421 protein-coding genes, 9 tRNA genes, 1 other RNA gene, 1 pseudogene and 1 riboswitch (2 of these 433 cut by a window edge) are annotated in these 459291 nt (G+C 70.1%); of the genes and pseudogenes, 246 read left to right on the forward strand and 186 right to left on the reverse strand.

All coding sequences use genetic code 11. The annotated features are described in order from the left end of the window. From SY84_RS12205 to SY84_RS12225, 5 genes are all read left to right on the forward strand, one after another. Positions 1-487 carry the 3' portion of an FAD binding domain-containing protein gene (locus tag SY84_RS12205; RefSeq protein WP_046844236.1) on the forward strand. 401 nt of this gene lie to the left of the window's left edge, so 487 of the gene's 888 nt are visible here — the last part of the coding sequence; the start codon falls outside the window, past its left edge; the stop codon is at positions 485-487. After that, on the forward strand, positions 484-1047 hold the full coding sequence (locus tag SY84_RS12210; protein ID WP_046844237.1) for a (2Fe-2S)-binding protein: 564 nt from the start codon (positions 484-486) through the stop codon (positions 1045-1047). The genes SY84_RS12205 and SY84_RS12210 overlap by 4 nt, the downstream gene beginning before the upstream one ends. Beyond that, a complete protein-coding gene (locus SY84_RS12215) occupies positions 1044-3428 on the forward strand; it encodes an aerobic carbon-monoxide dehydrogenase large subunit (RefSeq protein ID WP_211117113.1) in 2385 nt (794 codons plus the stop codon). The genes SY84_RS12210 and SY84_RS12215 overlap by 4 nt, the downstream gene beginning before the upstream one ends. Before the next feature lie 89 nt (positions 3429-3517). Continuing rightward, positions 3518-4627 (forward strand): XdhC family protein, encoded by a 1110-nt coding sequence (locus SY84_RS12220; RefSeq protein ID WP_046844238.1) that lies wholly within the window; start codon positions 3518-3520, stop codon positions 4625-4627. Between the two features lie 27 nt (positions 4628-4654). Next, positions 4655-5344: a hypothetical protein gene (locus tag SY84_RS12225; protein WP_046844239.1), complete on the forward strand. Its 690-nt coding sequence runs from the start codon at positions 4655-4657 to the stop codon at positions 5342-5344. 52 nt (positions 5345-5396) lie between these two features. On the opposite strand, the gene SY84_RS12230 is transcribed toward SY84_RS12225, so the two are convergent. Together SY84_RS12230 and SY84_RS12235 are read right to left on the reverse strand one after the other, a co-directional pair. Then, the gene (locus SY84_RS12230) at positions 5397-7880 is read right to left on the reverse strand and encodes a glycoside hydrolase family 3 C-terminal domain-containing protein (RefSeq protein ID WP_046844240.1); all 2484 of its coding nucleotides are present in this window, start codon (positions 7878-7880) and stop codon (positions 5397-5399) included. Positions 7881-8016: 136 nt separating this feature from the next. Beyond that, on the reverse strand, positions 8017-8208 hold the full coding sequence (locus tag SY84_RS12235) for a hypothetical protein (RefSeq protein ID WP_046844241.1): 192 nt from the start codon (positions 8206-8208) through the stop codon (positions 8017-8019). Positions 8209-8298: 90 nt separating this feature from the next. On the opposite strand from SY84_RS12235, the gene SY84_RS12240 reads away from it, so the two are divergent. From SY84_RS12240 to SY84_RS16555, 8 genes are all read left to right on the forward strand, one after another. Further along, positions 8299-9267, forward strand: coding sequence for an NAD-dependent epimerase/dehydratase family protein (locus SY84_RS12240; RefSeq protein ID WP_046844242.1), 969 nt, complete (start codon positions 8299-8301; stop codon positions 9265-9267). Next, positions 9264-10076, forward strand: a complete 813-nt coding sequence (locus SY84_RS12245) for an MBL fold metallo-hydrolase (protein ID WP_046844243.1) — start codon at positions 9264-9266, stop codon at positions 10074-10076. The genes SY84_RS12240 and SY84_RS12245 overlap by 4 nt, the downstream gene beginning before the upstream one ends. Then, positions 10073-11377 carry a F390 synthetase-related protein gene (locus tag SY84_RS12250; RefSeq protein WP_046844244.1) on the forward strand — a complete coding sequence of 435 codons (1305 nt, stop codon included), beginning with the start codon at positions 10073-10075 and terminating at the stop codon, positions 11375-11377. The genes SY84_RS12245 and SY84_RS12250 overlap by 4 nt, the downstream gene beginning before the upstream one ends. Further along, a complete protein-coding gene (locus tag SY84_RS12255) occupies positions 11374-12372 on the forward strand; it encodes a 3-oxoacyl-ACP synthase III family protein (protein ID WP_046844245.1) in 999 nt (332 codons plus the stop codon). Before SY84_RS12250 ends, SY84_RS12255 begins: the two co-directional genes overlap by 4 nt. Before the next feature lie 394 nt (positions 12373-12766). Further along, on the forward strand, positions 12767-14092 hold the full coding sequence (aroA, locus tag SY84_RS12260; protein WP_046844246.1) for a 3-phosphoshikimate 1-carboxyvinyltransferase: 1326 nt from the start codon (positions 12767-12769) through the stop codon (positions 14090-14092). A gap of 255 nt (positions 14093-14347) precedes the next feature. Continuing rightward, a complete protein-coding gene (locus tag SY84_RS12265; protein WP_046844247.1) occupies positions 14348-14629 on the forward strand; it encodes a YiaA/YiaB family inner membrane protein in 282 nt (93 codons plus the stop codon). 276 nt (positions 14630-14905) lie between these two features. Then, positions 14906-16024, forward strand: coding sequence for a PQQ-dependent sugar dehydrogenase (locus tag SY84_RS12270; RefSeq protein WP_046844248.1), 1119 nt, complete (start codon positions 14906-14908; stop codon positions 16022-16024). Positions 16025-16202: 178 nt separating this feature from the next. Further along, the gene (locus tag SY84_RS16555; RefSeq protein ID WP_046844249.1) at positions 16203-20591 is read left to right on the forward strand and encodes an SNF2-related protein; all 4389 of its coding nucleotides are present in this window, start codon (positions 16203-16205) and stop codon (positions 20589-20591) included. A 488-nt stretch (positions 20592-21079) separates the two neighbouring features. Here the strand turns inward: SY84_RS16555 and SY84_RS12280 are convergent, their stop codons facing one another. Beyond that, positions 21080-25699, reverse strand: coding sequence for a DNA-directed RNA polymerase subunit beta' (locus SY84_RS12280; protein WP_046844250.1), 4620 nt, complete (start codon positions 25697-25699; stop codon positions 21080-21082). 105 nt (positions 25700-25804) lie between these two features. Further along, positions 25805-29260 carry a DNA-directed RNA polymerase subunit beta gene (locus SY84_RS12285; RefSeq protein ID WP_046844251.1) on the reverse strand — a complete coding sequence of 1152 codons (3456 nt, stop codon included), beginning with the start codon at positions 29258-29260 and terminating at the stop codon, positions 25805-25807. 350 nt (positions 29261-29610) lie between these two features. Here SY84_RS12285 and SY84_RS12290 point away from each other — a divergent pair, with 350 nt between their 5' ends. From SY84_RS12290 to SY84_RS12300, 3 genes are read left to right on the forward strand one after another with little or no spacing between them, the layout of a single operon-like run. After that, the gene (locus SY84_RS12290; RefSeq protein ID WP_046844252.1) at positions 29611-30402 is read left to right on the forward strand and encodes a tetratricopeptide repeat protein; all 792 of its coding nucleotides are present in this window, start codon (positions 29611-29613) and stop codon (positions 30400-30402) included. Beyond that, positions 30399-30908 (forward strand): hypothetical protein, encoded by a 510-nt coding sequence (locus SY84_RS12295; RefSeq protein WP_046844253.1) that lies wholly within the window; start codon positions 30399-30401, stop codon positions 30906-30908. The genes SY84_RS12290 and SY84_RS12295 overlap by 4 nt, the downstream gene beginning before the upstream one ends. Next, positions 30905-31348 (forward strand): hypothetical protein, encoded by a 444-nt coding sequence (locus SY84_RS12300; RefSeq protein WP_157882979.1) that lies wholly within the window; start codon positions 30905-30907, stop codon positions 31346-31348. Before SY84_RS12295 ends, SY84_RS12300 begins: the two co-directional genes overlap by 4 nt. Before the next feature lie 9 nt (positions 31349-31357). Here the strand turns inward: SY84_RS12300 and SY84_RS12305 are convergent, their stop codons facing one another. Next, positions 31358-31984, reverse strand: a complete 627-nt coding sequence (locus SY84_RS12305) for a tetratricopeptide repeat protein (protein ID WP_046844255.1) — start codon at positions 31982-31984, stop codon at positions 31358-31360. A gap of 91 nt (positions 31985-32075) precedes the next feature. Between SY84_RS12305 and SY84_RS12310 the strand changes: the two genes are divergently transcribed. Genes SY84_RS12310 through SY84_RS12320 form a run of 3 tightly spaced genes read left to right on the forward strand, consistent with a single transcriptional unit; the run spans position 32076 to position 33489 of the window. After that, positions 32076-32627, forward strand: coding sequence for a DUF2239 family protein (locus tag SY84_RS12310; protein ID WP_046844256.1), 552 nt, complete (start codon positions 32076-32078; stop codon positions 32625-32627). Further along, positions 32624-32929 (forward strand): GIY-YIG nuclease family protein, encoded by a 306-nt coding sequence (locus SY84_RS12315; protein WP_046844257.1) that lies wholly within the window; start codon positions 32624-32626, stop codon positions 32927-32929. Before SY84_RS12310 ends, SY84_RS12315 begins: the two co-directional genes overlap by 4 nt. Continuing rightward, positions 32887-33489 (forward strand): hypothetical protein, encoded by a 603-nt coding sequence (locus tag SY84_RS12320; RefSeq protein WP_046844258.1) that lies wholly within the window; start codon positions 32887-32889, stop codon positions 33487-33489. Before SY84_RS12315 ends, SY84_RS12320 begins: the two co-directional genes overlap by 43 nt. 46 nt (positions 33490-33535) lie before the next feature. Here SY84_RS12320 and rplL read toward each other — a convergent pair whose 3' ends face one another. From rplL to SY84_RS12385, 13 genes are all read right to left on the reverse strand, one after another. Beyond that, complete coding sequence (gene rplL / locus SY84_RS12325) at positions 33536-33898, reverse strand: 50S ribosomal protein L7/L12 (protein ID WP_046844259.1); 363 nt, start codon at positions 33896-33898, stop codon at positions 33536-33538. A 66-nt stretch (positions 33899-33964) separates the two neighbouring features. Beyond that, positions 33965-34459, reverse strand: a complete 495-nt coding sequence (gene rplJ / locus SY84_RS12330) for a 50S ribosomal protein L10 (RefSeq protein WP_046844260.1) — start codon at positions 34457-34459, stop codon at positions 33965-33967. A gap of 227 nt (positions 34460-34686) precedes the next feature. Further along, positions 34687-35388 carry a 50S ribosomal protein L1 gene (rplA, locus tag SY84_RS12335; RefSeq protein WP_046844261.1) on the reverse strand — a complete coding sequence of 234 codons (702 nt, stop codon included), beginning with the start codon at positions 35386-35388 and terminating at the stop codon, positions 34687-34689. Next, positions 35381-35815 carry a 50S ribosomal protein L11 gene (rplK, locus tag SY84_RS12340; protein WP_046844262.1) on the reverse strand — a complete coding sequence of 145 codons (435 nt, stop codon included), beginning with the start codon at positions 35813-35815 and terminating at the stop codon, positions 35381-35383. The genes rplA and rplK overlap by 8 nt, the downstream gene beginning before the upstream one ends. A gap of 186 nt (positions 35816-36001) precedes the next feature. Next, positions 36002-36574, reverse strand: coding sequence for a transcription termination/antitermination protein NusG (nusG, locus tag SY84_RS12345; RefSeq protein WP_046844263.1), 573 nt, complete (start codon positions 36572-36574; stop codon positions 36002-36004). Beyond that, positions 36571-36750 carry a preprotein translocase subunit SecE gene (secE, locus tag SY84_RS12350; protein ID WP_046844264.1) on the reverse strand — a complete coding sequence of 60 codons (180 nt, stop codon included), beginning with the start codon at positions 36748-36750 and terminating at the stop codon, positions 36571-36573. Before secE ends, nusG begins: the two co-directional genes overlap by 4 nt. A 78-nt stretch (positions 36751-36828) precedes the next feature. Then, positions 36829-36996, reverse strand: a complete 168-nt coding sequence (gene rpmG / locus SY84_RS12355; RefSeq protein ID WP_022800165.1) for a 50S ribosomal protein L33 — start codon at positions 36994-36996, stop codon at positions 36829-36831. 171 nt (positions 36997-37167) lie between these two features. After that, positions 37168-37722, reverse strand: coding sequence for a pyridoxamine 5'-phosphate oxidase family protein (locus SY84_RS12360; RefSeq protein ID WP_046844265.1), 555 nt, complete (start codon positions 37720-37722; stop codon positions 37168-37170). Positions 37723-37955: 233 nt separating this feature from the next. After that, entirely contained in the window at positions 37956-39173 is a 1218-nt protein-coding gene (gene tuf, locus SY84_RS12365; protein WP_046844266.1) for an elongation factor Tu, read from the reverse strand. Between the two features lie 161 nt (positions 39174-39334). Further along, a tRNA-Thr gene (locus SY84_RS12370) sits at positions 39335-39409 on the reverse strand. Between the two features lie 16 nt (positions 39410-39425). Beyond that, positions 39426-39498, reverse strand: a tRNA-Gly gene (locus SY84_RS12375). Between the two features lie 7 nt (positions 39499-39505). After that, positions 39506-39591: transfer RNA gene (locus SY84_RS12380), tRNA-Tyr, on the reverse strand. 70 nt (positions 39592-39661) lie between these two features. After that, positions 39662-39734: transfer RNA gene (locus SY84_RS12385), tRNA-Thr, on the reverse strand. 350 nt (positions 39735-40084) lie between these two features. Here SY84_RS12385 and SY84_RS12390 point away from each other — a divergent pair. Next, on the forward strand, positions 40085-41995 hold the full coding sequence (locus SY84_RS12390; RefSeq protein ID WP_046844267.1) for an ABC transporter ATP-binding protein: 1911 nt from the start codon (positions 40085-40087) through the stop codon (positions 41993-41995). Beyond that, positions 41992-43851 (forward strand): ABC transporter ATP-binding protein, encoded by a 1860-nt coding sequence (locus tag SY84_RS12395; protein ID WP_046844268.1) that lies wholly within the window; start codon positions 41992-41994, stop codon positions 43849-43851. Before SY84_RS12390 ends, SY84_RS12395 begins: the two co-directional genes overlap by 4 nt. A gap of 73 nt (positions 43852-43924) precedes the next feature. On the opposite strand, the gene SY84_RS16305 is transcribed toward SY84_RS12395, so the two are convergent. Together SY84_RS16305 and tsaB are read right to left on the reverse strand one after the other, a co-directional pair. Beyond that, a complete protein-coding gene (locus tag SY84_RS16305) occupies positions 43925-45769 on the reverse strand; it encodes a PHB depolymerase family esterase (RefSeq protein ID WP_081424591.1) in 1845 nt (614 codons plus the stop codon). 190 nt (positions 45770-45959) lie between these two features. Continuing rightward, positions 45960-46535, reverse strand: a complete 576-nt coding sequence (gene tsaB, locus SY84_RS12405; RefSeq protein ID WP_046844269.1) for a tRNA (adenosine(37)-N6)-threonylcarbamoyltransferase complex dimerization subunit type 1 TsaB — start codon at positions 46533-46535, stop codon at positions 45960-45962. Positions 46536-46687: 152 nt separating this feature from the next. Here tsaB and SY84_RS12410 point away from each other — a divergent pair, with 152 nt between their 5' ends. Further along, positions 46688-47830 carry a citrate/2-methylcitrate synthase gene (locus tag SY84_RS12410; protein ID WP_046844270.1) on the forward strand — a complete coding sequence of 381 codons (1143 nt, stop codon included), beginning with the start codon at positions 46688-46690 and terminating at the stop codon, positions 47828-47830. 68 nt (positions 47831-47898) lie between these two features. On the opposite strand, the gene SY84_RS12415 is transcribed toward SY84_RS12410, so the two are convergent. From SY84_RS12415 to SY84_RS12435, 5 genes are all read right to left on the reverse strand, one after another. Next, entirely contained in the window at positions 47899-48339 is a 441-nt protein-coding gene (locus tag SY84_RS12415; protein ID WP_157882980.1) for a hypothetical protein, read from the reverse strand. 179 nt (positions 48340-48518) lie between these two features. Continuing rightward, on the reverse strand, positions 48519-48980 hold the full coding sequence (locus SY84_RS12420) for a hypothetical protein (protein ID WP_046844272.1): 462 nt from the start codon (positions 48978-48980) through the stop codon (positions 48519-48521). 132 nt (positions 48981-49112) lie between these two features. Further along, positions 49113-50105, reverse strand: coding sequence for an MBL fold metallo-hydrolase (locus SY84_RS12425; protein WP_046844273.1), 993 nt, complete (start codon positions 50103-50105; stop codon positions 49113-49115). A gap of 112 nt (positions 50106-50217) precedes the next feature. Further along, entirely contained in the window at positions 50218-51153 is a 936-nt protein-coding gene (locus SY84_RS12430) for a PEGA domain-containing protein (protein ID WP_046844274.1), read from the reverse strand. A 43-nt stretch (positions 51154-51196) separates the two neighbouring features. Then, a complete protein-coding gene (locus tag SY84_RS12435; RefSeq protein WP_046844275.1) occupies positions 51197-51685 on the reverse strand; it encodes a peroxiredoxin in 489 nt (162 codons plus the stop codon). A 36-nt stretch (positions 51686-51721) separates the two neighbouring features. On the opposite strand from SY84_RS12435, the gene tilS reads away from it, so the two are divergent. Continuing rightward, positions 51722-53320 (forward strand): tRNA lysidine(34) synthetase TilS, encoded by a 1599-nt coding sequence (tilS, locus tag SY84_RS12440; protein ID WP_046844276.1) that lies wholly within the window; start codon positions 51722-51724, stop codon positions 53318-53320. On the opposite strand, the gene SY84_RS12445 is transcribed toward tilS, so the two are convergent. The 3 genes from SY84_RS12445 to SY84_RS12455 all read right to left on the reverse strand — a co-directional run bounded on the left by SY84_RS12445 (position 53309) and on the right by SY84_RS12455 (position 55558). Further along, positions 53309-53506 carry a hypothetical protein gene (locus tag SY84_RS12445; RefSeq protein WP_046844277.1) on the reverse strand — a complete coding sequence of 66 codons (198 nt, stop codon included), beginning with the start codon at positions 53504-53506 and terminating at the stop codon, positions 53309-53311. The two genes, tilS and SY84_RS12445, sit on opposite strands and share 12 nt — an antisense overlap. Before the next feature lie 73 nt (positions 53507-53579). Then, positions 53580-54359, reverse strand: a complete 780-nt coding sequence (locus tag SY84_RS15990) for a glycine-rich domain-containing protein (protein WP_157882981.1) — start codon at positions 54357-54359, stop codon at positions 53580-53582. A 101-nt stretch (positions 54360-54460) separates the two neighbouring features. After that, on the reverse strand, positions 54461-55558 hold the full coding sequence (locus SY84_RS12455; protein WP_046844278.1) for a GTP pyrophosphokinase: 1098 nt from the start codon (positions 55556-55558) through the stop codon (positions 54461-54463). Positions 55559-55642: 84 nt separating this feature from the next. On the opposite strand from SY84_RS12455, the gene SY84_RS12460 reads away from it, so the two are divergent. Beyond that, positions 55643-57463: an N-acetylmuramoyl-L-alanine amidase family protein gene (locus SY84_RS12460; RefSeq protein ID WP_046844279.1), complete on the forward strand. Its 1821-nt coding sequence runs from the start codon at positions 55643-55645 to the stop codon at positions 57461-57463. A 602-nt stretch (positions 57464-58065) separates the two neighbouring features. Here the strand turns inward: SY84_RS12460 and SY84_RS12465 are convergent. Both SY84_RS12465 and SY84_RS12470 read right to left on the reverse strand, forming a co-directional pair. Next, positions 58066-59262 (reverse strand): aromatic amino acid transaminase, encoded by a 1197-nt coding sequence (locus SY84_RS12465; RefSeq protein ID WP_046844280.1) that lies wholly within the window; start codon positions 59260-59262, stop codon positions 58066-58068. Further along, positions 59252-60199 carry a DMT family transporter gene (locus tag SY84_RS12470; protein WP_046844281.1) on the reverse strand — a complete coding sequence of 316 codons (948 nt, stop codon included), beginning with the start codon at positions 60197-60199 and terminating at the stop codon, positions 59252-59254. Before SY84_RS12470 ends, SY84_RS12465 begins: the two co-directional genes overlap by 11 nt. A gap of 106 nt (positions 60200-60305) precedes the next feature. On the opposite strand from SY84_RS12470, the gene SY84_RS12475 reads away from it, so the two are divergent. The 4 genes from SY84_RS12475 (at position 60306) to SY84_RS12490 (ending at position 63201) form a co-directional block, all read left to right on the forward strand. Next, positions 60306-60764 carry an Lrp/AsnC family transcriptional regulator gene (locus SY84_RS12475; RefSeq protein WP_046844282.1) on the forward strand — a complete coding sequence of 153 codons (459 nt, stop codon included), beginning with the start codon at positions 60306-60308 and terminating at the stop codon, positions 60762-60764. A gap of 68 nt (positions 60765-60832) precedes the next feature. Further along, the gene (locus SY84_RS12480) at positions 60833-61519 is read left to right on the forward strand and encodes an SDR family oxidoreductase (protein ID WP_046844283.1); all 687 of its coding nucleotides are present in this window, start codon (positions 60833-60835) and stop codon (positions 61517-61519) included. 38 nt (positions 61520-61557) lie between these two features. After that, a complete protein-coding gene (locus SY84_RS12485; protein ID WP_052751257.1) occupies positions 61558-62532 on the forward strand; it encodes an NAD(P)/FAD-dependent oxidoreductase in 975 nt (324 codons plus the stop codon). A gap of 9 nt (positions 62533-62541) precedes the next feature. Then, the gene (locus SY84_RS12490; RefSeq protein ID WP_245621337.1) at positions 62542-63201 is read left to right on the forward strand and encodes an HAD family hydrolase; all 660 of its coding nucleotides are present in this window, start codon (positions 62542-62544) and stop codon (positions 63199-63201) included. Here the strand turns inward: SY84_RS12490 and SY84_RS12495 are convergent. From SY84_RS12495 to plsY, 5 genes are all read right to left on the reverse strand, one after another. Continuing rightward, on the reverse strand, positions 63161-64957 hold the full coding sequence (locus SY84_RS12495; protein WP_046845205.1) for a proline--tRNA ligase: 1797 nt from the start codon (positions 64955-64957) through the stop codon (positions 63161-63163). The two genes, SY84_RS12490 and SY84_RS12495, sit on opposite strands and share 41 nt — an antisense overlap. Before the next feature lie 361 nt (positions 64958-65318). After that, the gene (locus SY84_RS12500) at positions 65319-66338 is read right to left on the reverse strand and encodes an aspartate-semialdehyde dehydrogenase (protein ID WP_046844284.1); all 1020 of its coding nucleotides are present in this window, start codon (positions 66336-66338) and stop codon (positions 65319-65321) included. A 182-nt stretch (positions 66339-66520) separates the two neighbouring features. Then, positions 66521-67036 carry a hypothetical protein gene (locus SY84_RS12505; RefSeq protein WP_046844285.1) on the reverse strand — a complete coding sequence of 172 codons (516 nt, stop codon included), beginning with the start codon at positions 67034-67036 and terminating at the stop codon, positions 66521-66523. Positions 67037-67081: 45 nt separating this feature from the next. After that, the gene (locus tag SY84_RS12510; RefSeq protein WP_046845206.1) at positions 67082-67381 is read right to left on the reverse strand and encodes a hypothetical protein; all 300 of its coding nucleotides are present in this window, start codon (positions 67379-67381) and stop codon (positions 67082-67084) included. Between the two features lie 138 nt (positions 67382-67519). Next, positions 67520-68110, reverse strand: a complete 591-nt coding sequence (plsY, locus tag SY84_RS12515) for a glycerol-3-phosphate 1-O-acyltransferase PlsY (protein WP_046844286.1) — start codon at positions 68108-68110, stop codon at positions 67520-67522. Positions 68111-68231: 121 nt separating this feature from the next. Between plsY and SY84_RS12520 the strand changes: the two genes are divergently transcribed. Then, positions 68232-68321 (forward strand) — tRNA-Ser (locus SY84_RS12520). Positions 68322-68655: 334 nt separating this feature from the next. Beyond that, on the forward strand, positions 68656-69939 hold the full coding sequence (locus SY84_RS12525) for a hypothetical protein (RefSeq protein WP_046844287.1): 1284 nt from the start codon (positions 68656-68658) through the stop codon (positions 69937-69939). Positions 69940-69997: 58 nt separating this feature from the next. On the opposite strand, the gene SY84_RS12530 is transcribed toward SY84_RS12525, so the two are convergent. Next, entirely contained in the window at positions 69998-71170 is a 1173-nt protein-coding gene (locus SY84_RS12530) for an MFS transporter (protein WP_046844288.1), read from the reverse strand. A 30-nt stretch (positions 71171-71200) separates the two neighbouring features. Beyond that, positions 71201-71623 (reverse strand): cobalamin B12-binding domain-containing protein, encoded by a 423-nt coding sequence (locus tag SY84_RS12535; RefSeq protein ID WP_046844289.1) that lies wholly within the window; start codon positions 71621-71623, stop codon positions 71201-71203. Between the two features lie 154 nt (positions 71624-71777). Here SY84_RS12535 and SY84_RS12540 point away from each other — a divergent pair, with 154 nt between their 5' ends. Beyond that, positions 71778-72899 (forward strand): META domain-containing protein, encoded by a 1122-nt coding sequence (locus SY84_RS12540; RefSeq protein WP_046844290.1) that lies wholly within the window; start codon positions 71778-71780, stop codon positions 72897-72899. A 63-nt stretch (positions 72900-72962) separates the two neighbouring features. Here SY84_RS12540 and SY84_RS12545 read toward each other — a convergent pair whose 3' ends face one another. Beyond that, complete coding sequence (locus SY84_RS12545) at positions 72963-74939, reverse strand: alpha-amylase family glycosyl hydrolase (RefSeq protein WP_168927155.1); 1977 nt, start codon at positions 74937-74939, stop codon at positions 72963-72965. A gap of 171 nt (positions 74940-75110) precedes the next feature. Continuing rightward, positions 75111-76172 carry an alpha/beta hydrolase gene (locus SY84_RS12550; protein WP_046844291.1) on the reverse strand — a complete coding sequence of 354 codons (1062 nt, stop codon included), beginning with the start codon at positions 76170-76172 and terminating at the stop codon, positions 75111-75113. Positions 76173-76415: 243 nt separating this feature from the next. Between SY84_RS12550 and lon the strand changes: the two genes are divergently transcribed. The 7 genes from lon (at position 76416) to ppk1 (ending at position 86791) form a co-directional block, all read left to right on the forward strand. Continuing rightward, positions 76416-78863 (forward strand): endopeptidase La, encoded by a 2448-nt coding sequence (lon, locus tag SY84_RS12555; RefSeq protein WP_046844292.1) that lies wholly within the window; start codon positions 76416-76418, stop codon positions 78861-78863. A gap of 85 nt (positions 78864-78948) precedes the next feature. Then, a complete protein-coding gene (locus SY84_RS12560) occupies positions 78949-79881 on the forward strand; it encodes a hypothetical protein (RefSeq protein ID WP_046844293.1) in 933 nt (310 codons plus the stop codon). 41 nt (positions 79882-79922) lie between these two features. Continuing rightward, the gene (locus SY84_RS12565) at positions 79923-80450 is read left to right on the forward strand and encodes a YqgE/AlgH family protein (RefSeq protein WP_046844294.1); all 528 of its coding nucleotides are present in this window, start codon (positions 79923-79925) and stop codon (positions 80448-80450) included. Positions 80451-80585: 135 nt separating this feature from the next. Continuing rightward, positions 80586-82940 (forward strand): hypothetical protein, encoded by a 2355-nt coding sequence (locus SY84_RS12570; RefSeq protein WP_046844295.1) that lies wholly within the window; start codon positions 80586-80588, stop codon positions 82938-82940. Next, positions 82940-83977 carry a hypothetical protein gene (locus SY84_RS12575; protein WP_046844296.1) on the forward strand — a complete coding sequence of 346 codons (1038 nt, stop codon included), beginning with the start codon at positions 82940-82942 and terminating at the stop codon, positions 83975-83977. The genes SY84_RS12570 and SY84_RS12575 overlap by 1 nt, the downstream gene beginning before the upstream one ends. A 55-nt stretch (positions 83978-84032) precedes the next feature. Beyond that, positions 84033-84533, forward strand: a complete 501-nt coding sequence (locus SY84_RS12580) for a hypothetical protein (RefSeq protein WP_245621338.1) — start codon at positions 84033-84035, stop codon at positions 84531-84533. A 137-nt stretch (positions 84534-84670) separates the two neighbouring features. After that, the gene (ppk1, locus tag SY84_RS12585) at positions 84671-86791 is read left to right on the forward strand and encodes a polyphosphate kinase 1 (RefSeq protein WP_081424592.1); all 2121 of its coding nucleotides are present in this window, start codon (positions 84671-84673) and stop codon (positions 86789-86791) included. 113 nt (positions 86792-86904) lie between these two features. Here the strand turns inward: ppk1 and SY84_RS12590 are convergent, their stop codons facing one another. Next, complete coding sequence (locus tag SY84_RS12590) at positions 86905-88584, reverse strand: 30S ribosomal protein S1 (protein ID WP_046844297.1); 1680 nt, start codon at positions 88582-88584, stop codon at positions 86905-86907. A 298-nt stretch (positions 88585-88882) separates the two neighbouring features. Here SY84_RS12590 and SY84_RS12595 point away from each other — a divergent pair. Then, positions 88883-88956, forward strand: a tRNA-Gln gene (locus SY84_RS12595). Between the two features lie 139 nt (positions 88957-89095). Beyond that, positions 89096-90754 carry a maltose alpha-D-glucosyltransferase gene (treS, locus tag SY84_RS12600; protein WP_046844298.1) on the forward strand — a complete coding sequence of 553 codons (1659 nt, stop codon included), beginning with the start codon at positions 89096-89098 and terminating at the stop codon, positions 90752-90754. Between the two features lie 17 nt (positions 90755-90771). On the opposite strand, the gene SY84_RS12605 is transcribed toward treS, so the two are convergent. Both SY84_RS12605 and SY84_RS15995 read right to left on the reverse strand, forming a co-directional pair. Beyond that, positions 90772-91278, reverse strand: coding sequence for a hypothetical protein (locus SY84_RS12605; protein WP_052751152.1), 507 nt, complete (start codon positions 91276-91278; stop codon positions 90772-90774). Positions 91279-91297: 19 nt separating this feature from the next. Beyond that, entirely contained in the window at positions 91298-92170 is an 873-nt protein-coding gene (locus tag SY84_RS15995) for a response regulator (protein WP_052751153.1), read from the reverse strand. A gap of 196 nt (positions 92171-92366) precedes the next feature. Here SY84_RS15995 and SY84_RS12615 point away from each other — a divergent pair, with 196 nt between their 5' ends. Continuing rightward, on the forward strand, positions 92367-93035 hold the full coding sequence (locus SY84_RS12615; RefSeq protein ID WP_052751154.1) for an HD domain-containing protein: 669 nt from the start codon (positions 92367-92369) through the stop codon (positions 93033-93035). 59 nt (positions 93036-93094) lie between these two features. Here SY84_RS12615 and SY84_RS12620 read toward each other — a convergent pair whose 3' ends face one another. From SY84_RS12620 to SY84_RS12640, 5 genes are all read right to left on the reverse strand, one after another. Beyond that, positions 93095-93730, reverse strand: a complete 636-nt coding sequence (locus SY84_RS12620) for a histidine phosphatase family protein (RefSeq protein WP_245621339.1) — start codon at positions 93728-93730, stop codon at positions 93095-93097. Beyond that, positions 93727-94167: an acyl-CoA thioesterase gene (locus SY84_RS12625; RefSeq protein WP_046844299.1), complete on the reverse strand. Its 441-nt coding sequence runs from the start codon at positions 94165-94167 to the stop codon at positions 93727-93729. The genes SY84_RS12620 and SY84_RS12625 overlap by 4 nt, the downstream gene beginning before the upstream one ends. Before the next feature lie 161 nt (positions 94168-94328). After that, on the reverse strand, positions 94329-94583 hold the full coding sequence (locus SY84_RS12630) for a cold-shock protein (RefSeq protein ID WP_046844300.1): 255 nt from the start codon (positions 94581-94583) through the stop codon (positions 94329-94331). Positions 94584-94729: 146 nt separating this feature from the next. Continuing rightward, the gene (locus SY84_RS12635) at positions 94730-95008 is read right to left on the reverse strand and encodes a hypothetical protein (protein ID WP_052751155.1); all 279 of its coding nucleotides are present in this window, start codon (positions 95006-95008) and stop codon (positions 94730-94732) included. Between the two features lie 84 nt (positions 95009-95092). Next, on the reverse strand, positions 95093-96439 hold the full coding sequence (locus tag SY84_RS12640) for a DUF4403 family protein (protein ID WP_245621340.1): 1347 nt from the start codon (positions 96437-96439) through the stop codon (positions 95093-95095). A 185-nt stretch (positions 96440-96624) separates the two neighbouring features. On the opposite strand from SY84_RS12640, the gene SY84_RS12645 reads away from it, so the two are divergent. The 5 genes from SY84_RS12645 (at position 96625) to SY84_RS16000 (ending at position 102913) form a co-directional block, all read left to right on the forward strand. Next, positions 96625-97461: an intradiol ring-cleavage dioxygenase gene (locus SY84_RS12645; protein ID WP_046844302.1), complete on the forward strand. Its 837-nt coding sequence runs from the start codon at positions 96625-96627 to the stop codon at positions 97459-97461. A gap of 28 nt (positions 97462-97489) precedes the next feature. After that, positions 97490-97915: a secondary thiamine-phosphate synthase enzyme YjbQ gene (locus tag SY84_RS12650; RefSeq protein WP_046844303.1), complete on the forward strand. Its 426-nt coding sequence runs from the start codon at positions 97490-97492 to the stop codon at positions 97913-97915. A 147-nt stretch (positions 97916-98062) separates the two neighbouring features. Beyond that, positions 98063-99280 (forward strand): adenylosuccinate synthase, encoded by a 1218-nt coding sequence (locus SY84_RS12655; protein ID WP_046844304.1) that lies wholly within the window; start codon positions 98063-98065, stop codon positions 99278-99280. Positions 99281-99432: 152 nt separating this feature from the next. Then, positions 99433-100044: a GTP cyclohydrolase I FolE gene (folE, locus tag SY84_RS12660; RefSeq protein WP_046845215.1), complete on the forward strand. Its 612-nt coding sequence runs from the start codon at positions 99433-99435 to the stop codon at positions 100042-100044. A 190-nt stretch (positions 100045-100234) separates the two neighbouring features. Further along, positions 100235-102913 carry an HD domain-containing phosphohydrolase gene (locus SY84_RS16000; protein ID WP_157882983.1) on the forward strand — a complete coding sequence of 893 codons (2679 nt, stop codon included), beginning with the start codon at positions 100235-100237 and terminating at the stop codon, positions 102911-102913. A gap of 182 nt (positions 102914-103095) precedes the next feature. Here the strand turns inward: SY84_RS16000 and sufU are convergent, their stop codons facing one another. Then, positions 103096-103518 (reverse strand): Fe-S cluster assembly sulfur transfer protein SufU, encoded by a 423-nt coding sequence (gene sufU, locus SY84_RS12670; protein ID WP_046844305.1) that lies wholly within the window; start codon positions 103516-103518, stop codon positions 103096-103098. 4 nt (positions 103519-103522) lie between these two features. Next, positions 103523-104701 carry an amidohydrolase gene (locus SY84_RS12675; RefSeq protein WP_046844306.1) on the reverse strand — a complete coding sequence of 393 codons (1179 nt, stop codon included), beginning with the start codon at positions 104699-104701 and terminating at the stop codon, positions 103523-103525. A gap of 357 nt (positions 104702-105058) precedes the next feature. On the opposite strand from SY84_RS12675, the gene SY84_RS12680 reads away from it, so the two are divergent. Together SY84_RS12680 and SY84_RS12685 are read left to right on the forward strand one after the other, a co-directional pair. Beyond that, positions 105059-105274 carry a hypothetical protein gene (locus tag SY84_RS12680; RefSeq protein ID WP_046845217.1) on the forward strand — a complete coding sequence of 72 codons (216 nt, stop codon included), beginning with the start codon at positions 105059-105061 and terminating at the stop codon, positions 105272-105274. A gap of 651 nt (positions 105275-105925) precedes the next feature. Then, a complete protein-coding gene (locus tag SY84_RS12685; protein ID WP_046844307.1) occupies positions 105926-107476 on the forward strand; it encodes a S8 family peptidase in 1551 nt (516 codons plus the stop codon). Between the two features lie 71 nt (positions 107477-107547). Here the strand turns inward: SY84_RS12685 and SY84_RS16005 are convergent, their stop codons facing one another. Continuing rightward, positions 107548-108360 carry an IclR family transcriptional regulator gene (locus tag SY84_RS16005; RefSeq protein ID WP_052751157.1) on the reverse strand — a complete coding sequence of 271 codons (813 nt, stop codon included), beginning with the start codon at positions 108358-108360 and terminating at the stop codon, positions 107548-107550. 74 nt (positions 108361-108434) lie between these two features. Here SY84_RS16005 and SY84_RS12695 point away from each other — a divergent pair, with 74 nt between their 5' ends. The 3 genes from SY84_RS12695 (at position 108435) to SY84_RS12705 (ending at position 112710) form a co-directional block, all read left to right on the forward strand. Beyond that, entirely contained in the window at positions 108435-110252 is a 1818-nt protein-coding gene (locus SY84_RS12695) for a GGDEF domain-containing protein (protein ID WP_046844308.1), read from the forward strand. Positions 110253-110298: 46 nt separating this feature from the next. Beyond that, a complete protein-coding gene (locus tag SY84_RS12700) occupies positions 110299-111402 on the forward strand; it encodes a Gfo/Idh/MocA family protein (protein ID WP_046844309.1) in 1104 nt (367 codons plus the stop codon). An 87-nt stretch (positions 111403-111489) separates the two neighbouring features. Next, on the forward strand, positions 111490-112710 hold the full coding sequence (locus SY84_RS12705) for an NAD(P)/FAD-dependent oxidoreductase (protein ID WP_046844310.1): 1221 nt from the start codon (positions 111490-111492) through the stop codon (positions 112708-112710). Between the two features lie 51 nt (positions 112711-112761). On the opposite strand, the gene SY84_RS12710 is transcribed toward SY84_RS12705, so the two are convergent. From SY84_RS12710 to pyrR, 4 genes are read right to left on the reverse strand one after another with little or no spacing between them, the layout of a single operon-like run. Then, complete coding sequence (locus SY84_RS12710; RefSeq protein WP_046844311.1) at positions 112762-114021, reverse strand: dihydroorotase; 1260 nt, start codon at positions 114019-114021, stop codon at positions 112762-112764. A 17-nt stretch (positions 114022-114038) separates the two neighbouring features. Beyond that, the gene (locus tag SY84_RS12715; protein WP_157882984.1) at positions 114039-114704 is read right to left on the reverse strand and encodes a metallophosphoesterase; all 666 of its coding nucleotides are present in this window, start codon (positions 114702-114704) and stop codon (positions 114039-114041) included. Positions 114705-114707: 3 nt separating this feature from the next. Beyond that, complete coding sequence (locus SY84_RS12720) at positions 114708-115652, reverse strand: aspartate carbamoyltransferase catalytic subunit (protein WP_046844313.1); 945 nt, start codon at positions 115650-115652, stop codon at positions 114708-114710. Then, positions 115649-116197 (reverse strand): bifunctional pyr operon transcriptional regulator/uracil phosphoribosyltransferase PyrR, encoded by a 549-nt coding sequence (gene pyrR / locus SY84_RS12725; protein ID WP_046844314.1) that lies wholly within the window; start codon positions 116195-116197, stop codon positions 115649-115651. The genes SY84_RS12720 and pyrR overlap by 4 nt, the downstream gene beginning before the upstream one ends. 353 nt (positions 116198-116550) lie before the next feature. On the opposite strand from pyrR, the gene SY84_RS12730 reads away from it, so the two are divergent. Next, positions 116551-116991: an Hsp20/alpha crystallin family protein gene (locus SY84_RS12730; RefSeq protein WP_046844315.1), complete on the forward strand. Its 441-nt coding sequence runs from the start codon at positions 116551-116553 to the stop codon at positions 116989-116991. A 73-nt stretch (positions 116992-117064) separates the two neighbouring features. Here the strand turns inward: SY84_RS12730 and SY84_RS12735 are convergent, their stop codons facing one another. The 5 genes from SY84_RS12735 to SY84_RS12755 all read right to left on the reverse strand — a co-directional run bounded on the left by SY84_RS12735 (position 117065) and on the right by SY84_RS12755 (position 120446). Continuing rightward, a complete protein-coding gene (locus SY84_RS12735; protein ID WP_046844316.1) occupies positions 117065-118000 on the reverse strand; it encodes a hypothetical protein in 936 nt (311 codons plus the stop codon). A gap of 79 nt (positions 118001-118079) precedes the next feature. Then, complete coding sequence (locus SY84_RS12740; RefSeq protein WP_046844317.1) at positions 118080-118739, reverse strand: phosphatidylserine decarboxylase; 660 nt, start codon at positions 118737-118739, stop codon at positions 118080-118082. A gap of 142 nt (positions 118740-118881) precedes the next feature. Next, positions 118882-119637 carry a peptidylprolyl isomerase gene (locus tag SY84_RS12745; protein WP_046845219.1) on the reverse strand — a complete coding sequence of 252 codons (756 nt, stop codon included), beginning with the start codon at positions 119635-119637 and terminating at the stop codon, positions 118882-118884. A gap of 87 nt (positions 119638-119724) precedes the next feature. After that, positions 119725-119937, reverse strand: a complete 213-nt coding sequence (locus tag SY84_RS12750; protein WP_046844318.1) for a hypothetical protein — start codon at positions 119935-119937, stop codon at positions 119725-119727. Positions 119938-119975: 38 nt separating this feature from the next. Next, on the reverse strand, positions 119976-120446 hold the full coding sequence (locus tag SY84_RS12755) for an Lrp/AsnC family transcriptional regulator (protein ID WP_046844319.1): 471 nt from the start codon (positions 120444-120446) through the stop codon (positions 119976-119978). Between the two features lie 162 nt (positions 120447-120608). Here SY84_RS12755 and ald point away from each other — a divergent pair, with 162 nt between their 5' ends. The 3 genes from ald to SY84_RS12770 all read left to right on the forward strand — a co-directional run bounded on the left by ald (position 120609) and on the right by SY84_RS12770 (position 125002). Next, entirely contained in the window at positions 120609-121715 is a 1107-nt protein-coding gene (gene ald, locus SY84_RS12760) for an alanine dehydrogenase (RefSeq protein ID WP_046844320.1), read from the forward strand. 403 nt (positions 121716-122118) lie between these two features. Beyond that, a complete protein-coding gene (locus SY84_RS12765) occupies positions 122119-123972 on the forward strand; it encodes an ABC transporter ATP-binding protein (protein ID WP_046844321.1) in 1854 nt (617 codons plus the stop codon). A 136-nt stretch (positions 123973-124108) separates the two neighbouring features. After that, a complete protein-coding gene (locus SY84_RS12770) occupies positions 124109-125002 on the forward strand; it encodes an aldo/keto reductase (protein WP_046844322.1) in 894 nt (297 codons plus the stop codon). A 171-nt stretch (positions 125003-125173) separates the two neighbouring features. On the opposite strand, the gene dnaG is transcribed toward SY84_RS12770, so the two are convergent. Then, positions 125174-126952 (reverse strand): DNA primase, encoded by a 1779-nt coding sequence (gene dnaG / locus SY84_RS12775; protein ID WP_052751158.1) that lies wholly within the window; start codon positions 126950-126952, stop codon positions 125174-125176. Positions 126953-127418: 466 nt separating this feature from the next. On the opposite strand from dnaG, the gene SY84_RS12780 reads away from it, so the two are divergent. Further along, on the forward strand, positions 127419-127733 hold the full coding sequence (locus SY84_RS12780) for a cupin domain-containing protein (protein ID WP_046844324.1): 315 nt from the start codon (positions 127419-127421) through the stop codon (positions 127731-127733). Between the two features lie 93 nt (positions 127734-127826). On the opposite strand, the gene SY84_RS12785 is transcribed toward SY84_RS12780, so the two are convergent. Continuing rightward, entirely contained in the window at positions 127827-128201 is a 375-nt protein-coding gene (locus SY84_RS12785; RefSeq protein WP_046844325.1) for a nuclear transport factor 2 family protein, read from the reverse strand. Between the two features lie 135 nt (positions 128202-128336). On the opposite strand from SY84_RS12785, the gene SY84_RS12790 reads away from it, so the two are divergent. Beyond that, on the forward strand, positions 128337-128903 hold the full coding sequence (locus tag SY84_RS12790; protein WP_046844326.1) for a type 1 glutamine amidotransferase domain-containing protein: 567 nt from the start codon (positions 128337-128339) through the stop codon (positions 128901-128903). 99 nt (positions 128904-129002) lie between these two features. Continuing rightward, positions 129003-129758 (forward strand): sugar nucleotide-binding protein, encoded by a 756-nt coding sequence (locus SY84_RS12795; protein WP_052751159.1) that lies wholly within the window; start codon positions 129003-129005, stop codon positions 129756-129758. A gap of 486 nt (positions 129759-130244) precedes the next feature. Here the strand turns inward: SY84_RS12795 and gcvP are convergent, their stop codons facing one another. From gcvP to gcvT, 3 genes are all read right to left on the reverse strand, one after another. Further along, complete coding sequence (gene gcvP / locus SY84_RS12800) at positions 130245-133121, reverse strand: aminomethyl-transferring glycine dehydrogenase (protein ID WP_046844327.1); 2877 nt, start codon at positions 133119-133121, stop codon at positions 130245-130247. Positions 133122-133311: 190 nt separating this feature from the next. Continuing rightward, positions 133312-133674: a glycine cleavage system protein GcvH gene (gene gcvH, locus SY84_RS12805; protein WP_046844328.1), complete on the reverse strand. Its 363-nt coding sequence runs from the start codon at positions 133672-133674 to the stop codon at positions 133312-133314. Positions 133675-133733: 59 nt separating this feature from the next. Further along, on the reverse strand, positions 133734-134732 hold the full coding sequence (gene gcvT / locus SY84_RS12810; RefSeq protein WP_419177419.1) for a glycine cleavage system aminomethyltransferase GcvT: 999 nt from the start codon (positions 134730-134732) through the stop codon (positions 133734-133736). Positions 134733-134876: 144 nt separating this feature from the next. On the opposite strand from gcvT, the gene SY84_RS16940 reads away from it, so the two are divergent. The 4 genes from SY84_RS16940 (at position 134877) to SY84_RS12830 (ending at position 137048) form a co-directional block, all read left to right on the forward strand. Beyond that, entirely contained in the window at positions 134877-135326 is a 450-nt protein-coding gene (locus SY84_RS16940) for a DUF6979 family protein (RefSeq protein ID WP_245621341.1), read from the forward strand. Further along, positions 135323-135844 carry a 2'-5' RNA ligase family protein gene (locus SY84_RS12820; protein WP_046844331.1) on the forward strand — a complete coding sequence of 174 codons (522 nt, stop codon included), beginning with the start codon at positions 135323-135325 and terminating at the stop codon, positions 135842-135844. Before SY84_RS16940 ends, SY84_RS12820 begins: the two co-directional genes overlap by 4 nt. Before the next feature lie 47 nt (positions 135845-135891). Beyond that, positions 135892-136344 (forward strand): SRPBCC domain-containing protein, encoded by a 453-nt coding sequence (locus SY84_RS16010; RefSeq protein ID WP_052751160.1) that lies wholly within the window; start codon positions 135892-135894, stop codon positions 136342-136344. Between the two features lie 71 nt (positions 136345-136415). Beyond that, the gene (locus SY84_RS12830) at positions 136416-137048 is read left to right on the forward strand and encodes an SDR family NAD(P)-dependent oxidoreductase (RefSeq protein WP_046844332.1); all 633 of its coding nucleotides are present in this window, start codon (positions 136416-136418) and stop codon (positions 137046-137048) included. Here the strand turns inward: SY84_RS12830 and SY84_RS12835 are convergent. The 4 genes from SY84_RS12835 to SY84_RS12850 form a co-directional block, all read right to left on the reverse strand. Next, entirely contained in the window at positions 137032-137706 is a 675-nt protein-coding gene (locus SY84_RS12835) for a lysoplasmalogenase family protein (RefSeq protein WP_052751161.1), read from the reverse strand. The two genes, SY84_RS12830 and SY84_RS12835, sit on opposite strands and share 17 nt — an antisense overlap. Next, positions 137703-138254 carry a 5-formyltetrahydrofolate cyclo-ligase gene (locus tag SY84_RS12840; RefSeq protein WP_046844334.1) on the reverse strand — a complete coding sequence of 184 codons (552 nt, stop codon included), beginning with the start codon at positions 138252-138254 and terminating at the stop codon, positions 137703-137705. The genes SY84_RS12835 and SY84_RS12840 overlap by 4 nt, the downstream gene beginning before the upstream one ends. A gap of 40 nt (positions 138255-138294) precedes the next feature. After that, positions 138295-139119, reverse strand: a complete 825-nt coding sequence (locus SY84_RS12845; protein WP_046844335.1) for a phosphodiesterase — start codon at positions 139117-139119, stop codon at positions 138295-138297. Positions 139120-139406: 287 nt separating this feature from the next. Continuing rightward, entirely contained in the window at positions 139407-140282 is an 876-nt protein-coding gene (locus SY84_RS12850) for a DUF4394 domain-containing protein (protein ID WP_046844336.1), read from the reverse strand. A gap of 242 nt (positions 140283-140524) precedes the next feature. Here SY84_RS12850 and nucS point away from each other — a divergent pair, with 242 nt between their 5' ends. Further along, positions 140525-141274, forward strand: a complete 750-nt coding sequence (gene nucS, locus SY84_RS12855; protein WP_046844337.1) for an endonuclease NucS — start codon at positions 140525-140527, stop codon at positions 141272-141274. A 55-nt stretch (positions 141275-141329) separates the two neighbouring features. On the opposite strand, the gene hisIE is transcribed toward nucS, so the two are convergent. Further along, positions 141330-142004 carry a bifunctional phosphoribosyl-AMP cyclohydrolase/phosphoribosyl-ATP diphosphatase HisIE gene (gene hisIE, locus SY84_RS12860; protein WP_046844338.1) on the reverse strand — a complete coding sequence of 225 codons (675 nt, stop codon included), beginning with the start codon at positions 142002-142004 and terminating at the stop codon, positions 141330-141332. Positions 142005-142054: 50 nt separating this feature from the next. Then, a complete protein-coding gene (gene hisF, locus SY84_RS12865) occupies positions 142055-142852 on the reverse strand; it encodes an imidazole glycerol phosphate synthase subunit HisF (RefSeq protein WP_046844339.1) in 798 nt (265 codons plus the stop codon). A gap of 178 nt (positions 142853-143030) precedes the next feature. Between hisF and SY84_RS12870 the strand changes: the two genes are divergently transcribed. Both SY84_RS12870 and SY84_RS12875 read left to right on the forward strand, forming a co-directional pair. Continuing rightward, positions 143031-143456 carry a response regulator gene (locus SY84_RS12870; protein ID WP_046844340.1) on the forward strand — a complete coding sequence of 142 codons (426 nt, stop codon included), beginning with the start codon at positions 143031-143033 and terminating at the stop codon, positions 143454-143456. A 67-nt stretch (positions 143457-143523) separates the two neighbouring features. Continuing rightward, positions 143524-144360 (forward strand): DUF72 domain-containing protein, encoded by an 837-nt coding sequence (locus SY84_RS12875; RefSeq protein ID WP_046844341.1) that lies wholly within the window; start codon positions 143524-143526, stop codon positions 144358-144360. A 111-nt stretch (positions 144361-144471) separates the two neighbouring features. Here SY84_RS12875 and mqnB read toward each other — a convergent pair whose 3' ends face one another. Then, on the reverse strand, positions 144472-145146 hold the full coding sequence (mqnB, locus tag SY84_RS12880) for a futalosine hydrolase (RefSeq protein WP_245621342.1): 675 nt from the start codon (positions 145144-145146) through the stop codon (positions 144472-144474). A gap of 420 nt (positions 145147-145566) precedes the next feature. Here mqnB and SY84_RS12885 point away from each other — a divergent pair, with 420 nt between their 5' ends. Further along, a complete protein-coding gene (locus SY84_RS12885) occupies positions 145567-146586 on the forward strand; it encodes a DUF4384 domain-containing protein (RefSeq protein WP_046844342.1) in 1020 nt (339 codons plus the stop codon). Positions 146587-146780: 194 nt separating this feature from the next. On the opposite strand, the gene SY84_RS12890 is transcribed toward SY84_RS12885, so the two are convergent. Then, positions 146781-147365: an NUDIX hydrolase gene (locus SY84_RS12890; protein ID WP_046844343.1), complete on the reverse strand. Its 585-nt coding sequence runs from the start codon at positions 147363-147365 to the stop codon at positions 146781-146783. Continuing rightward, entirely contained in the window at positions 147362-148012 is a 651-nt protein-coding gene (locus SY84_RS12895; RefSeq protein ID WP_046844344.1) for a MazG family protein, read from the reverse strand. The genes SY84_RS12890 and SY84_RS12895 overlap by 4 nt, the downstream gene beginning before the upstream one ends. A gap of 105 nt (positions 148013-148117) precedes the next feature. Between SY84_RS12895 and SY84_RS12900 the strand changes: the two genes are divergently transcribed. The 9 genes from SY84_RS12900 (at position 148118) to SY84_RS12940 (ending at position 158275) form a co-directional block, all read left to right on the forward strand. Next, positions 148118-148585: a hypothetical protein gene (locus SY84_RS12900; protein ID WP_046844345.1), complete on the forward strand. Its 468-nt coding sequence runs from the start codon at positions 148118-148120 to the stop codon at positions 148583-148585. Between the two features lie 142 nt (positions 148586-148727). Then, a complete protein-coding gene (locus tag SY84_RS12905; RefSeq protein ID WP_046844346.1) occupies positions 148728-149438 on the forward strand; it encodes an SDR family oxidoreductase in 711 nt (236 codons plus the stop codon). A gap of 102 nt (positions 149439-149540) precedes the next feature. After that, the gene (smpB, locus tag SY84_RS12910; protein WP_046844347.1) at positions 149541-149963 is read left to right on the forward strand and encodes an SsrA-binding protein SmpB; all 423 of its coding nucleotides are present in this window, start codon (positions 149541-149543) and stop codon (positions 149961-149963) included. Next, entirely contained in the window at positions 149960-151348 is a 1389-nt protein-coding gene (locus SY84_RS12915) for an N-acetylmuramoyl-L-alanine amidase (protein WP_328512057.1), read from the forward strand. Before smpB ends, SY84_RS12915 begins: the two co-directional genes overlap by 4 nt. Continuing rightward, positions 151345-151896 (forward strand): GerMN domain-containing protein, encoded by a 552-nt coding sequence (locus SY84_RS12920; RefSeq protein WP_046844348.1) that lies wholly within the window; start codon positions 151345-151347, stop codon positions 151894-151896. Before SY84_RS12915 ends, SY84_RS12920 begins: the two co-directional genes overlap by 4 nt. Before the next feature lie 21 nt (positions 151897-151917). Next, the gene (locus tag SY84_RS12925) at positions 151918-155244 is read left to right on the forward strand and encodes an AAA family ATPase (protein WP_046844349.1); all 3327 of its coding nucleotides are present in this window, start codon (positions 151918-151920) and stop codon (positions 155242-155244) included. Between the two features lie 331 nt (positions 155245-155575). Next, on the forward strand, positions 155576-157345 hold the full coding sequence (locus SY84_RS16015; RefSeq protein ID WP_052751162.1) for a hypothetical protein: 1770 nt from the start codon (positions 155576-155578) through the stop codon (positions 157343-157345). A gap of 88 nt (positions 157346-157433) precedes the next feature. Continuing rightward, positions 157434-157775: a hypothetical protein gene (locus tag SY84_RS12935; RefSeq protein WP_046844350.1), complete on the forward strand. Its 342-nt coding sequence runs from the start codon at positions 157434-157436 to the stop codon at positions 157773-157775. 107 nt (positions 157776-157882) lie between these two features. After that, the gene (locus SY84_RS12940; protein WP_046844351.1) at positions 157883-158275 is read left to right on the forward strand and encodes a hypothetical protein; all 393 of its coding nucleotides are present in this window, start codon (positions 157883-157885) and stop codon (positions 158273-158275) included. A gap of 57 nt (positions 158276-158332) precedes the next feature. Here the strand turns inward: SY84_RS12940 and SY84_RS12945 are convergent, their stop codons facing one another. The 5 genes from SY84_RS12945 to SY84_RS12965 all read right to left on the reverse strand — a co-directional run bounded on the left by SY84_RS12945 (position 158333) and on the right by SY84_RS12965 (position 167953). Then, entirely contained in the window at positions 158333-159787 is a 1455-nt protein-coding gene (locus tag SY84_RS12945; protein WP_046844352.1) for an alpha-amylase family glycosyl hydrolase, read from the reverse strand. 132 nt (positions 159788-159919) lie between these two features. Then, positions 159920-162415: a phosphoenolpyruvate carboxylase gene (locus tag SY84_RS12950; RefSeq protein WP_046844353.1), complete on the reverse strand. Its 2496-nt coding sequence runs from the start codon at positions 162413-162415 to the stop codon at positions 159920-159922. A gap of 154 nt (positions 162416-162569) precedes the next feature. Then, positions 162570-163379 carry a TIGR00282 family metallophosphoesterase gene (locus SY84_RS12955; protein ID WP_046844354.1) on the reverse strand — a complete coding sequence of 270 codons (810 nt, stop codon included), beginning with the start codon at positions 163377-163379 and terminating at the stop codon, positions 162570-162572. Between the two features lie 144 nt (positions 163380-163523). Continuing rightward, on the reverse strand, positions 163524-164450 hold the full coding sequence (locus SY84_RS12960) for a hypothetical protein (RefSeq protein ID WP_046844355.1): 927 nt from the start codon (positions 164448-164450) through the stop codon (positions 163524-163526). Continuing rightward, positions 164447-167953 (reverse strand): eCIS core domain-containing protein, encoded by a 3507-nt coding sequence (locus SY84_RS12965; RefSeq protein WP_081424598.1) that lies wholly within the window; start codon positions 167951-167953, stop codon positions 164447-164449. The genes SY84_RS12960 and SY84_RS12965 overlap by 4 nt, the downstream gene beginning before the upstream one ends. Positions 167954-168064: 111 nt before the next feature. Between SY84_RS12965 and SY84_RS12970 the strand changes: the two genes are divergently transcribed. The 5 genes from SY84_RS12970 (at position 168065) to SY84_RS12990 (ending at position 174248) form a co-directional block, all read left to right on the forward strand. Beyond that, positions 168065-168562 carry a universal stress protein gene (locus SY84_RS12970; RefSeq protein WP_046844356.1) on the forward strand — a complete coding sequence of 166 codons (498 nt, stop codon included), beginning with the start codon at positions 168065-168067 and terminating at the stop codon, positions 168560-168562. Positions 168563-168777: 215 nt separating this feature from the next. Further along, a complete protein-coding gene (locus SY84_RS12975; protein ID WP_245621344.1) occupies positions 168778-171351 on the forward strand; it encodes a U32 family peptidase in 2574 nt (857 codons plus the stop codon). Positions 171352-171608: 257 nt separating this feature from the next. After that, positions 171609-172133, forward strand: a complete 525-nt coding sequence (locus SY84_RS12980) for a DUF402 domain-containing protein (RefSeq protein WP_046844357.1) — start codon at positions 171609-171611, stop codon at positions 172131-172133. A 43-nt stretch (positions 172134-172176) separates the two neighbouring features. Further along, positions 172177-172896, forward strand: a complete 720-nt coding sequence (locus tag SY84_RS16950) for a hypothetical protein (protein ID WP_081424599.1) — start codon at positions 172177-172179, stop codon at positions 172894-172896. Positions 172897-172979: 83 nt separating this feature from the next. Then, the gene (locus SY84_RS12990; RefSeq protein ID WP_046844358.1) at positions 172980-174248 is read left to right on the forward strand and encodes a glucose-1-phosphate adenylyltransferase family protein; all 1269 of its coding nucleotides are present in this window, start codon (positions 172980-172982) and stop codon (positions 174246-174248) included. A gap of 51 nt (positions 174249-174299) precedes the next feature. Here SY84_RS12990 and SY84_RS12995 read toward each other — a convergent pair whose 3' ends face one another. Next, entirely contained in the window at positions 174300-175673 is a 1374-nt protein-coding gene (locus tag SY84_RS12995; RefSeq protein WP_046844359.1) for an MFS transporter, read from the reverse strand. 66 nt (positions 175674-175739) lie between these two features. Between SY84_RS12995 and SY84_RS13000 the strand changes: the two genes are divergently transcribed. Then, positions 175740-176150, forward strand: coding sequence for a GNAT family N-acetyltransferase (locus tag SY84_RS13000; protein WP_046844360.1), 411 nt, complete (start codon positions 175740-175742; stop codon positions 176148-176150). 66 nt (positions 176151-176216) lie between these two features. Here the strand turns inward: SY84_RS13000 and rnhA are convergent, their stop codons facing one another. Then, on the reverse strand, positions 176217-176762 hold the full coding sequence (rnhA, locus tag SY84_RS13005) for a ribonuclease HI (protein WP_046844361.1): 546 nt from the start codon (positions 176760-176762) through the stop codon (positions 176217-176219). 39 nt (positions 176763-176801) lie between these two features. Here rnhA and SY84_RS13010 point away from each other — a divergent pair, with 39 nt between their 5' ends. The 3 genes from SY84_RS13010 (at position 176802) to SY84_RS13020 (ending at position 178791) form a co-directional block, all read left to right on the forward strand. Then, the gene (locus tag SY84_RS13010) at positions 176802-177263 is read left to right on the forward strand and encodes a DUF4870 domain-containing protein (RefSeq protein WP_046844362.1); all 462 of its coding nucleotides are present in this window, start codon (positions 176802-176804) and stop codon (positions 177261-177263) included. 164 nt (positions 177264-177427) lie between these two features. Next, positions 177428-178180, forward strand: a complete 753-nt coding sequence (locus tag SY84_RS13015; protein WP_046844363.1) for a PIG-L deacetylase family protein — start codon at positions 177428-177430, stop codon at positions 178178-178180. 59 nt (positions 178181-178239) lie between these two features. Next, complete coding sequence (locus tag SY84_RS13020; protein ID WP_046844364.1) at positions 178240-178791, forward strand: SRPBCC family protein; 552 nt, start codon at positions 178240-178242, stop codon at positions 178789-178791. A gap of 44 nt (positions 178792-178835) precedes the next feature. On the opposite strand, the gene SY84_RS13025 is transcribed toward SY84_RS13020, so the two are convergent. Together SY84_RS13025 and topA are read right to left on the reverse strand one after the other, a co-directional pair. Then, positions 178836-179132 carry a hypothetical protein gene (locus SY84_RS13025; protein WP_046844365.1) on the reverse strand — a complete coding sequence of 99 codons (297 nt, stop codon included), beginning with the start codon at positions 179130-179132 and terminating at the stop codon, positions 178836-178838. A 156-nt stretch (positions 179133-179288) separates the two neighbouring features. Beyond that, positions 179289-182201 (reverse strand): type I DNA topoisomerase, encoded by a 2913-nt coding sequence (topA, locus tag SY84_RS13030; protein WP_046844366.1) that lies wholly within the window; start codon positions 182199-182201, stop codon positions 179289-179291. A 188-nt stretch (positions 182202-182389) separates the two neighbouring features. On the opposite strand from topA, the gene SY84_RS13035 reads away from it, so the two are divergent. Further along, positions 182390-182959, forward strand: a complete 570-nt coding sequence (locus tag SY84_RS13035; protein WP_046844367.1) for a YdcF family protein — start codon at positions 182390-182392, stop codon at positions 182957-182959. 59 nt (positions 182960-183018) lie between these two features. Here the strand turns inward: SY84_RS13035 and murJ are convergent, their stop codons facing one another. The 4 genes from murJ to SY84_RS16735 form a co-directional block, all read right to left on the reverse strand. After that, positions 183019-184587, reverse strand: a complete 1569-nt coding sequence (gene murJ / locus SY84_RS13040) for a murein biosynthesis integral membrane protein MurJ (RefSeq protein ID WP_046845228.1) — start codon at positions 184585-184587, stop codon at positions 183019-183021. 91 nt (positions 184588-184678) lie between these two features. Then, positions 184679-185131, reverse strand: coding sequence for a hypothetical protein (locus tag SY84_RS13045; RefSeq protein WP_046844368.1), 453 nt, complete (start codon positions 185129-185131; stop codon positions 184679-184681). Further along, positions 185131-185553, reverse strand: coding sequence for a hypothetical protein (locus SY84_RS13050; RefSeq protein WP_046844369.1), 423 nt, complete (start codon positions 185551-185553; stop codon positions 185131-185133). The genes SY84_RS13045 and SY84_RS13050 overlap by 1 nt, the downstream gene beginning before the upstream one ends. Before the next feature lie 51 nt (positions 185554-185604). Further along, positions 185605-185742 carry a hypothetical protein gene (locus SY84_RS16735; protein ID WP_168927156.1) on the reverse strand — a complete coding sequence of 46 codons (138 nt, stop codon included), beginning with the start codon at positions 185740-185742 and terminating at the stop codon, positions 185605-185607. 183 nt (positions 185743-185925) lie between these two features. Between SY84_RS16735 and tdh the strand changes: the two genes are divergently transcribed. From tdh to SY84_RS13070, 4 genes are all read left to right on the forward strand, one after another. Next, positions 185926-186951: an L-threonine 3-dehydrogenase gene (tdh, locus tag SY84_RS13055; RefSeq protein WP_046845229.1), complete on the forward strand. Its 1026-nt coding sequence runs from the start codon at positions 185926-185928 to the stop codon at positions 186949-186951. Positions 186952-187196: 245 nt separating this feature from the next. Next, positions 187197-188234 carry a tryptophan--tRNA ligase gene (trpS, locus tag SY84_RS13060; RefSeq protein WP_046844370.1) on the forward strand — a complete coding sequence of 346 codons (1038 nt, stop codon included), beginning with the start codon at positions 187197-187199 and terminating at the stop codon, positions 188232-188234. A 214-nt stretch (positions 188235-188448) separates the two neighbouring features. Beyond that, positions 188449-189573: a molecular chaperone DnaJ gene (gene dnaJ, locus SY84_RS13065; RefSeq protein ID WP_046844371.1), complete on the forward strand. Its 1125-nt coding sequence runs from the start codon at positions 188449-188451 to the stop codon at positions 189571-189573. Then, the gene (locus tag SY84_RS13070; RefSeq protein ID WP_046844372.1) at positions 189573-189899 is read left to right on the forward strand and encodes a hypothetical protein; all 327 of its coding nucleotides are present in this window, start codon (positions 189573-189575) and stop codon (positions 189897-189899) included. The genes dnaJ and SY84_RS13070 overlap by 1 nt, the downstream gene beginning before the upstream one ends. Before the next feature lie 54 nt (positions 189900-189953). On the opposite strand, the gene SY84_RS13075 is transcribed toward SY84_RS13070, so the two are convergent. Then, positions 189954-191384, reverse strand: coding sequence for a phytoene desaturase family protein (locus SY84_RS13075; RefSeq protein ID WP_046844373.1), 1431 nt, complete (start codon positions 191382-191384; stop codon positions 189954-189956). A 194-nt stretch (positions 191385-191578) separates the two neighbouring features. Here SY84_RS13075 and SY84_RS13080 point away from each other — a divergent pair, with 194 nt between their 5' ends. Further along, positions 191579-192574: a ribose-phosphate diphosphokinase gene (locus SY84_RS13080; protein ID WP_046844374.1), complete on the forward strand. Its 996-nt coding sequence runs from the start codon at positions 191579-191581 to the stop codon at positions 192572-192574. 75 nt (positions 192575-192649) lie between these two features. Here SY84_RS13080 and SY84_RS13085 read toward each other — a convergent pair whose 3' ends face one another. Then, on the reverse strand, positions 192650-193108 hold the full coding sequence (locus tag SY84_RS13085) for a hypothetical protein (protein WP_046844375.1): 459 nt from the start codon (positions 193106-193108) through the stop codon (positions 192650-192652). Positions 193109-193126: 18 nt separating this feature from the next. Further along, positions 193127-194602: a hypothetical protein gene (locus SY84_RS13090; protein ID WP_046844376.1), complete on the reverse strand. Its 1476-nt coding sequence runs from the start codon at positions 194600-194602 to the stop codon at positions 193127-193129. 252 nt (positions 194603-194854) lie between these two features. Here SY84_RS13090 and SY84_RS13095 point away from each other — a divergent pair, with 252 nt between their 5' ends. The 4 genes from SY84_RS13095 to SY84_RS13110 are packed head-to-tail and all read left to right on the forward strand — an operon-like array spanning position 194855 to position 197884. After that, the gene (locus tag SY84_RS13095; RefSeq protein ID WP_052751163.1) at positions 194855-195745 is read left to right on the forward strand and encodes a fructosamine kinase family protein; all 891 of its coding nucleotides are present in this window, start codon (positions 194855-194857) and stop codon (positions 195743-195745) included. 53 nt (positions 195746-195798) lie between these two features. Continuing rightward, entirely contained in the window at positions 195799-196659 is an 861-nt protein-coding gene (locus tag SY84_RS13100; RefSeq protein ID WP_046844377.1) for a VOC family protein, read from the forward strand. Between the two features lie 16 nt (positions 196660-196675). Further along, complete coding sequence (locus SY84_RS13105; RefSeq protein WP_046844378.1) at positions 196676-197530, forward strand: hypothetical protein; 855 nt, start codon at positions 196676-196678, stop codon at positions 197528-197530. 33 nt (positions 197531-197563) lie between these two features. Next, a complete protein-coding gene (locus SY84_RS13110) occupies positions 197564-197884 on the forward strand; it encodes a non-heme iron oxygenase ferredoxin subunit (protein WP_046844379.1) in 321 nt (106 codons plus the stop codon). A gap of 58 nt (positions 197885-197942) precedes the next feature. Here SY84_RS13110 and SY84_RS13115 read toward each other — a convergent pair whose 3' ends face one another. The 4 genes from SY84_RS13115 to SY84_RS13130 form a co-directional block, all read right to left on the reverse strand. Further along, positions 197943-198458 carry a hypothetical protein gene (locus SY84_RS13115; protein WP_046844380.1) on the reverse strand — a complete coding sequence of 172 codons (516 nt, stop codon included), beginning with the start codon at positions 198456-198458 and terminating at the stop codon, positions 197943-197945. Between the two features lie 151 nt (positions 198459-198609). Continuing rightward, positions 198610-199311 (reverse strand): ankyrin repeat domain-containing protein, encoded by a 702-nt coding sequence (locus SY84_RS13120; RefSeq protein WP_052751164.1) that lies wholly within the window; start codon positions 199309-199311, stop codon positions 198610-198612. After that, positions 199308-200735, reverse strand: coding sequence for a serine hydrolase domain-containing protein (locus SY84_RS13125; RefSeq protein ID WP_157882986.1), 1428 nt, complete (start codon positions 200733-200735; stop codon positions 199308-199310). The genes SY84_RS13120 and SY84_RS13125 overlap by 4 nt, the downstream gene beginning before the upstream one ends. A 188-nt stretch (positions 200736-200923) precedes the next feature. Further along, positions 200924-202096 (reverse strand): acetyl-CoA C-acetyltransferase, encoded by a 1173-nt coding sequence (locus SY84_RS13130; RefSeq protein ID WP_046844381.1) that lies wholly within the window; start codon positions 202094-202096, stop codon positions 200924-200926. Between the two features lie 142 nt (positions 202097-202238). On the opposite strand from SY84_RS13130, the gene SY84_RS13135 reads away from it, so the two are divergent. The 4 genes from SY84_RS13135 to SY84_RS13150 are packed head-to-tail and all read left to right on the forward strand — an operon-like array spanning position 202239 to position 204046. Beyond that, on the forward strand, positions 202239-202895 hold the full coding sequence (locus tag SY84_RS13135; protein WP_046844382.1) for a hypothetical protein: 657 nt from the start codon (positions 202239-202241) through the stop codon (positions 202893-202895). After that, complete coding sequence (locus tag SY84_RS13140) at positions 202892-203389, forward strand: hypothetical protein (protein WP_157882987.1); 498 nt, start codon at positions 202892-202894, stop codon at positions 203387-203389. The genes SY84_RS13135 and SY84_RS13140 overlap by 4 nt, the downstream gene beginning before the upstream one ends. Beyond that, positions 203386-203817, forward strand: a complete 432-nt coding sequence (locus tag SY84_RS13145; RefSeq protein ID WP_046844384.1) for a hypothetical protein — start codon at positions 203386-203388, stop codon at positions 203815-203817. Before SY84_RS13140 ends, SY84_RS13145 begins: the two co-directional genes overlap by 4 nt. Before the next feature lies 1 nt (position 203818). Further along, complete coding sequence (locus SY84_RS13150; RefSeq protein ID WP_046844385.1) at positions 203819-204046, forward strand: helix-turn-helix domain-containing protein; 228 nt, start codon at positions 203819-203821, stop codon at positions 204044-204046. A gap of 15 nt (positions 204047-204061) precedes the next feature. Here SY84_RS13150 and SY84_RS13155 read toward each other — a convergent pair whose 3' ends face one another. Continuing rightward, the gene (locus tag SY84_RS13155) at positions 204062-204652 is read right to left on the reverse strand and encodes an RNA polymerase sigma factor (protein WP_046844386.1); all 591 of its coding nucleotides are present in this window, start codon (positions 204650-204652) and stop codon (positions 204062-204064) included. Between the two features lie 89 nt (positions 204653-204741). Here SY84_RS13155 and SY84_RS13160 point away from each other — a divergent pair, with 89 nt between their 5' ends. Beyond that, a complete protein-coding gene (locus SY84_RS13160) occupies positions 204742-205119 on the forward strand; it encodes an FUN14 domain-containing protein (RefSeq protein ID WP_419177405.1) in 378 nt (125 codons plus the stop codon). Positions 205120-205310: 191 nt separating this feature from the next. Here SY84_RS13160 and SY84_RS13165 read toward each other — a convergent pair whose 3' ends face one another. Then, complete coding sequence (locus SY84_RS13165) at positions 205311-207203, reverse strand: peptidylprolyl isomerase (RefSeq protein WP_046844387.1); 1893 nt, start codon at positions 207201-207203, stop codon at positions 205311-205313. A gap of 40 nt (positions 207204-207243) precedes the next feature. Here SY84_RS13165 and SY84_RS13170 point away from each other — a divergent pair. Then, positions 207244-207320, forward strand: a tRNA-Arg gene (locus SY84_RS13170). Positions 207321-207526: 206 nt separating this feature from the next. Further along, entirely contained in the window at positions 207527-208528 is a 1002-nt protein-coding gene (locus SY84_RS13175) for an SIS domain-containing protein (protein WP_046844388.1), read from the forward strand. 143 nt (positions 208529-208671) lie between these two features. Here SY84_RS13175 and SY84_RS13180 read toward each other — a convergent pair whose 3' ends face one another. After that, a complete protein-coding gene (locus tag SY84_RS13180; RefSeq protein WP_046844389.1) occupies positions 208672-209634 on the reverse strand; it encodes a homoserine dehydrogenase in 963 nt (320 codons plus the stop codon). Positions 209635-209984: 350 nt separating this feature from the next. On the opposite strand from SY84_RS13180, the gene prfA reads away from it, so the two are divergent. Both prfA and SY84_RS13190 read left to right on the forward strand, forming a co-directional pair. Beyond that, positions 209985-211079 carry a peptide chain release factor 1 gene (prfA, locus tag SY84_RS13185; RefSeq protein WP_046844390.1) on the forward strand — a complete coding sequence of 365 codons (1095 nt, stop codon included), beginning with the start codon at positions 209985-209987 and terminating at the stop codon, positions 211077-211079. Then, positions 211066-211560 carry an NUDIX hydrolase gene (locus SY84_RS13190; RefSeq protein ID WP_046844391.1) on the forward strand — a complete coding sequence of 165 codons (495 nt, stop codon included), beginning with the start codon at positions 211066-211068 and terminating at the stop codon, positions 211558-211560. Before prfA ends, SY84_RS13190 begins: the two co-directional genes overlap by 14 nt. Positions 211561-211611: 51 nt before the next feature. Here SY84_RS13190 and SY84_RS16675 read toward each other — a convergent pair whose 3' ends face one another. From SY84_RS16675 to SY84_RS13205, 3 genes are read right to left on the reverse strand one after another with little or no spacing between them, the layout of a single operon-like run. Next, on the reverse strand, positions 211612-214461 hold the full coding sequence (locus SY84_RS16675) for a hypothetical protein (protein ID WP_046844392.1): 2850 nt from the start codon (positions 214459-214461) through the stop codon (positions 211612-211614). A 57-nt stretch (positions 214462-214518) separates the two neighbouring features. Continuing rightward, positions 214519-215835 carry a sensor histidine kinase gene (locus tag SY84_RS13200; protein WP_046844393.1) on the reverse strand — a complete coding sequence of 439 codons (1317 nt, stop codon included), beginning with the start codon at positions 215833-215835 and terminating at the stop codon, positions 214519-214521. After that, the gene (locus tag SY84_RS13205; protein WP_046844394.1) at positions 215832-216515 is read right to left on the reverse strand and encodes a response regulator transcription factor; all 684 of its coding nucleotides are present in this window, start codon (positions 216513-216515) and stop codon (positions 215832-215834) included. Before SY84_RS13205 ends, SY84_RS13200 begins: the two co-directional genes overlap by 4 nt. A gap of 165 nt (positions 216516-216680) precedes the next feature. On the opposite strand from SY84_RS13205, the gene SY84_RS13210 reads away from it, so the two are divergent. The 6 genes from SY84_RS13210 to SY84_RS13235 are packed head-to-tail and all read left to right on the forward strand — an operon-like array spanning position 216681 to position 223157. Next, positions 216681-218036: a TolC family protein gene (locus tag SY84_RS13210; protein WP_046844395.1), complete on the forward strand. Its 1356-nt coding sequence runs from the start codon at positions 216681-216683 to the stop codon at positions 218034-218036. Then, positions 218033-219082 carry a TolC family protein gene (locus tag SY84_RS13215; protein ID WP_046844396.1) on the forward strand — a complete coding sequence of 350 codons (1050 nt, stop codon included), beginning with the start codon at positions 218033-218035 and terminating at the stop codon, positions 219080-219082. The genes SY84_RS13210 and SY84_RS13215 overlap by 4 nt, the downstream gene beginning before the upstream one ends. Then, a complete protein-coding gene (locus SY84_RS13220; protein WP_046844397.1) occupies positions 219079-220461 on the forward strand; it encodes an efflux RND transporter periplasmic adaptor subunit in 1383 nt (460 codons plus the stop codon). Before SY84_RS13215 ends, SY84_RS13220 begins: the two co-directional genes overlap by 4 nt. Beyond that, positions 220458-221216, forward strand: a complete 759-nt coding sequence (locus SY84_RS13225) for an ABC transporter ATP-binding protein (protein WP_328512058.1) — start codon at positions 220458-220460, stop codon at positions 221214-221216. Before SY84_RS13220 ends, SY84_RS13225 begins: the two co-directional genes overlap by 4 nt. Beyond that, the gene (locus SY84_RS13230; RefSeq protein ID WP_157882988.1) at positions 221213-222538 is read left to right on the forward strand and encodes an ABC transporter permease; all 1326 of its coding nucleotides are present in this window, start codon (positions 221213-221215) and stop codon (positions 222536-222538) included. Before SY84_RS13225 ends, SY84_RS13230 begins: the two co-directional genes overlap by 4 nt. Positions 222539-222551: 13 nt before the next feature. Continuing rightward, positions 222552-223157, forward strand: a complete 606-nt coding sequence (locus tag SY84_RS13235) for a hypothetical protein (protein WP_046844398.1) — start codon at positions 222552-222554, stop codon at positions 223155-223157. A gap of 52 nt (positions 223158-223209) precedes the next feature. Here SY84_RS13235 and SY84_RS13240 read toward each other — a convergent pair whose 3' ends face one another. From SY84_RS13240 to SY84_RS13250, 3 genes are all read right to left on the reverse strand, one after another. Beyond that, entirely contained in the window at positions 223210-224817 is a 1608-nt protein-coding gene (locus tag SY84_RS13240) for an HD domain-containing phosphohydrolase (protein ID WP_052751166.1), read from the reverse strand. A 171-nt stretch (positions 224818-224988) separates the two neighbouring features. Then, positions 224989-226506, reverse strand: coding sequence for a glutamine-hydrolyzing GMP synthase (gene guaA, locus SY84_RS13245; protein WP_046844399.1), 1518 nt, complete (start codon positions 226504-226506; stop codon positions 224989-224991). An 87-nt stretch (positions 226507-226593) separates the two neighbouring features. After that, positions 226594-228654, reverse strand: coding sequence for a PEGA domain-containing protein (locus SY84_RS13250; RefSeq protein ID WP_157882989.1), 2061 nt, complete (start codon positions 228652-228654; stop codon positions 226594-226596). A gap of 110 nt (positions 228655-228764) precedes the next feature. Between SY84_RS13250 and SY84_RS13255 the strand changes: the two genes are divergently transcribed. From SY84_RS13255 to SY84_RS13265, 3 genes are read left to right on the forward strand one after another with little or no spacing between them, the layout of a single operon-like run. Further along, positions 228765-229814 (forward strand): Mrp/NBP35 family ATP-binding protein, encoded by a 1050-nt coding sequence (locus SY84_RS13255; protein ID WP_046844401.1) that lies wholly within the window; start codon positions 228765-228767, stop codon positions 229812-229814. A 34-nt stretch (positions 229815-229848) separates the two neighbouring features. Further along, positions 229849-230493, forward strand: coding sequence for a helix-turn-helix transcriptional regulator (locus SY84_RS13260; protein WP_046844402.1), 645 nt, complete (start codon positions 229849-229851; stop codon positions 230491-230493). A 5-nt stretch (positions 230494-230498) separates the two neighbouring features. Further along, a complete protein-coding gene (locus SY84_RS13265; protein WP_046844403.1) occupies positions 230499-231095 on the forward strand; it encodes a 2'-5' RNA ligase family protein in 597 nt (198 codons plus the stop codon). Positions 231096-231117: 22 nt separating this feature from the next. On the opposite strand, the gene SY84_RS13270 is transcribed toward SY84_RS13265, so the two are convergent. The 5 genes from SY84_RS13270 to SY84_RS16805 all read right to left on the reverse strand — a co-directional run bounded on the left by SY84_RS13270 (position 231118) and on the right by SY84_RS16805 (position 236793). Then, a complete protein-coding gene (locus SY84_RS13270) occupies positions 231118-232200 on the reverse strand; it encodes a histidine kinase (RefSeq protein ID WP_046844404.1) in 1083 nt (360 codons plus the stop codon). A gap of 33 nt (positions 232201-232233) precedes the next feature. After that, entirely contained in the window at positions 232234-232860 is a 627-nt protein-coding gene (kdpC, locus tag SY84_RS13275; RefSeq protein WP_081424600.1) for a potassium-transporting ATPase subunit KdpC, read from the reverse strand. A 65-nt stretch (positions 232861-232925) separates the two neighbouring features. Further along, positions 232926-234959: a potassium-transporting ATPase subunit KdpB gene (gene kdpB, locus SY84_RS13280; RefSeq protein ID WP_046844405.1), complete on the reverse strand. Its 2034-nt coding sequence runs from the start codon at positions 234957-234959 to the stop codon at positions 232926-232928. Further along, a complete protein-coding gene (gene kdpA, locus SY84_RS13285; protein WP_157882990.1) occupies positions 234956-236635 on the reverse strand; it encodes a potassium-transporting ATPase subunit KdpA in 1680 nt (559 codons plus the stop codon). Before kdpA ends, kdpB begins: the two co-directional genes overlap by 4 nt. Continuing rightward, entirely contained in the window at positions 236635-236793 is a 159-nt protein-coding gene (locus SY84_RS16805; protein ID WP_157882991.1) for a potassium-transporting ATPase subunit F, read from the reverse strand. The genes kdpA and SY84_RS16805 overlap by 1 nt, the downstream gene beginning before the upstream one ends. On the opposite strand from SY84_RS16805, the gene SY84_RS13290 reads away from it, so the two are divergent. Together SY84_RS13290 and SY84_RS13295 are read left to right on the forward strand one after the other, a co-directional pair. After that, entirely contained in the window at positions 236781-238361 is a 1581-nt protein-coding gene (locus SY84_RS13290; RefSeq protein WP_245621345.1) for a sensor histidine kinase, read from the forward strand. The two genes, SY84_RS16805 and SY84_RS13290, sit on opposite strands and share 13 nt — an antisense overlap. Positions 238362-238512: 151 nt before the next feature. Then, on the forward strand, positions 238513-239151 hold the full coding sequence (locus tag SY84_RS13295; protein WP_046844407.1) for a response regulator: 639 nt from the start codon (positions 238513-238515) through the stop codon (positions 239149-239151). 144 nt (positions 239152-239295) lie between these two features. Here the strand turns inward: SY84_RS13295 and SY84_RS13300 are convergent, their stop codons facing one another. Continuing rightward, positions 239296-239760, reverse strand: a complete 465-nt coding sequence (locus tag SY84_RS13300; protein ID WP_046844408.1) for a DUF6756 family protein — start codon at positions 239758-239760, stop codon at positions 239296-239298. A 68-nt stretch (positions 239761-239828) separates the two neighbouring features. Next, a complete protein-coding gene (gene ppsA / locus SY84_RS13305; RefSeq protein WP_046844409.1) occupies positions 239829-242192 on the reverse strand; it encodes a phosphoenolpyruvate synthase in 2364 nt (787 codons plus the stop codon). Positions 242193-242375: 183 nt separating this feature from the next. Between ppsA and SY84_RS13310 the strand changes: the two genes are divergently transcribed. Beyond that, positions 242376-243188 carry a pyruvate, water dikinase regulatory protein gene (locus SY84_RS13310; protein WP_046844410.1) on the forward strand — a complete coding sequence of 271 codons (813 nt, stop codon included), beginning with the start codon at positions 242376-242378 and terminating at the stop codon, positions 243186-243188. Positions 243189-243655: 467 nt separating this feature from the next. Here SY84_RS13310 and SY84_RS16020 read toward each other — a convergent pair whose 3' ends face one another. After that, entirely contained in the window at positions 243656-245980 is a 2325-nt protein-coding gene (locus SY84_RS16020) for a hypothetical protein (protein ID WP_052751167.1), read from the reverse strand. Between the two features lie 215 nt (positions 245981-246195). Further along, on the reverse strand, positions 246196-247827 hold the full coding sequence (gene pgi, locus SY84_RS13320; RefSeq protein ID WP_046844411.1) for a glucose-6-phosphate isomerase: 1632 nt from the start codon (positions 247825-247827) through the stop codon (positions 246196-246198). 246 nt (positions 247828-248073) lie between these two features. On the opposite strand from pgi, the gene SY84_RS13325 reads away from it, so the two are divergent. The 3 genes from SY84_RS13325 (at position 248074) to SY84_RS16325 (ending at position 251144) form a co-directional block, all read left to right on the forward strand. Next, positions 248074-248289, forward strand: coding sequence for a hypothetical protein (locus SY84_RS13325; protein WP_046844412.1), 216 nt, complete (start codon positions 248074-248076; stop codon positions 248287-248289). A gap of 201 nt (positions 248290-248490) precedes the next feature. Continuing rightward, positions 248491-249777, forward strand: a complete 1287-nt coding sequence (locus tag SY84_RS13330) for a thiolase family protein (protein WP_281174730.1) — start codon at positions 248491-248493, stop codon at positions 249775-249777. Next, positions 249774-251144, forward strand: coding sequence for a 3-oxoacid CoA-transferase (locus tag SY84_RS16325; RefSeq protein ID WP_157882992.1), 1371 nt, complete (start codon positions 249774-249776; stop codon positions 251142-251144). The genes SY84_RS13330 and SY84_RS16325 overlap by 4 nt, the downstream gene beginning before the upstream one ends. 54 nt (positions 251145-251198) lie before the next feature. Here SY84_RS16325 and SY84_RS13340 read toward each other — a convergent pair whose 3' ends face one another. Then, positions 251199-251852, reverse strand: coding sequence for a TetR/AcrR family transcriptional regulator (locus tag SY84_RS13340; RefSeq protein WP_046844414.1), 654 nt, complete (start codon positions 251850-251852; stop codon positions 251199-251201). Positions 251853-252054: 202 nt separating this feature from the next. Between SY84_RS13340 and hpf the strand changes: the two genes are divergently transcribed. The 4 genes from hpf (at position 252055) to tsaD (ending at position 255291) form a co-directional block, all read left to right on the forward strand. After that, entirely contained in the window at positions 252055-252618 is a 564-nt protein-coding gene (gene hpf, locus SY84_RS13345) for a ribosome hibernation-promoting factor, HPF/YfiA family (protein WP_046845241.1), read from the forward strand. 125 nt (positions 252619-252743) lie between these two features. Beyond that, positions 252744-253823, forward strand: a complete 1080-nt coding sequence (locus SY84_RS13350; protein ID WP_046844415.1) for a butyrate kinase — start codon at positions 252744-252746, stop codon at positions 253821-253823. A gap of 55 nt (positions 253824-253878) precedes the next feature. Then, positions 253879-254199, forward strand: a complete 321-nt coding sequence (locus SY84_RS13355; RefSeq protein ID WP_110832430.1) for a hypothetical protein — start codon at positions 253879-253881, stop codon at positions 254197-254199. 81 nt (positions 254200-254280) lie between these two features. Next, on the forward strand, positions 254281-255291 hold the full coding sequence (gene tsaD, locus SY84_RS13360; protein ID WP_046844417.1) for a tRNA (adenosine(37)-N6)-threonylcarbamoyltransferase complex transferase subunit TsaD: 1011 nt from the start codon (positions 254281-254283) through the stop codon (positions 255289-255291). 115 nt (positions 255292-255406) lie between these two features. Here the strand turns inward: tsaD and SY84_RS13365 are convergent, their stop codons facing one another. Next, the gene (locus tag SY84_RS13365) at positions 255407-257116 is read right to left on the reverse strand and encodes a long-chain-fatty-acid--CoA ligase (RefSeq protein ID WP_046844418.1); all 1710 of its coding nucleotides are present in this window, start codon (positions 257114-257116) and stop codon (positions 255407-255409) included. A gap of 347 nt (positions 257117-257463) precedes the next feature. On the opposite strand from SY84_RS13365, the gene SY84_RS13370 reads away from it, so the two are divergent. The 5 genes from SY84_RS13370 to SY84_RS13390 all read left to right on the forward strand — a co-directional run bounded on the left by SY84_RS13370 (position 257464) and on the right by SY84_RS13390 (position 260166). Further along, positions 257464-258045 carry a nucleoside deaminase gene (locus tag SY84_RS13370; RefSeq protein ID WP_046844419.1) on the forward strand — a complete coding sequence of 194 codons (582 nt, stop codon included), beginning with the start codon at positions 257464-257466 and terminating at the stop codon, positions 258043-258045. A gap of 101 nt (positions 258046-258146) precedes the next feature. After that, complete coding sequence (locus SY84_RS13375) at positions 258147-259037, forward strand: ribokinase (RefSeq protein ID WP_046844420.1); 891 nt, start codon at positions 258147-258149, stop codon at positions 259035-259037. A 60-nt stretch (positions 259038-259097) separates the two neighbouring features. Beyond that, entirely contained in the window at positions 259098-259625 is a 528-nt protein-coding gene (locus SY84_RS13380) for a DUF1999 domain-containing protein (protein ID WP_046844421.1), read from the forward strand. Then, a complete protein-coding gene (locus SY84_RS13385) occupies positions 259625-259849 on the forward strand; it encodes a heavy-metal-associated domain-containing protein (RefSeq protein ID WP_046844422.1) in 225 nt (74 codons plus the stop codon). The genes SY84_RS13380 and SY84_RS13385 overlap by 1 nt, the downstream gene beginning before the upstream one ends. Before the next feature lie 2 nt (positions 259850-259851). After that, positions 259852-260166: a DUF503 domain-containing protein gene (locus SY84_RS13390; protein ID WP_046844423.1), complete on the forward strand. Its 315-nt coding sequence runs from the start codon at positions 259852-259854 to the stop codon at positions 260164-260166. Positions 260167-260240: 74 nt separating this feature from the next. Here SY84_RS13390 and lepB read toward each other — a convergent pair whose 3' ends face one another. Together lepB and SY84_RS13400 are read right to left on the reverse strand one after the other, a co-directional pair. Next, positions 260241-261035 carry a signal peptidase I gene (lepB, locus tag SY84_RS13395; RefSeq protein WP_046844424.1) on the reverse strand — a complete coding sequence of 265 codons (795 nt, stop codon included), beginning with the start codon at positions 261033-261035 and terminating at the stop codon, positions 260241-260243. Positions 261036-261071: 36 nt separating this feature from the next. Next, complete coding sequence (locus SY84_RS13400; protein WP_046844425.1) at positions 261072-261899, reverse strand: patatin-like phospholipase family protein; 828 nt, start codon at positions 261897-261899, stop codon at positions 261072-261074. 105 nt (positions 261900-262004) lie between these two features. Here SY84_RS13400 and SY84_RS13405 point away from each other — a divergent pair, with 105 nt between their 5' ends. The 9 genes from SY84_RS13405 (at position 262005) to SY84_RS13445 (ending at position 269040) form a co-directional block, all read left to right on the forward strand. Then, positions 262005-262757, forward strand: a complete 753-nt coding sequence (locus tag SY84_RS13405) for a serine/threonine-protein kinase (protein ID WP_046844426.1) — start codon at positions 262005-262007, stop codon at positions 262755-262757. 70 nt (positions 262758-262827) lie between these two features. Then, entirely contained in the window at positions 262828-263550 is a 723-nt protein-coding gene (locus tag SY84_RS13410; RefSeq protein ID WP_046844427.1) for an endonuclease III domain-containing protein, read from the forward strand. A 65-nt stretch (positions 263551-263615) separates the two neighbouring features. After that, a complete protein-coding gene (locus SY84_RS13415; protein ID WP_046844428.1) occupies positions 263616-264308 on the forward strand; it encodes a histidine phosphatase family protein in 693 nt (230 codons plus the stop codon). A 45-nt stretch (positions 264309-264353) separates the two neighbouring features. Continuing rightward, a complete protein-coding gene (locus SY84_RS13420) occupies positions 264354-265379 on the forward strand; it encodes a 3'(2'),5'-bisphosphate nucleotidase CysQ (protein WP_157882993.1) in 1026 nt (341 codons plus the stop codon). Between the two features lie 5 nt (positions 265380-265384). Then, on the forward strand, positions 265385-265948 hold the full coding sequence (locus tag SY84_RS13425; RefSeq protein ID WP_046844430.1) for a GNAT family N-acetyltransferase: 564 nt from the start codon (positions 265385-265387) through the stop codon (positions 265946-265948). Positions 265949-265952: 4 nt separating this feature from the next. Next, positions 265953-266876, forward strand: a complete 924-nt coding sequence (locus SY84_RS13430) for an NAD(P)-dependent oxidoreductase (RefSeq protein WP_046844431.1) — start codon at positions 265953-265955, stop codon at positions 266874-266876. A gap of 24 nt (positions 266877-266900) precedes the next feature. Beyond that, positions 266901-267356 (forward strand): methyltransferase family protein, encoded by a 456-nt coding sequence (locus tag SY84_RS13435; protein ID WP_046844432.1) that lies wholly within the window; start codon positions 266901-266903, stop codon positions 267354-267356. 46 nt (positions 267357-267402) lie between these two features. Further along, entirely contained in the window at positions 267403-268566 is a 1164-nt protein-coding gene (locus SY84_RS13440; protein WP_046844433.1) for an alkaline phosphatase family protein, read from the forward strand. 72 nt (positions 268567-268638) lie between these two features. Further along, positions 268639-269040 (forward strand): HIT family protein, encoded by a 402-nt coding sequence (locus SY84_RS13445; protein WP_046844434.1) that lies wholly within the window; start codon positions 268639-268641, stop codon positions 269038-269040. 32 nt (positions 269041-269072) lie between these two features. Here the strand turns inward: SY84_RS13445 and SY84_RS13450 are convergent, their stop codons facing one another. The 4 genes from SY84_RS13450 to SY84_RS13465 all read right to left on the reverse strand — a co-directional run bounded on the left by SY84_RS13450 (position 269073) and on the right by SY84_RS13465 (position 272295). Beyond that, the gene (locus tag SY84_RS13450; protein ID WP_157882994.1) at positions 269073-269486 is read right to left on the reverse strand and encodes a DUF5063 domain-containing protein; all 414 of its coding nucleotides are present in this window, start codon (positions 269484-269486) and stop codon (positions 269073-269075) included. An 11-nt stretch (positions 269487-269497) separates the two neighbouring features. Further along, complete coding sequence (gene mnmA, locus SY84_RS13455) at positions 269498-270676, reverse strand: tRNA 2-thiouridine(34) synthase MnmA (RefSeq protein ID WP_046844435.1); 1179 nt, start codon at positions 270674-270676, stop codon at positions 269498-269500. Between the two features lie 91 nt (positions 270677-270767). Further along, positions 270768-271610 carry a sterol desaturase family protein gene (locus SY84_RS13460; RefSeq protein WP_046844436.1) on the reverse strand — a complete coding sequence of 281 codons (843 nt, stop codon included), beginning with the start codon at positions 271608-271610 and terminating at the stop codon, positions 270768-270770. Continuing rightward, positions 271603-272295 (reverse strand): GntR family transcriptional regulator, encoded by a 693-nt coding sequence (locus SY84_RS13465; RefSeq protein ID WP_046844437.1) that lies wholly within the window; start codon positions 272293-272295, stop codon positions 271603-271605. Before SY84_RS13465 ends, SY84_RS13460 begins: the two co-directional genes overlap by 8 nt. Positions 272296-272394: 99 nt before the next feature. On the opposite strand from SY84_RS13465, the gene lysA reads away from it, so the two are divergent. Next, positions 272395-273540: a diaminopimelate decarboxylase gene (gene lysA / locus SY84_RS13470; RefSeq protein ID WP_046844438.1), complete on the forward strand. Its 1146-nt coding sequence runs from the start codon at positions 272395-272397 to the stop codon at positions 273538-273540. A gap of 63 nt (positions 273541-273603) precedes the next feature. Beyond that, a complete protein-coding gene (locus SY84_RS13475; protein ID WP_046844439.1) occupies positions 273604-274596 on the forward strand; it encodes a nuclease-related domain-containing protein in 993 nt (330 codons plus the stop codon). 58 nt (positions 274597-274654) lie between these two features. Here the strand turns inward: SY84_RS13475 and SY84_RS13480 are convergent, their stop codons facing one another. Next, the gene (locus tag SY84_RS13480; protein ID WP_046844440.1) at positions 274655-275287 is read right to left on the reverse strand and encodes a phospholipase A2; all 633 of its coding nucleotides are present in this window, start codon (positions 275285-275287) and stop codon (positions 274655-274657) included. A gap of 102 nt (positions 275288-275389) precedes the next feature. Between SY84_RS13480 and SY84_RS13485 the strand changes: the two genes are divergently transcribed. Together SY84_RS13485 and SY84_RS13490 are read left to right on the forward strand one after the other, a co-directional pair. Continuing rightward, entirely contained in the window at positions 275390-275983 is a 594-nt protein-coding gene (locus SY84_RS13485; RefSeq protein ID WP_046844441.1) for a TetR/AcrR family transcriptional regulator, read from the forward strand. Between the two features lie 191 nt (positions 275984-276174). Beyond that, entirely contained in the window at positions 276175-276948 is a 774-nt protein-coding gene (locus SY84_RS13490; protein WP_046844442.1) for a TerC family protein, read from the forward strand. A 68-nt stretch (positions 276949-277016) separates the two neighbouring features. Here SY84_RS13490 and SY84_RS13495 read toward each other — a convergent pair whose 3' ends face one another. Beyond that, positions 277017-278336 carry a lasso peptide biosynthesis B2 protein gene (locus SY84_RS13495; RefSeq protein ID WP_046844443.1) on the reverse strand — a complete coding sequence of 440 codons (1320 nt, stop codon included), beginning with the start codon at positions 278334-278336 and terminating at the stop codon, positions 277017-277019. A 6-nt stretch (positions 278337-278342) separates the two neighbouring features. After that, positions 278343-279251: an Hsp33 family molecular chaperone HslO gene (locus SY84_RS13500; protein WP_046844444.1), complete on the reverse strand. Its 909-nt coding sequence runs from the start codon at positions 279249-279251 to the stop codon at positions 278343-278345. A gap of 403 nt (positions 279252-279654) precedes the next feature. Here SY84_RS13500 and SY84_RS13505 point away from each other — a divergent pair, with 403 nt between their 5' ends. From SY84_RS13505 to SY84_RS13515, 3 genes are all read left to right on the forward strand, one after another. Then, complete coding sequence (locus SY84_RS13505) at positions 279655-281397, forward strand: ABC transporter substrate-binding protein (protein WP_046844445.1); 1743 nt, start codon at positions 279655-279657, stop codon at positions 281395-281397. Positions 281398-281472: 75 nt separating this feature from the next. Next, the gene (locus SY84_RS13510) at positions 281473-282159 is read left to right on the forward strand and encodes a response regulator (protein WP_046844446.1); all 687 of its coding nucleotides are present in this window, start codon (positions 281473-281475) and stop codon (positions 282157-282159) included. 5 nt (positions 282160-282164) lie between these two features. Then, entirely contained in the window at positions 282165-285062 is a 2898-nt protein-coding gene (locus SY84_RS13515) for a GAF domain-containing protein (protein ID WP_245621346.1), read from the forward strand. 13 nt (positions 285063-285075) lie between these two features. On the opposite strand, the gene SY84_RS13520 is transcribed toward SY84_RS13515, so the two are convergent. After that, a complete protein-coding gene (locus SY84_RS13520; protein WP_046844447.1) occupies positions 285076-285621 on the reverse strand; it encodes a VOC family protein in 546 nt (181 codons plus the stop codon). A 16-nt stretch (positions 285622-285637) separates the two neighbouring features. Further along, positions 285638-286648 (reverse strand): YkoP family protein, encoded by a 1011-nt coding sequence (locus SY84_RS13525; RefSeq protein ID WP_046844448.1) that lies wholly within the window; start codon positions 286646-286648, stop codon positions 285638-285640. Between the two features lie 212 nt (positions 286649-286860). On the opposite strand from SY84_RS13525, the gene SY84_RS13530 reads away from it, so the two are divergent. Next, positions 286861-288042: a glycosyltransferase gene (locus tag SY84_RS13530; RefSeq protein ID WP_046844449.1), complete on the forward strand. Its 1182-nt coding sequence runs from the start codon at positions 286861-286863 to the stop codon at positions 288040-288042. Here SY84_RS13530 and SY84_RS13535 read toward each other — a convergent pair. After that, positions 288002-288676: a glycosyltransferase gene (locus tag SY84_RS13535; RefSeq protein WP_046844450.1), complete on the reverse strand. Its 675-nt coding sequence runs from the start codon at positions 288674-288676 to the stop codon at positions 288002-288004. The two genes, SY84_RS13530 and SY84_RS13535, sit on opposite strands and share 41 nt — an antisense overlap. Before the next feature lie 50 nt (positions 288677-288726). Between SY84_RS13535 and SY84_RS13540 the strand changes: the two genes are divergently transcribed. After that, positions 288727-289959 carry an MFS transporter gene (locus SY84_RS13540; RefSeq protein ID WP_157882997.1) on the forward strand — a complete coding sequence of 411 codons (1233 nt, stop codon included), beginning with the start codon at positions 288727-288729 and terminating at the stop codon, positions 289957-289959. Beyond that, complete coding sequence (locus SY84_RS13545; protein WP_046844451.1) at positions 289956-290660, forward strand: polysaccharide deacetylase family protein; 705 nt, start codon at positions 289956-289958, stop codon at positions 290658-290660. The genes SY84_RS13540 and SY84_RS13545 overlap by 4 nt, the downstream gene beginning before the upstream one ends. Before the next feature lie 58 nt (positions 290661-290718). Here the strand turns inward: SY84_RS13545 and recR are convergent, their stop codons facing one another. The 5 genes from recR to SY84_RS13570 form a co-directional block, all read right to left on the reverse strand. Next, on the reverse strand, positions 290719-291327 hold the full coding sequence (recR, locus tag SY84_RS13550; protein ID WP_046844452.1) for a recombination mediator RecR: 609 nt from the start codon (positions 291325-291327) through the stop codon (positions 290719-290721). Positions 291328-291451: 124 nt separating this feature from the next. After that, positions 291452-291742 (reverse strand): YbaB/EbfC family nucleoid-associated protein, encoded by a 291-nt coding sequence (locus SY84_RS13555; protein ID WP_046844453.1) that lies wholly within the window; start codon positions 291740-291742, stop codon positions 291452-291454. A gap of 144 nt (positions 291743-291886) precedes the next feature. Next, entirely contained in the window at positions 291887-292372 is a 486-nt protein-coding gene (locus SY84_RS13560; RefSeq protein WP_046844454.1) for a peroxiredoxin, read from the reverse strand. 142 nt (positions 292373-292514) lie between these two features. Continuing rightward, positions 292515-293192 carry an NUDIX hydrolase gene (locus SY84_RS13565; RefSeq protein ID WP_046844455.1) on the reverse strand — a complete coding sequence of 226 codons (678 nt, stop codon included), beginning with the start codon at positions 293190-293192 and terminating at the stop codon, positions 292515-292517. 125 nt (positions 293193-293317) lie between these two features. Beyond that, positions 293318-295321, reverse strand: coding sequence for an amylo-alpha-1,6-glucosidase (locus SY84_RS13570; protein ID WP_046845245.1), 2004 nt, complete (start codon positions 295319-295321; stop codon positions 293318-293320). Positions 295322-295442: 121 nt separating this feature from the next. Here SY84_RS13570 and infC point away from each other — a divergent pair, with 121 nt between their 5' ends. Both infC and SY84_RS13580 read left to right on the forward strand, forming a co-directional pair. After that, positions 295443-296072 carry a translation initiation factor IF-3 gene (infC, locus tag SY84_RS13575; RefSeq protein ID WP_046845246.1) on the forward strand — a complete coding sequence of 210 codons (630 nt, stop codon included), beginning with the start codon at positions 295443-295445 and terminating at the stop codon, positions 296070-296072. Between the two features lie 144 nt (positions 296073-296216). After that, positions 296217-296462 (forward strand): glutaredoxin family protein, encoded by a 246-nt coding sequence (locus tag SY84_RS13580; protein ID WP_046844456.1) that lies wholly within the window; start codon positions 296217-296219, stop codon positions 296460-296462. Between the two features lie 69 nt (positions 296463-296531). On the opposite strand, the gene SY84_RS13585 is transcribed toward SY84_RS13580, so the two are convergent. Next, positions 296532-297569: a metallophosphoesterase gene (locus SY84_RS13585; protein ID WP_081424603.1), complete on the reverse strand. Its 1038-nt coding sequence runs from the start codon at positions 297567-297569 to the stop codon at positions 296532-296534. Positions 297570-297621: 52 nt separating this feature from the next. Between SY84_RS13585 and SY84_RS13590 the strand changes: the two genes are divergently transcribed. The 5 genes from SY84_RS13590 (at position 297622) to thrS (ending at position 301915) form a co-directional block, all read left to right on the forward strand. After that, positions 297622-298065: a DUF805 domain-containing protein gene (locus tag SY84_RS13590; protein WP_046844457.1), complete on the forward strand. Its 444-nt coding sequence runs from the start codon at positions 297622-297624 to the stop codon at positions 298063-298065. 105 nt (positions 298066-298170) lie between these two features. Next, complete coding sequence (locus SY84_RS13595; protein ID WP_157882998.1) at positions 298171-298563, forward strand: DUF805 domain-containing protein; 393 nt, start codon at positions 298171-298173, stop codon at positions 298561-298563. Positions 298564-298763: 200 nt separating this feature from the next. Next, positions 298764-299147 carry a GNAT family N-acetyltransferase gene (locus SY84_RS13600; RefSeq protein WP_157882999.1) on the forward strand — a complete coding sequence of 128 codons (384 nt, stop codon included), beginning with the start codon at positions 298764-298766 and terminating at the stop codon, positions 299145-299147. After that, complete coding sequence (locus SY84_RS16025; protein ID WP_052751171.1) at positions 299144-299695, forward strand: GNAT family N-acetyltransferase; 552 nt, start codon at positions 299144-299146, stop codon at positions 299693-299695. The genes SY84_RS13600 and SY84_RS16025 overlap by 4 nt, the downstream gene beginning before the upstream one ends. A 270-nt stretch (positions 299696-299965) precedes the next feature. Next, positions 299966-301915 carry a threonine--tRNA ligase gene (gene thrS / locus SY84_RS13610; protein WP_046844459.1) on the forward strand — a complete coding sequence of 650 codons (1950 nt, stop codon included), beginning with the start codon at positions 299966-299968 and terminating at the stop codon, positions 301913-301915. Between the two features lie 31 nt (positions 301916-301946). On the opposite strand, the gene SY84_RS13615 is transcribed toward thrS, so the two are convergent. The 3 genes from SY84_RS13615 to SY84_RS13625 all read right to left on the reverse strand — a co-directional run bounded on the left by SY84_RS13615 (position 301947) and on the right by SY84_RS13625 (position 304616). Next, complete coding sequence (locus tag SY84_RS13615) at positions 301947-303194, reverse strand: permease prefix domain 1-containing protein (protein WP_046844460.1); 1248 nt, start codon at positions 303192-303194, stop codon at positions 301947-301949. Further along, positions 303191-303367, reverse strand: coding sequence for a PadR family transcriptional regulator (locus tag SY84_RS16955; RefSeq protein ID WP_245621442.1), 177 nt, complete (start codon positions 303365-303367; stop codon positions 303191-303193). Before SY84_RS16955 ends, SY84_RS13615 begins: the two co-directional genes overlap by 4 nt. A gap of 226 nt (positions 303368-303593) precedes the next feature. Then, positions 303594-304616 carry a DsbA family protein gene (locus tag SY84_RS13625; protein ID WP_046844461.1) on the reverse strand — a complete coding sequence of 341 codons (1023 nt, stop codon included), beginning with the start codon at positions 304614-304616 and terminating at the stop codon, positions 303594-303596. A 140-nt stretch (positions 304617-304756) separates the two neighbouring features. Here SY84_RS13625 and SY84_RS13630 point away from each other — a divergent pair. The 3 genes from SY84_RS13630 (at position 304757) to SY84_RS13640 (ending at position 305399) form a co-directional block, all read left to right on the forward strand. Then, a tRNA-Cys gene (locus SY84_RS13630) sits at positions 304757-304830 on the forward strand. Between the two features lie 19 nt (positions 304831-304849). After that, positions 304850-304924, forward strand: a tRNA-Val gene (locus SY84_RS13635). Between the two features lie 115 nt (positions 304925-305039). After that, on the forward strand, positions 305040-305399 hold the full coding sequence (locus SY84_RS13640; RefSeq protein WP_046844462.1) for a hypothetical protein: 360 nt from the start codon (positions 305040-305042) through the stop codon (positions 305397-305399). Positions 305400-305533: 134 nt separating this feature from the next. Here SY84_RS13640 and SY84_RS13645 read toward each other — a convergent pair whose 3' ends face one another. From SY84_RS13645 to SY84_RS13655, 3 genes are all read right to left on the reverse strand, one after another. After that, complete coding sequence (locus SY84_RS13645; RefSeq protein WP_046844463.1) at positions 305534-306487, reverse strand: alpha/beta hydrolase fold domain-containing protein; 954 nt, start codon at positions 306485-306487, stop codon at positions 305534-305536. A 48-nt stretch (positions 306488-306535) separates the two neighbouring features. Next, positions 306536-307324 (reverse strand): IS5 family transposase, encoded by a 789-nt coding sequence (locus tag SY84_RS13650; RefSeq protein WP_046845249.1) that lies wholly within the window; start codon positions 307322-307324, stop codon positions 306536-306538. A gap of 272 nt (positions 307325-307596) precedes the next feature. Continuing rightward, on the reverse strand, positions 307597-307851 hold the full coding sequence (locus tag SY84_RS13655) for a WGxxGxxG family protein (RefSeq protein ID WP_046845250.1): 255 nt from the start codon (positions 307849-307851) through the stop codon (positions 307597-307599). A gap of 507 nt (positions 307852-308358) precedes the next feature. Here SY84_RS13655 and SY84_RS13660 point away from each other — a divergent pair. The 3 genes from SY84_RS13660 to SY84_RS13670 all read left to right on the forward strand — a co-directional run bounded on the left by SY84_RS13660 (position 308359) and on the right by SY84_RS13670 (position 311404). Continuing rightward, the gene (locus SY84_RS13660; protein WP_081424605.1) at positions 308359-309354 is read left to right on the forward strand and encodes an IS4 family transposase; all 996 of its coding nucleotides are present in this window, start codon (positions 308359-308361) and stop codon (positions 309352-309354) included. Positions 309355-309959: 605 nt separating this feature from the next. Next, positions 309960-310265, forward strand: a complete 306-nt coding sequence (locus SY84_RS13665) for a hypothetical protein (RefSeq protein WP_046844464.1) — start codon at positions 309960-309962, stop codon at positions 310263-310265. Positions 310266-310375: 110 nt separating this feature from the next. Beyond that, on the forward strand, positions 310376-311404 hold the full coding sequence (locus SY84_RS13670) for a PIN/TRAM domain-containing protein (protein ID WP_046844465.1): 1029 nt from the start codon (positions 310376-310378) through the stop codon (positions 311402-311404). A gap of 70 nt (positions 311405-311474) precedes the next feature. Here the strand turns inward: SY84_RS13670 and SY84_RS13675 are convergent, their stop codons facing one another. Both SY84_RS13675 and SY84_RS13680 read right to left on the reverse strand, forming a co-directional pair. Next, positions 311475-314210 (reverse strand): AAA family ATPase, encoded by a 2736-nt coding sequence (locus SY84_RS13675; protein ID WP_046844466.1) that lies wholly within the window; start codon positions 314208-314210, stop codon positions 311475-311477. Positions 314211-314298: 88 nt separating this feature from the next. Next, a complete protein-coding gene (locus tag SY84_RS13680; RefSeq protein ID WP_046844467.1) occupies positions 314299-315477 on the reverse strand; it encodes an exonuclease SbcCD subunit D in 1179 nt (392 codons plus the stop codon). A 275-nt stretch (positions 315478-315752) separates the two neighbouring features. On the opposite strand from SY84_RS13680, the gene SY84_RS17040 reads away from it, so the two are divergent. Continuing rightward, the gene (locus SY84_RS17040) at positions 315753-315875 is read left to right on the forward strand and encodes a hypothetical protein (protein ID WP_256444734.1); all 123 of its coding nucleotides are present in this window, start codon (positions 315753-315755) and stop codon (positions 315873-315875) included. Between the two features lie 74 nt (positions 315876-315949). Beyond that, a complete protein-coding gene (locus SY84_RS13685; protein WP_046844468.1) occupies positions 315950-317176 on the forward strand; it encodes an MFS transporter in 1227 nt (408 codons plus the stop codon). Positions 317177-317179: 3 nt separating this feature from the next. Here SY84_RS13685 and SY84_RS16030 read toward each other — a convergent pair whose 3' ends face one another. Continuing rightward, the gene (locus SY84_RS16030) at positions 317180-317806 is read right to left on the reverse strand and encodes an ArsR/SmtB family transcription factor (RefSeq protein WP_052751172.1); all 627 of its coding nucleotides are present in this window, start codon (positions 317804-317806) and stop codon (positions 317180-317182) included. An 87-nt stretch (positions 317807-317893) separates the two neighbouring features. Here SY84_RS16030 and SY84_RS13695 point away from each other — a divergent pair, with 87 nt between their 5' ends. The 6 genes from SY84_RS13695 to SY84_RS13720 all read left to right on the forward strand — a co-directional run bounded on the left by SY84_RS13695 (position 317894) and on the right by SY84_RS13720 (position 325699). Beyond that, a complete protein-coding gene (locus tag SY84_RS13695) occupies positions 317894-320029 on the forward strand; it encodes an ATP-dependent RecD-like DNA helicase (RefSeq protein ID WP_046844469.1) in 2136 nt (711 codons plus the stop codon). 244 nt (positions 320030-320273) lie between these two features. Then, positions 320274-322271, forward strand: coding sequence for a DUF4900 domain-containing protein (locus tag SY84_RS16035; RefSeq protein WP_052751173.1), 1998 nt, complete (start codon positions 320274-320276; stop codon positions 322269-322271). Then, the gene (locus SY84_RS13705) at positions 322268-322711 is read left to right on the forward strand and encodes a GspH/FimT family pseudopilin (protein WP_046844470.1); all 444 of its coding nucleotides are present in this window, start codon (positions 322268-322270) and stop codon (positions 322709-322711) included. Before SY84_RS16035 ends, SY84_RS13705 begins: the two co-directional genes overlap by 4 nt. Beyond that, the gene (locus SY84_RS16040) at positions 322701-323120 is read left to right on the forward strand and encodes a type IV pilus modification PilV family protein (protein WP_052751174.1); all 420 of its coding nucleotides are present in this window, start codon (positions 322701-322703) and stop codon (positions 323118-323120) included. The genes SY84_RS13705 and SY84_RS16040 overlap by 11 nt, the downstream gene beginning before the upstream one ends. Next, a complete protein-coding gene (locus tag SY84_RS13715; RefSeq protein ID WP_046844471.1) occupies positions 323117-323941 on the forward strand; it encodes a prepilin-type N-terminal cleavage/methylation domain-containing protein in 825 nt (274 codons plus the stop codon). Before SY84_RS16040 ends, SY84_RS13715 begins: the two co-directional genes overlap by 4 nt. A gap of 117 nt (positions 323942-324058) precedes the next feature. Beyond that, a complete protein-coding gene (locus tag SY84_RS13720; protein ID WP_046844472.1) occupies positions 324059-325699 on the forward strand; it encodes a CTP synthase in 1641 nt (546 codons plus the stop codon). A 141-nt stretch (positions 325700-325840) separates the two neighbouring features. Here the strand turns inward: SY84_RS13720 and coaE are convergent, their stop codons facing one another. Then, positions 325841-326449: a dephospho-CoA kinase gene (coaE, locus tag SY84_RS13725; RefSeq protein WP_046844473.1), complete on the reverse strand. Its 609-nt coding sequence runs from the start codon at positions 326447-326449 to the stop codon at positions 325841-325843. Between the two features lie 260 nt (positions 326450-326709). Between coaE and SY84_RS13730 the strand changes: the two genes are divergently transcribed. Continuing rightward, the gene (locus SY84_RS13730; protein ID WP_046844474.1) at positions 326710-327864 is read left to right on the forward strand and encodes a tetratricopeptide repeat protein; all 1155 of its coding nucleotides are present in this window, start codon (positions 326710-326712) and stop codon (positions 327862-327864) included. 542 nt (positions 327865-328406) lie between these two features. Then, positions 328407-328970: a CAP domain-containing protein gene (locus SY84_RS13735; RefSeq protein WP_052751175.1), complete on the forward strand. Its 564-nt coding sequence runs from the start codon at positions 328407-328409 to the stop codon at positions 328968-328970. A 175-nt stretch (positions 328971-329145) separates the two neighbouring features. On the opposite strand, the gene SY84_RS13740 is transcribed toward SY84_RS13735, so the two are convergent. Then, positions 329146-329883, reverse strand: a complete 738-nt coding sequence (locus SY84_RS13740) for a DUF937 domain-containing protein (protein ID WP_046844475.1) — start codon at positions 329881-329883, stop codon at positions 329146-329148. A gap of 190 nt (positions 329884-330073) precedes the next feature. Here SY84_RS13740 and SY84_RS13745 point away from each other — a divergent pair, with 190 nt between their 5' ends. The 6 genes from SY84_RS13745 to SY84_RS13775 all read left to right on the forward strand — a co-directional run bounded on the left by SY84_RS13745 (position 330074) and on the right by SY84_RS13775 (position 334558). Continuing rightward, positions 330074-330919 carry an ABC transporter permease gene (locus tag SY84_RS13745; protein WP_081424608.1) on the forward strand — a complete coding sequence of 282 codons (846 nt, stop codon included), beginning with the start codon at positions 330074-330076 and terminating at the stop codon, positions 330917-330919. Then, entirely contained in the window at positions 330912-331730 is an 819-nt protein-coding gene (locus SY84_RS13750) for an ABC transporter permease (RefSeq protein ID WP_245621347.1), read from the forward strand. Before SY84_RS13745 ends, SY84_RS13750 begins: the two co-directional genes overlap by 8 nt. Positions 331731-331923: 193 nt before the next feature. Beyond that, the gene (locus tag SY84_RS13760; protein ID WP_046844477.1) at positions 331924-332880 is read left to right on the forward strand and encodes an ABC transporter ATP-binding protein; all 957 of its coding nucleotides are present in this window, start codon (positions 331924-331926) and stop codon (positions 332878-332880) included. Positions 332881-332885: 5 nt separating this feature from the next. After that, positions 332886-333272, forward strand: coding sequence for a hypothetical protein (locus SY84_RS13765; protein ID WP_046844478.1), 387 nt, complete (start codon positions 332886-332888; stop codon positions 333270-333272). Next, positions 333269-333895, forward strand: a complete 627-nt coding sequence (locus SY84_RS13770; protein WP_046844479.1) for a DNA-3-methyladenine glycosylase — start codon at positions 333269-333271, stop codon at positions 333893-333895. The genes SY84_RS13765 and SY84_RS13770 overlap by 4 nt, the downstream gene beginning before the upstream one ends. 57 nt (positions 333896-333952) lie before the next feature. Next, positions 333953-334558, forward strand: coding sequence for a DNA-3-methyladenine glycosylase (locus tag SY84_RS13775; RefSeq protein WP_046844480.1), 606 nt, complete (start codon positions 333953-333955; stop codon positions 334556-334558). 111 nt (positions 334559-334669) lie between these two features. Here SY84_RS13775 and meaB read toward each other — a convergent pair whose 3' ends face one another. Genes meaB through scpA form a run of 4 tightly spaced genes read right to left on the reverse strand, consistent with a single transcriptional unit; the run spans position 334670 to position 338748 of the window. Next, the gene (gene meaB, locus SY84_RS13780) at positions 334670-335647 is read right to left on the reverse strand and encodes a methylmalonyl Co-A mutase-associated GTPase MeaB (protein ID WP_046844481.1); all 978 of its coding nucleotides are present in this window, start codon (positions 335645-335647) and stop codon (positions 334670-334672) included. Next, complete coding sequence (locus SY84_RS13785) at positions 335623-336159, reverse strand: hypothetical protein (protein ID WP_046844482.1); 537 nt, start codon at positions 336157-336159, stop codon at positions 335623-335625. The genes meaB and SY84_RS13785 overlap by 25 nt, the downstream gene beginning before the upstream one ends. After that, the gene (locus SY84_RS16045; RefSeq protein ID WP_157883000.1) at positions 336153-336581 is read right to left on the reverse strand and encodes a hypothetical protein; all 429 of its coding nucleotides are present in this window, start codon (positions 336579-336581) and stop codon (positions 336153-336155) included. The genes SY84_RS13785 and SY84_RS16045 overlap by 7 nt, the downstream gene beginning before the upstream one ends. A gap of 37 nt (positions 336582-336618) precedes the next feature. Next, positions 336619-338748, reverse strand: a complete 2130-nt coding sequence (scpA, locus tag SY84_RS13795; protein ID WP_046844483.1) for a methylmalonyl-CoA mutase — start codon at positions 338746-338748, stop codon at positions 336619-336621. Between the two features lie 206 nt (positions 338749-338954). Here scpA and SY84_RS16810 point away from each other — a divergent pair, with 206 nt between their 5' ends. From SY84_RS16810 to SY84_RS13835, 9 genes are all read left to right on the forward strand, one after another. Continuing rightward, positions 338955-339155: a hypothetical protein gene (locus SY84_RS16810; protein WP_211117114.1), complete on the forward strand. Its 201-nt coding sequence runs from the start codon at positions 338955-338957 to the stop codon at positions 339153-339155. A 159-nt stretch (positions 339156-339314) separates the two neighbouring features. Continuing rightward, entirely contained in the window at positions 339315-340511 is a 1197-nt protein-coding gene (locus tag SY84_RS13800) for a S41 family peptidase (RefSeq protein WP_046844484.1), read from the forward strand. A gap of 717 nt (positions 340512-341228) precedes the next feature. Beyond that, complete coding sequence (gene rpe / locus SY84_RS13805) at positions 341229-341903, forward strand: ribulose-phosphate 3-epimerase (protein ID WP_245621348.1); 675 nt, start codon at positions 341229-341231, stop codon at positions 341901-341903. Between the two features lies 1 nt (position 341904). After that, positions 341905-342624: a 2-phosphosulfolactate phosphatase gene (locus tag SY84_RS13810; RefSeq protein ID WP_046844485.1), complete on the forward strand. Its 720-nt coding sequence runs from the start codon at positions 341905-341907 to the stop codon at positions 342622-342624. A gap of 89 nt (positions 342625-342713) precedes the next feature. Further along, positions 342714-344483 carry a sel1 repeat family protein gene (locus tag SY84_RS13815; protein ID WP_052751178.1) on the forward strand — a complete coding sequence of 590 codons (1770 nt, stop codon included), beginning with the start codon at positions 342714-342716 and terminating at the stop codon, positions 344481-344483. 47 nt (positions 344484-344530) lie between these two features. Next, on the forward strand, positions 344531-345760 hold the full coding sequence (gene nspC / locus SY84_RS13820) for a carboxynorspermidine decarboxylase (RefSeq protein WP_046844486.1): 1230 nt from the start codon (positions 344531-344533) through the stop codon (positions 345758-345760). Between the two features lie 609 nt (positions 345761-346369). Beyond that, positions 346370-348367 (forward strand): methionine--tRNA ligase, encoded by a 1998-nt coding sequence (metG, locus tag SY84_RS13825; protein WP_046844487.1) that lies wholly within the window; start codon positions 346370-346372, stop codon positions 348365-348367. Between the two features lie 120 nt (positions 348368-348487). Then, complete coding sequence (rapZ, locus tag SY84_RS13830) at positions 348488-349327, forward strand: RNase adapter RapZ (RefSeq protein WP_046844488.1); 840 nt, start codon at positions 348488-348490, stop codon at positions 349325-349327. Beyond that, entirely contained in the window at positions 349320-350684 is a 1365-nt protein-coding gene (locus tag SY84_RS13835; RefSeq protein WP_081424609.1) for a gluconeogenesis factor YvcK family protein, read from the forward strand. The genes rapZ and SY84_RS13835 overlap by 8 nt, the downstream gene beginning before the upstream one ends. A gap of 56 nt (positions 350685-350740) precedes the next feature. On the opposite strand, the gene SY84_RS13840 is transcribed toward SY84_RS13835, so the two are convergent. Beyond that, complete coding sequence (locus SY84_RS13840; protein ID WP_245621349.1) at positions 350741-351349, reverse strand: hypothetical protein; 609 nt, start codon at positions 351347-351349, stop codon at positions 350741-350743. A gap of 176 nt (positions 351350-351525) precedes the next feature. Here SY84_RS13840 and SY84_RS13845 point away from each other — a divergent pair, with 176 nt between their 5' ends. Then, entirely contained in the window at positions 351526-352881 is a 1356-nt protein-coding gene (locus SY84_RS13845; RefSeq protein ID WP_046844490.1) for an alpha/beta hydrolase, read from the forward strand. A gap of 205 nt (positions 352882-353086) precedes the next feature. Here SY84_RS13845 and SY84_RS13850 read toward each other — a convergent pair whose 3' ends face one another. The 5 genes from SY84_RS13850 to SY84_RS13870 form a co-directional block, all read right to left on the reverse strand. Continuing rightward, a complete protein-coding gene (locus tag SY84_RS13850; protein ID WP_046844491.1) occupies positions 353087-353731 on the reverse strand; it encodes a thiamine diphosphokinase in 645 nt (214 codons plus the stop codon). Further along, entirely contained in the window at positions 353728-354699 is a 972-nt protein-coding gene (locus tag SY84_RS13855) for an ABC transporter ATP-binding protein (RefSeq protein ID WP_162200808.1), read from the reverse strand. The genes SY84_RS13850 and SY84_RS13855 overlap by 4 nt, the downstream gene beginning before the upstream one ends. A gap of 5 nt (positions 354700-354704) precedes the next feature. Beyond that, the gene (locus SY84_RS13860) at positions 354705-355379 is read right to left on the reverse strand and encodes a hypothetical protein (RefSeq protein ID WP_046844493.1); all 675 of its coding nucleotides are present in this window, start codon (positions 355377-355379) and stop codon (positions 354705-354707) included. 11 nt (positions 355380-355390) lie between these two features. Continuing rightward, on the reverse strand, positions 355391-356938 hold the full coding sequence (locus SY84_RS13865; RefSeq protein WP_046844494.1) for an ABC transporter permease: 1548 nt from the start codon (positions 356936-356938) through the stop codon (positions 355391-355393). A 385-nt stretch (positions 356939-357323) separates the two neighbouring features. Beyond that, complete coding sequence (locus SY84_RS13870; RefSeq protein ID WP_046844495.1) at positions 357324-358373, reverse strand: thiamine ABC transporter substrate-binding protein; 1050 nt, start codon at positions 358371-358373, stop codon at positions 357324-357326. A 51-nt stretch (positions 358374-358424) separates the two neighbouring features. Beyond that, positions 358425-358524, reverse strand: a riboswitch (TPP riboswitch). A gap of 86 nt (positions 358525-358610) precedes the next feature. Here SY84_RS13870 and SY84_RS13875 point away from each other — a divergent pair. The 4 genes from SY84_RS13875 to SY84_RS13890 all read left to right on the forward strand — a co-directional run bounded on the left by SY84_RS13875 (position 358611) and on the right by SY84_RS13890 (position 361935). Next, positions 358611-359057, forward strand: a complete 447-nt coding sequence (locus tag SY84_RS13875) for an NUDIX domain-containing protein (protein ID WP_046844496.1) — start codon at positions 358611-358613, stop codon at positions 359055-359057. Next, positions 359054-359515 carry an NUDIX domain-containing protein gene (locus SY84_RS13880; protein ID WP_046844497.1) on the forward strand — a complete coding sequence of 154 codons (462 nt, stop codon included), beginning with the start codon at positions 359054-359056 and terminating at the stop codon, positions 359513-359515. Before SY84_RS13875 ends, SY84_RS13880 begins: the two co-directional genes overlap by 4 nt. A gap of 315 nt (positions 359516-359830) precedes the next feature. Further along, positions 359831-360316: a MarR family winged helix-turn-helix transcriptional regulator gene (locus SY84_RS13885; protein WP_046844498.1), complete on the forward strand. Its 486-nt coding sequence runs from the start codon at positions 359831-359833 to the stop codon at positions 360314-360316. Then, positions 360313-361935 (forward strand): MDR family MFS transporter, encoded by a 1623-nt coding sequence (locus tag SY84_RS13890; protein WP_046844499.1) that lies wholly within the window; start codon positions 360313-360315, stop codon positions 361933-361935. Before SY84_RS13885 ends, SY84_RS13890 begins: the two co-directional genes overlap by 4 nt. A gap of 87 nt (positions 361936-362022) precedes the next feature. On the opposite strand, the gene SY84_RS13895 is transcribed toward SY84_RS13890, so the two are convergent. Continuing rightward, positions 362023-364161 (reverse strand): DNA internalization-related competence protein ComEC/Rec2, encoded by a 2139-nt coding sequence (locus SY84_RS13895; RefSeq protein ID WP_081424610.1) that lies wholly within the window; start codon positions 364159-364161, stop codon positions 362023-362025. A 47-nt stretch (positions 364162-364208) separates the two neighbouring features. After that, positions 364209-364586, reverse strand: a complete 378-nt coding sequence (locus SY84_RS13900) for a ComEA family DNA-binding protein (protein WP_046845262.1) — start codon at positions 364584-364586, stop codon at positions 364209-364211. Positions 364587-364913: 327 nt separating this feature from the next. Here SY84_RS13900 and rpmH point away from each other — a divergent pair, with 327 nt between their 5' ends. The 4 genes from rpmH to yidC all read left to right on the forward strand — a co-directional run bounded on the left by rpmH (position 364914) and on the right by yidC (position 367483). Then, the gene (gene rpmH / locus SY84_RS13905; protein ID WP_046844501.1) at positions 364914-365057 is read left to right on the forward strand and encodes a 50S ribosomal protein L34; all 144 of its coding nucleotides are present in this window, start codon (positions 364914-364916) and stop codon (positions 365055-365057) included. Positions 365058-365127: 70 nt separating this feature from the next. Beyond that, on the forward strand, positions 365128-365628 hold the full coding sequence (gene rnpA / locus SY84_RS13910) for a ribonuclease P protein component (RefSeq protein WP_046844502.1): 501 nt from the start codon (positions 365128-365130) through the stop codon (positions 365626-365628). A 17-nt stretch (positions 365629-365645) separates the two neighbouring features. Continuing rightward, on the forward strand, positions 365646-365879 hold the full coding sequence (gene yidD, locus SY84_RS13915; RefSeq protein ID WP_046845263.1) for a membrane protein insertion efficiency factor YidD: 234 nt from the start codon (positions 365646-365648) through the stop codon (positions 365877-365879). Next, positions 365876-367483: a YidC/Oxa1 family membrane protein insertase gene (yidC, locus tag SY84_RS13920; RefSeq protein WP_046844503.1), complete on the forward strand. Its 1608-nt coding sequence runs from the start codon at positions 365876-365878 to the stop codon at positions 367481-367483. The genes yidD and yidC overlap by 4 nt, the downstream gene beginning before the upstream one ends. Before the next feature lie 61 nt (positions 367484-367544). Here yidC and SY84_RS13925 read toward each other — a convergent pair whose 3' ends face one another. The 3 genes from SY84_RS13925 to SY84_RS13935 all read right to left on the reverse strand — a co-directional run bounded on the left by SY84_RS13925 (position 367545) and on the right by SY84_RS13935 (position 371717). Continuing rightward, complete coding sequence (locus tag SY84_RS13925) at positions 367545-367871, reverse strand: hypothetical protein (protein ID WP_046844504.1); 327 nt, start codon at positions 367869-367871, stop codon at positions 367545-367547. Between the two features lie 252 nt (positions 367872-368123). Next, the gene (locus SY84_RS13930; RefSeq protein ID WP_052751179.1) at positions 368124-370040 is read right to left on the reverse strand and encodes a heavy metal translocating P-type ATPase; all 1917 of its coding nucleotides are present in this window, start codon (positions 370038-370040) and stop codon (positions 368124-368126) included. 198 nt (positions 370041-370238) lie between these two features. After that, positions 370239-371717, reverse strand: a complete 1479-nt coding sequence (locus tag SY84_RS13935; RefSeq protein ID WP_046844505.1) for an NADP-dependent isocitrate dehydrogenase — start codon at positions 371715-371717, stop codon at positions 370239-370241. Between the two features lie 70 nt (positions 371718-371787). On the opposite strand from SY84_RS13935, the gene SY84_RS13940 reads away from it, so the two are divergent. Both SY84_RS13940 and SY84_RS13945 read left to right on the forward strand, forming a co-directional pair. Further along, on the forward strand, positions 371788-372066 hold the full coding sequence (locus SY84_RS13940; RefSeq protein ID WP_046844506.1) for a helix-turn-helix transcriptional regulator: 279 nt from the start codon (positions 371788-371790) through the stop codon (positions 372064-372066). Positions 372067-372116: 50 nt separating this feature from the next. Beyond that, positions 372117-372797 (forward strand): acetyltransferase, encoded by a 681-nt coding sequence (locus SY84_RS13945; protein WP_052751180.1) that lies wholly within the window; start codon positions 372117-372119, stop codon positions 372795-372797. A gap of 224 nt (positions 372798-373021) precedes the next feature. On the opposite strand, the gene SY84_RS16815 is transcribed toward SY84_RS13945, so the two are convergent. Together SY84_RS16815 and SY84_RS13955 are read right to left on the reverse strand one after the other, a co-directional pair. Then, positions 373022-373804 (reverse strand): DUF664 domain-containing protein, encoded by a 783-nt coding sequence (locus tag SY84_RS16815; protein ID WP_052751181.1) that lies wholly within the window; start codon positions 373802-373804, stop codon positions 373022-373024. Between the two features lie 32 nt (positions 373805-373836). Further along, the gene (locus SY84_RS13955; RefSeq protein ID WP_162200799.1) at positions 373837-374667 is read right to left on the reverse strand and encodes a hypothetical protein; all 831 of its coding nucleotides are present in this window, start codon (positions 374665-374667) and stop codon (positions 373837-373839) included. Positions 374668-374845: 178 nt separating this feature from the next. Here SY84_RS13955 and acnA point away from each other — a divergent pair, with 178 nt between their 5' ends. After that, complete coding sequence (gene acnA / locus SY84_RS13960; RefSeq protein ID WP_046844507.1) at positions 374846-377554, forward strand: aconitate hydratase AcnA; 2709 nt, start codon at positions 374846-374848, stop codon at positions 377552-377554. A gap of 68 nt (positions 377555-377622) precedes the next feature. Here acnA and SY84_RS16820 read toward each other — a convergent pair. Beyond that, positions 377623-378631 (reverse strand): IS630 family transposase gene (locus SY84_RS16820; protein WP_211117116.1). Its coding sequence is split into 2 segments (ribosomal slippage): positions 377623-378162 and positions 378164-378631, totalling 1008 coding nucleotides; the frame shifts between segments, so codons are not numbered across the junction. A gap of 46 nt (positions 378632-378677) precedes the next feature. Between SY84_RS16820 and SY84_RS16340 the strand changes: the two genes are divergently transcribed. Further along, on the forward strand, positions 378678-379766 hold the full coding sequence (locus tag SY84_RS16340; RefSeq protein WP_157883002.1) for an ATP-dependent nuclease: 1089 nt from the start codon (positions 378678-378680) through the stop codon (positions 379764-379766). A 60-nt stretch (positions 379767-379826) separates the two neighbouring features. Next, a complete protein-coding gene (locus SY84_RS16575; protein WP_157883003.1) occupies positions 379827-380615 on the forward strand; it encodes a TOPRIM nucleotidyl transferase/hydrolase domain-containing protein in 789 nt (262 codons plus the stop codon). Between the two features lie 39 nt (positions 380616-380654). Here the strand turns inward: SY84_RS16575 and SY84_RS17070 are convergent. After that, a pseudogene (locus tag SY84_RS17070) lies at positions 380655-381235 on the reverse strand (Uma2 family endonuclease). A gap of 47 nt (positions 381236-381282) precedes the next feature. Between SY84_RS17070 and SY84_RS13975 the strand changes: the two are divergent. Next, positions 381283-381615, forward strand: a complete 333-nt coding sequence (locus tag SY84_RS13975) for a hypothetical protein (RefSeq protein WP_046844509.1) — start codon at positions 381283-381285, stop codon at positions 381613-381615. 80 nt (positions 381616-381695) lie between these two features. Beyond that, positions 381696-383060, forward strand: a complete 1365-nt coding sequence (locus tag SY84_RS13980; RefSeq protein ID WP_046844510.1) for a S8 family peptidase — start codon at positions 381696-381698, stop codon at positions 383058-383060. A gap of 46 nt (positions 383061-383106) precedes the next feature. Here SY84_RS13980 and SY84_RS13985 read toward each other — a convergent pair whose 3' ends face one another. Continuing rightward, positions 383107-384327 carry a type II secretion system F family protein gene (locus tag SY84_RS13985; protein ID WP_046844511.1) on the reverse strand — a complete coding sequence of 407 codons (1221 nt, stop codon included), beginning with the start codon at positions 384325-384327 and terminating at the stop codon, positions 383107-383109. A gap of 84 nt (positions 384328-384411) precedes the next feature. Here SY84_RS13985 and SY84_RS13990 point away from each other — a divergent pair, with 84 nt between their 5' ends. From SY84_RS13990 to gatA, 4 genes are all read left to right on the forward strand, one after another. Further along, positions 384412-385035, forward strand: coding sequence for an L-threonylcarbamoyladenylate synthase (locus SY84_RS13990; RefSeq protein ID WP_052751266.1), 624 nt, complete (start codon positions 384412-384414; stop codon positions 385033-385035). Then, positions 385032-385565 carry an SMC-Scp complex subunit ScpB gene (gene scpB, locus SY84_RS13995; protein ID WP_046844512.1) on the forward strand — a complete coding sequence of 178 codons (534 nt, stop codon included), beginning with the start codon at positions 385032-385034 and terminating at the stop codon, positions 385563-385565. The genes SY84_RS13990 and scpB overlap by 4 nt, the downstream gene beginning before the upstream one ends. 144 nt (positions 385566-385709) lie before the next feature. Next, positions 385710-386471 carry a DUF4388 domain-containing protein gene (locus tag SY84_RS14000; protein ID WP_046844513.1) on the forward strand — a complete coding sequence of 254 codons (762 nt, stop codon included), beginning with the start codon at positions 385710-385712 and terminating at the stop codon, positions 386469-386471. 61 nt (positions 386472-386532) lie between these two features. Then, positions 386533-387981 (forward strand): Asp-tRNA(Asn)/Glu-tRNA(Gln) amidotransferase subunit GatA, encoded by a 1449-nt coding sequence (gene gatA, locus SY84_RS14005; protein WP_046844514.1) that lies wholly within the window; start codon positions 386533-386535, stop codon positions 387979-387981. 64 nt (positions 387982-388045) lie between these two features. On the opposite strand, the gene truB is transcribed toward gatA, so the two are convergent. Continuing rightward, positions 388046-388972, reverse strand: a complete 927-nt coding sequence (truB, locus tag SY84_RS14010) for a tRNA pseudouridine(55) synthase TruB (protein ID WP_046844515.1) — start codon at positions 388970-388972, stop codon at positions 388046-388048. A gap of 98 nt (positions 388973-389070) precedes the next feature. On the opposite strand from truB, the gene SY84_RS14015 reads away from it, so the two are divergent. From SY84_RS14015 to rnpB, 3 genes are all read left to right on the forward strand, one after another. Continuing rightward, the gene (locus tag SY84_RS14015) at positions 389071-389442 is read left to right on the forward strand and encodes a hypothetical protein (protein ID WP_046844516.1); all 372 of its coding nucleotides are present in this window, start codon (positions 389071-389073) and stop codon (positions 389440-389442) included. Between the two features lie 133 nt (positions 389443-389575). Beyond that, a complete protein-coding gene (locus SY84_RS14020) occupies positions 389576-390340 on the forward strand; it encodes a pseudouridine synthase (protein WP_046844517.1) in 765 nt (254 codons plus the stop codon). An 80-nt stretch (positions 390341-390420) separates the two neighbouring features. Then, positions 390421-390856, forward strand: an RNA gene (gene rnpB, locus SY84_RS16090) — RNase P RNA component class A. 105 nt (positions 390857-390961) lie between these two features. Here rnpB and SY84_RS14025 read toward each other — a convergent pair. Next, entirely contained in the window at positions 390962-391318 is a 357-nt protein-coding gene (locus SY84_RS14025) for a DUF423 domain-containing protein (protein WP_046844518.1), read from the reverse strand. A 245-nt stretch (positions 391319-391563) separates the two neighbouring features. On the opposite strand from SY84_RS14025, the gene mraZ reads away from it, so the two are divergent. The 8 genes from mraZ to SY84_RS14065 all read left to right on the forward strand — a co-directional run bounded on the left by mraZ (position 391564) and on the right by SY84_RS14065 (position 397902). Then, complete coding sequence (gene mraZ, locus SY84_RS14030) at positions 391564-391992, forward strand: division/cell wall cluster transcriptional repressor MraZ (protein WP_046845269.1); 429 nt, start codon at positions 391564-391566, stop codon at positions 391990-391992. Positions 391993-392141: 149 nt separating this feature from the next. Beyond that, positions 392142-392957 (forward strand): 16S rRNA (cytosine(1402)-N(4))-methyltransferase RsmH, encoded by an 816-nt coding sequence (gene rsmH / locus SY84_RS14035; RefSeq protein WP_245621444.1) that lies wholly within the window; start codon positions 392142-392144, stop codon positions 392955-392957. Beyond that, positions 392954-393379, forward strand: a complete 426-nt coding sequence (locus SY84_RS14040) for a hypothetical protein (protein WP_081424614.1) — start codon at positions 392954-392956, stop codon at positions 393377-393379. Before rsmH ends, SY84_RS14040 begins: the two co-directional genes overlap by 4 nt. Then, entirely contained in the window at positions 393370-394707 is a 1338-nt protein-coding gene (locus SY84_RS14045; protein ID WP_046844519.1) for a peptidoglycan D,D-transpeptidase FtsI family protein, read from the forward strand. Before SY84_RS14040 ends, SY84_RS14045 begins: the two co-directional genes overlap by 10 nt. A 452-nt stretch (positions 394708-395159) precedes the next feature. Next, positions 395160-395729 carry a 3D domain-containing protein gene (locus SY84_RS14050; protein WP_046844520.1) on the forward strand — a complete coding sequence of 190 codons (570 nt, stop codon included), beginning with the start codon at positions 395160-395162 and terminating at the stop codon, positions 395727-395729. A 107-nt stretch (positions 395730-395836) separates the two neighbouring features. Beyond that, complete coding sequence (locus SY84_RS14055; RefSeq protein ID WP_046844521.1) at positions 395837-397009, forward strand: ABC transporter permease; 1173 nt, start codon at positions 395837-395839, stop codon at positions 397007-397009. An 84-nt stretch (positions 397010-397093) separates the two neighbouring features. Next, a complete protein-coding gene (locus SY84_RS14060; RefSeq protein WP_081424615.1) occupies positions 397094-397432 on the forward strand; it encodes a 4a-hydroxytetrahydrobiopterin dehydratase in 339 nt (112 codons plus the stop codon). Further along, positions 397429-397902, forward strand: a complete 474-nt coding sequence (locus SY84_RS14065) for an acyl-CoA thioesterase (RefSeq protein WP_046844523.1) — start codon at positions 397429-397431, stop codon at positions 397900-397902. The genes SY84_RS14060 and SY84_RS14065 overlap by 4 nt, the downstream gene beginning before the upstream one ends. Positions 397903-397920: 18 nt before the next feature. Here SY84_RS14065 and SY84_RS14070 read toward each other — a convergent pair whose 3' ends face one another. After that, positions 397921-398559: a cyclase family protein gene (locus SY84_RS14070; RefSeq protein WP_046844524.1), complete on the reverse strand. Its 639-nt coding sequence runs from the start codon at positions 398557-398559 to the stop codon at positions 397921-397923. 59 nt (positions 398560-398618) lie between these two features. Here SY84_RS14070 and SY84_RS14075 point away from each other — a divergent pair, with 59 nt between their 5' ends. Both SY84_RS14075 and SY84_RS14080 read left to right on the forward strand, forming a co-directional pair. Beyond that, a complete protein-coding gene (locus SY84_RS14075) occupies positions 398619-400991 on the forward strand; it encodes a tetratricopeptide repeat protein (protein WP_046844525.1) in 2373 nt (790 codons plus the stop codon). Between the two features lie 51 nt (positions 400992-401042). Next, on the forward strand, positions 401043-402698 hold the full coding sequence (locus SY84_RS14080) for a S8/S53 family peptidase (RefSeq protein WP_046844526.1): 1656 nt from the start codon (positions 401043-401045) through the stop codon (positions 402696-402698). Positions 402699-402766: 68 nt separating this feature from the next. On the opposite strand, the gene SY84_RS14085 is transcribed toward SY84_RS14080, so the two are convergent. After that, a complete protein-coding gene (locus tag SY84_RS14085; RefSeq protein WP_046844527.1) occupies positions 402767-404773 on the reverse strand; it encodes a DNA gyrase subunit B in 2007 nt (668 codons plus the stop codon). Between the two features lie 280 nt (positions 404774-405053). Between SY84_RS14085 and SY84_RS14090 the strand changes: the two genes are divergently transcribed. Both SY84_RS14090 and SY84_RS14095 read left to right on the forward strand, forming a co-directional pair. Then, the gene (locus tag SY84_RS14090) at positions 405054-407024 is read left to right on the forward strand and encodes a vWA domain-containing protein (protein ID WP_046844528.1); all 1971 of its coding nucleotides are present in this window, start codon (positions 405054-405056) and stop codon (positions 407022-407024) included. Positions 407025-407073: 49 nt separating this feature from the next. Continuing rightward, a complete protein-coding gene (locus tag SY84_RS14095; RefSeq protein ID WP_046844529.1) occupies positions 407074-407331 on the forward strand; it encodes an NAD(P)H-dependent oxidoreductase subunit E in 258 nt (85 codons plus the stop codon). 68 nt (positions 407332-407399) lie between these two features. Here the strand turns inward: SY84_RS14095 and SY84_RS14100 are convergent, their stop codons facing one another. Together SY84_RS14100 and SY84_RS14105 are read right to left on the reverse strand one after the other, a co-directional pair. Further along, positions 407400-408689 carry a S41 family peptidase gene (locus SY84_RS14100; protein ID WP_245621351.1) on the reverse strand — a complete coding sequence of 430 codons (1290 nt, stop codon included), beginning with the start codon at positions 408687-408689 and terminating at the stop codon, positions 407400-407402. Between the two features lie 88 nt (positions 408690-408777). Continuing rightward, on the reverse strand, positions 408778-409329 hold the full coding sequence (locus tag SY84_RS14105) for a hypothetical protein (RefSeq protein ID WP_046845273.1): 552 nt from the start codon (positions 409327-409329) through the stop codon (positions 408778-408780). Between the two features lie 96 nt (positions 409330-409425). On the opposite strand from SY84_RS14105, the gene SY84_RS14110 reads away from it, so the two are divergent. The 8 genes from SY84_RS14110 to SY84_RS14145 all read left to right on the forward strand — a co-directional run bounded on the left by SY84_RS14110 (position 409426) and on the right by SY84_RS14145 (position 418428). Beyond that, complete coding sequence (locus tag SY84_RS14110) at positions 409426-410604, forward strand: class I SAM-dependent rRNA methyltransferase (RefSeq protein ID WP_046844530.1); 1179 nt, start codon at positions 409426-409428, stop codon at positions 410602-410604. Positions 410605-410668: 64 nt separating this feature from the next. Then, positions 410669-411526, forward strand: coding sequence for a GNAT family N-acetyltransferase (locus tag SY84_RS14115; protein ID WP_052751186.1), 858 nt, complete (start codon positions 410669-410671; stop codon positions 411524-411526). Positions 411527-411638: 112 nt separating this feature from the next. Next, entirely contained in the window at positions 411639-412355 is a 717-nt protein-coding gene (locus SY84_RS14120; RefSeq protein ID WP_046844531.1) for a M23 family metallopeptidase, read from the forward strand. Further along, positions 412352-413317: a hypothetical protein gene (locus SY84_RS14125; RefSeq protein ID WP_046844532.1), complete on the forward strand. Its 966-nt coding sequence runs from the start codon at positions 412352-412354 to the stop codon at positions 413315-413317. Before SY84_RS14120 ends, SY84_RS14125 begins: the two co-directional genes overlap by 4 nt. Before the next feature lie 149 nt (positions 413318-413466). Beyond that, complete coding sequence (gene uvrA, locus SY84_RS14130) at positions 413467-416598, forward strand: excinuclease ABC subunit UvrA (protein ID WP_046844533.1); 3132 nt, start codon at positions 413467-413469, stop codon at positions 416596-416598. Further along, entirely contained in the window at positions 416595-417212 is a 618-nt protein-coding gene (locus tag SY84_RS14135) for a hypothetical protein (protein WP_052751187.1), read from the forward strand. The genes uvrA and SY84_RS14135 overlap by 4 nt, the downstream gene beginning before the upstream one ends. A gap of 112 nt (positions 417213-417324) precedes the next feature. After that, on the forward strand, positions 417325-417993 hold the full coding sequence (locus SY84_RS14140; protein ID WP_046844534.1) for a DsbA family protein: 669 nt from the start codon (positions 417325-417327) through the stop codon (positions 417991-417993). 3 nt (positions 417994-417996) lie between these two features. Beyond that, positions 417997-418428 carry a disulfide bond formation protein B gene (locus tag SY84_RS14145; RefSeq protein WP_046844535.1) on the forward strand — a complete coding sequence of 144 codons (432 nt, stop codon included), beginning with the start codon at positions 417997-417999 and terminating at the stop codon, positions 418426-418428. 63 nt (positions 418429-418491) lie between these two features. Here SY84_RS14145 and SY84_RS14150 read toward each other — a convergent pair whose 3' ends face one another. From SY84_RS14150 to SY84_RS14160, 3 genes are all read right to left on the reverse strand, one after another. Beyond that, positions 418492-419241, reverse strand: a complete 750-nt coding sequence (locus SY84_RS14150; RefSeq protein ID WP_046844536.1) for an SDR family NAD(P)-dependent oxidoreductase — start codon at positions 419239-419241, stop codon at positions 418492-418494. A gap of 170 nt (positions 419242-419411) precedes the next feature. Next, entirely contained in the window at positions 419412-420359 is a 948-nt protein-coding gene (locus SY84_RS14155) for an electron transfer flavoprotein subunit alpha/FixB family protein (protein WP_046844537.1), read from the reverse strand. Further along, positions 420356-421117, reverse strand: coding sequence for an electron transfer flavoprotein subunit beta/FixA family protein (locus SY84_RS14160; RefSeq protein WP_046844538.1), 762 nt, complete (start codon positions 421115-421117; stop codon positions 420356-420358). Before SY84_RS14160 ends, SY84_RS14155 begins: the two co-directional genes overlap by 4 nt. A 259-nt stretch (positions 421118-421376) precedes the next feature. Between SY84_RS14160 and SY84_RS14165 the strand changes: the two genes are divergently transcribed. Continuing rightward, the gene (locus tag SY84_RS14165; protein WP_046844539.1) at positions 421377-422060 is read left to right on the forward strand and encodes a hypothetical protein; all 684 of its coding nucleotides are present in this window, start codon (positions 421377-421379) and stop codon (positions 422058-422060) included. A 3-nt stretch (positions 422061-422063) separates the two neighbouring features. Here the strand turns inward: SY84_RS14165 and SY84_RS14170 are convergent, their stop codons facing one another. Beyond that, positions 422064-422462, reverse strand: coding sequence for a carboxymuconolactone decarboxylase family protein (locus SY84_RS14170; protein WP_046844540.1), 399 nt, complete (start codon positions 422460-422462; stop codon positions 422064-422066). A gap of 244 nt (positions 422463-422706) precedes the next feature. On the opposite strand from SY84_RS14170, the gene SY84_RS14175 reads away from it, so the two are divergent. From SY84_RS14175 to SY84_RS14210, 8 genes are all read left to right on the forward strand, one after another. Then, positions 422707-424947: an ATP-dependent Clp protease ATP-binding subunit gene (locus SY84_RS14175; protein ID WP_046844541.1), complete on the forward strand. Its 2241-nt coding sequence runs from the start codon at positions 422707-422709 to the stop codon at positions 424945-424947. 92 nt (positions 424948-425039) lie between these two features. Then, the gene (locus SY84_RS14180) at positions 425040-425270 is read left to right on the forward strand and encodes a hypothetical protein (protein WP_046844542.1); all 231 of its coding nucleotides are present in this window, start codon (positions 425040-425042) and stop codon (positions 425268-425270) included. Between the two features lie 9 nt (positions 425271-425279). Continuing rightward, on the forward strand, positions 425280-425717 hold the full coding sequence (locus SY84_RS14185) for a hypothetical protein (protein WP_052751188.1): 438 nt from the start codon (positions 425280-425282) through the stop codon (positions 425715-425717). A gap of 62 nt (positions 425718-425779) precedes the next feature. Then, a complete protein-coding gene (locus SY84_RS14190) occupies positions 425780-426061 on the forward strand; it encodes a DUF2087 domain-containing protein (RefSeq protein ID WP_046844543.1) in 282 nt (93 codons plus the stop codon). Next, on the forward strand, positions 426054-427436 hold the full coding sequence (gene radA, locus SY84_RS14195; RefSeq protein WP_046844544.1) for a DNA repair protein RadA: 1383 nt from the start codon (positions 426054-426056) through the stop codon (positions 427434-427436). The genes SY84_RS14190 and radA overlap by 8 nt, the downstream gene beginning before the upstream one ends. A gap of 4 nt (positions 427437-427440) precedes the next feature. Further along, entirely contained in the window at positions 427441-427959 is a 519-nt protein-coding gene (locus tag SY84_RS14200; RefSeq protein ID WP_046844545.1) for a PH domain-containing protein, read from the forward strand. A 173-nt stretch (positions 427960-428132) separates the two neighbouring features. Beyond that, complete coding sequence (locus SY84_RS14205; protein ID WP_046844546.1) at positions 428133-428486, forward strand: ArsR/SmtB family transcription factor; 354 nt, start codon at positions 428133-428135, stop codon at positions 428484-428486. Then, a complete protein-coding gene (locus tag SY84_RS14210; protein ID WP_046844547.1) occupies positions 428483-428992 on the forward strand; it encodes an SRPBCC family protein in 510 nt (169 codons plus the stop codon). Before SY84_RS14205 ends, SY84_RS14210 begins: the two co-directional genes overlap by 4 nt. Before the next feature lie 35 nt (positions 428993-429027). On the opposite strand, the gene SY84_RS14215 is transcribed toward SY84_RS14210, so the two are convergent. Next, positions 429028-429912 (reverse strand): LysR family transcriptional regulator, encoded by an 885-nt coding sequence (locus SY84_RS14215; protein ID WP_046844548.1) that lies wholly within the window; start codon positions 429910-429912, stop codon positions 429028-429030. Between the two features lie 71 nt (positions 429913-429983). Here SY84_RS14215 and SY84_RS14220 point away from each other — a divergent pair, with 71 nt between their 5' ends. After that, positions 429984-431204 (forward strand): MFS transporter, encoded by a 1221-nt coding sequence (locus SY84_RS14220; RefSeq protein ID WP_046844549.1) that lies wholly within the window; start codon positions 429984-429986, stop codon positions 431202-431204. A gap of 60 nt (positions 431205-431264) precedes the next feature. On the opposite strand, the gene clpB is transcribed toward SY84_RS14220, so the two are convergent. Continuing rightward, a complete protein-coding gene (clpB, locus tag SY84_RS14225; RefSeq protein ID WP_046844550.1) occupies positions 431265-433823 on the reverse strand; it encodes an ATP-dependent chaperone ClpB in 2559 nt (852 codons plus the stop codon). Positions 433824-434010: 187 nt separating this feature from the next. On the opposite strand from clpB, the gene SY84_RS16065 reads away from it, so the two are divergent. Continuing rightward, the gene (locus SY84_RS16065; protein WP_157883004.1) at positions 434011-434682 is read left to right on the forward strand and encodes a hypothetical protein; all 672 of its coding nucleotides are present in this window, start codon (positions 434011-434013) and stop codon (positions 434680-434682) included. A gap of 41 nt (positions 434683-434723) precedes the next feature. On the opposite strand, the gene SY84_RS14235 is transcribed toward SY84_RS16065, so the two are convergent. From SY84_RS14235 to SY84_RS14260, 6 genes are all read right to left on the reverse strand, one after another. Next, positions 434724-435680: a lipocalin family protein gene (locus tag SY84_RS14235; RefSeq protein WP_046844551.1), complete on the reverse strand. Its 957-nt coding sequence runs from the start codon at positions 435678-435680 to the stop codon at positions 434724-434726. Between the two features lie 140 nt (positions 435681-435820). Continuing rightward, the gene (locus tag SY84_RS14240) at positions 435821-436543 is read right to left on the reverse strand and encodes an ABC transporter ATP-binding protein (RefSeq protein WP_157883005.1); all 723 of its coding nucleotides are present in this window, start codon (positions 436541-436543) and stop codon (positions 435821-435823) included. Then, on the reverse strand, positions 436536-437345 hold the full coding sequence (locus tag SY84_RS14245; RefSeq protein WP_157883006.1) for an ABC transporter ATP-binding protein: 810 nt from the start codon (positions 437343-437345) through the stop codon (positions 436536-436538). Before SY84_RS14245 ends, SY84_RS14240 begins: the two co-directional genes overlap by 8 nt. Further along, positions 437342-438970, reverse strand: coding sequence for a branched-chain amino acid ABC transporter permease (locus SY84_RS14250; protein WP_046844553.1), 1629 nt, complete (start codon positions 438968-438970; stop codon positions 437342-437344). The genes SY84_RS14245 and SY84_RS14250 overlap by 4 nt, the downstream gene beginning before the upstream one ends. Next, the gene (locus SY84_RS14255) at positions 438967-439980 is read right to left on the reverse strand and encodes a branched-chain amino acid ABC transporter permease (RefSeq protein WP_046844554.1); all 1014 of its coding nucleotides are present in this window, start codon (positions 439978-439980) and stop codon (positions 438967-438969) included. The genes SY84_RS14250 and SY84_RS14255 overlap by 4 nt, the downstream gene beginning before the upstream one ends. Positions 439981-440310: 330 nt before the next feature. Then, entirely contained in the window at positions 440311-441468 is a 1158-nt protein-coding gene (locus SY84_RS14260; RefSeq protein ID WP_046844555.1) for a branched-chain amino acid ABC transporter substrate-binding protein, read from the reverse strand. A 331-nt stretch (positions 441469-441799) separates the two neighbouring features. Here SY84_RS14260 and SY84_RS14265 point away from each other — a divergent pair, with 331 nt between their 5' ends. Further along, a complete protein-coding gene (locus tag SY84_RS14265; RefSeq protein ID WP_081424617.1) occupies positions 441800-443275 on the forward strand; it encodes a M1 family metallopeptidase in 1476 nt (491 codons plus the stop codon). A gap of 67 nt (positions 443276-443342) precedes the next feature. Beyond that, a complete protein-coding gene (locus tag SY84_RS14270) occupies positions 443343-444116 on the forward strand; it encodes a BON domain-containing protein (RefSeq protein ID WP_046844556.1) in 774 nt (257 codons plus the stop codon). A gap of 57 nt (positions 444117-444173) precedes the next feature. Here SY84_RS14270 and SY84_RS14275 read toward each other — a convergent pair whose 3' ends face one another. After that, entirely contained in the window at positions 444174-445310 is a 1137-nt protein-coding gene (locus tag SY84_RS14275) for an FtsW/RodA/SpoVE family cell cycle protein (RefSeq protein WP_046844557.1), read from the reverse strand. Further along, positions 445307-446605 (reverse strand): UDP-N-acetylmuramoyl-L-alanine--D-glutamate ligase, encoded by a 1299-nt coding sequence (gene murD, locus SY84_RS14280; RefSeq protein WP_046844558.1) that lies wholly within the window; start codon positions 446603-446605, stop codon positions 445307-445309. The genes SY84_RS14275 and murD overlap by 4 nt, the downstream gene beginning before the upstream one ends. Before the next feature lie 149 nt (positions 446606-446754). Between murD and SY84_RS14285 the strand changes: the two genes are divergently transcribed. Beyond that, entirely contained in the window at positions 446755-447933 is a 1179-nt protein-coding gene (locus SY84_RS14285; protein ID WP_046844559.1) for a hypothetical protein, read from the forward strand. Between the two features lie 83 nt (positions 447934-448016). Here SY84_RS14285 and trmFO read toward each other — a convergent pair whose 3' ends face one another. Together trmFO and SY84_RS14295 are read right to left on the reverse strand one after the other, a co-directional pair. After that, on the reverse strand, positions 448017-449387 hold the full coding sequence (gene trmFO / locus SY84_RS14290) for a methylenetetrahydrofolate--tRNA-(uracil(54)-C(5))-methyltransferase (FADH(2)-oxidizing) TrmFO (RefSeq protein ID WP_046845280.1): 1371 nt from the start codon (positions 449385-449387) through the stop codon (positions 448017-448019). A 67-nt stretch (positions 449388-449454) separates the two neighbouring features. Next, positions 449455-450249 carry a YdcF family protein gene (locus SY84_RS14295; RefSeq protein WP_052751190.1) on the reverse strand — a complete coding sequence of 265 codons (795 nt, stop codon included), beginning with the start codon at positions 450247-450249 and terminating at the stop codon, positions 449455-449457. A gap of 48 nt (positions 450250-450297) precedes the next feature. Between SY84_RS14295 and SY84_RS14300 the strand changes: the two genes are divergently transcribed. Beyond that, entirely contained in the window at positions 450298-450912 is a 615-nt protein-coding gene (locus SY84_RS14300) for a DUF305 domain-containing protein (RefSeq protein WP_245621352.1), read from the forward strand. A gap of 60 nt (positions 450913-450972) precedes the next feature. On the opposite strand, the gene SY84_RS14305 is transcribed toward SY84_RS14300, so the two are convergent. Continuing rightward, positions 450973-452487, reverse strand: coding sequence for a glycine--tRNA ligase (locus SY84_RS14305; RefSeq protein ID WP_046844560.1), 1515 nt, complete (start codon positions 452485-452487; stop codon positions 450973-450975). Positions 452488-453219: 732 nt separating this feature from the next. Here SY84_RS14305 and SY84_RS14310 point away from each other — a divergent pair. From SY84_RS14310 to SY84_RS14320, 3 genes are all read left to right on the forward strand, one after another. Beyond that, a complete protein-coding gene (locus SY84_RS14310) occupies positions 453220-453753 on the forward strand; it encodes a hypothetical protein (protein WP_046844561.1) in 534 nt (177 codons plus the stop codon). A gap of 225 nt (positions 453754-453978) precedes the next feature. Continuing rightward, on the forward strand, positions 453979-456141 hold the full coding sequence (locus SY84_RS14315) for a HelD family protein (RefSeq protein ID WP_046844562.1): 2163 nt from the start codon (positions 453979-453981) through the stop codon (positions 456139-456141). A gap of 73 nt (positions 456142-456214) precedes the next feature. Then, on the forward strand, positions 456215-456427 hold the full coding sequence (locus SY84_RS14320; protein WP_046844563.1) for a hypothetical protein: 213 nt from the start codon (positions 456215-456217) through the stop codon (positions 456425-456427). A 208-nt stretch (positions 456428-456635) separates the two neighbouring features. On the opposite strand, the gene glnA is transcribed toward SY84_RS14320, so the two are convergent. Beyond that, positions 456636-457994: a type I glutamate--ammonia ligase gene (glnA, locus tag SY84_RS14325; RefSeq protein WP_046844564.1), complete on the reverse strand. Its 1359-nt coding sequence runs from the start codon at positions 457992-457994 to the stop codon at positions 456636-456638. A 321-nt stretch (positions 457995-458315) separates the two neighbouring features. On the opposite strand from glnA, the gene SY84_RS14330 reads away from it, so the two are divergent. Continuing rightward, positions 458316-459291, forward strand: partial view of a glutamine synthetase III gene (locus SY84_RS14330; RefSeq protein WP_046844565.1) — the start only. Its footprint extends 1181 nt past the window's final position; only the first 976 of its 2157 coding nucleotides appear in the window; the start codon lies at positions 458316-458318; its stop codon lies beyond the right edge, outside the window.

Consider the following 459291-nt stretch of genomic DNA (forward strand, 5'->3'; position numbering starts at 1 on the left):
CGTCGTGATCGTGCGCGGCCCCGAGGGTGAACGCGAGGTGCCCATCGACGAGTGGCTGGTGGACTCCTTCCAGACCGACCTGCGCGAGGGCGAGATGGCGACCGAGGTCCGCTTCCCCACGCCCGGCGAGCGCACCCACGGCGCGTACCAGAAGATCGAACGCAAGGTCGGCGACTACGCCACCGCCGCCGCCGCCGTGCAACTCACGCTGGACGAGCAGGGCCGCGTCACGCACGCGGGCGTCGCCCTGACCGCTGCCGGGCCACGCCCCGTGCGCGTCGAGGCCGCCGAACGCATCCTGGTTGGGCAGACCCTCACCGAGGCCCTGATCCAGGCCGCCGCCGAGGAAGCCCGGCTGGCCAGCGACCCGTTCGCGGACACGCGCGGCAGCGCCGAGTACAAGAAGGACATGGCCCGCGTGCTCGTCGCGCGCGGCCTGCGCCGCGCCGCCGGGCGCCTGAACGTCACCCTGGGAGCCACCGCATGACCACCGCCGAAACCGGAGCGAAGACCACCGTCACCCTGACCATCAACGGCCAGACCCACACCCAGAGCGTCGAGCCGCGCACCCTGCTCGCCTACGCCATCCGCGACACCGGCCTGAAGGGCACGCATGTCGGCTGCGACAGTTCCTCTTGCGGGTGCTGCGTGGTGCTGCTCGACGGAGACACCCCCGTGAAGTCCTGCACGATGTTCGCCGTGCAGGCCGAGGGCCGCGCGATCACCACCGTCGAGGGCCTCGGCGCGCCCGGCAACCTGCACCCCCTGCAGCAGGCGTTCTGGGACCAGCACGGCCTGCAGTGCGGGTACTGCACGCCCGGCATGCTCATGACCGCCAAGGCCATGCTGGAACACAACCCGGACCCCACCGATCAGGAGGTCCGCGAGTTCCTGGGCGGCAACCTGTGCCGCTGCACCGGCTACAACAACATCGTCAAGGCCGTCCAGCAGGCCGCGCGGGTCATGCGTGAGGACCAGGGCAGCCCCCTGGACGCCCTGACCGCCGCCGCCACCGGACAGGACACCGCCACGGGAGGCGCGCAGTGAGCACCGACACCAACAGCAGCGGCAACGGCAGCGGCGAGAAGCAGTGCTACAGCGTGGGCCGCAGCATGAAACGCAAGGAGGATCCGCGCTTCCTGACCGGCAACGGCAACTACGTGGACGACATCCGCCTGCCCGGCATGCTCAGCATGGTCATCGTGCACAGCCCCTACCCGCACGCCCGCATCCGCTCCATCGACAAGACGGCCGCGCTGGCCGTGCCCGGCGTGAAGGCCGTCATCACCGGCGAGGACCTCGTCGCGGCGAACCTCGGGTGGCTGCCCACCTTCCACGGCTTCGACAAGCAGATGGTCCTCGCCGTCGGCAAGGTTCTCTTCCAGCATCAGGAAGTCGCCGCCGTGTTCGCCGACACCCGCGAGGCCGCCCTGGACGCCGCCGAACTCGTCGAGGTGGACTACGACCCCCTCGACCCGGTCACCACGCCCTTCGACGCCATGAAGGACGAGGTCATCCTCCGCGACGACCGCGACCACAAGACCAACCACATCTACCACTGGGAAAGCGGCGACCGGGGCGGCACCGACGCCGCCCTGGACGGCGCCGAGATCACCGTCAACGAACGCGTGTACGCCCCGCGCTGCCACCCCGCCCCGCTGGAACCCTGCGGCTGCGTCGCGCAGTTCGACGCCATGGGCCGCCTGCACTTCCATGTGACCAGCCAGGCGCCGCACGTGTACCGCACCGCGATCTCCCTGGTGACCGGCATCCCCGAGGACAAGATCCGCGTGGTCGCGCCCGACATCGGCGGGGGTTTCGGCAACAAGGTTCCGGTGTACCCCGGGTACGTGTGCGCCATCGTCGGCGCGCTGATCCTCAAGACCCCCGTCAAGTGGATCGAGACCCGCACCGAGAACCTCACCACCACCGGCTTCGCCCGCGACTACCACATGGACGTCACCATCGGCGCGAACAAGGACGGCACCGTCACCGCCCTGAAGGTCCGGACCGTCGCCGACCACGGCGCATTCGACGCCGCCGCCGACCCCACCCAGTACCCCGCCGGGATGTTCGGCATCGTCACCGGCAGCTACGACTTCCCCGTCGCGTTCACCGAACTCGACGCGTACTTCACGAACAAGGCCCCCGGGGGTGTGGCGTACCGCTGCTCGTTCCGCGTGACGGAAGCCAGCTACGCCATCGAACGTGGCATGGACATTCTGGCCCGCAAACTCGACATGGACCCCGCCGACCTGCGCCGGAAGAACTTCGTGCACAAGGATGCCTTCCCGTACCAGAGCGCACTGGGCTTCACGTACGACAGCGGCGACTACGCCGGAACGCTCGACAAGGCCCTCACCCAGATCGGGTACGCCGACCTGCGCAAGGAACAGGCCGAGAAACGCGCCCGCGGCGAGTACATGGGCATCGGCATCAGCACCTTCACCGAAGTCGTCGGCGCCGGACCCAGCAAACACTTCGACATCCTGGGCATCAAGATGTTCGACTCCGCCGAGATCCGCATCCACCCCACCGGCACCGGCATCGTCCGCGCCGGCACCAAGAGCCAGGGCCAGGGCCACGAGACCACCTGGGCGCAGATCGTCTCCGAGGAACTCGGCCTGGACGCCGAGAACATCCTCGTGGAAGAAGGCGACACCGACACCGCCCCCTACGGCCTGGGCACCTACGCCAGCCGCAGCACCCCCGTCGCCGGAGCCGCCATCGCCCTGGCCGCCCGCCGCGTCCGCGAGAAGGCGAAGAAGGTCGCCGCGCACCTCCTTGAAGCGTCCCCCGACGACATCGAATGGACCGACCACACGTTCCAGGTCATGGGCGCCCCCGACCGCTCGGTGACCATGAAAGACGTCGCGTTCGCCGCGTACACCAACCCCGGCGACGGGAACGAACCCGGCCTGGAAGCCAGCCTGTACTACGACCCACCCAACATGACCTTCCCCCACGGCGCGTACATCGCCGTCGTGGACGTCGACGCCGACACCGGCGAGGTCAAGGTCCGCCGCTTCCTCGCCGTGGACGACTGCGGCACCGTCATCAACCCCATGATCGTCGAGGGACAGGTGCACGGCGGCCTCACCGAGGGCTTCGCCATCGCCTTCATGCAGGAAATCCCCTACGACGAACAGGGCAACAACCTCGCCCCGAACTTCATGGAGTACCTGATCCCCACCGCCGTCGAATCCCCCGTCTGGGAAACCGGCAGCACCGTCACCCCCAGCCCCCACCACCCCATCGGCGCCAAGGGCGTCGGCGAGAGCCCCAACGTCGGCAGCCCCGCCGCGTTCGTGAACGCCGTCATGGACGCCCTCGCCCCCCTGGGCGTCACGCACATCGACATGCCCCTGACCCGCGAGAAAGTCTGGCGCGCCGTCCGCGACGCCCGCGGGGCCGCCGCGAGCGACTGAACGAGGGCCCATGAGCTCTGAGCTCTGAGCTGTGAGCGCTGTTGCTCAGAGCCCATAGCTCAGAGCTCATGGCTTCCGAAGGAGACCGTATGACCTCTGATCCCCAGCGTCCCACCGGGGACACCGAATTCATTCCGGACCTGCCCGAGCGGCTGGCGGGGCTGGCGCGTGAGGGCGCGGCGGTGGTCGTGGCGACCGTCGTGTCGCGCCGCGCGCCGGTGTCGGCGCAGGTGGGCGACAAGGCGCTCATTCACGCGGACGGCCGCATGGAGGGCTTCGTGGGCGGCGCGTGCTCCCGTGAGATCGTGCGGCGGCAGGCGCTGCTGGCGCTCCAGGGCGGGCAGGCGCGACTGGTGCGGATCGTGCCGGGCGCCGCGCCGGACGCCGAGCACGCCTTCGCCGAGCGGGTCACGGTGCCGATGAACTGCGCGTCGGAAGGGCAGAGCGAGGTGTTCCTGGAACCGCTGCTGCCGCCGCGCCTGCTGGTCGTGGTGGGTCGCACGCCGGTCGCGCGGGCCATCGCCGCGCACGCCGCCCTGATGGGCGACCGGGTGTGGCGCGTGCTGGACGACGACGAGGTGCCGGACGAGCCGGACGCGGTGCCGCTGGGCGCCCTGACGGCGCGCCTGTCGGCCCTGCCTGCCGCGCAGCGCGCCCGCGTGCGGAGCGTCGTGGCGTCCCAGGGGCACTACGACGAAACGGCCCTGGAGGCGCTGCTGCGCGCCCAGCCGAACCCGGTGGGCCTGCTCGCCAGCGCGCGGCGCGCCGCGACCGTCCGCGAGACGCTCGCCATGCTCAGCGGCTTCAGGGAGGCGGACCTGGGCCGCGTCCGCGCGCCCGCAGGGCTGCACCTGGGCGCCCGCACCCCGCACGAGGTGGCGCTGAGCGTGCTGGCGGAACTCGTGCAACTCGACCGGGCCGGGCAGATTGCCTCCCCGCTGCCCGTCCCCGCCGCGCCGGAGGCCGAACCGACCCCGCCGCTCCCCGCACCACCCGCCGGGCTGGCCGCGCAGGTCATGGGCCTCACCGAACTGCCCGTCCTGACGGGCGGCACCGCCGTGGACCCCGTGTGCGGCATGACCGTCACCCTGCCCGCCAAACACACGGCGGACCACGCGGGCGTGACCTACGCATTCTGCTGCCCGCACTGCAAGGCACGCTTCCTGAAAGACCCCGCACGGTACCTCACGCCCGGCTGACGGGCGGCGGGCCGTACAGTGGCGGGCATGATCGCCGCCTTCCTGAATCCCGAGGGGACCCTGCTGCATGCCGGGTCCGACGAGCTGGACCGCGTCGCGTCGGGCCTGTCGAGCCTGCTGCGCGCCGCTGAGCTGATTCCCGTGACGGCGCTGGACGAGGAGGCGCTGCTGAACGTGCCCGCCGCGTTCACGTCCTGGCAGGTGCTGCTGCACGGCGCGGTGCTGCTCGACCCGGACGGTGCGGAGGACCCCGCGTGGCGCCGCCTGACCGTGGAGATGCTGGACGCCGCGCAGGGCGCGCTGGAACTGGCCGCGCAGGCGGCCGGGCACGTCAGCGCCCTGGCGCAGCTGGACCTGGACCTGACCCGCACCGAGCGGCACGGTCGGCTGCTGCGCGTGGAACTGCGCCACCCGTACGGCCTGCCCCGCCCGCTCGATCAGGCCGAGCGGGACCTGAACGACTGGCTGGTCGATGGGCCGCTGCGCGACACCCTGCGACTGGACCGCACGCCGGACGCGCTGCGGCTGCTGCCGCGCGACCTGCGCCCGGAACTCGCCGTGAACTACCTGCTGTCGCAGCTGGACGCCGAGTTCACACTGGGCGTCAGCGCCCTGCCGGGCGACGCGGCGTTCCTGGCGCTGTGCGACTACGCGATGGTGCCCGGCAGCGCGGACCTCCTCGACCCCGCACCAACCGAACGGGACGACGAGGAATAAGTGGGAGGGGGGCGCCGTGCCGAAGCAACCGCGCCCCCTTTTTTCAGGACGGTCAGTCGGCGTCGGGCAGGGCCTCGCGCCACTCGTGCGCCAGGGTCAGCGTGACCTGCGTGTTCAGGTCGGCGCTGCTCTGCCCGACGTGCAGGACGTACTCGCCGGGGTCGGCCACCCACGCCTGCGCCGCCACGTCGAAGTACGCGAGGTCGCGCGGGGTGACGGTCAGCACGGCGTCCCCGGTCTGGCCGGGGTTCAGGTGCATCTTCGCGAAGGCGCGCAGTTCCTTCAGCGGGCGGTCCACGCGGCCCCGCGGGGGTTGCACGTACAGCTGCGCAACGGTGCTGCCGGGCCGTGCTCCCGCGTTCGTGACCGGGACCGTCACGGTCGCCGTGTCCTGCGGGAACGCCGGGGCGTGCAGCCGTGCGGCGCCTAGCGTGAAGGTCGTGAAGCTCAGGCCGAAGCCGAACGGGAACATGGGCGCGACGCCCGAGCGGTCCACGTGGCGGTACCCGGTGTACAGGCCCTCGCGGTACTCGACGCGGCCGTGCTCGCCGGGGTACTGCACGTCCGGGGTCAGCGGGTGGGTGGGGTCGTCCGCCAGGGAGTGCGGGAACGTCTGCGGGAGGCGGCCCCCAGGTTCGGCCAGTCCGGTCAGGACGTCCGCGACGGCGTGCCCGACCTCCTGCCCCGCGAACCACGCCTGCATCACGGCGGGCACGCGGCTCAGCCACGGCATCTCGACCGGGCCGCCCGTCTGGAGGACCACCACGACGTTCGGGTTGACGTCCAACACGGCCTCCACCAGCGCGTCCTGATCGCCGGGCAGCGTGAGGCCCGCGCGGTCCACGCCCTCGGTCTCCCACTCGCCGGTCGTGCCGACGCACAGCACCACCCAGTCCGCCTGCGCGGCCAGGGCGACGGCGCGGGCCAGCCGGTCCCCGTCCGGACGGGCGCGGAAGCCCACCCGCACGGCGTTGAACGGCGTGATGCCGATATCCATGACGTGCGGCGTGTACTCCACGCTCAGCGTGTGCCGCCCGGCACTCAGGTGAACGGGCGCGCGGCGCTCGCCGGACCCGAACGAGAAGTACAGCTCCCCGATGCTCCAGTCCTCCCAGTTGTTCACGGTGGGCTGGCCGTCCACCGACAGGCGGCTGAGGCCCGCGCTGCCCAGGCTCACCTCGTACTCGCCGTCGTGCGGGGCGTCCACCGTGACGGTCAGGGTCGCGTGGAACGCGTCCGGGTTCACGCCGTCCGGGAGGCCGAAGAACATCACCTCCGCCTGCGGGCGCGTGTCCTGCCCGATCACCGGGCCGCCCGCCTGATCGCGGTACTCGATGCGCGTCTCGACCTGAGGCACCGGTAGGTACCGCTCGTTCCCGGTGCCCTCAGCACTGCCGATCACGCTCACGCGGCCCCCCTCGCGCAGCCCCTCGGTGGGGGAGACGCGGCGGTGGGCGTGCATCTGCGCGCTGCCGCCCCCCATCACCTGCGCCGACTCGGCGTTCGGGCCGATCACCGCCACCCGCACCCCAGCGGGCAGCGGCAGCGCGCCGCCGCTGTTCTTCAGCAGCACCAGCCCCTCGGCCCCCGCGCGGCGGATCAGGGCGCGCGTCTCGGGGTACTCGGTGTCCCGCTCGTGATCGTCCGCGACGTCCAGCGGCCCGGTCAGGGTGCCCGTGCGCGAGAGCAGGTGCAGCACCGCCCGCGCCCGCTCACGCACGCCCGCGCGGACCTCCGGGTCCGCCTGCGCCTGCGCCAGCAGCGGCTGTCTGGCCACGGCCGGGCCGGGCATCTCCAGATCCAGGCCCGCCAGGACCCCCTCGGCCGCCGAGTGCGTGCCGCCCCAGTCGCTCATGACCAGCCCCGTGAAGCCCCACTCGCGCCGCAGGACCTTCTGCAGCAGCCACGGATGCTGCGAGCAGTACGGGCCGTTCAGTCGGTTGTACGCCGTCATGATCGCCCAGGGCTGGGCCTCCTTCACCACGATCTCGAAGGGCCGCAGGTACAGTTCCCGCAGCGTCCGCTCGTCGATCACGGAATCGATCGTGCCGCGCTGGAATTCCGACTCGTTCCCCGCGAAGTGCTTCGGCGTGGCGCCCACCCCGCCCGCCTGGAGGCCCTGCACGTGCGCCGCCGCGAGCCGCCCGGTCAGGACCGGGTCCTCGGCGTAGTTCTCGAAGTTCCGGCCGTTCAGCGCCGAGCGGAACACGTTGATGGTCGGCGCCAGCAGCACGGTCGCGCCCTTGTCGCGCGCCTCACGCGCCAGCGACCCCCCGACCTCGCGCAGCAGGTCCACGTTCCACGTCGCGCCCAGCGCGATTCCCACCGGGTACGCCGCCGTGCGCCGACCCCCGATCAGCGGCCCACCGCCCCGCACGCCCGCCGGGCCGTCACTCACCTTCAGCGGCGGGATGTTCAGGCGCGGCACGGCGGCGGTGCGCCACGCGTCCGCGCCGGACAGCAGGGCCACCTGCTCTTCCAGCGTCAGCTGGTCCAGCAGGGCGTCGGGGTCGGTGTGGGTCACGGTCTGGGTCATGAGGCACCTCGGGAGAGCGGGGCAGGACGCTGAAACAGTTCAGTGATGTCCGGCAGCGTACACCTGAAACCGCTTTCACGGAAGAACCTGTCCGGACCGCGCGGACCTCGCTGCGGGGTGGAACTGATCCCCGCTGTCAGCGGCGGTTCTTCTTCCCGAACAGCCCGTCCACGGGCGCCGGGGACACCGCCCGCCCGATCAGGTCCACGGTTTCCGCGAGGGTAACGGTGAACACGCCCGCCTCGCCCCCGTCGGCCGCTTCTCGCCTCTGGCGGGAGCCGCTGCCGCCAGCGGGCTGGAGTGCGCCGGTGTGAATCAGCTTCAGCATGCGGGCGCGCAGCGCGACCTGCGCCGCACGGCCTGAACGCCGTCCGGATTTCGGCGCGTGTGACGCGCGGGGCCGCCATAATCACGAACGATGACCATTCTGGTGACGGGCGCGACCGGTTTCCTGGGCGGGGTGACGGCCCGGGAACTTGTGCGGGCCGGGCACGCCGTGACGGGCCTGGGCCGGGACGTGCACAGGGGCGCGGCGCTGGAGGCCGACGGCGTGCGGTTCGTGTCGGCCGACCTGCGCGGCGCCGACTGGGACGCCCTGCTGGCTGGGGTAGAGGGCGTGGTGCACGCGGCGGCCCGCTCGACCCTGTGGGGGCACGCGGCGGACTTCCACGCAGACAACGTGACCCCCAGCGCCGCGCTGGCCCGGGCGTGCGCGCGGCGGGGCGTGCGGCTGGTGCACGTCAGCACGCCCAGCGTGTACAACGCGACCGGATTCACGCAGGCGGTGCGGGAGGACACTCCGGTCGGCCCGCGCTTCGACAGTCTGTACGCCCGCAGCAAGTGGCAGGCGGAGCAGGCGGTGCGCGCCGCGCTGCCCGACGCGACCATCCTTCGCCCACGCGGCATCTACGGCGTGGGGGACACCAGCATCGTGCCCCGGCTGGCTGCCGCGCTGCGCGCCGGTCGCCTGCCGCGCCTGACCGGGCGGGAGGTCTGGACCGACCTGACCGATGTGCGCAACGTCGCCCACGCGATCACGCTGGCCCTGACCCGCCCCGCGCCCGGCGTGTTCAACGTGACCGACGGGCAGGCCATCCCGCTGTGGGCGACGCTGGACCGGCTGGCCGACACGCTGGGCGTGCCCAGACCGACCCAGCGTGTGCCCGCGCGGCTGCTGGAAGGGGTCGCGGCGGCGCTGGAACTCGGCGCGCGACTGCACCCCGACCGGCCCGAGCCGCCCCTGACCGCCAGCGGCGTGCGCCTGCTGACGCGGCCCATGACGCTGGACCTGACGCGCGCCCGCGAGCGGCTGGGCTACGCGCCGGTCGTCACGCCCGAGCAGGGCTTCGCGGACGTGTTCGCGGCCCTCAGGGCGGCACAGGCATGAGCGTCCGGGTCATCCCGCTGCGAGCGGGCGCGTGCCTGAACCTCGCGGCGATCACCGAACGCGGCGCGCCGTGGCGGGTGCAGGCGTACCCGGCGGGCTTCACGCTGATCCTGCACCCCACGCGCGGCCCCGTGCTGTTCGACACCGGCTACGGCGCGGGCGTGGTCGCCGCGATGCGCCGCTGGCCGGGCCTGATCTACGGCCTGATCACGCCCGTGCAGTGCGGCCCGCACGACTCCGCGCGCGAGCAGCTGCGCGTGCTGGGCTTCCCCCCGGACGAGGTCCGGCACGTGATCGTCTCTCACCTGCACGCCGATCACGTGGGCGGCCTGCGCGACTTCCCGCACGCGACCTTCCACCTCGACCGCCGCGCCTGGGACCCCCTGAGGGCGCTGCGGGGCGTGCGGGCGGTGCGCCGCGCGTACCTGCCGGAACTCCTCCCGGACGACTTCGAGGACCGCTGCGCGTGGCTGAACTTCAAGCCGGGCGGGGACGCCCTGGACCCCTTCGCGGAGGCCGCGGACGTCTTCGGGGACGGCCTGCTGCGCGCCGTGCCGCTCCCCGGACACGCGCCCGGCATGGTGGGCCTGCTGGCGCAGGAGGACGCGGGCCTGACCGTCCTGGCCGCCGACGCCGCCTGGAGCGTCCGCGCGGGCCGCGAGGCGCGCCCCGTGCACCCGCTGGCCCGCGTGGCGTTCCACGACCCGGCCCAGGAGGCTGCGAGCGGCGCGGCCCTGCGCGCCTTCCTGCACGCGAATCCCGGTGCGAGGCTGCACGTCAGCCACGACCACCCGGAGGACTGGCCGTGAGTGCCCTGCCCATCCTGCTGGGTGCGCTGGACGACGCCCGCCTGAACTTCCGCAGCCGCGCGGCGCTGGACCGCCATCAGGAGCGCCTCGCGCACGGGCACCTGCGCTGGGTGGCCGCGCACAGCCCCGCCGTCGCCGCCCGCTTCCGCGCCGCCGGGCTGCCCCTGAGCCGCTGGCGCGACCTGCCCCCCACCGACAAGGCCGCCATGCTCGCCACGTTCGACACGCTGAACACCGTGGGTGTCACGCTGGACCGTGCGCTGGCGGTCGGGCGGCAGGCGGAACGCACCCGCGATTTCACGCCCACCCTCGCCACGCCCGCCGGACCGGTCACGGTCGGCCTGTCCACCGGCACGAGCGGCACCCAGGGCGTCTTCCTGGTCAGCCGCGCCGAGCAGGCCCGCTGGGCCGGGACCGTGCTGCGCCACCTCCTGCCCGGCGGGCTGTGGGGGCTGCTGCGTCCGCAACGGGTCGCGTTCTTCCTGCGGGCCGACAGTCCCCTGTACCGCAGCGTCGGGCGCGGGCGGCTGGAGTTCCGCTTCTTCGACCTGCTGCGCCCCCTCCCCGACCTGGCCGCCGAGGCCCAGGCGTACGCGCCCACCCTGATCGTCGGGCCGCCCGGCGTGCTGCGCGCCCTGCACCGCACCGGCGCCCGGCTGCGCGCCCGGGTGATTAGCGTCGCGGAGGTCCTCGACCCCGACGACGAGGCCGCCCTGCGCGACTGGGGGGACGTCGTGCAGGTCTATCAGGCCACCGAGGGCCTGCTGGCCCTGCCGTGCCCGCACGGGTCGCTGCACCTGAACGAGGCGCACGTCCACTTCGACCTCGAACCCCTGGGGGACGGCCTGCACCGCCCGGTCATCACCGACCTGCGCCGCCGCGCTCAGCCGTTCATCCGCCACCGCCTCGACGACGCGCTGCGCCTCCACCCCGACCCGTGCCCGTGCGGGCAGGCCGCGCGCCGCGTGCACAGCATCGCGGGCCGCCAGGACGACGCGCTGTACCTGCCTGGACCGGCAGGGGAGAGCGTGACCGTCTGGCCGGACTTCCTGCGCGGTGCCCTCGCTGCCGTCCCCGACCTGCGCGAGTACCGCGCCGAGCAGACCGGCCCCGCCGCCCTCACGCTGCACCTCGACCCGCACACCCCCGACACCCGGGCCAGCGCCCTGCGCGCCGTCCGGGACGCCCTGCACCGCAGCCACGCCGACCCAGAGCGCCTCACCCTCGACACCCGCCCCCTCGACCCGACCCCGCCCGGCACCAAACGCCGCCGCGTCACCCGAACCTGGAGGCCCGCATGAACCCACCCGACACCATCCTCGGCGTGCGCCTCCTCGCCACCGCACACGCCCTCCCCGCACGCCGCGTCCCCACCGCCGAGGTCGCCCGCCTGTGCCACGTCCCCGAAGCGATCGCCCTGAAACGCAGCGGCGTCCACGAACGACGCTGGCTCTCTGGGCAGGAAACCGCCCTGACCCTCGGCACGCAGGCCGCCCACGAAGCCCTGAACCGCGCGCACCTGAACGTCAACGACGTGGACGTCCTCCTGAACGCCAGCGGCAGCCAGCTGCAACCCATCCCCGACGGCGCCGCCCTCTACGCCCGCGAACTCGGCCTCACCGGCGCCGCCACGTACTCCCTGCACGGCACCTGCCTCAGCTTCCTCCTCGCCCTCCAGCACGCCGCCCTCCTCATCCACACCCATCAGGCCCGGCACGTCCTCATCATCAGCAGCGAAGGCGGCAGCGTCGGCCTCAACCCCAGACAACCCGAAAGCACCCTCCTGATCGGCGACGGCGCCGCCGCCATCCTCCTCGGCCCACCCACCCGCCCCGGCCAGGGCCTGCACGCCACGCGCATCGAAACGCACCCCGCCGGAGCCGACCACACCCGCATCACCGGCGGCGGCACCCTCCGCCACCCCAACCACCCAGCCGCCGCCCCCACCGACTTCACCTTCGACATGCAGGGCCTCCAGGTCCTCAAACTCGCCAGCCGCGTCGTCCCCCCCTTCCTCGAACGCCTCCGCCCCGGCCTCAGCAGCGGCCTGCCCGGCATCACCCGCGTCATCCCACACCAAGCCAGCCAGGCGGGCCTCGACCTGCTGTGCCGCTACAACTGGCCCGAGGAACAGGTCGAGGTCACCCTCCGCACCCTGGGCAACGTCATCGCCGCCAGCCTCCCCCTCACGCTGCATCAGGCGGTCGAGGCGGGGCGGCTGAAGGAGGGCGACACCGCGCTGCTCGTGGGGACCGGGGCGGGGTTGATCGCGGGTGGGGTGATCTGGGAGTTGTAACGGGGTTGGTCTGTGCGTTGCCCCACCCCCCAGCCCCCTCCCCCAGAGGGGCAGGGGGAGCGGCGTTGCACTGGGCAAGAGTTTTGACTGTGCGGCGAAGGTGCATTGGACGGTGACGTGTTCGGCCTTGACGCCATCCTCCGCGCCCCCGCAAGGCCCGCGCGCTGCGCGCACGACGGCCGGTGGCAGTCAGCGGTCAGTCGCTGTGGTGGGACGTTTCGGGCCGCTGATCTACTTTTCTCGATTTGGCAGGAGCATGTGTTCAAGGCTCCCCTTGAGGGGAGCTGTCGCCGTAGGCGACTGAGGGGTCCCGCTGCGCAGCAGCCTCCCTTCACACTCCCCCTTCCTGTACAGCGCCCCGGCGTGGTGTGGGTGGGCGGGCTACGCTGGCGGCATGAGTGCGGATGGCCTGCCGGAGAAGTTTGACGTGATCGTGCATCCCGCCGCCGAGTTGCGGGGAGAGTTGCGGGCGCAGCCGAGCAAGAACTACACGACGCGGTACCTGCTGGCGGCGGCGCTGGCGGCTGGGGAGTCGCGGGTGGTGGGCGTGGCGACCAGCGAGGACGCCGAAGCGATGCTGCGCTGCCTGGAGGACTGGGGTGCGGGTGTGGAGCTGGTGGGTGGGGACGCCGTGATCCGGGGCTTCGGGAGCAGTCCGCGTGCGGGTGTGACGCTGAATCCGGGGAATGCGGGGGCGGTGGCGCGCTTCCTGATGGGCGTGGCGGCCCTGACGACCGGCACGGCGTTCGTGACGGACTACCCGGATTCGCTGGGCAGGCGGCCGCAGGGGGACCTGCTGGAGGCCCTGTCGCGCCTGGGTGCGCGCGTGCAGAGCCGGGAGGGGACGCTGCCGGTGTCCATCTCGGGTCCGGTGCGGGGCGGCGTGGTGGAGGTCAGTGCGGAGCGCAGCAGCCAGTACGCCAGCGCGCTGATGTTCCTGGGGCCGCTGCTGCCCGGCGGGCTGGAGCTTCGCCTGACGGGGAACATCAAGAGCCACGCGCCGCTGCGGCAGACGCTGGACACCCTGGCGGCGTTCGGGGTGCAGGCGTCCGCCAGTGACGACCTGAGCCGCATCACGATTCCGGGTGGGCAGGCGTACCGGGCGGGCCGCGTGCTCGTGCCCGGGGATTACCCGGGCAGCGCGGCGATTCTCGCGGCGGCGGCCACCCGTCCCGGCGAGCTGCGCCTGTCGAACCTCCGCGAGCACGACCTGCAGGGCGAGCGGGAGGCCCTGGACGTCCTGCGCGAGATGGGCGCCGACCTGACCCGCGAGGGCGACACGGTGGTCGTGCGCGGCGGGCGGCCCCTGCACGCGGTCACGCGCGACGGGGACGGCTTCACGGACGCCGTGCAGGCCCTTACGGCGGCGGCGGCGCTGGCCGAGGGCACGACCACCTGGGAGAACGTGTCCACGCTGCGCCTGAAGGAATGTGACCGCATCAGCGACACGCGCCGCGAACTGGAGGCGCTGGGCCTGACCGTCACCGAGACGCAGGACAGCCTGACCGTCACGGGCACGCCCAGTCTCGCCGGGGGGGTCACGGCCGACGGGCACGGCGACCACCGCATGATCATGCTGCTGACCGTGCTGGGCCTGGGCGCGCAATCTCCCATCCGGATCACGGGCGCGCACCACATCCGCAAGAGCTACCCGATGTTCTTCCGGCACCTCGAAACGCTCGGGGCGAGGTTCGAGTACCCGGAAGCCACGCGCGCCTGATCCCGTTCGGCTGCGACGCCGCAGAGCCACCCCCGGATGAGGGTGGCTTTTTCCGTCTGGGACGACGTGGATGGGGTGTTCATGGAGCGCGTCCAGAAGCTGATGTGGGACGTCTGCCCCGTTCCTATGCTGGAGCGAGCTGGGCGGTGGGTCATTAGCATGCCCGGCCGGATCGACGCAAGGGCACCTGAGCGGCGCAGCGCGTGCCCGTCACGGCAGAATCCTGAGCAGTGCCCTTCACAGGAGGTTGTATCCATGACGCAGTTCAGCAACCCGGATATCGTCGGTGATTCCCCCGCCTGGCTGAGTTTCATCTGGATCGCGTTCACGACCGCGCTGGGCCTGATGATCCTGGGCATCTACTTCATTCCGGTGGACTGGTGGATCAAGGGGTACCTGTACATGGGGACGCTGTTCCTGACCGCCAGCACCCTGACCCTCTCCAAGAGTCTGCGCGACCGGCACGAGCACGAACGGCTCGTGAACCGCGTCAAGAGTGCCCGGACCGAGCAGGTGCTCAGCAAGTTCGACACCTGACGGACTGATCCGGGATTCAAGTGATTCCACGTCATCCGGAGGCGCCCGGTGGCCCCCTCACCCTTCCGCCCTGTCGCTCCTCAGCTGCGCAGCTCTTCGAGTCCTTCCCTCACTGCTCCGCAGCTCTGTGAGTTCCGCAGCGGGAGAGAGGACAGCGGAACGCGACCACGGTCGAGGCGAGTCACTTGAATTCCGTATGACCGGACCTCCGGCCCGTGAAGCCGCACTTGAGCGCGCCGGTATGCCGGACTCATGAGCGGCTGATCTGCTGGGAGTATGCCCTCAATCCGACTGGCCTTCCCGGCGGCGCTGGCCGCCACGACCCTCGCCCTGCTGGGCACTGGCTGCGCGCAGAGCAGCACTGGCGTGGCGCAGAGCCTCAAGGTGCCCGCCGGATTTCAGGTGAACCTGTACGCAGACGGATTCAAAAAGCCGCGTTTCATGGTGGTGGCCAGCAACGGAGACGTCCTGCTGAGCGACACCGGCGCCGGGACCGTGTACGTCCTGCCGGACCGCAACCGCGACGGGAAGGCCGACGGGAAGCAGGTATTCGCCAGCGGGTTGAACCAGCCGCACGGCCTCGCCCTGCGGGACGGATACCTGTACGTGGCGAACACGGACGGCGTGGTGCGCTTCCCCTATAAGGCCGGGGATTTGAAGGCCAGCGCCGCGCCCACGAAACTGGTGGACCTGCCGGGTGGCGGCGGGCACTCCACCCGCACGGTGGAGTTCGGCCCGGACGGGCGGATGTACGTGTCGGTGGGCAGCACCTGCAACGTCTGCGAGGAGAGTGACCCGAAACGCGCCGCGATCTGGGTGTACGACGCCGACGGGAAGAACGGCAGGCCCTACGCGACCGGCCTGCGCAACGCGGTGGGGCTGGAGTGGTTCGGCGGGCAGCTGTACGCCACGAACAACGGCCGCGACCAGCTGGGCGACGACCTCCCGCCCGAGGGGTTCTACAGGGTCAAGCAGGGTGGGTTCTACGGCTGGCCGTACTGCTACACCACCCAGCCCGGACAGGCGCAGGTGTGGGACAAGGACTTCGGGCGCAAGTCGGCCGACACCTGCAAGGCCGCCACGCCCGCCTTCGCGCTGACCACCGCGCACGCCGCGCCGCTGGGCCTGGCGTTCTACACCGGGAAGACCTTCCCCGCCGCGTACCGTGGGCAGATGTTCGTGGCGCTGCACGGCAGCTGGAACCGCAGCGAGAAGAGCGGCTACAAGGTGATCACCATCGATCCGCAGACCGGGCGGGTCACAGACTTCCTGACCGGCTTCCTGCGCGGGCAGAACGTGGTGGGCCGCCCGGTGGACCTGGCGGTCGCGGCGGACGGCTCGCTGCTGCTGACCGACGATGGCGAGGGCCGCATCTGGCGCATCCAGGCCCGCTGATCCGGGTGGGTGGCTGGAGGCCGCTGGGCTGTCCAGCCGACCCGCCGCTCTGTGCTGGTCTGCGGATTCAGGATCAGGCGGGGCGCGGTACACTGGAGGGCGTGTTTGTTCATGCCGTGAAGGTCATTCCGTCCCGCCCGCACGGCTGGACGCCTGAAACGGGCGTCCCGGTGCACGCATGAAACTCAGCCGCCTGCCGCCCGGCTTCGCGCTGGACACGGCCGCGCAGGGCCTCGCGCTGCGTGAGGAGGCCGTCACCGACGTGCGCCGCGAGTGGACGGACGACGGCTGGCATGCCGAGGCGACCGTCACCGACGCGGGCGTGCCCTACCACGCGACGGTGGACCTGCTGCCGCCGCCCGACCCGCAGCTGCGTGGCAGTTCCTGTACCTGCGGGCGCTACCGCTGCCGCCATGTGGCTGCGCTCGTGCTGGCGACCGACCCGCCCGCCGGGCCCCGCCCCGCGCCCCGCGACGCGGCTGAGGGCGGCAAACCCGCCCCCGCAGAGGAACCGCTGGATGCCCGCACGCAGCAGTGGCTGGCGGCCTTCACGGACACCCGCAGCCCCAGCCGGGGCCGTCAGTTCGAACTGCGCTACGTGCTGCGCTTCCTGCCGCCCGGCTCGTCCGCCGGGGGGCGGCGCGTGGCGCTGCAACTCCTGCGCGTGCCCCTGCGTGGCGAGCAGCCGGACGTGAAGGGCGCTGAACGCTACCCGATGCCCCGCAACCTCAGCAGCGCGCCTGCGTTCGTGCGCCGCGACTCGAACCTCCTGCGGCTGCTGGAGATGGCCACCACCGCCACGCACGAGCCCGGCCGCTGGCAGGAGGAACTGCACGCCCTGACGGACCACCCGGCCGCGGACCTGCTGCTGGAGCACCTGCTGGGCAGCGGCCGCTTATGCTGGGAGCGGCCCGAGCAGCCCCTCACGCGCGGCCCGGACCTGAGCGGGCAGCTGGCGTGGCTGAGTGACCCGCGCGGCGCGCAGACGCCCGCCGTGCACCTCCCGGACGCGCCGGACGCGCAGCTGCTGCCGGTCGCGCCCCCGTGGGCGGTGCGGCCCGGCGCGCTGAGCCTCTCGCGCGTGCAGACCGACGCCCCGGCGGAAGTGACTGCCCGCTTCCTGTCAGGCCCGGTGCTGCCGCCCGCGCAGGCGGTGGCGCTGGCCCACGCGATCACCGCTTCGGGTCTGAACCTCCCCATCCCGCAGACCGTGCAGGTGCGCGAGGAACGCCTGCCGTACACCCCGCAGCTGCACCTGCTGGCCCGCGAGGCCACCCACCACGCCTTCAGCGGTGCCCGGCACGCCGTGACGCTGCCCCTGGCGGAACTCCGGCACGCCTACGCGGGCCTGACCGTGCCCGACGACCACGCGGGCACCGGCCCCGCCGTGTTCCGGGGCGGCGTCCTGACCCGCGTCACCCGAGACCCGGAAGCGGAACGCGAGGCGGCACACACCGTCGCCCTGAGCGGTTTCATGCTCCTCGACGACGCCTACGGCCACGAGTACACCGTCCCCGGCGGCGAGCACCTCCTCACCCTCGGGGACGACGACGCCTGGATGGAGTTCATGCGCGCGGGCCGCGCCGACCTGGAAGCGCAGGGCTTCACCATCCACATCCACCCGGACTTCCCGCTGAACTTCGCGGAGATCACCGACTGGTACGGCGAGACCGACGACTCCCACGGCGGCTGGTTCACCCTCGACCTCGGTATCGTCGTGGACGGTCAGCGCCTCAGCCTGATTCCCATCCTGGCCGACCTGATCGCCCGCCAGCCGCAGCTGTTCACCCCCGAAGCCCTGGCGGAACTCAAGGACGACGAGGTCCTGCACGCCTCCCTCGGCGACGGCCGTCGCGTCGCCCTGCCTGCCGGACGCGTCCGCGCCATCCTGGGCGTCCTCGTGGAACTCAACCTCCGCGACCTGCCCCCCGGACCCCTGCGCCTCCCACTCCTCGACGCCGCCCGCGTCGCCCAGCTGGAAGAAGCCGTACAGGCCCGCTGGCTCGGCGCCGAACGCCTCCTCGACCTGGGCCGCCGCCTGCGCGACTTCCGGGGCGTGCAGGACATCACCCCCCCGCAGGGCCTGCGCGCCGACCTGCGCCCCTACCAGCGCCAGGGCGTTGCGTGGCTGCAATTCCTGCGCGAGTACGGCATGGGCGGCATCCTCGCCGACGACATGGGCCTGGGCAAGGCGCAGCCGCTCGACGCCCGCATCCTGACCCCGCTGGGCTGGCGCACCATGGGCGACCTCCAGGTCGGTGACTACGTGATCGGCCGCAACGGGCATCCGACCCAGGTGATCGGCGTGTACCCGCAGGGTGAACGCGACATCTACCGCGTGACCCTCACGGACGGAGCCAGCGTCGAGGTCGACGAGGAACACCTCTGGGCCGTGAACACCCCGGTCCGCAAGAAACGCGGACTGCCCGAACAGGTGCTCACCACCGCGCAGATTAAGGGCACCCTGACCGACGCGGCGGGCAACCTGAAGCACTACCTGCCGGTCGTGGAGGCGGTGCAGTTCGCGTCCCGTGACCTGCCCGTCGACCCCTACACCCTGGGAGCGCTGCTGGGCGACGGGCATCTCAGCCACAGCCTCGGGATCACGACTGAGGATGAGATCGTGTCCGCCCTCGCGCTGCCCGAACCGGTCGCCGCCCACCACGGGGCGCGCCTGACCCCGCATGTCAGCACGTACCGCCTCACCACGCCCGGCCAGTGGACGCCCAATCCCCTCAAGGACGCCCTGCGGACCCTGGGCCTGCATGGCACCACCAGTCACTCCAAGTTCATTCCCCCCGACTACCTGCTGGGCAGCCCGGCCCAGCGCCTCGCGCTCCTGCAGGGCCTGCTGGACACGGATGGGCACGCGGGCGAGGTCGTGGAGTACACCAGCGTGTCCAGGGAACTGGCGCTCGGCGTGGTGGAACTCGTGCAGTCCCTGGGCGGCACGGCGCGGCTGAAACCGAAAGTCACCACCCACGTGTATCAGGGCGAGCGGCGGACCGGGCAGGCGTGGCGCGTCACCCTGAAACTCCCGGCGCACCTCGACCCGTTCCGGCTCCCGGCCAAACTGGCCGCCTACGCCCGTCCGACCAAGTACCCGCCCACCCGCGGTGTCCGGCACGTCGAGTACGTGGGGCGCAAGCCCGCGCAGTGCATCGCGGTGGCCGCTGCCGACCGCCTGTACGTCACCGACCAGTACATCGTCACGCACAACACCGTTCAGACCCTGTCGCACCTGCTGCTGGAGAAGGAATCGGGCCGCGCGGACCGGCCCAGTCTGGTGATCGCGCCGACCAGCGTGATCGGCAACTGGCAGGCGGAAGCGGCGAAGTTCACGCCGGACCTGCGGGTGCTGACCCTGCACGGCAAGGACCGCCGCGCGCAGTTCGCGCAGATCCCGGGACATGACCTGATCCTCACGACGTACCCGCTGCTGCCGCGCGACATCACGGAACTGGGTGCCTTCGAGTACCACCTCGTGATCCTCGACGAGGCGCAGAACATCAAGAACACCCGCACGGCCGCCGCGAAGGCCGCCGGGAGCCTCAGCGCCCGCCACCGCCTCGCCCTGACCGGCACGCCGCTGGAAAACCACCTGGGTGAGCTGTGGTCGCAGTTCAACTTCCTCGCGCCGGGCCTGCTGCACGACGAGAAGACCTTCCGCGAGCTGTACCGCACGCCCATCGAGAAACGCGGCGAGGCGTCCCGCCGTCAGGCGCTGGCCGCCCGGGTGCGCCCGTTCATCCTGCGCCGCGAGAAACGCGACGTGGCGCGTGAACTGCCTCCCAAGACCGAGATCCCGGTGCGCGTCACGCTGGACGGCGACCAGCGCGACCTGTACGAGACGGTGCGCGTCACGACCGAAACCCGCGTCCGCGAGGAACTCCGCGCGCGCGGCCTGGCCCGCAGCACCATCGCCATCCTCGACGCGCTCCTCAAGCTGCGGCAGGCGGTCACCGACCCCCGGCTCGTGAAACTCGACGCGGCGCGCGGCGTGCAGAACAACGCCAAGTTCGACTGGCTCCAGGCGCACCTCCCGCAGATGATCGAGGAGGGCCGCCGCGTCCTGATCTTCAGCGGCTTCGCCACGCTGCTGCGCCACCTGGAAGACTGGCTGCGCGAGCAGCGCATCCCGTACTCCATGATCACCGGCAGCACCCAGGACCGCCAGGGTCAGATCGACGCGTTCCAGAGCGGCAAGACCCACGTGTTCCTGATCACCCTGAAGGCCGGGGGCGTCGGCCTGAACCTCACCGCCGCCGACACCGTCATCCACTACGACCCCTGGTGGAACCCGGCCGCCGAGGAACAGGCCACCGACCGCGCCTACCGCATCGGGCAGGACAAACCGGTGTTCGTGTACAAGCTGATCGCCGCCGGCAGCGTCGAGGAACGCATCCTCGACCTCCAGGCCCGCAAGGCGTCCCTGGCGCGCGGCATCCTTGACGGGGGCCTCAGTGACGCCACGCAGCTCACGCCCGCCGATCTCGACCGGCTGTTCGCGCCGCTGGAGGACGAGGAGGACGGCGACCTGCTCGAACGCGCCGGGGTGGCCGGGTAGGCCCGCTCCACCACCGCCGTTCCGCTTCAGAGGGTCGCCCCGCGCGGCCCTCTTCTCTATGCGGTCAGGAACCGGCGCGGCGGTCACGCGCCGGGCACGGCGTGGTCACGGGTGTGGGCGTGTCATGAGGCCCGGCTCTGGGCAGGCGGCGCGCTTCCGCCTCCCGGTTCACGGGGCCTTCGGGGGACTGATCCATGAGTCCTGACCGCCGCCGCCCTCCCGCCTCGGGACGGCCGCGCTGCTGCTCGCGCCGCCCGCCTGGGGCCGCCTCTGGCCCACCGACCTGCTGACCCGCGCCGGGACACCTCGTGTGGCTGCTGGAGGCCCTCCCCGCCGACGACCTGCCCCTGGCTGATCCACTGTGGGCCGGTCCAGGGGAGGACTGCCCCGCCGACGACTCCTGTGCCGGAACGGGGGAGAGGTGACCCCGAACAGACGATGAAAAACCCCCCACCCACAGGGGGCAGGGGGCGTTGGGGCAAGGAGCCTTAGTTGGTGTAGGTGACGTTCTCGTTGACGACGCCGGGGCGGGTATCGTCGTAGCTGCGGTTGCCGGTCACGGAGTCCGTGCTGGTGCTGCCCTCGCCGTACTTCTCGAGGGTGCGCTCGTCGGCGACCTGCATGTCCCGCACCGTCTGGAGGCCCGTCCCGGCGGGAATCAGCTTCCCGAGGATGACGTTCTCCTTCAGGCCGATCAGGTCGTCGACCTGGCCCTTCATGCTGGCCTCGGTCAGCACGTGGGTGGTGTGCTGGAAGCTCGCGGCGGACAGCCAGCTCTTGGTGGTCAGGCTGCTCTTGGTGATGCCCAGCAGGACGGGCTTCCAGGAGCTGGGGGTCTGGCCTTCCTCGAGCAGGTCGTTGGCCTGGTCGACTTCCCAGCGTTCCACGGTCTGCCCTTCGAGCAGTTCGGTGTCGCCGCCGTCGGTGATCTCGACCCAGCGGAGCATCTGGCGCACGATGACTTCGATGTGCTTGTCGTGCACCTTCACGCCCTGGCTGCGGTATACGCGCTGCACTTCTTCCACCAGGTAGCGCTGGGCGGCGTCGGTGTCCTTGTACAGCAGGAGGTCGTGGGGGTTGATGGCGCCGCGCGTGAGGGGCTGACCGGCTTCGACGCGGTCGCCGTCCTTGACGATCATGCGCAGGCCCTTGCTGATCTTCATGGCGGTCTTGCTGGAGTACTGGTCGTCGTCGGCCTCGATGCGCACGAGGTAGCGTTCCTCGTCCTCCTCGATGCGCACCACGCCGTCACGGTCGGCCACGGCCGCCGAGGTCTTGGGCTTGCGGGCTTCGAACAGTTCGATCACGCGGGGCAGACCCATGGTGATGTCCCCGCCGCCGCTGCCGGCGACCCCACCGGTGTGGAAGGTGCGCATGGTGAGCTGCGTGCCGGGCTCGCCGATGGATTCGGCGGCGACGACGCCGACCGCTTCGCCCATGCTGACGGGCTTGGCCTGCGAGAGGTCGTAGCCGTAGCACTTCTGGCACACGCCGCTCTTGACGCGGCAGTTCAGGGGCGTGCGGATGAACACGCTCTGGAGGGCCTTGGCGCTCTTGGTGATCGCCTTGACGTCTTCCAGGGAGAGCATCTCGCCCGCTTCGATGGTGCGCCCGTCGACCTCGACCGCGTCGGACAGGGTGCGGCCGTAGATGCTGGTCTCGATCTCGCTGCTCTTGCGGGTGCGCCACTCGCCGGTGCGCTCGTCGGTCGCGCCCAGGGGCATGACGGTGTAGTCGGTGGTGCCGCAGTCCACGTCGCGCACGACGACCTCGTGGGCCACGTCGACCAGCTTGCGGGTCAGGTAGCCGGAGTCGGCGGTACGCAGCGCGGTGTCCGCGCCACCCTTACGGGCGCCGTGGGTGGAGATGAAGTATTCCAGCACCGACAGACCCTCGCGGAAGCTGGCGCGGATCGGCACTTCGATGGTGCTGCCGTCGGGGCGGGCCATCAGGCCGCGCATCCCGGCGAGCTGCGTGATCTGCTGCGCGTTACCACGGGCGCCGGAGAGGCTCATGATCCACAGGGGGTTGAAGGGGTAGTTCTTGCCGAAGTTGTCGAACATGGCGTTCTTGACTTCGTCCTTCGTGTCGTTCCAGAGCTGCACGACCTGCTTGTAGCGCTCTTCTTCGGTCATGAAGCCGAACTCGAAGTTCTGCTCGATCTCGGCGACCTTGGCGTCCGCCTCGGCCAGGATCTCGGTCTTGGCGGGCGGGATGACGATGTCGTCGATGCCGATGGTGATGCCGGAGGTCGTGGAGAGCTTGAAGCCCGCGTCCTTCAGGCCGTCGAGCAGCCCGGCAGTCGCCTCGATCCCGAGGTGCTTGAAGCACGCCATGACCATGTCCTTGAGGTGGTCCTTCTCGTAGGCGGTCTCGAGGTTCACGAGGGTGTCCACGAGGTGCGCCTGCATGCCCAGGGCTTCCTGCACGATCCGGCGGAACATCACGCGGCCCGCGCTGGTGTCGTAGGTGACGCCGTTCAGGCGGATGCGGACGTAGTCCTGGTGGTCGATCTCGCCGCGTTCGACGGCCATGACGGCCTCGTCGGGGTTGCTGAAGATGTACTTCAGGCGGCCGGGGCTGGTCTCCTGACCGGCCACGACGATGGGGCTGTTCAGCGCGACCTTCCCGCCGTCGAGGGCGGCCAGGGCGGCCTGCTCGTCGGCGAATTCGCTGCCCGCGCCGAGGTTGTCCTTGCGCAGCAGGGTCAGGGTGAAGATCCCCAGGATGATGTCGCGGCTGGGCTTGACGTTCGGCTCGCCGTTCGCGGGGGACAGCAGGTTATGCGCGCTGAGCATCTGGATGCGCGCCTCGGCCTGCGCCTGGGCGCTCAGGGGGACGTGGATGGCCATCTGGTCGCCGTCGAAGTCGGCGTTGAAGGCTTCACAGACCAGCGGGTGCAGCTGGATGGACTGACCCTCGACGAGCACGGGCTCGAAGGCCTGGATGCCCAGTCGGTGCAGGGTGGGCGCGCGGTTGAGCAGCACGACCTTGTCCTCGATGACCTCTTCCAGGGCGTCCCAGACGCTGTCGCGGGTGTCGCGGTAGCGTTCGAGCATCTTGCGGGCCTGCTTGATGTTCGTGACCTCGCCCTTCTCTTCCAGCACCTTGAAAAGGAAAGGCTTGAAGAGTTCGAGCGCCATGCGCTTGGGCACCCCGCACTGGTGGAGTTTCAGCTGCGGGCCGACCACGATCACGCTGCGGCCGGAGTAATCCACGCGCTTCCCGAGCAGGTTCTGACGGAAGCGGCCCTGTTTCCCGCCGAGCAGGTCGGTCAGGGAGCGCAGGCTGCGGTCGGAGCCGGGGTTCGTGACGGGGCTGCCGCGGCGGCCGTTGTCGATCAGGGCGTCCACCGCTTCCTGAAGCATGCGCTTCTCGTTGCGGATGATCATGTCCGGCGCGCCCTGGCTCATGAGCTTCTTCAGGCGGTTGTTGCGGTTGATCAGGCGGCGGTACAGGTCGTTCAGGTCTGAGGTCGCGAAGCGGCCGCCGTCCACCTGCACCATCGGACGCAGGTCCGGGGGCATGACGGGCACGGTGTTCAGGATCATCCAGCTGGGGTGGTTGCCGCTGCGCTTGAACGCGCGGGTCACTTCCAGGCGCTTGCGGGCCTTGGCGCGCTTGTGGCGGCTGGAGTCCTTCATCATCTCGTTCAGCTCGACTTCCAGCTGATCGAGGTCGAGGTCGTCGAGCAGTTCCTTGACGGCCTCGGCGCCCATCTTGGCGTCGAAGTCGTAGGACTCGATGACGCGCACCTGCTTGCGCACGAGGTCGATCTCGATGCGGCCGCTGATCTCGCTGCGCAGGTCGCCCCCGTCGGCGAGTTCGTCACCGGGCTCGACGCGGTCGCCGTTCACGACGAGGGGCTCGTCGTTGTACGCGTAGACCTTCGCCTTGCTGACGATGATGCTGGCGGGGTTGTGCAGGGTGATGGTGCCGTCGGCGTCCGCGACGATCTCCTCTTCCTTGTCGATCGCGCCCACGACCTTCTGGCCCCTCTTGACCTCGCTGCCGTCCCCGATCAGGACGTGCATGGTGGGGTTGATGGGGTACTCGGCGCGGCGCGTCCAGTGCGCCGTGACCTGCACGTCGCCCTTCTTCTTGGGGAAGGTGACGCCGGACAGGCGGCTGTCGCGGCTGACGCGCAGGCGGGTGCCGCTCGCGGCGTCGGCCAGGGTGGCGCCGGCCTCGACGATCTCGCCGTGCACGACCTGCACGTTCATGCCGTGCGGGATGTACACGCGGGCCAGGACTTCACCGCTGGGGGTGCCTTCCTCGTCCACGCCCTCGCGCAGCTCGACCATGACGCTGTCCTCGCCCATCTCGTGCAGCACGACGGTGCCGTCCACGGGCGCGGTGATTTGCACGTCGCTTTCCAGCTCGGCGAGGATCTCACCGGCGCGGAAGGCATCCTGCTCGACCAGCGCCTCGGCGGGCACGGGCAGGGTCGCCTCGACTTCCTCGCTGTACGCGATGATCGCCCGGCGGGGGAAGCGGTACTGCGCCAGGCCGTCCATCTTGCTGACGACGTTGCCGCCCAGGATCTGACCGCGCGTGACGTACTCGCCGTCACGGATCTCGGCGTCGGTGCCGTTCGGGATGGAGTACGTTTCCTGACGGCCGAAGCGCAGTTCACGGTACTCGTCGTCGCTCAGCAGCTCGCCGCGCTTGAGGGGCCGACCGTCCTTCTGGGCGTTGCGGGGGTCGGTGACCAGGAAGGAGCTGAAGTACAGCACCTTCTCCAGCTGACCGGCCGAGAGGTCGAGCAGCGTGCCGATCTTGCTGGGGGTGTCCTTCACGTACCAGATGTGCGCGGCGGGCGTCGCCAGGTCGATGTGACCCATGCGGTAGCGGCGCACCTTGCTGCTCGTGACCTCAACGCCGCAGCGCTCGCAGACCTTGCCCTCGTAGCGCTGGCGCTTGTACTTCCCGCAGGCGCACTCGTAGTCCTTCTGCGGCCCGAAGATGCGCTCGTCGAACAGACCTTCGCGCTCGGGTTTCAGGGTGCGGTAGTTGATGGTTTCGGGCTTTTCAACCTCGCCGAACGACCACTCGCGGATCTTCTCCGGGCTGGCGATGGCGATACGAACTTTGTTGAAATCTTTCATTCGAACTCCTTCGGAGTTGTTGATGGAGGATGGAAGATAGTTGATGGATTGACGCGTCTGGGGTTGTTCTGTCAACCATCAACTATCAACAGGCGCGCAGCGCCTTTAGCGCTTGGGCATCATGCCTTCGAAGATGTCGACGGCCTTGTCGCCGTTGTCGAGCACTTCGACGTCGAGGCCCAGCGAGTGAAGTTCCTTGACGAGCACCTTGAACGACTCGGGGATGGTGCTGCCCGAGACTTCCTCGCCCTTGACGATGCTCTGGTACGCGGCGTCGCGGCCGTCGATGTCGTCGGACTTGATGGTGAGCATTTCCTGCAGGACGTGCGCGGCGCCGTACGCTTCGAGCGCCCACACTTCCATTTCCCCGAAGCGCTGGCCGCCGAACTGGGCCTTCCCGCCGAGGGGCTGCTGGGTGATGAGGCTGTAGGGGCCGGTGGAGCGGGCGTGCAGTTTGTCTTCCACCATGTGGTACAGCTTCATGACGTACATGGTGCCGACCACGACGGGGCCGCTGATGGGTTCGCCGGTGCGGCCGTCGTACAGGACGCTCTTGCCGGTGCGGCTGAGTTCCATCTGGGATTTCTCGTAGTCGCCGCTGGTGTCGCTGATCACGCCGAGTTTCGCGGCGCGGTCGAGGACTTCCTGCTCGCGCTTGTCGAGTTCGAAGCCGTCGTCCTTGTTGCGCTGGATGCGTTCGGCGGCGGCCACCTCAAGCATTTCCTTGATGGTCGCTTCGGTGACGGAGTCGAAGACCGGCGTCTCGAATTTCTGCCCCGTGAGGCGGGCCACTTCACCCAGGTGGGTTTCCAGGATCTGCCCGAGGTTCATGCGCGAGGGCACACCCAGGGGGTTGAACACGAGGTCGACGGGGGTGCCATCTTCGAGGTAGGGCATGTCCTCGGGGGCCATGATCTTGGAGACCACGCCCTTGTTCCCGTGGCGGTTGGCGACCTTGTCGCCTACCTGCAGCTGGCGTTTCTGGGCCACGTACACGCGGACCATTTCACGCACGCCGGGCTTGAGGTCCACGCCTTCGTCGCCGCGGCGGAAGCGGACGGTTTTCACGACGATGCCGCCCTGGCCGGACTGCACGCGCAGCGAGGTGTCCTTCACTTCGCGGGCCTTCTCACCGAAGATCGAACGCAGGAGGCGCTCTTCAGGGGTGGGTTCGCTTTCGCCCTTGAAGCTGGTCTTGCCGACAAGGATGTCGCCGGGTTTGACTTCGGCGCCCACGCGGACGATGCCGTCCTCGTCGAGGTCGCGCAGCGCGGCCTCACTGAGGCCGGGGATGTCGCGGGTGATCTTCTCGGGCCCGAGCTTGGTGTCGCGCGCCTCGATCTCGTCCTTCTCGATGTGCACGCTGGTGTAGAAGTCCTTGCGGACCAGGCCCTCGCTGATGCAGATCGCGTCTTCGAAGTTGAAGCCGTCGAAGGGCATGATCGCGATGGTGATGTTCTGACCCAGCGCGAGGCGACCGAGGTCGCTGGCGGGACCGTCGGCGATGACCTGACCGGCGCTCACCGTGTCACCGATGTCCACGATGGGGTGCTGGTCGAGGTTGGTGCCCTGGTTGCTGCGCGTGAAGCGCACGAGTTCGAAGGTGCGGACGTTGCCGGCGCTGTAGCCGATGGCGGGCGCGTCCTCGGTCAGGGTGACCTGGATGTTGCGGGCGTCCACGTACGTCACGCGGCCGGTCACGTCGCTCACGACGCTGGTGCCGCTGTCGGTCACCACGCGGCGCTCGACGCCGGTGCCCACGGCGGGGCTGTCGGCGCGCACGAGCGGCACGGCCTGCGACTGCATGTTGGAACCCATGAGCGCGCGGTTGGCGTCGTCGTGCTCCAGGAAGGGAATCAGGGACGTGTTGATGGACACGATCTGCTTGGGGGACACGTCCATGTAGTCCACTTCTTCCGGGGTGTACCACAGCGGGTCGCCCTTGCGGCGGGCCAGGACGCGCTCGTCACTGAAGGTGCCGTCCGGCTGCAGCGGGCTGTTCGCCTGCGCGACGGTGTAGCGGTCCTCGATGTCGGCGGTCATGTAGATCACGTCGTCGCTGACGCGGCCGTTCTCGACCTTGCGGTACGGGGCCTCGATGAAGCCCAGGTCGTTCACCTTCGCGTAGGAGGCCAGCGAGGAGATCAGGCCGATGTTGGCGCCTTCGGGCGTCTCGATCGGGCAGATGCGACCGTAGTGGGTCCGGTGCACGTCGCGCACGTCGAAGCCGGCGCGTTCGCGGGTCAGACCGCCCGGCCCCAGCGCGGAGATACGGCGCTTGTGGCGCAGGTCCGACAGGGGGTTGGTCTGGTCCTTGAACTGGCTGAGCTGGCTGCGGCCGAAGAATTCGCGCATGGCCGCCACGATGGGGCGGTTGTTCACGAGTTTCGTGGGGGTCGCGGCGTCGGGGTTGCCCAGCAGCATGCGCTCGCGCACGCCACGCGCCATGCGGCCCATGCCCACGCGCAGCTGGTCGGCGAGCAGTTCGCCCACGGTGCGCACGCGGCGGTTGCCGAGGTGGTCGATGTCGTCCTCGCCCACGGGCACGTCGTGCAGCACGCCGTCGCTGTCGGCCATGCTGACGGTCTCGCGGCCGTACTGCAGCGCCATCAGGTAGCGGATGGTGTCCACCAGGCCGGCGTCCGTGAACTTGCCGTCCTCGAAGTTCAGCAGGGTGCGCTCTTCACGCTGCACGCCCAGCTTGGTGTTCATCTTGAAGCGGCCGGGTTCGCCCAGGTCGTAGCGGCGGGGGTCGGCCAGCAGCCCGTACAGGTACTGGATGGCCTTGTCGCGCTTGGGCGGATCGCCGGGGCGCAGGACCGTGAACAGGCGCAGCAGGGCCTCGTCGGCGCCCATGCCCGCGCTCTTGTCCTCGGGGAGTTCCATGTCCGGCTCGAACTCCGTGAACAGCGCCTTGAGGCTGGCGTCGTCGTAGCCCAGGACGCGCAGCAGCATCGCCACGGGGAACTTGCGCTTGTTGACCTTCATTTCCAGGATGCCGCCCGCGAACTCCAGTTCGATCCAGGGGCCGCGCTTGGGCATGGGGATGATCGCGCCGGTGTACATCTTCTTGATGCCCTTGTAGGAGCTGGTGAAGTACACGCCGGGGCTGCGGTGGATCTGGGAGATGATCACGCGGTCCGCGCCGTTGATGACGAAGCTGCCGTCCTCGGTCATCAGGGGCAGGTCGCCCAGGAACACCTGGTCTTCCTTGATCAGGCCGCTGTCCTTGTGGATCAGCTGGAGCTTGGCGTACATGGGCGCCTGGTAGGTGACGTCCTTCTCGCGGCACTCCTCGGGGGTGTAGGGCGGCTCGCCCAGACGGTACTCCAGGAAGTCCAGCACCAGGCCCGTTGAGCGGCCCTTCTCGGTCTCGTCGATGGGGAAGACTTCCTTGAAGGCACTCTGCAGCCCGACGTTCTCGCGGCCGTCGGGGGCCCGGTCGGCCTGCAGGAAGGCCCTGAAGGAGTTCACCTGAATCTCGGTCAGGTTGGGAAGCGGAATCACGTCCGCGATGTCACCGAATCGCTCGATGCGGGGTCCTTTACCGGTCAAACTCATGTCCACCTCGCACGCCCTCTTGTGGATTCCCGCGTCTTTCCGGGGTGGAGAAACGACGCGTCCGGGAAGCGCGGCCCCCTGTGTGGTGCGGGCGCGTTCCCTGGAGAATGAATTAGTTTTGCAGACCCGTTCGCCGCAAAGAACTCCTGATCCGACCCATCATGGTCAGCACAGAGCAGTATACGCCCGTCCGGCATGACCGGTCAACGGGCGGCCGCAACGCGGGGCGGGCGCGGGTGATGGCGCGAAGTATGGCGCACATCCCCTCCCGGAATCAATCCACCCCGAACCTCAGCCGGACTTCACGATGATGGGCAGGAATTCCCGGCCGCGCCCCGTAGCATGAGAGCGTGGACGCCCTTGCCCCCTACCTGCCGCTGATCTACACCATCCTGCGCGGTCTGGCCCTGATCGGTCTGATCCACGCGATCGTCACGCGGCAGCAGGTGTACTGGATCGTCATGCTGCTGTTCGGCGCGCTGTTCGGCGGCCTGTTCGGACTGGCGTTCGCCGCCGTGTACACCTTCATGGTCCTGATCCCCGCCGCGCGCGGGGGCGGCCGCGTGGCCGGGCAGGCCGTGGCGCGCGGCGTCGAGGCCCTCAAGCCCCTGGACACCCGCATCCGCGAGGCGCATGAGCGCCTGACCGAGAGTGATACCCTCCAGCACCGCGCGGACCTGGCCGCGCTGCAGGCCCGCGCGGGTCGCCCGGACGACGCACAGGCCACCCTCGCGCCCCTGCTGAGTGGCATCTACGCCGACGACCCGGTCGTGCTGCTCACCAGCGCCGAACTCGACCTCGCCCGGGGCGACTTCAGCGCCGCCGAGGGCAAACTCACCCGCGTGGACCTGCGCACCAGCGCCGCCACCCGCACCCGGACCCTCACCCTGCTGGCGCAGGCGCAGGCCGCCCAGGGCAAACCCGACGCCGACCAGACGTACCGCGACGCCATCACGGGCGCCACCACCGAGGAACCCCGCGCCCGCTACGCCGCGTACCTGATCGGCCAGGGCCGCGCCGCCGACGCCCGCACCCTGCTCGACCAGATCGCCAAGACCGAATCGCGCGCCACGAATCTGTACAAGCGCCAGGAACGCGAGTGGTTCCAGATGGCCGCCGGGCTGCGCAAAGAGCTGAAGTGATCGCCGTGCCGGTCTACCTGTACGACCCGCCCAGCCCGCCGCACCCTGCCCAGATCCGGCGGGTGGATGGTGCCCAGACGGTCTGGACGCTGCCCATTCCCGCCGAACTGACCCGGCAATCCGCGCAACTGGGCCTGGGGGGCCTGTGGGTCAGCCTGTGCCCCACAGGCAGCGTCACCGCGGCGTCCGCGTGCGAGACGTGGCAGCTGAACCCGGACACCGGCGCGCGCCTGAACAGCTGGCCGGGCGAGCTGTGGACCGCGCAGACCGACGCGGTGGTGCTCGTCACCGACCGCTCCAGATCCTTTGACGCCTTGGATGTGTTCACCTTCCAGGCGACCGTCGTGCAGGCCGCCGGGCCGCGCGCCGTGACCGGCCAGCTCAGCGCCCGGCCTCACTGCGGCGGGTTCGATGTGCTGGGCCTGCGCTGGATGGGGGAGACCCTTCGCCTGAGCGCCCGCGACGGCTGCGGCCTCTGGACGAAGCGGTTCGGAGGCTCACCATGACGGCACCAGATGAGGCCGTGGTCGTGGTGACTGAACTGAGTGAGTCCCGCGTGCCCGTCGGCGTGACCGGGGCAGGGGAGTGGGTGTATCTCGCGCGGGAAGGCGGGTGGTCGTCGTTGACCGACTCGTCCCCGGTCTTTATGGTCACGGTGTTGCCGCAGGGGGCCGCGTTTCACTCCGATCTGCGGGACCAGCTGATCGCCGCAGGCCTCACCCCGTCCCTGGCGGACACCTTCCCGGTTGATTCGAGTATCCGGCTGGGCCTGACTTGGCCCACGGAGTTCTGGCAGCAGGCCGCGCTGGACTGGCTGGAGCGGGAGGGAGGTACTGAGGCGTTTCTCCTTGAGCTGGAGGCCCTCGTGCACACAGGTGGGACGCAGCGGATTCGTCATACCGCCCGGCGACTGGTGAGGGGCATTACGGGGGCTTCATCGCCATGAAGTGAAGGGTCAGGTGGTGGGTTCACCGCGCACTCGGAGGTCGGCCAGCGCAACTGCATCTCCAGTCTGTTCAAAGGCTTGACGCGCCTCATCCCATTCGGTCTGGGCTTTCTGAGTGTTCCCCTGGCGTGCCCACCAGTCCCCGCGTCCCCGGTGGGCGCACCCCAGCGCGGTGAGATCACCACACTGCTGCGCTGCCAGGAGGCAGCGTTCGAAATGCTCCCAGGCTGCTGTGTGGCGCCGCAGATGGAGCGCCGTCCACCCAAGCTCATAGGCATTGATGGTCACGGACAGGGGAGGGTTGCCCAGACGGTCGATCAGGCGTTGTTCACGCTGGAAGGTGCGGTGGGCCGCGGTCCACTGACCGTCCAGTCGCTGGGTCATGCCGATCTGATGCAGGGCGCGGTGGGCGGCGCCGTGATCCGCCCGGGTCTTTGCCTCGCGGAAGAGGGTGCGGTAGAGCCGGGCTGCGGCCCGGGGTTCACCCAGCAGGGCGCGGCAGAACGCGAGGCCGAAGCGGGCGCCATCCCGTTCGCTGGGTGGCAGCATCGACTGGGTGAGCACCTGCTGGAAGGTGCGCCGCGCGGCTTCGGTCTGACCGGATTGAAGCAGTGCCCACGCAGCGTCGGAGGTCATGCTGCACTGTATCCGGGTGCTGATCGAACTAGGCCATCTTTATTAGCCGGGTAGTATTGCTCTCTGTAATTCACCCGGGTAATATCGGTGCATGGAAACCGAAGCGACCTTCACCACCTTCGAGGGACCCACCCGCCGCCTGACCGCGCCCCTCGCCGCCACCCTCACCCTGCTGCACGCCGGGCCGCGCGCGGGCCTGCTGACCTTCGACGACCGCACCGGCCGGAGCGCGGACTTCGACCTGAGTGGCACCCTGGACGAGGTGCTGGCCCGTCACCTGCCACCCGAGCCGCGCAGTGGCCCGGGCCGCCCAAAACTGGGCGTCGTGTCCCGGGAAGTCTCGCTGCTGCCCCGGGACTGGGAGTGGCTGGAACGCCAGCGCGGCGGGGCGTCCGCCGCGCTGCGCCGCCTGATCGACGAGGCCAGAAGGGCCGATCCGGATGGCGAACGCCGCGCGCAGGCCCAGGCGGCCGCCGACCGTTTCCTGGGCGCGGTGGGCGGGGACCTGCCGGGCTTCGAGGCCGCCACCCGCGCCCTGTACGCCGGGCAGCGCGCCGCCTTCGAGGACGCGCTGGCCGCGTGGCCGCCGGATGTCCGCACGCACGCCCTGTACCTCGCCGCGCCCGCCCTGGAGGCGCAATGAAGCACACGCCCCGCCCTGGCATCTACCGCGTGCGGCACACCGCGTCGGGCCGCAGCCTGATCGGCGGCAGCGTGGACGCCCCCGCGTACCTGAACCGGGTCCGCTTCGAGTTACAGCTGGGGTCGCACCGCACGCCCGCCCTTCAGCGAGACTGGACGCAGGACGGCCCGGACGCCTTCACGTTCGAGGTGCTGGATGACCTGAAGCCCGGTCCGGCGGGTCGGGTGTCGCCGGACGACCTGAAGGAGTTGCTCTCGTTATGGCAGGAGAAACTGAACTGGTCCCCCACGCAGGAGTACTGAACGCCCGGACGCCCGCTGCCGACCTGGCCGACCTGGCCCGCCATCCGGACCCGGGCGTGCGCGCGCAGGTGGCGCGGCACCCGAACACGCCCGCCGCCGTGCTGGGCGCCCTGACCGCCGACTTCCCGCAGGAGGTGCTGGCGAACCCGGCCCTCCCGCTGCTGCGGCTGGCCGACCCACACCTGCTGCGTGGCTGGCCCGACGCGGCCTTTCACGCCCTGCTGCGCCGTCCGGACGTCCCGGTGTGGGTCCGCACCCACCTGATCCGGCACGCCCGCCCGGAACTCCTGATCCCGCTCGCGCAGCATCCCTGCCTTCAGGAACCGGAGGTGCTGATCCTGGCGCGGCACGCGGCGTGGCTGGTCCGCGCCCGGATCGCGGCCCGGCCTGTCCTGCCCCCGGACCTGCTGGCCGCTCTGGCCGCCGACCCGGATTACGGCGTGCGACTGGCCGTCGCGTCCCGCCCGTCGCTGCCTGCGGGCGTGGCGGCGGTGCTGCGGCAGGACACCTCGCGGTTCGTGCGGCAGGTCGCCGAGCAGGCGCACCCGGCACGGCACTAAAAAACCCCCAGCCGGAGCTGGGGGTGCACTCCCGGTGAGGGGGGACTTACTTGAGTTCGACCTTGGCGCCAGCGGCTTCCAGCTGGGCCTTGATCTTCTCGGCGTCGTCCTTGCTGGCGCCTTCCTTCAGCACGCCGCCCTTCTCGCTCATGTCCTTGGCTTCCTTGAGGCCCAGGCCGGTGATGGCGCGGATTTCCTTAATGACGTTGATCTTGCTCGCGCCGGCGTCCACCAGGACGACGTCGAACTCGGTCTTCTCTTCGGCGACGGGGCCGGCAGCGGCGGCGGGGCCGGCGGCGACGGCGGCGGTGACGCCCCAGGTTTCCTTCAGACCGTCGATGAGGTCCGCGAGTTCCATGATGGTGAGGGTGCCGAGCTGGTCGATCAGAGCCTGTTTGTCGTAAGCCATGTTGTATTCCTCCGGAATTGAAGTGGGTGGTGCGCGCCTGGGCTCAGCCCGGGCGCAGGGCCGGGTTTAGGCCTGGCCTTCGAGTTTTTCTTTGTACGCTTCGAGGATGCCCACGAAGTTGCTGAGGTGGGCGCTGAGCACGCCGACCAGTTCGCCCTGCAGGCTCTGCTTGCTGCCGAGGCTGGCGAGACGTTCCACAACTTTCACGTCCACGCGGTTGCCTTCGACGAAGCCGGCTTTCACGGCGGGGATGCCCTTGTCGTTGCCCTTGGCGGCGTCGCTGAGGGCCTTGGCCACTCCGGCGGGGTCGTCCTGAGCCACGACGATGGCGCTGGGGCCTTTCAGGGCGTCCGCGAAGTCGCGGCCGCTGTCCTGGAGGGCCAGGTTGATCAGGGTGTTCTTGGCAACGATGAGCTGCCCGCCCTTCTCGCGGATGTCTTTGCGCAGTTTACCCAGCTGGCCGGCGGTCAGGCCCTGGTAGTCGACGACGTAGAACGTCTCGACGCCCGTGAGGCTGCCTTTCAGGCTGCTGAGGGTCTGCTGGTTCTTTTCGTTCGCCACGCAGTACCTCCTTGGTGGGAACGAGGTCCAGGTGCACGGTCGCGCCCTGGCAACTCGGCGGGCTGTTTAAACCTGGCAAGGGTCCCCGCTGTCTTTGGTGCCTGAGAAGAAACGGATTGGAAAGGTGCGAGGTGCACCGGGGTGCCGATAAGAAGTGCCGATGGGGAAGATTGATGGTCAATGGTTTTTTCGATCAACCATCAACCTTTACCCATCAACGGTCCTGCTTAGGCGTTGCTGCCGCCGCTGAGGGTCAGCTGGATGCTGGGGCCCATGGTGGTGGTCAGGTACGCGCTGCGCAGGAACACGCCCTTGGCGCTGCCGGGCTTGGCGGCTTCGAGGGCACTGATCAGCGCGCTGTAGTTGGCGCTGAGGTTGCCGGGCTCGAAGCTGGCCTTGCCGATGGGGGCGTGCACGACGCCGGTCTTGTCGTTCCGGAACTCGATGCGGCCGGCCTTGAGGCCCTTGACCATACCGGTCACGTCGGGGCCGACGGTGCCGCTCTTGGGGTTGGGGAGCAGGCCGCGGGGCCCGAGCAGACGCGCGAGCTTCTGGCCGACCTGGGCCATCATGTCGGGGGTGGCGACGACGGCGTCGAAGTCCATGAACCCACCGGCGATGCGCTCGATCAGTTCGTCGCTGCCGACCACGTCGGCGCCAGCGGCCTCGGCGGCCTGCACGTTGTCACCCTTGGTGATCACGGCGACGCGCACGGTGCGGCCGGTGCCGTGGGGCAGGGCGACGGTGCCACGCACGTTCTGGTCGCTCTTGCGGGGGTCGATGCCCAGACGGAAGTGCACTTCGACGGTCTCGTCGAACTTCGCGTTGGCGATGTCCTTGACCAGCGCGGCGGCTTCGTCGATGGTGTACTGCTTGCTGCGGTCGACCTTGGCGGTCAGCGCCTGGTAACGCTTGCCGTGCTTAGGCATTGGGGGCCCCCTCGATGGTCACGCCCATGGAGCGGGCGGTGCCGGCGACGGTGTTCGCGGCGGCTTCGATGCTGCCGGCGTTCAGGTCGGGCATCTTCGTCTTGGCGATTTCCAGGACCTGATCCCAGTTCAGCTTGCCGACCTTGGCTTTGTTGGGGGTCGCGCTGCCCTTGGCCAGACCTGCGGCCTTGCGGATCAGGTAGCTCATGGGGGGGGTCTTGGTGATGAAGGTGAAGGAGCGGTCGGCGTAGATGGTGATCTCGACGGGGATGATCGCGTCACCCTTGTCGGCCGTCTGCGCGTTGAACGCCTTCGTGAACTCCATGATGTTCGCGCCGTACTGACCGAGCGCGGGACCCACGGGGGGGGCCGGGGTGGCCTTGCCCGCCGGGAGCTGCAGTTTGACGAGCCCTGCGACTTTCTTCATGTGGTGCCTCCTTAGCTCCCCCGGTCTGGTGCCGTTTTTGGCCCGGACGGGGTGCTGGCGCTAAGTTCTGCGTCGTTCCTGGGCCGGAATGGTCTCTGGCCTGAAACGCACAGCAACTTTTTCAGTGTACTGCCTGCGCCGCACTTTTACCAGTAGGGTGCGGGTAGGCGCGGGCGGTGTGGAATGTTACTTGGCGACCTGACCGAAGTCGAGTTCCACCGGGGTCTCGCGGCCGAAGATACTGACGAGCACCTTGACCTTCGCCTGGGGAATGTTGACCTCGCTGATGACGCCGCTGAAGTCCGCGAACGGACCGCCCGTGACGCGCACCATGTCCCCGGCCTTGAAATCCACCTTGACCTTGGGGGCCTCTTCCTGTACAGGCTGCGTGGCGACGCCAACGCTGGCCAGCAGGCGCTGGACTTCCTCGTGCGACAGGGGCACGGGGCGGGTGGCAGTGCCGACGAAGCCGGTCACGCCGTTGGTGCCGCGCACCACTTCCCAGGACTCGCCCAGCTCGCCGGGCGCGTCGTCATCCTCGACGTCCATCTGCACGAAGACGTAGCCGGGGAACAGCTTGCGCGTGACCTCGACCTTCTTGCCGCCCTCCTGCAGTTCGACCGCCTTCTCTTCCGGCTGGATGACCTGGAAGATCTTGGTGCCGCGCATGCCGAGCTTCGTGGCGCGTTCCATCAGGTGCTGCTGAACGCGGTCTTCCTGACCGACGTAGGTGTGCACGGCGTACCATTCGATACTCATGACAGCACCAGCCGGATCAGGTTCCCGAACAGCAGGTCGAGGGCGTACACGATCAGGGTGAGGGCGACGACGAAGATCAGCACGGCCTGCGTGCCTTCCAGCACCTGCTGGCGGGTCGGCCACGACACGCGCGAGAGTTCAGCGCGGGAGTCGCGGAAGTACTGAATCAAGTTCATGCAATCACCTGCGGGAGAAAAAGGCGTGGAACGAACCGGCGACGGGCCCCCCGGGAGAGCCGGAGGGCCGGAGCGGGATCAGACCTTCTTCTCTTTGAAGACCACGTGCTTCTTGGCGACGGGGTCGTACTTGCGCAGTTCCATCTTCGCCTGGGTGTTGCGGCGGTTCTTGGTGGTCGTGTAGTAGAAGCCGGTGCCGGCACTGCTTTCCATTTTCACGATGATGCGGGGGCCGTCTTTCGCCATGGGATGCTCCTTCGCAGAGGGCCGCTGGCCCACTCAGGGTTCGCGGCGTGTCTGCTCCCAGCCCCTCCGGGCCTTCCCGGAGAGATCCTCGCCCGCACGGTGGCGGGGTCGGACACGCTGGTAAAAGCCCGCCTTCTGGCGGGCAACATTCGAATTATAGGGAGTCCATCGTCAGGTGTCCACTGTGACTGGCAGACCAGTCGGGAAACCGTCGATGCTGCGCTGGTTTTTTCGTTGCTGGTACGCCTGCAGTTCCCCGGGGCTCTGGGCCTGCGCCCAGCGGCTGAGCGCCCCGCGGTCTGCCACGAAGTCCATCAGTGGAACGGCCATGCCGCAGGACGTCTGCACCAGATCGATATCCAGCACGAACACCTGCCGCGCGCCCGGTAGCGGCGGAAAGAGCGCCGTCCACTCGGCCCACGCGGGTTCACCCGCGTGGATGGCGTGCGCCTGACCGTACAGCCGCATGATCAGCGGCGGGCCGCTCAATGCGCAGAACATCAGCGTCATGCGGTCCGAGCGGAGCAGATGTGCGGCCGTCTCGTTGCCACTGCCGGTCACGTTCAGCCACGCGACCCGGTTCGGTCCCAGGATCCGCAGGCTGTCCATGCCCTTGGGAGATACGTTCACCCGGCCCTCCGGGGCGGCGGTGCCCACGAAGAACAGGTGCTGCGCTTCAATGAACGTCCGCAGGTGATCGTTGATGCCCGGCAAGTGCTGGCCCATATGTCAGGGTACGCCCCGCCGCAACGGGGCAACGAGGAGACAGGCGCAGTCGTCTGTACACACTTTTCAATGTGAGGGAAGGCAGGAGGGCGTACAGCGGCGTGTGACCCCAGGCTTGGACGCCCGGTGTCTTTCCCGACCAAGAACGCAACAACGGGAGACCGTATCGGTGATGAACGAGGAAGGGGGGAGACCCGCAGGCCTCCCCCCTCCTCGTGTCAGCGGGTCTTCGATTACTCGATGACCTTGGCGACGACGCCGGCGCCGACGGTACGGCCACCTTCGCGGATGGCGAAGCGCAGGCCTTCTTCCATCGCGATCGGCTTGATGAGTTCCACCACGAACGTGATGTTGTCACCAGGCATCACCATTTCCACGCCTTCGGGCAGTTCCACCACGCCCGTCACGTCCGTCGTGCGGAAGTAGAACTGGGGGCGGTAGCCACCGAAGAACGCGCTGTGACGCCCGCCTTCGTCCTTGCTCAGCACGTACACGCTGGCTTCGAACTTCGTGTGGGGCTTGATGCTGCCGGGCTTCGCCAGCACCTGGCCACGTTCCACGTCGTCACGCGCCACGCCACGCAGCAGCACGCCCACGTTGTCGCCCGCCATGCCGCTGTCGAGCAGCTTGCGGTGCATTTCGATCCCGGTCACGGTGGTCTTCTTCGTGTCGCGCAGACCGATGATTTCCACTTCGTCCTGGACTTTCACGACGCCACGTTCCACGCGGCCGGTCGCCACGGTGCCGCGGCCGGTGATCGTGAACACGTCTTCGACGGGCATCAGGAAGGTCTTGTCGGTGGCGCGCTCGGGGGTGGGGATGTAGCTGTCCACCGCGTCGAGCAGTTCCCAGATGCGGTCAACCCAGTTGTTCTCGCCGCGGGCGGTCTTGGGGTTGGCCTGCAGGGCTTCGAGGGCCTGCAGGGCGCTGCCCTTGATGACGGGCAGGTCGTCGCCGGGGAACTCGTACTTGCTCAGCAGTTCGCGGACTTCCATTTCGACGAGCTCGAGGAGCTCTTCGTCGTCGACCATGTCCACTTTGTTCATGAACACGACGATGTAGGGCACGCCGACCTGACGGGCGAGCAGGATGTGCTCGCGGGTCTGGGGCATGGGGCCGTCAGCGCTGCTGACCACGAGGATGGCGCCGTCCATCTGGGCGGCACCGGTGATCATGTTCTTGACGTAGTCGGCGTGGCCGGGGCAGTCCACGTGGCTGTAGTGGCGGGTGGGGGTGTTGTACTCGACGTGGGCGGTGTTGATGGTGATGCCGCGGGCCTTTTCTTCGGGAGCCTTGTCGATCTGGTCGTAGGCCAGTTTTTCGATGGTGGGGTCCATCGCGGCGGCCGTGAAGGTGATCGCGGCGGTCAGGGTGGTCTTGCCGTGGTCGACGTGACCGATGGTGCCCACGTTCACGTGGGGCTTCGTGCGCTCGAACGTTCCTTTAGCCATGAGTGTGTCCTCCTGAGAGTGGACTGCCCGCTGTGCAGGCAAGCCTTGACAGTGTACAGGGCCGCCGCGTGAACGCAAAGAGGGGTTCTTCGGCTTTCAGCGGGCTGCCAGGGAATGGGGGCCTAGAGAAGAGGCGCGACCCACAAGAGGCCGCGCCGTGTTGGAGCTTCTGGTCGGGATTGAACCGACGACCTCTCCCTTACCAAGGGAGTGCTCTACCACTGAGCTACAGAAGCGTTGGGGGGGTGAGAAAGCGGGAAACGAGACTCGAACTCGCGACATTCAGCTTGGGAAGCTGACGCTCTACCAACTGAGCTATTCCCGCGTGATCGTGGTGGGCAGGGGCGGATTCGAACCGCCGTACACTTACGTGAACAGATTTACAGTCTGTCGCCTTTAACCACTCGGCCACCTACCCGTATTGTACCCACTGTTTCGCCTTTCTCAAAGCGCACGTTCAGCCGTGTGGTGCGGATGATCGTGTGTGAAGCCACCCAGGAGAATCGAACTCCCAACCTTCCGATTACAAGTCGGGTGCTCTGCCAGTTGAGCTAGGGTGGCACCGTTCCTGTCTGAAAGCGCTGGAACGAATTCCGGCCTCTGGATGCGGTCGCTGCGGCGCTTTTCGGCGCGTTCACTTCCGGCTGTGAATAGTAGCAGTCACCCCCCAGGGTGTCAATCACCTCGCCGTTCAACTCCTGAACCGGCCACGCCGCCCCCACCCGGACCACCTCGTCGGACCACCCCGGCGCTGTCCCCTTGAGCGTTCGCTCAGGCAGGCACAGGTATGCGCCACATGGCGCATTCGGCCGGACCGCTGCGGGCGTATCCTCGCCTGCGCACCGGCCATTTTCCGGCCGCTGGACCACCCCACCAGCTCCGCCCTCCCCCCGCCCCAGGAGGCACCACCCTTGGACAGTTTCCGCACCCTGCTCCCGTACCTGCGCCTGCACACGCGCCAGTACGTGATCGGGCTCATTGCCGTGGCCATTGCCACCGCCGTGAACCTGATTCCCTTCTACCTCATCCGCCTGACCATCGACGGCCTGACCGGACAGGTGGACGGCAACCCCGCCACGCCCGGCCTGACCGTCACCACCGCCGGGCTGTACGCGCTGGGCGTCGTGGCGGCCGCCGTCACCGCGGGCTTTTTCATGCTGGTCATGCGCCGCAACATCGTCGTGGCGTCCCGCCAGTCCGAGTACGAGATCCGCCGCGACCTGTTCGCGCACCTGCAGACCCTCGACAAGCACTACTACGACCGCGCCCGCACCGGCGACCTGATGAACCGCCTGACCGGCGACCTGAGCGCCGTGCGCGAAATGCTGGGCTTCGGCGCGTGGCAGATCGTGAACATCGTCTCGGGGTTCATCTCGGCGTTCGCGGTGATGTTCAGCCTCAGCTGGCAGCTCACGCTGATCGTCGTGGCGATCGTGCCGGTCATCGTGGGCGTCCTGTCGTACCTCGCGAGGCAGATCAACGTCCGCCACCGCCTCGCGCAGGAACAGAACTCGCTGATCTCCGCCCGGGCGCAGGAGAACTTCAGCGGCGCGCGCGTCGTCAAGGGTTACGCCATTGAGGACCGCGAGATCGAGGACTACCGCGCCATGAACCTCGAACTCCTGCGCCGTAACATCGCCCTGACCAAGGTGGACGGCCCACTGCGCTCCTTCATGAGCCTGCTGCTGGGCCTCGCGTTCGGGCTGATCCTGCTCGTGGGCGGACGCCTGATCCTGGAACCCGGCAGCACCTTCACGCTCGGGATGTTCGTGCAGTTCGTCGGCACCCTGGAACGCCTGACCTTCCCCATGCTGATGATCGGCTGGATCACCAGCATCGCGCAGCGCGGCCTGGCCTCCTGGCTGCGCCTGAAGGAAGTCTTCGACGCCCAGCCCATCGTGCGCGACGAGCCGGGCCGCGCCGACACCCGCCTCCAGACCCTGCGCGGCGACATCAGCCTGGAGCGCGTCACACTGCGCTACGGTCAGACCACCGTGCTGGACGACGTGACCCTGACCGTGCCCGCCGGGACGTTCCTGGGCGTGACCGGCCCCACTGGCAGCGGTAAGACCGTCCTGGGGCAGCTGCTGACCCGCGCCATGGACCCCACGAGCGGCACCGTGCGCATCGACGGGCACGACCTGCGCACCATCCCGCTGAGTACCCTGCGCGGCGCGATCAGCGTGGTGCCGCAGGAACCCTTCCTGTTCGGGGACAGCATCGCCAACAACATTGGCTTCGGCATCGAGGCCCGCGACCTGCCCAGCGTGCCCACCGGCGTCAGCGTGGTCGGCGCGCCCCCACCCGACGACATCCCCCAGACGCCCGACCCGGCCCGCGTGCGCGACGCCGCGCGGCTGGCCGGCCTGCTGGACGACGTGGAGGACTTCCCACAGGGCTTCGACACCATGCTCGGCGAGCGCGGCGTCACCCTGAGCGGCGGGCAGCGCCAGCGCACCGCCATCGCCCGCGCGATCGTGCGCGAACCCGCCATCCTGATCCTCGACGACTCGCTGAGCGCCGTGGACACCGAGACCGAGCGCCGCATCGTGGACGGCCTGCGCGAGGTCAGCCGGGGCCGCACCGTCATCCTGATCGCCCACCGTGTCAGCACGCTGCGCCACGCCGACCAGATCATCGTGCTCGAGGAGGGCCGCCTGACCGAACAGGGCAGCCACGACGACCTGCTGGCGCGAGGCGGCCACTACGCGCAGCTCGAGCGCCTCCAGCGCCTCGCCAGTGACCTGGACGGCGACGACGACGCCATCGCCGATCCCGAAGCTGCCGCCGACCAGCTCGAACATCAGAAGGTGAACCGATGACCCGCCCCGATACCGACGCCTACCAGAAGGGCTTCGACGCCCACCTCGTGCGGCGCATCCTGCACTACGTCCGCCCGTACCTGCCGCTCGTGATCGGCGGGGTGCTGCTGGCCCTGCTGATCTCGCTGGCGTCGCCGCTGTTCGCGCTGATCCAGCGGCACGCCATCGACGCGTACCTCTCCCCGCTGGCGCAGGGACAGGCCAGGAGCCGCGACGCCCTGATCAGCGGCCTGACCACCACCGCCCTGGCCTACATGGGCCTGAAGGTCGTGGAATTCGCGCTGCAGTACGGCTTCATCCTCACCATCGGCTACCTGGGCCAGAACGTCCTGCGCGACATCCGCGCCGACGTGTTCGGCAAGCTCCAGCGGCTGCACCTCGCGTACTTCGACCAGAACCCCGTCGGGCGCCTGATCACCCGCGTGACCAGCGACGTGGACGCCATCAACCAGTTCATCACCGGCGGCCTCGTCAGCCTGATCCAGAGCACCTTCATCATCATCGTGTACGTCGTGATCATGCTCAGCGTGAACTGGCGCCTGGCGCTGATCTCGTTCACGGTGCTGCCCGTCCTGTTCCTCGCCACCCGCTTCTTCCAGACCCGCCTGCGCGACTCGTTCCGCGTGACCCGCACCCAGCAGGCCATCGTGAACAGCAAACTGAACGAGAACATCACCGGCATGCTCACCGTACAGCTGTTCGGCCGGCAGAAACGCAGCGCGCTGGACTTCAACCTCAGCAACCGCGCCCTGCTGAGCGCCAACGAGAACAGCGTCAAGTGGTTCTCGCTGTTCATGCCCGTCGTGGCCGTGCTCGGCCAGGTCGCCGTGGCGCTGATCCTGTACTTCGCCGCCCGGCAGATCCTCGGCGTGGACGGCGTGGTCGCCGGGGCCATCACGGTCGGGACGCTGTTCGCGTTCGTGCAGCTCTCGCAGCAGCTGTTCCAGCCCATCCAGGACCTCGCGGACGTGTTCAACAACCTCCAGGCGGCCATGGCCAGCAGCGAACGCATCTTCGGCGTGCTCGACACCGAGGAAGCCATCCAGGACAAGCCCGGCGCGCAGACCCTGCCGGACTTCCAGGGGCGCGTCACCTTCGATGGGGTCTGGTTCGCGTACGACCAGAGCGTCACCGGGACCACCCCCGACACCGACGACCGCTGGATACTGCGCGGCATCGACCTCGACATCCAGCCCGGTGAGAGTGTCGCCCTGGTCGGCGCGACCGGCGCGGGCAAGACCAGCGTCACCGCCCTGGTCAGCCGCTTCTACGACGTGCAGCGCGGCGCGGTGAAGGTGGACGGCGTGAACGTCCGCGACCTGCAGCAGCACGACCTGCGCAAGCACGTGGGCGTCGTGTTGCAGGACGTGTTCCTGTTCGCGGGCACCATCGAGAGCAACCTCACGCTGAACAACCCCGAGATTCCCCACGAGCGCGTCGTGGAAGCCTGCCGCTACGTCGGCGTGCACGACTACATCCTCAGTCTCGAACACGGCTACCAGACCGAGGTGCGTGAACGCGGCGCGACCCTCTCCACCGGGCAGAAGCAGCTGCTGGCCTTCGCCCGCGCGCTGATCCAGAACCCGGACATCCTGCTCGTGCTCGACGAGGCCACCGCCAACGTGGACACCGAGACCGAACTGCGCATCCAGGCCGCGCTGGAACGCGTCATGCGCGGCCGCACCAGCATCATCATCGCCCACCGCCTCAGCACCATCGAACACTGCGACCGGATTGTCGTGATGCGCAAGGGCCGCATCGTCGAGCAGGGCAGCCACCGCCAGCTGCTCGACAAGGGCGGCTACTACGCCCGCCTGCACCGCCTCCAGTACGCGCAGGGCGACGCCGCCGACTGACACGGAGGGGTGTGGGACGTGGGCTGTGGGTTGTAGGAGGATCTTTCCCCACAGCCCACAACCTACAACCCCCTCACCGGTACGTGACGTTCAGCGTGACCTGCGTGACCTCGCCCAGCGTGAGGTAGTCGCTCAGGCCGTTGCTGCGCGCCGTGCCGCCTGTGAAGGCCAGACGCAGCTGCGTGCTGCCCGCCCGGTTGATCGCCGCGAGCCCCGCCGCGTTCAGCGGGGCGCTGAGGGTGGTGCCCGCCGCCGTGCCCGTGGGCGCCGCGAACGAGGCGACACCTGCCGCCGTGACGGCCGCCGCGAAGTCGTCCGTGCCCAGCGCGCAGGTGGCGCCCAGGCAGCCGCTCCGCACGTCGACCCCCAGCGTCGCGCCGCCCGCCCAGGGAGTGCCGTTCGGCGCGAGGCTGTAGCGCACTGTCAGGGTCGCGCCGGTCACGGTCACGCCGTCCGGCAGGCTGGACGTGTCGAACGACAGCACACCCTTCCACGGGGCGTCCGCGTTGTCCCCCACGCCGATCCCGCCCGACGCGACCACGTACCCACCGGTCGTGGCGGACGGCGTGTTCGCCGCCACGTAACCATCCTGCGTCCCCACTGAGCTGAACGACACCGCCGTGTCTGGCGCGGCCGTCAGCGTGTACGCGTACGCCTGCGTGGCCGACGCGTTCCCCGCCGTGTCCACCGCGGACGCCCGCACCGTGCTGCTGCCCGCCAGCGTGACGCTCCCGCCGCCCGCCAGCGTGACCCGCGTGGCACTGCTGGCCGGGTCGCTGCCGTCCGTGGTGGCGTACACCGTGCCCGGCTCGTTCAGGGACAGCGTGACCGTCAGCGGCCCGACGTACGTGCCCGGCGTGGGCGACACGCTCACGACCGGCGCGGTCGTGTCCGGCGCCGTGCCACCCCCACCCGCTGTCCCCGCGCTGAAGAAGCGCCACAGCTCCGCGCTGGCGTCCGGCCCTTTCGGGTCCGTGTACGATCCGGCGGTGCTCCCGCCACTCCAGGCGTGCCCCATGCCCGTCACCGACCACTGCTCGACCACGCCGCCCGCGAAGGTCTTCACGCTGTACGCCCGGCCCCCGCTGACCGTGCCCGAACGCGTCGTCACCTGCGCCGTACTGCGGCTCCCGTTGTCCTGCCCGTCGTCCGCCAGATCGTTCGTCTGCACCCACTGCGCCGCCACCTGATCCCCGTTCACCGGGTACACCGTGTAGTCGCTGCTGCCGTGGAACACGATGGTCCGCACCGTGCGCTTGAACGTCCCCATCGCGTTGTACGCCGCCGTGCCCTGCACGTCCGGGTTCGGCCCGCCGCTGTTCATCGCCGTGAACGCCGCCGAGGAACTCGTGGCCGCCCTGAACTCCAGCCCCGACGCGACCCCGACGCCGCTGAACACGTCCGGGTACGTGGCCCCCATGATCACGCTCATGGCCGCGCCCGCCGACAGGCCCGCCACGTACACCCGCGCGGCGTCCACGTTCACCCGGCCCTTCACGGCGTCCACGACCGCCCTGATCGCCGCCGGTTCCCCCTGACCGCGCGCCTGGTGCGCCGGATCGAACCAGTTCCAGCACCTGTTCTGATTGGCGCTGGACGGCTGCTCCGGGTACACGACCAGGAAGCCCTGCGTGTCCGCGAGGTCGTTCATGCGCGTGCCCGCCGCGAAATCCGCCGGGGACTGCGTGCAGCCGTGCAGCATGACCACCAGGGGCCGCGCCGCACCCGCCCCGGCTGCGGGCGTGTACAGCGTGTAGGCGCGGGTCACGCCCGCCCCGGTGGCGCTGCCCGTGGTCGTGGTACCGGTCGCCTGCGCCCGCAGAGGAGAGGACGGATGCGGGGACGACAGGGGAGAGGACGGAGCCTGCGCACAGGCAGCCAGCAGCAGCGGCAAAGACATCAGGGCGGCGCGATTCATGACGGACCTCACGGGAAGTGGGCGCGGCGCGCCCCGGCAACGGAACGACAGAGGTTCCGGCGCGGGCCGCCGGGAGAACGGGTTGAGACTGACCCGCCCACCCTACGCGCCGGGCGTCACATGCCAGTTACGCACAGCAGGCGGAGTGCAGGCTTCACCGCTCCCTGCGCCTCGCCTCGCCCGGCCGCTGTTACAGGTACGCCAGCGCCCAGTCCCGCGCGCCGTGATCCAGACCGGCGCGCAGCAGCGCCAAGCCGTCCGGCGTGGCGTCCGCCCGGTGCGGCGCGCCGTCCATGCGCGCCTGGAACTCCTCCAGCGGCAGGCGCGTGGGGGGCAGCAGCGTCGCGCGGACCACGCCGCCCTGCACGTCATACCGCGCGGCATACACGTTCCCCTTGCGGGCGTCCAGGGACACGCCCTGCACGCCGTCCCCACCCACCAGCGCCTCCAGGGTGCTGACCCCCAGCACTGGCGCGCTCCACACCCGCCCCAGCCCCAGCGCGTAACTCGCGCCCACCCGCACGCCCGTGTATGACCCGGGCCCCGTGCCGATCACGACGGCGTCCGCCCGCAGCGGTAACCCCGCCTCGGCGAACAGCGCCTGCACCGCGCCCGGCAGCAGCTCGGCGTGCGCCCGGCCCACCTCACGCGACACCTGCACCGACCCGCCTGGCCACGCCAGCGCCAGCGTCAGCCACGGCGTCGCCGTGTCCAGCGCCAGGGTCACGTCCGGCTTCAGGGAGGCAGGGGCAGCGTGCTCAGTCATCGCCGGGCATTGTAGGGCAGCCTGCCCGGTGCGCCCGTCCCGCCATGTCCTGACGCGCGGCGTTCACCCCGCCTTTGGAACCGCCTTTGTCACCCCGCCGGGAACGTGATCGGGGGGTGGCGGAAAGCGGCCCGGTGGTATGCTCGATCATCATGACGAACACCGCCAGTATCGCCAAAGGACTCGAAGGCGTTCTCTTCACCGAGAGCAAACTCACGTTCATCAACGGCACCGAAGGCATCCTGACCCACCTGGGCATTCCGATCCAGGAATGGGCGGAGAACAGCACCTTCGAGGAACTGTCCCTGGCGCTCCTGAACGGCCAGCTGCCCACCGCCGCCGAGCTCGCGCAGTTCGACGCCGACCTGAAAGCCAACCGCGCGATCCCTGAGGCGCTGACCGAGATCATCAAGGGCATGCCGCGCGGCGTGCACCCCATGCAGGCGCTGCGCACCGCCGTGTCCTACCTGGGCCTGCTGGACCCGCAGGCCGAGGACACCAGCGCCGAGGCCCGGCGCGCCATCGCCACGCGCATGATCGCGCAGTTCTCCACGATCATCGCCGCGATCAACCGCGCGCAGGAGGGGCAGGACATCATCGCGCCCCGCATGGACCTGACGCACGCCGGGAACTACCTGTACATGCTCAGCGGGAAGGAACCCACCGCCGAGCAGGCCCGCCTGTTCGACATCGCCCTCGTGCTGCACGTGGACCACGGCATGAACGCCAGCACCTTCACCGCCATCGCCACCGGTAGCACCCTCTCGGACATGTACTCCTGCATCACGAGCGCCATCGGCGCCCTGAAGGGCCCCCTGCACGGCGGCGCGAACGAGGCCGTGATGGACATGCTCGACGAGGTCGGCACGCCTGACCAGGCCGAAGGTTACATCACGAAGAAGCTCGACAACAAAGAGAAGATCATGGGCGTCGGGCACCGCGTGTACAAGTACTTCGATCCCCGCAGCCGCGTCCTGCGCGACTACGCCGAAGTGGTCGCCAGCAAGGAAGGCAAGAGCAACTACTACCAGATCCTGGAAACCATCGAGAAGGTCGTCGTGGACCGCATCGGTTCCAAGGGCATCTACCCGAACGTGGACTTCTACAGCGGCACCGTGTACAGCGACCTGGGCATCAAGAAGGAATACTTCACGCCCATCTTCGCGCTGGCCCGCATCAGCGGCTGGTGCGCCAGCCTGATTGAGTACACCGGCAACAACCGCCTGCTGCGCCCCGACGCCGTGTACACCGGTGCAACCGACGCGCACTACGTGCAACTGCAAGACCGCCAGTAACCGGCAGGTGAGAGGGGCAGGTGACCCGCGTGGGTGGCCTGCCCCTCTGCCTGTTCCGTCGCCGCCGGTCAGGCGCAGATCGGTTCGACCACCCACGCCCCGTAATGATTCACGAAGTGCGCCCCGGACTCCCGGAACGCCCCGGCCACCTCCGGCAGACGGCCCGGCTGGTCCGACACGTCCACGCTCAGGAGGATCTCGCCCCAGCCGAGCGCCTCCACGTAACGCTCCACGTGCACGCGCTCGTCGGTCGCGCCCTGCATCAGCCGCAGCAACTGCGCCCACAGCCCGTGCCGCCGCCCGTCCGCGTCCAGCGCCGCCACGCCGTCCTCACCCATCAGGAGCTGCACGGACCGGTCCCCCAGCCCCAGCGACAGCAGGCGCGACGTGCACGCCTGCACCCCATCCAGCGACCGGAACAGTCCGTACACCCGGCCCCGGCTGAGCATCGTGAAATGCATCGCGCCCGCCCGCGCCGCCCGACCTCGACCCTGCACGCCTCTGGTCATGCCCATCACCTCATGACTGCCGCTGCCCACCCAGGCAGCACCACGTTCCGGCGACCACCCACCGCGCCAACCGTCAGTTCAGGCCCCCACGGTACGCCGCCCGGACCAGGCGGAATAGGCCCAAACATACGGAAAGGGCCACGGGCACCGGCGCACCCGTGACCCCAGGAGGTGAACCGTTACGCGCTCAGGCCCTTGCTGCCGTGCAGGGTGCGCTCCACCGTCTCGGTGACCTCCTGCTCGAAACGGCGCAGGTGCTCGCGCAGGCGGTCCAGTTCCGCCACGCCCAGATCCGCCAGCCACAGCACGCTGCGGCCCAGCACCGCGAACGTCAGCGGGGCGTCCTCATCGGCATCCTCGTCCGGATCAACGGGGTCGAGGTTCAGCGCGCCGTAGTCCAGGCCCTGATTCATCAGGTTCATGCCCATCAGGATGTCCGGCAGGCTGTCCTCCTCGACGTACAGGTCCAGGTCCAGGTGCAGGCGCACGATCACCCCACCCTGCGGATCGGCCTCGGCGAACATCGCCACGCGCGTGTCCCCGTCCTGGATCAGCGCGCCGTCCTCGACCGCCTCGACAGTCAGGCCGCTCTGTTGCAGCGCCGCCATGATCCGCTGCAGTTCCGACTGGGATGCTGTCATGCGCCGGAGTATAGAGCCCTCGCGCGCCAGGGACGGTCACGGGGTCCACGGTCCGTGGGGGGGAAGAGTTGATGGTTGAAAGTTGATGGAGGGGGAAAGATCCATCGACTTTCAACCATCACCCTGAAGCCCTTACGCGTGGTACAGCCACACGCCGCGCGCCTCGTTCCAGGTGCGGTACAGCTGCCCCAGCAGGCGCAGGTGCTCCACGTGCGCCAGGGTCTCGGCGAGTGCAAAGCGGCGACCAGAGACGTTCAGGTCACGCGGGAACATCGCCAGGGACAGCTCGTACGCGCTGCGGGGTTCGCGGGCGGCCTCGGCCGCCATGAAGTCCAGCCGTTCGTGGTGATGGGCGCGCAGTTCGCGCGCGCGGGCCTGCACGCCGGTCATGACCGGCCCGTGGTGGCCCACCACCGCCCGCGCCGGATTCAGCGCCTCCAGTTTCCCCAGCGTCTGCAGGTAGTCGCCCAGCGGGTCGGGGCGGGTGTAGGCGTACAGGCCCACGTTCGGGCTGATGCGCGGCAGGATCGCGTCCCCGGCGATCAGGGTCCCCTCGGCTTCATTCCAGAGGCCCAGGTGCCCGTCCGCGTGACCGGGCAGCCACAGCACCTCCCACGGCTGCCCCGAGAGGTCCACGTGCTGACCCTCGCGCAGCGGCTGCACGCGCGACGCCGGATGCACCCGCTCGCGGCCCCGGCGGTTGTCGGCGCCCATGCCCTCCAGCGACTCGGGCGGCAGCCCGTGATCCCGCATGTGCTTCAGGTGCCCGGGCAGCCACTCCTCCCACAGGTGCCAGTAGCGTTCGCCGCGCCCGATCTCCACGTCCAGCATCTGCACCTGCGCGCCGCTGCGTTCCTCCACGACCCCCGCCAGCCCGTAGTGGTCCGGGTGGTGATGCGTGATGATCAGGCGGTCCACGTCCGGCCAGTGCAGGCCCAGCGCCGCCAGCCCGGCCTCCAGCGCCGCGCGGGCTTCGGGCGTGTCCAGCGCGCAGTCGATCATCGTGACCGGGCCCCCCGCCGGGCGGTCAAGCAGCACCGTCACGTACTTCATGGGGTACGGAATGGGCACCTGGAGGGCGTGAAGGTCACCCAGGACGTGGGTCGGCAGCGGCGCGTCCGTCATGCCGCCGAGCGTACCACCGCGCCCCGGCGCCGCCCGCCACCGCGCCAGGAACACGAAAACCGGGAGCACGGCAAGGGGGAGACGCCACGGCCTCCCCCGGACGCGCGCGCCGTCAGGGCAGTGTGCAGGTATACGTGCCGCCCTGAACCGCGCAGATCACCGGGCTGACCCGGTCCGCCGTGATCCGCACCAGCAGGTTCTGCGCCGCCAGGCGCCGGTCGCGGGGCACCACGTTCAGCGCCACCACCCCGGGCCGCAGCGCCAGATCCAGCCCTACGCCGGGCTGCGCCGTCCCCGAGAGCCGCCGCTCAATGAACAGGTCGGCCAGCACGTCGCTGCGCACCGACAGCGTCCCGGTGACCGGGCGCAGCGTGACGTCCACACGGTTCACGCTGTCCCCCGCGATGTTCACGCGCTGCGTGACGGTCTTGTACCCGGCCCGCGACACCTCCACCGACACCTGCCCCTCCGGGAGGTCCGGGACGCTCAGCGGCGTCGTGCCCACCCGCACGCCGTTCACCCGCACGAGCGCGTCCCCGAAGTTCGACGTGACGTCCAGCGTCCCGAAGCGCACCACGCGGTACACCGTCGTGCCCACCGTGTACGACCCGGCCGGCAGGGCCCGCGCGGCGCCCTCGACGGCCCGCGAGACGTCCGAGACGCTGCGCGCACCCGCCGCGCCGTCCAGTGGCATCGGCTGCACGCTGGCCACCGTGAACACCTGCGTGAAGCCCTGCGTGGCGGGCAGCGGCGCCGAGACCACCTCGCCCGGACGGGTCTGCACGGTCGGCAGCACCAGCGCCCCACCCTGCGCGGGCAGCACCACCGACGTCACGAACGCCGCCCGGTCCGTCACCACCCGCAGACTGCCCGGCCCCGGCGCGCGGTACAGCGCCTCCTCGCCCGTCACGGGCTGCGCGGCCCGCGTACCCGGCGTCACCGTCAGGCGCAGCTGCGCGCCCGGCTGCGCCCGCAGCGGCGCCGGAACACACCCACTGAGCAGACCCGCCAGCGCCAGGCCCGCTGCCCCCACCACACCACGTTTCATAAGATCAGGGTAAGGCACGGGCGTGACCCGCACCTGACGGTCCTTACACTCCGGCGTGCGCGGTGGGGGCGCCCTGCGTGCGCCGCTCCAGTTCCGCCAGCGCGCCGCTGACGTGCGTCAGGGGATTCCCACTGCGGTGCACCCACGCCACCAGGCCGTCCGGGTCGATCAGGACCGTCACGCGCGACGCCATGTTCAACAGGCCGCCCAGCGTGCCCATCACGCCGTACGCGCGGCACAGGCTGCGGTCCCCGTCCGGGATGAGCGGGTAGCTCAGGCGGCACGAATCCCGGAACGCCGCCTGCCGCGCCTCGGTGTCGGTGCTCACGCCGACCACCTGCGCGCCCAGACGCTCGAATTCCGGCAGGGCCGCCTCGAACCGCTGCGCCTCGATGCTGCACCCGGCGCTGCTCGCACGCGGGTAGAAGTACAGGACCACCCAGCGGCCCCGCAGCGCGCCGAGACTGACGGTGCGGCCGTCATCGCTGCGGCGCGTGAAGTCGGGGGCGGCCTGTCCGGGCGTGACACTCATGCGCCCGATTGTACGGGCCGCCCGTACAATGCGCGCGTGCCCGATCCCACCGAGTCCCTCCTGCGGCCCCTGCGCGAGTACGCGGAGGCAGTGGTGGTCGTGGGCGTGTCCGGCGGGGCGGACAGCGTGGCGTTGCTGCTGGCCCTGCGGCAGGCGGGCGCGCGGCCGGTGGCGGCGCACCTGGATCACGCCCTGCGGCCCGACTCCGCGCAGGACGCCGCGTGGGTGCAGGCGCTCGCCGCGCGGCTGGAGGTGCCCTACGCAGGCGCGCGGGTGGACGTGGGCGCGGTCGCCGCCCGGCGCGGCTGGAACACCGAGGACGCCGCCCGCCGCCTGCGCTACGACTTCCTGGCGCGCGCGGCGAAGGCGCACGGCGCGCCGGTCATCCTGACCGCCCACACCCGCCGCGATCAGGCCGAGACGGTCCTGACTGCCCTGCTGCGCGGCGAGGCGATCCTGCACGGCATTCCCGCCGTGCGCGGGCGGGTGCGGCGGCCCTGGCTGGATGTGCCCCGCGCCGACCTGGAAGTCTTCCTGCGCGTGCAGGGGCAGGACTGGCGCGAGGACCCCACCAACGACGACCCCGCGTACACCCGCGCGTGGCTGCGCCGCGACGTGATGCCCGTCCTGACCGCCCGCTACCCCGCGCTGGAGACCACCCTGGCCCGCGTGGCGCGGCATCAGGCGCAGGACGACGACGCCCTGAGCGCCCAGGCCGAGCGGATCACCCCGCACGCCCCGCTGCGCGCCGTGCCGCCCGCCGTGCTGCGCCGCTGGCTGCGCGCCCGCCTGAGGGACGCGGGTCTGGACGCGCACGCCACGCACCTGGACACCCTGGCGGACGCCCTGACGTCGGGCGGCACCACGCACCTCGACCTGCCCGGCGCGCACCCCGTCACCGTCACCGGCGGGAGGGTGCACCTGACCCCGCAGACGTACCCGGCCCCCGACTTCCCCCTCCCGGACGGCTGGACGCGCCGCACCCGGCAGCCCGGCGACCGCATCCACCTCCCGGGCGGCACCCGCAAGCTCAGCGACGTGCTGACCGACCGGCACGTGCCCCGCGCCGACCGGGACCGCGTGCCGCTGCTCGTCAGTGATGCGGGGGTGCAGTGGATCGGCCTCCAGCCTCCCATCTGGGCCAGTGGGGCACGCGAGCACGCCGCCCAGCCCCCCGAGCCCCTGCACGCCGCGATGGGCGAGGCGCTGGCGCAGGCCCGGCTGGCCGCCGACGCGCAGGAAGTCCCGGTCGGCGCGGTCGTCCTGGGCCCGGACGGCACCGTGGTTGGGCGGGGGCGCAACACCAGCCGCGAACACGGCGACATGACCCGTCACGCTGAACTGACCGCCCTGCGCGAGGCCACCCGCACCCTCGGCACCCCGTACCTGACCGGCTGCACGCTGGTCGTCACGCTCGAACCGTGCCCCATGTGCCTCGGCGCGGCTCTCGAAGCGCGAATCGGACACATCGTCTACGGCGCCGCCAACCCCAAGGCAGGTGCGCTGGGCGGCGTCACCGACCTCCTCGCCGCGCACTGGGGCCACGCACCCCGGGTCACGCCCGGCATCCGCGCCCGCGAGGCCGTCCGCCTCCTGAAACAGGTATTCAGCCAGCTGCGAGCCTCACGCCCCTGAGGATGAGCGGCGGAGTGCCGCGAGGGACGCCCGCAGCGCCTGGAACTGCTCGGCCGTCAGACCCAGCCGAGCCGCGTTCGCCTCGTCCTCCGCATTCCCGTGCCGGACGATCAGCTCATGCCGGGACAACCGCGCCAGGTCAGTGTCCGTGGGGCCCGTGTGCAGTCCGGGAAGCTCGACTTGCATGCGCCACCGTACCCGGGGCAGGGTACGTGCCGTATCCGCCGACTGGCCGAGGCCCATGCACCCGGGCGAGTGCTCAGCTGCTGCACCCGCCGCCGCAGCTGGACCCGCAACTGCTGCCGCCGTCCGAGCAGCTGCTGTCGCTGCCGGGCGCACAGTCGCCGCCGGAACTGCCGCCCATCCAGGTCACGCCCGTGTCCCCGTCCGAGCGGCGACGCAGGGCAGTGGGGGAGAGCTCGGACGGGGTGAGGTTCACAATCAGCAGCGCGATCAGGCCCGCGCCCAGGGCCAGCAGCAGCGCCACGTGACTCCAGGCGAAGGTCAGGCCCGTGACGACCGCCACGCCCAGCGCCAGCCACAGGCCCGAGCGGCGCGCGCTGCCCTGCACGTGCTCCCGCCGGGGACGCGAGCGGCGAGGGTCCGGCCAGATGTCCGCCGGGGGACGCTCCCCGAAGGTGCGGGCGTAGGCGTCCAGCGTCGCCTCGTACTGCGCGCGGAAGCGGGCCGGGTCGCCCGGCTGGCCGCTGCCGGGTTCGTGGTGCAGCGGCGCGGGCAGCAGCGGCGTCAGGCGCTCCCAGTAGTCGCGGGTGAACAGCAGGTGCAGGTGCCAGACCTCGTCCACGACCGCAGACGGCGTGACCGGCGCGCCCAGCGTGGACAGCAGCAGGAACCGGCGGTACTCCAGCGCGGCGCGCTGCGCATACGCGGGGGTCCAGCGCTGCTCTCGGGCCACGCGGGCCAGCAGGCCCTCGGGCAGGACGTACGCGCGCAACTCATCCCACAGCGGGGGCAGCGTCGGCAGGACCGGGAGGTTCGGGGTGACATTCAGCTGACCGCTCATTCGTTCGTGGCTCATGGCCCTCTCCCTGACGGGACACGGCTTGCCGGTCGGCCTGGACGGCCTCCACGCTGGTGATCCCGTCACGATCAGCGTGCGCGCGGCGTGTCAGGCGCCCGTCAGCCCACCCGCGCCGACCCGTCCGCCATGACCTGCGCGTACGCCTCCCGCACCGCCGCCACCAGCTGATCCCCGCTCAGGACGCCGCGCAGGTCCAGCATGCTGACAATCTCGTGCGGGTCCAGCAGCGGATTCGCGCAGGCGCGCAGCAGCGCGTAATGCACCACGCTCGTCCCCGGCCGCGCGCCGCCCGCTGGCGTCCACGCCTCGCGCAGGCGCGGTAGCAGCAGGGACGCGAAGCGCACCACCTCGTCCTCATGCCGCCGCAGTTCCTTCTGCAGCGCCCCCACCGAATGCACGCCCACGTAATGCAGCAGGCTCGCCAGCCGCTGTGGCCGCTCCGGGTCCGGCCAGTCCGTCAGGAGCAGCACGTTCAGCGCGCCCGCCACCTGCTGATCCAGGTCCCGCACCGGCGCCACCCCCAGCAGATGCTTCATGCTGGGCGCGTCGATAAACACCGCGTCCGGCGCGTCCTCCACCCGCGTGGGCAGCGTCGCCGCGTACTGCTGCGACAGGCGGTGCAGGGTCATGAACTCCTCGTCCGCCATCTCCAGCAGGCCCGCCAGCCGGTAGAAGCGCCGCTGCACCTCCCGCGGGATCGCCTCGCGGTTCTTGTACCCCAGGTCATGCTCGATCTCCGCCCAGGCATGCTGGAGGATCGACCGGATCTGCACCTCGAACTTCAGGCCCGCGAACCCCGACAGGTCCGGCGAGTCCGGCGTGACCTGCACCACGTAATGCACGCCCATGTACCCGAAGCGGTCCGGGTCGTGCATCTTGCTCTTGTCGATCGAGTTCTCCCAGTCGATCTCGTGATGCTCCTCCAGCAGGCGCGACACCACGCTCACATCCGACTCGAAGTACGTGATCACGCGCACCGCCACCAGATCCGTCACGTCCGCCAGGGACCCGTAGCGGCCCGGCTTGCGGCGCAGCTTGTCCTCCAGACTCGCGCGTTTCTTCACGCGGCCCGTCACGTGATGGATGTTCAGGCCCGCCCCGGCGATCAGCCGCGTGACGTGCGTCACCGCCGCGTCCCGCAGGCCCTCGAAGGTCTCGCACCCGTCCTCGTACGCCTGGAGTAGCTGACCATTCATGTGCCCCCAGCTTAAACCCGCGTCCGCCCCGCCCGGCGCGCAGGTCCACACCCGAGCCCCGGGCGCCGCGTGCTATCCCCAGACATGCGCCCCGCCCTGCCCGCCCTGCTCCTGGGCACCGCCCTGCTGACCCTCGGCGCGGCCCCCGCCGCCACCCCCAACCCCGCCACCGGCAGCGCGCCCGGCATCCTCGTCGCGTACCCGCCCGAAGGCCACCGGGTCGCGTTCGACCACGTCATCCTCGAAGGCATGGTGCCGCCCGGCGCGACCCTGACGGTCAGCGGCACGCCCGTCCCCACCGGACCCGACGGCCTGTACATCAGCTGGTTCCCGCTCAAGCCCGGCGTGAACGACCTGCGCCTGATCGCCCGCACCCCCGCCCGCCCCGGCCAGAGCGCCCGCAGCACCACGCGCATCCTGCGCGTCACCCGCACCGTCCCCCGCACGCTGCCCGCCACGCCCACCACCATCACCCGCGCCAGCATCACGCCCGCGCAGCCCACCGAACTGTGGGACCCCGCCGGGGACACCCCCCAGGACCGGCAGATTCCCGTGCGCTTCCAGGGCAGCCCCGGCGGCCGCGCCAGCGCCCGCATCGCCAGCCTGCCCCCACAACCCCTGCGCGAAGGCCCAGCCGGAACGTACAGCGGCACCCTCGACGTGCCCCCCACCGCCCGCCTGAGCAGCGCCGCCCTCACCGTCACCCTCACCGGCCGCGACGGCCGCACCACCAGCGCCCCCGCCCCCGGCCGCGTCACCAGCGCCCCCGGCACCGCCCGCACCGTCACCACCCCACCCGGCACCATCCCCGGCCCCGGCCTGAACGCCAGCAGCACCCGCCTCACCACCACCCAGGGCGCACCCCTGCTGTACCCCAGAGATGGCACTACATACCGCGCCGTCGGCCGCGTCGGCCCCGACCTGCGCGTCCGCCTCGCCCCCGGCCTCAGCGCCCTGATCACCGCCAGTCAGACCACCCCCACCGGCTTCACCCCGCCCCCCGCCCCAGGCGGCGGCCCCCTCACCCTCAGAAGCACCCCCGACCAGCTCCAGCTGCACCTCCCACTCGGCCCCGCCCGGCCCCCCTTCACCCTCACCCAGACCGGCGAGCGCACCCTGCGCCTCACCCTCTACGCCACCCCCACCCAGCCCCTCACCGCGCCCGAGGAAAACGATCCCCGTCTCGACCGGCTCACCATCACCACGCCCGCGCCCGGCGTCACCCAGCTCGACCTCACCCTCCAGGCCCCCATCTGGGGCTTCCACGCCGAACACGACGACACCGGCCTCCTCCTCACCACCCGGCAGCCCCCCACCCCGGACCCCACCCGACCCCTCCAGGGCCGCGTCATCACCCTCGACCCCGGCCACGGCGGCACCCAGAACGGCGGCGCCGGCAGCCTCGGCACCCCCGAAAAGAACCTCGTCCTCCCCATCACACTCATAACCGCCCAGCTTCTCGAAGCACAGGGGGCCACGGTTGTTCTGACCCGCGACACCGACACCACCCTCGGCCTCTACGAACGAGGACTGATCGCCGAAGCAGCCAGCAGCGACCTCCTCATCAGCATCCACGCCAACGCCCTCCCCGACGGCCGCGACCCCCGCGGCACCCGCGGCCCCGAGATCTACTACACCCACCAGCAAGCCAGAGGCGCCGCGCAGGCCATCCTCACCGCCCTCCGCACCAACCTCCCCGACCTCGGCCCCGGCGCCGGACTCAAACCCGACGCGGACCTCGCCCTCACCCGCCCCACCACCCAACCCAGCCTCCTCGTGGAAACCGGGTACCTCACCGACCCCGGCAACCTCCGCCTCCTGAACAGCCCCGACGGACAGCGGCGCGTCGCGCAGGCCATCGCGGACGGCATCAGCGCGTACTACGCGGGGCTGGCGGGGCGGTAGGGATTCGGGACTGGATTGGAAGGGCTGCGCCTGCGGCGGGCCTCCCCACCCCCCAACCCCCTCCCCCAGAGGGGCAGGGGGGGGCTTACGTTGGCACTGGGCAAGAGATTTGACTTGGGCGGCGGAGGTGTGGTGGGCGGTGACGTGTCCGGCTTCGACGCCATCCTCCACCCCCCTCGTAGGCCCGCGCGCTTCGCGCACGACGGCCGGTGGGGGTCTGCGGTCAGGTGATCGGTGGGACGCTTCGCGCGGCTGATCGACTTTCAAAACCACGCGTTTGCCCAAGCGAGAAAAAGTGGAACCTTCCGGCACGCACCAAGTTGACTGGCCACACTGGCGTCGTGGCAGACGAGCCCGTCGTGCGCGCAGCGCGCGGGGCGCCCGCAGCGAATTCGGAGGTCTGCAGCCCCATCCGTGGCCGTCCCCGCCAGTCACCCGCTGACCAGGCCTGGGAAATACCTTGCCGAGCGCAGCAAAAACTCCCCCTGCCCCTGTGGGGGAGGGGGCTGGGGGGTGGGGCAGCCCGCCGCAGGCGCCCACCTTCCAACTCGATTCCGTGGGGCAGCCTGCCGCGAGGTGCAACCAATCGACTCTGGAACCCCCTACCGCCCGACAACCTCCCGCCCGTACACGGCGATCAGCGCGTGGGCGAGTGGGGTGATGGCGTGGTCGGGGATGCCGGCGATGTTGATGCGGCCTTCGCGGGTGCCGTAGATGGCGTGGTGGTCGCGGAGGGTGTCCATCTGTTCTGGTGTGAGGGGGAGGAGGCTGAACATGCCCTGGTGGTGTTCGATGGTGAGGAGGTCGTGGGGGGCGCCTGCGTCGCGGAGGGCGTGTCCGAGCTGGGTGCGGACGGTGCGAATGCGGTCGCGCATGGCGCCCAGTTCCTGGTGCCAGGGGTGGGGGGTGTTCAGGAGCGCGGCGGCGATGGCGGCGCCGTGTTCGGGGGGCATGGAGTAGGTGCGGCGGGCGATGCCCTCAAGGACGCTGAGGACGGCGGCTTTCTCGCTGGGCTGGGGGACGAGGACGGTGGCGGTGCCGGTGCGTTCGCAGTAGAGACCCATGTTCTTGGAGCAGCTGGCGGCGATGAGGACGGTGCCGAGGTGCCGGGTCATGATCTGCAGGCCCTGGGCGTCCTCGGTGAGGCCCTGGCCGAGGCCCTGGTAGGCCATGTCCACGAGGGGGATGAGGCCGCGCCCCTGGCAGTGCTGGGCGAGGGCGTGCCAGCTTTCCTGGCTGAGGTCGATGCCGGTGGGGTTGTGGCAGCAGCCCTGCACGAGGAGGATGTCGCCGGGCTGGGCGGCGTCGAGCGCGCTGAGCATGGGGCGCAGGTCTGTCGTGCCGGTGCCGTCGTCCTGCCAGGGATACTCGGCGGTGAGGAGTCCGGCGGCGCGCATGAGGGGGTGGTGGTTGGCGTAGCCGGGGTTGGAGGTCCAGACGGTCGCGTCGGGGTGGGCGCTGGCGATCAGGTCGGCGAGGGTGCGCAGGGCGCCGGTGCCGCCGACGGTCTGCACGGTCACGGCGCGGTCCAGGGTGGGGGTGTGTTCGCCGAGGAGCAGGCGGGTCATGGCGGCGGTGAAGTCGGCGTTGCCGCTCAGGGGCCGGTAGACCTTGCTGGGGGCCGCCTCGGCGAGGCTTCGTTCGGCGTGCTGGACGGCGTTCAGGACGGGGGTGTGACCGTGTGCGTCGCGGTAGATGCCGATGCCGAGGTTGAGTTTGTGGGGGCGGGGGTCGTCGCGGTGGGCGTTCTGGAGGGCCCAGAGGGGATCGAGGGGGAGGGGGTGCAGGTCACTGAACATGGGCAGCTCCTTTGGTGCGGGTGGGCATGAGGTTGAAGACGAGGACGCCGGTGGTGACGATGGCGACGCCGATGGCGGACGCGAGGCTGGGCCGCTCGCCGAGCAGCGGCAGGGCGAGCAGGGTGGCGAGGACGGGGGCGAGGGCGCCGACGGTGGCGCAGCGCAGCGTGCCCAGGTGCCGCAGCGCGTACGGGTAGGTGAGCGAGGCGACGACGCCCACTCCGATGCCCTGCACGGCGATGAAGGGCAGCAGGCCATGCCAGGGCACCTGCGTGAGGTGGCTGGGCAGCGTGCCGCTCAGCAGCAGCGGTGCCAGCAGCAGCAGCGAGGGGTACGTGACGAGCATGGCAACCCCCAGGGGATCGAGTCCGGCGCGGCGCATGCCGAGGGTGTAGCCGCCCCACAGCAGGCTGGCGCTCAGCAGCAGCGCGATTCCGGTGAGGGGGGAGGTGCCGACCGTGCCCAGCCCGGCGACCAGCAGCACGATACCGAGGAGGATCAGGCCCAGGCCCGGCCACTGCGCGGCGGTCACGCGGTCGCGGAACAGCGCGGCGCCGACCAGCACGACGGACAGCGGGGTGGTGCCCGCCACGAGGGCGCTGACGTGCGCGGCGGAGGTGCTGGCGCCCCCGGCGGCGGCGATCAGGAAGAACGGCAGGCCCGCTCCGGCAGTGATCATCAGCGCCGCGTGCGGGGGGACGCGCCGCAGCGCGGGCAGGCGCGAGGGCAGCAGCGGCAGCAGCAGCGCGGCGGGGATCAGGAAGCGGATCAGGGCCACGTCCCCCGGCGTCAGCGGCGAGTGCCCGATGGCGCGGATGGTCAGTGCGAACGCCGCCCAGATGAGCACCGTGACAGCCAGCGCCGCCCAGCCGAGCAGCGTGCCGCTGGACCGGGCCCGGGCGGTCCCCGGCGGGAACGTGGAGCTGAGTTGACTCATGACCTCATGCTCCGCCAGCAGACGGATGCAGCCCCAGAATGGTCAGAAGCTGCCAAAACCTGCCGCCCTGGGCTGGATCAGGGGCAGATTCTGCCACAATCCACCCATGGACGACCGTGACCGCCGCATTCTCGCGGCCCTCCAGGCGAACGGACGCATCAGCAACCAGGAGCTTGCAGATCAGGTGCACCTCTCGCCGTCGCCGTGCCTGCGGCGCGTGCGGCAGCTGGAGGACTCCGGCGTCATCCAGGGGTACACCGCACTGGTCGATGAGGAGGGGTACGGCCTGACCGTCACCGCGTTCGTCCGCGTGCGGCTCCAGCTGCACACGACCGCCAGCATCCGCGCCTTCGAGGACGCGATTGCCCGGATGGACGCCGTGCTCGACTGTTACGTCATGACCGGCGAGGCCGACTACCTCCTGCGCGTCCTCGTCCCTGACCTGAAAGCGTACGAGGCGTTCGTGCGCCGGGAACTGCACGCCGTGCCCGGCATCGCCTCCATCGACACCAGCTTCGCGTACGGCCGCGTCAAGCGCGCCACGGTGTACCCGCAGCTGGGCTAGAGGCGACGCCTCTTCACCGTTTCCTGCGACCCAGACGTCACGTCCGACAGCCCTGCTACCGTCGGACTATGAGTGTTCGTCCGGTGACGGTGGTGACGGGGGCGGTGGGTGGGATCGGGGCGGCGCTGGCGCGGGAGCTGGCGCCGGGGCATGACCTGATCCTGTCGGGCCGGAACGTGGGGGCGCTGGAGGCCCTGTGCGCGGAGGTGGGGGGGACGCCGCTGGTGCTGGACCTGACCCGCCCGGAGTCGTTCGAGGCGGCGCTGGCGGGGCTGGGGCGCGTGTCGAACGTGGTGCACAACGCAGGGGTGGTGGAGCTGGGCGCGGTGGCAGAGCAGGACCATGCGGTGTGGTCGCACACGCTGGCGGTGAACGTGGTCGCCCCGGCGGAACTGACGCGCCTGCTGTTGCCGCGCGTGCGGGCCGAGAGGGGCTCGGTGGTGTTCGTGAACAGCGGCGCGGGCCTGCGCGCGAACGCCGGCTGGGGCAGTTACGCGGCGAGCAAGTTCGCCCTGAAGGCCCTGGCGGACGCGCTGCGTGAGGAGGAGGCCGCGCACGGCGTGCGGGTCACGAGCGTGTACCCGGGCCGCACGGCGACGCCCATGCAGGAGAAGGTGCGGTCGCAGGAGGGCGCGCCGTACACCCCGGAGGCGTTCGTGCGGCCGGAGTCGGTGGCGGCGTTGATCGCGTTCGCGCTGAATGCGCCCCGGGACGCGCTGCTGCCGGACCTGAGCGTCCGCCCCGGTCCGCAGTGAGTGGGGCGGAGGTTCCCGCGCCGCGTGCGGGGGAGGTCGTGCCGGGCCTGTGGGACGTGCTGGTCGTGGGGGCGGGCCCGGCGGGCCTGAGTGCGGCGCTGACGCTCGGCCGCTCGCGGCGGCGGGTGCTGCTGCTGGACGGTGGGCCGCCCCGCAACGCGAGCGTGTCGGCGGGGCACGGCCTCCTGACCCGCGACGGGATCAGCCCCGAGGAGCTGAAGGCGGCCGCCCTGGCGGATCTGGAACCGTATGACGTGACGGTCCGGGCGGACAGTGCGCGCGAGGTCCGCCGGGTGGGCGAGTGTTTCGGCGTGCGCGTCGGGGACGCGTGGCAGCGCACGCGGGTGCTGGTATTCGCGACGGGCGTGCGGGACATCCTGCCGCCGGTGCCGGGCCTGCGGGAACGCTGGGGGCAGGGCGTGTTCCACTGCCCGTACTGTGACGGCTGGGAGCACGAGGGCCGCGCCCTGGCCGTGTACGGGTCGGGGCAGTCGGCGCATCACCTCGCCCTGACGGTCCGGGCCTGGTCGCCCCGCGTGACCCTGCTGTGCGACGGGGACCCATGCCTGACGCCCGAGCAGGCCCGTGACCTGGAGCGGGTGGGTGTGGCGGTCCGCACGCAGCCGGTTCGCCGCGTGAGTGGCGGCCCGCCCGAGGACACCCCGGTGTGCGTGTCGTTCGTGGGCGCGCCGCCCCTGAGCGTGGACGCGGTGTTCCTGGCGCCAGAGCAGCAGGGCGGCAGCCACCTGCCCGCCGCACTGGGCTGCGCGCTGGACGAGAAGGGCCGCGTGATCGTGGACGGCAATCAGGAGACCAGCCTTCCGGGCGTGTTCGCCATCGGGGACATGACGGGCGCGCCGCAGTACGTGGTGCAGGCAGCGGCGGCGGGCATGCACGCGGCGCAGGTGATCAACACCCGCCTGATCCACGCGGCAGTGCACTCCATGGGCGCGGCGTTCCACAAGAGCCCCCAGGACGAGGGGGTCCGCAACCCCGACAGTCGTGATGAGTAAGATGCTCAGGTGAGTATTGATGCGATCCTGTTCGATCTGGACGGCACCCTGCACGACCGCGCCGTCACGCTGCGCGCGTGGCTGGCCGGGCACGTCCGGCAGTTCGGCCTCCCGGGCGGGTATGCCGCGCGCTTCCTGGAACTGGAGGATCACGGCTACCGCCCGAAGGCCGAGGTGATCCCGCAGCTCGTGCAGGAGTTCGGGCTCCTGCACGACCCGCGCACCCTGCTGGACACCTACGCAGGGCACGTGCAGCACGCCGTGCCGATGGCGCACGCGCACGACGTCCTGCGGGAGCTGCGCGCGCGGGGCGTGCGGGTGGGGATCGTCACGAACGGCTGGGAGGACCTCCAGCGGACCTGCGTGCAGACCTGCGGCCTGACCGGGCTCATTGACGACCTCGTGATCAGCAAGGCCGTGGGCCTCAGCAAGCCGGACCCCTCCATCTACCGGCTGGCACTACGCCGCCTGGGCGTGCGTGCCGATCAGGCGTGGTTCGTGGGCGACTCGCCCCGCAACGACATCGCCGGGCCGCAGGCGGTGGGGCTGCGCGCCGCGTGGCTGCCCACCACCCACCCCCTGCGCGGCGAGGTGCCGGACGCCACGCTCCGCGACCTGCGCGGCGTCCTCAGCCTGCCCGGGTTGCCCGTTCCCGGAAGCGGGCGCTGAGCCAGCCCGCCACCTCAGCCAGCGGGAAGGTAAGCGTCTCGCCGGTGCGGCGGTTCTTCACCTCCACCTCGCCGCGTTCGAGGGTGCGGCCCAGCGTCACGCGGTACGGGACGCCCAGCAGGTCCGCGTCCGCGAATTTCGCCCCGGCGCGTTCGTCCCGGTCGTCGAGCAGGGCAGTCAACCCTGCGGCCCGAATCGCAGCGTACAGGCTCTGGGCCGCTGCCTGTTGGCCCTCATTCCGGATGTCTACCACGATCAGGTGCGCGTGGAACGGCGTGATGGAGTCTGGCCAGACCAGCCCCCGCTCGTCGGACAGCTGCTCGGCGACCGCCTGCGCCAGCCGCGACACGCCGATGCCGTAGCAGCCCATCTGGAACGGCTGCTCGCTGCCGTCCGCCGCCGTGAACGTCGCGTCCATCGCTGCCGAGTACCGCGTGCCCAGCTGGAACACGTGCCCCACCTCGATGCCCCGCGCCGACCCGAGAACCTGCGTGTCGTCGTGCAGGGCGGCCTCGCCCGCGCGGGCCTGCCGCACGTCCACCTCTTCCGGCAGGGCGTACTGCGCGCCCCAGTTCGCGCCCGTCACGTGCCAGTCGGTGTCGTTCGCGCCGGTCGTGAAGTCCCGCAGCGCCGCGCCTGCCGGGTCGCACAGCCGCAGGAACGATCCCACCACGTCCTCCCGCGCGGCAATTGCGCTGTCCGGCAGGTCCGGCGCGAGGTACCCCAGCGGCAGCGGCCCCGCCGCCCAGGCGTCCGGCTGCGCGACCTCCAAGCCCAGCAGTTCCCCGTCCACGCGGACCTGCACGGCGTTCCACAGTTTCACCGGGTTCACGCTGTGATCCCCACGCAGACTGACGAGCACCGGCCGCAGCACCCGCTGCCCTGCCCGCAGGAACACGGCGTCGTACAGGACGTTCTTCAGCATGTGCGCCGCGTCGCAGCCCAGTGCCGCGCACGCCCCGGCGACCGTCGCCGTGCCCGGCGTGTGGTGCCGCGCGAAGCCCGCGAACGGACTCGGGGCCGCCACCGACGCCCGCGACGCCGCCCGCTCGGCGTTCGCCGCGTACCGGCCGTCCGGGGTAAACAGCACCTCGTCTTCACCCACGTCGCTCAGGACCATGAACTCGCGGCTCTCGGCCCCGCCGATGTTCCCGCTGTCCGCCTGCACCGCCCGCCACGCCACGCCCAGCCGCGACAGCACCCGCCCGTACACGCCGCTCATCGCCTCGAAATGCGCCTCCAGGCTCGCCGCGTCCGCGTGGAAGGAGTACGCGTCCTTCATCACGAACTCCCGCGTGCGCAGCAACCCGAACCTCGGCCGCAACTCGTCCCGGAACTTCCGTCCGAACTGGTACACGCTGACCGGCAGGTCCCGGTAACTGCGCACCAGCCCGCCCACCACGTCCAGCGCGACCTCCTCATGCGTCGGGCCCAGCGCGTGCGCCCGCCCCGAGCGGTCCATCACCGTGAACATGATCCCCTCCGCCTGTGTATACGCCTCCCAGCGCCCCGACGCCTCCCACAGCGCCCGCGGCTGGAGCACCGGGAAGCTCACCTCCTGCGACACGCCCTCCAGCTCCTCGCGGATCAGGCCCTCCAGCCTCCCCATCACGCGGGTCATCAGCGGCAGGTGCGCGTACAGGCCACTCCCCACCCGCCGCACGTACCCCGCCCGCAGCAGGAACTGAATGCCGCGCGTCTCCGCGCCCTCCGGCGTCTCACGCCACGTGCGGAACAGACTCTCACTCAATTTCATGGGAAACACCCCTCAGGGGAGACCACCCGCAGGCCGGTCTCTCAGACAGTGGCGATGTGACGACGCGCCCAGCTCAAGGCTGGACAGCACTGACCGGAAATGGCAGCGTCACACCCCGGAGGGTGGCGGGAGCACGGGCAGGCCCGCACCGATCCGGATGGTGGGGGAGATCTGCACGCTCATGCGCCCAGACTAGACGCGAGGCCAGGGGCGGTCAAGCGAATGTGCAGCGCAGGCAGTGGCGAGTGGAAAGTGGAAAGGAACAGGGCAGCCAGAAGCGTCCGCTCCGGCTGCCCCGCTCGACTGGTCTGGGCGAGTGCAGGGGGTCAGTGGAGGAGGAGGGCCGCGCCCCACTCCCCGTTCACGCCCGCTGTTTCGCCTTCAGCGCGCCCTTCTGCTGGAGGTACTCGGCGATCTGCACGGCGTTCAGTGCCGCGCCTTTCAGCAGCTGGTCGCCCGCGACGAACAGGTCGATGCCGCCGTCGAACACCAGGGACTCGCGGATGCGGCCCACCTCGACGTCGTACTTGCCGCTGGCGGTCAGGGGCATCGGGTACAGCTTGCCCTCCGGGTTGTCGCGCACCTCGACCCCGGCCGCCCCGGCCAGGAGTTCGCGGACCGCTTCAGGGGTGGCGGGGCGTTCGAGTTCCAGCGTGATCGCCTCGCTGTGGGTGCGGAGGGTGGGGATGCGCACGGCCGTGCAGCTGATCTTCAGGCTGTCGTCCCCGATGATCTTGCGGGTCTCCCACGCGACCTTCATCTCTTCCTTGGTGTACCCGTTGTCCTGGAACGCGTCAATGTGCGGGATGACGTTGAACGGGATGGGGTGCGCGAACACGCTGGCCTGCGCCTGCTCCCCGTTCAGTTCCGCGCGGGTCTGGTCCAGCAATTCCTCCATGCCCTTGGCGCCTGCGCCGCTGGTCGCCTGGTAGGTGCTGACGATCATGCGTTTCACGCCGTACGCGCGGTGAATGGGCGCCACGGCAACCACGGCGATGGCGGTCGTGCAGTTCGGGTTGGCGATGATGCCCCTGTGGGCCAGCGCGGCGTCCCCGTTCACCTCGGGGACCACCAGGGGCACGTCGGCGTCGTAGCGGAAGGCGCTGCTGTTGTCGATCACGACCGCGCCGCCCTCCACCCACTTCGGGGCCAGGGCCTTGCTGATGCTGCCGCCCGCCGACGCGAGGATCACGTCCGCGTCGATCGCCCCTTCGGGCGTGACCTGCACGGTCAGGGGCTGGCCCCTGAAGGTCAGCTGCGTGCCCGCGCTGCGGGGGCTGGCGAACAGCAGCAGCTCGTCGAATTGGAGGGTGCTGCTTTCCAGCACCTTGAGAAGTTCGTGGCCCACCGCTCCGGTCGCTCCGACAATCGCTACGCGCATGTTCGTCTCCTTGAATGAAAAAACCGCCCGGCGTGTCTCGCGGGGCGGCTGTCAATCGACACCGCCCTCACGGGGTAATGGTGGTCATGACGGTCATGCGCCCCAGCGTAGGGGCTGCCCGGGTGGGGGTCAAGGCTGCCTGCCTAGCGTGAAGGGACCGTGTGTGGCCTCAGAGAGAGGGGTCAGCTGCGTCCTGTCGTGTCGCCGGCGCCTTGTTGGACGCAGGGCCCGGCGGTGGGGACGGTCAGGGTGATGGTCGTCGTGGAGGTGAACGTGTTCATGTCGAGCGCCCCGTCCCGCTGGACGGTCAGCGTCCCGAACGTCCGGGGGTCGAGGCTCTGGGTGGCGAGCCAGTCCGTCAGGTCGCGGACCTGAGGGCCGCTCAGGTTCAGACAGGTGCGTCCGGCGCGGCCCAGGAACTCCTGCATCAGGCTCAGTTGCGTTCCGCTGAGGGCGTGCCTGGGCACGATGATCTTCAGGTCGCGGATGGGTTGTTTCGGCGCGGCGCTCGTGAGGAACGCGAAGAAGAAGTCCGGTTCGGTCAGGCTCCGCACGATGAACCCGTCTCGTCCAGTCTTCTGGATGACCGTGCCGGTCACGGCCACCTGCGCCAGCGTGGCGCTGACCGGGGAAGGAGCGGTCTGGGCCTGGGCGGCAGGCAGGGTCAGCAGGGCAGCCAGAAGCAGGGAGCGGGTCATGCCTCACGGTACGCGGCAGGACGGACCGGAGTTGCCTCAGGTGCGTTACTTGCGCCGCCGCAGGAAGCTCAGCCACCCGGCGCGTTCGGGTTGCCGGGCGGGCGCGAAGTCCTCCATCCTGATTTCCGCTTCGGGGTGCGGCGCGGCTTCCCAGCCGTACTCGGTGGCGATCAGGCCGCCCAGGCGTCCGGCGGCGTACAGGGCGTGGGTGCGTTCCTGTTCCTCGGTGACGGCGCGGGGGTCGGCCAGCGCCTGGAGCATCGACTGGAGGCTCTCGTCGTCGCAGGCCCAGTGGCCCTGGGTGAAGGTGGCTTCCTTGCCGTACACGCGAATCCTGGCCGTCATGCGTTCCTCGGGGTGCCCGCCCGCGCGGGCTGAAGGGTGGGGTGGGTTGTGGGACGCGGTCAGCATAGCGTACAGGGCACGCAAATGCAGGGGCAGGTGCGGCCGTCACGCTGCACCTGCCCCTGCCCCGGGTGAGGATCAGACTTTCTGGCCGAAGCGGCGTTCGTTCCCGGCGGTCAGGCGGCCCACGTTGTCGCGGTGCTGCCAGATCAGCAGCGCGGCCAGGGCCGTCACGACCGCGCCCAGCCACTCCGGGCCGACCAGGAAGGCCGTGAAGGCCGCCGCGACCGATGCCAGGATGCTCCCGGCGGACACGAAACGCGTGAGCCACACGGTGGCCATGAAGATCACGAAGAACGCGAGGCCCGCGACCGGGAGCAGCGCCGCGACCGCGCCGAACGTCGTGGCGACGCCCTTGCCGCCCCGGAAGCGCAGGAACGGGCTGAAGTTGTGCCCGATGACGGCCGCGACGCCGCACGCAGCCATGACGGGCAGGCCCAGGTCCAGCCCGTACGCGGCCAGGACGGCCAGGGCGCCTTTCAGGATGTCGAACGCGGCGACAAGCAGGCCGGGGCCGTTGCCGAGGGCACGCTGGACGTTCGTGGCGCCGCTGTTGCCGCTGCCGACCGTGCGGATGTCCACGCCCCGCAGGCGGGCCACCCACGCGGCGGCGGGGATCGCTCCGAACAGGTACGAGCACAGAACCGTCAGCACGGCAAAAAGGGTCACGCTGCCATGATAGGGCACCGCTCTTACAGCGGGTTGACGGTGAAGGTGCCGGGGGGGTGGGGCGCGCGGCCAGGCGGGTCGCTTGCACTTCCCCCGCGAAGCCGCTACTCTGCTGTGCGCTGGAACGGTGTCCGAGTGGTTGAAGGAGCACGCCTGGAAAGCGTGTATAGGTGCAAGCTTATCGAGGGTTCGAATCCCTCCCGTTCCGCCAGATGCGCCGGGACTCCTGCATGGGGAGTCCCGGCGCTGCTTTGCCATGCCGTCACGGATTCTGGCTGGTGTGCAGAGAGCGTTCAAGTAGGCGGCATGCGGTGCAGAGAGCGGCTTGGAAGCGAGAAGCTGACAGTGTCTGAATGGGGGGCGTGTGCTCTGGCACGCCGGGGCACACGAGTGGGCCACACATGCGTTGAACCGGGTCAAAGTTTGGACCGGGAGGACTTTTTTTTCGCGGGGCGGTGGGGGTAGGGTGTGCGTCGCACACACAATTCACCCCCACTGCCGGAAACCGGTTTCCGGCGCACGTTCCTGCTGCCCGGAGGCCCATCATGATCCGTCGTCCTGCCATCCTGCCGTTCCTGCTGCCCGCCCTGCTTGCCGCCTGCGGCAGTCCCACTGCCCCATCCAGCACCCCCGAAACTGCCCAGGCCGGTCTTCCAGACGGCTTCAGCGCGGCCCTGGTCGCCGAGGCCGCCAAGGGCGGCACCGCCGGCACGCTGCGCGCCCAGGCTGCCACCTGCCCCACCCAGCTGGCCCTCCCGTACGGCCAGAGTGGTCTGGACACCGGCCTGTACTGGTACGGCAAGGGTGAGAGCGGCGCGCTGGGCGGCGTGGGCTGCAAGGCCCGGACCGACGGCGCCGCCATGACCGGCTACTACGACCCTACAAGGCCCGTGATGGTCTTCGTGCACGGCTGGCAGAACGGCAGCACCGTCGCGGGCGTGCGCGACAACTTCTACTTCAGCGAGGCCAGCCGCAACGTCGCCGACGCCTGGATCGACGCCGGGTGGAACGTCGCCCTGTACCAGTGGACGCAGCTCGCCGACGACGAGGGCACGGCGGGCGCGCCGTACCACTCGCAGGCGAAGATCTGGACCCCCACCTACACCTACCGGGATAACCTGGGCCGCACCCAGAACATCAACATGCGCTACCGCACGCCGGGCGGCACGTACGCCACGACCGGCATGCCCACCGTCAGCGCCGGACAGCTGTTCTACACGGCGTACAAGAGTGCCCTGAGCCAGTGGACATACGCGGGTACCGAGGGCGTGCGCGTCATGGGGCACTCGCTGGGCGCGCAGATGGCCCTCGCCATGACCGAGAAAGCCTACGCAGACACGGGCCTGAGCAGCGCCAAGAGGCCCAGGCGCGTGGTGCTGGCTGACCCGTACTGGACGCCCGCCAGCGCCGGGTACGGGAACAGCTACGCGTTCCTCAGCCCCGACGTGAACCCCGCCGCGCGCAGCTCCCGCATCGCGCAGACCCTCAAGGGGCAGGGCGTGGCGGTCGAGTGGATCAAGTCCAGCCGCGTGAACGACCTGGGCGGCGACAACAATACGGGCATGGCGAAGTTCGTCAGCCGCACCGAGATCTTCCCGGAGTATGTGTTCGACCTGAACCCCGCCAGCGGCGTGGCGCGCAAGCACAGCGTCGCGCCCCGCTGGTACCTGTGGAGCCGGTCGTTCGCCGCCAAGAACGCCGTCAGCGCCGCGAACACCCTCGGCGGAGCGACCACCGTGATGAACAGCGGTGTGCGCTACGACCAGAACGCCGGGCGCAGCACCACCACCCCCGGTGACGACACCTTCGTCAGCGCCGCGAACCCCTGAGCCGGGAGAACGAGAAGGAGCCCCGGGATTCACCTCCCCGGGGCTCCTCTTCGTCTTTTCAGGGCTGTGTGGGCCGGGCGCGCCACGCGCTGACCAGCGGCAGCGCCGCCAGGACCGCGCAGGTGATCGCCAGCGCCGGGAAGCCCGCCCGCGCGATCACCGCGCCGCCCAGCAGCGTGCCCAGCCCGGCCGCGACGTACCCCAGCGCGTCGGTCACGCCCTGCGCTGCCGGGAAGCGCGTCAGGGCCTTGCTGCCCGCCACGAACGCCAGATTCCAGCCCAGGCCCAGCAGGAACATGCTGACCGCCAGCCACGCCTGACCGGTCAGGGGCGCCGTTAGGGCCGCTGCCGCGAGGAGCAGCGCGCCGCTCACGTACCCGAAGCGCAGGCCCAGCCGGTCGATCAGCGGGCCGGTCAGCCAGCCGAAGCCGAACATGCCCAGGATGTGCCCGCTGATCAGCGCAGCCACCTGCGCGTGATCCATGCCCATGTGGTGTGCGCGCAGCGGCGTGAGGCTCATCAGGGTCACCATCAGGCCCTGCGCGGTCGCCACGGCCAGCGCCGTGGACTTCACGCCGGGAATCCGGAACGCCGCCGCCAGGGGCAGACGCTCGCGCTTCGCTACGGCCGGGCCGGTCAGGGGCTGCCAGGACAGGATCAGCAGCGCGGCCACGCCCAGCAGCGCGCCGCCCACCAGCCAGCCCGTGACCTCCGGCGTGGCCCCCAGCGCCGCCCCCAGCCGCTCGATGGGATGCGAGAAGCCGGTCATCACGAACGACCCCAGCACGCTCATGAGCATCAGCGCGCCGAGCGCCGTGCCGCGCCGCGCCTCGGGGACGCTCTCGGCGGCGGCGTAGCGGGCCTGCTGGTAGCCGCCCTGCGCGGCGCCCATCAGCATCGCGCCGGTCAGGAACAGCGGCGTGACCCCCGCGCGCGCGCCCAGGAAGCCCACCAGTGACCCCATGGTGCCCAGCGCGAACGCCAGACTCAGGCCCGCGCGGCGGCCCCGGCGCAGCATCAGCGCCCCGAACAGCCCCGCCGACGTGGCCGCCGCCGCCTGGATCAGCGTGCTGGGTAGCCCGGCCAGTGCCTCGCTGCCCAGGCCCGACATGATCAGGCTGGCGAGCACCGTGCTGACAGTCGTCGCCCCGGTAGCCAGGGCCTGCGCGGCGTACAGCGGCGCCAGCCGCGCGGCCCCGCTCAGTGCGGCGGGACGGGCGGCGTCACTCACGGCAGGTGGCTGAAGACGCGGAGGCTGGGGTCACGCCTCGCCCTGCGCCTGCCAGCGGGCCTGCACGGCGCCGCGCAGGTACGTCGCGGCGTCCTCCGTGCTGGCGCCCGGCGTGAACACGCGCCCCACGCCCAGTTGCTGCAGGGTGGGCAGATCCTGATCGGGGATGATGCCGCCCCCGAACACGATGATGTCCTCGGCGCCCTTGTCGCGCAGCAGACCCATCACCTCGCGGAAGTAGTGCATGTGCGCGCCGGACAGGACGCTCAGGCCGATGGCGTCCACGTCCTCCTGCACGGCGGCGTTCACGATCATCTCGGCGGTCTGGCGCAGGCCGGTGTAGATGACTTCCATGCCCGCGTCCCGCAGGGCGCGCGCCACGACCTTCGCGCCCCGGTCATGGCCGTCCATGCCGGGTTTGGCGATCAGCACTCGAATTCGGCGGTCTTCCATGGTTCCTCCGGTGCCCGCCGGGCCGCGGCGCCTGCGCGGGGCAGGGGTCAGGGAACCTAACGGGCGTTTGGGGGCATTCTACGCGCTGTCCGGCGCGGCCGTCCGGTCTCCCCGTCATCACCCGCCGGTCAGCTCGGCGGGGTACAACCGGAGCATGAGCGCCCTGCTGACCTCGCTGACCCTGGCCGCCCTGGCCGCGCCCGCCCTGTTCTCCCCGGCCAACCCGGCGGGTGTCACCTGGACGCTGGGCACCGTCCAGCCCGCCGGGCGCGGCGCGATCACGCCCGGCGCGGCCCTGGCACGTCCCACCCTGCGCCTGGACGGCAGCGGCGCGTCCCTGAAGATCACCGGGAATACCGGGTGTAGCCCCCTGACCGCGCAGGCTGCCCTGAAGGGGCAGGCGCTCGTGGTGCGCGGCGTGCAGGCAGGCGGCAGCGAGCGCTGCACCGACGCCGCCCTGAGCCTGCGCGAGGACTACCTGCGACTCCTGAACGCCACGACCCGTTACGACCTGAACGGCGGCACCCTGATCCTCAGTGGCGGGGCGGGCCGCCTGACCTTCACCCGCACCGGAGGCGCGATGACCGACACCCCCACCGATTCCCTGGACGGCACGTGGCAGATGCGCGTGACCCCAGGACCAGCGGGTCCCGAGCGGGGGCAGGCGCTGCTGCGCTTCACGTTCAGCGGCGCCAAGGTCACGGTCGCCGGACTGGCCGGGTGCAACACCGTGACCGGTTCGGGCGCCGTGATCGGGCAGCAGGTCGTGTTCGGCGGGGTGGCCTCCACCCGCAAACTCTGCCCCGGCGCGGCTGGCACCGCCGAGAACCGCATCCTGGGGCTGCTGCGCGCCCCACTGACCATCGAGCGGCAGGGGGGGGCGCTGGTCCTGCGCGGCCAGAGCGGGCAGCTCACCCTGACCCGCGCGCCTGTCCCCGCGCCCACCGGGGGCGCGACACCGGACCCGGCGGCCACGTACACCCTGACCCGACTGAACGGGCAGCCCGCCCCGCGGACCCTGCGCCCGGTCACGCTGAGCTTCAGAGACGGGCGGTTAGGAGGCAGTGACGGCTGCAACAGCGTGGGCGGCGAGTACGTGATCCGCGCGGGCCGCGTGGAACTCAGCGGCGGGCTGATGGGCACGAAGATGGCCTGCCCCGACCAGCCGGACCTGGGCTTCCAGACGTTCTTCGAGCAGCGGCCCACCCTGACCGTGCAGGGCGGCACCCTGACCCTGAGGACCGCCGAGGACACCTGGGAATTCCAGGCCCGCTGAACGACCCCACAGAGAGGAGGCACCCGGGGACGTCCCGTGGTGCCTCCTCTGCATGGATTGGCGTTACTGCCAGTTGCCGCCGTTGTACGTGGTGCTGCCCGTGGCGGGCGTGGTGAGGGTGCGGTTGTTGCCGCCTTCCCAGGTGACGCTGGCGCCGCTGTCGCCTGGTTTCTTGATGAACTTGAACTGCGCGGCGACGCTGGGCGGCAGGCTGACGGTGGTCTTCCAGGTGCAGGTGCTGCCCGAGCAGCCGCTGGGCGTCATGGCCATCGCGGAGGCGGTGTTCCAGGCGCCCAGTTCGGCGCGGTCCCCGACGAGGTACACGTCCTGCCCGAAGTACGTGCTGGCGCTGACCTGGAAGGTGACCTGCACGGCGGTGCCGCCCGTGCCGCCGGTGCCCGTCGCCCCGGCGCGGTAGATGCCCATCTTCCCGGCGCCGATCGTGACGGGCAGTTTGCCGCTGGCGACAGTGGCGCTGGCCGGGGCTCCCTCGGCGAGCAGGTCGTTGAAGACCGTGCCGTTGCTCAGGGCGCTCTTGTCGGTCGCGCTGATGCCCGCGTTGCCCTGGATGTCCAGGTTCACGGTCGCGGCGCTGCCCGACGTGTTCACGACGACGATGACGCGGTTGGTGCCGCTACCACGGTAGAAGGCGTACACGTTCTGCCCGCCGTTGGGGCGCCACATCTCGGCGTAGTTGCCCTTCCACAGGGCGGCGTTGCCCTTGCGGATGCCGATGAGTTTCTTCGTCAGGTCATACGTGACCTTGGGGTTGCCGCCGCCCGCCACGAAGTTCGCCTGCGTGGCGTTGCGGCCGGTGTCCGTCCAGGCCCAGCTGGGCATGTCGCGGCGGTTGTCGGGATCGTTGCCGCCGTACATGCCGAGTTCGTTGCCGTAGTACACCTGCGGGATGCCGGGCAGGGTCATCAGGAGGCCCATGGCGTTGCCGGAGCGGGCGCGGATCTCGCTCTCGGCGACGGCGCTGCCGGGTTCGTTCACGAAGCGTGGCACGTCGTGGTTGTCCAGCAGGTTCACCTGCAGCAGCGTGCGGTCCAGGCCCAGGGTACCCAGGGTGTCCTGCATGCTGCTGGCGACCCGGTCGAGGCTGCCGCCCCGGCCGACCGAGTCCACCAGCGCCTGACGCAGCGGGAAGTTGAAGGTCGAGTCGAAGCCCGCGTCCAGGAATGGCTTGAGCTGCGAGGCGCTGCCCGACAGGAACGCCTCGCCCAGCAGGAACGTGTTGGGCCGCGCGGCCAGGACGCCGGGCACCCAGGAGTTCTGCCAGTAGCTGTTGGGAACGTGCTTGACGGTGTCCATGCGGATGGCGTCCACGGCGTAGTTCGTGACCCAGGTCTTGCTCAGGTTGGTCAGGTACGTGGCGACTGTGCTGTCCTCCTGGCGGAAGTCCGGCAGGCCCGCCAGGGGACAGACGATCTCGTCGCCGGTGCAGCTGCTGTGGAACCAGGAGGGGTTCTGGGTGGTGATGCGCGCGCCGTACCCGGCGTGGTTGACGACCATGTCCATCATGTATTTCTGCCCGCCGGCCTTCAGGTCGCTGATCAGGCCGGTCAGGTCGGCGCTCGTGCCCAACTTGGGTTCGATGGCGGTGTCGTTGGGGTTGGTGTAGTCGGGCCAGTAGCCGTGGTAGCCGCAGGAGTTGCCGTTGACGATGCCGACCTGCTTGTACACGGGGGTGGTCCAGACGGCGGTGGCGCCCAGGTCGCGGATGTACCCGAGTTTGTTGCGCAGGCCCTGGATGTCGCCGCCGTGGAATTTGGTGGGGCTGGCCGGGTCAAAGCAGTTGGGCTGGCCGAGACCGTCGTTGGAAGTATTTCCATTCGAGAAACGGTCGGGCATGACGAGGTAGATCACCTGCTGCCGCCAGGCGTCGATGTTGGTGCCGCTGATGGCCTGGGCACTGACCGTCTTGGAGCTGGAAACGGTTCCATCAAGGGCAGGCGTCGGGGCGGGGGAGCAGGCGGAAAGAAGAAGGGCAGCCGAGAGGGCTGCCGCGCCGGAGCGGGCCAGGACAGAACGGTTCATGGGAAACCTCCATGGAATGGTTCCACAACGGCGTGGAACCGGTTTCAGGATTTTTGGTGCCTGCCAATCATAATCCAGGGCCGGCCACTTCCCGCAAGGGCCCCGCCTGTCCTGACCACCCGGAATCTAGACAGGTTGTCCAGATCTGCTTGCCAGATCCGCTGCCACTTCTCATGGTTGACGCCACCACCGCAGGAACTCCGGGAGCCGTTCCCGCCACGCGGGTTCGTCGTGCCAGTGGCCCTCACCGACCGTAAAGCGGGCCTCTCTGACGTGCGGGGCGAGCTGCGCGGTCAGGTCGCGGGCCAGGGTGATGACCTCCTGCGCGCCCTGCACGCTGCTGCCCTCGTGGTCGCCCATGTCCACCCACACGCGCGCCCGCGGGTCGCCGCGCCCGGCGAGCCAGCGCAGGAACGCGAAGTCGCCTGGCCACACGGCGGGACTGAACACGCCCAGCGTGCCGTACGTGCCTGGGTCTCGCAGGCCCGCGTACGCGGTGATCAGGCCTCCGAAGGAGGATCCGGCCAGCGCGGTGTCCTGCGCGTGGACGGGGCCGAAGCGGGCGTGCAGGTGCGGCAGGAGGGTGCTCCTGATCCAGTCGGCGTACTCGTCCGCGCCGCTGTCATTGCCGTTCAGTTCGAAGGGGAACGGCACGTAACGGTGGCTGCGGTCGTCGTTCACGGGCAGGGCGGCGATGCGCACCGGGTGCCCGGCGTCCGCGAGGGCCTGCGCGGCCCCGGCGGCGTCCCAGCTGTCGCCCGCGAAGGTGGCGGCCTCGTCGAACACGTTCTGGCCGTCGTGCAGGATCAGCAGCGGCAGCGGTCCCTCGTGCCCGGCGGGCCACCACAGCCGCAGGGGTTGCGCGCCCCAGGGGGCGTCCAGCACGGTCTCCTCGCGGGGTGGGCCACAGCGCTGCGGGCGCCCCGTACCGCCCCTGGCGTCCTGCCAGCCTGCCACGGTCAGGGGCACGGTGGTGTCCCCGTGCACTTTGATGCGGTGCGCGCGGGCCCGGCCGCCCCAGGCGTCGCCCTCCTCGGTGGTCGTGCCGTCCGGGTTCACGCGGCGGATCTTCACCTGCGCCAGGGTCCCGTCGGGCAGTTCGGCGTGCAGGGTGCTGCCGCTGAAGGTCCAGCCGTGTGGGTCGCTGCTCCAGGCGCGGTGATCGCCGGTCAGGAAGAGGGTTCCCGGTGGGGTGCCGGGGGGGAGGGTCAGCTGGAAGGTCACGCGGGGCATGCGGTCAGTCTAGGAGGGTCCGGCACTGGTGAAGGTCTCGTCAGCTTCGCGTGAGGGTTGTGTCAGGCGCGTGGGGGTAGGCTTTTGTCGTGGAGGACGAGGTTTGATGTGATCCCGTCCGGGTCGGCTGCGGCTTGCCCCCACCCCGGAAACTTGATATAGTCACACTCAAGTTTCCTGGATGCAGGAGTTTCAGGAACCCGCTCTCACCAAGACCCCACCCGGGCGAAAAGGAGTTCCGAGATGCCCACCAACACCCTCCCCAGCACCGTCCCCGTCTGCCCGGTCCGCGGCAGCGTGATCTACCCCACGATGGTCCAGCACATCGACGCCAGCCGCGCCCTCTCCATCGGCGCGATCGAGGCGGCCATGGCCAGCGACAAGGTCATCCTGATCGTCTCGCAACGCGACAAGGACATCGACGATCCCAAGGGCAGCGACCTGTACGACGTCGGCACCGCCTGCAACGTCCTGCGCGTGCGCAAGAACCCCGACGGCACCGTGCAGATGCTCGTCTCGGCCGTCGCGCGCGTCCGCGCCAGCAACTACGTGCGCGGCGACTACCTCAGCGCCGACATCACCCCCCTGGACGCCGAGGCCGACGACACCGTCGAACTCCAGGCCCTGGGCCGTGAACTGCGCGAACGCTTCGACGCCCTGGCCAGCGGCGGCAAGCTGAATGCCGAGACCGTCCAGACCATCCACAGCAAGGAAGACCTGGGCGAGATGGCCGACCACATCGCCTTCAACCTCGACTTCAAACTGGACGACAAGCAGGCGCTGCTGGAACTGCCCAGCCTGACCGCGCGCATCCGCAAACTGCTCACCCTGCTCGACACCGAGAAGGAAGTGCAGGAAGTGCAGGCCAAGATCCGCGCCCAGGTCAAGGAAGAGATCGACAAGAACCAGCGCGAGTACTACCTGCGCGAACAGATGAAAGTCATCCAGAAGGAACTCCAGGGCGGTGAGGACGGCGAGGACGGCGACGAGGCCGAAGCCTTCCGCGCCAAGCTCGACACCCTGGACCTGCGCCCCGAGGTCCGCAAGGACATCGACCGCGAAGTGAACCGACTGGCGCGCATGCACCCCGACGCCGCCGAGGCCAGCGTCATCCGCACGTACCTCACCTGGATCACCGAACTGCCCTGGAACACGCGCAGCGACGACCAGCTGGACGTCATGCAGGCCTCCCAGATCCTCGACGACGACCACTACGGCCTGGAAAAGGTCAAGGACCGCGTCCTGGAATTCCTCGCGGTGCGCCGCCTGCGCAAGGAACGCGCCGAGCGCGGCGAACTGAGCGCCGAGGACGTCAACAAGGGCCCGATCCTGGTGTTCACCGGCCCTCCCGGCGTCGGTAAGACCAGCATCGCGCAGAGCATCGCCAAGGCGCTGGGCCGCAAGTACGTCCGCATCGCCCTGGGCGGCGCGCGCGACGAGAGTGACATCCGCGGTCACCGCCGCACGTACATCGGCGCGATGCCCGGCCGCCTCATCCAGGGCATCCGCACCGCGGGCACCAAGAACCCCGTCATCCTGCTCGACGAGGTCGACAAGCTCGGCAGCTCCTACCAGGGCGACCCCAGCGCGGCGCTGCTGGAAGTGCTCGACCCCTCGCAGAACCAGCACTTCACCGACCACTACCTCGGCGTGCCCTTCGACCTGAGCGAGGTCATGTTCATCGCCACCGCCAACTACCCCGAGCAGATCCCCCCGGCGCTGATGGACCGCATGGAAGTCATCGACTTCAACAGCTACATCGAACAGGAAAAACTGGAGATCGCCAAACGCTACCTGCTGCCCCGCCAGCTCATGGCGAACGGCCTGAAAGCCAACCAGATCGCGTTCACCGATTCCGCGCTGGAAAAACTCATCAGCCACTACACCCGCGAGGCTGGTGTGCGCAACCTGGAACGCGAGATCGGCACGGTCGCCCGCAAGGTCGCCCGCCGCATCGCCACCGGCGAGGTCAAACGCGTCAAGGTCACCGACAAGGAACTCGACCGCTACCTCGGGCAGGCCCGCCACATCCCCGAAACCGAAGGCAAGGAAGACATGGTCGGCGTCTCGACCGGCATGTTCTACACCCCGGTCGGCGGTGACATCCTGTTCGTCGAGACCAGCACCAGCCCCGGCAAGGGCCTCGTCCTGACCGGCCAGCTCGGCGACGTCATGAAAGAAAGCGCCCGCGCCGCCCTGACGTACATCAAGGCGAACGCCGAACGCTTCCACATCGACAAGGCCCGCATCGACGACAGCGAAATCCACGTGCACGTCCCCGCCGGAGCGATCCCCAAGGAAGGCCCCAGCGCCGGCGGCGCCATGGTCACCAGCCTCATCAGCGCCCTGACCGGCATCCCCGCCCGCCACGACGTCGCCATGACCGGCGAGATGACCCTCACCGGCCGTTACCTGCCCATCGGCGGCCTGAAAGAGAAAGTGCTGGGCGCCCGCCGCGCCGGGATCAAGCACATCATCCTGCCCAAAGCGAACGAAGGCGACCTGCGCGACATCCCCCTCCACCTGCGCACCACCATGCGCTTCCACCCCTGCGAGACCGTGGACCAGGTGCTCGACGTGGCCCTCGTCGGCGGCCTGAAAGCCCTCGAGACGCCCCGCGACGGCAGCCCTGCCCCCACCCTCCCCGCCCCCAAACGCAAGAGCGCCCGCCGCAGCGACGCCCGCGCGTAACCCGCACCGCAAGCACTCCCCGTCCAGCCTGGGCGGGGAGGTTTTCGTGTGCCCACAGGCAGAGGCCGCACTATCCTGCCAGGACATGCGCCGCCTGCTCCCCCTGCTCCTCCTGACCACACTGACCACCGCCCACGCCGCGTACTGTTTTCAGCATCCCCGCACGGATCTGACGCTGTACCCCAGACTCAGCGGCGCGCCCAGGCAGATCGAGGAGCAGGTCACCGTCGAACCGGCCTTCCGAACACTGGATTTCATCACGGCCCGTACGTCCAATTACACCTATCAGGGCACGCAGGCCATTCAGGTGACCCACCGCCTGACCCCCGATGACCCGTCCTTTCCACGCACCACGCTCTTCCAGGCGACCATCCGCCCGTCGGGTGCACTGGCCAGTCCCGCCACGACCCTGGCGGGCAGCTGGCGCTTCGTGATTCGGGGGAGCCTGACCGGTCCCGCGCCTCAGGTCACCGCGGCTGACCTCGCCGCCGAGAAGGCGTTGCCCATCAGCATCACGCTGGACGCGCAGGGTCGCCTGACGCAGTACAAGGGGGTCGTCCTGAATCCCGAAGCTGGCCTGATGGACGAGGTGCAGGTCAGCTGCACGTACGCCTCCGCTCAGCGAACCGTGCGCGAGGTCGTGAGTCTGGCCCGACGCACCCGCAGCGTCACGGACGCCCAGTTCGGCCCCGCCGGTGAACTGCTGAGTCTCAGCAGCACCGGAATCACCCTTGACGGCTCCAACTCGCCCCTGATCCCCACGGCAGAGACCTTCACGTACGACAACGGCACACTGAGCCGGTCCGTTTTCAGCGTTGCCGGGCAGGCGAACTCCACCTTCGCTTACACCCTCACGTCCGGGCAGATCACGGGATACACCGTCCAGATCGGCGAGGGAGACAACGCGGTTCGTGAACGACACACCTTCACCAGGGATACGCATGGTAACTGGATCACGCACGAATACCGCCTCGGCAAGGCGCTTGTCGCGACCGTCACGCGGCGGATCACGTACTGAATGGACCTGAACGGACGCGTGGGTCGCGCTATCCTGTGCGTATGAGTGCGCCCGTGACGTTCCTGGTGGCCAGCCCGCACCTGCGGGGCAGCCTGTTCGAGGGCGCGGTGATCCTGCTGCTGGAGCACGACACGAAGGGCGCGATGGGCCTGATCGTGAACGCGCCCATGACCCAGAGTGTGCAGGAGCTGATGCCGGAACTCACGGGGCACCCGGAGGTCGCGTGGCTGGGCGGTCCGGTGGACCCGACGCTCGGCTGGTGCCTGTACGCGCAGCCGGTGGACATGGAGGGCGAGCTGCGCCTCGTGCCGGGCCTGACGGTGTCCAGCAGCCTGGATGTGCTGCGGGCGGTGGAGCGCAGCGGGCAGCCGTTCATGCTGGTGCTGGGGTATGCCGGGTGGGGTGCGGGCCAGCTGACCGAGGAGGCGCGTGAGGGGACGTGGGTGTGGGTGGAGCAGACCACGCCGGAGTTGCTGTGGGATGTGCCCGCAGCGGAGCGCTGGCAGTCGGCGCTGGACCGCCTGGGCGTGGACGCCTCGCGGATCGTGCCGGGCGGCGCACAGGCGTAGAACCCGGCGGCTTCACGGAAGGTTGACCGGTCTGGGTGGCCGGTCATTTCCGTTTGTGTGAACGGTCGGTCACCTCTAGACTGGCGTGTCCACTCTGCCGCGCCGCCTCCCGATCCGATTCCAGCAGGTGCCGTCATGCTCGAACAACCGCAACGCAAGGGCCAGAAGGCCAAACCGAAACAGCCCACGAAGACCGCCGCCGCGCGTCCCACTCAGCCCGCCCCGCTGAAGGTGGGGCGCACACCTGCCGCGCCCCGCAAGGGGGTGAAGGCTGCGCCGATGATCGGCCCGCAACTGCCCCCCGGCGCGCGCAAGACCACCCCCAGGACGCTGCCTACCCCGAACCTGAAGGTCACGGGCCGCCCCGCCACCCCACCCCGCGAGGCCGGGGGGATCATGGGGTTCTTCCGCAAGCAGCTGACGGGCCTGCACGCCAGTGCCACGAAGAACCTGCCGGGCCTGCTGGAGGGTGCGAAGAAGGTCGTCAGGGGCGCCGCTGACTTTGCAAAGAACCCCGTCAAGGGCGTCGCCAACGGTGTGTCGGCCGCCGGGAAGTTTGCCGGGGCGAAGGTCGAGCAGTTCAGGAAGTGGTACGCCACGCCGGAAGGCAAGGCGAAATTCTGGAAGGGCGTCGCCGTGACAGCGGTGGCCGTGGCGACCGTCGCCACCGGCGGGGCCCTGACGGCCCCGGCCCTGGCCCTGGCGGCCGGGATCAGCGCCGGGGGCGGTATCGCCGCGCAGGTCGTGGAGAACAAGGTCTTCAACGCCGCTGCGAAAGCCAGGGCGCAGAAGGACAAGAAGTACACGTTCAAGGAACGCGCCACCTTCGAGGGCGTCACCGCCAGGAGTATCGCCGTGGACGCCATCGTGGGCAGCGTGGGCGGCCCGGTGTTCAAGTTCGCCGGGAAGGCCGTGGTCGGCGTGGGCCGCGCGTTCGGGAAGGGCCTCACGCCTGCCGCGCGGGGCCTCGGACACCTCGCGCAGGGCGCCCTGAAAGGCAGCGGGAAGGCTGCCGCGACCCTCGCCCGGCGCGTCCTGCCCGCAGGCGCGAAAACGGTCCTGAAGAACGCCGGGCGGCTCGCGCAGAAGTACCTCACGCAACCCGTGGGCCGCGCCGCCACCAGCGTCAAGAACGCCGTCACCACCGGCATCAGCAATGCGGCCACAAGGGCCGGGCACGCCGCCCGCAAGGTCCGCGTCATGACCACCCGCCGCGCCCGTCAGGCCCGCGCGTACCTGAGAGCCCAGACACCCACCCTCCGCAAGCTGGCCAGCAAGGGCGCAGGTGCAATCACCGGCACCGTCCGGAAAAGCGCAGCCAAGCTTCGCGAGTGGGACAACACCGCCCTCTCGTACCTGCGCAACCACGTCCGCCAGAGCCCTGTCCTGAAAGCCGCCCGGCACCTGAGGGACGCCGTGGACGGCGCCGGGAACACCCTCAGTCGTCGCCTCACGAACGCCCGCGTCAAGGCCGCCGACCATGTGGACGCCTGGAAGGCCACCCTGGGCGGCAAGATCAGCCAGACCAGCGTCGCCCGGCACGCCCGGCACCTCAGGGAAACCACCGTCCAGCGCCTCGACGACCTGATCGCCCGCAACCCCGACGGGCACGTCGCCAAGGCCATCGTGGAATTCCGCGCCAGCGGCGCGGCCATCCGCACGCACCTGAACAAGGTCTGGACGGACGCCAGCCACGACCTGAACAAGGACCTCTCGCGCCTGCTGGGCCGCCACGGCAGCGTCCAGGCTGACTTCAAGGTCCTGGCCGAGCAGGGCGCCCCCCTGACGTACCAGGCGGAGGTCGCCCACGCCCGTGCCCTGGCCGAGAAACGCCTGCGGGACAAGGTCGCGCAGGATACCGAGGCGGCCCTGCTGGCCCAGCCGAGTGCGCCGGGCGTCACCGTGAGTCCGGTGGTCATCCGGCAGCGGGCGCAAGCAGCGGCGGAGGACGCCGTGAAGAAATCGGCCGATCTGCTCACCCGTCAGGCTGAGACGTTCGTCGCGCGGCATCCCTCCACCACCCTCCAGACGCTGGCCATGAAGACCGAGGCGCTGAACGCGTCGAAGAAAGCCATGGAGCGGTACTTCGGGAAGAACGCTGCCGACAAGGGGGCCTTCGAGCGGCTGGGCATGGCGCTCACCACCCCGGCCCGTGTGCCGATCAACGAGCGGCTGGAGAAGTACGGGAAGGTCGTGCAGGCGCTGCGCAGTACCACGCCTCTGGCCTCCATGGTCACGGTGGGATCGGACGCCGTGGACGAGGTGCTCAGCAAGGCCGCCGAGTCGGCCATCGCCGCGCCCGTGAAGGCGAAAGCGAAGGAACTCAAGGGCGAGAAGGACGAGAAGAGCAAGAAGAAGGCCACCGAGGAAGAAGCCAGTGGCCTGTTGAAAGTCGCCGAGGACGTCATGAAGGAAGTCTTCCCCAGCCTGAACCTGGATGAAATCCTGGATGACACCGCCAAACAGCTGAACATGAAGGCAGGCGACTGATGTTCGGTCTGTTCAGGAAGAAGCAGGAGGAACCACACCTGCGCGGCGGCGTTGAGGTGGGGGAGATGCGCGAGAACGCCCTGACCACCGTGGCGACGCTCGCAGCTGCCGGGGGCGAACCTCACTCGTTCCAGCAGGTGGGGGAGGATACGGCCACGTTCACCTACCGGGGCTTGACGGTCACGATGTCCATCGTGGCGAACCTCCTCGGTCTGTCCCTGACGACCCGCGTGCCGGAGTGCAATGCGTTGCGGGCGGGGTCGGTGGCGGAAAAGGCGTTTGCGTACCGCTGCATCGATCACGTGTGCTCGACCTGTGCGGGCGTGCGGGCGCAGTTCGATCCGGTGTCCGGCGAGCTGGTGCTGGGTGTGGAGTCGGCGGGCTTCGACCGGCAGTTCCGGGCGGACACGCTCATCGACGTGGCGCTGTTCATGCTGGAGGAGGGCGTGATGGCGGCGCGGGCGTACCTGGGGCTGCCGTTCACGGAGGCCGCGCGGCCCAGCGTGTCGCAGTGGCTGGGCGGCTTCCATTACGGCGAGGGGTTCAACGTGTACCCGACGGCGACGGATGCATTCGCGGTGTTCATGCGGAAGAAGTACCAGGCCGAGGAACTCAGTCGGGACGCGACGTCGATTCTGCTCGCGTCGGGGCCGCTGCGTTTCGACGTGCGGTTCTTCGGGTGGCGCTTCGGGTACATGGTCGAGACGGCGACGCGTGGATTCCGGCACGCCGTGATGGATGACGGGCGGTACGTGCGGATTCAGGAGCGGCTCTCGCGGCCGGTGCGGGAGCCGGGGAACGCGGGGGACAGCGGCTGGAACTTCCGTGACCCGGCCGGATCGGCGATCGCGTACTTCCGGCCGGACGGGACGTTCGTGGTGGGCGAGTACGGGTTCGGGAACGCGAAGACCGAGGAGAACGGCGCGGCGTTCGAGCGGGTGGCGACGCGGCACCTGCTGAACATGCGGTACATGACGTTCCTCGCGGAGGAATTCCCGGAGGAGCTGTACTCGGACGAGTCCAATCGCCCCAACTGAGCCCCCTGTCCCGCCGCCCCGGCGTGGGCAGGCGGGTGCATACCGGAGGAATGACATGGCTGCGCAGATGGTGAAGAAGAAGGTCGTGAAGGTCGCCCCCCCACCCCGGGCGGCGGCGCCCCTGCCGGAGGGACTGGCGGCGGTGCGGGACGCGCTGGGGGCGCTGGGGTTCGCGGTGCAGGCCGACGCGGAGTCCGGGCTGGCGTTCATGTTCGAGGGCGGGCAGTACTACGTGCCGGCGCAGGGGGACGACGCGGGGTTCTATCACCTGCTGTTCCCGAACTTCTGGCCGCTGGAGTCCGACGAGGAGTACGGGCAGGCGCTGTTCGCGTGTGACGCCGTGAACCGCGAGGCGAAGCTGGTGAAGCTGCACACGGTGGACGGGGACGTGTGGGCGGGCGTGGAGGCGCTGCACGCGCAGCCGCAGGAGTTCGTGGCGGCCCTGCCGCGGTACCTGTCGTTCGTGCAGGAGGCGGTGCGGGTCTTCCGGGACGTGATGCTCGCCGCGCAGGAGGCCGAGGATTCGGCAGAGCTGCACCCGGAGCCGCTGGCCTGATCCGGGGCGTGTGGGCGGGCCGTTTCCCGGACGGCCGGGGTGGGGAACGGCGGTGGTCGGCGGGCGCGTGTGGGTGGGGCGTGCTGTAATGCGGTGACGGCCCGCTGACCTTCACCCCGTTTACTGCTCAAGGAGTCATGACTGTGCCTGCTGAAAAGTCCCTGCCTGCCCGTTCCGTTTCCTCTCGTGGCCGCCCGCGGCGGAAGGAGGAACCCGGAGGGGGCGACGTGCGGACCCACAGCGCGGTCGCCAACCCCGAGAGTCCGTTCCTGAACCGCGAGCTGTCGTGGCTGGCGTTTAACGAGCGGGTGCTGGCCGAGGCGCGTGACGAGCGCAACCCGCCGCTGGAGCGGCTGAAGTACGCGGCGATCTGCGGCAGTAACCTCGACGAGTTCTTCATGGTGCGCGTGGCGGGCGTGCACCGCCAGATCGCGGCGGGCGTGAACACGCCGGGCCCGGACGGTCTGCTCCCGCGGGAGACGCTGGCGCTCGTGCGGGAGCGGACGCAGAGCATGCTGCGCGAGATCGAACGGGTAACCCGGAAGACCCTGCGGGACCTGAACGCGGCGGGCGTGCGGTTCGCGCGGGTGTCAGACCTGGGCAAGCGGGCGCGGGCGCAGCTGCGCGAACATTACCTCGCGGAGATCCAGCCGGTGCTGACGCCGCTGGTCGTTGACCCCAGCCACCCGTTCCCGTACCTGAGCAACCTGAGCCTGAACCTCGCGGTACTGCTGGAGGGCGGCGACGGGGAGGACCCGGAGTTCGCGCGGGTGAAGGTGCCGGTGGGGGTGCTGCCGCGCGCGGTGTGCATCGCCGACACGATCCTGCTGCTGGAGGACGTGATCGCCGCGCACATCGGCGAGCTGTTCAAGGGCCGCACCGTGCTGGCCGCGCACGCGTTCCGCGTGACCCGCAACACCGACTACGAGTTCGAGGAGGAGGAGGCCGAGGACCTGCTCGCCACCATCGAGGACGGCCTGCGGCGGCGGCGCTTCGGGTCGGCGGTGCGGCTGGAGGTCATGCGCGACACCCCGCCGGGCATCACGGCCTTCCTGCAGGAGCGGCTGCGGCTCGCGCCGGAGGACATCTTCCTGCTCGAAGGCCCGCTCGGCTCGGCGGACCTGATGGGCCTGCCGGTAAAACGCCCGGACCTGAGCTTCCCGGAGTTCGCGCCCGCCGTGCCGGACCTCGACGGTGACGAGGACAGCGGCATCTTCGACACGCTGCGCGACGGCGACGTGCTGCTGCACCACCCGTACGACGGGTTCACGAACATCCTCGACTTCCTGGAGGAGGCCAGCCGCGACCCGCAGGTGCTGGCCATCAAGCAGACGCTGTATCGCACCGGGGACGATCCCCGCCTGCTCGCGGCGCTGCGCACGGCGGCGGAGAACGGCAAGCAGGTCGTGGCCCTGATCGAACTCAAGGCGCGCTTCGACGAGCAGCGCAACATCTCCTGGGCCCGCAAACTGGAGCGGGCCGGGGCGCACGTCGTGTACGGCGTGGCGGGCCTCAAGACGCACGCGAAGGTCACCATGATCGTCCGCCGTGAGGAGGGTGGCCTGCGCCGTTACGTGCACATCGGCACCGGGAACTACAACGCGAAGACCGCGCGGCTGTACACTGACCTGAGCCTGCTGTCCGCCAACCCGGATCTGGGCGCGGACGTCGCGGAACTGTTCAACCACCTGACCGGCTACGCCGAAGCTGAGTACACGCACCTGCTGGTCGCGCCGGACACCGCCCGCACGGGCTTCGAGGCGCTGCTGGACCGTGAGGCCGCGCACGCCCGCGACGGTCTGGACGCCTGGGTGCGCGTGAAGGTGAACCAGCTGACCGACCCCGGCATGGTTGAGGCGCTGTGCCGCGCCGCGCAGGCGGGCGTGCGGGTGGAGCTGATCATCCGTGGGGTGTGCTGCCTGCGCCCGGGCGTGCCGGGCCTGTCGCAGAACGTGCGGGTGCGCAGCCTGCTGGGCCGCTACCTGGAACACGCCCGCGTGTACGCCTTCGGGAACGGCGGCAGTCCCGAGGTGTACTTCGGCAGCGCCGACTGGATGAGCCGCAACCTGGATCGCCGCGTCGAGGTGATCGCGCCGGTGCTGGACGACCGCCACCGCGAGGCGTTCCTGAGCGTCCTGGATACCGAGTGGGCCGACACGCGCGGCTCGTGGGAACTGAATGCCGACGGCGAGTACATGAAGATCCCGGGGGATTTCAGCGCGCAGGGGACCTTCGCGGCGGCGCGGCACCCGCTGTAGGCCCAGCGTCATCGGCGGGGGAGGGGAGGCCACATCAGGCCTCCTCTTCTTGCTGTACCGCCAACAAGGAACCCCCGGTGCGAACACCGGGGGTTCCTTGAAGATGGGGGGGTTTAGCCCTGCTCTTCTTCAGTCTTCTTGTCGCCGCCCAGGCCGAACTGGGCGAACAGGTCGGCGTACACGTCGCCGAGCTTGGTGCTGATCTTGCCGCCCTGCTGGGCGTCTTTGGCGTTGTAGGCGTAGTCGGCGCCACCTTCACGGCGACGGCCACCGCCGCGCTGACCACCCTGGCCACCGCTGTAGCGGTCGCTGCGGGCGCCGCCACCCTGGCTGACGTAGTCGCGCTGGGTGGGGGCTGCGCCGCCACCGAGGAAGCGGCGACGGCTGAGGCTGGCGCGCTGCTCGACGGGGTCGATGTTCAGGATGACGGCTTCGATCTCGTCGCCCTTCTTGAACAGGTCGGCGGGGTTGTTGACGCGGTTCAGGTCGAGTTCGCTGATGTGGATCAGGCCCTCGATGCCTTCTTCGATCTCCATGAACACGCCGAAGTCGGTCATGCCGGTGATTTTGCCCTTCACGGGGGTGCCGGGCGGGTAGCGGTCGGGCAGCGCGCTCCAGGGATCGTCGGTGGTCTGACGAATACCCAGGCTGATGCGGCGGTCCTTGGGATCGATGCGCAGGATGACGGCCTCGACCTCGTCGCCTTCCTTCATCACTTCGTTGGGGTGACGGACGCGCTTGGTCCAGCTCATCTCGCTGACGTGCACCAGACCTTCGAGGCCGCTTTCGAGTTCGACGAACGCACCGAAGTTGGTGAGGTTCGTGACCTTGCCGGTGACCTTCTGGCCGATGCTGTAGCGGTCGGTGGCGCCTTCCCAGGGATCCTGGGTGAGGGCCTTCATGCTCAGGTTGATGCGTTCACGGTCGTTGTCCACGTCCATGACCTGCACCTGAACCTTGTCGCCCACCTTGACCACGTCGCGGGGGTGGTTGAAGCGGCCGTAGGTCAGTTCGCTGCGGTGAACGAGGCCGTCGATGCCGCCCAGGTTCACGAACACGCCGAAGTCGGTGATTTCGACGACTTCGCCTTCGAACTGCGCGCCGGCTTCCAGCTGGCCGACCGTGGCTTCACGGGCCTGGGCCTTCTGGGCTTCCAGGATGGCGCGGTGGCTGATGATCACGCGGTTGCGCTTGCGGTTCAGCTCGATGAGCTTGACCATCAGGGGTTTGCCCACGTAGGGGTCGAGGTCGTTCACGCGGCGGGTGTCCACCTGCGAGGCGGGCAGGAAGGCGCGGATGCCTTCAACCTGCGCGACCAGACCGCCACGGACCTTCTCGAGCACCTCGACTTCGAAGGCTTCCTCGGCTTCCTGCATCTTCTCCAGGACGCGCCAGCCCTTGTCCTGATCGGCCCGCTTCTTGGACAGGACGATCTGGCTGTTGGGCAGGTCGACGCGCACGACGTACGCTTCGATCTGCTCGCCGGACTTGTACATTTCCTGGGCCTGCTCCAGCGTGACGGGCTCGTCGCCCAGCTGGTTCAGGGGGATGATGCCTTCGACCTTGGCGCCGATATCCACGGCAATGCCTTCCTGGCCGATGAACACGATGGTCCCGTCGACGATGTCGCCGCGGCTGACGTTCTGGGGCTCCTGCGCCTCACTGGCGAGGATGTCCTCCATGGTCATCGCGGGGTACTCGCGCTCCTCCACGGGGGTGGGGGTGCTGGGGGTGGTGCCCGTCGTGGGCTGAGTCCCGCCTTGCTGGGCGGGGGTCTGGGTGTTGTCTTCCATGAACTCCTGTCCTCCTGGGCGTGTGGCACGGGGGCCGCACGCCAGCCTGATACCTGCTTCCCGTGCAGGTCCGGTCCGGTGGACCGGGTGCATACGGCGCGGCAACACCTCAGTGTACCAGAGTCAAAGGACTTGCGGCAACTGCGATCTAAACGCGGTCCAGCGATACTTGCCGCGTGTCCGCCCTGACGGGCCCCAGTCCGGCGCTGGAGGGGGGTGCTTGACGAATTGGCGCAGGGCCCTCTATACTTCCCCACGCTTCACCCGACGGCGAAGCGAGTCAGAGCAGGACCCGTGTTGGGGCATCGTCTAATGGCAGGACACCAGTCTCTGACACTGTCGATCTAGGTTCGAGTCCTAGTGCCCCAGCCAGAACGCCCACCCGAAAGGGTGGGTTTTTTCTTGCCGTATGCCGGAGCGGTAGGTGTGCAGGCGCCGGATGAGATCCGGTGAGGGTACCCCCAACGGCGTGGCAGCGCTTCCAGCCCGGACGTGTCTTAGACTCCGGATCATGACCCAGACCCCCGCCCCGGAGTGGTACAAGAGCGCCGTCTTCTACGAACTCTCGGTCCGCACCTTCGCGGATGGCAACGGCGACGGCAAGGGCGACTTCCCCGGCCTGACCGGCAAACTCGACTACCTGCGCGGCCTGGGCGTGGATGTCCTGTGGATCCTCCCGTGCTACCCCAGCCCCCTGCGCGACGACGGCTACGACGTGGCCGACTACGTGGGTATCCACCCGGACCTGGGCACCCTGGACGACTTCAAGGTCTTCCTGCGCGAGGCCCACGCCCGCGGCCTGCGCGTCGTCACGGACTTCGTCACCAACCACACCAGCAGCGACCATCCCTGGTTTCAGGCGGCCCGGCGCGGCCCGACCCTCCCGGACGGCAGCCCCAACGAGTACTACGACTACTACGTCTGGAGCGACACCGGCACCGAGTACGCCGGGGCCAGGATCATCTTCACCGATACCGAGGTCAGCAACTGGACGCTGGACGAACAGAGCGGCCGCTACTACTGGCACCGCTTCTTCGCCAGCCAGCCCGACCTGAACTACGACAACCCCCGCGTGATCGAGGAGATCCTGAACGCCGCGCGCTTCTGGCTCGACCTCGGCGTGGACGGCTTCCGCGTGGACGCCGTGCCCTACCTGATCGAGCGGGAAGGCACCAACTGCGAGAACCTGCCCGAAACGCACGACATCCTCAAACGCTTCCGGCGCATGGTGGACGAGGACTACCCCGGGCGGGTCCTGCTGGCCGAGGCGAACCAGTGGCCCGAGGAGGTCGTCGAGTACTTCGGGACCGACGCCGACCCCGAATTCCACATGTGCTTCAACTTCCCCGTCATGCCCCGCCTGTACATGAGCCTGAAGAAGGAGGACACCACCTCCATCCGGGAGATCATGGAGCGCCTGCCCGCCATCCCCGCGTTCGGGCAGTGGGTGACGTTCCTGCGCAACCACGACGAACTGACCCTGGAGATGGTCACCGACGACGAACGCGCCTTCATGTACGCTGCGTACGCCCCGGACACCCGCATGAAGATCAACGTGGGCATCCGCCGCCGCCTCGCGCCGCTGCTCGACAACGACCGGCGCCGCGTGGAACTCCTGACCACCGTCCTGCTGGCCCTGCCGGGCAGCCCCATCCTGTACTACGGCGACGAGATCGGCATGGGCGACGACCTGTCCCTGGCCGACCGCAACGGCGTGCGCACCCCCATGCAGTGGAACGCGGGCATGAGCGGCGGGTTCTCCACCGCCACGCCGGACCAGTGCTTCTTCCCGCCCATCGGGGACGCCGTGTACGGCTACGGCCGCGTGAACGTGCAGAGCCAGGAACAGGATCCCAGCAGCCTCCTGAAATGGACCAGCCGCCAGCTGGAACTGCGCCGCCGCCACCCGGCCTTCGCGGTGGGCGACCTGACCTTCATTGACACGGACAATCCCGCCATCCTGGCTTTCACACGCCGCACCGGGGACGAGACCCTGCTGATCGTGAGCAACTTCGCCGCGAACGCCCAGGCGGTCCACCTGAACCTCGGCGACTACGCGGGGCGGGTGCCCGTCACCCTGGCCGGTGCCAGTCCCTTCCCGGCCATCGGGGAGGACCCGTACGCCATGATCCTCGGGAAGTACGACTACTACTGGCTGCGGCTGAACTGATCCGGACCTCCTGCGCCTCAGGCCGGGTGCAGCAGCGTACTCCGGGCCTCGAGGGCAATGCTGCCCGTGCTGTCCAGCCGGTCCAGCAGGGCGTCGAAGGTCCAGTCCTGCGCCCACACCCGCTTGAGGGCCTGGAGGGTCGCCGTGCCCGGCGCGAGGAACGGCGCGTCCTCGCCCCGCGCGGCGCCCGGGCGGCGCACCCGCACCATGCCGCCCACCGGCAACGACGCGCGGGCCACCGTGCGGTAGAACGCCTGCACCGCGTCGTCCATCAGGTACGACGTGCGGATCAGCGCCTGCGCCTGCGCCGCCAGGGGCTCCAGGGCGTCCTCGTCGATACGGGCCGGGCGGATCGGGGAAAAGAGTCGCCGCAGCTGCTCGGGCAGGTTCCCGCCCCGGTAGAAGGCCTCCTCGAACGCGGGCGGCACGATCACGCCCGGCGTACCCAGCGCCAGCAGGCGGGTCACCTCGGCCTGATCGGCGGCCGGGACGGCGGGAGCGTGGGCCTCCGCGAAGGTCAGCATGCCAGCAGCATAGCCCCGCTCACCCCATGCGGCTGCGCATCCAGGCCTTCACGCTGCTCGCCCCCGGCGTGTCCCGCACCAGCACCGCCGCGAAGCCCCCGTCAAAGGGGCACACGACGAGCACCCGGTCCTGGAATTCCAGCTGCGCGGCCTTCAGCGGCAGCCCGGTCCGCAGGTGCGGCGCGAGCGTCTGCGCGGCCGTCAGCAGGAACTTCAGGTACGTGCCCACCTGCGCGTTCAGCAGGTCCGGGGCGGTCAGCGGTTCACCCTGCGGGTCGAAGGCACACGCGGCTGTCACGCCCGGCAGGACGCTCAGGCCTGCCACGAACATCTGCGCCTGCTGTCGCACCCGGTCCGGGGTGGGCGGCGCGGCGACCACGGCCGCGCCACGTGCCCCTCCAGTGACCTGAACTGCCGGGGCCGGTGACGGCGTTCCCCCCTTAGGGACCGCCACGGGAGGAGAGGCGGCAGGTCGGGGTGGCGGGCGAGTGTCCGGGGCGTCGGCGGGCAGCACGTCCCGGCGCCCCAGCCAGCCCTGCAGCGCCGGGAACAGCACGCCGGGCCGCAGGGGCTTGCGCAGCACGTCCAGCACCTCCAGCGTCTCGGCCTCGGCGCGCAGGTCGGCTTCGATGATGCCGGTCATGAACGCCACGGGCAGCGCCGGGTGCGTGCGCCGCAACTGCCGCGCGAGGTCCACGCCGCTCATGCCCGGCATGCGGACGTCGGTCAGGACCAGGGCCGTGTCGGGGGTGAGGGCCTCCAGCGCCGCCGCCCCACTCTCGGCCGTGACGACCGTCATGTGCGGCGAGAGCAGGTACTCCAGGGTGTGGAGTACGCCAGGGCTGTCATCCACGATGAGGATCGTGGGTCGCCGGGCCGCCGCGTTGGTCATGTGTCCAGCCTAGCGGCCAGGGTGTATCAGCGGCTTCACAAACCGGCGCCCGACTGTGAAAATTATCACCCTGCACTCATCCGGGCGGGCGCGGCCACCACACAGCCCGCCGCTATCCTGCGCGTATGACCAGCTCCTGCCACCCTCGCCACGCGCCCGCCGGGAAGCACACGCCGCCCCGTCAGGCGGACGCCGCGTGAACGCCCTGCACCCCCTGCTGGCCCTCGACCCGCGCCTGCCCGCCGTGTGGGCCTGGGTACAGGTGCAGATGCGCCCCGACGCCGCGCACGACGACGCGCACCTGGCCCGCGTGGCCCGCTGGACCATCCGCTGCGCCCCCGATCAGGCGCCCGCGCTGGCCGTCGCCGCCGCCCTGACGCACGACGTCGTGAACCTCCCCAAGAACCACCCGGACCGCGCCCACGCCAGCGACCTCAGCGCCCAGGCGGTCCTGAGCCAGCTGCCCAGGCTGGGCTTCACCCCGGACGACGCCCGCTGCATCGCGGACGCCGTGCGCGACCACAGCTACTCGCGCGGCGCGACCCCCACCACCCCGCTGGGCCGCGCTCTACAGGACGCCGACCGGCTCGACGCGCTGGGCGCACTGGGTGTGCTGCGCGTCGCGGGCGTCGGCGGACAGCTGGGCCGCGCCCTGCTGCACCCGGACGACCCCTGGGCCGAGACGCGCGCCCCCGACGACCTCGCCTACACCATCGATCACTTCTTCACCAAACTGCTGCGCCTGGACGGCACGTTCCTGACCCCCGCCGGGCAGGCCGAGGCCAGACGCCGCACCCTGACCATGCGCGCCTTCCTCGCCGAACTCGCCAGCGAACTGGAAATCGCGCCGCCCCAGCAGGGGTGATGGTGACCGGTTGATGGTTGAGAGAGGTCACCTGCTCTCAACCATTGACCTTCAACCCTCTACTCCAGGTGCGCGTGGTCGTTGTACGTCACGAGCGCCCAGCGCGCCCCCGCCCCCCGCCCGGTGCGGGTCAGGGTGGTGAGGCTGGTGTGGGACAGCCCGTATGGGAACGGTAGGACGTAGCCGGGTTGCGGCCGGGCAGGCCAGCCGAACAGGTCGCACAGCAGCGCCCGGATCGCCGCGCCGTGCGTGAACGCGATCACGCGCCCGCCCGGCAGTTCCTCGGCCCAGTCGCGCAGGCGGGCGCCGACCTGCGACAGGCTCTCGCCGTCCGGGGCGGGCGTGCCCCACGGGTCCAGCTGCCACCGCGCGTAGCGGTCGTCGCCCAGGACCTCGTCGGTCGTGACGCCCTCGAACACCCCGAAGTGCAGTTCCCGCAGGCGGACATCCAGCGTCAACGGCGTGCCCGCCGGGAGGCTCAGCTCCGCCGTGCGGGCCGCGCGCGCCAGATCACTGCTGAACACCTGGTCGAACACCCGCCCCGCCAGCCGGGGCCGCAGACGCGCTGCCTGATCCTCTCCGGCCGCGCCCAGCGGCGTGTCGGACCAGCCCTGCCAGCGGCCCGCGCCGTTCCAGTCGGTCGCGCCGTGTCGCACCAGGGTCAGGTGCAACCCGTCAGTCACGCCCTCGGTCACGGGCGCGCCTCGAAGTCCGGCTCGGCGGCACTCGTGTCCTGACCCTCCGGCAGGGGGGGCACCGGGCGGGGCCTGCCGTGCTCATTGAGCGCCACGAACACGAAAAAGCCCGTCGTGGCCAGTTCCTGATCCCCGGTCGGCATGTGCTCGCGGTACACGTCCACGCGGATGGTCATGCTCGTGCGGCCCACCCGCACCACCTGCGCGTCCAGCGCCACGGCGTCCCCCACCCGGATCGGCACGTGGAAATCCACGCCGTCCATGCGGGCCGTCACGACGTTCCCCCCGGCGTGCCGCACCGCCGCGATGCTCGCCGCCTTGTCCATCAGGGACAGCACCCACCCGCCGAACGCGGTCCCGTGGTAGTTCGTGTCCTTCGGGAACACCAGTTCCAGCATGCGCGCCCGGCTGCGCGGCGCCTTCATCGTCTCGTCCATGTGTCCTCCCCGCGCCGCCCGTAGGCCGGGGGCACGTCAACCTTGACAGTGTACAGGGCGCCCCCAGAAACGGCGCCGGGCGTGCCTGCACCGGGAACAGGCTGCGCACGGCATGAAAAAAGGAGCCCCCGTGCGGGGACTCCCTTCAGACCCGGAGGGTCTTACCAGCGGTCGTTGCGGCGGCCGCCGAAGTCGCTCACAGGAGCGGCCTTCGTCACGACGATGTTCTTGGCCTGGGGGCCCTTACCACGCTGGCCGTCTTCGATGTCGAATTCGACTTCGTCGCCTTCGTTCAGCTTCTTGAAGCCGCTGCCCTGGATCGCGCTGAAGTGCGCGAAGATGTCGGGGCTGCCCTCGGACTGAATGAAACCGAAGCCTTTTTCCGCGTTAAACCATTTCACGATGCCTACTGCCATACTCCACTCCTTGTCTTCGCAACACGCAAAACACGCACGAGCTCTTGCCTCGTGCGCGGATCAATCATGCGTACTTGGAAAACTACAGGTCACAGTATACACGATCACGCCTGCACGTGTGTCACCCCCCCTGCCGTGACCTCCAGTCACGGGTCACGGTCGGCCCGCGCCGCCTCCCCCGGTACGGCCGACCGGCGGGGTTCGCTCCGGACATCGTTCAGGCACAGTCGGCCCATCAGTTCACCCAGGTGCGCCGCCGACACCGGCAGGACCACCCGGCCCTTGAGGTACAGCGCACTGTCACTCTGCACGTCCTGACGCACCACGTCCCGCAGGTACACGGTGTACGTACGGCCCTCCCGCGTGAAGCGCACGCGGTCCATGGTCCCCGGAACCCAGGTGAAACTCAGATTGGCTGCCGTCATGTGACACTCCTTGCTGGCCGCCGAAGCTCACCAGGGTTCCAGTGTGCGCCCTGAGCGCCCCGCCCGCACACCCAGACCCGACGCTCAGCGGACAGCGCGGCCCACGTCCACGCTGGCGTCCAGGGTCCCCAGCGCCTCGCCGGTCACGACCAGGGCGTCCGGCGTGACACGCACGTCCGTGACCTTCAGGGCGCGCAGCGTGCCGCCCAGGGTCACGCCGGGCGCCGGTGAGAACGGAAGCCGACCCTGAACCTGCGCCCGCACCGCGTCCAGGCGCGGCCGCAGGTCGAAACGGGCCGCCTGCGTCACGTAGGCCTGCGCGCGCGCGTCCGCCAGCCACGCCAGCACCCGCCCGGTCAGGCCCGCGCGGCGCGTCGTGACCGTCACGTTCCGCAGCGTCAGCACCTGCCCCGCCGCGTCCAGGGTGGGCGTGCCGCGCACGTCCGTCGTGGCGCTGAGCCGCAGGCCCAGCGGCCCGCTGATCTGAAGCTGCACGGCGGCGTTCAGCTGCGCCCCCTGTGGTGTCAGTGTCACGCCCGTGACCCGCAGCGTCGGCGAGGTCGGCACCGGAAGCGTCAGCGTGCGCCGCGCCGCCTCGCGCGTGGCGGCCGCCGACAGCTCCGGGTAGGGGAGACGCACCGGCACGCTGAGGTTCACGTCCGGGGTGAGCGTGTCGCTGCGGCGCAGGGCCGGGAGCGGCAGCGCCGCCTGCGTGGGCGCGCGGCCCAGCCCGGCGTCCAGGCGCAGCTGCGCGCCCAGCGTCACCTTCAGGGCGTCCGGCGTGAACCGGAACGGCGACACGCTCAGGTTCAGCGGCGTCACCCGCGCGTACGCGGCGTCCGGGGTGGGCAGCGCCCACGGCTGCTGCGCCCGCGCCCACAGGGTCCCCGCCCGCTCGCGCAGCCGCGCCTGTTCCCGCACGGCCGCGCGCACCTGCGCCGCCAGGGCGTCCAGCTGTGCCCGCACCTGCGCGTCCACCAGCGACTGCACGCTGACCCGCACGCCCTGCGCCAGCTCCACACTCAGCGGGTCGGTCCACGCGTAATCGCCGCGCACGGTCACGTCCGCCTCCCAGTCCGGCGTTATGGTCGGCACCACCGTCAGCGCCACGGTCGCCTCCCCCCCGAAATCCCGCGCCAGGAACGCCCCCACCCCGCCCGGCTCGGCGCGGAACGCCGCGCGGATCGGCACGCTGACCCGCAACCCCGAACCGTCCGGCAGCGCCTGCACCTGCACGTGCCCCGCCCGCGTCACCGTCCCCGACAGCGACACCCGCAGCAAGCCCCCCAGGAACGACCGGTCCTCGTTCACCCGCGCGAACTCCAGCGGCACCCGCGCATTCGCCGCGCCCTGCACCCCCGAGAGCGGCACCGACACCGGCACCGTGACCACCGAGGGAGCGGAAGCGGCCAGTGCAGCAGGAGCAGACATGAGAGCAGTCAACACCACCGGCGTGAGACCACGCATCAGGCGAACGGAGGAGCGGAGCACAGCAGAGGCGGGCATTCCCCAGACGCTACCCGGCCCGCATGAGGCCATACCCCGTGGATTAACCAAGCGTGACTACTCTCACGGTGCAGCGCCGGAGCCTGACCTGGGCGCGCAGAGGAGCCCCCATGAACGAGCCGATCCGCCCATACCCCGCCGACGACCACGACCACCACGACGACCTGAACAACCTGGGCCTGCAGGCCGACACGAACATGCTCGCGCGCAGCGTCCTCGACCGCCGCCACGTCCTGGGCCTGGGCCTGCTCGGCATCGGGCTGCTGGCCAGCAGCCGCGTCAGCGCCGCTACCGGCACCAGCGCCGCCTGCACCCCCATTCCCAGCGAGACGGCCGGGCCGTACCCTGCCGACGGGTCGGTCGCCAGCGGCCAGAGCCTGAACGTCCTGACCCGCAGCGGCGTCGTCCGCCGCGACCTGCGCGGCAGCCTCGGCACCGGCAACGTGGCGCCCGGCGTGCCCCTGACCCTCACGCTGAAACTCGTGAACACGAATGGCAGCTGCGCGCCCCTGCGCGGGTACGCCGTGTACGCCTGGCACTGCACCGCCGACGGCAACTACAGCATGTACAGCGCCCCCATCGTCGGCGAGGACTACCTGCGCGGCGTGCAGGTCAGCGACGCGGGCGGCAACGTCACCTTCCAGACTGTCGTGCCCGGCTGCTACCCCGGCCGCTGGCCCCACATCCACTTCGAGGTGTACCCCACCCTCGCCAGCGCCACGAACGCCCGCAACCGGATCCAGACGTCACAGCTGGCCCTCCCGCGGGCCATGTGCCAGCAGACGTACACCCAGGCCGCGTACGGCAGCAGCGCCCGCTTCCTCTCGCAGACCAGCCTGAGCCGCGACAACATCTTCAGCGACGGGTATGCCGCCCAGCTGCCCACGGTGACCGGGAACGCCACCAAGGGCTACTCGGCCACCCTGACCGTCGGCCTCGCCCGCTGACCACCGAAGGGCCCGTACCCTGAAGGGCATGTGGGCCCAGCACACCCTGACCCTTCCCGCGCGGCGGCGCGGCTTCCACCTCATCACCCGCGAGATCGTCGGGGCCGTCCCGGAACTGGGGCGGACCCGTGCCGGACTGCTGCACGTCTTCATTCAGCACACCAGCGCCAGCCTCACCCTGAACGAGAACGCCAGCCCCGACGTCCGCGCCGACTTCGAGACGTACTTCACCCACGCCGTGCCCGACGGCTGGGCGCCCTTCACGCACACGCTGGAAGGAGAGGACGACATGGCCGCGCACATCAAGGCCAGCCTCCTGGGCCCCAGCCTGACCCTGCCCGTCCAGCAGGGCCGCCTCGCGCTGGGCACGTGGCAGGGCGTGTACCTCTGCGAACACCGTGACCACGGCGGCCCAAGACGCCTGATCCTCACGCTGAACGGCGAGCCGATCTGACGGGCGGTCCACCCACAGTAAACAAGTCCTGCCGGATGGGCTGACATTTCCCGTACACTGAGGCACGGTGCTGCGCGCCGTGTTTTTTTTGCCGGGCTTCAGGCCGGGCGGAAGGGGCAAGTCTGTGCGCGTGGCCGGAGGGCTGAGATGCCTGGAATCGCAATTGTGGGCGCCCAGTGGGGCGATGAGGGCAAGGGGAAGATCACCGATTTTCTCGCGCCGGAAGCCGAGTTCGTGGTGCGCTACCAGGGCGGTGCGAACGCCGGGCACACGGTGACCGCCAAGGGGCAGACGTTCAAGCTGAACCTGCTGCCCAGCGGCGTGCTGCACGACGGGACCGTCAGCGTGCTGGGCGACGGCATGGTGATCGACCCGGACAAGTTCCTGGAGGAACGTCGCAACCTGATCGCGGGTGGCCTGAACCCGGACCTGCGGATCAGTGACCGGGCGCATCTGGTGCTGCCGCACCACAAGTTCGTGGATGGCCGCAAGGACTTCGTGGGAACGACCGGGCGCGGGATCGGCCCGGCGTACGCGGACCGCGCGCGCCGCGTGGGCATCCGCTTCGGGGATCTGCTGGACGACGGCGTGCTGACCGAGCGCGTGGAGCGGCTGCTGGAGGCCAAGCCGAACAGCACCCGTGACGCGGGCTGGACGTCCACGCAGGTGGCCATGGAGGCCCTGGCGCCGGTGCGTGAGGCCCTGTCGCCGTTCGTGCAGGACACCGGCGCGCAGCTGCGCGGGGCGATCAGGGACGGCCGGAACGTGCTGTTCGAGGGCGCGCAGGCGACCCTGCTGGACCTGAACTACGGCACGTACCCCTTCGTGACCAGCAGCCACCCCACGGTGGGCGGCATCCTGGTGGGCGCGGGCGTGAACCACAAGGCCATCCACAAGGTGTACGGCGTGGCGAAGGCGTTCAACACCCGTGTCGGGCACGGGCCGTTCGTCACGGAAGTGCATGACGAGGCCGGCATCCTGCGCCTGCGTGGGGACGGCAGCAAGCCCTGGGACGAGTACGGCACGACCACCGGGCGTCCGCGCCGGGTGGGCTGGCTGGACCTGGCGCTGCTGAAGTACGCGGTGGACGTGAACGGCCTGGACGGGCTGGTCATCAACAAGATGGACATCCTGGCGGGCCTGGACGAGATCCCGGTGTGCGTGGCATACGACGCGGACGGCCAGCCCGTCTGGAAGAAGATGAAGGGCTGGGCCACCACGGACGGCGCCGACAGCCGCGCGACCCTGGCGAAGGAAGCGCAGGCGTACCTGGACCTGATCGAGGAGACCGTGGGCTGCCCCGTGGTGATCTTCTCGGCGGGCCCGGCGCGGGAGCAGACGTACGGCGAGGTCAGCTGGACGTAGCGGCAGCGCGTTCGGGGCGGGAGAGGTTCCCTGACTGGGGGACTTCTCCCGCTTCGCCTGCAAGGCATTTGACAGTTGACGGGCCGCGCGGGGGCCTACACTCCGCGCATTCATGTTCGCGCCGCTGAGTGCGGGGTGAGAAGGAGAGGGTCATGACGATAGAACCGCTGATCAGCGCCGCTGACGAGAAGCAGGAGGTGCCGGGCCTGCGCGCCCTGACGCACGACTGGCTGGGGGCCATCGGGGAAGACCCGGACCGTGAGGGGCTGCTCAAGACCCCTCACCGGGTCGCGAAGGCCTGGGGGTTCCTGACCGCCGGCTACCAGAAGACGCTGCACGAGGCGGTGGGAGACGCGGTGTTCGCCGCGGACGGCAGCGAGATGGTCATCGTGAAGGACATTGAGTTCTACTCCATGTGCGAGCACCACATGCTGCCCTTCTACGGCCGGGCGCACATCGCGTACATTCCGGACGGGAAGATCCTGGGCCTGAGCAAGTTCGCGCGGATCGTGGACCTGTACTCCCGCCGCCTGCAGGTGCAGGAGCGCATCACCACGCAGGTCGCGGACGCCGTGCAGGAACTCCTCGCGCCCAGGGGCGTGGCGGTCATGATGGAAGGCGTGCACCTGTGCATGGCGATGCGCGGCGTGCAGAAGCAGAACAGCAGCACCTCCACCAGTGCCATGCGCGGCCTGTTCAAGAGTGACGCCCGCACCCGCGCGGAGTTCATGAGTGCCGTGCAGGGCACCCTCCGGGGCCGCTGAGCGGGCTACCTGGGCGCGCCGGGGTGCAGGCAGGGAGGACCGGGACCGATGGGCACGGTCCCCTGCTGCTGAACTCCCTGGGCTGCTGAACCACAGGTGGCGCCGCGCGGGGGCGGGTCGTTCAGGACCGCGGCGCGTGAGAGGCATGTAAGGCGCCGGGGCATACGCTGGGACCCGTGCCGAGGTGGACGTGCTGCTGAACCTGTGTCTGCTCCTCACCGCTGCCTTCGCGCTGAGCCTGTCGTACCGCGAGTGGCCGGTGCGGCGCGCGCCTCTGGCCCACTGGGGGCGGGTGGCGTTCGCGGCGCTGACGGCGCTGCTGCTCGTGTGGTACAGCGCCCCCGTGGGAGACCTGAAGGTCGACCTGCGGTACGTGCCGGTGGCGCTTGTCACGCTGCGCTACGGGATCGGGCCGGGGGCTCTGGTGGCGCTGGGCCCGGTGGTGTGGCGCCTGCTGGACTCCGAGACGGGCGGCGCAGTCGCGCTGGCGAACGCCCTGAGCGTCCTGCTGCTGGGCAGCGTGCTGCGCGCGCGGCTGAACCTCAAGCAGCTGCGCGTATCACAGTGGCCGACGCTGCTCATTCCCTACCTGGGCGTGGGAGTGGCCGTGTTTGTGGTGCCGGGCGCGCAGCTGCTTGCGCCGTGGCTGTACCTCGGTATGCTGGCCCTGCACGGCGTGGCGACCCTGGCGGTCCTGGGGGTGCTCAGCGCGCGCCTGCAACTGCTGCGCCTGACCTTCGAGGCGCGCCAGCAGTCCCGGCAGGACGACCTGACTGGTCTGGGCAACCGGCAGGCGTTCGACGAGCAGCTGGCGCGGCTGCCGGTCGGGGAGCAGCTGGTCCTGCTGGACGTCGACCAGTTCCGCCGCCTGAACGAGGAGCACGGGACAGCCGTGGGCGACCGGGCGCTGCGCTACATCGCGCAGGTGCTGCGCGACGAGGTCGGCGAGGACGCCTACCGCCTGAGCGGTGAGGAGTTCGCGCTGCTGCTGGACCTGGGCAGCGAGACCGCCGCCCGCGCGGTCGTGGAGCGCGTGCAGGCCCGACTGGCTGATTCCGGCGAGGTGCCCTGGGCGAACCTGAGCGTCTCGGCTGGGCTCGCGACGCGCCTGCCCCGCGAGCAGCCGGGCGAACTGCGCCACCGCGCGGACGAGGCGCTGTACCTCGCCAAGGCGAACGGCCGCAACCGGCTGGTGCTCAGCCCGAACGTGCCGCGTCCCACGCTGGCCCCCGACACCCCGGCGGACATCCGGCCGCGCCATTCCCTGTGGCAGGCGCAGCGGGCCACCGTGACCCTGCTCACGCAGCGCCGACCCCTGACCGACACCGACTGGCTGGAGGTTCTGCGCGGCGCAGTGGATACCCTGGACGGCGTGGAGGCCGCCAGCCTGAACATCCGTGAGGGCAACCGCTTCCGGATGTGCGCGGTGGTGGCGTACGACCCGGACCTCCTGGGCCTGGAGTTTACGGAGGCCGCGCAACTGCGCTGGTACGGCGGCCCGGCCGAGGACTGGCAGCGCGGTAAGCCGCGCGTGGCCACCATGAGCGACATGCAGCGCGCCTGGCTGGACGAGGAGAGCGTGGTGCACGCGCCAGACAGTGAACGGCTTGCCCGCGCCGGGCACCGCGAGCGGCTGCGCACGAACCTGTGCGTGCCGGTCGTGCTGGACGGCGAGGTGGTCGCGCACCTGAACCTCGATTCCCTGTCAAAGGAGGACGCCTTCCCGGCGGGCGTGATGCAGGACGCGCAGCTCTTCGCGCAGCAGATCGCGGCGCTGCTGCAACTCCAGGACCGCTGGCGGGAACTCGAACAGCTGTCACACCTGCACGCGCACCTGAGCCGCGCGGATGACGAGCAACTGGCCGCGCACCTCGCGGAGACGGCGCACGACCTGCTGCGCACCACGTACACGCTGCTCATGCGCTACGACCCCTACGCGGACACCCTCATCCCGGCGGCCGAGGCAGGGCTGGGCGTGAACCCACTGGAGGCGCCGCCCACCCTGGCGCGCGGCGAGGGTATGGCGTGGCGCGCGCTGTCGGCAGGGCAGGTGATCCGCGTGGACGACATCCTCACGGCGCGCGGCGCGTTCCGCCCGCAGGTCAGTCACCCGGAGCGGCGGGCCCTGATGGTCGTGCCGCTCCTGTCACGCACAGGCGACCCGCTGGGCGCGCTGTGCCTGCTGCGGGACCTGTCCCGGCCCTTTCGCACGCCGGACGAGGCGCTGGCGCAGATGCTCGCCATTGTGGGGGCGCGCGTCATGGAGGGCCGCGCGCACGTCACGGATCTGGAGGTCACGCTGGACGCCGCCCTGACCATGCTGGGCGTCGCGCTTGAGGCGCGGGACTTCGAGACGCAGGGCCACACGCAGCGCGTGCAGGACCTCGCGCGGCGCATGGGCGAGGCGCTGCAACTGGGCGGCCCGCAGCTGACGGCCCTGCGGCGCGGCGCGGCCCTGCACGACATCGGGAAGCTGTGCATCCCGGACGCCGTGCTGCTCAAGCCCGGCATGCTCAGCGCCGAGGAACGCGCGGTGGTCGAGCAGCACGCGCCACTGGGCGCCGCCCTGGTGGCCCGCATTCCGTTCCTGGAGCCCGAGGCGCAGCAGGTGGTCCGCTCGCACCATGAACGCTGGGACGGCAGCGGGTATCCGGACGGTCTGGCGGGCACCCAGACGCCGCTGCTGGCGCGCCTGTTTGCGCTGTGCGACGTGTACGACGCGCTGATCAGTGAGCGGCCGTACAAGCGCGCCATGAGCCACGAGGCGGCGCTGGCGGTCCTGCGTGACGGGCGCGGCACGCAGTTCGATCCGGATCTGCTGGACCTGTTCTGCCAGGTGGTCGCGCCCCGGCCCGGCGTGGAGTCCTGACCGCAGAATTCAAAGGTATTGAGGGTATCTCTCAGTACTGTTGAATCGAGCAGAGCGGGCACTGAGAGAGACAGCGGTCGGCAATGGCGTTGAAGGGCGTGGTGTTGGCCCTTCAGCGGAACTGAAAACCGCTGTGACTGCGAAGGGCCCGGCGGCGCGCGTCGCCCGGGGTCCTCTCGCGGTCAGGCCTTCCGGTGAAGTGTCTGCTCCAGCGCCTGCCAGGGCAGCAGCGCGCACTTGCGCCGCGCGTGCAGGCGGCTGACGCCCGCCAGGGCCAGCAGGTCGCCCAGGTCGGGCGTGCCCTCGGCGTCACCCATGACCATCGCGCGGAACTGCCCGGTCAGCGCCTGCGCTTCGGGCAGCGTCTTTCCGGTCAGGGCGACGGTCATCAGGCTGGCGCTGCTCTGACTGATCGCGCAACCCTTCCCGCTGAAGGTCAGGCCCGTGATCCGGCCGCCCTGCACATCGGCCCAAACGGTCACCTGATCCCCGCAGCCCGGGTTGTCCAGCGTGATCCCCTCCACGCCTTCGAGTGGGCCAGTGTGGCGCGGGCGGCGCTGGTGGTCGGCGATGATCTGCTTGGCGACCGTCTCGGGCAGCTGCACGGTCTTACTCCGGGCGGGCGAGGCGCAGCGCGGCCGCGCGCAGCATCTCCACGCCGGTCTCCAGGCTGGTCTCGTCGATGGTGAAGCGCGGGTGGTGGTGCGGCCAGCGGCTGTCAGCCTCGTCGCTGCCTGAGCCGACGTTGAAGTACGCGCCCGGGGCTTTTTCCAGGTACGCGCTGAAATCCTCGCCGCCCATGGTGGGACGCGCGTCCCGGAAGCGCTCTGCGCCCACCACGTCCAGCGCGATGTCCTTCAGCTGCGCCGCCACCCAGTCGGTGTTGATCAGCGGTCGGTACCCGAACTCGTAGCGCAGGTCGTACGTCGCGCCGTGCGCGTCGCAGATGCCCCGGACCACCCGTTCGATCAGCTGCGGGGCCCGTTCGCGCAGCGCCGGATCGAAGGTGCGGACCGTGCCCATCAGCTCGGCCGTGTCGGGAATGACGTTGTGGGTGGTGCCGCTCGTGAACTTCGTGACGCTGACCACCAGCGCGTCCTGCGCGGCGACCATACGGCTCACGACATGTTGGAGGTTCGTCACGACCTGCGCGCCCACCGCGATGGGATCCACCGTCTCCTCGGGATGCGCGCCGTGCCCACCCTTGCCACGAATCGTGAGTTCCAGCATGTCCGGCGCGGCCATGAACGCCCCGGGTTTCACGGCGACCACACCGGCAGGCAGCTGGCTGTTCAGGTGCAGGCCCGTCACGACGTCCACGCCGTCCATCAGCGGGGTGTTCATGACCAGTTCCTCGGCGCCGCCCGGGCCGATCTCCTCGGCATGCTGGAAGATCATGCGGACCTCGCCCGGCACGTGAGCCGCGTCCCCGGACAGCAGCTGCGCCACACCCAGCAGGATCGCCGTGTGCCCGTCGTGCCCGCAGGCGTGCATCACGCCGGGGGTTCTGGAGGCGAACTCGAAGGTGTTCTCCTCGTGGATGGGCAGCGCGTCGATGTCGGCCCGCAGCAGCACGGTGCGGCCCGGCAGGTCACCCTTCAGGATGGCCAGCACGCTGGTCGCCGTGGGACGCGACACGCTCAGGCCCGGCATCTTCCGCAGTTCGGCCTCGATGTACGCGGCCGTCCCGTGCTCCTCGAAGCCCACCTCGGGGTTCATGTGCAGGTGCCTGCGCCACGCCACGAGCTGCTCGCGAAGTCCTTCCACCCGGTCCTGAGTTGCGGTCATGCCCCAGCCTAGCGCCTGACGCGCCGGGGCGTCTGCCCGTCGCCCCCCCATTCCGCCAGCGTGGACATGCCCATGACCGCCCCGGGAGACGCCCGCAGTCAGGCCAGCCAGGACGCCCTGAGCGCCGCCGATGAACTGGACCGCGCCGCCGCACACCTGCGCACGGCCGCCATATGGCCGTCGGTGAGGTACCGCGCTACGCCTCTCATCTGCTGGCTGCGTGGGGGCCCTGCCGGCCGGACAGACGCTGGACGTCCTGGCGACCACCCACGCGCGCCGCAGCCAGACCGGGCATCTCTGAAGGAACCTGAGTTGCCCCTCAGCAACTTTCCTGCCCCGCATGTCGTAATGGAGGACATGAAGAACCGCACCCGCGTGAAGAGCAGATCCGGCAAGCTGGGCCTCATCCTGGCCGCCGCACCCGTCGTTCTGGAACTCGTTGTCGCCGCCCGCAACGGCCAGAAGAAACGCGCCAAGTACACCCGCGCCCGCAAACGCGACCGCGTGATCGACTCGCTGCTCAGCCGCGCGCAGCGGGCCGTCGGGAAGCCCGGTAAACGCCGTTTCTTCTGAGGGCAGACTGTAGAGGTCTCGAGGGTATCCCTGGGGACCTCTGACCAATTGGATGCGTAGAGCAGCGTGGCAGCGCGGGGGCCAGCGCACACCATCGACTGGCAGCGCAGTCTCGGCGCGTACTGCGGGTTGCCGGTGGACCTGAACACCACTGGGACAACCTGCGGGGCGGCCGGTCGGTGGCAGCCGGCTGAGCCGTCGGGCATTGCGGGAGACCAGGGGTTTCCTGGGGGGAGGAGGTCGGGTGCAGTCGCCCAGACCTCCTTCTGCTGCTGTTGGCCGTCAGGAGCGGGCGTGATCGTGTGCTCCCGGCGGTCCGTACGCTGAGCAGTCCAGACGATCCGGAAGTAGAGCGTTCCTGGGGGTGAAACCCAGGAGCCCGGTCGCACCGGGGTCTGCTGAGCGGTTCACAGACGCACTCCTGAGGCCCGGCCCTGTCGTGAGGGCGGCGTGCAGGACCAACGCGGTGCGGGCAGGCGAGTGTCATGTTGGTGAGAGCATCTCACTGAGCAAATGATGTATAGACAAGAAAAACGTTTCAATAGATGAAACGCATACAACTGTCATGTCTGCTCAATGTCATACGCCGCCGCCCGCAGGGCAGGCCACCTGGCGCCATGTGAACGGCGCCGGGTGCTCAGGAGGAACCGCATGAATGCACGTCACGCCGCCACCATCCTCACCTTGACCGGTCTTCTCGCCTCCTGCGGTCAGCAGGCCCACCCCCAGACCGCCCTGCCCACCACCGACGCCGCCAGCCGCACCCGCACCCAGGCCCCCGTGCTCGGCCAGAACACTCCCGAGGCCATTCCCGGCCAGTACATCGTCGTCATGAGCGCCGGGGCCACCGCCAGCGCCCTGGCCAGCCAGAGCGGCGGTCTCGTCCAGGCCCTCGGGCTCGACCCGCAGGGCGTCAGCATCCTGAGCGTGTACACCCAGGCACTCAACGGCTTCGCCGTGAAACTCAACGCGCAGAATCTCGCAAGACTACAGGCCGATCCCCGGGTCAAATACATCCAGCAGGACTCTGTCGCCCACGCCACCGCCACGCAGAGCAGCGCCACCTGGGGCCTCGACCGCATCGACCAGCGCGACCGGCCCCTGAGCGGCACGTACACCTACGACACCACCGCCAGCGGCGTGAAGGTCTACATCATCGACACCGGCATCCGCACCAGCCACGGTCAGTTCGCCGGACGCGCCACCTGGGGCACCAACACCACCGGCGACGGCCAGAACACCGACTGCAACGGACACGGCACGCACGTCGCGGGCACCGTCGGCGGCAGCACCTACGGCGTCGCCAAGGGCGCCAGCCTGATCGCCGTGAAAGTCCTGAACTGCTCCGGATCCGGCTCGTTCTCCGGCATCATCTCCGGGATCGACTGGGCCGTCAGCAACAAGGGCAGCGCCACCGCCATCGCCAACCTGAGCCTGGGCGGCGGCAAGGACCAGGCCGTGAACGACGCCGTCAGCAACGCCAACAGCAGAGGCCTGTTCATGGCCGTCGCCGCCGGGAACGACAACAGGGACGCCTGCGCCTACAGCCCTGCCAGTTCCGCCGGGGCCTTCACGGTCGGCTCCACCGACAGCAGCGACGTGCGCAGCACCTTCAGCAACTACGGCAGCTGCGTCGAACTCTTCGGGCCCGGTACGAACATCACCAGCTCCTGGTACACCAACGACAGCGCCACGAACACCATCAGCGGCACGTCGATGGCCACCCCGCACGTCGCGGGCGCCGCCGCGCTGGTCCTCGCGCAGAACACCGGGTACAGCACCAGCCAGATCGCCAGCGCGCTGCTGAACGCGTCGTCCGCGAACAAGATCAGCAACGTCGGCACCGGCAGTCCCAACAAGCTGCTGTTCACGAACCCCGGCAGCGGCAGCACCCCCACGCCCACGCCCGGCACGACCTATCAGGGCACCGTGAACGCCGGCTACAGCGCCTACGAACCCAGGAGTGCGGGGTACTTCCAGTACGCGGGCGGCACCCTGAAAGGCGTGCTGACCGGCCCCAGCGGCACGGACTTCGACCTGTACCTCCAGAAATGGAACGGCAGCGCCTGGGCGGACGTGGCAGCCGCCGAGGGCAGCACCAGCAGCGAAACCATCACGTACACCGCCGCGAGCGGGTATTACCGCTGGCAGATCTACGCGTACAGCGGCAGCGGCGCGTACAGCCTCACCGAGACCCGCTAACACCGTTCATTCCAGCCGCGTGGGGGGGCCTGTTCACAGGGGAGCAGGCCCCCCCACGCGTGCGGCCCGCTTCAGCCGGGCAGGCGGGCGCGGGCGTCCAGGAAGAACGCGGCGTCCCCGGCCCAGGGCCGCAGGTATCCCATGTCGTGCGACACGCGCCGCGCCGCGTCGCACAGCGCAGAGAGGGCCGGGGCCGCACCTGCCCAGTCCGGCTGGCCCGGCCAGGAGACGCTCAGGGCGGCCACGAGCGTCCCGCCGGACCGGAAGACCGGGGCGGCCACCTGGGTCACGCCGCCCGGCAGGTCGTCCGCGCGCGGCGCGGACAGCCACGCGCGGCGCGTCACCTGATCGAGGGCGTCCAGCGCGGGCCGCGCCGCACCCGCCTCGCCGAACAGCCGCTCGCGCAGGGACAGGGGCGCGAACGCCAGCAGCAGCCGCCCCGACGGGTCACGCAGCACGTCCCGCCGCTCACCGGGGACCACGGGCGCAGCGCCGCCGACCGGCAGGACCTCGGTGTACAGGGTTGTCTGCTCGTCCAGCACCGCCCACGCGACGCTCAGGCCCGTGCGCTCGCGCAGGTGCTCCATGTGCGCCAGCGCCACGTTCAGCGGCGGGGCGTGCACCTGCACGTGCGCCTTCATGGCAATGAAGGCCCCGCCCAGCCGGTACGTGTCCCCTTCGCGGCGCAGCAGGTCGTACTTACCCAGCACCCGCAGCGCGCGCAGACAGCTGGCCTTCGGCAGCCCGCTGGCCCGCGCGAGGTTCGCCAGCGTCCACTGCGGCTGCTGCGGGGTGAAGAACGTCAGCAGGTACAGGGGCCGCTCCAGGGTCGGGATGGCCGAAGCCTCCCGCACCTGCTGCGCCCCCTGCACCGCCCCCGTCATCCTGGGAGGCATCGTACTTCACCGCGCGGGCATTCAGGACGCCGTGACGGGCGCCCCACTAGACTCCGGGAACCATGACCTCCGATCCCCGCGAGCTGGAACGCCGCCTGCGCGGCGCGCGCGGTCAGCCGCGCCTGCGGGCGCTGCTGGAACTCGCCGCGAGCCTGTGGGACAAGAACCCGGCCGAGGCAGTGCGCCGCGCCGGGGACGCCGCCACGCTGGCCCGGCGTCTGAATGACCCGGGCGGGCTGGCCCGCGCCACGCTGGAACTCGGACGCGGCCAGTCCCGCCTGGGGGAGTACGACGCGGCGCGCGCCACGCTGCACGAGGCGGTGCGGCTGCACGAACACGTGCACGACGACCTGGGACTGGCGCGCAGCTGGATGGGCCTGGGCACCGTCCGCTCGAACCTGGGCGAACTGCCGCAGGCGCTCGAGGCGCACTTCGCGGCGCAGACCCTCTTTGAGCGGGCGCGCAGCGACTGGTTCCTGAGTGCGTGCCTGAACAACCTTGGCATCGTGTACCAGCGGCTGGACGACCAGACGACCGCCATGAACTACAGCCTACAGGCGCTGCGACTGGCGACCGGGGCGGGCAACACCGTCGTGCAGATCGCCGCGACGAACAACGTCGGGAACGTCGCCATGGAGATGGAACGCCACGAGGAGGCGCTGTCCTACCAGACGCAGGCGCTGCACCTGGCGCGCGTACACGGCAGTCCGTACAACGAGATCGTGGCCCTGACGAACCTGGGTATCCTGCACGGCCGCCTGGGCCAGTTCCCGCAGGCCCTGACGCACCTGGGTCACGCCGAGGAACTCGCCGGGGCGGCCAGCGACCTGGACAACCTGATCGAGGTGCACGCCGAACTGGGGCACATCCACCAGCAGTCCGGACAGCTGCCGGACGCCCTGCGGGCCTACGCGCGCGCACTGCACCTCGTGGGCCGCATGGGTGACTTCTACCTGGAGGCGCGGCTGCACCTGCGCCGGGGCGATACCCTGATGCGCCTGCACGACCCGGCGGGAGCGCAGGAGGCCCTGCACCGCGCGCTGCACCTGGCCGGGCGGGTCGGGGCGGACGTGATCGCCAGCGGCGCGCACCGCTCGCTGAGTGACCTGCACGAGCAGACCGGCGAACCGGGCCGGGCGCTGACGCACCTGCGCGAGCACCTGCGCCTGACCGACGCGCTGGGCCGCGCGGACGCCGAACGCCGCAGCGCCGTGCGCCTGATCGAGCACGAGACCGAACGCAGCCGTCAGGTGGCCGCCGAGCAGCGTGAACTGCTGCGTCAACTGAGCCTCGCTCGCCCGGACCGCGCCGGGGAGGCGGAGCGGCAGGCCAGTCAGGCTGGTCTGGACGCCCTGACCGGCCTGCCGGATCGCCGCGCCCTGGAGGGCCGCCTGCACGCCGCCTTCGAGGCCGCCCGCGCCCGGCTTCAACCGCTGGCCGTGGCCGTGCTGGCCCCCGAGACACCCACCCCGCTGACGGGCGCACCCGCCGACGACCTGCGCCGCGTCCTGGCCGGTCATCTGCGCGATCGCCTGCGCCGCTGCGACACCGTGGCCCGCCTGGACGACGGGACGTTCGCGCTGCTGCTCCCGGACACGCCCCCGGACGGCGCGCTGATCCTGTGCGAGCGGCTGCGGGCCAGCGTGCGGGCCCTGCGCGGCACACCCCTGCCTGCCCGCGTCACGCTGGGCGTGGGCCTGTGCACCGACACGGGCTGCGCGCACCCGGAGGACATGCTCGACCGCGCCGCGCAGCTGCTGTACGCCGCGCGGGCCGCCGGGCCCGACCGCGTCGCCACGGACTTCAGCGCCGCCGCTGGAGCCCAACCCGCAGAAGGTGGAGGGCCGCGCCGGGGCAGGGCACCTCTGAAGAACACCTGAAGTGCGCCCGCACCAGCCTGCCCCGGCCCCGCCCGTACGGTGGAGCATGCCCCTGAAACCGGACATCACGCCCCCCGAAGCGCAGGACACTCGGGTGGGCTTCGCCCTGGTCGGCATCGGCAAGCTGACCGCCGAGGAACTCATTCCCGCCGCCCGGACCAGCGAGCACGCGTATGTCGCGGCGCTCGTCAGCGGCGAGGTGGACAAGGCGCAGGGCTTCGCGCACGCCCTGGGCCTGACCGACGGGGACGCCTACACCTACGAGCAGTTCGACGAGCTGGCGGGCCGCGAGGACGTGCAGGCGGTGTATATCGTCACGCCGAACAGCCTGCACCGCGAGTACGCCACCCGCGCCGCCCGCCTGGGCAAGCACGTCCTGTGCGAGAAACCGCTGGGCGTGAACGCCGAGGACGCCCAGGCCATCGTGGACGCCTGCCGTGAGGCCGGGGTGCTGCTGATGACCGCCTACCGCTGCCAGTACACCCCGGAACACTGGGCGGCCAGAGACGCCGTGCAGGGCGGCACGCTGGGCGACCTGAGGCTGCTGCACTCCATTCACGCGCAGGTCGAGGACGACCCCGAGGCGTGGCGCCTGACACGCGAGCTGGCGGGCGGCGGGCCGCTGCCGGACGTGGGTATCTACAGCCTGAACACCCTGCGCTTTCTGACCGGGCAGGAACCCGAGTGGGTGTTCGCCACGCAGCACCAGCCCGGCGGCGACCCGCGATTCCGCGAGGTCGAGGCGTCCATGAGCGCCCTGCTGGGCTTCCCCGGCGGCGTGAGTGCGACCATCCAGACGAGTTACGCGGCGTTCAAGACCACCTCCCTGCGCGCGATGGGCGAGAAGGGCAGCCTGAACATGGAGCCCGCCTTCCCCTACGACGGCCTGAAGCTGCAGGTCAGCAGCGAAGGCGGCACCCACAAACCCACATTCCCCAAGTACGACCAGTTCACGCTGGAATTCGACCACTTCGCGCGGTGCATCCGCAGCGGCGACACACCCTGGACACCCGGCGAGGAGGGCGTGCAGGACCACGTCGTCATGGACGCCCTGTACGAGAGCGCCCGCACCGGGCAGGTCGTGCGCCTGCCCACCCACGCGAAGCGCGACGCCTTCCGGGGCACGAAACCGCAGTTGCCGCAGAAGTAGAACCCCAACGAACCCTCAACGCTCCGTACGGGGAACCGTAGCCACGCGCCCACCCGGCCCTGCGGCCACCCCACCAGAATCGGGCATATGGATCTCCGCAGCGGACGCGCCTTCTGGCCCCTCACCAACGGCCTCATGCACACCTACCCGCCCCTGAGCGGCGACGAGAGCGCCGACGTGCTCGTCATCGGCGCGGGCATCACGGGCGCGCTGCTCGCCGACCGCCTGAGTGCCGCCGGGCTGGACGTCGTCGTGACCGACCTGCGCGACGCCGCGTTCGGCAGCACCAGTGCCAGCACCGCCCTCCTCCAGTACGAGATCGACACGAACCTCGTGGACCTGATCCCCATGATCGGGCAGGCCGACGCGGAACGCGCCTACCACCTGTGCCGCGAGGCGATCGACATGGTGCGCGACCTGACCACCGAACTCCCCGACGACTGCGGCTTCCGCGAGCGGGGCAGCCTGTACTACGCCAGCAATCGCCGCGACGCCCGCATGCTCGCGCAGGAACACGCCGCCCGCACCCGCGCCGGACTGAACGTCGAACATCTTGACGCCCATGCCCTGAAGGGCCGTTTCGGGATCACCGCGCCCGCCGCGCTGTTCAGCCCCGACGGCGCCGAGGTCGACCCGTACCGCCTCGCGCAGCACCTCCTTCAGCGCGCGCAGTCACGGGGCGCGCGGGTGTACGACCGCACGGAAGTCACCCGCCTGGACGAGCCCAAAGACCGGCATGGAGGCGACTTCACCGCGCACACTGACCGGAACGCGAAGATCCAGGCCCGCTGGGTCGTCGTCGCCACCGGGTACGAAGCCGAGAAGTTCCTCGGCAGGCGCCTCGCGCAGCTGAAGAACTCCTACGCCCTGGCGACCGAACCCATCGCAGAAACCGACGGGGAACTGTGGCCCACCGGGTGCCTCATCTGGGAAACGGCCCGCCCGTACCTGTACGCCCGCACCACCCAGGACGGCCGCGTCATCATCGGTGGCGAGGACGACAACCACCACAACCCCGCCCGCCGCGACCGCGTTCTGCCCGCCAAGCAAAGACGCCTGGAACGGAAGCTCGGGAAGCTCCTCCCGCACCTCCACCCGGAAACGGCCTTCGCCTGGGCGGGTACCTTCGGCGAAACGAAGGACGGTCTCGCGTACATCGGCCCCCGGGAGAAGGGCGACCGGCTGCTGTTTGCCCTCGGCTACGGTGGCAACGGCATCACGTACAGCGTGCAGGCCGCCCGCCTCCTCACGGACCTGATCCAGGGAGAGGAGCACGACGACCTGCGGATCTTCCGGCTGGACCGCTGAACGGAAAGGGGCGCCGGGGCGACCACCCGGCACCCCTCGTCTTGGTGCCTCCTACCGCTGGAACGCGACCTTGCCGTCCACGACGGTCAGCACCGGCCAGCCCTTCAATGTTTCCCCGGCCCAGGGCGTGAACTTCGCCTTGCTCCTGAACTCGGCGGGGTTCACGGGGCGTTCGGTGGTCAGGTCGAGGATGACCAGATCGGCCTTCTGCCCCGCGTCCAGGGTGGGGGCCGCCCAGCCCATGACGCGCGCCGGGGCGGCGGTCATCAGGTCCAGGATGCGCTCCAGGCCCAGCGTCTCGCCAAAGCGGGTGTACATCAGCGGGAACGCCAGCTCGATGTACGCGATGCCACTGGGGGCGTCCAGCAGGTCGCGTTCCTTCTCCGCGCGGGTGTGCGGCGCGTGATCGGTGGCGAGGCAGTCCACGCTGCCGTCCCGCAGGCCTTCCAGCAGGTGATCGGCGTCCGCCTGCGTGCGCAGGGGCGGCGCGACCTTGTAGATCGCGTCGAAGCTCCGCAGCGCCTCGTCCGTCAGGGTCAGGTGGTGCGGACAGACCTCACACGTCACCGGGAGGCCCTGCGCCTTCGCGGCCCGCACCAGGTCCAGCGCGCGCGCCGTGCTCAGGTGCTGCACGTGCAGCCGCGCCGGAACACCCTGCGCGTGCAGGCCCGCCACGATCTCGATATCCCGCGCCACGCGCGCCGCCTCGGCCGCCGCCGGGTTGCCCGGGAGGCCCAGCGCCTCGCTGACCGGCCCCTCGTTCATCACCCCGTCTGCGCGCAGGCTGGCGTCCTCGGCGTGCACGCTGATCACCATGCCCAGACTCCCGGCCGTCTCCAGCCCTAGGCGCAGCGTGCGGGCGTTCTCGTTCGTGCGCCCGTCGTCCGTGAACATCGCCGCGCCCGCCTCTTTCAGGTAGGTCAGTTCGGCCAGTTCCTCGCCCTTCTGGCCCTTCGTCAGCGCCGCCGCCGGACGCAGGCGCGCGAAGCCCAGCCCCGCCGCCTTCTCGATCAGCGTCCGCACAATCGCTGGGTCGTCCACGACCGGGCTGGTGTTCGGCATGCTCACCACCGTGCCGTACCCACCGGCCGCCGCCGCCGCCAGACCGCTGCTCAGGTCCTCCTTTTCCGTCTGCCCCGGCTCGCGCAGGTGCGCGTGCAGCTCGATCAGCGCGGGCGCGACCGTGCCGCCCTGCCCGTCAATAATGTCGCCCTCTTCCAGCAGGTTCCAGCCCTTGATCAGGCCGCCCTCAATGGTGACGCTCTCGGTCTTCTCCGACCCGACGCGCTTGATGTTCGTAATCGTGATCATGTGTCCTCCAGCGAGCCTCAGGACTCGTCGTACAGATGAATGGATCTGGACTGGGCGTCCCACACGCCGAAGCGGCCGGTGGAGGCCGAGCCGAGATCGAGGTACACCACGCCCTCACCGTGCAGATCCACGACCGGCTCACGCTGCGGCTTGTGGCCGTGTACCGAGTACGTCAGGGCAGGGTGCAGGTGCGTGGGCAGGGGGTGCAGGCCCATGTCGGGCGTGTCCCACAGGTACCCGGTGTCCAGCAGGTCGTCGGCGTGCGCGCCCAGGCTGGGGCGGGCCGCGTGCGCGCAGAGCATCGGCCCCTCCACGACGTACGGCCGCGCCAGCGCCCGGAAGCGTTCCAGATCGGTGATGAAGGCGTTCAGGTCATCCCCGGCCGCCTCGTACTGGGCGACGACCTCGGCCTCGTGCTCGCGGAACCACGCGGTGCGGGCCCGGCCCGTCAGGTTCAGACCCTCGGTGCAGACCCAGTGTTCGTGGTTGCCCCACAGCAGCGTCGCGCGGCCCGACTCGGCCCAGCCCAGGGCGCGCCGCAGGGCCGCGCGTGAATCCGGGCCCCGGTACAGCAGGTCGCCCAGCAGGATCAGCGAACGGTCCGGGAAGCGCGCCTCCACCCACTCCAGGAAGTGGGAGCAGCCGTGGATGTCCGGCACCACGATGGAGGGCGCGCCCGGCAAGGGTCAGTTCCGTCCGACCAGCAGGTGGTACAGGACGCTCATGCGGATGGCCTGCCCGTTCTCGACCTGTTTCAGGATGCGGCTCTGGGGGCCGTCGGCGGCGTCACTGCTGATTTCCAGGTCGCGGTTCATGGGCCCGGGGTGCAGGACGATGGCGCCGCTCTCGGCTTCTTTCAGCAGGGTGTCGTTCACCTGGTAGGTGTCGGCGTATTCCTGGAGGCTGCCGAGGAACCCGCCGCTCATGCGTTCGCGCTGAAGGCGCAGGGCCATGACGGCGTGTGCGCCGCGGACGGCCTCCTTAGGGTCGGTGGTGAGGGTCACGCCGGGCATCTGCGCGAGGCCGGGGGGGAGGAGGGTGGCGGGGCCGCACAGGACGACCTGCGCGCCCAGTTTGGGCAGCAGTTCGGCGTTGCTGCGCGCCACGCGGCTGTGGCGGACGTCACCGAGGATGGCGACCTTCTTGCCTTCCAGGCTGCCGTATTCCTGGCGGATGGTGTACGCGTCAAGCAGCGCCTGGGTGGGGTGGGCGCGGCGGCCGTCCCCGGCGTTGATGACGGGTTTGCCGCTGTAGCGGGCCACCAGATGCGCGGCGCCCGCGGCGTGGTGGCGGACGATGTACGCGTCGACCTTGTAGGAGGTCAGGACTTCCAACGTGTCGCGTAAGGATTCGCCCTTGCTGACGCTGCTGGCCCCGGCGGCAAAGGTGAGGACGTCGGCACTCATGCGCCGGGCGGCCAGTTCGAAGCTGGTGCGGGTGCGGGTGCTGTTCTCGAAGAACGCGTTGCACACGGTCAGGCCTTGAAGGGCCGGGACCTTCTTCACGGGCCGGTCGAGCACCTGGAGCATGGTGTCGGCGTTGTCGAGGATGGCGTGCAGGCGTTCGGGCGTCCAGTCCTGGAAGTCCAGGAGGTGGGGTGGGCGGGCGCCCATGCTGGTGGGGGCGTTCATCGCAGCGCCTCCATGTCCCACAGTTCGACGCTGTCCACGTCGTCGGTTTCCTGGAGTTTGACCTTCACGACCTCGCTGGCGGCGGTGGGGAGGTTCTTGCCGACGTAGTCGGCGCGGATCGGCAGTTCGCGGTGCCCGCGGTCCACGAGCACGGCCAGCTGGATCCCGGCGGGGCGGCCGAGGTCGATCAGGGCGTCCAGCGCGGCGCGGACGGTGCGGCCGGTGTACAGCACGTCGTCCACGAGGATCACGCGGCGGTCGCGCAGGTCGAACGGCACCTGCGTCTCGCGGATGATGGGCTGCTGGGCGACCTCGCTCAGGTCGTCGCGGTACAGGGTGATGTCCAGCATGCCGGTGGGAACGTCCACGCCTTCCAGGGTGCTGAGCTTCTCGGCGAGGCGGCGGGCCAGGGGGATGCCGCGGGTGTGTACGCCGATCAGGGCGAGGTTCTCGGCGCCCTTGTTGCGTTCGATGATCTCGTGCGCGATGCGGGTCAGGGCGCGGCGGACCTCGTCGGCGGTGAGGATCGTGGCTTTGGGCGTCACGCTCTGCCTCCGGTGCGGGCCATAAAAAAAAGGCCGTGCAGCGCGGGCTGACGGGTGGGGGTTGGGTGGGTCATGGTGCTCCTTCTCCTGCCTCACGGGGCGGGTGCAGCCTCACGGGACTGCCGGGAAAGGGACGGGGTGTGGGGTTGTAGGACGCGCCGTGGCGCAGCCTTGAGGAGTGTACACCGCTGCGCGGGGAGGTGTCATGCGGCCTGTCCGACCACAGAGGGGAGCTTAAGGCGCACTAAACTTGACATACTGGCACTCAGGTTTTACTATGGTGACAGTTGAGCGCGAGGTACTCAGATGTTCTGTTCGGGTGCGCGGCGCTTCCAGTTCTAGGAGGTACTCACATGATGCGATTTGATCCCTTCCGTGAAATCGAGGAACTCACCCAGCGCATGGACCGCGCCTTCGGCCAGGCCGCCGCGCCCACCCGCTTCGCCCCGCCCGTCGATGTGCACGAGGACGAGTACGGCCTCGAACTCACGCTCGACCTGCCCGGCGTGACTCCGGATCAGCTGCAGATCGAGGCGGAGAACCAGACGCTGACCGTGCAGGCCACCCGCGCCTACGACCGCCGCGAGGGCCGCACCGCGCACCGCGTCGAACGCGCCCACGGCACCCTGGCCCGCACCTTCAACGTGCCCGCCAAGTACGACCTCACCAAGGTCGAGGCGGACCTGCAACACGGCACCCTGACCATCAAGGTGCCCCGCAGCGAAGCCGCCCAGAAACGCACCATCACCGTCCGGACGAACAACGTTCTCGACAGTGAAACGGCCAGCGCGTAAACCAGAACGAACCGAAGGGGCGAGCCAGTGATCGGCTCGCCCCTTTCATGCGTGGAGAGACACAGCCTCAGCTCTACTCGCCTTCGCGCACGGCGTCCAGCAGCTCCTGCACGATGTTCAGCGCCGCTGGCCCCAGCGGGGAGCGCGTGACGCCCATCAGTGTGCCGAGCTTCTCGCGCCGCGCGGGCGTAAGATTCAGCCACCGCTGGAGATCCTCGCGGTGCGTGCGGGCGGTCTCGTCGCGCAGGTAGCGCACCGCGCCGTCGTAGTACCCGGCCTGGAACGCGGCCCGCGCCCGACGCTCCTGCTCCACGAGGCCCAGCCCGCGCGTGGCGAGCAGCACCCGCCGCGCCTCCGGCTCACCGCCGAACGCGTACAGGCTCTCCAGGTGGTACACCGCCTTCGGGAAGCGCAGCCCGGCCGAGGCGCGCCACGCGTGCGGCAGGCGGATCTCGAATTCCGGCCACAGGTGCAGCCACGTCAGCAGCGCCGGGTACAGCAGCGTCAGCGCGATCTCGCGGGCATCCGCGAGGGCCAGCAGCTGCTCCTGCACGCCGTGCCCGGCGCCCGTGTGCGCGGCGCGCGCGGCGATCAGGGCGTCCTGCGCGTTCAGCAGCAGCTCGGCGCGGTGCGCGGCCCGCTGCGACGCACTGAGGTTCCACAGCGTCCGCTGGATACGCCCGTAATGCCCGGTCGGGTCGTACAGCACCCGGCTGGTCGCCAGCAGCGCCAGCGGCGCCTCCGCGCGCGCCACGTCCCAGTCGCGCCACGCCTCCAGATTCTCGAACGGGAACCGCTCGACGGTCACGCCCGCCCGCGCGTCCGAATGGGCGCTCAGCAGGCCACGCTCGAACGTCACGAACGTCGGGACGCTCCCCGCCCACTGGAACTCCGTACCGTGACTTCCGGCCTGCGCCACGGCGCGCACCTTGCGGTCGGCGACCAGCCGCTCCGCGACCCGTTCCGGCGAGTGCCGCTCCGACCGCTGCTCATTCGATTCCGTCTTCACGCCGCACCCCCTTCCCGGTTCCAGCCGGGCCGGGCAGCATATCCCACCCCGGCCCCCTTCTCCGTGACCCCTGCGGTGTTCAGCCCCGGCGGGCCACGACCGTCTCCGCGCCCGTCACGCGGTCCCCCACCCTCACGGCGGGCATGAACGCCAGCGGCACGTGCAGCAGCACCAGCCCGCCCTCCTGCAGGAACGCGGCCTTGTACCCGGCGCGCACCTCGTCCCCCTCCCGCGTGAAGGACGTGCCGCTCAGGCCCGCGCGGCCCGCCACCAGCGTCACCGTCACGTCCCCGTCCGGCGTGGCGATCACCGCCGCCTGCCGCTCGTTCTCCAGTGCCCCGCGCGTCACCAGCGTATCCACCGCGCGGCCCGTCAGCGCGCCCAGCGTGCCTGCCGCGTCCAGCAGCGGCACGTTCGCCCGCGCGCCCACGTGCGTCGCGTACGACACCGCGCCCGACACCGGCTGGAACACGTAATGCACGTCCAGCGGCCCGACGGTCACCCCGATCAGCCAGCCGTCCGCCGCGCCCGGCGTGCCCAGCAGCGCCGGCACGTCCAGCCCGTCCGTGCGGCCGTCCTCCACCCGCCGCACGAACCCCACCACGCCGTCGGCGGCACTCAGGACCTCGCCCGCCCCTACCTTCGGGAGGCGCACCGGGTCACGGTAGCGGTACACGCCACGCAGGTACAGGGCCGCGCCAGCAGCCAACGCAACAGGAATCAGACGGCGAACACGCATGCCCACAGTCTAAAGGGCCCGCGTGCTGGGCCGGGAAGAGACACTCTTGGGGGATGTGGGGCTCTGAGCTGTGGGCTCTGAGGCGAGCTTCGGGCAGAGCCGTTGCTTGCGCTGCTGTTGCTCACAGCTCAGACCTGAAAACTCACTGCTCCTGAAGGATCTGCACGCCCAGCAGCGTGTCCGCGCCTGCCCCAGCAATCGGGCCACTGCCCGTGTAGTTGCGTTGCAGGCGGTTCAGAACGTCCTGTCCACCGATGACCTGCCCGAACACCGTGTAGTTCCCGCTGAGAAAATCGGCGGGCGCGACCGTGATGAAGAACTGGCTGCCCTGCGAGCTGAGGCTCTGCGAGCGGGCCATGCCCAGCACCCCGGCCCTGTCGAAGCGCACGCCACTGACGAGTTCCGCGCTGAACTGGTACCCGGGACCGCCCGTGCCCCAGTTCGCCTGCTGGGCGGGGTCGGCGCTCAGAGGGTCGCCGCCCTGCGCCATGAAGCCGTCGATCACGCGGTGGAAGCGCGTGCCGTCATAGAAGTGGTTCAGTGCGAGGAACACGAAGTTGTTCACGGCGGCAGGCGCGACCTTCGGGTATAGGTCCAGGGTCACGTCCCCCTGACTGGTCTTCAGGATCGCGCGGTAGCGTTTGTTCGGGTCGATGATCTGCGCGGGTGCGCTGCTGAACGACCGCACCGGGGCCTGCGTCAGTTCCGGCATCGCCTGGAAGCTCAGCACCGGGGCGGGCGCGGTCGCCGCGGGAGTGGGGGAGACCGGCGCGGCGGTGACGGGCGCCGGGACCGTGGTGGCCGGAGCCGTACCAGCTGGCGTGGTGGCGGCGGGCGCGCAGGCGACCAGTGCGGCACCCATCAGGACGGAAACGGTGATCAGGGCACGTCGGGACATGCCCCAGTCTTCCACAGCCTCCATGAGAGGCGGTGGCCTGCCCCGCGCCGCCGGATTCAGGTTCGTTGAGGTTCGGCGCGACTCTGGTCAGCGGGGGCGTTCCGGGCCCCAGCGGTTCAGCGCCCACAGGCCCGCGCCGATCAGCACGGCAGGCACGGCCAGGATCGTCCAGGCGGGCCAGTCCAGCAGCAGGATGCCCGCCCCGGCCAGCAGCACAGACACCGCCACGATGATCCAGCGCAACGCCTCGTCCAGCAGGAACGCCCACAGGTCCGCCCAGAACCCCTGTCTCGTGTTCATGCGCCCAGCGTACCGGGTCCGGGCACTCCAGCGGGAGGCTAGTCCAGTGGAAGGCTGGTCGTGTACTTCTCCTGCTTCACGACGATCGTGCTGGCGGTGTTCCGCACGCCGGGAATGGCGGCCAGGGTGTTCACCAGGAAGTGCTGGTACGCGTCCAGATCCGGCACGGACACCTTCAGCAGGTAGTCGATGTCCCCCAGGCACAGGAAGCATTCGAGCACCTCGGGCCGGTCCTGCATTTTCTTGGCGAACTCCTCGAAGCCCGCCTTGGTCTGCTTGTCCAGCGTGACGCGCACGATCACCATCAGTTCGCGCCCGACGGTCTTCGGGTCGAGCAGCGCCACGTACCGCTGAATGACCCCCTCCTCCTCTAGGCGGCGCACGCGGCGAAGGGTGGGGGCGGGGGTCAGGCCGATCTCGTCCGCGAGTTCCGTGTTCGGAATGCGGGCGTCCCGTTGCAGGATCCCCAGAATCTGCCGGTCGATGGCATCCAGATCACTCTGAGACATGATGGAGCGCATTCTAGCAGATCGGCGCAACCCTGTTGCGGGGTATGGCCCGGAAAGGGCATGTGCGGGCAATCCTGATTGCGTCACCAACTGTTAATCTTGCGTTCAACACAGCATCAACCCGCCGGCAGGAGACACCTGCGCGGCCCGCGAGGTCACACCATGCACATCGGACTCCCGAAAGAAATCAAGGTCAAGGAAAACCGCGTCGCCCTCACCCCCGGCGGTGTCGCCACCCTCGTCCGCCGCGGCCACACCGTCACCGTCCAGCACGGCGCCGGCCTCGGCAGCGGCATCGCCGATCAGGACTACGTGGGCGCCGGCGCCACCCTTGGCAGTGCCGACGACGCCTGGGCCGCCGAGATGGTCGTGAAAGTCAAGGAACCCGTCCAGAGCGAGTACCACTACCTCCGCCCCGACCTCCTGCTGTTCACGTACCTGCACCTCGCGGCTGACCGCCCCCTCACCGACGCTCTCCTCGCAGCGGGCACCACCGGCGTCGCCTACGAAACCGTGCAACTCGACGACGGCAGCCTGCCGCTGCTGACCCCCATGAGCGAGGTCGCGGGCCGCCTCAGCGTCCAGGCCGGCGCGTACCACCTCCAGAAACCCGTCGGCGGACGCGGCGTCCTCCTCGGCGGCGTCCCCGGCGTGCAACCCGGCCACGTCACCATCATCGGCGGCGGCGTCGTCGGCACCAACGCCGCCAAGATGGCCATGGGCCTCGGCGCCAAAGTCACCATCCTCGACGTCAGCCAACGCCGCCTCGCGTACCTCGACGACGTCTTCTTCGGCAAGCTCACCACCATGATGAGCAGCGAAGCCAACATCCGCGACCTGCTCCCCACCACCGACCTCCTCATCGGCGGCGTCCTCATCCCCGGCGCCAAAGCCCCCCACCTCGTCACCCGTGACATGCTGAAACTCATGCCCGAAGGCAGCGTCATCGTCGACGTCGCCGTCGACCAGGGCGGCTGCGTCGAAACCATCCACGCCACCACCCACGACGACCCCACCTACACCGTCGACGGCGTGATCCACTACGGCGTCGCCAACATGCCCGGCGCCGTCCCCCGCACCAGCACCTTCGCGCTCACCAACCAGACCCTCCCTTACGCCCTCCTCCTCGCCGACCACGGCGTGAACGCCCTGCACCGCAACAAGGCCCTCATGCTCGGCCTGAACACCCACCAGGGCAAACTCACGTACCAGGGCGTCGCCGACGCGTTCGAACTGGCGTACGTGGCGCCCGAAGCGGCGCTGGCCTGAGATTTCACTGATCACCCCACCCCCCAGCCCCCTGCCCCAGAGGGGCAGGGGGGGTTTGCGTTGCACTGGGCAAGAGATTCTTTCGATGCGGCTTGTTCGTGTCAGGTGGTGACGGGTCCGGCCTCGACGCCATCCTGCCGCCCCCCACGTCGGCCCGCGCGCTGCGCGCACGACGGCCGGTGGTGGTGTGCGGCAGCGGGCAGGGCGGATGGTGCGGGCCACTGATCGACTTTGTTTCGCTCTGGCAGAAGCCTGGGTTCAGGCTCCCCTTGACTCGCAGAGCCCGCAGGGAGGGGAGCTGTCAGCGCAGCTGACTGAGGGGTTCCGCTGCGAAGCAGCCTGTGTTCCCACTTCCCACACCCCACTCCCTACTGCCTTCCTGCTTCCCGCGTACCCTGTGCGTATGTTCTCCCGTCCTGGCCGCGCTGCCTTACCCCTCAGTCCGGATGCGCCACGTGTGAAGCGCGATCCGCGTCAGCTGGTGCGCCTGCTGGCGTTCGCGCGGCCGTACCGCTGGGTGTTCGTGGTGGGCGTGGTCGCCACGCTGATCTCCAGTGGGTTGAATCTGGTGTTCCCGGCGTTGTTCGGGCGGTTGATCGACGCGTCGTTCCTGAAGGTCGGGTCGACGGACACGTCGCAGCTGGACCGGACGGTGGTGGCGCTGCTGGGGATCTTCGCACTGTCAGCGGTGTTCGGGGCGGCGCAGTCGTTCCTGCTGTCCCGGGTGGGGGCGGGCGTGGTGGCGGACCTGCGCCGGGCGGTGTTCGCGCACCTGCTGACGCTCTCGCCCCGCTTCTTCGGGGAGCACAAGACCGGTGACCTGACCAGCCGCCTGACGTCGGACGTGGGCACCGTGCAGACGGTCACGAGTACGGCGCTGGCGCAGCTGGCGGCGCAGTCCGTGAGTCTGGTGGGCGCCGTGGCGCTGCTCGTGACCACCAGCCCGCGCCTGAGCCTGCTGACCCTGGCCGTCATCCCCCTGGTGATCGGCACCGCCGTGACCATCGGGCGGCGCATCCGCCGCGTGAGCCGCGAGGTGCAGGACGCTGTGGCAGGCGCGAACGCCAGCGCCGAGGAGGCCATCAGCGGCGTGCGCGTCGTGCAGAGCTTCACCGCCGAGGGCCTGGAGGAGGGCCGCTACGGGCAGGGCGTCACGCAGAGTTTCCTGGCCGCCCTGAAACGCGCCCGGCTTCAGGCCCTCATGGCGGGCGTGATGAGCTTCCTGACCTTCGGCGCGCTGGCCGTGGTCCTGTGGTACGGCGGGCGGCTGGTCATGGCGGGCAGCCTCACGCCGGGGAACCTCGTGACGTTCCTGTTCTACGCGCTGCAGGTGGGCGGCACGGTCGTCGCGCTGACCGGCGTGTTCAACCAGTTCCAGGAGGCGCTGGGCGCGTCGGGCCGCATCTTCGAACTGCTGGACGAACGCAGCGACCTGCCGCAGCCCGCGCAGCCCGCCCCTCTGGCACGCGCGGAGGGCCGCGTGTCCTTCGACGGCGTGTCTTTCACGTACGACGGTGACAGCGTGGAGGGCGGGCGGGCCGCCGTGCTGCGCGGCGTGACCCTGGACGTCCCCGCCGGGCAGGTCGTCGCCCTGGTCGGGCCGAGCGGGGCGGGGAAGACGACCCTGGTGAACCTCATCCCGCGCTTCTGGGACGTCACGGGCGGCACCCTGCGCGTGGACGGGCGGGATGTGCGCGACTACGCCCTGGCCGACCTGCGCGCCCAGGTGGGCCTCGTGCCGCAGGAGACGCTGCTGTTCAGCGGCAGTATCCGCGAGAACATCCTGTACGGCCGCCCCGGCGCGAGGCCCGACGAAGTGGAGGCCGCCGCCCGCGCCGCGAACGCGCACGAGTTCATCACCGCGTTCCCGCAGGGGTACGACACGGTCGTCGGGGAGCGCGGCGTGAAACTCAGCGGCGGGCAACGCCAGCGGGTCGCCATCGCCCGCGCCATTCTGAAAGACCCCCGCATCCTGATCCTCGACGAGGCCACCAGCGCCCTGGACAACGAATCCGAAGCGCTCGTGCAGGCCGCGCTGGAACGCCTCATGCAGGGCCGCACCACCTTCGTCATCGCCCACCGCCTCAGCACCATCCGGAACGCCGACCGGATCCTCGTCATGGACGCCGGACGCGTCACCGAGGACGGCACCCACGCGCAGCTCCTCGCGGCGGGCGGCCTGTACCGCGACCTGTACGAACTGCAGTTCCGTGCCGAACAGGACGCCCGGGAGGACATGAACGCGGCCGTCCGGTAAGCCCTTGAACCTGACCCGAGCAGCGCACCGGGAACAGCCGCGTGCCAGGCTGAGGAGCGGTGGGCCGTGCGCCCATCAACGCAACGGAAAGCTGGGGTCACCACGAACTGGAGCTCAGCGGCGCACAATACCCGTCATGGAACAGAGGGACTTCGGCACCACCGGCCTGCGCGTCAGCCTCCTCGGCCTGGGCGCCGGGCAGATCGGCGACGGCGCACTGAGTGAAGACCACGCGGGCACCCTGCTCAACCGCGCCATCGACCGGGGCATCACCCTGGTCGACACCGCGCGCGGCTACGGCCTCAGCGAGGAACGCATTGGGCGGCACCTCGCGTACCGCCGACACGACTTCATCCTCAGCAGCAAGGGCGGGTACAGCGTAGGCGGCGCCGACGACTGGACGCCGCAGGCGATCCGCCTGGGCATCGAACAGGCCCTCACGCGGCTGCGCTGCGACTGGATCGACATCTTCCACCTGCACTCCTGCCCCGCCGAGACCCTGCGCCGCGACGACCTCCTCGGCGCGCTCGACGACGCCCGGCGCGACGGCCTGATCCGCGTCGCCGCGTACAGCGGCGAGAACGAGGCTCTCGCCTGGGCCATCCAGAGCGGCCGCTTCGGCAGCGTCGAGACCAGCGTCAACCTCGCCGACCAGTTCAGCCGCCGCCAGCTGCTGCCCGCCGCCAACGACGCGGGGATGGGCGTCATCGCCAAACGCCCCATCGCCAACGCCGCCTGGCGCTTCACGGACCGCCCCGAAGGCGACTACGCCGAAACCTACTGGGAGCGCCTGCGCACCCTGAACATGGAATCCATCCGCCAGCAGGCCGGACTCGACTGGCTCGACCTCGCCCTGCGCTTCACCGCGTACGCCCCCGGCGTTCACAGCGCCATCGTCGGCACCGCCAGCATCCAGAACCTCGAACGCAACATCGACCTCGTCCAGCAGGGCCCCCTCCCGCTGGACGTCCTCACGCACATCGAAGCCGCGTGGACACAGCACGGGCTGGAATGGGGCGGGGAAGTGTAACGGGAGAGTGAGAACGGGGGTGGTCACACGCCCCCTCACCCTTCCGTCGCTCCACTCCACTGCTGCGCAGCTCTGCGAGTCTTTCCCTCCCCCACAAGAGGAGAGGGAATTTTTTCGACCCTCGCCCCTCGTGGGCGAGGGTGCCCCGCAGGGGCGGGTGAGGGGCGCGCCTTACGCTCTGGCGGCGCCGCGCACGCGTTTCTCGGCTTCGATGGCGCGCTGGAGATCCTGAATCTGCCGCAGGAGGCCCAGCTGCTCGGTCGGCGCGGCCCCCGGCACCTGTTTTTTCAGCAGGTCGACCTCGGCGCGCATCGCGTCGATGCTGAGGGTCACCTGAATGTCGTCCACGGCGGCGGCCGCGTAGCCGCTGACCTTCTGCTCGTACTGCTGGCTGTTCTCCCGGCCGATGGTGCCCGCGTCGCGGCCCTCGAACATCAGGCGGATCAGGAGCTGTTCCTCGGGCTGCCCGCGGAACACGTCCAGAATGTCGTCGGGCGTCTGCGCGCCGCGCGCGGCCAGCATCACCTTACGCACCGACTCGTTGCGCCACGGCATGCTGCCGTCCAGTTTCGCCAGCAGCGACGGGTCGACGAGCAGCTGCTTCAGGAGGGCCAGTTCGCGGTCCTCCTCGCTGCGCGTGCTCGTCATGCCCGCCAGATGCGTGTCCGTCAGGGTGCGCCGCTTGGCCTTGCTGGCGATCCATTCCATGAGCGCCTCGGGCTTGATGCCGAGCGTCTCGCACGCCGCGCCGCGCACGCCCTCGGCGATCTCGTCCAGCGGGTCGAGGTTCTGCATGCGGGGCAGGAGTTCCATCAGGATGCGGCGTTTGCCCTCGCTGGTGCCCACCCCGTGCCGTTCGATGGCGGCCTGCACGCGGTACCGGACCTCGTCCAGACCGCTGCTCAGGGCCGTCCGCAGCTGCTCGATATCCCCCGCCAGGAGGGTGTCCGCCGGATCCTTCCCACTGGGGACGCTCGTGGCGCGCACGCGAAACTTCGCGCCCAGCACCTGATCCAACCCCGACAGGGTCGCCTTCAATCCCGCCTCGTCGCGGTCGAACAGCAGCACGAGACTCTGCGCGCCCAGCCGTTCCAGCAGCGTCGCATGCTCGGCGGTCAGGGCCGTGCCCAGGCTCGCCACCGCCCCGGTGAAGCCGTGCTGGTGCATGGTGATCACGTCCATGTACCCTTCCACCACCACCAGCTCGCCGCCGTTCTTCAGGCCCAGGCGGGCCTTGTCCAGCCCGTACAGCAGTTCACCCTTGCGGAACACGTCTGTTTCGGGGGTGTTCAGGTACTTGGGCTTGCTGTCGTCCAGCACCCGCCCCCCGAAGCCCACCAGCCGCCCCAGGTGATCGCGGATGGGGAACATCACCCGCGCGCGGAAGCGGTCGTACACCCGGCCCGACTCCGGGTTCTCGATCAGCAGGCCCGCCTCCAGCAGCTGCCGTTCCGACACGCCCTTCACCCGCGCGTGCTTCAGCAGGCCGTCCCAGCCGTCCGGCGCGAAGCCGATCTCGAACGACTCGATCGTCGCGTCCGTCAGGCCCCGCCGCCGCAGGTACGCCAGCGCCGCCTCGCCCGCAGGCCCGTGCAGGTGCTCACGGAAGTACGCCAGCGCGAACGCGTTCACATCGAACACGTCCCGACTTGACCGCTCGCCGTACCGCGCCTCCACCTGAATCCCGGCGCGCTCCGCGAGCTTGCGCATCGCGTCACCGAAACTCAGGTTCTCAGTGCGCTGCACGAAACTGAACACGTCCCCGCCCGCCTTACAGCCAAAGCAGTAGAAGTAGCCCTGCTCCGTATCCACCTGGAACGACGGCGACTTCTCCTTATGGAACGGGCACAACCCCTTCAGGCGGCCGCGCCCGGCGGGGGAGAGCTGTACGTACTCGCCCACCACATCCGCAATGTTCAGGCGCGAACGAACCTCTTCTTTCGTTCCCACGGCAGCACCTCACCCCCTTTCAGACAGCCACCCACCGGGCAGCCGGAGACGCCCAGTGTACCCCACACCCGCCCAACCCGCCAGAGGCCCAAAAATGCGACTGAGACGACAAAAAAAACCGAGCATCCGGAGCATGCGTCCAGCACGGGAACGGGCACGCCCGCCCACGATGCCGGGCGCAGGCACGCGCGGAACACAGGGCGCAGGCCAGCGCGGGAGACATGACGCGGGCACAGGCAAAAGCAGGGGAAAAGAGACGGGCGGTGCCCGTGGACACCCCCTCCCGGCCTCCCCCCTCAAGGGGAGGAGTAAGAGCAACGCGCCGCCCGGCCTCCCGCCTCACGGGAGAGGAGTAGAACCCCTATCCGAGTGAGCCTCCCGCCTCAAGTTCCGCCCAACCCCTCGTGAACTTCCCTTCAGGCGCCCATCACGCCCGCGCCCACCCGCGCGGGGCACGCTGAACGCCATGAGCCCCTACAAGGTCAGCCAGAGCGACACCACCCACGGCACTGACGGCGAGCATCACCTCGTCAAGGGGCAGCAGAGCAGCATGCGCCTGTGGCACCGCGAGGAACCCAACGCCGACAAACCCGAGAGCACCCACGAGTACGAAACCCTCGGGTACGTCATCGAAGGCAAGGTTGACCTCATCGTGAACGGCGAAACCGTCAGCCTCCAGCCCGGCGACTCCTACCACGTGCCCGCTGGCGCCCCCCACACCTTCCGCGTCACCGAGACCCTCACCGCCGTCGAAGTGACCACGCCCGGCACGGACAAGTAACGACCACTCACCCCTCCCTCTCCCCAGCGGAGAGGGAAAAAACTGCCCGCCCCAGGCCTCTGTGCCGGGGCGGGCGCGTTCTTTACTCGACGGTCAGGCGGGGGTCACCACCACGAACGCCGCGCTGTCGTAATACGTGCGGAACGCCCCCACCTTCCCGTCCTGCACGTCCAGCAGGCTCACGCCCCGGTACGAGATCTCCCGCCCACCCGGCAGGCGACCCGACGCCACCCACTCCAGCACGCCCAGACCCCCCTCCTCCTGCACGCGGGAGAACTCACTGCGCACCTCCTCGAAACTCCCCAGGTACGCCTCCCAGAACGCCCGCGCACCCTCCGCGCCCTCCCACGTCTGCTGCGTCAGGTTCCGCAGCGTCACGTCCCCCGCGTGCAGGGCCACCAACCCCGAAACGTCCCCGGACTGCTCGGCGGTCTGCAAGGCCTTCGCGAACTCCTCAGTCAGTGTCATGCCTCCCACCCCATCACACGCCCCGGGCGCGCAAGGCAAGAACCCACACCAACTCAAGCCGCCCTCAACCCCGCCTCAACGCCCCTTCAGACCCCCATCACGCCCCAACCCCTACCCACACGGCAACCTGAACGCATGACCGACCAACCCCTGAAAGGCAAAACCATCGCCATCCTCGCCGCCGACGGCGTCGAACAGGTCGAACTCGTGAAACCCCGCGAGGCGCTGGAGGCCGCCGGGGCCACCACGCACCTCATCAGCCTCAAGGCCGGGCAGATCCAGAGCATGAAAGGCGACATGGAACCCCAGGACAAGTACGACGTCGACCACACCGTCACGCAGGCCAACCCCAGCGACTACGACGGCCTCCTCCTGCCCGGCGGCACCGTCAACCCCGACAAGCTGCGCCTGGACGCCTACGCCATGAAGTTCGTCCGCGCGTTCTACGACCACGGCGCACCCATCGCCGCCATCTGCCACGGCCCTTGGAGCCTCAGCGAAACCGGCATCAGCAAAGGCCTGAAAATGACCAGCTGGCCCAGCCTGAAACACGAACTGACCCTCGGCGGCGCCGAATGGATCGACCAGCAGGTCGTCGTGGACAAAGGGATCGTCACCAGCCGCAACCCCGACGACATCCCCGCCTTCAACGCCAAGATGATCGAAGAATTCCAGGAAGGCGACCACAGCAGCAAACGCTGAGCAAACAGACCAGACAGCACAGATGGGCAGGGGGCCGCACGCCACACCGGGGCGCGGCCCCCCGCCCTGTTGCCCGGTCCTGTCCGTACACTGCACCCCATGACCCGACCCTGGCTCGTCACCGGCCTGACCGGTACCCTCGCCCCGCACGTCGCCCACGCCCTGCAAGCCCAGGGGCACACCGTCACCGGCTGGGACCGCCACACCACCCCCGCCGACGACAGCGCCGCCGCCCACGCCTACCTGCAAGCCCTGAACCCCCAGGGCATCCTGCACCTCGCCCTGGGCAGCGAAGCCTGGGCGCACGCCCTCGCCACGCACGCCCACACGCACGACCTGCCGTTCGTGTTCACCAGCACCGCCATGGTCTTCCACCACCACCCAGACGGCCCGCACCACGCAGGCGACCCTACCACCGCGCAGGACGACTACGGCCAGCTGAAAGCCCGCACCGAACACGCCATCCGCACCGCCCACCCCCGCGCCGTCATCGCCCGTATCGGCTGGCAGATCCACCCCACCGCCACCGGCAACAACATGACCCAGCAACTCCAGGCACAACACGACCAGCACGGCGTCATTCGCGCCAGCCGCCACTGGACCCCCGCCACCTCCTTCATGACCGACACCGCCCACGCCCTCGCAGCCCTCGCGCAGGACGGCACCAGCGGCACCGTCCACCTGGACAGCAACGCCCACGACGCCCTCACCTTCCCCGAACTCGTGCGCGGTCTCGCCCGGCACCTGAACCGCGACTGGGTGGTCGAGGAGACGGACGACTACACGCACGACCAGCGGCTCGTGGACGACACCACCCGCCTGCCCAGCCTGCGCGAACGCCTCGGGCTGAACTGAACAAGTGAGAGGTCGGGTCAGGAGTGAGCGGTGGCTGGCCCGACTATTCAGAACCTGCCGAAGTCTCTCAGTTCGAAATGCTGTCCTAGAAGGCAGAATTCAGAGCGGGAATTGATCGTTGACACCGTCTGCATATCGGGGTATCCTACTTTTAACACCGCCGAAGAGGGCGGAATTTTTTTTGCCTGCCCATTTTGTCTGTCTGGGTGCTGCCCCAGCCCCCTCCGCAAGCGGCTCATACGAGTACCCCAGAGGGGCAGGGGGAGCAGTCGCTGCGCTCGGCAAGAGTTTCTGCTCGCGTCGTGTTGCTGGGATGGACGGTGACGTGTCCGGCCTCGACGCCGTCCTGCCGACCCCATTGGAAGGCCCGCTCGCTTCGCGCATGACGGCTCGGGGAAAACGTTCCTCCGGGACTGCTGGAACGTAGGACTGAACGAAGAAAGCCCCCCGGATAGGGAGGCTCTCTGAGTCACGGACGCTCTGGGCTTACGCCTCGATGTAGTCCTCGACGGGTGGGCAGCTGCACACGAAGTTTCTGTCGCCGTAGACATTGTCCACGCGGTTGACGCTGGGCCAGTACTTCCACTGTTTCTGCGTTTGGGTGGGGTAGGCGGCGGTTTCGCGGCTGTACGCGCGGTTCCAGTCCATGTCGATCAGGTCGGCCTGGGTGTGGGGCGCGTGCTTCAGCGGGCTGTCAGCGGCGGTGATCAGTTCGTCCTGCACGTCCTGAATCTCGCGGCGGATGCCGAGCATCGCCTGGATGAACCGGTCGAGTTCCGCTTTGGGTTCACTCTCGGTCGGTTCGATCATCAGCGTGCCGGGGACGGGGAAGCTCATGGTGGGGGCGTGGAAGCCGTAGTCCATGAGGCGCTTGGCAACGTCCTCCTCGCTGATGCCGCTCTCGGCCTTCAGGGGGCGCAGGTCGATGATGCACTCGTGCGCGACGCGGTCGTTGCGGCCGGTGTACAGGACGGGGAACGCGCCTTTGAGGTGGTGGGCGATGTAGTTGGCGTTCAGCAGGGCGACCTGCGTGGCGACTTTCAGGCCGCGTGCGCCGAGCAGGCGGATGTACAGGTAGCTGATGGGGAGGATGCTGGCGCTGCCGTACGGCGCGGCGCTGACGGCCCCGGTGCTGCTGTCAGAGGTGGGGCGCACGGCGTGGTTCGGGAGGAACGGGGCGAGGTGCGCTTTCACACCGATGGGGCCCATGCCGGGGCCGCCGCCCCCGTGGGGAATGGCGAAGGTCTTGTGCAGGTTCAGGTGGGATACGTCGCTGCCGATCAGGCCGGGTTTGGTCAGGCCGACCTGGGCGTTCATGTTCGCGCCGTCCAGGTACACCTGCCCGCCGTGCTGGTGGATCAGTTCGCACGCTTCCATGACGCGTTCCTCGTACACGCCGTGCGTGCTGGGGTACGTGATCATCAGCGCCCCCAGGTTCTCGCTGTGCTTCTCCGCCTGGGTTTTCAGGTCGTCCATGTCGATGTTGCCGTCCGCGTCGGTCTTCACGACGACGACCTGCATGCCCATCATGGCCGCACTCGCGGGGTTCGTGCCGTGCGCGCTGGCGGGAATCAGGCAGATGGTGCGGTGCGCCTCGCCCCGGCTCTCGTGGTACTTGCGGATGACCAGCAGGCCCGCGTACTCACCCTGCGCGCCGCTGTTCGGCTGGAGGCTCACGGCGTCGTACCCGGTGATGTCCGCCAGCCACGCCTCCAGTTCCGCCAGCATCTCCGCGTACCCTTCCGTCTGGTCGGCGGGCGCGAAGGGGTGCAGCTGGCCGAATTCGGGCCACGTCACGGGAATCATTTCCGTCGTGGCGTTCAGTTTCATGGTGCAGCTGCCCAGCGGGATCATGCCGTGCGTCAGGCTGTAATCCTTGTTCTCCAGGCTCTTCAGGTAGCGCAGCATGCCGTGCTCGCTGTGATGCGTGTTGAACACCGGGTGCGAGAGGTAGTCCGAGGTGCGCTTCAGATCGGCGGGAATGCCGTCCACCGCCTGCCCGTCCAGCGCCAGCACGTCGGCAGCCTTGCCCGTGATGACCTCGATGATGTCCGCAAGGTCAGCCACGGTGACGGTCTCGTCCAGGCTGACGCTGACGCGGTTCTCGTCACTGCCGCGACCCTCGGAACGGTGGTAGCGGAGGTTGATGCCTTTCGCCTCGGCACGTGCCTGGATGGCGTCCACGTCACCGTGGAAGCTGATGGTGTCAAAGAACGACTCGCTCACGACGAACCCACCCTCGTGCAGCGCGGCGGCCAGGATGCCCGTCATACGGTGCGTGCGCTCGGCAATCGTCTTGATGCCTTCGGGGCCGTGGTAGACGGCGTACGCGGCGGCCATGTTCGCCAGGAGGGCCTGCGCGGTGCAGATGTTGCTGGTGGCCTTCTCGCGGCGGATGTGCTGCTCGCGCGTCTGCATCGCCATGCGCAGCGCGGGTCGGCCCTTGACGTCCTTGCTGACGCCGATCACGCGGCCGGGCATGCTGCGCTGGAAGTCGCTGCGGCACGCCAGGAACGCCGCGTGCGGCCCGCCGAAGCCCATCGGAACGCCGAACCGCTGGGCACTGCCAATCACGATGTCCGCGCCCATCTCACCGACGGGTTTCACGAGGGCGCTGGCGAGCAGGTCGGTCGCGGCGATCAGCAGGCCGCCGCTGGCGTGCACGCGTTCGGCGATGGGGGAGAGGTCGTGCAGGTCGCCGTACGTGCCGGGCGTCTGCACCAGGGCCGCGAAGGTCCCTTCGGGCAGTTCGGCGTCGGCGGGGCCGGTGACGATGTCGTACCCGAAGTACTCCGCGCGGGTGCGGATCACGTCGATGGTCTGCGGGTGCACGTCCTGCGCCACGTACAGCGTGTTGCCCTTGCTCTTGCCCGCGCGCTTGGCCAACGTCATGGCCTCGGCGGCGGCGGTCGCCTCGTCCAGCAGGGAAGCGTTGCAGACGGGCATGGCGGTCAGGTCCATGATCGCCTGCTGGAAGTTCAGCAGCATCTCCAGGCGACCCTGGCTGATCTCCGCCTGGTACGGGGTGTACGCGGTGTACCAGCCGGGGTTCTCCAGCATGTTCCGCAGGATCACGCCCGGCGTGTGCGTCCCGCTGTACCCCATGCCGATGTAACTGCGGAACACCTTGTTCTTCGCCGCGACCGCCTTCAGGTCGGCCAGCGCATGCGCTTCCGTGACCGGGCCGCCCACGTTCAGGTCACCCGTGAAGCGGATGCTCTCGGGCAGGGTCGTGTCACTCAGTTCATCCAGGCTGCCCACGCCCAGCTCCGCGAGCATGGCGGCTTGCTCGGCGGCGGTCGGGCCCACGTGACGGTCGAGGAAATCAGCGGTCTGCAACAGATCAGTCAGGGAACGGGTCATGAAGTACTCCTGGGGGTGGGGCGGTGAAGCGGGTCACACGCCCCCTCACCCCGGCCCTCTCCCCTCGTGGGAGAGGGAGAAAAAGAATGTTGAACCCCCCTCTCCCCCTGTGGGACTCAACGAGCTGAGAAGCAGAGAGGGGCTGGGGGTGAGGGGGCCACCGAGTGGCGCTCCCGGTCACCCGTTCAGGTCAGTTGTTCGCGGCTTCGTACGCGGCGGCGTCCATCAGGTCACCCTCGCCGGTCACGTCAAGCTTGAACAGCCAGCCGCCCTCGTAGGGGGCGCTATTGACGAGTTCGGGGGTGCCGGTCAGGGCGTCGTTCACGGCCACGATGGTGCCGCTGGCGGGCGCGTAGATGTCAGAGGCGGTCTTGACGCTCTCGACCACGGCGATGGTCTCGCCCGCCTCGACGACGCGGCCCACTTCGGGCAGTTCGACGTACACGACGTCGCCCAGCTGCTCCTGCGCAAAGTCGGTGATGCCGACGGTGCCGTCCGCGGCGAGCCATTCGTGGGAGGCGGCGTACTTCAGTTCGGTGGGGGTGGTGGTCATGGTCGTATTCTCCGGGTTTCAGGCGCGGGGGGTGTGTGCGGGCCTACGTGGGCGGCGGGTCAGCGTTTGTAGAAGGGCAGCGCGACGCGGGTGGCGGGGTGGTCCTTGCCGCGCACCTCGACGTCGAAGACGTCCGCTCCGGCGTGCTCGGCGTTCACGAGGGCCATGGCGATGGGGTGCCCGAAGGTGGGGCTGCTCGTGCCGCTCGTGACGTGTCCGACGACCTCGCCGCCGACCTTGACGGGGTAGCCCTCGCGGACGGGCACGCGCTCCAGTTTCAGTCCCACGAGGGTCTGGGTGGGGGTCGTGCGGATGTGCTCGTGGCCGACGTGGGTCTTGTCCTTCACGACCCAGCTGTACGTGCTGCTCAGCGGGTGGATGGTGTCGCTGAACTCGTGCCCGTAGAGGGGGAAGCCCGCTTCGAGGCGCAGGGTGTCGCGCGCGCCCAGCCCGGCGGGCGTCAGGCCGATCGCCAGGAGTTTGTCCCAGACGGTTTCGGCCTCGCTGGCGTCCGTGAACACCTCGAAGCCGTCCTCGCCGGTGTACCCGGTGCGGGCGAGCATCACGTCGAAGCCGAACAGTTTGGCGGGGAAGAAGGCGTTCTTCTTCTTGCTGCTCAGGTCGGTGTCGGTGTGGGGTTGCAGCAGGCTCTCGGTCTGGGGGCCCTGCACGGCCAGGAGGCCCCAGCGGTCGCTCTCGTCGGTCAGGGTGACGTCGAACTCGCCCGCGTGCGCGTTCAGGTGCGTCCAGTCCTTGGTGATGTTGCTGGCGTTCACGACTGTCAGGTACTCGTCAGGGGCAACCATGTAGATGTAGATGTCGTCCACGAGGCCGCCCGAGACGCCCGGCAGCCAGTTGTACTGCGCGCGGCCGGGTTTCAGCTTGCTGACGTCGTTGGTGGTGACGTGTTGCAGGAACGCCAGCGCGCCGCTGCCCTGCACGCGGAATTCGCCCATGTGGGACACGTCGAACACGCCGGCTGCGTTGCGCACGGCGTCGTGTTCGGCTTTCACGCCCGCGTACTGCACGGGCATGTCCCACCCGCCGAAGGGCACCATTCGGGCTCCGGCGCGCAGGTGCGCGGCATGCAGGGGCGTCCGCTTCAGCGGCTCGGTGGGGGACTGGTTCACACCTGAAACTGTAGCCGACCCACCCCCAGAGCGTCCGGGCGGTCTGGACGGCCGGGGGGTGTACGCTGGAGAATGGCGACCGGGAAAAAGAGCGTTCCACAGGCTAAAAAACGTCAGGGTGGAACGGTGTACGATCAGCTGACCGGCTGGGCGCTTGAGGGTGCCCGGCAGGGCCTCACGCCCCGCGACGCCTGGGCCGCCGCGCAGAAGCTCGTGACCGCGAAACCCAGCACGCTGAACAAGGGCTGCCCACGCTCCACGTTCGTCTCCCTGGCCGAACACGGGTACCTGCGGGGCGTGCCCGCGCAGGCCGACGCTCGCCCCCTGACCCGGAACGCCCGTCATGCCCTGCACGCGCGGGCGGTCGCTCAGGCTGACCCGGACCTCCTGAACCGCAAGCAGGCGTGGTGGGCCGCGACCCGCGCGCACTCCGGCACGGACCGCGAGAATCACGCGGGCATCCTGGACGTCCTCCACGCGTTGATGGTGCGCGACGCCCTGACCGACCCGCCCGTCCCGTGAGCCCATCGCACCTGCTGGCGCTGCGCCCGCCACCGGACATTGAGGCCCGGATCGTGGCGTTCCGCGAAGCCCACGGCGTGCGCGACGCGGCGGCCGTCCCGCACATCACCGTGAAGGCCCGCAGTGGCCTGGACGACGACCTGCGCTGGCTGGACCTCATCCCGGCGGTGGCGGCGGCGACCCCGCCCGTCCCGGTCGAACTCCTCGCGCCGCGCGTGTTCCCGAACGGCAGCGCCCTGTACCTGCCCGCCCGCGGCCCCGGCGCCGTGCGGCTGCACCTCGCGCTGCTGGATGCCCTGCGGCCCGCGCGCCGCTTCGGGTACGAAGGGCCGCAGATGACCCCGCATCTCACGCTCGCCCTGGGGCGGCGGGACGCAAGCCTGGATGCGCTGCTGGATGCGGCGGGGCAGGCCTTCCCGCAGCCGCTAATCTTCACGGCCACCGAACTCGTCTGGATGCGCAAGCCCGGCCCGAGCGGCGCCTACCAGCCCGTGCAGAGCTGGACGCTGGGCGGGTAGAGGTCGCTGCCTCGTGGCGGCGCGCTGCACCCGGTAGACTCGCTCTCATGCCCCGTGTCGCCCGGACCGAGATCACCGTGCAGGCTCCCCTGGAGCGGGTCTTCGAGCTGCTGGTGGATTTCAGCGCGTACGGCAGCTGGAATCCGTTCGTGGTGGAGGTCACGGGGGCTGTACGTGCTGCCGAGGGCGTGCGGATGCGATTCAAGCTCCCCTGGTGCGGGGGCCGGTTCATGCACTCCGACGAGCAGGTCACGCGCGTGCAGCCCCCGGCGGGTGGCGCGGCGCTGGTCGCTTGGCGGTACGATAGTCCTCTGGCCCGCTGGGGCCTGCTGCGGTCGGAGCGGGTGCAGACCCTGCGGCAGCTGCCGAATGGCGACACGGCCTATGCCACCGAGGAGGTCTTTCACGGTCCGGCATCGGCTCTCGTGCCCGTGCGGTGGGTGCAGGCGGGGTTCGAGGCGCAGGCGCGGGCCATGCGCGATCACCTGTCGCCCACCTAAAGGATGGCTGCCGGGCTGGTTCGGTGTGCCCTCCGACGGTTCCGGCGCGCCGGGCGTCGCCTACTACCGGCATGCATACCCTGATTCTGGGCGCGACGGGCGGGATCGGCGCGGCGACGGCGCGGGCCTTTGCGGCCGCTGGGCACACGCTGACCCTCTCCGGGCGGGACGAGACGCGACTGGCGGCGCTGGCCTCCGAGCTGGGCGTGACTGGCCGCGCGGCGGACGTGGGCTTCGAGAGTCACGTCCGCACGCTGCTGGAGGCGGCTCCGGAGCTGGACACCCTGGTGTACGCGGCGGGCGCGGCGCACCCCGAGCCGCTGCGGGACGCGGACCCCACGCACGTCCGCTCTGTGTGGAACGCCAATTACTTCGGAGCGCTGTGGGTCATGAAGCACGGGCTGGGGCGGCTGGCGCCGGGTGGGCGGGTGTACCTGCTGGGCGCGCGGCCGGAACTGGTGACCGCGCGGGGCTTCAGTCAGTACGCGGCGAGCAAGGCGGCGCTGGCCCGCGCGGCGGAGGTCGCGCGGCTGGAACACCGGGGCGTCGGGATCACGCTGGTGCAGCCGCCCGCGGTGGAGACGGGCCTGTGGGCGCAGGTGGGCCGCGTGCCGCGCGGCGCGCTCGGACCGGACGCGGTGGCGCGCGCCCTCGTCGCGGACCGCGCGGGTGAGGCGCAGATGGAACTCAGGATCGACGGGTAAGGAGCATCAGCCCCCGCGTGAGGTTCCGTTGCGCCCCGGCGTACAGGGCGAGCATGACGCCCTCGGTCAGGGCGCGGCTCAGCCGGTCCCGCAGGAGGTAGCGGCGCACGAGGATCAGCAGGTCCGAGGCGACGAACATCCACCCGCCCCGCCTCAGCAGGCGCGCCGCGTCGGGGTGCGCGCGGGCCAGTCGGGGGTCGGCGGCCAGCAGTGCCATGAGGTTCAGCAGCGCCCCGTACCCGCTCAGGACCGGGAGGCTTTCGGGGTCGTGCCGGATCAGCAGGCCCGCGCCGAGCAGCAGTCCGGCCATGCGCGCGGGCCAGTGGCCGGTGTGGGGCCGCGCGCCGCGCCGCCACAGCAGCGTGACGGTCAGGAGTTGCGCCAGCGCGTACCACGTCGCGCCGCCCAGGAAGGCGCCGGGGTTCCCGCGCGGGTCGGGCTGGTGCGTGGACCGGGCGATGGTCACACCGCCCAGCGCCGCGGCCCCCAGGGACAGCAGCAGGGTGAGGGTGTCCCGCGCGTCCCGCCCCGGCGTCTCGCGGGTGACTTCGGCGGCCAGCGTGGCGACCATCGCCGCCTCCGCGATCTGGTGGGGGCGCGGCCGGTCGAGCATCCCGGCCAGGACGGTCGCGGTGGCCGCAGCCCGGAACGCCTTCACTGGATCTCCTGCGCGCCGCGTTCGGTGACGAGCCACTGCGCGGGGCAGTCGTGCGGGTCGCGCGGCAGTTCCGGCACCAGCAGGGCCGCCTGAATCACGCCCACCGTCACGCCCCGGAACGCGGGCAGCAGGCGGTCGTAGAAGCCCCCGCCATACCCCAGGCGCACGCCCGCGTGGTCGAAGGCCAGCCCCGGCAGCAGGATCGCGTCCACGGTGCCCAGCGGCACCTGCGGCGCGTCCTGCGGGGGTTGCAGCGCCCCGAAGCGGCTGACCTCCGTCGCGGTGTGCCAGGCGTGCAGCGTCAGGCGCGGTTCAGGGCGGAAGCGGGCGCGCGGGGCGAGCAGTTCGAAGTCGCGCTCCAGGGCGCTCACGTCGGGTTCGCCGCTCAGCGCGCGGTAGGCCAGCACCCGCCGCGCCCCCAGCGTCGTCAGGAGGTCACGCAGGGTCGCCGTGATCGGCTCGGATACGTCCGGCAACTCCGCGCGCGCTGCTCGCGCCCAGGCGCGCCACTCGGACTTGGGGGTACAGGGGGAGAGGACGGAACCCACACCCGACACTATGCCCGAAGGCCGCCGCGCCCCCCGGTCGTCAGTGGGCCGCGGGCGTGCCGTTCGGCCGGTCGAAGTCGTGCCAGCGTTCCCCGTCGAACAGCGGGTGCCACGGGGCGGGCGCGATCACCTGCGTGAACGAGTTCAGGCCCGTTCCCGGCGTCCAGTGATGCAGCAGGCACATGGGCGGCTGCCGCTGCACGACCAGCTGCGCGGGCCGGTGCAGGTCCGGGTGCAGCGTGGTGTCCGTGCCGGGGCAGGTCATGACGGTCGTGTGGGCGAATCCCGCCGTGAGGCTCATGTGCAGGTGCCCGGCCGCCACGCGCAGCACCTGCGGGTGCTCCAGCAGCAGGTCGCACAGCGCCTCGCGCCCGCGCAGGTCCATGCCGTCCATGACGTCCAGCCCGGTCTTCACGGGCGGGTGGTGCATGAACAGCAGCGTGGGCCACTCGGGCGCCTCGCGCAGCCGCGCCTCCAGCCAGTCCAGCTGCCCCTGGTCCAGCTGCCCGCCCCCGTGCCCGGGCCGGTGGGTGTCCAGGCCGATCAGGCGCAGCGGGAAGTCCTCTACCACGTACTGCATGAAGCCCGGCAGGTGGCCCACCGGGGGCGGGTACAGGTCCAGCAGCGCGGCGCGGTCGTCGTGGTTGCCGGGCACCAGGAACGCCGGGACGCGCAGCGCGCCCAGCAGCTCGCGGAACAGCGCGTACTCGTCGGGCCGGGCGTGCTCGGCGCAGTCCCCGGTGAGGATCACGGCGTCCGGCAGGGCAGGCATGGTGTTCACGTGCGCCACGGCCCGCGCGAACGCCGCCGCCTTCTGGGGGAACCGGTAATCGATGTGCGGATCGCTGAGTTGCACCACCTGCATGCCTGTCACCCCCGGACAACGCCCGCGCGGACCCATACGGCCCGGCGTCCGGTCCAGTGTGCGCCTTTTCGCATGACGGAATTCACACATTCGCATCCGACTGCCGGGTGAGCGGCGGGCGACCCCAGTTCAGCCGGACAGAGGCGAACGGTGAGTGGCATGCCCCTCCGTGCAAGGAGGGCCGCACCCGAGGCCTGGGAACGGGACGGTCGACCGCTGCACAGCCCGACAGGCCGGGGAGGTCGGGCCAGCATGGGCGCCCGACCTCCCCGATCAGTTGGCGCCGTTCAGGGCGCCTGGAGTTTCAGGGCCACGCTGCTCAGCGTGACCTTCACGCTGCCTTTCATCATCGCCTTGCCGCTGGTCAGGTCCACGGTGTACAGGTCGGTGCTGCTGGCCCCGGCGCGACTCAGGACGGCCGTGCCTGCCCCGGCGATATCGAACCCGGTCTTCCCGACCATGACATCCACACCCAGCGCCCCCACGGTGGTCAGGTCACTGAAGTTGCCTGCGGGCAGTGCGGGCATGGTGGTCGTGTTGTTCACGTGCTTCACGAGGCTGTCCGTTCCGGCGTCAAGGGTGTACAGCGTGGTGGGTGTCGCGGCGCTGTACGCCTTCGTGGCGCTGTCATTGAACGAATTCGTGTACGCGGCGGCCACAAGCTCGGGGTTCTTGCCGACATTCGCGTCACCCGCTGCGTAGCTGAACATTCCGTCGTTGGTCTGTGCGCCTGCGGTAGATGTGCCAGGGATAGGGGCGGCGTTCAGGGTGAGGCGGAAGTTCGCGTCGTTCGCCCCGATGACCCGCAGGCGGTTTGCCTGGGGGTTGAAGTCCGCCGCGACCAGTGTCGTGCCGGTGACGCTCGCGTCCGCCGTCGCGGTGCCGGTGTCGGCGTTGATCATGTACACGCGGCCGCTGCTGGCGAAGCCGTACAGCATGCCGTCGGTGTTGCGGACGTCCAGGTCCACCAGGGTGTCACCGCTGCTCAGCCCGGTGATGGTCACGCTCCGGCGGCTGGCGTCCGGGTTGTCCAGCCCGAAGGTGTACAGCGTGGCGCCGTTCAGGCCGTACGTGACCTGTCCGGCGGGCGCGGCGGGCGTGCGGGGCATCGAGCAGGACGCGAGGGTCAGGGCGGACAGGAGCAGCAGGGCGGCGTGTTTCATGGGGAACCTCCGGGGACTGGGCACGTGCATGGGGCGCATGCGGGACTGGGGCGGTTGTGGCGGGCGGGCGCGCCGTGACTGGCGGGGGAGAGGATCACGGATGCTGATCAGCTGTATGCGGCGGGCCGCCAGTCGGATCACACGGCACGTTCACGCTTCCTTCACGGTCCTGATCCGCCGCGTCGGGCCGTTCCGGGGGCGCAGGCGGTATCCTGCGCGGCGCTCCCCGAGCGCCCCTGCCCATGCTGATCGAGTCCCTGAACCACCCTGCCCCCGAAGCCCTGCTGGCGTTCCTGCGCGCCCACCTGCACGCCCGCGTGACCCTGCACCTGGCCGGAGAGGTCGAGGTGCTGTACGCCGGGCGGGCCACCAGCATGGCCGAGGCCGGGGACCGCCTGCTGCTCGTGAAACCCGACGGGTCCCTGCAGGTCCACGGGCCCAGGGGCGTGAAACCCGTGAACTGGCAGCCGCGCACCGATCACCTCTCGGCCGAACTGGACGGCGGCTGCGTGGTCCTGCACGCCGAGCGGCGCAGCCCCGCCGAGGTCGTGCGGGTGCGCGTCATCGGTTGCGTGCAGGTCACCGCGCTGAACCTCGCCGACGAGGCCCTGTTCCTGCTGCAGGGCAGCGAGGCGCAGATGCAGCAGGCCCTCGCCCACGCGCCGCACCTGATCGAGGAGGGCCTGACGGTCCTGGACCGCGAACTGCTCGTCGGGGTGGGCGGCATCGACCTGTACGCCCGCGACGCGCAGGGCCGCTACGTGGTCGTGGAACTCAAACGCGGCAAGGCCGGGCACGACGCCGTGCACCAGCTCGGGCGTTACGTGGACGCCGTCCGCACCCAGGTATCGGCCCCAGTCCGCGGCATTCTCGCCGCGCCGGACATCACCGTGCCCGCCCTGAAGGTCGCGCAGGCCGCCGGACTGGAGTACGTGAAAGTCGACGCGCTCCCCCAGGTGCAGGAGGAAGCGCGCCAGCCCATGCTGTTCTGAGGAGGGGTGTGGGACGTGGGTTGTGGGAAAGGCTCAACCCCACAACCCACACCCCTCATCCCACTTCTTTCGGGCCCTTGAGTCCGGTGCGGCCCTCGCGCTCCGCGAGGACGGCGGCGACGTCGGCGGGGCTGACGCCCACCTCGGCCATGGCGAACAGGGTGTGGAATAGTAGGTCGGCGACCTCGGTGGCGAGTTCGGCGCGGTCGGCGTTCTTCGCGGCCAGCAGGACCTCGCCGCTCTCCTCACTGATCTTCTTCAGGACGCGGTCCAGGCCCCCGGCGTGCAGGCGGGCCACATAGCTGTTCTCGGGCAGGGTGGCGAGCCGTTCGGTGATGGTGGCGTACACGCGGTCCAGCGTGCCGTCCAGTCCGGCGGGCGGCGCGCCGGTGGTCAGGAGGGGCTGGTGGTAGCAGGAGTACGCGCCGGTGTGGCAGGCCGGGCCGGTCTGATGAACGCGGTACAGCAGGCTGTCGCCGTCGCAGTCGGCCTGCACGTCCACGACCTGCTGGGTGTGGCCGCTGGTGGCGCCTTTGACCCACTGCTGGGCGCGGGAGCGGGACCAGTAGGTGGCCTCGCGGGTGTCGAGGGTGCGGGCAACGGCGGCGCGGTCGGCCCAGGCCTGCATAAGGACGGCGCCGCTGCGGGCGTCCTGCGTGACGACCGGGATCAGGCCGGTCTGAGGATCGAACTTCAGGGAGTCCAGGGACAGGGGGGTGGGGGATGTCATGTCAGGCCCCCTCCGGAGGCCAGGAGTGAGAAGGAAGACCGGGGTGGGGTTCAGGCGCGGGACGTGTCGTGCCAGTCGTGCCGGACGGGCAGACCCTCGGCTTTCAGGTACGCCTTGACCTGCGGGACGGTCAATTCGCCGAAGTGGAAGACGCTCGCGGCCAGCGCGGCGTCGGCGTTCCCGCCCTGATCGCCGCCGAGCAGGACGTCGCGGAAGTCCTGCAGTTTCCCGGCGCCGCCGGACGCGATGACGGGCAGGTCCACGGCGCGCGCCACGGCGCGGGTGGCGTCCAGCGCGAAGCCGCCTTTGGTGCCGTCGGCGTCCATGACGTTCAGGCAGATCTCGCCCGCGCCGAGCGCCTGCCCGCGGGTGGCCCACTCGATCAGGTCCAGGCCCGTATCGACCCGGCCGCCCGCGCGGAACACGTTCCAGCCGCCGCCTTCGCGCCGTTTGGCGTCGATGCTGAGCATCACGCACTGCGCGCCGTAGTGGTCGCTGGCCTCGCGGATCAGCTCCGGGCGGGTCAGGGCGCCGCTGTTCACGCTGATCTTGTCCGCGCCGGCCAGCAGCAGCTGCCGGAAGTCCGAAAGATGGTTCACGCCGCCGCCGACGGTCAGGGGCATCATGACCTGTTCGGCCACGCGCGCGGCGACGTCCAGCATCAGGCTGCGGCCCTCATGGGTGGCGGTGATGTCGTAGAAGACCAGTTCGTCGGCCTGCTGGGCCTCGTACGCCTGCGCGAGCACCAGCGGGTCCCCGGCGTCGCGGTGGTTCTCGAAGAACCGGACGTTTTTCACCACCCGGCCGTTCTGGACGTCCAGGCAGGGAATGATGCGCTTGCTCAACATGGGGCGCAGTCTACGCGCTGCCTGCGCGGGGCAGTGTGGGCCTGCCCAGCGCGCCCCTGACCCCACAACGTTAAATCAAGTTAAGGAAAGACTCATGGACTTTGCTACACTGCGGGTCACCGGGACGCGCCGTGCTCCCCGGCTGACTCAGGCGACCTCACGCGCACCGGGAGGCCCCGTGAACACCCGCAGAATCCTGCTGATCGACGACAACCCCAACGACGTGGAACTCGCCCTGACCGCGCTGGACGAGGTCGCGACCGGGGGCGCGGTCAGCGTGGCCAGCAGCGGCCCCGAGGCCATGGCCACCCTGCGCCGCGCCCGCGACGAGGACCGCCTGCCCGACCTGATCCTGCTGGACCTCAAGATGCCCCACATGGACGGCATCGCCATCCTGGACGCCATCCGCGCCGAACGCGGCCTGGACGGCATCCCGGTCGTGATGCTCACCACCAGCGGTGAGAACCGCGACATCCGCGAATCCTACGCGCACGGCGCGAGCGCCTACGTCGTCAAGCCCCTGGATTTCACGCAGTTCCGCGAGGCGCTGCGCACCATCCAGGCCTTCTGGACCTCCCTGAACCGCCCACCGCGCACCAACTGAACCGCGCCGCGCGAGCTGAAGATTGCGCCAAGGACCACCCCGCGCGCCGGACGCTACCCTCTCAGGCATGCGCGTGTATATCGGCTGCGGCGGCTACAGCAACGACGACTGGGCGGCTCCGGGCCTCCTCTACGACGGCGTGCGCAAGGACGACTACCTGGGCACCTACGCCCGGCACTTCGACGCTGCCGAACTGAACGCCTCGTTCTACGGCATTCCCGGCCTGAAGGCCTTCGAGGGCATGCTGCGGCGCAGCGCCGGCCGGGTCCGGTTCACCGTGAAACTCCACCGGGTGTTCACGCACGACCGCGCCCCGACCGACGACGACTTCGACCGCATGCTCCAGAGCCCGGGGCCGCTGCGCGAGGCGGGTGTACTGGGGCCGTACCTGGCGCAGTTCCCGTACTCGTTTCACCGCACGCCCGCCAACCGCCGGTACCTGCAGATGCTCACCGAACGCTTCGCCGGGCACGAACTGGCCGTCGAGATCCGCCATGAGGACTGGGACCGCCCCGAGGTCCGCGAGGGCATGGCGCAGCGCGGCGTGATCTGGGTCAGCCCCGACTACCCGCCCGCCGGGGGCCTGCCCGAACCTCAGCTGCATGTCACGGCGGACGTCGGCTACCTGCGCCTGCACGGCCGCAACGCCGCGAACTGGTGGGACGGCCAGAGTGCCGCCGAACGCCACGACTACCTCTACTCCCGCGCGGAGATGGACGAGTGGGCGCAGAAGATCGCGCTCGTCGCCGACGACCTCAGCGAGCTGTACGTGTTCTTCGAGAACACCACCAGGGGCCACGCGCTGAAGAACATCCCGCAGCTGCGCGAAGCCCTGAACGCCCACGGCGTGCCCGTGCAGACCCCCGACCCGCTGGACTTCCCCGACGACGGCCGCCTGCTGTGAGGGGCAGTGGGGAGTGGGATGGCTTGACACGGGCGGGTCCGGCGCGCGGACGCTGTTGACCATCACCCATCACCCATCACCCATCACCCATCACCCATCACCCATCACCCATCACCCATCACCCATCACTGCCAGCGCGGCCTGCACGCCCCGGCGGGTTGCGGCGAGGGCCTCGGGAATGCGCCACGCGCAGCGGTCGCGGGGGCCGACGGGGTTGCTGATGCCGCGCACTTCCAGCGCCGGGACCCCGGCGAGCAGGGCGGCGTGGGCGATGCCGGCGCCTTCCATGCCCTCGCACAGCGCGCCGGGGTACCGGCGTTCCAGCGCCTGCGCCTGCGCCGCGCTGCCGGTCACGCCGCCCAGCGTCAGGGCCGGGCCGAGCGCGGCGCCGGCGCGCTCGGCGACCCCCCCGGCCCCTGTCCAGGCGGGAAAGACCGCGCCGTGCGGACCGTCCGGCAGGACCGACAGGCCCAGGTCGTCCAGCGGCAGGAAGGCGGCGCCGTCCCAGGCCCCCAGGTCCGCCTGGATCATCACGCTGGACACGGCGAGGTCGCCGGGGTGCAGGCCGCCGCCGGGGTACGCGCCGCCGATCCCGGCGCTGATCACCAGCCTGGCTGGAGCGGCCGTCAGGGCGTGGGCGGTGGCCAGGGCCGCCGCGACCGGCCCGACCCCGCTGACGATCACCCGCGCGGCGAGGTCCCGCAGGTGCGCGGCCTCGCCGCGCGTGGCGACGACGATCAGGACGTCCGGGCTGGGCGCGTCGGGAGCGGCAGGGGACATGGGCATGCGTTCAGGCTAGAGCATGCCCACGCCCGGGGCCGAGAGGAGATCGTCCTGCACAGAGGTCCAGGACTGAGGGCGTGGTGCGGGTTACTCGTCGCAGCCCAGGGCGCGCAGGAGGTCCAGTTCGGTGATGGGCGCGGTCTGGCGCGTGTGGATGGGGGAAGAGATTCGGCGGCTGAACAGACGACGCAGGAATGCGGCCATGGTGGGACCTCCAGAATTGATGATGGCCTGATCGTACATTAAGAAAGCTTCATTTTGATGTGAGGTCATTCGACGCGCCGCGACCACGGAACCCCACCCACACCACGTCCGCCTGCCGATCTCAAGCTGACCGTGGGCTGAAGCACCATTAAGTTTGTTGCTGCCTGCACTCACGGCGCGTCATGTGCTGCCCCGTAGGCTCTGGTTCGGAGGTACCACATGAAAAAGCTTCTTCTTATTCCGGCCGCGATGCTCCTGAGCACCGCCGCCGCTGCCCCCAAAATCAGCGCCCAGAGCATCATCGTGAACCCCACCCAGCCTGACCTGAACGTCAGCGTGCGCGTGGACAAGGACACGACGGGCAACCAGAACCCCGCCTACCGCGTGGGCGATAAGATCAGCATCAGCGCCACCGTCAACCGCGACGCGTACGTCTACCTGTTCAACGTGAACCCCGACGGCAGCGTCGATCAGATCCTTCCCAACCGCCTGAGCGACAGCAACCTCGTCAAGGCCAACACCACCAAGGTGTTCCCCGCCCCCGAGGACAAGTTCAACTTCACGGTCGCCGGCCCTATCGGGCAGAACAAGGTGCTGGCCCTGGCCAGCCTCACCCCGCTGAACCTCGATCAGATCAGCTCCTTCAAGACCACCCAGGACCAGTTCGCCACCGTGAACGCCAAGAACCAGGCCGGTCTGGCCCAGGCACTGAGCATCGTCGTCAACCCCCTGCCCCAGAACAGCTGGGTCAGTGACACCGCCTTCTACACCGTGGCGGGCCGCACGCCCATCAGCACCGGCAGCCTGTTCGTCGGCACGAACGTGAACAACGCCACCGTGATCCTGAACGGTCAGCGACTGGGCGGCGCGAACGTCACATACAGCAACCTGAAGGCCGGCAGCTACCCCATCCGCGTCCAGGCGCCCGGGTACCGTGACTTCACCACCACCGTCGCCATCCGCGGCGGCAGCACCACCAACGTGAACGTCGAGTTCGCGCAGGCCGTCACCCCGGCCCCCGTGAACAATGCCTTCACCGTGTCCGTGCGCAGCAGCGTCAGTGGCGCCCGCATCTTCGTGGACGGCCAGGAAGCCGGGACCGTCCGCAACGGCGGCCTGGACCTGCAGCTGAGCGGCGGCACGCACGAGATCGTGATGATCGCCCCCGGGTACCGCACCTTCGTGAGCAACTACAACATCACGAAGAACGGCCAGATCACCATCAACCCCAGCCGCTGATTCCAGGCTCAGGTTGCGCCCCCACCCCACGCGGGTGGGGGTTTTGCCGCTGCGCCCCTTATACGGATTTCGTTTGTCTCGTTCACCACCCGGAAAAACACCGGGTTGCGGACGTGGAGTTCGCAACCCGCTTCTCTCCTACTCGCATCCGCTCGGATAGAACGGCTTTGCAGGCCATTCAATCGGAGTCCGTATCAGGCTGGACCGTCATTCAGCGGGCCGTCGCGCAGCAGGTCGTGCAGCACCCGCGCCGTCATACCCCAGATGTCATGTCCCTGCCACGGGTAGCGGTAGAGCGGCACCCGCATCCCGTCGGGCAGGGTCCGGACCTCCCGGATCATGGGCGCGGCGCGCAGGTCGGCCAGGCCCGGCAGGAGCAGCTGCGCGACCTCGCCCGACAGCGTCAGGGTGGGCTGCGCGGGAATGCGGGCCAGGACCGGCGTCACGTGAAAGCCGATGGGGGTGAACACGTCGTCCAGTTCACCCAGGACCGTCACCTGCGCCGGGTCCAGCCCGACCTCCTCCTGCGCCTCGCGCAGCGCGGCCTCCACGGGGGTCTCGCCGCGCTCCAGGCTGCCGCCGGGAAAGCTGATCTGGCCTTTGTGGGTGGGCAGGTCCGCCGACCGCACCGTGAGCAGCACCCGCGCGTCCACCTCGCGCGTGAGGCCCACGAGCACTGCCGCGCGGCGGTAGTCCGGCAGGTGCAGCGTGCGGCGCTCCCGCTCCCCCAGCCACGTCGCCCACGGGTCGGCGGTCACTGCGTCCAGCGGGTCGGTCATGAGGTCAGCCCGGCGTCGTCCGGCAGGGCCCGCAGGCTGCTCAGGGTCCGTTCGCGCAGGGCCAGTTCGGCGTCCACGCCCGCCGCGCGCGCCCAGGCCACCACGGCCTCCAGGACGTCCGCGACCCCGTCGGCCGAGGCTGGTGCGGCCTGCGCGGCGGCCAGCAGCGCTCCCCGCGCCGCCTCGGGCGCCCCCTTCTCTCGCCCGGCGAGCTTCTGCGCCTTCGCCTCGCGCGCCAGGGCGCCCAGCGCCGCGGGAACGCGCTGCTCGGGGCGCCGCACGCGTCCGCCGCGCTCGGCGGCCTTGATGGCCTGCCAGTTCGTCACGACCTCCTCACTGCCGCTCACGTCCGCCCCTGCGAACACGTGAGGGTGGCGCCGCACGAGTTTCTCCACGATGGCCCGCTCCACGTCCGCGTACCCGAAGGTCCCGGCCTCCTCGGCGATCACGCTGTGAAACGCCACCTGCAGCAGCACGTCGCCCAGCTCGTCGGGCAGGTCGGCCGGGTCGGGGCTGCTCACGGCGTCGGCCGCCTCGGCCGCTTCCTCCAGCAGGTAGGGACGCAGGGACTCGTGCGTCTGCTCCCGGTCCCAGGGGCAGCCGCCGGGCGCGCGCAGGCGCCGCATGATGGACAGAAGTTCCTGCATGCCCCCCACTCTAGAGCGCGCGTGAGCGCCAGGGCCGCCCTGACCCGCGGCGACCCTCACGGGCACTTCACGCCCCGTCAGGAAAGGTGTGATGCACTGACACGCATGACCACCCCCCGCACCCTGACCCGCGCCGCCCTGGCCACCCCGCTGCTGGCCCTGGGCCTCGCCTCCGCCCAGGCGCCCGCCCCGAGCGCCCAGCAGCTCGCCACCGCCACGTACGTGATCCTCGATCCCGTCATTGAGGGCAACCAGAACCTGGTGAACGCCGACCAGCGCCGCAGCATCCTGGAGGCCATGAAACGCGACAGCGGCGGCGCCCTGAAACGCCGTTACCCGCAGGCGACCATCGCGGCTGCGCCCACCGCGAATGCCATTCAGGTGCGCCCGGTGTTCGTCGCGCCCAACGCGCTGGTGCCGTGGAACAAGCTGGGCGCCCGCCTGGAGTTGCAGATGCCGCAGGGCCAGAAGTACAGCGTGAGCGAGAGCTTCGGGATCAGCGTGCTGCTGCGCTACCGCGCGGAATTCGTGAACTACATGTACGACCAGCTCGCCACGCGCCTGCCCCGCTGAGCCGCGGGCACCGGCATGCGCCGCCGCCCTCCCGACACCTGGGGAGGGCGGCGGTGTTCGCATGATCAGGACCTGAAGGCCGCGTTCACACTGCTTTGCTTTTCACACTGCGCGTTGGCGGGCGCGTGTTAGGGTGCCGCCCATGACGCAGACCACCCAGAAGAGCGCCTTCATCACCGGAGCCAGCAAGGGCATCGGACACGCCGTCGCGCAGGCCCTGATCGCGGACGGGTACGCCGTGACCATCACCAGCCGCAACGCGGACGAGATCGCGCAGGTCGCCGCCGGGCTGGGCGCGGACGCGCGCGGCGTCGCCTGCGACGTGAAGGACCCCCGCGCCGTGCAGGCCGCCGTGGACGCGCACGTGGCGGCCTTCGGCGGGCTGGACGTGCTGTTCGTGAACGCCGGCGTCGGCCACTTCGGGAACGTCGCGGACCTGAGCATCGAGCAGTGGCAGGACGTGATCGACACGAACCTCAGCGGCGCGTTCTACACCGTCAAGGCCGCCATTCCCGCCCTGTCCGCGCGCGGCGGGTACATCTTCACGCTGTCCAGCCTCGCCGGGAAGAACCCCCTGCCGGGCGGCGGCGCGTACAACGCCAGCAAGTTCGGCCTGAACGGCCTCAGCGAGGTCCTGAACCTCGACCTGCGCGACCGGGGCATCAAGGTCACGCAGATCATGCCCGGCAGCGTCGCCACGCACTTCGGCGGCCACACGCCCGATCAGGACAAGGACGCCTGGAAGATCCAGCCCGAGGACCTCGCGCAGCTCACCGTGGACCTCCTGCACATGCCGGAGCGCACCCTGCCCAGCCGCGTGGAAGTCCGCCCCAGCCGCCCCCCGAAAAAGTAACCGGCGGATGGTCGATGGGTGATGGAGGGGGGCAGCGTCCCGTCCATCACCCATCACCTGTTGACCATCAACGCTTTTTCCTCCTGCTGCTAGAATGCGCGGGTGTACACGAACCGCCGCGCTCACTACGAGTACGAACTGCTGGAGCGCTTCGAGGCGGGGATCAGCCTGACGGGCAGTGAAGTCAAGAGCATCCGCGCGGGCGGCGTGGACTTCCGCGACGCCTTCGCCCGTCTGAACGGGGGCAACATCGACCTGGAAGGCCTGTACATCCCGACCTACAAGGAAGCGACGTACAACAACCACGAGCCCCGCCGCACCCGCCGCCTGCTCCTGCACCGCGAGGAGATCGGCAAGGTCAGGCGCGGCCTGGAACAGAAAGGCCTGACGCTGGTCCCGACCCGCCTGTACCAGAAGGGGAAGTTCTTCAAGGTGGAAATCGCGCTGGCGCGCGGTAAGAAACTGCACGACAAGCGCCGCGCCGAGGCCGAGAAGACCGTGCGCCGGGAGCTGCGCGAACTGTGACGCGCCTGAAGTTCGGCCTGCCCGGCCGCCGCACCGCCCTGAGCGCCGCCGCCGCCAGCCTGCTCCTGATCGGACTGGCGGGCGCGCAGATTGCCTTCTCCCGCCTGAATCTGGCGGGGCGGGACGTGCAGAGCATCCAGCTGTACGGCGCGGAGTACGCCAGCCAGAGCAACCTCAGCGGCCTGCTGAGCATCACGCAGGACAGCGGTGTGGTCCGCGTGACCGGCCTGGGCCACACCCTGCTGCTCCCCCTGGACGAGGACCAGCAGCGGGCCACCACGGCGTTCAACACCGTGCAACTCGACACGCGGCGCGTGCAGGGGCGCACCGCGACGCTGGTGAACGGCAACCTGTACCTGCCACTGGACACCCTGGCCAGCGGCCTGGGCGCCCAGTACGAGCAGGGCCGGTTCACGCTGACCGCGCCGAAACTGGTCAGCGTCAGCAGCCGCGCCGGGCGCGACACGGACCGCGTCGTGCTGGACCTCAGCCGGGACGTGCCGGTCACCGACGAGCAGCGCGGCGACCGGGTCGTCCTGACGTTGAAAGGCATCCAGGGCGACGCGCGGCGCTACACCACCCGCGGAGCGTTCGTGCCCAGCGCGGAGGTCGCGCGCAGCGGCAGCGACCTGACCGTCACGCTGCCCCTGCCGGCCAGCAGCGGGTACCGGGTGTTCAAGGTCGTGCGGGGCAGCGGCGTGCGTGTCGTCGTGGACGCCGGACCCGGCGTGGCCAGCAGCGCCCCGGAGGTCCTGTCGCGCATCAACTCTCCGCTGATCGTTCTGGATCCCGCCGTGGTGCCCGGCGTGAGCAGCGACGTCACGCTGGAAGTCGCCCGGCAGGCCGCGCAGCTCCTGACCGAGAAGGGCTGGCAGGTGCGCGTCACGCGGGACAGCGGCGCCGGACTGAACCGCGAGGAGGTCCTGACGCTGGCCCGCCAGAGCGACGTGTACCTCGCGCTGGACCTGGGCCGCCTGCCCGGCGCGCGCCGCAGCGGCGTCACCGTGTACGAGCAGACGGGTCGGGCCAGCAGTCAGCTGATCAACGCCCTGCGCGGCGGCAGCAGCGCCCCCTACAGCACCCTGGTCGTGGCCGGGGCGGGCAGCACCCGCCGCCTGGGTGAACTGCTGCGCGGAGAGCTCAAGGGCGGCGGCGTCACCGCCGGGCAGCAGAGCATCAGCCGCGTGCAGAGCCTCGGGGAGGCCCCGCAGGCGGCGCTGCTGCTGGAACTCGGCTGGGCGAACAACGCGCAGGACCTCGCCACGCTGGGCAGCGCCGCCCGGCAGAAGATCCTGTCGGTCGCGGTGGCCCGCTCGGTCGCCACGTACCTGACGGCCCGCGCGAACAACAACGCGAATCTCAGCGCGCCCGGAGGCACCCAGTGAGCGTGCCCCGCAAGCTGTTCTCACCGTTCAACGTGGTGGCTGCCGCGCTGCTCGCCGCGTCCGTGCTGGCCCTACAGGCCGTGCAGCGCACGCCGCCCACCCCCGAGCCGCCCAAACTGGACCTGACCGAACGGCAGACCCTGAAGGTCAAGGTGTACTTCACCGACCCGCAGGTGCAGACCCTCAAGGCCGAGACCCGCACGGTGCAGGTGTCGCGCACGAACACCCGTTCGGTCGCGCAGGCCGCCGTGGACGTCTGGGCGCGCGGCCCGTACGACAAGAGCTTCCTGGGTGTCGTACCCACCGGCACACCCGCCCCGAAGGTGTATCTGCGCGGCGCGCACTACTACGTGGACCTACCCGACGCGTACACCAAGCTCCGCTACGGTCCCAGCGGTGAGCGGATGCTGCTGTGCACCCTGACCCGCACCCTGATCGAGCAGAAGGGGCAGGACGTGACGTTCCTGGTCAGCGGGCAGAACGTCGAGGCGCTGGGCCGCATGGACCTCACGCAGCCGTTCGCGGCCGGGGACTGCGCCGACCAGTGACGGGCAACCAGTAAGGCCACCATGCTTCAGAGCGTCACCCTGCAGGGTTTCAAGAGTTTCGCCGACCGCACCCGCCTGGAGTTCGGGCCCGGCGTCAGCGCCGTCATCGGCCCGAACGGCAGCGGCAAGAGCAACGTTGTGGAGGCCATCCGCTGGGCCACCCACCAGGCCCGCGCGCGGGACCTGCGCGCCGGGCGCGGCACCGAACTGATCTTCCACGGCAGCGGCGGCAAGGCCCCGCTGGGGCTGGCCGAGGTGCAGCTGGAACTCGTGACGCCCGCCGGGGACCGCGTGAACCTCGCGCGGCGCGTGTACCGCGACGGCACCGGCGAGCAGGACCTGAACGGCCGCGGCGTGCGCGTGCGGGACGTGCAGGGCGCGCTGCGGGGCACCGGCCTGGGCCCCGGCGGGCTGGCCGTGATCGGGCAGGGCGAGGTCAGCGGCGTCGTGCAGGCCGAAGGCAGGACCCTGCTGGGCTACGTGCAGGAGGCCGCCGGGCTGTCCCGCGCCGTCACCGCCCGTCAGGAGACCGAGGCGCGGCTGCGCGAGGCCGACACCCACCTGGACTCGCTGCGGCTGGTGCTGAACGAACGCGAGGCCGCGCTGGAAAGACTGTCGCGCGCCGCGCAGGACGCCCGCACCCACCGCGACCTGAGCGGCCGGGTGCTGACGCTGGAGGACGCCCTGAAACGCGACCGGCAGCTCACCCTGGCGCGCGAGGTCTTCGCTGCCCGCACCGAAGCCGCGGGGCTGGAGGCCCGCAGCGCCGCCCTGGCCGCCGAGGTGCAGGCGGCCGCTACTGCTGTGGACGCCGCGCGAGACGCCGCGCAGGAGGCCCGCGCCCGCCGCGACGCGTACGCCGGGGCGCTCGACACGCTGCGCGCCGCCCGCGACGCCGCCGCGCAGGCGCAGCGCTACCGCGCCCACCTGGACGCCGAACGACAGACCCTGACCGCCGAGCTGGACGCGCTGCCCCGCACGCCGCCCGAACAGCCCGCCCCGGACCTGACCGCGCTGGACGCGGCGCTGACGCAGGCGCGCGCGCAGGCGGACGCCGCCGAACGCCGCGCCCGCACCCTGGACGCCGACCTGACCCGCGCCCGCACCCTGGCCGCCCGCGCCGCCGAGGCCGCCGCCCGTCAGGACGCCAGCCGCGAGACCATCCGCGCCGAGTACGAGCGCGCCCAGGGCAACCTGACCCAGGCCCGTGAAGCGCTGGACGCCGCGCAGGACCGCCTCACACACGCCCGCGCCGCCCGTGAAGCCGCCGAGCGCGCCTACCTGGGCGTCCGCGACGACCGCGAGGCCGCCACGCAGCACGAACGGCATCTGCGCGGCGAACTGGCCCGCGTGAACGCCAGCGTCGCCCCGCTGCGGCGCGAACGCGACCGGCTGGAACAGACCCTGAACTCCTACGCCCGCTACGGCGAGGGCGCCCGCAACGCCCTGCGCCTCGACCACCCGGGCATCGTCGGCTCGGTCGCGGACCTGCTGACCGTCCCCGCCGAGTACGAGGTCGCGCTGGGCGCCGCGCTGGGCCGTCGCCTGGAACAGGTCGTCGTGAACCGCGCGGACGACGCCCGTGAGATCATCGACGAACTGAAGCGCGTGGGCGGACGCGCGACGTTCCTGCCGCTGGACCTCATCCGCGCCCGGCCCCGCCGCGACGGCGCGCTGCTGCGCGAGGACGGCGTGATCGGGAACCTCGCGGACCTGTGCCCCAGCGACCCGCCCCTGGTCGCCGAGAGCATCCTGGCCGACACGATGGTCGTCCGCGACCTGCGCGCCGCGAACCGCATCGCCCGCGCGCACGCCAGTCGCCCCCGCCTCGTCACGCTGGACGGCGAACTCGTCGAACCGGGCGGCGCGATCACCGGGGGCCGCGCCCGCGACACCGGCAGCGGCGTCCTGGGCGACCAGCGCCGCTTCCAGGAACTCGACGCGGAACTCGAAGACGCCGACCGGCAGAGCAGCCGCCTGAGTGCCGAACTGAAGAAGGTCGAGGCGACCCTGGCAGGCAGCGCCGAACGGCACGACACGCTGCTCGCCGCCCGCGAACGCGCCGCGCAGGAGGAGGCGGGCGCGGAGCGCCGCGTGACCGAACTGGGCGCGCAGACCCGCAGCCTCCAGGCGAACCATGACCGCCTCGCGGCCCGCCTGGGTCCCGACGAGGCGGAACCCGAACCCCTGGCCCCCGGCGAGACCCTGCCGGACGTGGACGCCCTGACCGCCAGCCTCCAGACCGCCCGGGAGAGTGCCGAGACGCACCGCGCGCAGGAACGCCACGCGGCCGAGGCGCTGGCCCTGGCGCAGCAGGCGGACGCCGCGTGGCGCGCCTACCGCACCGGCCGCGCCCGCGCCGGGGACCTGCGCGCCCGTCTGGACACCAACGCCACCTCGCTGACTGCCCAGGATGCCCTGCTGGACGCCGCCCGCGCCGAGGTGACCCGCCGCGAGGCTGCTCTGGGCACCCTCGACGAGAACGAGTACGCCCGCGCCGAGTACGCCCGCGAGAAGGCCGCGCAGGACTACGCGAACCTCATCGGCACGCAGAACAGGGCCCGCGCCCGCCTGGACGACCTGCGCCTCCTGATCGCCCGGCGCGAGGGCAGCCTGGAACCCATCCCCGACGGCTGCCTCCCGCCCGGCACGCCCCGCGAGTGGACGGCCGAACTGACCCGCACCCGCGCCGCGCTGGACGCCCTGGGCCCCGTGAACGCCCGCGCCGAGGCCGACCACACCGCCGAGACCGAACTGCTGGATGCCCAGCGCGCCGAACTGCACGACGCGGACGCCGCCGCGCAGGAACTCCGCGCGCACCTGGGTGAACTCCAGGCGGCCGAGGAACACGCCACCCGCGCCGCCTTCGACCGCGTGAACACCGCCTTCCGCGAGTACAGCACCGAACTCCTGGGCGGGCAGGGCGACCTGGAACCCGAAACCGACGACGCGGGCATCCTGCGCGGCCTGCGCCTGGCCGTGCAGCCGCGCGGGAAACGCACCCGCTCCATGACCCTCCTGTCCGCCGGGGAACGCACCATGGCGGGCCTGGGCTTCCTGTTCGCCCTGAACCACGCCGGGGGCGATCTGACCGGGGAGGGGGGCAGCGCCGGGGGCCTCCCCCTGGCCGTCCTGGACGAGGTGGACGCCCCGCTGGACGAGGCGAACATCCGCCGCTTCACCGCGTTCCTGGGGCGCTTCAGCGAACGCGGCGCGCAGTTCCTGCTCGTCACGCACCAGAAAGCCACCATGGAAGTCGCGCACGCCCTGTGGGGCGTCACCACCGACCAGACCGGCGCCAGCCGCGTCCTGAGCATCCGCCAGCACGACGACGCCCGCGCCGGGTAACCCCACCGTCCGACCGTCCAGGGAGCCGCTGTTCACGGGACAGCCGGCCCCCTGCTCCGTGCTGCCGTTCCCAGACCGGGCCGATCATGCCCCGCCTGAATCTGATCACGAGCTGATCACGGCCCCCCCGGCATGCTGACTTCAGACGCCACGGGGACAGCCCACATCCAGCCTCCCGGACGTGTCCAGACCGTTCTCCCCACCGTTCCCTCCACACCACCCAGAGGTTCTCACCTGCCGACACGCTGACCCGAATCCCGCGTGCTGCCGTCCCGCACGCCCCGTCCACCCCGCGCCCCTCCGTCTTCCCGCCTCACCCCGGAGTGAACCCATGACATACCTGAATCTGCCCGTTCTGGCCCTGCCCGTCCTGACCCTGACCGCCCTGCTCGCCGCCTGCGGCGCCCCCATCACCCCCGCCCCGGAGCAGGCCAGACCCGACAGCACCGGCCCCGAGCTGACCCGCCCCGCCGACCTGCCCGCCGCACGCGGCGCGGTCCGCAACGTCAGCGCCCTGACCGTCAGCGACGCCTGGCGCGGCACCACCTGGCGCACCCTGAAACAGGGCGAGGGCGTCACCCTGGTCGGCGCCGACGACGCCACCAACGCCGAGAAGGGCGACACGGCCGCCACCGCTGACCTGCCCCTGCTGTGCCTGAACGTGGACGGCCGCCCCGCTCCCAAGGGCGTGGACAGCTGGGTGGGCGGCGAGGTGCGACTCAGCCCCGCCGTGAACGGCACCAGCCTGACCTCCCGCAAGGTGGCCGACCTGCTGTGCGCCACCGAGTTCGGCGGCGGCTGGCGCGTGGCGGGCACCCGCGACGGCACCGGCTGGCAACTGCTCGCCGCCGGGCAGACCGACCCGGACACCCGCTTCTGGGTGGCCGCCGAGGACGCCCCCGCCAACCCCTGGAACAGCGACGGGGAACGCCCGGACGCCGTGATTCCCGACACCACCCACGTCCTGGGCGCCGAGGACCGAGCCGGACTGCTCAGGGCCAGCGAGGACGGGCGCGTCCTGGTATTCCGCAGTGGCGCCCCCATCCTGCGCACCCTGAAAGAGGGCATGGCCCTCGTCAGCCGCCCCGCCGACGCCGCGCCCGCCGGACTGCTGGGCCGCGTGAAGGCCCTGGAACGCGGCGCGGACACCACCACCGTGTACACCAGCGAAGTCTCACTGGAGGAGATCATCCAGGACGGCGCGCTGGACGCCGCCGTGAAACTCGACTCCAGCATGATCGACTTCGAGAAGTCCGGCAGCGCCATCCGAATGCAGGAGAAGAGCCTAGGCGCCCAGCGGACCTTCAACTTCTTCAGCTTCAGCCGCAACCCTTTCTGCCTGTACGACCACGCCGCCCGGTCCCTGGGCTGCGACGACGGGCAGGCGTCCGGACTGCGCAGCCGCGTCCCCGCCACGAACTACGTCACCCTGGACGGCCAGCTCAGCGCCCGCGCCGACGCCTTCGTGAACGTGAACATCAGCTGGTTCCGCCTCCAGCACTTCGATGCGGGCGTGCAGCTCAGCGAGAGTGCGCGTGCCACCCTGTTCGCCAAGGGCTCGTACATGTGGAACGTCAACCGCGACCTCACACAGTGGCAGGTGGTGTTCAGCCCCATCACGTTCACCATCGGCCCCGTCCCGGTCGTGATCACGCCCATCCTCGTGCCCACCGTCGGCACGAACGGCCAGATCACCGCCACCCTCCGCTACGAGGCCAGCCAGTCCTTCACCGGCCGGTACGGCGTCGAATACAACCGCGGCAGCGGCTGGCGCGGCATCAACACCAACACCTGGACGTTCAGCGCCCCGCCCGCCCCGACCGCCACCGCCAGCGCGCAGGTCAGCGCGTACCTGGGCGCCAAGGGCATCCTCGCCCTGTACAGCGCGTCCGCCAGTGGTCCGCAGGTCTTCGTGCACGCCAAACCCTTCGTGGAAGGGCAGGCCAGCGGCACCTTCGGCCCCGGCCAGACCAGCTACAGCCTGTGCGCCTACGCCGGGGTGCGCGTGGACGCCGGGGCAGCCCTCCCACTCGTCAGCAGCGCCCCCTGGCAGGCCCAGGTCCTGAACTGGCGTCAGCGGATCTACTCGCACAACTGCTGAACCCTAGTTGCGCGGCGGCCTGCTCCCCTGCGGGGCGGGCCGCGCATCTGTGATCTCACCGGGCGGCGCCGCCCGGTACACTCCGGGCATGACCACGCAGACGCGCGCCGCTCAAGTCGGCCGGATTCTCCTGTTCGGCCTGGGCGCCGGTCTGGGCACGGCCGCGCTGTGCGTCCTGATCAACGCACTTCTGGCGGGCGGTCTGACCCGCGCGGGTGCGGCCACCGCCCTGGGCTGGGGCGGCCTGATCCTGACGTTCCTGGCCGGGGCGATCATCTACTCGCAGAACGGTCAGCGCCAGATCGAGACCGGCATGCGTGCCCGCCTGGGCGAGGCCTACCGCGCGCCAGGACTGCCCTGGGCGCAGATCCTCACCGCCCTGATCGGCGGCGGGGTGCTGTTCCTCGGGCAGTTCGCGCTGATCCGCTGACCGGCCTGCTGCTGACCGGCCTGCTGCTGACTGGCCTGCCGCACCCCCTGCCGGACTGCGCCATTCGTGGGATGGCCCGCCGGGCCCTGTGCGTGGCATGCTGGGGTATGGACATCACGCCGACCAATTCCACGCCGCAGGAGGCGCTCAGCGCGTTCCTGACGCACTGGCAGGGCGGGCAGTACCACGCGATGGCCCTGGCGCTGCCCGCGCGCCTGTTTCCCACGCGGCGGCGCAGCGTGCGGCAGGTGCGCCGCGCTTACCCCGGCACCCTGAGCGGGTTCAGCATCCTGTCCGCACGGGACACCGACCCGGCCGCGACGAGCGTGGACGTGCAGGTGCTGTGGCGCCAGCGGGGCGGGCTGGAACTGGGCCGCGTGCGCTACCGCATGGTGTACGTGGACGACCGCGACCAGCCCATCGCCCGGCACCACCCGGGCGGGCAGTGGAAGCCGTTCGCGACGTACACCCTGCCGGTGCCCCGGCCCCTGCGGGCGTAACGAGCGTGGAGGAGAGGGGGCGGGTCCGCGCAGGTCCGCCCTCTCTCTGTGGCCGGGTTACTGCATGCGGAAGGCGGCGGCGTCCCGCGCGGGGAGGCTGAGGTGCAGGTACCCGCCGCTGACGCTGACCTTGGCGTCCTGCCCGGCGAACAGCGAGGGCGTGGCGGCCAGCGCGGCCCAGTTCACGCCCAGGGCGCTCAGTTTCAGGGAGTACGTGCGGCGCGCGTTGCCGCTGTGCCAGGCGGCCAGGACGGTCTGGCCGTTCAGTTCGCGGGTGAACAGCAGCAGCTGCCCGCTGACGCGGTCGGGGGTGGGCAGCAGGGTCTGCGCGCCGCTACTCAGGGCCGGGCTGGCCTTGCGCGCGGCGATGGCGGCCTGCGTGGCGCCGAACACGGCGCGCTCGGCCGGGGTCCACCCGTCCTCGAAGCGCATATCGCGGCGGTTGTCGGGATCGTTGCCGCCGCGCATGGCGATCTCGGTGCCCTGCCAGATGACGGGCACGCCGCGCAGGGTCATCAGGGCGCGCAGGCCGTAGCGGGTGCGCTCCTGACCCACGTCCTCGAACAGGCTGCCCTGCGCGAAGCGCGGCACGTCGTGGTTGTCGAGGAACAGCGCCACCTCGCCCGGGCGCGGCAGTTCACCCTGGCGGGCGAGCACCTGACGGACGGCGTCCAGGCTACCCTCGCCCATCACGCTGGTTTTCATGGCGTCCTGCAGGCTGAACAGGAACAGGCTGTCGAAGCCCGCCTTCTGCCAGTCCGCGACGGTGCCGGTATCCGCGCCGAACCACTCGCCCAGCGTCCAGGTGCCCGCCTGGCGGTCGGCGGCCAGCAGGTCGTTCAGGAAGGGCCGCTCGACGTGCTTGATCGCGTCGTAGCGGAAGGCGTTCACGCCCTGTTCGCGCCAGAAGTTTGCGTTCCCGAGCAGGAGGTCGCGCACCTGCGGGTTGCTCTGGCGCAGGTCCGGCAGGCCCGACAGGGGGCAGTCCACGTCCTTGTTTTGAGTCGCGTCGCACTGCGCCTGGGTGTTGAACCAGTCCTTGCGCAGGCGCACGGCGGCCGCCTCGTACCCGTAGTGGTTGATGACCTGATCGAGCACGACGCGCATCCCGGCGCCCTGCGCAGCCTTCACGAACGTCCCGAAGTCCGCCAGCGTCCCGAAGTGCGGGTCCACGTTCCGGAAGTCCGCCGGCCAGTACCCGTGGTACCCGGCGGTGCCGAACGAGTTCGTGGCCTGCTGCTGGTACACCGGCGTGAGCCACACCGACGTTGCCCCCAGCTTCTGGATGTACGCGAGTTTCTGCGTGAGGCCCGGCAGGTCCCCGCCGTGCCAGGCGCGTGGGTCGTCGCGGTTCACGCCCTGGTTGTTCGCGGGATTCCCGTCGAAGAAGCGGTCGGGCATGACCTGATAGATCACCTGCCCCTCGAAGGTGGGGATGGGCAGGGCCGTCTGCGCGCCCGAACCGCCCGCCAGGGAGGTCAGCAGCGCGCCCAGCAGGGCGTAATGACGCATGCTGACATGGTATCGCTTCCAGCTGTGGGGAGGATGGTGGCTGGGTAATGGGTGATAGAAGGTGTCCCACCCGGTCTCCACGCACGGGAAAGGGGAGAGGTCGCCCCCTCCCCACGTTGCCCGGTCCAGCCGTCAGCCGGTGTTGCGCACGCCCGCCGCGATGCCCTGGATGCTCAGGAGCAGGGGACGCTCGAACTCGTCCAGACCGCCGTCCTTGCCGCGGCTGCGGCGCAGGAGTTCCACCTGAATGCGGTGAATCGGGTCAATGTACGGGTTGCGCAGGCTGATGCTTTCTCTCAGGCGCGGCTCGTTCGCCATGAGTTCGGCACCCACCACGTCCTGCACCAGCGCGACCGTGCGGGCGTAGGCGTCCTTGAGGTGCGTGGCGAGCGGGTGCGCGTCCCCTTCGGGCAGCAGACGCAGGTACTCGTCGAAGATCAGCGGGTCGCTCTTGGCGAGACTCATCTGCGCGTTGTCGAGCACCGTGCGGAAGAACGGCCACGTGGCGTACATCTCGCGGGCGGTCTCCACGCCGATCTCCTGCAGGCCCTCGCAGAGCCCGTACCAGCCGGGGAGGTTGGCGCGGTTCTGCGTCCAGCTCATCACCCACGGAATGGCGCGCAGGTTGCCCAGCGTGGGCGCGCCGGGGCGGCGCACCGGACGGGAGGCGATGTTCAGGCGGGCGATCTCGTGGATGGGCGTGACGTGCTCGAAGAACGGCAGGAACGCCGGGTCGTCCACCAGCGCGCGGTACGCGCGGGCGCTGCTCGCGGCGGCGCGGGTCATGGCGTCCGTCCAGGCGGGATTCAGCTCTCCGGCCGGGCGCGCGGCGGACAGCAGCAGCCCGTACAGCGCCTGTTCCAGGTTGCGCCGCGCCAGGACCGGGTGGCTGTACTTGTCGGCCAGCGCCTCGCCCTGCTCGGTGATGCGCAGCCCCGCGTCGATGGTCCCGGCAGGCTGCCCGAGGATGGCGCGGCTGGCCGGACCACCGCCACGGCCGATGCTGGTGCCGCGCCCGTGGAAGAAGCGCCAGCGCACCCCGGCGCGGCGGCACACGTCACTGATCTGCCGCTGCGCCTCGTGCAGCGCCCAGTTCGCCGCGAGGAACCCCGTGTCCTTGTTGCTGTCGCTGTAGCCCAGCATGATCTCCTGCACGTCGTCGCCCAGCACCGCGCGGTACTCGGGCAGCGAGAGCAGTTCCCACACGACCTGCGGCGCGCGCTGGAGGTCGTCCAGCGTCTCGAACAGCGGGACCGGCAGAATGCGCAGGCCCACCTCTCGCGCCAGGATCAGCGGTTCGAGCACGTCGCTGACCGACTCGGCCATGCTGATCACGTACCGGCCGAACGCGCGCGGCCCGGCGCGGCGCACCGCGTCCCGTACCTCGCGGATCGGGCCGACCGCCGTCTCCAGGGTGTCGGGCAGCCCCTCCCCGGCAGGCCACAGCGGACGGCGCGAGCGCAGCTCCCGGATCAGCAGTTCCTGCTTGGCATGCTCGGGCAGCGCGGCGTAATCGGCCTCCACGCCCGCGGCGCGCAGCAGCTCCGCGACCGCCGCGCCCGTCTGCGCGCTGTGCTCGCGCACGTCCAGGCTCACGAGGTGCTGCCCGAATACCCGCGCGACCGTCAGCAGCGGCGACAGCAGCTGCTCTGCCGTGCGCCGCTGCCCGTCGCGGATCAGGCGGGCCTCCAGGGCCTCCAGGTGGCCCACCAGATCCAGCGTCTGCCCGTCCTGCACGGCGTCGAACAGGCTCTGAAGCTCCTCGCGGTACGCCTCCTCGCCCTCGTCCTCCTGACTCAGGTCCGCGAACGCCTGCCGGATCAGACCCAGCAGCACCTCGCGCGCCCGTTCGCCGTGCAGTGCCAGCGTCTCGCGCGTCGCCTGCGGCGTCACGAACGGATTCCCGTCGCGGTCCCCGCCCATCCACGACGAGAAGCTCAGCGGCAGCGTCGCCGCCGTGTCCCGCCCGAACACCTCCCGGAACGCCGCGTGCAGGTCCCGCTGCAAGGCCGGGAGGGCCTGCGCGATGCTCGACACGTACGTCAGGCCGCCCTTCACCTCGTCCAGCACGGTGGGTTTCAGGCGGCGCAGTTCCGGCGTGCGCCACAGCGCCTCCACGTGCGCGGCGATCCCGGCCGCCTCCGGCCCGTCCACGCCCCCATCACTGAGGGTCGGAATGGCGCGCGCCACCTGCTCCAGGTGACGGCGCACCGTGCGGCGACGCATCTCGGTCGGGTGCGCCGTGAACGTCAGGCCCAGATCCAGCCTTGCGAGCAGCGCCTCGACCTCTTCAGCCGTGAGGCCCTGCGCGCGGAGTTCCTGCATCGCCTGCGCCAGACTCTGCGGCCGCACCCCACCCGACGCGGCCAGCACCCGCACCCGCTCGTACTCCTCGGCCAGGTTCACCAGCTGGAAGTACCACGTGAACGCCCGCGCCAGGTTCCCCGCGTCCGGACCGGACAGCCCGGCCAGCATCGCGCGCAACTCCGCGTCGCTGCCCCCGGCGCGCACCTCGCGCACCAGGGCGCGCGTGCGCTCCACCAGCTCGAAGAACGCCTCGCCCTCCTGTTCCTTCAGCACCTGCCCCAGCGTGCGGCCCAGCAGGTTCACATCACTCCGAATGCTCATGCTCACTCCCTTCAACCGGCAGGGAAGCGATCCCGGCAGCGGTTCCTGCGTTGCGCCAGCGGGAGGACAGCACTCCCACCGGCTTCACTCCAGACCGATGCCCACTGCGGGTACTCGCCTCGCTCGGGTCAGCTCTCTCTCCGGAAGGACACCGTCAAGAGAGCTGACCACCGCTCTCCTGCCCTTCCACGTAACGGTACCGTTCAATCCCCACGGCCCGGTTGCTCTCTATCTGGACAAAGACGCCGTTCAGTTCCGCCGGGCCGTCCGCCGCGCCGTAGCGGTGCGGCCGCTCGGTCACGAAGCGCTCGATCGGCCCGTGCGGATCACTGCCGATGATCGACTCGAACGGCCCGGTGAACCCCGCGTCCGCCTGGAACGCCGTGCCGCCCGGCAGGATCCGCGTGTCCGCTGTCGGGACGTGCGTGTGCGTGCCGATCACCGCCGCCACCCGCCCGTCCAGGTACCGCGCCATGCCCTGCTTCTCACTGGTCGCCTCGGCGTGGAAATCCACGAACACGCTGCCCAGATCGTCGCGTTCCAGCAGCGTGTCCATCGCGCGGAAGGGGTTGTCCACCGCCTCCATGAACACCCGGCCCAGCAGGTTCACGACCGTCAACCGCTCGGTGCCCTGCGCGGTCTTCACGTCGAAGCTGCGCCAGCCCACCCCCGGCGTGCCCGGATCGCTGTAGTTCAGGGGCCGCACGATCGGGTACGTGCCCTCGTCCTGCATGAGCACGTACACGTCCTTGTGATGCCACGCGTGATTCCCCAGCGTCATGCAGTGCGCCCCGGCCTTCAACGCCCCGTCCGCCCCCTCACGGTGCAGGCCGAAGCCCCCCGCCGCGTTCTCCATGTTCACCACGATGAAATCCGACTTCGACCGCAGGGACGGCAGGTGCGTGCCCAGCACCCGCCGCCCCGCTGCCGCGAACACGTCCCCTACAAACAGCAACCTGATCATTCGGTCAGACTAGCGCGGGGTACACCAGGAATCCCGCGCGCGGCACCTGAGGGGCGCGCCCCCCGCCCTGCGGCAACCGACCGGACTCTGCGGGGGTCCATCTTCTGGCGGTGCCCGCTCGGGTCGGCGCCTGCGCGCTAACGGTTATGGAACGGTCTTCACCCAGGCGCTGGCGCGCCGTCCGGTCAGGACCAGTTCCCGTTCGTTCACGGGCACGATGTCTGAGGCGCGCACGGCAGGCCGGACGGTCGCCCAGCTCACGCCGTCCGCGCTCCAGCGCAGTTGCCGGTCATCGTCGAGGTAACTCAGTCCTCCCATCACCTCCGCGACGGTACCGAGGTCCGTGGCCATGGGGATTGTCGTCAGGGCGGACGGTGCCGACACCGGGGCGATCTGGTTGCGGAAGCGCACGACTGTCCCCGAGGCGAGCGGATGCAGGGCCACCGGGCGCTGGACACCCGTCACGGCGTGGGAGGCTCCAGCGGCCTGCACCTCGAACACGGCCCGGCCTTCCTCGAGATCCTGAACCACGGCGTGACCACCCCGGTCGAAGGTGAGGATCCCCGGCTGCCCGGTGACGGTCCGGACACGGTCCGGCCGGGCCTGGTGCAGCCCCGTGGCGTCGCTGTACGTCAACGCGTCGCCGTCGACCTCCCAGTGGGTGAGGTTCCTGGCCTCACCGGGCAGGTGCTCTCCTGCCTCACCCAGGACGAACCGGGTCAGTGGCGGCGTCTGATCCAGGACCAGGGCCTGATCGTTGAGTGCGCTCAGCCCTGAGGGGTTGTGCAGACGCGCGTCAGGGTGTGGCCTGACCTCCCCAGCAAGGGAGACCGAGGTCAGCATGGGCGGCGCGCCCAGCGGCCGGTCAATGGTCAGCAGGTCACGGCCGATCAGCACGAGCCCCTTGAAGGCCAGCGGACTCTGTGGACCGAACGTGTGCAGGACAGTGATGGCCCCGTCCGTGGCGACGCACGCCACCTCGTCGGCCGTGCGGACGTAGAGTTGCCCGTCGTGGGTCAGTGCGGCCTCGACCAGGCCGAGTTCAAAGGGAATCTGGGTGATGTCAATCATGGTGTCTGGAAGTCCACTCCGGTTTCCTTGTAGGTGATGTCGCCGTCATCGGTGCACGTCCCGATCAGAACTTTCAGCGTGGGGTCATCGAACGTGCTCGCCAGACTGGACCACGTCAGGGCGTAGTCGTCGGTCAGACCCGTGAGTGCGGACGCAACGACGGTCGTGTCGAGCACATCGTGCAGGATGTTGTGCGCCGTGTCGGCAATCCGGGCCTTCCCGACCGCCGCGATGAGGTTCCTGGCGCTGTTTCCGCCACCCAGGTACAACGATACGGCGTGGTGGATCTCCCCGGACAGTCCTGTGAGGGTGGCGTCCATGGCGGTCCTGGCGTGCTCCGCGTACTTTGTGATCTTCTGCGATGAATCGCGCACGAGCAGGTGAGGTCCGGCCTTGAGCTTTCTGGGAATTTCAGTCCATTTCACGTAGAAGAGCGGTTGATCCGCGATTTTGCTGAACACCAGCTGGGCCAGTTTCTCCATCTCGGCTTCGAGAAGCGCGCGGTCCGCGCCGAGGGCTGGCCGCGAGGCGAGCAGCGTTTTCTCCATGGCGTTCTCAAGTCGGTCGAGGATGCTCCGTGTGGACCGGCCGCTCTCCTGCCAGGTGCGCCGCAACGTGAGGGTGGTGTTCCCGGTGACATCCGGAAGGCAGCTCAGCTTCCGGCCACCCGTGGCGAACACCGCCGTCCAGTTCGCGGGTGCGGCCGCTTTGGCTTTCTGGAGTTCAGCCTGAACGTCAATCCGCGCCCCGAGTTTTTTCGCGCCGTCCTCCCAGCCGTGCGAGGCGAACCATTCGTACCGGGCGTGTTCACCCTGGTTCACGTGCGCGATCACCTTCCTGAAGATCCGGTGTTTCTGCTGGAGCTCTTTCGCCACGCGCTTGGCGGCATTCTTCGGGAGAACGCCCTTCACCGTGTACTTCGCTTCCAGGGCCGGGATGTCGTCCAAGCCTGCACGGACCGCCCGATCATGTTCCCTGGCATTGATGGGCCGAGTGCCGGGCGCTGTTCCGGAAGGGCGCCCGATCAGCCTCCTGATCCGCGTCACGGCCTTGTCGAGCAGGGCGTCGAGTTTTCCCCGTACTTTCCCGATCACCGCCTTGATCTTCGTGCCGATGCTGCCCAGGCCCAGCACCTTGCCCAGGAAGCCCAGCGCGACGGGAATGCTGCGCGCCAGGGTACCCTCCACGCCGCTGATGGCCGCGCTGAGGTTCCCGGCGGCAATCGCGCCGACGCTCTGAACGGCGCTGGTGACGACCCCCATGATCTGCTGACCCTGCTGCACGACGAACTGCACGCTGCGGAACGCGCCCAGCAGCGCCTGCACGAAGCCCCCTCCGGGAATGAGCAGGCTGGCGACCTTCGTGATGCCCGCCATGACGACACTTTTCGTGACTTCGCTTTTCAGGCCGCTGACGACCTCGCCGCTGATGGGCGCCTGGTTGGTCTTGAGTTCCTCGGCCCTGTGCAGGCCGCTGCGAAGGGTCTTGAGGGTGTCCAGCGTCCCTTCGGCGGCGCTGACCTGCCGCTCGCCGTTGGGGCCCAGGGCCCGCACGAGGCGCCCGCGCAGCCCTTGATACGTGAGGCCCATGACGCTCAGCGCAGTGAGGAACACGCCCTGCAGGTCCAGCCGGGCGGGGAAGGTGATGCCGCTGGCCCCGGTGAGCCACTGCCCCAGGCCGTTCTGGAGGTGTTTCGGGGCGTTCCCGGCGAAGCGGGAGAAGCCGCCCTTGAGGGCCCCCAGGAGGTTGCGGGCGAACCCGGCGGGGTTCTTCAGGACCTGCATGATCAGGTCCCCGCCCCGGCGCAGCTGCGCGACGACCTGCTGCCCGACCGGGCCGAGTCCGGCGGCCAGGGCGGTCAGGCCGATCTCGGCAATCTTGCGCGCACTGCCCGTGATGAGGCTCTTCAGGCCGCTGATCCGCCGGGTCACGGCGGACTTCGCGGCCCCCAGGTCGGCCCTGCCGATGGCAGACGCGATCTCGCCGGGCGCGCCGCCCAGATCGAGTTTGCCCAGCTCCCCCTTGAACCACGTCCACGCCTTGGGAATGGCCTGGGTTTCCTTCAGCGCTTTCAGGATGTCCTTCAGCGGCCCCGGCACCCAGCCGGTCAGCGCGTCCAGAATCGCATCGGGGTTGGCGGCCAGGGCCTTGCCCGTCACGAGGTTCTTCCCGAACGCCATGCACAGTTCACGGTAGCCGGGCAGGACGGTCAGCGCCCCGGCGATCAGTTCCTTGCCCTTGTCGGCCACGGCACTGACGCCCTCTTTGACCTTGTCGGCGGCCCAGCTGAACGGGTTGCCCCAGCGCTGCACCGCCTGCGGTTGCAGGTCGTGCAGTGGTTTGAGGCTGAGTCTCTGCACGGCTCCGGTCTGCGCGCGGCTCAGCGCGGCCCCCGGGGTGTACACGCCGGGCGTGTGGGGGCTGGCGGGGAAGAGGCTGTTCGGGCTGGGTATGACCCGCGCGAGTCTGGCGCCCATGGTCCGGGCTTCGGCTTCCAGTCCGGCGTCCGGGTCGATGCCCCGCCCGACGCGGCCCTGGCTCTGCTGCACCGTGTGCGTCACCTCGTGCGCCAGCAACTCCAGCCCGCCCCGCGTGTTCGGGTCGAACCGCCCCGACTGGAAGAAGATGTCCGTCCCTGTCGTGAACGCCAGCGCATTCACGCCCTTGGCCAACTTGTCCGCTTCCGCATCGTCGTGAATCCGTACGCGGCTCAGGTCATGGTTCAATCCCTGCTCCAGATGCCGCCGGATCGCCTCCGGCAGCGGGTTCCCCGCGCCCCGCCGGGCCTGAATGCGTTGCAGGACAGGCTGGGTCGCCTCGGCATCCAGCCCGGCCAGCTGGCGTTGCAAGGCTGCATGGGTGTCGAAGTTCAGCGCCGCCTGCTCCCGCGCCATCTGGCGTTGCCGCGCCTCATCCGTCGCCCGTTGGAGGGGCACTCGCTCGGCCGGGGGGACCAGGCCCAGGACCACGCGGGAGACCGGGGCGCTCAGGGCGTGGCGCTGCAGCGTGGCGAGGTGCTCGCCGTACGTGGCGTAGCGGGCGGCGGGGTCACCGCGGTCCGCGCGGAAGCCCTGCCCCAGCGACTGGGCGACCTGGCGTTGCAGGGTCTGGAACTCGCCGAAGGCGCGGGTATCCAGACGCTGACCGTCCACACCTTCGGCGCGGTGGCGCATCACGGTGACCCAGTCGGACGGCGTGACGGGCTTCGCGGGGACGGGTAGATCGGCGCGCCGCTGGACGGGGGCGACGTCACCCAAGGCGGCGACCTGCTGCTGGACGGCCGCACGCGCGCCGGACAGGCGGGCCTCCTCCTGCCGCTGGAGCGTGGCGGCGCGCAGGACAGGCTGGGCAGCCTGACCCTGCGCGCGGGTGGGCGTGCTCAGGAACCGCTGCAAGGGCGCGGCGAGTGTGGAGACGGGGGTGGTGGGGACGGGAGCGGCGGGGGTGGAGACGTGGGAGGGACGAACCTTCACGGTGCGCTGGATCGTGAGGGGAGCGCTCATGTGCCGCAGCGTACCGCGCAGCTGGGCGGCGGGTCAGTTTTTCTGACCATCGCCCACACCGTAATGCGTCCGTAACTGCCCGGGCGCACCGTGTGGGCAGGAGGTCATGCCATGACACACATTCTGGTCACGACGGACGGCAGTGAACTCGGTCACCTCGCCCTGCCCCACGCGCGGGCGCTGGCGGACGCGCTGCACGCAGGGCTGACGGTGCTGAGCGTCGTGCTGGACGACACGATGCTGGTGGGGGAGTTCGCGTACATCCCGCCCGTGAGCGGGCCGGACGAGCGGGCGCGCGTGCAGGCGACCGAGGCGGATCTCGCCGAGCGGCTCCCGGGCGCGGCGGTGCGGGCCGAACTGGCACGCGGGCGGCACACCACGCGGGCTATCCTGGACGTCGCTGCGGAACTGAAACCGGACCTGATCGTCATGGGCACGCACGGGCGCAGCGGAGTGGTGCGTGCGCTGCTGGGCAGCGTGGCGGAGGGGGTGGCGCATCACGCGCCCGCGCCGGTGCTGCTGGTGCGCGCCGGGCAGCCCGTGACCGCCTGGGCGGTGCCGGGGGCGCTGGACGTCCCGGCGGGCCTGCCGAGCGGCCCGGTCGCCTGATACGGACTGCCGTTTGTTTCGCCCTCCACCCGGACCTTCACCGGGTTGCCCACTCCACGCCCGGAACCCGTTTCGCTCCTGCTCGCTCTGCTCGCGTCAAAAGGTTTTGCAAACCTTTCAACCGGAGGCCATATGAACTCCCTGGGGGTGGCCCGCGTGCCGGGGGGGACGCGGGTCACCGTCTGTTGCCCGGCGGGCGGGTAGACTGGCGCGTTATGGCGGCGGTCAGGAAACCAGAAGTGATGAGCCCGGTGGGCGGTGAGGCGCAGCTGCGCGCCGCAGTGGAGGCCGGCGCGGACGCCGTGTTCTTCGGCGTGAATCCCGCGCGTGGCGAGGGCCGTGCGGACGGGGCGGGCTTCCACGCCCGCGCCAAGGTGGGCTTCGATCTGGAGGCCCTGCCGGACATCATGGGGGGCCTGCATGCGCGCGGCGTGCTGGGCTTCGTCACGTTCAACGTGCTCGTGTTCGACCGGGAGCTGCGGCAGGCCGAGCGGCAGTTGATGGCCCTGGCGGAGGCCGGGGTGGACGCGCTGATCGTGCAGGATCACGGCGTGGCGCGACTGGCGCACGAGATCTGCCCGGACCTGCCCATTCACGGCAGCACGCAGATGAGCATCACGTCCGCCGAGGGCGCCGAACTCGCGCGGCGCTTCGGGGCGAGCCGCGTGGTGCTGGGCCGCGAGCTGAGCCTGCGCGACATCGAGCGCATCAAGAACGCGACCGACATCGAACTGGAGACGTTCGTGCACGGCGCGCTGTGCGTCAGCTACTCCGGGCAGTGCTTTTCCAGTGAGGCGTGGGGTGGGCGCAGCGCGAACCGCGGGCAGTGCGCGCAGGCCTGCCGCCTCCCGTACGAGCTGTTCGTGGACGGCCTTCCCCGCGACCTGGGCGACGCCCGCTACCTGCTCTCGCCGGGCGACCTGTACGCGCTGCATCAGGTGCCGGATCTCGTGCGGATCGGCGTGGACTGCCTGAAGATCGAGGGCCGCTACAAGGACGCCGAGTTCGTCGCCCTGACCACCGCCGCGTACCGCCGGGCCGTGGACGAGGCCTGGGCGGGCCTCCCGCTGAGCGTCACCGCGCAGGAGGAACGCGACCTGGAGCAGGTGTACTCGCGCGGGCTGGGGCCGCACTTCATGGCGGGCACCAACCACCAGACCGTCGTGCGCGGCCGCGCGCCCCGGCACCGCGGCGTGCGCGTGGGCACCGTGCGCGGCGTGACCGAACGCGGCGTGCTCGTCGAACTGAGCGAGGTCGTGAAACCCGGCGACGGGCTGGTGTTCGACCCCGCGAACTGGCGCACTCCTGAGGGGCGCGAGGAGGGGGGCTTCCTGTACGGCCTGTGGCAGGACGGCCGCCAGCTGGAGGGCGCGGCGCTGGACGACGTGCGCGCGGGCGGCCTGTACGAGCTGCGCTTCGGGCGCGGCGCGGTGGACGGCCGCCGCGTGCGCGAGGGTGACCCGGTGTGGCGCACCCAGGACCCCACCCTGGCCGCCCGCGTGAAACCGCTGGTGGAGGCCGCCGACCCGCTGCACACCCGCCCGGTGGACGCGCACTTCGTCGGGCACGTGGGCCAGCCGCCCGCGCTGACCCTGACCGACGGGCAGGGCCGCAGCGTGACCGTCACGCTGCCCGAACCGCTCTCCGAGGCCCGCAACCGCGCGCTGGACGAGGCGGGCCTGCGCGAGCAGCTGGGGAAACTGGGCGGCACCCCATACCACCTCGGGACCCTCAGCACCGACCTTCAGGGGGCGGGCTTCCTGCCGGTCAGTGCCCTGAACGCCCTGCGCCGCGAGGCCGCCGCCGCCCTGACCGACGCCCGCGCCGCCGCGCCCGAGCGCACGGTCACCCCGCGCCTGGACGACGCGCTGGCCGCCCTGACCCGCCCGCAGGCCCCCGCGCCCGCCCAGGTGCGTCTGCACGCGCTGGTCCGCACGCCCGAACAGCTGGACGCCGCGCTTGCTGCCCGGCCCGACTCGGTCACGCTGGACTACCTGGAACTGTACGGCCTGAAACCCAGCGTGGAACGCGTCCGGGCCGCCGGGATCCCCGTGCGGGTCGCCAGCCCCCGCATCCTGAAACCCACCGAGCAGAACCTCCAGAAGTTCCTCGAATCCCTGGACGCGGGCATCCTGGTCCGCAGCGGCGGCCTGCTGGAAGGCCTGCACGAGGCCGGGACGACCGCAGAACTGACGGGGGATTTCAGCCTGAACGCCGCGAACGTCCTGACCACCCGCGCGCTGCTGGACCTGGGCCTGACCCGCCTGACGCCCACGTTCGACCTGAACGCGCAGCAGATCACCGAACTGGCCGGGCTGGTGGGCGGCGCGGCGCTGGAACCCGTCGCGTACGGGCACCTGCCGGTCTTCCACACCGAGCACTGCGTGTTCTGCCGCTTCCTGAGCAGCGGCACGGACTACACGAACTGCGGGCACCCCTGCGAGTCGCACCGCGTGGCCCTGCGGGATGAACGGGGCCGCGCGCACCCGGTCATGGCGGACGTCGGCTGCCGCAACACCGTGTTCGAGGGCCGCCCCCAGGTGGCCGCTGCGCACCTGCGGGACTGGCAGGCGGCGGGCATCCGCGACCTCCGGGTGGAATTCGTGCACGAGACGCCCGAGCAGGTCCGCGAGGTCATCGCCGCGCACCGCGCGTACCTGCAGGGGGACCTGACCACCGCGCAGCTCCAGGCGGCGCTGGACGATCAGGTGGACCAGGGCACCACCGAGGGCAGCCTGTTCGTCCCGAACGACTTCGGGCTGCTGGACGCCCTGCCCATTCTCAGCTGATCCTGCCTCGGGTTGAACGGTTTTACACACCGTTCAATCCGGGCGGATGCGGGCATGAGCCGAGCGGGTTCCGGGCGTGGAATGGGCCACCCGGTAAAGTTCCGGGTGATCAACGAACGGCATCCGTATAACCCGGTGTCTGAGCCAGGCAGAGAAAAACCGTGCCCCTTCCGCCCCTGGAATGCCCCCTGCCGGGGGCGTTTTCCTGGTCTGGGTGTTTTCTCACGTACGCGACGCAGGGCTGTGTACGCTGGGTCATGGCGACCCTGGCGCACCCGGTGAAGGTGGAACGGCACGATGTGCCGGGTCGGCAGCATCACACGAACACCGGGGTGCGACCGGTGCACACGTACCACCGCACGCCGCACGGCCTGTACGTCGCGCGGACCTTCGCGGGCCACCCGCGCATCCGGCACTGGCAGGCGCACCTGCTGCCCGAACTGAACCTCGTGGCGTGCCGGTATGACTTCCACGGGCGGCGCGAGCACGACTACTACCTGGACGTGGCGACCATCACCGACGCGGGGGACGTGTGGGAGGTGCGGGACCTGTACCTGGACCTGATCGTGCATGACGGCCTGATGGCCGAGATCGTGGATACGGACGAACTCGTGGCGTCGCGTGCCGAGGGGCTGATCGGGGAGGGCGAGGCGCTGCGGGCCGTGCAGGTCGCGCACGACACGCTGTCCGGGCTGGCCCGCGCCCGCTACAGCCTGAACGACTGGCTGGCGACGCGCGGCGTGCGGCTGCACTGGCACGAGTGGAGTCTGCTCAGCCGCTGACCTGCGGCCACCCCACGCCGCTCCGTCCACTACCCTGGCGGGCATGACCGACACTGCCGCCGACCCGCAGGCCCGACTGGAGGCCGTCCTGCCCGCCGCCCTGGAGCGGCTGCGGGCCACGCCGGGCGCGTACGCGGCCCTGTGGTGCGGCAGTGCCGCGCGGGGCGAGGGGAACGCGCACAGCGACCTCGACTTTCACGTACTCGTGAGCGGGGACGACCGCTGGCGTGCGAACTACGTCGTGGACGGCGTGCCGGTCGAGGCCTTCCATAACCCGCTGCGCAAGGTCCGCGCGATGTTCGCCGCCGGGCAGGGCGACACGATCTCCATGTACGCCGAGGGCCGCCCCGTCTGGCCGCACCCGGATCTGGACGCCCTGATCGCCGAGGCCCGCGCCCGGCACGCCGCCGGGCCGGACCCGCGGCCCTTGGGGCAGCAGGCCCGCTTCCGGCTGGTCGAGGAGGTCATGGACGCCCGCGCCCTGGCCGCGGCGGGCGACCCGCTGCATGTGCTCGTGGCATGCCGCGCCGCCGGACTGGCTGTGGAGGCGCTGTTCGGGGTGCGTGGCTGGTGGGCGGTCAAACCGCAGCGCTGGCTGGGCACACTGGCCGAGCGCGATCCGCAGGCCGCCCACGACCTCCGGGCCGTGCTGACCGCGCCGGACGCCTCTGCGCGGCAGGCGGCGCTGGAGGCCCTGACGGTCCGCGTGACCGGCGACCTGACCTACCACGAGGGCGGCAGCGACCCGGTCCCGGTCCCCTGACCGAACTGGCCGGGCTGAACCTGAAGGGCGTTCAGGCGCGCCTCAGCCGCACGCCCGGGCGGGGCGGTCAGACTGCGGGTCAGATGGCACGATTCTCGACCCGCAGTCTCAGCAGTGGCCCCGCCGGGCGCGGCACCCGCGTCGCTGGCAAGAAAGTTCTCGTCCTGATCCTCGCCGGGGGGAAAGGCGAGCGGCTGGGCGTCCTGACGCAGGAGCGCGCCAAGCCCGCCCTGACCTTCGGCGGCACGTACCGCCTGATCGACTTCGCGCTGAGCAACTGCATGCACAGCGGCCTGCCGGACGTGTGGGTGCTGGAGGAATACCAGCTGCACACCCTGAACGACCACCTGACGAACGGCCGCCCCTGGGACCTGGACCGCACGTACGGCGGGCTGGAGGTGCTGCCCCCCAGCCCCGATACCCTGACCGGCGCGCTGGAGGACGCCGGGAATGCGGACGCCCTGCACGCCAACCGGCACCTGATCCGGTCGTACGCGCCGGACGTGGTGGTGGTGCTGTCCGCCGATCACGTGTACACCCTGGATTACGCCGAGGTGATCCGCCACCACCTGAAGGTCGGCGCGGCCGTCACGATGGTCACCACCGACCTGCCCAGCGGGGAGGACGCCAGCCGTTTCGGGAACGTGCAGGTCACGAAGGATGGCCGCGTGAAACGCTTCGCGTACAAACCCGACGGGCCGCTGGGGGGACCCATCACCACCGAGGTCTTCGTGTACGACGCCCCCGCGCTGCTGCGCACCCTGGACGACCTGCGCGCCACCACGCCGGCCGGGCAGGGCCTGGGGGACTTCGGGCACGCACTGATCCCCTCGTTCGTGAAGGCGAAGTCGGCGCACGCCTACGCCCTGGACGGCTACTGGCTGGACGTGGGCCTGCCCGGCGCGTACTTCCGCGCGCACCAGGACCTGCTCGCGGGCCGCTCGGTGCGCCTGGACACCCCCGAGTGGCCGGTGCTGAGCAGCAGCATCCCGCGCATGCCTGCCCGCGTCGCGCAGGGCGCGCGGGTGGAAGACAGCCTCGTGTCGTACGGCTGTCACGTGCAGGGCCGCGTGATCCGTTCGGTGCTGTCCCCCGGCGTGACCGTGGAGGCCGGGGCGGTCGTCGAGGACGCCGTGATCCTGCGCGACGCGACCATCCGCGCCGGAGCGCACGTGCGCCGCGCCATCGTGGACGAGGAGGCCGTCATCGCCGCCCGCGTGGACGGCGGCCCGGACGGCGTGGCCGTGATCGGTGCGCGCGCCCACATCGCCGCGCCCGTGAAGGGGGACACGCAGGTCGAACCGGGCCGCCGCTGGCGCAAGGGCTCCCGCGACCGCACCGACAACGAGTAAAGCAGGGTCACCTCCCGCCCACACGGCCGGAGGTAGCAGGGGAGTGGCCGGTCAGTCCGCCCCGGTGGGCGCGTGCGCGGACAGCGCCGGGTCCTCCACGCGCCGCAGGGCCGGGTTCAGGAGTTGCAGGGCCGCCACGACCGCCAGCGTCAGGCCCGCCGCGACCGCCACTGCGCCCGGCGCGTACCGCGCGGCCAGGAGGCCCGCCAGGGCGCTGCTCGCCGGGGACGTGAACTGCGCGATCAGGCGGCGCACGCTGAACACCCGCCCCTGCAACTCGGGCGGCACCTGCGACTGCCAGATGCTCTGCGAGTGCGCGTTCATGGCCGGGAAGGTCAGCCCCAGCACCAGCAGCGCCGCTGCCGCACCCAGCACGCTGCCCGCCGCGCCGAACGCCGCGAACGCCAGCCCCGACACGATCATGGGCACCAGCACGCCCAGCACCCGCTGCCGCTTCAATCCGCCCCAGGTGCTGATCAGCACGCCGCCCAGCACGCCACCCACGCTCTGCACAACTGCCAGGGTCGCCAGCGTCCCCTGAAGGGTCCCGCCGCGCGCCTCCCAGTCGCCGTTCAGACCGAACTTCGCGATCAGGGGCTCCAGCACGCCCAGGTTGCTCGTGCACAGGTTCGCTGCGGCGAAGGTCAGCAGCAGCGCCAGCAGGGGCCGCCGCTGCCCGATGAACACCCACCCGAAGCGCATATCCGCCAGCAGGCTGCCCCGCGCCGCTCCCTCCCGCCGCACCGGGGACGGCACGCGCAGCCGCGACAGGATCAGCACCGCCACCAGGAACGTCACCGCGTCCACCGCGTAAGCGAACGCCACGCCGTCCCGTAGGCCCGAGAGCCATGCCGGGCCGCTCCCACTCTCGCGCAGCAGGGCGGGCACGCCGATCAGCAGCGCTGCCGCCGCCGGACCCACCAGCCCCGCCAGACTCCAGACCGTCTGCATCATCCCGTTCGCGCGCGGCAGCCGATCGCGCGGCACCAGACTCGTGTAACTCGCGTCGAACGCCGACCCGTGGAAGGTGGACACCGCGCCCATCAGCGCCGTCAGGGTCACCAGCGCCCACAGCGGCGTCGCCGCCGAACCCACCAGCAGCAGCGTCCCCAGCGTCAGCGCGACCCCCGCCACGTCGCACGCCAGCATGATCCGCCGCCGGTCGTGCCGGTCGGTCCACACGCCCGCCAGCGGCGCCAGCAGCGTCGCCGTGAGCGCCCATGCCAGCGCCGTGAGCGACAGCGCCGCCGCCAGCTGCGGTTTCTGCTCCGCCAGCGGAAAGCGCGTCTGCGTCAGGTAGATGTTGAACGCGAAGCCCGCAATGGCCGACCCGATCACGCTCAGCGCCTGCGAGCCCCACAGCCACAGGAACGTCCGCCACCCATCCGGCGGCGACAGAGACTCGGGGGAAGCAGGGGACGTCATGCGCCCAGCGTAGGCCCGCCCCCACGCGCCGCACATGCGCCAGATGACCTGCCCTACCCTGACCCCATGCTGCGCCTGCACGCCACCACCACCCCGGACACGGACGCCCTCCTGACCCGTGCCATGTCCCCCGACCCGGCCCGCATCCAGGCCGCCCTGCACCGCTACCGCACCGACCCCGACTGGCAGATCCACACCTGGGAGGTCGCCGGGCAGGCCGTCTGCGCCGCCGGATTCACCGTCCAGGGATCACACGGCGCCGTCCGGCACATCGGCACGCACCCCGACCACACCGGGCAGGGTCACGCCCGCGCCCTCCTGCACGCGCTGATGGACACCCTGGACCTGCACACCCTGACCGCCGACACCGACGAGGACGCCGCCGACTTCTACTGCCGCAGCGGCTTTAGCGTCCACGAAATCCCCAGCCCCTGGGACCGCCGCGGCTACCGCTGCACCCTCACGCGGGAGAGGTGATCACGCCGCCGTGTCACTGCATCGTCCGCTCACGGTTGCGCCCGCAGCGGCGTCGTCCAGTCGGGATTACCTCCGCAGTTTCTTGCGTTCCTGCACGGCGAGTTCGTCCACACGTTCGTTCTCGCCGTGCCCGGCGTGCCCCTTGACCCACACGAACGTCAGGGCGTGCGTGCGGGCCTGCGCGATGAGTTCCTCCCACAGGTCCTGGTTCTTCACGGGGTCGCCCCCGGCGGTCTTCCAGCCGTTGCGCTGCCACTTCAGGATCCAGCCGTCCGTGAACGCCTTGCGCAGGTACTGGCTGTCCGTGACGACCCGCACCTGACAGGGCCGTTTGAGGACCTTCAGGCCCTCGAGGAGGCCGCGCAGTTCCATGCGGTTGTTGGTGGTGCCTTCCTCGTTGCCGCTCAGGACGAGTTCCTTGCCCTTGTAATTGAGGATGGTGGCCCAGCCGCCGTGTCCGGCCTGGGTGTCGCACGCGCCGTCGCTGTACAGTTCGACGTTCTCCCCGGTGATGGGCGCTTCGGGCTGGATGCCGGCCTTGATGGGCAGGCGGTCGCGCGCGGCGGCCTGCGCTTTCTGCGCGGCGGATTGGGGGCGGTGCGGGCGCGACATTCTGGGAACTGTAGGGACGGGCGGCCCGTACTGTCAAGCATGATCCGCTCGCCCCTGACCATTCCCGAACCGGACCGCACGCCTGCGATCATCACGCACCTGTCGCCGCTGGCGGGGTTCCTGATTCCCACGCTGGGGAACCTGCTGGGGCCGCTCGTGGCGTGGCTGGCGTTCCGGGACCGCAGCCGCGCGCTGGACGAGCAGGGCAAGGAGGCGCTGAACTTCCAGCTCAGCTGGTGGCTGTACTCATTGGTGCTGGGGGTGCTGGCGTTCGTGCTGTTCAGCCTGGGTCTGCTGGGCGGCGCGGTGGGGGCGGCGGCGGGCGCGCCGGACCTGGGGGCGTTCGCGTTCCTGGGGTCGTTCGGGGCGTTCTTCCTGTTCTTCCTGCCGGTGCTGCTGATCGTCAGCGTGGTGCCGTTCGTGTTCATGATCCTGGCGGTGGTGCGGGTCAGCGCGGGGCAGGCGTACCACTATCCCCTCAGCATCCGCTTTCTGAAGTAAAACTGCCGGGTGACCGGGTCACCCCGAACGGAGTGAGCAGGCACCCGGCAGCTGTCCGTGAAGGTGGAGTCCGTCCCGGTGCGGTGTCCGGGAGGGGCGCAGCCGGAACGGACAGCTGTCCCCTCGACAGTGGGGAGGGGCAGCCGGGGGGTATGCTGCTCTGCATGCGGATCATGGCTGTGTTTGCGCACCCGGACGACGAGATCGGGTGCATCGGGACGCTGGCGAAGCACGCGGCGCGCGGGGACGAGGTGCTGCTGGTCTGGACGACGCTGGGGGAACTCGCTAGTCAGTTCGGGGATACCTCGCACGAGGAGGTGACCCGCGTGCGGCGCGAGCATGGCGCGTGGGTCGCCGAGCGGATCGGGGCGCGCTACCACTTTTTCGACATGGGGGACAGCCGCATGACGGGCGGCCGCGCCGAGGCGCTGCAACTGGCGCGGCTGTACGCGCAGTTCCGGCCGAACGCGGTGATCACCTGGAGTGATGATCACCCGCACCCGGATCACCGGATGACCGCGAAGATCGCGTTCGATGCGATCACGCTGGCGCGCATCCCGAAGATCATCAACGAGGCGGGGGGCGTGGCGATGCCGCCCGCGCCGGACCTGAGCGGGGACGCCGCGCCCGAGAGTGGCGAGGACGTGCGCCGACTGGACGCGTGGCGGGAGCCGGTGCGCTTCTACCAGTACTTCGCGCCCGCCAGTCCGTACCCGGAGGTGTTCGTGAACACGGCGGACACCCTGGACGTGGGGGCCGAGGTGATGGGCTTCTATCAGGCGTTCTACCGGTGGCAGTGGACGGCGGAGCAGTACCGGGCGGCGCGGGTGGATCTGGGTCGTCTGGCGGGCGTGGGGGCGGCCGAGCGGTTCAACCTGCGGGTCACGCATCTGCCCGCGCGGGACTACCTGCACTGACCTGCATGGATCGGGGGCGGGACGCGCGCCTGACCGGGAACGCGCTACAGTGTCGGGGCATGTCGGAGTCCATTCACATCAAGCAGACGATCGTGGTCCGTGCCCGCCCGGACGTCCTGTACCGCCTCGCGCTGGAGCCGAAACGCCGCGCGAAATGGGACCCGAACCTCGCCAAGGCCGAGTACGAGGGCGAGGGTGGCCGCCTCGCGAACAACTCGCTCGTGCGCTTCAAGTTCACGCGCCGCCTGCTGGGCCTGGCCTTCACCGCGAAGTACGGGCAGTTGCAGGCCCCGCAGCGCGGCGGCTGGGAGAGTGTGCGCCACGTCGGCCCGCTGGAGAAGCTCACGCAGGGCTGGGTGTTCAAGCCCATGCCCGGCGGGACCGAGGTGACCCTGACCGTGCACGGCAAGGTCCGCTTCAAGTGGGTGCGGGTGCCCGTGGAGCGCGTCCTGCACAACATGGTCGCCACGACCCTGCTGGAACTCCAGCGCACGGTGGACGCCCAGGGCGCGCAGCTCATGGAGGACATGGGCCGCGAACTGGCCGAGAAGCAGAAAGCCGACCAGAAGGCCGCGAAGGAAGCCGCGAAGGCCGCCAAGCGCAAGAAGTAAGGTCAACGTAGATCGCGCCCCGGGTCAGCTGGGGCGCGTTCTTCTTACTCGTCGGGCGTGAGGATCAGCACCGTGCCGTCCTTCGTCCCGAACGCCGTCCAGCGTTCCTCCGCGCGGACGCGGTAGCCCTCGGCGGGCCGCAGGCGCACGAAGTTGCTCAGCGGGAGATCCACGACCGCCTCGCCGCTCAGGCAGACCAGCCAGCCGGTCTCGGCAGGGCCGGTCAGGGTGCCGGACAGGTTCACGACGCGCACGCGGCCGCCGGGCAGCCGCACCCACTCGCCGGGGCTGCCCTGCGCCAGCCGCGCCAGATGCAGAGGTTGAGGAACGTCAGGTTTCATGGGCGTCACAGTGGAGCACGTCATATCACGCCCCAGCCCACGTGAGGGCAGAGGGCCAGGGAACGACCAAGGGCGCGCGAGTCCACGCCTAGGATACGTGACTGAAAGGTCCCGCCGACCTCCGGGCGAGGTGGCGGGACGTGGTGGGCTGAGTGGTTACTCGCCGCGCGCGGCCTGATTCAGTTTCTTGCTGGCCTGGAGGGCCATGCCCTTGGCTTTCTTGACGTCCAGGCCGAGTTCCGGGGCGACGTCCTCGACCTTGCGGCCCTCGCCGCGCGTGGCGGTCACGAGTCGGCGTTCGGGGTCACTCAGGACGCCCAGGTGGGGTTGCAGGTCCGCCCAGGTGAAGGTGGCCTTGGCAGGCGCTGCCTTCGCGGCAGGTTTCTTCGCGGCGGGTTTTTTGGTGGCCGTCCTGCTGGTGGCGGGTGTCTTCGCCCCGGCCTTTGCGGTGGTTTTGCTCGCACCGGTCCTGGGCGCAGCCTTCTTCGTCGCCCCGGTCTTGCCGGGTTTCTTCTTGGGTTCCTTGCCGCGTTCCTCCAGGATTTCCAGTGCCCGCTCGGCGGTCAGGTTCTCCGGCGTCTCGCCCTTGCGCAGCGTCGCGTTGCGCTCGCCGTCGGTCAGGTACGGTCCGAAGCGGCCGTCCTTGAGCTGGATGGCGGCGCGGCCCTCGATCTCGAAGGTGCGCAGCGGCCCGGCGGCGGCGGCGCGCGCCCGGAAGCGGGGCTGCGCGAACAGCGCCTCCGCCTCGGGCAGGGTGACGGTGAACAGCTGCTCGTGCGCATTCAGGCTGCGGCTGTCGTTGCCGCGTTTCAGGTACGGGCCGTACTTGCCGTTGAACGCCCAGACTTCCTCACCGTCGCTGCTGCCCACCAGGCGGGGCAGGGTCAGGAGTTGCAGGGCGCGTTCCAGGCTCAGGGTGCCCAGGTCGTCGCCGGGGAAGAGGCTGGCGCTGCGCGCGGGCGGGTTCGTGTCCCCCAGGGTCACGTAGGGCCCGTAACGTCCGGCGCGCGCCACGACGGGCATCCCGGTGTCCGGGTCGGTGCCCAGGGGGCGGTCGCCGCTGGGCCGCGCGAGGATCTCCTCGGCCTTCTCGGCGGTCAGTTCGTCCGGCGCGAGGTCCTCGGGCAGGTTCGCCTTCTGCTCGCCACGTTCCATGTACGGCCCGAAGCGGCCCACGCGGACTTCCACGCCGCTGCCCTCCAGTTTCGGCACGCGGATGGTGGCGATGCCGCGCGCGTCGATCTCACCCATCTGCCGCTCGATGGTGGGTTTCAGCGCCATGCCCTGCCCGTGATCGCCCAGGTAGAAGCGCCTCAGGTACGGCACGCGGCTCTCGCGGCCCCCGGCGATCTCGTCGAGGTCCTCTTCCATCTTTGCGGTGAAGTCGTAGTCCACCAGCGTCCCGAAGTGGTGTTCCAGCAGCGCGCTCGTGGCGAACGCCGTCCAGGACGGAATCAGCGCCTGTCCCTTCTTCGTGGCGTACCCGCGGTCCTGAATGGTGCCCAGGATGCTGGCGTACGTGCTGGGCCGCCCGATCCCGGCGGCTTCCAGCGACTGCACCAGACTGGCCTCCGTGAAACGGGCGGGCGGCTGGGTCTCGTGCCCCTCTGGTTTGGCGCCGTCCGCCGTCACACGCTGCCCCTCGGTCAGGGGGGGCAGGGGCGTCTCGCGGTCCTCCAGCGCGGCGCTGGGATCGTCACTGCCCTCCACGTACGCGCGCAGGAAGCCGGGGAAGTCGATGGTGCGGCCCGACGCACTCAGGGCCACGTCCTCCCCACCCTTCGCCTTGCCGCCCAGGCGGACGCGCAGGCCGCGACCACGCGCGTCGGCCATCTGACAGGCCACCGTGCGCTTCCAGATCAGGTCGTACAGACGCCACTCGTCGCCGGACAGTTCGGTCTTGAGGCTGTCGGGCGTGCGGAAGCTGCTCCCGGCGGGGCGGATCGCCTCGTGGGCCTCCTGCGCGTTCTTCGCCTTCTTCGTGTACACGCGCGGCTGCGGGGACAGGTAGTTCACGCCGTACATTTGCGCGACCTGCGACCGCGCCGCCTTCACGGCCTCCTCGGAGAGGTTCGTGGAGTCTGTACGCATATAGGTGATGTAGCCCTGCTCGTACAGACGCTGCGCGGCGCGCATCGTGCGGGTCGCGGCGAAGCCCAGCTTGCGACTCCCCTCCTGCTGCAGCGTGGACGTGATGAACGGCGGGTACGGCCGCTGCGTGAACGGTTTTTCCTCCGCACTCGTCACGGTCAGCGGCTGCCCGGCCAGACCGTCGGCCAGGGCGCGCGCCTCGGCCTCGGTCAGCAGGCGGGCTGCCACGCCGTCCTTCAGCCGCCCGGTCAGAGGGTCGAAATCGCGGCCCAGCGCCAGCTTCTGCCCCGCCAGATCGGTCAGGCGGGCCGGGAAGCTCTGTCCGTCCGCTGTCTGCGCCGTGACCAGCAGGTCCCACCACGTCGCGCTGACAAAGCGCATCCGCTCGCGTTCACGCTGCACCAGCATGCGCGTCGCCACCGACTGCACCCGCCCCGCCGACAGTTTCGGCGCGACCTTCTTCCACAGCACCGGACTGACCTCGTACCCGTACAGGCGGTCCAGGGCCCGGCGGGCCTCCTGCGCCTCCACGAGGTTCGTGTCGATCTGACGCGGCGCGGCAATCGCCGCCTGGATCGCTTCCTTGGTGATCTCGTGGAACACCATGCGCCGCACCGGCACCTTCGGCTTCAGTTCCTGAAACAGGTGCCACGCGATGCTCTCGCCCTCGCGGTCATCGTCGGTCGCGAGGATGATCTCGTCGGCGTCCTGCGCCAGCTTGCGCAGCTTCGCCACGTGCGCCTTCTTCTCCGGCGCCACCACGTACAGCGGCTGGAAGTCGTTCTCGACATCCAGGCCCAGGCGCGCCCAGGCCTTGCCCTTGTACTTCTCGGGAATGTCCGCCGCACTCTTCGGCAGGTCGCGGATGTGCCCGATGGACGACTCCACCGTGTACCCCTTTCCGAGGTACTTCTCGATGGTGCGGGCCTTGGCAGGCGACTCGACGATAACCAGCGTGTGGGCAGAGGATCTGGGCATAGGCAGTGGTGCTCCCCGAAAGAAGTCAGGGGTGAGCGTAGCACGCCCCCCCTCACGCTTCCGGAAGAAGACGATCAATACACCCTCATGGGCGGAGTGACCACCCACCACCCGGCCGGGCCCACGCGCCCCAGCCGGACGCCACAACATCCTCAGGATTCAGATTTTCTTCATGCTACGCTGCCCGCATGCGAGCCCGGGGCGCCACGCTCTCCATCATTCCCCTCGCGGTCACCGCCCTCCTGCTGACGGGCTTCCTGACCGCGCCCCCCCTCCAGCTCCCCGCATCTGCCCCCAACGCCACCCTGATCGTCCTGGGTGCCGCGCAGTACGATGGTCGCCCCAGCCCCGCCTTCCAGCGCCGCCTCGACCACGCCCTGAACCTCTACCGCCAGGGTCACGTCCGGCAGGTCGTCGTCACCGGGGGCCGCCAGCCCGGCGACCGTTACACCGAAGGGCAGGTCGGCTCTGCGTACCTGCACGCCCGCGGCGTCCCCAGCGGCGCCCTGATCGCCGAGGAACGCAGCCGCACCACCGTCCAGAACCTCGAGAACGCCCGCGCCCAGCTGCCCGGCGGCACCCCCGTCACCCTCGTCACCGACGCCGCCCACGCCCCTCGCGCCCTCGCCCTGGCCCGCGCCCTGAACATGAACGCCAACGTCAGCGCCAGCCCCCTGAGCCCCCACACCAGCCGCCAGTACATCCTGCGGGAGAAACTCGCGCTGCTCGGCTACGCCCTGCTGGGCATCCGGCTGTAAGGACAAGAAGGGCGGGGCGCGGGGAATCACCCCCTGCGCCCCGCTCCTGCAACTCCGGATTACCGCCTCAGTCGGCGGGTCACCGCCGCGACTTCCGGCATGCGCAGGGCGAGCGCGCCGCCCAGGTACACGGCGAGACCCGCGCCGCCCGCCAGGGCCAGCACGGGGATGCTGGTCAGGATGAAGCCCGGCTGGATCGGCAGTGCGCGGGCGATCAGCCACGCGGCGCCCCCCGAGACGGCTGCCAGCGGCACGACGCGCAGCAGGTGGCCCGTGACCTCACGCGTGGGGAAGCCCACCGCGCGGCGGTACAGGACAATCAGCGCGGCCGTCATGAGCAGCCCGCTGATGGTGGTGCTCAGCCCGAAGCCGATCAATCCCAGCGGTGGTACCAGCAGGCGGTACAGGGCGACCTCCAGCACGAAGCCGATGGCGCTGATCGTTACGGCCTCGCGGGTGCGTTCCCGCGCGTAGAAGGTCCGCAGGAGTACCGTCACCAGCGCCCACGGCACAAGGGCCAGCGCCCAGCCGAACAGGATGCCGCTGCCCGCCGCGAACTTATCCAGTTCCTGTACGCCCCTCGGTGGGGTCAGGTTGATCAGGCTGACGGCGAACGGGGCCAGAGCGATCAGGAGCGCACTCATGGGGGCCGCCAGGAATGTGGTCGTACGGATGGTGCTGGCCGTCAGTGTGCGGAACTGCGTCCAGTCCTTTTCCGCGGCGGCCTGCGAGAAGCGCGGGAAGACGGCCAGAACGGGGGAGACGACAAACAGACCATTGACCATCGTGAACAGCGCCTCGGCATTGCTGTAGCCGGTCTGGGTGCCTTTCGGGAACTGCTGAGCGTTGGACAGCAGGCTGGTCACGTACACGTTCAGAATCTGCCGCGCCCCAGCGGTCAGGGTGAAGGGAGCCATCTGTTTCAGCACGCGGCCCACCGCCGGATGCCCCTTCAGGCTGGGCGTGGGCAGCAGCCCGAAGCGGTTCAGTGCGGGCAACTGCACCAACAGCTGTGCCACCCCGCCGATCAGCCAGCCGAAGGCGAGCCACGTCGCGCTGTGCGGCAGCAGGATCAGCGCGATGATGCTGGCAATGTTGAACGCCACGGGGGCAAAACTGCTCTCGCGGAAGTGCTCGTCGGCGTTCAACAGGCCCATGGCGATGGCCGACAGACTGATCAGCATCAGAAACGGCATGAGCATGCGCGTCATGAACAGCGTCAGTTCCCGGTCCACGTTGGAATTGCTGGCCAGCAGCAGATCCACGATCCACGGCGCGGCGAAGATCCCGGCCGCCATGAGCAGGAGGTTCACGGCGATCAGCACGCCGCTGAACGCCTGCGCCAGTTCCCGGCGTCCCTGGGTGTCCAGGGTCTTGTACACCGGGATGAACGAGTTCACCAGGGCCCCCTCGGCCAGCAGTTCCCGCAGCAGGTTCGGGACCTTCACGGCGACCGAGAAGGCGTCGGTCAGGGCTGGCGCGAAGGTGTTGATGATCTGCTGCCGGATGATGCCGCTCAGGCGAGAGCCGAGCGTGCCGAGCATGACGATGAGCGTGTTCGCCCGCAGGGACTTCTTCGGGCGGGCGGGTGGGGGCGCGTCGGGCGGCCCGGCGTCCTCAAAGGTCATGTTCAGTTCGGGTGGGGCGGGCGGCTGGCCCAGCGGGGACTTGCTCACCGGGCCACTGTAGCGCTGCCCACGCTCCGGGGGGTGGGGCGCTTCAGTCCGTCAGGGCCCGGGCGTGCCCGTCCGGCCCGATGAACAGCCGCGCGGCCCCGAACGCCACCGGGAGCCGCAGGGTGCCCAGGTACGCGTGAAGGTGCGCGGGGAGGGCGTCCAGCGTGACCGGCGTGCGGGGCGCGGCCACCAGTCGGTACATGCCAGCCTCGCCGGGCACGTGGTCGTACACGAACGCCCCCCGGCGCTGCGGGGCGCACAGGTGCTCGTCGAAGCCCCCGGCGGGCGCGCTGGTCTCCTCGATCTCGGGGCGCGTGTCGAGCCACACGTGCGTGGCCTCCAGCAACTCCTCGGACGCCAGCGCGGCCGCGGGAACGGTCTCGTCCCCCGCCGCGAGGAACTGAGCCAGATGCCCGTCCGGGTCGGTGGCGAACCAGTCGAACTCCACCCCCGCGATCTCCTCGCGGGTCAGGGGCGTGTGGGAGGTCGCCTCCATCAGTGGTTCAGCAGCGCCTGGATGGCCGGGGTCTGCGCGGGGAACTTCACGGCGACGTTCACGGTCGTCCCGGCGGGCGTGGCGGGGTCCACGTTGATCCAGTGGCTGGCCAGCACCGGCGGGTTCGGCTGCGGGTCGATGGCCCGCACGAGCACGCGGCCCTGCGGCGGCACGAACGCACACCAACCCTCGGCGGTCGCGGGGAACGCCCGGACGGGCAGCACGCTCTGGAGGGTCAGGTCGTCCGGGGTGGCCCAGTACTCGATCAGGAGGCTGGCCTGATCACGGTGCAGGTCCTCGGCGGCCACGTCGAGCTGGATCTCGATCCCGTCGGCCATGCCGGGCACGAGGTTCATCCAGCCGGGCACGACGAGGCGACCGCTGCGGGCACTCTTGAACTGCTGGGGGGCGGGCTGAGTCATGCCGCCCAGCGTAGCGCACCGCTCTTCCCCGATTCTTTCAGTCCTGGGGGCTCAGTTGCGGCGAATGGTGCGCAGCAGCGCGCGGATCATCACGAAGCCCACGGCGAAGAACAGCAGTGGCGTGAGGTTCACGGTCACCTCAGCGTCCTTCTCGGGTTCCAGGGGGTTCTGCTTGCGGTACTTGATCATGTGTCCCAGCCTACGCCGGGGCGCGCGCGGGGGCGCACACGTTTCATTAAGCCTGCCCCGGGCCCGGGCCGCGTCCAGTCCACGCGGCCCGGGCCGTTGCACCCGGGGCCGCCCGGGGGTAGAACTGCCCCCGTGACCCACGACCCCGCCACCACGACCCCCGGCGCGACCCTGCCAGAGACCATGCGCGCCCTGAGCAAACAACATGCCCAGGAGGGCATCTGGATGACCGAGGCGCCGGTGCCCACGCCCGGCCCGAACGACCTTCTGATCAAGGTCCGTAAGGGCAGCATCTGCGGCACGGACGTGCACATCTACAAGTGGGACAGCTGGGCGCAGAAGACCATCCCAGTCCCCATGATCGTCGGGCACGAGTACGTGGGGACGGTCGCCGCGATCGGCAGCGAGGTCCGCGGCTTCCAGATCGGTGACCGCGTCAGCGGTGAGGGCCACGTCACCTGCGGGCACTGCCGCAACTGCCGCGCCGGGCGCCGCCACCTCTGCCGCAACACCCTGGGCGTCGGCGTGAACCGCCCCGGCAGCTTCGCGGAGTACCTCGTGCTGCCCGCCTTCAACGCCTTCAAACTCCCCGACGACATCCCGGACGACATCGCCGCGATCTTCGACCCCTTCGGGAACGCCGTCCACACCGCCCTGAGCTTCGACCTGGTCGGCGAGGACGTCCTGATCACCGGCGCCGGACCCATCGGCGTGATGGCCGCCGCCGTCGCCCGGCACGTCGGGGCGCGCAACGTCGTCATCACCGACATCAACGACTACCGCCTCGACCTCGCCCGCCAGATGGGGGTCACCCGCGCCGTGAACGTCGCCCACGAGGACCTGCGCGCCGTCATGCAGGAACTCGGCATGACCGAGGGCTTCGACGTCGGCCTGGAAATGAGCGGTTCGGGCGCCGCCTTCGCGCAGATGGTGGACGTCATGAACAACGGCGGCAAGATCGCCCTGCTCGGCATTCCCGCCGGACGCGTGGATATCGACTGGAACGGCGTGATCTTCAAGATGCTAACCATCAAGGGCATCTACGGCCGCGAGATGTTCGAAACCTGGTACAAGATGGCCGCCCTCATCCAGTCCGGCCTGGACCTGAGCCCCATCATCACCCACCACTATCCCATTCAGGACTACCAGCAGGGCTTCGACGCCATGCTCGGCGGCCAGAGCGGCAAGGTCATCCTGAACTGGGAGTAACGGGGGGTAAGGCAGGAAGTGGTGCGCGGACGAGAGCGAGTCACCGCGCACCGCTTCCCCCTTCGCCATCTGGCGGATGCCCCGCCGCGCTGCCGTGCGGCATGCTGCGGCGCATGAGCGTTCTCGTGCAGGTGTGGTGGCCCGGTGATCCGGGTGCCCTCGCCTGTTGACGTTCATCGTCGCGCCGCGCCCGGATTCAGTGTCCGGGCGCGGCTTTTTTCATGTCTCTCGTGGAGGGGTGGAGTATGTCGAATGAATTTGCAGCAGGGCAGGGAACAGGGGAGAGGCCGCGCGTGCTGACGGGGGACCGCCCGACGGGCCGGTTGCACCTGGGGCATCTGGCGGGGTCGCTGCGGTCGCGGGTGACGTTGCAGGACTCGCACGAGGTCTTCGTGCTCGTGGCAGACGTGCAGGGCCTGACCGATCATTTCGACCGGCCGGACGTGCTGCGCCGGAACATGCCGGAGGTGATGCTGGACTACCTGGGGGCGGGCCTGGACCCGGCGCGGGTGACGTTCGTGCAGCAGTCGGGCGTGCCGGAACTGACCGAACTGACCGTGTACCTGCTGAATCTGGTGACGGTGTCGAAGCTGCGGCAGAACCCGACCGTGAAGACGGAAATCGCGCAGAAGGGCTTCGGGGAGGCGGTCCCGGCGGGGTTCTTCATCTACCCGGTAGCGCAGGTGGCGGACATCACAGCGTTCGGCGCGCAGGTCGTCCCGGTCGGCGAGGATCAGCTGCCCATGCTGGAGCTGACGCGCGAGGTGGTCCGGCGCTTCAACGGGCTGTACGGGCCGGCCGCCGACGGGACGCCCGCACTGGTGGAACCGCAGGCGCTCCTGTCCGCGTCGCCGCGCCTGCCGGGCCTGGACGGGCAGGCGAAGATGGGCAAGAGCCTCGGCAACGCCGCGTACCTGAGCGACCCGCCCGACGAACTGCGGCGCAAGGTGATGGGCATGTTCACCGATCCCGGCCACCTGCGCGCGGCGGACCCCGGGCAGGTTGAAGGCAACCCCGTCTTCGCGTACCTGGACGCCTTCGACCCGGACGCGGCGCGCGTGCAGGCCCTGAAGGACCACTACCGCGCCGGGGGCCTGGGCGACGTGACCGTTAAACGGCACCTGCTGGACGTGCTGGACGCCGAGTTGACCCCCATCCGCGACCGCCGCGCCACGTACGCGCGGGACCCGCAGGCCGTCATGGACCTCCTGCGAGGCGGCACGCAGCAGGGCCGCGAGGTCGCCGCGCAGACACTGGCGCAGGTGCGGGGCGCCCTGTTCTGAACGGTGGAAGTAGGCAGTGGGGTGTGGGATGTGGGTCGGTTGCAGCGGGCGGGACTGTCGCGGCTCTGCCACCGGTGCGCGGCCTCTGCTGTTCCCACTGCCGACTGCCCACACCCCACTGCCCGCAACCCACATCCCCTCTGCCCACTTTTCCTGAGTGTGGTCGTGTTAACCTGTGGCCGGAGGTCGGGCCTCGCCCGGCGAGACACGACATATGGATTACTACGAACTGCTGGGCGTCGCGAAGACCGCGAGTGCCGATGAGATCAAGTCCGCTTACCGCAAACTGGCCCTGAAGTACCACCCGGACCGCAACAAGGAAGACGGCGCGGCCGAGAAGTTCACGCAGATCAACGAGGCGTACGCCGTCCTCAGCGACGCGGAGAAACGCGCTCATTACGACCGCTTCGGCAGCGCGCCGGGCGCGGGTATGCCTGGCGGCGACCCGTTCGGCGGGATGGGCGGCGCGGGCTTCGACCCGATGGACATCTTCGAGCAGCTGTTCGGCGGCGCGATGGGTGGCCGGGGCGGGCGGCGCGGCCCGGCGCGCGGGGACGACCTGGAGACCGAGGCGTTCGTGACGCTGGCGCAGGCCCGCGCGGGCGAGGAGATCGAGGTCACGGTGGACCGCCTGACCACCTGCGAGCACTGCGACGGCACGAAGACCGAACCCGGCGGGAAGCCGCCCAAGACCTGCACGACCTGCGGCGGGGCGGGCGCGGTGCGTGCGCAGGCCCGCACGATCTTCGGCGTGGTGGAGACGCAGCAGGCCTGCCCCACCTGTCGCGGCGAGGGCCAGATCGTGCAGGACCCCTGCACGGTCTGCAAGGGCCGCGGCCGCACCCTGAAGGCCGAGACCGTGAAGGTCAAGCTGCCCAAGGGGATCGACGAGGGCTACCGCATCCGCGTGAGTGGCGCGGGCAACGAGGGGCCCGGCGGGAATGGCGACCTGTACGTGCACATCGAGATGGAGAAGCACCCCGAGCTGCGCCGCGAGCAGGAGCACCTGATCTACACGGCGAAGATCGGCTTCGCGAAGGCCGCGCTGGGCGGGCAGATCACGGTGCCCACCCTGGACGGCCCACACACGGTCGAGGTGAAGGCCGGAACGCAGCACGGCGAACTGCACCGCCTGCGCGGGCAGGGCATGCCGCGCCTCCAGGGGTCCGGGAGCGGCGACCTGATCGTCGAGTACGACGTCATCGTGCCCAAGACGGGCCAGCTGAACCCCGAGGCGCGCGAGGCGCTGATCGCCTACGCCCGCGCGGTGGGCGACGAGGTGAACGAGAAGCACGAGGGGTTCTTCGACCGGGTCGGCAAGATCTTCCGGGGCGAGTGATGCGCCGCCTGAGAGTGTGGACGGGGGCGGCCCTGCTGGGCGTCACGCTGAGCGCGTGCGCCGCCGATCAGATCGTCACCCCGGACGAGTACACGCGCCTGACGCCCGGCATGACGCTGGTGCAGGCGCAGCAGGTCGTGGGGGACCAGGGCCAGCCGGTTCAGGCGCTGGCGGGGCAGGCGCACCGCTGGGAGAACGCGGACGGCAGCTTCGCGCAGGGCACGTTCCTGGCGGGCCGCGCCGTGGACTTCGATCAGGAAGGCCTGCTGGCCGAGGCGGGCAGCAAGAGCAAGCTGAAGAAGCTGCGCAAATCCAATCGCCGCTGACCGCTGGATATGGTGGGCCGCTCTTCTCTGACCTGAGGTGGAGCGGCCCCCAGTTTATGGGGCGCGCAGCCTGAATTCGTCGTGCAGGGCGGCCTGTGCGGCGTGGTACCCGCTCATGCCGTGAATGCCGCCGCCGGGCGGGGTGGCGCTGGAGCAGAGGTACACCCCCTTTACTGGGGTGCGGTACGGGGTGGGTGTGGGCAGCGGCCGGGCCAGCAGGCCCCACAGGTCGCCGCGCCCGCCGTTCACGTCCCCACCCCGGAAGACCGGGCTGAACGCCTGCAACTCCGGGGCGGTGGTGCGTCGCCGGGCCAGGATCAGGTCGCGCCAGCCGGGTGCGAAGCGGTCGATCTGCGCCTCCATCGGCCCGCTGGCGTCGCCCGCAAAGCCAGCGGGCACGTGCGAGTACGCCCAGAAGGTGTGCCCCCCGGCAGGCGCGCGGCTGGGGTCGAAGAGGGTGTGCTGCGCGGCGAGCACGTAGGGCCGCGCGGGCACCTGCCGCCCCGCCACCCGTTCGGACTCGGCGAGGTCGGGTGCGAGGCCGCCCAGGTGCACGGTCGCGGCGCGCGCCACGCGCGGGGCCGCCCAGGGCATGGGGCCGGACAGGGCGTAGTCGAGTTTCTGGAGGCCCGGCCCGTAGCGGTAGCCCTCTAGCGCGGCGCGGTACCAGCCCGGGGCGCGGTCGCCCAGTACGCCCAGCAGCACGCGGGGACTGCTGTCCACCAGGGTCACGCGGGCGGGCGGCAGGTCCCGTGCGGACCTCACCGTCACGCCGGTCAGGACCTCGCCACCCAGGAAGTCCAGGTACGCGCGCAGGGCGTCCGCCAGCGCCTGGGCCCCACCGCGCGGGAACGGCCAGCCCACCGCGTGCGCCAGCAGCGCCAGCACCAGCGTCATGGCGGCCGTGCCGGGCGTGGTCAGCGGCAGGTTGCTGTGCGCCGCCAGCCCCGCCCACAGCGCCCTGCCCTCCGGCGTTCGGAACAGCGTGTCGCCCACCAGCTGGGCACTCGGCAGGCCCCGCAGTCCGAAGCGCACCAGGGACAGCGGGTGACGGGGGAGGCGCGGCAGGGGCCGCAGGAGGTCGTCCAGCAGCCCCTCCCAGTCGGCCAGGAGTGGGCCCATCAGGCGCACCCAGGCGGGTCCATCCCGGCCCAGGCCCTCGGCAGTCGCGTGCAGATCCCGCTCCAGCGTCACGCTCCGCCCACCCGGCAGCGGGTGCGCCACCGGTGCCACCGGCTGCACCCAGTCCAGCCCGAACGCATGCAGCGGCCACGTCCGGAACGCCGGGCTGGCCACCGCCAGCGGATGGATCGCCGAGCCCACGTCATGCGTGAAGCCTGGCAGCGTCAGCTCCGCGCTGCTCAGGCCACCGCCGACGCGATCGTGCGCCTCGAATACCTGCACGCGCAACCCGGCCCGGGCCAGCGTCACCGCCGCCGACAGACCGTTCGGCCCGGCCCCCACCACCACGGCGTCCAGCGTCATGCCTTCCACCCTAACGCCCCCACCCCCGCGTCCCCCTTGAGCGGACGTTCACCGCGCGTGTTCCCCGCCCGGGCACGCCTCCCGGGTATGACAGTCCCATCACAGGGCGGGTATGCTGCTGAGCGGTCAACAGTCGCGCCCCACGCGGGCGCGTATCAACCCCCGCCCCACCCCCCCCTTCTGGAGGATTTCCCGTGTCCGTCCCCCACCGCGCCCCCGCCGAACTGCTCAACAGCCGCCGCTCACCCCTGCTGGTGTTCGCCGGGCAGAGCAACCGCCCCCTCGCCCAGGCCATCTGCGACCACCTGGGGGTGCCGCTGGGCCGCAGCAAGACCGAGAAGTTCACGAACGACAACATCATCGTGCACTACGAGGAAAGCCTGCGCGAAGGGGACGTGTTCATCGTCCAGACCTTCAGCAACCCCGTCAGCGACTCGATCATGGAACTCATGCTCATGATCGACGCCGCCAAGAGCGCCAGCGCCGGACGCGTCACCGCCGTCATCCCCTACTACTCCTACGCCCGCAGCGACAAGAAGGACAGCCCCCGCATCTCCATCGCCGGGCGCCTGATTGCCGACCTGCTCCAGGAGGCCGGCGCGGACCGCATCCTGACCATGACCCTGCACGCCCCGCAGGTGCACGGCTTCTTCAAGGTGCCCGTCGATCACCTCTCGGCGGACCTCGTGCTCAGCGAGCACTTCCGGCAGTGCGTGCCCGACGCGCACAACGGCGTCGTCCTGGCCCCCGACGCGGGCAGCATCAAACGCGCCTCGCAGATCGCCCGCCGCCTCGACAGCGGCCTCGCCATGATCGACAAGGAACGCCTCTCCGACACCGAGGTGCGCCCCCGCGCCCTGATCGGCGACGTGGACGGCAAGACCGTGTTCATCGTCGACGACGAGATCAGCACCGCCGGGAGCCTCGTCGAGACCGTCAACATCGCCCGCAGCATGGGCGCCAAGGACGTGTACGTCGCCGTCACGCACGGCGTGTACTCCGGCCCCGCCATCCAGCGCATCGCGGGCCTGGACGTCACGCAGGTCGCCAGCACGAACACCGTGCTCGTGCCCGAGTCGAAGGTCGAGGCGTCCAACGGCAAGCTGGCCGTGCTGGACGTCGCGCCGCTGTTCGCGAACGCCATCACGAACATCCACACCGGCGCCAGCGTCAGCACCCTGTTCACCTGAGCAGCGCGTCAGGACGGTGGGGAGGGGTCGCGAGATCCCTCCCCGCTCTGTCTTCCCGTGTGGGCTGAGCCGGTCTTACTGGGGTTTCCGGGACACCCGGTACCTCCACGAAATCTGCTCCACCGGGGCCGGGCGCGTCTCGATCAGGTGTGCCGTTCCGAAGGGCCGGGCGATGCCGAGACGTCCAAACCCGGTGTCTCCAACGAACAGATCGTAGGTGTGCAGCGCGTCCTGAGCCTGATCCAGGGTCAGCCGGAAGTAGACGGGAGTCAGGCCAGGGTCGATCAGGAGAATGGCCCAGCCATAGAGTTCTGCCGCGTTCGCCGCCAGCGTGCGGACGCTGGTGAGCAGGGTGCCGTCCAGGTATTCCCCTTCCCACACTGGGTACGTTTCGCGTAGCAGTTGCGGAATGCAGTACGTCAGGTCGTCCTGGAGACTGATGGACAGTTCCGGGGACACTTCTGAACCGGTCTGGGTCTGGCCGAGCAGTTCACGCAGGTGGGCTGCGAGCCGGGATTCGAGTGTCTGGGACATTGGACGCTCCGGGCGCCATTATGCCGTGGCCGGGGCGAGCCAGCGGGCGCGGGGCAGGAGCAGGAGGAGCAGTGTGGCGGCCAGGACCGTGAGGATCAGTCCGGCGTGGCCGCCGGTCAGGAATGCCAGGGGCAGCGCGGCGCAGGCGAGCAGGGGCAGCAGGGGCGTGCGGGCCTGTCTGGGACCGCCGAGGATCACCCAGGCGAGAACCGCGCCCAGGAGGCTGCCGAGGACCTCGGCGGGCAGGAGGGGCAGGTACGCGGTCAGCACGCCGCCGAGGGTGAATCCCAGCGCGAGGCCCAGCAGCGCGCCGCCGAGCGTGAGGGGAGAGAGGGGTGTGCGGCGCGTGACGGCCCACAGTGGAATCAGCAGAGAGGCGAGGACCACGGCGAGGCCCTGAGCGAGGTGCACCTTGGTGAGGGTCTCGCGGACGCTACCCTGTGTGAAGACCACGGCGACGTCCTGCGCGGTCACGGCGTTCTTCAGCTGCCAGCGCAGCGTGGCGGGGCCGCCCAGCGTGGGTCGGGTCTGGCTGGTGGGGAACAGCGAGTACCGCTGGAACTTGGCGGGGCGGTCGGCGGTGACGGTCACGTCGAGATCCCTGATGGCCTCGCGGCGGCTGAGCTGGTAACTCCAGGCGCGCGAGCCCTGGTGCGCGTACGCGACCTGCACGTCCACGCTGCCCCCGGCGGGCACCTGCCCTTCCCAGACGCTGCCGCTGAGGAGATCGCTGGCGCTGAGGGCCTGTCCGTTCACGGTCAGGGTGAAGCCGCTGAGGGTGCCGCTCCCGCCGGGCAGCGGGAACGCGAAGCGCAGCGTGGCGGGCGTGCTCAGCGGGTTGCGGAAGCGGTAGCTGGCCTGGAAGGCGGCGGTGTAGTACGTGCCGCGTCCCCCGGCGGGCTCCACGAAGCGCAGGTCGGCGCGGACGACGCCGCGGTCGAAGTCCAGCGGACGCTGCGACTGCATGACAACTTCTCGCGTGTACCGCAGGCCCTCGGGCGTCCGGGTGAAGTTCTCGCGCAGGTCCTGCACGGTGTCGCCGGGGCTCCCCAGGTAAGGCAGCAGGCTGTCCAGGCTGTTGTCCACGCGGATGCTGGTGGCGACGTCGCTGGGCAGCAGGAGGCTGCGGGTGTACGTGCGGCTCTCGAGGAGGGCGGCGCTGGGCGCGACCTGCACGGTCTGTCCGCCGTCGGGGTCGGCGGCGTTGGCGTAGCGGGCGTTCTGCTGCGCGGCGATGCGGGCGTCCACGGCGCGGCGCGACACGTTCAGCGTGACCAGCGCCCCGCCCAGCAGGAGCGCGGCCAGCGCCCACCCGCCGAGCTGCGGCGCGCGGGTGCCCAGCCCGTGCAGCGCGCGGCGGGCGCGGTCCCGGTCGATCAGGGCGAGGCCCCCGAGGGCCAGCGCGAGCACGGCCAGGACGAGGGCAGTGGGCAGGGCGAGGTCGAGCAGGGCGCGCAGCGCGCCGAGCAGGACGGTCAGGGCGGTCTGAACCATGGGGCCTCCGGGGCTCCGGTGGACGGGTCCAGACCGGACCGGTTCACCCGGGCAGAGCGGGAAGGAGCGACGACGGGTCTGGACGCGGAGCTGGAAGACCGGTGGGGGGGCGGTGGTCCAGCGCAACAGACGGACGCCGACTGAAGGTGGGGAAGAGGTTGTGGTGGATGATGCTCCCCGGAGTACACCACTCACGGCCTTCGTGAAGCGTCCCTCTTTGGTTGCAGGGATCGGCGCGGGGCACGATGGAGCATGACGCTCCTCGACCTGCCTGTCCGGCCCCTGACCCCGCTGCTGGAGATGCACCTGGGCGCGGGCATCCGCGCGGCGCAGCGGCTGCACGGCGGGGACATCAGCGACACGTTCCGGCTGGACACCACGCGCGGTCCCTTTGTCCTGAAGACCTCGCCGCAGAAGGCGGGCCGCCGCCTACCGGACGGGTTCTACGCGGCCGAGGCGCACGGCCTGGGCCTGCTGCGCCCGGCGCCGCTGGTCACGCCGGACGTCATCGCGCACGGCAGCGGTCCCGCCGGGCAGCCGTACCTGCTGCTGTCCTGGCTGCCGCCCGGCGAGGACACGCCCGCCGCGCAGGACGCCCTGGGGCGCGGCCTCGCGGCGCTGCACGCCCGTCCGGCCCCGGGCTTCGGGGGGCTGCCGGACAACTATTTCGCGTCCCTGCCGCAGCGCAACCCGCCCGCCGCGAGTGCCGCCGGGTTCTTCTGGACGGCGCGGCTGGAGCCGCTGCTGACCCGCGAGCGGCTGCACCTGACCCCCCGCGACCGGGCGGGCTTCGACACGCTGCGTGAGCGGCTGCCAGACCTGGTCCCGCCTGAGCCGCCTGCACTGGTCCACGGCGACCTGTGGCACGGGAACGTGCACTACACGCCGCGCGGCCCGGCCCTGATCGACCCGGCGGTGGGGTTCAGTCACCGCGAGGTGGACGTGGCGGCCCTGCGGCTGTTCGGCGGCGTGCCCCGACGGGTCTTCCAGGCGTACCACGAGGCGTACCCGCTGGCGGACGGCTGGAAGGCGCGCGCGGCGCTGTGGAACCTGTACCCGCTGCTGGCGCACCTGCTGCTGTTCGGCGAGGGGTACCTGGGCCGCACGCGCGAGGCGCTGCACGCGGCCCTCAATCCACGTTAGGTAGGTTTTGCAAACCGGTTGATTTATCAAAGCAGAAGGGGCACACTACGGACATGACCACCACCTCCGTCCTGCCCGCCAGTACCCACGTCGGCGCCGTGCACCTGAACGTCCGCGACCTGAACGGCACCGCCGCGTTCTACGCCACCCTGCTGGGCCTGAATGCCGCGACCCAGACCGACACCGACGTCATTCTGGCCGCGCAGGGCAGGCCGCTGCTGCACCTGCACGCCGCGCCGGACCTGCCGCGCGCGCCCGTCAGCCGACCCGGCCTGTACCACACCGCCTTCCTGCTCCCCACCCGCGCCGACCTGGGCCGCTGGCTGGCGCACGCCGCGCGGCTGGGCCTGCGGATCGGCAGCGGCGACCACCTCGTCAGCGAGGCCTTCTACCTCAGCGACCCCGAAGGGAACGGGATCGAGGTCTACGCCGACCGCCCGCGCGACACCTGGACGTGGCGGGACGGCCAGGTGCAGATGGACACGAAAGCCGTGGACGCCGCTGCCGTCCTCGCGTCCGCCGGGATCGACCCTGCCACGCTGGACGGCGCGCACCCCTTCACCGCGCCGCAGGACACGACCGTCGGGCACGTGCACCTGAAGGTCGGCAGCGCCGCGCAGGCCGCCCGCTGGTACGCCGACACGCTGGGCCTGGACGTCGTCGCCGACCTGGGCAGCGCCGCGTTCCTGTCGTGGGGCGGATACCACCACCACGTCGGCCTGAACGAATGGCACAGCGCCGGGCAGCCCGCGCCGAGCACCCCCGCCGCCGGACTGGCCGGCGTGACCTTCCACACCCCCGACCTGGGCACCCTACGCACGCACCTCGCGGGCCGCGCGGACATGCAGGACGCGGGCGACCACCTGACCCTGCGCGATCCCTGGGGCAACCGCGTGACCGTCGCCCAGCGCTGATTCTGTACGCTGGGGCATGCGCGCCCACCACCGAACCCTGCTCCTGGCCGGCCTGCTGACCCTGATCCCCGGCACCGCGCAGGCCGCCGCGCCCGCCGGACTGCACCCCGTCCTGGCCACGCTGCCCGGCAGCGGCGGCACGTACCTGCTGGGCGGCTGGCAGGACGGACGCTGGCTCTCTGACGCCCAGACCCGCACCCGCATGGCCACCTGGGCGACGTACACCCGCTTCGCCCCCGGGTCGGCCCCCACGCGCGTGCAGGGAGGCCGCCCCACCTCACTGGGTGAACCGTGCGAGGTCACCTTCGAGGTCAAGGTCACGCCCGCCCGCGAGGGACTGGCCGTCCTCGCCTCGGCCCGGCTGAACGCCCAGCCGCGCCCCGTCACGGTCCTCCCCACCCGCAACGCCACGTACGAGACCGCCGTGCGGGCCGAACTGAAACGGCGGGGCCTGCCGAATCCACAGGTGACCCTCACCCGCCTGATCCGCGCCGACCTGGACGGCAACGGCACCCAGGAAGTCATCATCGAGGCCCGCCACTTCCAGAACGGCCGGGACGACTTCCCCCCGCCCGTCGGGCAGCCCGGCGACTACAGCCTCCTGCTGCTGCGCGCCGTGGTGGGCGGGAAGGTCGTGACCACCGTCCTGGGCGAACACATCGCGCCCCAGACCCCCTGGGATTCCGGCAGCAGTGACCCCATGCCCATGGCGACCCTGCACCGGCTGGCGGGCGTGGCCGACCTGAACGGCGACGGCCGCATGGAACTCGTCCTGTACGGCGCGTACTACGAGGGCTCGGGCTTCAGCGTGCAGCAGTGGACGCCCGCCGGACTGAAGGGCACGCCGTTGGAAAGTGGCTGCGGCGTGTAAAGCCCGTGCGGGCAGGCGCTACACTCGCGCCTGATGAGCGACACGCCCGCCCGCACCCTCGTCGGCCCCGCCGAAGCCCTGCCCGACGGACAGCAGACCGCTGTGGATATCGGTGGGGTCAGCGTGGTCGTCGTGAACTTCGAGGGGCAGTTCTACGCCCTGCGGAACAACTGCACCCATAAGGACTTCCCGCTGCTGGGCGGCGACGTCAGTATGGGCCGCATCACCTGCGAGAAGCACGGCGCGAAATTCGAACTCGCGACCGGGAAGGCCAAGACGCTGCCCGCGGTGAAACCCGTCAAGCTCTACCGCACGCAGGTCGAGGATGGCCAGCTGTACGTCTCCGAGCTGTAACCACACGTCAAGAGGGGGAGGCCGTGACCGTCACGGCGTCCCCCTCTTGCTCTTCAGTTCAGAACCCGCGCTCCGTGTCGCCGTGCACCTGACTCTGAAGTTCGGGCGTCTCACCCTCCGGCAGGTCACCGGGCCGCTGGCTGACGCGGGGCGGACCCTGCTCGCTGGGCGGCGTATACCCGGGATTCTGATCAATCGCCTCACGGTGGTGCTCCAGAGCAATGGTCGTGGACGCGTTGATGCCCACGCCCGCCGTCGGGACGATGGTGTCGAGATTCTCGCCGCCCAGCCCGGCCACCGTCTGTGCCCCGGCGAACTCGGCGTCCTGCGGCGTGTGCTCCATGGCCTCCACGTCGCGCGTGGCGAGATGATCGAACTGCCCGGTCACCTCCTTGGCACTGTGCACCTCGACCGGCTGGTACTTGCCCTGATCGGCGCTGCCCACGCGGTCCCCGGCAGGCGTGGTCGTGTACGCCGCCTGATGGTCGTCCTTCCGGTCGGGCGTGTCGAAGCCGGTCTGCGCGCCGTGCTCGCCCGTCCGCTGCGGGTTGCTGTGATCATCGTGATTGGTCATGCAACCAGTCTGCGGCGCCCGCCCAGCTGCCGCCTTCCGGCTTTCTTGAGCCACTCCCGCACAACCGTTCATCGCGCCGCGCCCGCGTCGGCTACGGCCACGCTCCGGGCCGACGCCGCCCACCCGGGTGACAGCGCGGTCAGGAGCGCGGTCAGGTAGGCAGCAGTCCCCCCAGCGCGTCGGCCAGCGCCGCGTGCCCCTCCGCGCGCGCGAAATCCGCGGCGCGGCGACCGTCCGCCGTTACCGCTTCCGCGTCCGCCCCACGCTGACGCAGGAACAGCGCGAGCCCCGCGTCGCCGTTCTGCGCAGCGGCCATCAGCGGCGTGAATTCGTCCTGCTGCGTGGCGTTCACGTCCGCGCCCGCCATCACCAGCGCCCGCGCCAGCGCCGCGTGCCCACCCGCCACCGCCGAGTGCAGCGGCTGCACCCGCATCGCGTTGCGGCTCACCGCGTTCACGTCCGCGCCGCGCGACAGCAGCACCTCTGCCACCCCCGCGTGCCCGAAGAACGCCGCGAGGCCCAGCGGACTGAACCCGTCCCCGCTCACGCCGCCCACCAGCGCCGGGTTGGCGTCCAGTTCGCGCGTCAGGGCCGCCTCGTCCCCCAGCGCCGCCGCCTCGAACACGTTCAGCGGCGCGCCCAGCTCGACCAGCACGCGCGCCATGTCCGCCCGGCCGTAGTACACCGCGAACAGCACCGGACTCACGCCCATCGGGCTGGGCAGGCCCAGCAGCCCCGCGTCCCCGCCCACCAGGGCGCGCAACAGCGCCTCGTCCCGCGTCTTGATTGCCAGGAAAAACGCCGCCTCCCGGTCCCCCACGGTCACACCATCACCCGTTACACCATCACTCATGCGCCCAGGGTAGAGGCTCGGGCACTCAACGTGTGGCCCTCGCCGTAATGCGGAGCGCACAGATGCACCGTCACGGGCGCATCCGGCGCGGGCCAGCGCACCTCCCAGCGGGCGCCGTCCCCGATCAGCAGCAGGGTCAGGGCCAGCGTCCCGTCCGCCTGCCAGCCCGCCCGGACGGTCAGGGCGACGGTGGTGCCCCAGGTGTTCAGCGTCTGCTCCTCCCAGGCGTTCAGGGTGAAGCGGACCGTGTTCGGCACCCGCCCGTCGAGGATCAGCGTGCCGCGTTCGCTCGTGACGGTCAGGGTCGCGGCCTCCCACCCCTCGTCGTTCGGGCTGAAGGTGAAGTGCGCCCGCACGTCTCGCAGCGGGGGCGGATCGAGGATCTCCGGAACGTCCAGCATGAGGCCCGCGCAGCGCACCCGCAGCGCCTCCGTGTCCGCACCGGGCGACAGGGGAGACTCCTGCGCGTTCCCCAGCAGGTGCGTCCAGGTGTGATCCAGCACCCGCCCCATGTCGCCCACGCCCGCCGTGACCGCCAGTACCATGTCCTGCTCCGGCATCACCACGCAGAACTGCCCGAACGCGCCGTCCGCGCGGTACGCGCCGTGACGGCAGCGCCACAGCTGATACCCGTACCCCTGCGCCCAGTCGCTGTTCCCGTCGTCGGGGTTCGTGCCGGGCGGGACGTGCGCGGCACTCATCGCGTCCACCCACGCCGGAGCCAGCAGCGTCCGCCCCTGCCACACTCCCCGGTTCAGCAGCAGCTGCCCGAACCTCGCCACGTCCCCGGTCCGCAGGTGCAGGCCCCACCCACCCAGGTTCACGCCCCGCGCGTTGCTGACCCAGTGCGCCCCCCGGAACCCCAGCGGCTCCAGCAGGCGCGGCGTCAGGAAGTCCAGCAGCGTCCCCCCGGTCACGCGCTGCACCAGGGCCGACAGCATGAACGACGCGCCACTGCTGTACACGAAGTGCGTCCCCGGCCTGAACGCCACCGGCTGCGCCAGGAACGCCGCTGCCCAGTCCCCGTCCCCCGCCGCCACCAGTGCGTCCGTCACGTCCGCCGCGTGCCCCGTCCGCATGGTCAGCAGATCCTCGACCCGCATGGCCCGCAGGTGCCCGTCCACCACCGGCGGCAGGGCGTCCGGGAAGAGGTCCACCACCCGGTCCTCCACACCCAGGCGACCCTCCTGTACCAGCAGCCCCACGCCCACCGCCGCGAACGCCTTGCTCAGCGAGTACACGTGATGCACCCGCTCCGGCCCGTAAGGGAACCAGTGCCCCCCGGCCACCACCCGCCCCGACCGCCGCAACGTGAAGCCATGCAGCTCCAGCCCGTCCGCCGCCAGGGCGTCCAGCCACGCCAGCACCGCCCCGGACGGCAGACCCAGCGACTCCGGCGACACCTGAACCATAGAAAGAGGCACGCCCCACGCTACGGGACGTGCCACGGCGGCGGCATCCGCCAGGTGGCGCAGTGTTATATGGACTCCGGTTGAAAGGTTTGCAAAATCTTTCAACCCGAGCGGAGCGAGTAGGAGAGAAACGGGTTCCGGTCGTGGAGTTGGCAACCCGGTGTGGTTCCGGGTTGTCAACGAAACAAACGGAATCCGTATTAAGCCCGGGCGCGCACCACGACGGCGATGCCCATGCCGCCGCCGATGCACAGGCTGGCGACGCCGGTTTCCTTGCCCAGGCGGCGCAGCTGGTGGATCAGCGTGACGAGCACGCGCGCCCCGGAAGCGCCGATGGGGTGGCCCAGGGCGACGGCGCCGCCCGTGACGTTCACGCGGGCGGGGTCGGCGTTCAGGTCACGCACGACGGCCAGGGACTGCGCGGCGAAGGCCTCGTTCAGTTCGAACAGGTCCACGTCGGCGACGCTCATCCCGGCGCGGGTCAGGGCGACCGGGACGGCCTTCGCGGGGCCGATGCCCATGATGGCGGGGTCCACGCCGATGGCGGCGTAACTGGCGATCTCGGCCAGGATGGGCAGGCCGTGCGCCTGCGCGTACTCCTCGCTGGCGACCAGCAGCATGGCGGCGCCGTCGTTGATGCCGCTGGCGTTCCCGGCGGTGACGGTCCCGTCCTTCCTGAAGGCGGGTTTCAGTTTCGCGAGGGCCTCGGCGGTGGTGGCGCGCGGGTACTCGTCGGCGCTGAAGGTCGTGGGGCCCTTGCGGCCCGGCACCTCCACGCTGACGAGTTCGTCCGCGAAGAAGTTCCCGTCCAGCGCGGCGGCGGCGCGGGTCTGGCTTTCGAGCGCGAAGGCGTCCTGTTCCTCGCGGGTGAGGTTCCATGCCTCGGCGATGTTCTCGGCGGTGATGCCCATGTGGTAGTTGCCGAACACGTCGGTCAGGCCGTCCGAGAGGATGGAGTCCAGCGCCTGCGCGTGCCCCAGCCGGTACCCTTCACGGGCGCGGGGGAGGAGGTACGGGGCGCGGCTCATGCTCTCGGTGCCGCCCGCGAGGTACAGCTGTCCGTCCCCGGCGCGGATGCCCTGCGCGGCGCTGATGACCGCCTGGAGGCCGCTGCCGCACACGCGGTTCACGGTCAGTCCGGGCACGTCCTGCGGGAGGCCCGCGCCGATCCCGACCTGACGGCCCACGTTCATGCCGCTCCCGGCCTGAAGGACGTTCCCCACGATCACGTCCGCCACGTCCGCGCCGCTGACGCCGTCCAGCACGGCCTTCGCCGCCGTGACGCCCAGGTCGGCGGCCGAGACGTCCTTCAGGCTGCCCATGAAGCTTCCGATCGGCGTGCGCTTCGCCGCCACGATCACCAGTTTGCTCATGCCCGGAGAATAACGGGCGTTCGTTACAGCGGCGGGTCACCGGAGGGGGAACGGCGGCGTGCATCTCTGCTTGACGCTCTACGGTCCAGCGGTCATATTGAAAAACGATAATATCGAAGATCGATAAATCCCTGGAGGCACCATGCTGACCCCCGCCCGCGCCCAGACCATCCTGTCCTTCACGCTGACCACGCTTGCCGTCCTGATCGCCCTGATGCTGCTGGTCTTCCTGTGCGGTGCCTTCACGTCCGGTGACAGAACCCAGACCGTGTTCAGCGTGAACATTCCCCTCGACCTCACGCTCAGCCTGCCGGGCGGCCGGTACGACGTCTCGACCTTCCACCTGCCGCTCGGCGACCTGCCGGGATGGGTCAGACTTGGCTGGCTCGCCGGTTTCACCCTGCTCATGGCGGGCGTGATCGCTCTGCTGTGGCGTGCCCGGCAGTTCACGCGCCGCCTGCTCAGCGACCCGTTCCATCCAGACAACGCCCGCGACCTGACCCTCGCTGCGCGACTGGCCCTGATCGGGCAGGTGTTTGCCGCGCCGCAACCCCTGCTGAACGGCTGGATGTTCGCCCGCATCCAACCGCTTGAGGCCCTGCGCCGCCAGCTTCCAGAAGACACCATCGTGCGCGGCCTCAACACCGACAGCAGCCTGCCCTTCAGCCTGTTCGGCGTGAACCTCACGCCCCTGCTGATCGCCGCGGCCTGCGTGCTGTTCTCGTCCGCCCTCACCCAGGCGGCGCACATCCGCGAGCAGGAACGCCAGCTGCGCGCCGAACAGGAGCTGACCGTATGACCCGATCCCGTCGCCTTCTGAATGCCTTGCTCCCGTTGCTGATCGTCGCCACCGTGCTGATCCTGACTGTTCTGGGTGTCCTGCTGATTGGGGACCTGCTGGTGCTCTCCTACGGCGACTGGCCGGGCGCCCTGACGCTCCCCTGGACGGTCGTGACCTTCTCCGGGTACTGGTTCCTGACCCTCGCCCTTGTCGTTGCCTGGCGCAGGGGGCCGCTGTGCAGTCGGGTCAGCAGTCACCTGTCCCGCGCCGGGCAGTGGTTGTTCTGGAGTCCGCTGCTGCTGATTCCCACGGTGTTGGGCCTCGACCGGTTGCTCACAGTCCGGGGATGGCATACGGATTCGAGTCAAATGCACCTGCCGGGCGAGTCTTTCAGCCCGGATGTCCTTCTATCTATGGTGGTGTCCATGGCGCTGCCGCTGCTGCTCATGGCGCTCTCCGGCTGGCTGGACGAGGGGCGCGCCAGCCTGGACCGCCAGAGGACGACCATATGACCCTGACTCCGCTGCTGCGCACCCGTGCCCTGACGCGCCTCGAACGTCTGTGCCAGTTGGGACTGCTGCTCGGCACGGCTGCGCTGATCTACGGCCTGACCCGGCGGGGCTGGTCCGCGTTGCCCCAGATGCTCCTGGGAAGTCTCCCGGCCGCGCTAGCCCTGCTGTTCCTGTGGCGGGCTGCCCGCGCCAGCCGCCAGGGCAACCTGAGCGTCATCCCGCGAGAGGTCGCGCTGGCGGGCGTGGCCCTGCTGGCCGGGCAGGTCGTTCCGGCCCTGCTGCCGCTGGTCACCGCCGATCCACTGCTGCTGGCCAGCAGCGCTGGACTGCTCGTGTTTTCAAGCCTGCCCGGCGTGGGGCTGCTGGCGTTCGCGGCGGTGCTGAATGTCACCTTCAAAGTGCTGCGCGACGAGGAACTGACGGTCTGACATGCCCATCCGCGTGCACCTTGACGACCTGCTGGCGCAGCGGGGCATGACCCTCTCGGAACTCTCCTCGCGGGTGGGGATCACCCTGGCGAACCTCAGCATCCTGAAGACCGGGAAGGCCCGCGCGGTACGCTTCAGCACCCTGGACGCCCTGTGCCGCGCGCTGGACTGTCAGCCCGGCGACCTGCTGCGCTGGGAGGACGGTCCCCCCGACCCGGACGACCCGTGACGGACTGGACGGAGCTCAGTGGACGTCGGCGACGCTTTCGAGGAGGTCGGCGAGTTGCTCCTTGGCGCGGAACACGCGGCTTTTGGCCGTGCCGATCGCCACCCCCTGAATCTGCGCGATCTCGTCGTAACTGAGGTCTTCGACGAAGCGCAGCACGACTGCCTCGCGGTACTCGTGCGGCAGCTGTGACAGGGCGCGCTGCACGCGGTCCTGCGCGTCGGCGCTCTCGGCAGCCTGCACGGGCGAGCGGCGCTCGCTGGTCACCTCGAAGCCCACGTCCTCGCGCGCCTGCTCCAGCGAGAAGCGTTGCAGCTGCTTGCGGCGGTGCGATTCGATCTGGGTGTTGCGCGCCACCTGATACAGCCACGGCAGCACCCGCTCCCCGGCGCGGAATGTGCGGATGCTGCGCCACGCGCGGTAGAAGACCTCTTGCGTCAGGTCCAGCGCGTCCTCGCTGTTGCCTTCCAGGCGGTACAGGTACCCGTACATGCGGCCCTCGTACTCCTGCACGAACTCGAACCAGGCCTGCTCCTCGCCCGTGCACAGGCGCCCATACAGCTCTGGGGAGATCACGTCGGGAAGGGAGGGCTCGGTCGGGAGGGTCACGGTCCCTACACCATACCGCGCCGCGCCTCCCGTGCCGTCCGCCTTTCAGCGCAGTCGGCCCCCCGCCCACACGCTAGGATGCGCGCACCTTGAGCGCCACCGGTTCACTCCTCAGTCTGCTGGCCAGTACGGCGCCCGCCCCGGCGGGCTTCGCGGACGCCCTGAAATCCCTGCTGCCCGACCTGAGCGTCGGCGCGCTGCTGGGCTTCGCGACGGGCGTCGCGCTGAAGCACATCGGGCGCTGGGCGCTGGTGGGGCTGGGCGTACTGGTCATCACGTTGCAGGTGCTGGCGTATTTCGATCTGGTCAGCGTGAACTGGTTGCGCGTGCAGGCGCTGGCCGGGCCGTGGCTGGCGCAGGGCCGCGAGAACGGCGGCGCGTGGCTGACCCGCCTGCTCACCGCGAACCTGCCCTTCGCCGGGGCGTTCACGGCGGGATTGCTGCTGGGCCTGCGCGCCCGCGTCTAATACGGACTCCGATTGAATGGGGTGCAGAACCCGCTCAATCCGAGCGGAGCGAGCAGGAGAGAAACGGGTTCCGGACGTGGAGCTGGCAATCCGGTGAAGTTCCGGATGGTCGGCGAAACAAACGGAATCCGTCTGGTCATGAGAAACCGCCCCGTCACCTGGGTGACCGGGGCGGAGCAGGGCGGTGAGGCTTACTTGTCGGCGGGGGGGGCGCTGGTGGCGCTGCCGTCCGTCGTGGGGTCGGTTGCCGCGCCGTCCGTCTGGCCGTCGGTGCTGTCCTTGGCGGGCGTGGCGGGCGTCTTGGGCGCCGCGGCGGCCACGCGCTTCTCCTGCGCGGCCAGCACGGTCTTCAGGTTGTCGGTGGGCTTGAGGGTCTTCACCTGGGCGTCCAGGAAGGTCTGGCCCTCGCTGCTCTTCTTCTGGCCCAGCACGACCGGCTCAATCTGGTCGCGCACCTCGGCGAAGCTCCGGGTCTCGGCGGGCTTCAGGTCGGTGACGTACAGCACCGAGTAGCGGTCGCCGACCTTCACGACGTCGCTCAGGCTGCCGTCGGCGGCGTCCTTGAGGGACTTCGCGGCGAACACGGCGGCGTTCAGCTCCTCACTCAGCTTGCCGTCCCCGGCGGTGACGGTGCCGCGCTCGCTGACGGTGCCGCCGGCCTTGCTGGCCGCCGAGACGAAGTCCCCACGGGTGTAGCTGCTGCGGAAGGCCACGGCCTTGGCCTGATCCTTGAAGCTGGCCTCGCTGACCGCCGCGCTGGCGGGCGATTCGAACTGGGCCTTGTTCTCGGCGTAGTACGCCTGCAGGTCCGCGTCGGTGACCTTCGCGTTCCGCGCGCCGTACGCGGCGACGCCCTGCGCGATCTCCTGGCGGGTGCCGACGAGGTTCAAGTTCAGGCGCTCGGCGATGGTGGGCGCCGCGTACCCCTGGATGATCTGCTGCACGACCTGCGGTTTCAGCATGCCGTTCACGAGCTGCGAGGCCTGCTCGGCAGGCACCTGCTGGAGCAGGCTGCCGAACTGCTGGTTCTGCACGACCTGCTCGATCACCTGCGAGTAGCGGACGTTCTGCCCGGCGACGGTGGCGACGGTGGGGTCCTCGACCTTCCAGTTCAGGTCCTTGAACTCGATCTTGGCGTCCTTGCGCAGACCCTCGACCCAGGCTTCCACGGCGGCGTTCTTCTTGCTCTCGTTCACGGCCGTCGCGACGTCGCTCTTGGCCTCGGCGAAGGGCTTGGCGCTCGGCGCGAGGTACTTCTCGACTTTCACGATGTAGAACTTCCCGCCGCTTTCCACGACGTCCGTCAGGCCGCCGTCCTTCAGGGCGAAGGCGGCCGCGCCGACCTCGCTGGGCAGCGCCACCTGCGCCACCGGGCGCGGCACGCCGTTCTCGATGGGGCCCAGGGCGCCGCCCCGGTCCTTGAACTCGGTGCTGTTGGCCCCCGCGAGCTGCGCGAAGTCCGCGCCACCCTGGAGCTGCTTCAGGAGGTCCGCGGCCTTGGCCTTGTCGGCCACGACGATCTGACGGCCCTGGATGCGCGCGTCCGTCTGGTACTTCTCCTGGTTCAGGTCGTAGTACGCCTGGAGTTCCGCGTCGGTCGCGGCGGGGACGGCCTTCTTGATCTCGTCCACCTTGCGTTCGATGGCGAGGCTCTGGCGCACCTGCTTGCGGTAGTCGCTGTCGGTCAGGCCCACGCCCTGCAGCGCGTCCGTCCAGGCCTTGTTGTCGGTCAGGTTGTTCTGCGCGCGGACTTCCTTGACTTTGGCGTCCACGTCGCTGCGACTGACCTTGATGTCCTTCACGGCGTTCGACACGAGCGTCTGGTCGACCTGCTGCGCGACCACGTACGTCTTGAAGTCGTCGCCGAGCACGCCGGTGTCGGTGCTGCTCAACACCGGATTCTGCCGTCTGGCGGCTTCGAGCTGCTCGACGGTGACGGTCGTGCCGTTCACGGTCAGGGCGGGCGTGCCGGTCTGCTTGTTAAACAGGTCGCCCAGGTTCGGGGTGAACTGGTAGGCCATGCCGACCACGAGCAGCAGGGCCAGGACGCCCATCAGGACGTTCACGAGTTTCTTCTTGTTCACTTGATCTCCTTCATGCGAAGTGCTAGGTTACGCGAGCTATGCACTCGTAGCTCAGGTGGATAGAGCGTTGGCCTCCGGAGCCAAAGGCCACTGGTTCGAGTCCAGTCGAGTGCACCACACACTGAACGCCACCCCACCGGGGTGGTGTTTTGCGTTCAGGACGCGGACGTCCCTGGCAGTTGTCTGGATGCGCACGCGCCGGATTCTAGCACGCAAAATTAAGTGGACGTGAAGAAAAAGATTGCGTGCCTGACGCACTTTTCAGCCCTTTTGGCCGGTGTGCGTCACCCCGGACCACGCCCAGAGCCTGTACCCTGAAGCGCATGAGCACCCACCTCCTGACCCTGCTTGAAACGCTGCCCGGCAGCTACAGCGGCCCCACCCGCCCCGAGGACGGCCCCTACGGCCTCGTCGGCAGCGGCGAGGGTACCCTCGCGGCGCACCTCGCGCAGACGCTCGTCGCGAGCAGCCTCACCCGCAGCGGCACCCAGTTCGTCCTGAGCAGCCCCGACGCCGCCGCCCTGGCCACCGACTACGCCGACCTCGCCAGCGTCGCCGGCGCGCAGGTGCGCCGCGTCGCCACCGGCGGCACCCCCGAGGAGATCGACACCCTGGTCCCCGGCGGGCCGCTCGCCACGTACCACTTCGCGCAGTACGTCGCCCACGCCACCGGCCACAGCGAGGACGCCCAGGCCGCCGACGCCCTGATCGCCGACCTCGCCGCCCGCTGCGCCCCGCACGTCACGGAGAACAACCCCGCCCGGGACCTCGCCTGGAGCCTGTGGGGCCGCCTCCCGCTGCTGCTCGCCGCGCCCGACGCGGACGCCCTGCCGCACGCGTGGCAGCAGCTGCTGGCCCGCATCGGCAAGACCCTCAGCGTCCCCCTGATCGGCGACCCCCTGCCCCTGGTGACCGGCGCGTTCGAGGCGCAGCACGAGAAGGGCGACGCCAAGGTCGCCGTGATCCTCGGGGACGCCGACGACACCCTCCTGCTGGCGCGCGAGGTGCTCGAATCCCGCATCGACGAGATCATCCACGTGCCCTACCCAGGCGGCGCGGTCGGCTACCCCGCGCAGCTGGCCCTGTGGTACTTCGGCGCGTGGGTCGCCGCGTACCTCGCCGAACGCTACGGCGCGACCGCCGCCGACCAGCCCGTCCTGGGCCGCGCGCAGGGCGTCATGAGCGGCGAGGACCGCGAACAGGCCCGCCTCGCCGCGCCCCGCGACGACCTGCGCCGCACGAACGTCGTCAAGGACTGGGCCGACGACCAGGACCTGGACGACGTGGAACTCGACGACGATGAGGACGACCGCGACGAGGAGTGAACGGGGAAGTGGAGAGTAGGCCGTGGGTCGGTCGCCTGACCCGCCCACGCTGAAGCCACCAGACAGAACAGCGGGGAGCGAAGGCCAGTGCCGACGCTCCCTGTTTCTGCTGTTCCCACTTCCCGCGCCCCACAACCCAGAATTCAGTGCAGCGGCACGTGCCCGGGGAAGCCGATCACCCAGTCGAGCAGGTCGCCGACCATGGCGCTCGCGGTGACCATGCCGCCCGCGCCGCCCCCCGCGAAGACCAGGGTGCCGCACTCCTCGCCCTCGTACACCATGGCGTTGCGGCTGGCCCCGGCGTTGCACAGCGGGTGATCCTCGGGGAGGGACTGCGGGGAGACGCGGGCCTGCCACTCGCCATTCACGCGCTCGAGTTCCGCCACCAGTTTGATGCGCTCGCCACGCGCGCGCGCCGCCTGCACGTCCGCGAGGGTCAGGCCCTCAATGCCCTGCACCTGCACGCGGTCGTACGGGAAGTTGCCGTCCGCGCAGAAGCGCGCCAGGACCGTCAGTTTGTGTGCCGTGTCGAAGCCCCCGACGTCCAGGGTGGGCGGGTCCTCCGCGTACCCCAGCGCCTGCGCCTCCGCCAGGGCCTGCGCGTACTCCTTGCCCTGTTCCATCTGCGTGACGATGTACAGGCACGTGCCGTTCAGCACCGCCTGAAGGCGCTGGAAGGTGCTGGCGCGCAGCACGGTACTCATCGGGCCGATCACGGGCGTTCCGGCCATCACGGACGCCTCGTAGTACAGCTTGCCGTCCAGCGCGTAGTCACGCAGCTCATCCCACTTCTCGGCCAGCAGCGCCTTGTTCGCCGTGATCACCGGGCGGCCCGAACGCAGGTGCGGGCGCAGCAGGCTCATGGGGTGCTCCACGCCGCCCATCGCCTCGATCACCACGCCGCACTCCTGCAGGAAGCCGGGGTCGGTCGTCAGGGGCGTGCCGGGCGGGCAGGCGCGCGGGCGCGAGGTGTCCCGGACGAGCACGCCCGCCACCTCGATCCGCACGCCCAGATCGGCGAAGATCGCCTCGCGCCTCCAAATCAGGTTCAGGACGTCCTGCCCCACGGTCCCACAGCCCAGCACGCCCACGGTCACGGTTCTCATGCGCCCGACTGTAGCGCCCCCGCCCCCCGCGTCCGGACCCCTGGATTAGACGCGTCCCCGGTGGGGGAGAGGCTGCCGGGTGTCAGGTAGGACCGCATGGACACCTGACACCCGGCAGCCCCACTGTGAGGGCCGCGTCAGGGGAACGTGTCCACAGCCGCTCACAGGCGGGCGCTAGACTGCGCTCATGATGCCCGTGTCCACCCTGTCTGCCCACAGCCGTCCGCCGTGCCGAGCACGCGGGCGCTCCCCCGCCCCGTGAGCCGCCCTGACCCGCGCCCGGCGCGCGGCCCGGCCCGGCTCGCTCCGCTCGGCCAGCGCGCGGCGCGCCGCATCCTGGCGGGCAACGCATGAGCCGCCTCGATGAACTCGCGGCGGAATTCGGGAAGGTTGAGCGGGCGCTGGGCGACCCGGCCGCTCTGGCCGACCCGCGCGAGTACGCCCGCCTGACCCGCCGTCACCGCGAACTCCTGCCCCTCGTGACCCTGCTGCGCGAACGCGACGGGCTGGAGGCGGACCTGACCGGCGCGCGCGAACTCCTGACCGACCCGGACATGCGCGAACTGGCCGCCGGGGAAGTGCAGGCCCTGGAGGCGCGGCTGGCCGAGATCGAGTCGGACCTCGTCGTGCTGCTGCTGCCCACCGACCCGGACGACACCAAGGACGTGATCCTGGAACTGCGCGCCGGGGCGGGCGGCGCCGAGGCCGGGCTGTTCGTGATGGATCTGCTGCGCATGTACACCCGCTACGCCGAGGGGCTGGGCCTGAAGGTGACCGTCCTGGACGCCAGCGAGAGCGACCTGGGCGGCGCGAGCAAGGTCGTCGCCGAGATCACGGGCGACGGCGCATTCCGCGCGTTCAGATGGGAGCGCGGCGTGCACCGCGTGCAGCGCGTCCCCGCCACCGAGAGCCAGGGCCGTATCCACACGAGTACCGTCACGGTGGCCGTGCTGCCCGTGGCCGACACCGAGGAGGTACAGCTCGACCTGTCCGAGGTGCGCATTGACGTGTTCCGCTCGCAGGGTGCGGGCGGGCAGGGCGTGAACACCACCGACTCCGCCGTGCGCGCCGTGTACCGCGCGGGCACGCCCGACGAGATCATGGTCGTGTGCCAGGACGGCCGCTCGCAGATCAAGAACCGCGAGAAGGCCCTGCAGGTCCTCGCCGCGCGCCTTGCGGAACGCGAACGGATCGCGCGGGAGGAACGCGAACGCAGCGACCGCGCCGCGCAGGTCGGCAGCGGCGACCGCAGCGAGAAGATCCGCACGTACAACTACCCCCAGAACCGCGTGACCGACCACCGCCTGGAAGGGGAGGGCAAGAACCATCCCCTCGACAGCGTCATCGCGGGCGCGCTGGGACCGGTCGTGGCGAACCTCGCCCGCGCGCAGCGCGAACTGCAACTCCTCCAGATGGGCGAGGAGGGCCAGCATGGCGCGGCGTGACCTCCTCGTCGCCGCCGGGATCCTCCGCGACCGCTTCGGCCGCGTGCTGCTCGTCGGCAACGACTGGCAGGGCCACGGGCGCGTGCGCCACACCCTCCCGGGCGGCGTGGTCGAACCCGGCGAGACCCTCCCCGAGGCGCTCTACCGTGAGATCTACGAGGAAACCGGCCTGAAGCTGACGGGCATCAGGCACATGGCGTACACCGTGCACATCGAGGACGAACGCCGCGGCGAACGCGCCATCGCCGTGGCGTTCGAGGCCACCTGGGACGGCCTCCTGAACCCCGCCGACCCCGACGGCTTCATCGTGGAGGCGCGCTTCTGCACTGTCGAGGAGGCACTGGAGAAGATCGAGGCGCCCCCCATGCGCGAGCCCCTGAGCGACTACCTGCTTACCGGGGAACCGGGGCGCTTCTACGCCTTCAAGGGCTGGGACGGTCGCGGCGGTCTGCGCATCCCGGCACTGAAGCCCCGCACCTGACACGCCACCGCAGCCCCGGACCCACCCGCTCGGGTCCGGGGCTGCTGACGCTCAGGTGGGAGCGCCTGTGCCCCCCGGCACCACCGGCTGCGTCACGCGCCGTGCGCCACTGTCCTCCTCCTGACCGTCCTGCCCGACGGTGCCATCCGGGCGGGGCGCACGTACGGCCAGCAGGAGCAGTGCCAGTCCGGTCACGAGCACCGCGAGGCCCGTCGCGACGTGCGGCAGGTCGTACAGGCGGGCGTCGAGCAGCGCAGCCTTCACGCCTGCCGCCGCGCCGATCCCGACCCCCATGTCCCACAGGGGCCGCGCCCCACCCCGGCCCACGCCCCCCCAGCGCCACGCGCCCAGGGCGACCAGCACCCCGGTGATCAGCGCGCCCACGCTGCCCAGCGTGCCCAGCGGACCATCCAGCATCACGGCCAGTCGGGGCGACAGCGTCAGCCACAGGGTGCTGATCGCCAGCGCCAGACCCCCCGCGATCAGCGGCGCGCGCCAGATGCGCGCAGGCATGGGTGGCAGCGACGCGGCCAGCGGGGTCCAGTGGGTCCACAGGCGGCGACCGGTCGGTGTGTGCAGCAGCGCCCACGCGCCCAGCAGCGCCAGCGCCGCACAGGGCAGCGCCCACCGGTCGGCGGTGCCGTCCGCCCGCCACGCCAGCCAGGGGGACGCGGCGCGGGTCAGGACCTCGCTCGCCAGAGTCAGGGAGACGACCCCCGCCCCCACCAGCAGAGCGGCCGTCGATACGACATCCGCGCGCCGCAGCGCCAGGCGGTGCCCGATGAGCGCGAGGGCCGCAGCAGCCAGCCCCACGCTCGAAGCCCGGTCGATGCCGGTCCACACGCCCAGCGCGGCGAGCAGGGAAGCCACCGCGAGACAGGCGGCAAACTGCGACGCCGGAGCGGCCGGGAGCGCCGGGAACGACGCCGCCGGTGCCGGAGCGTCCGCACCGCCTACCCCCTGAGGCGTCGTGCGCCGCGCCACCCTCCGCGCAGCGGAATTGACCCGCGACGCCAGCAGCGCCAGCACGCTGCCCAGCAGGGCCAGCAGCAGCGCCGTCAGGCTGACCGGACCGGCGGGCAGCGCACGGAACATCCCCCACACCGCCAGGAGGATCGACGTCCCGGTGACCGCCACCTGCGCACCCGCCCGCAGCGGCTCCAGCGGCGCGCCCACCCGGCGCCTCAGGGTCCCCTCGGCCCACAGCGACGCACCGAGCAGCAGGGCCACGCCCGCGGCCTCCAGTAGGCCACCCAGCCCGAACACGGTGGCCGCGACACCCAGCGCTGCGGACTGCGCCTGCGCTTCCGGTCGCCAGCCCCGCCGGGACACGCGGGCCGCGGCGACCCAGGCCCCGAGCAGCGCCGCCGCCGTGCCCCACACCAGCGCCGGCGCTGTCCCACTTCTCAACGTCACGGTCACGGCCACCAGGGCACTCAGGCCAGTCAGAGCCCCGCCTATTCGCACCCAGGTGCGGCTGCGGGCCGCGAGGCCCACCCCGGCCAGCGCGACCCCCAGCCCCAGGTAACCAAGCGGGCGACTGCGCGCCCCCAGCAGACCCAACAGCGCCGAACCCAGCAGCGTGGCCGTGCCTGCCGTCGCGCCGCCCGCCACGGCACCCGCCAGTTCCGCGCCCGGCGTGCGGCCCGCCGCCCCCTCGCGCTGCTGCGTGCGCCACCCCCAGGCACCCAGGGCCGCGCCCCCCACCGCGAGCAGCAGCAGGGCTGCCAGCGATCCGCTCTGGTCCAGCTGAACCCCCACGCCCAGCGCACCCGCCGCCGCCAGCAGGGGCACAGCGGCCGCCAGGGCAGACGCCACGCCCAGTTCCAGGTAGGCGGGCCGGTCATCCGACGCGGCCCGGGGCGGCAGGGTCGCCGCGCCGCGCAACAGGGCCGCCGCCGTCCCGCAGGCCAGCAGCGTGCCCGCCACCCACGCCCACGCGCCCCACCCGGTCAGGTGCAGCGCCGCCAGCACGCCCGGCACCGGGAGCGTGCCCGGGACGTGTCCCAGCGCCGCCAGCAGGTGCCCGGCGGGCAGCGCCGCAGCGACCAGCACGGTCAGCACCAGACTCGACTCGCGCGGCAGCCCGGCCGGAGCCTCCGCGCCCGTCAGGGCGTCCCCGCCGCGCAGGGCGCGCAGCAGCGCCGGGACGGCCAGCGCGGGAATCAGTCCCGTGACCCCCATCACCAGCGGCGACCAGACGCCCAGATCGTCACCCAGCATCCAGCTCGACACGGCCGCGCCCGCCCCGGCCATCGCGGCCAGCAGCGGCTCACCGGTCCGCAGGCTCCGCACCGCCATCAGCCCTGACAGGACCAGCAGGCCCGCCATGACCACCCCCGGCCCCGAGGGGCCCAGGTGCTGCGCCAGGCCGCCCAGCCCCAGCGCGCCCGAGGCGTATGCCAGCCCGCGCAGCGCGCCCGCCACCGGCTGCGGTACGCCCCGCGCCGTCCACCACAGCAGCGCCGCGAACGCGTACACCGCCACCAGCGTCGTCCAGCCCGGCAGGGACAGCGCCCGCAGTGTCCACGCCAGCCCCCCGATGACCAGCCCACCGCCGATCACGCTCATGCGCGCCCGGCTGAACTCCGGTGCGCCCAGGTCCAGGTCAGGCATCCAGCGCCGCCGCACTGGCTGCGGCTGCGCCTCGTCCGGCCAGGTGGATGGGGCCACCACGGCTGCTGGTGCTGCGGTGGTCCGCCACCCCCGTTCCGGCTCGATGGCCGGTTCAGCCGCGGTCGGGGGGGCAGCCGGACGCCGCGGCGGCGCAGCAGGTGGCGCGGAGCGGGTCAGGGCGTCCACCTGGCGACGCACGTCATTCAACCTGCGTTCGAGGCGGACGCTGCGCACGAGCAGGACGACCAGCAGACCCACGAGCAGCAGCTCGGTCAGGGGGGACATGCCCGCAGCATAAGCGAGCGCCGCACCTCACCCGGCCGCAGGTGACCACCCCTCTGATCAGCCCAGGGCGCCGGGCAGCGTTACCGTGAAATGCGCGCCGCCCAGACCTTTCGAGGCCGCCAGCGCTGCCTGCCCCCCGTGCGCGGCGGCCAGGGCGCGCACGATGGCGAGACCCAGGCCGCTGCCACCGGTGTCGCGGGAGCGGCTGGCGTCCAGGCGGGTGAAGCGGGTGAAGACCGCCTCGCGGCTGCCCTCGGGGATGCCGGGGCCGTCGTCCTCGACGTGCAGGACGACCTGCTCGCCGCGCGCCTCCACGCGGACCTGCACGCGGCTGCGGGCGTGGCGCAGGGCGTTGTCCACGAGGTTCGTGGTGATCTGCCGCACCCGGTCCCGGTCGGCGTGCGTGAGGGCCGGTTCAGCCTGCACGCCCAGTGTCAGGCCCAGGGCGGCCGCGCGGTCCTGGAGCGCCTGCACCACCTCCTGCCCCAGCGCGCCCAGGTCGAGGGGACGCGGGTCCAGCGCCAGCCGCCCGGCGTCCGCGAGGGTCAGGGTGCGCAGGTCACCCACCAGCCGCGTGAGCAGCTGCGTCTGCGTGCTCAGCAGCGCGATCTGCTCGGTGGTCAGCGGGTACACGCCGTCCTCCAGGGCGTCCAGGCGGGCCTGGATCACGGCGATCGGGGTGCGCAGTTCGTGCGCGATGTCCGCGACCGCCTGCTGCCGCTCGCGTTCGAGCGCCTGGAGGTTCTCGGCCATGTCGTTGAAGGAGTGCGCCAGCGCCGCGATCTCCCGCTCGCCGCCCAGCACGGGCGCGCGCGCACTCAGATCCCCACTGGCCAGCCGCGCCGCCGCGCCCGACACCGCCGAGACGGGGCGCGCCACCCGCCGCGAGATCAGGAACGCCAGCAGTGCCGACACGGCCGCCGCCACCACGCCCACCTGGAGCAGGCTGCGCTGCACGTCGCGCAGGAAGTCCTGCGCGCGGCTGCGGGGCGGCGGTTTCCCGTCGCTGACCCACAGGTTGCGGGGCCGCTTGCCGTTCGTGACGACCGCGTCGTCCCCGCTGGCCTGTTTCACCACGCCGCTGACATCCAGACTGCTCTCGAAGGGGTCCAGGTACGCGTCGGCGGCGCTGCCGGTGCGGATCACGGGCAGCGGGGGGGTCGGGGCGATCAGTTCGCCGCGCAGCGCCGCCGCCTGCTGCTCGCGCAGCAGTTGCCGCACGCCGCTGGGCAGCCGCTCGAACTCGCGTTTGACGACCAGATTCGAGAAGTAGAAGGTGCTGCCCACCGCCACGCCCACCACCAGCAGCATGGCCAGGAGCAGCGTCACGGCCAGCGGCTGCCCGCGCCGCAGTCCCGGCGGGCGGGGACTCATCCGGCGGCCTCCAGGCGGTAGCCGACGCCCCGCACCGTGTGCAGCAGTCCGCCGGCGCGCGCGGCGTCCAGTTTGCGGCGCACGCTGGCGAGGTGGGCGTCCACCACCCGTTCCAGCGCGTCACTGTCCGGCAGGGCCGCCGCGAGCAGCTCCTCGCGGGTGTACGCGCGGCCCGGGGCCTCGGCCAGCTGCGACAGCAGGCGGAACTCGGCGGGTGTAAGACTCAGGGCCTCGCCGTGCACGCGCGCCACGACCGCGCGGCGGTCCACCTCCAGCGGCCCGACCCGCAGGGGCCGCTCCGCGTCGTCCAGCAGGGCGGTCGCGCGGCGCAGCACGGCCTTCACGCGCGCCATCACCTCGCGCGGGCGGAACGGCTTGACGACGTAATCGTCCGCGCCGAGCTCCAGTCCCACGATCTGGTCGGTCTCCTCGGCGCGGGCCGTCACGAGAATCACGGGCGTGCCGCTCTCGGCCCGCACCGTCTTCAGGACGTCCAGGCCGCTGCGGCCCGGCAGCATCACGTCGAGCAGGATCAGGTCCGGGCTGGCGGCGCGGTACACGCTCAGGGCGGCGTTCCCGTCCGCGGCGCGCTCGGTGCGGTAGCCCTCCTGGCGGGCGTACGCCTCCAGGACCTCCGCCAGCTGCGGTTCGTCCTCGACGATCAGGATCAGGGCGCTCATGCCTTAAGCGTACGTGAATTGCGTGAAGGGCGCGCGAACGCGCTCAGCGGCGCAGAGCCCGCTGAGATCGGCTCGAATGCCCTCCTGGCGCGGAGAAACCCATCTTCGACAAATCTTCACGCGGGCTGCGCAGAGTCTTGACCGCCCACGCGCACGCTGGGCTCCATGAAACGCTCCCCATCGCCCCACCTGCTCACGCTGGCCCTAGTGCTCGGCGTCACGCACGCCCAGACCGCCGCGCCCCCCGACCTCACCCTGGAGCAGGCGTACGCGCAGCTGGCCCAGGCGCCCAGCGTCACCCGCGCCGCGCTGAGCGTGCAGGTTGCGCAGCAGAACCTCCAGGCGGCGCGCGCCGCGCTGGGCCTGACCGTCAGTGTCAATGGAAGTGCCAGCTACGCCGGGCCGACGACGACCACCGTGAACGGCACCACGACCGCCGTGAGCAGCAGCCTGTCCGGCACGGCGGGCGCGAACGTCAGCCTGGGCCTGCTGCCCTGGTCGAGCGGGCAGAGCAGCCTGCGGGCGTCCGAACGCAGCCTCGCGCTGGCGCAGGCGACCCTGCGCGACGCGAACCTGAGCACCCGGCTGAACGTCGCGCAGGCGTACTTCTCGGCGGTGCTGGCCACGCAGGACATCACCCTGGCGGGCCGCACGCTGGACCTGCGGCAGCGGCAGCTGACGGTCGCGCAGGCGCAGCAGGCCGCCGGGAACGCCACCGCCGAGACGGTCCTGAACGCCCAGAGCGCCGTGCAGGCCGCGCAGAACAGCGTGACGCAGGCGCAGGCCAGCCTGGACAGCGCCCGCCGCACGCTGGACGCCACGCTGGGCAGCGCGCTGGGCGGCGTGAGCTTCAGCACTTTGCCGGACGCCATCCTGACCCTCCCGGACCTGACCGCACTGGTCGCCCGCGCCCGCGCGAGCAGCAGCGACGTGATCAGCGCCCAGAATGCCCTGGCGAGCGCGCAGGAGAGCCTGGAGGCCGACCAGCGCGACGCCCGCCTGCCCGACCTGACCGCCAGCGTCGGCTACGGCGGCGGTTCGGCTGGGACGGTCAGCGCCACGCTGAACGTCAAGCAGGGCACCCTGGGCGGCAGCTACAGCCTGCCGCTGGGGGACCGCGCGGGCACGGGCAGCAACCGCCTGACCGCCAGTGTCAGCGGCTCGTACGTCGTGTACTCACCCGCTCAGCAGGCCGCATTGAGTGCCGCTCAGGCGGGCGTCACGCAGGCGCAGCTGTCCCTGACCGTGGCGCAGCAGAACGCCGAACTCGACGTCCGCAGCCGTTACGTGACGCTGCAGACCAACCTGAACGCCGTGCAGAGCCGCGCCGCGCAGGTGCAGGCCGCGCAACTGGCCGTGCAGACCGCCCAGGCCCGCCTGGACGCCGGGACCGGCACCGCCGACGACCTCGCCGCCGCCACGCTCAGCCTCGCGCAGGCGGAGCGGGACCTGCTGTCCGCCCGCATCACCGCCCAGCTGAGCCTGACCCAGCTTCTCAACGCCGCCGGAGGCCCCCAATGACCCACACCCGTACCCGATTCCTCACCCTCAGCCTGGGCCTCGCCCTGCTCGTGGCGCCCGCCGCGCACGCCCAGACCGCCCTCAGCGCGGGCAGCGCCGTCACCGCCGCGCTGAACAGCAGCAGCGACGTCAAGACCGCCCAGGCGAACCTCGACAAGGCCCAGGCGGCCAGCCGCGCCGCGCAGGCCGACCCCAGCACCCTGGTCGCCGCGAAACTGAGTGCCAGCAACGCCGAGAAGCTCTCGCAGGCGGGGCTGCGCGCCGCGAAACTCAGCTCCCTGCAGAGTGCCATCAGCGCGTACACGGCCCTGCTGGAAGCGCAGGAGAACGTGGAGGTCCAGACCCTCCAGGTGCAGGTGGACACCAAGAGCGTGCAGGTCGCGCAGGTGAAGCTCGGCATCGGGAACGCCACCACCCTGGACGTCACGAACACGCAGAACACCCTGGCCGCCAGCACCCAGGCCCTCGCCGACGCCCGCGCGCAGCTGAACCTCGCCGCCGCGAAACTCGGCACCCTGACCGGCCTGGGAAGCAGCGTCCGCGCGGGCAGCGCCATCACCGCCCCCAAACTGAGTGCCACGCTGGCGGCCCTCCAGGGCGGCCTGGGGACCCTCAGCAGCCTCATCAGCGCCGCGAACGACGTCGCCAGCGCCACACTGAACGTGAAACTCGCCGACAACGACTTCACGCCCACCCGCACCCTCCAGGACGCGAAAACCGCCCTGGCGAACGCGCAGCGCAGCCAGGACAGCGCCCAGAAGACGGCGGGGCAGACCCTGGCCAGCGCGTACCAGGCCGCGCAGAACGCCTACGAACTCCAGCAGGTCGCCCTGAGCCGCGAGGCCGCCGCGCAGAAAACGTACACGCAGGACAGCGCGCGCCTCAGGAGCGGCACGATCAGCGCCGTCGAACTCCAGGCCACCCAGCTGACCCTCAAGAAAGCCCAGTACAGCCGCCTGCAGGCGCAGAACAACGTCACCGAGGCCCTCGCGGCGCTGTCGGTCGCCGCCGGGCAGAACCTCACCGGCATCGGGGGCGCGCTGTGACCACCACCAGCCCCGCCCGTGCCGCCGCGCCGCGCCGCCGCTGGCCGTGGGTGCTCGGGGGCCTCCTGCTGGTCGGTGCCGGCACCGGAGGCGTCCTGTACACCCGCAGCCACAGCGCGCAGACCGCTGCCGTCACCGCCACGACCACCACCAGCCGCGCGCAGCCGGGCGTGGTGCGCGTCTCCGTCAGCGGCCCCGGCACGCTGGAAGCCGCGCAGACCCGCACGGTCGGCGCGGACCTGACCGCCACCGTCGGCGCCGTGCCCGCCGTGGGTGAACGTGTCACCAGGGGGCAGCTGATCACCACCCTGAGCAGCGACAGCGTCGAGCAGAACGTCCAGTCGGCGCAGCTGAACCTCGACAAGGCCCGCGCCAGCCTGGACGCTGCGCGCGCCAGTCAGGCCAGCAGCGCCGCGCAGCGCGCCAGCAGCGTCGTCAGCGCCCGGAGCAGCGTGACGCAGGCCGAGCAGAGCCTCGCGGACGCTCAGCGCACCCTCAGCGGGCAGCGGCAGCTCGCGGCCATCGGGGCGCTCAGTGCCTCCGCGCTGGCCGACGCGCAGTCCGCCGTCACCAAGGCGCAGCAGAGCGTGGACAGCGCCCGCGCCAGCCTGAGCAGCGCCCTGACCCAGCAGCAGACCGGGGCGAGCACCGACGCGCAGAACCTGCGCAGTCAGGCGCTCGCCGTGCAGCAGGCGCAGGACAGCCTGGACGCCGCCGCGCAGGACCGCACCGACCTGAAGGTGTACGCCCCGATGAGCGGCGTGGTCAGCACCGTCACCGCCACCGAGGGCGCCGTCGTCACGAGCGGCGCCAGCATCCTGACCCTGATCGACGACACCACCCTGAACCTCCCGGTGCAGATCGACGAGACCGAGATCGCGGGCGTGAAGGTCGGGCAGCGCGCCGACGTGACCCTCGACGCCTTTGACGGGCAGACCTTCAGCGGGAAGGTCGTGCGCGTTTCGCCGGGCGCGACCCAGAGCAGCGGCATCAGCGTGTTCACCGCCACCGTCCAGCTGACCAACCCGGATGGACAGCTGCGCGCTGGCATGACCGCAGAGGCCGAGATCGTCCAGAGCGAGGCCCAGGGCCTCCTGATCCCCAGCAAGGCCGTGCAGACCGTGCGGAGTCGCAGCTACGTGCAGACCCCCGCCGCCGCGCCCGGCGCCGAACCCGAACGGGTCCGCGTGGAGACCGGCGCGACCGACGGGACGAACACCATCGTCACGGATGGCCTGAGTGCCGGGCAGGAGGTCGTTGTGCCCGGCGCCACCCGCCGCGCGGGCACCTCCGGCACCGGCAGCCAGGGCGGCGGCCAGAACAGCCGACAGGGCGGATTCGGCGGCGCGCCCGGCGGCTTCCCCGGAGGCGCGCCGTGATCACGCCGCAGGTCACCCCGGCCGTCCCCGCGCCCAGCCTCGCCCCGGCGGTCGTGGACCTGCGCGCCGTGCGCAAGGTGTACGCGCAGGGCGACGTGATCTTCGAGGCGCTCCGGGGCGTGGACGTGCAGATCCTGCCGGGCGAGATGGTCGCCCTGATGGGACCGTCGGGCAGCGGCAAGACCACCCTGATGCAGATCATCGGCCTGCTCGACCGGCCCAGCGAGGGCGGGTACTGGCTGGGCGGCCGCGACGTCACCACACTGAGCGAGAACGAACGCGCCGGCGCCCGCAACCTGGAGATCGGCTTCGTGTTCCAGGCGTTCCACCTGCTGCCCCGCCTGAACCTCGTCGAGAACGTCGAGGTCCCCCTCACGTACGCCGGGGTGCCGCCCCGCGAGCGGCGCGAGCGGGCCATGCAGGTCCTGGCGCGCGTGGGGCTGGCCGACAAGGCCCGCAACCTCCCCAGCCAGATCAGCGGCGGGCAGAAACAGCGCGTCGCCATCGCCCGCGCGCTGGCCGGACGTCCCCGCCTGCTGCTCGCGGACGAACCCACCGGGAACCTCGACACCCGCACCAGCGAGGAGGTCATGGGCCTGTTCAGCGACCTGCACGCCGAGGGCACCACCGTCGTGATCGTCACGCACGAGGACGACATCGGCGCGTACGCCGGGCGGGTCATCCGCGTGCGTGACGGCCTGATCGAGAGTGACCGGCGCCAGACGCCCCGGCGTGGCCTGGGGGGCCACCCGTGACCGCAGGCCCCCTCCCGCAGACCGGTGCGGTCGCCCCGACCCCCGCCATCCCCCGGCGCGGTGGGATCGGCCTGAGCGGCGCGTTCACCATCGCGTGGCGCGCCATTGTCGGCACGCCGCTGCGCTCGGTCCTGACCGCGCTGGGCGTCATCATCGGCGTGGCCGCCGTCGTCGCGCTGACCGCCATCGGGCAGGGCAGCACCGCCGGGGTCACGAAGAACCTTGAGAGCCTCGGCACGAACCTCCTGACCGTGCAGAGCGCCCGGGGCGGGGGCGGCGGGAGCCTCGTGCGCGCCGGACCCCGCCAGACCATCACCGTCGAGGACGCCGAGGCGCTGGCGGGCGCCTTCCCGGACCGCGTGGCGGGCGTCGCGCCCAGCGTGACCAGCAACCTGCAGGCCAAGGTCGGCCCGAACAACGCCCAGGTCAGCGTCGTGGGCACCTGGCCCGCGTATGAAACCGTGCGCAACAGCCCGGTCGAGACCGGCGCGTACTTCACCGACGCGGACGTCAGCGGCAGGAAACGCGTCGCCGTGATCGGCCACCAGACGCTCCTGGACCTGTTCGGCGACGGCACCGAGGGCAGCGCCACTCCGGAGCAGGCCCTCGGGCAGAAGGTCCGGCTGGGCAGCGTGACCTTCACCGTCAGCGGCGTCCTGCCCGACAAGGGCAACAGCGGCTTCGGGAACGCCAACAGCCAGGTCCTCATTCCCCTCAGCACGTACCTGCAACGCTTCTCCCGCACGAACAGCGCCGGGGGGCAACCCACCGTCAGCACCGTCTACCTCCAGGCCACCGACGCGAAGGACCTCACGCAGTTACAGACCGACGTCACCGACCTGCTCATGACCCGCCACGACCTGAGCGACCCGGACAGCCTGGACTTCCAGGTGCAGAACCAGGCGGACAGCCTCGCCAGCCTGAACTCCATCACGAACACCCTCACCCTGTTCGTCGGCGCGATCGCGGGCATCAGCCTGCTCGTCGGCGGCATCGGGATCATGAACATCATGCTCGTCTCGGTCACCGAACGCACCCGCGAGATCGGCGTGCGCAAGGCCCTGGGCGCCCGGCCCCGCGACATCCTCACGCAGTTCCTCGTGGAAGCCAGCCTGCTCTCCATCGGCGGCGGCGTGATCGGCATGCTCCTCGGCGTCGCCCTCGCCTTCGGCGGCAAGGCCCTGAACATCACCCCCGTCTTCAGCCTGCCTCCCATGCTGATCGCCTTCGCGTTCAGCGCCCTCGTCGGCGTGTTCTTCGGGTACTACCCCGCCGCACGCGCCGCAAAACTCGACCCCGTCGATTCCCTCAGATACGAGTAACAGGAGACCCCACATGATCCGCACCCCTCTGATCCTCACGGCCCTGATCCTCACTGCCCTCGGCGCCGCCGGTGCCCAGACCGGCACGACCGGCCAGCGTCAGATGACGCCCGAGATGCAGGCCCGCCTGAAAGCCATGCAACCCGTCACCGACCTCGCGCAGACTGTCCGCCTGCTGCCCGACCTGGAAAAGAACAAGGCCACCGCCCTGACAAAGGCGCAGGCCAAGCAGCTCCTGCCGATCCTGACCACCCTCCAGAAGGCGAGCAGCGTGCAGCCGAACGACGCGAAGAAGTACCTCACGCAGATCGAGGACCGGATCCTGACGGGCAAGCAACTGGCGGCGCTCGACACCCTGCTGCTGAAGGCCGAGCAGGAGCGCGAGGCCCGCCGCACGCAGAACCAGAGCGGCCAGAACCAGAGCCAGCGGGTGCCCGGCATGCCCGGCGCCCTCGGCGGCCTGATGGGTGGCCAGCGTCCCGCGGGCGCCAGTCAGGCCGGGCCGGGCCAGAACAGCCAGGGCGGCCAGCCCGGCCAGCCCGGCCAGTTCAATCCCTTCCGGCAGGGCCGCAGCGCCGAGCAGCTGGGCGCGTACATCAAGGTGCTCCAGAAAAAATAATGGACAGGGGAGAGGCGCGCTGGGACCTCCCAGCGCGCCTCTCCCCTCCCGCTCAGCCGTTCAGCAGGCCGTCCTCGCGCAGCACGTCCAGAAACGCGTCCACGACCGCCGGGTCGAACTGCCGCCCAGCCTGTTCCCGCAGCGCGTCGGCAGCCGCCTGCACCGACCACGCCAGTTTGTACGGCCGGGCGCTGACCAGCGCGTCGAAGACGTCCGCGACACTGAAGATCCGCGCCAGCAGCGGAATATCCGGCCCCGAGAGCCGGTCCGGGTACCCGCCGCCATCCCAGCGTTCATGGTGGTGCCGCACGACCTCGCGGACCTCACGCGGGACGAACATCTCCTCGCGCAGCAGCTGATCCCCGACTTCCACGTGCCACTGCATCGCCTCGCGTTCCACCGGCGTCAGCGGCCCGGCCTTGCGCAGCAGCCGGTCATCCACCGCGACCTTGCCGATGTCGTGCAGGTACGCCCCCCAGCGCAGGTGCTGACGCTGCACGTCACTCAGGCCCAGCTGCCCGGCCAGCCGCAACGCCAGCGTGGTCACGCGGTCAGTGTGACCGAACGTGTCCCCGTCACGGCTTTCCAGCATGCGGCCCAGGGTGCGTAGCGCCGCCTCGCGCGTGGCGTGCAGGTGCTCGACGCTGTCGGCCCGGTCCAGCGCCTGACTGATCCGCTGCGCGACCGTGTCAAGCAGCGTGACCAGTGAACCCGGGACCGGCACGCGCCGCACGAGGTGCATGAGCATCACCACGCCCACCACGCGGCCATCCACGCGAAGCGGCGCGGCGAGCCCGGTGAAGACGTGCGTCGCGTCCGCCCGGCGGGCCGACCAGGACTGGTAATCCGCGGCCACCTGCGTGCGGCCGGTCCGCAGCACCTCGCCGATCAGGCCGGTCGGGGACGGACGGGCAGACAGCACGTGGCGGGTCGCGTCCTGACCCTCGGGGTGCCCGGCCAGCACGGACAGCTGCACCTGCCCCAGGCTGTCCAAGACGACCACGGCGCCCACCGTGAAGCCCGACAGGTCCACCAGGGTCTGCACGGCCCGCTGCCCGATCTCCTCCGGACTGCTGAGGTCCGCGAGTTCCGCCGACAGCTGCGCCAGCTGCTCGAACTGTCGCGCGGCGGCCTGCGCCTCCTCCAGCGCGCGAGCGCGCGAATACGCCACGCTGGCCGCCTGCCCCAGCAGCGTCAGGGCCTGCGCCTCACCGCTGCCGAACTGGGTGTCCTGCGCCAGCCGGTTGACCGACAGCACCCCCAGCACCTGGCCGTCCGGGTCGAGCAGCGGCACGCCCAGGTACGTGTGCGGTATGGGCTGACCCGAGACGTACACCGTCTGCGGGTCACGGTCCGTGCGGGGAATCAGGGTTGCCTGCCCGGACTGCACGACCCGCCACGCCAGCCCCTGCCCGCGTGGCAGGTGACGGCCCACGGCGACCTGCCGGTGCTCACCGGCCGCCGCGACGATCTCCAGCTCATCCGTGTCCGGGCGGTACAGCAGCGCCAGCGCCGAGCCTGCCCCGGTGATCTCCAGTGCCAGGGTCACGCACTGCTCGAACATGTCCCCGCTGGACTGCGTGAGCAGCACCAGCGTCTGCGCTTCCAGCGCGGGCCGCAGGGTCTCCGGCAGGCCGGGCAGCAGCGGATCACGGGTCACGCGATCCGCCCGGGGATGGATCGCCGGGAGGGACTCCGGCGACGCGGGTGTGGCATGCCTTCACGCTAGCGCGACTGACCCGCCGCGCACCACTCCCCCCCGTCAGACGTGTGCCCGGTCCGGCACAGCCCCCGGCGCGGCGGCCGGGGGCGATCGTTCAGCGCGGCGGGGTCACTCCCACTCGATGGTGGCCGGCGGCTTGCCCGTGATGTCGTACACGACGCGGTTGATCTCGTGCACCTGGTTCACGATGCGGTTACTCATGGTCGCCAGGAACTCGTACGGAAGGCGGGCCCATTCGGCGGTCATGAAGTCGTCGGTGGTCACGGCCCGCAACGCCGCCGTGTACGAGTACGTGCGCTCGTCGCCCATCACGCCGACCGACTGGATGGGCGTGAGGATCGCCAGCGCCTGCGAGCAGCCGTCATACAGGCTGAACTCGCGCAGACCGCTGATGAAGATGTCGTCCACGCGCCGCAGGATGTCCAGCTTCTCCTCGCTGATCGCGCCCAGGCAGCGGATCGCCAGCCCCGGCCCCGGGAAGGGGTGACGCATACGGATGTGATCGGGCAGGCCCAGCAGGCGCGCGATTTCACGGACCTCGTCCTTGAACAGCGTGCGGAACGGTTCGACCAGCTTGAACGCGAGGTCGTCGGGCAGGCCGCCCACGTTGTGGTGGCTCTTGATGTTCGCGGCGCCCTCGCCCCCGGCGGACTCGATCACATCCGGGTACAGGGTGCCCTGCGCCAGGAAGTCGAAGGGACCGTACGCGCGGGCCTCGCGTTCGAAGGCGCGGATGAATTCCCGGCCGATGATCTTGCGCTTCTGTTCAGGGTCCGAGACGCCGTCCAGCGCCGCCATGAACTCCGCGCGGGCGTCCACGGTCACGAGGTTCACGCCCAGCGGTTTCAGGGCCGCCTCGACCTGCTCGCGCTCGCCGAGGCGCAGCAGGCCGTGGTCGATGAACACCGCCGTCAGCTTCTCCCCGACCGCTTTTGCAAGCAGCAGGCCCAGCGTGCTGGAATCCACGCCGCCGCTGATCGCCAGCAGCACCCGGCCGTCCCCCACCTGCGCCTGCACGTCCGATACCAGCTCGTCGATGATGTGCTCGGCGGTCCAGTCGCGCGTCACGCCGCAGATCTCCAGGAAGTTCGCCAGCAGCTGCCCGCCCTTGGGGGTGTGCACGACTTCCGGGTGGAACTGCACGCCGTAGCGGCGCGTCTCGCGGTTCTCGATGGCGGTGACCGGGGTGTCCTCGGTCTGCGCCACGACCTCGTACCCGGCGGGCAGCTGCGTGACCGAGTCGCTGTGGCTCATCCAGGCGACGAACTCACCCTGGATGCCCTCGAACAGCTGCCCGCCGTACTGCGTCAGGTCGGCCTTGCCGTACTCGCGTTTCCCGGCGCGCTTCACGTCCCCGCCCGCCTGCTGCGCGAGGTACTGCATGCCGTAACACACGCCCAGCACCGGAATGTCCAGATCCAGTACGCCCGGCGCGGGCTTCGGGGCCGCCTCGTCATAGACGCTGCTGGGGCCGCCCGACAGCACGATCCCCTGCGGCTTCTCCCGCAGGATGCGCTCCAGGGGCGCGCTGCCGGGCAGGATCACGCTGTACGCCCCGAGTTCACGGAAGCGGCGCGCGATCAGACGCGTGAACTGACTGCCAAAATCCAGAATAACGACGCTCATCGTCCCCGATTCTGTCACGCGCCCGGGCCGCGGGCGTCCCGGCGGGACAGACGAGCGCCCGGCCCGCCGCGTGACACGGCGACCGGCTCAGCGGTCCAGGTCGATGGTCACCGGCTGCGAACGCGGCACCGTGACCGTCATGCTGCCCGGCGCGAACCCGTCCACGACCACCCGAACGCGGTACGTTCCCGGCACAGGGAACGTCACGCGGCCCGGCGCGGTCCCCAGCGACGCCCCCGGCGCGAGGTTCGCCTCCTTCGGGGACTGCTCGACGGACAGGCGCGCCGTGGCGCCCGCCACGCCACGCACCGTGAACTGCACCGTCTGCGCCTGAGGCGCGGCGGAGGCGTCTGCCCCGCCGGACGCCGCACCCGCCCCGGACACCTGCGGCACGCTGGCGGGTGTCACCGGACCGGCCCCACGCGCCTGCACGACCCGCGTGAGAAGCAGCGCCATCCCCACGAACGCGGCGACCAGTACCACCCAGAACAGCGCCCGCCACACCAGCGGACGGCGCGTCCGCACCGGCGCCGGGGCCTCCCGCACCACCCGCCAGGAATCGTCCTCGTCCCAGCCGATCCGGATCGGTTCGCCCACCCGCCGCCGCGCAGGCAGCGCCCCGACCGGCACCTCCGCGGCCGGGCCCTGATCCTCCCCGGCCGCCGGGTCGCCGGGCAGCGGCGCGCGGCGCAGCGATTCCGGCAGGCGCGGCACCTCGCGGATCTGCACCCCGCTGCGCGGCGCGGGCGCGTCCGTCTCCCATTCCGGCAGGTCGTCGAAGCCGATCTGGATCGGGGCGGGCGCCACGGGCGGCTCCTGCGTGCGCTGCTCCTGCTGACGCTGCTCCAGTCGCTGCGCCCGGCGTTCGGCGGCGGCCTGGGCGTCCCGCTGCGCGTGCTCCTGCCGCGCCTCATGCTCGCGGCGGCGGCGTTCCTGCGACGACAGAGGCCCCCCGGTTCCTGCCGGTTGCGCAGGCACGTCCGGCAGGACCGGCGGCTCTGCCGGGGCAGATCCTTTCGGCGCTCCGGCCTGCCCGGTCCCGGCGGCGGGCGCGGGGATGGCCCCGTCGCCCAGCACGATCGGCGTGCCGTCATGCGCGGGCGCGTCCGCTGCCACCGGCACGTCAGCCGTGATCCCCGTGCCCCTGGCGTCCGGCAGGATCGCCGCAGCGGGCGGCAGCGTGGGACCGTCAGCTGGAACGACCGGGGCCAGAGCAGATGCCGGGACGGCCTCCACACTGGCCGCAACAGTGGCCGCAGTGGCCGTCGGGACGGGGGTGGTCAGCTCGTCCGGTGCGGCCGCCTCGCGCGTGGCGCCCAGGCCCGGCAGGCGGAAGCGGCTGCCCCGCCCGCGCCGCCCACGCGCCTCCGGGGCGTCCCCGGCGGGGGGCGTGTTCGGGGCGGGCTGGGCCGGGGTGGCCTGCACCGAGGCCACCTGCACCGTGGCCACCTGCACGGAGGGTGCCTGAGAGAACGCCGTGGGGGCCGCCGCCGTCGGGGTGGGGTCCGTCAGGGCCGGGACCGGCTCGGGGGTGACCGGTGTGGTGGCGGCAGACGCACCGGGGGCCGCCTCCGTGTGCTCCGGCGTGTCGGGCGCGGCGCGCAGTTGCGTGGTGGGAGCGTGCAGCAGGCGCAGCGCCGCGCGGGCGTCCAGGGTGCCCGGCGCGTCCAGCAGGGGCCGCAGCGCGCCCGGCACGCCGCCCATCTCGTGCAGGATGACCGCCAGGGCGTACAGGTCGTCGGCGGGCCGCGCGTCGCCACCCCAGGGCAGGCCCGCCCCGGCCAGGCGGACCTCGCCGTCTACGCTCCACAGCTGCGAAGCACTCAGGCCGCCGTGGACTACGCCCCGCCCGTGCAGCGCCGCGAGGGCCGCGAGCGCGCCGCGTGCCGTGAGGTCCGGGTCCTGCGCGGGCCGCGCCTGCAGCGGCAGTTCCGTCACCATGAACGCCTCCCCGGCGACCAGCACGCACTCCGCGAAGGGCAGCACGCCCGGGTGGGCGGGCAGGTCAGGCAGTGGCAGCGGGCCGGGCAGGCCGTGCAGCAGGACCGGCATGCCGGTCAGGCGGTCCGTGGCACGCAGCGTCCGCACCGGACTGTTCATCCGGCCCGGCAGGTCACGCGCGGCCACATAGGGGCCAAGGGGCTTCACGGCCCGCAGTATAGGCTGGCGTCCGCCCGGTCCGGCGCGCACAGGCGGCGGGGCGCAGTGTGACCGCGTGGCTTGCCGCGCCCCGCGCTTTGCGCTACTAATTGCGGGATATGCGTGACGCCCTGATGGCCGCCCTGAGCACCGTGAACGACCCGGAACTCCACCGGGATCTCGTCTCGCTGGGCATGATCGAGCACGCCAGCGTGGACGCGGGTGTGGCGCACGTGAAGGTGAACCTCACGACTCCTGCCTGTCCCCTGAAAGGCCAGATCGAACACGACGTGCGCGCCGCCGCGCTGACCGTGCCCGGCGTGCAGGGCGCCGTGATCACCTTCGGGGCCATGGTCCGCGCCGCCGCGCAGCCCGCCCTGCCCGGCGTGAAGCACGTCCTGCTGGTCGGCAGCGGCAAGGGCGGCGTGGGCAAGAGCAGCGTCGCCGTGAACCTCGCCGCGAGCCTCGCACTGGACGGCGCGCGCGTCGGGTTGCTTGACGCGGACGTGTACGGCCCCAGCGTGGCGCACATGCTCGGCCAGAGCGGCGCGAAGGTCACCGCGAACGAGGACCGCAAGATGCGCCCCCTGGACGCCCATGGCGTGCGCTTCATCTCCATGGCGAACCTGTCCCCGGCCGGGCAGGCGCTCGTGTGGCGCGGGCCGATGCTGCACTCCGCCATCCAGCAGTTCCTGAAAGACGCCGCGTGGGGCGAGCTGGACTACCTGATCGTGGACCTGCCCCCGGGGACCGGCGACGTGCAGCTGTCCCTGACGCAGACCGTGCAGGTCACGGGCGCCGTGATCGTCACCACCCCGCAGGACGTGGCGCTGATCGACGCGGCCCGCGCCGTGGACATGTTCCGCAAGGCCAGCGTGCCCGTGCTGGGCGTCATCGAGAACATGAGCTACTTCGTGGCGCCCGACACGGGCATCGCGTACGACCTGTTCGGGCGGGGCGGCAGCCGCAAACTGGGCGACCACACGCCCCTGGGCGAGATACCGCTGGAAGTCAGTGTCCGCCAGGACGCCGACGCGGGCACCCCGGCCGTCGTCGCCCACCCAGACAGCCCGGCCGCGCTGGCGCTGCGGCAGGCGGCCCGCGCGCTGGCCGGGCAGGTCAGCGTCCGGACCCTCGCGCACCTCCCGGACCAGCTGACCGTCGTATGACCGCCGCGCGTCTCCACGGGGCGGGGGGCAGGCCGTGAGCGCCGCGACCCTCGCCCCGGCCGGTGCCGAACGCACGAAGACCCGCCTGCTGGAACTCGTCAAGCGGCACGGCGCGCAGACCGCGCAGGACCTCGCGCAGCGGCTGGACGTCAGCGTGCCCGCCGCGCGGCGCCACCTGAGCGACCTGCAGGAGCAGGGCCTGCTGGAGGTCCGCACCGAACGGCCCGGCGGGCGCGGACGGCCCCAGCACGTGTTCGTCCTGACCGACCGGGGCGAGGCGGCCTTCCCGAAGACGTACTCCAGCCTGTGCGTGGACGTCCTGCGCCACATCGAGGGCCTGTTCGGCGAGGACGCCCTGCTGCAGGTCCTCGACGCCCGCAACGCCGAGATCGCCGGGCGGCTGCGCGCCGACCTGCCCGCCGACCGGCCGCTGGGCGAGCGGGTGCAGGCCCTGGTGGGCCGCCTGAACGAGCACGGCTTCGACGCCACCGCCGAGCAGGACGACCAGGGCGGGTGGGTGTTCACGCAGCGCAACTGCCCGAACCTGACGGTCGCGCGGCAGTACGCGCAGCTGTGCAGCGCCGAAATCACGCTGTACACCGACCTGCTGGGCGTGCCCGTCGCCCGCGACACCCGCATCGCCTGCGGGCAGGCCTGCTGCCGCTACCGGGTCGGGTAACGGCCGTGACCGAGTTCCTGCCCGCGCTGGACGACGCGCCCAGCCCGCTGTACTCCATCGTGGCGTGGCCGCCCGAGGCGCTCGACAGCTGGCTGCGCCGCCTCCAGGACCGCCTGAACGTGCGGGGCTTCGGCCTGCCGCACCTGAACGTCCGCGCGCCCTTCCAGACGAGCCTGCGCAGCGCCGATCTGGTCGCCACCTGCCGCGACGTGCTGCGCGGCCAGGAGGCGCTGGACGTGCAGGTGCGCGGCTGGAAGCAGCTGCCGGGCGTGATCTTCCTGGAGTGCGAACTGAGTCCGCAGCTGCGCGCCCTGCACGACCGGAGCCTGACGATCGGCCCGAGCAGCCGCGCCCGCTACGACGGCCCGGAGTACCGCCCGCACCTGACGCTGGCGCTGGGCGTGCTGAAGTGGGCCGAGCCGGTCCTGTGGGAGGAGATCCGCGACCTGACGCCGCCCGTCACGCACTTCCGGGTGGAGGCCCTGAGTCTCACGAAGGAACATCGGGGCGAGGTGCAGGAACTGCACACCTTCCCGCTGCTGGACCTGCCGCCCGCCGACCCGCCCGGCGTGGAGCACGGCGCCGAGGTGGCCCCCAGCTGACGGGCACGCCCACCGGGCGCAGTCACTCGCGGGTGATGACGTACACGTCCACGTTGCGGGTCTGCCTCAGCACCGAGCGGATGATGTCCCCCCGCAGGACTTCCTCCCAGCGGGAGCGGCTGCTCTCACCCAGCACGACCTGCGTGGCCTGCGCGGCCTGCACGTGCCGGATCAGGGTGGCCGCCACGCCGCCCGCCGGGTCGAGCACGATGAATTCGCCGCCCAGCGCGACCGTGACCGCGCGGAAGGTGTCGAGCAGCCGCGCGCGTTCGGCACTGATCCGCCCGGACCGCACGGTCACGACCTGAAGGTCGGCGTGCAGGCGCTGCGCGAGCTGCCCGCCGCGGCGGATCAGGCGCGCGCCGGTCTCCTCGGCGGCCACGGCGACCACCACCCGCTCCTGTACGCCCAGGCCGGTGCCCTGGCCCGCCCCCAGATCGGCCGCGCCCTGCTCGACGACGTGCGCCACCTGCCGCAGCGCCAGTTCCCGCAGCGCCGTCAGGTTCGGCAGCGTGAAGAAGTTCGTCAGGGCGTGCTCGGCCCGCTCCGCGCCGTACACCGCGCCGGACCGCACCCGCTCACGCAGGTCAGCGGGCGTCAGGTCCACCAGCACCAGTTCGTCCGCGCCGCCCAGCACGGCGTCCGGGATGCGCTCGCGGACGCGCACGCCAGTCAGGCGCGCCACCGTGTCGTGCAGGGACTCCAGGTGCTGCACGTTCACGGTGGACAGCACGTTCACGCCCGCGTCCAGCAGCGCCTCGACGTCCATCCAGCGTTTCTCGCGGGCGCTGCCCGGCGCGTTCGAGTGCGCCAGTTCATCCACGAGCACCACGTCCGGACGGCGCGCGATCAGGCCCGCCACGTCCAGTTCACCCAGCGTCACGCCGCCCCGCACGACCTCCAGGCGCGGGAAGACCGGCAGGCCCGCCGCGGCCGCCTGCGTGAACGCCCGCCCGTGCGTCTCCAGCACGCCGATCAGGGCGTCCTCGCCGCGTTCCAGGCGGTCGCGCAGTTCGTTGAGCGCGCGGGTGGTCTTCCCGACCCCCGCCGCCATGCCCACGAACACCCGGTGCCGCCCCCGCGCCGGGCGGGGAGCGCCGGGCATCGCCAGCCGCTCGGGTTCAGGCGGCGTGACGACTCACCGTCCCAGCCGGTCCAGGGCGAGGTTCAGTTCCAGCACGTTCACGCCGGGTTGCCCCAGGCCCAGCACGCCCCGCTCGGTGTGGTCACGGACCAGCGCCTGCACCTGCGCGTCCGTCAGGCCGCGCGCGCGCGCCACCCGCGCCACCTGCACCGCCGCGCCCGCCAGGGACACGTGCGGGTCGAGGCCGCTGCCGCTCGCGGTGAGCAGATCTGCCGGAATCTGCGTGACGGGGATGTTCTCCCGCGCGGCGATCGCCTGCGCCTGGGCCTGCACGCGCTCGCGCAGCGCGGGGTTACTCACGGCGAGGTTGCTGCCCGACGCGTTCACCGGGTCGTAGCCGCTCCCGGCGGCGCTGGGCCGCCCGATGAAGTACCGGTCCCCCGTGAAGGGCTGCCCGATCAGCGCCGAGCCCACCACACGGCCGTCCTCGCGGATCAGGGACCCGGTCGCCTGCGCGGGAAACAGCGTGCCACCCAGCGCGGTCGTCACCGCCGGGTACGCGAGGCCGCCCAGCACCAGCCACAGCGCCGAGAAGCGCAGCCACGCACTCCACCCCGGCTGGGGCGCGTCAGAAAAGGTTGGTTCGGGAAGGGCAGGGGAGGGCATGTCGTTCAGGGTCATGATGAAACCTCTTGGGGAGTGCGAGGTGGGGGAACGGTCCCCCGGACCTCGCCGGGAGGGAGTGCTTAGGCGCCGATCAGTCCGAGGAGCACGTCGATGAGCTTGATACCCACGAACGGTACGAGCACGCCGCCCAGCCCGTAGATCAGCAGGTTGCGGGCCAGCAGCGCGTCGGCACTGCCGGGCGAGTAGCGCACGCCGCGCAGCGCCACCGGAATCAGCGCCGGGATGACCAGCGCGTTGAAGATCACGGCGGACAGGATCGCGCTCTGCGGGCTGCGCAGGTCCATCACGTTCAGCGGGGCCAGCGCGGGAATCTGCGTGGCGAACAGCGCGGGCAGGATCGCGAAGTACTTCGCGACGTCGTTCGCGATCGAGAAGGTCGTCAGCGCGCCGCGCGTCATCAGCAGGCCCTTGCCGATCTCGACGACCTCGATCAGCTTGGTGGGGTCGGAGTCCAGGTCGATCATGTTCGCCGCTTCCTTGGCCGCCTGCGTGCCGCTCTGCATGGCGAGGCCCACATCCGCCTGTGCCAGCGCCGGGGCGTCGTTCGTGCCGTCGCCCATCATGGCGACCAGCTTCCCGCCGCGCTGCTCCTCGCGGATCATGGCGAGCTTGTCCTCGGGTGTCGCCTCGGCCAGGAAGCCGTCCACGCCGGCCTCGCGGGCGATGGCCTCGGCGGTCAGGGGGTTGTCCCCGGTGATCATCACGGTGCGCAGGCCCATGCGGCGCAGCTGCTCGAAGCGTTCGCGCATGCCAGGCTTCACCACGTCCGACAGGGCCACCACGCCCAGCACCCGTTCGTCACGGAGGACCACGAGGGGCGTGCCGCCCGCGCGCGCCACCTCGTCCACCAGCGGGGACAGTTCGGCGGGCACGCTGCCGCCCCGCTCGCGGGCCAGGCGGGTGATGCGGTCGGCGGCGCCCTTGCGGATGCTCGTGCCGCCTGCGTCCACGCCGCTCATGCGGGTCTGCGCGGTGAACTCGAGAAACGCCGCGTCCGCCGGGGTGGCGGGCGTCACGCCCTGCGCGCGGGCCAGCGTCACGATGCTCTTGCCTTCCGGCGTGGGGTCCGCCGCCGAGGCCAGCGCCGCCGCGCCCGCCAGTTCCTCGCCGCTCACGCCGGGCAGCGGCAGGAAGCGCGTCGCCTGACGGTCCCCGACGGTGATCGTGCCGGTCTTGTCCAGCAGCAGGATGTCCACGTCCCCGGCCACCTCGACCGCCTTGCCGCTCTTGGCGATCACGTTCGCCTGCAAGGCCCGGTCCATGCCCGCGATGCCGATGGCGGGCAGCAGACCGCCGATCGTCGTGGGGATCAGGCACACGAGCAGCGCCACGAGCGTCACCACGTCCACTGTCGCCCCTGCGAACCGCGACAGGGGCAGCAGGGTCGCCACGACGATCAGGAACACGAGCGTCAGCGCGGCCAGCAGGATCGACAGGGCCAGTTCGTTCGGGGTCTTCTGGCGGCTGGCGCCCTCGACGAGCGCGATCATGCGGTCGAGGAAGCTCTCGCCGGGCTGCGACGTCACCCGCACCACGATCCGGTCGGACAGCACGCGCGTCCCGCCCGTCACGCCGCTGTGGTCGGTCCCCGCCTCGCGGATCACCGGGGCGCTCTCGCCCGTGATGGCGCTCTCGTCCACCGCCGCCAGACCCCCTACGACCTCACCGTCACCGGGAATCATCTCGCCCGCCTGCACCACGATCACGTCCCCGCGCCGGAGCTGGGTGCTCGGGATGACCTCCTCGCGACCGTCCAGCACCCGGCGGGCCGGGGTGTCCTCGCGCGCCGAGCGGAGTGTGGCCGCCTGCGCCTTCCCGCGCGCCTCGGCCAGCCCCTCGGCGAAGTTCGCGAACACCACCGTGAACAGCAGCAGCAGCGTCACGCCCGCCGGGTAGCCCCACGCCTGCCCGCTCGCGGCGGCCTGCACGGTCAGCAGCAGCGTCAGCACGCCGCCCAGCAGCACCACGAACATCACCGGGCTGCGCACCATGAAGCGCGGATCGAGTTTCACGAAGGCGGCCTTCAGCGCGGCGCGCATCAGCGCCGGGGCGAACACGCCCCCCTTCGGGGTTTTCTGCGGCACAGCGGTCATTTCGTCACGTCCTTCACGGTATTCAGCGTCATTTTCTCTGCAACTGGTCCCAGCACCAGCGCCGGGGCGAAGTTCAGGAGTTGCAGCAGCAGCATCACGCTCAGGAGCATCCCGGCGAACACCGGCGTGTCCACCCGCAGCGTCCCGCTGCCTTCAGGCGCGGCGCGCTTGGCGGCCAGCAGGCCCGCGATCGCCAGCGGCCCCACGATCGGCAGGAAACGGGCCAGCAGCAGCACCAGCGCGCAGCTGAGGTTCCACCAGGGCGTGTTGTCGCCCAGGCCCTCGAAGCCGCTGCCGTTGTTCGCGAACGCCGAGTTGTACTCGTACAGCACCTGCGACAGCCCGTGGAAGCCGGGGTTCGAGTTCGCCGTGACCGCCGGGTTCGCCAGGGCCAGCGCCGTGAAGCCCAGCACCAGCAACGGCTGCAGCAGCAGGATCAGCGACGCCAGCTTGATCTCGGGGGCCTCAATCTTCCGGCCGAACAGTTCCGGCGTGCGGCCCACCATCAGGCCCGCCACGAACACCGTCAGGATCACGAACACCAGCATGTTGATCAGCCCCACGCCGATCCCGCCGTACACGTCGTTCAGGAACATGCCCAGCTGCGGCACCAGCCCGCCCAGCGGCGTGAACGAATCCAGCATGCCGTTCACGCTGCCGTTACTCGTCTGCGTGGTCAGCGCGGCCCACAGCGCCGTCGCGTCCGCGCCCAGGCGCACCTCCTTGCCCTCCATGTTCGGGCCCAGCGCGGACAGGCCCGTCAGGGCGGCGTTCGGCATCCGCTCGGCGAGCACCGCGCCCAGCGTCAGCGCGGCGGACAGCACGCTCATGACGCCCATCAGCACCAGTCCGAAGCGCGGGCGGCGCAGGAACCGCCCGGTCGCCACGACCAGCGCCAGCGGGAACAGGATGATGCTGACCGTCTCCAGCAGGTTCGACAGTGGCGTGGGGTTCTCCAGCGGCACCGTCGAGTTCGGGCCGTACCAGCCGCCCCCGTTCGTGCCCAGCTGCTTGATCGCCACCATCGGCGCGACCGGCCCCACCGGGATGGTCTGCGTGGTCACCGCCTGCCCCTCCACGGTCTGAGGCTGCACCAGCGTCGCCGTACGCGCCCCCGCGAAGGTGCTCGGCACGCCCTGCCACGTCAGCAGCAGCGCCAGCACCGCCGCAGACACCGTCAGCAGCGCCGCGCCGCGCGTCACGTCCAGGAAGTAGTTCCCCAGGTGCGCGTCCCCACGCAGGCCGCGCAGCACCGCGAACAGCGCCGCGAAGCCCACCGCCGGGGTGAAGATCTGAAGCGCCGTGATGCCCAGCATCTGCGACAGGTACGACAGGCCACTCTGCCCGCTGTAATGCTGCTGGTTCGTGTTCGTGATGAACGACGCCATCGTGTGCACCGCCGTGTCCCAGCGCAGGTTCGCGATGCCGTCCGGGTTCAGCGGCAGACCCCCCTGCAGCAGGTAGGTGGCCAGGGCCACCAGCCCCACGATCACGTTCGTGCCCAGCAGCGCCCCCACGTACGCGCGCCACGACATGCCCCGCGCGGCGTCCACGCCGCACGCGCGCAGCAGACCCGCCGTGACGCGCGACGCCGGGGCTTCCATCAGCCGGGCCATGAACAGCCCCAGGGGAAGGGCCAGCGCCAGCGCCAGCCCGTAGGTGAGCAGGATATCCATCAGAACCGTTCCGCCTTCACCAGGGCGTACAGCAGATACGCGCCCAGCGCCAGCACCAGAATGAGAAGCAGTGCGTCCATGCCGACCAGCCTGCGCCGCCCCCCGCCCGGGCGGTATGCTCCGACCGGCCCACCGCCCTGGCCAGATGGCCAGTCCACACACCACCCACCGCGCCCCTACGCTGAACGCCGGACGCCACATGACCACCACTCCATCTGCCCCTGACCCGGCTGCCCCCACCCCGGAACGCAGCGAACGCCGCCTGCTGGGCGCCAGCGTCGCCCTGATCGCCGCGACCACCCTGACCGACGTCCTGACGCCTGCGTCCCTGGTCATCGGCACCCTGGTCAGCGCGCCGCTGGCCCTGGCCGCGCTGGGCGCCAGCCGCCGGGCCACCCTGAATCTCACGGCGCTCGCCATCGCCGGGAACGTCCTGGCGGGCGTCGTGAACGCCGCGCGGGACGGCGCGACCCCCACCGACCTCGGCAACCGCGCCGTGAGCATCCTCGCGGCCATCCTGGTCGGCTTCCTGAGCCTGCGCGCCCGCGAGGCCGCCACCCGCGCCGCCCGCCTGCACGAGGAGGAACGCCGCCTCCAGCGCGAACGCGCCCTGCGCACCCTGATTGAGGCCGTCAGCGGGCCCCTCACGCAGGCGCAGTTCGTGACGCGCGCCGCGCACGCCCTGCAGGACTTCACCGGCGCGGCCGCCGTCGAGATCGGCAGCGTCGACCGCGCCGTGCTGCGCGAACCCCACGCCCACACCGGCCCCGGCGAGGGCCGCCTGGGCCGCCGCCTGCCGCTGGACCTGCTGGCCCGTCCCGCCACCCGCGAGGCCGGAGCGCCCAGGGACAGTCAGGTGTGGGCGGTCGGCGGCGGCGACACCTTCGTCGCCCGTCTCACGCGCCCCAGCGACCCGGAACTCCTGATCCTCCTCACCCGCCCCGCCGCCCCCCCCGACCAGCTGTCGGAAGCCGTGCAGACCCTCCAGCCGCTCCTGGACCGCACCGCGCTGCTCGACGACCTGCACGCCCGGCAGGCCCAGCTCCAGGAACGCGGAGAGTTATTGCAGGACCTCATCTACTCCTTCAGTCACGACCTGCGCACGCCCCTGATGGCGAACGCCGTGAACATGCGCTCCGCCCTCAAAGGCGCCTACGGCCCCCTCCCGGACGACTACGCCGCCACGCTCCGCAACGGCCTGGACGCCAACGCCGCCCTGCTGACCCTGGCCGATCAGCTGCTCCTGGTCGCCAAGTACGAGAGCGGCGAGGAGGACAGCGAACTCCAGAGCGTGCCGCTGCGCGACCTCGTCCTGAACGTCACCGAGCAGCTGCGGCCCGCCGCCGCCGCGCGCGGCGTGACCATCGAACCCACCCTGGACGGCGCGCGCGTCCCCGGCCGCAAACACGACCTGCGCCGCGCCGTGCAGAACCTCCTCGACAATGCCGTTCGCTACGCCCCGCCCGGCAGCGCCGTGCACGTCACCCTGGCCCGCCAGGACGGCGAGGCGATCCTCAGCGTCCTCGACAGCGGCCCCGGCGTCAGCGCGCCGCGCGTCCCCACCCTCTTCCAGCGCTTCCGCTCCGGCGGCGCTGGCGGCGGCACCGGCCTGGGCCTGTACCTCACCCGCCGCATTGCCGAACGCCACGGCGGCACCGTCACGTACGCCCGCACCGCCCGCGCCCAGAGCGTCTTCACCCTCACCCTGCCCCTGGAGGACGCATGACGCGGCTCCCGTCCGTTCCGTTCACCACCCGGAACATCGCCGGGTGGCGACCTCCACTTCCGGCACCCGCTCTACTCCCACTCTGCGGAGCAGCTCTGCGAGTCGCATCCGCTCGGGTTGTACTGGTGCACACCAGTCAACCGGAGGTGACATGACCACCCACGTCCTGCTCGTCGAGGATCACGCCTTCACCCGCGACGGCCTGCGCGCCGCCATCAACCTCGAACTCGACCTGCGCGTCACCGCCGAGGCCCGCAGCGGCGAGGAGGCCCTGGACGTCCTGGCCCGCACCCAGACCGGGCCGCAACCCGTCCACGTCGCCGTGCTCGACATCGGCCTGCCCGGCATGGACGGCATCCAGACCGCCGCCGAGATCGGCCGCCGCTACCCGCAGGTCCGCATGGTGATGCTCACCGCGCACGATCTGCGGGACGAGGTGCTGGCCGCCCTTGCCTCCGGCGCGCACGCCTACTGCCTCAAGAGCGCCGACCCGGACCTCCTGCTGCTCGGCATCCGCGCCGCCGCGTCCGGCAGTGCGTACCTGGACCCGCAGATCGCGCATCACGTGCTGGGCAGCATCCGCACGCCCCACGCGATCTCGCCGCTGACCCCGCGCGAGACCGAGGTGCTGCGCCTCATCGCCGACGGGCAGGGCAACCGAGACATCGCCGCGAACTTAGGCATCAGCGTCAGCACCGTGAAACTCCACGTGCAGGAGATCCTCGTGAAACTCCACGCCGCCGACCGCACCCAGGCCGCCGTCCAGGCGCTGAGGCAGGGCCTGCTGTAACCCCTCAGCGCCGCGCGATCACCAGCAGCCCGGACACGATCAACCCCGCACCCGGCAGCATCCGGGGCGTGATGTGCTCCCGCAGCAGCCACGCCGCCCAGAAGGTTCATTGAGACATGACGGCAGTATGGGGGGCACGTCGGTTCAGGGCATCTGAGGCAAACCCGCCGTCGTGATGAGCACCCCATGATGGTTTTCGCAGAGCAGCCAGCCAAAGTTCCTGTGAACGACGTAGTACTCGCAGAATGGCACCTCCGCGACGGCTGCGGCGGCTGCCCTGGCGGTCCCCTCAAACACCCAGAATGGGTCCTGCCGTTTCGTCCCCGTCCAGTCCTCAAGCAGCAGCCACACGGCGGCCTCTGGTTCGACGAGGCTGTGCAGCCAGACGGGTGGATCTGCCGACTGGTCCTCTGGCGTGAGCTGACGGGAGTCGAGGGGGCCTTTCAGCACCGTCCAGAGCCACCGCTGCGGGGAACGATCGGTGCGCTGGGTCGTGAAGGTCGTCAGGATGCTGGAGAGGACCGCCGCGTACTGTGTGAGGCGCACAGCACGGAAGTGCTCCGGAGGGAAGCCCCGTTGCCTGACGCTGGCTTCCAGTTCGGTTCTCATGGGTGCCAGGGTAAAGCGGAAGTGGCCCCGCAGGTCATGCAGGGCCAGTCCTCCGAGATGCCCTTGCCTTACGCTGGGACGGTCTCTCCGGCGAGGTGCAGCCACGTGCCGAGCACGCTGTCGGGGTTGAGGCTGACCGAGTCGATGCCCTGTTCCATGAGCCACTGGGCCAGCGCGGGGTGGTCGCTGGGGCCCTGGCCGCAGATGCCGACGTACTTCCCGGCGCGTTTGGCGGCCTGGATGGCCTGACTCATGAGGGCCAGCACCGCCTCGTTCTGCTCGTCGAACAGGTCCGCGACGAGGCCCGAGTCGCGGTCCAGCGCCAGGGTCAGCTGCGTGAGGTCGTTGCTGCCGATCGAGAAGCCATCGAAGTGTTCGAGGAACTGGTCGGCGAGGATGGCGTTGCTGGGAATCTCGCACATCATGATGATCTTCAGACCGTTCTCTCCGCGCTTCAGGCCGTTCCTGGCGAGGATCTCGATGACCTGCTCGGCCTCACCGACGGTGCGGACGAAGGGGATCATGACCTGCACGTTCGTGAGGCCCATGTCGTCCCGCACGGACCTGATCGCCTCGCATTCCAGCGCGAACGCGGCGGCGAAGTCGCGGGAGCGGTAGCGGCTGGCGCCCCGGAAGCCGATCATGGGGTTCTCCTCGGTGGGTTCGTAGGCCGGGCCGCCGATGAGGTGGGCGTACTCGTTGCTCTTGAAGTCGCTCAGGCGCACGATCACGGGTTTCGGTGCGAACGCGGCGGCGATGCTGGCAACGCCCTCGGCGAGCTTCTCGCGGAAGAAGTCGCGTGGACTGGCGTACCCGGCGGTGCGCTCCTCAATCTGCGCCTTCACGTCGTCGGGGACGTCCGGGTAGTCCAGCAGCGCGCGGGGATGGATGCCGATCACGTTCGAGCAGATGAACTCCACGCGGGCCAGCCCCACGCCCTCGTGGGGGAGCGCCGCGAAGGAGAACGCCCGGTCGGGCGAGGCGACGTTCATCATGATCTTCATGCCGACCTCGGGCATGTTGCCCAGCTCGACGCGGTTCACGCGGTACGCGAGGCGGCCCTCGTACACGAAGCCGGTGTCGCCCTCGGCGCAGGACACCGTGACCTCCTGCCCGCTGCGCAGTTCACGGGTGGCGTTCCCGCTTCCGACGACAGCAGGGATGCCGAGTTCGCGGGCGATGATCGCCGCGTGGCAGGTGCGCCCGCCGCGGTTCGTGACGATCGCCGAGGCGCGTTTCATGACGGGTTCCCAGTCCGGGTCGGTCATGTCCGCGACGAGCACGTCGCCGTCTTGCACGCTGTCCATCTGGGAGACGTCCCGCACGACGCGCACGACGCCCGCCCCGATGCGGTTCCCGACCGCGCGCCCCTCGACGAGCACGGGGCCCTTCCCGGTCAGTTCGAAGCGTTCCAGGGTCTTCCCGGTGCGGCTCTGCACGGTCTCCGGGCGTGCCTGCAGGATGTAGATCAGGCCATCGCGCCCGTCCTTGCCCCACTCGATGTCCATGGGGCGGCCGTAGTGGTTCTCGATGGTCACGCACTGCCGCGCCAGCTCGGTCAGGTCCTCGTCCGACAGGCTGAAGGCCCGCTGCTGCGCCTGGGGGACGTCCACGGTCTGCACGCCGCCCTGCGGGGCGTACTCCATGCGCTTCTGTTTGCTGCCCAGCGTGCGGCGCAGGATCGCCTTGCGGCCCGCATTCAGGGCGGGTTTGTACACGAAGAACTCGTCCGGGTTCACGGCGCCCTGCACGACCATCTCGCCCAGCCCGTACGAACTGGTCACCAGGACCGCGTCGCGGTAGCCGCTCTCGGTGTCCAGCGTGAACGCCACGCCCGACGCGCCCAGGTCACTGCGGACCATGCGCTGCACGCCTGCCGACAGGGCCACCTCACTGTGCGCGAAGCCGTGATGCACGCGGTAACTGATGGCGCGGTCGTTGTACAGGCTGGCGAACACCAGCCTCACGTGACGCAGCACGTCATCGATCCCACGCACGTTCAGGAAGGTCTCCTGCTGCCCCGCGAAACTCGCCTCGGGCAGGTCCTCGGCCGTGGCACTGGACCGCACCGCGACGTCCGGCTCGGTGCCGCCCGACTCGGCGGTCATCGCGGCGTACGCGTCCCGGATGGACCCTTCCAGCGCGGCGGGGAGGGTGGCAGCCTCGACCTGCGCGCGGATCTCCCGGCCTGCCTGCGCCAGGGCCACCACGTCGTTCACGTCCAGGGCACGCAGGCGGGCGTTGATGCTCTCCTCGATGCCGTTCTCCTGCAGGAACAGCCGGAAGGCATCCGCAGTGGTGGCGAAGCCGCCGGGGACCCGCACCCCGGCCCCCGCCAGGCCCTGGATGAGTTCACCCAGAGAGGCGTTCTTCCCGCCGACGATCTCCACGTCGGTCATCCTTAGTGTACCCAGCACGCGAATCATATCCATTGGTTTTCACCGTTCCTGCGAGGTTCCAGCGAGCTGGAAATGGGCGAATTAGTGTGTCCTGCTGTTCACACCTTACCGGACGCCGCCCCCCATCACAGCCACCCACCGGGTAACACCCGGGTATACGTCCAGACAGACCGAACCCGGCAGGACCCGCCCGCCCCCGCATGTCACGCTGAACCCATGCCCGAGCCCCGCACCGTCCTGATCGTCAGCGACCACACCGGCCTCACCGCCGAGAACATGGCCCGCGCCCTGCTCGCCCACTTCCCCGATCAACCCCTGCGCTACCTGCGCCGCCCCTTCACCGCCGACCCCCAGGCCGCCCGCGCCGTCTGCCGCGAAGTCACCGCCCTCTTCGAGCGCGGCGAAGCACCCATCATCTTCACCACCGTCACCCAACCCGACGTCCTGCGCGAACTCCAGACCGCCCCCGCCGAAGTCTTCGACCTCCTCGGCCCCGGCCTCAGTACCTTAGAGACGCAGTTCGGCACGCCCGCCGTCCGCCAGATCGGCCGCCACCACGACATGCACGACAGCGAAGCGTACCTCTCCCGCATGGACGCCCTCGACTTCGCCCTCGCCACCGACGACGGCATCGGCGACAAACAGTACGCCCACAGCGACGTCATCCTGGTCGGCGTCTCCCGCGCCGGCAAGACCCCCACCAGCCTCTTCCTCGCCCTCCAACACGGCATCCGCGCCAGCAACTACCCCCTCGCCGAGGACGACTTCGACCGCACCGGCCTCCCCATCCCCCTCGAAGCGCACCGGCACAAACTCCACGCCCTCACCATCGATCCCCGCCGCCTGCACGCCATCCGCACCCAGCGCAAACCCGGCAGCCGCTACGCCAGCCTCGAACAGTGCGAACACGAAGTCCGCCGCGCCGAACGCCTCTTCCAGCGCGCCGGCCTCCCTGTCCGCGACACCACCAGCGCCAGCGTCGAGGAGATCGCCGCCGCCATCCTCAACGCCCTGCGCGCCAGCCAGTAAACAGAAGGGCTGATCATGCCCCGAAAGGCGCGATCAGCCCCACAAGCGGCCGGGGGTTCCGGCTGCGCGACGGAACCCCCAGAGTCAATACAAGACGCAGGAAGACGCAAAACAAGACGCTGAAGAGGACGAAAGAGACAACGAAATAGAAAACGAATCGGGAAGACGCTGGAGAAGACGGACGACTCTGAAACCGCTGACGAAGAAGGTGAGATTATTTGGTGGTGCTGGCCGGGCCCTGGCCGGTGATGCAGCAGTCAAGCTCAGTGTGAAGATCGGGCGCAGCCTTGACCTGTGCCAAGAGAAACAAGACAAGAATGACGCTACGTCCTAGAACACTCTTCATATCCATTGACCTCCAAACACTGCTTGACTGCGCTTAGTGTGCCGCCGTGGTGGTTAACCGCTGGCCAATGGGGTAAATCTGCACGGATCTATGAGAGGCAGCGCAAAATATGGACGGTGGTTTAGTTGTCAAGGGCGCGTTTGGCGGCAGCTCTCGTGTGCTGGCTGAGATGTGATAGGCCGGCCTTGGCATATGCGGCGATGGCGGCGCTCCATGCAGATTCAAACAAGGGGTTCAGATGGGTGGCCTTGAGGTACAGGTGAGCGGCTGCAACAGGGTCGGTCACCTCGATTTCGCTGCCAACCGCCATCAGCAGGGCCAGCCACTGGTTGTCCAGAAATTCCCGCATTTCCACAGCCCACTCGGTTTCAGCTTCAGGCAGGAACGCCCCTGGATACGTGTCGGCGAGATGATGCCGGTCCACTGAACTGTCCGGCTTCTGCCAGCTTTGCAGCGCAACCGCATCACACCGGATGTCCAGCTTCTCGGCCAGTCGGTAGACGCCGTTGGTCAGTGGCAGAGGATCTTGCGAGCCCAGGAAAGGCCGGAGGGCCTGTCGGAGTGCGTGGAGCGCCTGTTTGAAGTAGGAGCCCAGTTCCGTGCGTGCTTCACCGTCCCAGAGTGCGGTCATCAGCTGATCCCGAGTCGCCGCTCCCTGAAGACAGAGGAAGGCCAGCAGCTCGCGTGATTTCCTGAGCCGGATCTGCACGTCGGTTCCGTTGACCGTCACAGTGAAATTACCCAACAGGGCAATCCGCACCGTCGGTCTGGCCCGGACAGCCAGTCGCCGCGCGGCCCCGCCGCCCAGGTGGTGGTCGGCGAACGCGGCGTAGAGGGGAGCCAGCCGGTCTGTATCTACGGCAAGGGCCAGTTCACCTCCTATCCGAGAGAGGACTTCAATCAACTCGATACTGGCCTCCTGGAGCGAAACCCCTGTTGACCAGCGGCAGAAGGTTCTGAAGGCGTGGGACCGCAATCTGAAGCCGTCCATCAGGGCCACGCCTTCAATGACTGCCTCGAAATAGGGGATCGCGCGGGCGACGTGTCCGTGCTCCACCTGAATCATGCCGGTGTAGAACGAATGGGCAATAAAGTCGAACTCCTGTTTTGGATTCAGTGAATCGATCTGACGCTCAAAGGTATTGAAGTCGATCTTACCTGTTCGCCAGAGGCACTCAGCTCTGAAAGCCCGCGCAAGTACATTGAGTCGGTCGCTGCCCTGAACGCTCTGAGTTTCTATGGAGAGGTCGAGATGATGCAGCGCGGTGTCGAACTTTTCCTGCAGAAGGTAGAGTTCTCCGAGAATCAGGTGAGTCGTGTCGCGGCGATGGTCATTCAGTTGCTCCGCACGCTTGAGCACTTCATGAATCATTCCCAATGACTCTTCAGGACGACCTTCGAAGAACAGGCGATAGCCGAGATCCATTCGCAGGGACAGGCTCTCACTGTGTCCACCGAGCAGGTCGAAGAGACGCAGGGCCTCACGGGCGTACCGGTCCTGCGACTCGAAGTCATCCATCGAGGCGCTGACGTTCTGAGCGAAGTACAGGGCGCGGGCCCTGGAGCGAAGTTCCGATACCGGAATCTCGTCGAGGACGTCCGCCATGAGCCGTTGCGCTTCAGACGCACTGCCCAGTTCGACCAGCGCGCGGGCCTGGGAACAGATCAGCCACCAGCGGGTCACCTCATCCGGCTGCGCGTCCAGTCCGCGCCGCGCATGGGTCAGGCGGGCTTCCGGCCCGCTGCGCATGGCAGCCAGCAGGCTCAGACCCAGGTGAATCCGGGCGTCGGAGACGGGGTCGCCTGCCGCGCGCAACAGGCAGATCTCGGCGGCGTCTGTTTCCCCGGTCTCCAGCAGGGACAGTGCGAACTGACCTGTCCGCTTCGAGTCGAGGGTTCGGCGGCGCAGCAGGCGCACGATGTCGTCGTATTTCCCCTCGCGTTCCAGCTGGTCGATCCGGGTGGCGAGCGGGTCGCGTTTGGGGGTGGGGGGGGTGGTGGCGGGGCTGTCGAGCTGCACGTTGACGTACCAGTCGCCGTTTCTGGCCTGGGTGACGCGGCCGCCCTGGACGCGTCCGGTGGTGAGGAGGTGGCGCTGGTAGTTCCCGAGCCGGGTGGGGATGGTGTGGCGCCCGCTGAGGGTCCAGAGGGTGACGTGGCCGGTGACGGGGTTGATGCGGAGGCTGCGGGCGTCGAGCCAGTAGCTCTCGCCTTTCAGGCCGCCGCGGGTGTTGTGGCGGGCGTCGTGCGCGGCCTGCGCGGCGGCTCGGCGGGTGGCGTGGGGGAGGGCGGGGGCGTCCGGGTGGGTGGTCAGCAGGTCGTCGGTGGGGGTGTCGGGGTTGCGGCGGGCCTGGACGAGCAGGGTGTTCATGAGGCGGCTGACGTGGGTGCGCGTGTCGCTCAGGGCGCTGACCTGTTCGGGCGTGGGTTGCAGCGTGAGTCGCACAGGCGTCTCCTGGGAAGGTTCGAACGGGGGGTTGAGCGGGAATCTGGGTGCATGTATAGCAGGTGAAGGCGGCTGGGAACTGTGGGCTTTTCGGGATATGCCACCGCTTCCAGCGGCGCGGCTGCTCCAGCCAGAAGTGCTGTGCCGGGTGGTGTTCAGATGACGGGACGCCGGAGGCCCTGGTGGGAGCCTCCGGCGGTGGGGGTGGGTGCGGGTCAGCGGTGGGCGCGGTAGCGGCGGATCAGGGCGTTGGTGCTGCTGTCGTGGTGCAGGTCGGGTGTCTGGGCAGCGTGCAGTTCGGGGACGATCTTCCCGGCCAGCACCTTGCCGAGTTCAACGCCCCACTGGTCGAAGGAGTTGATGTTCCACACGGCGCCCTGCACGAAGACCTTGTGCTCGTACAGCGCGATCAGTGCGCCCAGCGTGTGGGGCGTGAGGCGGTCGGCGAGAATGGTGTTGGTGGGGCGGTTCCCGTCGAACACGCGGTGCGGGGCGAGGTCCGCGGGGACGCCTTCCTCGAGGACTTGGTGCAGGGTCTTGCCGAAAGCGAGCGCCTCGGTCTGCGCGAACACGTTGGCCATGAGGAGGTCGTGGTGGGGCGCGCCGCCCTCCAGGGGCAGGGGGTTGAGGGTCTGGCAGAAGCCGATGAAGTCGCAGGGGATGAGTTTGGTGCCCTGGTGGATCAGCTGGTAGAAGGCGTGCTGGCCGTTCGTGCCGGGCTGCCCCCAGATGACCGGGCCGGTCTGGTAATCCACCGCCCTGCCGTCCAGGGTGATGTGCTTGCCGTTGCTTTCCATGTCGAGCTGTTGCAGGTACGCGGGGAAGTACGCGAGGTACTGGTCGTACGGCAGCACGGCGTGACTCTGCGCGCCGAAGAAGTTGTTGTACCAGATGCCCAGCATGCCCAGCAGGACGGGCAGGTTGCGCTGCAGCGGAGCGGTGCGGAAGTGCTCGTCCATGGCGTGGAACCCGGCGAGCAGCTCGTGGAACCCTTCCGGGCCGACGGCGAGCATCAGGCTCAGGCCGATGGCGCTGTCCATGGAGTAGCGGCCGCCCACCCAGTCCCAGAAACCGAACATGTTGGCGGTGTCGATTCCGAACTTCTGGACGGCCTCGGCGTTGGTGGACACGGCCACGAAGTGCCGCGCGACGGCCGCGTCGTCGCCCAGCGCCGCCAGGAGCCACGCGCGGGCGCTGCTGGCGTTCGCCATGGTCTCCTGCGTGGTGAAGGTCTTGGAACTCACGATGACCAGCGTCTCGGCCGGGTCGAGGTCACGGGTCTTCTCGGTCAGGTCGGTGCCGTCCACGTTCGACACGAAACGCAGGGTCAGGTCCCGCTGCGCGTAGTGCTTGAGGGCCTCGTAGGCCATGACGGGGCCCAGGTCGCTGCCGCCGATGCCGATGTTGACGATGTTCTTCAGGGGTTTGCCCGTGTGGCCCAGCCACGTCCCGGCGCGCACCTGATCCGCGAAGGCCGCCATGCGGCCGAGTACCTCATGCACGTCGGGGACGACGTTGTGGCCGTCCACGAGCACGGTCGCGCCTTCCGGGGCGCGCAGGGCAGTGTGCAGCACGGCGCGGCCCTCGGTGACGTTGATCTTCTCGCCCGCGAACATGGCGTCGCGCTTGGCCGTCACGCCGGTCTCCCGCGCGAGGTCCAGCAGCAGGGTCAGGGTCTCGTCGGTCACGCGGTTCTTGCTGTAGTCGAGGTACAGGCCCGCGCCCTCGGCGCTCAGGCGTTCGCCGCGCGCGGCGTCCTGCGCGAAGAGGTCGCGCAGGTGGGTGCCCTCCAGGGCGCGGTGGTGGTCGAGCAGGGCGCTCCAGGCGGCCGTTTGCGTGATGGTCATGCGCGTCTCCCTTCGGCTGGCACCGGTGCGTGGGGCGCCAGCCTGTCCGCCCGCGAGGATACTCCCGCCCGGGCGGACGCACGGCAGGGTGTGTAGGGAGGCGGCTCTCAGGTGTCACTCATGTTCATCGGGGAAGGCGGCATATGACGTGGTGCGGAGCCCGGACGCAGGGCCCCTGGGCAGCGTCGGGGTGCGCCGTCAGGTTCCGTCAGAGAATTGTGTGAGTTGCATGACTACGCTGACGGCATGACCAGGAAGGTGAGGGACATGGACGCGACATGGGGCCGCTGGGGCACCCCCTACCTGGAGGAACAGAAGGAACCGGAGGCGCCCGCCGTGGTGAGCAGCGCCGCCGACCTGAAACCCCTGTCGCCCGAGGCGATCCGCCGCGCCATCCACGCCGAGGAGCAGCGGCAGGTGTTCGCCCTGCTGGGTCGCCTGCGCCGCAGCCGCCTGGGCTGACTCCTGGCCCTCCTTCCCATCCGATCTGCGTTCGCCGCCCCACGCCTCTCAGGTGTCAGGGGCGGCGTTCCGTTTGACAGGCCAGCGCCCCTTCCCATCCGGGGGCGCGGCGCGCTTGAATGCAGCCGTCAACTGCGTTCATCCCGGGCCTCCCTTGCCGCATGGAGGCCCTCCCGCCTGCTTTCCCGGAGGTTTCCCACCGTGACCCACCTTCCTTCTGTCAGAACCCTGCAAGACCGTGACGTGGTGATCGTCGCGGCGGTCCGCACGCCCATCGGCGCGATCCGTGGCGCGCTGTCCACCGTCCGGCCCGACGACCTCGCCGCGCACGCCATCCGCGAGGCGGTCGCGCGCAGTGGCGTGCCCGCCGACCAGATCGAGGAGGTGATCCTGGGCTGCGCGAACCAGGCGGGCGAGGACAACCGCAATGTCGCCCGCATGGCCGCCCTGCTCGCGGGCCTGCCGGACACGGTGGCGGGCCTGACCGTGAACCGCCTGTGCGCCAGCGGTCTGTCGGCCATCAACACGGCGGCCCGCGCCATCCGCAACGGCGACGGGGACGTGTACGTGGCGGGCGGCGTGGAGAGCATGACCCGCGCGCCTCTCGTGATGCCGAAGGGCGCGCAGGCCTTCGCGAACGGCAACGTCACCGCGTACGACACGACGCTGGGCTGGCGCTTCCCGAACCCCGCCATGGAGGCGCTGTTCCCGCTGGAGGCGATGGGGGAGACCGCCGAGAACATCGCACAGCGCTCCCGCGAGGGCGCCTACCGGGGCGGTGAGATCACCCGCGAGGACCAGGACGCCTTCGCGCTGGACAGTCAGCGCAAGACGGTGGACGCCCTGAACGCCGGACGGTTCAAAGGCGAGATCGTGCCGGTGCAGGTCAAGGGCCGCAAGGGAGTCGCCGTGTTCGACACCGACGAGCACCCCCGCGTGACCCGCACCGAGGGGGGCTTCACCCTCGCCACCGACGAGGCGACCCTGGCGGGCCTGAAACCCGCCTTCCGGGGGGGCGGCAGCGTGACCGCCGGGAACGCCAGTGGCCTGAACGACGGCGCCGCCGCGCTGATCCTGATGAGCGCCGCGAAGGCCCGCGAGCTGGGCGTCACGCCGCTGGCCCGCTGGGTGGGCGCGGCGGCGGCCGGCGTGGAGGCCCGCGTGATGGGCCTGGGTCCCATTCCCGCCACCCGCAAGCTGCTGGACCGCACCGGCCTGAGCGTGCAGGACCTGGACCTGATCGAACTGAACGAGGCCTTCGCCGCGCAGGCGCTCGCCTGCATCCGCGAACTGGAATTGCCCGAGGAGCGGGTGAACGTGAACGGCGGCGCCATCGCGCTGGGGCACCCGCTGGGCATGAGCGGCGCGCGCCTGATCGTGGCGCTGACGCACGAACTGGCGCGCCGTGAGGGCCGTTACGGACTGGCGACGCTCTGTGTGGGCGTCGGTCAGGGTGAGGCCGCCATCATCGAGAGGATCGAAGCATGACGGCGACGGCGACGCCAACGGGTCTGAAACATGTCCCAGTCATCACCGCCCCGGAGGCCGCGGCTCTCGTCCAGAGCGGGCAGACGCTGCTGGTGGGCGGCTTTGGCATGACCGGGAACCCGGTTCACCTCGTACACGCGCTGGCGGACACGGACGTGCGGGACCTGACGTACGTGGCGAACAACGTCGGCGAGGCGGGCCTGAGTGGCGGGCGACTCCTCCGCAACGGGCAGCTGAAAAAGGCCATCGGGTCGTTCTTCACGAGTAACCGCGAGGCGGTGGCCGCCGCTCAGGAGGGGCGTCTGGAGGTGCAGCTCATCCCGCAGGGGTCGCTGGCCGAGGCGCTGCGGGCCGGGGGCGCCGGGATCGGGGGCTTCTACACGCCCACCGCTGCCGGGACCGTCATCGCGGGGGACGCCGATGTGCGCGTGCTGAACGGCCGGGAGATGGTGTTCGTGCCTGCCCTGCGCGGCGACGTGGCGTTCGTGCGCGCGTGGCGGGCGGACGAGGCCGGGAACCTCCAGTACCGCCTGACCGAGCAGAACTTCAACCGCGCCATGGCGACCGCCGCCGACCTCGTCGTGGCAGAGGTCGAGGAGATCGTCCCGGTGGGCACCATTCCGCCCGAGGGGGTGCACACGCCGGGCCTGTATGTGGATTACCTCGTTCAGGCGACCCTGACCGCCGAGGCACTCGGCAGCAGCGCCGACGTGAAGGGCAGCAGCAAGAAGGTGGACGAGGCGCGTATGCACATGGCCCGCCGCGCGCTGGCGGAACTGCGGCGCGGGGACGTGGTGAACCTCGGTATCGGGATTCCCACGCTGGTCGCCGATCTGATCACCCCGGAGCACGGCGTGAATCTGCACACCGAGAACGGCATGCTGGGTGTCGGCCCCGCGCCCGAGCAGGGCGGCGCGCTGGACTACCCGGTGAACGCCGGGAAGATCCCGGTCACGGCGCTGCCCGGCGCGAGCTACTTCGACAGCGCCGAGAGTTTCGGCATGATCCGCGGCGGGCACGTGGACGTGGCGGTCATGGGCGGGTTGCAGGTGGACGCGCAGGCGAACCTCGCGAACTGGGCGGTGCCCGGCAAGCCGCTGCTGGGCGTGGGCGGCGCCATGGACCTCGCCAGCGGCGCGCGGCGACTGATCGTCCTGATGACCCACACTGACCCGGACGGCACGCCCAAGGTTGTCACCGAGTGCACGCTGCCACTGACCTCGCGCGGTGCGGTGAGCATGATCATCACCGACAAGGCCGTCTTCGAGTTCCGGTGTGGAGCGCTGACCCTGACCGAACTGATGCCCGGCGCCACCCTGGACGAGGTGCGCGCCAGCACGGGCGCGGCCTTCACGGAAGCCCTGTAACCCGAACGGCAGCGGGCCGCCCTGGTGATCCGGGCGGCCCGCTGTCCGTGCCGGTCAGTCTTTCAGCTCGCCCCGGGCCGTGCTCTCCGGGGCCAGCGCGCCGTACATCAGCAGGCTGAAGCGGTCCTGCCAGTCGCGCAGCACCTCGCGCTGGTCGCGGTGCCCGCCGTGCAGCAGCGCCAGGATGAACGCGTCCACGAGCAGCACGCTCAGCATCTGCACGTTCGCCTCGGGGCGCAGGCGACCCTGGGCCTGCATGGCCAGCAGCACGGGCTGCACCAGCGCCGCCAGCGTCAGCGCGGTGCGCAGGCCGTCGCCCGGGGCGCGCTCGGGTGCGCCGGGCCGCCCGGCCTCGGGTGGGGCGCCCAGCACCGCCTGGCCCACCGCGCCCACCAGATGCCGGTAGCGCACGCCCAGGTCGGCCATGCGGGCCGTGACCTTGTCCCACACCTGCTGCGGGTTCGCGCCGGCGTGCAGGCGTTCCATGGCGTCATCGCGGCTGGCCTGCACGGCCTTCTCGAAGTGCGCCAGGAGCATGTGCACCTTGCTGGGGAAGTAACGGTACAGGTTCGTGCGGCTAACATAGGCGGCCTGCGCGATGTCCTGCGCGCTGATCGCGTCCAGGCCGCTGCGGGCGAACAGCTCGAAGGCCGCGCGGGCGATCCGTTCGCGCCGCGCGTCGTCCTGTTCCTGCCGGTCTACCTTCACGCCCCCATGCTAGCGCGCGCGGCTCACGGCGGGCAGCCCCCGCCACCTTCATGCAGTTGGGGGGAGCGCTCTACCCCGGAGCATACCGCGAAACAAGGGGGGGACGCTGTGAACTGCTCGCATGACAGTCTCATGACCTTGCGACTAGAGTGAATCACCGGAGCCCGACCCACTCCTCCGGGAAAAGGAAGAGGTGAAAGCCGTGCACATCTACAAGCTGTCTGGCCGTAACGTTGAAGTCACCGATGCCATGCGTGATTACGTCGAGGAGAAACTCACGCGCCTGGATCGTTTCAATGACCAGATCACCGATGCACGCGTGACCCTGACCGTCCGCGACGTCCGCGACGCCGACCGCCGCAACCGCGTCGAGGTTCAGCTGAACGTCCCCAGCGGCATCATCCGCGCCGAGGAACACCACTCGGACATGTACGCCGCGATCGACCGGGCCAGCGACGTTCTGGAACGCCAGCTGCGCAAGTTCAAGACCCGCTACCTCAAGCACCGCCACGACGCCACGCCCCAGCCCGAGCCCGGCCCCGCCGAGGCCGACGTGAACGCCGGGGTGGACGACGTGACCGAGTTCATGCCCGAGATCGTGCGTCAGAAGCGCTTCGACATGCGTCCCATGAGCCCCGAAGACGCCGTGGCGCAGATGGAGGCGCTGGGACACGACTTCTACGTGTTCATGAACATGCGCACGAACGCCTGCGGGGTCGTGTACCGCCGCAAGGACGGCCACTACGGCCTGATCGAACCCAGCTGACCTGACGCAGGGACGGGCGGGAGCTGCCGGGAACGGGCGCTCCCGCCCGTCCCTGCTGTCCGTCCCGGCGGGGCGGGCAGGCTGTCCCGGTGTGGTCACCGCCTGATCTGGTACGCTGCGGCGTTGTGATCGCCCACGTGATCAATCCCGGAACCAGCGGCGTGAAACTCGCCTGCGCCCAGATCGAGCCCAGCGAGAACCCCGCCCTGCCGGGACAGCTGCGGCTGACGCTGACGCGCGCCGAACTGTCGCTGGACGCCCCCCCCACTGCCGGGCACCTGCCCGACCTCACCCGGCAGGTGCTGACCCTGACCGCAGATTGGCCCGCGCCGGACGCCGTGGTGGGGCGCGGCGGGTTCATCGGGCGGGTCACGACCGGCACGTACCGCGTGACCGAGGAACTCGCGGCGTTCGCACTGGCCTGCGACGCCGGGCAGGACCCCCCGAACCTGGGCGGCCCGCTGGCCCTGGCAGTGGCGAACGCGCGCGGCGTGCCCGCCTTCATCGTGGACCCGCAGAGCGCGGACGAACTGCTGCCCGAGGCGCGCCCCACGGGCCTGCGGGGCGTGAACCGCCGCGCGGAATTCCACGCGCTGAACGCCCGCGCGGTCGCCCGCCGCGCCGCGTACGAGGTCGGCAAGCGCTTCCAGGACGCCCGCGTGGTCGTCGCGCACCTGGGCGCCACCACCAGCGTGACCGCCTTCGAGGCCGGACGCGCCATCGACACCACGGGCAGCGGCGCGAACGGCGGCCCGATGGGCGCCCGCCAGAGCGGCCCCGTCCCCGCGCGGGACCTGCTGCGCCTGCACGGGCAGCTGGGCGAGCAGACCCTGCATCACCTCGCCGCCGAGAGCGGCTTCCTGGCCCTGACCGGCAGCGCGAACCTGCGCGAGCTGGAGGGCCGCAGCCTGGGCGACCCGGACGTCAGTATCGTCGCCGCCGCGTTCGTGCATCAGGCCGCCAAGGCCATCGGCGAGCAGACCGGCGCGCTCAGCGCCCGCCCGGACGCCATCGTCCTGACCGGCGGGATCGCCCGCTGGGACGAACTCGTGGACCGGATCGAGCGGCGCGTCGCGTGGATTGCCCCGGTGTTCGTGATTCCCGGCGAACTGGAACTCGAGGCGCTGGCCGAGGGCGCCGGACGCGTCCTGCTGGGCCAGGAGGCACTGCGCGAGTGGACGCCGCCCGCCGGGCCGGGGTGCTGACGTGGCCCGCCGCCGCACCCCCCAGCGCGCCCCGGAGCCCATCCGCGCGACCAGCATGTGGCGCGTGGATCAGGTGTTCCTCGCCCGGCGCGGCCCGCGCATCGAGGTCACCTGCTCGCTGGTGAACGACCAGGGCGGCCTGCGCAACCTGTCCGTCACCGCGCCCACCGAGGACCCGGTGCAGGCGGTGCGGCACGCCGCGCGTTTCATCGCCGGGAAGGGCAACGTGAGCGGCGCGCGGCAGGCGCGGCTGCGCTGGACCCGCGAGCAGGCCACCACCGAGCAGGACGCCCTAATCCGCGACCGCCTGCTGGAAGACGAGTTTCTCGACGAGTTCGAGGAGACCCTCGCGGCCGTGCGCGACCAGCAGCGCTGACCGGCCCTGCCTGTTCACCCGCCCAGCGTTCTGCCGCCAGCGTCCATTTGCCCCGGCGGCCCCCTGCTACACTCCCCGGCGATGACTGACCGCCCCCTTCCGCTGCGCATCCTGGGAATCGACACGTCCTGCGACGACACGGGCGTCGGGATCGTGGAACTCACGCCGGACGGCCGCGTGACGGTCCTGGCGAACCGCGTGTGGTCACAGGCGGTGCACGCGCAGTACGGGGGCGTCATGCCGGAACTCGCCAGCCGCGAGCACGTCGAGCGCATCGATCAGATCATGGAAGGCGCCCTGCACGAAGCGGGCCTGAGCGTCACCGACATCGGCGCGGTCGCCGCGACCTCCGGGCCCGGACTGGTAGGGGCGCTGCTGGTGGGCCTGATGTACGGCAAGGGCCTCGCGCAGGCGCTGAACGTGCCCTTCCACGCCGCGCACCACCTGGAGGGCCACATCTTCGCGGCGGCCAGCGAGGCCGAACTGCGCGCCCCGTTCCTGGCGCTGGTCGTCAGCGGCGGGCACACCCACCTGTTCGACGTGCCGCGTGACGGCGAGTACATGCTCGTCGGCGCGACCCGTGACGACGCGGCGGGCGAGGCCTTCGACAAGGTCGCCCGCCTCGCCGGGCTGGGCTACCCCGGCGGCCCGGCCATCAGCGAGGCCGCCACGCGCGGCGACCCGAACGCCGTGCCGTTCAAGGAACCCCTGAAGGGTCAGAGTGGCTTCGACTTCAGCTTCAGCGGCCTGAAGACGGCGGCGCTGCTCGCCCACCGCGCGGGGGCCACGCCGGAGAACCTCGCGGCGAGCTTCCAGCGGGCCGCCGTGCAGACCCTCGTGAACACCACCGTCCGCGCAGCAGAGGCCACCGGGCGCACCACGGTCGTCGTGTCCGGCGGGGTGGCCGCCAACCGCGCCCTGCGCGATGCGTTCGCCACCACCGGCCTGCACGTCGTGTTCCCCGGCAGGGGCCTGAACACCGACAACGGCGCCATGATCGCCCTGGCGGGCGCCGCCGCCATCCAGGCCGGACGCCCCGCCAGCGCTCTGGACGGCGGCGCGACCGCGTACGCGCCCCTGGCGAACGCCTGAAGGGGGAGGCGGGTTGTGGGGAGCAGGGAGTGGGAAAAGAAAGGGGCGGCCTCAGCGGGCCGCCTCTGCTGTGTTCTGTTCCTACATCCCACAACCCACTGCCTACACCCCTGCGTCAGGCACTCTTGGCTTTCTGCGCGTCGCGGGCTTCCTGCGCGAGCTGGCGGCGCAGGATCTTCATGGCGGCCGTCTTGGGCAGTTCCGCGCGGAATTCGACGCTGCGGGGCACCTTGTAGGCGCTGAGGATCTCGCGGCAGTGGGCGATGATGTCGCCCTCGGTGGCGGTCGCGCCGGGTTTCAGGGCGACGACGGCGTGGACGCTCTCGCCGCGGTACGCGTCGGGCAGGCCGACGGCGGCGGCTTCCAGCACGGCCGGGTGGCTGATCAGGGCTTCCTCGACCTCGCGGGGGTAGATGTTGAAGCCCCCGGCGATGATCAGGTCCTTCTTGCGGTCCACGATCCGGAAGTACCCGTCGGGGTCCATGGTGGCCATATCGCCGGTCATGAGCCAGGTCAGGCCGTGGGCCTGCACGAGGGTCTTGGCGGTCTCGTCGGGTTTCTGCCAGTAGCCTTTCATGATCATGGGGCCCGCGATCCACAGTTCGCCGACCTCGCCGGGCGCGACCATCTGCCCGTCGTCCCCGACGACGATGGCGTGCACGCCGGGGAAGGGAATGCCGATGCTGCCCTCGCGCTGCTCGCCGTAGATGGGGTTGGTGTGCGTGCAGGGGCTCGCCTCGGTCAGGCCGTAGCCCTCGACGAGGTTCGCGCCGTTCGTGATCTCACGGAACTTGCGGGCCGTCTCGATCAGCAGGGGCGCGCTGCCGCTGATGCACGCGCGGATGCTGGTCAGGTCGTACTTGGGCGTGTCCGGGTGGTTGTTGATGGCGTTGTACAGCGTGGGGACGGCCGGGAAGAGGGTCGCGCGGGTCTGCTGCACGGCCTTGAGGGTCATGGGCAGGTCGCGGGGGTTGGGGATCAGGACGATGGTCGCGCCGATCAGGACGCTGAGGTTCATGGCGACCGTCATGCCGTACACGTGGAAGAACGGAATGGACGCCAGGGTCGTTTCCTGCCCTTCGCGCAGGTCGGTCATCCAGCAGCGGGCCTGCTCGCAGTTGGACACGAGGTTCCCGTGCGTGAGCATGGCGCCCTTGGGCACGCCGGTGGTGCCGCCGGTGTACTGGAGCAGCGCCACGTCGTCGGCGTTCAGGGTGACGGGCTGCGGCGTGGGGGTCTGCGACGCGATGACCTTGCGCATGGACAGCACCCGCTCGCCGAAGGGCACGTTCACCCAGGTGCCCTCACGTTTGGCCTTCACGGGGTACAGCAGGTTCTTGGGGAAGCTCAGGGCGTCCTGCACGCCGGTCACGAGCACGCGCCTGACGTTCACGCGGCTCTGGATCTCGGCGTAGCGGGGGTAGAAGCTGTCGAAGATGACCAGCGTCTCGCTGCCGCTGTCCTGCAGCTGGTGCTCGAGTTCGCTGGGCGTGTACATCGGGCTGGTGTTCACGGCGACCGCGCCCGCGAGCAGCGTGCCGTAGAAGGCCACCACGAACTGCGGGGTGTTCGGCAGCATGATGGACACGCGGTCGCCGGGCTGCACGCCCATCTTCTGCAGGCCGGACGCGAAGCGCTGCACCTGCTGCCACAGGTCGCGGTAGCTGGTGGTGGCCCCCACGAAGCTCAGGGCCACGCGGTCCGGGTACTTCTGGGCGGTGCGTTCGAGCAGCTGCGGGAGGGTCAGGCCGCTGGGGCGGAAGGTGTGGGGCACGCCAGCTTCGTAGTGGGCGAGCCAGGGCTGGGAGAGGGCAGGTTGCGTCATGTCACTCCTCGGGGTGGGGGGTGGGTGCCCTGGGGGGCGGCTCCCGGTCTCCGCGCCGCGTGTGGGCGGGAGGGGCGGGTGATCTCGGCCGATCGGGTGGCCTGTTGGGCCGGGTCTGAAATTAAACCAAGTATAAACATTGGCGCGGCGGCTTCAAGGGTGCCCACCCGGCCTGCCTGACGGGTGGCCCGCCCCGCCACGCGCGCGCGGCGCCGTCCAGCAGCCCTCCGGAGGGACCCCACCCATCTGCTGTGCCTGCCAGGGGAACAACACCTGCCGCCGGGCATGAAGGCCCCCTCACCCACCCCGCACCCGGCCCGACCACCCCGCCCGCCACGCTGAACGCCATGAGCGACGACCGGCCCACCCCGCGCCTCCCGGACCTCGACCACGCCCCCTACCTGCGCGCGGCCCTCGACCTCGCCCGGGAGGGACAGGCGGCCGGCAGCTCCCCCGTCGGGGCCGTTCTCGTGAACCACGAGGGCCAGATCATCGCGCGGGGCCGCAACCGCGTCGGCGAAGCCCAGACCCCGGAGCACGTCGGGAACGCCAGCGTCGCCCACGCCGAGATGGACCTGTACTTCCAGGTCGGGAAGCTCGAAGATCCTCACACCCTGACCCTGTACACCAGCCTGGAACCCTGCCTGATGTGCGGGGGCGCCAGCGCCCTGCTGGGCGTCGGGCGGATCGTGTGGGCGACTGATGATCCCTGGGGCGGCTCGGGCCGCCTGATCAGGTGGACCGATCACCCCGCCATGCAGGACACCCAGGTCGTGCCCACCCCGGAAGCCCACCTGGAACGCGAGGGGGCGCTGCTCTTCGCGCCCGAGGCGAAACGTGCCTTCCCCGACGAGGGCTGGCAGCTGTGGCGCACCCGCTACCCCCGGGAGACCGCGCCTGCCGACCAGACCGACGTGGAACAGCCCTGAACAGACCGGACCGGCAGCAGGTCAGCACGCCCAGCCCGCCGATCGGAACCCGTCCATCGGCGCGCGGCGCCCGGAGGCTGTCCAGGCCTCACAATAGGCGCATGACTGTCCTCGTCGTCGGCAGCGTCAACGCGGACCTCACCGTCCGCACCCCCCGCATTCCCGCCCCGGGTGAAACCGTCCTGGGTGGGGACGCCGTCACCTCGCCCGGCGGCAAGGGCGCCAATCAGGCGGTCGCGGCGGCCCGAGCCGGTGCCGACGTGACGCTGACCGGCGCGGTCGGCCAGGACGCCTTCCGCGAGGTGGCCCTGCGCGGCCTGCACGCGGCCGGCGTGAACCTGGGCGGCCTGCACACCCTGGACGCCCCCACCGGACTGGCCCTGATCACCGTGTCCGCGCACGGCGAGAACGCCATCACGGTCGCCAGCGGCGCGAACGCGCACCTGACCCCCACGCACCTGCCCAGTGACCTGGTCGGCGTGACCCACCTCCTGCTGCAACAGGAACTCCCGCCCGAAGTGACCCTGCACGCCGCCCGGGCGGCGCGTGACGCGGGCATCCCCGTCCTGCTGAATGCCGCCCCCACCCGCGACCTGCCCGGCGACCTGCTGCGCTGCGTCACGCACCTGATCGTGAACGAACATGAACTCGCTGCGCTGCGCCCCGAGGGCACCAACCTGGAACGGCAGGCCCACAGCCTCCTCGAACGCGGCCTGCAGGCCGTGACCGTCACGCTGGGCGCGCAGGGCAGCGTCACCGTCACCCCGGGCGGCACCCACCGCCTCCCCGCGTACCCAGTGCACCCCGTGGACACCACGGGCGCCGGCGATACCTTCTGCGGCGTCCTGGCCGCTCGACTCGCGCAGGGTGACCCGCTGCCCGGCGCGCTGCGGGCCGCCGGGATCGCCGCCGCGCTGACCTGCACCCGCCCCGGCGCGCAGGACGCCATGCCGGACTGGGCAGAGGTGCAGGCCATCCTCACGCCAGCCTGACCGCCCCCCCGGCCCGATTGACCCTGGCCCCACGCGGCGGCCTTGGGCTACGCTCGGCGCATGCGCTACCGCACCTTCGCCGAACACGACTACGACGCCCTGCAGGCCCTCGATCTGGTCGTGCAGCGCGCCCACACCCCCGCCTTCGACACCCTGGCCGAACGGGAACGCGCCGGGCGACTGCACACCAGCCTCCCCGCCCTGAAGTTCTACGAACGCAGCGAACACTCCTTCGTGGCCGAGGAGGACGGCACCCTGCACGGCTTCATCTTCGCGCAGTCGGTCTGGCAAGGCGACCGGCCCATCGTGCTCGTCCGTGCACTCAGCGTCCACCCCGACGCGCCCGCCGGGGTCAGCGAGGCGCTGCTGCACGCCACCGTGAAGAGTGCCTACGACACCGCCGTGTACGAGGTCCACTACCCCGTCACGCCCGAACTGCGCGCCGCCGCTGCCGCCGAGAGCGCCGTCCTGACCGGCGCGTACGCCATCACGCACCTGGGCACCCGCGCGCAGACCGCGCCCGGCGAGCGACTGGATGGGCAACCGGCCGACGATCACCTGAGCACCCCGCCCGCCCAGGGGGCATAATGACGGGCATGACCAACACCGCCACCCGCGTGCTGCTGGGCGTGCGCGGCATGAGCCGCGACGCCGGAACCACCGTTGCCCAGGCCCTGAGCGCCATGCCCGGCATCGTGAAAGCCACCCCCGACGAGGGCCAGCTGGAAGTCCACTACGACCCCTCGCAGCTGACCGTCATGGACATCGTCCGCGCCATCCGCCGACAGGGTTTCCTGGCCGGCATGATCTGACCGTGGCCCTGGGGTACGTGGGCGTCCTGACCATCCGCGTCGAGATGCCCTGGGTCGCCAGCCTGAAAGAGAAACGCGCCCTGGTGCGCCCCGTCGTCGAACGACTCAAGGTCCGCTTTCCCCTGACCGTCGCCCGCCTGGACGGCCTGGACGCCCACGACTGGGAGGTCATCGGCGTCGCGACCCTCAGCAACGACTACGGCTGGGTCGAGGAGACCCTGCGCATGGCCGCCGACTACATCGCCAAGGAAGGCCCGTACCGCGTGACCAGCGAGGAGATCGAGATCACCCCACTGGGGTCCAGCGAGGACGAGTAAGCAGTCGCCCAGGGTGACACCGCAGCGCGCCGGATCTGGGACTTCCCGATCCGGCGCGCTGCGGTGCGTCTGTTTTACTTCAGCTGCCCGAAGCCCGCCGGGGGCGTCAGCAGACGCCAGTTCAGGACGTTGTCCCCGCTGAATTCCTCGACGCTGCTCGTCAGGCAGTTATAGCGGACATTTGCCTTGCGCATGATCGGCCACACGACGGCCGCCGCGCGTCCCGCCACGTCCCGGCGCGCAATGGCCCCCATGATGCGCGAGTCCTCACTGCCGGTCGCGGTGCGGTTGTCGCCCATCACGAAGTACTGCCCGTCAGGCACCGTGAACTCCTGCCGGTCCGGCACGACGTTCACGGTCGCGCCCGCGATGCTGGCGGACGTGATGTTGTTCGCCACCTCGCTCTGCGTGTCCCAGCAGCCCTGCTCCTGCCAGTAGGCGGTCGTCCAGCTGGAGTCCAGCGGCTGGCCGTTCACGCTGACCTCGCCCGCCGTGATACTGACCCGGTCGCCCGGCAGGCCGATCAGCCGCTTGATCAGGAACGGCCGGTAGGTGTACAGCCCGAACGCACTCTTGTTCAGATTGTCGATCTTCGCGCTGGCCTCGCGGGGCGGCTTGAAGATCAGGATGTCGCCGCGCTTGAAGTCCCCGACGCCCGCCTTGTGCAGCCACGTCTCGTACTTCGGCACGAACACGCGCTCGCCGTTGCGCAGGTTCGGCATCATGCTCACGCCGTCCACGCCCACGAGCGTCGCCACGAACTGCGTGATCACCACCGCGAACACGATGGGTTCCAGGATCTCCTTCCACAGTTTCTGCAGCGCGGTCTGCTTGGGCTTGATGGGGGCGGGCGTCTGGGGGGCTGTCATGCACCGCGCAGAATACCGGATGCCGGGCCGCTGCGGTCAGCCGGGCAGGGTCAGCAGGCGCGGCAGCTGCGCCTGCGCGGCCTCCACGCCCGCCTGGATGGCGGCGTCCGCCCGGTTGAAGTTCAGCAGGTCCACGTCGCGCAGCGTGGGGCGCAGCAGCACGTCCGGACGGTACAGGCCCACCCGGGCGTCGGTCAGCTGCGCCTGCATGATCTCCACCGCGCGGCGCAGGGTCTGCACCGTCCCGAGGTGTGGGTGCGCGCCGCCCTGTGCCCCACCTGCGCCGGGCTCGCGCCGCCATAGCCGCCCGCGCCGCTCGGTGAGGGTCAGCGGGACGGGCGCCGTGACGTCCACCGCCAGCACCCGCCGCGCCCCCAGGAACAGCGCGGCGTCCACCGGCACCTGATTCAGGATCCCGCCGTCGGACAGCAGCAGGTCCCCCTGCGCGACCGGTTCCACCGCGCCCGGGTACGCGGTCGTGGCGCGCAGCGCCTCGTGCAGATTCCCGCGCGACAGGTACACCGCGCGGCCCGACCGCAGGTCCGTGGCGGTCACCGCCAGCGGCAGGCGCAGCTCCTCGAACGTGGCGGGCAGGTGATCGGCCAGCCACGCACTCACCACCGACGGCCGCACCAGCCCGGGACCGGGCCGCAGGTTCAGCAGGCGCCGCCAGGACACCCCGCGCGACAGGCGCTCCATCTCGTCGGCGCTGTACCCGGCGGCGATGAACGCCCCGACCAGCCCGCCCATGCTCGTCCCGGCCAGCATGCCGGGCGTCAGCCCGTGTTCTTCCAGCACGCGCCACACGCCGACGTGCGCCAGTCCGCGCGCGCCGCCACCTCCCAGGACCAGTCCGTACGTCATTCTGGAAGGCACTCTACGACTCTTCTGAACCCGGTTCAGTGCGTGGGGTGCGGGCAGGAGGTCCGCGCTACCCGCAGCGGCAGCCGTTGGGGTAGGTTGTGGGAGATGCCTCTTGCAGGACAGGTCGTGGGAAACGGCGTCCGGCTGGTCCGACCGGTCGGACGCGGCTCGCACAGCCTGGTGTACTTCGCGGTGGCTCGCGACGGCCAGCCCTGCGCCGTGAAGATCTTCCCCGCGCACCTGGGCGGCTACGCCGAACGGGAATACGACCACGCGCACGACCTGCACCACCCCCGGCTGGTCCGCGTGATCGAACGGACCGTCGTGGACGACCAGCCCGCCCTGGTCAGCACCCTGGCACGTGGCGAGGTGCTGTTCCGCCGCTACGCGCAGCGGCCCGCCGTGCAGCAGGAACGCCGGGCCTTCCTGCTGACCCTCGTGCACCTGCTGGACGCGCTGGGGTACCTGCACGAGCGCGGGCTGGTGCACCGCGACATCAAACCCGAGAACATCATCGTGGAGGAGGACGGCAGCGCGAAACTGGTGGATTTCGACCTGTCCGGCCCCGCCTTCGAGACCTTCGACGCGCCGCTGCGCATGGGCACCGCCGCCTTCCAGAGCCCCGAGGCGGCGCGCGGCGAACCGCTGGGTCCCGAGAGCGACCTGTACGGCGTGGGCGTCCTGCTCGGCTGGGGCATTCACGGCTCGCTGCCCGACCCGGACGAGCCGCACCCGCACACCCTGGACCCGCTGCAACCCCTGTACCTGAGCCTGACCCGCCCCGACCATGCCGAGCGGCCCAACGACGCCGCGCGCGTCCGCGCCGAACTGCTGCGGCTGGCGGGCCTGCCGTACTGACCAATCCTGACTCGCCGGGATCGCGCCCCCAGGCACGGTTGCCGCCTGCCCCGACCGCTAGCCTGCCGGGATGCCCCGCCCCGCCCCCACGTTCACGGCGCCCGCCACCCTGCCGGAGGTGACGTGCCGCCTGACCGGGCAGTACCTCCCGGACGGGGAACTGCCCTTCCCCCGCACCCGCCCGGCAGACCTGCTGAGCAGCCTGATCCGCACGATCCTGGGCCAGCAGAACACCCGCGCCGCCGCCGACCGGCAGTACCGCGCGCTGCGCACAGCCTACCCGCGGTGGGAGGCCGCGCTGCTCGACGGCCCGGACGGCATTGAGGACACCCTGCGCGGCGTGGGCGGCGGCCTGCACCGCAGCAAGGCCGCCAGCGTGCACGGCATCCTGAGCGCCCTGGCCGGACCGGACGAGGACGGCCCACTGACCCTGGAGCACCTGAGCGGCCTGACCGACGAGACGGCCCGCGCGACCCTGGAAGCCCTGCCCGGCGTGGGCCGCCACACCGCCGCCCTGATCCTCCTGTTCGACCTGCACCGGCCTGCCATGCCGGTCGAGGGCAACCTGGACCGGCTGGCCCGGCGGCTGGAGTGGGTCCCGGACACCTGGACGGGCGCGCGAGTGGAACGCTGGTTCGACGCCACCGTGCCCCGCACCACCCCGGACCGCCTGCGCCTGCACGTCGCGGGCGTCCGGCACGGGCGCGAGGTGTGCCTCAGCCGCCACCCGAGCTGCGACGCGTGCGTGCTGGCCGACCTGTGCCCCTCGGCCGCGCTGCTCGGACCGGGCTGAACCTGAGACCCGGCAGCGCAGACAGCGCCAAGCCGACCGCGCCGGACCTCCCTACACTCGGCGGCGTGCAGCTCCTCCTGATCCGCCACGCGCAGTCGGCAAACAACCTCCTGTACCAGCAGACCGGTGCGAAGGCCGGACGCCACCCCGACCCGCCCCTGACGCCACTGGGACACCGGCAGGCGCAGGCCCTGGCCGACCACCTCCGGCAGGCGCCGCGCGGGCCGCTCGCGCTGACGCACCTGCACGCCAGCCTGACCGTCCGCGCCGTGCAGACCGCTGCGCCCCTGGCCCGCGCGCTGGGCCTCCCCGTGCACGCTCACGCCGACGCGCACGAGGTCGGGGGGCTGTACTGGGGCGCGTGGGACGGCGAGCGCGGCCCCACCCCCGGCGAGACGCCTGCGGGCCTGCGGGCGCACTGCCCCGGCCTCCGCTGGCCTGGCGACCTGTCCCCCCACGCCCCCTGGGACGGGGGGTTCGAAACGGACGACCCGGCGGTACACGCGAGCCGGGCACGCCGACTGCTGGGCGACCTGCGCGCCCGCCACGGACCGGACGACCGGGTGGGGCTGGTCACGCACCATCTCTTCGCGCAGTACCTGATCGCAGCGCTGCTGGGCAGCGACCTGCCCCGCCTGCCTGCCACGCTGCGCGTGAACAACACCGCCACCTGCGCCGTCGACCTGCGCGGCGACCCGGTCCGGGTCGGGTGGATCAACCGGCACGAACATCTGGGCAGGGCGCTCGTCACGGCCTGACCGCCGCCGGAACGCGTCGGGGGTGTGCGGGCTATGCTCGGGGGCATGACCGCTCCCACCTTCTCGCATGAACTCTCGGTCGCGTCGGCGCTGGCGCGCGAGGCCGGGGCGCTGCTCCTGGCGCACCTGCGCGCCGGGTTCACCGTGGAACACAAGACGAGTGCCGACGACCCCGTGACCATCGCCGACCGCGAGGCGTCCGCGCTGATCATGACCGCCCTGGCCGCCGCGTTCCCGGCGGACGGCCTCCTGTCCGAGGAGGAGACCGACGACCGCGCCCGCCTGGGCCATGACCGCGTGTGGATCGTGGACCCCATCGACGGCACGAAGGAGTTCTCGACGGGCCTGCCGGATTACTGCGTCAGTATCGGCCTCGCGGTGGGAGGCGAGCCGGTGCTGGGTGTCGTGTACGCTCCGGAAACGGATGAGCTGTTCAGCGGCGTGGTGGGGCAGGGCGTCACCCTGAACGGCCAGCCTGCGCCCATGCCCGGCAGCGGACCGGACTGGCGTGTCGCCGTGTCCGACACCGAACACGGACGGGAACTGCACCGCACGTCGCTCCCCGGCATGAAGCCCAGCGGGAGCATCGCCCTGAAGCTCGCGCGGATCGCGGCCGGGCAGGTCGACGCGACCTTCACCATGTCACCCCGCAGCGAGTGGGACATCGCCGCCGGGCACGCCCTGCTGCGCGCCGCCGGGGGTGACCTGCGCCGCCGCGACGGCCGCCCCGTCCGCTACAACCAGCCGCGCCCGCACATCGAACAGGGATTGATCGGCGGCGCGCCCGCCGCGCTCGACTGGCTGGAGGGGCAGCTGCGCGGGCACCGCCTGCCCGTCGCGCACCTGGGCCTGACCTCAGGCGACCCCGCCTGGACGCTGCTGCCCGAGACCGACCGCGCCGCGCTGGACGGCCACCCCGGCGTGAACGTCCGCCACGCCAGCGGCGAGGTGCTGGCCCTGCTCGTCGTGGACCCCGCCACGCGGCAGGTCGAGCGGGCCGAGGGCGACGCCTTCCACCTCGACCGCCTCACGCGGGACGTGACCCGCGCGCTGGGCACCGTCCAGAGCTGAGCGGCATGACCGAATCCCTCACGCCTCGCGTCACCCTGAAACCCCTGCTGGACTTCACGCCGCACGAGTGGCGCGTCCTGCACGGCTTCTTCCGCGACCGGGAACTGGCCGACTGGAACGACGCCAAACCCATCCGCCTGCCCGGTTTCCTGTTCCGCCGCATCATGCAGGACGAGGAACGCACCGGCGAACGCCACGGCTTCGGCGTCATGGACGAGCACGGCACCCTGATCGGCAGCGCCGAACTGTACGACCTGCGGCCCTCGCCGCCCCTCACGCCGACCACCGCCACGCTGGGCGTCATGATCGGCGTGCCCAGCCTGTGGGGCCAGGGTTACGGGCGCGAGGCCGTGCAGGCGCTCCTCCGCTGGGCCTTCACGCGGCGCGACCCTGCCCTGAACCGCATCCGCCTGACCACCTTCGGGCACAACCGCCGCGCCCAGCGGGCCTTCCTCGCCTGCGGGTTCCGTGAGGTCCACCGCACTGAACGCGAGGGCCGCACCGACGTGCACATGGAACTCACCCGCCCCGAATGGCTGGCCGCGCACGCGCCCGGCGGGTCAGAATAGACCCATGCGCGTCCTGCTGCCCGACCTGCCCGAGTTCCGCGCCCTCAGCCAGCACGACGAACACGGCGTGCCCGGCGTGACCTTCGACCATTACCGCCGCGGCCACGTGCCCGACGGCGAGGCCGACGGCGTCGTCCTGTGGCTGACCGACGCCGCCACCCGCACCGCACTCCTCGCCACGCCCGGCGTGAAGTGGGTGCTCACCCTGACCGCCGGCATCGAACACGTGCAGGCGCACCTGCCGCCCGGCGCGGCCCTGTTCAACGCCAGCCGCCTGCACGACCGCGCCGTCGCCGTGCACGCCCTGAGCGGCATGCTCGCCGCGTCACGCGGCCTGCACCGCTTCCGGGACGCGCAGCGCCGCCACCACTGGGACGCCCCCGCCCTGCCCGGCGACTCCGCCCTGACCACCCTGGACGGCGCACACGTCGTCCTGTGGGGCTACGGGCACATCGGCCGCCACCTCGAAGAACACCTGGCCTCCCACGGCGCGCACGTGCACGGCATCCGCAGCACCACGCCTACAGAAGAACGCGACGAGATGCTCGCGCAGGCGGACTGGGTCGTGCTGCTGCTGCCCAGCACCCCGGACACGCGCGGCATCGTGAACGCCGCCACCCTGCGCGGCCTGAAACGCGGCGCGTGGCTCGTGAATGTCGGCCGCGGGAACCTCGCCGTCACGGACGACCTCCTGGCCGCGCTGGACAGCGGGCAACTGGGCGGCGCGGTCCTCGACGTCACCGACCCCGAACCCCTCCCCACAGAGCACCCGCTGTGGGAGCAGCCGAACGTGATCCTCACGCCGCACATCGCCAGCACCACCACCGACCTCGTCACGCGCGGCGCGCACCTCACCCGCGACTTCCTGATCGACCTGCAACAGGGCCACGAACCCGACGGACGCGTCACCGCCGGACGCACGTACTGAGGCGTGAGCTGTGGGCTCTGAGCTATGAGCGTGACAAGGGACCGCTCTCTGGTTGCCGCGCAGTTCGCGCTGTTGGCCGTCATCCTGGCCGGGGGGCGGCGGGCGATAGGTCGACCCCGATCCGTCGGGGTGGCGGGCGCGGCGCTGGGGGTGGGTGGGCTGGGCCTCCTCGTCTGGAGCGGGCGCACGCTGGGACGCAACCTCACGCCGCTGCCCACACCGGTCGCGGGGGGCATGCTCGTGCAGCGCGGCCCGTACCGGCATGTGCGGCACCCGATCTACACGGCGCTGCTGCTTCTGGCGGGCGGCTGGACGGTCGCGCGGGGCGGGCTGGTCAGCGTCGCGGGCACCTTCCTGCTCGCAGGGCTGTTGCGGCACAAGGCGGGCATCGAGGACGCCGCGCTGGCCGGACGTCACCCGGACCACGCGGCGTACCGGGCGCACACCGGGGCGTTCCTGCCTCGCACCGGTAGGCGCTGAACGAAGCCTCAAGGTCACCCGGCCACCCCGGCGGCTATCTTCACCCATGCACCTGCCCCCGCACGCGATCCGGCCCGACTACGCGGGCGGCAGCGTCCTGAACCTCGCCGCCACCCTGGGCGCGCACCACGGCGTGCCCACCCACCACGCCCCGTATCGCCATCCGCTGCCGCTGAACGGCGCGCGGCACGTCGTCCTGATCGTCGTGGACGCCCTGGGCGCCGGGCAGTTGCGGGCCGCGGTCACGCGCGGGGACGCCCCAACCCTGGCAGCCCTGACGCCCGCACCGGGCCCCGTCACCAGTGTGTTTCCCAGCACCACCATGGCCGCCCTGACCACCATTCACACCGCCCGCGCGCCCGCCGAGCACGGCTACCTGGGCCTGACCGTGTGGCTGGACGAGGCACAGGCCGTCGTGAACCTCATCCGCCTGTACGACGTGTACACCCACACGCCCCTGGAGGACGCGGGGTTCCTGGCTGCCGTGCCGTCCCTGTACCGCCAGTTGCATGACCGGGGTGTGGCCGCGCACGTCGTCATGCCCGCCGCGTACCAGCACAGCGTCCTGACCCGCTGGGCCTGCGACGGCGCCGAGTACCACCCCTACGCGCAGTCAGAGGAAACGCCAGAGCTGACTGCTGCGACCCTCCAGCCGGGGCAGCCGTCGTACACGCTCGTGTACTTCCCCGAGTACGACCTGATCTGCCACGGCTCCGGCCCCGACAGCCCGGAGGCGCACGCCGAACTGCGCCGCACCGACCGCATCGTCGCGGACCTCCTGGCTGCGCTGCCCAGGACTGGGGACACGTTGATTGTCCTCACCGCCGACCACGGCCAGAGCCCCCAGCCCCCGGAGGGCTACGTGGACGCCATCACGAAGAAGGTCATGAAAACGGCCCTGCGCGGCCCCGTCGCCGGGGAGGAACGCGCCGCGTACCTCCGCCCCTACGCTGAACACGCCGCCGAGATCGAGGCGCTGCTCGCCCCGCACGCCACCCTCCTGACTGCCGACGACGCCTGGACCGGCGGCCTGTTCGGCCCACCAGCCCACGCCGAGGCCCGTTTCCGCCCGCGCGTGGGCGACCTGATCGCCGTCCCGCACCCCGGACATGCCATCCGCCGCCCCACCAGCCCCGCCCCCATGCCCGGCCTGCACGGCGGCTGGACCGCCGAGGAAATGCTCGTGCCCGTCCTCAGCGTGCGGTTGTAGTGGCCCTCGGGAGAGTTCACGGGCGTCCCAGGCGCGACACGCCGCCGGGTCATCCCCTATCTTCGGTGGCAAATGCACGATGATCACGCCTGCCCCTACTGCGATACGGCTGAGCTGCGCCGAGACGCGTTCGTTCTCGAGAACGACCTCTGTCTCCTGAGCATCAAGCCCAGCGAGACGGGAGCCCTGGAAGGCGCAGGGATCATCGTCCCGAAAGCTCACCGACCCACGGTGTTCGATCTCACGCCGCAGGAATGGACCGCCACCCAGGACCTCCTCATGCAGGCCAGGGCGTATCTGGACGCCGTCCTCGCGCCTGACGGATACAACGCCGGATGGAACGTGGGGGCTGTCGGGGGTCAGCATGTGATGCACGCCCATTTCCACGTCATTCCTCGATTCCGGGATGAACCGCTGGCCGGTCGAGGCATCCGCAGTCACCTGAAAGTCGTGGAGAACAGACGCCAGCGCTGAACCCGACCCCACACGACGGTCAGTTCACGGGTCTAGCCCAGCCAGCGCAGGTGCCGCGTGACGTCCTGCACGTGGTCGCCCCAGTGGATGTCGTGGGAGAAGCGCAGCCACGCCAGCGCATCGGCCTCGTCCGTGTCGGTCAGCGTGAGGGCGGTGCCCAGGTCACGGGCGAGGTCCGTCAGGTCGTCCAGCGCGTCGCCGATCTCGGCGGGGAGGTCGCAGGTGCTCAGGGCGCGTCCGGTGGCCGGGTCGTAGAAGCCGAGTTCCGGCCACGCCCTGGCAATTCGGGCACGCAGGTCGCGGTACGTCTCGCGCGGCAGGTCATCAGCGTCTGGGACGCCGAAGGGCAGGGCCTGCACCTCTCGCCGCAGGTCACTCAGCAGATCGGCCAGCGCGCTGGGCGAGAGGCCCTTCCGGTCCAGCAGGGCTGCGTGAACCCGGCGCACGCGCGCCAGCATCAGGACAGCAGCACAGCCGGGCGTTTCTTCGGCGGGGCTTTCGGTGCGGGCAGGGTGGGGACGTGGTCCTCGATCAGGCCGCCGCCCAGCAGGCGCGGCCCGGCGTACAGCACGGCGCTCTGGCCGGGGGCGACCGCGAACTGCGGGTCCTGGAAGGCCAGCTCGAAGCCGCTCTCGTCGGCGCGGATCAAGCGGGCCTTCACGGGCGCGGTGCGGTAGCGGACCTGCACTTCCAGTTCCCCCGGCAGGTCGGTCAGGTCGATCAGGTAGTTGGCACTCTGCGCCTTCAGGCCGCTCCACAGGCAGTCGTCGTAGTCGCCCACCCAGACGGTGTTCGTGTCGGGTGCCAGGTGTACGACGTGCCGCACGCGGTGAGACTGGTACAGGCCCAGTCCCTTCTTCTGGCCCAGCGTGTAGAACTGCGTGCCCAGGTGCTCACCCACGACCTCGCCGCTGCTGATCTCGCGGATGAAGCCCTGCGCCTGGGGGATGTGCTCGGCCACGAAGTCCTGCACCTTGCCGGGCACGAAGCAGATGTTCTGACTCTCGGGCTTCTGCGCGGTCAGCAGGCCCCGTTCCGCGGCGATTTCACGCACGCGGGGTTTCTCCAGTTCCCCGACGGGGAAGAGGATGTACGGCAGCGCGTCGCGCGGCGTGCCCCACAGGAAGTACGTCTGGTCCTTGCGGGGATCGTCGCCCCGATGGAATTCCACCTCGCCCCGCGCGTTCTCCACGCGCTTCACGTAGTGCCCGGTGGCGACGTAGCGGCAGCCGAGCATCTTGGCTTTCTTCACCAGTTCGTCGAACTTCACCTTGGTGTTGCAGTTCACGCAGGGGTTGGGCGTGCGGCCCTTGCTGTACTCGTCGATGAACGGCCCGACGATGTGCCGCTGGAACTGCTCGCGGTAGTCCAGCAGGTAGAACGGCACGCCCACCTGCTCGGCCACGCGCCGCGCCTCGTACGCCGCGTCGGGCGAGCAGCACGAGTCGAAGGTGTCGGTGCGCTTGTCGTCGGGCCAGAAGCGCATCATCGCGCCGACCACCTGATACCCCTGGTCCTTCAGCAGCGCCGCCGTGACTGACGAATCCACGCCGCCGGACATGGCGCACAGCACCCGTTCCCCCGCAGCGGCGGCAGGGGCGGGGACGGTCGCGGAGGCAGGGGAGGGGGCACTCATACAGCCGCGCAGCTTACCATCCGGTCCCTGAACCGGCGGTGACGCGCGCGGCAATTGAGGGGAAAGCATCGAGGCCGGGCCGCCGGGAGGGTTACCGTTCGGGGTGCCAGCCGGGCGGACGGGTCAGGTAGTGCAGGCGGTCGCGCCAGTTGCGGGCGGTGCGGACGTCGCGCCACAGGGCCGCGAATTCGTGGAAGGCGACCTGCACGGGCTGGTGCGTGTGGATGTTGTGCACGAGGCCGTACCGGACGGGTTCCGTCTCGGGCTGGAAGGTGCGGTGCAGGCGGTCCCAGATGATCAGGATGCCGCCGTAGTTGCGGTCGAGATACACGTCGTTGCTGCCGTGGTGCGCGCGGTGGTGGCTGGGCGTGTTGAAGATGTACTCGACGGGGGCAGGCAGGCGGCCTACCCGTTCGGTGTGGACGAAGAACTGGTACAGGAGGTTCCACGCCTGCGCGAGCAGCACCATCCACGGCGCGAAGCCCAGCAGGGGCAGGACCAGCCAGAACGGCAGGGCGGTCATGGGCACCCAGGTCTGCCGCAGCGCGGTGGACAGGTTGTAGTGCTGGCTGGAGTGATGCACGACGTGACTGGCCCAGAACAGCCGGACCTCGTGGCTGACGCGGTGGTACCAGTAGTACGCGTAATCGTCCGCGAGGAACAGCAGCACCCACACCCACCACGCCTGCTCGGGCAGGCGCAGCGGCGTGAGGCTGTACAGCGCGGCGTAGATCGCCACGACGACGCCCTTCCAGAAGAGGTTGATCAGGACGTTCCCGACGCCCATGCTCAGGCTGGTGATCGTGTCGCGCGTCCCGTACCCGGAGTGCTCGTGCGGCGCGTCGTGGTCGTGACTCAGGTACCGGTACGCGGCCCACTCGATCAGCAGGGACAGCAGGAAGACGGGGATCGCGGCGCGGATCAGGTCAAACACGGCGCGCCTCCCACAACTGCAGGCTGTCGAGGCTGGTGCTGCGCGCCACCTGCCCGGCGGCGATCCCGCCCAGGGGCAGTGCGGCGTACAGCGCGCGGTAGTGCTCGCGCGAGCGGTCCCGGCGGTGCGGGTCGCTGAAGTAGATCGCCCCGGCGCGGGCGTACACCTCGGCGAACGCGCCCAGCAGCAGCGGGGCCAGCGCGTTCCCGCTGCCGTGCGCGGCGAGCGTCTGGAACGTCCAGTCGAACGCTGTGAAGGTCCGCGGCAGATCCGGGTCGTCCGACTCGGTGGGCGGCGTCCCGAGGTGCGCCTGGAGGGCCTGCGGGTCGCGGTCGGCGGTCTGCGCGACCCAGTGAGGCAGCAGTGCGGCGCGCAGGTCCAGCAGGTCCGGCACCATTCGCCCCAGCTCGCCGTGGCGGGACAGGTGCGCCAGGACGCGCAGGCCGCCCTCGTGCGGGTGCAGGACGCGGGTGGGTCGGCCCTGCCGGATCTCCAGCAGGCCGTCGCGGCCCAGGCGTTGCAGCGCCTCGCGCAGGGTGGGCCGCGTGACGCCCAGGCTGGCGGCCAGTTCCCGCTCGGCGGGCAGGGTGCTGCCGGGCGGGTACGTGCCGTCCAGCAGGCGGGCGAGCAGGGTGTCCTCGGCGTGCAGCGCGGGCCGCAGCGGGGCGGGGGTGGGGCCGGTCATGGAAACCTCCTCGGCAGGGCTCAGTGGTCAGTGGTCTGACCAGTGTGGGCTGACCACCACCTGCCCGTCAAGCCTGCCCCGCCCGCTACACTCCCCGGCATGAGCCTCACGCCCGAGCATCTCCAGACCGCCGCGCACACGTACGGCACGCCCCTGTACGTCTACGACGCCGCCGAACTCGACGCCGCACTGGCGCGCGTCCGCGCCGCGTTCGGGGACGCCCGCGTGTACTACGCCATGAAGGCCAATCCCAACCTGACCCTCCTGCGCCGCCTGCACACCCAGGGCGTCGGCTTCGAATGCGTCAGCGCCGGGGAACTCGCCCGCGCCGCCCGAGTGGGCGCGGCGGGCGACCGGATCCTCGTGAACGGCCCCGCCAAGACCCCCGGCGAGTACGCCACGGGCGCGCACCTCGGCGCCACGTTCATCCTCGACCGCGAAGAGGAGGTCGCGCTGCTGCCGCCCGCCTCCCGCGCGCTCGTGCGCGTGAACCCCGCCCTGAACGTCAGCACGCACGACCACCTCGCCACCGGGGCCGCGGGCAGCAAGTTCGGCGTGACGCTGGACCAGACCCCGCGCGTGCTGGACGCCCTGCGCGCCGCCGGGCACACGGCCCTGGGCCTGCACGTGCACATCGGCAGCGCCATCCGCGACGCGCACGACTTCACCGCCGCCTTCCACCGCCTCGGCGACCTGCGCGCCCACACCGGCCCGCTGGACGTCCTCGACGCCGGGGGCGGCTGGGGCCTCGGCGCCGACCTGCACGGCATCGCCCGCGAGGCCCGCGCCGCCGCCGCCACCTTCGGCGCGCAACTCTGGGTCGAACCCGGCCGGTACCTCGTCGCGCAGGCCGGCACCCTCCTGACCCGCGTGGTCGGTACCAAACGCACCGGACGCAACTTCGTTCTCGTGGACGCCGGCATGACCGAACTCCTGCGCCCCATGCTGTACGGCGCGCAACACCCCGTCACCCCCCTCTGGGACCGTGGCGGGACCGACACCTGGGACCTCGCCGGACCCGCCTGCGAGAGCGGCGACCTCCTCGCCCGCGACCTCACCCTGCCCGACCCGCACCCCGGCGACCTCCTCGCCATCCACGAAGCCGGCGCGTACGGCGCCGCCATGAGCAGCAACTACCTCACCCGCGCCCGGCCCGCCGAGGTCCTGCGCGACGGGGACACCTGGACCGTCATCCGCCAGCGCGAAACCCCACAGGACATCTGGCGCGCGGAAGAGAATGTGTAAAAATTCGCGTCCTCATGGGCATTTTTCGTCCGGTGGCGGGCGCGGGCGCGCTAGCGTGACCGGGTGATCGTCAAGGACCTCGAACCACAGCAGCACGCTGACCCGCTGCGCCGCGCCGGATACGACGCGGAACGGCAGATGGCCCACTACCTCAGGCGCGCCTTCGCGGAGGACCCCCGCAAGTTCGTGTTCCACAACCTCCGCTTGGAGCGGCGCGGCGAGGTCGCGCAGATCGACCACCTGATCCTGCACCGGTTCGGCCTGCTGATCATCGAGAGCAAGAGCGTGGCCGGACAGGTCAGCGTGAACGAGCACGGCGAGTGGACCCGCTGGTGGAACCGCCAGGGGCGCGGCATGCCCTCACCGGTCCTCCAGGCGCGGCGGCAGCTGGACCTGCTGCTGTCGCTGCTGGACGACCACACCACCGAGCTGATGGACCGCTCCATGCTGGGCCTCAAGCAGCGCACCCTGAGCGGCGTGCGGCGCGACGTGCTGGTCGCCATCTCGGACGGCGGGCGCATCACCCGCAAGGCGGACGTGCCGGAACTCGTGAAAGCCGATCAGGTGCCCGATCGCGTCCGCGCCGTCATCCAGGCCGAACAGGAGAAGACCTTCGGCTCGTTCGGCTTCACCGACGCCGAGATGACCCGCATCCAGGCGTTCCTGCGTAGCCGCCACGTTCCAGTGCCTGCCCAGGAGGCGCCAGCCGCACCTGAACCCACCCAGACCAGAGCCGCGCCCGTCAGTGCGCCCCCGGCGGAGCCTGCACGCCCGGAACGCCCGAGTGCCGCCCCGGTCCGCACGTCGCAGGAACGGCAGGCGCAGGCGCGGCCCCGCCCGGACGTGGCGTGCCGCGCCTGCGCCTCGGCGAACGTGACCGTGCAGTTCGGGAAGTACGGGTACTACCTGAAGTGCGGCGACTGCGGTGGGAACACGCCCGCCAAGCCGGTGTGCGCGGCGTGCGGGCAGCCGGGGAAGGTCAGCAAGCGCGGCCCCGCGTTCACCGCGACCTGCGCGGGCGGACACACCTGGGCGTACTGGACGAACCCGGCCTGAACACGGGCAGGAGGTGGGGCGCAGTCAGCCCCCACCTCCTGCGCCCTGCCTGCCAGTTTTAAAAGCTGTCGCTGCCGCCGATGCGCACGCCCTGGTAGTAGGCGTACGCGGCGCTGTAGCAGGCGGGGCGGGCGTACCAGCTCTTGGCGGCGCAGATGGCTTTCATGTTCGTGTAGAACACGTCGTCGCTCGTCAGGCGGTTCGCGTCGGTGCGCTGGTACACCTTGAGGTTGCGGTACGCGAAGTCGTGCACGTTGCACGCGGGGCGGAAGTCCTCGCGGTAGCCCAGGCCCAGGCCGTCGGGGGCGCTGCACCCGTCGCGGGTCCAGTCCAGGCCGGTGTACGGGAGGCTGGTCCCGGCGTACGCGCTGTACTGCGCGTTGTAGTTGCCCACGGTGCCCCACCCGGTGCGCTTGACGTACGCGAGGCGGTCGCTGGCATAGTCCTGCGTGTTCAGCGCGGGCACGCTGGGGTAGGCGAGGGTCGTGGTGCGCTCGCCGTACGCTTCCTGAAGGGCGGCGGTCAGGCCGGGGTCGTTGCCGTAGCGGGCCAGGATGGCCTGACTGCCCGCGTCCTGCAATTCGGGGCGGTCGGCGTAGGGCGAGGGGGTGGTGGTGGGCGCAGCCTGCTGGGAGCAGGCGGCCAGGGCCAGGGGCAGCGCAAGGGTGACGGCGGCGGCAAGTCGGCGCATGTGGGTCCTCCGGGAGTGGGGGCGTGGGGTTGTGTGACGCTCTTCACTCTACTCGTCTGTGTCAGGGTGATGCCAGCCCGCGGCCCGTTATCATGAGCGGCAATGACGGTTCCTCCTGTGTCTTCCCCCGCTGTGCCCGATACGACCCGCACCCGCATTCAGCAGGAGGCGGCGCGGCTGTTCGTGAAGAGCGGCTACCACGGGGTGAGCATGCGTGAGGTCGCGGAGGCCGTCGGGGTCACGAAGCCCGCGCTGTACCACCACTACGCCGACAAGGAGGCGCTGTTCCTGGCCATGCTGGAGGGCACCCTGGCGGGCCTGAGCCGCCTCGTGCAGGCCGCGAACTCGCAGGTGGGGATCCGGCTGCAGCTGGACACGCTGGTGTACGAGCTGCTGGCCAGCGCCCCCGAGCAGCGCGTCGGTCTGCAACTGGCGAGTGAGCTGCGGCACGTCAACCCGGATCGCCGCGCGGCGTTCGAGCAGGAGTACCGCCGGGTGTGGGTGGGTGGCCTGTCGCGTCTGTTCGAGGACGCGGCGGCACGTGGTGAGCTGCGCGGCGACCTGCCGCCGGCGATGCTGGCCCGCGCGTTCCTGGCGATCACGTACCCGCTGGTGACGGGCGCGCCCACCTCTGATCCACAGGGGACCGCGCGGGCGTTGCTGGCCGTCTTCTTGGACGGCGCGACGCCCCGCTAGACCCCAGAGCAGGCGGGCCGGGGAGGGACCGGGCCGCAGCATGAAGGATTGACGGGTCTTGACCGGCCCCCCGGCTGTCAGGGAACATGACCCCTGGCGCGCCGCACGGGCGCGGATTTTCGGGTTACTACCCCCAACGGCATCCTGGACGTGCGTGGCAGCGTCCGCTTTCTGTTTCGTGGAGTGACACAATGGAATCACTGTTCGGCTGGATCACCCAGCCCGAGGCGTGGCTGGCGTTCGGTACGCTGCTGCTGCTTGAAGTTGTCCTTGGTATCGACAACGTCATCTTCATCTCGATCCTGGCCGGGAAGCTCCCGCCAGAGCAGCGGCAACGGGCGCGCACCATCGGTCTGCTGGCCGCCATGCTCATGCGTCTGGGTCTGCTGTTCTCGATCAGCTGGATCTACAGCCTGAAAAACGACCTGTTCACCCTGTTCGGCATGGGCTTCTCGGGACGGGACCTGATCCTGATCTTCGGCGGTCTGTTCCTGCTGTACAAGGCCGTCAAGGAGATGCACGAGCAACTCGAAGGACCTGGCGCGCACGAGGGAACACCGACCGCCGGGAAGGTGGCGGGCGCGAACTTCGCCGCGATCATCGGGCAGATCATGATCCTCGACATCGTGTTCAGCCTCGACAGCGTCATCACGGCCGTCGGGATGGCCGACGACATCGGCGTGATGGTGGCCGCCGTCGTCGTGACCGTGCTGATCATGCTTGTCGCCGCGCGCCCCATCGGGGAGTTCGTGCAGGCACACCCCACCGTGAAGATGCTCGCCCTGGCGTTCCTGCTGCTGATCGGCGTGAACCTCATTGCGGACGGCTTCGGCTTCAAGATCCCCAAGGGCTACACGTACTTCGCGATGGGCTTCGCGATCGCCGTGGAACTCCTGAACCTGCGTGCCCGGCGCGGCAAGCCCGTGCAGCTGCACGAGACCAACCGCCACCCCGACGCGGGCTGATCCGGCCCTATCACGGACAGCGCCCCACCTCTGTGCAGGTGGGGCGCTCTGCGTTCACGCGGGGCAGCTCAGGGTCGGGGCGGGTGCTCCAGCGTCACCCGGAATGTCCGGCGGTTGTGCGGCTCGGCGTACCCGATCAGCGGTCCATGGGTGTCCTCCACCCACGCGTGACTCAGGAGCTGCCCGCCCTGGCGCGTGACGCCGCTGACGAACACCGCCGGGTGGCCCAGGCGCCGCAGCGCGCGGTAACTGGCGTACGCGCGCGGCACGCACACGCCCGCGCGCCGCTGCCGGGGGTGCAGCAGGTGCGTCACGAGGCGCGCGGCGGTCAGTGTGCGGTCCAGCACGTCCGGCGTCAGGTCCGCGCCAGGGCCAGGGCGGCAGCGGTCCAGGTGCCGGCGCGGATCGCCGCCCCGCCGCACCGCCCAGGCGGCCCACAGGACGTCCCCGAACGCGGCCGGGACAGCCGGCAGCAGAAATGCCACGCGGCCCAGGCGTTCACTGACCGCGCGCCGCGTCCGCCCACCGTCGGCGTGCAGGGCACGCAGCAGCAGCGGGCGGGTCACCTCTGCGTTCAGCTCCAGTCGGCCCCGCGCCGGATCGCAGACCGCCTGGAAGGCCGCCCAGGTGTGCGTCAGGCCCAGGTGCCGGGCATGCTCCGCGAGGGCCTGCGGGGTGGTGCGCCGCGCCAGCCGCTCGCTGTCGAGGTAATCCTGGGGTTTCAGGCCCCCGTGGTCCCCGCCCCACACGCGGTTGAGGACCAGTGTGAGCAGCAGTTCGTCACGCGGATCGGGCCGCCACACGGGCACGCCGTCCCAGTCCACCGCCCGCGCCCGCCGCCACAGGCCGGCCGTGAGCGTCATGGCGCGCGCCCTCGGCAGGTACAGCGCCGGGACGATCCAGCGGTGCACGTCGAGCTGCGCGGCGTCCCCCGGGGCGCGCAGGTGCGTGCTTTCGTGCAGCCACGGAGCGGGCCGCGCGACGTCCTCCAGCCGGTCGCTGCGCCACCCGAGGCTCCGGGCGACCTGCACGGCGCGCCGCACGGTCTGCGGGTCCGGGGGCAGCAGGACGTCCACGTCGCCATAGAAGCGTTCGCCCGGGGCGTACTCGAACTCGCTCAGGGCGAAACCCTTGAAGATCAGCGTGGGAATCCCGGCGGCCGCCCAGGCGCCCAGCAGCGCGCGCACCGGCCCGCGGGTGCGGGCGTGCCGCAGCGCGAGGTGCGCCGCGTCGTCGCGCAGCTCGGCGCGCCAGGGGTGCCCATGCGGCAGGCGGGCGCGCAGGGCGCCGCCCAGTCCGGCCTGCCGCGCGGCCTGCCGCATCTCCGGGGTCAGCTGCTCGGGCGGGCGGGTCAGGGCGCCCTGCAGGGCGCGGGTGGGTCCGGTCATGGCGGCTCAGGCCTGCGCGTGCTGGCCCTGGTCGTCCAGGGCGGCGATCTCTTCGGGGGACAGCTGGTAGCGTTCGCCGCACCAGTGGCAGACGATCTCCTGGCCGCCCGCGTCGATCATCTCCTGGCGTTCCGGGGCGGTGAAGAACTTCAGGCTGTCCGCGGCGCGCTCGCGGGAGCAGCGGCACTCGAACCGGGCACTCTGCGCGTCGGGCGCGAGGTGCAGGTCCAGGCCCTCGGTGGCGCGACTGATGGCTTCCAGCAGGCCGCCGCGGCGCAGGTTGTCGGTGATCTGCCCCATGGCGCGGATGTTCGCCTCCAGCTTCCCGAGGGTCTCGTCGGTCACGCCGGGCATCGCCTGGATGAGCAGGCCGCCCGCGTGCGCCACCCGGCCACCTTCCTCGTACACGCCCAGCAGCACGGCGTTCGGGATCTGCTCGGACACGCCCAGGTAGGTGCTGACGTCCTCGGCGATCTCGCCGCTGACCAGGCCAGCGCTGCCGGTGTACGGCTCGCCGTTGTCGAGCAGGCGGGTCACGGCGATCTCGCCGTCGGTCCCGACGATGCCGCTCACGTCCAGCTTGCCGTCCCGTTCGCGGATGGGCAGGTCCGCGTCGGGGTGGCGGACGTAGCCGCGCACGCGGCCGTCGGTGCTGCCCTCGGCGACGATCCAGCCGACCGGGCCGCCGCCCTCGACGCGCAGGTTCACGCGGCTGTCGCTCTTCTTGCCCAGCACGACGGCCAGCAGCAGGCTGGCGGTCAGGGTGCGCCCCAGCGCGGCGGTGGCGGTCTTGGACAGGCCGTGGCGCACGCGGGCGTCCTCGGCGATGCGGGTGGCGTCCATGCCGACCAGCCGCAGGGTGCCCTGCGCCGCGGTGCCGCGCAGGATGAAGGAATCGGGGATCGAGGCAGTCATCCCGACACCTTAACCGTTGCGCCCCGGGGGGGCTGTGCAGGGCCTCGCAATCCGGGCGGGCCTGCACCGCGCCCCACATGAGCGGCCTGCGGGCGCCGTCGCGCCTGCCCCCACGCTGACAGGTCCGGCCGCGCGCGTCTCCCAGGCGGGGACAATCGTGGTTTGGCTTCCTGTTCCCCATGCGGTACCTTCAGGCTTCTGGCGGGAACTTCTCACCTGCCGTTCCTAGCATGAGAGGCCATGACGGCCTGGATGGGATGCCCTGCACCGCTGACCTGAAGGCCGGCGTGCGCGGCGACCACTGACCCCACTGCCCCCCGCGTTCTCCCCGTCAGGTGTCCATCTGTGTCCCGACCCGCCAGTGTCCGGGAAGCGCCTCCGTTTCCCGCCCCAAGGAGTACGCATGAAGAACAAGACCCTCAGCGCCGTGGCCCTGGCCACGCTGACCCTCACGCTCGCCGCCTGCAACAACAAGCAGGCGGGCGGCGCCGACAGCACCCTGGTCATCCAGCAGTCCGCCGACATCCTGACCCTGGACCCCGGCACCACCTACGACACGTCCAGCGGCCAGATCGTCGAGAACATGTACGAGACCCTCGTCGGGTACAAGGGCAGCGACATCACCAAGGTCGAGCCCGTCCTCGCCACCGAGTGGCAGGAAGGCCAGGACGGCAAGGAGTACCGCTTCACCCTGCGTGACGGCGTGAAATTCCACACCGGCAACGATCTCACCTGCGCCGACGCCGAGTACACCTTCCGCCGCAACCTCGTGACGAACACTGCCGACAGCGGCAACTGGTTCCTGTCCGAGAGCCTGCTGGGCACCGCCAGCAACGCCAAGGACGACACCAGCATCACCTGGGCCAAGATCAGCAGCGCCGTCAGGTGCGACGGCGACACCCTGGTCTTCACGCTGCCCGCCGTGGACCCCGCCTTCCTGACCAAACTGGCCTACATCGGCCAGGGCATCGTGGACAGCACGCATGCCAAGGAGATCGGCGAGTGGGACGGCACCGAGGCCACCTGGAACGACTGGGTCGGCAAGGACATCCTGGGCGGCGAACTGAACAAGCAGCCCAGCGGCACCGGCGCATACAAGCTCGTGAACCGTGACGCGAACGCCATCAGCCTGACCGCCTTCGACGGCTACTGGGGCGAGGACAAACCTCAGATCAAGAACGTGATCCTGCAGAAGGTGCCCGAAGAGGCCGCCCGCGTGCAGGCGTTCCTGAAGGGCGACGCGGACTTCATCGAGGTGCCCCGCGCGATCATCAGCACCCAGCTGCAGGGCAAGCCCGGCGTGGCTGTCCTGGACGACCTGACGAACACCACCGCCGCGGGCTTCAGCATGAACCAGAAGATCGAGGCGGGCAGCGGCATGATCGGCAGCGGCAAGCTCGACGGCAAGGGCGTGCCCACCGACTTCTTCAAGGACGCCGACGTGCGCCGCGGCTTCGTGGCGTCCTTCGACGTGCCCACGTACATCGAGCAGGTGCAGGAAGGTAAGGGCGCGGCGCGCAACTTCCTGCTGCCCGACTCCTTCCCCGGGTACGACAGCAACCTCGAGGCGGCCACGTTTGATCCTGAACTCGCCAAGGCGGCCTTCCAGCGCGCCTGGGGCGGTCAGGTCTGGCAGAACGGCTTCACGATCAACGTGTCCTACCGCGCCGGCGCGCAGACCCAGCAGACCGCCATGGAACTGCTGAAGAAGAACATCGAGGCCCTGAACCCCAAGTTCAAGGTGAACATCGTCGGCAAGGAATGGAGCGAACTGATCAGCTCCAAGAACGTCCCCAAGGAAGCGATGGTCATGACCGCCTGGGCGCCGGACTACGCCGACCCGGACAACTTCGTGTCCACCTTCTACTCCAGCACCGGCTACTACGCTCCGCGCATCAACGCGCAGGACGCGCAGATCGACGGCTGGATCAAGGAGGCGCGCGGCACCACCGACACGGCCCGCCGTGACGAACTGTACGCGCAGATCGCCAAGCGCGCCCTGGACGAGGCGTACTACATCATCATGCCCGCCCAGCCGAACGTGTTCCCCTACCGCGACACCATCAAGGGCGTCAGCGCCGACACGTTCAACCCCATGATCGCCTTCACCAGCGGCACGTACTGGAAGAACCTCAGCAAGGAGTAATCTCCGCTAATTGACGGCACCGCCTCGGCCACTCGGCTGAGGCGGTGTTCGCTGCGTGCGGGCTATGCTGCGCGCATGCTCGACGCCGAGACCCTCGAAGCCGGTTCCACGCGCCCCATCACGCTGCTGCTTGTCGATGATCACCCGGTCGTGCGCAAGGGCACCCGCGAACTGCTCGAAAGCGAGGCGGACCTGCGCGTGGTCGGCGAGGCGGGCAGCGGCGAGGAGGCCATCCTGCGCGCCCGGGAACTCACGCCGGACGTGATCCTGATGGACGTCAGCATGCCCGGCATGAACGGCATCGACGCCACGCGCGCCATCAAGGCCGAGCGGCCCGGCGTGGGCGTCCTGGTGCTCACCAGCTACGACGACGACGCGTACGTGTTCGCGCTGCTGGAAGCCGGGGCCGCCGGGTACCTGCTGAAGAACGCCTCCGAGGACGACCTGCTCGGCGCCGTGCGCGCCGTGGCCGCCGGGGAGAGCGCGCTGCACCCCAGCGTGGCGAAGAAGGTCCTCGAGCGCTTCAGCACCCACACCACCCCCACGCCCCCCGAGGACGACCTGAGCCCCCGCGAACTGGAGGTGCTGCGCGTGGCCGCCACCGGCCGCACCAACAAGGAGATCGCCCGGGACCTGGACATCAGCCCCCGCACCGTGCAGGTGCATCTGGCGAACATCTTCTCGAAGCTGGGTGTCGGCAGCCGCACCGAGGCGGTCCTGTACGGCATCAAGCGCGGCTGGATCGACCCGAAGAACCTGTAAGCGCGGTGTCCGAGGTCATCCCGCCGTTCCCGCAGACCCTCTCGCAGGCGTCGAGTGTCGCCGCGTTCGCGCGGGACCTCGCCGCGTACGCCTGCCCGGTGCTGCACGCGCACGGCGTCCGCGTGTGGGTCGTGCAGGACGCGGCCCTGACCCCCGTCGCCGAGGAGGGGCGCGGGCTGGCCCTCAGTGACGGCACGCTGGCGCACGAGGCGCTGACCGTCGGCACGCTGCTGGAGGACGGCATGCTGGCGGCCCTGCCCTTCGGCTGCGGCGTGCTGGAGGCCGTGGGTGCCAGTCCCGACGGGCTGCGCGCGCTGCTGGGCGCGGCCCCGCTGCTGGCCCTGGCGGTCGAGGGCGTGCAGGCCCGCGAGGCCCGGCGCGGGCACGGCCGCATCGCGGAGACCGTCGAGGGCCTCGTGCGGCGCCTGGGGGGCAGCCTGGACCTCGCGGAGGTCCTGACCGTCACCGCGCAGAGCGCCGCGCTGGCCCTGGGCTTCCGGCGGGCGTTCGTGGCGCTGTTCAGCGAATTCCACGAGGGTGGCCGCGCCCGTACCGGCGAGGTCTTCACGCACGGCTTCGACGAGGAATTCCGCGGGGGGATCGGCGTGGGGCCCGTGACCTTCGAGACGCTGGTGCGGCGCGGCGAGGCGATCCGCTTCGAGCGCCCCCGCGACGCGGAGAGTCCCCTGGCGCAGGGTCTGGCGGAACTCGCCCCGCACGCCGCCGTCATCGCACCCCTCTCTGCGCGCGGGCAGGCGCTGGGCCTGCTGTACGTGGACACCCAGCAGCCCGGCTCCAGCGCCAGCGAGGACGACGCCCGGCTGGTGCTGGCCCTGGCCGAGCAGGCCTCGCTGGCCATCGACAACGCCCGTCTGTACGGCATCGAGACCCGCAAGCGCGAGGCCGCCGAGGCGCTGCGCGAGGCCGGCGCGGCCCTGGCGGGCAGCCTGCACCTCAGTGACACCCTGACCCGCGTGCTGGAACGGGCCGTGACGCTCTTCCGCGCGGACGCCGCCGCCGTGTACGAACGCCAGCCCGACGGGCGCACCGTGAACATCCGCTCCGCGCTGGGCCTCCCGAACGAGTACATGCTGCGCGTGCGCGCCAAGGTCGGCCTGGGCGTCACCGGACGCGCCATCGCCGAGTGCCAGCCGGTCGCCGCGCGTGACCTCACCCAGGCGCACTACGGGGGCAGCAGCCGCTACACCCGCCAGCTGCTCGCGGCCGGACGCTACCCGTACCGGGGCGTGATCAGCCTGCCGCTCACCACCCGCGCGGGCGTGTTCGGTGCGCTGACCCTGTACTGGCAGGACGCCCTGCCGCTGGACGGGGACGATCAGGCGCTGGCCGCCGTGTTCGCGTCGCAGGCGGGGCTGGCCATCGAGAACGCCCGCCTGTACGAGGAGGAACTGCGCCGCGAGAACGAGGCCGCGCTGCTGCTGAACCTGGGACGCAGCCTGGGCGAGGACCAGAGCGACGCCGCGCTCGCCGACGCCGCGCGGCTGGTCACGCACGCCATGAACGCCGCGCGCGGCCTGATCGCCCTGACCGACGACCAGGGTGCGTTCACCCGCTGCGCCACGTACAACCTGCACGTGCCCCCGCAGAGCGACCTGCACGCCCTGGCCGCGCAGCTGGGCCGCGGCGCGCGCGCCCTGACCCGCCGCTACACCCTGGCCGTCGCGGGCAGCGGCCTGATCGTCCCGCTGCGCGCCGAGGGCCACCCAGACCAGAACGGTGAGGACGCCCTGCTGGGCTTCCTGTACCTCGACGATCCCGGCACCGACCCGCCCGGCGAGCACCTGCTGGCCCTGGCCCGCAGCGTCGCCGACCAGATCACGCAGACCCTGACCCGCCAGCGCCTCCTGACCGAACTCGAACGGCAGGAAGCCCGCTACCGCCAGCTCGCCGAGGGCGCGCACGACCTGATCATCAGCACCGACCCCGGCGGGACCATCACGTACGCCAACCCGGCCGCCGGGACGCTGCTCGAACCGCTGACCGGCCCGCTGCCCGGTGCGAACCTTCTCGACCTGCCCACCCCCGACACCCGCCCCGCCCTGCGCGCCGCGTGGGCCAGCGCGCGCCGGGCTTCACGCGGCAGCCGCACCGAGGTGCAGATCGGCCCGCACCGCCTGGAACTGCGCGTGGGCGTCATGGACGGCGGGCGCGGCGTCCTGACCGTCGGGCGGGACCTCTCGGAACTCCAGACCCTCGCCGACGAGATCGCCCGGCGCGGTCAGGCCCTCGAGGCCGCCACCAGCCGCACCGTCGAGATGCGCACCTTCCTGACGTTGTTCACGCAGGCGCAGGAGGAGGAACGCCGCCGCATCAGCCGCGAACTGCACGACGATACCGCCCAGGTCCTCACCGCCACCACCCGCCGCGTCGCCCGCCTCGCCCGGGAACTCCAGGGCCCCCAGAAGGAGCGCGCCGACGACATCCTGACCGACCTGAACGCCGCCATCGACGGCGTGCGCCGCTTCGCCCGCAACCTCCGCCCCAGCGTGCTGGACGACCTGGGCCTGCTGCCCGCGCTGGAATGGCTGGCCACGCAGGCCGCCACGCCCACCCGACTGGAAGTCAGCGGTCAGGAGCGCCGCCTGGACTCCGCCACGGAACTCACGCTGTTCCGCCTGTCGCAGGAGGCGCTGAACAACGTGGACAAGCACGCCGGGGCCGCCAGCGCCGCCATCCGCGTGGCCTTCCAGGCGGGGCACGTGCAGGTCGCCATCCGCGACGACGGGCAGGGCTTCACCCCCGATCAGGCGCAGGAACGCGCGCAGGCCGGGCACCTGGGCCTGATCGGCCTGCGTGAGCGCGTCGCCCTGACCGGCGGCACCCTGGACGTGGACAGCAGCCCCGGCGCGGGCACCACCCTGACCTTCACCCTGCCCGGCTGACGGCGCATCCGGCTCAGCGGCGGAGCAGGTCCTCGATGGCGTCCGCGAGGTGCTCGGCGGTGATGTTGGCGTCCCCGCGCGCCACGCGCAGTTCATAGGCGCGGCGCAGCACGTCCGCGTCCCGCCAGCCCTCGGGCGTCTGGAACTTGTAGCAGGCCAGTTCGACCTTCATGCCGTTCGGATCGCGGAAGTAGATGGAGTCCATGAAGCCCCGGTCGCGCTCCAGCACCTCGATGCCGCGCGCCCGCAGCCGCGCCGGGGCGAGCTGGAAGGTCGCGCGGGACACGGTGAACGCCAGATGCTCCACGGTGCCCGGTTCGCGCGGCGCGTCCCGCCCGGCGTCCGTGCGGCCCTCGTCGGTGAACACGGTCAGCAGGCGACCGTCGCCGGGGTCGAAGTACAGGTGGTTCTCGGCCGGGTTGCCGAGGTTCGGCTGCTCGAACACGAACGGCATGCCCAGCACGCCCTCCCAGAAGTCGATGGCACTCTGGCGGGTCGAACCGACGATGGTGACGTGATGCAGGCCCTGCACCTGCACCCTGGACTCGCTGCGGGTCATGCGTCAGGCTACCGCGTCAGCCGTAGCGCCTGAGGAACTCCTCGCGGGGCAGCCACGCCATCTTCGGGGTGTCCTCGCTGGGCGCGCGGGTGGTGCCGTACGCGACGCGAAGCAGCCGGAAGCCCAGGCCGTACCAGCGGGCCGTGGCGGGCGGCAGGTCCAGCAGCGTGAAGCCCGCCTGCGCCAGCGGCGCGTGGAAGAGGGTCACGGCGAACACCGCCTGCGCCTCCTGCAACTCGGGGCGGTCCTGTAGCGCCGCGCCCACGTCGCGCAGGCTGCGCAGGTACGCGCGGTACGCGGTCAGGGCGCTACGCGAGGCGAGCCCCACGATGCGCGGCGAGTGCAGGTGCAGTTCCGCCGTGTGCGCCGTGCGGGGCAGGGGCAGCGGTGCGGGCGCGTGATCCAGCGGCGCGACGCGCATGACCGCATCGGCCCGCTGCGCGAGGTCGATCACGCCGTGCTGCCGCGCGAACCGGTCTTCCACCAGCCGGGTGTAGCCGTGCAGGAACAGGTCACGGCCCGTCCCGGCGCGCAGCTCCGGCACGTCCCGCACCGGCACGGCGCGGTACCCCAGGCGCTTCAGGTCGGCCAGCACCCCCGGCAGCTGCGCGGGGTCCACGGTCAGCAGCGCGCCCGGGGCGGGCCGGTCGGTGCCCGGAGGCAGGGCGTGCAGGCCGCGCGTCCCCAGCGCGTTCAGAGTCCGCAGGCGTTCCGGGGTGGCCCAGGTCACGACCGGCCCGCCCGCCAGCACGTCCAGCCCGGGCGCGCCCGCCGGGTCCCCCAGGCCGCCCACCTCGTGGCCCTCCAGCCGGGCGCGGTCCAGGCCCCGGGCCAGGGTGGGGGAGAGGAGCAGCGTGGCGCTCACCCCGGCCTCCGCCAGGGTCGCCAGCGCAGCCTGCAGGTCGGCGTCCGAGCGGACGGGGACGCTCAGGCCCACGCGCGGGTCGCCGGGGTGGCCGCCGTGCCACGCGCCTGCCCGGCCCGCCCGGAGGGCCGCGCGCACCGCTGCGGTCGAAGAAGGTGCCATGCGGCGTGAGTCTAGCGCGCCTGCCCCTGCGCCTGCCGCGCCTGCAGGGTCACGCGCGCATGAGAACCGCGCCCGACCCGCCCCGGCAGGGTGAGTCAGATTTCTGAGCCTACTCTCATGTCCGGCGTCGTATGCTCCTGTCTAGTGATGCTTCAGGAATTCTTAAACTTTCCCCGGGGCCGCGTCACCCAGCCCCTGAACGGCGGCGCCGCATGAGGCCGCTGCGCATCGGGCTGTTCACCGACACCTTCCTGCCGGACCAGAACGGCATCGTCACCAGCGTCAGCCTCCTGAGCGACGAACTGCGCGCCCAGGGCCACCACGTCGACGTGGTCGCCCCCGACTTTCCCGAACACATCGACACCCGCCCGGACGTCATGCGGGTCGACAGCCTGCGCTACATGTTCCTGCCCACCTACCGGCTGGCGTGGCCCACCCGCCGGGACTTCACGCACCGCTACGACGTGATCCACACCCACACGCCCCTGACGCTGGGCCTGTCCGGCGCGCGGCTGGCGCGCAAGTGGGACATCCCGCACGTCGCCACGTACCACACCCACATCGAGGCGTACACCCACTATGTGCCTGGCGCGACCGCCCTGCAACGTCACACCGGCGTCGTCACGAAGGTCATGGCGCTGCATTACGGCAAGGCCGACGCGGTCATCACGCCCACGGCGGGCATGATGGACGTCCTGAACGCCATGAAGGTCCGCAACCCGGTCGTGATCCCCACCAGCATCGACCCGCGCGCCCTGAACGCCGCGCCTGCCGTGCAGAACCCCTGGCCCGCCGGGAAACGCCGCCTGCTCAGCGTGGGCCGCCTCGCCCGAGAGAAACGCTTCGATCACGTCCTGGACACCCTGGCAGGCCTGTCCGACGCGCACCTGGTGATCCTGGGCGAGGGCCCGGAACGCGACCATCTGGAAGCGCACGCCGCGCGGATCGGGGTCGCGGACCGTGTGACCTTCCTGGGCGTGCGCCCCTGGACCGAGATCGGCGCGTACTACCGCCTCGCGGAACTGTTCGTGTTCGCCAGCGACACCGAAACGCAGGGCCTCGTCCTGCAGGAAGCGCAGCTCATGGGCGTGCCCGTCGTCGCGGTCGGCGCGCGCGGCACCCTCAGCGGCGTGGCCCACGAACGCAGCGGGTACCTCGTGGCGCCCGGCGACGTGAACGCCCTGACCCACTACAGCCGCGAGATCCTGACCGACCCGGACCTGTGGGCGCGCCTGTCAGCGGGTGCGCGCAGCTTCGGGTCCAGCACCACCCCGCACGGCGTGGCGCAGCGCGTTCTGGACGTGTACAGCCACGTGCTGGGCATGCCGCGCGCCGTGGCGTTTCAGGACGACCTCAGCGGTCATCCCCGAAGTAGCCTCGCGTATGACCAGTGATGTTCCGCACGTGCTGCCACAGGAACGGCAACACGCCCCGGTCCAGGCGCCGCGCGCTCGTCTCCACCAGCGCGCGGCGCACGTACGCGATCTGCCCTGTGCGGGCCAGTTCCTCACCCAGGATCACGTCCTCGTAGGCCTCCACCTGCGGGTACCCGCCCACCAGCAGCGCCGCTTCGCGCGAGAAGGCCATGTTCGCCCCAGCGAGGTTCGGGCGGCCGATCAGCCGCGCGACGTGCAGGAACGCGCTGTAGCTGGCCCCCGACGCCAGCGCCCAGTGGCGCGGCACCCCCCAGAAGCGCATCGGGCCGTACAGCGCCGTGCGGCCCGGCGCGGCCTCGTTCAGGACCTCCAGCCAGTGCGGCGCGGGCAGGGAATCGGCGTCCGTACTGGCCACCCAGTCCGTCCGCGCGGCCTCCAGGCCCATCTGGCGGGCGCGCGCCACACCACGCGCCTCGCAGCGCACCACCCGCGCGCCGGCCGCCCGCGCGATCTCCACGGTCGCGTCGCGGCTGCCGTTGTCCACCACGATCACCTCGCGGGGCGGCAGGGTCTGCCGTTCCAGCGCGCGCAGCGTCAGGGGCAGGTACTTCGCCTCGTTGCGGGCGGGAATGACAACCGTGAATTCGGGCACCTTCACACCCTAGCAGGCCCGCGCCGATTCCTGCATGGCCAGGAGCCCGCGTGAAGCTGCGCGACCGCCTGCCCTTCCAGCCCGGCACCGCCCGCGCCGTGCTGATCGCCGCGCTGTCCCTGGCCGCTGCCGAGTTCGTCCGTAGCGGCCTGTACCTCCCGTACCTGGGGCAGAGCCCCCGCGTGCAGGCGCAGCTGGACTTGCCCGCGACCGTGGTGGGTCTCGCCTGGGCGGCGCACGTCCTGACCGACACTGTCATGCGCGGCCCGGCCGGGCTGCTGATCGCCCGCGTGGGCCTGCGCTGGGCCATGATCGCCGGGACGGCCGTGAGCCTGCTCGCCATCAGCCTGCTGCCCGCCGCGCACAGCGGCCTGACCCTGCTGCTGATCGCGGCGCTGCACGGCGTGGGCTTCTCGGTCATGTGGCCCGGCACCATGAACCTCACGGCGGACGTCACCCGCCAGACCGCGCAGGGCCGCACCCTGACGGTCGTCGGGATGAGCGTATCCTCCATGATCGGGCTGGGTTTCTTCGCGTACGGGTCGCTGCGCGCCGCGCCACCCGAACAGGTGTACCTCCTGAGCCTGGGCGCGCTGATCCTGTCCCTGGTGATGGCCGTGCTGCTCCCCGCGCGCGCCGTGCGCGGCCCCGCGCGCGAGGCCCTGCGCGGCGACGCCCTGAAGGCCACGCTGCGCCGCGTGACGCCGCTGCTGCCCGCCGCCTTGATGCAGACCGTGACGCTGTCCCTGTTCGGGCAGGTGCTGTACAAGATCGCCGACGCGCTGAACCTGAGCACCGCGCAGATCGTCAGCGTGCTCGTCGTGGGCGGCGCGGTCGCCTTCGCGTGCATCCCGCTGCTCGGCAAGATCGCCGACCGGGGCCGCGCCGTGCCCGTCCTGATCGGCGGGTACGCGCTGATCGCCGCCGGGATGCTCGGCCTGGCGTGGCTGCCGCCCCTGTGGGCGATGTACCCGCTCGCGGCGCTCGTCGGCGTGGGGTTCGCCGGGGTGCAGCCCGGCTGGGGCGCCCTGGTGACCCGCACGCTGCCCGCCGCGCAGCGTCCCGCCGCGTGGGGCGTCTTAATGACCGTCGAGAACGGTGGCACCGCCCTGAGCCCCCTGCTGGGCGTCCTGGCCTTCGAACGGTTCGGGGCGGGCGGCCCCTTCGGACTGGCAGCCGGGCTGGCGACGCTGGTCGCGGCGTTCTACCTGCTGCTGCGCCCCCTGTTCGCCCGCACCGCCGAACAGACCGTCAGTGAGCCTGGGCAGGACGTCCGCGCGTGAGGCGCGTCCCCTGGATCGCCGCGCTTCTGACCGCCGCCCTGCTGGCCGAGGTGCTGGGCCGCGCCGCTGGGTGGGGCGCGCTGGGCCACGGCCCGCGCGACCGCTGGCGGGTCGCGGTGACCTTCGACGACGGCCCCAGCGACCGCACCCCGGAGCTGCTGGCGGTCCTGGCCCGCCACCGCGCGCGCGCCACGTTCTTCGTCACGCGGCCCGCCGCCCAGGCCCACCCCGGGCTGCTGGACGCCACAGAACAGGCCGGGAACACCCTGGACGCCCACGGCATCTGGCACCGCGCGGCCCTGACCCTGACCCCCTGGCAGGAGTGGGTGCAGGTCGCGTGGCACCCCCGCCCCACGCGGCCCGGCCCGCACCTGTACCGCCCCCCGTACGGCGGGCACAGCCCCCTGACCCGCCTGTTCGCACGGCTGTCGGGCCGTCAGGTGGCGCTGTGGGACACCGAGGGCCGCGACTGGACCGGCGCCGACCCCGCCACGCTGGCCGCGCAGACCCTGGCGCGCGTGCAGCCCGGCAGCGTGATCCTCCTGCACGACGGCCCCGCCGTGACCCCCGCGCTGCTCGACGCCCTGCTGACCGGCCTGGGGGAACGCGGCCTGGAGGTCGTCCCCATGCACGAACTGCCCGCGCGGCGCATCACCCTCCGCGAGGGCCTGACGCGACTGCGTTCCAGCTACGGCGCCTGAAAGTGCTACAGGCGGCGGGGCGGAGGTCAGACCGACCTCCGCCCCGCCGCCTGTGCCGTCAGCTCCCCTGCGGTTTGCTGACGCGCTGTCGTCCGGCCAGCGCGCGGCCCAGCGTTACCTCGTCCGCGTACTCCAGCGCGCCGCCCACCGGCAGGCCGTACGCGATGCGGCTCACGACCGCACCCAGGGGTTCGAGCAGCCGCTGGAGGTACAGCGCGGTCGCGTCACCCTCGACGGTCGTGCCGGTTGCCAGGATGACCTCCTGCCCCTCCTGCACGCGTGGCAGCAGCGGGCGGATATGCAGCTTGTCCGGCCCGACGCCGTTCATGGGACTCAGGACGCCGTGCAGCACGTGGTACAGGCCGCGGTACTCGCCGCTGCGCTCGATGGCGATCACGTCACCGGGTTCCTCCACGACGCAGATCACGCCCTGGTCGCGGCTGGGGTCGCTGCACACGTCGCAGCGCTCGGCGTCCGTGATGTTGAAACACACCGGGCAGGTGTGCAGGTCACGCTTGGCTTCCAGCAGCGCCCGCGACAGGCGCTCGATGTCTTCGCGGGGCTGCTCGAACAGGTGGAACGCCAGCCGCTGCGCGCTCTTCGGCCCGATGCCGGGCAGGCGCGACAGCTCACGGATGAGCGCCACCAATGACGGAGGGTACTTCACTCGGACTCCTTCACCACCATCGGCCCACGCTGCGCGGGCCGGACAGAACTGGGCAGACAGGTCATGTCAAACGGGCGCGGCCACCCACCGCCCACCGGCAGGGGGTGGCCGCCGCCTCAGCCGGTCAGAAACCGGGGATGCCCAGACCGCGCGTCGCGTCCTGCTGCAGGGCGTCCGCCTTCGCGCCCGCATCCTGAATGGCGACCAGGATCAGGTCTTCCAGTGCCTCGACGTCGTCGGCGTCCACCGCTTCGGGCTTGATCTTCAGGGCCGTGACTTTCCCGTGCCCGTTCATCGTGACCGTCACCAGACCGCTGGCGCTGCCCTCGACGGACTTGGCGGCCAGATCCTCCTGGATCTTCGTGGCGGCCATCTGCGCCTGCTGCATCTGCTTCATGAGCTTCTTCATGTCCATGCTGCTTGCTCCTTTCTCACTGCCGGGAGGGCCCTGTGGGCTGCCGTCCCGGACGACCCGGCCAGTGTAGCGCGCGCGGCGTCACCCTGACTGCGCGGCACCTCACGAGCCCGGGGCGCGCCCGCCCCAGGGTGCCGAGCCCACTCAGCCCAGCGACTGCCGGGACTCACCGCCCAGGAGTTCCCGCGCGCCCTCCAGGACGTTCAGGGCGTCCTGACCGGCGTCGACCTGCGTCCAGTGACGGCGCACCGTGCCGGATGGATCGACCAGGAACGTCTCGCGGCGGGGCCGACGCACCTGCTCGCCCGGCCACGGCTCGTCCAGCAGACCGAACTGCGTGCTGATGCGCTGCTGCCCGTCGTTCAGCAGCGGGTAGTCCAGCTGGCAGACGCTCCGGAACGCCAGTTGCTCCTGCCGGGGGTCGCTGTTGATGCCAATCACGTCCACGTTCAGGGCCTGGAAGTCCGCCAGGAGCGCCTGATACTGCCGGGCCTGCAACTGGCAGTGCGAGGTGACGGTCTTGGGAAAGAAGAACAGGACGCGCCAGCGCCCGGGGGTCGGGACGTAGGGGCGGCCGTTGTCCTGCGCGGCCTCCAGGGATGGGATGTGATCGCCGGTGGTCAGGGTCATGGCTGCAGTCTAGGCAGTGGGCAGGCTGAGGATGCTGGGCGACCTCTCAAGGCCTGTTCGGGCGTACAGGGGGTCACGACCACCCGAAGGGGGCCGTCACCCCGAGAAGCAGGGTGGCGCCAGGACCGGGTCGCGCGTCCGGTCACAGCGCGGGCGTGCGCGTGCCCTTGGCGCGGCGGTACAGCTGCGCGGGGCGGCCCACGCCGCTGCGCCGCTCGCCGCTGGGGGTCAGGCTGCCCTGCGCGAGCAGCCGCTTGCGGAAGTTGCGTTTGTCCAGCTTGCGGTTCAGGATCGCCTCGTACACGCCCTGCAACTCGGGCAGCGTGAAGGTGTCGGGCAGGAATTCCAGCGCGAGGTTCGCGTACTCCAGCCGCAGCTGCAACCGTCCCAGCGCGCGGTCCAGGATCGCCTGGTGGTCGAAGGCCAGCCGGGGCGTGCGGTGGGCGGGCATCCACTCGGCGCCGAGGGTGTGCCCGCCACCGCTGACGCTGACCGTGCCGTGCGGCAGCACCGCAAGGTGCGCCACGCTGACGATCCGGCCGCGCGGGTCGCGGTTGATCTCCCCGAAGGTGAAGAACTGCTCGAGGTGGCGGGGTTCGAGTTCCACGCTGGTCTCGGTGCGCAGTTCGCGCAGGGCCGCCTCGTGCAGTTCCTCGCCGGGGTGGACGAAGCCGCCGGGCAGCGCCCAGTCGCGCGCGTGGGGCAATTCGCCGCGCTGCACGAGGAGGACGTGCAGTTCCCCGGCATGCATGGCGAAGGCGGCGACGTCCACGGCCAGCCCGACCTGCGTGGCGCCGCGGGGCAGCGCGAGGTCGGTCACGCGCGCTCCGGGTGGGCGCAGGTCGGGTGAGTCGCGGTCATGCGGTGATGCTAGGGTTTGTGTCCCTGGTACGTCAAGGGGAATTGTGTCCTGCTCGCGCGGGATTTCGCACGTGCAGGCGGCGCTTACGCGGGGCTTTGCGTTCCCGCCGCCTGCGCCTCGGCGCGGCTGACGAGCACGTGCGCGCGCAGCAGCTCCGCCACGCTCCACGCCTGGAACGGGCACCCGCCTGGGCGCAGGCTGTCCCCGGCGAACACCTCCGAGACGTGTCCCAGTCCGGCCTCCAGCACGTGCCCGCTCAGGCCGCGTAGCGCCGCCCGCGCCCGCCCGACCTCGCCCTGCGCCAGCAGTAGTTCCACGAACGCCGTCAGCGGCCACGGCCACACGGTCCCCTGGTGGTACGCCGCGTCCCGCTGCACCTGCGCGCCCCCGTAATTGCCCCGGTACCGCCCGTCCAGCGGTGACAGCGTGTGCAGCCCGGCGGGGGAGAGGAGCTCCGCTTCCAGCTGCGCGGTCGTCGCCGCGACCAGCGCGGGGCTGGTGGGCGTGTCCGGCAGCGCCAGCGCGATCGCCACGTTCGGGCGGACGCTGCGGTCCGGCGTGCCGTCCGCCGCCAGGGTGTCCACGTACGCGCCCTGCCAGAACGCCGCGAAACTGGCCTGCGCGCGGGCCAGGGTGTCCGCGAACCGCGCCTCCTCACCCAGCGCCGCCGACAGGCGCGACTCGGCGCCCAGCGCGGCCAGCCACAGGCCCTGCACCTCGATGGGCTTGCCGTGGCGGGGCGTGACGACCCAGCCTTCAATTTTCACGTCCATCCAGGTGAGCTGCACGCCCGGTTCCCCGGCCAGCAGCAGCCCGTCCGCCGGGTCCATGCGGATGCCGTGATCGGTGCCGCGCACGTGCCAGTCCAGCAGGTCGCGCAGCTGCGGCAGGGCCTCCCGCGCGAAGGTCGCGTCCCCGGTGACCGTCACGTACCGTTCCAGTGCCACCGCCAGCCACAGCGCGCCGTCCACGGTGTTGTACCCGGCGCCCTGCCCGTCGTCGTGGAAGTTGTTCGGCGTCAGGCCCCGGCGCAGGCTGCACAGGAACGTGCCCAGGAGGTCGCGCGCCTCGGCGTGCCGCCCGGTCAGCAGGGTCAGGCCGGTCAGGGCGATCATGGAGTCGCGGCCCCAGTCCGCGAACCACGGGTACCCGGCGATGACCGTCACGCCCTGCGGCTGCGTGCGCCGCACCAGGTACGCGTCCGCCGCGACGGCCAGCGTGGCGACCAGTTCGTCCGGCACGCCCGTCGTGTCCTGTGCCCGCACGGCCAGTTCGCGGCGGCGCGCGGCCTCGTCGGCGTACGCCGCCCACGGGTCGAGGACCAGCGCCTGCGCCACGCCCGGCGTGACTGCCTGCACCACCAGCGCCGCGCGGCCCCCACCCGCCGGGAAGCTCAGCTCCCACAGCGGCGTGCCCAGGGTGGACTCGGTGTCCGGCTCGCCGCGCGCCAGATCGTGCCGGTAGTGCACCCGCTGCGGCGCGGGCTGGGGATTCAGGGCGTCGATCACCGCGCCCGGCGCGTGCACCTGCACCCGCGTCTGCGCCTCGCCCTGTACGGTCACCTCGCGGCCCGCCGCGTGGAAGGCCAGCGTGGGCACCCGTTCGTGCACGGCGTGCATGTCCCGGTCCACGAAGAAGCCCCCCAGCCGCAGCGCCACCGGGTCGCGGCTCTGGACGTCGTACAGGAACACCACCGCGCCCGATCCGCGCGGCATGAACGCCCGGCGGCGCACCCGCACGCCCGCGAACAGCTGCTCCCGTTCGGGCAGCAGGTCGCTCAGCGACGCGCCCGTCAGCCAGCGCAGCCCCTCGCCCTCGAAGGTGTCCGGGGCGATCTCCAGGGCGTGCAGGGTCGTCTCGCGCACGCCGCCTGCGCCGGGCACGCGCAGCACCTCGAGCGGTGAGACCAGATGCGTGCGCCGCTGCACCGGCGGCTGCTGGCTGGCCACCAGCCCCGAGTAGCAGCGGGTCGGGACGCCCGACAGGCTGCTCAGGGCGAAGCCGCCCAGACCGTCGGTGAGCAGCACCTCCAGGTCCGCGTTATGGGCGGTCAGGGAACCGAAGGGGAAGGTGACAGGCGCACTCATGCGCGCCAGCATGGCACGAAGGCGCCGCATGGAACGCGCGTGGTAGACTGAGGGGTACCGTCCGCCCCGTGGGGTGGGCGCAGCCGCCCGGGAAGCCAGCGTGCCCCGGAGCGCGGCGGAGGTGATGAACATAGCGAAAGAACACAAGGTCAACGAGCAGATCCGCGTGCGCCAGATCCGACTGATCGGTGCCGAAGGCGAGCAGGTGGGCATCATTGACACTCGCGACGCCATGAACATGGCCCGCGAGGCCGGGATGGACCTCGTCATGGTCAGCCCGCAGGCTGTCCCCCCCGTCTGCCGCCTGCTCGACTATGGCCGGTTCCGCTACGAGCAGCAGCAGAACGAGAAGGAAAACCGCAAGCGCGCCCGCGCCCAGGAAGTCAAGGCGATCAAGTTCCGTGTGAAGATCGACGACCACGACTTCAACACCAAGACCGGGCACGTGCGCCGCTTCCTGGAAGAAGGCCACAAGGTCAAGGTCACCATCATGTTCCGTGGACGTGAACGCACCCACCCGGAACTCGGCGAGCGCATCCTGGTGCGCGTCGCGGAGTCCCTGGCGGACATCGGCGCGCCCGAAGGCACCCCGAGCATGATGGGCATGGACATGAACATGATCATGACCCCCCGCGCCGAGAAGCCCGCGAAGAAGGAACGCGCCGCCGAGGACGCCCCCAGCGCCCCGGCCACCAGCGCGGCCGCCGCCGAGCCCGCCCCCAGCGAGCCCGTGGCGAACGCGAACGCGTAACTGCTGTCCTGTGAAGGCCCGTCCCGCCCGGGGCGGGCTTTCCTGTTGCGGCCGGGAGGCCCGCGTTTGTGGACACCTCCACCCTACTGGATACTTTAAATAGTAAACTGAGATTCGTGGGCGACGCCCACCCGGAGGAACCCCATGATCAAGATGTACACCACCACCTGGTGCCCCGACTGCCACGCTGCCAAGCGCGCCCTGACCAGCAAGGGCCTCGCGTTCGAGGAAATCAACATCGAGCAGGACGACAGCGCCGCCCAGTACGTCATGAGCGTCAACGGCGGTAAACGCAGCGTCCCCACCCTCGTGCACGGCGACACCGCCGCCAGCCTCAGCGGCTTCCGCCCCCAGAAACTCGACGCGTTCCTCGCCCAGGCCGGACTGTAAGAGACGTCGAAAGTCAAAAGTTGATGGTTGATGGAGGACGCCCCTCTATCAACCATCAACTTTCTACCTTCAACCCTTCTTCAACCGAGCGGCTTCGCGGGCCGTGACCGTGTCGTCTGCCGCGACCGTGTACGCCGTGACGACCAGCTCGGCCGGCGTGAGGTCCAGCCGCAGGAAGCCCGGCTGACCGAAGGCCGCGAACGCCGCCGCACGCGAGCCCGATGGACCTCCCCCCACCTCGCCCGCCGCACCCGACACGGCCGTCCACGTGCCCGGGCACTCCGGCTGCGGGGCGAACACCTCCAGCGCATGCACGTGCCCGCTCAGAAGCAGGTCCGCCGCGCCGCACACCGAGCCGTACAGGTCCCGCACCGCGCCCCCCTTCTGGAACTCGAACGGGAAGCGGTCGTACGCCCCGGCGTTCCCATGCTTCCCGTTGCTGAACAGCGGGTGATGCCCCAGCACCAGCCGCCAGCGCGCCCCGCTGCCCCGCACCGCGCGCCACAGCCACGCCCGCTGCGCCTGATCCCACGCGCCCCCCGGCCGCTCGGCAGGCCGCAGGCCCGGCAGGTACGCCGCCAGCGGCGCCGTGTCCACCCCGAAGAACTCCGCCAGGGTCCCCACCGGCGCGCGGTAGGTGCGGGCGGGCATCACCCACTGCGGGTTCACGCGCGAGTACGCCACCTGCACGTCCGCGCCACGCGCATCGGCCCCATCCCCCCCGACCAGCCACGACTCGTCATGGTTGCCCGGCACCACCAGAAACGGGAACCCCAGCGGGCCGTACACGTCCGCGAACCGCTCGCGGAACAGCGGCGAATTCAGGTCCTTCGGGCCAGCCGGGTAGAAATTGTCCCCCAGTGCCACCCCCAGGTCACAGCCCTCGCGCGCGCACACCCCCTGCATGGCGGCCGCCACGCGCCGCTGCACCTCCGTTCCGGTGCCCTGATCTCCCATGACCAGCACCCGCAGCCGGTCCTGCGGCAAGGCAGGGAGGGTCGCGCGGACGTCCGGCACCGTCACCGGCCCGGTCATGGCTGGCGCGCACGATCCCAGCGTGACCCCCAGCAGCACCCCCAGGGCACCCCTCCACAACTTAGGCAGCATGGGCTCAATGTGACGCTTAGACTGCTCTCACGCAACAATCCCAGGGGGCACCATGAACGAATACCTGAACGTCATCCGCAACAACTACGCCAACTTCACCGGCCGCGCCCGCCGCCGCGAATACTGGATGTTCGCCCTGATCAACACGATCATCGTGACCGTCCTGAGCATTCCCGTGTACGGCGCGGCCATCGGCATGGCCATGCAGTCCGACACGGGCGCGGCTCCCAGCGCTGGCCTGACCGGCACCACCCTGATCTTCGCCGTCCTGATGGTCATCTACGCGCTTGCTGTGATGGTCCCCAGCATCGCCGTGACCGTCCGCCGCCTGCACGACGCGGGTTTCAGCGGCTGGCTGTACCTCCTGAACTTCATTGGCCTGAGCATCGTCGTTCTCGTGCTGTGCGTGCTGGACAGCAAACCCGGCAGCAACAAGTGGGGACCCAACCCCAAGGGCGTGACCGACGGAACCCCCGCCCCCGCGCAGAACTGGTAACACCCACTCCCACAGCGCCCCGTCCATCCTGAATCGAACAGGGAGGAGGGGCGTTGTGACTGTGAGTCGCAAACCGCGACCGAGGTCATTTAGATGCACGAATTCATGGACGTCGTCCGCCACTACGCCACATTCACGGGCCGCGCCCGGCGGCGTACATTCTGGATGTACATCCTGACCGGGAGCCTCCTCGCGGCGGGCCTTGCCCTGATTGACGAGGCGCTCGGTCTACGCGTCAGTACCAGACTGGACGATGACGGACTGCTGGTCAGTCTCCTGACTCTCGCCCTGCTCCTTCCCACCATCGCCGTGACTGTGCGCCGCTTGTATGACACCGGTCATTCGGGCTCGAATCTCTGGTTGCTCCTGATTCCCCTGTTCGGCTGGCTCACGCTGCTCGCCTGGCTTTCAGAGGACGGTAAACCCGGGACCAACAAATGGGGTTCCGATCCGATGTCTGCCGCCGGACGCGTTCCCACTCCTGCGCAGAACAATTGAGCTCACGCCGGTTCCGCCCTGCCATCCGGTGGGTCGGTCTTTTCATGCCCGTGCATCTGCCAGTTGGCGCAGGTGCGGCCGGGGCCGGGCGGGCAGACTGAGGGGCGTGACCCTCACTGTTCGACCGCTCACCCCGTCCGACTTTCCCCAGGTCCGGCCGATGCTGCTCGACATGGGCTTCGTGGAGGACGAAGCTGAGCTTGCGGCGCGCTTTGCGCCCGGACTGGGTGCTGCTGGCCGCCTTCCGGGATGGAGTGCTGCTGGGATACGCGGCGGCGCAGGACGACGGGTCGTACCTGCGTTCCGGCGGGTCGCACCACACGGCGAAACTGCATGACCTGTACACCGCTTCGGTTGCTCGCGGGCAGCGGGCGGGCCGGACGCTGATGCGTGGCATGGAGGCGTGGGCGCAGGCGCGGGGCGCGCGGTACCTGTTCTGCTCCGCCAACCTGCGGGAGGCGACGCCCGCCTATGAACGCAGGGAGTACATGCCGGGCGCGGAGGTGCGGGAGGGCTACCGATTCTTCGAGGTGGACTTCAGTGAACGAACGGCCCGCCAGCCGCACCCGGAGCGGGGTTCGTGACGCTGACCGCGCACGTCACTCCCCGCGCGGACCTGACCCCGCAACTGGAGGCCGGGCTGCGATCACTGCTGATCGCGGCGTACCCGCAGTTCGCGGACTTCTGGGCGGGCACGTCGTACTGGGGCAGCGAACCCGAGTGGCACCTATGGCTGGCCGACCCGGCTGGAGTGCCGGTGGCGCAACTGGGATTCGGGCGGCGTGTAGCGCAGATCGGGGGGCGTGACGTGACCATCGTGGGGGTGGGCGGCGTCGCCACGCACCCCGCATTCCAGCGCCGTGGCTTGGGCCGCCGCCTGCTGCGCGACCTGCACGCCTTCCTGCATACCCTCCCGGACGTGGAATTCGCGTTCCTGCAATGCCGGGAGGAGGTCGTCCCGTTCTACGAGCGGGGCGGTTTCATGCGCGTTCCGAACGCCGCGCAGTACCTCGACCCGGACGAGGACCGGTGGGTGACGGACGCCGGGCCCACCCTGATCTTGCCTGTGCACGCCACGCTGACTGACTGGCCGGTGGGGGAGACCGTGAATCTGCGTGGAACACCCTGGTAGTGGGGTGGGCGGGCAGGGTAGGCCAGGGTGCGGGTTGCCCCCCTCTGCGTGGGGCGGTATCCTGCCCGCATGAAGCCTCTCGCCCGTCACTCCGGTCTGGTGATGCGTGGCGCAGGGCTGCACCGAATGCCTGCACCCGGTCTGATCACGCGAACTCTGAGCGCCTGAGAACCCCTTCAAGGTTTTCAGGCGTTCTGCTGGAACGGTGGCCAGACCGGGTTTCTCATGGTTGAACGCGACCGCGCGCTCAGCCCACACACAGAGGTTGATATGCACGTAATCCTTCCCGACGGTAAACAACTCGAACTTCAAGCTGGCGCCACGGCCCTCGACGCCGCCGCCGCCATCGGCCCGCGGCTGGCGCAGGACGCCCTGGCCGCCACCGCAAACGGCGAACTGGTCGACCTGATGACGCCCCTGCCCGACGGAGCAAACATCACCCTGATCACGAAGAAGAACCCGGCGGACGCCGCGCCGCTGTTCCGGCACTCGCTGGGGCACGTCATGAGTCAGGCCGTCGGCGAGTTCTACAGAGGCAAAGGGTACGCGGACGATCAGATCAGGCGCGGCGTGGGCCCCAGCATCGAGAACGGCTGGTACCAGGACTTCGACCTGCCCGAACCCCTGAAGGAAGAGGACCTCCCGGAGATCGAGAAGATCATGCGGGACATCATCGCGCGCGGCCTGGACTTCACGCGGCGCGAGATCAGCCGGGCCGAGGGCCTCGCGCAGTTCCCGCACGACCCGTACAAGCAGGAACTCATCGCAGGCCTGCCCGAGGACGAGCCCATCACGTTCTACACGCAGGGTGACTACACCGACCTGTGCCGCGGGCCGCACTTCCCGAACACCGGGAAGCTGCCCGGCGCGTTCAAGCTCATGAGCACCAGCGGCGCGTACTGGCGCGGCAACGAGAAGAACCCGATCCTCCAGCGCGTGTATGGCGTTGCGTTCGCCACGCAGAAGGAACTCGACGCGTACCTGCACCAGCTGGAGGAAGCCAAGAGGCGCGACCACCGCAAACTGGGCCGCGAACTGGAACTCTTCACCATCGACCCCCTGGTCGGCAAGGGCCTGCCGCTGTGGCTCCCGAACGGCACGGTCCTGCGCGAGGAACTGACCAGCTTCATGAAAGAGCAGCAGTTCCAGCGCGGCTACCAGGGCGTCATCACGCCCAACATCGGCAACCTCGACCTGTACCGCACCAGCGGGCACTACGAGAAGTACTCCGACGGTCAGTTCCGCCCCATCGAGGTGGACGACGAGGAGTACATGCTCAAACCCATGAACTGCCCGCACCACGTGCGCATCTACGCCAGCAAACCCCGCAGCTACCGCGACCTGCCGGTGCGACTCGCGGAGTTCGGCACGGTGTACCGCTACGAGCAGAGCGGCGAACTGAACGGCCTGACCCGCGTACGCGGCTTCACGCAGGACGACGCGCACCTGTTCGTCCGCCCCGACCAGCTGAAGAAGGAATTCCTGGACGTCCTCGACCTCACCGTCCTCGTGCTGAAGACCTTCGGCATGAACGAGGTCCGCTTCCGCGTCGGCACCCGCGACCCCGAGAGCGACAAGTACGTCGGCGACGAGGCCAACTGGACCCTCGCGGAACAACAGATCATCGAGGCGGTCGAGGAAGTCGGCCTGCCCTACACCATCGAACCCGGCGACGCCGCCTTCTACGGCCCCAAACTCGACTTCGTCGTCAAGGACGTCCTGGGCCGCGAATGGCAGCTCGGCACCATCCAGGTGGACTACAACCTCCCCGAACGCTTCGACATCAGCTACGTCGGCGAGGACGGCCAGGACCACCGCCCCATCATGATCCACCGCGCCCCCTTCGGCAGCATCGAACGCTTCACTGGCATCCTCATCGAGCACTACGCCGGGGACTTCCCCCTGTGGCTCGCCCCGCGCCAGATCATGATCATTCCCATCGCGGACCGCCACAACGACTACGCCTGGCAGCTCCGCGACGAACTGCACCAGGCAGGCCTGCGCGCCGAAGTCGACGACTCCTCCAACCGCATGAACGCCAAGGTCCGCACCGCCGAACTCAGCAAGATCCCCGTCATGCTCATCGTCGGCGACAAGGAACAGGAAGGCCGCGAGGTCAGCGTCCGCGAACGCACCCCCGAAGGCCACAAGGAACGCAAAGGCGTCGCCTTTGACGACCTCAGGAACGAACTGCTGGGCCGCTACCGCAACCGCAGCTGAGCGCGGCCAGAAGCCGGGGCACCGTGAACGATCACGGCTGCCCCGACTTCAGTTCCACCAGCGGAATCTCGTACGCCTGCTCTTGCAGCGCGGGCGTCCTGACGACGTTCAGAGGCACGCCACGCCGGTACTCCGGCCCCACCTGCACCAGCACGGCAGGCAGGGTCTGGGAGGAAAGCGAGGCGGCCGCCCATCCGTTCAGGTCCGGATGCACAAGCAGGGCCGTCCAGTTGGTCCCGTACGGGCTGTAGAAACTCTGGAAACGCAGAATGCCGTCGCGGTCCGCCTGCATGGGCCGGGAGACCTCTAGTCGTTCCTGACCGGTCACCTCGGTCCGTCCTTCTACGAGAACCTCCTCACGGTACCGGGTGACCAGCACGTAAGCGGCCCCTGGTTGCACGCGCAGCACGTTCAGGTCACCGGGTGCGCTCAGCAGCTCGGATGCAGACGCGTTCATCCGCGCGCGCTGCGCGGGAGGCAGCATCTCCCGGGTCGCTTCCGCCGTCAGGCGCACGTGCAGGTGATCCGCCCAGTCCGACAGCCGCGGTCCTGGCTCGCCGGGCAGGGCCACTCCGTCCAGGCTCAGCTGACCTCCGGGTGCCAGCGGCGCTCGCACCCGCAGCCCCGCCCGGTAGGCCCGGACGCCCAGATTGGGCAGATTCATGAATGGGCCCCGCACGTGATAAGCCTGCTCCAGCCAGGGAATCAGCGATCGGTAGAGGCCATTTGAGTCTTTCACCAGGAAGCGGTCCGCGCCGGGAAGGGCCTCCACTTCGATCACCAGGGGCCGATCATCGGACGCCCCGCCATTGAGGGGGACCGCCAGGGCCTGCCCGACATGTAGGTTCGGCGTCCCATCATCGTTCATCACACGTGCCTGGGGGGGCAGCTGGCGGGTCCAATCGTCCAGTCGCAGCCACGGTACGACATCGCCTGATACGCCGCGCAGTCCATACCCGCCCCCGACCTCCGGGATGGGCGTGGGAAACACCTGCACGTCCCGGAAGTAAACCCCCGTCACGAGCACCGCCGTTCCCAGCAGCATCCAGGCCAGCAGGTGCAGGGGCGGATGGGTGGACCACAGACTCCGGCGCACGGTCTCCGGCGAACCAAGTTCCCTGAGTACCAGCTGCCGCGCTTCTTCCTCGGTGTGGCCGCCGAGGCGCAGGTCCTGAAGGCGTTCGAGCAGATGTGAACGCAATTTCAGTTGAACGGCAGAGCGGACCTTCCGGCCCAGGCCCCGCGTAGCGGCACGGATGAAGCGGTCCTCGGGCGTCATGCCCCCATCAGGTAGGCCCTGAGTGCCTCGGCGTGGGCACGCTGGGCGTCCCGTTGCCGGATGAGTTCGCTCAGGCCGGTGGGGGTGAGGTGGTAGTACTTGCGAGGTGGGCCGCCCGCGTCGCTGGGGCGGGTCTCGGCGTGGATCAGGCCGCGTTTCTCCAGGCGGTGCAGGGCGGGGTAGAGGGTGCCTTCCTTGAAGTTGAAGTGTCCGCCGGTCTTCTGCTGGACGTCCTAGATGATCCGCAGGCCGTAGAGGGGACCGTGTTCGAGACTGGCGAGCAGCAGGAAGTCCAGTGTGCCGCGCAGCAGGTTGCCGTCCGCACCATTACTTTGCATAGCTACATAGTGGCGCGAAGTAATGGCGGGCGTCGTGTACACCCGCCGGGGGACGTGCGGATCAGCGGAACTGTTTCAGGCGCGTCTCGATCACGCTGGCGGCAGACGGCTGCGCTGTCGTGATGGATCGTGCGCGGGCCACTTCACGCGTGTCACTGTAGTTCGACAGTTTCAGGCCGTTCAGGTACACGGTCGGCGTGCCCTGCACGTTCACCTTCAGCCCCGCCTGTATCTGGGCGTCCACGCTGGTCCGGAACGTCCGCTGGCCCACACAGGTCTTGAACGCGGCCGTGTCCAGCCCGGCGGCCTTCGCGTACCCGGCGTACTTCGCGGGGGTCTCCTTCGGGTCTAGGGGCGTCCAGGTGCGGAAGTTCGCGAACAGCTGATCCGCGAACGGCCAGAATTTCCCCTGCGCGGCGGCGCACTCACTGGCCTCCGCCGCGCCCTGCGCGTTGCGGTGGAACGACAGCGGGAATTCGTAGTGCATTACGCGGTACGTGGCACTGTCCTTGCGCCACGCGGGCAGCGCGGTGTCCCACAATTGCTTGCAGTACGGGCACTGGAAGTCACTGAAGACCCGCAGCGTGACGGGCGCCGCAGCGGTGCCCATCACGGCCTTCGTGGCCGGGAAGGCACTGTCGGGCCAGATGTTCACGGCGACGTACGCCGCATACCGCGTGGCGCTGCCCTCACCCGTCACCTTCAGGGCGATCAGGTCCGTTCCCGAATCGTCGGAGGGCTGCATGAACCCCGAGCGGGCCGCCGCCAGCAACTGCGGGTTACTCAGGCTGGCTTTCAGTTTCGGAAGGTCCGGGGCGCCCATGCCCCAGCCGGTCGCCACGCCACGCGCCAGCTCATCGGGCGAGTCCGTCTCGGTCAGCACGCCCACCACGTACCCGCCGGTCACGTCCAGGGTGATCGTCGTCGCGCCCTGACGCAGCACCGCGCCGTCCACCGTCATGCCCTTCAGAATTGGCTGCGCGGCCGTCTGGGCGGGCGTCTGAAGCAACTGCGCGTCCGCTGGGGCGCTCAGGGCGAGGATGACGGTCAAAAGCAAAAACCGGTTGAGGACAGGCGTGTTCATGCGGGGCAGTTTAGAGGCTGGCCCGGCAGATCCGCGGCGCAGGTGCCCCCCTGTTTACAGACCAGAAAAGCCGTGCTAACATTCCTTCCGCTGGAGAGGAAGACCCACCAGCCGCCCGCAAGGGACAGCAAAAGCCTCACGGCGCTGTAGCCAAGTGGTAAGGCAGAGGTCTGCAAAACCTCCACCACCGGTTCGAGTCCGGTCAGCGCCTCCAAGTACCCCATTTCAGGTTTAGAACCGTAGCTCAGGGGTAGAGCACTACCTTGACACGGTAGGGGTCAGGGGTTCAAATCCCCTCGGTTCTACCAGTAGACGCCCACCTAGTGGGCGTTTTTCTTTGTGCGCCTACCGCGTTTTTGGCCGTGGGAGCGGCCAGCGGTTTACTGGGCCAGCGCGGGATGCGCAGGTCAGCCTGAACACGACATGCGACGAGTTCCCGCTAGCCGCACGTACGGGGCGCTGCTGGGCCTGCCGCTGGAAGTGCAGCCCGACTTGGTGGACGTCGGCGACTTAGAGCGCATCACGCGGCGCATCAACGGGGGGGTAAACAGACTGCCGGACCGGGAGGCGTACCGCCGTCCCGTGGGTGTTCCTGCGCGGCACCGGCGGGGAGAACGTGCTGTGGGCTGGGAAGCCCACCATATACAACGGCTCACATTCGTCCTGCCCAACGTTCGGGAGTTCGCCCCGGCCAGTGTCCGGCGGATCAGGATGATGCTGGACAGCCCCTTCGCGGCCCTGCTCGTCGAGATGGCCTTCCGGCGGCTGTTCCCTGGCGGGTAAGCCCCGGACAAATCGGGCGATTGAAGCGGCGTACTCGCCTGCCGCACGATCGGCCACACGTGAATCTATCGCTGCTTTCTCGCCCTCAGGTGGACGAGCCGGCCCGCCAGGGCACCACCCCACATCACTCCTCGTCATGGGCGCAAGTTTGCGGCTCCTTTGCCCTGTCGTCGGTCGCGAATCAGAGCGGCCAGGCGCACGGGCGGTGACGAGACCAGGCGGGTCAGCCCGTCCAGTTTGATCTGATACGTCTCCGTCCGGAGGATCGTCCGAATCTTCCGGTACACGTCCTGCGCTTCAGGTGTGAACGCGGCTGCCATGAAGACGTGATACGCCTCTGGGTACTCGTGCAGGCCCACCTGCCCACCTGCCGTCCGCGCTTTCTGAACGAACGTTCTCACGTCAGGCAACACGATGTCGTTCGTGCCGACGAACAGGTCCATGGGTGGCAGTCCGGCCAGCGGTCCATACGTTGGACTGACTGCTGGGTTGAGCGGGCTGTCGTGACCCGCCCACAGCTCACCGGCGACCACGGCCCCCGGGCGGGCCAGAAGTGGGTCCTTTGGGGCAATGTCTGCGATTTCGGGTGCGGGCATGGTCACGTCGACCCATGGGGAGAACAAGATCAGGTGCGCCGGAAGGGGCAACCTCGCATCCTGGCACGCCTGTGTCAGCGCCACGCAGAAGCCGGCCCCGGCCGAATCGCCACAGAAGACCACGCGCTCCGGTGGTGTGCGGCTCAGCACTTTCCGGTACACATCGAGCATGAACGCGTGCGCCTCAAGGTACGTGTGCTCGGGTGCGAGAGGGTAGATGGGCGCCGTCACGGTGGAGCCCGTGGCACGCATCAGCTGCTCGATGATGGCCCAGTGCGGAGCGATCAATTCGTGTACGTACCCACCACCGTGGATGTACAGAATGTGCCAGTCGGTTGCCTCTGCCTGAGGTTCCAGCCGGAAGACGGCGTGCCCGCAAAGCTGGTCATGGGCGATGTAGGCCTGCAGCTGGAGGGAGGCAGGAGGTGGTGCCACCTGGGGATACGCTCGCTTCAGCAGGTTCGCCTTGAATGTCACCGGATCGGCGAACACGTTGGGCTGCGCCCGTAATACAGCCTCTAAAAGCGTGTTTTAAAAGCTTTAGGCAGCGGGGTCAAGACGGCGCAACATGAGTCGAATGCTGGCGAGATAGCACCACGCTTCGGTGGTCTCTGGCCGCCCTTCGAAATCTCGGGTCAGGCGACGACAGCGGGTCAGCCAAGCCAAGCTACGCTCAACGACCCAGCGCCGTGGGCGGACAACGAAGCCTCGTTGTCCGCTGATGCGGTGAACGATCTCCACCACCCAGCCCAGGACCTTCTCGGCCCACGTCACCACTTCACCTAAGTAACCGCCATCCGCCCAGATGTGCTTCAGGCGCGGATGGCGTTTGGCGAGGATGCCCAGCAGGATCGGGGCTGCGACCCGATCCTGCACGCCACCCCCCGTCACATAGACCACCAGCAGCAGTCCAAGGGCGTCCACGACCAGATGCCGCTTGCGCCCATTGGTCTTCTTGCCCGCGTCCACACCGCGTATCCCCGCCTGTGGCGCACAGCGCACGGTCTGGGAGTCGATACTGCCCGCACTCGGCTCCGGATCGCGTTTGGCCTTGCGCCGTGTACGTCTGACCAGGAAGCGGTTCACCGCTTCCCACGTGCCGTCGTACTGAAACCGTCGGAAGTAGCCGTAGACGGTCTCCCAGGCTGGGAAATCATGAGGCAGATTGCGCCAGGCGCAGCCGTTTTGGAGTACATACATGATCGCGCACATCACCTCATACAGATCCACCGTGCGGGGTCGGCCCCCGGCCTTGCCAGTCGGCAACAACGGTTCGAGGCGTTTAAACTGCTGGCGGGTCAGGTCGCTGGTATACCGTTGTCGTCTCATCAACATCAGCGGGCCAGAACCTGGCCCGCTGCGCTGTCATTCAGGCACTTTTAAAACACGCTCTAACACTTTCATGTGGATACTCGGCTTCATCGTCCCTCCTGAAGTGATTCTGCGGGGATGGGCGCGGCAGTTCCCTTTGCTGAACGTTGCCCGTCATGTGCTCGCCGTATGTTCAGGTGATCGAGATCCGTGCGCAAAGCACACACATTACAAACGCCCCCACCCTGGCCTGCGCTGGGGTGGGGGCCTCCGTCGTTCTATGCAGTCGGTCAGCGGTGCGTGCCGGGCGTGGTCGTCGTGGTGTGGTCACGGTAGACGACCTTGGGTTCCTGGCGGCGAAGCCCAGCCAGACCGGCCAGCCCAAGGAGTCCCAGCCAGCCCCAGTCAACATCGTTGTCCTCAGTCCGGCTGGTGTTTGTCGCGGTGGTGTCCGTCGTCCCCGTTCCAGTGTCCTGAGCATAAGCGGACACGGGAGCGGCGGTGAGGACGAGGGCGAGGAGCGCTTTCCGGGTGAACAGAGTCATGCCGAGCAGCATGCCACTGGGCAACGCGGAGCCATAGACCGTATCCGTTTAGACAAAGGCCACAGTCTCTTTGGGCCAATTGAGTGTGGTTGACGGGTTTCCTCAGCGTTCAATGAAGGGCCTGAAAGTCAGATGACCGACCTCCATGAGACCCGCAGGCGCACAGACCTCCTCACAGCGCACCCAGGAGCACGTACAGCGGACACCCGGCCGGATGAACACCATGACCCGCGAGCGCGGCAAGCAGTGGCGGTTGGAATGCCCTCAAGACCTGACATAGAGAAGAAGGCGACCCGAAAGCCGCCTTGGGTTCTTCAATACAGGGCGGCTCAGCACCTGACATTTCACGAGAAATGGCGTCCTGAATGCAGTGCGACATGACAAAGGGCGGTATCTGGGTCTGTGACGAGCCCCGATACTGCCCGCTTCCATGCTGACACGTTGGCCACCTACCTGCACACTCGCTGGCCACACCGCCGTACGGACGCGCTCCGTCGTCTTGCCGAAGTGCTTCTGGCCGTGCTCCAGGCCGAGTCCACGCTTCACCGCAAGATCGCGCTTCATCTGCCCAGAGCAGCCACGCTGGAATCAAAAACCCGGACGGTGGCCCGCGTGTTTCACGACGCTCAGCTCACGCCGCAGGACGTCTGTGACGTCTTGCTTCCCTTGCTGCCCGACGGCAAGCTCACCCTGATCATGGACCGCACCACGTGGCATTACGGTCAGACGCCGCTGAACATCCTCGTCTTGGGCGTTCTGCTTGGGGGCGCGGTGATTCCCCTCGTCTGGTCGATCCTGCCGCATCAAGGCAACAGCTGCACTGCTGCCCGGATCCTCCTGGTTGCCCGGCTCCTCAAGGTGATGCCAGCTCGCCGCTGGGCCGTGTTGATCGCAGACCGGGAGTTCGTGGGGCGCGAGTGGTGCTCGTTCCTGCGCTGGAAACGCATCCGGCACTGTATCCGCATCCGGGAGAACACCAGAATCGAGGATGAACTGGTGCGAGACCTGTTCACGACGCTGCAACTGGGACAGGTGCGCACCCTGTTCGAGCGGACGTGGGTCTATGGGGGCTGGATGCACGTGGTCATCACCCTATCCCCCGCAGGGGACAGGGTGATCGTGGCCTCAGATTTGCCCGTGCTGGACGTATTACGGACCTATCGGCTCAGGTGGGCGATTGAATCGGCGTTTTCCGTGATGAAAGCTCGCGGGCTGAATCTGGAGGCCACGCACATGACGGCTCCAGAGCGCATCTCTCGGCTCTTTGGCCTGCTCTGTATTGCGCTGGCCTGGATGACGCGGATCGGCGCGCAGCGGACAGAAACTCACGCCCCTCGTCAGGACAAGCGCGGGCGAGCGGTCGTGAGCGTAGCGCGGATCGGATGGCAGATCCTGAGTCAAGCGGCGCGGTGGGGCGGCGAGGTCTTCTGTGACTGTCTACAGCTCCTCGGAATGCCGTTCCCAACCGCCAGCACGTCAGTTTCCCGAAGTGTCAGGTGCTGAGACAGGGCGGTATTCACCCAGGTCAACCCTGGCCATCGCGTCCAGAGCATCAGCGGGCACGTGATACGCCAGCGGGTACTTCCCCGGTCGCCACGGCTCCGCGCTTCACTCCCAGGTCATGACCTGCCCCGTGAACGCCGGAAGAGCCCGGGGCGCGACCGCCGAATCGGCGTGGGGCCACAGTAGCCGCGCCACTTCACCCGTCTCGACGTGGCTCACGGTGATGAAAACAGGCGACCAGGGGGACAACATGTCGGCAGAATGGGGGAGAGTTTCACAGCGTGCTCGGGGAGCAGTCTCGGTAGCAACCCCACTTGGTCACCCGTGGTGCCAGTCGAGCCTGCTTGCGAAGCAGTCGCGTCCTGATCATGGGATTTCGGTGCAGCTTGGTTTCAATTGGATCTACTTGGCTGAAGTGTGATTGACATGGAAGGAGTCAAGGGATCACATGCCCTCGGTTCTACCAGCAGACCTCCGCAAAAGCGGAGGTTTTTGTATCGGTAGGCAGGGGAGAGGGTGTGCTCTTGTCACTTATGAGGTACTAACGCGCGTCACATGTTTTGAGCATCCTGACGCGAAACCGCGCGCCTAGAATGGCCGACTGCATGTCAGACCTTGACTTCATTCTGATCGGCCTGATGATAGGGCCTCTGATCTATGCCGGTGTCTCGCTCCGGAACTCTGGCCGACGGCTGCATTACCGGGATCGACCGCTGTTCTGGCAGCGTCTGATCCCGCTGTTGCTGCCCACTGCCCTGGCACTTTGGATGCCGGTGCAGATGGTGCAGACCGGTGTGGCGCTGCACTGGCAACTGATGGCCGTGATCATGGCCTGCGCCGTGGCTGGGCTGGCGTGGTGGGTTGACCTGAATCCCAACCGTGTGCTGGCTCGTCTGTCCCCGCGCCGCTGAGTCCGCTGGATGGGCAGTCATGGTGTGTCCCGGCCTGAGCCACGAATCGTCAGTGGCCGTTCCGAGCAGGTAGGGCACCTACGAGACCCGGAATCGATAGACTGGGGAACGTGCTCTTGATTCGTATTGTCACCATGCTGCTGGGGCTGATGCTGGGATTCCTGGCCGGGCGGGGGCTGGCGACGACCCAGTCCGAGGAACTGGGCATGGTCAATACCCTCAGCCTGATGCTGGCTGGGATGCTCACCGCGCTGCTGCTCGCGCCGCGCATCGAGCAGGGCCTCATGCGCTTCCTGGGGCGGTTGGCCCGCTGGTATGCTCGCCTGTCGCCCCGCGCGGTGGCCGCCGCGACCTTCGGGCTGATCGTGGCGCTGCTTGTCAGTGTGCTGCTGAGCAGCCTGCTGCGCACCGTGCCGTTCTACACCTGGATCTGGAACCTGATCGTCACAGTTGTGCTGGGCGTGTTCTTCGTGTCGTTCGCGCTGCGCAACGCCGAGAACTTCGGGCTGCTGGCGTTCCCGCAGGTGCGCCGCAAGCCCGGCAGCAGGCTGCTCGACAGCAACGTCATCATTGACGGGCGCATCGTCGAGTTGCTGCGTGCCGGGTTCCTGGACGGGGAACTCGTCGTTCCGGCGTTCATCCTGCGGGAACTCCAGACGCTCTCCGATCATCACGACGCGCAGAAACGCACGCGCGGCAAACGCGGCCTGGCCGTTCTGGAGGACCTGCGCGCCCTGCGGCCCCTGCGGATCGAGGACTGGGACGACCCCAGCCTGCCCACCACGGACGACAAACTCATCCGGCTGGCCCGCGAGAGCGGCGCGCGGATCGTCACGAACGACAACAACCTCGGCAAGATCGCCCGTCTGCACGGCGTGGAGATCCTCAGCATCCACGAGGCCGCCGTCGCGCTGAAACCGCAGGTGCAGGCTGGGGACCACCTGACCGTCACGATCAGCAAGGGCGGCCAGCAGAAGAACCAGGGGGTCGGGTACCTCGAGGACGGCACCATGGTCGTCGTGGAGGACGCCATCAGGTTCCGGGGCAAACCCACCCGCGTAGTGGTCGTGAACAACGTGCAGACCAACGTGGGCCGCATGATCTTCGCGAAACTCGACGGGGAGGAAGGCGCGGCGTAACCGGGGAGTGGGAAAGAGAAAGTGGGAAGTGGATGGAGTGCCAAGGCAACCGATCCACTCCCCACTTTCCCTACAGGTCGAAGCGCTGCACGCTGCTGCCCGCCACGCTCTTGGTGACCAGAAGGCGGCTGGGGAGGCGCTCGGAGAGGCTCTCGACGTGCGTGACGACGCCCACCATGCGGCCCTGTGTGCGCAGGTTCTCCAGGGCGTTCGCCACGGCCTCCAGCGCCTGCGGGTCGAGGGTGCCGAAGCCCTCGTCGAGGAACAGTGCGCCCAGCACGCGGTTCCCCGCGAGGTAGTCGCTCAGGGCGATCGCCAGGGACAGTGACGCGAGGAACGTCTCGCCGCCGGACAGGGTCTTCACGCCGCGCACCTCTCCGGCGTTCCAGAGGTCCTGCACGACGTACTCGCCGTCCTGGAGGGCCAGGCGGTAGCGGCCGTCGCTGATCTCGTGCAGGAGGATGCCCGCGCGGGTCAGGAGCTGCGCCTCGATCTCCGCGAGGAGGAACTGCTGGAACTCGTTCGCCTTGAGGCTGTTCGTGAGGGTCTGCCAGGTGTCCAGTGCGCGCGACGCGGCCTGCGCGCGGGCGTGGATGTCCGCCTTGCGCTCCAGGCGTTCCCGCAGCTGCCGTTCCTGCTCCGCAAGACGCCCGGCCTGCTCTCGCGCGGCGGTCAGGGCGGCGTCGGTGGCGGTCAGGTCGCGCGTGACCTGCGCGAGGTGCGCCGGGTCGAACGGCGCGGCGCCCAGCTGCCGGTCCAGATCGGCCAATGCCGAGCGGAGCTGCGCCACGTCCGCCTCGTGGGTGCGGGCGGCGGTTTCCAGCGCGGCGATGTCGTGCTCGGGCAGGGCGGCCGCGCGCGCCTGCGCGGCGTCCAAGTTCAGGTCACGCAGGGCGGCGTCCAGGCTGGTCTGCGCGTCCTGCGCCTCCTGCGCGCGGCGTTCGGCGTTCGCCTGCACGCCCCGCAGGGTCGCCCCGGCGGCGGCGAGGTCGCCCTGCGCGCGGGCCAGGGTCCCCTGGGCGTCCTGCACGCGCGAGCGCAGGGCCGTGATCTCGGCCAGGGCCGCCTGCCGCGCGCGGGCTGGATCGGGCCCCGCCGCGCGGACGCGGGCGGCCAGTCCGGCCAGCAGCCGGGCCATTTCCGACTGCGGGTCGCCCGTCACCAGTCCTTCGGCGGCGCGCAGGTCGGTCTCGCGGGCGGTGAGCTGCTCGTCCCAGTTGCGGTACTCGGCGCGTTTCTCGTCCAGCCACGCCTGCCGGGCCTTCAGCGCGGCGCGCAGGTCCGTGAAGCGCGTGCGCCGCTCGTCCAGCGTGCGGGTCAGGGCCTCCACCTGCGCCTGCTGCGCGCCCAGATCGGCACGTGGCGCGTCCGGCAGCGTCCGCACGGGCTGCCCGCACAGGGGGCAGTCGTCCCCGACATGCAGGTGCGCGCGGTACGACGCCAGACCCGCCTCCAGCCGCGCGGCGTCCAGTGCCCCCTGCGCGGCCTCCAGCGCCGCCTTCGCGTCGGTGCCCTCACGCCTCACGCGCTCCTGCTCGGCCGTCTCCTGCGCCTGCGCGCGTTCCTCACTGGCGAAACGGTCCAGCGCGGCCTTCAGGCTGACCCGCTCGGTCTGCACGAACACCCGCTCCTGCCGGGCCTTCTCGGCGCGCTGTGCGCCTTCACGGGCGGCAAGGAAGGCGTCCTCGTCCCAGGAGAGGGGCTGGGCGTGCGTGGCGTCGGGTTTGCCGCCCGCGCGGCGCAGCCTCGCCACGTCACTCTCGGCGTCGCGCAGGGCCTCGGCGCGGGCCTCCAGCTCGGGGATGCGGGCCTCGGCGGCCTGCGCGGCCTCCAGGGTCGCGGCGGCCCCCTGCGCGGCCTGTTCCGCCGAGTCGGCGGCGGCCTGCGCGCCCCGCAGCTCGCCCGCTTCACGCGCCGCGGCGATCCGCGCCCGCTCGGCGGCGTCCAGCAGCGGCAGCACGCCCGCCACGCGCCGTGCCCGCGCCGCCCGCGCCGCGCCCTCCTGCACGCCCTGCGCGCGGGCCTCCAGTGAGGTCAGACGCCGCGCCGTGTCCTCGCGTGCCTTCCAGACCCGCTCCTGCTCGCGCAGGCGCAACTGCTGCCCGGTCAGGCGTTCGCGCTCGTCGGTCAGGCGTTCGGCGTCCGCGTCCGTCCGCTCCCGCTCGACCCGCAGCCCGGCCAGGGCCTCGGGGGTCACGCCCGCGTACTCGCCCTCCAGCACGGCGTTCAGACTCCCGGCCTCGTGCTTGAGTTCCTTCGCGCGGTCGGACGCGACGCGCTGCATGGCGGCCACGTGATCCAGCCCCGTCAGCTCGCCCAGCAGCGCCTGCCGTTCCTTTCCGGTGCCGTGCAGCACGCGCGAGAACTCCCCCTGCGGGAGCATCACGCTGCGCGCGAAATTCCGGAAGTCCAGGCCCAGCACCCGCCGGATCCGCTCGTTGATGACCTTCATCCCACCGTCGGACAGGTTCGTCCAGCGGCCATCGTCATCCAGCCGCTCGAAGCGCACCTCGTTCTCCGCCTGCCGCCGTCCCTTCGTGCGCGACGCGCGGTACGTCACGCCACCCACCTCGAAGGTCAGCGCCGCCGACAGGCCCCGCTCGCCCTGCGAGATCAGCGCGTCCAGCCCCGACGCGCCCAGCCGCGCCGTCTGCCCGTACAGCGCGAACGTCATCGCGTCCAGCAGGCTGCTCTTCCCGCTCCCCGTCGGCCCCACCAGCGCAAACAACTCCAGATCACCGAAATCCAGACTCGTGAACTGCCGGAACGCCGTGAAGCCCTGAATGTCCAGCTGGATGGGCCTCATTGGTTCGCCTCCGGCGTGGTGATGGTTGATGGGTGATGGTTGATAGAGGTCAGACCATCAACCATCAACTTTCGAATATCAACCCTCTTCACGCGCTCTCCTCGGTGCGGGCGAGTTCGTCCGCTTCCTGGAAGGCGGCGCGCAGGTCGCCCGGCAGTTCGCCGCGTTTCTCGCGGTGGTAGCGTTCGTAGAGTTCCATGAGGCTCAGGCCCTCCCGTTTCAGTTCCGGCAGGGCGAGGTCCTCCTGCACAGCGTCGAGGTCCACCGCGAGGGTGTTCGGCGCGAGGGTCAGCACGCGGTCTTTCAGGCCGGGCAGGGCGGTTCCGGCAGGGGCGCGCACGACGACCTTCAGCAGTCCGCCGAAGCCCTGGAGCTGCGTGAGGCGGCTCTCGACGTGTTCGAGGTCCACGCGCAGGGTGCGGAGTTCGCGGCCGCTGGCGAGCGGCAGCGCGTGGACGCGGGCGGGGCGTCCGGCCTCCACCTCGATCAGGTTCACCTGTTTCTTCTCGCCCGCCTCGCCGAAGTCGAGCTGGATGACGCTGCCTGGGTAGTACGCGGGGGGCGCGTCGGACACCTGCTGCGGCTTGTGCACGTGCCCCAGCGCGACGTACTGCGCGCCGGGTGGCAGTTGCAGGCCGGAGAGGGTGTAGCTGTTCGTCAGGTCGAACTGCATGGTGCGCTCCGAGCCGCTGGGCACCGCACCGTCCATGGTCGCGTGGGCCATGAGCATGTTCACGCTGCTGCCCGTGAAGCCCTCGCCGAGGCGGCGCAGGAAGAAGCCCATGCCCTCGCGGTACTTCTGTCGCCACGCGCCGGTGTCCCCGCCCAGCAGGTCGGCGGCCTTCACGAGTCGCCGTTCGGACAGGTACGGCAGTGCCCCCACGACCAGCCGCTCGCCGCCGCGCGTCTCGATGGTGCGGATCATGTCGGCCGGGTTCGCGGTGGGTTGCGCGACGACCTGCACGCCCACCCAGCCCAGCAGCCCGGTGACGGACGCGAGGCGGGCGGCGCTGTCGTGGTTCCCGGCGATCACGACGCTGGGGATGCCCTGGTCGCGCAGGCGCAGGAAGAAGTCGAACACGGCGTGCTCGGCCTCCGCGCTGGGGTTGGCGGTGTCGAAGAGGTCGCCGGACACCAGCACCACGTCGGCCCGTTCGGTGCGGGCCAGCGCGGCGATCTCGGTCAGGGCGTCGTGTACCTCGGGCGTGCGGTCGAAGCCGCGCAGGGAACGTCCCGCGTGAAAATCAGCGGTGTGAAGTACGCGCATAACGGAAAAAATAGCACGGTGGGCCTGGGCGTCCCGAAAGAATGGCCGCCCGCCGCCACGCAGGGGAGAGGTGGAGCTATGGGAGGACGAATATACACGGCTGAATATGCAGTGGGGTTGCCGTTTGGGAAGTCGGGTGATCCAATGACCTGGCGAATGGTCTGTCTGGGCGACGTTGGATCACCTCTCCTGCACATAAAAAGAATACCTGCTTATAAGCATTCAAAAGGTCATTTATCATGGTGAAAACGCCGGTTCATTGCGAATATAGGCCCATGTACAGCAGTGACCTCGACCTCATCACGAAAAGCCGCCTGACGGCCACCGGGGACGTGGCCCTCGTCCAGCGCACGACCCGCCGCCTGCCCCGCTGGCTGCGCCGCCTCACCCGCCGCTGAAGCCAGAGTCCGGTCCCCTGCTACTCCGCGCGCCCCCTGGTTCGCGGAGTAGCTTCCGGTTCACGCTGGGCCGCATGACCACCCCCGCCCCGGACCGCCTGTGGAACCGTTCCTTCCTGCTGTGGTGGCTGGGCAGCGCCCAGAGCGCCCTGGGCACCGCGCTGGCCGGGATCGCCACCAGTTTTCTGGTGCTGCACCAGACCGGCAGCGCCGGGAAGATGGGCGTGAACCTCGCGCTGGCGCTGCTGCCCGGGCTGCTGTCCCCGCTGTTCGGGACGCTGGTGGACCGCCTGCCCCTGAAGGTCCCGCTGATCCTGGGCAACGTCCTGCGCGGCGCGCTGCAACTCACGGTGGGCCTGCTGGCCCTGCGCGGCCCCGTCCCGCTGGAACTGGTCTACGCGGCGTCGTTCCTGACCGGCCTGATCGGCGCGTTCTACTCGCCCGCCGCGATGGGCGTCACGCCCCGCCTCGTGCCCCGCGAGCAGTTGCAGCGCGCCACCGGCCTGATGCAGGGGGGCACGCAGGTCTTGCAACTGGTCGGCACGGTGGGGGGCGGCGCGCTGGTCGGTGTGATGGGCAGCGCCCCCGCTCTGATCTTCGACGGCCTGGGCTTCCTGCTGTTCGCCGCGCTGCTGCCCCTCGTGACCCTGCCCGCTCGCGGCGCCGCGCCAGCCGGGGAAGGGTTCTGGATGTCCTTCCGCGCGGGCCTGGACTATGCCCGCCGCAGCCCCCTCACGCTGGGTCTGCCGGTCCTGGCATTCTTCCTGAACGCCGCGTTCGCCCCCATGGAGATGCTCATGCCCGCCCGCATGACCGCCCTGGGTGCCGGAGCGCAGGGCTTCGGGCTGTTCTTCGGGCTGCTGCTGGCCGGACTGGCCGCCGGGAGTTTCGCCATGGCGGCGCTGGGGGACCGTGTGGACGCCCGCCGCCTCAGCGCGCCCGCCTTCGCCGCCCTGGGCGTGACCGTCCTGCTGCTGAGCCTGACGCAGACGCCCGCGCAGATGTACGTCCTAGCGTTCGTGATGGGCCTCGTGAACGCCGCGCTGAACCTCTCGATCAGCATGATCTTCCAGAAGCGCGTCGATCCCGCCTACTACGGCCGGGTGGGCAGCCTGCTCGGGATGGTCAGCATGGCGGGCATGCCCCTGGCGATGCTGCTCCTCGCGCCCGTGGCCGACCGCGTGCCCGTGAGCACCGTGTTCGCCGCGGCCGGGAGCCTCACCCTGCTGGCGGCGGTGGGCTGGGCCGCGCTGCTGCGCCGCGACCACGCCCCGCCCACCCCGCTGGCCGCGCAGGGCTGAAGGTCACCCGTCCCCCGGCGTGAGGAACACGCCCAGCAGGCGCGGCACGAGGCCGTCCGCACGCGACTGGGCGTGCTCGTCGAGCCACTCGAACAGGGCCTGCACCCTCGCGTCGAGTTCCTGCGCGTCCGCCGCGCTGAGGTACGCGAGGCGGTGCGCGCTGATGGCGCTGTCCAGCACGTCCTCGAACCCGTCGAAGTCCAGCGTCACCTGACCCCGGGCGTTCAGGTGGATGTTCAGGGTGCGGCCCGGCTGCGCGGCCAGCATCCGCCCCACCCGCTCATGCTGCCGCGCCAGCAGGTCGCGGTGCAGGCCCGCCACGAGGTCCGCGAGGGTCGCGTGGTCCGTCAGGGCGAATGGCACGTGGAACGCCTGCGCCGCCGCCCGGTAGCGTTTCACGGGCCGCCCGGCACGCGGCTGCTCCTGCGTGACGACCACCAGCCCCGCCGCGCGCAGCCGGGTCAGGCGGTGATGCGCCTGCTGCACGCTCAGGCCGCACGCGCGGGCCAGTTGGGCCGCACTGACCTCACCGCGCAGCAGGTGCCCCAGCGGCGTCAGCAGCGCCGGGTCGAGCAGCAGCCGCGCCTGCTCCTGCGTACTGGCCGTCAGGGACTGGGGAAGGTCACTCACATGCCGCAGTCTGCCACCGCAGGCGGGACCGCGGCGGGCGGATTCCGTCACAGGCGGAGTGCCCGCCCCGCGCTATGCTGAGTGGCGATGTCTGCTGCCGTTCCAACCGAGGCGTTCCGCGTGACCGGCGGCGTGAATAAAGTGCGGTTCCGCGCCGATTCGGGCTTCACGGTCATGACCGCCCGCATCCGCAACGCCGAGGGCGAGGACCCCGACGCGACCGTGATCGGCGTGATGCCGCCCCTGGAGGCCGGGGACACCTTCAGTGCCGACGTGCTCATGGAGGAGCACCGCGAGTACGGCTACCAGTACCGCGTGCTGAACCTCGTGCTGGAGGCGCAGCCCGCCGACCTGTCCGAGGCGGGCATCGCCGCGTACCTGGAAGCGCGGGTGGGCGGCGTGGGCAAGGTCCTGGCCGGGCGCATCGCGGGGACGTTCGGCGCGGCGACCTTCGACATCCTGGAGAGCGACCCGGACCGACTGCTGCAGGTGCCGGGCGTGACGGCCAGCACGCTGCACAAGATGACCTCCAGCTGGTCGCAGCAGGGCCTGGAACGCCGCCTGCTGGCCGGGTTGCAGGGCCTGGGCCTGAGCATCACGCAGGCGCAGCGGGCCGTGAAACACTTCGGCGAGGCCGCCCTGGAACGCCTGACCGCCGACCTCTTCACCCTGACCGAGGTCGAGGGGATCGGGTTCCTGACCGCCGACAAGCTGTGGCAGGCGCAGGGCGGCGCGCTGGACGACCCTCGCCGCCTGACCGCCGCGGCCGTGTACGCCCTGCAACAGGCGGCGCAGCAGGGCGGGCACTCGTACCTGCCGCGCGCCCGCGCGGAGAAGGGCGTGGTGCACTACACCCGCGTGACGCCCGCGCAGGCCCGGCTGGCCGTCGAGACGGCCGTGGAACTGGGTCGCCTGAGCGACGACACGCCCCCGCTGCTGGACACCGAGGACGCGCTGCACGACCCCAGCCGCATCTACCTGCCGCCCACCCTGCGCGCCGAGAAGAAACTCGCCAGCCTGATCCGCACGCTGATCGCCACGCCCCCCGCCGGGGACGAGTGGACCGTGCCGAAGGGCGCGGCGAAGGGCCTGTCCGCTGAGCAGGCGGGCGTGCTGGACCTGCTCGCCGAGCACCGGCTGGTGGTCCTGACCGGCGGGCCCGGCACCGGCAAGAGCACCACCACCCGCGCCGTCGCGGACCTCGCCGAGCAGCTGGGGCTGGAGGTCGGCCTGTGCGCCCCGACCGGCAAGGCCGCGCGCCGCCTGGGCGAGGTGACGGGCCGCGCGGCGAGCACCATTCACCGCCTGCTGGGGTACGGCCCGGCGGGCTTCCGGCACAACCACCTCGAACCCGCCCCGTACGACCTGCTGATCGTGGATGAGGTCAGCATGTGCGGCGACGGCCTGATGCTCTCGCTGCTCGCGGCGGTCGCGCCGGGCGCGCGGGTGTTGCTGGTCGGTGACACCGATCAGTTGCCCCCGGTGGACGCCGGGCTGCCCCTGCATGCCCTGACCCAGACGGCCCCCACTGTCCGCCTGACGCAGGTGTACCGGCAGGCGGCCGAGAACCCCATCATCCGTGCCGCGCACGGCCTGCTGCACGGGCAGGCCCCCGCCTGGGGCGACCCCCGATTGAACCTCACGGAGACCGAACCGGACGTCGGCGCCCGGCGCGTGGCGCTGCTCGTGCGCGACATGGGCGGCCCCACGCAGGTGCAGGTCCTGACCCCCATGCGCAAGGGCCCGCTGGGCGTGGAGCTGCTCAACCACCACCTCCAGAGCCTCTTCAACCCCGGTGAGGGCGGCGTGCGTATCGGGGACTCGCACGCGCGGCCCGGTGACATCGTCGTGCAGACCAAAAACGACTACACCAACGAGGTCTTCAACGGTACGGTCGGCACCGTCCTGAAGGCCGACGGCTCGCGCCTGACCGTGGACTTCGACGGGAATATCGTCGAACTGGCCGGGGCGGAACTGTTCAACCTGCAACTCGGGTACGCGCTGACCGTCCACCGCGCGCAGGGCAGCGAGTGGGGCACCGTGCTCGGCGTGCTGCACGAGGCGCACATGCCGATGCTCAGCCGCAACCTCGTGTACACCGCCCTGACCCGCGCGCGCGACCGCTTCTACGCCGTGGGGTCCGCGACCTCGTGGCAGCGCGCCGCGACCCGGCAGCGCGAAGAACGCTGCACGGCGCTGCTCGAACGTATCCGCGGGCGCTGAGCGCGGGGTCTCCGGACCGCCGCCCGAAGACCCGGTGGATGAGGGGGCCCGGCGCTCAGTGGCGCAGTGCACTGTCTACCCATTTACAAGGCTGCCTGCCGCCTGGCCGAGCAGTGCGCCATGAGTGAACAGTGGGTCAACAAGTATGACATTCCGGTGCGGCGCGGCCAAGACCCGACCCACCCTGCCGGACACCCCGGGCTGGGGGTGAGATTTTTCGCAGACGGATCTTCATACTGGCCTCATGCGGTCCTCCGAACGAACGCAGGGCGCCACCCTGATCGTCTCCCTGCTGCTGGTCATGCTGCTCCTCGCGGTGATCATGAGCGTCACCGCGCAGGTCACCCTCTCGGCCCGGCGCTCCAGCAGCGACCAGGAAAGCGTGCTGCGCGCCCAGCTGGCCGCCGAATCCGGTACCGCCCTCATCCAGGCGCGCGCGCGCGTCATGAGCACCCTGCTGCGCAGCGCGCAGTTCAGTCCCGCCGACACCCCCCTCGTGCTGAGCGACCTGGCTGCCATCTGCGGCCTGAGCAGCATGCCCGCCGTGGCGGTCGGCAGTGACGTCTGCGACCTGAGCGCCCTGAGCGGCGGCCTGAACGAGGCCGGTGACGCCCGCGTGCGCCTGCTCGTGCGGGCCGTCGCTCCCGCTGCCTTCGCCGCCGCCGGACTCGACGGCAGCACCGACGCCAAGCGCGCCGCGTACTGGCGCGAGATGTTCAGCGGCGCTGCCGGCACCAGCCTGAACGGCACCCCCAGCGGCGCCACGTACGCCGCCACGTACGGCCTGCGCCCCACCCGCCTGACCCGCAGCGGCGTCAGCGAGTACCGCCTGTTCTTCAGCATGCCCGACGCGCAGATCACCGGCGCGGCCGGCACCACCACCCGGCAGGTCCGCCTGCGCGCCGAGCAGCCCGGCCTGAACCTCGTCATCCAGCGGCCGTCGCTGGCGCCGAACGCCCTGTTCACCAACCACCACTTCGCCTCTCCCGAGGCCGAAGCGGCCGGCAGCCGCATCACCTTCACCAGCCGCACCATGTTCAGCGGCCCCGTGCACACCAACGGCCAGTTCCGCTTCATCGGCAAACCCTGGTTCGGCGGCGCCGTCACGAGCGCCGGCTGCCCCGCCGGGCAGATCCAGACGACCGCCACCGGCGACGTCTGCGCCGTGGCTGCCCAGCCCGGCGCGCACTTCGACACGACCTTCACCGCCAGTTCCGCCATGACCCCCAGCCCCGACGCCCCCACCTACTGCTACGCGGGCAACCCCGACTGCGCCGGCAACCCCGACGTGGCCCCCAGCTTCCCGCAGGGCGTCACGTGGAACGCGCCGTTCATGCAGCTGCCCGTCAACGGCAACGACCAGGCGGCCGCCGCACAGACCGGCGGGGTGCTGATCCCCGGGAACGTCACGAACCTCCAGCTGTACCGCGCGGCCGTCACCGGGCAGGACAGCCAGCGCATCACGTACACCACCGAGGCCGGCGTCACCGTGAACCTCGCCGTGGGCACCAACCGGAAGCTGCGCATCCAGGACGGCAGCGGCACCTGGGTGCCCGCCGTGCGCGCCGCCGACGGCAGCATCGCCCCCGGCAGCCCCGCCTCGGACTTCAACGGGGTGGTGTACGTGAATGGCGCCGTGGCGAGCCTGAACGCCGGACCCGACCCGGTCGGCGCGGCCGTCGCGCCCTTCAGCGGCCTGACCCTGGCCGCCACCGGCAACATCAACATCACCAGCGACCTGACCTACGCCGACCCGCCCTGCACCGGCCAGCACACCCGCAACGCCGACGGGAGCGTCACCCCCGCCACCTGCGCGAACCTGAACGCCACGAACATCCTGGGCATCTACTCCAGCACCGGCAACGTGAACCTGATCAGCCCGAAGGTGGACGCCACGTCCCGGCTGGGCAACAACCCGAACATCCACGCGGTCATGATGGCCGGCACCGGCGCCGTGCAGGTTAGCGGGTACGGCACCGGCGCCCCCATGGGGAACGTGAACCTGATCGGCGGGATCATCGAGAACTACTACGGCGCGTTCGGTACGACCAGCGGCAACGTCCAGCAGACCGGGTACGGCCGGAACTTCGTGTTCGACCCGCGCACCCTGGCCGGCGTGGAACCCCCGTTCTTCCCAACCTCGCGCACGTGGACCATGGCGCTCGTCACGACGCCCACCGGCACCACCCAGCCCACCGAGCCTATCGACCTGCGCGGCGACACCGTCTCGGAGGCCCCATGACCCGCGTTCACACCCAGGGCTTCACGCTGCTGGAACTGCTGCTGGTGATCGCCATCCTGGGCATCATCGCGGGCATTTTCGGGTGGTCCCTGCTGGGCAACCTGCGCGCCACGCAACTGCGCGACGCCGCCACCCAGATCAGCGCAGACCTGCGCGCCGCCCGCAGCGCCACCCTCAAAAGCGGGCAGAGCACCACCGTCACCACCACCCTGAACGCCAGCACGTACACCGTCACGCGCGGCGCCGACACCCGCACCCGCAACCTGCCCAGCGGCGTGCAGGTCAGCGCCCAGACAGCCGCCGCCGTGCAGTACCGCGCGCCCAGCGGCGTCACCGACGGCACCGGCACCATCTGGACGCTGCGCCACCCGGCCAGCGGGCGACTCATGCAGGTCAGGATCGTCGGCCTGACCGGAAAGGTCATCCTGAATGCGAACTGAACCCCTCACCGCCGGACTGACCATCGTCGAGGTGCTCGTCGGCGTCTTCCTGCTGAGCGTCATCGCCGTCGTCGTCCTGAGCCCCCTGACCAGCTTCTTCGGCCTGACCCGCAAGAGCAGCCAGCAGGTCAGCGCCACCCAGCAGGCCCAGCAGGTCGTCGAGGCGATCCGCGGCGACTGGCTCAACGTGGGCAACTACGACCAGCGCTGCGCCACCGAGCCGCTGCCCGCAGGCACCACCGTCACCCTCCACAACCTCGACCTCAGCGGCGCCGAGGCCGCGACCGTCACGCTGAACTCCACCTGCACCGGCCACCCGCCCGACCCCAGCCCCGCGCGGCGCATCAGCGTGCAGGTCAGCGTGAACGGCACCGCCAGCACCCTGAACGTGGACGTGGCCCGCCCATGACCCCTCCCCGTCCCCACGCCGCCGCGCCCACGCAGGGCTTCACGCTGACCGAACTGCTCATCGGCATCGCGCTGGCGCTGCTCGTGCTGTTCGCGGCGGGCAGCCTGCTCGTCAGCAGCAGCCGCAGCGCCAGCGACCTGCAGATCCGCAACGACCTGCTGCTCGAACAGCAGGTCGCCGCGAACTACCTGCTCGCGGGCGCCCGCGAGGCCGCGTACGTGTACCCGAACGGCACGGCCATCAACCTGCCCGCGCACTACTCCACCACCCGCCCGGGCGGCGGCAGCTGGACGGTCGGCGGCAGCGTGCCCATCCTGGCGTTCATCCAGGCGCCCGAACGGCCCGTGGCAGGCTGCGCCCTGACCACCGCCGACACCCGCCGCGCCTGCTACACCTTCCGCGCGTACTACCCCGTCCGCCGGGCCGACTGGACGGCCGCCGCGCCCCCCGAAGCGAACCCCGGCGCCGACCCCGGCAACGACGACCGCTGGGTCCTGGCCGAATTCACGCAGGTCCTGAACGCCGTCACGCCCCCCACCGTCACGGGCGCGCAGAACCTCGCGGCGGGCGGACTGAACGGCGCGGCCACCCTGCTGCTCGACTACGTGCAGCCGGCCGTGCCCGGCCTGCCCGCGCTGCTGGACGCGGTTACGCCGGTCCCGCAGGCGCCCGGCACGGTGCGCGTCACCATGAACCTGAGCCTGAACCGCGCCGTGCGCGGCCGCGACACCACCCTGCCCGCCCGGCCCGCCGCGACGCCCGCCACCTGGGTGCAGCGCGTGACCGTCGCGCCCCGCAACGTGGGCACCCTGGCGCCCTGACCGGGCCAGGACGTGCTAGCATGAAATCCCGGAGGCCGAGCGCCCCGGTTTTTCTTTTTGGCCCCGTCTCACCTGGGGTGGCCCCCCGGGCTGGGGGTCAGGCGCTCGCGGTCAGACATGAAATACATCTTCGTTACAGGCGGCGTCGTCAGCAGCCTCGGTAAAGGCGTGGCCAGCGCGTCCCTCGGGGCACTCCTACGCGCGCGCGGTTACAAGGTCACGGCCGTCAAGATCGACCCGTACATCAACATCGACGCGGGCACCATGCGCCCCTACGAGCACGGCGAGTGCTTCGTCACCGCGTCCGGCGCAGAGACCGACCTCGACATCGGCAACTATGAGCGTTTCCTGGATCTCGACATCCCGGCGGGCAGCAACATCACGACCGGGCAGGTGTACCAGGAAGTCATCCGCAAGGAACGCGCCGGGGATTACCTCTCGCAGACTGTGCAGGTCATCCCGCACGTCACCGACGAGATCAAACGCCGCGTGCGCGCCGCCGGGGAACGCGCCGGCGCCGAGATCGTCCTGATCGAGGTGGGCGGCACCGTCGGCGACATCGAGAGCCTGCCGTTCCTGGAAGCGATCCGGCAGTTCAAGTTCGACGAGGGCGACGAGAACGTCCTGTACCTGCACCTCACGCTCGTGCCGTACCTGGGCACCAGCAACGAGTTCAAGACCAAACCCACCCAGCACTCGGTCGCGGAACTGCGCAGCGTGGGCATCAGCCCCGACATCGTCATGGTGCGCAGCAAGGAGAAACTCCCGCCCGAGATCACCCGCAAGATCGCCGCGTTCACCAGCGTGCGCGAGAACCGCGTCTTTTCCAGCTTCGACGTCTCCCACGTGTACGAGGTGCCCCTCGCGCTGGAGGAACAGGGCCTGGGCAAGACCGTCGAGGACATCCTGGGCCTCGAGCGCATCCACCCGAACCTCGGCGTGTGGCAGAACGCCGTCAGGACCATCAAGCAGCCCGCGCGTGAAGTCACGATCGCCATCGCCGGGAAGTACACCGCGATGCCCGACGCGTACCTGAGCCTCATGGAGTCCCTCACGCACGCCGGGATCGCCAACGACGCCCGCGTGAACATCCAGTGGGTGAACGCCGAGGACCTCGCCGACCCCAGCGTCACCGACGCCGACGTCCGCGCCCGCCTGGAAGGCGCCGACGGCATCCTCGTGCCCGGCGGCTTCGGCATCCGCGGCATCGAGGGCAAGATCCGCGCCGCGCAGTACGCCCGCGAGAGCGGCACCCCCTACCTGGGCATCTGCCTGGGCATGCAGATCGCCGTGATCGAATACGCCCGCCACAAGGCAGGCCTGGACGGCGCGAACAGCGCCGAGTTCGACGAGTACGCCCCGCACAAGGTCATCGACCTGATGCCCGAACAGCTCGAAGTCGCCGGGATGGGCGGCACCATGCGCCTGGGCGACTGGCCCATGGACCTCCAGGCCGGCACGAAGATCGCCGAACTGTACGGCGTTCCGCAGGGCGGCACCGTCCGCGAACGCCACCGCCACCGCTTCGAGGTGAACCCCGCCTACACCCAGCAGCTCAAGGACGCCGGACTCGTCATCAGCGGCGTCACCCCCGGCGTCGAGGGACGCGGCGCGGGCCTCGTGGAAACCATCGAGATCCCCGGCCACCCGTACTTCGTGGCCCTCCAGGCCCACCCGGAATTCAAGAGCCGCCCCATGCGCCCCAGCCCCCCCTTCGCCGGACTGATCAAGGCCGCGCTGGACGCCCAGCAGGCCTGAACGCGCACGGAAGAGGGGGCGGACTCGCGGGGCGGGGGCGCCCCCTCTTCTGGGCTGTAGGGAGTGGAAAGTGGGTGGGCCTTGACGCGGGCAGCCGGGTCGCGCGCACGCTGTTGACCATCAACCATCAACCATCAACCATCAACCATCAACCATCACCAGTCCCAGCTGGCGCAGCGCCCTGTCCACCTGCGCCTCGAGGTGGGGGAGGTCGCGGTCGTTGTCGATGACGACGGTGGCGCGCTTGCGTTTCTGCGCGGCGGGGAGCTGGCGGGCGTCGCGGGCCAGCACCTCGGCCTCGGTCAGGCCGCTGCGGGCCATGACCCGCCCCACGCGCAGGTGCAGGGGGGCATCTACGACGATCACGGCGTCCATCTGGGCGTCCAGGCCACCCTCGAAGAGCAGCGGGACGTCCTGAACGACGGCCCGCGCGCCCTGCCGGGCGGCCTGCGCTTCCAGCGCCGCCATGCGCGCGCGGACGCGCGGGTGCGTGATGGCGTTCAGGTCTGCCAGGGCGGCGGGGTTGCCGAACACCCGCGCGGCCAGTGCGGCGCGGTCCAGGGTGCCGCCCACGACCACGCCGGGGAAACGGTCGGCCAGCAGAGTGAGCACCTCGGGGTCCTGCGTGACCAGCCGGGCCTGCTCGTCGGCGTCCAGCACGGTCAGGCCGCGCGCGCGCAGCAGCTGCGCAACCGTACTCTTGCCCGCTCCGATGGACCCGGTCAGGCCGATGCGCTGCGTGGTGGTCATGCCCGGCACTGTAGCAGCGCCCCGCCCCGCCTCTCATGGGCGGACGTGGCGGCGCGCGGCCCGGTGGGCCATCAGACGCCCGTCAAGTGGCGCGGCGACACTGCCCTCATGAATCACCCGGCCGGTCATTTTCCCCCCTCTCACGGGCACTTCACCCCGCCCGAAGCGGTTCTCACGTATCATGCCCGCATGCCCAATCCCGGCAGTGAGCGGATCGCGCGTCCCCAGACGGCCGCGCCGACCCCCACGGAGGTTTCCGAGTGAATCGACGCACCATGACCGGCGGACTGCTGAGCCTCATGCTGCTGCTGGCGCCCGCCAGCGCGCAGACGGCCCCCGCCACGCCCGCCACCCCCAGCGCCGCCCCGGCCGCGCGCCCGATCCCCGCCGCGAACTACGTCGCGGTCGGCGGGTACTACTACGAGCAGGGCAAGTACGATCAGGCGTACGTCGCGTACCGCGCCGCCGCTGAACTCGAACCCAGCAACCCGGCCGCGCTGCTCGGCCTGGGGCGCGCGCAGGTGAAACTGCGGCTGTACAGCGCCGGGATCACCACGCTGCAGAAACTCGTGACGCTCGACCCGCGGAACTTCGACGCGCAGATCGCGCTGTCGCAGGCGTTCGTGCAGCAGTACATCGGCGCGGGGGACCGCACGCTGGTCGCCGCGAACCTCGGCGCCGCCCTGAAAGTCCTCCAGGACGCCGAGGGCGTCGCGCAGGCCGCCACGCAGAGCGGGGACCTGCTGCTCAGCCGCGTCTGGAACGAACGCGGTTACGTGTACAAACTCCAGGGTGACGCGGCGCGGGCCATCGACGCGTTCAAGCGGGCCATCGCCCTGAACGGCGAGAACGCCATCCTGCTGTACAACCTGGGCGACATGTACTACGCCACCGGGAACGTCCCGCTGGCGCTGGACAACCTGCAGCAGGCCGTGATCCTCGACCCGCGCGATCCGTTCAACCGCGCGTACTACGCCAAGCTGCTGGCCCTGAGCGGTAACGTCGCCGCCGCCAAACCCGAGGCCGCGCAGGCCGCCCGACTGGCCCCGAAGAACGCCTATGCCGTCGGGCAGTACGGCGTCGTGAGTTACCTCGCGCGGGACGCCGTGACGGCCCGCGCGCAGCTGACGCAGGCGGTCACGCTCGACCCGCTGCGCTACCCGGAGTTCTACTACTACCTGGGTCGCCTGTCACTGGACGCCGGGGACCTGAAGGTCGCCCGCGAGCAGTTCACCCGCGCGAGCGCCCTGGGCAGCCAGAACGCCGAGTACGCCTACTACCTGGGCCTCAGCTACGAGCGCGGGGCGGGCGCCGTCGCCCCGGACCGCCTGAAGGCCCGAGAGAACTACGAACGCGCCCTGAAGCTCATCCCCGGGTACAAGGACGCGCAGGACGCCCTGAACCGCGTGCGCTGATCCCGCTCGTCCCGCCGCAGGCCCCCTGGTTCCGACCGGGGGGCCTGCGCCCGGTCGTGCCCAGAACGCCGCGCACGGGGCTGTTCCTGAACTGACAGCAGAATTCAGAGGTATTGAAGGAGTTCCCCCAATACCTCTGAACCGAGCAGAGCGAGCATCTGGACAGGACAGCGGTTGGCATTGGAGCCCTGGAGCGTGCTCTTGGCCTCTCAATGGAACTGGAAACCGCTGTGAGCGGACGATCTTCATGGTGGCCCGTCATTGGGACGGCCGCTGTCACAATAACCTCACAACCGTAAAAAATTCACATTGCCGTTGTGTCTCCCGGGTCGCCCAGGTGATCGTATAGCGTGTAGATGACGTCCAGCACGACTGTTCTGGCGTACATGATTTCCGTCTGACAGGGCAAGCGGCCCCCCGGGTGGGGGCGCCCGGCCCACCGTCTTCATTTTCCGCTTCGTGAGTGGCCCGAGAGGGCCGCCCGGCTACCTTGAGGCCACTTCGGACCGCGCCACCTACTCCCGCCGGTCAAAGGACCTCACATGCGCCAGTTCCTCCTGACCAGCCTGCTTCCCCTGACCGCCCTTCTCGCCTCTTGCGGCGGCCCCAGCACCCCCAGCGCCGTCGGCAGCGCCGGCAGTACCGGCGGTCAGAGCAGCGGCCCCCACGACACCGGGAATCAGACCATGAGCAGCGAAGAGGCGCAGATCCTCAGTGCGCTGAATGCCGCGCGTGGCGTGGCCCGCACCTGCGGCGGCGTGCGGTTTGAAGCGGCGGCGCCCGTCACCTGGAACGGCTACCTGGCTGCCGCGGCCCGCGCCCACGCGGCCGATATGGCCACCCGGCGGTTCTTCGACCACGTGAACCCGGACGGGGCCACGCCCGCGCGCCGCGTCGAGAAGGCTGGCTACACCGCCTGGACCGAGGTCGCCGAGAACATCGCCGCCGGGTACACTGTCGCGAACGTCATGCAGGGCTGGATCGACAGTGCCAGCCACTGCAAGACCCTGATGGACCCGACCCTGCGTGAAGTCGGTATCGGGTACACGTACCAGCCTGGCACGCCCTACGGAACGTACTGGGTGCAGGATTTCGGCACGCGCTGAAGGCGCAGGGGACGCCGGCGGCTGAAGGCCCGTCCCCGACACAGGAACGACCGGGCGGGGCGACTCTGTGAGGGGAGTCGTCCCGCCCACGACGTGACCCCCACAGGCAGGCGCCCCGGTGTCGTCGGCAGCGCCGGGCCTTCCCTGTGGAGGGGTGTTCAGTGACGTGGTGCGGTCAGCGGCGACCGCCGAACATGCCGATCAGATCGTCCAGGGCGTTGCCGTCTCTGTCGCCGTCCAGCGCGCGGTTCAACGTGCCGAACAGGTCACCGCCGCCCGGCGCGCTGGTCTGCGCGGCCCCCGCGGTGGGGTAGCCGGGCAGCACAGTGCCGCCTCCCAGCACGCTGCCCGGGTGCGGCTGCTGCACCGGCGCGCGCTGCTGCCCGCCGCCCAGGATGCCGCCGAGCACGCTGCCCAATCCGCCGCCCCCCACCAGGCCGCCCAGGATGCTGCCCAGGTCCGGGCCGCCCCCCTGACCGGTGGTCTGCCCGCTGTTCGTACTCATCCCGCCCCCCTGCCGCTGACGGCCCAGGTACGCCAGGACCAGCGGGGCCAGCATGCTCAGAATCTGCATGGCGAGCTGCGGGTCGATGCCGGCGCGTTTGCCGACGGCCTGCGCCGCCTGGGCCTGCTGGCCGCCAAACACGTGCCCCAGGATCTTCTGACCGTCGTGGGTGTCAGGCACCTGCCCGCCGGCGAAGGCGTCCAGCGCCGACCCGTCGTGGCGGTTCAGGGCGCCGCTCAGGGTGTCCAGGCCGCCGGGCTGCGCGGCGTTGCGGGTCAGGGCGCCCAGCAGCAGCGGCAACGCCGCCTGCATGGCCACCTGCGTCTGCTGCGGGCTGGTGCCCGCCTGCTGCCCGATGCGCTGCTCTGCCTGCCCCATTCCGCCCAGCATGTTGAAGATGTCCATCATGATGCGTTCCTCCCTTGGGATGCGCCCAGCCTAAGCCTCCCCGGCGCAGCGTCCGTGGGCGGGCCGTTCAGCAAATCCTGACGCTCGCGGCCCGCTGGCGGCGGTCCCTCCGCCACCCGGCGTATTCCGCTGCCGCCGCCCGGCCCGGTACCCTGAACGCTTCCGGTTCGGCAACTGGAGGAGGGAACCTATGACCACCACCCCCGCCCCCCCCACGGGGGGCTCCCTTTCACGTCGGTCCCGGCTGGCGCTGCCCTGGGCGGTGACCCGGCTGGGTTTCCAGCGGCAGTTCGCGTACCCGCAGGCGGCCCTGTGGGGTCTGATCACCAACTCGTTCTTTGGGCTGCTGCGCGTCGCGGTGCTCCTGGCACTGTTCGGCACCCGCCCGCAGGTGGCCGGGTACACCCCGCAGGACGCGATCACGTACACCGGCCTGACCCAGGCGTTCATCATGGCCTTCAGCCTGTTCGGCTGGTTCGACTTCATGCGGGTCATCCACCGGGGCGAGGTGACGTCGGACCTGCTGCGCCCCGCCAGTCTGCTGGGCTTCTGGGCCGCGCAGGACGCCGGGCGGGCCCTGGGGCAACTGGTGCTGCGCGGCCTGCCCATGCTGCTGATCTTCGGGCTGATCTGGGGCCTGAACTGGCCGCCCGGTCCTCTCGCCTGGGTGCAGGTCGCCCTGAGCGTCCTGCTGGCCTGGGCGTGCGGGTTCCTGTTCCGTTTTCTCGTGAACTGCGCGGCGTTCTGGTCGCCGGACGCGGTGGGATTCGGGCGCTTCGCGTGGGCGGTGCTGGGCCTGGGCTGCGGCTTCCTGATGCCCCTGGCGTTCTTCCCCGAAGGTTTTCGTGCCGTGCTGGCCTGGACGCCCTTTCCCGCCATGCTGAACACCACCGTGGAACTGTGGGTGGGCGTCACCAGCGGCGCGGCCGCGTGGACGGCACTGGGTACGCAACTGGGCTGGACCGTGGCGCTGCTGCTCGCCTGTCAGGTCACGCTGCGGGCGGGACTGCGGCGGCTGGAGGTTGCCGGTGGTTGACGTCCGGCATCACCTGACCCTGTACCTGCGGCTGCTGGGTGCGCAGATCCGCTCGCAGGGCGCGCACCGCACCTCGTTCATCCTCGACGCGCTGGGCAGCCTCCTGATCACCGCCGCCGAGTTCGCCGCGCTCGCCCTGGTCCTCCCGCGCTTCGGCGGACTGGGCGGCTGGACGCTGGGCGAGATCTGCCTGCTGTACGGCCTCGCGGAACTCGCGTTTGTCCTCATGGACATCCTGTTCGGTGGCTTCGACGCACCCAACCTCTCCGCGCACGTCCGCAGCGGCTCGTTCAGCACCTTCCTGCTGCGCCCCGCCCCGCTGACGGTGCAGGTGTTCGCCTCGGACTTCGCGCTGCGCCGCATCCCGCGCGTGCTGCTCGCCGCCGCCATCGCCGGGTACGGCCTCACGCACGCACCCCTCGCCGCCGGGCCCGAGACGGCCGCCCTCCTGACCGCCTCGGTCCTGGGCATGATCTGCTTCTTCGGCGGGCTGTTCGTCATCGGCGGTACTCTGACGTTCTGGACGGTGGACAGCGTCGAGGCCATGAACGTCCTCACCTATGGCGGCCGCACCCTGATCAGCTACCCCATGGACATCTACTCCGCGTGGCTGCGCCGCACCTTCACGTACCTGATCCCCGCCGCGTTCCTGTCCTACCTGCCCGCCCTGCACCTGCTGGGCCGCTCCCTGCCCGACGGCCTGCCCGGTTGGGCCGCACTGATCGGACCGCTGGCCGGGCCACTCGTGCTGGCCGGGGCGTTCGCGTTCTGGCGTGTCGGCGTGCGGCACTACCAGGGGACCGGGACATGAGGGCTGTGGGTTCTGAGTATCGCCCCGACCGTCACGACACGCCATTTATGAGAGGAGGCACCTGCTATGGATTCCCTCTGTTTCGTTGGCAACCCGGAACGCCACCGGATTGTCAACTCCACGCCCGGAACCCGTTTCGCTCCCACTCGGATCCGCTCGAACTGAACGGTTAAACCGTCCAGTCGGAGGTCATATGATTCACGTCGAGCACCTGCGCAAGACCTTCACCACCCGCACCGGCCGGTTCCTCAGCGCGGGGCGCCGCACCCACGAGGCCGTCCGGGACGTGTCCTTCCACATCCCACGCGGCGAGATCGTCGGCTACCTCGGCCCGAACGGCGCCGGAAAAAGCACGACCGTCAAGGTCCTTACCGGCCTGCTCGTCCCCGACAGTGGCGTGGTCACGGTGGGCGGCCTGACGCCCTGGCAGGACCGCCGCCGCCACGTCGCGCGGCTCGGCGCGGTGTTCGGGCAGCGCACCACCCTGTGGTGGGACCTGCCGGTCATCGAGAGCCTGCGTCTCCTGCGGCACGTGTACCGCATCCCGCAAGGCCGCTGGCAGGCGAACCTGAGCACCTTCACCGAACTGCTCGACCTCGGGCCGTTCCTGCACACCCCCGCCCGCGCGCTGTCGCTGGGGCAGCGGATGCGCGCCGACCTCGCCGCCGCGCTGCTGCACGACCCCGAACTGCTGTTCCTGGACGAACCCACCGTCGGCCTGGACGTCGTGGCGAAGGACCGCATCCGGGACTTCATCGCCCACATCAACCGCGAGCGCGAGGTCACGGTGCTCCTGACCACGCACGACCTCGGGGACGTCGAGCGCCTCGCGCGGCGCGTCCTGATCATCGACCACGGGCAACTGCTGTTCGACGGCGACCTCGCCCGCCTCCAGGCCGCGTACGGTTCGCAGCGCGAACTGCACGTGGACTTCGACGGCCCTGTCGCTCAGGCCGAGGTGCCGGGTCTGACCCTCCTGAGCCACGAACCAGGCCGCGCCACGTACGCCTTCACGGGCGCCGCTGCGGGGCCCATCGCCCGCGTCACCGCGCACGCCCCCGTCCGCGACCTCACCGTGCGCGAACCGGACATCGAGGCCACCATCCGCCGCATCTACGAAGGCGACCTGCTCCGCGCCGGGGTAGGGTAGAGGCCATGTCGCTCCCCGAAGCCACAGGCCCGGCCCCCAGCGTGAGCACGGGCACGCTGTTCCTGGTCATCCTGACCTTCGCGGTCGCCTTCAACACCCTGTACCTGACGGTCATCCCCGAGGGCCGCCCCCTGCGAATCGCCTGCGCCGCCCTGCCCCTCGCTGCGCTGCTGTGGACCGCCGTCGCCGTCTGGCGTTCGCGGGGCGTGCCCAGCCCATTCCCCGCCCCGCTCCTGCCCATGATGGCCACCCTCCTCAGCCTTCCCGTGTCCGGCGCGGTTCTCCGGCTCGCGCAGGGTGAGACCCTCGCGGCGGGGCAGTGGGCCATCCTGGGGCTGAGCCTGCTGGCATTCACCGGCGCAGCGATCTACACCCGCCGCACCCGGCCTTGACCCTCTCGCTCGCCCCAGCCCACTTCCGGGGTGACCCGGTCAGCGTCGCGCGCGCGCTGCTGGGCGGGACGCTGGTGCGCGTGCTGGAGGGTGGGGAACGCCTGACCGGGCGGATCGTCGAGGTCGAGGCCTACGACTGCCCGCGCGACCCCGCCTGCACCGCCGGACGCTTCCACGCGGCCCGCAGCGCCGAGATGGCCATCCCGCCCGGCACGTGGCTGTTCTGGACGGCCCACGGTCACCCGCTGCTTCAGGTCGCGTGCCGACCGGAGGGCGTGTCGGCCAGCGTGCTCATCCGCGCCCTGCAGCCGCTGGAGGGCCTGGGGCACATGCTGAGCTTCCGGCCTGTCACCCGCGAACGGGACCTGACGAACGGCCCCGCGAAACTGGTGTACGCGCTGGGCCTGAACCCCGCGCGGATCAGCGGACGGCCGGTGAACGCCCCGGAACTGCACCTCCTGCCGCCCCCCGCGCCGCTGCCCGACGAGGAGGTGGAGGTCACCGCCCGCGTCGGCAGCCGCGAGGGTCGCACCCTCCCGTGGCGCTTCACGGTCCGGGGCAACCCCTGGGTGTCGCCTGCCGCGCCCAGCATGGACCTCGCCCGCCCGGTCAGCGAGAAGTAGCGCCGTGCGGGCTGAGACGTACAGTCCTTCTTGCCGCTGCACCCTACGCTGGCGCGCATGGACCTCTCCCACGCCCGCGCCCTGAGCGCCCAGGCCTTCGCGGGCGACCCGGTCACCCTGGCGCGTGACCTGCTGGGGGCCGTGCTGGTGCGCGTGCTGCCCGGCGGCGAACGGCTGGCCGCGCGGATCGTGGAGACCGAGGGCTACGACTGCCCGCGCGACCCCAGCTGCTATGTCGTCGCCCGGCTGCCCGGCGCGGCGGCAAGCATGGCGGGCCCGCCGGGCCGCGTGTACTACCACGTCGCGTACGATCAACCCCTGCTGAACATCGTCTGCCGGCCCGAGGGCGTGCAGGCCGCCGTCCTGATCCGCGCCGCCGAACCCCTGGCGGGCGAGGAGCGCATGCGTGAACGGCGGCCCGTGAAGCGCCGCCTGGACCTCACGAACGGCCCCGCGAAACTCGTCACGGCCCTGCACCTGGGACCCGAGCTGCGCGGCCAGCCGGTGGACGGCCCGGACTTCTACCTCGTGCCCGGCGACCCCCTGCCGGACGGGGACGTGACCACCACCGCCCGCGTGGGCCTGCGCCGGGGCGCCGACCTGCCCTGGCGGTTCCTGATCAGCGGCAATCCCTGGGTGTCGGCGGGGAAACCCAGCGCCTAAAGCAGAATTCAGGAGTATTGAAGGTGCCCTTCAATACTCCTGAACGAGCGGAGCGAGCACCTGACAACACCAGCGGTTGGAAGTGGAATTGAAGGGCGTGGTGTTGGCCCTTCAATGGAACTGGAAACCGCTGTATGGATCCGGGGTCAGCAGCGCTGCGACGCCCTGCACTGCCGTCCGCTCCCCGCGCGTGACCTCGGCGCGCAGGGCGTGCAGCCTCGTCGGGTCCAGGCCCGCCTGGAACGCCCGCCACGCGGCCTCGCGCAGCAGTTCGTCGAACCACTGCGCCGCCTGCCCCTGGCGTTTCACGCGCAGGTCCACGGCGGCGCGGTACGCCTCGATAGTCGCCCACACCCCGTCCAGCCCCTCACCCGTCAAAGCGGATGCCCGCAGCGCCACGGGCCGCCACGGCGCGTCTTGTGGGGTCAGCAGGGTCAGTGCCGTGCGCAACTCCGTCTGCGCGCGCACCGCCGCCTGCGGGTTCGTGTCGGCCTTGTTCACCACGCACACGTCCGCCAGTTCCATGATCCCGCGCTTGATGCCCTGCAACTCATCCCCCGCGTTCGGCAGGGTCAGCAGCAGAAAAAGGTCGGTCATGGCGGCCACCTGCGTCTCACTCTGGCCCACGCCGACCGTCTCCACGAGGATCACGTCGAAGCCCGCCGCCTCGCACAGCGTGATGGACTCCCGCGTGCGCCGCGCCACGCCCCCCAGCGTGCCCCCACTGGGGCTGGGGCGGATGAACGCATTCGGGTGCACCGTCAGGCGCGGCATGCGCGTCTTGTCGCCCATGATGCTGCCGCCCGTCCGGGCTGAACTGGGGTCCACCGCCAGCACCGCCACCCGGTGCCCCGCGTCGGCCAGCCGCACGCCCAGCGCCTCGATGAACGTGCTCTTCCCCACGCCCGGCACGCCCGTCAGGCCGATCCGCACCGACCGCCCCGCACGCGGCAGCACCTCCGACAGGAGCGCCTGCGCCTGCGCCTCATGCTCGGGCCGCGTGGACTCGACCAGCGTGATGGCTTTCGCCAGCGCCCGCCGCGCCCCCGACAGCAGCGGCAGCGTCAGAGGATGCGGAGTGGCGGGCAAGTGAACCTCTCTATCAGGTCGGCGGGGCGCAGTTCGCGTTCCAGGGTCGGCCAGGGGACGCGGTGCTCGGGTTGCACGTCGCCCCACTCGCGGGTCTGCACGACCTGCCCGTCCGGGCCGATCAGCCGTTCGATCCGCGCGGCCACTGTGTCCTGGCCGGGCGTGCGGCGCAGCACCCACGAGTACGCGCGGGGGCGGCCCGCCTCGTCCCAGTCGATGCGCTGCTCGGTCCGGTCCGGATTCCAGCCCGACGCGGCGCGCAGCACCAGCCGCCGCACCGTGCCACGTGCGTCCGTCCAGGTCTGCACGTCGAAGAACGCGTCCATGATGCAGGGCATCGACGAGCCCTGGAACGCCCGCCAGCCTCCCAATGCGGCGTCATTCCCGGTCATGACCGCCCGCGCGGACGCGACAGGGGAGAGGCCCACCGGCCCGCTCACCCCACCCGCCAGTGCGGCCCCACCCGACAGCGGCGCACTCAACAGCAGCGCCAGCATCAGCCGTTTCAGCATGTCAACCCCCTCGGCACCGCTCGCAGGTATGACCGCAGCGGTGTCGTCACGCCCCGCGCGCGGAACCCCGTCTCCTTCACCAGACGCCCCCGCGCGTCGAACGACCCACGCACGTCCAGCAGGCGACCCGCGAAGCCACTCCAGCTCACGCTGAGCCCCGTCAGGCGCCCGGCCCGGTCGTAACTCTGCCGCACCCACAACCGGTTGTCCGGCAACAGCCGCGCGTACGTCAGGCTCCGCACCCGGCCCGTGTTGTCCAGCAGGTACGTCGTGTCCCCCCGCTCACACACCCGCAGGCCCCCCACCTGGGCGGGCGGCCCCGCAGGCGGCGCGGGCAGGGTCATCCCCACCGCGCGCGCATCGCTCAGACCAGCCACGCCCAGCACGGCACACGCCACCACAGCCCTCAGTCGCTTCAGCATGCGCGCAGGTACGAGGCGGGGCATGTGGAGGTTGCGTTCACGCCTGTTCGCGCGCCCGCAGGAGGTTCAGTACTTCGCGCGCGCTATTCAGGATGGGGGTGCCGGGGCCGAAGATGCCCGCCGCGCCCGCCTCGCGCAGGGCGGGGTAGTCCTGCTGCGGGATCACGCCGCCCACAACGACCAGGATGTCCCCGGCGCCCTGTTCACGCAGCGCGGCGATCAGTTGCGGCACGAGGGTCTTGTGCCCGGCGGCCTGACTGCTCACGCCCACCACATGCACATCGTTCTCGATGGCCTGCCGCGCGGCCTCGTCGGGCGTCTGGAAGAGGGGGCCGACGTCCACGTCGAAGCCCAGGTCGGCGAATCCCGTGGCAATGACCTTCGCGCCGCGGTCGTGCCCGTCCTGGCCCATCTTCACGACCAGGATGCGGGGGCGGCGTCCCTCGGCCTCGGCAAAGGCCTCGATCTCACCCTGCAGGGCGGCGAAGCCCTCGTCGCCGTCGTACCCGGCGGCGTATACGCCGCTGAGGGTGCGGATCTCGGCGGCGTGGCGGCCCCAGGCGCGTTCCAGGGCGTCGCTGACCTCGCCGACCGTGCAGCGGGCTGCCATGGCGGTGACCGCCAGGGCCAGCAGATTGCCCTCGCCGCTGCGGGCCGCGTGTTCCAGGGCCGCGAGGGCGGCCTGCACAGCCTGCGGGTTGCGTGTTTCCCGCACGCGGTTCAGGCGGGCGATCTGCGCGTCGCGCACGGCGGCGTTGTCGATGTCCAGCACGTCCACCGGGGTGTCCTGCGTGGGCCGGTACTTGTTCACGCCGACGATGACGTCCTCGCCCCGGTCGATGCGGGCCTGTTTGCGCGCGGCGGACTCCTCGATGCGCAGTTTCGGCACGCCGCTCTCGATGGCCTTCGCCATGCCGCCCAGCGACTCGACCTCGCGCATCAGTTCCCGCGCCTTCTCGGCCAGATCGTGGGTGAGGCGTTCCATCATGAAACTGCCGCCCCAGGGGTCCACGACGTGCGGGATGCCCGTCTCCTCCTGGATCACCAGCTGGGTGTTGCGGGCGATGCGGGCGCTGAAGTCGGTGGGCAGGCCGATGGCCTCGTCGAAGGAGTTCGTGTGGAGGCTCTGCGTGCCGCCGAACACGGCGGCCATCGCCTCGACGGTCGTGCGGATGACGTTGTTGTACGGGTCCTGTTCGGTCAGCGACCAGCCGCTGGTCTGGCAGTGGGTGCGCAGCGCGCGGCTCATGGGGTTTCTCGGCTCGAAGGGCGCCATGAGTTCGCTCCAGAGCAGGCGGGCGGCGCGGAGCTTGGCGACCTCCATGTAGAAGTTCATGCCGATCCCGAAGAAGAAACTCAGGCGCGGCGCGAACTCGTCGATGTGCAGCCCCTTGCCGAGCGCGGCCTTCACGTACTCCAGGCCGTCCGCGAGGGTGTAGGCGAGTTCCAGCGCGGCGTTCGCCCCGGCCTCCTGGATGTGGTACCCGGAAATGGAAATGGAGTTGAAGCGCGGCATCTGCTGCGCCGTGAACTCGATGATGTCCGCGATGATCCGCATGCTGGGCGCCGGGGGGTAGATGTAGGTGTTGCGCACCATGAACTCTTTGAGGATGTCGTTCTGGATGGTGCCCGAGAGCTGATCCAGGGTCGCGCCCTGCTCCAGTCCCGCCACGATGTACCCCGCCAGGATCGGCAGGACCGCGCCGTTCATGGTCATGGACACCGACATCTCGGACAGCGGGATGCCGTCGAAGAGGATCTTCATGTCCTCGACAGAGTCGATGGCGACCCCGGCCTTGCCCACGTCGCCCACCACGCGCGGGTGGTCGCTGTCGTACCCCCGGTGCGTGGCGAGGTCGAACGCGACCGACAGGCCCTTCTGCCCGGCGGCGAGGTTGCGGCGGTAGAAGGCGTTCGATTCCTCGGCGGTGCTGAAGCCCGCGTACTGCCGGATCGTCCAGGGGCGCGCGGCGTACATGGTGGCGCGCGGGCCGCGCGTGAAGGGCGGCAGGCCCGGCAGTGAGGCCGTGTCCACGTCCTGCACGTCGTCTGCGGTGTACAGCGCCCGGAGGGTGATGCCCTCGGGCGTCTCGCGATTCAGGCGCGCCGGGTCGGCGCCTTTTAAGTCCTTGCTGGCCTGGGCTTTCCAGGCACTCAGGTCGGGCATGTGTGTTCCTCCGTGTGCTGCCGCCATCATGCCACCGGTCCCGCGCAGTCACCAAACGACCGTTCGGGTTTCACGGAACGCTAGCTGTTCCTGCGTATGAGACACACCCATTGGTGTGGCGTGAGACCGCCGCCCTCCGAAACGTGAAATGCCGGGAGAGGCTTTCTAAAGCTGTGACCCCCATACCCAGTCGGTTTCTCTGACCGTTGAACTATCTGCACACCGCCGCCCTGACCGTCACCACCCTCGACCTGCCCGCGGGCACGACGCCCGCCGTGCTGGGCTTCATGCTGAACGGCAAGGTGCTCGCCAAGACCAGCCTGACCGCGTACTATGGCCGCTTGAGCATTTGCCCTCAGCACCCGACACTTCGGCAAAATGAGCTTCCTGCAAGCGGTACGGCATGAAGCTGGGCAGTGTCCGAGTCTCTGACGACCTCCGAACCTGCTGAGAGCAGTACGCCCGTTCGTCCGCCCAGAGATCCATCGTCTCCACGACACCGACACTGGTAAGGCAACCACATAGGTAAACGGCACGCGGAATCCACGGCGGTCTACACTGCGGGCGTGCGACGGACCCTGCTGCTCCTGGCGACCCTCCTCAGTACACAGACCGTTCGAGCGGAAGCGCTCGAACCCCTTCAGGTGGACCGCATCATCGAGAGTCTTCGACGTTTCCCCTACCTCTACCCTTTTGACGAGAAGAAGGTCAGGCAGGGTGCCGAGCAGGGGATCGACGGTCTGATTCGCGCGCTGGGCGATCCTGATGTCCGCTTCTCTCCGCGCAATGCGCTTGTTCCGTCGACCAATCCTCAGAAGGGGACGACCTTCGGCCTGGAGTTCGAGCAGGACGGGGCGGCGCAGCAGGGTGTCCAGCTCGCTGCCATTCCGCCGTTTACGTCCGCGTGGTACCAGGGATTGCAGCCGGGCGACATCATCGAGGGGATCGGCGACCATGACGTCCGGTCGGTCACACGACATGCGGCGGCAGCATTGCTGCCCCTTCTGGAGGATCAGTTCGTGGACCTGATCGTTCGGCGGGGTGAAACGCGGCAGGTCGTCAGGGTCACCCGGCAGGCCATCACCCCCACGCTGACTGTCCGGGAGGGGCTGCCGACCGGCACGGCGTATCTGGCGATGCCTACCTTGTTCACTGGATTGAGCGACGTCACGGATCAGCTGACCAGGGCAATCCAGCTCCTCCAGGAGGACGGAATCGCCACCCTGATCTTGGACCTGCGCGGCAATACAGGCGGCTCGCTGGATACCGCTGTGGCCGTCGCGGACCAGTTCCTGTCGCAGGGTGACATCGTGAGCCTCAAAAGCAGGAGTGGAGACACGCGAATCTACGGCAGCGCGAAGCCGCACTTGAGGGACTTCACCGGACGCGTCATGGTGCTCGTGAACCGTGAGACGAGCAGCGGTGCAGAAGTGATCGCAAGTGTCCTGCAACACGCCCGCATGACAGTGATCGGCGAGCGAACGGCAGGACGAGGCGTGGCGTCGACATCCCATGGGATGGGTGTGGGATACCTGATGTTCCCCATCGCGTTCCTGATCACGCCCGGCGGACAACTTCAGGGTGTGGGGGTCACACCGGACATCGTCGTGCGTGATGATCGGCAGCGGCCCGCTGCGGGAACTGTGGTGAACCTTCTGGGTGACCCGGTGCTGCGCCGGGCGCTGGAGGAGATCGGGCGCACGTCGCAGTCGACTCCGGCAGACGCTGGTTCCATCAGGGGGACTGCCGAGTCCGGCGAGTAAGCTTCGAGCAGGTTCAGGCGTCACGAAGGTGTGGTTCTGGATCGCCCGGCCAGGTGACGCCAGACGGCTCGGGCATGTGGAGGCGTGGAGGACTGCTGCGCCACTCAGGAGATGGCCCAGCAGATCTGAAGGCCGAAGCGGATGAGGAGGGTGGCTTCCAGGCACTCGCTGGCGCGCGTCGTCCACATGGTGGCTGATACGGACTCGGATTGAATGGGTTGCAGAACCCGTTCAATCCGAGCGGAGCGAGCGGGAAACAAACGGAATCCGTATGACATATTCGGACCCGTCTGAATCGATCAGCTCGCGGGTGAGGTTCGGGTCGTCCGCCGGTGCCTCACTTGGAGCTCGTCATAGACCCAGGTGCCACTCGGAATCCTTCCGCACTGCGTCGTGGACGCCATTTTCGCCGAAATTTCAGATGTTGAAGCGTGGGCCGTAAAGATGCGTTCTTTGTGGCCGAGCGAAGCGAGTGAATGTTGCCGAGCAGGACGGAATGGAACAGCTGCGAAGCAGAGAATGGAGGCGGCAGAACTCTGGTGTGCTGACGCCGTCATTCGGAGAACTGCTCTGAGCCACGGCCGGTCGTCTGCTGCCCGCCCCGGCAGGTGCGCGGGGCGGGCTGATGCTGCACGGGCGTTCTGCCCCGCGCGAACTCGGGTGCGCCGCTTCGCCCGCCCGTGAAATCCCTGCGTGGGGAATGCTAAGCTTCTGCGCGTGACCGCCGACACCCCCGAAGCGAGGCGCGTGAAGCTCGCGCCGAGCATCCTCGCCAGCGATTTCGCCCGCCTGGGCGACGAACTCCGCGCCATCGAGAGCGCCGACTGGGCGCACGTGGACGTCATGGACGGCCAGTTCGTGCCCAACATCAGCTTCGGGCTGCCCATCCTGGCCGCCGCCCGCGCCGTCAGTAGCCTGTTCATGGACGTGCACCTCATGATTGACCGGCCCGAACGGTACCTGCGCGACTTCGCCGACGCCGGCGCCGACGGCCTGACCGTCCATGTGGAAAGCACCGCGCATGTCCACCGCGCCGTGCAGCAGATCCGGGAACTGGGCAAGAAGGCGGGCGTCACCCTGAACCCCGGCACGCCTCTGGAGGCTCTGCGGCCCGTCCTGGCCGACGTGGACCTCGTCCTGATCATGAGCGTCAATCCGGGCTTCGGCGGGCAGAAGTTCATCCCGCACAGCCTTGAGCGCATCCACACCGTCCGCCGCTGGCTGGACGAGATCGGCAGCGCCGCCGAACTCCAGGTCGATGGGGGCGTCAGCGCCACGAACGCCCGCGCGGTCGTCGCCGCCGGGGCGAGCAACCTCGTCGCGGGCAGCGCCGTGTTCGGCAGGGACGGCGCGCAGGCCGGACTGGAACGCCTGCGCGAGGCTCTGAAATAACATGCGCCTGCGGGTCGACCTCCTCCCACACGGCAACTACCCGGACGTTGTGGTCATCATCGACGTGCTGCGCGCCACCACCACCGCCGTCACGTATCTCGAACGCGGCGCGGACGCCCTGCTGCTCACCGCCACCCCCGAGATCGCCCTGAACCTCCGCACCGAGGGCAGCCCCTACCTGCTCGGCGGGGAACGCGGCGGCCTGCCCATCCCCGGCTTCGACTTCGGCAACAGCCCCGTCGAGGCCGCCGGGCAGAACTTCACCGGCAAGACGGTCGTCATGAACACCACCAATGGCACCGGCGCCGCCCACACCGCCGCGCAGAGCGGCAAGCACATCTTCCTGGCTGCTCTGACGAACGCGCACGCCGCCGCCCGCCGAGCCCGCGCCGCCGCCACCGAGGAAATCGCCATCGTCTGCGCTGGCACCGACGAACACGTGGGTCTGGAGGACGTCTACGCCGCCGGGGTGCTCGCGGAGTACCTGCTCGCCATGGGCGAATTCAGCATCGATGACGGCGCCCGCATCGCCCTGACGGTCCGCCGCAACGGCGGCAACCCCTTGGAGGCTCTGGGCAGCAGTGGCCACGGCCAGCACCTCATGCGCTTGGGCCTGGGCGAGGACGTGCGCGCCGCCGCCGGACTGAGCACCAGCACCATCGTCCCCACTCTGACCCACGGCGACACTCCGGACGGCACCCTGAAATTCACGGTGGGGTGACCCCTGCTGCCAGCCATGCCCGCTCACCCCCGGTGCGGCGGGCATGTTCGTCTGTCTAACCTGCCACGCTTCGCTAGCATGAAGGTTACATGAACGGCCCGAGCCTCCTGAACCTTCTCCGCAATGGCGACATCGAACCCCTGCACGCCCACCTCACCGATCTGCAGGCGCAGTTCGAGGCCGGGCAGATCAGTGAAGGCGACCTGCTACGGGCCTTCCGCGCCTTCCAGACCTCCGATCTGACACTCGGGGAGGGCTTCCAGAAATGGACCGAGGCGCACCCAGGCACGTACGCCCCGCACGTCGCGCTTGCGGGCTGGTTCCTGGGACGAGGCTGGGAGGCGCGCGGCGGCCACACGTCCAACCGCGTCAGTGACCAGGGCTGGCGTTCCCTGGATCACTTCCTGACCCAGGCCGACGGGTGCGCCCGCCACGCCGCTACCCTCACCGACAACCCCCTGGCCGCCTGGAACGTCATCGGACTGGCCAGCAACACGCGCGGCTGCCAGCTGAGCCTGCACGACGTGCAGAATCAGCAGTACCCGGACTGGTTCACGCGCGCTGTTCAGGACAACCCGGGCACCCTCGCCCTGCGCCGCGTCATGCTGCTGCACCTGCGTACCGAGTGGGGTGGCGGTGAGGAACACATGCTCACCTTCGTGCGCCAGCAGCAGGACGCCGGACTGCTCGGTCAGAGCGACATACAGCGCCTCTGGGCCGCATTTCACAGTCACGTGGCACACCATGCGCAGCATTTTTCGCAGGACCACGCACTGGCCGTAGAACGCGCGCGCATCGCCGCTGAACTCGACCCACTCCAGTCCGAGCAGCTCCTGATCGCCCTGACCGGAGCGAACGCCAGTCCATCCGAGCGTCTGGACGCCCTGCGCCGTTACCTTTCAGCCGCGCAGCAGGAGAACAGCGTACCGTCCGGCAATTTTGGCTGGGCTGTGCTCAAGGCTGGAGACTGGATCAAGCCCGAGCTGCCACGCATCACGGCCCTGCTGGCCAGCGCGGCGCAGGACGGAGACGCCGATTCGGCCGTCCTGCTCGGGCGTATGCATTTGGTCCATCCCGCGTGGGGGACGCAGAGTGCCCGCGCCGTTCTGGAAATCGCCCGCGACCAGGGCCATACGGCAGCGGCTGAAACCATCGCCTACCTCAGCGAGCACACCTCCGCGCCAGCTGAGCAGCAGCGAGCAGACATCCTCAGGGCGGCCGACCTGCTCAGCGGTGAAATGAGCTGGCACGTGTACCAGCAGTTCCCGGAATTCCAGCGGCAGTTCAATCTGGAGCCACGGCAACGCTTCAAGTACCTGCACCGCGCCGCGGACGGTGGTGAAAACGACGCCCGTTTCGAACTGGCCCGGCAACTGCGGGCCGGGAATGTCGAACTGGGCGAGGACGGCGTGCTGCGACCCGTGGACACTCAGCCCATCCAGGCCAGCCTGGAGTACGCACGGCATCTGCTGGAGCGTGCGGCCATGACCGATCACGGACCCTCACGCAAGGCGCTGAAGTCCGCGCAGGAGAAAGACTGGCAGGAAGTCACGGCGAGACGCCTGAAATTGAAAGCGGTGCGCGCCAAACAATTGACCCCGAAGGACGAGACGGACTCCCGACCCTTCCGGGTGCCGTGGTTCCTGATCGCGGCACTGATCTTCGGGGTGTTCCGTGCGTGCAGTCACATGAACGATTCGTCCACCGCTGCCTTGCTTGATCCGGTGCAACGGATTGAGCAGCGCGAGGTCAGCGCAGAGCAGCAGCGGTTCATCGAGCGCGTGGCGGCCGGTGAACTCCAGCCGGTCTTTGAGAAGGACGGCGTGCACTTTGAGCCGGTGACTCCCAAGTCCCCCTGAATCCCCGCTGACTCTTTCTGCGCGCGTCAGCCGTTACGCTGTGGGGCGTGACTGTTTTTCCCTCTGATCTCAAGTTGAGTGCCGTGACGCCCGTGGACGCGGTGGACTGGGCGGCGATTCCCAGTCCGGCGTTCGTGCTGGACGAGTCGCGGCTGCGCCGGAACCTGGAGTTGATCTCGTACGTGCAGCGGGAGAGTGGCGCGCAGATCATCGTGGCGTTCAAGGGCTTCTCGATGTGGTCGGCGTTCCCGACGCTGCGTGAGTACGGGATCACCGGGGCGACGGCCAGCAGCCTGAACGAGGCGATCCTGGCGAAGGAGGAGATGGGGGGCGAGGTGCACGTGTACGCCCCGGCGTACAGCGACGAGGATTTCCCGCGTGTGCTGGAACTGGCGGATCATCTGGTGTTCAATTCGTTCTCGCAGTGGGAGCGCTTTAAGCCGCAGGTGGAGGCGGCGCGCGCGGCGGGCCGGACGGTGCACGTGGGGATCCGCGTGAACCCGGAGTACGCCGAGGTGGAGACCGACCTGTACAACCCGGCCGGGCCGTTTTCCCGCCTGGGCGTGACGCGCCGGGAGTTCCGCATGGACCTGATGGACGGCGTGGACGGCCTGCACTTCCACACGCTGTGCGAGAAGGACAGCGACACGCTGGAGCGGACGCTGGAGGTGCTGGAACGCACCTTCGGGGACGTGCTGGCACAGGTGAAGTGGGTGAATTTCGGCGGCGGACACCTGATGACCCGCGAAGGGTACGACATCCCGCGTCTGATCCGCGTGGTGCGGGCCTTCCGCGAGCGGTGGGGCGTGCACGTGATCCTGGAGCCTGGCAGTGCGTTCGGCTGGCAGACCGGGTGGCTGGTGAGCAGTGTGCTGGATGTGGTGCACAACGTCAAGGACGCCCTGCTGCTGGACATCAGCGTGTCGGCGCACATGCCGGACGTGCTGGAGATGCCCTACCGGCCCCGCATCCTGGGGGCGGGCGATCCGCCCGAGCTGGATCACCACCGCGAGACGAGCGAGGGCGCGGGCGGCCATCCGTACATCATCGGCGGGACGACCTGCCTGGCCGGAGACGTGGTCGGGGAGTACGTGTTCGACCGGGCGCTGGAGATCGGGGACCGCGTGGTGTTCGACGACATGATCCACTACACGATGGTGAAGACGACGTTCTTCAACGGCGTGAAGCACCCGGACATCGGCATCCTGCACCGAGACGGCTCGTACGAGCGGGTGAAGACCTTCGGGTACGAAGAGTTCAAGGCCAAACTCAGCTGAGGAAGCCGGTCTAACGTGGCACAGGGTCCGGGCCGCCTCCTCTGCGCGTGGGGGCGGCCCGGGTGCTGGACAACGAAGCTTCGGTGAAGGGTTGTGCCTCTGCCTGGGCGGCACAGGCGCCGATTGGAACCCCGTGTGGTGGCCGCGCACATTGCGGCGTCGCCTGCGGGGGGAGGGGTGGGCCGGGGGCGTGCGGTGTGTCCCTCCGGCAGCACGAAAACACTGAGTGGTCTTAACCTCTTCCGAGGTGAGCCCAGCATAGGCGCCGCACCTGACCCGTCACTGAACCCCAGCCTCATGCACGCGCTTTCGGCCCTCATCAATCTTCAGGTGAGCCCCACACCGGCCAGTGGGCCGGTCAAGCATGGGCCACCCCTCTGCCAGACAGCGCATGGCCGCGCCGGACCCCGGACGGTACACTGGGCGGCATGACGGCCCGCCCGATGATGCGAATGTCCCCCCGGCGCTGAACACGAACAGCGACTGCGCGGGGCGTCTCCGATCAGGCCGGGACGCCCCGCACGCCATTCACGCCCCCGCCCGCAGCCCGTATCCTGAACAGGCTGCCCGCGGCACGGCCCACCGCGCCGCGGGGAAGGAAGGACGCCCATGAGCCAAGACCCCTTTTTCATCACGACCGCCATCGACTACGCCAACGGCGCGCCCCACATCGGGCACGTCTACGAGAAGATCCTCACCGACGCCATCGCCCGCTACCAGCGCCTCGCCGGGCGGGACGTGTTCTTCCTGACCGGCACCGACGAGCACGGCGAGAAGATCGCCAAGGCCGCCGCGAAGGCCGGACAGACCCCGCAGGTGTTCGTGGATGACCTCGCCACGCGCGCCTTCAAGGGCCTGTGGGACCGCCTGGAGATCAGCTACGACGACTTCGTGCGCACCACCGAGGGGCGCCACAAACGCTTCGTGCAGGACGTCCTGCAACGCGTGTACGACGCCGGGGACATCTACTTCGACGAGTACGAGGGCCTGTACTCGGTCGGCGCCGAACGCTACGTCACCGAGAAGGAACTCGTCGAGGGGCCCGACGGCGTGCGCCGCTACCCCGGCGACAAGGACCCGCCCGAACTGCGCCGCGAGGCGAACTACTTCTTCCGCATGGAGAAGTACCAGGCGTGGCTGCTGGAGCACATCCAGACGAACCCGGACTTCATCCAGCCCGCCGGGTACCGCAACGAGGTCATCGAAATGCTGCGCGAACCTATCGGGCCGCTGAGCATCTCCCGGCCCAAGAGCCGAGTCCCGTGGGGCATCGAACTGCCCTGGGACCCGGACCACGTCACGTACGTGTGGTTCGACGCGCTGCTGAACTACGTGTCCGCACCCGTCAGCAAGGGCGCCAAGCCCGACGTGATCGGCACCGCGTGGCACGTGATCGGCAAGGACATCCTCAAGCCGCACGCGGTGTTCTGGCCGACCATGCTGAGAGCCGCCGGGCTGCCCCCCTACCGCCGCCTCGTGGTGCACAGCCACATCCTCGCGGAGGACGGCCGCAAGATGGGCAAGAGCCTCGGCAACGCCATCGACCCCGAGGCGCTCGTGACCGAGTTCCCGGTCGACGCGATCCGCTACACCCTGCTGCGCGAGGCGACCCTCAGCGCCGACAGCCCCTACGGCGAGGGCATCCTCGTGAACCGCCTGAACAGCGACCTCGCCAACGACCTGGGCAACCTGCTGTCGCGCACCGTCAGCATGATCCAGAAGTACCGCGCGGGCGTGATTCCGGCCGCCGCGGACCTCAGCGACCGCGACCGCGAGATCGAAGCGGCCGCCCTGGCCCTGCCCGGACAGATCCTGGGACTCGTGGACGACCTGAAGATCAACATGGCCATCGAGGCCGCCATGAACTTCGTGCGCGACCTGAACCGCTACATCGCCGAGAGTGCCCCGTGGACCCTCGCCAAGAGCGAGGACACCCAGCGCCGCCTGGACACCGTGCTGTATACCGCCGCCGAGGGCCTGCGCGTCGCCAGCGTCGCCCTGGAAGCCGTGATTCCCGTCAAGGCCCGCGAACTGCGCGCCCAGCTGGGCCTCGGCGGGCACACGTACGCCCTGCAGGCCGCGTGGGGCCTCACGCCCGCCGGGACGCGCGTGCAGGGCGGCGCGATCCTCTTCCCGAAACCCGAACCGAAAGACACCCCCACCCCCGCCCCGAGCGCCCCGAAGCCCGGCAAGAAAGAGAAAGCCATGACCCAGACTGCCCCTGAACCGATCACCACCGCCCCCGCTGCCGCCCCGGCCCCCGCCCCCGAGGCGACCGAGACGCTGATCAGCATCGACGAGTTCGCCCGCATCGACCTGCGCGTCGCGCAAGTCATCGCCGCCGAGGCCGTCGCGAAGGCCGACAAGCTCCTGAAACTCACCGTGAAACTCGGCGAGGAGACCAGAACGGTCGTCAGCGGCATCCGCCGGTGGTTCGAACCCGAGGCCCTGGTGGGCCGCAAGGTCATCCTGGTCGCCAACCTCAAGCCCGCCAAGCTCCGCGGCATCGAGTCGCAGGGCATGATCCTCGCCGCCGAGGACGACCAGGGCAACCTGGACCTCGTGGGCCTGGGCCTGGACCTGCCCAGCGGCACCAAGGTCCGCTGAACCGGCCCTAACCCGGACTGACCCCTTACCGCCGCCCCGCGCCCCACGCGCCGGGCGGCGTTCACGTTCCATGACGGTCCCGTCACGGGACGCCCGGCAGGCGCGGGCTACACTGCACCCATGCCGTTTGTCGTCGTGTCCGGTCTGTCCGGCAGTGGAAAAAGCACCGCGCTGCGAACCCTGGAAGACGCCGGGTTCTTCATCACGGACAACCTCCCGCCCGAACTGTGGGGCGCCATGCACGACCTCGTGCACGCCCGCGGCCTGACCCGCGTGGCCATCAGCACCGACGTCCGCACCCGCGACTTCATGGGCGCGCTGGAGGACAGCTACGTGCGCCTCTCGCGCCGCCGCGAGGACCTGCGCGTCCTGTTCCTCGAAGCGAACGACGACGTGCTGCTCAAACGCTACAACTTCACCCGCCGCGAGCATCCACTCGGGGAGAACCTGATGTTCGACTTCGCGCGGGAACGCGAACTGCTCGCCCCGCTGCGCTCCATCGCGGACACCGTGATCGACACGACCGCCCTGAGCGCCAAGGACCTCGCCGCGCAGGTCCTGCGGGTCTTCCGGCTGGAACACGACTTCCACCTGCGCCTGATGTCCTTCGGGTTCAAGCACGCCCCGCCCCGCGACGCGGACCTCGTGCTGGACGTCCGCAGTCTCCCCAACCCCTACTACGACCCGGAACTGCGCCCCCGCACCGGCCTGGACCCCGAGGTCGCCGCCTACGCCTTCCAGGGCGAGGCCAGCGAGCAGTTCTACGCCGACCTGCGCGACTTCGTGCGCGTCGCCGCCGAACGCGCCCGCACCACGGGCCGCCACGGGTACACCGTCGCGATCGGCTGCACCGGCGGGCAGCACCGCAGCGTCGCCGTCGCCGCGCGGCTCGCGCACGACCTGAAGGACCTGAATGTCGGTATCATGGATCACCGCGACATGAAAGACCCCCATGAGTGACCCGCCACTCCCGCACCGCGCTCCACCGGAGACCCGCCGCCGCGAACTGCTCGCGCGTGGCCAGCACGCCGGCCGCCGCGCCCGCATGTGGATGTCCCCCGGCCTGGGCGTCAAACGGTGGCTGGCGCTGTTCGTCATCTGCACCCTGATCGGCGCGGTGGGCGTGCTGCACTTCACCTGGACCGGCCCGCTGCACTTCACCGCGACCCGCTGGATCCTGTGGGTCAACGCCCTGATCCGCCCGGAGGTCATGCCGCTGTACGTGGGCGGCGTCGTCCTGATGCTGCTCGCGCTGATCGGGGCGCTGTGGAGCATCATGATGCTCAACCGCTCGGTGCTGCGCGGCACCGGCACCGCCCCCGAACAGGCCGTGGACCTCATGTACCAGAACCGCCACCTGTCCCGCGGCCCGCGCATCGTGACCCTGGGCGGCGGCACCGGCATGTCCAACCTCCTGTCAGGTCTGCGCGTCCACACCGGGAACACCACTGCCATCGTCACCGTCGCCGACGACGGCGGCAGCAGCGGCCGCCTGCGCCAGTCCCTGGACATGATCGCCCCTGGCGACCTGACCGACTGCTACGCCGCCCTGAGCGACAGTCCCGTCATGGCCCGCCTCCTGCTGCACCGCTTCGCGCGCGGGGACGGCATCCAGGGGCATACCTTCGGCAACCTGATGCTCGCCACGCTGAGCGAGCAGGAAGGCAGCCTCAGCGACGCCATGCTCGACATTCATGAGGTGCTGCGCATCCGCGGCCGCGTGTACCCCGCCGCCACCCAGCCCCCCACCCTGGTCGCCCACCTGAAAGACGGCCGCACTGTGCGCGGCGAGAGTCAGTTCGCCACGCAGGTCAGTCCGTCCCGCATCGACCATGTGACCCTCGACCCGCCCGACCTGCCCGCCCTGCCCGAGGTCGTGCAGGCCATCCGGGACGCCGACCAGATCGTCCTGGGCCCCGGCAGCCTGTACACCAGCATCATTCCCGCGCTGCTCGTACCCGCCGTCGCGCAGGCTCTGCGGCAGACCCCCGCGCCGCTGATCTACGTGGCGAGCCTGATGACCGAACCCGGCGAGACCGACGACCTGACCCTGGAGGCGCACGTGCAGGCCATCACCCGCCACCTGGGCCGCACCCCCGACTGCGTGCTGGTGAACAACGCCGTTCCGCCCCGGGACGTGATCGCCCGCTACGCCGCCGAGGGCGCCCACCTGCTGAGCCTCAGCGGTGCCAGCCGCGACCTGCGCGGCCGCAGCGTGATCCTGCCCCTGCTGCACCCCGGGCAGGCCCGCCACGACCCGGCCGCCCTGGCCCAGGCGCTGCTGTACGCCGCGCCCCGCCGCGACCAGACCGTCTGACGGCAGGACAGGACCCGGGCGCCCCACGCGGAGGGCGCCCGGGTCCCGAGGACCCGTTACAGGCCGAGCAGGCCCAGCGCGACCGTCTCGGACAGTTCCCGCTGGAAGGGCTGCACGAGGGCGCGTTCCTGCGCGGTGCCGGTCTGCACGTCGCGGTTCAGGTCCGGCAGCTGCCCGTTCTGCAGGGACTGCGCCGCCTGCGAGAAGTCGATGCTCGGCACGCCCAGCGCGCGGTTCACGCCCGCGCGCACGGCCGCGTACCGTTCCGCGCTCATGTTCTCCGCGTTCAGGGCGGCCGCCTGCGCCTGCCGGGCCGCGCCGACGCTGCCGCCCACCTCGCGCAGCACGGTCATCATCTGGAACAGGTTCGGGTTCTGCCCGTTCTGGATGTCCGTCCACACCTGCTGCACCCCGGTGAACGACGAGCCCATCGCCTGCTGCACCTGTCGGCGCACCCGCACGAACTTCTGCACGTCCGTCTTCGTCAGGGCCGCGTTCACGTTCCCGGTCGGGGCGGGCGGCGTGACCGTCCCCCCACCCTGTGCCTGCCCACTCTGCGCCGGTCCACTCTGGGTCTGCGTGGTGGGCGTCTGCCAGTTCGCCAGGAACGCCCGCGCAGGCTGAATCACCAGGAACCACGCCAGGCCGCCCAGCAGCGCCAGCACCAGCAGCGTGCCCCCGCCGCAGCCCAGACACCCGCACCCCCATCCTCTGCCACTTGATCTCATACCCACCCACTACGTGAGGAGCCCCGCGGCGGTTCCCGGGTATACAGTCAGGGCAGACCAGCACAACCCACCCCGGCGCCCCCGCGCGCCCAAGGAGTTCCATGAAGCGTTCCATGACCGCCTGCCTGCTCGCCGTCCTGACCCTGTCCGCCTGCACCCGCACTACCCTCCCCACCCAGAGCCGCCCGCACGACACCCGCACCTTCAAGGCCGTGACCCCCACCTTCACCGCCCTGACCGGCGCGAGCATCTACCAGGGCGTCATGCCCGGCCTGCACGGCGACGCCGCGTACGCCATCGAGGTTCCCGCCACCTGGAACGGCCAGCTGATCATGTACGCCCACGGCTACGCCGGGGACGGCCCGGACCTGAAAGTCCAGGCGCCCGCCCTGCGCGCCTACTGGCTGAGCCTCGGGTACGCCTGGGCCGCCAGTTCCTACAGCGCCAACTACTACGACGTGCAGGCCGGCGTGGAGGACACCAACGCCCTGGCCAACGCCTTCCCGACCCTGACCGGCCGGGCGAAACCCACCAAGACCCTGATCATGGGCGTCAGCATGGGCGGGCACGTGGCGGGCGCCGCCGTCGAGAAGGAAACGGCCCAGACCGCGAAGAACAGAACCACCTACGCCGCCGCCATGCCCGTCTGCGGCGTCATGGACGAGGACTACGAATTCCAGTGGCTCGGGGACTACACCCTGGCCGCCGCGCAGCTCGCCGGGGTCGGCCCGAAGACCTTCCCGCAGGGCAGCGACACGTACCGCGCGCTGCTCCCTGACATCCTGGGGGCACTGTTCACCAGCACCACCGACCCCCTGTGGCAGGAGAACGCCACCCAGGGCGCCAAACTGCGCGAGATCGCCCGTCACCTCACCGGCGGCCCCCGTCCCGCCTTCGAACTGGGCTTCCGCGCCGGGTACTGGCAGAAGGCCGTGCTGGGCACCGGCGGCGCCGACGGCACCATCACCGGCATCCTGCCGCGCAACATCTACGGCAACGCCACCACCACCTACCGCTGGACGACCGGCGCAACCCCCACCGCCGCCGAGACCGCCTTCAACGCGGGCCTCGTGCGCGTTACCCCCGCCCAGGACCCCAACCCCACCCTGACCGGCAAGGTGCGCTACCTGCCCCGCGTGAACGGCGAGATCAGCGTGCCCGTCCTGACCCTGCACACCACCGGGGACTTCTATGTACCCTTCAAACACCAGCAGTTGTACCGCGCCGCCGTCACTGCCGCCGGGAACGGCGACCGCCTCGTGCAGCGCGCCATCCGCGCCGCCGGACACTGCGAATTCACCGGACCCGAACTCGTCGAAGGTTTCAACGACCTCGTGAAATGGGAGGCGGGCGGCGCGAAACCCGCCGGGGACGACGTCACTACCCCTGTCGTGCTGGCCGACCCGAACTACGGCTGCCCATTCACGCGCGGCACCCGCCCCGGCGTGGACGCCTGCCCCGCGAACTGATACGGAATCCGGTTGAATGGCTTACAAAGCCGTTCAACCCGAGCAGAGCGAGTGGGAGCAAAACGGGTTCCGGGCGTGGAGTTGGCAACCCGGTGTCGTTCCGGGTTGTCAACGAAACAGACGGAACCCGTATGAGGGCAGTGGGGTGTAGGCAGTAGGGAGTGGGAACAGAGGGGGCATTCCGGTTCGGGGTGCTCCCCTTGCCTTACTCCGGCAGGGTGGGGAGCAGCGTCACGAGGGCGCGGCCTTCCCGCAGCGAGGCGGTCACCGTGCCGCCCAGCGCCTCGTTGCTGACCGTCCAGCCGCTCCCCAGCGGAATATCCGCGTGGTCCAGCGGCCAGCGCACCCCGCCCAGGCTCAGGCCGCGCAGGTCGGTCACGGCCAGCACGCTCAGGGTCGCGCCGCGCGGCACCTCCAGCGACAGGGGAGAGGCGGGCGTCAGCGGCCAGCCCCACTCGTCCCCGCTGCTCAGGGTCACGCGCAGGCCCTCGCGTTCCGTCAGGCGCAGGGCCAGCAGCGCCAGCGCCAGCGTGTGATCGAAGCGCCCGCCGAACGCACCCAGCAGCATCAGTTCCGTCGCGCCCCGCTCGCGCGCCACGCGGATCGCCAGTTCCGCGTCCGTCTCGTCCTTCGCCGCCGGATGCACCTCACGCGGGGCGTCCACGAACACGCCCGCCGACGAGTCGAAATCCCCCACCCACACGTCCACCCGCACGCCAACGCCCCACATGCCCAGCAGCGCCGCGTGCCGCGCCCCACCATCCGCCGCGACCACCACGTCCGGGCGGGGCAGCGCCGCCAGCAGCGGCGAATCCACCAGCCGCCCCCCCACCAGCACCCACGCGATCACGCCCGGTCCTCCGGCAGACGCCGCACGCCCGACTCGTCCACGCTCAGGCGCAGGCGGTCACCGTCCAGCGCCGCCGCCTCCCGCGCACTCAGCGTCAGGGACAGCGGCCCCCAGGCGTGCGCGACCGTCACCTGCACACCCCCCTCTACCGGCTGCCGCGCCACCACCGGCCACCACTCACCCACACCGGGCCGCAACGCCTCCCCCGGCACGAAGCGTACCCAGCCCGGCCCGTCCGGCAGCAGATTCACCTCGCCCAGGAACGCCGCCACCCACGCCGTCGCGGGCCGCGCGAACACCTCCTCCGTGTGCCCCACCTGCACGAGTTCCCCAGCCCGCATGACCGCCACGCGCCCAGCCAGGGCCCGCGCTTCCCGCTGATCGTGCGTGACCAGCAGCACGCCCGCCCCCACCCGCGCGAACAGCGACCGCAACCCAGCGCGCAGCTCCGCGCGCAGCCGCTCGTCCAGGTTCGACATCGGCTCATCCAGCAGCAGCAGCGGCGCCCCCGTCGCCAGCGCCCGCGCCAGCGCCACCCGCTGCGCCTGCCCACCCGACAGCCCCGCCGGACGGCGCGCCTCCAGTCCCGGCAGATCCACCAGCGCCAGCGCCTCGCGCGCCCGCGCCTCCGCCACCGCGCGCCTCGCCCCCCGTACCCGCGGTCCGTACGCCACGTTGCCCAGCACACTCAGATGCGGGAACAGCGCGTAATCCTGAAACACCAGCCCCACCCCACGCGCCTCCGGCGGCAGGCCCGTCACGTCCCGCCCCGCCACCGCCACCGACCCCGCGTCCGGCCGCTCCAGGCCTGCCACCACCCGCAGTACCGTGCTCTTCCCGCACCCACTCGGGCCCAGCAGCGCCACCGTCTCACCTGCCGCCACATCCAGCGACACACCACGCACCGCTGCCACCCCACCAAACGACTTGCGGATACCAGAGAGGGACAGGGCAGGGGCTGAGGGCAGATCGGTCACTTGCCCTCTTTCGGGCGACTCTCGAACTGCCACAGGGCATTATCGAGGCGGGCGGGCGTCGTGCCCAGTTCGGCGGCCACCGCGCGGATGGCGGCCGTGATGCGGGCGCGGTCGGCGTCGTTCCCCATACGAGGCTGCCAGTCACCGATCCGGGCGAACAGGCGAGTCAGCAGCGAATCCACCTTCACGTGATCCTCGCGGCCCATGAGCCACAGCAGGTAATGCGCCAGTGTCGGCCCAATGCCTCTGACCTCCTGCACCAGCTCGACCAGTACCAGCTGCTCGGCGGTCTCGTCGTCCAGCAGTCGGAAATCGCCCACGGTCTGAACGCCGTGCCGGACGAAGAACGCAGCCACGTCACGCGCGACATCCACCTTCAGGCGCCCCGAGAGCTGCTGGCGGTTACAGAGCACCTCTTTGGCATACGCCTGCACGCCCAGCGAATCCACGTCCTCCACGAAAGCCTGGAAGGTCAGCCCGGGCACTTCCGGCAGCCGGTCATTCAACCGCGCCAGCAGGGGCAGCACCACGACCTCGAAGCGGGCCTGCGCGCTGAACACGCAGTTCACGACCGAATGCACCCCGCTGGCGTGCAGGCTGAAGTCCGGATCCACCCTGATCCCATGCGTCTGAATGAACGCGGACAGCTGCGCGGGCAGAGGATCGGTCATGCCGAATTCTCTCATGTGACCTCGCCCTCGCCGCCGTCCAGCAGCGTGAAGGCCAGCGTGGCGAGGATGAGGAGTGTGGTCGCCAGCGCGCAGGCCTCACCGAGGTTGCGTTCACCGGGGCGGCCCAGGCGTTCGTACAGCCCGGTGCTGAGGGTGGCCCATTCGGGCCGCGTGAGGACCAGGGTCGCGCCGAACTCGCCCAGAACGGTCGCCAGGGCCAGCGCCCCGCCGCCCCGCACGGCCGGGAAGGCCAGCGGCACCGTGACGGACCGGAACGCCGCGCCGCGCGTGGCGCCCAGGGAACGGGCCGCCTCGAACAGCCGCGGCGGTATGGCCCGCAGCGTGGGCAGCAGCGAGCGCACCACCAGCGGCCACGCCAGCAGCGTGTACGCCGCGATCAGCATGGGCAGCGTGGCGGCCAGCACCGGGTACGCCAGCAGGTATCCGACGGCGAGGCTGACCGGGGAGATCATCAGCGGCAGCAGCGACACCAGGTCCAGCGCCCGCGACCCGGCCCGCCACGCGCCCAGCGCGTACAGCCCGCCCAGCAGCGTGGCGCCCGCCAGGGCCATCAGCCCGAAGCGCAGCGTGTTCCACACGAGCAGCGGCGTCGCTTCGTCCGCCAGTACGCCCTGCCAGTACGCCAGCGTGAACCCCGACGTGCCCAGCACGCCCCGCACCACCACCGCGACCAGCGGCGCGAAGCACACGAGCGTCACCACCCCACCCAGCCCCAGCAGCGCGGCCCGCGCCCCGCCCCGCGCGCGCGGCAGGCCACCCGACGGAACCCCCACTCCACCCCGCGACAGCGCCACGTACGCCCAGGTCGCCAGCAGCGTGAAGCCCAGCTGGCCCACGATCAGGGCACTCGCCTCCGACAGGCGCAGCTGCAGCGCCGTCAGCGTGTAGATCTCCACCTCCAGCGTCGCGAACCGCTCGCCGCCCAGCGCCAGCGGCAACCCGAAACTCAACGCCGAGTACAGGAACACCAGCACCACCCCCGCCAGCACCCCCGGTAGCGCTAAGGGCAACGCCACGCCCAGCGCCGCCCGCCACGCCGACGCCCCCAGCGACCGCGCCGCCCCCACCACGTTCCCCGGCACCCGCGCGAACCCCGCGTAACTCAGGCGCACCAGCACCGGCACGTTGAAGAACAGGTTCCCCAGCACCAGCAACGTCGGCGTGTCACTCAGGTCCACCCCGGTCAGGCGCGTCACCCACCCCTGCGGGCCCAGCAATGCACTCAGCCCCAGCACCGCCACCAGCGTCGGCGTCACGAACGGCAACAACAGCAGGCGCAGGAACAACCCCTTCCCCCGCACCTCGAACCGCGACAGCAGAAACGCCAGCGGCACCCCGATCAACGCCGCCACGCCCGCCGTCACGCTCGCCTGCGTCAGGGTCCACGCGAGGCGACCCTGAAAGTACGGGTCACGCCACACGTCCAGGGTCACGCCACCCTCGCGCAGCGTTCTGGCCAGGGGGAGGACGAGGCAGAGTGCCACGAAGATCAGGCCGGGCAGGGCGAGGAGCCAGCCCTGGAGTTTCGTGCTGTTCATTGGAGGGCGCCTGCGGCGGGCTGCCCCACCCCCCAGCCCCCTTCCCCAGGGGGGACGGGGGAGCAGTCGCTGCGCTCGGCAAGAGATTCGACTGACGCGGCGGGCTTTCTTGGGGCGGTGACGTGTCCGGCCTCGACGCCATCCTCCGGCATCGCCGATGGCCCGCGCGCTTCGCGCACGACGGCTCGTGGGCCATGACGGTAGAGGGGCAGGAAGGCTTGGTGCATGTCGGCAGGTTCTACTTTTTCAGCTCAGGCGAAAGCGTGTGTGCAGGCTCCCCTTGACTCGCAGAGCCCGCAGGGAGGGGAGCTGTCAGCGCAGCTGACTGAGGGGTCCTGCGCAGCAGCCTGTGTTCCCACTTCCTACTTCCCACTCCCCACTCCCCTCACCGCGCGCGCAGCACCTGCGTGACCCACGCGTCCACGAGGCGCTGGGGGTTGGCGGCAATGTCGGCTTTCACGGTGGCGGCCTGGGGCTGCTGCGCGAAGGTGAACACGGGGTTCAGGGGGGTGCCCTTCACGGCGGGGTAGATCCACATGCGGGTGGGGATGTCGGTCTGGACGGGGGCGCTCAGCATGAAGTCCACGAATTTCCGGGCGAGGGCGGCCTGTTTGGTGCCTTTCAGGATGCCCACGCCTTCCAGCTGCGTGTAGGTGCTGCCGGGCAGGAACAGGTTGGCGGTGGGGGCCTGCGCGGGAAGTTTGGCGGGGTTGAAACCGTCGGCGTAGAAGACTTCCGCGGCGGGGCTACTGGCGTAGGACAGCACGATGGGGTACCTGCCGCCGTTCTTGGTGAAGTCCTTGTAGTACGCGTCACTCCAGCCGCGCGTGACTTTCATGCCGCCCGCGCGGGCGGCGCGCCACCACTGCCACGCGCCCGCCTCGCCGTAGTGGTTGACGGTGGCCAGCAGGAACGCGAGGCCGGGGCTGCTCGTGGCGGGACTCTGCACGACCGTGAGTTTGGCGTAGGCGGGGGTTTTCAGGTCGTCGAGGGTTTTGGGCAGTGCGACCTTGTTCTTCTCGAACCACGCGCGGTCGTAGTTCAGGGCCACGAAGCCGTAATCGACGGTGTTCAGCAGGCCGTCGTCGCCCAGGCGGTACGCGGCGGGCACGCGGGACAGCGCGGGGCTCCTGTACGGCTGGAGAATACCGGCCTGCCGGGCGCGGGGCAGCAGGCTGTTGTCCAGGCCGTACACCACGTCGCCGATGGGGGCGCGGCGGGTGAGGATCAGGCGGTTCAGAAGTTCCCCGGCGTCGCCGCCCTTGATGAAGCGCACCTTGGCCCGGTTCTGCGTCTCGAACGCGGCGATGAGTTTCTTGTCCACGTCGAACGAGTCGTGCGTGATGACGGTCAGGGTGGTCTGTGCTGGGGTGGTCTGGGCGCTGGAGGCGCTGGCGACGGCGAGTGCGGCAAGTACAGTCAGTGTGGTACGCATAGGAAAGTCCCCTCGCGTCACGAGGGGAAGCGGTGGGCCTACGCCACGGGTGTGGGCGGCCGGTCACGCTCCCTCCGCCGGAATGACCCGGATCAGGTTCCTGGGGTAAGTCTCAGCCCGCCGATCTCGGCAGGCACCCCCGGTGACGCACGCACGAGGATAGCGCAGGCCGCCGCGCTGGGGGTGTCCTGCGTTACCGGTTGCGGTTGCGGGGCGCGGCGCGTGCCACCCTGGGCCATGCGGAATCTGCTCGTGTGGGTGGTCATGCAGGATGAGGGGGGCCGCGTGCTGCTCGGGCGCCGGGACGGCTCGGCGTACGGGCATGGCCTGTGGGGCCTGCCGGGTGGCGGCGTGGAGCGCGGCGAGGGTCTGCCCGAGGCGGCCGCGCGCGAGGTCTGGGAGGAGATGGGCCTGACCCTCGACCCGGCCGGGCTGTCCCTGCTGGGTGTGCGCCGCTATGAGGTGGACGGCGCGCAGGGCACGGATTTCCTGTTCCGCGCGCGGTTCTGGCAGGGCGAGCCGCAGCCGCTCCACAAGACCTCCGAGGTCGCCTGGTTTGCCCCCGACGCGCTGCCCCCGGACGCCCTGCCGTGGATCGCGCCGCTGCTGGACGCCCACCTGCGGCGCGGGGCGCGCCTGACCGAGCAGTTGCGCGACGTGCGCGAGGCCCGGGTGATCGCGTGACGTTTCATCTGGTGGCGTGGCTGATCGTGCAGGACCATGCGGGGCGGGTGCTGCTGGGCCGCCGCTCCGGGTCGTCGTACGCCGATGGGCTGTGGGGCCTGCCGGGCGGGCACGTGGAGGTGGGGGAGACGCTGGCGCAGGCGGCGGCCCGCGAGGGGCTGGAGGAGGTGGGCCTGCGCGTGAACCCGGCGGCCCTGACCTGCCTGGGAGCCTGCCGCTACGACCTGGACGGCATGGGGGGCCTGGACGTGTTCTTCCTGACCTGCGACTGGGCGGGCGAGCCCACACCACTGGAGAAGACCTCCGAGGTCGGGTGGTTCGACCCGCACGCCCTGCCGGGGGACGCCCTGCCGTGGCTGCCGGGCGTGCTGGACGCGCATCTGCGCGGCGGGGTGCGCCTCTCGGAGATGCTGGACGGCTGGGCGGCCGTGAGGGGCGTGCCGCTGGCCGAGCACTGACGGTGGGTTTCAGAGGCGTTGAGGGATGTCCTCAAGGCCTCTGATACGGGATTCAAGTGATGCCACGTCATTCGGAGTCGCCCGGTGGCCCCTCACCCTTCCGTCGCCTCGCTCCTCCCTCCCTCTCCCACAGGGGGAGAGGGGACAACGGACCGTGACCGCATTGGAAGCGAGTCACTTGCATCCCGTATGAAACGAGCGGAGTGAGAACCTGTCAGCGCGGTCGCCCCCTGAAGTGTGACCTGTGGTGTTCCCGCTGGATGAACACTTGCTCACTGGCGAGAACTCCTTCCATTTGAAATACTTCCATCTGAAATGAACGGAAGTCCCACCCTCACCCCCACCCCAGTCGTGGACGACCTGTACGGCCTCGTCCGGCTGATCCTGCGGCTGTCCCGGCGCGTGCACCACGTCCTGGACGAGCCGCTGGAAACCGCGCTGGGCCTGAACACCAAGGAACTGCTTGTGCTGGCCAGCGTCATGGACGGCGCCGACACGCCCGGCGCCGTGGCGCAGGCTCAGAATCTCCCCGCGCCCACCGTGACCCGCATGGTCACCAAGCTCGTCCAGGCGGGCTTGGTGCGCCGCGTCACCGACCCCAGCGACCTGCGGGTGCAGCGCCTGGAACTCACGCCCGACGGGCAGGCCACCCGCGCCCGTACCCGCGCGGTCGCGCAGGACATCGTCCACGCGCACTTCGGGCACCTGCCCCCCGAGCGCGTGCAGGCGGCGCTGACCGCGCTGGCCGCCCTGGACGCCGCCCTGCACGCCCCCTGCCCCACTCCCGGAGACCCGCAATGACCCCCACCCCTGCCGCGCCCACACACAGCGGCCTGAACGAACGGGAGAAGATCCTCGCGTTCGTGGGCATCCTGACTGTGCTGTTCCTGTCCAGCCTCAACCTCACGGTTGTCGGCAGCGCCATGCCCCGCGTCATCAGCGACCTGGGCGGCTTCCACCTGTACGCCTGGGCGTTCACCGCGTACTCCCTGGCGACCACCATCACGATTCCCATCGTCGGGACCATCAGCGACCGCTATGGCCGCCGCCCACTGATCCTGCTCGGCATCGCCGTGTTCACCCTCGGCAGTGTGCTGCTGGGCTTCGTGCAGAACATGGAGCAGCTGATCATCCTGCGGGCCGTGCAGGGCATCGGCGGCGGCACCCTGATGGCCATGAGCTTCACCGCCATTGCCGACCTGTTCACGCCCATCGAACGCGGCCGTTACCAGGGTTACACCGGCGCCGTGTGGGGCGTCAGCTCCGTCGTGGGGCCGCTGGTCGGGGGCTTCCTGACCGACCACCTGGGCTGGCGCAGCGTGTTCTTCGTGAACCTGCCCTTCGCGCTGCTCGCCGCGTACTTCATCTGGCGGTACTTCCGCCTGCCCGCCCCTGGCGCCCGCGGCCACTTCGACGCCCTGGGCGCGCTGCTGCTGGGTGTGTCCGTCACCACCCTGACCCTGGCGCTCTCGTGGGGCGGCGGCACGTACGCCTGGGGCAGCGCCCCCATCCTCGGGCTGCTGGCCGCCACCCTGGTCACGTTCGGCGCGTACGCGTGGCACAGCGCCCGCCAGGAACGCCCCATCCTCGACCTGCGCCTCCTGAAGGACCGGGGCATCGCCATCGCGTCCCTCGCGGGCTTCCTGACGAGCGCCGGCATGTACGCCGCGATCCTGTACCTCCCGCTGTACATGCAGGGCGTGCGCGGCAGCAGCGCCAGCGGCAGCGGTCTGGCCCTCGCGCCGCTGATGTTCGGCATGATCCTCACCAGCACCCTCAGCGGGCAGGTCGTCAGCCGCACCGGCCGTTACAAGACCCTCATCCTGATCGGCGGGATCGTCGCCACCGGCGCGCTCCTGCTCGCCAGTACGCTGGGCACCGCGACCCCCATCCTGATCGCCGTGGGCATCATGGTCCTGCTGGGTCTGGGCCTGGGTCCCGTGAACAGCCAGCTGACCCTGGCGGTGCAGAACGCCGCGCCGCGCGAACAGCTGGGCAGCGCCACCAGCGGCAACCAGTTCTTCCGGCAGATCGGCGGCACCCTGGCCGTCAGCCTGTTCGGCGCGCTCGTGAACGCCCACCTGAACGCCAACCTCGCCGCGCAGCTGCCCGAACAGGCCCGCACGCTGCCCGCCCCCGTGCAGGATGCCATCGCCAACCCGAACCTGCTGACCAGCCCGCAGGCCACCGCGCAGCTCGGCGCGGGCCTGGGCCAACTGGGCGACGCGAACCTGCTCCAGCCCATCCTGGATGCCCTGCGCGGCGTCATGGCCGGCGCGATCGATCAGGTGTTCCTGGTGTCCGCCGTGCTCGTGGGCCTCGCGTTCCTGGCGACCATCGCCCTGCCCGAACGGCCCCTGAAGGGCCGCACCGGACTCGCCCCGCGCGCCGAGAAGATCGAGGTCAGCGCCGCCGACTGAAGCGGGGTTGTGGGCTGTGGGGTGCAGGTTGTGGGAACAGACCCATGCCTGCACCCCACAACCCACTGCCACCACCCCACCCCCCACTCACGGCACAGGCCAGCGGATCGTGCCCAGCTGATCGGTGCGCCACGCCCGCGAGTGGACCTGCGCCAGGCGGGTCAGCACGTCCTGGTGAGGGTGCCCGTAGGTGTTCCGTCCCACGCTGATCACGGTGTCGGCGGGGCTGGTCTGCCCCAGGAGGGCCGCGCCGGTGCTGTGGCGGCTGCCGTGGTGCGCGGCCTTCAGGAGGTCCAGCGGTCCGGCGCCCAGCCGCTCCTCGGTGAGGTCCGCGAGGTCGCCCAGGAACGCGGCCCGCCACCCGCGCGACTCCAGGCGCAGGGCGACGCTGTTGTCGTTGTCCTCGGTGGACCACGCGGTCCCGGCGGGCCACAGGACGGTCAGGGAGGCGCCGTCGGAGGTGACCTGATCGCCCCGGCGAACCTCGCGCACCGGCACGCGCCTCTCCTGCGCGGCCAGCAGCACGGCGGTCAGGACCGGATCGTCCGTCTTGCGCTGCCCGATCCAGACCTCCCCGACCGGCAGCTGCCGCAGCACGCTCGCGGCGCCCTCGATATGGTCGGTGTCCGCGTGCGTGGCGACGAGCACGTCCAGTTTCCGCACGCCCAGGGCCCGCAGGGTGGGCACGACCGTGTGCGCGCCCACGTCGTAGTCACTGCCCACCGAACCCCCGGCGTCCACGAGGACCGTCAGGTGGGGCAGGCGGATCAGGGTGCTGTCCCCCTGCCCGACATCCAGAAAGACCACCTCCCGCGCGGGGTGCAGTCGTCCCGGCAGGGTCGTCAGCAGCAGGCAGGCCAGCCACGTGCCCAGCGCGGCGGGCGCGCGGACGCGGCCCAGCAGCCACAGCCACCCGGCCAGCACGGCCGCGCCGTACGCCAGCAGTCCTCCCACGCCCACCTGCCCCCAGCTCAGGACCGGGGCCTGCCCGAAGGTCCGGGCGACCAGCAGCAGCGCGTCGGCCAGCACGCCATTGACCACGTTCAGCGGCAGGGCCAGCGGCCCCAGCAGTCCCGCCAGGAACCCCAGCGGGACCAGTAGGGCCATGATCGCCCCGGCCAGCAGGTTCGCGGGCAGGCCCACGAGCGGCACCTGCCCGAACGTTCCCGCGATGACTGGCAGCGTCCCGGCCTCGGCCAGCAGGGTCGCCGCGAGACCCAGCCGCAGCCAGCGCGGCCAGCGTTCCGGCAGCCGTCCCGCCACCCGGTCGGACTGCGTCAGGGCCAGCACCGCCAGGAACGACAGCTGGAAGCCTACGTCTGTCAGCCACAGCGGGAACAGCAGCAGGCACGCCAGCGCCGCCAGCGCGATCACGCCGGTCGGGTCGGGCCGCCCGCGCCCCAGCGCCAGGGCCAGCAGCACCGCGCCGCCCATCAGTACAGCCCGCGTGATGCTCGCCGAGGACTGCACGAGCAGCAGGTACGGCCCGAGCAGCAGCACCGGCAGCCCGAACCGCCACGCGGGGGCCGCGCCCAGCCGCGTCAGCAGCAGGATCAGCGCACCGGTCAGGATCGCCACGTTCTGCCCGGACAGCGCCATCAGGTGCGCCAGCCCCGCCCGCGCGAACGCGTCCCGCACGGCCTCACCCTCGCTGAACTGCTCGCGGCTGATGTCCCCACGGTCGCCCAGTTCGATGGCCTGCATCAGCGCGCCCTGCCGCTCGGTCAGGCCCGTGGTCAGGCCCCGGCGGAACCAGCCGCGCAGACCGCCCTGCGGCTGGAACTCCCGCACCCGCGCGCCCACGAGCGCGCCGCCCGGCATGACGCTCAGCAGGCCCCCCTGCGCGCGGAACCACGCGGCCTGATCGAACCCGCCCGGCGTGCGGCGGCCCTCCGGGGCGAGCAGGCGGCCCGACACCCGCAGCCGCCCCGGCCCCTGCGTGGGCTTCGGCGCCAGCGTCACGCGGGCGGGCGGGTCCCGCAGGGTCAGGAACTGCCCGTCCCAGTCGCCCTGCACCGTCACCTGCGCCCCGAACCACGGCGTCAGGAGGTTCGGGCGGGTCAGCACCGCGTGCGCGGACGCCCAGCCCGCCGCGCCGCCCAGCGCGACCAGCGCCAGTAGGACCGGCCGGGCGTGCCACAGCACCAGCCCCGCGCCGGCCAGCAGCGCCGCCACGCCCCACGCCTGCCCCAGCGCCAGCAGGATGCCGCCGATCACGCCCACCACCGCCGCAACCGGCCACGGCAGGCTGCCCGCTCTGGGCCGGGGCGCGTTCAGAACGACACCAGCGGCCCCAGGGCCTTCAGCGCCGCTGGCCCGACGCCCTTCACGCGGTCCAGGTCCGCCAGCGAGCGGTAGGGCCGCCCCGCCACGATCCTTGAGGCCAGTGCCGGGCCGACCCTCGGCAGGGCTTCAAGCTGCTCCAGGCTGGCCGAATTCAGGTTCACCCGCCCGGAGATCAGCGGCGTGATGCTGGTCGTGGTGGGGTAGACCGGCGCCTCTGGCGTGGTGGGCGCAGGCGAGGTCGCCGCAGGCAGCGCCACGCGGGTCACGGTCGGCACACGCGGCTGCGGGAACAGGGCCGGCATCAACGTGAACGCCGCCGCGAACAGCACCGCGCCGCCCAGCAGGAGCGTCCAGCGGTCCGGCATGGCCACCCGGGAGACACCGTAGGGCGCCGCAGGACTCGGGATCCGGACAGGGGGTGCTGGAGGAGGGGCTGCGGTAGGCACGGCGTGCCGTCCTGCCCCCCGCTCGGGCGCGGACGGATCGGCCGGGTGAGAGGTCGCCACCTCGGTGCTGGGCATGCGGTCAGCTTAGAAGTCGGGTGACGGGCACGCTGCCTCATCTGCCCTTTGCCCTGCGGGCAGCAGCCATGCTACACTCCCGGAGTTTGCCTCCCGAGGGAGGCGTTCCCGCGTGACGCTGCGCGCCCGGCCAGCAGGCCAGCGGCTCCGCGAGAAGAAGAGGAGAGCACCATGAAGCGTACCTACCAGCCCAACAACCGCAAGCGCGCCAAGACCCACGGCTTCCGCGCCCGCATGAAGACCAAGTCCGGCCGTAACATCCTCGCGCGTCGCCGCGCCAAGGGCCGTCACCAGCTCACCGTCGCCGACGAGTAAGCTCTCCGGAGCGGCCCTCATCGCACAGTCAGACCCTCCCAGCGCCACCCAGGATCGGCCCCGCCGTCCGGTGGCGCTGGACTCATTACGGGGCGACCGCGACTTCCGTAAGGTTCGCGCCCACGGGCAGGCGATCCGCGATCCGCTGTTCACACTGCGCGTCACCGAGTACCGCCCCCGCCACAGGGAGGCGTGGCAGCCACGCGCGATCATCGGCATCGTGGTGAGCAAGAAGACCCTGAAAAAGGCCGTGGACCGCAACCGCGCCCGTCGCCGCGCCCGCGAAGCCCTGCGCACCCTGCCCGGCGGTCTCCCCGCCTGCCGCGCCATCCTGCTCCCCAACCCCGCCATCCTGACGGTGCCGTTCACGGATCTCCAGGCGGCGCTGGAACGCGCCCTGAAGCGCGCCCCCACGCGCGGCGGCCGGGGTGGCAAGGGCGGCAGCAGCGGAAAAGGCGGAGTCGGCGGGAACCCGGGCGGCGGGCGGCGCGTACCTGCCCCCGTGCCCCCAGCCGCCCCCCAGCCCGCGCTAGACTCACCGGAACCCGACCCGCAGGGGGAACACGCGTGAACGCGCCCCGCAAACTGATGGTCCGGGCCGTCCGTTCCTACCAGCAGCACCTCTCGCCCCGGAAGCCCGCGCCCACCTGCCGCTTCACCCCGACCTGCTCGGAGTACGCCGCGCAGGCCATCGAGCGGCACGGCGCCGTGAAGGGCGGCTGGCTGGCCACGTGGCGCATCATGCGCTGCAATCCCCTGGTGCCCGGCGGGTTCGACCCGGTCCCCGAGCACTTCCCCAAGAGGCAACCCCGAAACCCATGAAGACACGACACCTGCTTCCAATCGCCGCCCTGGGCGGCATGTTGCTGCTCAGCGGCTGCGGTCAGACCGGCCCGCTCCCCACCTTCGGCAAGGCCATCACCCCCGAATGGATCAAGGCCGACTTCGACGGCCAGCCCGGCGACGAGTACATCGCCACGAGCAACCTCCAGGACGTGGTGTTCAACGCGCGTGGCGAGGTCATCGGCTGGTACGTCAAGGGCTACGCCGGAACCCCCTACATCAAGAAGCGGGCCGACGGCACCTACGACTTCAGCGCCCTGACCAACCAGAAGGGCATCGTGAACATGGTCGCCGGGCGCAAGGCCCTGGCCGTCGAGGACAAGGCCGCCGGGCTCGATCCCGCGCAGCCGGCCGAGACCAGCACCCCGACCGGCCTGACCACCGACCTGAAGGCCAACCGCCAGGACGCCGTGTTCCGCTACACGCAGGGCGGCGCGACCGTCACGAAGACCGTCACCCTGCACCCCCGGAACTTCAAGGTCGACCTGAAGACTGAGGTGACGGGCGGCTCCGAACGCGTGAACATCCTGTTCCCGGGTCTGGGCAAGGCCGATAACCCGCGCGTGCAGGCCTACACGCAGGGTGGCGCGCAGCCCGCCGCCGTGCAGGGCAGCGGTACCCTGAGTGTCGACAACATCCAGTACGCCGCGCTTCAGGAAGTCGGTGGATCGGCATTCGGTCCAGGACAGGCCGCACACGCCTTGATGATCCTCCCGCAGGGCGGCACGCAGGTGAACACCACGCTGACAGGCGGCAGCCAGGGCCTGATCACGGCGTCCGTGCCCGCCAGCAGCAATCTGGAAGTCTACGGCGGCAAGAACGAACTGATTCATCTGTACCAGAGCGGCTACACCGACCTGCCCGGCCTGTTCAAACCGAACTTCTTCGGTCAGATCAGCCTGCTGATCGTGAAACTCATGGAGCAGCTGTACAAGCTGATCGGCAACTGGGGGCTGGTGCTGGTCGTCCTGACGATCCTGCTGCGCGCCATCATGTGGCCCCTGATGCAGGCGCAGGGCCGCACCACCGCCCGCATGCAGGTCATGCAGCCCAAGATCAAGGAAATCCAGGAGAAGTACAGGGACCGCAAGGACATGGACTCCCAGCGGGCCATGCAGGCCGAGATGGCCCAGCTGTACAAGGACTACAACTTCAACCCGGCCGGGTGCTTCTCCACGTTCATTCCGTTCCCGGTGCTGATCGCGCTGTGGTCCACGATCCGCAACTTCGAGTTCGACAGCGGCTTCCTGTGGCTGCCGGACCTCGCCATTCCGGACCCGTTCTACCTGCTGGCCCTCGTGTACCTGATCGTGAACATCGGCCAGCTGTACGTCATGACCCGCAAGACCCCGGAGATGTTCCGCCAGCAGGCGTTCATCTACCTGATCTTCCTGTACTTCGCGCTGACCTTCCCGGCGGGCGTGACGATCTACATCATCCTGTCCACCCTGATCGGCATCGGGCAGCAGATCCTGATCAACAAGCAGGTCGAGAAGGAAACCGCCACCATCGGCCAGAAGGTCGAGAAGGCCCCCGCCCGGCCCGCCAAGGCCAGCAAGACCATCGACGCGCCCAAGAAGTAACGCCGAGGTTTCAAGGGAAGCGCCCACCCCTGACGGCGGGTGGGCGCTTTCGTGTAGGGGTTCAGGCCTTGTCGCTGTCCGCCTTCGTGTCGGGGTCGGTCGTCGCTCCGCTGGCGGGCAGTCCGCCCTGCATGCTCCCGAACGAGGTGGGGTTCACATCCGTGCCGCCCTGCGCGTCCGACCGGGGGTCGGTGGTCAGACTCACCTGCTGCGCCTGCGACGTGATGTCCCCCGCATGGGCGTTCGCGTCGCTGACGCCGGTGTACTGGCCCTCGGTGGCGGCGTCCCCGGCGTTCTTGGGCGTGCCGGTATTCCACTGCGCCTGGTCGTTGATGGTGTCCTGTGAGACGTTCGCGTTCGCCTCGCCGTTCGGTCTGCCTTCTCCCATATCGTGGCCTCCCGCCCCGCCTGCACGGAGCACCTGAACTGAAGTGTGTCGCCGCCCAGCGTAGGCCCCCGCAGGCGGGCACCGGGTGGGGGCCGCGTTCACGAGACCTTACGGCGCGGCCCGGCCGGGCTCAGCGGCCCTCGCCCTCGCCTTCCCCGCCGAAGGTCGCCTCCAGGCCCGCCGCGAGCTGTTCCGGCTCCTGAACACGCAGGCTGGAGTCCATCCTCCGCGCCCCGCATACCGCTCTCTGGCCTATACCCGGCGGCGCAGCAGGCGCAGGCCCATGAACACCACGAACACCGTGCCGCCCTCGTGCGCCAGGACGCCCAGCGGCAGCGGGACCTTGCCCGCCACGGCGAGAGGCGCGACGATCAGGATCACCCCGAACGCGAAGGCGAGGTTCGTGATCACGGTGCGCCGCGCGTCGCGGGCCAGCCGCACCGCGCCCGCCAGTTTCCCGAGGTCGTTCTGCATGAGGACCACGTCCGCGCTCTCGATGGCGACGTCGGTGCCGGACGCGACTGCGACGCCCAGGTCGGCGCGGGCCAGGGCGGGCGCGTCGTTCACGCCGTCCCCGACCATGGCGACCGGGCCGGGCAGCTCGCCGATCAGGCGCAGCTTGTCCTCGGGCAGCAGCCCCGCGCGGAACTCACTCAGGCCCACCTCGGCGGCCACGCTGCGGGCGACCTCCTCGCGGTCGCCGGTCAGCATGACGCGGTGGGCGACGCCGCTGGCCTTCAGGGCGTCCAGCGCGGCGCGGATGTCGGGCCGCAGGGCGTCGGCGACGCCCATCACGCCGGTTACGCGCGGGCCGACGCCGACGATGACGCTGCTGCTGCCGTGCGCGCCCAGGTCACTCAGGGCCGCCTGCTGCGTGGCGTCCAGCGTGGCGCCCTGCCGGTCCGCGAGGCGGACGTTCCCCGCCCACGCGACCTGCCCGTCCGGCAGGTGGGCCTCGATGCCGTGGCCGGGAATTGCCTGCGCGTCCGTGACGGTCAGCGGGGTCACACTGCGTTCCCCGGCGGCGGTGACGATGGCCTGCGCGATGGGGTGCTCGCTGTGCGCCTCCAGTCCGGCGGCCAGCGCCAGCGCCTGGCCCTCGTCCCCGGCGTGCACAGCCGTCAGGGTCATGCGCGCCTGCGTCAGCGTGCCGGTCTTGTCGAACGCGACGGTCTGCACGCCCGCCAGGGCGTCCAGCGCGGCGCTGCTCTTGAACAGCACCCCGGCGCGCGCGGCGGCTGCCATGGCCGAGAGCATCACGGCGGGCGTGCTGATCACCACGGCGCAGGGGCTGGCGACCACCATGAACGTCATCGCGCGGTACCACGCGTCGTCCACGCTCAGACCGAACCCGAAGCGCAGCAGGGCGTACACGGCGGGCACGAGGGCCAGCACGATCATCGCGTACGGGCTCTCCCAGCGTTCGGTCAGGCTCTCGGTGCGGCTCTTCTGCGTCTGCGCCTGCTCCATCAGGCCCACCAGCCGCGCCAGGGTGCTCTCGCCTGCCAGGCGGATCACTTCGGCCTCCACGCTGCCGTTCAGGTTCACGGTGCCGGACGCCAGCTCCGCGCCAGGGACCTTGTCCACCGGGACGCTCTCACCCGTGATAGGACTCTCGTCCACGCTCGTCTGCCCCCGGACGACCCGCGCGTCGGCGGCGACCCGCTCGCCGGGCCGCACGACCAGCAGGTCCCCGATGCGGATCTCGCCCAGTTCACACCATTTCTCCACGCCGTCCCGGCGGACGGTCGCACCTTCCGGGTTCAGGTTCATCAGGGCCTGGATGGCGCTGGACGTGCGGCCCATCGCCCAGTCCTGCAGGGTGTTACTGAGGCTGAACAGGAACAGCAGGATCGCGCCGTCCGCCGCCTGCCCGATGCTCGCCGCGCCCAGGGCCGCCAGGACCATCAGCAGGTCCACGTCCAGCTTGCGGTCCACGAACAGCGAGTGCAGCGCCTCGCGCCCGGCGGGAATGCCGCCCGCCAGGAACGCCGTGACGTACCCGGCCCACCCCACGGCCGGGAGGTGCAGGAGGTACTGCCCGGTCAGGCCCACGAGCAGGCCAGCCAGGGTCAGGGCGGTCAGGGTGACGGCGCGGCGCAGCTCCGGCGACATCGTGAAGCGCGGCTCTCGGCGGTCGCGCGGGGTGGTGAGGGTCTGGGTGGTCACGGGAAGCCTCCGGGGTGGGGGAGAGGGACGACCCTCCTTAATAGGAAGGATTCTCAATAAGAGGATTCTACTCCCCCCTCCTCCCGAACTCAACGCAGAACACCCACCGGAATGCTCGGCAATCCCGGCCCCAGAACAGGCGAGGGCCGCACCCTCCCACGCGGGAAGAGGGCGGCCCCCCGTCAGACGATCTGCCTGCTACTGCCCCTGACCCATCGAGTAACCCGGCACCCCGTCGAAGGTGTACAGGTGCTCGGTCTTGATGAAATCCAGCCCGCTGCCCAGCAGGCCCGTCAGCAGCGCCACCACGTCCGCGTGCCGCACCGGCCCGTCCCCATTGGTCAGGAAGCGGCAGCGCCAGTGATCCGCAAGGAACGTCTCCGGCTGTCCGCCCGGCCAGACCTTCACCCCCCGGTTCGTGATCATGTTCAGCCGCAGCCGCCCGGTCGCCAGCGCCTCCAGCCGCGCCGCCAGCACCGCCGGATCACGGTCCGCCTCGGCCCACTCGAAGAACACGTCCGTGCCCACCAGGGCCTTCACCACGTCCCGGCGCCCCGGCTGCGGCGCGGGCGCGGGCAGCTGCCCCGGTCCCCGGCGCGCGGCGGGCAGCACCTGCGGCTCCTGCCCCAGCCGGGCGATCACGGCGTCCGCGAACCCGCGCGTCCCGACCCGCTCACGGGTGTGTTCTCCCGCGATGTCGGCGGTGTGCACGCCGTCCTCCAGGGTGCGCAGCCACGCGTTCTGCACCCGCACCGCCACGTCGTGCTGCCCCAGGTGCCCCAGCATCATGACCGCCGCCTGCAGCAGCCCGCCGGGGTTGGCGACGTTCTGCCCGGCGATGTCCGGCGCGCTGCCGTGAATCGCCTCGAACAGCGCGAAGCTCGGGCCGATGTTCGCGCTGCCCGCCAGCCCCACCGAGCCCGTCACCTCGGCCGCCACGTCACTGATGATGTCCCCGTACAGGTTCAGGGTCACGACCACGTCGTACCGTTCCGGGCGGGTCGCCAGCCGTGCCGTGCCGATGTCGATGATCTGGTGCTCCTGTTCGAGGTCCGGGTACTCGGCGCCGATCTCGCGGAACACCTGATGGAACAGGCCGTCCGTGAGCTTCATGATGTTGTCCTTGCTCAGGGCCGTCACCCTGCGCCGCCCGTGCGCGCGGGCGTACTCGAAGGCGTACCGCACGATCCGCTCGCAGCCGTCCCGCGTGACGAGCTTCAGGCACTGCACGACCTCGCGCGTCTGGCGGTGCTCGATCCCGGCGTACAGGTCCTCCTCGTTCTCGCGGATGATGACCACGTCCGTGCCCGCGTGGTGGCTGGGCACGAACGGCGCGTAGGCGCGGCACGGGCGGACGTTCGCGTACAGGCCCAGCGTCTTGCGCAGCGTGACGTTCACGCTCTTGTACCCGCCGCCCTGCGGGGTGGTGATGGGCGCTTTCAGGAGCATGCCCGCCGCGCGCAGGGTGTCCCAGGTGTCGGGCGTGAAGCCGCTGGTGTGGCCCTCGCGGTACACCGCCTCGCCGATACGGATCGGGACGGGCTGGATGCGCGCCCCGGCGGCGGCCAGGATCCGCAGGGTGGCGTCCATGATCTCCGGGCCGATGCCGTCCCCATGGGCGACGGCGACAGTGGTGAGGGTCGCGGTGTGGGCAGGGTCCAGCGTGGGTTGAGTCATGATTCCTCCAATGACGAAATCTAATATGCGAAAAGTATGTCGTATATTGTGTGCTAAGGTCAACCCACCCATGACCACGCCCGCCCCGTGGACCTTCCTCACCAACCACACCCACGTCCTGCTGTGCCTACAGCGGCACCCCGGCGACACCCTCCGCGAAGTCGCCACGCGCGTCGGCATCACCGAACGCGCCGTACAACGCATCGTCCGCGACCTCGAAGACGCCGGCGTCCTCACCCGCGAACGCCAGGGCCGCCGCAACACCTACCGCCTCCAGCCCAGCACCCCCCTGCGCCACCCCCTCGAAGCGCACCACACCGTCGGCGAACTCCTCGACCTGCTCCGCTGAAGAGGCCCGATCCTGACCGCCGCACCGGCACCCCGACCTACAATCCCGCCATGACAACGCACAAGCTCCATATCAAGCGAGTCGTCATTGTCGGTACTGGCGGACACGCCCGCGAGATCCACGAACTCATTGAAGACATCAACACCGCAGCGCCCACCTGGGAGATCATGGGCTGGCTGGACAGCAACGCTGCTGCCCATGGCACGACCGTCCACGACCTGCCCGTCTTGGGTGACGTTGAATGGCTCCAAGCCAATCCAGACGTGTACGTCACTGTCGCCATCGGCGCGCCACCCGTCCGCCGCCGCGTGGTGGAGCGCGTCCGCGCCGTCGGCCACACCAAGTTCGCCACGCTGATCCACCCCACCGCCCTGATCGGACGCCGTGTCGAGATCGGCGAGGGCACCGTCATCTGCGCCGGCGTCATCACCAGCACCGACTACCGCCTGGGACAGCACGTCTTGATCAACAGGATGGCCACCGTCGCCCACGACGACCACCTGCACGACTTCGTGACCATCGCCCCCAGCGCCGTGATCAGCGGGAACGTCACCATCGGCGAGGGCACCGACCTGGGCACGAACGCCACCGTGAACCAGGGCGTCGAGATCGGTGCCTGGACCATCGTCGGCTCGGGCGCCGTCGTCACGAAATCCCTCCCCGCCAACTGCACCGCTGTCGGCGCCCCGGCCAAACCCATCAAGGAACGCCCGGAGGGCTGGCACCTCTGATACGGGATTAAATTGACTTGCTTGCAACGTGATCACGTGCCGTTGTCCCCTCTCCCCCTGTGGGAGAGGGAGGGAGGCGCGAAGCGACGGAAGGGTGAGGGGGCCGCCGGGCGACTCCGAATGATGTGGAATCACTTTAGTCCCGTATGACAGAGGCACGCGGCGACGCTGTGGGAGCGTGTCGGCCACCGCGTGAGCGTGAATACCACTGTGCCCCCCGCCGCTCAGCCGGGCCGCGCCACGCGCGTGACGGTCACGTCCTGCGTGCCGTCAGCGCGCCGGACCGTGAAGGTGCTGCTGACACCCGGCGCGGCCCCCAGCCGCAACTCATGGAAGTAGACGCCCTGCACGTCCATCCCGTCGATGGCGACGATCTCATCCCCGGTCTTCAACCCCGCCTGCGCGGCCGGGCTGCCCTTGAACACCGTGCGGCAGCGCACCCCACGACCGTCCGCGAGCGGTTCCAGCCACGCGCCCGTCAGGCCCAGCCCCTGCAACCCCGGCTGGTGCCGCCGCAGCAGCCGCAGCTGGCCGCGGTGGTTGATCTCGTCCTCGAACACGTGGAACCACATGAAGTGCCGGTTGCCCGTGCCCCCCCAGAAGGGGAGGGGTTCGTCCAGCCACGCGTCGTCCCGTGATCCCAGCAGCTCCAGCGTTCCAGCGCGCACCCGGGTCAGTTCCTCCAGGTAGTGCCGCAGCGGGCGCCCCCGGAGCTCCGCGCGGCCCTGCTCCCCGAGGTTCAATCCCGGCCGGTACTGCGCCTCCAGCGCACTGTCCGGGTCCGGGTGACCGTCACTGATCAGCTGGTAGATACGCTCCACCGCCGCCATGTGCGCCAGCAGCATCCCGGCGCTGTTCGCGTGACCGTCCGGAATCAGGTCCAGTTCCTCGACTGTCCAGCCCTGCACGGCCTCCAGGGTCGTCTCGCGCGTGTAGGTCATCATCCCGACCAGTCGCGCGATCATGGGTGTGAAACCGGGCCGGTCCGTGAGCAGCGTGGAGGACATGCCCGCAGCATACGGGTCACTTCCGCGCGGCGTTACTTCAGTTCGGCGGCGAGGTTCAGCACGGCTTTCTTCAGGGTGACGGCGCCGCCCCCGGCGGAGAGGACCTCGCCGGTGCTCCCGTCCACGATGCGGGCGACGGCGCGGGCGGCGCCGCTCCCGTCGGGTTCCACGGTGATCTCCAGGCGCTGCCCGTGCCCGAGGTTCTGCGCGGCGGTGTTCAGCACCCAGTCGGCCCAGTTGATCTTCTCGGCCTGCGGGGCGTTCGCCTTCGCCTCCTGCTTCTCGCGGTAGGCCTGGGTCTTCTGGTCGACGTGGGTGCGGATGACCTCGAAGCGTTCGGGGTTGCTCAGGGTGTCGAAGGGCACCTCGTCGCCGCTGTCCGGGTGGTGGACCAGGGCGTCGGGCTGCATCTTCTTCACGACGCTGGCCATGATGCGGACCTCGGCGGCGGGGACGTCCCAGGGCACATCGTCCTCGCCTTCCATTTCAGGCTGGGTGTCCGGCGCGGCGGCCTCCACGAGGCGGGCGACGACGCGCTGCTGTTCGGGTTCGAGTTCCTCGATGACCTTCGCGGCGGCGCGGTACGAGCGGGCCTGCGCCTCGTTCTTCGGCTGGATGCCCAGCGGATCGAGGACCTTCGCGACGTCGGATGCGTCGATCAGGCGTCCGGCCTGCGGGGCGGTGAAGCCCCAGCGGTCCTGCAGGTACGCCTCGAAGGACTCGTAGGAGGCGCGGTAGAAGCCGTTGTCGCGGATCTCGCTGAGGGCCTGTCCGGTGCGGCGGAAGTCACGCAGGCCGTCGCGGACGGTCTGTTCCAGCGCGGAGAGGCGGGCGGACTCGTGGGGGGCGAGGGAAGCGGTCACGCCCTGAAGTATGCGCGAGCGGCGGCCCCGGTGTCCGGGGAGGGGACCCCGACCGGCGCGCGTTGTCCCCGGCGGGGTGACGCTGGCGGGCGTTCGTGCCTGCACGGGTAACGCCCGCCCACACACGAAACATTTATGATGGAAGAACCGCCCCCTGTGGGCAAGGAGGAAACCAAGCATGGCGATGAACCTGTTCGGGACGCGCGACGTCCTCACCACGCAAAGCGGTCAGAAACTCTACTACTACAACCTGAACAAACTTCAGGAGCAGGGCCACGACATCACCCGCCTGCCCGTCAGCATCAAGGTGCTGCTCGAGAGCGTCCTGCGCGAAGCGAACGACTACGACGTCCGCCGCGAGGACGTCACCACCGTCGCCGGGTGGAAACCCGTCAACGAGGAAGTCGAGATTCCCTTCAAGCCCGCCCGCGTGATCCTCCAGGACTTCACCGGCGTGCCCGCCGTCGTGGACCTCGCCGCCATGCGCAGCGCCATGGTCAAGCTCGGCGGTGACCCCAGCAAGATCAACCCGCTGATCCCCGTGGACCTCGTTATCGACCACAGCGTGCAGGTCGACGAGTTCGGCACCGACTTCGCGCTGGCGAACAACATGGCCCTCGAATTCGAGCGCAACCGCGAACGTTACGAATTCCTCCGCTGGGGCCAGCAGGCCTTCGACAACTTCGGCGTCGTGCCCCCCGCCAGCGGCATCGTGCACCAGGTCAACCTGGAGTACCTCGCCAAGGGCGTCCAGAGTCGTCCCGAGGACGACGGCGTCGTCGTGTACCCCGACAGCCTCGTCGGCACGGATTCTCATACCACCATGATCAACGGCCTGGGCATCGTCGGCTGGGGCGTCGGCGGCATCGAGGCCGAGGCCGTCATGCTGGGCCAGCCGATCTACATGCTGATGCCCGAAGTGATCGGCTTCAAGATCACGGGCGCCATGCCCGAAGGCGCGACCGCCACCGACCTCGCGCTGCGCGTCACCGAGATGCTGCGCGCCAAGGGCGTCGTGGGCAAGTTCGTCGAGTTCTACGGCGCGGGCCTGAGCAACATGACCCTCCCCGACCGCGCCACCATCGCCAACATGGCCCCCGAATACGGCGCCACCATGGGCTTCTTCCCCGTGGACGACGAGGCGCTGCGCTACCTGCGCCGCACCGGCCGCCTGGACACCGAAGTCGAACTGGTCGAGGCGTACTACAAGGCCCAGGGCATGTACCGCACCGACGAGACCGTCGATCCCGTCTTCACCGACACCATCGAACTCGACCTCGGCACCATCGTCCCCAGCCTCGCAGGCCCCAAGCGTCCCCAGGACCGCGTGGACCTGACCGGCATGCACACCGTGTTCAACGAGGCCCTCACCGCGCCCGTCAAGGCCCGCGGCTTCGAACTGCCCGCTGACAAGCTGGACGCGCAGGGCACCATCGGCGGCACCGACATCAAGATCGGCCACGGCGCCGTGACCCTCGCCAGCATCACCAGCTGCACGAACACCAGCAACCCCAGCGTCCTCATCGCCGCGGGCCTGGTCGCCAAGAAAGCCGCCCAGCTGGGCCTGAAGAGCAAGCCCTGGGTCAAGACCAGCCTCGCCCCCGGCTCAAGGGTCGTCACCGAGTACCTCGAAGCCGCCGGGCTCCAGAGCTACCTCGACCAGATCGGCTTCAACACCGTCGGCTACGGCTGCATGACCTGCATCGGCAACAGCGGCCCCCTCCCCGAACCCGTCGTGGAAGCCATCCAGGAAGGTGACCTCGTCGTCGCCAGCGTTCTGTCCGGCAACCGCAACTTCGAAGGCCGCGTCAACCCGCACATCAAGGCCAACTACCTCGCCTCCCCGCCCCTGGTCGTCGCGTACGCCCTGGCCGGCACCGTCGTGAACGACATCGTGAACGACCCCATCGGCACCGGCCCCGACGGCCAGAGCGTGTACCTGCGCGACGTGTGGCCCACCACCGCCGAGATCCAGCAGGTCATGGACCAGGCCATCAACGCCGAGATGTTCAAGAAGGTCTACGACGGCATCGAGAAGAGCAACCAGGACTGGAACGCCATCCCCGTCGCCGAGGGCGCGCTGTACGACTGGAAAGAAGACAGCACCTACATCCAGAACCCGCCCTTCTTCGACAACCTCGCCGGTGGCCCCAGCGACATCGTCAGCATCGAGGGCGCCCGCGCCCTGGTGAAGGTCGGCGACTCCGTCACCACCGACCACATCAGCCCCGCCGGGAGCTTCAAGGCCGACACCCCCGCCGGGAAGTTCCTCACCGAACGCGGCATCCAGCCGAAGGACTTCAACAGCTACGGCAGCCGCCGCGGCAACGACCGCATTATGACGCGCGGCACGTTCGCCAACATCCGCCTGAAGAACCAGCTCGCCCCCGGCACCGAAGGCGGCTTCACCACCGACTACACCACCGGACAGGTCAGCTCCATCTACGACGCCTCTGTGAACTACAAGGCCAGCAACATCCCCCTGGTCATCTTCGCGGGCAAGGACTACGGCATGGGCAGCAGCCGCGACTGGGCCGCCAAGGGCACCTTCCTGCTGGGCGTGAAGGCCGTCATCGCCGAGAGTTTCGAGCGCATCCACCGCAGCAACCTGGTGGGCATGGGCGTCCTGCCCCTGCAGTACAAGAACGGCGAGACCGCCGAGAGCCTGGGTATCCAGGGTGACGAGACCTTCGACGTGCTCCTCCCCGGCGACCTCAAGCCCCGCCAGGACGTCAGTGTCCGCATCACCAAGGACGGCCAGAGCCGTATCATCACCGTCCAGTGCCGCATCGACACCCCCGTCGAAATCGACTACTACAAGAACGGCGGCATCCTCCAGACCGTGCTGCGCGGCATCCTCGCCAAGAGCAACGAAGTCAAAGCGTAAAAACTCTAATTGCTGCCAAGTATGCGGCGTGGCTCCTACGAGCCGCGTCGCATACTGAATTTATGTATCTATTGATAACGGCATAAGTTTGAGTCCATCAAATGCTGAGGCAGGTCGATGTGCCGAACCCGTTGCCAAGCCGTCGTCAGCTTCGCTTTCAGCATGCCCACTGAGCGGGCACAGAAGTTCCCCAGCACATTCCGCTTCACGTACGCCCACACCAGCTCGATCGGATTCAATTCCGGAGCGTACGGCGGCAAAAACACCAGCGACAGGCGTTCGTGGCGCTCCACGAACGCCTGGGTTGCCTTCGCTCGGTGAATGCCCGCGTTGTCCAGCACCACCACGATCTTCCCCTGCACATGGCGCAACAGATGCTGGAAGAACCGGGTGACGTCCCCACTCCGGATCGCCCCAGGCTTCGTGTGCTGGAAGAATCGACCGTCCGAAGTGATCGCCCCGATCGTCGAGAGTTTTTCCCAGTTGGCCGGGAGTATGACCAGGGGCGTCACGCCCCTGGTCGACCACGTTCGTCTTCGCACGCCTTTCAGCGAGAAGCCAACCTCATCCAGGTACACCAGGGTGGCGCCCTGCGCGACCTTTTTTTCCCAACTCCGGAGCCACCTGTTCTTTCCAGGACGCGATCCGGAGTTCATTGCGTTCTGCTGCCCGTCCATCCGGCATCTGGGGCGTAAACCCCAGCTGCCGAAGCATTCTCCGGACGTGATCGGGGTGGTACCACACGTCGAAGTGCCGCCCGATCAGGTCTGCGACTCGTCTGGTGCTCCAGGTCGGGTCAGGGAAGCCATGGTGCAGCGCACCCTCCCGCAGGAGGGTGCGGACCTGTTCAAGCTGGGCGGCGGTGAGTCGCGAGGGGCGTCCTGTCGTCACCGTTGCCTGGAGACTGCCGGTGCGCTTCAGACGTTTCTTCCAGTTACTGACGGTGTGTACGGACACGCCGAAGTGATCGGCAATCGCCTGCTGTGAATGCTGGCCCCCTTGAAGCCAGGGGGTCGCCGCCAGTCGACGTTCCTCCAGCTGCGCCCGGGAGTATTTGGATGGATGCCATTCGGCCACACCTCCAGCATACCAGCTCGTATTTACATCGTTATCAATAAGCAGAGTGCACATACGCAACTACCGTTCGGTAAAAGACTTGGATATCAGGTTTAATTTAGGTAGAAACATAATAGTTGGCAGGAATAACGCGGGCAAAACCAATATCTTCAAGGCAATTGATATGGTAATGGGCGAGAGAAATCCAACGTACAAAAATGAAAATTTCACTCAGAACGACTTGTATTATTGGATTGATAAAGAAACAGGTGAGTTCTACAGATCTAATGAAATGTTTATTTGGTGTGAACTGAAAAAGGATTCAATGGAGGCAATCGATTTTAATAGTTTTGATCCTAAAATATGCATGCTTCCGATGTATGGAAGCTGGGTGCAAAACCCAGATAACGGTCGTCGGGAAAAAAGATTAAATATCATGCAGTTGACTGATCCGGTAAGCGCATGGAAAGAAATTTCTCAAATCGAGGAAAGCAGCTCTAATAAGATTTGGATGACGCCAAACGAAGAAATTTATAAAAATACAATCAACAGGAGTGAAAAGATAGTATATATCTTCTATGCTTTTATTGATGAAAACGGGGAAATGAAAAAAGAAATGAGGATGCTCGTACAAGGTGATGCGGAAGGTCAATATTACTTGGCATTCAGAGCGGCAATTAGAAACGAATTAATAAATAGTGCTGTATTGCCATCATTCCGCGATCCTAATAGTCAGCTAAAGCTTACTAGCTATAGCTGGTTTGGGAAGATGATTAAGTCGATGGTAAGGGACAATCCTTTGGTTGAAGATTTAGACAATGCTTTTTCTCACGCTAATGAAATTGCGAGTCAAATGTTTTCTGGCGTTAAAAGCGAATTTGAGGAAAACATGTCGTACGTTTTTCCTGAGTCGTCCCTGTATTTTCAACTAAGTGTTGATAAGAATGACGATGTATACAAATCGCTGAAGATATATGTTGATGATGGCTATAAGTCGGATCTGCATGACAAAGGGGCTGGGTTTCAAAGTAGTTTCGTCATAAACATGTTTAAAAAATATATTGATTTGACTAGTGGCCAAAAGTCAGCAATATTATGTATTGAGGAGCCTGAACTATTTCTTCATCCTCATGCGCGAAGGGCACTATCAAAGTAAATCCAATCATTTGTAGAAAATGGCAGCCAAGCGATAATCACTACCCATAGTACTGATTTTGTGAGTGATGCTGACGTATCGTCATCTATAATTTCGGCGCGAAGAACGAGCAATGGTACAAAGGCTAAGATTGTTTCGTTCAAGGATTTCAAGAATCTTTTCATATACAGCTACCAGAGCGAAATATTCTTTGCTGATAAGGTAATCATATGTGAAGGATACGACGCTTTTTTGATACGTGCTGTTTCTGAATTATACTATCCTTCTAAAATAGATACAAGCAACATTAGTATAGTCTCTGTTCAAGGGAAGGATCAAATTTCAGAATTTGCGAAACTCTTGCTTTCGCTTGATATCCCGTGCTTTATTTTGGCGGATTTCGATTATCTTCTGAGGGGTGCCTCGGAGGATAGATTGGTGTATGGCGCAAAGGCTCATCGATCAGCTGAATCTGTTCCTTCTGGATTTTTCAAGCAGAGGCTAGAAAAGCCTATTGGTGACAAAATTTTCTCCAGAATACAGAAATTTAGGGCGCACGTGAAGCGCAGTAATGCCGAACAATTCTACAAAGCAAAGGGGATTCAGAGTTTGATAGATTCTAACACGACCAATCGTGACCATTTTGAGCATTTCAGGAGTGCTTTGGAGTCTGCTGGAATGTTCGTATTAGACTCTGAAGTGGAATCTTTATTCCAGGATAATTCGATCATAAATATTGATAACGGGAAAAAGTTTGATAGTAATGCTGTATTTGAATTGCACAGCCTCTTGAGCTCTGGAAGGCAGATATCGGAATATCTACATTGCGAACCATTAAGGAGAATGATTCAGCAGGTTATACTGGCATAGCGTATAAGATTCGCCATTCTTTGAAATGTGTTCGCGAGGCTAAATTTTCGTCCCCTCGTACACCTCGTTCAGTGACGCGCTGATGTTCACGCACGGCAGCGTCAGCGTCCCCGCTCCTTCCACGTAGTCCTCGCTCCAGCTGGTGCCGGTGCGGGTGTAGAGGCGGGCGGCGCGGGTGCCTGTGTCCACCAGCAGGTACCCCTGGAGGCTGGGGAGTTGCTGGTACGCCCAGAGTCTCTCGCGGCGGTCGGTGTCCTGCGTGCTGTCGCTGAGAATCTCGACATCAGGCACGGGGCGACCGCGTGTCGGGCGTCGTCCGGCATGTCCTCGCAGGTGACCAGAATGTCCGGAGAGTAGTAACGGGTGCCGTGGGTGGGGATGCGGACGCGCATGTCGCTGGCGTACACGCGGCAGCCCAAGCGCCGCGCGGGGGCGTGCAGGGCGGCGACGAGGTTCGTGGCGACCGTACCGTGTCGGCTGGTCGCTCCGGCCTGCGCGGTGGGGGCGTCGGCGGGGAGGGTGTACACGAAGCCGTCCACGTACTCCCGGCGGTGGGGGCTGAGCGGTTCGCTGCTCAGGTATTCGGCCTCGCTGAGTTTCTTCAGGGGCGAACTGGTCATGCGTTCAGTGTACGGGTCGGGTGTTCTGCCCGCGCTATGGTGCCGTCATGGGTCGTAAGGAACGCGAGCAGGCGAGCTGGATTGAGGACACGCAGACGCAACCGCTGGATACGTGCGTGCTGTGCGGGCGTGAGGGGGACATGACGGATCATCACCTCGTGCCCAAATCGCAGGGGCGGCGGCAGGGCGTGAAACTGGGCGAGATTCCCACCGTGAAGATGTGCGCGGCCTGCCAGGGGTTCCTGGTGAAGACGTTCAGCAACGCGCAGCTGGCGAACGAGTTGAACACCGTGGAGGCCATCCGTGAGCGGGAGGAGGTGCAGAAGTTCGTGAAGTGGGTGCAGAAGCAGCCGCTCTCGCGGGGCGTGCGCGTTCACTGATCCGGCCGGGTGGGTGTGACGTTCAGGGTTGATGGAGGTCGTTCAGACCCACGTCAGGGCACGGGTTTATACGCTGGAGCATGCGTCTGCCTGTGCCCGTGCTGTGTGCCGTGACCCTATCGCTGCTGCTGTCGGCCTGCGGAGGTGGGGGCGGCGGGACGATCACGCCGGTTCCCGAGCCGACTCCAGCTCCCGCGCCGACGCCGGGACCGGTCTGCACGCAGAGCCTGAGTGCGCAACCCGCCCCTGCCGCAGCGCCCGTGGGGGGGACGGCGTGGATGGCTGGCGCGGCCGACTGGTCCAGACCTCACGTCCCGGGCCGGGTGCTCGTGAGCAGCGCCGTCAGCGGACCGGCCCTGTCCACGCTGGGCGTGACGGGGCAGGAGGTCGTGCCGGGCGTGACGGTCGTCACCACGCTGCCCGGCGCGGAGGCGAGCGTCGCCGGCCGCCTGCAGGCGCAGGGAGCCGTCATCCAGCCGGATTACCTCTACGTTCCGCTGGCCGTGCCGAACGACCCTGGCGTGCCCGGCAACGGGGGCGTGACCGTGGGCGGCGCCCGGTACGAGCAGACGTACCTGACGCGCGTGAACGCCCCGCAGGCCTGGACGTTCCTGCAGAGTTGCGGGAAGACGCCCGTCGCTGCCCGCACCGCCGTGTTGGATTCACTCGTGAACGAGGCGCACCCGGACCTGCAGGGTCGCCTCTCGGCAGGGCGGTCGTACCTTGCGGGCGGTCCATCCGACGATGGTGGGCACGGCACCGCCACGACCGGCCTGATTGCCGCCACGACCAACAACGGGCAGGGCCTGGCGGGCCTCACCTGGACCGGATCGGTCACGCCGATGGAGGTTATCGGCGCGAGTGGCGCCAGTACCAGCACGGTCGCGCAGGCCGTTCGGGACGCGGTCAGCGGCGGCGCGCTGGTCATCAACATGAGCCTCGGGATCGCCGTGACCGGCACGACCGACCCTGACCCCGTGCTGTCGAAGGCCCTCACAGACGCCGCGAAGAGTGCCGTTCTGGTCGCCTCGGCGGGGAATACTGCCGGGGACGGCCTGTACTACCCCGCCAGCCATCCAGAGGTCATCGCGGTCGGCGCGGCGGGCAGCGGGGACACCCTGGCGTGCTACAGCGCCCGCCCGCTGGCCGGTCAGACCGCACAGGCCGCGCAGTTCATGATCGCGCCCGGTGGGGCCGGCAACTGCCCCGGCGCGACGAACGCCACGCAACTGCTCGTCCTGAACCAGGGGAGCGGGTACACCCTGCAGGCCGGTACGAGCTTCGCCGCCCCACTCGTCTCGGGCGCCGCCGCCCTGATGCGCGCCGCGAATCCCGCCCTGAGCTCGCAGGAGACGAAATCCCGCCTGCTGGCCAGCACACGCCTCACGGCCGAAGGAGTGCGCTTCCTCGACGTGAACGCCGCCGTGCGGTCCGCGACCCGCTGAAAGACGGCGGCCCCCGCAACTGCGAGGGCCGCCAGGAACACCTGCGTTACTGGCTGAGCTGGCCGATGATGGCGAACATCGGGAGGAACATCCCTGCGACGATCATACCGACGATCCCCCCCAGAAAGACGATCATCAGGGGTTCAATCGCAGCGGTCATGCTGTCCACTGCTTCGTCGACCTCGCGGTCGTAGAAGTCCCCGACCTTGACCAGCATGTCATCCAGCGAACCGGTCTCTTCACCGATGGAGATCATGCTGACGACCATTGGGGGGAAGACCTTGCTGGTGGCGAGGCTGCTGCTCATCTGCTCACCGACCATGACGACGTTCTTGGCATTCTCGATGCTCTCTTCGACGATGGCGTTGTTCGCGGTGCCCTTGGTGATCTCAAGACTCTCGATGATGTTGACGCCGCTACTGATGAGCAGGCCGAAGGTACGAGAGAAGGACGCAATGGCACTCTTCTGGATCAGATTGCCGAGGATCGGGACCTTCAACTTGATCTCGTCAATGACGACGCGCCCCTTGGGCGTGCGGTAGTAGGCGCGGTAAGCGAATGTCACTGCCGCGATGATAGCGACCATCAGAAGGATCTGATTCTGCAGGAAGCTGGAGACGGCCATGAGCATCCGGGTGATGAAGGGCAGTGGTGCGTTCAGCTGGGCAAGGATCCCCGCGAACTGCGGCACGATGGTGGTCAGCAGGAAGTAGGTGATCAGGATGGCGAAGACCAGAACCACGACCGGGTAGGTCAGGGCGCTCTTGATCTTGCCGCGCAGCGCGAGTTCCTTTTCCTGGAAATCCGCGATGCGTTCGAGGACGGAGTCGAGCGTGCCGCTGGTCTCGCCGGCCCGTACGAGGTTCAGGTACAGCCGGTTGAAGATCTTGGGATGCTTGGCCAGCGCGTCACTGAGAGGGGTTCCGGCCTCGATCTCGCCGCGCATTTCCTTGACGACGCCCTGGAAGCCCTTGTGATCGATCTGCTTTTGCAGAATTGCGAGGGACTGTACGAGGGGCACCCCGGCGTTGATCAGCGTGGCGAGCTGCTTGCTGAAGATCGCGACCTGTTTCAGGCTGGGGGGTCGGTTGTCGAGGAAGGGAATCTTGATGTCGGCGTTCAGTCCACTCTTGGGGGCCTTGATCTCGACGATCATCAGGCCCTTGGAGCGCAGGGCGTCGCGGACCTGATTGGCCGTCTCGGCTTCCATCTGGGATTTCAGCACCTTGCCGGAGCGGTCACGCACGCGGTATTCGAAGACGGGCATACCGCTCAGTATAGACTGCGGGCCTTGCGGTGACCTTACAGGTCCGGGGGGGTGCCCTGGACCGGCGCGCCGCGCAGGGGCATGATGAACAGCTTGGACAGACTGAAGGGACTGGAGGCGGGCGTGCCGTGGGACGCGCTGCTGGACGACGCGGCGCGTGTGCTGGCGCAGGGTGGGGTCGTGGCGTACCCCAGTGAGACGGTGTGGGGTCTGGCGGCGCTGCCGGACGCGGCGGAGGCGCTGTTCGTGGTGAAGGGCCGCGACGGGGGGAAGCCGGTGCAGGCGTCGTTCGTGAGTCTGGCGTTCGCGCGGGCGTTCGTGCAGCCGGACGCGGCGTTCGATGTGCTGGCGGCGTTCCTGCCCGGGCCGCTCACGCTGGTGACGGGCGCGGCGGTGGGGTGCCCGGCGTCGCTGGCGCCGGGGGGGCAGGTGGGTGTGCGGGTCCCGGATCATCCGGTGGCGCTGGCCCTGCTGGAGCGGGCCGGTGGGGTGCTGGCCACCACGAGCTGCAACCGCAGCGGGGAGGCGGCCGCGCTGACGTTCGCGCAGGCGCAGGGCCTGGGGCTGGCGGATCTGGTGCTGCCGGACGCCGGGGTGCGGGCGCTGGGTCTGCCGAGCACCGTGCTGGACGTGCCGGGGCGGCGGGTCCTGCGGGAGGGGGCGGTACCGTCGGTGGCGCTGCTCGCGGCACTGTCGGGTGGGGCGTGACTGTTCCCAGCCGGCAGGCGCTGCTGGGCGCGGCGCTGCTCGCGGCGGGGCGGCCGGTCACGCTGCGGGAGCTGGCACTGGTACTGGGCGTCCCGGAGGACGCGGCGCTGCGGGAGGTGGTGGCGTTCACGGCGCAGGTGGCGTCGGCGGACCTGGGGTTCGTGGTGGAGGCGGTCGCGGGGGGGTACCGGCTGGTGGTGCCGCCCGCGACGGCGCCGCACCTGTCGCCGCTGCTGTCGCCGCCGCCCCTGCCTGCGCTGAGCAGCGCGGCCCTGGAGGTGCTGGCGGTGATTGCGTACCGGCAGCCCGTGACCCGCGCGGAGATCGAGGCGATGCGTGGCGGGAGTGCGAGCACGGTCGTGACGTTGCAGGAACGGGAGCTCGTGAAGGTGGTGGGCCGTTCGGACGCGGTGGGGCAGCCGCTGCTGTACGGCACGACCGAACGGTTCCTGCTGGAGTTCGGATTGACGTCCCTCGCGGAGTTGCCGCCGCTGGAAAGTGGGAATTTCGCGCACCTGCTGCGCAGCTGAAGGGGGTGGAGCGGTCCTGTCGGGGGCGTCCACCGGGGAGGTTGCCCTTGTTCCCCCGGCCCGGATGAGCGAACATGAGGTCCAGAGGGGTGTGCCGGAGCTGGAACAGGTCGGTCCTCAATTCCGTTTCCTGCCTGACCCTCCATGACCAAGTCGACTGCCAGCCTCGAAACCTTTGACTTTCTGGAACTGCTCTACCTGCTTTCGGAGCAGGGGCGCAGCGGGGCGCTGTACGTGTTCCGGCCGGACGGGCGGTTTGAGGCGTGGCTGGAAGCCGGGCGGGTGCGGCATCTGCAACTCGCGGAGGATGTGGGTGTCGCGGCGCTCGTGCGGCTGATGCGCGACCCGATCGGGCGCTTCCACTTCGACGAGGGGGTCACGCATCCGGATCCGCGTCTGAACGCCTCGCTGGACGAGGTGACGCTGGAGGCGCTGGAGGCGCTGCCGGTGCAGGACCTGCCGTTTGATGGTCCGGCGCGGATCACGTCCCCTGAACGGGTGCAGCGCATGCGCTGGAGCATGAAGGAACTGGACGTCCTGAAGATGATCGACGCGCAGAAACCCGTCAAGGACCTCGTAGGGGATCCGGACGTGAAACGCATGCTGCTGAAACTGGTCCGGATCGGGCTGCTCGTGCCGCGGCGGTCGCGCACGGCGCGGCTGGTCGTGACGGTCACGCGGCAGGTGCGGGACGTGGTGCTCGTGGATGACCTGATCTTCAAGCGCTGGAAGGAGGACATCGTGCGCCACCCGCAGTTCGTGGCGGTCCGGGGCGAGTCGGGCAAGGTGTTCTCCCTGCCGGTGCGGGTCGGGTCGAACATCACGACGCAGCTGATGATCCCGCCGGAGCTCCTCATGCGCACGTCGCTGCGCGCCGGGGAGAGCGTGCTCGTCAAGCCCGTCTGACCGCCAGCCCGTCTGATCGTCCCCGCCGGGCGCGGGGGGCCGCCCGGTACACTGGCGCGGTATGGCCTTCACCTCCGCCGCAACTCAGGCGCGCCGCGTTCAGGCGCGTGACCTCTCCCCGCAGGACCTGACCACCCAGGCCCTGGCCCGAATCGAGTCGGCCCGCGAGCTGAATGCCGTGGTCAGTGTCAATCCGAACGCACAGGCGCAGGCGCAGGCCGTGCAGGCCCGCCTGGACGCCGGGGAGACCCTGCCGCTGGCGGGCGTGCCGGTGATCGTGAAGGACAACATCAACGTGACCGGCACCGAGACCACCTGCGGCAGCCGCATCCTGCGCGGGTACGTCAGCCCCTACGACGCGACCGCCGCCGCACGCCTGACCCGCGCGGGCGCCGTGATCGTCGCGAAGGCGAACATGGACGAGTTCGCGATGGGCAGCTCCACCGAGAGCAGCGCGCACGGCCCCACCCTGAATCCCTGGGACACCGGCCGCGTGCCGGGCGGCAGCAGTGGCGGCAGCGCCGTGGCGGTCGCTGCGAACCTCGTGGACGTCAGCCTGGGCAGCGACACGGGCGGCAGCGTCCGGCAGCCCGCCGCGTTCACTGGCGTGTACGGCCTGAAACCCACCTACGGCCGCGTGAGCCGCTCGGGGCTGGTCGCGTACGCCAGCAGCCTCGACCAGATCGGGCCGTTCGCCCGCAGCGCGGAGGATCTGGCGCTGATCATGAACGTCATCGCCGGGCAGGACCCGCACGACGCCACCAGCCTGGACGCGCCCCCCACCTTCGCCGCGGGCACCCCGGACGACCTGCGCGGCCTGCGGGTGGGTGTGATCACCGAGAGCCTCGCGGGGAACACGGCGGGCGTGGACGCCACCCTGAGCGCCACCCTGGACGCCCTGCGCGGCGCGGGCGCGACCACCGCCGAGGTCAGCCTGCCCGAACTGAAGTACGCCATCGCCGCGTACTACCTGATCGCCATGCCCGAGGCGAGCAGCAACCTCGCCCGCTTCGACGGCATGGTGTACGGCCAGCGCGCAGCGGGCAGCGACCTGACGGGGGCGATGACCCTCACCCGCGAGCAGGGCTTCGGACCCGAGGTGCAGCGCCGCATCCTGATCGGCACGTACGCCCTGAGTAGCGGGTACTACGACGCGTACTACAGCAAGGCCATGAAGGTCCGCCGCCTGATCGCCGACCGCTTCACCCAGGCCTTCGGGCAGTTCGACGTGCTCGTCACGCCCACCAGTCCCTTCCCCGCCTTCCGGCGCGGCGAGAAGACCAGCGACCCCCTCGCCATGTACGCCGCCGACGTGGACACCGTCGCCATCAACCTCGCGGGCCTGCCCGCCCTGAGCGTCCCCGCCGGATTCGACACCGCACAGGGCGTGCGCCTCCCGGTCGGTATCCAGTTCATCGCGCCGCCCCTCCAGGACGAACGCCTCGTCCGCATTGCGGGCGGCCTGGAAGGCATCGGGATCGCGCAGCCGCAGGTGGCACCGGGGTACTGATCTCGTGAGTGGGAAGTGGTGAGTGGGTTCAGCTCGTTCCACTTCCCACTCCCTCCTCACCCCCTTACGCCCAGGCGCGCACGACTTTCAGCTGTTCGCCGTTGCCGTCCACGACGGCCACGAGGTCGCCCCCCAGGGTGACGACGTGGCGGCCCTGCGCGGTGTGGGCCGGGCGTTTGCCCTGGCGCAGTTCGCGCGCCATGCGCTCGTCGGCCTCGATGACGGGGAAGTCCAGCGCGGCCAGGTCGGGAATGCCGGTCGCGCCGGGCAGGTCGTCCACGGTCACGGCGCCCCGCAGGTCGTAGCGGCCCACGCGGGTGCGGACCAGGCCGCCCAGGTGCGCGGGCACGCCCAGCGCGGCGCCCACGTCGCGGGCCAGGGAGCGCAGGTACGTGCCGCTGCCCACGCTGGCCCGGACGAGCAGGGTAGGGAACTCGCCCAGCGCGGGCGGCAGCGTGAAGGTGTGGCCCGTCTTCGCAGGAGTCCAGTCCTGCGGGTCGAAGGTGCGCGGCGCGGCGTCCACGCCGGGGTACACGCCCAGCAGGTCCAGCGAGTGGATCACCACGTTCCGGGCGGGCAGGTCCAGCGTACCCCCGGCGCGGGCGACCGCGTAGGCCCGCTGGCCCCCCACCTGAATCGCGCTGTACTGCGGCGGCACCTGCGCCTGCGGCCCGGTGAACGTGTTCAGGAGCTCCTGCACGCGCGCGGCGTCCAGTTCGGGTACGTCCGCGACCTCCTCCACGGGCCCCTCGGCATCCAGGGTGGGCGTGCCGGCCCCCAGGCTGATCCATGCGAGGTAATCCTTGCTGTCGGCCTCCATGAACTGCACGACCTTCGTGCTGTCGTCCACGCACAGCACCAGCACCCCGGTCGCCAGCGGGTCCAGCGTGCCAGTGTGCCCCACGCGTTTCGTGCCGCGCGCCCGCCTCGCGCGGTTCACGACATCGTGCGAGGTGAGGTTCAGCGGCTTGTCCACGGCAATCACGGGCATACGGGGGAGGGTAGCAGAGGCGGGCGCGCCGCAGTGCCCCCCGGCGGCCCGGACCGCGCGGGGCGACGGCTCTCATCCGGGCGGGTAGACTGGGCCCTGTGTTGCGTGTCGCGTTCTGGCTGACCGCCCTGCTGTTCATCCCGCTGGGCCTGTACCTCTACTTCCTGCCGCCGGACGTCGCGTCCCTGGTGGGCGTGGCGCCGTTGTGGCTGGCGCGCGCGGCCGGCGCGCTGGTGTTCGCCTGGGGGGCCTTCCAGGTCGCGGCGAGTTTCGCGCCGGACCGCGTGAAGATCGGCGGACTGGTCGGCGGGCACCTGCTGCTCGTGGCGGCGCTCGTCCCGGCGGCGCTGCGCGGCGGGGACGCCCTACCCGCGCCCGTCCGCACGTCCATGCTGGTCGTGTCGGGCGTGCTGACCGTGCTGGCCGTCCTGGGACTGCTGGGCGCGCCGTCGCGCCGGGGGCGCCTGTGATCCGGATTCCGTCTGTTCCGTTCGCAACCCGGAACTTCACCGGGTTGCCCACTCCACGCCCGGAATCCGTGCTGCTCCCACTCGCGTCGGCTCGGACGGAATGGTGTGCGCACACCATTTCATCGGAGTCCATATGAGCCCCGAACGCCTTCAGAAACGCCTCGCCCGCGCGGGGGTCGCGTCACGCCGCGCCGCCGAGGAGATGATCGCGGCCGGGCGGATCACCGTGAACGGCGAGGTCGCCGTGCTGGGCCGCACCGTCACCGACGCGGACGATATCCGCCTGGACGGGCAGCTCATCGAGACCGAGAGCGTCCCGAAGGTCACGTACATGCTGTACAAACCGCGCGGGTACGTCACGACCGCCCGCGACGAGTACGGCCGCCGCAATGTTCTGGACGCCATGCCGCGCATCCCGGGCCTGCACCCGGTGGGCCGCCTGGACCGCGACTCGGAGGGCCTGCTGCTCCTGACGACCGACGGTGACCTGACGCTGACCATGACCCACCCTCGCTTCGGGCACGAGAAGGCCTACCGCGCCTGGACGGACGGCCCGGCGCAACCCACCCAGGCGGACCTGGACGCCCTGACGGACGGCACCCTGAAGCTGGAGGACGGCCCGGCGCGGGCGCTGCAGGCGACCCCGGCGCGTGGCGGGGCGTTCGTGACGCTCGGCGAGGGCCGCAACCGTCAGGTGCGCCGCATGCTCGAGGACATCGGTCACCCGGTGACGCGCCTGCTGCGCTACCGCGTGGGCGGCCTGTGGCTGGGCAACATGGAGGTCGGCGAGTACCAGCAGCTCGACGAGCGGGACCTGCAGGACCTGCTGCACCCGGAGAAGGTCCCGGCGGCCATCTGGGACCGCCAGTGGGAACGCATCCAGAAACGCTGGGGGTAAAGGGGTCGTGGGTCGTGGCTGTGGGTTGTCGGAAGGGCCTTTCCCACAGCCCACAGCCCGGCCTGCTATGCTCTGTCCTTGCGGGGGAATGTTCGGCCGCGCCTGGGCGTGAGTTCAGGTGAGGAAAGTCCGGGCACCGCAGGGCAGGATGCCAGCTAACGGCTGGTCGGCGAGTCAAGCGCCCACCGTGCGCGCCTGCGCGTGGGTGGCGGCGAAGCCGAAGGACAGTGCCACAGAAACCAGACCGCCACCTGCTGACGTTTCAGTACGCGGAGCCCCGGCGCGGGCGGGCAGGTGGTCAGGGTGAAACGGTGCGGTAAGAGCGCACCAGGCCCCCGGGAGACCGGGAGCGCTGGTAAACCCCATCCGGTGCAAGACCCGACAGTGCGCGAGGGCGGCCCGCCCGTTGACCGCCAGGATGGTCGCTTGAGGCGCGTGGCGACACGCGTCCCAGAGAGATGGCCGAACAGTCACGCGAGTGGCGGACAGAACCCGGCTTACAGTTCCCCCGCACCAGTCGAAGCAGGCCGCCCCGGTTTCCCGGAGGTGGCCTGTTTCGGGTTGTGGGCGGTGGGTTGTCGGTCGTGGGAACAGCTTTTCCTACAGCCCACAACCCACAACCTACACTCCCTTCTTCACGTCCAGCGCGGCCAGTACGAACCCGGCGATCATGAGCGCGCCGCCGATGGGCGTGACCGCGCCGAGCACCTTCACGCCGGTCAGGGCCAGCACGTACAGACTGCCGCTGAAGATGACGGCCCCGGCGAGCAGGAAGCCGGGCGCGCGGCGCTGCGCGGGCTGGGTGCCCAGCGCGAGCAACGCCAGCGCGGCGTACATCTGGTAGCGGGCGCCGGTCTCGAAGTTGGCGAGCATCGCGGCGTCCAGGCGGGGTTTCAGGCCGTGCGCGGCGAAGGCGCCCAGCGCGACGGCCAGCGCGGCCAGGATCGCGCCGCTCTGTAATGTCCGGGAGGGGGTCATGGGGGCAGGGTAGCGGGTGGGGGGCGGGGTGGGTGTCCTGCCCCGCCCGGGGGGCTCCGGTGGGAATCCGGGGTCGCCTGTGGGGGGAACTGGGGGAGCCGGTGGGAATCGGTGGTAAATCGTGGTGGTGGCTGTTACACTCGCCGCATCAACCGAAATGCGTTCAGCTCGTGTTCACGGTTGACCGTGACCGCCCGTCCGGCCGCCCGTGGTGGTGGGACCGGGTGGGGAAGAAGGGGAGACGTTTGCCGTTTGGAGAGTACCCGTACACCATCGACGACAAGGGCCGCGTGGTCATGCCACCCGCGTTCCGTGACTTCGTGGAGGACGGCATGATCCTGACGCGCGGCATGGAGGGCTGCCTGTACGTGTTTCCGCTGTCCAGCTGGAAGCGCGTGGAGGAGCAACTCGAGGGCCTGCCGCTCACGGACGCCGAGTCACGCGCGTTCGTGCGTTTCTTCTATTCCGGCGCGAACAAGGCGCGGCTGGACAACCAGAGCCGCGTGTCCGTCCCGCAGACGCTGCGGGCCTTCGCGGGCCTGGACAGCGACGTGATCGTGGCTGGCGCCCCCGGACGCCTGGAACTCTGGAACCCGGCGCGCTGGGAGGCGGCGATCACGGCCGTGCAGGACCATCCCCCCAAACCTGAGCTTCTCACGAACTTCGTGGCGTGACCCCAATGACTGACCCTGATTTTCCCACTGACCCCCACGCGACCCTGATCGGGGAAGCGCCTGAATCCGACCTGACCCCCACCGACCTCACCCCCGAATCCGGGGAGATCCTCTTGCACGTGCCCGTCCTGGCTGCCGAGGTGCTGGAGATGCTCCAGCCCGCGCCCGGCAAGGTGTTCGTGGACGGCACGCTGGGCGGCGCCGGGCACACCGGGCTGCTGCTCGCGGCGGGCGCGACCGTGTATGGCATCGACCAGGACCCCTACGCCCTGAACCGCGCGCGCGCCGCGAACCCGCACGGCCTGACGGTGCTGGAAGGCAACTACCGCGACATGACTGCTCTACTGGCCGGGGTGGGCGTGACGCAGGTGGACGGCATCCTGCTCGACATCGGCGTGAGTTCGTTTCAGCTGGACGACACCGCGCGCGGCTTCTCGTACCACACCGAGGCGCCGCTGGACATGCGCATGAGCCAGTCCGGCGAGAGCGCCGCCGACGTGGTCAACGAGTACGACGCCGAGGAACTGGCGTCCATCATCTACGAGTACGGCGAGGACCGCCTGTCGCGCCGCATCGCCCGCGCCATCATCGCCGCGCGCGAGCAGGCGCCCATCGAGACGACCGTGCAACTCGCCGACATCGTCAAACGGGCGTACCCGGGGTTCTCGAAGGGCATCCACCCCGCCCGGCGCACCTTCCAGGCGCTGCGCATCCACGTGAACGACGAACTCGGCGCGCTGCGCGACGGCCTGGCCGCTGCCGAGACGCTGCTGGTCCCCGGCGGGCGGCTGGCGGTCATCAGCTTCCACTCGCTGGAAGACCGCATCGTCAAGCGCTTCCTGCTGGGCAGCGAGACCCTGGAGCCCCTCACGAAACGGCCCGTGATCGCAGGTGACGAGGAACAGGCCACCAACCCCCGCGCCCGCAGCGCCAAACTGCGCGGCGCGCAGCGGGTCGGCGCATGAAGCGCCGCGTGAACCTGCCGCGCCTGAACCTTCCACAGTGGCGCGGTGTCTCCGTGGGCCGGACTTGGCCGGACCTGGACCTGACGCTGCCCACCTGGCGTGCCCGGGCGGTGCGGTACCTGCTGATCTACGTGGCGCTGGTCGTGGCGCTCGTCAGCGTGCGGGCCTCGACCAGTGGTGTGAGGCCCGCCCTGCGTGAGGCGCAGGGGCGCGAGCAGGCGCTTGTCACGCAGCGGGACAACCTGATCCTGCAACTCGAGGCGCTCGAGACGCCGCAGCGGATCATCGAGTGGGCGCGCGGCAACAGCATGCGCCTGTACGCCGACGCGCCCAAGGACACCGCTGACATCCCCGCGATTCCCGCCGCGGCGCCCGCCCCCGTTCCCGCCCGCACCGTGGAGGTGACCACCCAGTGGAAGTGAAGATCCGCACCCGCTCGGCCCTGATGCGCCTGATCGCCCTGGCGATGTTCCTGACGCTGGTCTGGGCGTACGCGCAGCTGGAGTGGGGCGCCCCGCAGAGCGTCAAGCAGCGCGTCGTGCAGGCCCGCGGGTCGATCCTCTCCGCCGACGGGCGCGTGCTGGCGACCAGTGTGAACGGCAAGCGGGTGTACCCGCAGGGCACGCTGGCCGGGCAGCTGATCGGGATGATGGGCGCCACCGAGGGCCTCGAGGGTCTGGAGGCCGCGTACAACGGCGCGTTGACGTCCGGGCAGAACCTGAAGCTGACCCTGGATTCGCAGGTGCAGGCGGCGGCCGAGTCGGCCCTGGCCCGCGCGGTGCCCGACCATCAGGCGGAGTACGGTTCGGTGATGGTCCTCGAGACCCGCACGGGTCGCGTGCTGGCCGCCGCGACGTATCCGCCGTTCAACCCGAACGAGTGGCGGCAGTTCAGTCAGGAGCAGCGGCGCAACCGGCCGTTCATCGACCTGTTCGAGCCGGGTTCGACCGTGAAGGCGCTGGTGGTGGCCGCCGCGCTGAACGAGGGCCTGACCACCCCGAACACGCTGTACAGCACGCCCATGAGCCGCTTCGTGGGGGGGCGCTGGGGCAGCCGCATCGGGGACGCGGTCGCTCATCCGTCCACGCTGACCACGCAGGGCATCCTGCGCTACAGCAGCAACGTCGGCATGACGCACATCGTCGAGAAATTTGAGCCGAAGCGGATGCGGGAGTACCTGGCCAGCTACGGCTTCGGGCAGGAGGTGGCGTTGCCGGTCGTGCCGACGGGCCGCGGGTCGTTGCGTCCGCTGGCCGAGTGGGGTGATCTGGTGCGCGCCACGAACTCGTTCGGGCAGGGGATGAACGGCACGAACCTGCAACTGGTGGCGGCGTTCAACGTGCTGGCGAACGACGGGCAGTACGTGTCGCCGCGCCTGATCGAGAACGCGGGTGGCCTCGAGCGCCGCGAGGTGCTGCGGCCCGAGGTGGCGCGAACCACGCGGCAACTGCTGCTGAATGTGATCAACGAGGGTATTTTCGGGCAGGCCGGGATCAAGGGCTACGACCTGGCGGGGAAGACCGGCACGGCGCAGGTGGTCGTGGACGGGCGGTACTCCAGCACGGTCTACGACAGTGTGTTTGCAGGGTTCCTTCCGGCGGAGGCGCCGCGCGTGACGATCACGGTGATGGTGCACGGGGCGAAGCAGCGGCATCACGGGTCGCAGCTGGCCGCGCCGATCTTCCGGGAGATTTCAGCGCAGGTGCTGTCGTCATGGGGGGCCGCGCCACACGCCCAGAATGAACCATGAGTACAGAATGAGAAGTGATGTGGAGCTGGCCTGCGGGTCAGCTCTTCTTGTTGGTGGACTCATGCGTTCTCAGGTCCGGCAGGTGACGTGGGTTGCAATTTCCGGGCAGTTGGGGAGAGGTTCCGTCCAGCCGGGACCCCTTTTCTGTCTGGAACAGACGTATACAATGAGAAACTAAATGAGAGAATTAGAACATATCTCATTTTAGGAAATGCTGTCTGTAAGTTGTATTTCAACTATTTTTGACTGGGTATAGAATAAATTGATATTTATAATGAGTTCACAAAAGTGAATATCTTAAAAAACTCCCATATTGACCCCGTACGCTCATCCCCAGGTCAGGTGAATCCTTCATTCCCTGCCTCCGAATGTCCCCACCAACAGGGACCGCATCACAACCCCCACCTCACCAGAGCCAGGCACGAGCACCGACGTGCCTGACAGGAGCGTTCATGTTTCAAGCCCCCATCCGCCGACTGCAAGCCCTGATCGTGGCCCTTGTCGGCTTCACCGGCGCCGCCGCACAGACCGCCACCCCGGCCCTCCCGGCCAGCACGGTCGCCACCGACGCCGTCCGGGACGCCCTCGCCCAGACCGCCCCCAGCCAGAACAGCGCCCAGCAGGCCGCGCAGAACCGCGCCGCGGGCGTCGCCGCGACACAGGCCAGCGACACCGTCGCCTACACCCCCATCCGCGGCAAGAGCGTCATCGCGCGCAGCACCGCCTACAACAGCACCCCCGGTCAGACCGACGCCACGCCGTTCATCACCGCGACCGGCACCCGCACCCGCCCCGGCGTGATCGCGCTGTCCCGCGACCTCCTGCGCATCTTCCCCTACGGCACCCGCGTGATCATCGAGGACCTGAGCGGCAAGTACAACGGCATGCTCAAGAACCGCGTGTTCATCGTGGAGGACACCATGGCCGCCCGCAAGACCAACTCCGTGGACCTCTGGATGCCCACCCGCAGCGAGGCCCTGAACTGGGGCGCCCGGCAGATCCGCATCACCGCCGTCCGCTGACCCCGCACACCCCCTGACCGCCGCCCCCACCCCGGGAGCGGCGGTTTCCTGTGCCGTCCCACGCTGCTCCAGTTCACGCCGCGCAGCGGGTGCTATTCTCCGCTGTCATGACTGCCCCTGACCGGACGCTCGCCTGGACGCTGGCCCGCGCGCACCTGCGCCGCCGCCGCACCCAGAACGTCCTGACCATCCTGGGCATCGCCGTGGGCGTCATGGCGCTGATCGCCGCGCTGAGCCTCACCAACGGCTTCACCCGCGCACTGATCAGCGCCACCCTGCGCGCCAGCCCGCACCTGAGCGTCACCGCCTACACGCCCAGCGGCCCCAGCCCGGACCTGGAACAGGCCATCCGCTCTGATGGGCGCGTGCAAGCCTTCACGCCCTTCCTGGCCGACAAGGGCCTCCTGACCCGCCCCGCCAGCGACGGGCGGGCCGCCGGGGTGGACTTCACCACCCTGTTCGGCGTGACCCGCGACGCCGCGCGGGTGCTGGACCTGCCCCCCGAGGAACGCCTGACCCTGGGCACCCTGAAAGACGGCGAGGTCATGCTGGGCGCCGCCCTGGCCCGCAGCGTCGGCGCCTTCAGTGGCGAGGAGGTTCGCCTGCTGAACAGCAGCCAGCGCCGCACCACCCTGAAGATCCGGGGCGTGTTCCAGACCGGCAACTACCTGATCGATTCCGCGTACGCCTTCACCAACCTGAAGACGCTGCAACAGCTTCAGGGCACCACGACCATCACCGGGTACCAGCTGCGCCTGCACAACCCGGACCTCGCGCCCAGGGTCGGGGACGACCTGACCCGCACCCGCGCGTACTCTGCACTGCCCTGGCAGAGCCTGTACGGCACGCTACTCGACCAGCTGGCCCTGCAGAAGCGGGTCATCGCGTTCGTGGTCCTGCTGATCGTGGTCGTCGCCGCGTTCGGTATCGCCAACGTCCTGACGCTGGCCGTGTTCGAGAAGACCCAGGAGATTGCCATCCTGCGCGCCATCGGCGCCACCCGCACCCTGATCACCCGCGTGTTCCTGATCGAGGGCCTGATCCTAGGCTTTGGGGGCCTGCTGCTGGGCAACGTCCTGGGACTGGCCATCAGCGCCTACTTCACGGTGCGGCCATTCACCCTGCCCGGCGACCTGTACTTCATCACCACCCTGCCCGTCGAGGTGAAACTCACCGACATCCTCGCCGTGAACGCCATCGGCCTGACCACCACCCTGCTCGCGGCCCTGATCCCCGCCCGGCGCGCCGCGAGCGTAGAGCCCGGCCGGATCATCCGCTGAGCCGCGGAGCCACCGGGCAGACCATCCGCTGAACCGCGTCCCCGCCCACCACCCCCGGCCCTCCCGGGGCCTAGCATGCAGGGCATGGCGTACGACCCCCGCATCGGCTACGACTCCACCCGCAAACTCACCGACGGCGATGTCCTCCAGGCCAAGCCCGACGGCTGGTGGGGCGACTCCGGGAAGCTCTACCGCGACTATTCCTTCCAGAACTTCATGGAGGGCGTGAACTTCGCCGTGCGCGTCGCGCAGCAGGCCGAGGAACGCGGCCACCACCCGGACATCCACATCCACTACCACTACGTCCGCGTGAACTACTACACCCACGACGCGGGCGGCGTCACCCAGCTCGACCTGGACGCCGCGCGCGCCCTGGACGCCCTGCTCGCCGGGGATACCCAGGGCAGAGACGAGCAGGCTTGAAGCTCCGCATTCCCGACGCGGACGTCCTGTGGGCGGACCTGCCCGACACGCGCCGCCACGAGCGGACCGTCACCGTGCAGCCCGGCGACCTGGACGACCTGCACCACGTGAACAACACCGTGTACCTCGCGTGGTGCGAGCAGGTCGCCCGCGAACACGCCCTGCGCCTGGGCATGGGCACCGACGCCCTGACCGCGCTGGGCGCCGTGCCCGTCGCGCGGCAGCACATCATCACCTACCACCGCCCCGCCCTGCTGGGTGATCAGGTGCGGGTCCGCACCGCGCTGACCCTGCACGCCGGGGTCCGCAGCGTCCGCGCCTACGCCCTGGACCGCGTGAACCCCGGCGACCCCGAGGGCGGCGTGCGCCTCGCCGAGTGCCAGACCGAATGGGTCTGGGTGGACCCGCAGTCGGGACGGCCCAAACGCGCCCCGGCGCCGGTCAGCGCCGCCTTCGGCTTCGACGGCTGACCGGCGACCTCCCTGCGCTTACAGCGTTCCGGCCCGCAGCAGGATCGCGCGGGCCGGCGCGCCGTCCACCTCGGCCAGCGGCAGGGGCAGGCACACCAGATCGAACTCGCCGTCCGGGACGCCCTCCAGATTCAGGCTCTCCAGGATGAACACTCCCGCGTCCCGGCACGCGGCGTGCCCCGGCAGGTCCTTGCTCGTCAGGGCGTCCACGCTGGGGCAGTCCGTGCCGATCAGCCGCACGCCGCGCCGCGCCGCGTCCCGCACGAAGGCCGGGGAGAGGGCCGGGAACTCCTCCGGGAAGGCCGCCCAGTGCGCGGGCTGCCCGGTCCGCAGCAGCAGCCGCGGCGCGAGGGTCTCCGGCAGCCCGTCCAGCGCGTCCGCCTGAATCGCACCGTCCCGCGCCGTCACGCCTAGCACCCGGCAGCGGCCCACGTACACCTCCAGCGGCACGTCCTGCAACTTCACCCCGGCGTCGTCGTAATGCCATGGGGCGTCCACGTGCGTCCCGGTGTGCGTGCTCGTGCACAGCTCGCCGGTGTTCACGCTGTCGCCCGCCGCGATCCGCGCCCCGGAATTCACCCGGTACGGCGCGTCCCCCGGCCAGTTCGGGTGACCGGGCGTGAGGAGGCGGGAGATGTCGTGCGGGAAGGTCAGCATGCTCCAGGGTACCTGCCCGCCGCTTGTTTCATGCGCCCCTCATCCCCGACAATGCATGCATGACCCTGCGGACACTCGGCGCCCTGTCCGTGGAGGGCGTCACCTTCCGGCGCGAGAAGGTGCTGCTGCTCCTCGCGTACCTGTGCCTGGAAGGCCCGCAGCCCCGCAGGCGCCTGGCCGAACTGTTCTGGCCCGACGCGACCAACCCCATGAACTCCCTGGCGCAGCACCTCGTGCACCTGCGCGGCCTGCCCGGCGCCCTGGCGGAGGACGGCCAGCGGGTCGCGGCCGCCATGCCCTGCGACGCCGCCACGCTGCGTGACCTCGTCCGCCGGGGCCGCCACGAGGACGCCGCCGCGCTGTACGCCGGGCCGTTCATGGACGCCCTGACCATCCCCCTGGGCGCCGACCTGGAAGAATGGGTGTTCGACACCCGCGACGCCGTCGCGCAGGACGCCCGCGCCGCCCTGATGACCCTCGGCGCGCAGGCCGCCGCGCACGGCCACGGCCCCCGCGCCGGGGAACTCGCCGCCCGCGCCCTGACCCTGGACGGCGCCCCGCCCCCCGACGAACTCGACCTGCCCAGACTGCACCACCTCCTGAGCCTCGCCGGGCACCCGCTGGCCGCGCAGGTCGAACGGGACGCCCGCAGCCTCGGCCTGAACCTGACCGCCGCGCCCACCCCCATCAGCGCCCCCTTCGCCGGACGGGAAGCCGAACTGGCCGCCCTGAATACCCTGACCCCGGGCCAGACCGCCTGGATCAGCGGGCACGCCGGGATGGGCAAGACCGCTCTGCTCGAGGCCCTGGCCCGCAGCGGCGGCTGGACGGTCCTCGCGGGTCGCGCCGAACCCCCCTACGCCACCCTGAGCCCCCTGACCGCCGCGCCCCCCACCCACCCGCAGGCCGCGCACGCCGCGCTGCGCGACCCGCATCTGCGCGTCGCCATCGACAGCTGGGACGCCGCCGACCCCGCCACGCAGGCCGCCCTGACCCACGCCGCCGCCGCGCGCCCCGGCGCCGTCATCGTCATCACGTCCCGCCACCACCCGCCCTTCGACGTGGACCTGCACCTGAACCTCGGCCCCCTGCCCCCAGGCGACCTGCGCGCCCACCCGGAGGTGCACGCCCGCACCGACGGGCACCCCGTCCTCGTCGGGCACGCCCTGCGCGGCCAGCCGCTCGACCTGCGCCTCGGCGCCCGCGTCCGCGCCTACCCCGACCCCGTGCGCGACACCTTCCTGCTCCTCGCCCTGCAGGACCAGCCCAACCTGCGCGCCACCCGCGCCGCGCTGAACCAGGACGCCGCCACCTTCGCCCGCACCCTGGCCTACCTGACCACCGAGGGCCTGACCAGCGAGACCGGCCGCGTGTACGCCGCCGCCACCACCCGCGAGCACCTGAACCAGATCCACGTGCACGCCGCGCTGCTGCACCTGCGCCTCGCCCGCGCGCTGCCCGAGGACACCGCCTGGCCCCACTACGACCGCAGCCGCGACCTCTGGGAAGACCCCGACGAGACCCGCGCCGCCCACGCCGCCCGCCACCACGCCCACACCCACCTCAAACGCGGCTACCCCGGACAGGCCGCCGCACTCCTCGACACCCTGAGTCACCTGCCCACCCTGGCCGTCCCACACGCCTGGGCGCTGATCGGCGTGGGCCGCTACCAGGACGCCCTGACCCGCCTGAACACCCTCAGCGCCCACGACCAGCAGGTCAGCGACGCGCTGGCCGCCCGCGCCGTCACCCTGATCCGCCTGGGCCGCACCGACGAAGCCGTCACCCTCGCCGAGCAGATCAGCGGCAGCGGACCCGACGCCGCCCACGCCGCCAGCGTCCGCGCCCACGCCGCCCGCATCCGCGAACAGTGGGACGCCGCCCGCCGCCACGCCCAGATCGCCGCCGACCTCTGGAACCTCCACGGCGACGACGAGGCGCACCTGACCGAACTGGGCATGGTCGCCCGCGCCCAGGTCGGCCTGGGATCGGAGCCGCAGGTGGCCTTCAAGGAGGTCCTGCGCCGGTCCCAGGACCTCCCCAGCGTGCACGGCATGATCCTCGTCAACTACGCTTCGCTGCTCGGGCAGTCCGGCGACATGCCAGGAGCGCGCGCAGCACTTGCGAGCGCACTGGAACCCCTGGCCGCCGCAGGAGATCAGCAGGGGCTGGCGCACGTTCACAGCAACATCGGGGTGAGTTGCCACCTCAGCGGAGAGCTGGCGCAGGCCGCTGCGCACTACCGTCAGGCGCTGCAGCTCTTGAAAGGAAGCGGGAACGTTCGATTGCTCGGAGCCACCCTGAGCAACCTCAGCGAAATCGACGGCGACCTGTCCGCGTTCGGGGACGCCCTCACCCTCCTGGAACAGGCCGGGCAGGTCGACCTGGTGCAGCAGATCCGTCACAACGCACGGATGGTGAGCGCGTCCTGATCATGGCCCGGTCACGACCCACCTGACATGCTGCGCCCCGGAGGGACACCCATGATCCGAACCGCATTCCGAACCCGTCTGCCTGCCCTGCTCCCACTGCTGCTGCTGGGCGCCGCCCACGCCCAGCTCAGCGCGCCCGCCACAGTCGCCCGCACTGCCGGTGTGTACCCGGCCGCCGCCGCACCCGGCGAGACCGCCTGGATCTTCGGGCTGAGCGGCGTCCCCGCCGAGGGGAGACTGAACGTCGGCGGTCAGACGACCGAGTACCGCCTCGACCGCCCCAGCGGCTGGCTGGCCTTCCAGGTACCCCCGGCGGCCGCCGGGGGACCACAGACCCTCACACTGCGCGGCGCCCCACAGACCCTGCGGCTGAACGTCCTGACCCTGCCCCCCGGTACCGACGCCCTGGTGTACGTCCGGCCTGACGCCGCGAAGACCGTGCAGGCCGAGTACACCCGCCGCCTCCAGGCCCTGACCGAGACCTGCGCCAAGAGCTGCCCGGCAGAGGTGCAGTCGGTACTCAAACGCCTGAGTGCCCAGCCGGCCCCCGCACTGGCGCCCCTCACGGCCCCCGTGAAGGGTCAGGGCGTCACGCCGGGACTGGCGGCGCGGGCCGCCGTGACCCCCGCAGTCCGTGCCCCCCTGATCAACCTGAACACGCTGAAAGCCACGAACCTCACCGGGCTCCTGAACCCGGTTGCCCGTCCGCCCGCCGCGCCCGCCGACTCCATCTGCTCGGCGCTGGCGGGGACCGTCCCGACAGCCGGACTGCCGCTGGGGCAGGTGCTCACGCTGCTGGAGCTGATCTTCGCCGGAGACCTGCAGACCGACCCGACGTGGGTGGGCTATCCCACCCAGAGCGACGCACCGTACCAGAACGAAAAGCCCATCACGGTCCTGCAGAAGGTCCTGCAGGTCAGGGCCGCGTCGGGCAAGGGGACGACCATCCACATTCTCGACACGTCCACGGCCACCGGCGACTCCTTCGTGATGGACGGCGACATCAACTACTACAACCAGCTGTACGGCAACCGCCCCTACCACGGGCGCGCTGTCGGGGAGATCGCGCGGGCGGTCGCGCCCGGCGCGCAGCTGAACTACCGGCAGGTCTGCGACAAGGACGACACCTGCTCCACCCTGAAGACCGTGCAGGCCCTGTGCGCCGTCGCCGCCGACGCCCGGCGCGGCGGGCGGCACGTCGTGAACCTCAGCCTGGGCGGCCCGAACCCCACGCGCGGCCTGGAACTCGCGCTGCGCGAGGTGACGGCCCTGGGTGTGCCCGTCGCCGCCAGTTACGGCAACCGCGACGACTGCGCCGGGCTGGTCGCCGGGGACCGCTGCAACCACTACCCCGCCGACTGGACCCGGTCCTTCGAGTTCGGCCCGGCCGTCAATCTGGCGTCGCGCAGCCTGCGGCCCACCATGCTGTTCAGTGTCGCCGGGTGGGACATTGCCGGTGGGCAGCTGGCGACGTATAACCGCGGGGTGGGGAACCCCGGCGTGCTGACCGAGGCGCCCAGCGTGCAGGCCCCCGGTGAATTCTGGCTGGGTGGGTACCCGTACTTCGGGACCAGTTTCGCCGCGCCGGTCGTGAGCGGCCTCCTGGCCAGCTGGATGAGCTGCCAGCCCGGCGTGCCGCTGCTGCCGCTGATCACCACGCCCGGGCAGGCGCCCATCGCGGCCAGCGTCGTGAACGCCTGCCCCTGATTCAGGCAACTGAAAAGCCCCGCTCCTCCGGAGGGAGAGCGGGGCTCTGATCTGGAAGAGTGGCGGGGTTACACGCTGATTTCAGCGAAGCGCGCGTTTTCCTGGATGAAGGTCTTGCGGGGGGCGACGTCGCTGCCCATGAGGTTCTCGAAGACTTCGTTGGCAACGATGAGGTCCTCGATGCCCACGCGTTTCAGGGCGCGGGTTTCGGGGTTCATGGTGGTGTCCCACAGCTGGTCGGCGTTCATCTCGCCCAGACCCTTGAAGCGCTGGATGTCGTACTTCTTGCCTTCCTTGTTGGCGCGGGCGACGTGTTCCTTGAGGTCTTCGTTGGTGTAGAGGTACGTGCCTTTCTTTTCGCGGCCGATCATGATGCGGTACAGCGGGGGCTGCGCGATGTACAGGTACCCGGCTTCGACGACGGGGCGCATGTAGCGGTAGAAGAAGGTCAGCAGCAGGGTAGCGATGTGGCCGCCGTCCATGTCGGCATCGGTCATGATGATGATCTTGTGGTAGCGCAGGTTCGACAGGTCGAAGTGCATGCGGTCGCCCGTGCCCTCGACGCCGGCGCCGATCGCGCCGATCAGCGCGCGGATCTCGGCGTTCTTGAGGATCTTGTTCAGTTCGGCTTTTTCGACGTTGAGGATCTTGCCGCGCAGGGGGAGGATCGCCTGGAAACGGCGTTCGCGTCCGCCCTTGGCGCTGCCGCCTGCACTGATCCCTTCCACGATGAACAGTTCGCTTTCAGCGGGGTCCTGCGAGGAGCAATCGGCGAGTTTGCCGGGCAGGTCGTCGTTCTCCAGCGGGTTGCTGCGCCGGACGATGTCGCGGGCCTTGCGGGCGGCCTCGCGGGCGCGGGCGGCCTCGGCGGCCTTCTCGACGATGGTCTTGCCGACTTTGGGGTTCTCCTCGAGGAACTCGGCGAATTTCTCGCCGACGACGGCGTTCACGGCGGTCTGCGCCTCGCTGTTCAGCAGCTTGACCTTCGCCTGGGATTCGAACTGCGGGTCTTCCACCTCGACGCTGACGACGCAGTAGATCCCTTCGAGGAGGTCGTCGCCGCTGGGGGTGGGGTTGCCGTTCTTGATGAGGTTCTTGGAGGCGGCGTACTTGTTCAGGATGCGGGTGTACGCGGTCTTGAAGCCGGTCAGGGGGGTGCCGCCGTCGCGGGTGCGGATCATGTTCGCGTACGTCAGGATGTTGTCGCTGGCGTAGGTGTTCGCGTGGATGAACGCGACCTTGACGTTCACGCCGCTGTGCTGGCCGGTCATGACGATGGGCTGGTCGTACAGGAGTTTGGTGTCGTCGGTGACCAGGGCGCGGGCGAAGTTGGCGATGCCGCCCTTCTCGTGGAAGGTTTCTTCCTTGATCTGCCCGGCGTGCAGGTCCACGCGTTCATCGCGGATGACGATCTTCAGGCCCGTCAGGTACGCCAGTTCGCGCAGGCGGTTGCGGATGCGGTCGTAGTTGAACTGGTTGTCGAACTCCTTGAAGATGCTGGGGTCCGGGTGGAAGCTGACGCTGGTGGCCCAGGTGACGTCCTTGGGCGTGGGGCCCTCGTCGCGCAGGGGTTTGACGAGGATGCCCTTCTCGAAGCGCACGTTGTGCAGGTGACCGTGCTTGTTGACGGTGACGTCCAGGTACAGGCTCAGGGCGTTCACCACGGTGCTGCCGACACCGTGCAGGCCGCCGGAGACCTTGTAGGCGCCCTGGCCGAATTTGCCCCCGGCGTGGAGTTCGCTGAAGATGACTTCGATGGCGGGGCGGCCCTTGCTCTGCATGATGTCGATGGGGATGCCGCGGCCGTTGTCGGTGACGGTGGCGGCGCCGTCGGCGTGCAGGATGACGTGGATCTCGGTGGCGAAGTTGGCGAGGCCCTCGTCGATGCCGTTGTCGATGATCTCGGTCAGGAGCTGGTGGTAGCCGTCGATGCCGGTGCCGCCCTGCACGTACATGCCGGGGCGTTTGCGCACGGCGTCCATGCCCTCAAGGACGCTGATGTCGGCGGCGGTGTATTCGGCGCTGGGGCCGGCGGTGGCGTTGATGTCCTGTACGGTGTCGTCGGTCTGGGTCATGTCACTCCTGGGGCGCGCCCGGCGAGTGGGCCGGGCGGCGCGTGTGGGTGGGGGAGAGGTGGTGAGGCGCGCTGGGCGCACCTTCGGTGTCTGTCCAGTATACTACCAGGGTTGAAAACGGTCAAATATTTTACGCAAATACCATAATACTCGACTGTGTATCTCCGTGGGCATAAATCGGTAAAAACAGCGTTCGATACGCACAAAACAGCCCACGCCCCGCCGCACGCCCCGGCGCCCCGCCTCCTGACCGGGCGTCAGGCGTCACAATAGGAACCCGATGTCCCGCGCCGTCACTCTGTCCCTCCTGCTGCTGGGGTCCGCTGCGGCCGCGCAGGACGCCCCGTGCTCGCTTCCGTCCGGTGAGCTGCCCACCCGCACCCGCGTGGTCTTCGTGCTGGATACCAGCGGCAGCATGCGCGGGATCGGGGACGGCCGGGCCGACATCTTCGCGCGGGTCAGGGGGCAGTTGAACGCCTTCGTGCGCGCCGCGCAGCCTGACCGGGTGGACCTGATCACCTTCGATTCGGGCCTGCGGTCCCGGCGCACCTTCGACGCCCCGGCCGGGAGCGGCGCGTGGAACGCCGCGCTGGGCACCCTGAAGGCGGACGGCAGCAACACGTTCCTGTACCGCAGCGTCCGCGACGCGCTGCGCCCCCTGACTGCGCAAGGCGGCGAGGTCACGCAGGTGTTCGTCCTGACCGACGGGATCGACAACGACACGCGCGAGGCCGGAAAGACCGTGACTGCCACGGATGCCCTGAACGCCTGGACCGGCCGTGGGCCGCTGGACCGCCTCACGTACGTTGCGCTGGGTACCGACATCCCTGCCGAGGCGCGCGCCGCCCTGAGCGGCAGCAGCTACGCCAGCGGCCTGACGGTGCCCGTGAACCTCGTGCCGGACCTGGCGGGCGCGGGTCTGGAGGGCGGCCTGCGCCGCGTGACCGGCGACACGCTGCCCGCCCCGTTCCCGGACGGCACCGCCGTGACGCTGGCGACCGGGGCGTCCGGCCTCTCCCTGGCGGCGCCCACCGTGCAGGGGACCGAGGTGCGCCTGACCGTCCCGGCCGGACTGCGGCCCGGCACGCCCGCGCTGCTGTGCGCGCCGCCTGTCGCGGCGGCCGGGTGGATCGCGCCGAGGGAGCGGCAGGTGCTGCTGCGCCTGACCGGCCAGCCGCTGTCGTGGCTGAATCCGGGCGCGGACCTCGCCCTGCGCGGCGGGGAGGACGTCGTGCTGCGTCTGCGGGCCGCGCCCGGCGTGACCACCGCCCGCATCCGGCTGGGCCCCCTGCCCGCCGGGGTGACGGGCCGCGTGGACGCCCCCGCCGGATCGCGGGACTTCACGGTCACGTTGCGCGCCACCCGCCCGCAGCCAGACCTGACCGTCACGCCGACCCTCCTGCTGCCGGAGGTGGGGACCACGGCGCTGCCCACCCTGCGCGGGCAGGCGGGCGGCCGCACGCTGAGTACCCCGGCGATCCCCCCCACGCCCGGTGCCCCGGCTCCGACGGCGTCCCCGGCGGGACGCTGGGCGTGGCTGGCGCTGCTGCCCCTGCTCGCCCTCGGGGCCTGGGCCGCCCTGCGGCGCCGCGCCGCCCCGGCCCCCGCGCCGCGCGCCGCGCCCGCCCGCCCGTTCCTGCCCGGCGTGGAGGGCATCGAGTACCGCGAGGACCGCACCCTGCACCTCGTGACCGCCGACGGGGAGGTCGCGGGCGTGCCCACGCCGCTGGGCGGGCCCTTCGACCTGGGGCAGCTGAGCCGCGTGCCGCACCTGAGCGGCCTGCGCGCCGAGCAGCACCGCGACGGCCTCAAACTCCTGCGCCTCCCGCCGGACCTGGACGTCAGCCAGGGCGCGCGGCTGCTCCAGGCGGGGGACATCGTGCGGCCCGGCACCCTGATCGGCGTGGCCGTGGCCCGGCAGGTACGCGCCCCCCGCCTGGAACTGGGAGAACTGGCCGGACTGGGCCTGCCCCTCGCGCTGCACGTCACAGGTCCCAGCGTGCAGGTGCGCGGCCCGTACGGCGCGCACGTCCTGCGCATCACGGCGCCCGTCACGGACCTGGGCGGGGCGCTGCGGGCCCCGGCCCTGGACGGCCTGCGCGTGACCCTGAGCGGCCACACCCTGCTGCTGCTGGGAACGCCCGCCGGGGTGCAGCTGCGCGCCGCCGGGGACAGCCAGCCGCTGCGGGACAGCCAGCCGCTCCCGGCGCACGCGCTGCTGGACTTCCTGCCGCCCGGGCCCGGCGCGTGAGCACCCCGCAAATGCTCTAGAGTGACCCGCCGCAAGGAGGCCCCCCGCTGTGCCCGTCACCCGCCTGGAAATCTGCACCGAACACCTGAGCATCGACCAACGAGAAGACCTGCTGGACGCCGTCTGGGCGGCCCTGCGCATCAGCCCCGGCATGGTCACGGCCGACGGCAACGTGGAACTGAGTCTCTCGCACTGCGGACCTGCCGTGGCCCCCGAGGACGCCCCCCTGGTCCGGGTCGGCGAGGTCGAATACCGCAACGTCACCCCCGAGCGCCTCGTGACCCTGATGAAACGCTGGAGCCGCTGACCCGCCGACGCAAAGCGGGGGCCGCGCCAGAACTGTCCTAGCGCGGCCCCCGCTGACTGCGCTGCGTGTTACCGCTCGGGCGGCCGCAGGCCCTGCGCGCCCCGCAGGCTCAGCAGCGCCGCCTCCAGGGTGCTGTCGCGGCCCGCGGTCGTCAGCAGGTCGAGATCGGTGGGTGCCGTGACGTCCGGCGTGATCCGTTCGGGCAGGGGCGCGCCGTCCGGTCCGAAGGCCCGCAGGATCGTGACCGACACCACCCCGCCGTCCGGGAGGGGCATGAAGTTCACGCCGCTGTTCTGCACGCCCTTGGTCGCCTCGCCCACCGCGAGCGCCCCGGCGCGCTGCGCGTAGAACGTGAAGACCTCCGCGCAGGAGGCCGTATTCGGCCCGACCAGCAGCGCCGTCGGCCCGGCCCACAGTGGCGCGGGTGGTGGCCCCGGCGGGCGACGCGGGGCGTTCATGGAGACCAGTTGCCCGTCGGCGCCCCGGTACACGCTGCCGCTGCCCCCGCGCGACTGCGCGCGGTACTCGACGGGTGTGAACACGCTGGCCGCCGCCACGCACTGCGCGAGGCTCCCGCCCCCGTTGAAGCGCAGGTCCACGACCAGCGCCTGCGCGCCGCCCGCGCGGGCCTCCTGCACCCGCTTGACGAATAGCGCCGCCGCGTCGGCCGGCAGGAACGTCGGGTAGCGGATCAGCGCCGTGCGGTTCTCTGGCCCCACCCAGGTCAGCGTGGGTTCATCGCGGGCCTGCAACTCGGCGCTGCCCAGCGTCAGGGCCAGGTCCGGGCTGCCCGCGCGGCGCACCGTCACCTGGATGGGCTGCGCGGCGCGTTCCAGCCGCACGAATTCCTTCGGGCCGACCGGGGCGTCCTCCCCGCCGCGTTTCCCGGCGGCCTCGCCCTGCACGGTGGTGATCAGGTCGAACTCGCGCAGCCCCGCCCCCTCGGCCGGACTGCCGGGCGTGACCCCGGCGACGAGCAGGCCGCCCTCGACCCGCACGACCCGCGCGCCCGTGCGCGGCACCGCGAGGTTCAGCTGCTGCTCTCGCAGGCGCTCGGCGCCCTCGGCGTCACGGACGTTCGTGTGTGCGTCCCCGAACGCCTTGAACAGGTCGCCCAGCACCGCGCGGCCGGTGTCGAACGGGCAGGCGTCACCTTCGGGCGCGCAGCGCTGCGCGAGGGTGTCCGCGTACTGCCGCGTCAGGTCCGTCAGGTCGGCGGTCGCCCAGCCATAGTAGTTGCGCTGTACCTGACGGGTCGCCGCGTCGAAGAGGTCGGTGGCGGGACTGCCGTGCGCGGCAGGGGAGAGCAGCAGGGCCACGCCCAGGCCCAGCAGGCGAACGCGGAGATTGTGAGGCACGCCTGAAGCTACGGCAAAGGCCCGGCCACGTCCGGTGCGTGGGTCACCATCCCCCTTCATGAAGTGGGGGCCGCCCCCCAGCTGAATGTTACAGACGCGCGCTGGCCTTCATCCCGGTCAGGTCCAGGGTATCCCCGAAGACACTCTGCCCGTCACTGAAGCGCATCCCGAAGAACCCGTGCCCGGCCTTCGCAGCCGCGTCCAGCGCCGCGCCGCCCAGCGTGAACGCCACGCCCTGCCCGGCAGTCAGGTTCAGCTGCCCGATGGCCTGCGCCGCCTCGCCCGGGGCGTCGCACACCACCATGCCCGGCGCGGTGGGCGACGCTGCGTACTTCGTGCAGGTCGCGGGCAGCGTCGTCAGGTCGGTCCGCACGTACATGTCCACCGTGCGCAGCGTGCCCAGACCGCCCGTGCGGTACGTGGCCGTGCCGCGCACCGTGACTTGTTGCAGGGCCGCCGGAACGCTGCTGCCAGCCAGACTGTCCCGTTGCAGGTATACGACCTTCCCGCTCAGCGCGCCGCTGGACGGCAGGTCCAGGCGGGAATCCTGCACGTCCACGCTGGGCGTGGGAATCAGGCCGCACCCGGCGATCAGGGTGCAGGACAGCAGGGCAAGCAGGGAACGGGCAGAGCGGGGCATCACGCCGGGCAGTATGGCCCGACCTGCCGCGCCGGAGGGTGAGGGGAAGTGCCGGGCAGCGTTCATGCGCTGGCGGGCCTCTGGTACCCTGCCCTGATGAAGAAGTCTCCCACCGTGACCCTGCAACCCCAGGCGGTGCGCCGCATCGCGGGCCGCTACCCCTTCGGCCACAGCGGTGACATCGCCCGCGCCGACGACGGCATCCAGCCCGGCGAGGTCGTGAACGTCAAGGGCCCGGACTCCGGGAAGGTCATCGCGCGCGGGTACTTCAACCCACAGGGAGGGACCCCCCTGCGCCTCCTGACCTGGACGGACGAGGACATCGACCTGAAGTTCTACCGCGCCCGCGTGAAGGCCGCCCTGGCCCGCCGCGCCGGACGAATCGTGAACACCGACGCCATGCGCGTCCTGCACGCCGAGGCCGACGGGATGCCCGGCGTGATCGCCGACCAGTTCGCGGGGACGCTGGGCGTCCAGCTGCGCAACGCGGGTGTCGAGCGACACCGCGACCTGATCGTCAGGGCCCTGCGCGAGGAAACCGGCGCCGAGAGCGCCTACGAGCGCAGCGATACCGGCGAGCGCCGCAAGGAGGGCCTGGACCTCGTGACCGGCACCCTCTGGGGTGACGTGCCGGGGCGCGTGGAGTTCTTCGAGGACGACCTGAAGCTGCACTTCAACCCGATGGACGCGCAGAAGACCGGGTTCTTCCTCGACCAGCGTGACAACCGCCGCCTGATGCGCACGTTCGTGCAGCCCGGCGCGGGCTTCCTGGACGTGTACTCGTACACCGGTGGCTTCAGCCTGCACGCCGCGAAAGCGGGCGCGAAGGCCGTCGCCATCGACAAGGACAGCGTCGCGCTGGGCGCGCTGGAGGGCGCGGCGCGCGGCAACGCCCTTCAGGTCGGCGTGCGCTGGGGCGACGCCATCGAACAGCTCGACGCCCTCGTCAAGGAAAAACGGACCTTCGGCGCGATCGTCCTCGACCCGCCCACCCTCGCCAAGCGGCGCGACGACGTGCCCCGCACCAAACGCATCTTCACCGACGGCGCCGCCCGCGCCCTGCGGATGCTCGACAGCGGGGGGTACCTGCTGATCAGCACCTGCGCGCACTACATCCGCGTGGACGACCTGCTCGACGCCGCCCGCGTGGCCGCCGCCGAGGCCAACACCGACGCGGAAGTGCTGGACGTCACCTACCAGCCCGCCGATCACCCGCACCTCCTGAGCGTCCCCGAGAGCCTGTACCTCAAGAGCATCCTGCTGCGCAGAGCCTGACGTGAAGAGGTAGGCCATTGTGCAGGCGCGTCACGGGGGAACGCACCCGCACAATCGGCCTGACATGACCACCACCGATGCGCCCACCGCTGCCCTGATCCTGCGCCCGGCCACGGAGTTCACCGTGCTGACCCTGTCCACCCTGATGGCCGGCGCGTTCGAGGGGTACGTCGTGACCATCCCCGACGATCCGGCCGCGTTCGCTGCGCGCGTGCGGGCCGAGCAGATCGACCTGCACGCCTCGCTGATTGCCTGTGTGGACGGAGAGCCGGTCGGGCTGGGCCTGATCGCCCGGCGGGGCGAGGACGCCCGACTGGCGGGGATGGGGGTCCGGAAGGCGTGGCGGGGCCAGGGGGTGGCCCGCGCGCTGCTGGACCGCCTGCTGGCCGACGCCCGCGCGCGCGGCGAGGCCCGCATGCACCTGGAAGTCATCGAGGGCAACGACCCCGCCATCCGCCTGTACGAGACTGCCGGATTCGTCCGTCGGGGCCGACTGGCCGGGTATGAGCGCCCGGCAGCACAGGCGCCGGAAGCGCAGCTCTCCGCCCTCGGGGAGGTGCCGCTGTCGGTGGCCGCGCGGACCCTGGCGCAGCACGCCGACGACGACCTGCCCTGGCAGCTGCACCCCGCCACCCTGACCGCCCTGACCCCACCCAACCGCGCCCTGACGTTGAACGACGCGACCGCCTGGGTCCTCGAGCAGCCCGGGGTGCTGGTGCTGCGCGCGATGCTCGTCCCGCCCGCCGCGCGGCGTCAGGGCCAGGGGCGCGCCCTGCTGGAAGCCCTGACCCGGGCCTTCCCGGACCACCGGATGATCGTCCCGGCCACCGTGCAGGAGCGTCAGGCGGACGGCTTCCTGACCACCTGCGGCTTCACGCAGACGACCCTGGCGCAGCTGGAGATGACCTGCCCCCTGAACTGAACCCCGCGGCTGGGCCGCACGACTTCTCCGCACTGCCGACCCTGAAGGAAAGGGCAGGACGGATGGTGGGCGAGCCTACCCTGCCACGCGGGTGGGCCGGGCAGGATCGGGTATGTCCGTCCGCCGAGTCCTGATGCTGAGCGTGCCGCTGACCGGCGTGGCGCTCGCCCACTACGCCGCGCCGCTCCCCCTGAGGGCCGTCGCGCCCGCGAAGGCCCAGTTCGGGCTGCCGTTCGCGGGGCCGCCGGGTCCGGACACCTGGATGCTGGGGCAGGGCTACGGGAACACGACCGGCGCGTACCGGCAGCGGCGCAGCACCTACGGGAACCTGCAGGGCATCCACGCGGGCCTGGATTTCAGCGCGCCGTGCGGGACGCCCGTGCGGGCCATCGGGGACGGTGTGGTGGCCGAGGTGGACGGCCCGCACGGCAGCCCGCCCCACAACGTGGTCGTGAATCATGCCGGGAACCTCTCCAGTCTGTACGGGCACCTGCGCGTGCGTGCCAGCGTGCGGGTGGGCCAGCGAGTCACGCGCGGGCAGGTCATCGGGGAAAGCGGGGACTCGCAGGGCACGTGCGTCAGTGCGCCGCACCTGCACCTGGAACTGCGGGACCGTTCGCACCAGCGCTTTCTGAACCCGCTGCCGTACATCGCGGCGGACTGGAACTCGCTGGCGCTGGCCGGGAGTTTCGGGCGGGGTTACGAGTACGACCTGGAACGTCCCCGGCGCTGGCAGACGCCGGACTCGCAGCCCGCCGCGCTGCGGGGCGGCCCGCTGCTCAACGAGTACCGCCAGCCCTGGCCGCCTGCTGCCGGGGGGGCGAGATGAGGCGCGCCCTGCTGACCCTGGCGGCGCTGCTGGGCGTGACGGCGGGCGCCGCTCCACTGCCCTCCCGCGCGGTGCTGAGTGGCGAGTGCTGCCCCGGCGCGGTCTGGACGCCAGATTCCCGCGCGCTGCTGTTCCTGGACGGCGCGCCCGCGCGGGCCACGACCGGCATCTACCAGGTGCCGGCGACCGGGGGCACGGTCACGCGGCGGTTTTCCAGCGTGGCGTTCTTCTCCCCGGCCCTGAAGTGGGCGGTGCGGCCCAGCGCGGGCGAGGCGACCACCCTCGAACGCCTCGCGGACGGGCGGCGCTTCACGCTGCCCACCTACGGCGCGAGCGTCACTTGGACGGCCGCCGAGACCCGGCTGGCCTACGCCCGCAGCGACACGAGCGGCAACTTCGACCGCCGCGTCACGCGGGTGTTCGTCGCGGACGTGTTTGGCTTGCCCCGGCTGGTGGCGACCTTGCCCGGGGGCAGCATTCACGGCTGGCTGGACGACACGACCCTGCTGCTGAGCGGCAAGGCCAGCGCCGGGGCGCGCGACCGCGACCTGTTCACCCTGAACACCCGCAGCGGCGCGCGCCGCATCCTCAGGACCGCGCTGGGCTTCCGTTCGGTAGCGGTCAGCCCCGGCGGGCGGCAGGTGGCGTACACCATTGCCTTCGACAGCGCCGCCCGCAACGGCCTGTGGGTGCAGGGCGCCGCCGGGGGCGCCCCGCGCGAACTGAGCACCTTCGGGTCGTACCGCTGGCGGGACGCCACGCGCCTGCTGCTGATCCCGCTGAGTACGTCGGGGGGGCCGCACACGCTGCGGCAGTACGACGTGAGCACGAACGCCTGGAAGACCCTGGGGGATCTGGGGGATCAGGTGAGGCTGGCGGACTGGTCGGTCAGTCCGGATGGCCGCCTGCTGAATTACCTGAGTGCGCGGGATGGGAACGTGCGCGTGCTGACCTTGCCGTAATGAAGGATGAGGCTGCGGGTCATAGCAGAATGCCGGGGTGACCTGCTACACTGTCTCGTTTCCGAAGCGCAGGGGCGACCTTACGCACGCAACGTAACTTTCCGGCGGCCCGCCGCACGCACGCCCGGCCGCGCACGAGGAGCCACACCTTGCAGAACAACCTGATCGTGAAGGGCGCGAAGGCACACAACCTCAAGGACATCACGGTGGAACTGCCGCGCGACCAGTTCGTGGTGATCACCGGCGTCTCCGGCAGCGGCAAGAGCACCCTGGCCTTCGACACCATCTACGCCGAAGGCCAGCGCCGCTACGTCGAGAGCCTCTCGGCGTACGCCCGCCAGTTCCTGGGCCTGATGGAAAAACCCGACGTGGAGAGCATCACCGGCCTGTCCCCGGCCATCTCCATCGACCAGAAGACCACCAGCCACAACCCTCGCAGCACGGTTGGCACCGTCACCGAGATCCACGACTACCTCCGGTTGCTGTACGCCCGTGTCGGCACGCCGTACTGCCCGGTGTGCGGCCGCAAGATCGAGAAACAGAGCCCCAGCGAGATCACCGACCGCCTGCTGGCGGGCTTCCCCGACAAGCGCGCCATTCTGCTGGCCCCCGTCGTGCGCGGCCGCAAGGGCGAGTACCGCAAGCTGTTCGCCGACCTGCGCCGCGAGGGTTTCGCGCGCGTGCGCGTGGACGGCACGCTGTACGAACTGGAAGAAGCCGAGAAGCTGAAGCTGGAGAAGTTCGAGAAGCACGACGTGGACGTGGTCATCGACCGCGTGACCCTGCGCGAGGGCGACCGCAGCCGCATCGCCGAGAGCGTCGAACTGGGCCTGCGCCGCGGCGAGAGCCTGCTGCGCGTCCTGATGCCCGACGCGGGCGAGGACGGCGGCGCGCACGAGGAACTGTACTCCGAGAAGTTCGCCTGCCCCGAACACGGCAGCGTGCTGGAGGAACTCGAACCCCGCTCGTTCTCCTTCAACTCGCCGTATGGTGCGTGCGGGGACTGCGCGGGCCTGGGCAGCAAGCAGGAGTTCAGCCCGGACCAGATCATCGACGACAAGCTCTCCATCGCCGAGGGCGCCATCCTCCCCTGGAGCAAGAAGGGCACCGGCGGCGGCATCTACTACTGGGACAAGCTCCAGGCACTCGCCGAACACCTGGACTTCAGCGTGAAGACCCCCTGGCGCGACCTGCCGAAGAAGGCGCAGGACGCGATCCTGCGCGGCCCCGACGCTCCCTTCGAGGTCGTGTACCGCCGCGCGGGCAAGGAAACCATGCGCTTCATGACCGAGTTCGAGGGCGTCATCCCGAACCTGGAACGCCGCTACGCCGACACGGAAAGCGACTTCATGCGCGAGAAACTCGAAGAGCTCATGGAACTCCAGCCGTGCCCCACCTGCGGCGGCACCCGCTACAAACCGGAGATCCTCGCGGTGCGCGTGGGCGGCCTGAACATCAGCCAGGCGAGCGGCATGAGCGTCCTGGACGCCGACACCTTCTTCCGTGCCCTCCAGGGCGGCGCGCTTGACCACGCGGCCATCGAGCCGTTCCTGAAGGGCCACCTGGGCGGCAGCGCGAAGGCGCACGGCCCGCGCCACTACGAGTACGTGCTGAACGACTTCGGCTCGGCGGTCGCCGCGCCCATCCTGAAGGCCATCCGCACCCGCCTGAAATTCCTGGTGGATGTGGGCCTGGACTATCTGAGCCTGGACCGCACCGCGAACACCCTGAGCGGCGGGGAGGCGCAGCGCATCCGACTGGCCACGCAGGTCGGCAGCGGCCTGACCGGCGTGCTGTATGTCCTCGACGAACCCAGCATCGGCCTGCATCCCAAGGACAACCACCGCCTGATCGGCACGCTGAAGCACCTGCGCGACCTGGGTAACACCCTGATCGTCGTCGAGCACGACGAGGACACCATGATGGACGCCGACTACCTCGTGGACATGGGCCCCGGCGCGGGCGTCCACGGCGGGCAGGTCGTGGCGTTCGGTACACCCGAGCAGGTGAAGAAGGACAGGAACAGCCTGACCGGCAAGTACCTGCGCGGCGAACTGAAAATCGAGGTGCCCACGCACCGCCGCCGCGGCAACGGCAAAGACCTGCGGGTCATCGGGGCGCGCGAGCACAACCTCCAGAACGTGTCCATCGACATTCCGCTGGGCACTATGACCGTCGTGACCGGCCCCTCGGGCAGCGGCAAGAGCACCCTGATCCACGACATCCTGCACGCCACGCTGGCGCGCGAACTGAACGGCGCGAAGACCACGCCCGGCCGCTACGACCGCATCGAGGGCATGGAGCACCTGGACAAGGTCATCGAGATCGACCAGAGCCCCATCGGGCGCACGCCGCGCAGCAACCCCGCCACGTACACCGGCGTGTTCACCGAGATCCGCGACCTGTTCACCCGCACGCCCGAGGCCCGCCGCCGCGGCTACCAGGCCGGTCGCTTCTCCTTCAACGTGAAGGGCGGCCGCTGCGAGCACTGCAAGGGCGACGGCGTCATGAAGATCGAGATGAACTTCCTGCCCGACATCTACGTCCCGTGCGACGTCTGCAAGGGCGCGCGCTACAACCGCGAGACGCTGGAAGTCAGGTACAACGGCAAGACCATCGCCGACGTGCTCGACCTGACCGTCGAGGACGCCCAGAGCTTCTTCGAGGCGATCCCCGCCATCGAACGCAAGATGACCCTGCTGTGCGACGTGGGCCTGGGCTACATGAAGATCGGGCAGCCCAGCACCACCCTCTCCGGCGGCGAGGCGCAGCGCATCAAACTCGCCACGGAACTCAGCAAGCGGCCCACCGGGAAGACCATCTACATCCTCGACGAACCCACCACGGGGTTGCACTTCGAGGACGTCCGCAAGCTCATGGAGGTGCTGCAACGCCTCGTGGAGGGCGGCAACACCCTGGTGATCATCGAGCACAACCTGGATGTCATGAAATGCGCCGACCACATCATCGACCTGGGCCCCGAGGGTGGCGTGCGCGGCGGCACCGTCGTCGCCACCGGCACCCCCGAGGAGATGGCCGCGCACCCCACCAGCCATACCGGCGAGTACCTGCGCCGCGTGCCCGGCATCGTGGCCGCCCAGCCCAGAACTGCCCAGCCGGGAACCGCTCAGCCCAGAGCCGTGACAGCCGCCCTGACCGACGAGCCCGACAGCGCCCCGAAGAAGACCAAACGCCCCGCCAAGAAGGCGGCCGCCGAGGAGCCGGAACTGGTCGGCGCGGCCCCCACCCGCAAGGGGCGTGCTAAGAAAGAAAGCGCATGACCGCGCCCGACTCCGCCCCCGCCCCCCAGCCCACCCCGCCGGCCCGCACCCGCCGGGCCCGCCGCCCGCGCCTCCCGGAGTTCGAACCTCCACGGATCACGCCGGGGCGCGCGCTGGCGCACCTGCTGGGCGGCCTGATCACCCTGGCCGTCCTGGCGTACTTCCAGTGGACGCCCGGCGAGTGGCCGGTGCGCCTGCTGACCTGGGTGGCCCTGACGATCATCGCGGACGAGTTCGACGGCTGGTACGGCTACGTCGCCCTGCTGCTGGGCGGCCTGGGCTACTTCAGTCCCGTCACGCCGCCCGAGCAGTGGACGGTCATCCTGCCGCTGGTGGGCGGCGCCCTGGCGGGCGTGCTGCTCATCAAGCATTCCGGCGGGTTGTTCGTGCTGCCCTTCGCCGCCGCGCTGTACGCGGGCGTGATCATCGGCATGGGCCGATTCGCCACCAAGCTGGACGGCAGCCTCACGCTGCCCACCAACGAGACCTTCCAGCGCACCGCCCTGATCGCCATGATCATCGGCCTGACCGTCAGCGCCGTGCGGCGCATCGTGAGCCTGATCCTGCATACCCGCGCCCGCCGCGCGCAGCGGGACGCCGCACTGAACGCCTGACCCGCCTCTCATCCGCCGCCCCGCGCCTCCCGCCGGGGCGGCCTTGGCCTGCCTGTTCTCATGCAGATCAGGGCGCGTGCCCCGCGTGACCCGCGTTACACTGCCCCCAACCATGACCGCCAACAGCAACCCCAACCGCATGTTCCTGGTGATCGGCACGCTGATCGCTGCCGTCCTCATCGGCCTGGCCGTGTTCGCCGTGCAGGGCAAACCCGCCGCCGGGACCGCCGACTTCGACCTGACAGGCGTCCCCTTCGCCGGGCAGGAGAGCGCCCCGGTGGACGTCGTGGTCGTCGAGGACTTCAAGTGCCCTGCCTGCAAGAACTTCGAGGAGACCGTCACCCCCGAACTGAAGACCAGGTATGTGGACACCGGCAAGGCCAAGGTGCACACCATCCTGTGGCCCTTCCTGGCCGAGAAGTTCTCGTTGCCCACCGACGACGGCAAGCTCGCCGCGCAGGCCAGCCTGTGCGTGTACGACCAGGGCGGCAACGACGCCTTCACCACCTTCAAGAGCATCCTGTTCCGCGCGCAGGGCGAAGAGAACGTCGTCTGGGCCACCAAGGCCCGCCTGAAGGACCTCGCCGGAAACCTCGAGAGCCTCGACCAGAGCAAGTTCGCCGAGTGCCTGGACACCGACGCCACCGCCGCCCGCGTGGACGCCATGGAAGCCCAGGCCACCCGCGCCCGCGTGAACAGCACCCCCACCGTGTTCGTGAACGGCAAGCAGGTCACCGGCACCCTGGCCGACGTCAGCGCCGCCATCGACGCCGCGGAGTAACCCGTGAGCCGCGACAACCGCCTGTACGCCGCGTGGGTCGTGTCCCTGATCGCCACGCTCGGCAGCCTGTACTTCAGCGAGATCCGCCACTTCAACCCCTGCATCCTGTGCTGGTTCCAGCGCATCTTCATGTACCCGCTGGCGATCATCCTGGGCGTCGCGGCCCTGACCGGCGACCTGCGCGTGCGACGCTACGCCCTGCCCCTGGCGGGCACTGGCGTGCTGATCGCGCTGTACCAGAACCTCGAAACCTGGGGCGTCGTGCCCGTCCTGCGCGCCTGTAGCGCCGACCCCAGCGCGTCGTGCGGCACGCCCTGGCCCGTGTGGGGCATGACCTCCCCGCTGAACACCATCCTCACCATCCCGGTGCTCAGCATGATCGCCTTCACGCTCATCATCGGCCTGCTGAGCTGGCGGCGACCCCGCACGATCTGAAGGAAGTGCACGGGAGGCGGGGCGCGGGGTGCGGTAAGCACCTCTGCGCCCCGCGCGCTTCTCCTACACCGGGCGGCCCGCCATCATGAATGACGCGGTCATCCCACCGTCCACCGGCACGATCGCGCCCGTCATGAACGTGGCCTCCTCGCTGCCCAGGAAGTAGACGACCTGCGCCACCTCGCGCGGGGTGCCCAGGCGGCGCAGCGCGTGCAGGTCCTCGTAGTCCCGGCGGGTCTGTTCCGGGTCGCCGCTCTCCGTGATGCTCTGGAGGACCGCCTCGGTGCTGATCGCGCCCGGCGCGACGGCATTCACCCGCAGGCCGTGCGGCGCGAGATCCAGGGCCATCGCGCGGGTCAGGTTCACGAGGCCGCCCTTGCTGGCGTTGTACGCCGCGTTGCCCTGCTCGGCGAACAGGCCCTGCACGCTCGCCACGTTCACGACCGCCGCGCCGCGCGGCAGCAGGTCCACCAGCGCCCGCGTGAGCAGCAGCGGCGCAGTCAGGTTCACGTTCAGCGTCCGCGCCCAGCCGCGCTCGCTGACGTCCAGGACGCTCCCGTGCGCACCTTGGAAGGCTGCGTTGTTCACGAGCACCTGCACGCCGCCCATCTCGCGCGCCGCGCGCACGATCCGTTCCCGCCCGGCGGCGGTGCTCACGTCCGCCTTCACGCGCCGCTGGCCGCGCAGGTTCGGCGGGAGGCTCAGGTCGGCGCTCAGCACCCGCCAGCCCCGTTCCGCGTACAGTTCCGCGATCGCCCGGCCGATCCCGCGCGCCGCGCCCGTCACCACCACCCCATTCGAAGCGTCCGTCATGCCCCCAGTGTCAGGGACTCCCGCCCCAGGGGCGCGGAGGCATAAGGCATGCTCAAGTGGGGAGTAGGAGAAGAGGGAGGCCCGCCGACTTCGCTGAGGTCGGCGGGCCTCTCAGGTGGAGGTGGGAACTGGGGCGGAGGCCAGCAACCGACCCACGTCCCACTCCCCGTTTACTTGCGGCTGGCTTCGATCAGCGCAGGGACGATCTCGTTGATGTCGCCCACGATGCCGTAGTCCGCCACCTTGAAGATGGGCGCCTCGGCGTCCTTGTTGATCGCGATGATGTTCTTGCTCTTGCCCATGCCGCTCAGGTGCTGCACGGCGCCGCTGACACCCAGGGCGATGTACGCTTTGGGCTGCACGGTCTTGCCGGTCTGGCCAACCTGTTCGGCGTAGGGGCGCCAGCCGGCGTCCACGACGGCGCGCGTGGCGCCGACGCCCGCGCCGAGGTTGTCCGCGAGGGCCTCGACGTAGCGGCTGAAGTTCTCGGGGCTGCCCACGCCACGGCCGCCGGTGACGATGACGTCGGCTTCGGTCAGGGCGACGCGGCTGCTCTTCTCGACGCTCTTGCCGGTCACCTCGACGCGCGCGGCGGGGAGGGACAGTTCGACGTCGTACTGCTCGCCGGCCGCGCCGGTGGGGGCGGCGGGCGCGAAGGAGCCGGGTTTGACGGTCACGACGACCGTGCCGTCGGCCTCGACCGTCTCGGTCACGCGGGCGAGGTACGTGTAGCGCTGCGCCTGGAGGGCCGCGCCGTTGCTGCTCAGCCTGGTCGCGTCCTCGAGGTACGCGGCGTCCAGCTTCACGGCCACGCGGGGCGCGTACTCGCGGCCGGAGCGGCTGCCGCCGATGATGACGGTATGCGCCTCGCCCTCCTGGGCGATCTGCGTGGTGGCGGCGGCCCAGACCTCGGCGTTGTAGGTGGCGAGCCCGGGCAGGTCGGCGACGAGCACCTGATCGGCGACGGCGGCAGCCTCGGTGGCGACGCTGGCGACGTTCTGGCCCAGCACGAGCAGCGTGATGGGGCCTTCACGACCGGACTCGCGGGCGGCGGTGACCATTTCCAGGGTGGCTTTCGCCAGTTTCCCGGCGGTGTGTTCAGCGACGATCAGAATCATGCGATCACCTTGGCTTCGTTGCGAAGCAGGTCGAGAAGCTGCTGGGCGGCGGCCTGGGCGTCCTTGCCGTCAATCATGGTGTTCAGGCGGGCGCGGGTCTGGATCTCGGCGTTCACGGTGCGGACCTTGCTGCTCAGGCCGTAGGTGGCGGGGTCGTCCTTGCGGAGTTCCTTCTTCTTGGCCTTCATGATGTTCGGCAGGGTGGGGTAGCGGGGTTCGTTGAGGCCCTGCTGCGTGGTGACCACGGCGGGCAGGGTCGCGCGGAAGCTCTCGTTGCCGTCGTCCACGTCGTGGCGGCCGGTCAGGGTCTCGCCGTCGAGTTTCAGTTCGTTCGTCCAGGTGAGCTGGGGCCAGCCGAGGCGTTCGGCGCTGGCGGCGCCGAGGGCCTGGGAGTCCCAGTCGGCTTCCTGTCCGCCCGCGAGGATCAGCGTGGCGTTCTCGGCCTGGGCGACCTGCGCGACGACGCGGCTGAGGGTCACGGCGTCGAACTTCTCGTCGGTCTCGACGTGGATGGCGCGGTCGACGCCCATGGCCAGCGCGGTGCGCAGGGCGTCCTCGTTGCGTTTGGGGCCGATGGCCAGCGCGATGATCTGCTCAATGGGCGCGCCGCTTTCGCGCAGGCGCAGGGCTTCTTCCACGCCGTACTCGTCCATCCCGTCGATGACGAGGGTGGCGCCGTCGAGGTCGACCTGCTGGGCGTTGATCTTGACGCGCGCTTCGGCGTCGGGCACTTGGCGGACTAGGGTCAGGATGTTCATGGGGCCTCCGGGGAGTGTGCACTCACGGCTGGTGCGATGCGGCGGGTGATGCCGGTCGCCCCAGCATGCCAAATTGGACTGAGTTCAAGTTTAGCAGATCGGGACGCCCCACCCGCAAGTCACCCCGCACCCTCCGGACCCTGAACGGGCAGGCTCAGATTCTCATATTCAACATGAGACCTTCATGCTCCCGGGCGCCTTAATCTTCAGTCACGCAGCTCAGGGAACCCTCTCACGTTCAGGCCCGACGCTACCACTCATGAAGAAGCTGCTGTCCATCACCCTGCTGACCGTCGCCGCCACCACCGCCACCGCGGGCGCCCAGAGCCTGAGTGGCGTTGAACTGGGCCTCACCGGTGGATACGCCGGTGGCCTCAGCGGTGAAGTCTTCGTGCATGCCCCCAACGTCGCCGGTCCCGTCGGCGTCAAGGCCGGCGTCGCCTACAGCCGCGGCAACAACGGCCTGAACGACAGCGCCCCCTACAGCCCCGCGCTGCTCGGTAACACCTACACCGTCGCCGACGCCAAACGCGACGGCCTGATCACCAGTGAGGGCACCACCAGCACCGTCGGCTCGCTTGACGCTACCTACGGCCTGGGCGAGGTGACGCCCGGCGTGGACGCCACGCTGTACGGCGGCGGCCGCTACGGCATGTTCAACGCCACCGAGAGCTCCGGCAGCAACACCACCACCTATAGCAGCAACGCCTTCGGTATCGGCGCGGGCGTCATGGTCAGCTACGCCCTCACCGGCGGCCTGAGCCTCGTGGGAGACCTGGGCGTCGACCAGTACTTCCGCTCGAACACCATCACCATCAACGACGGCCGCGGCAACGTCGACCGCCTCAGCGCTGGTCAGGCCGGGTACAGCGATCTGGACAACCGCGTCGTGCGTCCCGGTACCGTCTTCAAGGCCCGCATCGGCCTGAAGACCACCTTCTAAAGACTACGCACCGTCCGGACCGGCCTCTCCATCGGGGGCCGGTCTTGCCGTACCCAGGTGGTGGCGTAAGACTTCAAACGCCGCGACCGTCCGGGGGAACCCCAGGTACGGCACACACATCATCAGCGCGCCGCGCAGTTCCGCCTCGGTCGCCCCGGCGTTCAGCGCGCCGCGCAGGTGCGTGCGCAGCTCCGGCGGGCTGCCCAGTGACACCAGCAGCGCGCACGCGATGAGTTCCTTGGTCTTCAGGTCCAGACCGGGCCGTTCGTACACCGTGTCGTACGCGAAATCCCGGATGTACCCGCCCAGATCGGGGTCCAGCTCGTCCAGGCGCTGCTCGATACGGTCCTGCTGCGAACCGAAGATCACGGCACGGGCGCGGGGGGTGGGGTCGTCACTCACGCGGACCAGGGTACGCCGGGCGGCGGACAGGAAAGAAGACCGTCAGGACGCGCACGGTACAGTCCCACGTGTGGGACAGATGTGCGCAGATCGTAAGGTTTCCCCAGCCTTCCGCCAGGAGGCGGCGCTACCCTACACTCAGGCTGTCACCACCGTTCTCTCCGCGCCCCTTTCCGCTGCGACAGCCGACCTGTCCCTGTCACCGCTCACTGCGCCCCTGCCGCGCTTTCCCTAGGGGGTTCCCATGAACCGATACGACGACCGCGCCCGCCTCGTGTTCCACTACGCCCGCGAGGAAGGCAACCGCCTGGGTCACGCCATGGTCGGCCCCGAACACCTCCTGCTGGGCCTGATGCGCGAGGGTGGCACCGCTGCGAGCATCCTCGGGGAGTTCGGCGCGTCCCTGGACGGCCTGCGCCGCCGCGTCGAGGAGATCATCGGCCGCGGCGAGGGCAACCGCCTGAACGACGCGCCCAGCATCACGCCCCGCGCCCGCCGCGTCATGGAACTCGCGTCCAGCGAGGCCCGCGCCCTGGGCGCCCAGGTGACGAGCACCGAGCACATCCTGCTGGGCATCATCCGCGAGGGCGACGGCGTGGCCTTCCGTATCCTGCAGGAACTCACCAAGGACGTGGACACCATCCGCTGGCGCATCCTCGCGCAGGGCGAGGGCGCGGGCAGCAAACCCGCCAAGCCGGTCGCCACGCCGTTCCTCGACGAGTACGGCCGCGACCTGACCAAGTGGGCGCGCGAGGGCAAACTCGACCCCGTGATCGGGCGCAGCGAGGAGATCCGCCGCGTCACGCAGATCCTCACGCGCCGCACGAAGAACAACCCCGTGCTGATCGGCGACCCCGGCGTGGGCAAGACCGCCATCGTGGAGGGGCTGGCGCTCGCGATCCACGAGAAGCGCACCCCGCCCAACCTCCACAACGTGCGGCTGGTCAGCCTGGACCTCAGCGGCGTGGTCGCAGGCACGAAGTACCGCGGGGAGTTCGAGGAACGCCTGCGGCAGATCATCGAGGAGCTGCGCAACGCCAAGGTCATGGCCTTCATCGACGAGCTGCACACCCTGGTCGGGGCGGGCGGCGCCGAGGGCACGCTGGACGCCGCGAACATCCTCAAGCCCGCCCTGAGTCGCGGCGAGATCCAGGTGATCGGCGCCACCACCACCGGCGAGTACCACCGCTACATCGAGAAGGACGCCGCGCTGGAACGCCGCTTCCAGCCGGTCATCGTGCTGGAACCCAGCCCCGCCGAGACGCTGCAGATCCTGCGCGGCCTGAAACCCAAATACGAGGAACACCACGGCGTGCAGATCCCCGAGCAGGCGCTGGAACTCGCCGTGCGGATCGGGGAGCGCAGCCTGCCGGGCCGCAACTTCCCGGACAAGGCCATCGACCTGATCGACGAGGCCGCCAGCCGCGTGCGCCTGAACATGAGTGTCGGCCTGCCCGTCGCGGAGACCGAGGACGGCGAGCCCTACGTGACCCGCGAGGATATCGAGAGCGTCATCAACTCCATGGGCGGCATCTACTCCGAGGAGACGGCCGCGCAACTGGTCGACCTGGAGCAGCAGCTCCAGGATCAGGTGTACGGCCAGCCGGACGCGATCCGCGCGCTGAGTTCCGCGCTGCGCCGCGCCCGCGTGGGCCTGGGCGGCCGCACCCGCGTCGCCGCGAGCTTCCTGTTCGTGGGCTCCAGCGGCGTCGGCAAGACCCACCTCGCCAAGGCACTGGCCCGCACGCTGTTCGGCAGTGAACGCAGCCTGATCCGCATGGACATGAGCGAATTCCAGGAAAGCCACTCGGTCAGCAAACTGATCGGCTCGCCCCCCGGCTACGTGGGCTTCGAGCAGGGCGGCCGCCTGACCGAAGCCGTGCGCCGCCAGCCCTTCAGCGTGATCCTCCTCGACGAGATCGAGAAGGCCCACCCGGACGTGTACAACACCTTCCTGCAGGTCCTCGACGACGGCCGCCTGACCGACGGTCTGGGCCGCACCGTGGACTTCCGCCGCACGATCATCATCATGACCAGCAACACCGGCTTCAACGTGAACCCCACCGTGGGCTTCAGCCCCGTCACGCCGGACAACAACCAGCCGCTGCGGCACATCTTCACCCCGGAGTTCCTTGACCGCTTAGACGAGGTCATCCGCTTCAAGAGCCTCGGCGAGGAGGAACTCGTGCGGGTCGCGCAGCAGCTCATGGGCGAGATGCGCGAGGAACTCGCCAGCCGCGAACTGACCGTCACCTTCGACCCCGCCATCGCCGCGTGGCTGGTGGGCAAACTCAAGTCTCGCAGCCCCAAACACGCCGTCGGCAGCAGCCGGCAGCTGCGCACCCTGGTCCGCGAGGAGATCGAGGACCCCCTGGCTCTGGAACTCGCCAGCAACCACGGCGAGGAAGTCCGCGTCGTACTCGGCCAGGACGGCATCCAGTTCGAGAAGGGCGAGGAAGCCGCAACCCGCCAGATCCTCGCGTAACCCCACCTGCCCCCGCAGCCCGCCGCGCCCCGAGCGCCGGCGGGCTGTCTGCTGCGGCAACCGGCCGGGCCTTCCGCGCGTAGCAGAGTCACATGAAACGCCTCTATGCCGCGCTGTGCGCCGCCGTGGCCCTCGCGGTCAGCGGGGACGCCACCAGTGACCAGACCCTCCGCGACTACCGCGCCGTGACCCTGGCGGGCTTCACGGTGCTCGTCTCCCCGGCCACCCAGGCCGACCTGGCCACCTGGGAGCGGCTGGAATGGCGGCTGGCGGACACGCTCCGCGAGGCAAAAGCGGCGCTGCCCCCCCAAGCGCAGCGCTAACTGGCCGGCGTGCGCATCTGGGTCGAAGGCAGCCGGGCCACCGCCGACCGCTTCCACACCGTGTTTTACATCCGCCGCTCCGCTCCGGCCGGGGTGTCCAGCCGGGGGGACATCCTGCTCACGCAGCCGCAGGACTTCATCCAGGGCTTCGGTCAGGGGAACGTCCTGCTGCACGAACTGGCCCACGCCTTTGACGACCTCCAGTACGGCATGCAGAACCCGGCGGTGCAGGCGGCGTTCGAGCAGGCCCGCCGCGCCGGGCTGTACCAGAATGGCGAGTGGACCCCCTACGCCCTCGCGAACTCCCGTGAGTACTTCGCGGAACTCAGCAGTGCGTACTTCCTGAGCTTCCCGCCGCTAGACCGCGCCCGCCTGAAACGCCTGGACCCGGTGGGGTACGCGGCCATCGAGGTGGCCTGGGGGCCCGAGGTTTCACCAGAGGAGTAGTCGGGCGGTGCTCCGGGACTCCGGGAACCATCCGCCCGCCGCGCGTCCGCTACGATGGCGGGATGACGAAGAGCATCCTTGATTTCCAAGACGAACACGGCCGCATCACCGGGTGGCCCAGCGACCGCCGCCGCGCGCACCAGCTCGCCATCCTCGACTACCTCACCGGGCTGTTCGAACCCGGCGTGTCCTACGACCAGGGGCAGGCCGAGCAGATCCTCGCCGACCACAGCACCCTGGAAGACCCCAGCTTCCTGCTGACCGAACTCGTGGATGGCGATTACCTCGCCACGCAGGACGGAAACTACTGGCGGGCGGACGGCCGCCCCGGCGCGCGTGGCTAAAGCCCGCACCACCTACGTCTGCACCAGCTGCGGGTACACCAGCGCCAAGCCGCTGGGCCGCTGCCCGAACTGTCAGGCGTGGAACTCCTTCGAGGAAGAGGTGCCTGCCGTCACGACCGCCGCCGCGCGCGGCGGGGCGTACGGGGGCATCACGGGCGGCCGCGTCACGCCGCTGTCCGGGGTTGGGCGCCGCGAGGAGCCCCGCACGCCGAGCGGCATCCCGGAACTCGACCGGGTGCTGGGCGGCGGGCTGGTCGCCGGGGGCGTCACGCTGATCGGCGGGGAGCCCGGCATCGGCAAGAGCACCCTGCTGCTTCAGGTCGCAGACAAGGTCGCGGCGGGGGGCGGCACGGTGCTGTACGTGGCGGGCGAGGAATCTCTGGAGCAGATCCGCCTGCGCGCCGACCGGCTGGGCGTGAAGGCCGAGATCCAGCTGACCCGCGATACCCGCGCCGAACACGTCGCGGCACTGATGGCCGAACATAAGCCCGCGCTGTGCATCGTGGACTCCATCCAGACCGTGACGGTCGAGGGCGACGGCGCGCCGGGCGGCGTGGCGCAGGTCCGCGACGGCACCGCCCTGCTGACCCGCGCCGCGAAGGAGACCGGGACCGCCACCGTCCTCGTGGGGCACGTCACGAAGGACGGCACGGTCGCCGGACCGAAAGTCATGGAGCACATCGTGGACACCACCGTCTTCCTGGAGACGGTCGGGTCGTACCGCCTGCTGCGCAGCGTGAAGAACCGCTTCGGGCAGGCCGGGGAACTCGGCGTGTTCGAGATGCGCGGCGAGGGCCTGATCGCCGTCGAGAATCCCAGTGCGGCGTTCCTGGCCGAGCGGCCTGTCGGGGTGCCCGGCAGCGTCGTTGCGGCCACCATCGACGGGCAGCGCCCCATGCTGCTGGAGGTGCAGGCGCTGGCCAGCAAGACGCCGTACCCGAACGCCCGCCGGGTCGTGGTGGGCCTCGACGCCCGCCGCGTGGACGTCGTGCTGGCCGTGCTGGAACGCCGCCTGGACCTGACGCTGGGCGGGCTGGACGTGTACGTGAACCTCGCGGGCGGCCTGAAGGTGCCCGATCCGGGCCTGGACCTCGCGATTGCCCTGGCGATCTACTCCGCCGTGGTGGGCCGCGCCCTGCCGGACAGCGTCGCCGTGTTCGGCGAGGTCGGCCTGGCGGGCGAGGTGCGCTCCACGACCGGCTCGATCCGCCGCGCTGAGGAGGCCCGCCGCGCCGGGTACACCCGCCTGATTGTCCCCCCCGGCCTGGACGGCCATCCGAACGGAGTGAAGAGCGTCGAGGAGGCCGTCGCGCAGGTGTGGGGCGGCGCCCCGGCGTCCGGCCGGAAACCCCGCGCCGCCGCCGAACGTACCTGACGGTATGACTGCCCCGCTGTCGGCCGCGCCGCCCACCTCGCCCGTCTGGTTCCGTGCGCTGGTGTGGCTGGTGCCCCTGCTGCTGATCGTGACCGCCTGGATCCCGGACGACGGCGCCGACAAGCCCCTGCCGGTGGCGGGCAGCGTGGCCCTGACCCTGCTGGGCGTGGGACTGGGGGCGCTGTTCGCGCAGGTGCCCCGGCGCCTCTCTTACACCCTGACCGACACGGGCCTGCGCGTCAGCCGCTTCTCCGGCAGCTTCGAGTGGCCGTACCGCGAACTGCGGGTGCGTCGCACCGACGCCGGGCTGGGCCTGCGGGTCGGTGGGGTGGGCCTGCCCGGCTACTACACCGGGAACTACACCTTCACGGGGGCCGGGTACCGCAGCGTGCAGGCCATCGCCTCCAACACGCGCGGCGGTCTGATCGTCGAGCGGGGCGGCACGCCGTACTACCTGACGCCCGCCGACCCGGACGCCTTCGCGCAGGCACTCGCGGCGCGGGGCGTGCCCATGCTGGACTGAACGGCCTGGATGTGGCCCGTGCCGGGAGGGCCTGCACCGCCCTCCTGATGTGGTGTGGGGGACGAGACCTGCGGCGCTCCAGACTCCTGCCTACTATATGCCTTGACAGGAATATTCTATATGGGGCATAATACGGCCATAACAGAACGCATCAGAAGGAGGTCACGCGCCACTTGAACCACCACACCTTCACCGCCCTGGCCGACCCACACCGCTTCCAGATCGTGGAACTGCTCCGCGACCGCCCCCACACCGTCGGCGAGATCGCCGAACAGCTCGGCCTGCGCCAGCCGCAGACCTCCAAGCACCTGCGCGTCCTCGCGGACGCCGGACTGGTCCACATGGAACCCCAGGCCAACCGCCGCATCGCCCACCTCCAACCCACCGCCTTCCGCGACCTCGACGACTGGCTGACCCGCTACCGCCCCCTCTGGGAAGCGCGGCTGGACCGGCTGGACGACTACCTGCGCACCCTCCCCCCCGAGCCCCCCACGCACGACCCCACCGAACCCGGAGGTTCCCCATGACGCACGCCACCACCCTCGACCACCGCATCGAAGACGCCCGCACCCTCGTGCTGCAACGCACCTTCGCCGCCACGCCCGACCGGGTCTTCGCGGCCTTCACGCAGGCCGAACACCTGAAACACTGGTGGGGCCCGCGCGGCTGGGAACTGACGCACTGCACCGTGGACCTGCGCCCCGGTGGCCGCTGGCACTACTGCATGACCTGCACCGACCCCGCGCAGGGCGACTTCCACGGCATGAACAGCTGGGGCCTGGGCGTGTACGAGCAGATCGAGGCGCCCACCCGACTGACCTACACCGACCACTTCAGCGACGAGCACGGCGCGGTCAACGACCAGATGCCCGCCACGCTGGCCGACCTGACCTTCGAGGCCGTGCCCGGTGGCACCCGCGTCACCAGCCGCTCCACGTACGTCCGCCCGGAAGACCTGCAGGCCGTCATGGACATGGGCATGCTGCAGGGCATCAGCGAAACGTGGGACCGCCTCGCCGAACACCTCTCCTGACCGGACACCTCGTCTGACCGGATCTGGCCCGACCGTCACGCCCCGGGCGCGGCGAGGGCCAGGAAGTTCCGGACATTCACCGACCGTTCCACCCGCTGCGACGCCAGCGACAGAGTCACGCGCGGCCCCCCGCCCCGCAGGTCGCGGTACACGCAGCCGCGCAGGTGCAGGTGCCGCATCGCGGCCGGCACCAGCGACACGCCCAGGCCCGCCGCCACCAGACTGACCACCGACATCATCTGCGGGGCGGTCTGCCCGGGGCGCGCCTCGAAGCCCGCCGCGCGGCACGCGGCCAGCACCGCGTCGTGCAGCGCCGGACCAACCGCGCGCGGCGTGAGGATGAACGGATCGTCCCGCAGCGCGGGCAGCGGCACCGGGTCCAGGCCCGCCGCCGGGTGATCCTCGGGCAGCACCGCGACCAGTTCACTGCACGCCACCTCGGTCACGCGGAACTCCTGCGCGTACTCCGGGGTGGCGCGCACGAACGCCGCGTCCAGCACGTGCGCGCGCAGATCCGCGACCAGCGCCTCGGTGTTCTTCTCCGTCAGGGTCAGGCTCACCTGCGGGTAGCTGCGCCGGAACGCGCGGATCACGTCCTGCACCGCCGGGTCGATCCCCGCCGCGCCCGTGAAGCCCACGCGCAGCGCGCCCGTCTCACCGCGCGCGGCCCGTCCCGTGTCGAAGGCGGCGCGTTCCAGCTGCGCCGGAATGTCCGCCACTCCGGCCCGGAAGGCGAGGCCCGCCTCGGTCAGTTCCACGCCGCGTGGCGTCCGGTGAAACAGGGTGGCACCCAGGTCGCGTTCCAGCGCGCGGATCTGCGCACTCAGGGGTGGTTGCGCCATACCCAGCCGCGCGGCGGCCCGCGTGACGTTCCCCTCCTCCGCGACCGTCAGGAAGTACCGCAGCTGCCGCAGCTCCATACGCGCAGCATATGGCGATACGCCGCGCCGCGTATTAGACGTCTGACGGCCAGCGGCCTACAGTCGGGGACATGACTGCCCTGAGCCCCGCCCACCCGGCCCCGACCGTGACGGGCTCGCAGGTGCGGCGCGGCACACCCGAGTACCGCCGGATCGGCGCGGCGCTGTTCCTCACGGGGTTCAGCGCCTTCTCGCTGATCTACTGCGCGCAGCCCCTGCTGACCGCCTTCACGCACGACTTTCACGTGACACCTGCCCAGAGCGCCCTGAGTCTGTCCCTGACGACCGGCTGCCTGGCCCTGTCCATCCTGATCATGAGTGCCGTCGCGGATTCGTTCAGCCGCCGCCGCGTCATGCTGACCTCGCTGCTCGCCGCCGCGCTGCTGAACAGCCTGGCTGCACTGGCCCCCACCTGGACGGCGCTGCTGCTGTGCCGCGCGCTGGAGGGCCTCGCGCTGGGCGGCGTGCCTGCCGTCGCCATGGCCTACCTGGCCGAGGAGATCCACCCCCGTGACCTGGGCGCCGCCATGGGGCAGTACGTGGGCGGCACCGCGTTCGGCGGGATGATGGGCCGCGTCTGCATCGGCCTCCTGAGCGACGTGACCTCCTGGCACGCGGCGCTGCTCGTCATGGGTGGGCTGGGCCTGCTCAGCGCCGCCGGATTCGCCGCGCTGCTCCCCCCATCGCGCGGCTTCCATCCGCGCCGCACCGCGCCCGCCCGCGAGCACCTGCGCCGCTGGGCCGCGCACCTGCGCACCCCCGGCATGGGCGCGCTGTTCACGCTGGGTTTCCTGAACCTGGGCGTCATGGTCGCCGCGTTCAACTACCTGGGGTTCCGCCTGCACGCCCCGCCGTACGCGCTGAGCGCCGCCGCGATCAGCCTGATCTTCCTGACGTATCTGCTCGGCTCCGCGGCGTCCTCCTGGGGTGGGCGCCTGGCTGACCGCCAGGGTCGCCGCCCGCTGCTCCAGGGAGGCCTGCTCCTCAGCGGCGCGGGCCTCGCCCTGACCCTCCTGAGCCCCTTGCCCGTGATCATCCTGGGCGTCACGCTGATCACTGTCGGGTTCTTCGTGACGCACTCGGTGGCCAGCAGCAGCGTCGGGCAGCTCGCCCGGCGCGACAAGAGCCACGCCAGCGCCCTGTACCTGCTCGCCTACTACGCCGGAAGCAGCGTCGTGGGCGTCCTGGGCGGCGCAGCCTGGGCCGCCGGGGGCTGGCCGCTCCTCGTCGCCCTGTGCGCGGCCCTGCTCGGCCTGGGCCTGACCATCACCCGGCAGATCCCTCGCGGCTGAACGTCACGATAGGGAAGAGGGGCCGGGTCATGCAGACCCGGCCCCTCCAGAGTGGTGTGTTCAGTTCAGCGCGCCGGTCTGGAACGTGAAGTTCGTGCCGTCGTAGTCCACGGTCAGGCTGCTGCTGTCCGGCACGTTCCCCTGGAGGATCTCGCGGGCCAGCGGCGTCTCGATCTCGCGGCTGATCGCGCGTTTCAGGGGGCGCGCCCCGAAGGCCGGGTCGTACCCGATCTGCGCCAGTCGGTCCTTCGCGGCGCCACTCAGGTGCAGGCTGACGCGGCGCTCGGCGAGGCGGCGGATCAGGCCGCGCATCTGGATGTCCACGATCTTGTGCAGGTCCGCGGCGGTCAGCGCATCGAACACGATGATGTCGTCCACGCGGTTCAGGAACTCCGGGCGGAAGTGGCCCTGCAACTCGCCCATCACGGCGTCTCGGATGGCGGTGGCGTCCTCACCGCGGTGCTGCATCTCCAGGATCAGCGGCGAGCCGATGTTGCTGGTCAGGATGATCAGCGTGTTGCGGAAGTCCACGGTGCGGCCCTGCCCGTCGGTCAGGCGGCCGTCGTCCAGCACCTGCAGCAGCACGTTAAACACGTCCGGGTGCGCCTTCTCGATCTCGTCGAACAGCAGCACCGCGTAGGGGCGGCGGCGGACAGCCTCGGTCAGCTGGCCGCCCTCCTCAAAGCCCACGTAGCCGGGAGGCGCGCCGATCAGGCGGGCGACGGTGTGCTTCTCCATGTACTCGCTCATGTCGATGCGGACCATGGCGTCCTGGCTGTCGAACAGGAACTCCGCGAGGGCCTTGGCCAGTTCGGTCTTGCCCACCCCGGTCGGGCCGAGGAACATGAAGCTGCCCAGCGGACGGTTCGGGTCACTCAGGCCAGCGCGGCTGCGGCGGATGGCGTCCGCGACGCTCACGATCGCGCGGTCCTGCCCGATCACGCGGCCGTGCAGCTGCTCTTCGAGTTTCAGGAGTTTCTCGCGTTCGCCCTCCATGAGCTTGTTCACGGGAATCCCGGTCCAGCGGCTCACGACGGACGCGATGTCCTCCTCGGTCACCTGGGTGTGCGCGAACTCGGCGCCCTTGAGTTTCTGCTCCAGCTCGGTGACTTCCTTTTCCAGCTGCGGCAGGCGGCCGTACTCCAGTTCGGCGGCGCGTTGCAGGTCGTAGTCGCGCTTGGCCTTCTCCATGTCGGTGCGCACCTGATCGAGCGCCTCGCGTTTCTCGCGCAGCGCGGCGACCTCGTGCCGCTCACCCTCCCAGCGGGCGCGGACGTCGGCCAGCTCGTCGGTGATGCCCTTCAGGGCACCCTCGATGTCCAGCAGGCGGTTCTGGCTGTCCTGATCCTTCTCGCGCTTCAGGGCCTCGCGTTCAATTTCCAGCTGCAGCTTGCGGCGCTCGAGCTGGTCGATGCGTTCGGGGCTGCTTTCCAGCGCCATGCGCAGGCGCGCGGCGGACTCGTCGATCAGGTCGATGGCCTTGTCCGGCAGCTGCCGGTCGGTGATGTAGCGGTGCGAGAGCCCCGCGGCGGCGACCAGTGCCGGGTCGGTGATCTCCACGTTGTGGTGGACCTGATAGCGCTCCTTGATGCCGCGCAGGATCGAGATCGTGTCCTCCACGCTGGGTTCGTTCACGAACACCGGCTGAAAACGGCGTTCCAGGGCGGGGTCCTTCTCGATCTCGCGGTACTCGCTGAGGGTCGTCGCGCCGATCAGGTGCAGTTCACCGCGCGCCAGGGCGGGCTTGAGCATGTTGCCCGCGTCGGGGCTGCCCTCGGTCTTGCCCGCCCCGACGATGGTGTGGATCTCGTCCACGAACAGGATGACCTCGCCCGCCGAGCCGATCACCTCGTCGATGACGCCCTTGAGGCGTTCCTCGAACTCCCCGCGGAACTTCGCGCCGGCGAGCAGGCTGCCCATCTCCAGGCTGACGATGCGCTTGTTCTTCAGGCCGTCCGGCACGTCGCCCTTCACGATGCGGATGGCGAGCCCTTCGGCGATGGCGGTCTTGCCCACGCCGGGTTCGCCGATCAGCACCGGGTTGTTCTTCGTGCGGCGCAGGAGGATCTGCATGGCGCGGCGGATCTCCTCGTCGCGGCCGATCACGGGGTCGAACTTGCCGTCGCGGGCGCGCTGCGTGAGGTCCGTGCCGTACTTGGCGAGGGCGTCGAACTGCTGTTCACTGGTTTTGGTCGTCACGGTCTTTCCTTTGCGCTGCTCGTTCACGGCGCGGTTCAGGTCGATTTCGGTGGGCAGTCCCCGGCCGCGGTACTCGCCGCGCAGGGCGAGCAGGAGGGCGTCGGCGGCCACGAACGAGTCGCCGAGTTGCCCGGCCAGGGTGTCGGCCTTCTGAAAGGCGCGGGCCAGCGCGGGGTCGAGGTACAGCTGGCCCTCGCCGCCCTGCACGCGCGGGAGTTTGGCGAGTTCGGCATCCAGCGCGGCGCGGACCCCCGTCAGGTCGCTGCCCGCCAGGGTAAGGGCGCGCGCGGCGGTGTCGTTATCGGTCAGGGCGCGCAGCAGGTGCGTGGGGGTGAGGTTCTGGTGCCCGCTCTGCTGCGCGAGCCCCTGCGCGGCCTGGAGGGCCTGCAGGCTGGCCTCGGTGAAGCGTTCAGGGTTCAAGTGGGGCCTCCGTGGGGTGGGTGAATGGGGTGCTCAAGGTTGCTCCCATTCTGAAACTTGAGTGCGGTCATGTCAAGTTTATTGCGGCTTAAGAATGGTGCCGCAATCGCCGTCCCGCACGCAACGCCCCCGCAACGCCACCCGCTGCACACTCTCGCTACGACACCACCCCACAGGAGGCCCACCCATGACGCGCACCCTCAGGACGATGCTCCTCGCCACCCTCAGCCTCACCGCGGGCAGCACCGCCGCCGCGCAGAAGACCACCCTCACCATCGGCGGCCAGCCCACCACCCTTGACACCGTCAAGGTCGGCGGCCGCACCTACGTCGCCCTGGACCAGCTGCAGAAGGCCCTGACCGCTGCGGGCGGCAGCAACCAGCTCGGCGCGGCCGAAGGCTGCCTGAACGAATGGCTGTTCAACGGCACCTGGCGACTGCGAGTCACCGCCGTGAATTACGTCCCGGACGCCGGGAACGGCAACTCCTACGGCTGGGTGGTCACCACCGAGTTCCGCAACGGCGGCAAGCAGCTCCTGAATCTCGCGAACACCGGCATCGAGAAAGGGGTCAGCCTCGCCCTGAAGGACGGCAGCGCCAAGGACCTCGGTCTCAGCGGCATCGCGTCCGCGTTCAGGACCGGCACCGACCTGACGCCCGGCGCGGGGCTGGTCATGGACCTGCCGTTCTCCTGGCAGGGCGGCGCGCCCACCAACGCCCAGCTGCAGGCCAACCCACCCGTCAAGCTGATCGTCCCGGTGGACGTCGGCGCCCTGCGGCGCGGCGGCAGCACCCTGTACAAGACCGTCAATTACGTCAAGGCCCCCAGCTTCCGCGTGAACCTCACCTGCCGGAAGTGAACCCCGCCCGCGTGGCCGGAACCCGAACGCCCCGATGAGCCTCACGGTGACCACGGCCCGCTCACGAGTTCCATCATCCCGGTCCCCACAGCAGGCGCGGCGCCCCAGGTGCCTGTCACCTCGATGGGTCCCTCCCAGTACTCGATGCGCCTGCTGCGGCTCAGGAGTTCCTGCTCCCGCCGCACCGCCTGCACGCCCAGGTCGAACTCATCGGAGACGAGACGCCAGCCCACCGTGTACCGGCGCCCCGATGGACTGTCCCACACCTCGCCCGGCACGGCCCGCACCCGCCCGTCCGGTTCCACCACGCTGCCGATCAGCTGCGCCACCGATCTGTCCAGGCGCCGCACCCGGTACACCATCAGGTCCTGCCCACCGTCCAGATGCACGCTGAACCAGTCCCACAGCACCGAACGGCCCGGAATCTGGTTGCCCCACTGGTGATCCAGCCACGCCTGCCCCCGCACCGCGCGCCCGTTCACGGTGCCGGTCAGGTCCAGCCGCGTGATCCCCTGGTAGAACAGCACGCCCGTATCGGCACTGCCGCTGAACCCCGGCGGGTGCAGCACGGGACCCTTCACCGGGGTCAGCGTCAGGTTCAGCGGCCCGGCTTTCAGGCTCAGCGGGGCCATTGGCTCCGGGCCCGCCTGCGTCAGCGTCCACGCCCCCTGCCGCACCCGCAGCGGGGGAGAGGTCACCTCGCCGGTCCCGGCGGGCTGCTCCAGGAAGGTCAGCTGCCCCGTACGCAGATCCGTGACCGCCACGTGCGAGATCATCAGCGGGACCGGTACGCGGCTGTCCTGCACCCGGAAATGCGCCCAGTGCAGCGCCAGCCCCTCTGCGGGCAGGTACGCGCTCACGTACCACCACTCCATCGGGTTCGCGTGCGCCCCGAAATCCGTGGCGGCGGGCAACTGCGCCGGATTCACGACCGTCTGCACCGGCGCGCACCCGCTCAGGAGGAGGGCCGCCAGCACCGGAATGACCTTGGGACGCATCGGCCCCCAGCCTAACCGACCCGCCGTTCACCTGATGCCGCAGATGGGGCATGGCAGATGGCGGCGAACACGGCGCCTCTCCATCCCCATAGACGAACCGACCCCCCAGTTGCCCGGAGGGTCGGCCCAGTGGCGCGGGTTTACTCGTCGCCGAGGTACGCCTTGCGGACGCTCTCGTCCTGCGCGATGTCGGCGGCGTTCCCGGAGAGTTTGATCTCGCCGGTCTGCAGCACGTACGCGCGGTGCGCGATCTGCAGGGCCATGTTCGCGTTCTGCTCGACCAGCAGCACGGTCGTGCCGCGCTCCTTGTTCAGCTTCACGATGATGTCGAAGATGGCCTCCACGAACAGCGGAGACAGGCCCATGCTGGGTTCGTCCAGCAGCAGCAGCCGGGGCGCGACCATCAGCGCGCGGGCAATGGCGAGCATCTGCTGCTCCCCGCCGGACATCGTGCCGCCCAGCTGGTGCTCGCGTTCCTTCAGGCGCGGGAAGAACCCGAAACCTTCCTGAATGCGGCTCTCGATCAGCGCGCGGTCGGTGACGGTGTACGCGCCCACGTCCAGGTTCTCGCGGACACTCATGTCCTTGAAGATCCGGCGGCCCTCGGGCACGTGGCTGATGCCCTTCTGCATGATGTGGTGCGCGGGAATCCCGGCGATCGTCTGCCCCTCGAAGGTCATGCTGCCGGTGCGGGGTTTCATCATGCCGCTGATGGTGCGCAGCGTGGTGGTCTTCCCGGCGCCGTTCCCGCCGATCAGCGCGACGATCTCGCCCTCGTTCACGGTCAGGCTGATGCCTTTCAGGGCGTGGATGTGGTCGTAGTACGTGTGGATGTTGTCGAGTTCGAGCATGGGCTTAGGCATGGGGGCGTTCTTCCTTCCCGTAGTCGCCGGCGGCGGCGCCGCGGCCCAGGTACGCTTCCATCACGCGCGGGTCGTTCCGCACCTGATGCGGTTTCCCCTCGGCGATCTTTGTGCCGTAGTCCAGCACGGTGATGTGCTCGGACAGGGTCATCACGAGGCGCATGTCGTGCTCGATCAGGCAGACCGTCACGCCCAGTTCGTCACGCACGCGGCGGATCAGGGCCTTCAGGTCCTCGGTCTCGCGGGGGTTCATCCCGGCGGCCGGTTCGTCCAGCAGGATCAGTTTCGGCGTGGTGGCCAGCGCGCGGGCGATCTCCAGTTTGCGCTGATCCCCGTACGGGAGGTTGGTGGCCAGTTCGTTGCGCCACTTGCCCAGCCCCACGAAGTCCAGCATGATCCGCGCCGCGTCCCTGGCCTCCTGCTCGCCGTCGTGGAATTTCTTCGTGCGCAGCACGGCGTCCAGGAAGCCGCTCTTCAGGCGACTGTGGCGGCCCACCATGATGTTCTCCTCGCTGGTCATGGTGGAGAACAGGCGGATGTTCTGGAAGGTGCGCGCGATCCCGGCTTCCGTCACCTGATCGGGCCGCATGCCGACCAGTTCCCGGCCCCCCAGGCGGATGGTGCCCCGGGTGGGTTCGTAGATGCCGGTGATCATGTTGAAGAAGGTGGTCTTCCCGGCGCCGTTCGGGCCGATCACGCTGACGATGCTGCGCTCGGGGATGTTCATGGTCACGTCGTTCACGGCGGTCAGACCACCGAAGACCTTCGTGACACCTGCCACTTCGAGGATGTTGCCGCTCACCTGCTGCCCCCTGCCTTGTCGTCTTCCTTCGCCGGGGCGTACCCGGCGCTGTACACGTCGCCGCTGGCCGTTCCGAGTGCGCCCGCGTTGCCCTGGGCACTCTCGTCTTCCTGGTTGTCGTCGTGGTGCAGTTCCAGCTGTCGCCGGCGGTTGGGCAGCAGGCCCTCGGGCCGCAGGAGCATCATGGCGACCAGGATCGCGCCGAAGATCAGGCGCTGCAGCTGGCCGGGATTGGCATCCTGCGGAATCCAGGAGATGTTCGCGGTCGCCTCGCCCAGGCCGGGCAGGATGCGCAGGTTCAGCAGGGTCACGACCGCCGCGCCCAGGATCACGCCGGGGAAGGACCCCATGCCGCCCAGGATGACCATGGACAGGATCGCGATGCTCTGGTTCAGCACGAAGCTCTCGGGGCTGATGAACTGCTGTTTGGCGGCGAAGATCATCCCCATCACGCCCGCGAAGCTCGCGCCGGTCGCGAAGGCGATCAGTTTGGTCTGCATCAGCGGCACGCCCATGGCCTGCGCGGCCACCTCGTCGTCACGGATGGCGATCCAGGCGCGGCCGATACGGCTGCGGTCCAGGCGGACGTTCACGGTCAGGATCAGGACGATCATGACGAGGACCAGCACGTACAGGAACAGCAGGTAGTACTGGTCGGGCGCGAAGCCCAGCGCGCCTGCCGCCGCGTCGAACCACGGCACCGAGGCACTCTTGATGGGCGTGATGCCCTGTGAGCCCGCCGAGTACAGGTCGAGGTTGTTCGCCAGCACGCGGATCACCTCACCGAGACCCAGCGTGATGATCGCCAGGTAGTCGCCCTTCAGTTTCAGCACAGGCAGACCGATCAGGACGCCCACGGCGGCAGCGGCGAAGATGCTCAGCGCCAGGAACAGCCAGAAGAACCCGGCATTCAGGCCGTTGGCCAGGCCGTCGGCCTGTGGGGCCATCAGCACCAGAATGGCGCGGACCGTCAGGATGACGCCGGCGACCAGACCGACGCTGGCCAGCCGGAAACTCCAGGTGGTCGCAGCGGTCGGCGCGGCGCGCGATGTCAGGCGGTTGATATACAGCATGCTCGCGGCCGTCACGGCGGTCAGCACCAGCCCGATGGCGAGTGTGCCGGAGTTCGTGCCGCCCGGGTTCTCCCCGAAGTAGCGCAGGATCTCCGCGAAGCGCGGGCTGCCCACGATGCCCCAGGTGTACGCACCCACCGCGAAGAACGCCACGTACCCCAGGTCGAGCAGGCCCGCGAGGCCCACCACGATGTTCAGGCCCAGCGCCAGCGCGGCGAAGATCATGATCTGGATGCTCAGGTCAAGCAGGCTGGTGTCCTCGCGGCCCGCGGCGGGCAGCACGAACAGCAGGCTGCCGACACCCACTAGGGCGCGGGCCCACGGCGCGGCCTTCCATAGGTACGCGAACAGGATGTTCGCCAGGAAGAGGCTGACCATCAGGGCTTCCACGATGGGGTTTTTCAGCGCGGTCCCGACCGGGCCCATCTGGCCCAGCAGGTCGCCGTTGTGCGAGACGAGCAGGAACGCACTGGTTACGATGAAGAACAGCACCAGCAGGATCGTGCGGTCAGGCGCGCTGGCCTTGGGCCGCTTCTGGAGCGTGGCGGTCATACTTTCTCCACGTTGCTCTTGCCGAGCAGACCGGTGGGTTTGAAGATCAGGATCAGCACCAGTGCGATGAACGCGCCCAGTTTGCTGTACGAGTCGTCGATCACGGCGAGGTTCTTGATGCCCAGCAGCTCACCGAACACGTTGGACACGCCGATCAGTTTCTCCAGCACGCCCAGCAGCAGGCCGCCCAGCACCGCGCCGGGAATCGAGCCGATGCCGCCCAGCACGGCGGCCGTGAAGGCGGTCACGCCGGGGATGAAGCCGCTGTAGGCGTTGATGGTGCCGAACTTCATGCCGAACAGCACGCCGCTGATGCCGCCCAGCGCCCCGCCGATCAGGAAGGTGGCGCTGATCATGCGGTTGCCGTCGATGCCCATCAGTCCGGCGGTCACGCGGTCCTGCGCGACGGCGCGAATGGCCTTGCCCATACGGGTGCGGTTCACGATGTAGTTCAGCACTGCGAGACTCAGCAGCGACACGACGATCAGGATGACGTCCTTGAGCTGCAGGCTCACGCCGATCCCCGTCAGGAATTTCCCGAGGGGCGCGCAGCTGCTTTCAGGCCCGCAGAACGCCGAGGAGAATCCGGCAGGCAGGGTGTAGGTCAGGTCGAAGCGGCCCTGGAAACCCTCGATGACGCGCAGGACGTCCTGAAGGATTAGGGACACCCCGATCGCGGTGATGAGCGGCACCAGTTTCGGAGCGCCGCGCAGGGGCCGGTAGGCGAGACGCTCGATGATCACGTTCAGCAGACCCGAGATGGTCATGGCGGCCAGCAGCGCGATCAGGAGCTTCAGGTACCCGTTCATGTTCACGGGTGCCAGGACACGGAAGACTTCGAAGCCGACGACGGCTCCGGTAACGAACACTTCGCTGTGCGCGAAGTTGATGAGCTGGAGCACGCCGTACACCATGGTGTAACCCAGGGCGATGATGGCGTACACGAAGCCCAGCACGAGCCCGCCGACGATCACGTTCGCCAGGAAGGGCAGCAGAGTGGACAGTTCCAAGGCAGCTCAACTCCTTTCGTGGGGTGGGGGCGCAGGATCCCGGCGGAGACGGAACGGGGGTGGGGCAGCGCCGCAGGAAGCGGAAATACGGAGGGCGGACGTCACGGGCACGGGCCGTGATGGTCTAGCTGTGCAACTGGTCAGTTTTGCGTCAGTTATCCCGGATGGTAATGCTTTTCACGAATGCAGGCGGGGCTGCTGTCCGGCCCCGCCGATCGAACAATCGTCCGGATCAAGGCAAGGGGCCGGGCGCACGGCCCGGCCCCAGGATGGTACGGGGAGGTGAATTGACCCGCCGCAGGTGCGTCTATACACACCCGCTGCGCAGGATTACTGCTTGACGGGCTTGACGGGAATGCTGGTGCTGAGCTTGAACTTCCCGGCGGTGACGTTCATCACGTACAGGGTCGCGGCCTTGCGGTCACCGGCGGAGTTGAAGCTCACGTTGCCGGACAGCAGGCCCGTGAAGCTGCCCTTGCGGATGGCACTCTCGACCTGGGCGCGGGTGGGCACCTTGTTCTTGTTGGCGCGCACAGCGTTCAGTACGCCCTGCACGACGACCTTGGCGGCGTCGTAGCCGAAGGCACCGAAGCCCTGGGCGTCGTCGTTGAAGGTCTTCTTGTAGTTCGTGGCGAACAGCTTCGCGGCGGGCAGGGCGCTCAGGGGCGCGGCGACGGTCGTGAAGTAGATGTTGTTCGCGTTCGCCTCGCCGACGATCACGGGCAGCTCGCCGCTGTCCAGGCCGTCGCCGCCGACCACGGGGGTCTGCACGCCGGCTTCACGCAGCTGCTTGATGAACACGCCCACCTGGTTGTAGATGCCGCCGAAGTAGATGGCGTCGGGGTTGGCGAGCTTGATCTTGGCGACGATGCTGGAGAAGTCGCTCTTCTCCTCGGTGCCTTCGTTGGCGCTGACGGTCACGCCCTTGGCCTTCAGGGCCTTTTCGACTTCCTTGGCCAGACCTTCGCCGTAGGCGGTCTTGTCGTTCAGGACGTAAACCTTCTTGGCTTTCAGGTTGCCGCTGATGAAGTTCGCGCCGGCGGGGCCCTGCGCGTCGTCACGGGCGACGATGCGGTTCATGTTGCTCAGGCCGCGGTCGGTCACGCCGTTGGCGGTGTTGGCGGGGGAGACCATGGCGACCTTGCTGGAGACCAGCGCGGCGCTGGCGGGGATGGCCACGCCGCTGTTGAGGGTGCCGACGACCGCGAGGATCTGGCGGTCAGCGGCGATCTTGCGGGCGGCGGCGGTACCGGTGGCGGGGTCGGCCTGGTCGTCGTAGGGCACGAGGACGAGGTCGAAGCCAAGCTTCTTGAACTGGGCCTTGTATTCGTTGACGGCCAGCTGGGCGCCGTTGCGGATCTGGGTGCCGAGGTCGCTCTGGCCGCCGGAGAGGGGGCTGAGGCTGGCGATCTTGATGGTCGTCTGCGCGGAGGCGGTGCCCAGGGCGAGGGCGGCGAGAACGGTCAGGCTGAGCGCGGATTTCTTCATGTGTCCTCCGGATATGGGTCACCCTCAGACCACGCTGGGCCCGGGGTTAGGTGTAGAGATGCCGCAATTCTAGGGTCGCCTTGATGGTCTGTCAATGCGTTGCTCATGAATGAACTTGAAATCTTTCCCGGAAATCCATGCCGACCTGTCTATATCATTGCTGAAACAGTGGTAAAAATAGCAATCTGATTGCGCTTTCTTGAAAGTCGCGTGAGAGAAACAGCATGACCCGGCCAGTGCGGCGCAAGCCACCACGCCCATCACGGTCCCCGCCTCCCGCACGCTGCCCCCCTGCCGGGCTGCCGCGCCCGGCGCCTATCCTCGGGGGACCATGACCCCATCCCGCCGGACCGCCGCCACCCCCCCGGTCCTCCTCGCCAGGACGCTGGCCGTCCTGACGCTGCCCACACTGACCCTGACCACCACCCCGCCCAGCCACGCGCAAACCCACCCGGCCGCCATCACCGCGGGGGGCGCGGTGGGGACGCCGCCAGACGTCCTGCCCGACCCGCTGTACCCCACGCTGGGTCAACCCGGACTGGACGTCCAGCACTACGACGTGCGCCTGACCGTCCCGGCCCCCGGCACCCCCGACCTGCGCAGCGACACCACACTCAGCGTCCGCGCGGACCGTGACCTGAACGACGTCCGGCTCGACTACAGCGGCCCACGCGTCCTGAACGTCACCTGGAACGGCCAGTCCGTCCCGTACCGCCACACCACCGGGCAGGACGCCACCCCCGACAAACTGATCATCCAGCGCTCCCTGCCCGCAGCCCAGGACGCCCGCATCCGCGTCACCGCCGCCGGACCCGCCCGGGGCGTCCCCGACCCCACCCTGAACATCACGCTGGGCTGGCAGAGCGTCCCCGCCACCCCCACCCAGCCCGGCGCGAACTTCACGTTCAGCGAACCCGACGGCACCCACAGCCTCATCCCCTGCAACGACCACCCCTCCGACCCGGCCACCTTCACCACCACCCTCACCGTCCCGCGCGGCGTCACCGCTGTCGCCAGCGGCAGCCGGCTCGCCGACCGGGCCCACCTGAACGGCACGCACAGCGTCACCTTCACCCTGACCACCCCCGTCCCCACCTACGCGCTGGGCATCAGCGTCGGCACGCTCGACACCGTCCGCCGCCCCGATTTGGGCGCCGCCGGGCAGCGCATCACCCTGACCGACTACTTCCCCACCAGCGTTCCCGATGCTGTCCGCGCCCCCTACGCCCGTACCGGCGACATCCTGACTGCCCTGAGCGGCTGGTTCGGCCTGTACCCCTTCAGCACGTACGGCTCGGCTGTCGTCACGCCCGACCTCCCCGCGCTGGAAACTGCCACCCTGAGCACCATGCCGGTGCGGTCCAGCCGCGAACGCGTCATCGTGCACGAGGTCGCCCACCAGTGGTTCGGAAATGCTGTCCCCCTGGCCAGCTGGACCGACACCTGGCTGAACGAGGGCTTCGCTACCTACGCCGAACTGCTCTGGACGCAGGCGCAGGGCCAGGACGCCGCCCCGCTCCTGCGCAGCTGGCGCGACCGCCTGCGCCCCGGCACCCGCCCCCTGACCGCCACCACCCGCGCCCAGATGTTCGACGCGACTGCCTACGCCAGAGGCGCCCTGGCCCTGCACGCCCTGCGCACCCAGGTCGGCGACGACGCCTTCCGCACCTTCCTGCACACCTACACCCGCACCCGAGCCGGACAGCCCACCCGCACGGAGGACCTGTTACACCTGACCCGCACGGTCCTTGGCCCGCAGGCCGCCGACCTGCTGAACGCATGGATCACGCAGCCGGACCTGCCCTGACCCACGTCACTTCACCAAACCTGAACGCAGCGCACCGCGCCCCACACACGCAGGGTACGCTCGGCACATGTGGCCATTCGGAAAAAGCACAGCGGAACGCGTCAAAGACGCACTGAACGACAACCCCGTCCTTGCGCCTCATGATCTCCAAGTTAGTGAACGTGGCGGCACCGTGACGGTCACCGGCCACGTGCCCCGGAAATCTGTGGTCGGCCTAATCACGATGACGGCTGAAGGCATCAATGGTGTGAAGAATGTAGACGTGAGCGGTGTCACGTTCGACGAGGCTGTCTCCTCGCCCGCCCAGCCCGCGCCAGCGACACCCCAGGCGACCGTCACGGAAATTGCACCCACCACGATTGCCCCGACCACCGGCAACATGAACGCCAGCGCTGGTAGCACCGACATGGACGCCGAGATCAAACAGGTCGAGGACCGCAGTCGCGTCGCCAAGGCCGTCCTGAGTGCCATCCGCAGCAACGGCGAACTGGCCGACGACCCCATCGACGTCCTTCAGAGTGGCAGCAGCGTCATCCTGCGCGGCGTGGTGGACAACGACCACGAGAAGCGCCTGCTGGAACAGGTCGCGCGTGGCGTGGACGGTGTGAGTGGTGTGGACATCAGCGGCGTGCGCGTCGCCCAGGGCGCCAGGGAACTCGCGAAGGAGAAGGACCAGGACTCCGGCGACACCGTGTACACCGTGAAGCCCGGCGACAGCCTGTCCGCCATCGCCCAGAAATTCTACGGCGACCCCATGGAGTACAAGAAGATCGCCCACTACAACAACATCAGCAACCCCGACCTGATCCACCCCGGCGACCGCCTGCGCATCCCGGGCTGACCCGGGAAACGAACAGGGCCCCCTCCAGAGCGAGGGGGCCTTTCCTGTGCCTGCGCGTCAGTCGGTGGCGGGCGCCGGTGCGGGCAGCGTCGCCTGCGCGTCCTGGGAGTCCGGGGTGTCCAGCCCGCTCAGTTGCCGGCGTACCTCCCGCATCGCGGAGTGGATCACGGCCAGCGCGACACTCATGGTCAGCATGCTGGAAAAGCCGTAACTGACCAGGGGCAGGGGCACGCCCGTCACCGGGAAGATCCCGGCCGCAACACACAGGTTCACGAACGCCTGCCCGACGATCATGAACATCGCCCCGATCGCCAGGATGCTCGCCCCGTGAATCTCGGGCGTCATGGGCCGCACCCGGCTGGCCAGATGCGCGACGTCCAGCGCCGTCACCACGATCAGCCAGTACGCGAACAGCAGCATTGCCACGCCCAGCAGGCCTGACGAGAAGCCCACCGACGCCACGATCAGGTCGGTGTGATCCCCGAAGTACACGTACCGCAGGCCGTCCGGCCCCTGACCGGGAATCCCGCCGAAACTCAGGTCGCGGTGCGCGAGGCCGATCTGCCCCAGGCCCGCCTCGCGCACCTCCTCGGCGGAGTAGTGCTGGTTCCAGCGCGACAGGATGTACGGGTGTTTCTCCAGGTACAGGCCCGCGACCGGGATGGCCAGCAGCACCAGGGCCAGCAGGAACCCGCTGATGTTGCTGATCCGCACGCCCGCCGCGTACATGAGCACCAGACCCAGGCCGAACATCAGGACGCTGGTGCCCAGGTCCGGCTCGATGAACACCAGGAACGTCGTGAGCATGATCATGGCGGTCGCGCTGATCAGCTTGTTGTGCACGCCGCGCCGCGCGAAGAACGACGCCAGCATGAGCACCAGCCCCAGCTTGGCCATCTCGGACGGCTGGAAGCGCACCGGGCCGAACTGCAGCCAGCGTTTCGTCGCCTCGCTCTCGGCGGTGCCCACCCCGATGAACGGCACGAGCAGCAACAGAAACAGCGTCACGCCCCACACCAGCGGACCGAGTTTCAGGAATGCGCGGGGGCGCAGCCGTGCGATGGTCAGCGTGAACCCCAGCGCCAGCAGCGCCTTCAGGCCGTGATCGGCGATCATGCCCGGTTCGGCCGTCGCGACGCCCAGCACGCCCAGGCACAGCAGCATGACCTGCGCGATGATCAGCTGGATGCTCACGCCCGCCCCTCCCCGCCTGCCAGGGCCTGGGCGGCGCGGCGGAACGCCTCGCCCCGCGCCCTGTAATCCCTGAACTGATCGAAACTCGTGCCGATCGGGGCGAGGAGCACGCTGCCCTCACCCGCCGGTCCACCCAGGGCGTCCAGGCCCGCCTGCGCGGCGGCCAGCAGGGTCGCCTCGCCGTCCGCGCCCGACACGATGCGGTAGGGGAGACCCAGCCCGCGGGCCAGCGCCTCGCCGTCCTCGCCGAACGCGATGACCTGCGCCACCCGCCCGGTGGCCGCCTCCCGCAGCGGGGCGAGGTCCGCGCCCTTGTCCCGGCCGCCCACCAGCCACGCGACCGGCGGCACGGCGCGCTCCAGGGCCGCCTGCACGGCGATGGTCCGCGTGGCGATCGAGTCCTCCACGAAACGTACCTTCCCGAGGCGGGCGACCGTCTCGAAGCGCCCGGACACCGGCTGCGCCGCGCGCAGCGCCCCGGCCAGCACACCCGCGTCCACCGGGCGCCCCAGGTGCACGAGCAGGGCCTCGGCCGCCAGGACTGCCGCCGCCGCGTTCGCCGGGTGGACCCCCTCGGGCAGTTCGGAGGCGTCCAGCACCAGCGTCCCGTCGACCAGCGCGATCCGGCCCGGTGAGAAGGGCCGCACCTGCGCCCGGGTCGGCACGCTCAGCCCGTCCGGCACGACCAGCACGTCCCCGGCCTCCTGACCCGCCGTGATGTTCCGCTTCGCCGCGTGATACGCCTCGACGGTCCCGTGCCGGTCCAGGTGATCCACACCCAGGTTCGTGATCACCGCCACCGGCAGCCGCAGCCCCGGCACGCGCTCCAGCTGGAAACTCGACAGTTCCACCACCGCCACCTCGGCGCTGTCCACGATGTCCAGCAGGGGCGGGTCGATGTTTCCGCCCTCACGGGCATTCAGGCCCGCCGCGCGCAGGAGCCCCGCCACCAGGACGGTCGTGCTGCCCTTCCCGGCCGTTCCGGTGATCCCCACCATCGGCAGGGCGGGACGCAGGCGGGCGGCCAGAGCCACCTCGCCGATCGCCTCCGCCCCGCGCGACTGCAGGGCCAGCAGGTCCGGATGATCGATCGGCACGCCCGGCGCGGCCACCACCACGTCGTACACGCCACCTGCGGCCCCACGCGCCCAGCCCAGCTCTGTCATCAGCGCCTCGTCCTCCGGCGCCGGTCGCGCATCGAGCCACTCACCCCGCACGCCCGAGCGCGCCAGGAACCGCGCCGCGCCCCGCCCACTGCGCCCCAACCCGTACACCAGCACCCTGTCAAGCTTCACGCCCACACCATAGAACACGCCCCGCCCGATGTGGTGCGTGCAGCACGTGAGAAACCCACAGCGCAGGCATGCCCCTGGTCCCCGGGCCGTCCGGTGGAGAACAATACGGTCAGTTTCACTCGCCGTCCCATCCGCTCCGGAGGTTTCCCATGGCCCGCCCCGCGCGATTCCTGCCTGCCGCCCTGCTCCTCGCCTCCGCCCTGGCCGGGGGGGGCGGACGCCCGGCCCAGTCCCTCCCACCACCCGAGATCCGCGCCCCGGTGCGGGAACTCGCGGTCGCCGCCCGGCCCGACGGCACCCTGCTGCTGGCGGCCATCAGCGACAACGGCCGCTTCAACAGCGGGCGCGGCACCTCCACCGCCCGCGTGCTGCGCACCTGGGTGGGCGGCCCCGGCGGCTGGGCGCCCGTCGGGGACATCCTCAACTACCGCCAGCCGCGCCCCATCGCCAGCCTGAACCTCGTCACCGACGCGCGGGGCGGCGCGCTCCTCGCCTGGAACGAGAACTACGGCGACAACGACGTCGTCGAATTCCGCGCCCTGACCGGCGACACCTGGACCGACTGGGGGGACCGCTACCTGGGCGACGACCTTCCGTACGCCGCCCGCACCCGCGCGCTTGCCCTGTGGAAGGGCCAGCCGATGCTCGCCTGGGGCGAGTGGCTGCGCAGCCCCGACGGCAGCCAGCTCACCGTGCGGACCTGGAACGCCACGCAGGAAAGCTGGGTGCGCGGCCCGCGCTTCAACGACCGCACGCAGTTCTCCCGCACGCCCGCCCTGACCGTCACCCGCGCCGGGCAGCCCATCGTCGCGTGGCTTCAGGGTGAGGTCACCGCCAGCCGCGTCCTCGCCGCCCGCTGGGATGGGCAGACGTGGCACCCACTCGGCGGACCGCTGAACCGCCACGCGCCCGGGTACGTGGCGGCCACCCGCCTCGTCCTCGACGGGCAGGACCGCCCCATCGCCGTGTGGATCGAGGACCACGCCGGGCAGGACACCCTCTACGCCGCCCGATGGGACGGCCAGCGCTGGAAACCCATGGGCGCGCAGGTCAGCCAGGGCTTCGCCACCGCCCCCAGCCTGAGTACCGACGCCGCCGGACACGCCGCCCTCGCCTGGGTGGAGGAAGTGAACGGCACCGGGCAGGTGCACCTCGCCCGCTGGACCGGCCAGTCATGGACCGACCAGGGCGTCCAGAACCGCGACCCGCACCGCGACGCCCGCAGCCCCAGCCTCACCACCGCGCCCGACGGGACCCTCACGCTCGCGTGGCGGGAGGACGTGGCTGGGACGTACCGGATCGAACTGCGGCAGTACGCGGGGCTGTAGCACGGCTGGGAGCTTTGGGCTATGAGGAAAAAGAGGAGAGGCCAGGGCAGATGCCCTGGCCCATGCTCCTCAGAGCTCATGGCTCAGAGCTCAGCGCCCACCGCTTCCGCTTCCCGCACCGGGGGCGGCGTGACAGTCAGGCCCGCCTCTGCCTGCGCCCACGCCATGAACGCGTTCAGGCCCCGGCGGAACATCACCGGACGCTTCTCGCGCTTGCCGAGCTTGCGGGGCTTGCCGGTCTTCTCGTTGATCTCGGCGGGCAGTTCCGGCACGAGCGCCCAGTTCACGTTCATGGGCTGGAACCCCTTCGGGTTCGCACTGGCGAGGTAACGGGTCAGGCCGCCCAGCATGCTCTCCGCGGGTGGCGTGAGGGGTGGCAGACCCAGCGCGAGGCGCGCGGCGTTCGTTCCCGCCAGCCAGCCGGTCGCCGCCGATTCCAGGTACCCCTCGGTGCCCGCCAGGACGCCCGCGACCAGTTTTGTCGGGTCGGCCTTCAGTTGCAGGGTGGACTCCAGCACCAGTGGCGCGTTCAGGTACGTGTTGCGGTGCATCACGCCGTAGCGGACGATCTCGGCGTTCTCTAGGCCCGGGATGAGGTTCACGACCGCCTTCTGATCCCCCCACTTCAGGCCCGTCTGGAAGCCCACCAGGGACCACATGCGGCCCTCGCGGTCCTCCTGACGCAGCTGCGCCACCGCGTACGGCCAGCGCCCGGTCTTCGGATCGTCCAGGCCCTTGGGGGACATCGGCCCGAAGCGGGGCGTGTCGATCCCACGGCGGGCGATTTCCTCGATGGGCATGCAGCCCTCGAAGAACTCCAGCTTCTCCCAGTCATGCGGCGTGTGACTGCGCGCCTGCTCCAGCGCCCCGAAGAACGCCAGGTACTCGTCCTTCGTGAAGGGGCAGTTGATGTAATCCGCGCTCTGCACATACCGCCCCGCGCGCCACGCCACGTCCATGTTGATGCTATCGAACGCGATCACGGGCGCCGCCGCGTCGTAGAAGCTCAGGCGCTCACTGCCCGTCACCCGCGCCACGTCCGCCGCCAGCGCGTCCGACGTCAGCGGCCCCGACGCGATCACCACGATCCCGTCCGGCACAGCCTCCACCTCACCCTCCACGACCTCGATCAGCGGATGCTCACGCACCGCCGCCGTCACCCGCGCGCTGAACTCGTCGCGTTCCACCGCCAGGGCGTTCCCGGCGGGCAGTTTGGAGGCGTCCGCCGCGCCCACGATCGCGCCGCCCACACTCCGCAGCTCGGCCTGCAACAGACCCTTGCTCTGCAATTCACCCTCGCCACCCAGCGAGTTGCTGCACACCAGCTCCGCGAAATTCCCACTGCGGTGCGCCGGCGTCATCTTCACCGGCCGCATCTCGTGCAGGCGCACCTGCACGCCCAGCCGCGCCGCCGCCAGCGCCGCCTCCGACCCCGCCAGACCCCCACCGATCACCGTCACACACTCACTCACAACCGCGCAGTGTACGGGAAGCGGGCACCGGCAAGTGTGCGCTGGGGTTTCAGCGTTCCGGCGTGCCGCCCAGCGCGGCCTTCACGCGCGACAGGCCCTCGTACAGCAGGACCCGCAGAGCCACGAGGCGGTCACTGGGCTGCGTGAGGGCCTGATCGAAGCGCCATTCCTGGGCGGGCACACTGACGACGGTCACACCCTGCGAGCGGAACAGCGCGGCGGCGCGGCGCGAGTGGCTGGGTGACGTGACGAGCAGCACCCGCGTCCAGCCGCGCGCCCGGGTCAGGTCGCGCACGCGGGCCGCTTCGTCGCGGGTGGTGGTGACGTTCTTCAGCGTGACCAGGGTGGGGCCGCCCGGTCCATACAGCGCGCGGGTCAGTTCGGTCTCCAGCACGCTCATCTTCGGGCAGTCGCGTGGCCCGATCAGGCCCGACTGCTCCGAGACGGTCACGACCGGCGCGTACCCGGCCCGCCACAGGGCCAGCGCGCCGGTCAGCCGGGCCACGGCGCTGGCTTCCAGTTCGCGACTGCCGCAGTGGACCCCCGCCCCGAGGGCCACAATGGCATCCGCCTTCACCGGGGGCTCGCGCAGGGTCAGGGACTGGAGGGGAATGCGCAGTACGGGTGTCAGCAGACAGGCCGCGATCAGCACCGCCAGCGCGCCCGCACCGACCCGCAGAGCCACCCAGGACGGCCGGAACGCCCCCGCCAACCCGCAGGTCACGATCATGCCCACCAGCAGCTCCGCCGGGGCGCGGACCTCGCCCAGGAACGCGGTCAGCACCGCCAGGCTCGCGCCCACCGCCACGCCGCCCACCACGTTCCGCCACCTCTCACCGGTCATCCGGGGCAGTGTACCGGGCCTCATGAACGCGCCCCTATACTCGCGGGCGTGAACCTGCGCCGCGCCCTCCCGCTTCTGGTCGTCCTGCTCGCTGCCCTGGCCGCCGCGTTCCTGCTCGCGCCCCGGTTGATCAGCCCTGCCGAGGACAGCCGCGAGGTCCGCTTCGTGCGCGAGATGATCCAGCATCACACCCAGGCCATCGACATGGCCACCCGCATCCGCGACACCACCACAGATGCGGAACTCAGGACACTGGCGCTGGACATCATGCTGAGCCAGCAGGAGCAGATCGGGCAGATGCGCGGCTGGCTGACCCTCTGGGGCCGCCCCTGGGCCGGGGAGGGCATGAGCGCCGAGCACGCCCGCATGATGGGCATGGCCACCCAGGCCGAGGTGGCGACGATCAGCACCCAGCCCGAGAAGCAGGCCGAAGTGACCTTCCTGCAACTCATGACCCGCCACCACCAGGGCGCCCTGGCGATGGTACCTCCCGCGCTGGAGGGGGGCGTGCGGCCCGAGGTGCAGGCCCTCGCCCGCCAGATCCAGGCGGCGCAGAGTGCCGAGATCACCCTGATGACCCGCCTCCTGAAGGACCGAGGGGCGCAGCCATTGCCCGCGCCCGGAGGGATGGGCGGCATGGACATGGGCGACCACCAGCACTGACCTCGACCAGGAAAGGCGGCCCTGCACCTGGATGTGCGGGGCCGCCTCTCCTGAGTCGGATTATCGGAGTTTCGCCTGCAGGTACGAGCTGAGGTCGCTGATCTTCACGCGTTCCTGCGCCAGCGTGTCACGGTCGCGGATGGTGACGGTGTCGGTCAGGCTGGCGTCCTCGCCCTTGCCGACGGTGTCGAAGTCCACGGTGACGCAGTAGGGCGTGCCGACCTCGTCGTGGCGGCGGTACGCCTTGCCGATGTTGCCACTGTCCTCCAGCAGGATGCGGCCCAGGCCGAGCTTCTGCAGGTCGTTCTTGATGGAGCGGGCCAGATCGACCAGTTCGGCCTTGTTGCGCGCCAGCGGAATCACGGCAACCTTGATGGGCGCGAGGTGTGGCTTGAGTTTCAGCACGATGCGCTCGTTGCCGTTCTCCAGCGTCTCCTTCGTGAACGCCTCGGACAGGACGGCGAGCATGGCGCGGTCCACCCCGGCGGACGGCTCGATCACGAACGGCACGACCGGCTTATTCGTCTCCGGGTGAGGGATCGTCAGTTTGGCGATCGAGTCGAGGTTCTCCTCCACGCGCGCCACGAGTCCCAGTTCGCTCTGGTTCTTCGTGTGTGACCCGAGGTCGTAGTCGCTGCGGTTGGCGATGCCCTCGATCTCCTCGTGCCCGAGGGTGGGGTAGTCGTACATCAGGTCGTACGTGCGCTTCGAGTAGTGCGCCAGATCCTCTTTCGGCACGTCCAGAATCTCGATCTTGCTGCGCGGCACGCCCTGCGCCTCCCACCAGCTCAGGCGCGCTTCCAGCCACTTCTCGTGCCAGTCCTCGTCGGTGCCGGGCGTGCAGAAGAACTCGATCTCCATCTGCTCGAGTTCACGCACGCGGAAGATGAAGTTGCGGGGCGTGATCTCGTTCCGGAAGGCCTTGCCGATCTGCGCGATGCCGAACGGCAGACGGCGGCTGGTGCTGTCCACGACGTTCTTGAAGTTCGTGAAGATGCCCTGCGCGGTCTCCGGGCGCAGGTACCCGTAGCTCTCGTCATCCGCGACCGGGCCGATGGTCGTCTTGAACATCATGTTGAACGGCTTGGGCTCCGTCCACTCGCCCACCTCGCCGCTGAACGGGTCGCGCACGCCCGCCGCGCGCAGCGCCTCACTGGCCTGCGCCGGGTTCGCGTTCAGGGCCGCCACGACCGCCGGGAAGTTCTCGGCACTCTGACCCATCGCCTCGGCGACCTTCGCGATCACGTCCGCCTTCTGATCCTTCACGAGGTGATCGAGACGGTAGCGCTTGTTGTTCTTCTTGTTGTCCACCATCGGGTCGCTGAAGGTCGCCTCGTGCCCGCTGTGGCGCAGCACCTGCCGGTGCATGATGATCGAGGCGTCCAGGCCCTCCATGTCGTCGCGCTCGTACACGTTCGTGCGCCACCACGCGGCCTTGATGTTGTTCTTGAGTTCCACGCCCAGCGGGCCGTAATCGTAGAAGCCCTGAAGGCCCCCGTAGATCTCCGAGCCCTGGAAAATGAAGCCCCGGCGTTTACACAGGCTGACGAGTTCTTCCATTGAGGTTGCAGGCATCACGTGCTCCTTTCGGGCAGGCGACGGAAAAAAGCCCCAGACGGCGGCCAGTTCCCGGCACTCGCTCGTCTGGGGACGCATGAGGACACGCGCGGTTCCACCCCAGTTCCAGCCCCGGCATCCCCGGCCGACTGGCACTTTTGTCTGTGATCAGCTCCCCGCTGCCCTTCCCGCGCCGCCTCACCGCCCGACTCTCACCGTCACGGGCTCGCTCACTGGCCGCTGCGCGCGGTACTCCTGCGGATCAACACCTGACGCACAGTGTGGAACACGCCGGGGGAGAGGGTCAAGGGCCGACCGGAGGCACTCAGCGCAGTGGGACGTCCACGTGCACGCCGACACTGGCAGGGTGGCACTGTCGGTGGTCTCGCCCGACAGCAGGACGCCGCTACCCATGTCGATTCCCGCGGAAGGGATGCCATCTCGGTCGGTCATGTCCGCACGTACCCAGGGCGAGGAGACTGCGTAGTCTGGTGCTTCCAGATATGGGCTGTCCCGACCCGTCCAGTCTCCGTTCGGTTGAACTGGACGGAGGCGTGTACCCCACTTGAATCGGTGCTTGGCGCCACCGCTCAGGCCGAGGGCAATCTCTGCCCCAGCAGTCGAGAACGAGAAGAAGGGGTGCGGGCAGTCCGGGTTCCATCACCCGGATGCCATCATCGCCGAATAAGCGCACAGGTGCACCACATGTGAGGCATGAAAGAGGATTAAGAACTGCTAATCTTCCGCCGTATGCGCAAGATCGCCCTGACCGCCATCCTCCTCGCCACGCTGACTGCCTGCACCGCCGTACAGCCCGGTACCACCGATTACGCTCCGCTGGTTCAGTCCTCCCCCGAATCAGTCACCCGTCTGGCCCCGGGCCAGACCGTGTACGTACAGTACACGTACCCCCGCGCGCTGCTTGACGAGAACGACGCCTTCGATGCCTATTTTGACGACCTGACATTCAACTACTCGGGAGCCTCGGCGTCGAACCCCACCGTGCCGGACGTCTCCCGACCCGCGAACTGGCTGACACTCAAGTCCTTTGATGCGCCAAAGGGCGTGACCATCACGCCGACGAAGGTCATGATCATGCGGAAGGTCAACAAGACGACTGTCTCGATGGGCAGTGTGAATGTCCGCTACAACGAACAGTTCCAGGTGCTGTACAAGGTAGCTGCAGCGGCTGATGCCGAGACTGGAGTCGACCTGGCATCGGTGACGTTCACGAGCGGCAAGCAGGACGCAGACGTGAAACTGCTCCTCAACGTCAACAAGTAATCCGTTCGCTGCGCCCCGTCTCCCTGGACAGCGGCGTCACGTGCCTCGCCCTGCGGTGGTGAGGCGCGTGCTGTATTCGGTCACAGGTCGCCAGACAATCGGCTGTCCAAGACGGGGGGAGGACCGGGGCAGGGGGCGGTGGTTGCGTGATTGAAGCTCAAGTGGCGCTGGCTGAATCTGACAATGGGCGCGCCGGTCATCCCGGAACGTCGTATTCTGTACGTTATGCCTGTTGCGGAATTACGTCCGGAAACCCACCCGGATTTTGAACTGGAGAAGGAACACCTGTCGGGGACGGTGGCGGCCATGATCCGGCAGATCGAGTTCTGGGAGGACCGCGACCGGCAGATGGGCGCGGACCTGGAGACGAGCATCATCCTGGGGGATCAGGCCGAGGAGTTCGCGGCGATGCTCTCGCCGCACGTGCATCAGCCGTACTTCGGGAGCCTGAAGGTGCGCGTGGCGGGGCGTGAGCAGACGCTGTACGTCGGGAAGCACGGCTTCCGGGACGTGAAGGGCCCGCACACGGTGGTCAGCTGGGACAGCGAGGTCGGGAGCCTGTTCTACTCGCAGGCACTGGGCTGGACACCCCGGCGGGGCAGTGCGGGCGTGATCCGGCGGCGGCGGCAGCTGGACGTGAGTCAGAAGACGCTGCTGCGGGTGACGGACCTGTACGACGACGAGCAGGGCGGCGACACCGGGGGGCGCGAGGAGGTGCTGCTGCGCCGCCTGCAGGAGGGCAGTACCGCCGGGATGCGGGACGTGGTCGAGACGCTCCAGCCGGAGCAGAACGACGCGATGCGGCACCCGGCGGGCGTCCCGGTGATCATCCAGGGCGCGGCGGGGTCCGGGAAGACGACCATCGGCTTCCACCGGCTGGCGTGGATGACGAACGCGGACCGGGGAGCGCACCGGGCGCGGCCCGAGGCGTGCATGGTCCTCATGCCGAACCGGGTGCTGGCGACGTACGCGGCGCGCATCCTGCCGGAACTGGGGATTGAGCGCGTGATCGTCACGACCCCGGAAGCCTGGGCGACCGGGCTGCTGGGCCTGGAGAAGCTGGAGGTCACGGACCGGACCCTCAGTCTGCTGCTGACCGACCGGGACAACACCCGCCGGGCGCTGGCGTGGCGCAAGGCGAAACTGCTGGGTGACGCGCGGATGCTGGACGTGGTCCGCACGCACCTCTGGAACCGCTTTAACGCGGCGCTGGCCGGGCAGGGGCTGCGCGAGGCGGTCGCGCTGCGCGGCCGTGAGGATCAGGTGTTCACGCTGGATGAGGCGGCGCTGGCGGGCCTGCTGCGCGACGTGTTCGCCGCCGATCCCCTGGACGGGTACCGCGCCGGGATGCGCCGCGCGATCGAGACGCTCGCGCTGTCCACGTTGCGCGTCCCCGAGGACGAGGAGGCCAGCGTGCGCCGCCAGCTGGCCACGCCGCTCACGACCCTGCTGGGCCGCATCTTCGCCACCACCACGCCCATCACCGAGGCGCGCCGCCTGCTGGGCAGCCCGGCGGAACTCGCCGCGAGCGGCCTGCTCACCGAGCGCGAGATCGCGCTGCTGGGCACCGATCCCCTCAGTGGGATTCCCACGCCCCGGCGCGCGCACGCGGACGTCACCGAGATCCCCCTGATGCTGGCCGTGCAGGCGTTCACGGGCGGCATCGGGCGGCTGGACGGGCGCACGCTGGAACCCTTCGATCACGTCGTGCTGGACGAGGCGCAGGACTACTCGCCGCTGCTGTACGCCCTGCTGGGCCGCGCCACCCGCCCCGGGCACATCACGGCGCTGGGCGACATGAACCAGGGCATGCACGGCTACAAGGGCCCCAGCTCCTGGGAGGCGGTGCAGGCGCAGCTGCCGGGCGCGCAGGTCCTCACGCTGGGCCGCACGTACCGCTCCACCCGGCAGATCACGGAACTGGGCGCGCGGATCGCCGCGACGTACAACCGCGCCGCCGCCGTGCAGGGCGTCGACCGCGACGGCGCCGAGGTGCAGCGCTACACCGCGCCCGCCGGGCCGGACGGGGAACTCCCGCTGATCGCGCGGGCCGTGAAGGACGCGCAGGCCGCCGGGCACACCAACATCGCCATCGTCACCCGGCGCGGCGTGGACGCCGAACGCATGGCCGAGGCTCTGCGCGAATTCGACACGGACGCGCAACCCATCACCACGCAGGAGCACCGCTTCCGGGGCGGCCTGGTGATCCTCCCCGTGAACCTCGCCAAGGGCCTGGAGTTCAGCGCCGCCATTGTCGCCAGCGCGAACGCCGACACGTACGACGAGAGCACCGAGTACGAACGCCGCCTGCTGTACGTGTCCGCCAGCCGCGCGCTGCACTGGCTGGCCCTGGTCAGCACGGGCGAACTGCACCCGCTGATCGCCTGAGTCGGGTTTGCGCATCAAGGTTCCCGCACGCCCCGCTCATCCCCGCCCGGCCCGTGGTGGGGGAGAGTGGGGCATGAGCGACGACACGAAACAGGGCGGGTTGCCTGCCGACGCCGGGAACGGCATGAGTGACCGCAGCGGCTACGCGGACAACTCCGGGAGTGGCATGACCGAGACGGACACCGCCACCGCGCACGTCACCGACGGGCAGGATCAGGCGGACACCCGGACGCCCGCCACCGGCACGACCTTCGGCACGACTGCCACCGACGACACCCAGCAGTAAGCGACGCAGGAGCGGCAGAGGGGACTATCCACTCCCTCTGCCGCTCTCCTGTCGCAATTCATACGGGACGAAATTGATGTTCTTCCAACGTGATCGCGTTCCGTCGTCCCCTCTCCCCTCGTGGGAGAGGGAGGGAGGAGCGAAGTGACGGAAGGGTGAGGGGGCCACCGGGCACCTCTGAATGACGTGGAATCACTCGAATCGCGTATCAGATCAGGTCGAGGTACCGTTCCAGTTCCCAGGCGTGCACGGTGGCGTTGTACTCGCGCCACTCGGCCCGCTTGGCCTCCACGAAGTGATCAAGGACGTGTTCGCCCAGCGCGCGGCGCAGCACGTCGTCTTTTTCCAGTTCGTCCACGGCCTCGCGCAGGTCGCTGGGGAGTTCCTTGACGCGGTGGTGGCGTTTCTCGCGCACGGTCATCTTGAAGATGTTGCGCTGGATGGCGGGCGCGGGTTCCATGTCCTGCTCGATGCCGTCCAGTCCCGCGGCCAGCATGACGGCCAGCGCGAGATACGGGTTGCAGCTCGGGTCGGGCATGCGGACTTCGGCGCGGGTGGAGTTGCCGCGCTTGGCGGGAATGCGGATCAGCGCGGAGCGGTTGCTGGTGCTCCAGGCGACGTTCACGGGGGCCTCGAAGCCCGGCACGAGGCGCTTGTAGCTGTTCACGAGGGGGTTCGTGATGGCGACCATCGCGCCCGCGTGGTCGAGCAGGCCCGCGATGAACTGCTGCGCGGTGCGGGACAGGCCGTGCTCGCCGCCGGGGTCCGCGAAGGCGTTCGTGCCGCCCTTGAAGAGGCTGAGGTGGCAGTGCATGCCGCTGCCGTTCACGCCCGGGAGTGGTTTGGGTAGGAAGCTGGCGAGCAGGCCGTACTCCAGCGCGACGCGTTTGACGACGAATTTGAAGGTGGCGATGCGGTCGGCGGTTTCCAGCGCGGGGGCGTAGCGGAAGTCGATCTCGTGCTGGCCGGGGGAGACCTCGTGGTGTGCGGCCTCGATCTCGAAGCCCATCTCGACGAGTTTGTTCGTGATCTCGCGGCGGATGCGTTCGCCCTTGTCGATCGGGGCGAGGTCGAAGTACCCGGCCTTGTCGTGCGTGACCGTGGTGCCGACGCCGCTGGGGGAGCGTTCGAACAGGAAGAATTCGGGTTCGGTGCCGACGAACATCTCGAAGCCCATCGCCTGCGCGCGCGCGATCTGCCGTTTGAGGACCTGCCGGGGGTCGCCGTCGAAGGGCGTGCCGTCGGGCAGGGCCACGTCGCAGATGAGGCGGGCGACCTTGCCGCGCTCGCCTTCCTCGCGGGAGAACTGCGGGTAGATCAGGAAGGTGCCCAGGTCCGGGCGCAGGAGCATGTCGCTCTCCTCGACGCGGGTGAAGCCCTCCACGGCGCTGCCGTCGAAGGTCACGTCGCCGTTCAGGGCCTTGGCGAACTGGCTTTTGGGCACCTCGACGTTCTTGGTGGTGCCGAGGATGTCGGTGAACTGGAGGCGCAGGAACTTGACTTCCGCTTCCTGCAGCTGCTGCAGGATCTGGTCGCGGGTGGGGGGCGTGGTGGACTGGGGGGACATGACTGGGAAACCTCCGGTGGCGCTGGGCGGCGCGTCCAGAAATGCTACGACCTCCGGCCCGTGCCGGGGTGGTGGTGCAGAGTGTTGCGCGTCGGATTCCAGTGTGGCAGATCGGCGGTGTACAAACTGCACGTCCCCGCCTGTCAAGCCCTGCCCCGTCCCGGTATTCCGGCATGTTGTGCAGAAGTATTCGTTGACCGCCTTCAGGCTGGGCTCATATACTCCGGGCGTAGTGATGCCCGGTGGAACCACGGGAGCGGCGTGAAATCAGGGATGCCAAGCGCGCCGCGCACCCCCCAGCCACCGCGCACAGGGAGCGACATGAACCATGACTTCGACGTGATCTCCGCCGCCCGGAACTGGCGCACGGACGCCGTGGACACCGCCACGCCCGACCAGATCATCAGCAGTGTGTACGCCAGCGACGTCCTGACCCTGGAACAGCTCAAGGCCCGCCTGAGCAAACCCACCTTCAAGAGCCTCCAGGCGACCCTGGAACGCGGCGCGACCCTCGATCCCAGCATCGCCGACACCGTGGCACTCGCCATGAAGACCTGGGCCATGGAGAAGGGTGCGACGCACTACACCCATTGGTTCCACCCCCTGACCGGCTCGACCGCGGAGAAGCACGACTCGTTCGTGTCCCCCAACGGCGACGGCAGCGCCATCGCCACCTTCAGCGGCAAGGAACTCATCCAGGCCGAGCCGGACGCCAGCTCCTTCCCGTCCGGTGGCCTGCGCGCGACCTTCGAGGCGCGCGGCTACACCGCCTGGGACGCCAGCAGCCCCGCGTTCATCATGCGTCACGCCAACGGCGCGACCCTGTGCATCCCCACCGCGTTCGCCAGCTGGACCGGCGAGGCGCTGGACACCAAGACCCCCCTGCTGCGCAGTGTTGAGGCGCTGAACAAGGCCGTCACGCCCGCCCTGAAGCTCTTCGGGGCCAGCGAGGGCACCCGCGTGAGCAGCACCCTGGGCGCCGAGCAGGAATACTTCCTGATCGCCGAGGAGTACTACTACCGCCGCCCCGACCTCGTCATGACCGGCCGCACCCTGTTCGGCGCGCAGCCCCCGCGCGGCCAGGAACTCGAAGACCACTACTTCGGTGCGATTCCCGACCGCGTCCTGAGCTACATGACCGACGCCGAGCAGCAGCTGTACGCGCTGGGCATCCCGGTCAAGACCCGCCACAACGAGGTCGCGCCCGGCCAGTTCGAGATCGCCCCGATCTTCGAGGACAGCAACATCGCCGCCGACCACCAGCAGCTCACCATGCAGGTGCTGCGCAACACCGCCC

Source organism: Deinococcus soli (ex Cha et al. 2016) (genome assembly GCF_001007995.1).
GTDB classification, from domain to species: Bacteria; Deinococcota; Deinococci; order Deinococcales; family Deinococcaceae; genus Deinococcus; species Deinococcus soli.

Bases quoted from the DNA above. Each gene is read 5' to 3' on its own strand.
- SY84_RS12630 (WP_046844300.1), bottom strand. From the start codon at position 94,583: ATGGCAGTAGGCATCGTGAAATGGTTTAACGCGGAAAAAGGCTTCGGT.
- SY84_RS14265 (WP_081424617.1), top strand. From the start codon at position 441,800: ATGACCCCATCCCGCCGGACCGCCGCCACCCCCCCGGTCCTCCTCGCC.
- SY84_RS13130 (WP_046844381.1), bottom strand. From the start codon at position 202,096: ATGAGCAAACTGGTGATCGTGGCGGCGAAGCGCACGCCGATCGGAAGC.
- SY84_RS12315 (WP_046844257.1), top strand. From the start codon at position 32,624: ATGAAGCACACGCCCCGCCCTGGCATCTACCGCGTGCGGCACACCGCG.
- SY84_RS14235 (WP_046844551.1), bottom strand. From the start codon at position 435,680: ATGCGTCCCAAGGTCATTCCGGTGCTGGCGGCCCTCCTCCTGAGCGGG.
- metG (WP_046844487.1), top strand. From the start codon at position 346,370: ATGAGCCAAGACCCCTTTTTCATCACGACCGCCATCGACTACGCCAAC.
- SY84_RS12270 (WP_046844248.1), top strand. From the start codon at position 14,906: ATGCCCTCAATCCGACTGGCCTTCCCGGCGGCGCTGGCCGCCACGACC.
- SY84_RS13655 (WP_046845250.1), bottom strand. From the start codon at position 307,851: ATGACTCTGTTCACCCGGAAAGCGCTCCTCGCCCTCGTCCTCACCGCC.
- SY84_RS12320 (WP_046844258.1), top strand. From the start codon at position 32,887: ATGGCAGGAGAAACTGAACTGGTCCCCCACGCAGGAGTACTGAACGCC.
- SY84_RS14320 (WP_046844563.1), top strand. From the start codon at position 456,215: ATGAGCGACGACACGAAACAGGGCGGGTTGCCTGCCGACGCCGGGAAC.
- SY84_RS12925 (WP_046844349.1), top strand. From the start codon at position 151,918: ATGCTTCAGAGCGTCACCCTGCAGGGTTTCAAGAGTTTCGCCGACCGC.
- SY84_RS12465 (WP_046844280.1), bottom strand. From the start codon at position 59,262: ATGTTCAGTGACCTGCACCCCCTCCCCCTCGATCCCCTCTGGGCCCTC.
- SY84_RS14160 (WP_046844538.1), bottom strand. From the start codon at position 421,117: ATGAACATCCTGACCCTAGTCCGCCAAGTGCCCGACGCCGAAGCGCGC.
- SY84_RS13775 (WP_046844480.1), top strand. From the start codon at position 333,953: ATGGACCTCTCCCACGCCCGCGCCCTGAGCGCCCAGGCCTTCGCGGGC.
- SY84_RS14110 (WP_046844530.1), top strand. From the start codon at position 409,426: ATGAAGAAGTCTCCCACCGTGACCCTGCAACCCCAGGCGGTGCGCCGC.
- SY84_RS13705 (WP_046844470.1), top strand. From the start codon at position 322,268: ATGACCCGCGTTCACACCCAGGGCTTCACGCTGCTGGAACTGCTGCTG.
- SY84_RS13890 (WP_046844499.1), top strand. From the start codon at position 360,313: ATGACCCCCACCCCTGCCGCGCCCACACACAGCGGCCTGAACGAACGG.
- lepB (WP_046844424.1), bottom strand. From the start codon at position 261,035: ATGACAGCCCCCCAGACGCCCGCCCCCATCAAGCCCAAGCAGACCGCG.
- SY84_RS13200 (WP_046844393.1), bottom strand. From the start codon at position 215,835: ATGAGTCCCCGCCCGCCGGGACTGCGGCGCGGGCAGCCGCTGGCCGTG.
- SY84_RS13490 (WP_046844442.1), top strand. From the start codon at position 276,175: ATGGAATCACTGTTCGGCTGGATCACCCAGCCCGAGGCGTGGCTGGCG.
- SY84_RS13385 (WP_046844422.1), top strand. From the start codon at position 259,625: ATGACGGGCATGACCAACACCGCCACCCGCGTGCTGCTGGGCGTGCGC.
- SY84_RS13555 (WP_046844453.1), bottom strand. From the start codon at position 291,742: ATGGACATGAAGAAGCTCATGAAGCAGATGCAGCAGGCGCAGATGGCC.
- gcvH (WP_046844328.1), bottom strand. From the start codon at position 133,674: ATGACCACCACCCCCACCGAACTGAAGTACGCCGCCTCCCACGAATGG.
- SY84_RS13015 (WP_046844363.1), top strand. From the start codon at position 177,428: ATGCGGATCATGGCTGTGTTTGCGCACCCGGACGACGAGATCGGGTGC.
- dnaJ (WP_046844371.1), top strand. From the start codon at position 188,449: ATGGATTACTACGAACTGCTGGGCGTCGCGAAGACCGCGAGTGCCGAT.
- SY84_RS12435 (WP_046844275.1), bottom strand. From the start codon at position 51,685: ATGAGTGTCACGCCCGGACAGGCCGCCCCCGACTTCACGCGCCGCAGC.
- SY84_RS12945 (WP_046844352.1), bottom strand. From the start codon at position 159,787: ATGCGTCATTACGCCCTGCTGGGCGCGCTGCTGACCTCCCTGGCGGGC.
- SY84_RS17040 (WP_256444734.1), top strand. From the start codon at position 315,753: ATGTACAGCAGTGACCTCGACCTCATCACGAAAAGCCGCCTGACGGCC.
- SY84_RS13590 (WP_046844457.1), top strand. From the start codon at position 297,622: ATGAACGAATACCTGAACGTCATCCGCAACAACTACGCCAACTTCACC.
- SY84_RS14135 (WP_052751187.1), top strand. From the start codon at position 416,595: ATGACCGCGCCCGACTCCGCCCCCGCCCCCCAGCCCACCCCGCCGGCC.
- SY84_RS13990 (WP_052751266.1), top strand. From the start codon at position 384,412: ATGAACAGCTTGGACAGACTGAAGGGACTGGAGGCGGGCGTGCCGTGG.
- SY84_RS14070 (WP_046844524.1), bottom strand. From the start codon at position 398,559: ATGCTGACCTTCCCGCACGACATCTCCCGCCTCCTCACGCCCGGTCAC.
- SY84_RS13025 (WP_046844365.1), bottom strand. From the start codon at position 179,132: ATGAAACCTGACGTTCCTCAACCTCTGCATCTGGCGCGGCTGGCGCAG.
- SY84_RS13070 (WP_046844372.1), top strand. From the start codon at position 189,573: ATGCGCCGCCTGAGAGTGTGGACGGGGGCGGCCCTGCTGGGCGTCACG.
- SY84_RS13175 (WP_046844388.1), top strand. From the start codon at position 207,527: ATGAGCACCCACCTCCTGACCCTGCTTGAAACGCTGCCCGGCAGCTAC.
- SY84_RS13495 (WP_046844443.1), bottom strand. From the start codon at position 278,336: ATGACCGGACCCACCCGCGCCCTGCAGGGCGCCCTGACCCGCCCGCCC.
- SY84_RS14295 (WP_052751190.1), bottom strand. From the start codon at position 450,249: ATGACCGGTGAGAGGTGGCGGAACGTGGTGGGCGGCGTGGCGGTGGGC.
- SY84_RS12310 (WP_046844256.1), top strand. From the start codon at position 32,076: ATGGAAACCGAAGCGACCTTCACCACCTTCGAGGGACCCACCCGCCGC.
- SY84_RS12590 (WP_046844297.1), bottom strand. From the start codon at position 88,584: ATGGAAGACAACACCCAGACCCCCGCCCAGCAAGGCGGGACTCAGCCC.
- SY84_RS13580 (WP_046844456.1), top strand. From the start codon at position 296,217: ATGATCAAGATGTACACCACCACCTGGTGCCCCGACTGCCACGCTGCC.
- gcvT (WP_419177419.1), bottom strand. From the start codon at position 134,732: ATGGTGCCCTTCGGCGGGTGGGACATGCCCGTGCAGTACGCGGGCGTG.
- SY84_RS13300 (WP_046844408.1), bottom strand. From the start codon at position 239,760: ATGAGAACCGAACTGGAAGCCAGCGTCAGGCAACGGGGCTTCCCTCCG.
- SY84_RS12695 (WP_046844308.1), top strand. From the start codon at position 108,435: ATGACCTCCGATCCCCGCGAGCTGGAACGCCGCCTGCGCGGCGCGCGC.
- SY84_RS12705 (WP_046844310.1), top strand. From the start codon at position 111,490: ATGGATCTCCGCAGCGGACGCGCCTTCTGGCCCCTCACCAACGGCCTC.
- SY84_RS13365 (WP_046844418.1), bottom strand. From the start codon at position 257,116: ATGACGCAACCTGCCCTCTCCCAGCCCTGGCTCGCCCACTACGAAGCT.
- SY84_RS13405 (WP_046844426.1), top strand. From the start codon at position 262,005: ATGCCTCTTGCAGGACAGGTCGTGGGAAACGGCGTCCGGCTGGTCCGA.
- scpA (WP_046844483.1), bottom strand. From the start codon at position 338,748: ATGCCCGACCTGAGTGCCTGGAAAGCCCAGGCCAGCAAGGACTTAAAA.
- SY84_RS13425 (WP_046844430.1), top strand. From the start codon at position 265,385: ATGACCGAATCCCTCACGCCTCGCGTCACCCTGAAACCCCTGCTGGAC.
- SY84_RS13430 (WP_046844431.1), top strand. From the start codon at position 265,953: ATGCGCGTCCTGCTGCCCGACCTGCCCGAGTTCCGCGCCCTCAGCCAG.
- SY84_RS12245 (WP_046844243.1), top strand. From the start codon at position 9,264: ATGAGCGTCCGGGTCATCCCGCTGCGAGCGGGCGCGTGCCTGAACCTC.
- gcvP (WP_046844327.1), bottom strand. From the start codon at position 133,121: ATGACCCGTTCCCTGACTGATCTGTTGCAGACCGCTGATTTCCTCGAC.
- SY84_RS13745 (WP_081424608.1), top strand. From the start codon at position 330,074: ATGACCACCACCCCCGCCCCCCCCACGGGGGGCTCCCTTTCACGTCGG.
- SY84_RS12625 (WP_046844299.1), bottom strand. From the start codon at position 94,167: ATGGACGAGACGATGAAGGCGCCGCGCAGCCGGGCGCGCATGCTGGAA.
- SY84_RS13190 (WP_046844391.1), top strand. From the start codon at position 211,066: ATGGCGCGGCGTGACCTCCTCGTCGCCGCCGGGATCCTCCGCGACCGC.
- SY84_RS12990 (WP_046844358.1), top strand. From the start codon at position 172,980: ATGGCACGATTCTCGACCCGCAGTCTCAGCAGTGGCCCCGCCGGGCGC.
- SY84_RS13000 (WP_046844360.1), top strand. From the start codon at position 175,740: ATGCTGCGCCTGCACGCCACCACCACCCCGGACACGGACGCCCTCCTG.
- nucS (WP_046844337.1), top strand. From the start codon at position 140,525: ATGCTGATCGAGTCCCTGAACCACCCTGCCCCCGAAGCCCTGCTGGCG.
- SY84_RS13875 (WP_046844496.1), top strand. From the start codon at position 358,611: ATGCGGAATCTGCTCGTGTGGGTGGTCATGCAGGATGAGGGGGGCCGC.
- SY84_RS12420 (WP_046844272.1), bottom strand. From the start codon at position 48,980: ATGACAGCATCCCAGTCGGAACTGCAGCGGATCATGGCGGCGCTGCAA.
- SY84_RS12740 (WP_046844317.1), bottom strand. From the start codon at position 118,739: ATGCGTGTTCGCCGTCTGATTCCTGTTGCGTTGGCTGCTGGCGCGGCC.
- SY84_RS12710 (WP_046844311.1), bottom strand. From the start codon at position 114,021: ATGATCACGATTACGAACATCAAGCGCGTCGGGTCGGAGAAGACCGAG.
- SY84_RS13420 (WP_157882993.1), top strand. From the start codon at position 264,354: ATGACCGCTCCCACCTTCTCGCATGAACTCTCGGTCGCGTCGGCGCTG.
- SY84_RS16555 (WP_046844249.1), top strand. From the start codon at position 16,203: ATGAAACTCAGCCGCCTGCCGCCCGGCTTCGCGCTGGACACGGCCGCG.
- SY84_RS12635 (WP_052751155.1), bottom strand. From the start codon at position 95,008: ATGACGGCAGCCAATCTGAGTTTCACCTGGGTTCCGGGGACCATGGAC.
- SY84_RS12995 (WP_046844359.1), bottom strand. From the start codon at position 175,673: ATGACGTCCCCTGCTTCCCCCGAGTCTCTGTCGCCGCCGGATGGGTGG.
- SY84_RS12540 (WP_046844290.1), top strand. From the start codon at position 71,778: ATGAGCGCCCTGCTGACCTCGCTGACCCTGGCCGCCCTGGCCGCGCCC.
- SY84_RS12685 (WP_046844307.1), top strand. From the start codon at position 105,926: ATGAATGCACGTCACGCCGCCACCATCCTCACCTTGACCGGTCTTCTC.
- SY84_RS14150 (WP_046844536.1), bottom strand. From the start codon at position 419,241: ATGACGGACGCTTCGAATGGGGTGGTGGTGACGGGCGCGGCGCGCGGG.
- SY84_RS12655 (WP_046844304.1), top strand. From the start codon at position 98,063: ATGCCTGGAATCGCAATTGTGGGCGCCCAGTGGGGCGATGAGGGCAAG.
- SY84_RS13510 (WP_046844446.1), top strand. From the start codon at position 281,473: ATGCTCGACGCCGAGACCCTCGAAGCCGGTTCCACGCGCCCCATCACG.
- SY84_RS13465 (WP_046844437.1), bottom strand. From the start codon at position 272,295: ATGACCGGCCCCACCCCCGCCCCGCTGCGGCCCGCGCTGCACGCCGAG.
- SY84_RS13810 (WP_046844485.1), top strand. From the start codon at position 341,905: ATGCGCCTGCGGGTCGACCTCCTCCCACACGGCAACTACCCGGACGTT.
- SY84_RS14050 (WP_046844520.1), top strand. From the start codon at position 395,160: ATGTTTCAAGCCCCCATCCGCCGACTGCAAGCCCTGATCGTGGCCCTT.
- SY84_RS13485 (WP_046844441.1), top strand. From the start codon at position 275,390: ATGACGGTTCCTCCTGTGTCTTCCCCCGCTGTGCCCGATACGACCCGC.
- SY84_RS12965 (WP_081424598.1), bottom strand. From the start codon at position 167,953: ATGAGCGCTCCCCTCACGATCCAGCGCACCGTGAAGGTTCGTCCCTCC.
- SY84_RS12765 (WP_046844321.1), top strand. From the start codon at position 122,119: ATGTTCTCCCGTCCTGGCCGCGCTGCCTTACCCCTCAGTCCGGATGCG.
- SY84_RS13150 (WP_046844385.1), top strand. From the start codon at position 203,819: ATGCCCATCCGCGTGCACCTTGACGACCTGCTGGCGCAGCGGGGCATG.
- SY84_RS14120 (WP_046844531.1), top strand. From the start codon at position 411,639: ATGTCCGTCCGCCGAGTCCTGATGCTGAGCGTGCCGCTGACCGGCGTG.
- tsaD (WP_046844417.1), top strand. From the start codon at position 254,281: ATGACTGACCGCCCCCTTCCGCTGCGCATCCTGGGAATCGACACGTCC.
- prfA (WP_046844390.1), top strand. From the start codon at position 209,985: ATGAGCCGCCTCGATGAACTCGCGGCGGAATTCGGGAAGGTTGAGCGG.
- SY84_RS13975 (WP_046844509.1), top strand. From the start codon at position 381,283: ATGGGTCGTAAGGAACGCGAGCAGGCGAGCTGGATTGAGGACACGCAG.
- SY84_RS12235 (WP_046844241.1), bottom strand. From the start codon at position 8,208: ATGCTGAAGCTGATTCACACCGGCGCACTCCAGCCCGCTGGCGGCAGC.
- SY84_RS13145 (WP_046844384.1), top strand. From the start codon at position 203,386: ATGACCCTGACTCCGCTGCTGCGCACCCGTGCCCTGACGCGCCTCGAA.
- kdpB (WP_046844405.1), bottom strand. From the start codon at position 234,959: ATGACCGCTGTGCCGCAGAAAACCCCGAAGGGGGGCGTGTTCGCCCCG.
- SY84_RS13290 (WP_245621345.1), top strand. From the start codon at position 236,781: ATGGCCAGTCCACACACCACCCACCGCGCCCCTACGCTGAACGCCGGA.
- SY84_RS13115 (WP_046844380.1), bottom strand. From the start codon at position 198,458: ATGACCAATCACGATGATCACAGCAACCCGCAGCGGACGGGCGAGCAC.
- SY84_RS13785 (WP_046844482.1), bottom strand. From the start codon at position 336,159: ATGCTGAAACGGCTGATGCTGGCGCTGCTGTTGAGTGCGCCGCTGTCG.
- SY84_RS13370 (WP_046844419.1), top strand. From the start codon at position 257,464: ATGAGCGACGACCGGCCCACCCCGCGCCTCCCGGACCTCGACCACGCC.
- SY84_RS14210 (WP_046844547.1), top strand. From the start codon at position 428,483: ATGACGCACGCCACCACCCTCGACCACCGCATCGAAGACGCCCGCACC.
- pgi (WP_046844411.1), bottom strand. From the start codon at position 247,827: ATGACCATCACGCAAACGGCCGCCTGGAGCGCCCTGCTCGACCACCAC.
- SY84_RS12950 (WP_046844353.1), bottom strand. From the start codon at position 162,415: ATGAGCATTCGGAGTGATGTGAACCTGCTGGGCCGCACGCTGGGGCAG.
- SY84_RS13680 (WP_046844467.1), bottom strand. From the start codon at position 315,477: ATGCGCGTACTTCACACCGCTGATTTTCACGCGGGACGTTCCCTGCGC.
- SY84_RS12445 (WP_046844277.1), bottom strand. From the start codon at position 53,506: ATGCAAGTCGAGCTTCCCGGACTGCACACGGGCCCCACGGACACTGAC.
- SY84_RS12975 (WP_245621344.1), top strand. From the start codon at position 168,778: ATGGCGGCGGTCAGGAAACCAGAAGTGATGAGCCCGGTGGGCGGTGAG.
- SY84_RS16035 (WP_052751173.1), top strand. From the start codon at position 320,274: ATGCGGTCCTCCGAACGAACGCAGGGCGCCACCCTGATCGTCTCCCTG.
- SY84_RS12470 (WP_046844281.1), bottom strand. From the start codon at position 60,199: ATGAGTCAACTCAGCTCCACGTTCCCGCCGGGGACCGCCCGGGCCCGG.
- SY84_RS16045 (WP_157883000.1), bottom strand. From the start codon at position 336,581: ATGCTGAAGCGACTGAGGGCTGTGGTGGCGTGTGCCGTGCTGGGCGTG.
- SY84_RS13525 (WP_046844448.1), bottom strand. From the start codon at position 286,648: ATGGCACCTTCTTCGACCGCAGCGGTGCGCGCGGCCCTCCGGGCGGGC.
- acnA (WP_046844507.1), top strand. From the start codon at position 374,846: ATGGCGATGAACCTGTTCGGGACGCGCGACGTCCTCACCACGCAAAGC.
- glnA (WP_046844564.1), bottom strand. From the start codon at position 457,994: ATGTCCCCCCAGTCCACCACGCCCCCCACCCGCGACCAGATCCTGCAG.
- SY84_RS12895 (WP_046844344.1), bottom strand. From the start codon at position 148,012: ATGCAGGAACTTCTGTCCATCATGCGGCGCCTGCGCGCGCCCGGCGGC.
- SY84_RS13940 (WP_046844506.1), top strand. From the start codon at position 371,788: ATGACCACGCCCGCCCCGTGGACCTTCCTCACCAACCACACCCACGTC.
- SY84_RS13380 (WP_046844421.1), top strand. From the start codon at position 259,098: ATGCGCTACCGCACCTTCGCCGAACACGACTACGACGCCCTGCAGGCC.
- SY84_RS12495 (WP_046845205.1), bottom strand. From the start codon at position 64,957: ATGAAATTGAGTGAGAGTCTGTTCCGCACGTGGCGTGAGACGCCGGAG.
- SY84_RS13255 (WP_046844401.1), top strand. From the start codon at position 228,765: ATGCGTGACGCCCTGATGGCCGCCCTGAGCACCGTGAACGACCCGGAA.
- SY84_RS12605 (WP_052751152.1), bottom strand. From the start codon at position 91,278: ATGCTGACCTTCGCGGAGGCCCACGCTCCCGCCGTCCCGGCCGCCGAT.
- lysA (WP_046844438.1), top strand. From the start codon at position 272,395: ATGAGCCTCACGCCCGAGCATCTCCAGACCGCCGCGCACACGTACGGC.
- SY84_RS13665 (WP_046844464.1), top strand. From the start codon at position 309,960: ATGTCAGACCTTGACTTCATTCTGATCGGCCTGATGATAGGGCCTCTG.
- SY84_RS16040 (WP_052751174.1), top strand. From the start codon at position 322,701: ATGCGAACTGAACCCCTCACCGCCGGACTGACCATCGTCGAGGTGCTC.
- SY84_RS16015 (WP_052751162.1), top strand. From the start codon at position 155,576: ATGACATACCTGAATCTGCCCGTTCTGGCCCTGCCCGTCCTGACCCTG.
- SY84_RS12220 (WP_046844238.1), top strand. From the start codon at position 3,518: ATGACCTCTGATCCCCAGCGTCCCACCGGGGACACCGAATTCATTCCG.
- SY84_RS12570 (WP_046844295.1), top strand. From the start codon at position 80,586: ATGCTCGAACAACCGCAACGCAAGGGCCAGAAGGCCAAACCGAAACAG.
- ppk1 (WP_081424592.1), top strand. From the start codon at position 84,671: ATGACTGTGCCTGCTGAAAAGTCCCTGCCTGCCCGTTCCGTTTCCTCT.
- SY84_RS13445 (WP_046844434.1), top strand. From the start codon at position 268,639: ATGCACGATGATCACGCCTGCCCCTACTGCGATACGGCTGAGCTGCGC.
- SY84_RS14200 (WP_046844545.1), top strand. From the start codon at position 427,441: ATGACTGCCCCGCTGTCGGCCGCGCCGCCCACCTCGCCCGTCTGGTTC.
- SY84_RS13095 (WP_052751163.1), top strand. From the start codon at position 194,855: ATGACGCTCCTCGACCTGCCTGTCCGGCCCCTGACCCCGCTGCTGGAG.
- SY84_RS13505 (WP_046844445.1), top strand. From the start codon at position 279,655: ATGAAGAACAAGACCCTCAGCGCCGTGGCCCTGGCCACGCTGACCCTC.
- guaA (WP_046844399.1), bottom strand. From the start codon at position 226,506: ATGAGCGTCGTTATTCTGGATTTTGGCAGTCAGTTCACGCGTCTGATC.
- SY84_RS14175 (WP_046844541.1), top strand. From the start codon at position 422,707: ATGAACCGATACGACGACCGCGCCCGCCTCGTGTTCCACTACGCCCGC.
- lon (WP_046844292.1), top strand. From the start codon at position 76,416: ATGCCCACCAACACCCTCCCCAGCACCGTCCCCGTCTGCCCGGTCCGC.
- SY84_RS13935 (WP_046844505.1), bottom strand. From the start codon at position 371,717: ATGACTCAACCCACGCTGGACCCTGCCCACACCGCGACCCTCACCACT.
- SY84_RS13375 (WP_046844420.1), top strand. From the start codon at position 258,147: ATGACTGTCCTCGTCGTCGGCAGCGTCAACGCGGACCTCACCGTCCGC.
- SY84_RS12280 (WP_046844250.1), bottom strand. From the start codon at position 25,699: ATGAAAGATTTCAACAAAGTTCGTATCGCCATCGCCAGCCCGGAGAAG.
- SY84_RS12905 (WP_046844346.1), top strand. From the start codon at position 148,728: ATGACGCAGACCACCCAGAAGAGCGCCTTCATCACCGGAGCCAGCAAG.
- SY84_RS13815 (WP_052751178.1), top strand. From the start codon at position 342,714: ATGAACGGCCCGAGCCTCCTGAACCTTCTCCGCAATGGCGACATCGAA.
- rsmH (WP_245621444.1), top strand. From the start codon at position 392,142: ATGCTCCAGCCCGCGCCCGGCAAGGTGTTCGTGGACGGCACGCTGGGC.
- SY84_RS14240 (WP_157883005.1), bottom strand. From the start codon at position 436,543: ATGCCTAAGCCCATGCTCGAACTCGACAACATCCACACGTACTACGAC.
- SY84_RS13595 (WP_157882998.1), top strand. From the start codon at position 298,171: ATGGACGTCGTCCGCCACTACGCCACATTCACGGGCCGCGCCCGGCGG.
- SY84_RS14215 (WP_046844548.1), bottom strand. From the start codon at position 429,912: ATGGAGCTGCGGCAGCTGCGGTACTTCCTGACGGTCGCGGAGGAGGGG.
- SY84_RS12850 (WP_046844336.1), bottom strand. From the start codon at position 140,282: ATGAAACACGCCGCCCTGCTGCTCCTGTCCGCCCTGACCCTCGCGTCC.
- SY84_RS13695 (WP_046844469.1), top strand. From the start codon at position 317,894: ATGTCTGCTGCCGTTCCAACCGAGGCGTTCCGCGTGACCGGCGGCGTG.
- SY84_RS13480 (WP_046844440.1), bottom strand. From the start codon at position 275,287: ATGCGCCGACTTGCCGCCGCCGTCACCCTTGCGCTGCCCCTGGCCCTG.
- SY84_RS13585 (WP_081424603.1), bottom strand. From the start codon at position 297,569: ATGCTGCCTAAGTTGTGGAGGGGTGCCCTGGGGGTGCTGCTGGGGGTC.
- SY84_RS14115 (WP_052751186.1), top strand. From the start codon at position 410,669: ATGACCACCACCGATGCGCCCACCGCTGCCCTGATCCTGCGCCCGGCC.
- SY84_RS14250 (WP_046844553.1), bottom strand. From the start codon at position 438,970: ATGACCGCCACGCTCCAGAAGCGGCCCAAGGCCAGCGCGCCTGACCGC.
- SY84_RS16950 (WP_081424599.1), top strand. From the start codon at position 172,177: ATGACCGACACTGCCGCCGACCCGCAGGCCCGACTGGAGGCCGTCCTG.
- SY84_RS13020 (WP_046844364.1), top strand. From the start codon at position 178,240: ATGTCGGAGTCCATTCACATCAAGCAGACGATCGTGGTCCGTGCCCGC.
- SY84_RS13530 (WP_046844449.1), top strand. From the start codon at position 286,861: ATGAGGCCGCTGCGCATCGGGCTGTTCACCGACACCTTCCTGCCGGAC.
- SY84_RS13270 (WP_046844404.1), bottom strand. From the start codon at position 232,200: ATGCCCGGCGCTCCCCGCCCGGCGCGGGGGCGGCACCGGGTGTTCGTG.
- SY84_RS14315 (WP_046844562.1), top strand. From the start codon at position 453,979: ATGCCTGTTGCGGAATTACGTCCGGAAACCCACCCGGATTTTGAACTG.
- SY84_RS16005 (WP_052751157.1), bottom strand. From the start codon at position 108,360: ATGACGGGGGCGGTGCAGGGGGCGCAGCAGGTGCGGGAGGCTTCGGCC.
- SY84_RS12360 (WP_046844265.1), bottom strand. From the start codon at position 37,722: ATGGGCCAGCACTTGCCGGGCATCAACGATCACCTGCGGACGTTCATT.
- SY84_RS13925 (WP_046844504.1), bottom strand. From the start codon at position 367,871: ATGGGAGAAGGCAGACCGAACGGCGAGGCGAACGCGAACGTCTCACAG.
- SY84_RS12240 (WP_046844242.1), top strand. From the start codon at position 8,299: ATGACCATTCTGGTGACGGGCGCGACCGGTTTCCTGGGCGGGGTGACG.
- SY84_RS12265 (WP_046844247.1), top strand. From the start codon at position 14,348: ATGACGCAGTTCAGCAACCCGGATATCGTCGGTGATTCCCCCGCCTGG.
- SY84_RS12730 (WP_046844315.1), top strand. From the start codon at position 116,551: ATGATGCGATTTGATCCCTTCCGTGAAATCGAGGAACTCACCCAGCGC.
- yidC (WP_046844503.1), top strand. From the start codon at position 365,876: ATGAAGACACGACACCTGCTTCCAATCGCCGCCCTGGGCGGCATGTTG.
- SY84_RS13440 (WP_046844433.1), top strand. From the start codon at position 267,403: ATGCACCTGCCCCCGCACGCGATCCGGCCCGACTACGCGGGCGGCAGC.
- SY84_RS13500 (WP_046844444.1), bottom strand. From the start codon at position 279,251: ATGACTGCCTCGATCCCCGATTCCTTCATCCTGCGCGGCACCGCGGCG.
- SY84_RS12830 (WP_046844332.1), top strand. From the start codon at position 136,416: ATGCATACCCTGATTCTGGGCGCGACGGGCGGGATCGGCGCGGCGACG.
- SY84_RS13410 (WP_046844427.1), top strand. From the start codon at position 262,828: ATGCCCCGCCCCGCCCCCACGTTCACGGCGCCCGCCACCCTGCCGGAG.
- murJ (WP_046845228.1), bottom strand. From the start codon at position 184,587: ATGACCTTTGAGGACGCCGGGCCGCCCGACGCGCCCCCACCCGCCCGC.
- SY84_RS12890 (WP_046844343.1), bottom strand. From the start codon at position 147,365: ATGACCGACCCGCTGGACGCAGTGACCGCCGACCCGTGGGCGACGTGG.
- SY84_RS12415 (WP_157882980.1), bottom strand. From the start codon at position 48,339: ATGACCAGAGGCGTGCAGGGTCGAGGTCGGGCGGCGCGGGCGGGCGCG.
- nusG (WP_046844263.1), bottom strand. From the start codon at position 36,574: ATGAGTATCGAATGGTACGCCGTGCACACCTACGTCGGTCAGGAAGAC.
- SY84_RS13135 (WP_046844382.1), top strand. From the start codon at position 202,239: ATGCTGACCCCCGCCCGCGCCCAGACCATCCTGTCCTTCACGCTGACC.
- SY84_RS12940 (WP_046844351.1), top strand. From the start codon at position 157,883: ATGGACATCACGCCGACCAATTCCACGCCGCAGGAGGCGCTCAGCGCG.
- SY84_RS13560 (WP_046844454.1), bottom strand. From the start codon at position 292,372: ATGACCCTGACCACCGGCGATCACATCCCATCCCTGGAGGCCGCGCAG.
- SY84_RS12455 (WP_046844278.1), bottom strand. From the start codon at position 55,558: ATGAATGGTCAGCTACTCCAGGCGTACGAGGACGGGTGCGAGACCTTC.
- SY84_RS13435 (WP_046844432.1), top strand. From the start codon at position 266,901: ATGAGCGTGACAAGGGACCGCTCTCTGGTTGCCGCGCAGTTCGCGCTG.
- mnmA (WP_046844435.1), bottom strand. From the start codon at position 270,676: ATGAGTGCCCCCTCCCCTGCCTCCGCGACCGTCCCCGCCCCTGCCGCC.
- SY84_RS12795 (WP_052751159.1), top strand. From the start codon at position 129,003: ATGACCCGACCCTGGCTCGTCACCGGCCTGACCGGTACCCTCGCCCCG.
- SY84_RS12575 (WP_046844296.1), top strand. From the start codon at position 82,940: ATGTTCGGTCTGTTCAGGAAGAAGCAGGAGGAACCACACCTGCGCGGC.
- SY84_RS13090 (WP_046844376.1), bottom strand. From the start codon at position 194,602: ATGGTTCAGACCGCCCTGACCGTCCTGCTCGGCGCGCTGCGCGCCCTG.
- SY84_RS13295 (WP_046844407.1), top strand. From the start codon at position 238,513: ATGACCACCCACGTCCTGCTCGTCGAGGATCACGCCTTCACCCGCGAC.
- SY84_RS13720 (WP_046844472.1), top strand. From the start codon at position 324,059: ATGAAATACATCTTCGTTACAGGCGGCGTCGTCAGCAGCCTCGGTAAA.
- SY84_RS12935 (WP_046844350.1), top strand. From the start codon at position 157,434: ATGACCACGCAGACGCGCGCCGCTCAAGTCGGCCGGATTCTCCTGTTC.
- SY84_RS13520 (WP_046844447.1), bottom strand. From the start codon at position 285,621: ATGACCCGCAGCGAGTCCAGGGTGCAGGTGCAGGGCCTGCATCACGTC.
- hisIE (WP_046844338.1), bottom strand. From the start codon at position 142,004: ATGACATCCCCCACCCCCCTGTCCCTGGACTCCCTGAAGTTCGATCCT.
- SY84_RS14040 (WP_081424614.1), top strand. From the start codon at position 392,954: ATGAAGCGCCGCGTGAACCTGCCGCGCCTGAACCTTCCACAGTGGCGC.
- SY84_RS12300 (WP_157882979.1), top strand. From the start codon at position 30,905: ATGACGGCACCAGATGAGGCCGTGGTCGTGGTGACTGAACTGAGTGAG.
- SY84_RS13355 (WP_110832430.1), top strand. From the start codon at position 253,879: ATGTGGCGCGTGGATCAGGTGTTCCTCGCCCGGCGCGGCCCGCGCATC.
- SY84_RS12550 (WP_046844291.1), bottom strand. From the start codon at position 76,172: ATGCCCCGCGTGACCTTCCAGCTGACCCTCCCCCCCGGCACCCCACCG.
- SY84_RS12650 (WP_046844303.1), top strand. From the start codon at position 97,490: ATGTGGGCCCAGCACACCCTGACCCTTCCCGCGCGGCGGCGCGGCTTC.
- SY84_RS13900 (WP_046845262.1), bottom strand. From the start codon at position 364,586: ATGCCGGACCGCTGGACGCTCCTGCTGGGCGGCGCGGTGCTGTTCGCG.
- SY84_RS16940 (WP_245621341.1), top strand. From the start codon at position 134,877: ATGGCGACCGGGAAAAAGAGCGTTCCACAGGCTAAAAAACGTCAGGGT.
- truB (WP_046844515.1), bottom strand. From the start codon at position 388,972: ATGCCCGTGATTGCCGTGGACAAGCCGCTGAACCTCACCTCGCACGAT.
- SY84_RS12425 (WP_046844273.1), bottom strand. From the start codon at position 50,105: ATGACGGACGCGCCGCTGCCGACCCACGTCCTGGGTGACCTTCACGCC.
- SY84_RS13835 (WP_081424609.1), top strand. From the start codon at position 349,320: ATGAGTGACCCGCCACTCCCGCACCGCGCTCCACCGGAGACCCGCCGC.
- SY84_RS12970 (WP_046844356.1), top strand. From the start codon at position 168,065: ATGACACACATTCTGGTCACGACGGACGGCAGTGAACTCGGTCACCTC.
- SY84_RS12875 (WP_046844341.1), top strand. From the start codon at position 143,524: ATGCGCGTGTATATCGGCTGCGGCGGCTACAGCAACGACGACTGGGCG.
- SY84_RS12780 (WP_046844324.1), top strand. From the start codon at position 127,419: ATGAGCCCCTACAAGGTCAGCCAGAGCGACACCACCCACGGCACTGAC.
- SY84_RS12525 (WP_046844287.1), top strand. From the start codon at position 68,656: ATGATCCGTCGTCCTGCCATCCTGCCGTTCCTGCTGCCCGCCCTGCTT.
- SY84_RS12750 (WP_046844318.1), bottom strand. From the start codon at position 119,937: ATGAACACGAGACAGGGGTTCTGGGCGGACCTGTGGGCGTTCCTGCTG.
- SY84_RS13685 (WP_046844468.1), top strand. From the start codon at position 315,950: ATGACCACCCCCGCCCCGGACCGCCTGTGGAACCGTTCCTTCCTGCTG.
- SY84_RS13675 (WP_046844466.1), bottom strand. From the start codon at position 314,210: ATGAGGCCCATCCAGCTGGACATTCAGGGCTTCACGGCGTTCCGGCAG.
- SY84_RS13865 (WP_046844494.1), bottom strand. From the start codon at position 356,938: ATGAACAGCACGAAACTCCAGGGCTGGCTCCTCGCCCTGCCCGGCCTG.
- SY84_RS14125 (WP_046844532.1), top strand. From the start codon at position 412,352: ATGAGGCGCGCCCTGCTGACCCTGGCGGCGCTGCTGGGCGTGACGGCG.
- SY84_RS16815 (WP_052751181.1), bottom strand. From the start codon at position 373,804: ATGTCCTCCACGCTGCTCACGGACCGGCCCGGTTTCACACCCATGATC.
- SY84_RS13215 (WP_046844396.1), top strand. From the start codon at position 218,033: ATGACCCACACCCGTACCCGATTCCTCACCCTCAGCCTGGGCCTCGCC.
- gatA (WP_046844514.1), top strand. From the start codon at position 386,533: ATGGCCTTCACCTCCGCCGCAACTCAGGCGCGCCGCGTTCAGGCGCGT.
- kdpA (WP_157882990.1), bottom strand. From the start codon at position 236,635: ATGGATATCCTGCTCACCTACGGGCTGGCGCTGGCGCTGGCCCTTCCC.
- SY84_RS12645 (WP_046844302.1), top strand. From the start codon at position 96,625: ATGAACGAGCCGATCCGCCCATACCCCGCCGACGACCACGACCACCAC.
- SY84_RS12900 (WP_046844345.1), top strand. From the start codon at position 148,118: ATGACCACCCCCCGCACCCTGACCCGCGCCGCCCTGGCCACCCCGCTG.
- tsaB (WP_046844269.1), bottom strand. From the start codon at position 46,535: ATGACTGAGCACGCTGCCCCTGCCTCCCTGAAGCCGGACGTGACCCTG.
- SY84_RS14000 (WP_046844513.1), top strand. From the start codon at position 385,710: ATGACCAAGTCGACTGCCAGCCTCGAAACCTTTGACTTTCTGGAACTG.
- SY84_RS13010 (WP_046844362.1), top strand. From the start codon at position 176,802: ATGATCCGCTCGCCCCTGACCATTCCCGAACCGGACCGCACGCCTGCG.
- SY84_RS14075 (WP_046844525.1), top strand. From the start codon at position 398,619: ATGACCCTGCGGACACTCGGCGCCCTGTCCGTGGAGGGCGTCACCTTC.
- SY84_RS15990 (WP_157882981.1), bottom strand. From the start codon at position 54,359: ATGAGCCACGAACGAATGAGCGGTCAGCTGAATGTCACCCCGAACCTC.
- SY84_RS13650 (WP_046845249.1), bottom strand. From the start codon at position 307,324: ATGAGACGACAACGGTATACCAGCGACCTGACCCGCCAGCAGTTTAAA.
- ppsA (WP_046844409.1), bottom strand. From the start codon at position 242,192: ATGGATATGATTCGCGTGCTGGGTACACTAAGGATGACCGACGTGGAG.
- rapZ (WP_046844488.1), top strand. From the start codon at position 348,488: ATGCCGTTTGTCGTCGTGTCCGGTCTGTCCGGCAGTGGAAAAAGCACC.
- topA (WP_046844366.1), bottom strand. From the start codon at position 182,201: ATGCCCAGATCCTCTGCCCACACGCTGGTTATCGTCGAGTCGCCTGCC.
- SY84_RS16735 (WP_168927156.1), bottom strand. From the start codon at position 185,742: ATGATCAAGTACCGCAAGCAGAACCCCCTGGAACCCGAGAAGGACGCT.
- SY84_RS14165 (WP_046844539.1), top strand. From the start codon at position 421,377: ATGAAGAAGCTGCTGTCCATCACCCTGCTGACCGTCGCCGCCACCACC.
- SY84_RS13310 (WP_046844410.1), top strand. From the start codon at position 242,376: ATGCCCGAGCCCCGCACCGTCCTGATCGTCAGCGACCACACCGGCCTC.
- rplL (WP_046844259.1), bottom strand. From the start codon at position 33,898: ATGGCTTACGACAAACAGGCTCTGATCGACCAGCTCGGCACCCTCACC.
- SY84_RS12535 (WP_046844289.1), bottom strand. From the start codon at position 71,623: ATGGAAGACCGCCGAATTCGAGTGCTGATCGCCAAACCCGGCATGGAC.
- SY84_RS14190 (WP_046844543.1), top strand. From the start codon at position 425,780: ATGACGAAGAGCATCCTTGATTTCCAAGACGAACACGGCCGCATCACC.
- SY84_RS12430 (WP_046844274.1), bottom strand. From the start codon at position 51,153: ATGAAACGTGGTGTGGTGGGGGCAGCGGGCCTGGCGCTGGCGGGTCTG.
- SY84_RS16065 (WP_157883004.1), top strand. From the start codon at position 434,011: ATGACGCGCACCCTCAGGACGATGCTCCTCGCCACCCTCAGCCTCACC.
- SY84_RS12475 (WP_046844282.1), top strand. From the start codon at position 60,306: ATGGACGACCGTGACCGCCGCATTCTCGCGGCCCTCCAGGCGAACGGA.
- SY84_RS13140 (WP_157882987.1), top strand. From the start codon at position 202,892: ATGACCCGATCCCGTCGCCTTCTGAATGCCTTGCTCCCGTTGCTGATC.
- SY84_RS12230 (WP_046844240.1), bottom strand. From the start codon at position 7,880: ATGACCCAGACCGTGACCCACACCGACCCCGACGCCCTGCTGGACCAG.
- SY84_RS12885 (WP_046844342.1), top strand. From the start codon at position 145,567: ATGAAAAAGCTTCTTCTTATTCCGGCCGCGATGCTCCTGAGCACCGCC.
- SY84_RS12680 (WP_046845217.1), top strand. From the start codon at position 105,059: ATGAAGAACCGCACCCGCGTGAAGAGCAGATCCGGCAAGCTGGGCCTC.
- SY84_RS12560 (WP_046844293.1), top strand. From the start codon at position 78,949: ATGCGCCGCCTGCTCCCCCTGCTCCTCCTGACCACACTGACCACCGCC.
- coaE (WP_046844473.1), bottom strand. From the start codon at position 326,449: ATGACCACCACGCAGCGCATCGGCCTGACCGGGTCCATCGGAGCGGGC.
- SY84_RS13110 (WP_046844379.1), top strand. From the start codon at position 197,564: ATGAGCGACACGCCCGCCCGCACCCTCGTCGGCCCCGCCGAAGCCCTG.
- aroA (WP_046844246.1), top strand. From the start codon at position 12,767: ATGAGTGCGGATGGCCTGCCGGAGAAGTTTGACGTGATCGTGCATCCC.
- SY84_RS14220 (WP_046844549.1), top strand. From the start codon at position 429,984: ATGACTGCCCTGAGCCCCGCCCACCCGGCCCCGACCGTGACGGGCTCG.
- SY84_RS13860 (WP_046844493.1), bottom strand. From the start codon at position 355,379: ATGACCGATCCTCTGCCCGCGCAGCTGTCCGCGTTCATTCAGACGCAT.
- ald (WP_046844320.1), top strand. From the start codon at position 120,609: ATGCACATCGGACTCCCGAAAGAAATCAAGGTCAAGGAAAACCGCGTC.
- SY84_RS13120 (WP_052751164.1), bottom strand. From the start codon at position 199,311: ATGAGTGATGGTGTAACGGGTGATGGTGTGACCGTGGGGGACCGGGAG.
- SY84_RS14310 (WP_046844561.1), top strand. From the start codon at position 453,220: ATGCGCAAGATCGCCCTGACCGCCATCCTCCTCGCCACGCTGACTGCC.
- SY84_RS12305 (WP_046844255.1), bottom strand. From the start codon at position 31,984: ATGACCTCCGACGCTGCGTGGGCACTGCTTCAATCCGGTCAGACCGAA.
- SY84_RS13085 (WP_046844375.1), bottom strand. From the start codon at position 193,108: ATGTCCCAGACACTCGAATCCCGGCTCGCAGCCCACCTGCGTGAACTG.
- thrS (WP_046844459.1), top strand. From the start codon at position 299,966: ATGCACGTAATCCTTCCCGACGGTAAACAACTCGAACTTCAAGCTGGC.
- SY84_RS12500 (WP_046844284.1), bottom strand. From the start codon at position 66,338: ATGCGCGTAGCGATTGTCGGAGCGACCGGAGCGGTGGGCCACGAACTT.
- SY84_RS13235 (WP_046844398.1), top strand. From the start codon at position 222,552: ATGATCCGCACCCCTCTGATCCTCACGGCCCTGATCCTCACTGCCCTC.
- SY84_RS12565 (WP_046844294.1), top strand. From the start codon at position 79,923: ATGAGTGCGCCCGTGACGTTCCTGGTGGCCAGCCCGCACCTGCGGGGC.
- SY84_RS16305 (WP_081424591.1), bottom strand. From the start codon at position 45,769: ATGAATCGCGCCGCCCTGATGTCTTTGCCGCTGCTGCTGGCTGCCTGT.
- SY84_RS12790 (WP_046844326.1), top strand. From the start codon at position 128,337: ATGACCGACCAACCCCTGAAAGGCAAAACCATCGCCATCCTCGCCGCC.
- SY84_RS16675 (WP_046844392.1), bottom strand. From the start codon at position 214,461: ATGTCCCCCCTGACCGAGCTGCTGCTCGTGGGTCTGCTGGTCGTCCTG.
- SY84_RS13105 (WP_046844378.1), top strand. From the start codon at position 196,676: ATGCGCGCCCACCACCGAACCCTGCTCCTGGCCGGCCTGCTGACCCTG.
- SY84_RS13625 (WP_046844461.1), bottom strand. From the start codon at position 304,616: ATGAACACGCCTGTCCTCAACCGGTTTTTGCTTTTGACCGTCATCCTC.
- SY84_RS13400 (WP_046844425.1), bottom strand. From the start codon at position 261,899: ATGACGTACGGACTGGTCCTGGGAGGTGGCGGCGCGCGCGGACTGGCG.
- hisF (WP_046844339.1), bottom strand. From the start codon at position 142,852: ATGTTGAGCAAGCGCATCATTCCCTGCCTGGACGTCCAGAACGGCCGG.
- SY84_RS13640 (WP_046844462.1), top strand. From the start codon at position 305,040: ATGCGACGAGTTCCCGCTAGCCGCACGTACGGGGCGCTGCTGGGCCTG.
- SY84_RS14055 (WP_046844521.1), top strand. From the start codon at position 395,837: ATGACTGCCCCTGACCGGACGCTCGCCTGGACGCTGGCCCGCGCGCAC.
- SY84_RS13980 (WP_046844510.1), top strand. From the start codon at position 381,696: ATGCGTCTGCCTGTGCCCGTGCTGTGTGCCGTGACCCTATCGCTGCTG.
- SY84_RS13760 (WP_046844477.1), top strand. From the start codon at position 331,924: ATGATTCACGTCGAGCACCTGCGCAAGACCTTCACCACCCGCACCGGC.
- SY84_RS14140 (WP_046844534.1), top strand. From the start codon at position 417,325: ATGACCGCCAACAGCAACCCCAACCGCATGTTCCTGGTGATCGGCACG.
- yidD (WP_046845263.1), top strand. From the start codon at position 365,646: ATGGTCCGGGCCGTCCGTTCCTACCAGCAGCACCTCTCGCCCCGGAAG.
- SY84_RS12480 (WP_046844283.1), top strand. From the start codon at position 60,833: ATGAGTGTTCGTCCGGTGACGGTGGTGACGGGGGCGGTGGGTGGGATC.
- SY84_RS15995 (WP_052751153.1), bottom strand. From the start codon at position 92,170: ATGACCAACGCGGCGGCCCGGCGACCCACGATCCTCATCGTGGATGAC.
- SY84_RS14060 (WP_081424615.1), top strand. From the start codon at position 397,094: ATGGCGTACGACCCCCGCATCGGCTACGACTCCACCCGCAAACTCACC.
- trpS (WP_046844370.1), top strand. From the start codon at position 187,197: ATGTCGAATGAATTTGCAGCAGGGCAGGGAACAGGGGAGAGGCCGCGC.
- rplA (WP_046844261.1), bottom strand. From the start codon at position 35,388: ATGCCTAAGCACGGCAAGCGTTACCAGGCGCTGACCGCCAAGGTCGAC.
- SY84_RS12755 (WP_046844319.1), bottom strand. From the start codon at position 120,446: ATGTCTCAGAGTGATCTGGATGCCATCGACCGGCAGATTCTGGGGATC.
- SY84_RS13180 (WP_046844389.1), bottom strand. From the start codon at position 209,634: ATGAGAACCGTGACCGTGGGCGTGCTGGGCTGTGGGACCGTGGGGCAG.
- SY84_RS16010 (WP_052751160.1), top strand. From the start codon at position 135,892: ATGCCCCGTGTCGCCCGGACCGAGATCACCGTGCAGGCTCCCCTGGAG.
- SY84_RS13045 (WP_046844368.1), bottom strand. From the start codon at position 185,131: ATGGAGGCGACCTCCCACACGCCCCTGACCCGCGAGGAGATCGCGGGG.
- SY84_RS12410 (WP_046844270.1), top strand. From the start codon at position 46,688: ATGACGAACACCGCCAGTATCGCCAAAGGACTCGAAGGCGTTCTCTTC.
- SY84_RS13075 (WP_046844373.1), bottom strand. From the start codon at position 191,384: ATGACGCTGGACGCCGTGGTGGTGGGGGCCGGGCCGAACGGTCTGTCG.
- SY84_RS13845 (WP_046844490.1), top strand. From the start codon at position 351,526: ATGACCGCCTGCCTGCTCGCCGTCCTGACCCTGTCCGCCTGCACCCGC.
- folE (WP_046845215.1), top strand. From the start codon at position 99,433: ATGACGATAGAACCGCTGATCAGCGCCGCTGACGAGAAGCAGGAGGTG.
- SY84_RS12960 (WP_046844355.1), bottom strand. From the start codon at position 164,450: ATGATTGACATCACCCAGATTCCCTTTGAACTCGGCCTGGTCGAGGCC.
- SY84_RS14080 (WP_046844526.1), top strand. From the start codon at position 401,043: ATGATCCGAACCGCATTCCGAACCCGTCTGCCTGCCCTGCTCCCACTG.
- SY84_RS13035 (WP_046844367.1), top strand. From the start codon at position 182,390: ATGCGAGCCCGGGGCGCCACGCTCTCCATCATTCCCCTCGCGGTCACC.
- tdh (WP_046845229.1), top strand. From the start codon at position 185,926: ATGCGCGCCCTGAGCAAACAACATGCCCAGGAGGGCATCTGGATGACC.
- SY84_RS12785 (WP_046844325.1), bottom strand. From the start codon at position 128,201: ATGACACTGACTGAGGAGTTCGCGAAGGCCTTGCAGACCGCCGAGCAG.
- SY84_RS12505 (WP_046844285.1), bottom strand. From the start codon at position 67,036: ATGACCCGCTCCCTGCTTCTGGCTGCCCTGCTGACCCTGCCTGCCGCC.
- SY84_RS12255 (WP_046844245.1), top strand. From the start codon at position 11,374: ATGAACCCACCCGACACCATCCTCGGCGTGCGCCTCCTCGCCACCGCA.
- SY84_RS16325 (WP_157882992.1), top strand. From the start codon at position 249,774: ATGACGGCGACGGCGACGCCAACGGGTCTGAAACATGTCCCAGTCATC.
- rpmH (WP_046844501.1), top strand. From the start codon at position 364,914: ATGAAGCGTACCTACCAGCCCAACAACCGCAAGCGCGCCAAGACCCAC.
- SY84_RS12210 (WP_046844237.1), top strand. From the start codon at position 484: ATGACCACCGCCGAAACCGGAGCGAAGACCACCGTCACCCTGACCATC.
- tuf (WP_046844266.1), bottom strand. From the start codon at position 39,173: ATGGCTAAAGGAACGTTCGAGCGCACGAAGCCCCACGTGAACGTGGGC.
- SY84_RS12580 (WP_245621338.1), top strand. From the start codon at position 84,033: ATGGCTGCGCAGATGGTGAAGAAGAAGGTCGTGAAGGTCGCCCCCCCA.
- SY84_RS12745 (WP_046845219.1), bottom strand. From the start codon at position 119,637: ATGTCCCGACGTGCCCTGATCACCGTTTCCGTCCTGATGGGTGCCGCA.
- SY84_RS14270 (WP_046844556.1), top strand. From the start codon at position 443,343: ATGTGGCCATTCGGAAAAAGCACAGCGGAACGCGTCAAAGACGCACTG.
- SY84_RS12955 (WP_046844354.1), bottom strand. From the start codon at position 163,379: ATGATCAGGTTGCTGTTTGTAGGGGACGTGTTCGCGGCAGCGGGGCGG.
- SY84_RS13570 (WP_046845245.1), bottom strand. From the start codon at position 295,321: ATGAGTGCGCCTGTCACCTTCCCCTTCGGTTCCCTGACCGCCCATAAC.
- SY84_RS12395 (WP_046844268.1), top strand. From the start codon at position 41,992: ATGACCCGCCCCGATACCGACGCCTACCAGAAGGGCTTCGACGCCCAC.
- SY84_RS12640 (WP_245621340.1), bottom strand. From the start codon at position 96,439: ATGTCTGCTCCTGCTGCACTGGCCGCTTCCGCTCCCTCGGTGGTCACG.
- SY84_RS13050 (WP_046844369.1), bottom strand. From the start codon at position 185,553: ATGACTCAGCCCGCCCCCCAGCAGTTCAAGAGTGCCCGCAGCGGTCGC.
- mqnB (WP_245621342.1), bottom strand. From the start codon at position 145,146: ATGCCCATGTCCCCTGCCGCTCCCGACGCGCCCAGCCCGGACGTCCTG.
- SY84_RS14260 (WP_046844555.1), bottom strand. From the start codon at position 441,468: ATGAAGAAATCCGCGCTCAGCCTGACCGTTCTCGCCGCCCTCGCCCTG.
- SY84_RS12285 (WP_046844251.1), bottom strand. From the start codon at position 29,260: ATGAGTTTGACCGGTAAAGGACCCCGCATCGAGCGATTCGGTGACATC.
- SY84_RS14305 (WP_046844560.1), bottom strand. From the start codon at position 452,487: ATGCCTGCAACCTCAATGGAAGAACTCGTCAGCCTGTGTAAACGCCGG.
- SY84_RS14085 (WP_046844527.1), bottom strand. From the start codon at position 404,773: ATGACCCAGACCGACGACACCGTACAGGACATCAACGCCACCGCCGGC.
- SY84_RS13885 (WP_046844498.1), top strand. From the start codon at position 359,831: ATGAACGGAAGTCCCACCCTCACCCCCACCCCAGTCGTGGACGACCTG.
- SY84_RS12845 (WP_046844335.1), bottom strand. From the start codon at position 139,119: ATGCAGGTGGTGCAACTCAGCGATCCGCACATCGATTACCGGTTCCCC.
- SY84_RS14105 (WP_046845273.1), bottom strand. From the start codon at position 409,329: ATGCCCCGCTCTGCCCGTTCCCTGCTTGCCCTGCTGTCCTGCACCCTG.
- SY84_RS12225 (WP_046844239.1), top strand. From the start codon at position 4,655: ATGATCGCCGCCTTCCTGAATCCCGAGGGGACCCTGCTGCATGCCGGG.
- SY84_RS13210 (WP_046844395.1), top strand. From the start codon at position 216,681: ATGAAACGCTCCCCATCGCCCCACCTGCTCACGCTGGCCCTAGTGCTC.
- SY84_RS13985 (WP_046844511.1), bottom strand. From the start codon at position 384,327: ATGCCCGTCTTCGAATACCGCGTGCGTGACCGCTCCGGCAAGGTGCTG.
- secE (WP_046844264.1), bottom strand. From the start codon at position 36,750: ATGAACTTGATTCAGTACTTCCGCGACTCCCGCGCTGAACTCTCGCGC.
- SY84_RS12700 (WP_046844309.1), top strand. From the start codon at position 110,299: ATGCCCCTGAAACCGGACATCACGCCCCCCGAAGCGCAGGACACTCGG.
- rnhA (WP_046844361.1), bottom strand. From the start codon at position 176,762: ATGTCGCGCCCGCACCGCCCCCAATCCGCCGCGCAGAAAGCGCAGGCC.
- SY84_RS14285 (WP_046844559.1), top strand. From the start codon at position 446,755: ATGGCCCGCCCCGCGCGATTCCTGCCTGCCGCCCTGCTCCTCGCCTCC.
- SY84_RS14025 (WP_046844518.1), bottom strand. From the start codon at position 391,318: ATGACCCCCTCCCGGACATTACAGAGCGGCGCGATCCTGGCCGCGCTG.
- SY84_RS13945 (WP_052751180.1), top strand. From the start codon at position 372,117: ATGACAACGCACAAGCTCCATATCAAGCGAGTCGTCATTGTCGGTACT.
- treS (WP_046844298.1), top strand. From the start codon at position 89,096: ATGACCCAGACCCCCGCCCCGGAGTGGTACAAGAGCGCCGTCTTCTAC.
- SY84_RS14090 (WP_046844528.1), top strand. From the start codon at position 405,054: ATGTCCCGCGCCGTCACTCTGTCCCTCCTGCTGCTGGGGTCCGCTGCG.
- SY84_RS13715 (WP_046844471.1), top strand. From the start codon at position 323,117: ATGACCCCTCCCCGTCCCCACGCCGCCGCGCCCACGCAGGGCTTCACG.
- rplK (WP_046844262.1), bottom strand. From the start codon at position 35,815: ATGAAGAAAGTCGCAGGGCTCGTCAAACTGCAGCTCCCGGCGGGCAAG.
- rpmG (WP_022800165.1), bottom strand. From the start codon at position 36,996: ATGGCGAAAGACGGCCCCCGCATCATCGTGAAAATGGAAAGCAGTGCC.
- SY84_RS14155 (WP_046844537.1), bottom strand. From the start codon at position 420,359: ATGATTCTGATCGTCGCTGAACACACCGCCGGGAAACTGGCGAAAGCC.
- SY84_RS13100 (WP_046844377.1), top strand. From the start codon at position 195,799: ATGACCACCACCTCCGTCCTGCCCGCCAGTACCCACGTCGGCGCCGTG.
- kdpC (WP_081424600.1), bottom strand. From the start codon at position 232,860: ATGACCCTGAACGACATGCCCTCCCCTGCCCTTCCCGAACCAACCTTT.
- SY84_RS13765 (WP_046844478.1), top strand. From the start codon at position 332,886: ATGTCGCTCCCCGAAGCCACAGGCCCGGCCCCCAGCGTGAGCACGGGC.
- SY84_RS14020 (WP_046844517.1), top strand. From the start codon at position 389,576: ATGAGCCCCGAACGCCTTCAGAAACGCCTCGCCCGCGCGGGGGTCGCG.
- SY84_RS13870 (WP_046844495.1), bottom strand. From the start codon at position 358,373: ATGCGTACCACACTGACTGTACTTGCCGCACTCGCCGTCGCCAGCGCC.
- SY84_RS12675 (WP_046844306.1), bottom strand. From the start codon at position 104,701: ATGACCGCAACTCAGGACCGGGTGGAAGGACTTCGCGAGCAGCTCGTG.
- SY84_RS14180 (WP_046844542.1), top strand. From the start codon at position 425,040: ATGAAACGCCTCTATGCCGCGCTGTGCGCCGCCGTGGCCCTCGCGGTC.
- SY84_RS12980 (WP_046844357.1), top strand. From the start codon at position 171,609: ATGGCGACCCTGGCGCACCCGGTGAAGGTGGAACGGCACGATGTGCCG.
- SY84_RS13740 (WP_046844475.1), bottom strand. From the start codon at position 329,883: ATGATGGACATCTTCAACATGCTGGGCGGAATGGGGCAGGCAGAGCAG.
- SY84_RS12720 (WP_046844313.1), bottom strand. From the start codon at position 115,652: ATGAACGCCCCCACCAGCATGGGCGCCCGCCCACCCCACCTCCTGGAC.
- SY84_RS12510 (WP_046845206.1), bottom strand. From the start codon at position 67,381: ATGACGGCCAGGATTCGCGTGTACGGCAAGGAAGCCACCTTCACCCAG.
- SY84_RS13735 (WP_052751175.1), top strand. From the start codon at position 328,407: ATGCGCCAGTTCCTCCTGACCAGCCTGCTTCCCCTGACCGCCCTTCTC.
- SY84_RS12770 (WP_046844322.1), top strand. From the start codon at position 124,109: ATGGAACAGAGGGACTTCGGCACCACCGGCCTGCGCGTCAGCCTCCTC.
- SY84_RS13205 (WP_046844394.1), bottom strand. From the start codon at position 216,515: ATGAGCGCCCTGATCCTGATCGTCGAGGACGAACCGCAGCTGGCGGAG.
- SY84_RS13325 (WP_046844412.1), top strand. From the start codon at position 248,074: ATGACCAGGAAGGTGAGGGACATGGACGCGACATGGGGCCGCTGGGGC.
- SY84_RS12545 (WP_168927155.1), bottom strand. From the start codon at position 74,939: ATGAACCGTTCTGTCCTGGCCCGCTCCGGCGCGGCAGCCCTCTCGGCT.
- SY84_RS12460 (WP_046844279.1), top strand. From the start codon at position 55,643: ATGCGCCCCGCCCTGCCCGCCCTGCTCCTGGGCACCGCCCTGCTGACC.
- SY84_RS13615 (WP_046844460.1), bottom strand. From the start codon at position 303,194: ATGACGCCCGAGGACCGCTTCATCCGTGCCGCTACGCGGGGCCTGGGC.